This is a genomic window from Empedobacter falsenii (genome assembly GCF_013488205.1).
In the GTDB taxonomy this organism is placed as follows: domain Bacteria; phylum Bacteroidota; class Bacteroidia; order Flavobacteriales; family Weeksellaceae; genus Empedobacter; species Empedobacter falsenii_C.
In genome coordinates this window covers 173,014-522,500 of the sequence record NZ_CP040908.1, presented here as the reverse complement: position 1 = coordinate 522,500, position 349,487 = coordinate 173,014, and the positions used below count along the sequence as shown (strand labels likewise).

General features: G+C 31.7%; 311 protein-coding genes, 17 tRNA genes, 2 rRNA genes, 1 other RNA gene, 1 pseudogene and 2 riboswitches (1 of these 334 running past the window's edge). Of the genes and pseudogenes, 102 read left to right on the top strand and 230 right to left on the bottom strand.

All coding sequences use genetic code 11. The annotated features are described in order from the left end of the window. The 8 genes from FH779_RS02505 to FH779_RS02470 all read right to left on the bottom strand — a co-directional run. Window positions 1-503 (bottom strand): 23S ribosomal RNA (locus FH779_RS02505); it reaches 2,281 nt to the left of the window's first position. Window positions 504-690: 187 nt separating this feature from the next. Continuing rightward, window positions 691-764, bottom strand: a tRNA-Ala gene (locus tag FH779_RS02500). Window positions 765-779: 15 nt separating this feature from the next. Continuing rightward, a tRNA-Ile gene (locus tag FH779_RS02495) sits at window positions 780-853 on the bottom strand. A 104-nt stretch (window positions 854-957) separates the two neighbouring features. Further along, window positions 958-2,476, bottom strand: a 16S ribosomal RNA gene (locus tag FH779_RS02490). Together the 16S and 23S rRNA genes with 2 tRNA genes alongside form the textbook arrangement of a ribosomal RNA operon. A gap of 1,262 nt (window positions 2,477-3,738) precedes the next feature. Beyond that, window positions 3,739-4,680 (bottom strand): YihY/virulence factor BrkB family protein, encoded by a 942-nt coding sequence (locus tag FH779_RS02485; protein WP_180905927.1) that lies wholly within the window; start codon window positions 4,678-4,680, stop codon window positions 3,739-3,741. Window positions 4,681-4,783: 103 nt separating this feature from the next. Then, window positions 4,784-6,388: a pyruvate dehydrogenase complex dihydrolipoamide acetyltransferase gene (locus tag FH779_RS02480; protein WP_180905926.1), complete on the bottom strand. Its 1,605-nt coding sequence runs from the start codon at window positions 6,386-6,388 to the stop codon at window positions 4,784-4,786. Window positions 6,389-6,393: 5 nt separating this feature from the next. Next, window positions 6,394-7,398, bottom strand: coding sequence for a pyruvate dehydrogenase (acetyl-transferring) E1 component subunit alpha (gene pdhA, locus FH779_RS02475; protein WP_114999057.1), 1,005 nt, complete (start codon window positions 7,396-7,398; stop codon window positions 6,394-6,396). Window positions 7,399-7,454: 56 nt separating this feature from the next. Then, window positions 7,455-7,928, bottom strand: coding sequence for a cytidine deaminase (locus FH779_RS02470; protein WP_038337075.1), 474 nt, complete (start codon window positions 7,926-7,928; stop codon window positions 7,455-7,457). 107 nt (window positions 7,929-8,035) lie between these two features. Between FH779_RS02470 and FH779_RS02465 the strand changes: the two genes are divergently transcribed. Beyond that, complete coding sequence (locus FH779_RS02465; RefSeq protein WP_114999055.1) at window positions 8,036-9,562, top strand: YifB family Mg chelatase-like AAA ATPase; 1,527 nt, start codon at window positions 8,036-8,038, stop codon at window positions 9,560-9,562. Window positions 9,563-9,641: 79 nt separating this feature from the next. Here the strand turns inward: FH779_RS02465 and FH779_RS02460 are convergent, their stop codons facing one another. Next, window positions 9,642-12,554 carry a VIT domain-containing protein gene (locus FH779_RS02460; protein WP_180905925.1) on the bottom strand — a complete coding sequence of 971 codons (2,913 nt, stop codon included), beginning with the start codon at window positions 12,552-12,554 and terminating at the stop codon, window positions 9,642-9,644. A 205-nt stretch (window positions 12,555-12,759) separates the two neighbouring features. Here FH779_RS02460 and FH779_RS02455 point away from each other — a divergent pair, with 205 nt between their 5' ends. Further along, window positions 12,760-12,933: a hypothetical protein gene (locus FH779_RS02455; RefSeq protein ID WP_180905924.1), complete on the top strand. Its 174-nt coding sequence runs from the start codon at window positions 12,760-12,762 to the stop codon at window positions 12,931-12,933. A 68-nt stretch (window positions 12,934-13,001) separates the two neighbouring features. Here FH779_RS02455 and FH779_RS02450 read toward each other — a convergent pair whose 3' ends face one another. Continuing rightward, window positions 13,002-13,976, bottom strand: coding sequence for a PhoH family protein (locus FH779_RS02450; RefSeq protein WP_038337083.1), 975 nt, complete (start codon window positions 13,974-13,976; stop codon window positions 13,002-13,004). A gap of 76 nt (window positions 13,977-14,052) precedes the next feature. Here FH779_RS02450 and FH779_RS02445 point away from each other — a divergent pair, with 76 nt between their 5' ends. The 4 genes from FH779_RS02445 to gldG are packed head-to-tail and all read left to right on the top strand — an operon-like array spanning window position 14,053 to window position 17,883. Then, window positions 14,053-14,895, top strand: a complete 843-nt coding sequence (locus FH779_RS02445; protein ID WP_135835240.1) for an SAM hydrolase/SAM-dependent halogenase family protein — start codon at window positions 14,053-14,055, stop codon at window positions 14,893-14,895. Window positions 14,896-14,935: 40 nt separating this feature from the next. Continuing rightward, window positions 14,936-15,481 carry a CopD family protein gene (locus FH779_RS02440; RefSeq protein WP_038337072.1) on the top strand — a complete coding sequence of 182 codons (546 nt, stop codon included), beginning with the start codon at window positions 14,936-14,938 and terminating at the stop codon, window positions 15,479-15,481. A gap of 1 nt (window position 15,482) precedes the next feature. Continuing rightward, window positions 15,483-16,211, top strand: a complete 729-nt coding sequence (locus FH779_RS02435) for an ABC transporter permease subunit (RefSeq protein WP_180905923.1) — start codon at window positions 15,483-15,485, stop codon at window positions 16,209-16,211. Between the two features lie 4 nt (window positions 16,212-16,215). Beyond that, complete coding sequence (gldG, locus tag FH779_RS02430) at window positions 16,216-17,883, top strand: gliding motility-associated ABC transporter substrate-binding protein GldG (protein WP_244958008.1); 1,668 nt, start codon at window positions 16,216-16,218, stop codon at window positions 17,881-17,883. A 198-nt stretch (window positions 17,884-18,081) separates the two neighbouring features. Here gldG and FH779_RS02425 read toward each other — a convergent pair whose 3' ends face one another. After that, window positions 18,082-18,432 carry a 4Fe-4S dicluster domain-containing protein gene (locus tag FH779_RS02425; RefSeq protein ID WP_114999046.1) on the bottom strand — a complete coding sequence of 117 codons (351 nt, stop codon included), beginning with the start codon at window positions 18,430-18,432 and terminating at the stop codon, window positions 18,082-18,084. A 62-nt stretch (window positions 18,433-18,494) separates the two neighbouring features. On the opposite strand from FH779_RS02425, the gene FH779_RS02420 reads away from it, so the two are divergent. Then, window positions 18,495-19,556 (top strand): acyl-CoA reductase, encoded by a 1,062-nt coding sequence (locus tag FH779_RS02420; protein WP_180905921.1) that lies wholly within the window; start codon window positions 18,495-18,497, stop codon window positions 19,554-19,556. A gap of 148 nt (window positions 19,557-19,704) precedes the next feature. Here FH779_RS02420 and FH779_RS02415 read toward each other — a convergent pair whose 3' ends face one another. Then, on the bottom strand, window positions 19,705-21,795 hold the full coding sequence (locus FH779_RS02415) for an outer membrane beta-barrel protein (RefSeq protein ID WP_180905920.1): 2,091 nt from the start codon (window positions 21,793-21,795) through the stop codon (window positions 19,705-19,707). Window positions 21,796-21,910: 115 nt separating this feature from the next. Between FH779_RS02415 and FH779_RS02410 the strand changes: the two genes are divergently transcribed. Both FH779_RS02410 and FH779_RS02405 read left to right on the top strand, forming a co-directional pair. Beyond that, complete coding sequence (locus tag FH779_RS02410; protein ID WP_180905919.1) at window positions 21,911-22,345, top strand: hypothetical protein; 435 nt, start codon at window positions 21,911-21,913, stop codon at window positions 22,343-22,345. A gap of 15 nt (window positions 22,346-22,360) precedes the next feature. Then, the gene (locus FH779_RS02405) at window positions 22,361-22,831 is read left to right on the top strand and encodes a hypothetical protein (RefSeq protein ID WP_180905918.1); all 471 of its coding nucleotides are present in this window, start codon (window positions 22,361-22,363) and stop codon (window positions 22,829-22,831) included. Between the two features lie 52 nt (window positions 22,832-22,883). On the opposite strand, the gene ftsY is transcribed toward FH779_RS02405, so the two are convergent. The 6 genes from ftsY to FH779_RS02375 all read right to left on the bottom strand — a co-directional run bounded on the left by ftsY (window position 22,884) and on the right by FH779_RS02375 (window position 28,089). Further along, the gene (gene ftsY, locus FH779_RS02400) at window positions 22,884-23,846 is read right to left on the bottom strand and encodes a signal recognition particle-docking protein FtsY (protein ID WP_038337066.1); all 963 of its coding nucleotides are present in this window, start codon (window positions 23,844-23,846) and stop codon (window positions 22,884-22,886) included. Between the two features lie 124 nt (window positions 23,847-23,970). Further along, window positions 23,971-24,120 carry a DUF4295 domain-containing protein gene (locus tag FH779_RS02395; protein ID WP_084106961.1) on the bottom strand — a complete coding sequence of 50 codons (150 nt, stop codon included), beginning with the start codon at window positions 24,118-24,120 and terminating at the stop codon, window positions 23,971-23,973. A 14-nt stretch (window positions 24,121-24,134) separates the two neighbouring features. Beyond that, window positions 24,135-24,317 carry a 50S ribosomal protein L33 gene (rpmG, locus tag FH779_RS02390; RefSeq protein WP_038337065.1) on the bottom strand — a complete coding sequence of 61 codons (183 nt, stop codon included), beginning with the start codon at window positions 24,315-24,317 and terminating at the stop codon, window positions 24,135-24,137. An 11-nt stretch (window positions 24,318-24,328) separates the two neighbouring features. After that, a complete protein-coding gene (gene rpmB, locus FH779_RS02385; protein WP_038337064.1) occupies window positions 24,329-24,565 on the bottom strand; it encodes a 50S ribosomal protein L28 in 237 nt (78 codons plus the stop codon). An 82-nt stretch (window positions 24,566-24,647) separates the two neighbouring features. Continuing rightward, window positions 24,648-26,303 carry an apolipoprotein N-acyltransferase gene (gene lnt / locus FH779_RS02380; RefSeq protein ID WP_038337063.1) on the bottom strand — a complete coding sequence of 552 codons (1,656 nt, stop codon included), beginning with the start codon at window positions 26,301-26,303 and terminating at the stop codon, window positions 24,648-24,650. A gap of 142 nt (window positions 26,304-26,445) precedes the next feature. Next, on the bottom strand, window positions 26,446-28,089 hold the full coding sequence (locus FH779_RS02375; RefSeq protein ID WP_180905917.1) for a M1 family metallopeptidase: 1,644 nt from the start codon (window positions 28,087-28,089) through the stop codon (window positions 26,446-26,448). Window positions 28,090-28,734: 645 nt separating this feature from the next. On the opposite strand from FH779_RS02375, the gene FH779_RS02370 reads away from it, so the two are divergent. Both FH779_RS02370 and dnaK read left to right on the top strand, forming a co-directional pair. Beyond that, complete coding sequence (locus FH779_RS02370; protein WP_244958053.1) at window positions 28,735-29,031, top strand: tRNA-binding protein; 297 nt, start codon at window positions 28,735-28,737, stop codon at window positions 29,029-29,031. 245 nt (window positions 29,032-29,276) lie between these two features. Next, window positions 29,277-31,178, top strand: a complete 1,902-nt coding sequence (dnaK, locus tag FH779_RS02365) for a molecular chaperone DnaK (protein ID WP_038337059.1) — start codon at window positions 29,277-29,279, stop codon at window positions 31,176-31,178. 55 nt (window positions 31,179-31,233) lie between these two features. Here the strand turns inward: dnaK and FH779_RS02360 are convergent, their stop codons facing one another. Beyond that, window positions 31,234-32,157: a T9SS type A sorting domain-containing protein gene (locus FH779_RS02360; RefSeq protein ID WP_180905916.1), complete on the bottom strand. Its 924-nt coding sequence runs from the start codon at window positions 32,155-32,157 to the stop codon at window positions 31,234-31,236. A 162-nt stretch (window positions 32,158-32,319) separates the two neighbouring features. Here FH779_RS02360 and FH779_RS02355 point away from each other — a divergent pair, with 162 nt between their 5' ends. Further along, entirely contained in the window at window positions 32,320-32,751 is a 432-nt protein-coding gene (locus tag FH779_RS02355) for a hypothetical protein (protein ID WP_180905915.1), read from the top strand. A gap of 58 nt (window positions 32,752-32,809) precedes the next feature. Here the strand turns inward: FH779_RS02355 and FH779_RS02350 are convergent, their stop codons facing one another. Then, complete coding sequence (locus FH779_RS02350) at window positions 32,810-35,074, bottom strand: NADP-dependent malic enzyme (protein WP_180905914.1); 2,265 nt, start codon at window positions 35,072-35,074, stop codon at window positions 32,810-32,812. Window positions 35,075-35,280: 206 nt separating this feature from the next. On the opposite strand from FH779_RS02350, the gene FH779_RS02345 reads away from it, so the two are divergent. After that, on the top strand, window positions 35,281-35,925 hold the full coding sequence (locus FH779_RS02345) for a hypothetical protein (RefSeq protein ID WP_114999028.1): 645 nt from the start codon (window positions 35,281-35,283) through the stop codon (window positions 35,923-35,925). 96 nt (window positions 35,926-36,021) lie between these two features. Here the strand turns inward: FH779_RS02345 and FH779_RS02340 are convergent, their stop codons facing one another. The 5 genes from FH779_RS02340 to FH779_RS02320 form a co-directional block, all read right to left on the bottom strand. Continuing rightward, a complete protein-coding gene (locus FH779_RS02340; RefSeq protein WP_180905913.1) occupies window positions 36,022-39,366 on the bottom strand; it encodes a T9SS type B sorting domain-containing protein in 3,345 nt (1,114 codons plus the stop codon). Between the two features lie 73 nt (window positions 39,367-39,439). Then, the gene (locus FH779_RS02335; RefSeq protein WP_180905912.1) at window positions 39,440-40,735 is read right to left on the bottom strand and encodes a glycosyltransferase family 4 protein; all 1,296 of its coding nucleotides are present in this window, start codon (window positions 40,733-40,735) and stop codon (window positions 39,440-39,442) included. A 7-nt stretch (window positions 40,736-40,742) separates the two neighbouring features. Beyond that, a complete protein-coding gene (locus tag FH779_RS02330) occupies window positions 40,743-43,388 on the bottom strand; it encodes a YfhO family protein (protein ID WP_221627895.1) in 2,646 nt (881 codons plus the stop codon). Beyond that, complete coding sequence (locus tag FH779_RS02325; protein WP_114999023.1) at window positions 43,378-43,635, bottom strand: hypothetical protein; 258 nt, start codon at window positions 43,633-43,635, stop codon at window positions 43,378-43,380. Before FH779_RS02325 ends, FH779_RS02330 begins: the two co-directional genes overlap by 11 nt. A gap of 1 nt (window position 43,636) precedes the next feature. Next, window positions 43,637-44,707: a DUF6263 family protein gene (locus tag FH779_RS02320; protein ID WP_244958007.1), complete on the bottom strand. Its 1,071-nt coding sequence runs from the start codon at window positions 44,705-44,707 to the stop codon at window positions 43,637-43,639. 361 nt (window positions 44,708-45,068) lie between these two features. Here FH779_RS02320 and FH779_RS02315 point away from each other — a divergent pair, with 361 nt between their 5' ends. Further along, complete coding sequence (locus FH779_RS02315) at window positions 45,069-47,462, top strand: TonB-dependent receptor (protein ID WP_180905911.1); 2,394 nt, start codon at window positions 45,069-45,071, stop codon at window positions 47,460-47,462. A 340-nt stretch (window positions 47,463-47,802) separates the two neighbouring features. Here the strand turns inward: FH779_RS02315 and rplQ are convergent, their stop codons facing one another. From rplQ to FH779_RS02135, 36 genes are all read right to left on the bottom strand, one after another. Beyond that, window positions 47,803-48,276 carry a 50S ribosomal protein L17 gene (rplQ, locus tag FH779_RS02310; protein ID WP_038335555.1) on the bottom strand — a complete coding sequence of 158 codons (474 nt, stop codon included), beginning with the start codon at window positions 48,274-48,276 and terminating at the stop codon, window positions 47,803-47,805. A gap of 12 nt (window positions 48,277-48,288) precedes the next feature. Further along, window positions 48,289-49,281, bottom strand: coding sequence for a DNA-directed RNA polymerase subunit alpha (locus FH779_RS02305; protein ID WP_114999020.1), 993 nt, complete (start codon window positions 49,279-49,281; stop codon window positions 48,289-48,291). A 22-nt stretch (window positions 49,282-49,303) separates the two neighbouring features. Beyond that, entirely contained in the window at window positions 49,304-49,906 is a 603-nt protein-coding gene (gene rpsD / locus FH779_RS02300; RefSeq protein WP_114999018.1) for a 30S ribosomal protein S4, read from the bottom strand. A 47-nt stretch (window positions 49,907-49,953) separates the two neighbouring features. Then, on the bottom strand, window positions 49,954-50,343 hold the full coding sequence (rpsK, locus tag FH779_RS02295; RefSeq protein WP_019974178.1) for a 30S ribosomal protein S11: 390 nt from the start codon (window positions 50,341-50,343) through the stop codon (window positions 49,954-49,956). Window positions 50,344-50,354: 11 nt separating this feature from the next. After that, window positions 50,355-50,732: a 30S ribosomal protein S13 gene (rpsM, locus tag FH779_RS02290; RefSeq protein ID WP_038335547.1), complete on the bottom strand. Its 378-nt coding sequence runs from the start codon at window positions 50,730-50,732 to the stop codon at window positions 50,355-50,357. A gap of 12 nt (window positions 50,733-50,744) precedes the next feature. Beyond that, window positions 50,745-50,861 carry a type B 50S ribosomal protein L36 gene (gene ykgO / locus FH779_RS02285; RefSeq protein WP_013598490.1) on the bottom strand — a complete coding sequence of 39 codons (117 nt, stop codon included), beginning with the start codon at window positions 50,859-50,861 and terminating at the stop codon, window positions 50,745-50,747. 75 nt (window positions 50,862-50,936) lie between these two features. Beyond that, window positions 50,937-51,152, bottom strand: a complete 216-nt coding sequence (gene infA, locus FH779_RS02280) for a translation initiation factor IF-1 (protein WP_019974180.1) — start codon at window positions 51,150-51,152, stop codon at window positions 50,937-50,939. 22 nt (window positions 51,153-51,174) lie between these two features. Continuing rightward, window positions 51,175-52,545, bottom strand: coding sequence for a preprotein translocase subunit SecY (gene secY / locus FH779_RS02275; protein ID WP_038335544.1), 1,371 nt, complete (start codon window positions 52,543-52,545; stop codon window positions 51,175-51,177). 15 nt (window positions 52,546-52,560) lie between these two features. Continuing rightward, window positions 52,561-53,016: a 50S ribosomal protein L15 gene (rplO, locus tag FH779_RS02270; RefSeq protein WP_114999016.1), complete on the bottom strand. Its 456-nt coding sequence runs from the start codon at window positions 53,014-53,016 to the stop codon at window positions 52,561-52,563. Window positions 53,017-53,046: 30 nt separating this feature from the next. After that, window positions 53,047-53,226, bottom strand: a complete 180-nt coding sequence (gene rpmD, locus FH779_RS02265; RefSeq protein WP_038335538.1) for a 50S ribosomal protein L30 — start codon at window positions 53,224-53,226, stop codon at window positions 53,047-53,049. A gap of 11 nt (window positions 53,227-53,237) precedes the next feature. After that, window positions 53,238-53,759, bottom strand: a complete 522-nt coding sequence (gene rpsE / locus FH779_RS02260) for a 30S ribosomal protein S5 (protein ID WP_114999014.1) — start codon at window positions 53,757-53,759, stop codon at window positions 53,238-53,240. Between the two features lie 16 nt (window positions 53,760-53,775). After that, window positions 53,776-54,129: a 50S ribosomal protein L18 gene (gene rplR, locus FH779_RS02255; protein WP_180905910.1), complete on the bottom strand. Its 354-nt coding sequence runs from the start codon at window positions 54,127-54,129 to the stop codon at window positions 53,776-53,778. A 13-nt stretch (window positions 54,130-54,142) separates the two neighbouring features. Beyond that, complete coding sequence (gene rplF / locus FH779_RS02250) at window positions 54,143-54,688, bottom strand: 50S ribosomal protein L6 (RefSeq protein ID WP_180905909.1); 546 nt, start codon at window positions 54,686-54,688, stop codon at window positions 54,143-54,145. Window positions 54,689-54,710: 22 nt separating this feature from the next. Next, on the bottom strand, window positions 54,711-55,112 hold the full coding sequence (gene rpsH / locus FH779_RS02245; protein ID WP_019974187.1) for a 30S ribosomal protein S8: 402 nt from the start codon (window positions 55,110-55,112) through the stop codon (window positions 54,711-54,713). Between the two features lie 248 nt (window positions 55,113-55,360). After that, window positions 55,361-55,957 carry a hypothetical protein gene (locus tag FH779_RS02240; RefSeq protein WP_180905908.1) on the bottom strand — a complete coding sequence of 199 codons (597 nt, stop codon included), beginning with the start codon at window positions 55,955-55,957 and terminating at the stop codon, window positions 55,361-55,363. A gap of 118 nt (window positions 55,958-56,075) precedes the next feature. Further along, window positions 56,076-56,345: a 30S ribosomal protein S14 gene (gene rpsN / locus FH779_RS02235; protein ID WP_019974193.1), complete on the bottom strand. Its 270-nt coding sequence runs from the start codon at window positions 56,343-56,345 to the stop codon at window positions 56,076-56,078. A 6-nt stretch (window positions 56,346-56,351) separates the two neighbouring features. Further along, window positions 56,352-56,915: a 50S ribosomal protein L5 gene (gene rplE / locus FH779_RS02230; RefSeq protein ID WP_180905907.1), complete on the bottom strand. Its 564-nt coding sequence runs from the start codon at window positions 56,913-56,915 to the stop codon at window positions 56,352-56,354. A 1-nt stretch (window position 56,916) separates the two neighbouring features. Then, the gene (rplX, locus tag FH779_RS02225; protein ID WP_180905906.1) at window positions 56,917-57,231 is read right to left on the bottom strand and encodes a 50S ribosomal protein L24; all 315 of its coding nucleotides are present in this window, start codon (window positions 57,229-57,231) and stop codon (window positions 56,917-56,919) included. Window positions 57,232-57,240: 9 nt separating this feature from the next. Further along, window positions 57,241-57,609, bottom strand: a complete 369-nt coding sequence (rplN, locus tag FH779_RS02220) for a 50S ribosomal protein L14 (RefSeq protein WP_019974196.1) — start codon at window positions 57,607-57,609, stop codon at window positions 57,241-57,243. A gap of 8 nt (window positions 57,610-57,617) precedes the next feature. Then, the gene (gene rpsQ, locus FH779_RS02215; protein ID WP_019974197.1) at window positions 57,618-57,872 is read right to left on the bottom strand and encodes a 30S ribosomal protein S17; all 255 of its coding nucleotides are present in this window, start codon (window positions 57,870-57,872) and stop codon (window positions 57,618-57,620) included. A gap of 16 nt (window positions 57,873-57,888) precedes the next feature. Beyond that, window positions 57,889-58,077, bottom strand: coding sequence for a 50S ribosomal protein L29 (gene rpmC / locus FH779_RS02210; protein ID WP_180905905.1), 189 nt, complete (start codon window positions 58,075-58,077; stop codon window positions 57,889-57,891). A gap of 22 nt (window positions 58,078-58,099) precedes the next feature. Further along, window positions 58,100-58,519, bottom strand: a complete 420-nt coding sequence (rplP, locus tag FH779_RS02205) for a 50S ribosomal protein L16 (RefSeq protein WP_038335490.1) — start codon at window positions 58,517-58,519, stop codon at window positions 58,100-58,102. Between the two features lie 36 nt (window positions 58,520-58,555). Beyond that, window positions 58,556-59,278, bottom strand: a complete 723-nt coding sequence (rpsC, locus tag FH779_RS02200) for a 30S ribosomal protein S3 (protein WP_135835269.1) — start codon at window positions 59,276-59,278, stop codon at window positions 58,556-58,558. A 4-nt stretch (window positions 59,279-59,282) separates the two neighbouring features. Further along, entirely contained in the window at window positions 59,283-59,699 is a 417-nt protein-coding gene (gene rplV / locus FH779_RS02195; RefSeq protein WP_019974201.1) for a 50S ribosomal protein L22, read from the bottom strand. A 9-nt stretch (window positions 59,700-59,708) separates the two neighbouring features. Then, window positions 59,709-59,987 carry a 30S ribosomal protein S19 gene (gene rpsS / locus FH779_RS02190; protein WP_019974202.1) on the bottom strand — a complete coding sequence of 93 codons (279 nt, stop codon included), beginning with the start codon at window positions 59,985-59,987 and terminating at the stop codon, window positions 59,709-59,711. A 3-nt stretch (window positions 59,988-59,990) separates the two neighbouring features. Next, window positions 59,991-60,815: a 50S ribosomal protein L2 gene (rplB, locus tag FH779_RS02185; protein ID WP_038335472.1), complete on the bottom strand. Its 825-nt coding sequence runs from the start codon at window positions 60,813-60,815 to the stop codon at window positions 59,991-59,993. A gap of 15 nt (window positions 60,816-60,830) precedes the next feature. Then, window positions 60,831-61,115 (bottom strand): 50S ribosomal protein L23, encoded by a 285-nt coding sequence (gene rplW / locus FH779_RS02180; protein ID WP_038335466.1) that lies wholly within the window; start codon window positions 61,113-61,115, stop codon window positions 60,831-60,833. Between the two features lie 10 nt (window positions 61,116-61,125). Beyond that, complete coding sequence (rplD, locus tag FH779_RS02175; RefSeq protein WP_038335460.1) at window positions 61,126-61,755, bottom strand: 50S ribosomal protein L4; 630 nt, start codon at window positions 61,753-61,755, stop codon at window positions 61,126-61,128. Continuing rightward, window positions 61,746-62,375 (bottom strand): 50S ribosomal protein L3, encoded by a 630-nt coding sequence (rplC, locus tag FH779_RS02170; RefSeq protein WP_026357390.1) that lies wholly within the window; start codon window positions 62,373-62,375, stop codon window positions 61,746-61,748. Before rplC ends, rplD begins: the two co-directional genes overlap by 10 nt. Window positions 62,376-62,569: 194 nt before the next feature. After that, on the bottom strand, window positions 62,570-64,768 hold the full coding sequence (locus FH779_RS02165) for a M60 family metallopeptidase (protein WP_180905904.1): 2,199 nt from the start codon (window positions 64,766-64,768) through the stop codon (window positions 62,570-62,572). A gap of 8 nt (window positions 64,769-64,776) precedes the next feature. Next, on the bottom strand, window positions 64,777-66,339 hold the full coding sequence (locus tag FH779_RS02160) for a hypothetical protein (RefSeq protein ID WP_180905903.1): 1,563 nt from the start codon (window positions 66,337-66,339) through the stop codon (window positions 64,777-64,779). Window positions 66,340-67,052: 713 nt separating this feature from the next. Beyond that, window positions 67,053-67,358, bottom strand: coding sequence for a 30S ribosomal protein S10 (rpsJ, locus tag FH779_RS02155; protein ID WP_019974208.1), 306 nt, complete (start codon window positions 67,356-67,358; stop codon window positions 67,053-67,055). 10 nt (window positions 67,359-67,368) lie between these two features. Then, complete coding sequence (fusA, locus tag FH779_RS02150; RefSeq protein ID WP_180905902.1) at window positions 67,369-69,492, bottom strand: elongation factor G; 2,124 nt, start codon at window positions 69,490-69,492, stop codon at window positions 67,369-67,371. A gap of 6 nt (window positions 69,493-69,498) precedes the next feature. After that, window positions 69,499-69,975 (bottom strand): 30S ribosomal protein S7, encoded by a 477-nt coding sequence (gene rpsG / locus FH779_RS02145; protein ID WP_019974210.1) that lies wholly within the window; start codon window positions 69,973-69,975, stop codon window positions 69,499-69,501. A 12-nt stretch (window positions 69,976-69,987) separates the two neighbouring features. After that, window positions 69,988-70,371 (bottom strand): 30S ribosomal protein S12, encoded by a 384-nt coding sequence (gene rpsL, locus FH779_RS02140; protein ID WP_019974211.1) that lies wholly within the window; start codon window positions 70,369-70,371, stop codon window positions 69,988-69,990. Between the two features lie 239 nt (window positions 70,372-70,610). Next, window positions 70,611-72,839 carry a PAS domain-containing sensor histidine kinase gene (locus FH779_RS02135; protein WP_180905901.1) on the bottom strand — a complete coding sequence of 743 codons (2,229 nt, stop codon included), beginning with the start codon at window positions 72,837-72,839 and terminating at the stop codon, window positions 70,611-70,613. A 225-nt stretch (window positions 72,840-73,064) separates the two neighbouring features. Between FH779_RS02135 and FH779_RS02130 the strand changes: the two genes are divergently transcribed. From FH779_RS02130 to FH779_RS02120, 3 genes are all read left to right on the top strand, one after another. Further along, window positions 73,065-73,709 (top strand): DUF47 domain-containing protein, encoded by a 645-nt coding sequence (locus tag FH779_RS02130; protein WP_019974212.1) that lies wholly within the window; start codon window positions 73,065-73,067, stop codon window positions 73,707-73,709. A gap of 22 nt (window positions 73,710-73,731) precedes the next feature. After that, window positions 73,732-74,838 carry an inorganic phosphate transporter gene (locus tag FH779_RS02125; RefSeq protein ID WP_244958006.1) on the top strand — a complete coding sequence of 369 codons (1,107 nt, stop codon included), beginning with the start codon at window positions 73,732-73,734 and terminating at the stop codon, window positions 74,836-74,838. Between the two features lie 114 nt (window positions 74,839-74,952). After that, window positions 74,953-76,050 (top strand): inorganic phosphate transporter, encoded by a 1,098-nt coding sequence (locus tag FH779_RS02120; protein WP_114999000.1) that lies wholly within the window; start codon window positions 74,953-74,955, stop codon window positions 76,048-76,050. Between the two features lie 81 nt (window positions 76,051-76,131). On the opposite strand, the gene FH779_RS02115 is transcribed toward FH779_RS02120, so the two are convergent. Genes FH779_RS02115 through FH779_RS02100 form a run of 4 tightly spaced genes read right to left on the bottom strand, consistent with a single transcriptional unit; the run spans window position 76,132 to window position 80,114 of the window. Then, window positions 76,132-77,847 carry a phospho-sugar mutase gene (locus tag FH779_RS02115; RefSeq protein WP_180905900.1) on the bottom strand — a complete coding sequence of 572 codons (1,716 nt, stop codon included), beginning with the start codon at window positions 77,845-77,847 and terminating at the stop codon, window positions 76,132-76,134. 9 nt (window positions 77,848-77,856) lie between these two features. Beyond that, a complete protein-coding gene (locus FH779_RS02110) occupies window positions 77,857-78,561 on the bottom strand; it encodes a GIN domain-containing protein (protein WP_180905899.1) in 705 nt (234 codons plus the stop codon). A gap of 17 nt (window positions 78,562-78,578) precedes the next feature. Continuing rightward, window positions 78,579-79,541, bottom strand: a complete 963-nt coding sequence (locus FH779_RS02105) for a glycosyltransferase family 2 protein (RefSeq protein ID WP_180905898.1) — start codon at window positions 79,539-79,541, stop codon at window positions 78,579-78,581. A 3-nt stretch (window positions 79,542-79,544) separates the two neighbouring features. Further along, window positions 79,545-80,114 (bottom strand): DUF4199 family protein, encoded by a 570-nt coding sequence (locus FH779_RS02100; RefSeq protein ID WP_180905897.1) that lies wholly within the window; start codon window positions 80,112-80,114, stop codon window positions 79,545-79,547. A gap of 195 nt (window positions 80,115-80,309) precedes the next feature. On the opposite strand from FH779_RS02100, the gene FH779_RS02095 reads away from it, so the two are divergent. From FH779_RS02095 to FH779_RS02065, 7 genes are all read left to right on the top strand, one after another. Continuing rightward, a complete protein-coding gene (locus FH779_RS02095; protein WP_180905896.1) occupies window positions 80,310-81,680 on the top strand; it encodes a helix-turn-helix domain-containing protein in 1,371 nt (456 codons plus the stop codon). Window position 81,681: 1 nt separating this feature from the next. Continuing rightward, window positions 81,682-82,815 carry a tetratricopeptide repeat protein gene (locus tag FH779_RS02090; RefSeq protein WP_180905895.1) on the top strand — a complete coding sequence of 378 codons (1,134 nt, stop codon included), beginning with the start codon at window positions 81,682-81,684 and terminating at the stop codon, window positions 82,813-82,815. 86 nt (window positions 82,816-82,901) lie between these two features. Beyond that, on the top strand, window positions 82,902-84,215 hold the full coding sequence (locus FH779_RS02085) for a T9SS type A sorting domain-containing protein (protein ID WP_180905894.1): 1,314 nt from the start codon (window positions 82,902-82,904) through the stop codon (window positions 84,213-84,215). A 182-nt stretch (window positions 84,216-84,397) separates the two neighbouring features. After that, window positions 84,398-84,496, top strand: an RNA gene (gene ffs, locus FH779_RS02080) — signal recognition particle sRNA small type. 81 nt (window positions 84,497-84,577) lie between these two features. Further along, complete coding sequence (locus tag FH779_RS02075) at window positions 84,578-86,230, top strand: CTP synthase (RefSeq protein WP_180905893.1); 1,653 nt, start codon at window positions 84,578-84,580, stop codon at window positions 86,228-86,230. Beyond that, window positions 86,208-88,052: a membrane protein insertase YidC gene (gene yidC / locus FH779_RS02070; RefSeq protein WP_180905892.1), complete on the top strand. Its 1,845-nt coding sequence runs from the start codon at window positions 86,208-86,210 to the stop codon at window positions 88,050-88,052. Before FH779_RS02075 ends, yidC begins: the two co-directional genes overlap by 23 nt. A 214-nt stretch (window positions 88,053-88,266) precedes the next feature. Next, window positions 88,267-88,833 (top strand): acetate uptake transporter, encoded by a 567-nt coding sequence (locus tag FH779_RS02065; RefSeq protein WP_180905891.1) that lies wholly within the window; start codon window positions 88,267-88,269, stop codon window positions 88,831-88,833. Between the two features lie 66 nt (window positions 88,834-88,899). Here FH779_RS02065 and FH779_RS02060 read toward each other — a convergent pair whose 3' ends face one another. Further along, window positions 88,900-89,214 (bottom strand): GlsB/YeaQ/YmgE family stress response membrane protein, encoded by a 315-nt coding sequence (locus FH779_RS02060; RefSeq protein WP_180905890.1) that lies wholly within the window; start codon window positions 89,212-89,214, stop codon window positions 88,900-88,902. Window positions 89,215-89,333: 119 nt separating this feature from the next. Here FH779_RS02060 and glmM point away from each other — a divergent pair, with 119 nt between their 5' ends. The 4 genes from glmM (at window position 89,334) to FH779_RS02040 (ending at window position 94,579) form a co-directional block, all read left to right on the top strand. Beyond that, a complete protein-coding gene (gene glmM, locus FH779_RS02055) occupies window positions 89,334-90,716 on the top strand; it encodes a phosphoglucosamine mutase (RefSeq protein ID WP_180905889.1) in 1,383 nt (460 codons plus the stop codon). Window positions 90,717-90,808: 92 nt separating this feature from the next. Then, window positions 90,809-92,188 (top strand): tetratricopeptide repeat protein, encoded by a 1,380-nt coding sequence (locus FH779_RS02050; RefSeq protein WP_180905888.1) that lies wholly within the window; start codon window positions 90,809-90,811, stop codon window positions 92,186-92,188. 105 nt (window positions 92,189-92,293) lie between these two features. After that, window positions 92,294-92,887, top strand: coding sequence for an acyl carrier protein phosphodiesterase (locus FH779_RS02045; RefSeq protein ID WP_180905887.1), 594 nt, complete (start codon window positions 92,294-92,296; stop codon window positions 92,885-92,887). A gap of 63 nt (window positions 92,888-92,950) precedes the next feature. After that, the gene (locus tag FH779_RS02040; protein ID WP_180905886.1) at window positions 92,951-94,579 is read left to right on the top strand and encodes an acyl-CoA carboxylase subunit beta; all 1,629 of its coding nucleotides are present in this window, start codon (window positions 92,951-92,953) and stop codon (window positions 94,577-94,579) included. A gap of 53 nt (window positions 94,580-94,632) precedes the next feature. On the opposite strand, the gene FH779_RS02035 is transcribed toward FH779_RS02040, so the two are convergent. The 10 genes from FH779_RS02035 to FH779_RS01990 are packed head-to-tail and all read right to left on the bottom strand — an operon-like array spanning window position 94,633 to window position 105,188. Then, complete coding sequence (locus FH779_RS02035) at window positions 94,633-95,208, bottom strand: sugar transferase (protein ID WP_180905885.1); 576 nt, start codon at window positions 95,206-95,208, stop codon at window positions 94,633-94,635. Window positions 95,209-95,213: 5 nt separating this feature from the next. After that, a complete protein-coding gene (locus tag FH779_RS02030; RefSeq protein ID WP_180905884.1) occupies window positions 95,214-97,697 on the bottom strand; it encodes a polysaccharide biosynthesis tyrosine autokinase in 2,484 nt (827 codons plus the stop codon). 2 nt (window positions 97,698-97,699) lie between these two features. Beyond that, window positions 97,700-98,485: a polysaccharide biosynthesis/export family protein gene (locus tag FH779_RS02025; RefSeq protein ID WP_244958005.1), complete on the bottom strand. Its 786-nt coding sequence runs from the start codon at window positions 98,483-98,485 to the stop codon at window positions 97,700-97,702. Window positions 98,486-98,487: 2 nt separating this feature from the next. Continuing rightward, window positions 98,488-99,591, bottom strand: a complete 1,104-nt coding sequence (locus FH779_RS02020) for a glycosyltransferase family 4 protein (RefSeq protein ID WP_180905883.1) — start codon at window positions 99,589-99,591, stop codon at window positions 98,488-98,490. Continuing rightward, window positions 99,578-100,324 carry a glycosyltransferase family 2 protein gene (locus tag FH779_RS02015; protein ID WP_244958004.1) on the bottom strand — a complete coding sequence of 249 codons (747 nt, stop codon included), beginning with the start codon at window positions 100,322-100,324 and terminating at the stop codon, window positions 99,578-99,580. Before FH779_RS02015 ends, FH779_RS02020 begins: the two co-directional genes overlap by 14 nt. After that, window positions 100,315-101,433, bottom strand: a complete 1,119-nt coding sequence (locus FH779_RS02010; protein ID WP_180905881.1) for an EpsG family protein — start codon at window positions 101,431-101,433, stop codon at window positions 100,315-100,317. Before FH779_RS02010 ends, FH779_RS02015 begins: the two co-directional genes overlap by 10 nt. 6 nt (window positions 101,434-101,439) lie before the next feature. Further along, window positions 101,440-102,429 (bottom strand): glycosyltransferase family 2 protein, encoded by a 990-nt coding sequence (locus FH779_RS02005; RefSeq protein ID WP_180905880.1) that lies wholly within the window; start codon window positions 102,427-102,429, stop codon window positions 101,440-101,442. Continuing rightward, window positions 102,429-103,493 (bottom strand): glycosyltransferase, encoded by a 1,065-nt coding sequence (locus FH779_RS02000; protein WP_180905879.1) that lies wholly within the window; start codon window positions 103,491-103,493, stop codon window positions 102,429-102,431. The genes FH779_RS02005 and FH779_RS02000 overlap by 1 nt, the downstream gene beginning before the upstream one ends. Before the next feature lie 6 nt (window positions 103,494-103,499). Continuing rightward, window positions 103,500-104,048: a serine O-acetyltransferase gene (locus tag FH779_RS01995; RefSeq protein ID WP_180905878.1), complete on the bottom strand. Its 549-nt coding sequence runs from the start codon at window positions 104,046-104,048 to the stop codon at window positions 103,500-103,502. Window positions 104,049-104,051: 3 nt separating this feature from the next. Further along, window positions 104,052-105,188 (bottom strand): glycosyltransferase, encoded by a 1,137-nt coding sequence (locus tag FH779_RS01990; protein WP_180905877.1) that lies wholly within the window; start codon window positions 105,186-105,188, stop codon window positions 104,052-104,054. A 71-nt stretch (window positions 105,189-105,259) separates the two neighbouring features. Here FH779_RS01990 and FH779_RS01985 point away from each other — a divergent pair, with 71 nt between their 5' ends. Continuing rightward, the gene (locus FH779_RS01985; RefSeq protein WP_244958003.1) at window positions 105,260-106,615 is read left to right on the top strand and encodes a hypothetical protein; all 1,356 of its coding nucleotides are present in this window, start codon (window positions 105,260-105,262) and stop codon (window positions 106,613-106,615) included. Window positions 106,616-106,619: 4 nt separating this feature from the next. Here the strand turns inward: FH779_RS01985 and FH779_RS01980 are convergent, their stop codons facing one another. Genes FH779_RS01980 through FH779_RS01935 form a run of 10 tightly spaced genes read right to left on the bottom strand, consistent with a single transcriptional unit; the run spans window position 106,620 to window position 116,574 of the window. Beyond that, window positions 106,620-107,210, bottom strand: a complete 591-nt coding sequence (locus FH779_RS01980; RefSeq protein ID WP_180905876.1) for an HAD-IB family hydrolase — start codon at window positions 107,208-107,210, stop codon at window positions 106,620-106,622. Further along, complete coding sequence (locus tag FH779_RS01975) at window positions 107,210-107,935, bottom strand: SDR family NAD(P)-dependent oxidoreductase (protein WP_180905875.1); 726 nt, start codon at window positions 107,933-107,935, stop codon at window positions 107,210-107,212. The genes FH779_RS01980 and FH779_RS01975 overlap by 1 nt, the downstream gene beginning before the upstream one ends. Then, on the bottom strand, window positions 107,932-109,254 hold the full coding sequence (locus FH779_RS01970; protein ID WP_180905874.1) for an FAD-binding oxidoreductase: 1,323 nt from the start codon (window positions 109,252-109,254) through the stop codon (window positions 107,932-107,934). The genes FH779_RS01975 and FH779_RS01970 overlap by 4 nt, the downstream gene beginning before the upstream one ends. Then, window positions 109,244-110,119 carry a UbiA prenyltransferase family protein gene (locus FH779_RS01965; RefSeq protein WP_180905873.1) on the bottom strand — a complete coding sequence of 292 codons (876 nt, stop codon included), beginning with the start codon at window positions 110,117-110,119 and terminating at the stop codon, window positions 109,244-109,246. The genes FH779_RS01970 and FH779_RS01965 overlap by 11 nt, the downstream gene beginning before the upstream one ends. Then, entirely contained in the window at window positions 110,120-110,947 is an 828-nt protein-coding gene (locus FH779_RS01960; protein WP_180905872.1) for a hypothetical protein, read from the bottom strand. 9 nt (window positions 110,948-110,956) lie between these two features. Beyond that, on the bottom strand, window positions 110,957-112,105 hold the full coding sequence (locus tag FH779_RS01955; RefSeq protein ID WP_180905871.1) for a glycosyltransferase: 1,149 nt from the start codon (window positions 112,103-112,105) through the stop codon (window positions 110,957-110,959). Window positions 112,106-112,109: 4 nt separating this feature from the next. Continuing rightward, on the bottom strand, window positions 112,110-113,042 hold the full coding sequence (locus FH779_RS01950) for a hypothetical protein (protein WP_180905870.1): 933 nt from the start codon (window positions 113,040-113,042) through the stop codon (window positions 112,110-112,112). Window positions 113,043-113,045: 3 nt separating this feature from the next. Then, window positions 113,046-114,488 (bottom strand): MBOAT family O-acyltransferase, encoded by a 1,443-nt coding sequence (locus tag FH779_RS01945; protein ID WP_180905869.1) that lies wholly within the window; start codon window positions 114,486-114,488, stop codon window positions 113,046-113,048. A 3-nt stretch (window positions 114,489-114,491) separates the two neighbouring features. Continuing rightward, complete coding sequence (locus tag FH779_RS01940; protein WP_180905868.1) at window positions 114,492-115,403, bottom strand: glycosyltransferase family A protein; 912 nt, start codon at window positions 115,401-115,403, stop codon at window positions 114,492-114,494. Next, a complete protein-coding gene (locus tag FH779_RS01935) occupies window positions 115,390-116,574 on the bottom strand; it encodes a glycosyltransferase (protein WP_180905867.1) in 1,185 nt (394 codons plus the stop codon). The genes FH779_RS01940 and FH779_RS01935 overlap by 14 nt, the downstream gene beginning before the upstream one ends. A 104-nt stretch (window positions 116,575-116,678) precedes the next feature. On the opposite strand from FH779_RS01935, the gene FH779_RS01930 reads away from it, so the two are divergent. After that, entirely contained in the window at window positions 116,679-117,194 is a 516-nt protein-coding gene (locus FH779_RS01930; protein ID WP_114998950.1) for a Smr/MutS family protein, read from the top strand. A gap of 43 nt (window positions 117,195-117,237) precedes the next feature. Here FH779_RS01930 and FH779_RS01925 read toward each other — a convergent pair whose 3' ends face one another. The 3 genes from FH779_RS01925 to FH779_RS01915 form a co-directional block, all read right to left on the bottom strand. Beyond that, window positions 117,238-117,888, bottom strand: a complete 651-nt coding sequence (locus FH779_RS01925) for an alpha/beta hydrolase (protein WP_180905866.1) — start codon at window positions 117,886-117,888, stop codon at window positions 117,238-117,240. A 61-nt stretch (window positions 117,889-117,949) separates the two neighbouring features. Beyond that, window positions 117,950-118,714 (bottom strand): TIGR02757 family protein, encoded by a 765-nt coding sequence (locus FH779_RS01920; protein WP_180905865.1) that lies wholly within the window; start codon window positions 118,712-118,714, stop codon window positions 117,950-117,952. Then, window positions 118,715-119,389, bottom strand: coding sequence for an ABC transporter ATP-binding protein (locus FH779_RS01915; protein ID WP_180905864.1), 675 nt, complete (start codon window positions 119,387-119,389; stop codon window positions 118,715-118,717). A gap of 284 nt (window positions 119,390-119,673) precedes the next feature. Between FH779_RS01915 and sucC the strand changes: the two genes are divergently transcribed. Beyond that, window positions 119,674-120,867 (top strand): ADP-forming succinate--CoA ligase subunit beta, encoded by a 1,194-nt coding sequence (gene sucC, locus FH779_RS01910; RefSeq protein WP_180905863.1) that lies wholly within the window; start codon window positions 119,674-119,676, stop codon window positions 120,865-120,867. Window positions 120,868-121,047: 180 nt separating this feature from the next. Next, window positions 121,048-121,569 carry a hypothetical protein gene (locus FH779_RS01905; RefSeq protein ID WP_180905862.1) on the top strand — a complete coding sequence of 174 codons (522 nt, stop codon included), beginning with the start codon at window positions 121,048-121,050 and terminating at the stop codon, window positions 121,567-121,569. 56 nt (window positions 121,570-121,625) lie between these two features. Here FH779_RS01905 and FH779_RS01900 read toward each other — a convergent pair whose 3' ends face one another. Then, complete coding sequence (locus FH779_RS01900; protein ID WP_114998930.1) at window positions 121,626-122,006, bottom strand: PUR family DNA/RNA-binding protein; 381 nt, start codon at window positions 122,004-122,006, stop codon at window positions 121,626-121,628. A gap of 117 nt (window positions 122,007-122,123) precedes the next feature. Beyond that, the gene (locus FH779_RS01895; protein WP_180905861.1) at window positions 122,124-123,881 is read right to left on the bottom strand and encodes an ABC transporter ATP-binding protein; all 1,758 of its coding nucleotides are present in this window, start codon (window positions 123,879-123,881) and stop codon (window positions 122,124-122,126) included. Between the two features lie 65 nt (window positions 123,882-123,946). On the opposite strand from FH779_RS01895, the gene nusB reads away from it, so the two are divergent. The 6 genes from nusB to FH779_RS01865 all read left to right on the top strand — a co-directional run bounded on the left by nusB (window position 123,947) and on the right by FH779_RS01865 (window position 128,810). Then, window positions 123,947-124,894, top strand: a complete 948-nt coding sequence (gene nusB / locus FH779_RS01890) for a transcription antitermination factor NusB (RefSeq protein WP_180905860.1) — start codon at window positions 123,947-123,949, stop codon at window positions 124,892-124,894. A gap of 44 nt (window positions 124,895-124,938) precedes the next feature. Further along, window positions 124,939-125,430 carry a DUF1573 domain-containing protein gene (locus tag FH779_RS01885; protein WP_114998927.1) on the top strand — a complete coding sequence of 164 codons (492 nt, stop codon included), beginning with the start codon at window positions 124,939-124,941 and terminating at the stop codon, window positions 125,428-125,430. A 24-nt stretch (window positions 125,431-125,454) separates the two neighbouring features. Further along, window positions 125,455-125,811: a preprotein translocase subunit YajC gene (yajC, locus tag FH779_RS01880; protein WP_125350678.1), complete on the top strand. Its 357-nt coding sequence runs from the start codon at window positions 125,455-125,457 to the stop codon at window positions 125,809-125,811. A gap of 70 nt (window positions 125,812-125,881) precedes the next feature. Next, on the top strand, window positions 125,882-126,484 hold the full coding sequence (gene coaE / locus FH779_RS01875; RefSeq protein WP_180905859.1) for a dephospho-CoA kinase: 603 nt from the start codon (window positions 125,882-125,884) through the stop codon (window positions 126,482-126,484). A gap of 72 nt (window positions 126,485-126,556) precedes the next feature. Then, a complete protein-coding gene (locus FH779_RS01870; RefSeq protein ID WP_038331121.1) occupies window positions 126,557-128,110 on the top strand; it encodes a sensor histidine kinase in 1,554 nt (517 codons plus the stop codon). 4 nt (window positions 128,111-128,114) lie between these two features. After that, entirely contained in the window at window positions 128,115-128,810 is a 696-nt protein-coding gene (locus FH779_RS01865; protein WP_019974263.1) for a response regulator transcription factor, read from the top strand. A 60-nt stretch (window positions 128,811-128,870) separates the two neighbouring features. On the opposite strand, the gene FH779_RS01860 is transcribed toward FH779_RS01865, so the two are convergent. Genes FH779_RS01860 through glf form a run of 3 tightly spaced genes read right to left on the bottom strand, consistent with a single transcriptional unit; the run spans window position 128,871 to window position 131,896 of the window. After that, complete coding sequence (locus FH779_RS01860; RefSeq protein ID WP_180905858.1) at window positions 128,871-129,887, bottom strand: glycosyltransferase family 2 protein; 1,017 nt, start codon at window positions 129,885-129,887, stop codon at window positions 128,871-128,873. Beyond that, window positions 129,887-130,780: a glycosyltransferase family 2 protein gene (locus FH779_RS01855; protein WP_180905857.1), complete on the bottom strand. Its 894-nt coding sequence runs from the start codon at window positions 130,778-130,780 to the stop codon at window positions 129,887-129,889. The genes FH779_RS01860 and FH779_RS01855 overlap by 1 nt, the downstream gene beginning before the upstream one ends. A 3-nt stretch (window positions 130,781-130,783) precedes the next feature. Continuing rightward, window positions 130,784-131,896, bottom strand: a complete 1,113-nt coding sequence (gene glf / locus FH779_RS01850) for a UDP-galactopyranose mutase (protein ID WP_180905856.1) — start codon at window positions 131,894-131,896, stop codon at window positions 130,784-130,786. A gap of 128 nt (window positions 131,897-132,024) precedes the next feature. Between glf and FH779_RS01845 the strand changes: the two genes are divergently transcribed. Continuing rightward, a complete protein-coding gene (locus FH779_RS01845) occupies window positions 132,025-133,026 on the top strand; it encodes a glycosyltransferase (protein ID WP_180905855.1) in 1,002 nt (333 codons plus the stop codon). Next, the gene (locus tag FH779_RS01840) at window positions 133,016-133,975 is read left to right on the top strand and encodes a glycosyltransferase family 32 protein (RefSeq protein ID WP_180905854.1); all 960 of its coding nucleotides are present in this window, start codon (window positions 133,016-133,018) and stop codon (window positions 133,973-133,975) included. Before FH779_RS01845 ends, FH779_RS01840 begins: the two co-directional genes overlap by 11 nt. Here the strand turns inward: FH779_RS01840 and FH779_RS01835 are convergent. From FH779_RS01835 to FH779_RS01725, 23 genes are read right to left on the bottom strand one after another with little or no spacing between them, the layout of a single operon-like run. Continuing rightward, complete coding sequence (locus FH779_RS01835; protein WP_052217492.1) at window positions 133,953-134,807, bottom strand: glycosyltransferase; 855 nt, start codon at window positions 134,805-134,807, stop codon at window positions 133,953-133,955. The two genes, FH779_RS01840 and FH779_RS01835, sit on opposite strands and share 23 nt — an antisense overlap. Beyond that, entirely contained in the window at window positions 134,804-135,682 is an 879-nt protein-coding gene (locus tag FH779_RS01830) for a glycosyltransferase family 2 protein (protein WP_180905853.1), read from the bottom strand. Before FH779_RS01830 ends, FH779_RS01835 begins: the two co-directional genes overlap by 4 nt. Further along, entirely contained in the window at window positions 135,683-136,351 is a 669-nt protein-coding gene (locus tag FH779_RS01825; protein ID WP_180905852.1) for an NAD-dependent epimerase/dehydratase family protein, read from the bottom strand. Then, window positions 136,348-137,397 carry a non-hydrolyzing UDP-N-acetylglucosamine 2-epimerase gene (gene wecB / locus FH779_RS01820; protein ID WP_180905851.1) on the bottom strand — a complete coding sequence of 350 codons (1,050 nt, stop codon included), beginning with the start codon at window positions 137,395-137,397 and terminating at the stop codon, window positions 136,348-136,350. Before wecB ends, FH779_RS01825 begins: the two co-directional genes overlap by 4 nt. Then, on the bottom strand, window positions 137,397-138,185 hold the full coding sequence (locus FH779_RS01815; RefSeq protein WP_038331106.1) for a glycosyltransferase family 32 protein: 789 nt from the start codon (window positions 138,183-138,185) through the stop codon (window positions 137,397-137,399). Before FH779_RS01815 ends, wecB begins: the two co-directional genes overlap by 1 nt. Next, on the bottom strand, window positions 138,182-139,372 hold the full coding sequence (locus tag FH779_RS01810) for a hypothetical protein (protein ID WP_180905850.1): 1,191 nt from the start codon (window positions 139,370-139,372) through the stop codon (window positions 138,182-138,184). The genes FH779_RS01815 and FH779_RS01810 overlap by 4 nt, the downstream gene beginning before the upstream one ends. A 2-nt stretch (window positions 139,373-139,374) precedes the next feature. Beyond that, complete coding sequence (locus tag FH779_RS01805) at window positions 139,375-140,355, bottom strand: glycosyltransferase family 2 protein (protein WP_180905849.1); 981 nt, start codon at window positions 140,353-140,355, stop codon at window positions 139,375-139,377. 1 nt (window position 140,356) lies between these two features. After that, a complete protein-coding gene (locus FH779_RS01800; protein WP_180905848.1) occupies window positions 140,357-141,184 on the bottom strand; it encodes a glycosyltransferase family 2 protein in 828 nt (275 codons plus the stop codon). Further along, entirely contained in the window at window positions 141,177-142,109 is a 933-nt protein-coding gene (locus FH779_RS01795) for a glycosyltransferase family 2 protein (RefSeq protein ID WP_180905847.1), read from the bottom strand. The genes FH779_RS01800 and FH779_RS01795 overlap by 8 nt, the downstream gene beginning before the upstream one ends. Window positions 142,110-142,118: 9 nt before the next feature. Then, complete coding sequence (locus tag FH779_RS01790; RefSeq protein WP_180905846.1) at window positions 142,119-142,976, bottom strand: glycosyltransferase family 2 protein; 858 nt, start codon at window positions 142,974-142,976, stop codon at window positions 142,119-142,121. A 1-nt stretch (window position 142,977) separates the two neighbouring features. After that, the gene (locus FH779_RS01785; protein ID WP_180905845.1) at window positions 142,978-143,856 is read right to left on the bottom strand and encodes a glycosyltransferase family 2 protein; all 879 of its coding nucleotides are present in this window, start codon (window positions 143,854-143,856) and stop codon (window positions 142,978-142,980) included. After that, window positions 143,853-144,878 carry an acyltransferase family protein gene (locus tag FH779_RS01780; protein ID WP_180905844.1) on the bottom strand — a complete coding sequence of 342 codons (1,026 nt, stop codon included), beginning with the start codon at window positions 144,876-144,878 and terminating at the stop codon, window positions 143,853-143,855. The genes FH779_RS01785 and FH779_RS01780 overlap by 4 nt, the downstream gene beginning before the upstream one ends. 12 nt (window positions 144,879-144,890) lie before the next feature. Continuing rightward, window positions 144,891-146,417, bottom strand: coding sequence for a glycosyltransferase (locus FH779_RS01775; protein ID WP_180905843.1), 1,527 nt, complete (start codon window positions 146,415-146,417; stop codon window positions 144,891-144,893). A 7-nt stretch (window positions 146,418-146,424) separates the two neighbouring features. Next, window positions 146,425-147,525, bottom strand: a complete 1,101-nt coding sequence (locus tag FH779_RS01770; RefSeq protein ID WP_180905842.1) for a DegT/DnrJ/EryC1/StrS family aminotransferase — start codon at window positions 147,523-147,525, stop codon at window positions 146,425-146,427. Then, the gene (locus FH779_RS01765; protein WP_180905841.1) at window positions 147,518-148,249 is read right to left on the bottom strand and encodes a TylF/MycF/NovP-related O-methyltransferase; all 732 of its coding nucleotides are present in this window, start codon (window positions 148,247-148,249) and stop codon (window positions 147,518-147,520) included. The genes FH779_RS01770 and FH779_RS01765 overlap by 8 nt, the downstream gene beginning before the upstream one ends. A gap of 6 nt (window positions 148,250-148,255) precedes the next feature. Further along, entirely contained in the window at window positions 148,256-148,966 is a 711-nt protein-coding gene (locus tag FH779_RS01760; protein WP_180905840.1) for a class I SAM-dependent methyltransferase, read from the bottom strand. Between the two features lie 7 nt (window positions 148,967-148,973). Then, window positions 148,974-149,591 (bottom strand): HAD family hydrolase, encoded by a 618-nt coding sequence (locus tag FH779_RS01755; protein WP_180905839.1) that lies wholly within the window; start codon window positions 149,589-149,591, stop codon window positions 148,974-148,976. Further along, window positions 149,563-150,516: an ATP-grasp domain-containing protein gene (locus tag FH779_RS01750; RefSeq protein ID WP_180905838.1), complete on the bottom strand. Its 954-nt coding sequence runs from the start codon at window positions 150,514-150,516 to the stop codon at window positions 149,563-149,565. The genes FH779_RS01755 and FH779_RS01750 overlap by 29 nt, the downstream gene beginning before the upstream one ends. Next, complete coding sequence (locus tag FH779_RS01745; RefSeq protein ID WP_180905837.1) at window positions 150,513-150,911, bottom strand: sugar 3,4-ketoisomerase; 399 nt, start codon at window positions 150,909-150,911, stop codon at window positions 150,513-150,515. Before FH779_RS01745 ends, FH779_RS01750 begins: the two co-directional genes overlap by 4 nt. Next, entirely contained in the window at window positions 150,908-152,176 is a 1,269-nt protein-coding gene (locus FH779_RS01740; protein WP_180905836.1) for an ABC transporter ATP-binding protein, read from the bottom strand. Before FH779_RS01740 ends, FH779_RS01745 begins: the two co-directional genes overlap by 4 nt. An 18-nt stretch (window positions 152,177-152,194) precedes the next feature. Next, on the bottom strand, window positions 152,195-153,055 hold the full coding sequence (locus FH779_RS01735) for an ABC transporter permease (protein ID WP_180905835.1): 861 nt from the start codon (window positions 153,053-153,055) through the stop codon (window positions 152,195-152,197). A gap of 60 nt (window positions 153,056-153,115) precedes the next feature. After that, window positions 153,116-154,162: a dTDP-glucose 4,6-dehydratase gene (gene rfbB, locus FH779_RS01730; RefSeq protein ID WP_180905834.1), complete on the bottom strand. Its 1,047-nt coding sequence runs from the start codon at window positions 154,160-154,162 to the stop codon at window positions 153,116-153,118. 21 nt (window positions 154,163-154,183) lie between these two features. Beyond that, entirely contained in the window at window positions 154,184-155,350 is a 1,167-nt protein-coding gene (locus tag FH779_RS01725) for a nucleotide sugar dehydrogenase (protein ID WP_038331098.1), read from the bottom strand. 247 nt (window positions 155,351-155,597) lie between these two features. Here FH779_RS01725 and panB point away from each other — a divergent pair, with 247 nt between their 5' ends. The 11 genes from panB to FH779_RS01670 all read left to right on the top strand — a co-directional run bounded on the left by panB (window position 155,598) and on the right by FH779_RS01670 (window position 167,820). After that, the gene (panB, locus tag FH779_RS01720; RefSeq protein WP_180905833.1) at window positions 155,598-156,413 is read left to right on the top strand and encodes a 3-methyl-2-oxobutanoate hydroxymethyltransferase; all 816 of its coding nucleotides are present in this window, start codon (window positions 155,598-155,600) and stop codon (window positions 156,411-156,413) included. Window positions 156,414-156,506: 93 nt separating this feature from the next. Then, the gene (locus tag FH779_RS01715; RefSeq protein WP_180905832.1) at window positions 156,507-156,869 is read left to right on the top strand and encodes a four helix bundle protein; all 363 of its coding nucleotides are present in this window, start codon (window positions 156,507-156,509) and stop codon (window positions 156,867-156,869) included. A 53-nt stretch (window positions 156,870-156,922) separates the two neighbouring features. Next, a complete protein-coding gene (locus FH779_RS01710) occupies window positions 156,923-157,606 on the top strand; it encodes an RluA family pseudouridine synthase (protein ID WP_180905831.1) in 684 nt (227 codons plus the stop codon). A gap of 24 nt (window positions 157,607-157,630) precedes the next feature. Then, window positions 157,631-158,491 (top strand): lysophospholipid acyltransferase family protein, encoded by an 861-nt coding sequence (locus FH779_RS01705; protein WP_180905830.1) that lies wholly within the window; start codon window positions 157,631-157,633, stop codon window positions 158,489-158,491. Window positions 158,492-158,503: 12 nt separating this feature from the next. Continuing rightward, window positions 158,504-159,496 carry a glycosyltransferase family 2 protein gene (locus tag FH779_RS01700; protein WP_180905829.1) on the top strand — a complete coding sequence of 331 codons (993 nt, stop codon included), beginning with the start codon at window positions 158,504-158,506 and terminating at the stop codon, window positions 159,494-159,496. Between the two features lie 107 nt (window positions 159,497-159,603). After that, window positions 159,604-160,386: a GLPGLI family protein gene (locus tag FH779_RS01695; RefSeq protein WP_180905828.1), complete on the top strand. Its 783-nt coding sequence runs from the start codon at window positions 159,604-159,606 to the stop codon at window positions 160,384-160,386. Window positions 160,387-160,457: 71 nt separating this feature from the next. After that, window positions 160,458-161,243, top strand: a complete 786-nt coding sequence (locus tag FH779_RS01690) for a GLPGLI family protein (protein WP_180905827.1) — start codon at window positions 160,458-160,460, stop codon at window positions 161,241-161,243. A 98-nt stretch (window positions 161,244-161,341) separates the two neighbouring features. Beyond that, entirely contained in the window at window positions 161,342-161,944 is a 603-nt protein-coding gene (gene pncA / locus FH779_RS01685) for a bifunctional nicotinamidase/pyrazinamidase (protein ID WP_180905826.1), read from the top strand. A 140-nt stretch (window positions 161,945-162,084) separates the two neighbouring features. Further along, the gene (locus FH779_RS01680) at window positions 162,085-162,861 is read left to right on the top strand and encodes a GLPGLI family protein (protein ID WP_180905825.1); all 777 of its coding nucleotides are present in this window, start codon (window positions 162,085-162,087) and stop codon (window positions 162,859-162,861) included. 96 nt (window positions 162,862-162,957) lie between these two features. Then, on the top strand, window positions 162,958-165,705 hold the full coding sequence (locus FH779_RS01675; RefSeq protein WP_038331086.1) for a TonB-dependent receptor: 2,748 nt from the start codon (window positions 162,958-162,960) through the stop codon (window positions 165,703-165,705). A gap of 93 nt (window positions 165,706-165,798) precedes the next feature. Further along, window positions 165,799-167,820 (top strand): hypothetical protein, encoded by a 2,022-nt coding sequence (locus tag FH779_RS01670; RefSeq protein ID WP_038331085.1) that lies wholly within the window; start codon window positions 165,799-165,801, stop codon window positions 167,818-167,820. A 40-nt stretch (window positions 167,821-167,860) separates the two neighbouring features. Here FH779_RS01670 and FH779_RS01665 read toward each other — a convergent pair whose 3' ends face one another. From FH779_RS01665 to dapF, 3 genes are read right to left on the bottom strand one after another with little or no spacing between them, the layout of a single operon-like run. Continuing rightward, on the bottom strand, window positions 167,861-169,261 hold the full coding sequence (locus tag FH779_RS01665) for an FAD-dependent oxidoreductase (protein WP_180905824.1): 1,401 nt from the start codon (window positions 169,259-169,261) through the stop codon (window positions 167,861-167,863). Between the two features lie 29 nt (window positions 169,262-169,290). Beyond that, a complete protein-coding gene (mltG, locus tag FH779_RS01660) occupies window positions 169,291-170,313 on the bottom strand; it encodes an endolytic transglycosylase MltG (protein ID WP_125349426.1) in 1,023 nt (340 codons plus the stop codon). A 9-nt stretch (window positions 170,314-170,322) separates the two neighbouring features. Continuing rightward, complete coding sequence (gene dapF / locus FH779_RS01655) at window positions 170,323-171,099, bottom strand: diaminopimelate epimerase (RefSeq protein WP_125349427.1); 777 nt, start codon at window positions 171,097-171,099, stop codon at window positions 170,323-170,325. A gap of 163 nt (window positions 171,100-171,262) precedes the next feature. On the opposite strand from dapF, the gene FH779_RS01650 reads away from it, so the two are divergent. From FH779_RS01650 to FH779_RS01640, 3 genes are all read left to right on the top strand, one after another. Next, window positions 171,263-172,777 (top strand): Do family serine endopeptidase, encoded by a 1,515-nt coding sequence (locus FH779_RS01650; RefSeq protein WP_114998866.1) that lies wholly within the window; start codon window positions 171,263-171,265, stop codon window positions 172,775-172,777. 105 nt (window positions 172,778-172,882) lie between these two features. Beyond that, a complete protein-coding gene (locus FH779_RS01645) occupies window positions 172,883-173,332 on the top strand; it encodes a hypothetical protein (RefSeq protein ID WP_038331079.1) in 450 nt (149 codons plus the stop codon). 66 nt (window positions 173,333-173,398) lie between these two features. Continuing rightward, window positions 173,399-173,881 carry a hypothetical protein gene (locus FH779_RS01640; protein ID WP_038331078.1) on the top strand — a complete coding sequence of 161 codons (483 nt, stop codon included), beginning with the start codon at window positions 173,399-173,401 and terminating at the stop codon, window positions 173,879-173,881. On the opposite strand, the gene FH779_RS01635 is transcribed toward FH779_RS01640, so the two are convergent. Further along, complete coding sequence (locus tag FH779_RS01635) at window positions 173,853-174,368, bottom strand: hypothetical protein (protein ID WP_125349429.1); 516 nt, start codon at window positions 174,366-174,368, stop codon at window positions 173,853-173,855. The genes FH779_RS01640 and FH779_RS01635 overlap by 29 nt on opposite strands. Before the next feature lie 100 nt (window positions 174,369-174,468). Here FH779_RS01635 and FH779_RS01630 point away from each other — a divergent pair, with 100 nt between their 5' ends. Further along, window positions 174,469-175,044, top strand: coding sequence for a DUF3575 domain-containing protein (locus FH779_RS01630; RefSeq protein ID WP_114998862.1), 576 nt, complete (start codon window positions 174,469-174,471; stop codon window positions 175,042-175,044). A gap of 39 nt (window positions 175,045-175,083) precedes the next feature. Here the strand turns inward: FH779_RS01630 and FH779_RS01625 are convergent, their stop codons facing one another. The 22 genes from FH779_RS01625 to FH779_RS01520 all read right to left on the bottom strand — a co-directional run bounded on the left by FH779_RS01625 (window position 175,084) and on the right by FH779_RS01520 (window position 197,386). After that, on the bottom strand, window positions 175,084-177,120 hold the full coding sequence (locus FH779_RS01625) for a T9SS type A sorting domain-containing protein (protein WP_180905822.1): 2,037 nt from the start codon (window positions 177,118-177,120) through the stop codon (window positions 175,084-175,086). Window positions 177,121-177,256: 136 nt separating this feature from the next. Next, window positions 177,257-178,351: a hypothetical protein gene (locus FH779_RS01620; RefSeq protein WP_180905821.1), complete on the bottom strand. Its 1,095-nt coding sequence runs from the start codon at window positions 178,349-178,351 to the stop codon at window positions 177,257-177,259. Further along, window positions 178,344-179,546 (bottom strand): helix-turn-helix domain-containing protein, encoded by a 1,203-nt coding sequence (locus FH779_RS01615; protein ID WP_180905820.1) that lies wholly within the window; start codon window positions 179,544-179,546, stop codon window positions 178,344-178,346. The genes FH779_RS01620 and FH779_RS01615 overlap by 8 nt, the downstream gene beginning before the upstream one ends. A gap of 89 nt (window positions 179,547-179,635) precedes the next feature. After that, a complete protein-coding gene (locus FH779_RS01610; protein ID WP_180905819.1) occupies window positions 179,636-180,955 on the bottom strand; it encodes a dihydrolipoamide acetyltransferase family protein in 1,320 nt (439 codons plus the stop codon). A gap of 235 nt (window positions 180,956-181,190) precedes the next feature. Further along, entirely contained in the window at window positions 181,191-181,484 is a 294-nt protein-coding gene (locus FH779_RS01605; RefSeq protein ID WP_038331074.1) for a DUF3467 domain-containing protein, read from the bottom strand. Next, the gene (gene rpoC, locus FH779_RS01600) at window positions 181,484-185,761 is read right to left on the bottom strand and encodes a DNA-directed RNA polymerase subunit beta' (protein WP_180905818.1); all 4,278 of its coding nucleotides are present in this window, start codon (window positions 185,759-185,761) and stop codon (window positions 181,484-181,486) included. The genes FH779_RS01605 and rpoC overlap by 1 nt, the downstream gene beginning before the upstream one ends. A 62-nt stretch (window positions 185,762-185,823) precedes the next feature. Further along, complete coding sequence (gene rpoB, locus FH779_RS01595) at window positions 185,824-189,666, bottom strand: DNA-directed RNA polymerase subunit beta (protein WP_125349434.1); 3,843 nt, start codon at window positions 189,664-189,666, stop codon at window positions 185,824-185,826. A 102-nt stretch (window positions 189,667-189,768) separates the two neighbouring features. Continuing rightward, on the bottom strand, window positions 189,769-190,137 hold the full coding sequence (rplL, locus tag FH779_RS01590) for a 50S ribosomal protein L7/L12 (RefSeq protein WP_019974307.1): 369 nt from the start codon (window positions 190,135-190,137) through the stop codon (window positions 189,769-189,771). A 47-nt stretch (window positions 190,138-190,184) separates the two neighbouring features. Continuing rightward, entirely contained in the window at window positions 190,185-190,697 is a 513-nt protein-coding gene (rplJ, locus tag FH779_RS01585) for a 50S ribosomal protein L10 (RefSeq protein ID WP_180906777.1), read from the bottom strand. 18 nt (window positions 190,698-190,715) lie between these two features. Then, window positions 190,716-191,411, bottom strand: coding sequence for a 50S ribosomal protein L1 (gene rplA, locus FH779_RS01580; protein ID WP_038331070.1), 696 nt, complete (start codon window positions 191,409-191,411; stop codon window positions 190,716-190,718). Between the two features lie 17 nt (window positions 191,412-191,428). After that, complete coding sequence (gene rplK, locus FH779_RS01575; protein ID WP_038331069.1) at window positions 191,429-191,869, bottom strand: 50S ribosomal protein L11; 441 nt, start codon at window positions 191,867-191,869, stop codon at window positions 191,429-191,431. 75 nt (window positions 191,870-191,944) lie between these two features. Next, a complete protein-coding gene (gene nusG, locus FH779_RS01570; protein WP_038331068.1) occupies window positions 191,945-192,493 on the bottom strand; it encodes a transcription termination/antitermination protein NusG in 549 nt (182 codons plus the stop codon). 32 nt (window positions 192,494-192,525) lie between these two features. Next, window positions 192,526-192,714: a preprotein translocase subunit SecE gene (gene secE, locus FH779_RS01565; protein ID WP_038331172.1), complete on the bottom strand. Its 189-nt coding sequence runs from the start codon at window positions 192,712-192,714 to the stop codon at window positions 192,526-192,528. Window positions 192,715-192,729: 15 nt separating this feature from the next. Further along, a tRNA-Trp gene (locus tag FH779_RS01560) sits at window positions 192,730-192,800 on the bottom strand. 61 nt (window positions 192,801-192,861) lie between these two features. After that, window positions 192,862-194,049, bottom strand: a complete 1,188-nt coding sequence (gene tuf, locus FH779_RS01555) for an elongation factor Tu (protein ID WP_038331067.1) — start codon at window positions 194,047-194,049, stop codon at window positions 192,862-192,864. A gap of 185 nt (window positions 194,050-194,234) precedes the next feature. Continuing rightward, a tRNA-Gly gene (locus FH779_RS01550) sits at window positions 194,235-194,307 on the bottom strand. Between the two features lie 73 nt (window positions 194,308-194,380). After that, a tRNA-Tyr gene (locus FH779_RS01545) sits at window positions 194,381-194,461 on the bottom strand. Window positions 194,462-194,492: 31 nt separating this feature from the next. Next, window positions 194,493-194,566, bottom strand: a tRNA-Thr gene (locus FH779_RS01540). 130 nt (window positions 194,567-194,696) lie between these two features. Continuing rightward, entirely contained in the window at window positions 194,697-194,996 is a 300-nt protein-coding gene (hpf, locus tag FH779_RS01535; RefSeq protein WP_038331066.1) for a ribosome hibernation-promoting factor, HPF/YfiA family, read from the bottom strand. Between the two features lie 2 nt (window positions 194,997-194,998). After that, on the bottom strand, window positions 194,999-195,898 hold the full coding sequence (locus FH779_RS01530; protein WP_125349436.1) for a tyrosine-type recombinase/integrase: 900 nt from the start codon (window positions 195,896-195,898) through the stop codon (window positions 194,999-195,001). Between the two features lie 82 nt (window positions 195,899-195,980). Then, window positions 195,981-196,175, bottom strand: a complete 195-nt coding sequence (rpsU, locus tag FH779_RS01525; protein WP_038331168.1) for a 30S ribosomal protein S21 — start codon at window positions 196,173-196,175, stop codon at window positions 195,981-195,983. Window positions 196,176-196,243: 68 nt separating this feature from the next. Continuing rightward, on the bottom strand, window positions 196,244-197,386 hold the full coding sequence (locus FH779_RS01520; RefSeq protein WP_180905817.1) for an acyl-CoA dehydrogenase family protein: 1,143 nt from the start codon (window positions 197,384-197,386) through the stop codon (window positions 196,244-196,246). A 238-nt stretch (window positions 197,387-197,624) separates the two neighbouring features. Here FH779_RS01520 and FH779_RS01515 point away from each other — a divergent pair, with 238 nt between their 5' ends. Further along, window positions 197,625-198,269: an OmpW/AlkL family protein gene (locus tag FH779_RS01515; RefSeq protein ID WP_180905816.1), complete on the top strand. Its 645-nt coding sequence runs from the start codon at window positions 197,625-197,627 to the stop codon at window positions 198,267-198,269. Between the two features lie 98 nt (window positions 198,270-198,367). Here the strand turns inward: FH779_RS01515 and FH779_RS01510 are convergent, their stop codons facing one another. The 5 genes from FH779_RS01510 to FH779_RS01490 all read right to left on the bottom strand — a co-directional run bounded on the left by FH779_RS01510 (window position 198,368) and on the right by FH779_RS01490 (window position 205,431). Beyond that, window positions 198,368-199,297: a cation diffusion facilitator family transporter gene (locus FH779_RS01510; RefSeq protein ID WP_125349438.1), complete on the bottom strand. Its 930-nt coding sequence runs from the start codon at window positions 199,295-199,297 to the stop codon at window positions 198,368-198,370. A gap of 58 nt (window positions 199,298-199,355) precedes the next feature. Beyond that, window positions 199,356-200,984: an L-glutamate gamma-semialdehyde dehydrogenase gene (gene pruA, locus FH779_RS01505; protein WP_180905815.1), complete on the bottom strand. Its 1,629-nt coding sequence runs from the start codon at window positions 200,982-200,984 to the stop codon at window positions 199,356-199,358. 113 nt (window positions 200,985-201,097) lie between these two features. Further along, the gene (locus tag FH779_RS01500) at window positions 201,098-201,817 is read right to left on the bottom strand and encodes a DUF1003 domain-containing protein (protein ID WP_180905814.1); all 720 of its coding nucleotides are present in this window, start codon (window positions 201,815-201,817) and stop codon (window positions 201,098-201,100) included. 66 nt (window positions 201,818-201,883) lie between these two features. Beyond that, window positions 201,884-204,445 (bottom strand): hypothetical protein, encoded by a 2,562-nt coding sequence (locus FH779_RS01495; protein ID WP_038331059.1) that lies wholly within the window; start codon window positions 204,443-204,445, stop codon window positions 201,884-201,886. Next, window positions 204,442-205,431, bottom strand: a complete 990-nt coding sequence (locus FH779_RS01490) for a hypothetical protein (RefSeq protein WP_038331057.1) — start codon at window positions 205,429-205,431, stop codon at window positions 204,442-204,444. The genes FH779_RS01495 and FH779_RS01490 overlap by 4 nt, the downstream gene beginning before the upstream one ends. A gap of 100 nt (window positions 205,432-205,531) precedes the next feature. Here FH779_RS01490 and FH779_RS01485 point away from each other — a divergent pair, with 100 nt between their 5' ends. Beyond that, window positions 205,532-205,891, top strand: coding sequence for a DUF2200 domain-containing protein (locus FH779_RS01485; RefSeq protein ID WP_125349442.1), 360 nt, complete (start codon window positions 205,532-205,534; stop codon window positions 205,889-205,891). Window position 205,892: 1 nt separating this feature from the next. Here FH779_RS01485 and FH779_RS01480 read toward each other — a convergent pair whose 3' ends face one another. From FH779_RS01480 to FH779_RS01465, 4 genes are all read right to left on the bottom strand, one after another. Further along, entirely contained in the window at window positions 205,893-208,532 is a 2,640-nt protein-coding gene (locus tag FH779_RS01480) for a DEAD/DEAH box helicase family protein (RefSeq protein ID WP_180905813.1), read from the bottom strand. A 22-nt stretch (window positions 208,533-208,554) separates the two neighbouring features. Continuing rightward, window positions 208,555-209,805 carry a type IX secretion system plug protein gene (locus FH779_RS01475; RefSeq protein ID WP_244958002.1) on the bottom strand — a complete coding sequence of 417 codons (1,251 nt, stop codon included), beginning with the start codon at window positions 209,803-209,805 and terminating at the stop codon, window positions 208,555-208,557. Window positions 209,806-209,887: 82 nt separating this feature from the next. Next, window positions 209,888-211,909, bottom strand: a complete 2,022-nt coding sequence (locus FH779_RS01470; RefSeq protein ID WP_180905811.1) for a T9SS type A sorting domain-containing protein — start codon at window positions 211,907-211,909, stop codon at window positions 209,888-209,890. Window positions 211,910-212,035: 126 nt separating this feature from the next. Next, window positions 212,036-214,450, bottom strand: a complete 2,415-nt coding sequence (locus tag FH779_RS01465; protein WP_244958001.1) for an alpha-ketoacid dehydrogenase subunit alpha/beta — start codon at window positions 214,448-214,450, stop codon at window positions 212,036-212,038. A 120-nt stretch (window positions 214,451-214,570) separates the two neighbouring features. Between FH779_RS01465 and FH779_RS01460 the strand changes: the two genes are divergently transcribed. Together FH779_RS01460 and FH779_RS01455 are read left to right on the top strand one after the other, a co-directional pair. Then, window positions 214,571-217,312, top strand: coding sequence for a M16 family metallopeptidase (locus FH779_RS01460; protein WP_180905809.1), 2,742 nt, complete (start codon window positions 214,571-214,573; stop codon window positions 217,310-217,312). Between the two features lie 217 nt (window positions 217,313-217,529). Then, window positions 217,530-218,546, top strand: coding sequence for a coiled-coil domain-containing protein (locus FH779_RS01455; protein ID WP_180905808.1), 1,017 nt, complete (start codon window positions 217,530-217,532; stop codon window positions 218,544-218,546). A gap of 74 nt (window positions 218,547-218,620) precedes the next feature. Here the strand turns inward: FH779_RS01455 and FH779_RS01450 are convergent, their stop codons facing one another. The 11 genes from FH779_RS01450 to FH779_RS01400 all read right to left on the bottom strand — a co-directional run bounded on the left by FH779_RS01450 (window position 218,621) and on the right by FH779_RS01400 (window position 234,576). Beyond that, window positions 218,621-220,222, bottom strand: coding sequence for a class I SAM-dependent methyltransferase (locus FH779_RS01450; RefSeq protein WP_180905807.1), 1,602 nt, complete (start codon window positions 220,220-220,222; stop codon window positions 218,621-218,623). A 128-nt stretch (window positions 220,223-220,350) separates the two neighbouring features. Beyond that, window positions 220,351-220,962 carry a PepSY-like domain-containing protein gene (locus tag FH779_RS01445; RefSeq protein ID WP_180905806.1) on the bottom strand — a complete coding sequence of 204 codons (612 nt, stop codon included), beginning with the start codon at window positions 220,960-220,962 and terminating at the stop codon, window positions 220,351-220,353. A gap of 79 nt (window positions 220,963-221,041) precedes the next feature. Further along, a complete protein-coding gene (locus tag FH779_RS01440) occupies window positions 221,042-222,430 on the bottom strand; it encodes an alpha-amylase family glycosyl hydrolase (RefSeq protein ID WP_180905805.1) in 1,389 nt (462 codons plus the stop codon). Between the two features lie 25 nt (window positions 222,431-222,455). Next, complete coding sequence (locus FH779_RS01435; protein WP_180905804.1) at window positions 222,456-224,111, bottom strand: alpha-amylase family glycosyl hydrolase; 1,656 nt, start codon at window positions 224,109-224,111, stop codon at window positions 222,456-222,458. Window positions 224,112-224,273: 162 nt separating this feature from the next. Continuing rightward, complete coding sequence (locus tag FH779_RS01430) at window positions 224,274-226,451, bottom strand: glycoside hydrolase family 97 protein (protein WP_180905803.1); 2,178 nt, start codon at window positions 226,449-226,451, stop codon at window positions 224,274-224,276. A 28-nt stretch (window positions 226,452-226,479) separates the two neighbouring features. After that, complete coding sequence (locus FH779_RS01425; protein ID WP_180905802.1) at window positions 226,480-226,767, bottom strand: hypothetical protein; 288 nt, start codon at window positions 226,765-226,767, stop codon at window positions 226,480-226,482. Between the two features lie 61 nt (window positions 226,768-226,828). Next, complete coding sequence (locus FH779_RS01420) at window positions 226,829-228,682, bottom strand: glycoside hydrolase family 13 protein (protein WP_180905801.1); 1,854 nt, start codon at window positions 228,680-228,682, stop codon at window positions 226,829-226,831. Between the two features lie 378 nt (window positions 228,683-229,060). Then, window positions 229,061-231,358: a glycoside hydrolase family 65 protein gene (locus FH779_RS01415; RefSeq protein WP_180905800.1), complete on the bottom strand. Its 2,298-nt coding sequence runs from the start codon at window positions 231,356-231,358 to the stop codon at window positions 229,061-229,063. 27 nt (window positions 231,359-231,385) lie between these two features. Continuing rightward, entirely contained in the window at window positions 231,386-232,042 is a 657-nt protein-coding gene (gene pgmB, locus FH779_RS01410) for a beta-phosphoglucomutase (RefSeq protein ID WP_180905799.1), read from the bottom strand. A 5-nt stretch (window positions 232,043-232,047) separates the two neighbouring features. Further along, on the bottom strand, window positions 232,048-233,394 hold the full coding sequence (locus FH779_RS01405) for an MFS transporter (protein ID WP_180905798.1): 1,347 nt from the start codon (window positions 233,392-233,394) through the stop codon (window positions 232,048-232,050). Between the two features lie 162 nt (window positions 233,395-233,556). After that, a complete protein-coding gene (locus FH779_RS01400; RefSeq protein WP_180905797.1) occupies window positions 233,557-234,576 on the bottom strand; it encodes a LacI family DNA-binding transcriptional regulator in 1,020 nt (339 codons plus the stop codon). Between the two features lie 224 nt (window positions 234,577-234,800). Between FH779_RS01400 and FH779_RS01395 the strand changes: the two genes are divergently transcribed. From FH779_RS01395 to FH779_RS01375, 5 genes are all read left to right on the top strand, one after another. Further along, window positions 234,801-237,719: a SusC/RagA family TonB-linked outer membrane protein gene (locus tag FH779_RS01395; protein WP_180905796.1), complete on the top strand. Its 2,919-nt coding sequence runs from the start codon at window positions 234,801-234,803 to the stop codon at window positions 237,717-237,719. A gap of 10 nt (window positions 237,720-237,729) precedes the next feature. Next, window positions 237,730-239,355, top strand: a complete 1,626-nt coding sequence (locus FH779_RS01390) for a RagB/SusD family nutrient uptake outer membrane protein (protein WP_180905795.1) — start codon at window positions 237,730-237,732, stop codon at window positions 239,353-239,355. Between the two features lies 1 nt (window position 239,356). Then, window positions 239,357-240,397 carry a SusE domain-containing protein gene (locus FH779_RS01385; protein WP_180905794.1) on the top strand — a complete coding sequence of 347 codons (1,041 nt, stop codon included), beginning with the start codon at window positions 239,357-239,359 and terminating at the stop codon, window positions 240,395-240,397. Window positions 240,398-240,486: 89 nt separating this feature from the next. Further along, window positions 240,487-243,291 (top strand): alpha-amylase family glycosyl hydrolase, encoded by a 2,805-nt coding sequence (locus FH779_RS01380; protein ID WP_180905793.1) that lies wholly within the window; start codon window positions 240,487-240,489, stop codon window positions 243,289-243,291. Between the two features lie 93 nt (window positions 243,292-243,384). Then, on the top strand, window positions 243,385-244,419 hold the full coding sequence (locus tag FH779_RS01375) for a sialidase family protein (protein ID WP_180905792.1): 1,035 nt from the start codon (window positions 243,385-243,387) through the stop codon (window positions 244,417-244,419). 54 nt (window positions 244,420-244,473) lie between these two features. Here FH779_RS01375 and FH779_RS01370 read toward each other — a convergent pair whose 3' ends face one another. The 4 genes from FH779_RS01370 to FH779_RS01355 form a co-directional block, all read right to left on the bottom strand. After that, window positions 244,474-245,190, bottom strand: a complete 717-nt coding sequence (locus FH779_RS01370) for an LOG family protein (RefSeq protein ID WP_180905791.1) — start codon at window positions 245,188-245,190, stop codon at window positions 244,474-244,476. Window positions 245,191-245,260: 70 nt separating this feature from the next. Beyond that, the gene (locus FH779_RS01365; RefSeq protein ID WP_180905790.1) at window positions 245,261-245,965 is read right to left on the bottom strand and encodes a Bax inhibitor-1/YccA family protein; all 705 of its coding nucleotides are present in this window, start codon (window positions 245,963-245,965) and stop codon (window positions 245,261-245,263) included. A 67-nt stretch (window positions 245,966-246,032) separates the two neighbouring features. Further along, complete coding sequence (gene pnuC, locus FH779_RS01360) at window positions 246,033-246,716, bottom strand: nicotinamide riboside transporter PnuC (RefSeq protein WP_180905789.1); 684 nt, start codon at window positions 246,714-246,716, stop codon at window positions 246,033-246,035. A 110-nt stretch (window positions 246,717-246,826) separates the two neighbouring features. Continuing rightward, the gene (locus tag FH779_RS01355) at window positions 246,827-247,456 is read right to left on the bottom strand and encodes a 4'-phosphopantetheinyl transferase family protein (RefSeq protein WP_180905788.1); all 630 of its coding nucleotides are present in this window, start codon (window positions 247,454-247,456) and stop codon (window positions 246,827-246,829) included. Window positions 247,457-247,530: 74 nt separating this feature from the next. On the opposite strand from FH779_RS01355, the gene ahcY reads away from it, so the two are divergent. Both ahcY and FH779_RS01345 read left to right on the top strand, forming a co-directional pair. After that, window positions 247,531-248,844, top strand: a complete 1,314-nt coding sequence (ahcY, locus tag FH779_RS01350; RefSeq protein WP_038331025.1) for an adenosylhomocysteinase — start codon at window positions 247,531-247,533, stop codon at window positions 248,842-248,844. A gap of 177 nt (window positions 248,845-249,021) precedes the next feature. Continuing rightward, window positions 249,022-249,597: a hypothetical protein gene (locus tag FH779_RS01345; protein ID WP_180905787.1), complete on the top strand. Its 576-nt coding sequence runs from the start codon at window positions 249,022-249,024 to the stop codon at window positions 249,595-249,597. 20 nt (window positions 249,598-249,617) lie between these two features. Here FH779_RS01345 and FH779_RS01340 read toward each other — a convergent pair whose 3' ends face one another. Continuing rightward, on the bottom strand, window positions 249,618-250,244 hold the full coding sequence (locus tag FH779_RS01340) for a hypothetical protein (RefSeq protein WP_180905786.1): 627 nt from the start codon (window positions 250,242-250,244) through the stop codon (window positions 249,618-249,620). 160 nt (window positions 250,245-250,404) lie between these two features. On the opposite strand from FH779_RS01340, the gene FH779_RS01335 reads away from it, so the two are divergent. After that, entirely contained in the window at window positions 250,405-251,730 is a 1,326-nt protein-coding gene (locus tag FH779_RS01335) for an aspartyl protease family protein (protein ID WP_180905785.1), read from the top strand. A gap of 18 nt (window positions 251,731-251,748) precedes the next feature. Here the strand turns inward: FH779_RS01335 and FH779_RS01330 are convergent, their stop codons facing one another. From FH779_RS01330 to dnaE, 11 genes are all read right to left on the bottom strand, one after another. Beyond that, window positions 251,749-252,339, bottom strand: a complete 591-nt coding sequence (locus tag FH779_RS01330) for a hypothetical protein (RefSeq protein WP_180905784.1) — start codon at window positions 252,337-252,339, stop codon at window positions 251,749-251,751. Further along, window positions 252,329-252,760 carry an RNA polymerase sigma factor gene (locus tag FH779_RS01325; protein ID WP_244958052.1) on the bottom strand — a complete coding sequence of 144 codons (432 nt, stop codon included), beginning with the start codon at window positions 252,758-252,760 and terminating at the stop codon, window positions 252,329-252,331. Before FH779_RS01325 ends, FH779_RS01330 begins: the two co-directional genes overlap by 11 nt. A gap of 77 nt (window positions 252,761-252,837) precedes the next feature. Next, the gene (locus FH779_RS01320; protein WP_180905782.1) at window positions 252,838-253,101 is read right to left on the bottom strand and encodes a hypothetical protein; all 264 of its coding nucleotides are present in this window, start codon (window positions 253,099-253,101) and stop codon (window positions 252,838-252,840) included. Between the two features lie 72 nt (window positions 253,102-253,173). Then, on the bottom strand, window positions 253,174-253,653 hold the full coding sequence (locus tag FH779_RS01315) for a DUF2938 domain-containing protein (RefSeq protein WP_180905781.1): 480 nt from the start codon (window positions 253,651-253,653) through the stop codon (window positions 253,174-253,176). A 79-nt stretch (window positions 253,654-253,732) separates the two neighbouring features. Further along, window positions 253,733-254,140, bottom strand: a complete 408-nt coding sequence (locus FH779_RS01310) for an NUDIX hydrolase (RefSeq protein WP_180905780.1) — start codon at window positions 254,138-254,140, stop codon at window positions 253,733-253,735. An 87-nt stretch (window positions 254,141-254,227) separates the two neighbouring features. Next, window positions 254,228-254,304, bottom strand: a tRNA-Asp gene (locus tag FH779_RS01305). 58 nt (window positions 254,305-254,362) lie between these two features. Then, window positions 254,363-254,436: transfer RNA gene (locus FH779_RS01300), tRNA-Asp, on the bottom strand. A gap of 48 nt (window positions 254,437-254,484) precedes the next feature. Next, window positions 254,485-254,558, bottom strand: a tRNA-Asp gene (locus FH779_RS01295). A gap of 43 nt (window positions 254,559-254,601) precedes the next feature. Further along, window positions 254,602-254,675 (bottom strand) — tRNA-Asp (locus tag FH779_RS01290). Window positions 254,676-254,802: 127 nt separating this feature from the next. Further along, the gene (gene trxA / locus FH779_RS01285; protein ID WP_038331009.1) at window positions 254,803-255,120 is read right to left on the bottom strand and encodes a thioredoxin; all 318 of its coding nucleotides are present in this window, start codon (window positions 255,118-255,120) and stop codon (window positions 254,803-254,805) included. A 110-nt stretch (window positions 255,121-255,230) separates the two neighbouring features. Further along, window positions 255,231-259,631, bottom strand: a complete 4,401-nt coding sequence (dnaE, locus tag FH779_RS01280; RefSeq protein ID WP_180905779.1) for a DNA polymerase III subunit alpha — start codon at window positions 259,629-259,631, stop codon at window positions 255,231-255,233. 102 nt (window positions 259,632-259,733) lie between these two features. Here dnaE and FH779_RS01275 point away from each other — a divergent pair, with 102 nt between their 5' ends. Continuing rightward, window positions 259,734-260,258, top strand: coding sequence for an NADPH-dependent FMN reductase (locus FH779_RS01275; RefSeq protein ID WP_115001941.1), 525 nt, complete (start codon window positions 259,734-259,736; stop codon window positions 260,256-260,258). Window positions 260,259-260,528: 270 nt separating this feature from the next. Continuing rightward, the gene (locus FH779_RS01270) at window positions 260,529-261,032 is read left to right on the top strand and encodes a hypothetical protein (protein WP_038331001.1); all 504 of its coding nucleotides are present in this window, start codon (window positions 260,529-260,531) and stop codon (window positions 261,030-261,032) included. 15 nt (window positions 261,033-261,047) lie between these two features. Here FH779_RS01270 and FH779_RS01265 read toward each other — a convergent pair whose 3' ends face one another. Both FH779_RS01265 and FH779_RS01260 read right to left on the bottom strand, forming a co-directional pair. Further along, on the bottom strand, window positions 261,048-261,416 hold the full coding sequence (locus FH779_RS01265; protein WP_038331000.1) for a MerR family transcriptional regulator: 369 nt from the start codon (window positions 261,414-261,416) through the stop codon (window positions 261,048-261,050). 9 nt (window positions 261,417-261,425) lie between these two features. Next, complete coding sequence (locus FH779_RS01260) at window positions 261,426-262,376, bottom strand: M23 family metallopeptidase (RefSeq protein ID WP_038330999.1); 951 nt, start codon at window positions 262,374-262,376, stop codon at window positions 261,426-261,428. 99 nt (window positions 262,377-262,475) lie between these two features. Here FH779_RS01260 and alaS point away from each other — a divergent pair, with 99 nt between their 5' ends. The 3 genes and pseudogenes from alaS to FH779_RS01245 all read left to right on the top strand — a co-directional run bounded on the left by alaS (window position 262,476) and on the right by FH779_RS01245 (window position 266,575). Further along, window positions 262,476-265,085, top strand: a complete 2,610-nt coding sequence (gene alaS, locus FH779_RS01255) for an alanine--tRNA ligase (protein ID WP_180905778.1) — start codon at window positions 262,476-262,478, stop codon at window positions 265,083-265,085. Between the two features lie 103 nt (window positions 265,086-265,188). Further along, a pseudogene (locus FH779_RS01250) lies at window positions 265,189-266,099 on the top strand (DMT family transporter). A gap of 56 nt (window positions 266,100-266,155) precedes the next feature. Then, on the top strand, window positions 266,156-266,575 hold the full coding sequence (locus FH779_RS01245; protein ID WP_180905777.1) for a DUF805 domain-containing protein: 420 nt from the start codon (window positions 266,156-266,158) through the stop codon (window positions 266,573-266,575). 15 nt (window positions 266,576-266,590) lie between these two features. Here the strand turns inward: FH779_RS01245 and FH779_RS01240 are convergent, their stop codons facing one another. After that, window positions 266,591-267,118 (bottom strand): hypothetical protein, encoded by a 528-nt coding sequence (locus tag FH779_RS01240; RefSeq protein WP_180905776.1) that lies wholly within the window; start codon window positions 267,116-267,118, stop codon window positions 266,591-266,593. Window positions 267,119-267,292: 174 nt separating this feature from the next. Here FH779_RS01240 and FH779_RS01235 point away from each other — a divergent pair, with 174 nt between their 5' ends. Both FH779_RS01235 and FH779_RS01230 read left to right on the top strand, forming a co-directional pair. Next, complete coding sequence (locus FH779_RS01235; protein WP_038330990.1) at window positions 267,293-267,709, top strand: nucleoside-diphosphate kinase; 417 nt, start codon at window positions 267,293-267,295, stop codon at window positions 267,707-267,709. Window positions 267,710-267,809: 100 nt separating this feature from the next. After that, a complete protein-coding gene (locus FH779_RS01230) occupies window positions 267,810-268,268 on the top strand; it encodes a copper resistance protein NlpE N-terminal domain-containing protein (RefSeq protein ID WP_180905775.1) in 459 nt (152 codons plus the stop codon). Between the two features lie 213 nt (window positions 268,269-268,481). Here the strand turns inward: FH779_RS01230 and FH779_RS01225 are convergent, their stop codons facing one another. From FH779_RS01225 to FH779_RS01200, 6 genes are all read right to left on the bottom strand, one after another. Further along, entirely contained in the window at window positions 268,482-269,222 is a 741-nt protein-coding gene (locus FH779_RS01225; RefSeq protein ID WP_180905774.1) for an acyl-[acyl-carrier-protein] thioesterase, read from the bottom strand. Window positions 269,223-269,252: 30 nt separating this feature from the next. Then, window positions 269,253-269,750 carry a 6,7-dimethyl-8-ribityllumazine synthase gene (gene ribH / locus FH779_RS01220; RefSeq protein ID WP_180905773.1) on the bottom strand — a complete coding sequence of 166 codons (498 nt, stop codon included), beginning with the start codon at window positions 269,748-269,750 and terminating at the stop codon, window positions 269,253-269,255. Between the two features lie 114 nt (window positions 269,751-269,864). After that, window positions 269,865-270,572, bottom strand: coding sequence for a tetratricopeptide repeat protein (locus FH779_RS01215; RefSeq protein ID WP_125349548.1), 708 nt, complete (start codon window positions 270,570-270,572; stop codon window positions 269,865-269,867). Window positions 270,573-270,646: 74 nt separating this feature from the next. Continuing rightward, window positions 270,647-271,246 (bottom strand): porin family protein, encoded by a 600-nt coding sequence (locus FH779_RS01210; RefSeq protein WP_180905772.1) that lies wholly within the window; start codon window positions 271,244-271,246, stop codon window positions 270,647-270,649. A 24-nt stretch (window positions 271,247-271,270) separates the two neighbouring features. Further along, window positions 271,271-272,038 (bottom strand): ABC transporter ATP-binding protein, encoded by a 768-nt coding sequence (locus FH779_RS01205; protein ID WP_114998788.1) that lies wholly within the window; start codon window positions 272,036-272,038, stop codon window positions 271,271-271,273. After that, the gene (locus FH779_RS01200) at window positions 272,038-272,784 is read right to left on the bottom strand and encodes an MlaE family ABC transporter permease (protein ID WP_038330976.1); all 747 of its coding nucleotides are present in this window, start codon (window positions 272,782-272,784) and stop codon (window positions 272,038-272,040) included. Before FH779_RS01200 ends, FH779_RS01205 begins: the two co-directional genes overlap by 1 nt. Before the next feature lie 53 nt (window positions 272,785-272,837). On the opposite strand from FH779_RS01200, the gene FH779_RS01195 reads away from it, so the two are divergent. After that, complete coding sequence (locus tag FH779_RS01195) at window positions 272,838-273,428, top strand: SprT-like domain-containing protein (protein ID WP_180905771.1); 591 nt, start codon at window positions 272,838-272,840, stop codon at window positions 273,426-273,428. Window positions 273,429-273,437: 9 nt separating this feature from the next. Beyond that, on the top strand, window positions 273,438-274,532 hold the full coding sequence (locus FH779_RS01190; RefSeq protein ID WP_180905770.1) for a mannose-1-phosphate guanylyltransferase: 1,095 nt from the start codon (window positions 273,438-273,440) through the stop codon (window positions 274,530-274,532). 9 nt (window positions 274,533-274,541) lie between these two features. Here FH779_RS01190 and FH779_RS01185 read toward each other — a convergent pair whose 3' ends face one another. From FH779_RS01185 to FH779_RS01145, 9 genes are all read right to left on the bottom strand, one after another. Beyond that, on the bottom strand, window positions 274,542-275,273 hold the full coding sequence (locus FH779_RS01185) for a DUF4184 family protein (RefSeq protein WP_180905769.1): 732 nt from the start codon (window positions 275,271-275,273) through the stop codon (window positions 274,542-274,544). Window positions 275,274-275,312: 39 nt separating this feature from the next. Continuing rightward, on the bottom strand, window positions 275,313-278,030 hold the full coding sequence (locus tag FH779_RS01180) for a COG1470 family protein (RefSeq protein ID WP_180905768.1): 2,718 nt from the start codon (window positions 278,028-278,030) through the stop codon (window positions 275,313-275,315). A 102-nt stretch (window positions 278,031-278,132) separates the two neighbouring features. Then, window positions 278,133-279,158 carry a hypothetical protein gene (locus tag FH779_RS01175; protein ID WP_180905767.1) on the bottom strand — a complete coding sequence of 342 codons (1,026 nt, stop codon included), beginning with the start codon at window positions 279,156-279,158 and terminating at the stop codon, window positions 278,133-278,135. Then, window positions 279,148-279,954, bottom strand: coding sequence for a fimbrial biogenesis chaperone (locus tag FH779_RS01170; RefSeq protein WP_180905766.1), 807 nt, complete (start codon window positions 279,952-279,954; stop codon window positions 279,148-279,150). The genes FH779_RS01175 and FH779_RS01170 overlap by 11 nt, the downstream gene beginning before the upstream one ends. 49 nt (window positions 279,955-280,003) lie before the next feature. Beyond that, entirely contained in the window at window positions 280,004-280,555 is a 552-nt protein-coding gene (locus FH779_RS01165) for a hypothetical protein (protein WP_180905765.1), read from the bottom strand. A gap of 168 nt (window positions 280,556-280,723) precedes the next feature. Then, window positions 280,724-281,587: a helix-turn-helix domain-containing protein gene (locus tag FH779_RS01160; RefSeq protein WP_180905764.1), complete on the bottom strand. Its 864-nt coding sequence runs from the start codon at window positions 281,585-281,587 to the stop codon at window positions 280,724-280,726. A gap of 228 nt (window positions 281,588-281,815) precedes the next feature. Then, window positions 281,816-282,559, bottom strand: coding sequence for a deoxyribose-phosphate aldolase (gene deoC, locus FH779_RS01155; RefSeq protein ID WP_180905763.1), 744 nt, complete (start codon window positions 282,557-282,559; stop codon window positions 281,816-281,818). A 9-nt stretch (window positions 282,560-282,568) separates the two neighbouring features. Then, a complete protein-coding gene (locus FH779_RS01150; protein ID WP_180905762.1) occupies window positions 282,569-283,042 on the bottom strand; it encodes an Lrp/AsnC ligand binding domain-containing protein in 474 nt (157 codons plus the stop codon). A gap of 27 nt (window positions 283,043-283,069) precedes the next feature. Beyond that, window positions 283,070-284,017: an endonuclease/exonuclease/phosphatase family protein gene (locus FH779_RS01145; RefSeq protein WP_180905761.1), complete on the bottom strand. Its 948-nt coding sequence runs from the start codon at window positions 284,015-284,017 to the stop codon at window positions 283,070-283,072. 352 nt (window positions 284,018-284,369) lie between these two features. Between FH779_RS01145 and FH779_RS01140 the strand changes: the two genes are divergently transcribed. Continuing rightward, window positions 284,370-286,580 carry an NADP-dependent isocitrate dehydrogenase gene (locus FH779_RS01140; RefSeq protein WP_038330781.1) on the top strand — a complete coding sequence of 737 codons (2,211 nt, stop codon included), beginning with the start codon at window positions 284,370-284,372 and terminating at the stop codon, window positions 286,578-286,580. 57 nt (window positions 286,581-286,637) lie between these two features. Here the strand turns inward: FH779_RS01140 and FH779_RS01135 are convergent, their stop codons facing one another. After that, complete coding sequence (locus tag FH779_RS01135; RefSeq protein ID WP_180905760.1) at window positions 286,638-287,051, bottom strand: CBS domain-containing protein; 414 nt, start codon at window positions 287,049-287,051, stop codon at window positions 286,638-286,640. A gap of 303 nt (window positions 287,052-287,354) precedes the next feature. Between FH779_RS01135 and FH779_RS01130 the strand changes: the two genes are divergently transcribed. The 3 genes from FH779_RS01130 (at window position 287,355) to FH779_RS01120 (ending at window position 294,746) form a co-directional block, all read left to right on the top strand. Beyond that, window positions 287,355-289,781, top strand: a complete 2,427-nt coding sequence (locus FH779_RS01130; protein ID WP_180905759.1) for an alpha-2-macroglobulin family protein — start codon at window positions 287,355-287,357, stop codon at window positions 289,779-289,781. Window positions 289,782-289,885: 104 nt separating this feature from the next. Beyond that, window positions 289,886-292,252, top strand: coding sequence for a hypothetical protein (locus tag FH779_RS01125; protein WP_180905758.1), 2,367 nt, complete (start codon window positions 289,886-289,888; stop codon window positions 292,250-292,252). 130 nt (window positions 292,253-292,382) lie between these two features. Beyond that, the gene (locus FH779_RS01120) at window positions 292,383-294,746 is read left to right on the top strand and encodes a TonB-dependent receptor domain-containing protein (RefSeq protein WP_180905757.1); all 2,364 of its coding nucleotides are present in this window, start codon (window positions 292,383-292,385) and stop codon (window positions 294,744-294,746) included. Window positions 294,747-294,790: 44 nt separating this feature from the next. On the opposite strand, the gene FH779_RS01115 is transcribed toward FH779_RS01120, so the two are convergent. The 8 genes from FH779_RS01115 to FH779_RS01080 all read right to left on the bottom strand — a co-directional run bounded on the left by FH779_RS01115 (window position 294,791) and on the right by FH779_RS01080 (window position 304,866). Continuing rightward, entirely contained in the window at window positions 294,791-298,174 is a 3,384-nt protein-coding gene (locus tag FH779_RS01115; protein WP_244958000.1) for a hypothetical protein, read from the bottom strand. Between the two features lie 93 nt (window positions 298,175-298,267). Then, window positions 298,268-299,899, bottom strand: coding sequence for an ArnT family glycosyltransferase (locus FH779_RS01110; protein ID WP_180905755.1), 1,632 nt, complete (start codon window positions 299,897-299,899; stop codon window positions 298,268-298,270). Then, window positions 299,883-300,518: a lipid-A-disaccharide synthase N-terminal domain-containing protein gene (locus FH779_RS01105; RefSeq protein ID WP_180905754.1), complete on the bottom strand. Its 636-nt coding sequence runs from the start codon at window positions 300,516-300,518 to the stop codon at window positions 299,883-299,885. Before FH779_RS01105 ends, FH779_RS01110 begins: the two co-directional genes overlap by 17 nt. Next, window positions 300,518-301,231, bottom strand: coding sequence for a glycosyltransferase family 2 protein (locus FH779_RS01100; protein ID WP_180905753.1), 714 nt, complete (start codon window positions 301,229-301,231; stop codon window positions 300,518-300,520). The genes FH779_RS01105 and FH779_RS01100 overlap by 1 nt, the downstream gene beginning before the upstream one ends. A gap of 126 nt (window positions 301,232-301,357) precedes the next feature. Beyond that, window positions 301,358-302,407 (bottom strand): glycosyltransferase family 9 protein, encoded by a 1,050-nt coding sequence (locus tag FH779_RS01095; RefSeq protein WP_180905752.1) that lies wholly within the window; start codon window positions 302,405-302,407, stop codon window positions 301,358-301,360. Window positions 302,408-302,530: 123 nt separating this feature from the next. Further along, the gene (locus tag FH779_RS01090; RefSeq protein WP_038330800.1) at window positions 302,531-303,235 is read right to left on the bottom strand and encodes an SDR family oxidoreductase; all 705 of its coding nucleotides are present in this window, start codon (window positions 303,233-303,235) and stop codon (window positions 302,531-302,533) included. Window positions 303,236-303,248: 13 nt separating this feature from the next. Further along, window positions 303,249-304,025, bottom strand: a complete 777-nt coding sequence (locus FH779_RS01085; RefSeq protein ID WP_125349992.1) for a hypothetical protein — start codon at window positions 304,023-304,025, stop codon at window positions 303,249-303,251. 64 nt (window positions 304,026-304,089) lie between these two features. After that, entirely contained in the window at window positions 304,090-304,866 is a 777-nt protein-coding gene (locus tag FH779_RS01080; protein ID WP_180905751.1) for an enoyl-CoA hydratase/isomerase family protein, read from the bottom strand. Between the two features lie 253 nt (window positions 304,867-305,119). On the opposite strand from FH779_RS01080, the gene FH779_RS01075 reads away from it, so the two are divergent. From FH779_RS01075 to FH779_RS01020, 12 genes are all read left to right on the top strand, one after another. After that, entirely contained in the window at window positions 305,120-306,514 is a 1,395-nt protein-coding gene (locus tag FH779_RS01075; protein ID WP_180905750.1) for an anthranilate synthase component I family protein, read from the top strand. Window positions 306,515-306,517: 3 nt separating this feature from the next. Continuing rightward, window positions 306,518-307,081 (top strand): anthranilate synthase component II, encoded by a 564-nt coding sequence (locus FH779_RS01070; RefSeq protein WP_180905749.1) that lies wholly within the window; start codon window positions 306,518-306,520, stop codon window positions 307,079-307,081. A gap of 4 nt (window positions 307,082-307,085) precedes the next feature. Then, window positions 307,086-308,072, top strand: a complete 987-nt coding sequence (gene trpD / locus FH779_RS01065; RefSeq protein ID WP_180905748.1) for an anthranilate phosphoribosyltransferase — start codon at window positions 307,086-307,088, stop codon at window positions 308,070-308,072. After that, the gene (trpC, locus tag FH779_RS01060; protein ID WP_180905747.1) at window positions 308,069-308,854 is read left to right on the top strand and encodes an indole-3-glycerol phosphate synthase TrpC; all 786 of its coding nucleotides are present in this window, start codon (window positions 308,069-308,071) and stop codon (window positions 308,852-308,854) included. Before trpD ends, trpC begins: the two co-directional genes overlap by 4 nt. Continuing rightward, the gene (locus tag FH779_RS01055; RefSeq protein WP_180905746.1) at window positions 308,851-309,522 is read left to right on the top strand and encodes a phosphoribosylanthranilate isomerase; all 672 of its coding nucleotides are present in this window, start codon (window positions 308,851-308,853) and stop codon (window positions 309,520-309,522) included. The genes trpC and FH779_RS01055 overlap by 4 nt, the downstream gene beginning before the upstream one ends. A 12-nt stretch (window positions 309,523-309,534) precedes the next feature. Then, window positions 309,535-310,719, top strand: a complete 1,185-nt coding sequence (gene trpB, locus FH779_RS01050; protein WP_180905745.1) for a tryptophan synthase subunit beta — start codon at window positions 309,535-309,537, stop codon at window positions 310,717-310,719. A gap of 60 nt (window positions 310,720-310,779) precedes the next feature. Continuing rightward, window positions 310,780-310,854, top strand: a tRNA-Pro gene (locus FH779_RS01045). Window positions 310,855-310,904: 50 nt separating this feature from the next. Further along, window positions 310,905-310,979, top strand: a tRNA-Pro gene (locus FH779_RS01040). A 24-nt stretch (window positions 310,980-311,003) separates the two neighbouring features. After that, window positions 311,004-311,077, top strand: a tRNA-Arg gene (locus tag FH779_RS01035). 19 nt (window positions 311,078-311,096) lie between these two features. Beyond that, window positions 311,097-311,180: transfer RNA gene (locus FH779_RS01030), tRNA-Ser, on the top strand. A gap of 22 nt (window positions 311,181-311,202) precedes the next feature. Continuing rightward, window positions 311,203-311,277 (top strand) — tRNA-Pro (locus FH779_RS01025). Between the two features lie 47 nt (window positions 311,278-311,324). Further along, the gene (locus FH779_RS01020; protein ID WP_180905744.1) at window positions 311,325-312,239 is read left to right on the top strand and encodes a hypothetical protein; all 915 of its coding nucleotides are present in this window, start codon (window positions 311,325-311,327) and stop codon (window positions 312,237-312,239) included. Between the two features lie 38 nt (window positions 312,240-312,277). Here the strand turns inward: FH779_RS01020 and FH779_RS01015 are convergent, their stop codons facing one another. After that, window positions 312,278-313,180 (bottom strand): ketopantoate reductase family protein, encoded by a 903-nt coding sequence (locus FH779_RS01015; protein WP_180905743.1) that lies wholly within the window; start codon window positions 313,178-313,180, stop codon window positions 312,278-312,280. Window positions 313,181-313,269: 89 nt separating this feature from the next. Beyond that, a complete protein-coding gene (locus FH779_RS01010; RefSeq protein ID WP_180905742.1) occupies window positions 313,270-314,424 on the bottom strand; it encodes a hypothetical protein in 1,155 nt (384 codons plus the stop codon). Window positions 314,425-314,614: 190 nt separating this feature from the next. Here FH779_RS01010 and FH779_RS01005 point away from each other — a divergent pair, with 190 nt between their 5' ends. Next, window positions 314,615-316,042 carry an amino acid permease gene (locus FH779_RS01005; RefSeq protein WP_180906776.1) on the top strand — a complete coding sequence of 476 codons (1,428 nt, stop codon included), beginning with the start codon at window positions 314,615-314,617 and terminating at the stop codon, window positions 316,040-316,042. Window positions 316,043-316,110: 68 nt separating this feature from the next. On the opposite strand, the gene trxA (FH779_RS01000) is transcribed toward FH779_RS01005, so the two are convergent. The 5 genes from trxA (FH779_RS01000) to FH779_RS00980 all read right to left on the bottom strand — a co-directional run bounded on the left by trxA (FH779_RS01000) (window position 316,111) and on the right by FH779_RS00980 (window position 318,872). Beyond that, window positions 316,111-316,404: a thioredoxin gene (gene trxA / locus FH779_RS01000; protein ID WP_038337170.1), complete on the bottom strand. Its 294-nt coding sequence runs from the start codon at window positions 316,402-316,404 to the stop codon at window positions 316,111-316,113. Between the two features lie 297 nt (window positions 316,405-316,701). After that, window positions 316,702-317,337 carry a suppressor of fused domain protein gene (locus tag FH779_RS00995; protein WP_180905741.1) on the bottom strand — a complete coding sequence of 212 codons (636 nt, stop codon included), beginning with the start codon at window positions 317,335-317,337 and terminating at the stop codon, window positions 316,702-316,704. A gap of 83 nt (window positions 317,338-317,420) precedes the next feature. Next, window positions 317,421-317,493 (bottom strand) — tRNA-Met (locus FH779_RS00990). A 6-nt stretch (window positions 317,494-317,499) separates the two neighbouring features. Further along, window positions 317,500-317,572, bottom strand: a tRNA-Met gene (locus FH779_RS00985). 148 nt (window positions 317,573-317,720) lie between these two features. After that, a complete protein-coding gene (locus FH779_RS00980) occupies window positions 317,721-318,872 on the bottom strand; it encodes an LOG family protein (protein WP_180905740.1) in 1,152 nt (383 codons plus the stop codon). Window positions 318,873-319,000: 128 nt separating this feature from the next. Further along, window positions 319,001-319,087: riboswitch (adenosylcobalamin-variant (AdoCbl-variant) riboswitch) on the top strand. Between the two features lie 129 nt (window positions 319,088-319,216). On the opposite strand from FH779_RS00980, the gene FH779_RS00975 reads away from it, so the two are divergent. Then, on the top strand, window positions 319,217-319,630 hold the full coding sequence (locus tag FH779_RS00975) for an acyl-CoA thioesterase (RefSeq protein WP_114998110.1): 414 nt from the start codon (window positions 319,217-319,219) through the stop codon (window positions 319,628-319,630). A gap of 119 nt (window positions 319,631-319,749) precedes the next feature. Next, window positions 319,750-321,126 carry a tryptophanase gene (locus FH779_RS00970; protein ID WP_180905739.1) on the top strand — a complete coding sequence of 459 codons (1,377 nt, stop codon included), beginning with the start codon at window positions 319,750-319,752 and terminating at the stop codon, window positions 321,124-321,126. A 40-nt stretch (window positions 321,127-321,166) separates the two neighbouring features. Here the strand turns inward: FH779_RS00970 and FH779_RS00965 are convergent, their stop codons facing one another. The 6 genes from FH779_RS00965 to FH779_RS00940 form a co-directional block, all read right to left on the bottom strand. Next, window positions 321,167-322,600: a M28 family peptidase gene (locus FH779_RS00965; protein ID WP_244957999.1), complete on the bottom strand. Its 1,434-nt coding sequence runs from the start codon at window positions 322,598-322,600 to the stop codon at window positions 321,167-321,169. A gap of 149 nt (window positions 322,601-322,749) precedes the next feature. Beyond that, window positions 322,750-324,189: a T9SS type A sorting domain-containing protein gene (locus FH779_RS00960; RefSeq protein WP_180905738.1), complete on the bottom strand. Its 1,440-nt coding sequence runs from the start codon at window positions 324,187-324,189 to the stop codon at window positions 322,750-322,752. A 135-nt stretch (window positions 324,190-324,324) separates the two neighbouring features. After that, window positions 324,325-324,807 carry an inorganic diphosphatase gene (locus FH779_RS00955; protein ID WP_038336778.1) on the bottom strand — a complete coding sequence of 161 codons (483 nt, stop codon included), beginning with the start codon at window positions 324,805-324,807 and terminating at the stop codon, window positions 324,325-324,327. Between the two features lie 30 nt (window positions 324,808-324,837). Further along, window positions 324,838-327,375, bottom strand: a complete 2,538-nt coding sequence (locus tag FH779_RS00950) for a DUF5686 family protein (RefSeq protein ID WP_180905737.1) — start codon at window positions 327,373-327,375, stop codon at window positions 324,838-324,840. Between the two features lie 76 nt (window positions 327,376-327,451). Continuing rightward, on the bottom strand, window positions 327,452-328,429 hold the full coding sequence (locus FH779_RS00945; RefSeq protein WP_114998120.1) for a pyruvate dehydrogenase complex E1 component subunit beta: 978 nt from the start codon (window positions 328,427-328,429) through the stop codon (window positions 327,452-327,454). A 158-nt stretch (window positions 328,430-328,587) separates the two neighbouring features. Further along, a complete protein-coding gene (locus FH779_RS00940; RefSeq protein ID WP_125349960.1) occupies window positions 328,588-328,839 on the bottom strand; it encodes a TM2 domain-containing protein in 252 nt (83 codons plus the stop codon). 175 nt (window positions 328,840-329,014) lie between these two features. Beyond that, window positions 329,015-329,158: riboswitch (cobalamin riboswitch) on the top strand. 34 nt (window positions 329,159-329,192) lie between these two features. Here FH779_RS00940 and FH779_RS00935 point away from each other — a divergent pair. Next, window positions 329,193-331,001 carry a TonB-dependent receptor plug domain-containing protein gene (locus FH779_RS00935; protein WP_180905736.1) on the top strand — a complete coding sequence of 603 codons (1,809 nt, stop codon included), beginning with the start codon at window positions 329,193-329,195 and terminating at the stop codon, window positions 330,999-331,001. Window positions 331,002-331,007: 6 nt separating this feature from the next. Then, the gene (locus FH779_RS00930) at window positions 331,008-332,084 is read left to right on the top strand and encodes a DUF5074 domain-containing protein (RefSeq protein WP_180905735.1); all 1,077 of its coding nucleotides are present in this window, start codon (window positions 331,008-331,010) and stop codon (window positions 332,082-332,084) included. A 36-nt stretch (window positions 332,085-332,120) separates the two neighbouring features. Here the strand turns inward: FH779_RS00930 and FH779_RS00925 are convergent, their stop codons facing one another. After that, window positions 332,121-333,026, bottom strand: coding sequence for an EamA family transporter (locus FH779_RS00925; protein WP_180905734.1), 906 nt, complete (start codon window positions 333,024-333,026; stop codon window positions 332,121-332,123). Between the two features lie 76 nt (window positions 333,027-333,102). Here FH779_RS00925 and FH779_RS00920 point away from each other — a divergent pair, with 76 nt between their 5' ends. Continuing rightward, window positions 333,103-333,543, top strand: a complete 441-nt coding sequence (locus FH779_RS00920) for a nucleoside deaminase (RefSeq protein WP_180905733.1) — start codon at window positions 333,103-333,105, stop codon at window positions 333,541-333,543. On the opposite strand, the gene FH779_RS00915 is transcribed toward FH779_RS00920, so the two are convergent. Further along, complete coding sequence (locus tag FH779_RS00915; RefSeq protein ID WP_180905732.1) at window positions 333,540-334,286, bottom strand: alpha/beta fold hydrolase; 747 nt, start codon at window positions 334,284-334,286, stop codon at window positions 333,540-333,542. The two genes, FH779_RS00920 and FH779_RS00915, sit on opposite strands and share 4 nt — an antisense overlap. A gap of 48 nt (window positions 334,287-334,334) precedes the next feature. On the opposite strand from FH779_RS00915, the gene FH779_RS00910 reads away from it, so the two are divergent. Then, a complete protein-coding gene (locus FH779_RS00910) occupies window positions 334,335-334,814 on the top strand; it encodes a hypothetical protein (RefSeq protein ID WP_180905731.1) in 480 nt (159 codons plus the stop codon). Between the two features lie 27 nt (window positions 334,815-334,841). Beyond that, a complete protein-coding gene (locus FH779_RS00905) occupies window positions 334,842-335,426 on the top strand; it encodes a hypothetical protein (protein ID WP_180905730.1) in 585 nt (194 codons plus the stop codon). 2 nt (window positions 335,427-335,428) lie between these two features. Here FH779_RS00905 and FH779_RS00900 read toward each other — a convergent pair whose 3' ends face one another. The 3 genes from FH779_RS00900 to FH779_RS00895 all read right to left on the bottom strand — a co-directional run bounded on the left by FH779_RS00900 (window position 335,429) and on the right by FH779_RS00895 (window position 337,520). Next, window positions 335,429-336,034, bottom strand: coding sequence for a hypothetical protein (locus FH779_RS00900; protein ID WP_180905729.1), 606 nt, complete (start codon window positions 336,032-336,034; stop codon window positions 335,429-335,431). A 71-nt stretch (window positions 336,035-336,105) separates the two neighbouring features. Then, window positions 336,106-336,240, bottom strand: a complete 135-nt coding sequence (locus tag FH779_RS17635) for a hypothetical protein (protein ID WP_260442837.1) — start codon at window positions 336,238-336,240, stop codon at window positions 336,106-336,108. Window positions 336,241-336,368: 128 nt separating this feature from the next. Next, on the bottom strand, window positions 336,369-337,520 hold the full coding sequence (locus FH779_RS00895) for a cystathionine gamma-synthase (RefSeq protein WP_180905728.1): 1,152 nt from the start codon (window positions 337,518-337,520) through the stop codon (window positions 336,369-336,371). Between the two features lie 130 nt (window positions 337,521-337,650). Between FH779_RS00895 and FH779_RS00890 the strand changes: the two genes are divergently transcribed. After that, complete coding sequence (locus FH779_RS00890) at window positions 337,651-338,253, top strand: hypothetical protein (RefSeq protein ID WP_180905727.1); 603 nt, start codon at window positions 337,651-337,653, stop codon at window positions 338,251-338,253. Between the two features lie 18 nt (window positions 338,254-338,271). Here the strand turns inward: FH779_RS00890 and recO are convergent, their stop codons facing one another. From recO to dprA, 3 genes are all read right to left on the bottom strand, one after another. Beyond that, entirely contained in the window at window positions 338,272-338,991 is a 720-nt protein-coding gene (recO, locus tag FH779_RS00885) for a DNA repair protein RecO (protein WP_180905726.1), read from the bottom strand. Continuing rightward, window positions 338,991-341,189 (bottom strand): type IX secretion system anionic LPS delivery protein PorZ, encoded by a 2,199-nt coding sequence (gene porZ, locus FH779_RS00880; protein WP_180905725.1) that lies wholly within the window; start codon window positions 341,187-341,189, stop codon window positions 338,991-338,993. Before porZ ends, recO begins: the two co-directional genes overlap by 1 nt. 88 nt (window positions 341,190-341,277) lie before the next feature. Further along, window positions 341,278-342,375 carry a DNA-processing protein DprA gene (dprA, locus tag FH779_RS00875; RefSeq protein WP_180905724.1) on the bottom strand — a complete coding sequence of 366 codons (1,098 nt, stop codon included), beginning with the start codon at window positions 342,373-342,375 and terminating at the stop codon, window positions 341,278-341,280. A gap of 89 nt (window positions 342,376-342,464) precedes the next feature. On the opposite strand from dprA, the gene FH779_RS00870 reads away from it, so the two are divergent. Beyond that, a complete protein-coding gene (locus tag FH779_RS00870; RefSeq protein WP_180905723.1) occupies window positions 342,465-343,619 on the top strand; it encodes an HU domain-containing protein in 1,155 nt (384 codons plus the stop codon). 78 nt (window positions 343,620-343,697) lie between these two features. Here the strand turns inward: FH779_RS00870 and FH779_RS00865 are convergent, their stop codons facing one another. Genes FH779_RS00865 through FH779_RS00855 form a run of 3 tightly spaced genes read right to left on the bottom strand, consistent with a single transcriptional unit; the run spans window position 343,698 to window position 349,407 of the window. Next, a complete protein-coding gene (locus FH779_RS00865; protein ID WP_180905722.1) occupies window positions 343,698-345,146 on the bottom strand; it encodes a TolC family protein in 1,449 nt (482 codons plus the stop codon). After that, window positions 345,139-348,306 carry an efflux RND transporter permease subunit gene (locus FH779_RS00860; RefSeq protein ID WP_180905721.1) on the bottom strand — a complete coding sequence of 1,056 codons (3,168 nt, stop codon included), beginning with the start codon at window positions 348,304-348,306 and terminating at the stop codon, window positions 345,139-345,141. The genes FH779_RS00865 and FH779_RS00860 overlap by 8 nt, the downstream gene beginning before the upstream one ends. A gap of 18 nt (window positions 348,307-348,324) precedes the next feature. Beyond that, on the bottom strand, window positions 348,325-349,407 hold the full coding sequence (locus tag FH779_RS00855) for an efflux RND transporter periplasmic adaptor subunit (protein WP_114998167.1): 1,083 nt from the start codon (window positions 349,405-349,407) through the stop codon (window positions 348,325-348,327). Window positions 349,408-349,487: the final 80 nt, after the last annotated feature.

Here is a 349,487-nt window from a genome sequence, read left to right as displayed (position 1 = left end):
AGGCGTACGGTTTCAGGTTCTATTTCAACTTTCTATTCGAAATGCTTTTCACCTTTCCTTCACAGTACTAGTTCACTATCGGTCTTTGAGGAGTATTTAGCCTTGGAAGATGGTCCTCCCATATTCGGACAGAATTTCTCGTGTTCCGCCTTACTCGTTATCAACTTAATAAAAATTTCATTTACGGGACTATCACCCTCTACGGTTAACCTTTCCAGGTTATTCTATTATCATTATAAAGTCTTTAGGGCTAATCCGCGTTCGCTCGCCACTACTTACGGAATCTCAATTGATTTCTTTTCCTATTGGTACTTAGATGTTTCAGTTCCCAACGTTCGCTCTCACTTACGTGAGTGACATGTCTTCAACATGCCGGGTTGTCCCATTCGGAAATCTACGGATTAATGCGTATGTGCCGCTCCCCGTAGCTTATCGCAGCTTATCACGTCCTTCATCGCCTCTCAAAGCCTAGGCATCCGCCGTACGCCCTTTGTAACTTTTTTCTCGATTTAACCGTCATATTATTGAGCGGTTATGTTAATCTTACTCGTTTTCTTGATTAATTGTATACCTTATATAAACTTTGATTTATCTCTAAATCTGTTTTGATTGTATGTTTTTTTTCAATAATGTCAATGAACTCTTCTGCTTTAAACGAATTTCGAAGTTCGAACTTCGTTTATCGCTTCGTGGAGAATATCGGAGTCGAACCGATGACCTCTTGCGTGCAAGGCAAGCGCTCTAGCCAGCTGAGCTAATCCCCCTCTTTACTATATTAGTAGTCTCAGGCAGACTCGAACTGCCGACCTCTACATTATCAGTGTAGCGCTCTAACCAGCTGAGCTATGAGACTCTTTAATACTCTTAAAGAGTGGTCTATATTTATAAATATTACAGAATAAAAAGCCGAATCAAAATCAATCTTCTACTAATAGAAGAAAATTCGTCGTTCTCTAAATATGAGATGTTCCAGCCGCACCTTCCGGTACGGCTACCTTGTTACGACTTAGCCCTAGTTACCAGTTTTACCCTAGGCAGCTCCTTTTACGGTCACCGACTTCAGGTACCCCCAGCTTCCATGGCTTGACGGGCGGTGTGTACAAGGCCCGGGAACGTATTCACCGCATCATGGCTGATATGCGATTACTAGCGATTCCAGCTTCATAGAGTCGAGTTGCAGACTCCAATCCGAACTGAGATAAGTTTTTGAGATTCGCATCTTGTTGCCAAGTAGCTGCCCTCTGTACTTACCATTGTAGCACGTGTGTAGCCCAAGACGTAAGGGCCGTGATGACTTGACGTCGTCCCCACCTTCCTCGCGGTTTGCACCGGCAGTCTCATTAGAGTCCCCGTCTTTAAACGCTGGCAACTAATGATAGGGGTTGCGCTCGTTGCAGGACTTAACCTAACACCTCACGGCACGAGCTGACGACAGCCATGCAGCACCTTGCATTCTGTCCGAAGAAAAATCTATTTCTAGATCTGTCAAATTGCATTTAAGCCTTGGTAAGGTTCCTCGCGTATCATCGAATTAAACCACATGCTCCACCGCTTGTGCGGGCCCCCGTCAATTCCTTTGAGTTTCATTCTTGCGAACGTACTCCCCAGGTGGGATACTTATAACTTTCGCTTAGCCACTGAATCCGAAAATCCAACAGCAAGTATCCATCGTTTACGGCGTGGACTACCAGGGTATCTAATCCTGTTCGCTCCCCACGCTTTCGTCCATCAGCGTCAGTTTATGTTTAGTCACCTGCCTTCGCAATTGGTGTTCTGCGTAATATCTAAGCATTTCACCGCTACACTACACATTCCAGCAACTTCAACATCACTCAAGACTAACAGTATCAATGGCAGTTTCATAGTTAAGCTATGAGATTTCACCACTGACTGATTAATCCGCCTACGGACCCTTTAAACCCAATAAATCCGGATAACGCTTGCACCCTCCGTATTACCGCGGCTGCTGGCACGGAGTTAGCCGGTGCTTATTCTTCTGGTACCTTCAGCTACTTACACGTAAGTAGGTTTATCCCCAGATAAAAGTAGTTTACAACCCATAAGGCCGTCATCCTACACGCGGGATGGCTGGATCAGGCTTCCACCCATTGTCCAATATTCCTCACTGCTGCCTCCCGTAGGAGTCTGGTCCGTGTCTCAGTACCAGTGTGGGGGTTCACCCTCTCAGGCCCCCTAAAGATCATCGTCTTGGTGAGCCGTTACCTCACCAACTAACTAATCTTACGCATGCCTATCCTACTGCGATAAATCTTTCAAAAATTCATGATGCCATGATTTCTATTATAAAGTATTAATCCTCCTTTCGAAGGGCTATCCTTTTCAGTAGGGCAAGTTGCATACGCGTTACGCACCCGTGCGCCGGTCTCTATCTCCCGAAAGAAATATACCCCTCGGCTTGCATGTGTTAAGCCTCCCGCTAGCGTTCATCCTGAGCCAGGATCAAACTCTCCATTGTAAATAATTTTTTTTTGAAGCGTTAGCTTCTGTTTTTTACAACTTCGAATTTCCTATAGCTCCATTATCCAAGGATTGACTTCGTTTTATTCGGCTATTTTTTCTTCTGTATATTTTATAATTTCAAATGAACTTCTCATCTTAGCAAAACCTCTCGGTATTTGCGGTTGCAAAGGTAATACTTATTTTTTAACTAACAAATTTTATTTCGAAAATTTTTAAAGTTTTTATTTCAATAAGTCAAATTTACTTTCACTCCAAAACTCCTTTCGGGATCGGTTTGCAAAGGTAATACTTATTTCTAAACTCGCAAATTTATTTTTAAATAATTTTTATCGCTATATAAGTCCCTATGTCAATTTCAATACTACTCGTCTTTCGTATTGAGGTTGCAAATATACGTACCCTTTTTCCGCTTTTCCAAACATAATTTACATTTATTTTACATTCTGTTCTTAAGTTGCTGGTATGACGCGAAATATTTTTTGAAATTTTTAGGTTTAAAACGAGAGATCGACAATTTTAGACGGGAAAATGGATGATTTACGAGTGACGATTTTGGATTTACGAATGGAAAATTATGGGGATTTAGTGGAATAATAGAATAACAAAGGAAAATACTTTCATTTTGTCTTGATACAAAACATTTGAAATTAGGAAGAGAAACTCCTGTGGAGCTTAGATATATTCATTCATTTTGTCTTGATACAAAACATTTGAGATTAAGAGAAAAAATCATGAGATGATTTTGGGTATTAAAATCAAGACCTCAATAAAAAAGCTAAAATGATTCATTCTGCGCGAAAAGATTTAAAAACCTATCGGCTAAATCTTTTTCTTCGCTTCGAATTTCTTCATTTATGAACGCCTTTTTATTGAAAGGTCATTTTTTCGATTTAGTTAAAAATAAGAAAATTTGTTTTTGATTATTTGGATGTGATGCTGAAACGAGTTCAGCAGGACTGGGTGGAGATAATTTTATCGAGAGATTTATAAGAATACTAAAAAGGATTGTGTATATTATATAGTATATTTTTCTGTTTCTCGAAACTTAGAACTCATTACTTACTACTCTGAACTAAAAAAACACTCCTATAATCCCCTCAAGGGGATAGTTTCGTATTTCGTTTTTACCGCAAGAAATGATTAGACGGTGATGGTTTGCTGATTTAAGCAAATCAACAACGGATACTTTGTGGCTATCTACTCGGGAGAAATTGTCGCTTCGCGACAATTGTTTATTCAAAAAAAAATCAATTATTATTAATCGATACTTTTGTAATCGTGTTTTTCTGCAATATGATCTACAAAAGACACTTTTCTAAGCTTCGCATTTCGTTTTGGAATAATAGGGTAACCTTTGGCTTCGGCAAATACTTTTGTGAATTTTGCGCCGAAATATAGAATTGTTGCAACATAATAAATCCACAACAAAAGAATAACCAACGAACCTGCCGATCCAAAAATGGTAGAATATTTGGAGTTTGCGATATAAATACCAATTAAATATTTTGCAATAAAGAATAGAATCGCCGTAAAAAACGCTCCTACAAAAGCTTGTTTTGCTTTGATACGTGCATCGGGAAGAATCTTGAAGAGAATATAAAATATCAAAATCGAGATTGAAATACTCAATGTATTATTAAGAAGAATAACTGTGGTCTTCGTCATAATGGTATCGAGTTCGAAAAGACTGAAAATTTCTTCTCCAAAACTCATTAATATACTATTTAATATTACTGTTGCTATTAAAACTATTCCTAATGAAAGGATAATCAAAAATGAAAGCCCTCTATTTATTACAAATTTCAACCAAGCTCTACGAGGAACTGCTTCGACACGCCAAATAAGATTGAGACTATCTTGCATATCGGTGAACATTGTTGTAGAACCAAAAATCAAAATTCCGATACCTATATATAAAGCAAGCGAACTATCTCCTGAAATGGTAGAATTTGTAACAAAATTTTGTACAGCTAAAGCGACATCTGGACCAACAATATTTTTAAGCTCATAAAACATTCGGTTTTCGATAGCATCTTTCTTAAAGAATAAACTTGCACTGGAAATTACAATCAGAATTAATGGTGAAAGTGAAAACAATGCGTAATAAGTTAACGAAGCGCTCAATTTCATAATTCGGTCCTCACCAAATTCAACAATTGTCTGTTTTAAAATATTAAAGTAGAATTTTAGTTGCTTCATTAAATTAATTACTTTAGAGATTAAAGATACAAATTCATAAAATCTATAACAAAAAAAAGACCATTCGATGAATGGTCTTTAAAAAAATATATTAAATCTTAGCTTACACTAACATTGTAACAGGATTTTCGATGTACATTCTTAATGTTTGTAAGAATTGTGCACCTGTTGCTCCGTCTACTGTTCTGTGATCACAAGCTAAAGATAATTTCATTGTGTTACCAACTACAACTTGTCCGTCTTTTACAACTGGTTTTTGAATAATTGAACCAACTGATAGGATACAAGAGTTTGGTTGATTGATAATCGATGTGAATGATTCGATTCCAAACATACCTAAGTTTGAAACAGAGAATGTTGATTTTTCCATTTCATCTGCTTTTAATTTGCGATCTCTTGCACGACCTGCATAATCTTTGACCTCAGCAGAAATTTGAGCAAATGATTTTTGATCTGTATTTTTAACAACAGGAACCAATAAACCATCTTCTACAGCAACTGCCACACCGATATTGATATCTCCATGTTGAATAATTTCTGTATCTGTCCAAGTAGAATTAACAGCTGGATGTTTGCGTAAAGCCATTGCACATGCTTTCACAATCATATCGTTGAATGAAATTTTCGTATCAGGCACTGAGTTTAATTGTTTGCGCGCAGCAATCGCATTATCCATATCCAACTCTACATTTAAGTAATAATGAGGAGCTGTAAATTTAGATTCAGCCAAACGTTTAGCGATAACTTTTCTCATTTGAGAATTTGGAATCACTTTATCTTCTCCAGAAACAAAAGTTTGAGCTGGTTTAACTGATTCAGATTTTGCTTCCGCTTTTGGTTGAGCAGATGGTTGATAATTTTCGATATCTTTTTTCACGATACGTCCATTATCACCAGAACCTTTCACCTCTGCTAAATTAATTCCTTTATCTTTTGCAATTGTTTTTGCTAATGGCGATGCAAAAATACGATCAGAAGAAGAAGTTTCTTCAACCTTATTATTTACATCTAATTGTACAACTACTGGTTTTTCGTCATCAACAACTTCTGTAGAAACTGCTGGTGCAGCAACTTTACCTCCGTTTGCTACAATTGCAGAAACGTCAGTACCAGCTTCACCAATAATTGCTAAAACAGAATCTACTGGTGCAGGCTCGTTCACTTTAGCTCCTTGATATAATAAAACACCATCAAATTCTGATTCGAATTCTTGCACTGCTTTATCTGTTTCAATTTCTGCTAAAATATCACCTTCCGCAACTTGATCTCCAACATTTTTGTGCCAAACAACTACAGTTCCTTCTTCCATTGTATCAGAAAGGCGAGGCATTGTAATTACTTCCACATTTGCAGGGATTTCTGCAGCAGGTTTTGCTTCTTCTGTTTTTGTTTCGCTGGGAGTTGATTTTTCTTCTTTCACTTCAGTAGTCGCTTTTGCTCCTCCTCCGATTAAACCTGAAATATCTTCTCCTTCATTTCCGATGATTGCTAAAACTTCATCAACATTTGTTGATACACCTTCTGCAACACCTTGATATAATAATACTCCATCAAATTCTGATTCGAATTCTTGGATTGCTTTATCTGTTTCGATTTCTGCTAAGATATCACCCTCAGCAATTTTATCTCCTACATTTTTGTGCCATTTTACAACAGTTCCTTCTTCCATTGTATCGCTTAAGCGAGGCATTGTAATAATTTCTGCCATGGTTTTTAGTTGTTTTCGATTTTATCTAAGAATGGATAATTTTCTTCTGAATAGATATAATCATACATTACGTGTTCTTCTGGATAGTTAGAGTTTTCTGCAAATTCTGCACATTCTTCTACCATCACTTTTACTTCATCAACAATTGCATCTAATTGTTCTTTAGTTGCCCAATTGTTTACTAAGATATGATTCTCAACATTCAAGATTGGATCTTCTTGTTTGTACTCTTCTACCTCTTCTTTTGTACGATAAGGCTCAGCATCAGACATAGAGTGACCTCTATAACGATATGTACGTACATCTAAGAAAGTTGGTCCATCTCCACGACGCGCTCTTTCGATAGCTTCGTAAGCTGCTTCTGCAACTTTTACAGGATCCATACCATCTACAGGCATACAAGGCATTTCGTATCCTAAACCTAATTTCCAAATATCTTCGTGGTTTGCAGTACGAGAAACAGAAGTTCCCATAGCGTATTGATTGTTTTCGCACACAAAAACAACTGGTAATTTCCAGTTCATCGCCATGTTAAATGTTTCATGTAATGTTCCTTGACGAGTTGCACCATCTCCCATTAAACAGATTGTCACACCATCGCGGTTGAAGAATTTATCACCAAAAGCAATTCCTGCTCCTAATGGAATTTGTCCACCAACGATTCCGTGTCCTCCATAAAAATTATGTTCTTTACTGAAAACGTGCATAGATCCTCCTAAACCATGAGAAGTTCCTGTTTCTTTACCACATAATTCAGCCAAAATACGTTTTGGATCTACACCCAAAGCCATAGGCCAAACGTGACAACGATAAGCAGTAATCACATGATCTACTCCAGGTTTCATTGCATGAATAAAACCAGCTGGTAAAGCTTCTTGTCCATTGTATAAATGTAAGAAACCTCTAATTTTTTGCTTTAAATATAATGAACGACACTTATCTTCGAAGCGACGCCAAAAAGTCATATCACGATACCATTGTAGGTACGTTTCTTGCGTTAATTTTTCCATAATTGCACAATTCCGTTGGAACAAATTTAAACTAATCTATTTAGTGTACAAAATTGCTACCCTAAAAATTCATCAGTAAAATGCAATGGAAGCAAATCTTTAGCAGAATTTATCACCAAAACATCACCTTCTTTTCCAGATAAAATAATTTCGATTGGTTGCGATTGCTTCTTTTCGATCTCTAAAATATATTGACGACACATCCCGCATGGAGGCAATGGATAATTGACATTTGGCGTAGAAACAGCCAATTTTTCAATCTTAATATTTGGGAAGTTTGCATTTACATAAGCCAATAAACCTCTTTCGGCACAAGTTCCGACTGGATACGAAGCATTTTCTTGATTTGAACTCGAAAAAATTTCTCCATTTTCTAATTGAACAGATGCACCAACATTGAAATTAGAATAAGGCGCATATGCATTCAACGAAATATCATAAGCCTCTTCTACTACTTTTTTTTGTTCTGCTGCAAGCTCAGATTTACTCTCGAATCGTTCAAATTCAAAAGAATATTTTTCTTTTTTCATATAGAATTTACACCAAAGTGTATTATTTAATTAATTATTAAATACTTAAATCCTTTCAGCTATTTTATTCAATAGAAAAAGGAAGTAAATTTATAAAAAAATATTTTATGTTAGTGAAAATTTTTGCAAGTGCTATTTTCGGAGTTTCCGCAAAAACAATTATTGTGGAAGTTAATATTGATCAAGGTGTCGGGTATCATTTGGTTGGTTTGCCCGATAGCGCAATAAAAGAAAGTAATTTTAGGATAAATGCTGCACTAAAAAATTCTAATTTGAAATTACCTGGTAAAAAAATCACGATTAATATGGCGCCAGCAGATTTACAAAAAGAAGGTTCTGCCTATGATTTACCAATCGCAATTGGAATTTTAGCAGCTTCGGAGCAAGTAAATTCTGAACAACTCCATAAATTTATAATGATGGGCGAATTATCGCTAGATGGTTCACTTCGACCTATAAAAGGTGCATTGCCGATTGCAATACAAGCAAAAGAAGAAGGTTTCGAAGGAATTATTTTACCCAAACAAAATGCAGACGAAGCAGCTGTTGTAGAAGGAATCGATGTTTTTGCGGTTAATAACATCAGAGAAGTTGTTGATTATTTTAACGAAGAAATCATTTTACAACCTCATCAAGTTAATTTAGATGATTATTTTTTTAGTGAAATGAATAATTATCCTTTCGATTTTGCTGATGTAAAAGGTCAAGAAAATGTAAAACGTGCGATGGAAATCGCTGCTGCAGGAGGACATAACATTATTTTGATCGGTCCTCCAGGAAGTGGAAAAACAATGTTAGCCAAACGAATTGCTTCAATTCTTCCGAAAATGACCGTACAAGAAGCGCTCGAAACAACAAAAATTCATAGCGTTGCTGGAAAATTATCTAACAAATCATTAATTGTAAGTCGTCCTTTTTCTAGTCCACATCATTCTATATCGGATGTCGCCTTAGTCGGCGGTGGTTCTTATCCACAACCTGGAGAAATTTCTTTGGCGCATAATGGTGTTTTGTTTTTGGATGAATTACCCGAATTTAAGCGAACTGTTTTAGAAGTTATGCGTCAACCTTTGGAAGATCGAGAAGTCACAATTTCGAGGGCAAAATTCACTGTGAATTATCCTGCGAGTTTTATGTTAGTAGCTTCTATGAATCCAAGTCCGAGCGGTTATTTTATGGATGATCCAAACAACACTTCCTCTTTAGCGGAAATGCAACGTTATATGAATAAAATTTCTGGACCACTTTTGGACCGAATTGATTTACATATCGAAGTGAATCCTGTTCCGTTTGATGATTTGTCGCAAGAACGTCGTGGCGAAAAAAGTGCTGTGATTCGTGAACGTGTCATTAATGCAAGAAATATCCAGACCAAACGATTTGAAAATACAAAAGTCCATTACAACTCGCAAATGGGACCAAAAGAGTTGGATACTTTTTGTGATTTAGATGATCATTCGAAGCATTTAATCAAAGTTGTTATGGAAAAATTAAATCTTTCTGCTCGTGCGTATGATCGAATTATTAGGGTTGGACGAACAATTGCAGATTTAGATAATTCTGAAACTATTCTTTCAAAACATATTAGTGAAGCTATTCAGTACAGAAGTTTGGATCGAAATCAGTGGATGTGAGTTTAATTATTAATGATGAATGATGAATTATGCGTTATGCAAAAAAAAGGAATCTCTTTCAAGATTCCTTTTCCATTTACTAAAATTCAAATTCACCAACCAAAATTCCTTCGCCGCCAGAATTTGGCTTGTTATTCTGGAAAGTAATCATTTTCTTCACTTGTTTTCCTGAGCTATACATCAAGTAAATCTCTGCCGAAATAGTTGTTGGCCCTGAAATACTCATTTGTCTTTCTCCGAAAAAATTCGTTTCTATTTTATATTTTCCTTTGATCGCTTTTTTTAACATAAATTGTTCTGGTCCGAAACCTTGCGTCACATCCTCACTCATTCGTCCACCAATCGCAGTTGTACGATGTCCGTAAAAACATTTCTCGCCATTTGGATCCGTCACCCACAAATCAATATCGGTCATATCTTTATTCCAATTCATCACCACACGAATATCAACCGGAATATCAACAATGATATCTTTATTAATTTTCGATAAATTCAATTCTTTTCGATGAAGCGAAATCAAATTATTAATTTCAGGAACAATAATCTCTGTAATATCTCGATCACGATTAGCAATTTCTATCGAATAATCGTTGGTCAATACTTTATATAAATGCTCTAAAGCCGATTGATATTGCTCATTATCTTGTAACGACAACGCATAATCTCTATAACTTTGCGCATCAAAAGGTCGCCAATCTAATACTTTTTTCGTGATAAATAATTCTGTTTGATACTCCTCAATTTCTTTCAATTTGTACGCTAACATTTTATACAATTCAGCATCTTCCAAACCTAAATCTGCAATCGAGCTTAAAATTTTAAGACCAGTTTCTTTTTCTTTTTTCTGAAAGAAAAATGTTGCCACATCAAAATAATACGCAGGTGTTTCGGCATAATCTTTTCTCAAATCTAAATAAGTTTGATATGGATTTTTAGACGCTTCTATCAACTTCATGTATTGTTTATCCGATTTTACATTGACTATTTTAATTTCTGGAACCGAAGCTGATGATTCATCCTTCATTTTTTTATCAACAGAATTATTCAAACTTGACGCTCCTCTAATTCTCATATTAGATGTTGTAGTTGGACTTCCTTCAGTTCTAACTTCCATTGCAGCCATAGCTCTTGGTTCTGGCATTACCATATTCACTTGCGCAGTCTCTTCTAAATAAGTTATAGAATCCGTAACAGGCTTTGGATATTTTGGTTTTACATATTTAAAATCTTTCTTCCACCACTCTTTCAATTCCTTTGCTTTCACAATTGCATTTTTCAACAAATCAGCTTTTCGAGTTTCTTTTTGTTCAAAACCTTGTTTCGATAATTTATTAAATTCATTTTGCAATTCCGCTGGTGGATTGATTTTATACTTTACATAATCCGAAACATTTTCCAAAACAATCAAACTTGTATTCGATGTTACAATCGAAAATTGTTTCCCAATTTCTTCAATTTCAGTTTTATTTTGCTCTGGATTCAATTCCAAATAATTCACTTTGCTTTGCGCCCAAATTTTACTAATTTCAAGATTTTGAGTTGATTTACTCAAATCCAATTCTTTGTTGAATTCCACTTTTCCATTTCGTCCAAACATCATCGTTAATTTTGCATTTGGATACTGAGAAATTCCCGCAATCGAAATTCCATTGTTCACATCATTTGTCGAAATTGGATAAACTTCTCCTGCTGTATTATTGATAATTCCTAAGAATTGAACCGAACTTTCATTGATTTGTTTGAACGCATTTTCTACAGAATTTTCATTTAGATTGATAAATTTTCCACCAGCTTTTTGCGCAATCATTTTCAAAACACCATAATTAGAAGTCGGCGAAGACGCAATTGTATAGAAAGATTTATCGATATTAAAAATATTCGAGCCAAAAGATGAAATTCCATCAGAAAACAAAAGATATTCGTCTGCTTTCAGATTTGTTGGAAGAATTTTTGCATAATTTGTTCCTCCATCATATGTCACATTTTCCAAATATTTTTTCAATTCAGACCAATCACCATTTTTAATTTGAAACAATCTCGATTTTTCCAAAGAAATATTCAACAACGAAACTTCAATATTTAGATTTTTTTGTTGAGAAATAATTTTATCTAAAAATTCTAATTCTTTTTGATGATTTCGTTTCAAACCACTTAACGAATTATCCCAAATTATTCCGATATTTTTTGACCAAACTTTTGGTTGAGATTTTGCATCAACCAATAAATTCGCATAAAAATAAACCGAACCATCTACATTTTTCTGAACAAAAGATTCTACATTATTCGGCGATTTTGGAAGATTAATAATTAATGATTTTTTAGGTGTAAAATCTGTTTTCGACAAATTTGCTTCATATATATTACTATTTTCAGAAAAATTGAACGAGCCATCTGGCGTTTCAATTAATTGCGGTTTTTCAGCAGCATTGTACACTTTTGTTGTCAAATTAAACTTCGCAATCTTCTTCGAAGAATCTAATGGCAAATGATATTGATACGACGATTTATCCAATTTCAATTCTTGGTAATATGACAACTGAATCGTACGCGAACCTTTTGCTGGAATCGGAGAAATTCGAGTTCGGAAATTATTTCCTTCTACTTTTTCGATAATTCCGGGATCGATATTTTGCTTCTGAATACTTTCGAAAACCTCAACCGCACGCGCTTTTGTAACGGGAACTGCATTTCGCAATTTTCCATTAATATCAATTGCATATCCATTAACCGTCGTGTTTTCGGGCAAAGGAAAAACTAAATTCCCTTCGAGATTTCGACTTGACGAATTCATAAAAACTAAAGTTGTTGTCGTTTTGGCTAAATTTCCAAAAATCTCAATTTGTACATCCATCGATTGCAAACTCACAGAATTTTCGTCTGGGCGTTCACCGATTTCGATACGCGGAAATCCGATTCGAATATCTTGCGCATTTATTTTTGTAGAAAAAAACATTCCAACAAAAACGAAGAAAAAAGAAAATAACTTTTTCATATTGTTTGATTTGTAAGTTAGATGCAACAAATTACAAAAAGGTTGGTTGATGTGAAAAAGTTTTAAGTGTTGAGTTGTTAGTTATAAGTTTATTTTAGATTTCCCCTTTTGTTGGAATGACATTTACTTGATTTTAGAATTGAATATTTTTTACAAAAATTAGAAATAAATCATTATATTTGATTGAATTACAATTTATAATAAAATGAAAAACATATTATATATAACGGGATTAGTTTTAATATTAACTTCAATTTTATTAATCTTAGAATTTTCTGATTCTAATAGAATGAGCTTAATTGCAGGAATGATTTTGCCAATAGGATTAGCGTTTAACATTTTAGGTTTTACTTTAAAAACTAATCCACTAAAAGAATAAATTTAATATTCTGCCATAAATATTAAATCGAAAAGCCAATTGCTCTTAGAAACAATTGGCTTTTTGATTTACTTTTTTATATCTATTTTCTCTCGCTCTTTATCTTCACTCACTTTGTAAGCTTTCAAGACTTCGCGAACAATCTTGTGTCGAACAACATCTTTATCATCCAAATAAATAAATCCGATATCTTTTACATCTTTCAATATATTAATCGCTTCACGTAAACCAGATTTTTGTTTTGGTGGTAAATCGACCTGACCAGGATCTCCTGTGATAATAAATTTAGAATTTTTTCCCATACGCGTCAAAAACATTTTCATCTGGGCATACGTTGTATTTTGTGCTTCATCAAGAATTACAAAAGCTCCGTCCAACGTTCGACCACGCATAAATGCTAAAGGCGCAACTTCTATCACTCCTTTTTCTGTATAAGACGAAAGCTTCTCGAACGGAATCATATCTTTCAACGCATCGTACAAAGGTTGTAAATATGGATCTAATTTATCTTTCATATCACCTGGTAAAAAACCTAAATTTTCTCCAGCTTCTACAGCAGGACGCGTCATAATAATTCGGCGAACTTCTTTGTTCTTCAACGCTTGTACCGCCAATGCAACAGCCGTATAGGTTTTTCCCGTACCAGCAGGTCCAATTGCAAAGACCATATCTTTGTTGTAAACAGTTTGTACCAGCTTTTGTTGATTAGGCGTTTGAGGTTTGATGATTTTACCATTTACACCGTGTACAATAATTTCGTCTTCTTTTTTCATTTGAAGCATTTCATTATTATCTTCGGTCATAATGATTTCGAGTTCGCGATCAGATAGTCGATTGTATTTGTGAATATGCTGAATTACTCTTTGCATTTTTTGGTCAAATACTTTCAGAACATCTTCATTTCCAAATACTGTCAACTCTCTTCCGCGAGCAACAATCTTTAATTTTGGATAATATTCTTTGATTCTTTTTAGATGTTCATTATTAGCACCATAAAAATCTTGAGCATTAATTTCGGCTAATTCAATATTAATTTCTGTCAAATGAGATTGTTTTTTTGGTTCACTTACACAAAAATAAAGAATAATAAACAATATATTTGCTAATTATTAGAGAATAGTGGCAATTATTACATTAACATCGGATTTTGGAGTCAAAGATTACTTTGTTTCTAGCGTTAAAGGCGCAATTCTAAAGGAATTGGCCGATGTTACAATTGTAGATATTTCGCATCATGTTAATCCTTATGATTTATCTGAAGCTGCCTATATCATTCGTAATTCTTACGAAGAATTTCCTGAAGGAACTATACATATTATTGGGATTAATGCCTTAAGTACGCCTTATCAAAAGCCAATTTGTGCATTAATCAATCATCATTATTTTATTTGTGCAGATAATGGAATTTTATCCTTGATTTGTCAAAAAAATCAACCAGAAGAAATTTACGAAATCACTGCTTATCCAGAAGGAATAGACAGTCTATTTCCAATGAAAAATTGTTTTGTGCCAGTTGCATGTCACTTGGCGCGTGGCGGAGTTCCGGCTCTTTTAGGGAACAAACGTACAGAAATGAAACAATTGAATGAGTTGAAACCAATTTATCGCGATGATAAATATATCATAGGAAATGTGATTTATATTGATCATTTTGGGAATGTTGTAAGTAATATTTCAAAAGATTTTTTCGATGAAATTGCACAAGACAGAAAATATAAAATTTTGCTTCGTCAAAAAGATTTCTCGATGACCGATATTACTGTTATTTATGAGCATTACAACGAAGTTGTACAAGATTTTAACAAAGAAGTGCAAGCTTTTGGGCGAACATTGTGTTTGTTTAATTCGGCAGGATTCTTAGAAGTTACTTTATACAAAAGTAATCCAACGATATCAGGAGGTGCGAATCAGTTAATGGGATTGAAGAAAAACGATACAATTACAATTGAATTTGAAAATTAACGCTGAGAAAATTTAGTATTAGAGAGTTTACAATAACTATATGACTTATAATTATTTAATATACAAAGCAATACACGTTATCTTCGTGGTAAGTTACTTTGCTGGTTTATTTTACATTGTTCGTTTAATGATTTATCATACAGAAACGCAACAAATGGAAGAACCAAAAAAATCAATTTTGCAGGATCAATATACCTACATGGAGAAAAAATTATGGAATGTAATTACCGCTCCTGCTTTGGTTATTTTGATTACAATGGGATTGAATATGCTTTACAAAAATCAAGGTTTGCTGCATATGCCTTGGATGAAAAGTAAATTGGGAATGATAAGTGTTTTATTAATTTATCATTTTTGGTGCTGGCGAACGTTGAAACAAATTCAAAATAAAGTTTTCAAATACACTTCTGTTCAACTGCGAATGATGAACGAATTGGCAACAATTTTATTATTTGTTATCGTGTTTGCTGTGATTCAAAAAACAGATTTTGGTCGAGATTGGTATTGGTCAATTGTCAGTTTCTTTGGTTGTGGTATACTACTTATGCTTATTGTACGTTTAATTAATCGTAATAATAAAAAATAACATGTGGACGATCTTCAAAAAAGAGTTTTCCAATTTTTATTTAGGCTTCACCGCCTATTTAGCAACCGCGACATTTGTTATCGTTTCGGTTTTGTTCCTTTGGTTTTTTGATAACGAATTCAATGTTTTCAATACGGGAAATGCAACTTTAAATAGTTTTTTCTTTGTCGGACCTTGGATTTTTCTATTCATGATTCCAGCTTTAACGATGAAATTAATCGCGGAAGAGCAAGCAAACGGCACATTATTGTGGTTATTTACACTACCTATAAAAAATAACCAAATTATTTGGGGCAAATATTTAGCAGTCGTTTCAGTTGTCGTTTTTTGTCTGCTTTCAACTTTCTTGTTCATCATTACGTTGCAAGAATTTTTGATGCCTGAACAAGAATTAGATTACGGAACAATTTTTTCTGGCTATTTAGGACTTTTCTTTTTAGGAAACTTATTCGCCGCAATTGGTTTATTTACCTCTTCTATTACCAAGAATCAAGTAATGGCTTATGTTTTGGCGGTTTTCTTTTGCTTCATTATTTTTTATGGATTCGAAAGTTTAGCGTCTTATAATTTACTTGGTTCGATGGATTTCTATGTTCAAAAAATTGGAAGTTTTACACATTACAACCAGTTTTTGAAAGGAATTATTGACACACGAGATTTACTTTACTTTTTGATTTTGATTGGAATTTTAAATCAAATTTCAATCGTTAATCTTGAAAATAAAAAATAGTGCCATGAAAAAATTAAACAAAAAACATCTAATTACTTTCATCGCATTTATCGCGCTTTTTATCATCGCTCAATTTGTTTACACACGAATTGACATGACGAAAGACAAACGTTTTACGTTAACTTCTACAACAGAAAAGTTAGTAGAAAATGTAAAACAACCGCTTAAAATTGAAATTCTTTTGGGTGGAGATTTAACGGGCGATTACAGAATTTTGAAAAACGAAATTCAGTTTTTATTAGACGAACTTCGCGAAAAAAATAGCAATATTTCTTATTCTTTTATTGATCCTGTCGATTTAGGACAAGCCGAATTAGAGCAAAATAAATTGACTCCAGTTCCGATTAAAACCGACAAAGGAATTTTGAATGTTTATCCGTACGCAAAATTAACTTACGGCGACAAATCGACTTATATGGAGGTTTTGGTCAATGACCCTTCTACTCCATTTGATAAATTAGCGTTGGCTTCAACAGAAAAATTAGAATATTTATTTGCCGAAAAAATTCAGAAAGCAACCAATTTTGAGCGCAAAAGAGTTGGTTTTATCGTTCATCATGACGAATTACCAGAAGCTAATATTCAAGGATTAGGTTCTGCTTTGTCAGAAAAATATGATGTTGAGATCTACCTTAATCCAATTGCAAACAAATCGTTTACTTTACAACCTTCTGATTTGGATAGTTTGAAACGTTTTGATGCGTTAATTATCGCAAAACCTACATTACCTTTTTCTGATATGGATAAATTGGTTTTGGATCAATATATCATGAATGGTGGAAAAATGATGATGGCTGTGGAAACTGTCGATGCTGAAATGGATTCTATTTTCCGAAGTGGAAAAATCGTTGCTTTTCCAAGAGATTTGAAGTTAAATGATTTCTTATTCAATTATGGTGTTCGCATTCATCCGGCTGTTATAAAGGATATGAATGGGGCGCAAATTGTTTTGGCTGATGGTGAAACGGCAGGAAATACAAGTTACAATTATTACAATTGGCCTTATTTTGAGTTAGGAATTAAAGGAGAAGAAAACCCAATTACAAGTTCAATCGATCCTGTTTTATTCCAATTTGCAAATCCAATCGAATTACTAAAAAATCCAAATATTAAGCAAACGGTTTTATTGAGTTCTTCTGAACAATCAAGTTTGAAACCTGCTTTAAATTATATTCAATTAAACGAAGTTGAAATCGAGAATCCTGAAGAATATAAAATGGGAAAAATTCCGATGGCAGTTTTGTTAGAAGGTAATTTCAATTCGGCTTATGCTTCGCGTTACGAACGTAAAGAATTTCCGAATTTCAAACCGAAAACTACTGACGGAAAAATGATCGTTATTTCGGACGGAGATGTTTTGAAAAATGCTTTGTGGAGAGGAATTCCGATGCAATTAGGAGAAAATAAATTTTCGGTTCGTCCAGATAATCCAGACGGAAAACCGAAAACATACGCCAACCAAACATTTGTAATGAATGCGATGGATTATTTATTAGGTGATTCTGATTTCTTGGCTCTACGTAATCGTAAATTAGAGATTCCTTTGTTGAGCGAAACAACTGTTTTACAAGAAAAATCTACTTGGCAAATGATTAATCTACTTGTTCCAACTGCTATTATTGCTTTATTAGCTGGAATTGGATTTTGGATTAGAAAGAAAAGATATTCTTAAAAAAACGAATTTCGAAGCTCGAGTTTAGAAATTAATAAAATGCAATAGGGATTGAAGTGGAAATCCTTTTTTGATAACTAAACGAAGTCGAAGTTTGAGAAAAAGATTGCAACGAAAAGCCCGCCCGAAGGGATTGCCCAAAAACTAAAAAAACCTCTCAAATTCTGAGAGGTTTTTATATGTAAAGTTGTGACGATTTTACTCTAAGTGCATAAACGCTTTTTTGCTCAAAAGGCGCTCCTCGCTTTCTACGTGGTTATCATCAGGCACACAACAATCCACTGGACAAACTGCCGCACATTGTGGTTCTTCGTGGAAACCTTTACATTCAGTACATTTATCGGGAACAATGTAATAAACCTCATCACTCACAGGATCTTGCACCGCATCAGCATCAAAAGTTGCGCCGTCTACGTTTACAATTGTCCCGCTAAGAGAAGTTCCATCAGAATATTTCCAATCTACCGCAGCTTCATAAATCGCGTTATTTGGACATTCTGGCTCACAAGCTCCACAATTTATACATTCATCTGTAATAATTATAGCCATTGTATCTGTTTTTTTATTTCCTACATTTGCAACTACAAAATTACATTTAATTTTCAGAAAAAATGACATTTGAACAAAGGATTTCAGCATTTAACGAATTGGGGCAGTTTTTTAATTTTATTATAAATAATGATTCAATTAAAGACGCGGAACTGACAGAAAAATTCGAGAATTGGAAAGAAGAAGCTGAATATGCGGTGAGCGATGCAGAAGCCTACAACAATTGGTTTACAAAAGATAATATTACGTTAGCCTTGAAAAGTTGGGCAAAAGCTTTAACGGAAGAAAATTTATTGGCTTGGACGAAAGATTATCCATTTGCTGAAACACCAAAAAATGTTGGAATTATAATGGCAGGAAATTTACCTTTGGTTGGTTTTCATGATTTGCTTTCTGTTGTTATTTCTGGAAATAATGCGTTGATTAAAACTTCATCAAAAGATGATAAATTAATCAAATTAGCGATAAAATATTTGTATTCGATTGATGAAAATTTCAAATCGATTATTCAAACTGTTGAACGATTAGAAAATTTTGATGCGGTTATTGCAACTGGAAGTAATAACACGGCACGCTATTTTGAACAATATTTTGGAAAAGTTCCTAACATTATTCGTAAAAATAGAACTTCAGTTGCTGTATTGAATGGTTCGGAAACTGATGAAGAATTGAAAAAATTGGGTAACGACTTATTCATTTATTTTGGATTAGGTTGCCGAAATGTGACGAAACTTTATGTAAAAGATGAAGCGCAATTACCAAAAATTTTCGAAGCTATTTTTTCTTATGGTGATGTGATTAATCATCCTAAATATGCAAATAATTACGATTACAATCGTGCAATATTTTTGTTAGGAAAAGATGAATTTTTAGACAATAATTTTGTTCTGATGAAAAAAGATACAGCTTTACATTCTCCAATTGCAGTTGTAAATTTTGAAGTTTATGAAGATGTAAATGATGTAAAAAATTATTTGATTGAAAATGAAGATCAAATACAATGCGTGGTTGGAAACGATATGAGAGATAATCCGAATTATGTTGAATTTGGGCAAACTCAATTCCCAAAATTAACAGATTATGCCGATAATATTGATACGCTGAAATTTTTGGCAGAGTTGTAGATGTTAGATGCAAAAATAATTTAATTATAGATTCCTCCATTCGTCGGAATGACATCTACCTTATGTCTTGTTGAACTCGTTTCAACATCGCATCCAAATTATCAATACACAAAAAGAGAATCTTTAGGATTCTCTTTTTGTGTATTGATTAAAACGTTGCTGCTCCTGCAGTTTCATTTTCCAATTTTCGGTTGATATTTGTTTTCTTACCTGTAGCAAAATCAAAACTCAAACCAACGACAAACATCGATTTGTTGTCCCAAATTTTTCCTACACGGGAATAATCCACATATTGTTTATCCATCGTTTTTTGCTTGTAAGTCGATGGCATTCCAATCCAATACATTCCAGTAGAAAAAGTCCAATTATTGTACTTATAACTCGCAAAAGCATGGTTCATGTTTTCTTGTGTGTACAACAAAGCTCCGCCCAACGTGTAATACGGAATATTAAATTGATAATCTACACGAAAGTTTTTGTAAACAGATGATAATGCAAAATAATTTCCGATATAATCATTCTTCAAAATTCTACCATCTTTCGTTTTGAAACGTTCTGTGGCTGGCGCTACATTCACTTTTACAGTTAAAATATCTGTTCCAAAAGGTTTAATAGAACCTGTAATTTGAACACCGTAACGTTGCGAATTTTGAGCATTTTCGTACGTTAATTTATATCCTTCTACATTTCCATTAATGATATTTTGCAAATACAATTGATTAATCGGATCTTTTGTATAATGATAAAATGCATTTGTATTTAAATCAAAATATTTTGAATTGAAGGAATAAATTAAATTATTTCCAAACGATTTCTGAATAGTTAAATACGGATTTCCTTCTTGTGTAATATTTTCCACAACCTGAATCACGTTTTTACTCAATGCCGAATTCCAAGGACTTGTTGGTTTATACGAACTCGAAAAACGTAAATTTTGATTCTTCGCTAATTCGTAACCCAATACTAATTTTGGCGTAAACGTCCACGTATCTGTGTTTGTATCTTCATTCTTATTATGAACATTCGTTAATCCAACACCCAAACGATACGACAATTTTTTCGCTTTTCCAGAATATTCAGAATAGATATATTGTTCTAAATAATTTACTTTATTATTCGAAGGACCATTTAAGTTTTCTAATTTATTATCAATCGAATTATTTGAAATTCGATAACCAGAATTTAATTTTCCTTTCTCGAAACTATGCGTATGCGCTATTTCTCCTACAATTCCTTTTTGATCAGCTTCTAAATTTGTCAAATAATTATATTGTTCTGCACCAGAAATTGTTTCCCATTCGCGCGTTTCGTCAATCGATTTAGTTGTATACATCGATCCAACTACATTTAAACTTAACTCATCTTTCTTTCCTAATTTTCTCGAATAATAAAGATCTAATGTTGGTTTTGAATAATTAGAATTAGAATGTTTGTAAGTTGAATGATTCTCTAATAAACTATTTTGATAGAACAAACTTGTGCCATTCGCATAAGCAAAACTCGAACTGATATTCATATCCAACTTTGCTTGAAAAGCATATTTATCCGAATCCGAATTGGTATATCGCAATGCAATTGTTTGATCCGTATATCCAAAATATTCGTTGCGTTGATTTTCTGTTCTATAATGAATATTATTTAAGTTATAATCATAAATATTCATCGAAGTACGATCCTTATAATCTCTTAGATAGATGTTATACTCTAATCCAAAGTTATTTTTTCCTTTCGTAAAATTTGCATAAGCAGAACCATTTATAAAACCTGTTGTAAACGCCGAAGTGAGATCCGCTCCGTACACATAACCATTTTCTGGGTTTCGTGTAATCAAATTCACCACCTGATCTGCACGATTTGCATAACGCGCTGGCGGAATATCAAAATACTCAACACGAACTACATCTTGTGGTTTCACGGCACGAATTTGATTATCTGTTGCCTCAATTCCATTAATCAACAACAAAGTCGTTCCACCTTTTGTACTCTGTATTGTATTCGAAATTGGATCAACTTGTAGTTCTGGTAACGTATTCAACAAATCTTTTGCGTAGCGCGCTTTTTCTAAGGCTTCTTTATCAAACGTATAAACTGCTTTGTCCGCAAACATTTTTTTGCGTTGCGATTGAACTAAAACTTCTTTTATTTCAATTGGATTATAGTCCGTTGAATCCTGCTTTTCATCTTGTCCAAAAGCAAAAATTCCTGACAATGTAACAGCAAGTACAAAAAATTTCTTCATGGTTAATTCTACTATTAAGAGTTAGTGTATATTTATATGACGCATGAAGAACAAATAAGTTACATAAGAATTGCAATTATTTTTGATAACTTTACGCTAAACAAGATTTTTGAGTTTGAAAAAATTATTTCTTTTTATCGCACTTTTTACAAGTTTCAATTTATTATATGCGCAAGAACAAGCCGAACGTTCGTTGACAGAATATCGTGTCGAAAGTTTCCAAACGTCTTTAGTTGCGAAAAAAATGCTATACGATTGGTTAGGAAAATGGGACAATGTTTTGTACAACGAGAACAATCAACCGTTGTTAGTTTGGTCGAATAAAAATATCATTAATGAATCAAATGAAACTTTTACTTTGATTGCATCGAGCGTAGAAAATGATGAAGAAATGTACGGAACTGTTCAAGTTTTGACGAGTAAGAAACAAGATGCTTTAGCGAAAGATTCTCCTTTCAGAGAATATTTAAACGAGTTTTTAAAAACTATTTCGAAGAAAGAAAACAAAAGCAAAAAGTTTTATAAAGAATATATTAAGGTGGTTTATTAAGCTAAATTATTAGTTATGAATTATAAATTATTGACTATTTTACTTATCTGTTCCATTAGTACTTTTGGTCAAGATCAAATAAACTATATAGAAATAGAGAATACTTCATCTCATTTGTGGAGCAACACGACAATTTACATAGAATCTCCAAATGCAAATTTTCAGTCATCAAAAAATAATAAAAAAGATAAAGTATTAGTAGAAATAAAAATGAATCTTAAAGAAGATCATGATTACAAAAAAGTCATGTATATCAATCTGAATGATTTTGAAGAAATATCTACTAAATTATTAAACTTAAACCCAAAAGATTTATTTCCTCATATACAATGTTTAGATGGAAATCATACTATATTAAGTTTTAGTAATGATAGTAATTCCGTTAAATATAATATCAGTTGTACAAATAAGGAAACAAAATTTCATCAAGTTTTAGAGTTCATACTTGATAAAATTAATCTCAAAGAAAAAGATTTTTATAGATAAAAAATCCTTCAAGAAAACTTGAAGGATTTATATTTTATAGAAATTGAATTTCTTAATTATTTCGTTTAAAAAAAGAATCGACAAACTCCATTTTATTGAAAGCTTGTAAATCATTGATTCCTTCACCAACACCAATGTATTTAACTGGAATCTTAAATTGATCTGAAATTCCAATTACCACTCCTCCTTTTGCTGTTCCATCTAATTTTGTAACCGCTAAAGAAGAAACTTCTGTTGCTTGTGTAAATTGTTTTGCTTGCTCAAAAGCATTTTGACCTGTAGAACCATCTAACACTAATAAAACTTCGTGAGGCGCATCTGGAATTACCTTTTGCATTACACGTTTTATTTTTGTCAACTCGTTCATCAAGTTAATTTTGTTATGCAAACGTCCTGCTGTATCAATCAAAACAACATCTGCATTTTGTGCAACTGCCGACTGAATGGTATCAAATGCAACCGAAGCAGGGTCAGAACCCATTGCTTGTTTTACAATTGGTACACCTGCACGCTCCGACCAAATTACTAATTGATCTACAGCCGCCGCACGAAACGTATCTGCCGCTCCAAGAACTACTTTAAGTCCTTGTGATTTGAACTGAGAAGCCAATTTACCAATCGTCGTTGTTTTACCAACTCCATTTACTCCAACCACCATAATAACATATGGTACATCTTTCTTTGGAATCGAAAAACCGTTTGTATCTTCTATATTGTTTTCGGAAAGTAAGCCTGCAATTTCTTCGCGAAGAATTAAATCTAACTCAGAAGTCGAAACATATTTATCACGTTCTACACGTTCTTCTATTCGACGAATAATTTTGATCGTTGTTTCAACACCGACATCAGAAGAAATCAATACTTCTTCTAAATCATCTAAAACCTCATCGTCTACTTTAGATTTACCTACTACAGCACGACTGATTTTATCAAATAGAGAAGTTTTAGATTTTTCTAACCCTTCATCTAATTTTTCTTTGCTTTCTTTACCTAATATCTTTTTGAACCAACTCATTAATAAGCTAAATTTCTTAAAATTTTGTACGAAGATACATAAAATATAAGGAAATAAAAAAGCCGCCCTGAAAACGAGGCAGCTCAATTAACCTTAAATATTTTTTGTTAAGGAGATGATTTGATTATTTCGTGAAGAAAGAATCTGCTTCATCAGCGTTAACTACTTTTTCAACAAATACGTAAGCTCCAGATTTTGGAGATTTTACCATTTTGATAACTTTGGTCATTTTTTTAGACCCAGTTTGTAGGGTTGCTACCGTTTTCTTTGCCATCGTCTAAAATTTTATTATTTAATCTCCTTGTGAATTGTATACTTTTTCAATACTGCGTTGTATTTTTTCAACTCAATACGATCTGGAGTATTTTTTTTGTTTTTAGTTGTGATATAACGAGACATTCCTGGCATACCACTTTCTTTATGCTCTGTACATTCTAAAATAACCTGTACTCTGTTTCCTTTTTTTGCCATGGTGTCTTAAATTATTTGATTAAACCTTCTTTACGTGCACGTTTAACAGCCTCATCAACTCCTAATTTGTTGATTGTTTTTAAACCGTGTGCAGAAACTCTTAATGTAATCCACTCACCAGTTTCTGGCATAAAAAATCTCTTTTTGAACAAATTCACTTCAAAAGTGCGTTTTGTTTTATTATTAGCATGAGAAACATTGTTTCCCACTAATCTCTTCTTACCTGTAATTTGACAAATTTTTGACATCTTATTTTGTATTGTCCTATTTTAAACGGAGTGCAAAGTAACAAATTATATATTACTTATACAACTCTTTAGGTTATTAATTTTATATTTTTTTCTTATTTTGTTTATATAACAACTTCTGCGCAAGAGTATAAGCCAAGATAATTCCCATTACCAACAGCGCTATCCTCGCGATTACATCGCCATATTTTGTATAAAACGTTAATTCACTATTCATTAAAATTGTACCATTTAAGGCACCCTGCTCTCCATATGGTAAAGACTTCATTATATCTCCTCGCTGATTAACGAAAGCCGAAATACCTGAATTTGCAGATCTAACGATAGCGCGTCTATTTTCAATAGCTCTCAAATTACCATATAATAGTAATTGACGATGACCATCGGTAGAGCCCCACCAAGAATCGTTGGTCATTGTGAATATAACATTTGCGCCTTCTCTCACATATTCTGTCGTATAGTCTCCGTAAATAGATTCGTAACATATAACCGGAGCAACAGTAGCGTTGTTTGTTTTATTCTTGAAAACAGAACGATGAGGTTGAATCCCCAACGTTTTTGTTGTGCCGCCAAAGTTAAGCATAAATTCTCCAATAATTGGCATTAAAATGTTTCGATATGGAAAAATTTCTACTCCAGGTACTAATTTACTCTTATGATAAACTTCTATTGAATCGTTTCCACTTATCTGCAAAGCCGAATTATAAGCGTCGTACCACGTAATTCCATCTCTCATAACAGATGCCGTTTCCGATGCTAAAGATTGCATTGGATAAATTCGCATAATTGATGCTCCTGTTACAAAATGTAAATCTTTTTTAGTTTTTGTCCATTGCTGAATGTCTTGTATAATTAAATCATCATACATATTATCAAAAATCAAGGCAGATGATCCAGGTACGGCAGTTTCTGGTGCAACAACAAATTGAGTTTTTGGTTGAATATTTTTCAGTGCCAATTGTTTCAATTCGTCATAAATCTGCAAACCATCTTTCATATACTTTTCATTGTATGGATCAAGATCTGGCTGAAGAACTAACACATCAAGCGCTTTTCCTTTTTCTTCATAATTCGCATAAATAATATAAGAAATACCAATTGGAACAGCGATTAATAATCCCGCATAAATACCTAATTTGTTTAGATATCTCATTTCTTTCTTATTAATATAAGCCGTCAAATAATAGAATACCGTAATATTAACTAACCAAATCCAAAGTGCACCTCCAAAAGTTCCTGTATACTCATACCATTGCACCCATTCGTAATATTTTGCAAAACCATTTCCTAGGTTAAACCAAGGCCAAGTTAGTTCCCAATTCAAGGTTAGTTTGTCAAAACTCATCCAAATCGCAGGAAGAAAAACCAATCCATACAGATTACCAGCTTTTGTTTTGACAAAATGATACAACTGAAAAACAATTGACATAAACAAGGAATTTGCTACAACAGGAATTAAATAAGCGCTCCACGAATTGTGCAAATCTCCATTCGCGTCTGTTTCTTGTGCATAATGCAACCACCAAATTACAATCGCATTCCAAATAAAGAAAGCTAAAAACGAAAGTCCGAAAATTTTACGTCCTTTTTTCTTGAATTCAGCGCGTTGCGTAATTTGATGTTCTGCTAACATCAAGGGTACAAATCCTATAAATAATAACAATGGAAAGCCGTGCGATGGCCAACCTGCTGTTAATAATAATCCTGATAAGATTGCGTATGCAATATATTTTTTCATGTCACAAATTTATAATTTCATCATTCAATAACCGATGATATTTGTTTGGAATATTTTATAAATCATTTTGGATGAGAACATGAAACAAGTTCAGGTTGACTTTCCTTGTCATGTTGAACTCGTTTCAATATCTCATTCAGTTTTAATATATAATATGCGTATCGATATAATAATTTGGATTAATTGTTACATCAATCGCTTTTGTAATTGTTGAGTTATTAATTGTTTGCCAATTAGTCGTTGGATTGATGGTTACATCAGAATCTTTCAATCGCAAAGGCATTGCAAATCCATCCACAACATTTGTATAACGATATTCTACTTTATTTCCATTTTGTTTAAGTTCTAAAGTAGGTATTTTAACTGTTCTTAAATATTGATTGAAAAAAGCGTTCAAATTTAAACCAGAAAACTTCGCAATATAATTTTCAATTTGTTCTGTAGTTACAGTTTGATGATAAAATTCTTTGTTTAATCCACGCAACATTTGTCTGAATTTTTCATCATTATTCATCCAAGTTCTCAACGTGTGAATCATATTTGCACCTTTATAGTACATATCACCACTACCCTCTTGGTTTACGCCATACACGCCGATAATTGGAATATCATTTTGGATTGCCTTTCTCGTTCCACGCACATATTCGCTTGCCGCATCTTTTCCATAATAAGTTTCTGTGAACAAAGTTTCCGAATAAGCCGTAAACGCTTCGTGAATCCACATATCTGCCACATCCTTTTCGGTAATATTATTCCCAAACCATTCGTGACCAGCTTCATGAACGATGATAAAATCCCATTTCAATCCCCAGCCAGAACCTGATAAATCACGACCTAAATAACCATTCTCGAATTTATTTCCGTACGCAATTCCAGATTGATGCTCCATTCCTAAATGCGGAGCTTCTACAATCTTGAAAGAATCTTCGTAGAAAGCATAAGGTCCAAACCAATATTCAAAACTTTTCAACATCAATTTTGCTTGTTCAAACTGCAATTTTGCTTTATCTATATTATAATCTAACACATAATAATCTAAATCCAATTTACCTTTTTCGCCTTCGAAAGTATCTTTGAAATTGACATAATGTCCGATATAAGGAATGATATTATAATTATTAATTGGATTAACAACTTTCCATGTAGAAGTTGTTTTACCATTTTTCTCTTTTTTAGAAACTAATCGTCCATTACCAACTCCTACCAAATCTTTTGGTGTGATAATTTCCAATTCCATTCCATTATCTGGTTCATCGCCTAAATAATCTTTGTTCGGAAACCAAGCACTTGCACCCAAACCTTGCACGGCTACAGACATCCAATCTCGACCTTTTTCATCTTTCGCAAAAATCCAACCACCATCCCAAGGCGCTCTCACCGCAACACGAGGATTTCCGTTGTATTCTAATTCTAATTGATTCGACGTATTCTTGATATTTTTTCCGACATTAATAAAATAGACATTTCCATCACGTTTGAAATCAGAAATTTTCTTTCCATTCAATTTTACAGCCGAAACCATCATTGGATCTTGTAAATCTATCTGCAATAAATCTGATTGTTGAGGAGCAATTTTATCAAACGTAATTGTCGTTTTTCCTTTTATCGATTTTGACTGATAATCTGGTTCTACACTTACTTTATATTTTTTAACATCCCACCAATTTCGGAATTCATTATTCGTTCCGCGAAGCGAATCTTGTCGCGTAAACTCTTGTTTGTTATTAAGTACTTGTGCATTTGTTGTTATCGAGATCAAGCCAAGTAATAGTACTAATTTCTTCATAGTCATTTTTAAAACATATCAAAAATAAGATTATATATTTGATAAATAAGCCAAAAAGCTATGATTACAGAAAAATTTAAGGAAAGAATAAATTATTTAAAAAATAATCACTTAATCGTTGAAGCATTGTACGAAATTTTAGATGAATTGAAATTAAAACATAATGCTTTTACAGGTTTTACGTTTCGAGAAGAAATCGATCCAAAAGGTTTTTTATTGACTGCAGAAGGTGAAGAAAAAACAGGAATTACAATTCGTGTTCCGCGTAATATTCTTGATTTTGATTTAGTATTACTTTCCAATGTTTTGATGCACGAAATGGTACATGTTTTTCAGCGTTCGGGCGAAAATCAAATTGAATTGCGAGAAGAACGCGAATGGCAAGCGTATACAGAAATGATTTTTCATAAACAATTTCCAAACGTTCCTCCATTGACTAATTTTTACATCAAACAATTTGGCGAAAAAGCGTTGACGTATTATAACCGAATGCCAGATAACATGAAAACGAAATATGCGGACGAAAAAACGGATTTAGAAAAAATTCTACAAACAATTTACGACAAAGAAAATAAACCAAAAGAAGAACCAAAACCTGAAAATAATACTGAAACAATTTCTTGGCAAGATTTCGAAAAAGTTGATATGAGAATTGGAACAATTATCAGTGCAAATGATTTTCCGAAAGCAAGAAATCCTGCTTATCAATTAGAAATTGATTTTGGTCCGTTAGGAATCAAGAAAAGTTCGGCGCAAATTACGTCGCTTTATAGCAAAGAAGAATTGATTGGAAAACAAATAATGGCTGTAGTTAACTTCCCGAAAAAACAAATTGCCACTTTTATGAGCGAATGTCTCGTAATGGGTGTTTATGGAAATAATAACGATGTTATTCTTTTGAATCCCGAACGAAAAGTAGAAAACGGAAGTAAGATTGGGTAAGACTGAGATTAAGATAAAGTTTAAATATAATTTAACGCTGACATTTTATCAATCAATAAACTGACTTTTTTATCGATAAATAATCAAATCATTCATCATAATCTGACAACATGACATTTTAAAAATTGAGATGTCACCATTTTCTACGTTGGCACAAAGATTGACTATTCTGTTGTAGCATCATTTTTGATGATGTGTAAAAGTTTAAAATAAATCATTAATAATATAAAAAATAACTAAACAATATGAGCAAAATAATCGGAATCGACTTAGGTACAACGAACTCTTGTGTTTCTGTAATGGAAGGTAGCGAGCCAGTTGTAATTCCAAATGCAGAAGGTAAAAGAACTACTCCATCTATCGTAGCATTCGTAGAAGGAGGAGAAATTAAAGTTGGTGATTCAGCAAAACGTCAAGCTGTAACAAACCCAAAGAAAACGATTTATTCTATTAAACGTTTCATGGGAACTAAATTTAATAATGATGCAGATGAAATCGGTCGTGTTCCTTATTCAGTTGTAAAAGGAAACAATGATACGCCAGCAGTTGATATTGATGGACGTAACTATACTCCACAAGAAATCTCAGCAATGATTTTACAAAAAATGAAAAAAACTGCTGAAGATTATTTAGGACAAGAAGTATCAAGAGCGGTAATTACTGTACCAGCTTATTTTAACGATGCGCAACGTCAAGCAACTAAAGAAGCTGGTGAAATTGCAGGTCTTAAAGTAGAACGTATTATCAACGAGCCTACTGCTGCTGCATTAGCTTACGGATTAGACAAAGCAAATTCAGATAAAAAAATCGTTGTTTACGATTTAGGTGGTGGTACTTTTGACGTATCTATCCTAGAATTAGGTGACGGTGTATTCGAAGTATTATCTACAAACGGTGATACTCACTTAGGAGGTGATGATTTTGATGATGCAATCATCAATTGGTTAGCTTCTGAATTCCAAGCGAAAGAAGGTGTAGATTTGAAAAAAGACGCAATGGCTTTACAACGTTTACGTGAAGCTGCTGAAAAAGCTAAAATCGAATTATCTTCTTCTGCTCAAACAGAAATTAATTTACCATACGTTACAGCTAACGAAACAGGACCAAAACACTTAGTAGAAACTTTAACTCGTTCTAAATTTGATCAGTTAACAGAAGATTTAGTACGTCGTTCTATGGAGCCTTGTAAAAAAGCGTTATCTGATGCAGGTTTATCAATCAACGATATCGACGAAGTTATCTTAGTTGGTGGATCTACACGTATGCCAAAAATCCAAGAAGAAGTAGAAAAATTCTTCGGTAAAAAACCATCTAAAGGAGTTAATCCAGACGAGGTTGTTGCAATTGGTGCAGCTATCCAAGGAGGTGTATTAACAGGTGATGTAAAAGACGTATTATTATTAGACGTTACACCATTATCTTTAGGTATCGAAACTTTAGGAGGAGTATTCACAAAATTAATCGAAGCGAATACAACAATTCCAACTAAAAAATCTGAGGTTTTCTCAACTGCAGTTGACAATCAACCAGCAGTAACATTAAGAATTGGTCAAGGAGAGCGTCCATTATTCAACGATAACAAAGAAATCGGACGTTTTGACTTAGTAGATATTCCACCAGCACAAAGAGGTGTTCCTCAAATCGAAGTAACATTTGATATTGATGCGAATGGTATCTTGAGTGTATCTGCAAAAGATAAAGGAACTGGAAAAGAGCAATCAATCAAAATTGAAGCTTCATCTGGATTATCTGATGCTGATATCGAAAGAATGAAAAAAGAAGCACAAGAAAATGCTGCAAAAGACGAAGAAGCAAAACAAAAAATTGAAAAAGTAAATGCTGCTGACGCGTTAATTTTCCAAACGGAAAAACAATTGACTGAGTACGGAGATAAAATTCCTGCTGACAAAAAACAACCAATTGAAGAAGCTTTAGCTGAGGTTAAATCTGCTCACGCTGCTCAAGACGTTGCTGCAATTGATGCTTCTATGGAAAAATTAAACACAGCTTGGAATGCTGCTTCACAAGAAATTTATGCTGCAATGAACGAAGGTCAACAAGGTGGTGCGCAAGCTCAACCAGGTGCTGATCAAGGTCAAGCAAATAATGATGGTGTTGAAGACGTAGACTTCGAAGAAGTTAAATAATAGAATTTCATTTATCAAATAAGGAAAGCCTCGCATTGCGAGGCTTTTTTTGTGTTTATTTTTTAATAATTTTTCTTGTCATTGTTTTTCCATCTTTCATATAGATTTTCACAAAATATATTCCCGATTTTAAAGATGATGTATTCATTTCTTTTAAAGATTTATCAGTTTTCAAAACAATTTGACCAACAGTATTAGAAACCTCAACTGCTGAAATCTGATCATAAAAATTCGTATCGAATGTTAAAACATCTTGCACAGGATTTGGATAAACTTTGAATTCTTTCTGATTAACTTGATTCACTGCTAAATCATCTGTACTGAATTTAAAATTATCATAATAAGCATCTCCGCCATAATTATTATGAAGCATTGTAAAACCATGAACATCTAATTTCGTAAAATTATCACCTGTGTAAACTAATTTATCATTTAGATAATACTTAATCTGATTCTCTGTAACTTCAATTTTAAAATTATTCCATTTATTAATTAGCCAACCTTCTGCTGCATCAGCATAATCGAAACCATAATCAATATTTTTTGTAATATACAAATATCCCCTATTCTCCATTCCAAGACCAGCAACTGGATAAAACTCATCTGTAGCCGAATTAACTGTAAATAACGTAAATTCAAAATCGGCTCCATTTCGTTTTGTTACAAAAGCATCAAATGAAATTGTAAAATTTTTATAATCAACCGGTTTATCAAACATTTTGGTAACGCCCATTACTGGAAACCATTGATCACCAAAATCAATCTGATCTCCATTCTTGAAAGAATAAACTCCTTCACTTGCTTGTTCATCAGAAACAAGTTGATTATTTAAAATTTTTCCGTTTCCCTCCGCAACATCCCAACCATTTTGAGTATGGATATTTCCTAATATAAATCCTTCTTTGGCTTCAAAAGATGTGTTCTTCTGCGCAAATGATAATGTACTTGCAGTAAGTAATAAAATGTAAATCTTCTTCATATTAATTCAATTAAGTTTACAATATATTAAAATAATTCTTAATTGAGTTTTAATCCTCATTACAATAAATACATTTTACAGATGTTATAATTATTCGTAAATATTATTTATCATTACGCAACCTATTTTATTTTTATTCATCTTTTTAAAAATTAATCTACTATGAAAAAATTACTTTTTTTAACTTTCGTCTTTTCATTTATACTATTTTCTTGTAACGATGATAGCGATTGTTTTACACCTCCAGAGCCTATTGTAATGGAATTTGTAAATTCAAAAGGAGAAAATTTAATACAAAATGGAACATTAACAAAAGAACATTTTCATTTCTTACAAATTGCGGGCGATACTAAAATCGGAACTTCTTTTGAAATTAATCATGAAAGTAGAGTTATTTTAAATAAACCTGGATGGATAGTAGGTTCTACAACCTATGAAGCTTTAGTATTAACAAAAGAAATTAAATTCTTTAATTTTACTGTTAATGCTTCTAAATTATCCGGAAAATGTGGAGGAAATAAAATAGATAATGTTTCATTTGAAGATATTGAAGCTCATTCTCAAAACGGAATTTATCAAATAGTCGTTGAATAAAATAAAAAAATCCACTTAAATAATTTAAGTGGATTTTTTGTATTCTAAACGTTATATTTTACTGATGTTGTTGTGCATCAATTACAGCAATAGTAACCATATTCACAATTTCGCGAACAGTACTATCCAATTGTAACAAATGGATTGGTTTTTTCATTCCGATCAAAATTGGTCCAACCGCTTCTATATTTCCTAATTCTTGTAATAATTTGTACGAAATATTCGCTGATTCAAGATTTGGAAAAACTAACGTATTCGCATGCGTTCCTGCTAATTTAGAAAACGGAAAATTACTTTGTAATTTCTCTTTATTCACTGCGAAATTTGCCTGAATATCACCATCAACAATAATTTCTGGATGATTTTTATGTAAATAATTTACCGCATTCTGAACTTTAGAAACCGTTTCTCCTTTATTTGATCCGAAGTTTGAATAAGACAACAACGCAATCTTTGGTTCAATTTTAAACTTCTTTATCGTTTCGTTAAATTGCAATGTAATGTTGACCAAATCCTCTGAAGTCGGATCTAAATTAACCGTTGTATCACCTAAGAAAACTGGTCCTTTTTCTGTCAACATCATATACATACTCGCAACTTTTTGACCTTGTTCCGCTCCGATTAATTCTAAAGCTGGACGAATCGCTTGCGAATAATTTTTCGTCATTCCCGAAATCATTGCATCTGCATAACCAAACTCAACCATACATGATCCAAAATAATTACGATCTCTCAATAACTTTTTCGCATCAGACTTCGAGATTCCTTTTCGTTGACGTTTCGAATAAATAAAATCAACGAATTGATTGTATCTATCCGAATCTTCTTCGGCGTTTGTATCAACAATTTCAACATCTTCCAAATCCAACATATAATCTTTAATCATTTGTTGAATTTTATTTTTCTTTCCTAAAATAATTGGAATAGCGATTTTTTCTTCCTTTACAATTTGCGCTGCACGAAGAATTTCGAAACGATCTCCTTCAGCAAAAACAACACGTTTTGGATTTGATTTCGCCGTTTGTGTCAAATTACGCATAATCGTACTTTCTTTTCCGATTCGCTTAATCAAAGACAATTTATATGCTTCGAAATCTGTAATCACATTTTTTGCAACTCCTGTTTCGATTGCTGCTTTTGCTACTGCAGCCGAAACCTCTGGTAACAAACGTGGATCGTTAGGTTTTGGAATAATATAATCTTTCCCGAATTTGATTGAATGATTATTGTAAGCTTGCGTTACCACTTCTGGAACTGGTTCTTTCGCCAATTCTGCAATTGCACGAACAGCAGCAATTTTCATTTCTTCATTAATTGTCGTCGAACGAACATCTAACGCTCCTCTAAAAATATACGGAAACCCAAGTACATTGTTCACCTGATTTGGATAATCAGAACGCCCAGTTCCCATAATAATATCTTGACGCATCGCAACTGCTAAATCGTATGCTATCTCTGGATTTGGATTTGCCATTGCCAACACAATTGGATTTTCTGCCATTGTATTCAACATATCTGCTGACAAAACATCTGCCGCTGATAAACCGATAAAAACATCCGCATCTTTCACAGCATCTGTCAATGTCGAAATATCACGATCTGTTGCCCATTCTGCTTTAGAAGGATCAAGATTATCTCTGTCCGAACGAATAACACCTTTACTATCCAACATCACGATATTCTCTTTCGTTGCTCCTACAGAAATATACATTCCTGTACACGAAATTGCCGCAGCACCAGCTCCGTTCACTACAATTTTGACTTTAGAAATATCTTTTCCTTGTAATTCACATGCATTAATCAACGCAGCACCAGAAATAATAGCTGTTCCGTGTTGATCGTCGTGCATAACTGGAATATTCATTTCAGCTTTCAAACGTTTCTCAATTTCGAAACATTCAGGCGCTTTGATATCCTCTAAATTGATTCCTCCAAAAGTTGGCTCTAAAGCTTTTACCGTATTGATAAATTCATCAACATTTTTTGTATCCAATTCGATATCGAAAACATCAATATCAGCAAAAATTTTGAATAGAAGACCTTTACCTTCCATAACCGGTTTTGAAGCTACTGCACCTATATCTCCCAAACCTAAAACGGCTGTTCCATTACTAATTACAGCAACCAAATTTCCTTTTGCTGTGTACTTATAAGCATTTTCTGGATCTTTTTCAATCTCTAAACAAGGCTCCGCAACACCTGGCGAATAAGCAAGCGATAAATCACGTTGCGTATTCGTAGGTTTTGTAGGCACAACTGCAATCTTTCCTGGTTGACCCATCGAATGGTAATTCAATGCATCTTTCTTACGATTGTCATTCATTTCTCTGTGGTTTATATTTTTTCAAAATAAATTTAGGCAAAATATATTCAACCCACTTATGACAGATGTTAGATTTTTAAAATTTTAGAAAAATTTTTATCAACTTATACTATTTGGCGAATTTATATTGTGATATTTTTATTTTTTATAAGAATTATATATATTGTATATAAGTATTAAACGATATTTTTACAAAATTTTCAAAAATGGATAAAATCAAATTTATTCCTTTAATAGAACCTCCTATTTTGAAAGACAATCAAAATGGAAAAATTCTGCAAGAAATTTCATTCAACAATTCTATTGAATGGGATAGTTATCAAAAAAATCAAATTGATAAAATTTATACTAACTTTCCTCAACCTATTCAGTCTGGAATTTATCAATACAATCTTTTGAAAATATCATTAGCAAATATGGAGAAAATTATAAACCTACATCTTGCTGATACTAAAATAGTAGATTCCATTTCACTTTTTGGTGGATATGCAATTTCAATTAATAATAAAATTGAATTATTCCCACAATGTTGTGGATTGTTAGAAGAAATTCAGCTTTGGAAAAATATTTTAAACAAAAATTTCTCTAACTTTTATCTAACAGAATGCCATCCAAGTCCTTTAATAACAAAATCTAAAAACGAAATTGTTATAATTTGTGATGATGAAAATGAATCATTTATACCAATCAATACAAATAAAGAAATAAGAATAGATTATAATCAAACAAAAAAAGCTTTTATAGTCTTACTAAATGAGTTAGAAGCTTATTCTAATAAGCTAAACAACTTGTCTCATAAATTTGAAATAGATAATTTATCTGATATTATTATCTGGGGTGAAAAGAGCTAAAAGAGATGTTATTGGAAACATAACTTAAATTATTAATTTATAAATAATAAATCCCACTTTTCACAATGTAGAAAGTGGGATTTTACTTCAAAAAAATTATTTATTTTTAACTGTTATATAGCCTGTAATAATTTCTTTATCATTCAATTTTATTCTGTACCAATAACTATCAGAAGGAACTGTAAAACCATTCTTTTTACCATCCCAAATATATTCATCATTCACAACTTCATCTTTTATAATTGCTCCATATCGATCAAAGATTTGAACAATTGCATTTTTGTAACCTAAAAATTGTGCTCTCCAACTATCATTATAACCATCATTATTAGGTGAAATAAAATTAGGAATTAAGTTTACAAAAAAATCTTTTGTTACTGGAGTACAATTATCAGCCGAAATTACATAAACAGTATAATTTCCTTCTTTTAAAGGTTCAAAGACATTCGAACTTTGCCAATCTACACCATTTAATGAGTATTTATATGGTGGTGTTCCTCCTTCTACAATGATTTCTGCACGTCCATTGACAGTTTTTATCATTACAATATTTGGTAATTGAAAATGAGAAACATTAACATTGTGAACATATGGACATCCCTCTTTTGAAAGAAGTTCTACCCAATAATCTCCAACCCCAACCTCAATCGTCTGTGTTGTTTCACCTGTACTCCATTTATAATCTAAATAATTATCTCCTGCATCTAAAATAGTTTTGGTATTAGGACATATTTTCACATCTTTTAGCGTTGATGAGTATTCCGGAACAGATACAAAAGTATTAATAACAGCAATAGAAAAACATAAACCTGCTTTTTCAAATCTCACATAAAAAGTTTTATTTCTATTTACAACTTGATTAGAATTAATTGAATTTATGTTATTCTCAGCGTCATCGAAGGTTTCAAAAAACTTATAATCGTAATTATAATCATTAACAAAATTTACTAAAACATAATCATTCAAATTGAATGTATAAACTCCATCAAAATCGTTATCACAAACATCTACATCTAAAACTTCTTGATTAAGTTTTACTTTTTCACCGAATTTAAATTCTAAAGTAATAATTTCTGGTTGACAACCTTTCAATGTCTCAATTCTTACGTACACTTTTGTATCAGCAGTAAATATATTTTGAGATGAAATTGTATTCGTATTTCCGTCTAAAGCATCTTGCTCATTTAAATAATATTTTACTGTAAACAATTCTCGGTTAGAAAAAATTTGTCGGATAATTTCATCAAGTTTAATATTCATTTTGCTTCCACAATATGTAGTTTGATATTTAGTTAAATCAATCTGTGGAAAAGGAAAAAACTCTAATTGTATTTCGGCAATTTCTTTACATCCTGTTTTATTTTTGACAACTACATAAACTTTCTTATTTGTAGATTCATAATGCTCAAAATCTATTATTTCATTCACTTCATTTTCTGCATCTTCTTTCGTAGGATAATAATTTTTTGTCACATCTGGATCAGAAGTTACATTTGCATCAGATAGATCAAAAATACCTTTACCATTTACATTACACGCATAGACCGTTGCATTATTAACAATGAGTTCATTAATCAAAATTTTAACTGTTACAATCTCACTATCCTCAAATTTATCAGATCCATAAATTATATATTTGAATTCATCATAACCTTTTTGCCCTTTATTTGGCGTATAAGTAATAATACCTTTTACAGTGTTAATTGTAACGACTCCTTTTGAAGGATTTTCTACTATCTTGGTTTCATTGAAATTAATCGTTTGGGCAGATTTTGTAAATTTTGGAGTAATATGAATTGGAGCAACTCCACATGTTTCAAATTCTAATTCTGATTCATCAGGACAAGTTCTTAATTTATATTCGTCTTTTAATGGCGGACAAGTACCTATTGTAACTTCTACCGAATAATTTCCTAATCTTGTTGGTTTAAAAGTTACTTCGGTTGCTCCTGGAATAGCAACCCCATCCTCAAACCATTGATATGTTTCGTATATATCTGGTGTTACTGTTAATGTTACATCAGGAAAACATCCTTCTGCTACGATTTTTGGTTTTGTTGGTAATCCTGCAAAAAAACCCCCATATCCAGCAGCATCACTTCCAGCTGTAATTCCTCCTGTAATTGCTTTATCTGATTTGATCGTAATATTTCCTTTAACATCAGGTATTCCATATGTCACCCAATCTGTAGTACCTGTCAAATTAAAAGGACCATAATTTGAATTGGGAACTGAACCATTTACAGTAACTACAGCTCCTTTTTCAGTAATCAAATTAAGTTTTGTGGGTATTTTAGTTATTCCTCCTTGATTATTATTCGTGTAAAGAATTGGATTTTCATCGATCAAACCTATTTCATCAATTGATTTTGGTAGAAAACAATTAAGTGCTGGAATAAAATTCATTCCGCCTGTTGCTTCTGTTGATGCATTTTCTGATCCAGCTAATAATTGATAAACATAGGCTTTCTCAGTTGTTTGAATAAATAAATTATAATGATCTTTCCCTTGATTAATATATTTGTAATCTTTAACTACAAAATACTCACCTTCATTTATAGTAACTAATGGAACTGATTCATTATTGACATAAATCTCTGTATTATCTTTAGTCGCGACCACTATTGCTCCTTCCATATTTTGTCCAACAGCTCCATTTCCTTTTACTAATACGAAATCTTTTCCCAATTGTTGAACTGGAACATTTTGATCCATTAATATATCTGATGCATTTGGATAATAACCAGCATATTGTCCATTAAAATTACCATTTGTTACAGATATAGGTTTGTCTGATTCAATTTTAGCACCAATAAAACCTTCATAATTCACTTGATAATTTCCGCCACCTTCAATAATATAGGATTCACCTTTATTCAAAGTAATATTGAACTCGCTCCTTTTTACTCCATCACTAAAAATAATATTAGGATTGAAATTTGAAATTTTCACAACAGTGTTATCCTCTGTAGCTAAAACACTTGTCATAAAGTTCAAAATATCATTGTACGTTGTTATAGGAGCCATAACTGTATAAAACAAATCTCCTATTCCAGCTCTACCTTTAGAAGTAATAATTTCTGCATGATTGGCAACAGAAAATCTAAGATTCGCAAAATAAGCGTAATCTGCTTCTAAATACAATCCCATCTTAACGGGTTTATATAAATCAGCCACATCTGAAGTAATTATCAAGTTTCGTGGGATTACAAAATAACCAGGATTTCCTTTACTTATTGTTACATTACCTACAACCAAATTATTGTTATAGATTTTAACCTCAAAAGGCGTTGTTCTATTCGTAGATAAATATATTCTTTGACTTGGATATGGATTTCCAGTTCTATCAACCATTGGAGCAAACCAATGTTTTGTATCAAGTTGTGCAAAAGATTGGATTATGTTAAAAAATAAAAATATAATAAGTAAATATCTCTTCATTGATTATCATTTAATAATTATATAATCCTTAAACAGAAATATTTACTATATATTGTTAGAACATAACATTTTATTATGATAATCCTCTTACCACTTCAACCAATTTCTTCGTTAAATTTTTACGGTTGAATTGTTGAACTTCGGCTTCGTTGGTTTCAAATTTTTGGTTTGGATTTCTCAACCATTGATTGTAAATCGAAAGAATGTATGTTTTGATTTCATTGACTTGTTGATGAGAAAAATAATCGCCCGCTTTTGTTTTTTGAAGTATTTTTTTGACATCAGCATCCGCTGGACCAACCGCTAAAATTGGATTTCCAGTTGCCATATATTCGAATAATTTCCCTGGAATAATTCCTTTCGAAGCAACATTATCAAAATTTGTTAACAACAGAATATTTGCAGAATTAATCGCATGTAACGATTCTTGGTGCGAAACATATCCGTGAACAATCAAGTTATTTTGTAAACCTTGTTCAAGAATTGTTTGTTTAACATCATCAGCCAAAGAACCATAAAAATTAAGTTTAAAATCTTCTCGAAATGATTGATTTTCGTTGCTAATTTCGGCTAAAGCTTTCCACAAAGCAATTGGATTTCGAAGCATTTCCAAACCTCCAGAATACATCAAATGAAAGTGATTTTGATCTTTTTCTGTTTGTTGTTTTACTTCTTCAAAACCATTTGTGATTACTTCTACATGTTTTGCGCCAATCTTCTTAAAATTCTCTCCATCAGCATAACTAGTTGCTAAAACAACATCTGCTTTTTGCATCACTTCACGCTCTAAATCTTCGTGTTTTTTAGCTGCCCAAGAAGTTAATTTCAATTCTTTATGATAACTAATTTGCGTCCAAGGATCACGAAAATCTGCCAACCATTTGAGATTTGGTAATTGTTTTTTCAATTTCAAACCGATTAAATGTAAACTATGAGGCGGACCAGAAGTTACAATCGTATCAATATTTTCTTTCTGTAAAAAGTCTTTCAAATATTCCGCAGAAGGATTTACCCAAAACTTGCGCGCATCTGGAATAAAGAAATTTCCACGCACAAAAACCGACAATCTCGACATGAAAGATTGATTTTCTTTCTTCTCAAAATGTCCACCTTTGTAAGCTTTATTTTTTGGATTCAGTTTTTCTGCCAACTGATAAGGTTCCCAAATTTTATTCTTGACGATTTTAACTTTTGGATTAATGTCCTTCGCTAAAGTTTCGTCGAGAATTGGATAAGAAGGATTTTCTGGAATATAAACGTAGGTTTCATATCCAAATTCAGGAAGATATTTTGTGAATTTCAACCATCTTTGAACACCAGGACCTCCCGCAGGAGGCCAGTAATAGGTGATGATTAATATTTTTTTCATTCTAAAATTAAGCCTTTTCAGCGGCTAAGTTTAAATTCTCTTTTGTAGAACATTTTTTATATCCCAAATAAATACCTCCAGCCACAACGATTAAAAGTAAAATATTCGAAACAATCACAATCATATTTCCAGTAGAAATAACTTGTGGTTTAAATTCCATCACGATTGTGTGATTTCCTTTCTGTACAGGAACTGCACGCAAAACATAATTCGCTTTTTCGATCGGAACTTCTTTTCCATCAACCGTTGCAATCCAACCGTGCGGATAATAAACTTCTGAGAAAACAGCAATTTGATCTGCGTTAGAAGAAGATTTATACGTCATTTTCATCGGTGAATAATCAACCAATTCAATTTTAGAATTAGCATCTGCCGAAACATTTAAGTTTTTATTCTCAACCAAATCTTTACGTAAAATAACCGTATGATCAACTGGTGTAGAATTTATCGCTAAAATTTCATCATTTGCATTTTCTGTCCATTTAATATTTGAGGCTAACCACGCACTTCCCAAAGCTGTAGGATTTTGCTGTACTTGCGGCTCCGTTGGACTTCCATGAATAATGTATTTCGTATTCATCATATTCAATACATTAATCAAACCTGTTTCATCTTTGATTCCATATTTTTTCAATTGCGGATCTTGAGAAAAATAGATATCCACAACATCTTGGTATTTTCCTAATTTCGCCGCATGATAACCACCAATTGAAGGAACAAAATATGAAGTTCCAGCTTCATTAAATGTACTCAAAACCGTATTGTACACACGGAAATGTGATTTATCTTGTTTTGAAATATTTAATAATAAATTATTCAATGGAACTTTGTAAGCAATTTGCGCTACATTATTGTTGTTCTCTGCTTCAGTTTGTAAACGAGGCGACATTTCAGTTGGGAAAGGATTATCAACAATGTATTTAGATACAAAATTATCTTCGTTCAAATATCTTTTATTCACCGTAAATCCGTCAATAAAAGCCAATGCACCAATCGCTAAAATGACGATAATTGGTTTTTTGATAAACTTGAATAAATAAGCCAACAACAAAGCCATTGTGAACAAAACAAAAATCAATGTGCGAACTGTATCCGCTTTAAACATAGAAATTCTATCTTGAATTAATGCTTCATCTAATCGTTTTATTAATCCATCCCAAAGTCCGATTGCATTTGGATTTGCTTGCTGAATTTGTCCGATTAATTGTTCAGTCATTAATTTTTCATTCTCTGATGTAAATGGAAAAATCATTCCACCGAATAAGAAGAAAATAATTAGAATTCCGACTGTAGAACCACCAGCTATATAAAGTACTTTCTTTTTGAATTCATCTGATTCGTCAGAATTAAAGAAATAATATAAAGTCAAAATTGCTAAGAAAGGCATTGTAAATTCGGCAATCACCAAGATTGATGATACGGCACGGAATTTATCGTACATAGGGAAATAGTCGATGAATAAGTTGGTAACGAAAGGTAAATTTTTACCCCAAGCTAAAATGAAACTTAAAATCGTTGCTCCAACTAACCATTTTTTATAGGTTACGTATTTTCCACGCACCATAAACATTCCGATAATAAACAAGAAAACAACTACAGCTCCCTGATAAGCGGGTCCAGAAGTTCCTGGCTGATCTCCCCAATATGTACTTCTAGGCTGACTTGCCACAGCTTGAAAAACCTGCTGATTGAACTCATCTTCACCAAGGCTATACTGTGCATTTTGTAATTCGGATGTATAATTCTTTAAATCTTCTGGATTCGTTTGCGAACCACCTCCCATCAAATTTGGAATAAAAAGATTTAGTGTTTCTAATTTCCCATAACTCCATTGTGTGATATAATCGTGATCTAATCCATTCGAATTCTTTTTCAACAACGTCATTTCAGACTTTCCACGTGTCGTTTCTTTACTGTATTCGTAAGTTGACAATAATCGATTTGCATTCAATCCTGCTGCAATAATTACAGCGACAATTACTAATGCAGATGATTTTAAGAAATCTGGTAATTCTTTTTTCTTTAAACTATCGATGAATTGAACGATTACAAAAACCAACATCGCTAAAAACAAATAGAACGTCATTTGAATGTGATTGGCTTGTAATTGCAATCCCATAAACAAGGTTGTGAGTACAAAACCTGCAATGTATTTTTTGCGATACAATAGAAGAATTCCGGCAACCAAAGGCGCGAAATACCCAATTGTATGTAGCTTTCCGTTATGTCCGGCTGCAATTAATTCGAAATAATACGAACCAAATGCAAAGAAAATTGCACCGACTAAAGCGTATTGCCACTTTTTGAAAAGCGTTAAGCCAAGTATAAAAAATCCTGTAAATAACAAGAAAATGTAATCTGCGGGACGCGGTAAAAATCTGAATGCGCCATCAATGGTTTTGATGATATCAAAACTATATTTCGCACCAGTTTGATAGGTTGGCATTCCACCAAACATCGCATCAGACCAATAGACATTTTCGCCTGTTTTGTCTTGATACGTTAACATTTCTTGCGCACTACCTTTGTAGTTGATAATATCAGGCTGAATAACAGATTTTCCCGATAAAACTGGTGAACAATACACCAATGCAATCACTACAAAAAGCAGCAATGAGATAAGAACGTAGAGTAAATTCTTTTTATTTTTCATCCTTTTTTTCTTCGATTATTTCGTAATCCACCGTTTCGGCGTCTATATTATATTTCGGTTTGTCGAAAGATGTGTTTGGTTTCGATTCGTTATACGAATCATTTGAGTTTTGGCTTTCATTATAAGCGTTTCTTTGCTGATTAATTGCTTCTTGAAAAACTTTTTTTACAGCAAATACTTTTCTTAAAAATCTAAAAATAGTTAAGAAAATAATACTTAAAACTAGAACCCAAAGAATTGTTTTCATTTTAGTTAACTGTTGTGACAGTTGTAACCGACTCAGTCATCGTTTGTTTTTGACCTTGCGCTTCCACTGTACGTTTTAATGTTTCCTTTTTCGTTAAATTAACTTTGTTGATCCAACCAGATTTAGTATCCAACAAAATTTTTCCATCTACATTCGCACTACTATTCGCAGACATTGTAACACCTTGTTGCGACTCATTACCTTTCAAACTTTGCGTTCCATTTACAGTAATTGTCGTATTTACAGGCTCAACACTTGCTAAAGTTCTCTTCATTGAAATATTTCCTTTCATTGGACCTTGGTCAATTTTTTGACTATCGCTCCAAGATTCTTTAAGCGCTAAAGTTTTGTTAGGGAAAATATTCATTGTTTCTTCAAATTGAGAAGAAATTGCTTGTTTGTTTAATGAATTATCAATAATCTGCGTAAAGAATTTGAACTCTTCTGCAGAAACTTGTTTCTTCACAGAATTAAGAATTGAAGTTTTGATTCCTTCTAATCCATCAACGCTTACAACTTTTCCTTTCTGATCAACTTTCATTGTATACGTTTTCCCTGTCATCGCTTTGTAAATCGACCAAGAAACCGCAATATCTTTGTTCGCAGGTTTCGCAGCATTTGTATCATACGAAATTGATTTTCCAGATGGATCTGTCATTTTCTCGCTATATTGTTTAGATTTCACTTCTAATGTATACACACCATCTTTGAAATCTTTTACCGTATAATCAATTTGTTTTTTACTTTCGCTTGACATTTTCTGAGATTCTTTCCCATCCGAAGCCGTGTGAGTTGTTTTAATTCCCAACGTCATTGGATAAGTCTTTCCTATCTCTAAATTGTATTTGTATGCATATTTGTCATCTGCACCTTTTGTTATTGCTACAACTTCTGGCTCAGCAGGCTTTTCAGCGACTTTCAAAGAATCTGTTGTTTCCGTTTTGGCAACTGTATCACCTTTTTCGTTCACAATTAATTCTTTTCCGTCTTTATCTTTTCCTACGACTTTATCATCTTTTTTACATGAAACAACTGCCATTGCGACAGCCATCATGAATAGTAATTTTTTCATATCAATTTTATGTTTGATAATTGGTTTATTGCCAAAATCAATCCAAAAATAAGGATTTTAGTTGATTTTTTAACATTAAGATTTTAAAACAATCATATCTAGAAAATTAGATAAATGAAAAGAATCTTAGTTTAAGAAAATTTAGATTTTATTAACAATTTGACAAATAATCTGACTCATTTTATCAAAAAACAAATCATTCAAACAAAAAAATAAATTTTCAAATAAATTAAAAATACATATACGCTTGATTTTAAATTACTTATATGTTATTATTAATTAATCTAAATAAGTTTGAATAATTCTTTCAAAAGTTTACATTTGTCGAAATTATTTTTATCTAATCTAAATAAAATATAGAATGAAAATTAAATTAAAACTACTGTTACTTTTTCTGCTAACTTCTATTTGCACATTTGCGCAAAACTACGGAATCGTAGAAGGAAAAATTGTTTCATCTGATGGATATCCAGTTTCCGGAATTACAATCAAAATTGGGAAATCCACAAATACTACAATTACAGATGAAAATGGAGAATTTCGTTTCGAGAAATTTCCAGAGGGTCAACATTCTATAACTTTAGAAGGGGAAGGACTAAAAAAACAAACAAAATCTATTGAAGTTCACATAAATGAAGTAAGCGAAATTTCATTTACATTGAACGAAAACATTACTACACTTAGCGAAGTTGTCATTAAAATAGTTGAATCTCCGAATAAAAAACAAGAAAGTATTTTATCTGGTTTGAATGTAAAAGGAATTGATTTACCGCAAAGTTTCCAGATTATTGACAATCAAGTTATAGAACAACAACAATCAATAAAACTGAGTGATGTTGTGAAAAACGTCAATGGTGTTTATGTTGGTTCTGCGCGTGGAGCGGCTCAAGAATCATTTTGGTCACGAGGTTATGATATGTCGAGCAATAACATGTTCAAAAATGGATTCAGATTCAATAATGGGTCAATTCCAGAAGTTTCATCTTTAGAAAGAGTTGAAGTTTTGAAAGGTGGAGCGGCTTTACTTTATGGTAATGTTGCACCAGGTGGAATTTTGAATATGGTTACAAAAAAACCAAAGTTTAATTTTGGTGGAGAAATCAGTATGCAAGCGGGAAGTAATGCTTTTTACAAACCATCTTTAGATATTTATGGACCAATCAATAATAGTATTGCGTATCGTTTTACTGGATCTTACGAAAATTCTGAGAGTTTTAGAAATGATGTAAAAAGAGAACGTTTTTATGTTAACCCATCTTTTTTATTCAAAATTACAGATAAAACTGAACTTGTTTTGCAAGCAGATTATTTAAATGATGATTGGACGCCAGATTTTGGAACGGCAATTATTGGAAAAGAAATTGTTGATTTACCTAGAAGTATGTATTTAGGCGCAACTTGGTCTAATGGTAAAACGAAACAAGCCAGTACAAGTGCTTTGGTTAAGCATAATTTCAACAAAGATTGGCAGCTTAATTTCAATAGCTCTTTTCAACAATATGATAGAGAATCAAAAGGAACGGAACGTATTCAACCAGATGCAAAAGGAAATTGGTCAAGACCATTAGGTCAAAACAAAAACCAAGAACAATTGTACGGTGAGCAACTTAATTTACAAGGAAATTTCAATACAGGAAAAATAAAACATCAGTTATTAACAGGTGTTGATTTTGATTATTCTAGTAGTAAAGCTTTCACTTATGTATTTGATCAAAAGAATTATGGAAGTGGAAATATATTTGACTTTGAAAATTTTGATCAAGGAGGTGCAATTCCAATGGCAAAAAACACAAAAATAGCTTCAACTAAAACAGGACGTTTTGGAGTTTATTTTCAAGATTTAATTTCTTTGACTGATCAATTAAAAGTATTGGCTGGTTTGCGTTGGTCTTGGCAAGAAGCTCAAGTGACAACAAGAGATTTAACGAAAACTCCCGTTGATGTAAAAAAAGATGGAAAACGTGTTGATGAAGCATTTTCGCCAAAAGTTGGTATCGTTTTTCAACCAATCAAAGATATGGCGATTTTTGCTAGTTACTCAAATTCATTCACACCAAACTCTGGTACAACAGTAGATTTAAAAGCAATCAAACCATCAATTATCGATCAATATGAAGTTGGTATCAAAAATGATTTCTTTAGAGGATTGTTATCTACAAATGTTACTTTGTATCAAATCAAAAATAATAATTTAGCTCAAACAGCAGAATTTAAAGCTGATGGAACGCCAAACACAGATTCAACAATAAAAGTGCTTAGTGGCGCTACAAAAAGTAAAGGAATCGAAGTTGATGTAACTGCACATCCAATTATTGGATTGAATATTATGGCCGGATATAGCTACAATGATATGCGCTATACAAAAACATCTGGTTTGAAAGGTAGTTTTGTAGAAGGTGATCGATTAACAAGAACTCCTGCAAATACTGCAAACTTAAGTTTTCATTACACATTGCAAAATGGAGCATTGAAAGGCTTTTCTATCGGTGCGCTCGCAAACTATATTGGTAAACGTATTGGAGGTTGGAATAACCAAATTGATCCTTCTCAACCAAATGGAATTTTGGATAGAGAAATTCCATTATCAGCTTACACAACGATTGATGTATCGGCTGGCTACAAATGGAAAAACTTTTCATTATTATGTAGATTATCTAATATTACAAATGAGTTGAATTACAATGTTCACGAAAATTATAGTGTAAACCCAATTGCTCCAAGACAATTGATGACTACATTAAGATATAAGTTTTAATCAACTTAAAACGGACAAATATCAAAGCCACTCTTCAGAGTGGCTTTTTTTTTATAGATCCTCGACAAGCCCGGAAAGACAAACTGAAAACAAAACACCCATCATCCTCTCAAGAAAATGATATTCTGAAACGAGTTTAGAGTGACAAGAGAAACTCTAATTTATCAATACATAAAAATATTATTCAAAATAAATCAACTAATAATGTAGAAAGTAGCTTGAGTGAATAATAAACGTATTTTCAAGCTAAATGAGCTATTCAAAATAAATAATCTTGTAAGATAAAATCCACAAAAAAGCCTCCCAATTTGGGAGGCTTTTTACTATATAATCGAATAGATTATGCTTCTTCTGTACTTTCAGTTTCAGCAGCTGGTGCAGCTTCTTCTGTTTTAGTACTTTTTTTACTACGACGTGTAGTTGCTTTTTTCTCTACTTTCGCGTTAGTGTAGATATCATTGAAATCTACTAACTCGATCATTGCAGTATCAGCACCGTCACCTAAACGGAATCCAGTTTTGATGATACGAGTGTATCCTCCTGGACGATTTGCAATTTTAGGAGCTACAGTTCTGAATAATTCAGTTACAGCTTCTTTATCTTGTAAGTATGAAAATACAACGCGACGGTTGTTAGTATCGTCTGTTTTAGACTTTGTCAATAAAGGCTCAACATATGTTTGTAATGCTTTAGCCTTTGCTACTGTTGTGTTAATTCTCTTGTGAGTAATCAACGCTATAGCTAAATTAGATAATAAAGCTCTTCTATGAGAGGCAGTTCTACCTAAATGGTTAAATTTTTTTCCGTGTCTCATTTTTTAATAAAATTATTCTACGTCTAACTTATATTTTGCGATGTCCATTCCAAAGTTAAGACCTTTGCTGTCCACCAATTCTTCTAACTCTGTAAGAGATTTCTTACCAAAGTTTCTGAATTTCATTAAGTCAGACTTAGCGAAAGAAACTAATTCGCCTAATGTTTCAACTTCAGCTGCTTTTAAACAATTTAATGCTCTTACTGATAAATCCATATCTACCAATTTTGTTTTCAATAATTGGCGCATATGTAATGCTTCTTCATCATAAGTTTCACCAGATGCAACTTCTTCCGCTTCTAATGTAATTCTCTCATCTGAGAATAACATAAAGTGGTGAATTAAGATTTTAGCTGCTTCAGTTAAAGCATCTTGAGGTGTTATAGAACCATCTGTTGTAATTTCAAAAACTAATTTTTCGTAGTCAGTTTTTTGTTCTACACGATAGTTTTCAATTGCGTATTTTACATTCTTAATTGGAGTGTAAATTGAGTCAATTGCTATAGTACCGATTGGCGCAGAAGCCTTTTTATTCTCATCAGCTGGTACGTATCCTCTACCTTTTTCGATTGTAAATGTAATTGTTACGTTTACTTTAGCGTCTAAGTTAGCGATAACTAATTCAGGGTTTAAAACTTGGAATCCAGAAATAAATTTCCCTAAATCACCTGCTGTTAATTGATCTTGCCCTGAGATAGTAGCAGTTACAGTTTCAGCATCTGATTCATCAATTTGTTTCTTAAAACGAACCTTTTTCAGATTTAAAATGATCTCTGTAACATCTTCCACTACTCCTGGAATAGTTGAAAATTCGTGCTCAACACCTTCAATTTTGATTGAAGTGATCGCATATCCTTCTAATGAAGAAAGTAACACTCTACGTAGAGCATTTCCAACTGTAATCCCGTATCCTGGTTCTAATGGACGGAACTCGAATTGTCCGAATTTAGAGTCAGACTCTACTAAGATTACTTTGTCAGGTTTGATGAAATTTAAAATAGTCATTTTATTAGTCTGATTTTAAGGTTTATTTAGAATATAACTCGACGATTAATTGCTCTTTAATATCTTCTGGAATTTGAACTCTTTCTGGAGCTTTTGTGAAAGTTCCTGATTTTTGTTCGTCGTTCCAAATTAACCAATCGTACTCGCTACGTGCGTGTAAAGAGTTTGTGATTGCAGTTAAAGATTTAGATTTTTCTCTAACAGCGATTACATCACCAGCTTTTAATTGGTAAGAAGGGATGTTCACGATTTCTCCGTTTACAGTTACGTGTTTGTGAGATACTAATTGACGTGCAGCACTACGTGAGTTTGCGATACCTAAACGGTAAACTACGTTATCTAAACGAGATTCACATAATTGTAATAATACTTCACCTGTAATTCCTTTAGAAGCATTTGCTTTTTTGTATAAGTTAGCAAATTGACGCTCTAAAATACCGTAAGTATATTTTGCTTTTTGTTTTTCAGTTAACTGAATAGCGTATTCTGATTTTTTAGCTCTTCTTTTGTTAGGTCCGTGTTGCCCTGGAGGATATTTCTTTTTCTCAAAAGATTTATCGTCACCGAAAATTGGTTGTCCAAATTTTCTTGCAATTTTAGTTTTTGGTCCTGTATATCTTGCCATGATTTGTTACTATTAAATATATTAAATAATTAAATTGAGAAAAATGATTATACTCTTCTCTTTTTAGGTGGACGACATCCATTGTGTGGTAATGGAGTAACATCAACGATTTCAGAAACCTCGATACCACCGTTATGAATTGTTCTAATAGCAGATTCACGACCTTGACCTGGTCCTTTCACGAATACTTTTACTCTTCTTAATCCTGCTTCGTATGCAACTGTTGTTGCATCTTGAGCAGCTACTTGAGCAGCGTAAGGAGTGTTCTTTTTAGATCCACGGAATCCCATTTTACCTGCTGAAGACCAAGAGATAACTTCACCGTTTTTGTTAGTTAAAGTAACGATAACGTTGTTAAACGATGCTTGAATATGAGCTTGTCCAGTAGCTTCAATAACTACTTTTCTTTTCTTTACTACTTTCTGATTTTTTGCCATGATCCTATTTATTATTTAGTGGCTTTTTTCTTGTTAGCAACTGTTTTCTTTTTACCTTTTCTTGTACGTGAGTTATTTTTTGTTCTTTGACCACGTAATGGTAAACCTAATCTGTGACGAATACCTCTTTGACATCCGATATCCATTAAACGTTTGATGTTTAATTGGATTTCTGATCTTAATTCACCTTCTACTTTGAAAGTTTCATTGATCGATGCACGGATTGCGTTGATTTCTTCATCAGTCCATTCGCTAACTTTTGTATCTTCTGAAATGTTATTTTCAGCTAAGATTTTAGAAGCACTGCTTCTTCCGATCCCGTAAATGTATGTAAGTCCGATTACCCCTCTTTTGTTTTTAGGTAAATCTACACCTGAAATTCTTGCCATAATTCTAAATAATTAACCTTGTCTTTGTTTAAACTTAGGATTCTTTTTGTTGATCACATACAAACGTCCTTTACGACGCACAATTTTACAGTCAGCACTTCTCTTTTTAATGGATGCTCTAATTTTCATCTTTGTAAATTTATTTATAATCCGATAGAGTTAACGTATCTACATTAACTCTATCACCAGTCGTTATTATTTCTTTTAGTATCTGTAAGATATTCTACCTTTCGTTAAATCGTAAGGAGACATCTCTATTTTAACTCTATCACCTGGTAATAATTTGATATAGTGCATACGCATTTTACCAGATATGTTACATGTTACAACATGTCCATTTTCTAATTCGACACGGAACATTGCATTAGATAATGCTTCTGTAATCGTACCGTCTTGTTCAATATGTTTTTGTTTAGCCATAAATCTTTTTAATAAAATCTTATTAGATATCTCTTGAAGTTCTACCTGAAGACATTAAACCATCGTAACGGTGATTTAATAAATATGTATTAATTTGTTGTACAGTATCTAAGATAACTCCCACCATAATTAACATTGATGTACCTCCAAAGAACATTGCTAAGCTCTGTTCTACACCTAATAATTTTACAATCGCTGGCAAAACAGCAAGCAAAGTTAGTAAAATTGCTCCAGGTAACGTAATTTTTGATAAAATTTCGTCTAAAAAATTTGCAGTTTCTTTTCCAGGACGGATTCCAGGGATGATTCCTCCGTTACGTTTAAGATCTTCTGCCATTTGGTTTACTGGGATTGTAATCGCAGTATAGAAATAGGTGAAGATAATAATTAGTAATCCGAAGATCAAATTGTATTCCCACGTAAATGGATCTGCCATTTTCGCGAAGAATGCTTTTACTGGACTTCCTTCGTCTAGGAAATAGTTTGCCAATGTTCCTGGTAAAAACATAATTGCTTGTGCGAAGATAATAGGCATTACACCTGCTGCATTTACTTTAAGTGGAATATATGAACGTACAGAGTCTGTAACTGATCTCATATATGAGCTACTTGAAGTTTGCGCTCTTCTTACATATTGTACTGGTACTTTACGCACCGCTGCAACAATCATAATACACATTGCAATAACTAGGATTAACCCTAACATTTCTATCAAGAAGAAAATACCGTTTGAAGGGTCTACTTCAAATGCATTAAATATTGCTTTTGGTAAGTCGGCTAGGATACCAACCATAATTAAGATTGAAATACCGTTACCTATACCTTTGTCAGTAATTTTTTCTCCCATCCACATGGCAAAGATTGTCCCTGTAATCAAAATGATTGTTGAAGGGAACCAGAACCAAAAGTTGGTTGGAGGAATTACATAGATAGCATATGATGAAGTTGGATCGTAAGGTAAAATTTGAGAAGTTACCAATGTAAGGTATGCTGGTGCTTGCACTAAACAAATCCCGATTGTCAACCATCTCGTAATTTGATTTACTTTGTTACGTCCGCTTTCTCCTTCTTTTTGTAGTTTTTGGATGTAAGGTACTGCTAATCCCATCAATTGTATAACAATCGAAGCAGAGATATAAGGCATAATTCCTAACGCAAATACGGAAGCTCTCTTAAAAGAACCTCCGGTAAAAGAGTTTAATAATCCTAAAATTCCTGAATTTGCATTTTCTTGGTCTGCAACAAAACGATTAACCTCGTTAATATCGACACCTGGAAGTGGAATATGAGAACCGAATCTATAAACCAACAATAGAAGGATAGTTACAAGTAACTTATCCTTCAATTCTTTTATGCTCCAGATATTTTTTATGGTCTGTATAAACCCTTTCATCTATAAAATATATTCTTAAGCGTTAACTAATTCTACTTTACCTCCTGCATTCACAATAGCTTCTTGAGCTGTTTGAGTGAATTTATCAGCAGTAACATTAACAGTTGCTTTTAACTCTCCACGACCTAAAATTTTCACTAAGTCATTTTTGTGAGCTAATCCTAACTGAACTAATGTTTCTTTGTTTAAAGTATCTGTAATTTTGTTGTTATCAACTAATTGTTGAATTGTATCTAAATTGATTCCAGTGTACTCAACTCTGTTGATGTTTTTGAAACCAAATTTAGGTAAACGTCTTTGTAAAGGCATTTGTCCACCTTCGAAACCGATTTTTCTTGAATAACCAGAACGAGATTTAGCACCTTTGTGTCCACGACCTGCTGTCAAACCGTTTCCACTACCTTCACCTCTACCTTTACGGAATTTATTTTGTACTGAACCAGCAGCTGGTTTTAAATTACTTAAATTCATTTTTAATAATTTTTAAAAGGTTAAAAGCGATTAAGCTCTTTCTACTACTACTAAGTGTGAGATTTTACGGATCATTCCTTCAATTTGAGGAGTTGATTCGTGCTCAACAACTTGATTCAACTTTTTCAAACCTAAAGCAACTAATGTAGCTTTTTGAGATTTATCACGGTTGATTGCACTACGTGTTTGTTTTACTCTTACTTTGCTCATTTTACTTTTTTTTAACCGTTGAATACTTTAGTTACAGAAATACCTCTTTGACGAGCAATAGTTTCTACAGAACGTAAGCTTAATAAAGCACGGAATGTAGCTTTTACTGCGTTGTGAGGGTTAGAAGAACCTTTTGATTTTGATAATACATCATGTACACCAACTGATTCTAATACCGCACGTACTGTACCACCTGCAATTACCCCTGTACCTTTAGATGCTGGACGGATGAATACTTGCGCACCACCGAAACGAGCTTCTTGTTCGTGAGGAATTGTGTTGTTAAATAATGGGATACGTACTAAGTTTTTCTTAGCATCTTCGATAGCTTTAGCGATTGCAGAAGCTACGTCTTTAGATTTCCCTAATCCGTAACCTACTACTCCGTTTCCGTCACCTACTACTACGATTGCAGAGAAACCAAATGCTCTACCTCCTTTTGTTACTTTAGTAACACGTTGTACTCCAACTAAACGATCTTTTAAATCTAAACCTGTTGGTTTTACTCTTTCTACGTTTTTAAATCCTAACATAATTTCTTTCTCTTTTTTAGAATTTTAATCCACCTTCTCTAGCTCCTTCAGCTAAAGCTTTGATTCTACCATGATACACGAAACCGTTACGATCAAAAACTACAGTTTCAATTCCTTTTGCAACAGCTTTAGCAGCTAATGCTTTACCAACTGATGCAGAAACTTCAGATTTTGTACCTTCTACAGCAACACCTTTTTCACGAGATGATGCAGAAGCTAAAGTTACTCCATTGTTATCGTCAATAATTTGAGCGTAAATTTCTTTGTTAGAACGGTAAACTGATAAACGAGGTTTAGTTTCTGTTCCAAAAATATTTCGACGCACGCGTCTTTTTATTTTTTGTCTTTTTTCTACTTTAGATAATGCCATTTTTCAATGATTTTTATGCAGATTTACCTGCTTTTCTTCTAATAATTTCTCCTACGTATTTAATTCCTTTTCCTTTGTAAGGCTCTGGCTTACGGTAAGAACGAATTTTCGCTACGATCATTCCTAATAATTGATTATCATGAGATGATAATGTAATAATAGGGTTTTTACCTTTTTCTGTTAAAGTTTCAACTTTAATTTCTGTAGGTAATTCAATAACGATATTGTGAGAGAAACCTAATGACAAATCTAATTTTTGTCCGTTGTTAGATGCTCTATAACCAACACCAACTAATTCTAATTGTTTTTTGAAACCTTCTGTTACACCAGTAATCATGTTATTGATTAATGAACGGTATAAACCATGTAAAGCTTTGTTATCTTTAGAATCGTTTGGACGAACTACAGTTAAAACTCCGTCTTCGATTGTTACATCAAATCCTTCTTTTAACTCTCTTGTCATTGTAATGTTGCTACCTTTTACAGTAACTACGTTATCTTTAAATTCAACAGTTGCTGCAGCAGGGATGTTGATATGTGCGTGTCCTATTCTTGACATAATTTCTTAATTTTTTAAAAGATTAATAAACAAAACATAAAACTTCACCACCTACATTCTCTTGACGAGCTTGTTTGTCTGTCATCACACCTTTAGAAGTTGAGATGATAGCAACACCTAAACCGTTTAATACACGAGGTAATTCTTTAGATCCTGCGTATTGACGTAAACCTGGAGTTGAAGCTCTTTTGATTTTACGGATAGCTGGCTCTTTAGTAACTTTGTCGTACTTTAAAGCGATTTTGATTGTTCCTTGAGGTTGATCTTGTCCTTCGAATTTGTAGTTCAAGATGTAACCTTGTTCAAATAAGATCTTAGTGATCTCTTTTTTAATTTTAGATGCAGGGATTTCCACTACTTTGTGTCCTGCCATCATTGCATTTCTAACGCGAGTTAGAAAATCTGAAATTGGATCTGTATACATAAATAATTCTATAGTATAGCGCGTAAGCACTACTTTTAAAATTAAACTTTTACCAAAATGCACTATGCATTTGGGTTGCAAATATATTGCATATTTTTTAATTACAAACTATTAATCTAAATAATTTATTTTTAAAGCGCTAAGCCGTAGTCAAAAAGCTTGTTTGATGAGTTATTATTGAAATTCATTTGATAAAAAATTTATTCAAAACTCATTTTTAAAATCAATTTAGAAATAATCATCTAAAATTATGATTTAGAAACGTTACGTCCAATCACAATTATTTTTAGTAAATAGACGATAAAACAAGATAAAGCCAAGGAAACTATACCAAAGAATACTAATAAACCTCCAGCAATTTCATATTTCTTTTTAAAATAGAAATCCCAACTATCCAATAACTTTACTTCTGAAGGAATAATTGTTTCAACAAAATCATCTGAATCATTTTTGAGTAAATAACTATTATCACTTGTTTTGATATAATAGTCATTTTGGATTTGCTGAATTTTTTTAACATTTGGTAATTGTTCCTGATCAGTCTCTAAGAAACAATTGTCAGAAGAATCTATAAAACTTAATTTTACATTGTCATTCAGTGGAACAGACCAATAATCTCCAATTCCCACATCAACATCTTTGATTGCCGAAACAATTCCGCTACCTATAAGTGCAAAAAAATAGAGACTGTAACAAAATACAAAAGGCGATAAAAGAGCAAATACAATTTTTCGTTTTTTCTTATTCTTAAAAAATGCACTAAATATTGTAAATACAAAAGCTAAAATACTTGCTACAATAAAGATGAAAATCAAATGAAATAGGATGACAAATAGTGGTCCCATAAATATATTTAGTCTGATAATACGTTGTGTAAATATAGCTAAAGCATGTATTAATACACAAAAAAAATCCTTACTCAATAAAGAGTAAGGATTTAATATTTCTAAAGCTATTGGTAAATTACCAAGACGCTTTTTTAACACCTGGGATTAACCCTTCGTTCGCCATTTCGCGGAAAGTTACACGAGAGATCCCGAAAGTTCTCATGTATCCTCTTGGACGACCTGTTAATTTACAACGGTTGTGTAAACGTACAGGAGAAGCGTTTTTAGGTAATTTTTGTAATGCTTCGTAGTCACCAGCTTCTAATAAAGCTTGACGTTTCGCAGCATATTTAGCAACTAATGCTTCTCTTTTGCGCTCACGCGCTTTCATTGATTCTTTAGCCATGACTTCTTATTTTTCTTTAGTAAATGGTAATCCGAATTTAGATAATAAAGCTTTCGCTTCTTTATCTGTGTTCGCTGAAGTTACAAAGGTAATATCTAAACCTTGAATTTTCTTGATTTTATCAATATTAATTTCTGGGAAGATAATTTGCTCTTTGATACCTAAGTTATAGTTACCTCTACCGTCGAAACCTGTAGAAGAAATACCGCTAAAATCACGTACACGTGGTAAAGCTGAAGATACTAAACGATCTAAGAATTCGTACATTTTCTCACCACGTAAAGTTACTTTAGCCCCAATTGGCATTCCTTTACGTAATTTGAAAGCTGCTTCATCTTTCTTAGAAATTGTTCCTACTGCTTTTTGACCAGTGATTAATTCTAACTCTTCGATAGCGTAATCAACGATTTTTTTGTCAGCTGTAGCCGCACCTAAACCTTGAGATAAAACAATTTTCTCTAATTTAGGAACTTGCATAATAGATTTGTATCCGAACTCTTCTTTAAGAGCAGCTACAATCTCTTCTTTATATTTAACCTGCGGACGAGGTGTGTATGTTGTTGTACTCATCTTAGATAGCTTTTCCTGATTTTTTAGCAATTCTTACTTTTTTCCCTCCTTCTTCTTTGATCGCTACTTTCGTTGCTTTCCCAGTTTCTGGATCTACTAAAGCCAATTTACATAAATAGATTTGAGCTTCTTTTTCAACAACTCCACCTTGTGGATTTTGTGCGCTTGGCTTTACACGTTTTTTTGCAATATTAACCCCTTCAACGATAGCTTTAGCTTTGTCAGGGAATACGCGTAACACAGTACCAATTTGACCTTTGTTAGATCCTGATAAAACGACTACTTTGTCTCCTTTTTTAATTTTTAACTTTGCCATGTTGTTCTATTATAATACCTCTGGGGCTAATGATACAATTTTCATATATTCTTTATCACGTAACTCACGAGCAACTGGACCGAATACACGAGTACCACGCATTTCTCCTTGAGTGTTCAATAATACACATGCATTATCGTCGAAACGGATATATGAACCGTCTTTTCTACGAACTTCTTTTTTAGTTCTAACTACAACAGCTTTTGATACAGCACCTTTTTTAACGTTTCCTGAAGGTGTAGCTTCTTTGATCGCAACTACGATTTTGTCACCTACTGATGCGTATCTTCTTTTAGTACCACCTAAAACGCGGATTACTAATGCTTCACGAGCTCCTGTGTTATCTGCAACTTTTAATCTAGATTCTTGTTGTAACATAACTTATCTTATTTAGCTCTTTCAATGATTTCTACTAATCTCCATCTTTTGTTTTTAGACAAAGGACGAGTCTCCATGATACGCACTGTGTCACCTTCGTTACACTCGTTATTTTCGTCGTGCGCTGTATATTTCTTCGTTTTTAAAACGAATTTCCCATAGAATGGGTGCTTTTGCTTCTTAGTTTCAGCTACAACAATGGTTTTTTCCATTTTGTTTGATGTAACTAAACCTACTCTTTCTTTTCTTAATTTTCTTTCCATCAGTTACAGATTACTGTTATGATTGTTTTTCGTTTAACACGGTATTCAAACGAGCAATTGTTCTGCGTAAGTCTCTAATACCGATTGGATTTGCTACAGGAGAAATAGCGTTTGTCAATTTTAATTGATCGTAGTTCGCTTGTTCTTCAGCTATTTTAGCTTGTAACTCTTCAACACTTAGATTTCTAATATCTGCTGCTTTCATTTTTTCTTAATTTTTGAAATTATTAATTTTGGAAATCACGTGCAACGATAAACTTAGTCTTAACAGGTAACTTCTGAGCTGCTAAACGCAATGCTTCAGTTGCAACCTCTACTGGCACACCTCCTACTTCGAATAAGATACGACCTGGTTGTACAGGAGCTACCCAATATTCTGGTGCACCTTTACCTTTACCCATACGTACCTCTGCTGGTTTCTTAGTAATTGGTTTATCTGGAAATATTTTAATCCATAATTGACCCTCTCTCTTCATGAAACGAGTTGCAGCAATACGAGCTGCCTCGATTTGACGTGCTGTAATAAACGCTTCGTCTAAAGATTTGATCCCGAAAGTCCCGTAAGCTAATTGAGTTCCTCTGTGAGAAACACCTTTCATCTTACCTTTTTGGGTTTTTCTAAACTTTACTCTTCTCGGTGATAACATATCTACTTAATTCTTTATGTTAGTTGTTAAACTAAATTATCGCTTTCTATTATTAGATCTTTCACCTCCTTTTCTGTTGTTTTCAGATTTTTTTTGTTTTTTCTGTAATCCAACTAATGGAGATAATTCTCTCTTACCATATACCTCACCTTTCATGATCCATACTTTGATCCCTAAACGACCGTAAGTTGTATGAGCTTCTGAAATGTGGTAATCAATGTCTGCACGGAATGTAGACAAAGGAATACGTCCTTCTTTATAAGTTTCAGAACGTGCCATCTCTGCACCGTTTAAACGACCAGAGATTTGAACTTTGATTCCTTCTGCGTTCATTCTCATTGCTGATTGAATTGCCATTTTAATAGCACGACGGTAAGAAATACGATTCTCAATTTGACGAGCGATACTATCACCTACTAAGATTGCATCTAATTCTGGTCTCTTAATTTCGAAGATATTAATTTGAACCTCTTTACCAGTGATTTTCTTTAACTCTTCTTTTAATTTGTCAACTTCTTGTCCACCTTTACCAATAATGATACCTGGACGAGCAGTAGTTACAGTAACTGTAACCAATTTTAAAGTACGATCGATGTAAATACGAGAAACTCCGGCTTTAGACAAACGTGCTCTTAAATAAGTACGAATTTTTGCATCTTCTGCAATTTTATCACCGTAATCATTTCCACCGTACCAGTTAGAATCCCATCCTCTGATGATTCCTAAACGATTTCCGATTGGATTAGTTTTTTGTCCCATATTCTTAATCTTGTACTTTTTGTTTATCTTCTTTAGTTCCTAAAACCAAAGTTACATGGTTTGAACGTTTTCTGATTCTATGTGCTCTACCTTGAGGTGCAGTACGAATTCTTTTTAATTGACGTGCACTATCAACAGAGATTTCTTTTACATATAATCCAGCTTCTTCAACATCAGCTCCTTCGTTTTTGATTTGCCAGTTAGCGATAGCGCTTAATAACAATTTTTCTAAACGGATTGAAGCGTGGTTTTTAGTATATTTTAAAATACCTAAAGCTTTTTGAATTTCAACTCCACGGATAATATCTACTACTAATCTCATCTTACGAGGAGAAGTAGGAACATTATTTAATTTCGCAAAAGCTACCTGCTTGTTAGCTTCTTTGATTCTTTCGTTACTTAATCTTTTTCTAGATCCCATGGCCCTTTACTATTTTTTTCCTTTGTTTTTAGCTCCGGCATGACCTCTAAAAGTACGTGTAGGAGCGAACTCACCTAATTTATGACCTACCATATTCTCAGTAACATAAACAGGAATAAATTGCTTTCCGTTGTGTACTGCGATTGTTTGACCAACAAAATCAGGAGAAATCATTGATGCTCTTGACCATGTTTTGATCACGTTTTTGCTACCGCTTTCTACGTTAGCAAGAACTTTCTTTTCTAATTTATAGTGGATGAATGGTCCTTTTTTTAATGAACGTGCCATAAATTATTTTTTTCTTCTTTCAACAATATATTTGTTAGACGCTTTCTTCTTGTCACGAGTTTTGTAACCTTTCGCTGGAATACCGTTACGAGAACGAGGGATACCTCCTGTCGCACGACCTTCACCACCACCCATTGGGTGATCTACAGGGTTCATAACCATTGGACGAGTTCTTGGACGACGACCTTGCCATCTAGAACGACCAGCTTTACCAGAAACTTCTAACTGATGGTCTGTGTTAGAAACAACACCTACTGTTGCTTTACACTCCACTAAAATCATTCTTGATTCACCACTTGGTAACTTAACGATAGCATATTTACCATCACGCGCAACTAATTGAGCATAAGTACCTGCACTTCTTGCCATAACTGCTCCTTGCCCTGGACGTAACTCAATACAAGAGATTACTGTACCTAATGGCATGTTTTTAAGCTTCATAGCATTACCTACTTCTGGTTCTACGTTTTCTCCTGAAACAATTACTTGTCCAGCTTTCAAACCATTTTGAGCAATAATGTAACGTTTTTCACCATCTTCGTAAGATAATAAAGCGATGAATGCAGTTCTGTTTGGATCGTATTGTACAGATTCTACAGTTGCAGCACCTTCTTTATCACGTTTGAAGTCGATGATACGATATTTTTGTTTGTGTCCACCACCGATATAACGCATTGTCATTTTACCAGTGTTGTTACGTCCACCCGATTTAGATTTTCCTTCAACTAATGTCTTTTCTGGCTTAGCATTTTTATCTACTGCCGCAAATTCATTAACCACTCTAAAACGTTGTCCCGGGGTGATAGGTTTTAATTTTCTTACTGACATTTTTTAATTCTTAAATTATCCGAACAACTCTATTTCTTGACCTTCAGCTAAGCTAACGATCGCTTTTTTCAACTTATTTGTTTTTCCAGTTTGAAAACCTGTTTTTGTGTAACGAGTTTTTACTTTTGGAGCAGATACTAAAGTACTAACAGAAACTACAGATACACCGTAAGTTTTTTCTACAGCTTCTTTAATTTGAATTTTGTTAGCTTTTGTGTCTACATAAAACGAATATTGCCCTAACAACTCACTGTTATTAGTTGCTTTTTCTGAAATTACTGGTTTAATTATGATTCCCATTTTCTTCGTCTTATTTTGTTAAATTTTCTTGAACTGTTGCTAAAGAACCTTCTAAAAATACGATTTGAGAAGCATTGATTAAATCAAATACATTTAATTCCTCAGTTGTAACAACTTTAACTTTTTGTAAGTTACGAGAAGATAAATATACATTGCTATTAGATTCACCTAATACGAATAATGATTTTGTGTTCTCTAATCCTAAATCAGTTAAAACAGTTTTGAACTCTTTAGTTCTTGGTGCTTCGAAAGAAAAGTTTTCAACAACTTTGATTTCATTCTCAGCTAATTTTTGTGATAAAACTGATTTTTTAGCTAATCTCTTTTGTGCTTTGTTTAATTTGAAAGAGTAGTTTCTTGGACGTGGTCCGAAAACTCTACCTCCTCCTCTAAACACTGGAGATTTGATAGAACCAGCACGAGCTGTACCTGTTCCTTTTTGCTTTTTGATTTTACGAGTTGATCCCGCAATCTCAGCTCTTTCTTTTGCTTTGTGCGTTCCTTGGCGTTGAGCTGCTAAATATTGTTTAACTTCTAAGTACACTGTGTGTGTAGAAGGCTCAATTCCGAAAACTGCCTCGTCTAAAGATACTGTTCTTCCAGTTTCTTGACCTTTGATGTTTAATACTACTACTTCCATCTTCTAACGATTACGTATGAATTTTTAGGACCTGGGATAGCACCTTTAACAATTAAAAGATTTTTCTCAGTATCCACTTTAAGTACTTTTAAGTTCTGAACAGTAACTTGTTTACCACCCATTCTTCCAGCCATACGCATTCCTTTGAATACACGAGATGGATCTGAACCAGCACCGATAGAACCTGGAGCTCTTAAACGGTTATGTTGACCGTGTGTAGCTTGACCTACCCCACCGAAACCATGACGTTTAACAACACCTTGGAAACCTTTTCCTTTTGAAGTACCTGTAACACTTACAAATTCTCCTTCGTTGAATAACTCAACGTTAACTTCTCCTCCTAGAGTTAAAGAGTTTACGAATTCTTCTCCGTAAAACTCAACTAACTTTCTCTTTGGAGTAGTTCCTGCTTTTTTAAAGTGACCTTTTAAAGCATTAGTCGTGTTTTTTTCTTTTGCGTCATCGAAACCAAGTTGAGCAGCAACGTACCCATCTTTCTCTACGGTTCTGACTTGAGTAACCACACATGGCCCAGCCTCTACGATTGTCACAGGAATATTTTTCCCGTTCTCATCAAATAAGCTAGTCATCGCGATTTTTTTACCAATGATACCTGACATTTGATTAAAATATGTTAATAATTTGTTTAATATTTCAGAGAATGTGGGCTTTCGACCACTAGAGATCTTCTCTAAAATTAGCATGCAAATGTATGAATTAATTTATAAACAACAAAATTAGTTCTAATTATTTTTATATCAAGTTATTTCAACTTCATTTTAATTAAAATTTTTGAATAAATAAATTTCATATTCTAATTATTCTCATTTATTATTTCAATTTCGAAATTTGCTTTTGACTGAACATTGTTTGCATTTACAGATGTTCTTACACATCTTACAGAGCTAGAATGTCTACTATTTCGATTATTTCTACTTGTCACATCAGTATATTTATCAAAATTCTGGACAAACCAATTTTCTGTCTTAAATCGGGCTCCAGACCCAAGTTCATCTTTTTTTGTTTCGTAACCAGCTATGTTGGAATCGTACAATCCTGCTGGCAACATATTAAAACCTACTTTGTTTATTAATTCTTGTTCTGAATAGCTTCCCGGCCCTTTTCCCCACAAACCGTCTGTAACTTTATCTCTATCTCCTCCACATTTTAATGAAGCTATTGTTTGAGAATCGTTCAGTTCATAATTTTGTTTTACAAAAAAAATTAAATCTTGCCAATCAGAATAAGAAGACAAACTCCATCCAGAAGGACATACATTTTTACTCGAAGCAATAAAATAATATTTGCCATAAACTTGCCCTGTAAGATCTGTAGGAACGGCTATTGATTCTGAATCTGCGTAGTTCAAATTTGTCATAAACCAATCTTTGTTTCCATATGTTTTGTACGGATAGATTTTTCCATCTCTTGTATCTTTAAAATCCCCTGTTTTACTTTCGTAATTACAATATTTGTTTTTTGAATCTAACTCATTTGTTGGTTGCAAATCAGTGTTTGTATATGTTTTTATACCTTGCAAAGGTAGAGGTAGTACAGGTAATGGATTAGGAGTGCTATATGGAGTAACAAGATAAAAAACTTCGTCATATGAAGATGGTTGAATATTTCTTTCTTCAATTAATCTATTAATACTTTCTTTATAATATGGATTTAAGCTTTTTAACATTCCCCATTTTTCAAAAGTATATCTTAAATCGTATCCAGTTATTTCTATTAGTTTACTCAATAAATTATATTTTTTTTCATCGTCATCGCTTAAATCTAAACTTTGATTTCCTTGTTCTCTAACAATTCTAGAAAGTACTCTAAAAATATCATTTCCAAAAATAACTCTCAGTTGATCAAAAAAAGAAAACATATCATCACCACTACTTCTCCAATAATTAGGTTCTTCTTTTGGATGAGAAAGTTTATCTATCATATTATCCCAGTAAGATTTATTCTTTCTAATAAATGGTGGTAAACCTAATTCTTTATCAAAAACTTCTTTTACATTAACTACATAATAATTTACACTAACCTCCCCCATACTATTTGGTTTCACATTGTTTTGTTGCATTAAGTGTCCATATTCGTGAGCAACACCCCAAGGGTTCCCATACAATTCTGTAGGACTCAGCATTTTTATTATCTGAGAATCTGAATTAGATACCATTATGCGATAATTTACCGCATTCATTACAGCATCTCCTAAAGATACTCTACTCTCTGTTACAAAAAGCCTATTGTCAGTACTTGGAAGATGATGCAATGGATTAGGGTCACTATCGCTAAGCCCCATTCCATCCCAAGATATTTTCATTATTCGTTCGTATAATTTTAATAAAAAATCAATATTATTAGGACTGTATTGTTTATCTCCAGGTAAAAGAAATTTCAAAATAGATACCGAAGGAAAAACAAGTATAGAATATTTATTATCTGTCATTATAGCATCAACTTCTGCTGGTGCTTCTTTCATCTGATTAATAAAATCGTTTACCGTAGTTGTTCCTTGTATATATAAAGGATGTTTGATATATTCTGTTGTATTTTCGAAACTAATTCTTACTTTACCACTCGGAGTTTTATTTTCTGAAACGTATCTTATATAAACCATCTTCCCTGTTAGCTGTGGCTTGATCGTATTCACACCTTCGTTTAACGTAAATTTAGGGAGATTCCATTCTTCGCCATCTCTTCCTGGCGTTCCTAATACAATCATAGGTTTCGCACCATCAGTTGGATTGATCAGAGTTTCAACTTTTACAGTCAACGAATTTCCTGCGGGTAAATATATTCCTGATATTGTAAAATCAGCTTGAGGAAATTGAGTTCCTAATCTTTCGCGATCAGTCCATGTACTCAATAATTGTTTTACTTCCACAATTACAGGATCTGTAATGACATTAGCCAATTCTTTATTTTTGTTTACTTCAGTTATTTTTGCGTAAGAAAAATTTATAAAGAACAAACAATTAATTAATGTTATAAACTTTAGATATATTTTCATATTTAACATTAACTATTTGTTATTACTAATTTACCATCTTCTACTTTAGCGGTAAAATTAACTGTTCCATTATATCCTCCTGAGCTACATAACAACCCTGTTGTTGTTATTTTCATCTCTTTATTAGATATTTTTTGAGAAGTAATAGTTGTAATTGCAGTACCTTTCGACGCCACTGTACCACTATCATAGTCAAAGCCCCAATTGCTTCCTTCTCCTGTTACAAAAAGTTTGAAAGAAATTCTTTGACCACAACTATCTAATATTCTAACGACCGCACTTGACTCTCCTCCTGATTTTAAGTTAATTGAATTTGTTGATTGATTTGCGGCTAGAGTAACATTCATTTTATTAGAAGATATCGCTACAATATCACCATTTTCATTCGTTGCTAAACTTTCTGCGTTTTTAATATTTGTTAAGCGTAATCCAGAATTACCCTCTGTCCCACTTGTTACTTCCAATTTGTTTCCTGGATTAACCGTTCCCACTCCAACTCTACTGTCTTGAGATTTATCACCATAACTTCTAATAATCATTGTAGATGAATTAATATTATCTGTATTCCTCACTTTAAATGATAGGTATCTGTTCGAATCATCATTAGGTATATTTAAATTTGAAGCACCTACCAAACCTGCTGTGATTTCCGCTACGTTATTGCCATTTTCATGAAATCTCATTCCTCTATCTGTATCCATTCTTCCGTAAGTTGTTCCAGATTTAGCTACTTGTAAACTTAAAAGATATTTACTGTCTACTCCTGTATCTCCCTCAATCGATAAATTTTTACCAGTTACTATTTTATCATTAAAGCGTGAATTCCCTATAACATTAAGTTTATAATTAGTATCGGGATTATTTGTTCCTATACCTACACGCCCTCCAGCTATCATCATAGCTGCTGTTCCCGAACCTCCATTTGGTTTAGCCTCTGTAGCTGTTGTATAGAAAGCTATTGCAGATTTACCATTTTCATTGTTATCACTTCCTTTTACAGCAAATCTCATCCAAGAGTTAGCATTTTGATTATATAAGCCGAAATCATCATTAACTACTGAAGCATCTCCATTTGTAAGATTCTTAATTTTCATTGTTCCGTTGACATCTAACTGATGAATTGGATTGTCAGTATTGATTCCTACTCTTCCCATTTGATAAATATTTTGTGAACTAGTAGTACCGTTAGCTTCTGTCCCTACAATATTCCAACCTCCAAAAGCAGAAGAACTTCCTTCCATTGTTATCCATTCTTTACCATTGTAATAATAATAACCTTCTTTTGTGATTTTTTTAGTTGAGTCGACAAAGTTGTTTCCTGTCACATTATTTATATATATAATTACCCCTTCTTGATTGGTACCATATGTATTCGCAGGTAAATTTGACAACTCTTGTTTTGTTAGACGTGGAGCTTGAATTCCATAAGGTTGTGGTTCTAGAATCGAGCCATTTTTTTTAGTAGAAACATCCAATGTTGATGTAGGTTTATCTGTGTTTATGCCTATTTGTCCGTAAGAAATTGAAGATAACATTACGACTAAGACAAAACTGAATAAATTTTTCTTCATAGTTTTAAAATTAGTTAACGCAAAGAAAAAATGAAAAAAGGATTTTTCAAAATATTTCACAACATAATTTATTGAATATCAATTTATTCAGCGAGTTAATTATTCAATTCTTATGAAATACAACTCATTAAAACTTGTTTATAAATGCTTATTAATTAAATAAGATTTTTATTAAAAACAACTTAGACTTCGACACAGGAAAGAGAAAATATTATTTAGGAAGCAATAATTTTTTTTATAAAAGAGTCGTCAATAACAAATGTTATCTAATGATTCTACAGAAGAAATTAGGATTTTATTACTATAGCAAATGTCAAATTTGGATAATTTTGAATTATTATTATCTAAATTATGAGAAAAAGAGAAAGTAAATAAAGGTTTAAATACTATTTAAGTAATCATGCGATATGATACTAGAAAAAAAACTTTAAACCTATACACAAAAGATAAATTATGAACGTACTTTTTCTTGTATTGAAGTGATCGAAGATAAACTATAAACACGAACTTCTTTTTCAAAAGTCCTTGAGAGGTCAAATTATGAGCTATAAAACTATTACTAAATAAAATTTAACTTAGTTCTTAGCACAACTAATAATAGATAAGAAATTATTAAAATTCATTTAACTTTTATCTTATTTCAATATCTATTAATAAAAAAAACCCTGAGATGTGCACGTCTCAGGGTTTATATTTATTTAAAATACAGCTAACTATACTTTAATTTCTACTTCAACACCACTAGGTAATTCTAACTTCATTAAAGCATCAACTGTTTTAGATGAAGAAGAATAAATGTCTAATAATCTTTTGTGAGCTGATAATTGAAATTGCTCACGAGATTTTTTGTTAACGTGTGGAGATCTTAAAACTGTAAAGATTCTTTTGTGAGTTGGTAATGGAATTGGTCCATTAACAACAGCTCCTGTAGCTTTTACAGTTTTTACGATTTTTTCAGCTGATTTATCAACTAAAGAATAATCGTAAGATTTTAATTTTATTCTAATTTTTTGACTCATTTTTCTTGAATTAAGCGTTACCTTTTGCTTTAGCGATTACAGCTTCAGACACGTTTGTTGGTGCTGGAGCGTAGTGATCGAATTCCATTGTAGATGTAGCACGACCAGAAGATAATGTACGTAATGAAGTTACATATCCGAACATTTCTGCTAATGGAACCATAGCTTTAATAACTTTAGCGTTATTTCTATCATCCATTCCTGATACTTGACCACGACGACGGTTTAAGTCACCTACAATGTCACCCATGTTTTCTTCTGGAGTTAAAACCTCTAACTTCATGATAGGCTCTAAGATTTGAGCACCAGCAGCTTTTGCAGCGGCTTTATAACCCATTTGAGCAGCTAACTCGAAAGATAATTGGTCAGAATCCACAGGGTGGAAAGATCCATCTTTTAAAGTAACTTTTAACGAATCCATTTCGAATCCTGCTAAAGGTCCATTCTTCATTGCAGCTTTGAAACCTTTCTCAATAGAAGGGATAAATTCTTTTGGAACGTTACCACCTTTAATTTCAGAAACGAATTCTAAACCTACTTTTCCTTCATCTGCTGGTCCCATTTCGAAAACGATATCAGCAAATTTACCACGACCACCTGATTGTTTTTTGTAAACCTCACGGTGATTAGCTGGACGAGAGAATGATTCTTTGTACTCTACTTGAGGCTCTCCTTGGTTAACCTCTACTTTAAATTCACGTTTTAAACGGTCAACGATGATATCTAAGTGTAACTCACCCATACCAGAAATAACTGTTTGACCAGAAGCCTCATCAGTTTTTACTTGGAATGTTGGATCTTCTTCAGCTAATTTAGCTAAAGCCATACCTAATTTATCAACGTCAGCTTTCGTTTTAGGCTCAACTGCGATACCAATTACTGGATCTGGGAAGTCCATAGACTCTAATACGATAGGTGCTTTTTCGTCACATAAAGTATCTCCTGTTTTGATATCTTTGAAACCTACTGCAGCTCCAATATCACCTGCTTCGATTCTCTCGATAGGTTCTTGTTTGTTCGCGTGCATTTGGAAGATACGAGAAATACGTTCTTTGTTACCAGAACGAGTATTTAACACGTAAGATCCAGCGTCTAATCCACCTGAATAAGCACGGAAGAATGCTAAACGACCTACGAATGGGTCAGTAGCAATTTTGAATGCTAATGCTGCGAATGGCTCATCAACTGAAGGCTTTCTTGTGATAGGCTCATCAGTTTTTGGGTCAGTTCCTGGGATCGCTTCTTTATCACTTGGTGATGGTAAGTAACGACATACAGCATCTAACATGAATTGTACACCTTTGTTTTTGAACGAAGATCCACAAGTCATTGGGATGATAGACATATCTAATGTTGCAGCACGTAATGCAGCGTGAACTTCTTCTTCAGTAATAGAGTTTTCGTCCTCCATGTACTTCTCTAATAAGTTCTCGTCGTACGCAGCTACTTCTTCAATTAATTGACCACGGAATTGTCTTACATCGTCAACCATATCAGCTGGGATTTCAACAACATCAAATGTAGAACCATGATTCTCATCATGCCATACAATTGCACGGTTTTTAATTAAATCTACAACTCCTTTAAAGTCTGCTTCGTCACCGATTGGTAATACGATAGGAACAGCGTTTGATCCTAACATTTCACGTACTTGACGACATACATTTAAGAAGTCAGCTCCTTGACGGTCCATTTTGTTAACGAAACCTAAACGAGGAACTTTATAGTTGTCTGCTAAACGCCAGTTTGTTTCAGACTGAGGTTCAACTCCATCTACTGCTGAGAATAAGAAAACTAAACCATCTAAAACACGTAAAGAACGGTTTACCTCTACTGTAAAGTCAACGTGACCAGGAGTGTCGATAATATTAAAGTGGTATCCTTTAGCGTCTGGTAATGGTTTACCTTGTTCTGTTGGGAATGTCCAATCTACTGTTACAGCTGCAGAAGTAATTGTAATACCTCTTTCAGCCTCTTGCTCCATCCAGTCAGTTGTAGCTGATCCTTCGTGAGTTTCTCCAATTTTATGATTCTTACCTGAATAGAATAAGATACGCTCTGTCGTTGTAGTTTTTCCTGCATCGATGTGAGCAGCAATACCAATGTTTCTTGTGTATTTTAAATCTCTTGCCATCGTGTATTAGAATCTAAAGTGAGAGAATGCTTTGTTAGCTTCTGCCATTTTGTGAGTATCTTGACGTTTTTTAACGGCAGATCCTTCTTCTTTAGCAGCTGCAATAATTTCTCCAGCTAATTTTTGAGCCATCGATTTCTCGTTTCTGTTACGAGAATATTTGATTAACCATTTCATTGCTGTTGAAATTTTACGGTCTGGACGAATTTCCATTGGAATTTGGAATGTAGCTCCACCAACACGGCGAGAACGTACTTCTACGTGAGGCATTACATTAGATAATGCTTCTTTCCAAATGTCTAATGAAGTTTTTTCTGCATCTTCTTTACGAGAATCTACGATTTCTAACGCATCATAGAAAATTTTGAATGCTACAGATTTTTTTCCGTCGTACATTAAGTTGTTTACGAAACGAGTTACTAACTGATCATTAAATTTAGGATCTGGAAGTAAAGGTCTTTTTTTAGCTCTTGTCTTTCTCATCTTACCTTAAATTTATTTTTTAGCATCTTTAGGACGTTTCGCTCCATACTTACTTCTACGTTGAGTACGTCCGTTTACTCCCGCAGTATCTAACGCTCCACGTACAATGTGGTAACGCACACCTGGTAAATCTTTAACTCTACCTCCTCTAACCAATACTATCGAGTGCTCTTGAAGATTATGACCTTCACCACCGATGTACGCGTTAACTTCTTTCCCGTTTGTTAATCTAACACGAGCAACTTTACGCATTGCTGAGTTAGGTTTCTTAGGAGTTGTAGTGTAAACACGTGTACAAACACCGCGGCGTTGTGGACATGATTCCAATGCAGCCGATTTACTCTTCTTGGTTAGTTTTTTTCTACCTTTTCTAACTAATTGTTGAATTGTTGGCATACTAATTAAATTTCCTTTTAAATTTGGATTAAACCCATTTTTTGGGCATGCAAAACTACAAAATATTCTAGCAAAAAAAAATATTTAGACATTTATTTTGCATTGATTTATAAAATTTTATAATTCGCTAAGTATTTTTTTACAGTATTTTAACGTGGAAGAAAGATTTCACCAAGAAAATCAATAATAGTAAAATCTTTTATTTCAAAAATGATAATAATCGCGAATAATTGAAAAAATTATTTGAGAATTGGCAACTCAAAACAGAAAGTAGAACCTTTATGTAATTCTGATTTGACATAGATTTGACCACTACTTTTATTTATGATTTCAGCACAAATAAACAATCCTAATCCCAAACCATTAATTCCTTGTTCATATTCGCTACCTACTCTGAAATATTGATCAAAAACTTGGTGAATTTTATTTTGAGGAATTCCAAAACCGTTATCTTTTATTGAAACTTTTGCAAAACCATCAATCAACTCTAAATTTACTTCTACTTCTTTTGCATTTGGCGAATATTTCACTGCATTGTTAATAAGATTACTCAAAACTTGCCCTATTCTATCTCTATCACCACGTATATATCCAACACTTTCTTTATTCAAAATAATTGTGTGTGTTTTTGTAGACATCTGCTGCTCTTCTACAATTTCAGCAACCAAATCTTCCATCAAAAAAATAGAATCTTGTAAAACCATTCGTCCACTTTGGATTTTGGTAACATCTAACAAATCTGAAATCAACTTATTCAGTTTATTGATTTGTGTTTCCATTTTCTTAACAACTTCAGCATTTTTTTCATCTCCTTGTTTTCGAAGATTTATTTCTACAGATTGTGCATACAATTTTAAACTTGTCAAAGGCGTTTTCAGTTCATGACTAGCTATTCCAATAAAATCGTCTTTTTGTTTCTGTAATTGTTTGAAATCATCAATATCTGTACAAGTACCAATCCAAAGTTCAATTTCGTCATTATCATTACAAACTCTTTTTCCACGTGCTAAATACCATTTGCTGATATTGGTAATTGGATTCACTAATTGATATTCTACTTCATAAGTAGAATTTTGACGGACTGCATCCATCCAACTATTTCGCACTTTATCAAGAGATTCTGGATGTAATAAACTCCAAAAATTCTTATCCAGATCAATATTATCATCCAATCCAAATATTTCGTACCAATTTCTATTAAAATAAGTCACAACACCATCTTTGTCTGAAGTCCAAACAAATTGAGGCATAAAATCTGCTAAAATTTTAAATCGCTTCTCGTTAGCTTCTAATTTGTTTTTATATTCAATTTCATTCGACACATCATAACCTAAAGTCAAAATATATTCAACCTTATTTTCTTCATCTTTGATTGGCTGCAAAATATAATTGACATATTTTATATTTCCATTATTATCTAAAAACTGATGTTCTTTTCTTTCGATTTGCTCACCTGTCTTAAAAACCGATTGCAAATCTTTATAAATAGGTCGATCTTTTATATATGAAACTGTATCTTTTACAGTAGAACCTATTTCGACATGATGCCCCCAAATCTGATCTGTTAGACTATTAGATAATTTATACTCAAAATTTTCTCCTTCTAAAACATTTATTGAAACTGGAACATGTTCTAAAAAAGCTTTTAACAGATTCTCATTTTTTCTAAGCTTTTCACGTGTTTCGATTAAATCAGTAATATCAATTAACGAGATGATGATGGCGACTACTTCTCGATTATTATTTAATTTTGGTCGTAGTAACAAATGCAAAAACTTACTACAAAGAATATTATTATAAAAGTAATCTACTTTAAACTCCTTTTCCTCCTGCTCTACTTTATCAACATATACTTTCTTGTATAATTTCAGGAAATTTTCTGTTTCTAATTCAGGAAAAACAGTAAAAAGTCTATTACCAGAAAGTGAATTTCCTTTCCCTAAAAATTCAACCATTTTTTGATTAGCTACTTCAATTATTGGATCAATTCCAGTTAGAACAATTGTAGAAGCCAATGAATTTGAAACTATGTAATCAAAATTAGTGATAGAATTTTCTAAAGTGTTTTCATTGTAATCTTGCTCAACAATCTCCTTTATAACAACAGAAACCCCTTCTACAGAATTATTATCTGGACTAATAACAGATGAAACAATTATCTCTAAAAAATCAGTTTGTCCTTTATCTTCATTTTTTAAACCAACAACTTTCATTTCTTTCGAACTATTATTGCAATGATAAACTTTCGTAATCATCGAATAAATTTCGAGAAGCTGAGTCTTTTCAAAAATTGATTTTGCAACGTTTCCAATAACACTATTTTGTAAACCTAAAAATTTATAAAAATTGGAATTAGCATAAGACAACAACAATTCGTTACCAGAGAAGTAAGCAAACCCAAGAGGGTTTTGATCAAGAAAATGCGTTGATAAAAATTGATGATGATTTTCAGATTGTAGAGGTTTCATTTTATAGTATTACATTAATTTTAAAGTATTCGTTTTTTGTCTATCATAAATTTATCAATTTATAATGAATAAAAGTTAAAAAACTAGTTACTAAATCATTTTTCAATTTTAATTAATTTTAAGCAATTAAAATTGAAAAGATTATCAAGTTTATTTCGTGTAAACATTTATTTAATGTTAATTTTACATTAGAAAAATTAATTTTGCACTTCAAAACATTATTAAATGTCGGTAAACTCATTTTTTAAATTATTTACTCCAAAGGATAAAGTTTTCTATCCTTTGTTCGAGGAGGCTTCAAAAAGTTTAATCAAATTAGCTGAATTGTTACACGAATGTGTAAACGCTCCAGTTGAGGAACGCGAAGATTACATCGCACAAATTTCTAAAATCGAAAGTAAAATTGAATATCTTACTCAAAAAACAAATTTAGAGTTAAGTAAAAACTTTATCACGCCTTTTGACAGAGAAGATATTTATCAATTAGTAAAATCTATCGATTATGTTGCAGATAATTTAAATGGTGCAGCGAATCGTATCAATATTTATCAAGTAGATAAAATTACAAAATCTATCCGCAAAATTACAGCTGTTAACTTAGAGGCTTGTCAATTAATCGGTGAAGGAATTGAGCAATTGAAAGATTTGAGAAACGTAAATCGTATTTACGAAATATGTGAACGAATCAATAAATTAGAAAATAAATCGGATCGTATTTTTGATAAAGCGGTTCAAGAAATTTTTGAGAACGAAACTGATGCCAAAAACATCATCAAATACAAGGAAGTTTTATCTTCATTAGAATCTGCAACAGATAAGTGTAAAAGTGTTGCAAATGTATTGGAAGCAGTAGCGGTAAAACACTCATAACCATAACTTAATCTAAAAGATTATGACAGAATTTTTTTCAGCGTTTTCGAGCATGCTTACGTCAACGCCAGGAATGTTATTGATTACTATTATCGTCTTAGCTTTTGTTTTTGATTATATAAATGGTTTTCACGACGCAGCAAATTCTATTGCTACCATTGTCGCTACTAAGGTTTTAACACCTTTTCAGGCTGTACTTTGGGCAGCAGCATTCAACTTTGCAGCTTATTTTATTTCGGTCTATTGGATTGGAGAATTTAAGATTGGTAATACGATTGCAAAATCGGTTAACGAGCATTTTATTACACTAGAAGTTATTTTAGCTGGAATTATCGCTGCCATTTCTTGGAACTTATTAACATGGAAGTTTGGTATTCCTTCTTCTTCTTCTCATACATTAATTGGTGGTTTTATTGGAGCTGCATTAGCTCATGCTGGTGGTTTTTCTGCTGGTGGAGAAGATGTAATTGTTTACAAAAAAGTAATTCCTATTGTATGCTTTATTGTATTAGCACCATTAATTGGTATGATTATCGCCTCAATATTAACCATAATCACGCTTCATATTTGTAAAAGAGCCAAACCTGCAAAAGCAGAATGGTGGTTCAAGAAATTGCAATTGGTTTCTTCTGCCCTTTTCTCTTTAGGACACGGTATGAATGATGCGCAAAAGGTAATGGGTATTATTGGAGCAGCGGTTATCTTCTATCACATGAATGTCGATTTTGACCCAGCTTATGTACAAGCAGAAGATAAATTCCAATATTTCGTAGCGCATTGGATGTGGGTTCCTATTACATCGTTTGTTGTTATCGCATTAGGTACAATGGGTGGTGGATGGAAAATCATCAAAACAATGGGGTCTAAAATTACAAAAGTAACACCATTAGAAGGTGTAGTAGCTGAAACTTCAGGAGCAATGACGCTTTATATTTCTGAGCATTTCGGAATTCCAGTTTCTACAACGCATACAATTACAGGTTCTATTATTGGTGTAGGTTTAACGAAACGTGTATCTGCAGTTCGTTGGGGAGTAACAATTAGTTTACTTTGGGCTTGGGTTCTTACCATTCCAGTCTCAGCATTATTAGCTGCATTGATTTACTACATCGTAACATTATTTGTTTAAAAATAACAATCAATATCATTAATATTTAGGAGCTTTTATAAGCTCCTTTTTTATTTTTGAAATAATTTTCGAAATTGATAAATGATAAGTTTAAGAAAGTTTTAAATTTGCGCCATGCAATTAACTGTATTATTTATCATTATCGGTTTAGCCATTTTATTTGATTTCTTAAATGGTTTTCACGATGCCGCAAACTCTATTGCAACCGTTGTTACTACAAAGGTTTTAACTCCAATTCAGGCTGTTATTTGGGCTGCATTTTTCAATTTTGTTGCTTTTTTCATTGCCAAATTTATCATTGGAGAATTCGGAGTTGCAGACACAATCGCTAAAATTATCAAAGAAGATGTTGTTGTCGCATTTGGCTCTAATCCATCTGTAGTTGTTATGGCAGCACTTTCTGCCGCTATTACTTGGAATATTTTAACTTGGAAATTAGGAATCCCTTCTTCCTCATCTCACACATTGATTGGAGGATTAGCTGGAGGTGCATTAGCTGCGACAGGTTATGATTTTTCTGCGATTAATAGTACAATTATCTTAACGATTATCGCTTTCATTTTGGTCGCGCCAATTATTGGTTTAGTCGCTGGTAATGTTATTTACATCATCACGCTGAATCTTTGTCGAAATGCAAAACCGCATAAAGCAGATGCTTGGTTCAAGAAATTGCAATTGGTTTCATCTGCCATGTTGAGTATTGGTCATGGTTTGAATGATTCTCAAAAAGTAATGGGAGTAATCACATTTGCTTTACTTGCCAATCAAACTGCGATTGTTAATACTGATATGAATGATTGGATTTTGAATGATGTTTTCAATTGGAAACATTGGTTCATCACAACAAGTAGTACTGATATTCATGATTGGGTTCCGATTATGTGTTTCTCGGCAATTGCTTTAGGAACTTTAGGTGGCGGAATGAAAATCTTAAAAACGATGGGAAATAAAATTACAAAAATTACTCCTATCGAAGGTTTCACAGCGCAAACAGCTTCAGCTATTACATTATTTTTTACTGAACATATCAAAATGCCAGTTTCTACAACTCACGTGATTACGGGTTCTATTATTGGTGTTGGAATGGTAAAAAGAGTTTCTGCTGTTCGTTGGGGAGTTACAATTAGTTTATTATGGGCTTGGATTTTGACAATTCCAGTTTCTGCACTTATTGCAACAGGATTTTATTATCTATTTTCAATGTTTTTCTAACATTAAAATTTAATCATATAAAAAAATGGCTGTCAAAATTGACAGCCATTTTCTATTTATATTAATATTTATTCTAAATAATTATTTGCTAAAATCTTCTTTCAACAAATCGATTTTCGCTAACAACGCTTTTTGAACAGCTGGATAATCTTCTTTGTTAGAAAGTGGAGCATTTACAGAGAAATAATATTTAATCTTTGGTTCTGTTCCAGAAGGTCGACAAGCTACTTTACTTCCATCCTCTGTATAGAAAATCAATACATTTGACTTAGGTATTTCAATCGCTTTTTCTTCACCAGAAGTCAAATCTTTGTCGATAGAAGATTGAAAATCTTTTACACGAACAACTTTAGAACCTGCTAATTCTTTTGGAGGATTTGATCTAAATTCCACCATCATTTTAGCAATTAACTCTGCACCTTCTTTTCCAGGTTTTACAATACTAATTAAATCTTCTTGATATGCTTTTCCGATTTCAAGATAGATTTCCATTAATTTATTGTACAATGAACTTCCTTTCGCTTTTTGTACAGCAGCAATTTCAGAAACTAATAAAGCTGTTGTAACAGAATCTTTATCGCGGATAAAATCTCCAACCATAAATCCGAACGATTCTTCTCCTCCTCCAACAAAACTTTCTTTGCCTTCGAATTTGCGAATCATATCAGCAATCCATTTAAAACCTGTTAATCCAACTTTACAATCAACATTGAATTTAGCAGCAATATCATAGAAAATATCAGACGTTACAATTGTCGAAGCGATAAATTCTTTTCCAACTAATTTACCTGCTTCTTGCCATTTTTCTAATAAATAGTAAGCCAACACAGTGTTCATTTGGTTACCATTTAATAAAACAATTTCACCTTCATTGTTACGCGTTGCAACACCTACACGATCCGCATCAGGATCTGTTCCAATCACAACATCAGCATCAATTTCATTTGCTAAAGCAACTGCCATAGTTAATGCTTCTGGTTCTTCTGGATTTGGCGATTTTACTGTCGGGAAATCTCCACTTGGAATTGCTTGCTCAGCAACTTGATGAACTTGAGTAAAACCAGCTTTTTCAAAAGCTTTTGGCGTAATTGCAACTGCAGTTCCGTGAATAGAAGTGAAAACAATTTTTATATCTTCTTTACCTTCTTGCGTAAAACTTCCATTTGCTACACAAGCATCAATAAAAGCTTCATCAATTTCTTTTCCGATATATGTCAACAATGCATCGTTCCCTTGAAATTTGATTTCTTCAACTTTTACATTATTTACTTCGTTGATAATTTCTCCATCTTGTGGCGGAACAATTTGCGCTCCATCATTCCAATAAACCTTGTAACCATTGTAAATTGGAGGATTATGAGAAGCTGTCAACACAATTCCAGCATCACAACCTAAATGACGAACTGTGAAAGACAATTCTGGCGTTGGACGAAAAGATTCGAACAAATAAACATTGATTCCATTCGCAGTCAAAACATCTGCAACCATTTTTGCGAACGTATCCGAATTATGGCGAACATCGTAAGCAATCGCAACTTTTTTCTCTTTATTCGGAAATTGTTGATTGATATAATTTGCTAAACCTTGCGTCGCTGCACCAAGTGTATATTTGTTTAAACGATTTGTTCCAACTCCCATTATACCACGCATTCCTCCTGTTCCAAACTCAAGGTTTTTATAAAAAGAATCGTCTAATTCGGTTGGATTATTATCAATTAAATCTTGAACAGCCTTTCTTGTTTCCGCATCATAAGCGTCAGAAAGCCATAATTTAGCATTATCTAAACTTGAAGTCATTCTTATTTTTTATTTTTTTAATACTTGGGCACGGTCGGCAATTTTTGTATCCTTATTTGGATCGCCCATAAAATTAACGATTGAGTTTCCTTTTGCAGAACCATAAAGCGTTTGGCGCGCATTGATATCTAACAAAGCATTATCATCAGTTGTGAAATTAGCTTCGTTGACTTCGTATTTGAACAAATTCAATTGTGCTTCGCCATAAGCTTTCACTTTCATAGTTCCAGCAGTTCCTTCTAACATGATATTAGATTGATCTTCCGCTTTTAAATCAAAGTTGTTTGTAATCAAAAAAGTTTGATTAATTCTTGCTTGATCCTTCGCATTCATTGTCAATTTATCGACATTCAATGTTCCAGAAGTTGTCAAAGAAGTTTGTTTATTCACATCGATTTTTTCTAAATCACGCGTCACATAAACATACAAATCATAGGCACTATAATGGTCTACATTTGATTTTTCTTTGATTGTAACCGCATTATTTTTTGCTTCAACTTCTAAATTGTCAATAATATTTTGATGCGATTCTACTTTAACTCCAGATTTATTTCCCGGAACCAAAATAACATTACAATTACACGAAACGCTCAAATCTTTGATATTGTCAGCAGTATATTCTTTTTGAGCCGTTGCAGCACCTTCTCCATCAATTGATGATGAACACGAAGTTGCAACTAAACCTAAAAATCCTAATAAAATTATTTTTTTCATAGTAGTTGGTTATTTAATTAGTTTAAATTCAATTCTTTTTGAACTAAATACAATTGTTTATCGCGATTATTACGAACAATTAACTCGCCCAAAAATCCCGCCAAAAATAATTGCGTTCCCAAAATCATAAAAACTAACGAGATATAAAAATAAGGACTATCTGTAATTAATCTGGCTGGTGTATGCGAAATATAAACTTTGTATAATTTCTCAATACCTAAATAAAATGAAGCGAAAAATCCTAAAATAAACATCAATGTTCCCAATAAACCGAAAATATGCATTGGTTTATTCCCGAATCTTGATGCAAAGAAAAGTGTAATCAAATCCAAGAAACCATTTACAAAACGATTTGCTCCAAATTTTGACACACCATATTTACGCGCTTGATGTTTTACTTTTTTCTCAATAATTCTCGAATATCCAGCATTTTTCGCTAAAACAGGAATATAGCGGTGCATATCTCCATACAATTCAATATTTTGCGTCACTTCCCAACGATAAGCTTTCAAACCACAATTAAAATCGTGCAATTTTACACCAGACGTTTTACGTGCAACACCATTGAATAATTTGGAAGGAAGATTTTTTGTCAACTTATTATCTTGACGATTTTCTTTCCAACCCGAAACAATATCTGCTTTTTGGTTTTTCAGCATTTTGTATAACGACGGAATTTCCTCAGGAAAATCTTGTAAATCTGCATCCATAGTAATCACAACATCACCTTTTACTTCTTTAAAAGCAGCGCTAAGTGCTGGAGATTTACCATAATTTTTACGGAATTTAATTCCTTTCACTTCTGTATTGAAGTTGGCAATATATTCGATAATTTGCCACGAATCATCTGTACTTCCGTCATCAACGAAAATAACTTCGAATGTAAAATCATTCTGTTCACAGACTTTTTTGATTCTGTAGAATAATTCCTCTAAGGAATCTTGTTCATTCAATAAAGGAACAACAACTGAAATATCCATATGTTAAAAAACACGTTTTTTTAAGAATTGTGAAAACATCGCTGCAATTGCGATGTAGAAAGATAAGAAAATTGAGAATAATCCGAAGAAGTTTTTCACAGTAAATAAATTAAGTGTTTTATAATCATCCGAATTTCTGAATGTTTCGATATCTTTTGCGACTTTTGGATCAGACATATTAGACGTAAAAGTGTCTAACAATCCTTGTTTCAAACTATCTTGTGCCCATTCTCCATAAGTATTGAAGAATACAAAAATAACAATCAAACTCATGATTCCTGCGAAGAAAATTGTGTAGAAACCAACTTTGAAACCTTCTTTGAAAGTCATTAATTCTTCTGAAGTTTGATGATTTTTTGCTTTATTTTTCGATAAATTGAAAATTGTTAAGAAACAATATAATGCATATAAAGGTAATACAATAAAACAGCAAATCATGAAGCTGTAAGTGTAATAATCTTTTACAGAAACTGTTCCATTTAACGAAAAATAAAAGTAAAGTGCGAAAAACAATGCTAATGTAATTGCCGTAAGCACCAAAGAGTTTTTGAAAATTTTATTAAAACTAACCATTCTGCAAAGATAATTATATCCTTTATTCTATGATACATTATTTTATATGATTTAAAAAGGAATTTGTATTGATAAAAAATTTATTTTTGTTAGGAAATGAATTTATTTTTTAATCGATTTTACCCATTCGCCTTAGTTTTTTTATGCTTTGTATGCCAAGTTACAAATGCGCAAGGATTAATATTACAAAAATATTTGAAAGATTATAATTCTATCTTATATAATAATCCTGAAGAAACAAAAACCATTGCAGAATATCTTATCCGAAATTCTAATGATAAAACAGAATTAATAGAATCTTATATTTTACTAGCCAATGCAAATTATTTTGGAGGAAAATATGATGAAGCTCTTGACAATGCTGCAAAGGCAAATACTGAAGCTATTTTGGACAATAATACAGAGTTAATACATGAATCAGAACTTGTTTTAAATAGAATTTATCAACGTTATCACTTACTCGATTTTTCAGAAAAATATTTACTAAACAATTCATCTGACGAAAATTCAATTTTACAAGCAAATCAATATTTTTATAAAGGTGATTATTCTAATGCATTAAAAACACTATTAGAGAAAAAATCTCTAAACACAGAAGAAGAATTAACCCTATCTAAATTATATTTAAAAAGTCATCAGTATAACAAAGCATTTCAATTATTATCTCAATTAGAAGAAAAAAAGGAAATAGGCAATTATTTCAAAGCGAGAATAAATCTATTGTTAGGCGAGTATTATTTTGATAAAAGATCTAATACAGAAGCTGTTTCATATTATCAGAAAGGATTAGTTTATGCTAAAAAAATTAACCATTCTGACCTAATAAAAGATGCATATTATAATTTGGCTAGTTTATATTTAGCTAATCACAATGTGAATGAATTTAATTTTTATAATGAAAAGTTCGATTCTATTTCTACCCTAAACCTTCAAATTAGTCAAAAAATAAATAATTCTATTTTTCATCATCAATCAAAAATTATTGAAACCAAACAATTAAAAAAAGAAAAAATCTATCACATTATTTCTGGAATTTCTATTGCTTTATTAATATTAATCTTACTTGTTTATACAATTTTACTAAACAAAAAAAAGGAAAATACTCGTGTTGTAAAAGCTATTATTAATTCACTAAAAGAATCGCAGAAAGAAAATCAATATTCTAAAGATGAAGTAAAAAATCAAATCAAAACAGATTTAATCTCTAAAGAAAAAGAAATGGCTATTCTACAAAAATTAAACTCTTTTGAACAAACTAATAAATTTTTATCAAAAAATGTTTCGCTTGGATTAATTGCTTCTCAATTGGATACGAACACAAAATATTTATCTGATATCATTAACAGACACAAAGAAAAAAATTTCAATACCTATATAAATGAACTTCGGATAAAGTATATATTAAATAAGCTAACTTCTGATTCCAATTATTTAAATTACAAAATTTCTTATTTAGCTGAAGAAAGTGGCTTTTCTTCTCATAGCAGTTTTGTTTCTGCTTTCAAATCGTATACAGGAACGACTCCAACTATTTTTATAAAAACCATTAATCTGACTCAAAAATAATATGAAGTATAATATTTATTTTACGATTTTTATTCTAAGCGGTGTGATGTGTTTTGGACAAAGCGACTCTACTAAACTAAAAAACATATACCAAACTGCAAAAGAGAACATATATAACAACCCTAAAAAAGCTATAAATCAAGCTGATATTTTAATAAAAAATAGCAATGGCAACATAAAAATATTGGTTGATAGTTATTTTATAAAAGCCAATGCATTTGCTAACTTAAGAGACAACGAAAAAGCATTATTTTATTTAAATAAGACATATGATATTGTTAAGAACTTAAAAAATGATTCTCAAAAAATAGATGTTATTCATCGTATTGCAGCTATTTATCAGAATTTAAAATTATATGATAAATCTTTAACTTATTTAAATGAAGCTGAAAAGATAATCAACCAAATAAAAGACGAGGATAAAAAATTTGAAACAATTAGTTACAACTACACAGTAAGAGGATTAATTTTCAAAGATTTAAACAATTGTGAAACTGCCATTGATTATTTTAATAAGGCTATAAAAAATTATGATAAAATAAACAATAAGTTTATTGCTTCATCTAACAAAAGTGTTATTTATTACAACTTAGGTTTTTGTTATTTTAAGTCTGATCCGAAAGCTTCTGAAGACGCTTATCATAAATCGTATGAGTTAGCCAAAAAATCTGGAACCAATATATTGATTGCCTATTCACTAAAAGGGCTTGGTGAATATTATTTTAAAACAAATAATTATGAAACCTCTCTTGATTATCTTAATAAATCATTACAATCATTAAACAAAACAGAAGACTCTACATTAAAAAGAAATATCTATAATTTAATTAGCCTAAATGCAATTGCAAAACAAAATTGGCGACTTTTTGAAAAAGCAGATAGCTTATCAGCAATTTATAATAAGCATGTCGTATCATCAGAAACAAAATCTGTATATAAAGCTATTCAAGCTGTTGAAGATGAAGAAAATTACAATCTAAAAAACTCTTTTTTCACTACTATTTTCATAGTCATAACATCAAGTTTTATTGTATTAACAATCAGTGTTTTATATTTTAGAAAAAAGAAAAAAATAACTTCAAAAAACATAATTTTACACCAAGAATTAACGGCTATCTTAAATAAAGAACAATGAATTAATAATTCACGAATTTCAAATAGTAAACAGAAGTGATTTCTGAAAATGAATATTAATTTTGAATTCAAGAAATTAATATTTATATGAAAAAACATTACTTTTTATCCCTATTTGTTACTTTATGTAGTTTACAAATAAATGCACAAACAGAAGCTTATTTTTCTCAAGCTTTAGGTACATCAATTAGGAGTATTAATAACAACGGATTAGGTTTATCTGCTGTAAAATATTTCGATTACAACACCAAAGTTTACACCATTGCTGAAACAGCTTTAGGAATAAGTCAATTAAATACAATAAATGACAATGGTGATATTACTGGAGAAATGAAAATTTCTGGAACAAGTAATAAAGTACCTGCTTTTAAAACAAAAACTAATGATTGGAAACAAATTGGCGTTTTTCAAGATTTTGTTTTCGGCAAAAGTACCTTTACTGTTTTTGATTATTCCGAAAATGGAAAGTATATCGTTGGCCAAATGTCAAAAAGAATTAATGATAAAGATATATATGGATCTTTTATCTATTATACAGAAACAGGCGAACTAAGACCTATATTTAATGAAAAATATTTAGCATTAGCTGTTTACACTATTAATGACGAAGGGTTAATGGCTGGATGGGTTGATGATGAAGGAAATAATGGAGGAACAAGACGAATTCCTTGTTTAATCGATCAAGATTTAAAGATTACATACATAGATGAAACTCTTCCAAAATCCGCAGTTTCAGATATCATGAAAATTAATGTAAATGGGCTAATGGCAGGAGAATGGGAAGGACTTCCTATGGTCTATAATCATAAAACAGGTGAAAGAAAATCTATAAAAATCTATGATGGTTTTTATGCAGGAGCTTTTGAAGATATTTCTGATAATGGAATTGCTGTAGGATATATGACCACTATAAATAGTGCTAATCAACTAGTTAGAGAGGCTGTAATTTGGCACGAATCTTTTGGCGATCAAGTACAACTTTTAAGCGATTATGTTAAAAAAGCTGGTTTCTCTATTGATACTTATGATGGTATGATGGGAACAGCTTTAACAATCTCTAATAACGGAAAATATATTGGTGGTTATGATAATTCTGCTTTTAACTTTGGAAGAGGATGGGTTGTCAAGCTAGATGAAAAACTATTAAACACAGACGAAAATATCAAATCTACAAACAATATAAATGTATATCCTACTTTAGTTTCATCAACTCTTAACATTTCATCTGATTATATTATCAATCAATATACAATTACAACTATTGACGGGAAAGTAGTTAAAAAATCAAATCTCAATAATATAAAAGAAAAGATTGAAGTATCATCATTATCAAAAGGAATTTACATTATTACAATCAATTCAAATCATACTACCAAATCTGTAAAATTTATTAAACAATAATAAAGTAAATTCATTTTATCAATTACTTTTATTAAAGTAAATTAATTTTTTTCAATGTGGGTGGAACTTTTATAGTTCCACTTTTTTGTTGTAAATCAATTCATTATTTACATTTTTGATAAAATTATTTATTTTTTTCCCTAAACCCTTTTATTTTTACAAAACTTTCTTACCTTTGCATCAGGCAAGTCCTACACAACCAGCTCCTGTTGAATCCTCCAGGACGGGAACGTAGCAAAGGTATACGGTCGTAGCGGTGTGATGTAGATCGCTTGCCTATTTTTATTTCTCTAAATTTCACTCCCACTTTTTTTTACCCCATTATTTATTCGTAAATTTGCAACCATTGATTTAAAGATTCAATGGAAACAAACAAAGCACCAAAGTACATTTTCGTTACCGGAGGAGTAACATCGTCGTTAGGAAAAGGAATCGTAGCATCATCATTAGGAATGCTACTAGAAGCAAGAGGATATAGAGTAACAATTCAGAAATTGGATCCCTATATAAATGTAGACCCAGGAACACTTAATCCTTACGAACATGGAGAATGTTACGTTACGGAAGACGGTGCAGAGACCGATTTAGATTTAGGACATTATGAGCGTTTCTTGAACCGCGCAACATCTCGTGCTAACTCAGTTACTACAGGTCGTATTTATCAAACAGTTATAGAAAAAGAACGTCGTGGAGATTATTTAGGAAAAACAGTTCAGGTTGTTCCTCATATCACAAACGAAATCAAACGTCGTATCAAATTATTAGGTAATACAGGTGATTATGATATCATCATTACTGAAATTGGAGGTACGGTTGGAGATATTGAGTCTTTACCTTATATCGAATCTATCCGTCAGTTAACTTGGGAATTAGGAGAACATAATTCTTCTGTTATTCACTTAACATTAGTCCCTTATTTAGCTGCTGCGGGTGAATTAAAAACAAAACCTACTCAACATTCTGTTCGTACATTAATGGAAAATGGTATTCATGCCAATGTTTTAGTTACACGTACAGAGCGTCATTTACCAAAAGATGTAAAAGCTAAATTGGCTTTATTCTGTAATGTTCGCAAAGAAAATGTAATCGAAAGTATGGATGCAGACACAATTTATGAGGTTCCATTCTTATTACATGAACAAAATTTTGACGAAGTTGTTTTAAAAGGCTTAGATTTGCCAACTGATCAAGAACCAGATTTTACAGTTTGGAACAAATTCTTATCAAATCATAAAAATCCTAAAAACGAAATCGAGATTGCTTTAGTTGGTAAATACGTTTCGTTACACGATTCTTATAAATCAATTACAGAAGCATTTACACATGCTGCTGCAACTTGCGAAACGAATGTAAAAGTTCGTTGGGTATATTCTGGCGATATTACAGAAGACAATGTTGGAGAGCAATTGAAAGGAGTTTCGGGAATTTTGATCGCGCCAGGTTTTGGAGATCGTGGTATTTTAGGTAAAATAATTGCTACAAATTATGCACGAAGAAATAATATTCCAACATTAGGAATTTGTTTAGGAATGCAAATTATGGCAATCGAATTTGCGCGTAATGTTTTAGGTTACGAGAAAGCAGATTCAGCAGAAATGGATTTAACAACGCCTTATCCTGTTATCAGTTTGATGGAAGATCAAAAAGATGTTTCGGACAAAGGAGGAACAATGCGTTTAGGAAATTGGAAATGTGAATTAACTCCAAATTCAAAAATTGAGAAAATTTACAACACAACCGAAATCTTAGAACGTCATCGTCATAGATATGAATTCAATAATGATTTTTATGATGAATTTGTTGAAAACAATTTTATTCCAGTTGGTAAAAATCCTGAAACAGAATTAGTAGAAATTTTAGAACATAATCAACACCCATATTATATAGGTGTACAATTCCATCCGGAATATAAAAGTACAGTTGCTTCGCCACATCCTTTATTTATAAGTTTTATCGAAGCTTCTTTATTGAATAAACAAAATGATTTATTAAATGCAACAAGAGAAAAAATTTGATTTTAACCAAACGATTGGTTTTATTTTAATTGCAATTCTTTTTGGCGTATTCTATTTTCTAAACAAACCTTCGGAAGCGGAGGTCGAAGCACAGAAAAAAGAATTAGTTCAAAAGCAAGAGCAAGCGAAAAAACAGGAACAATTAAATAAAACAGCTACAACACAAGCTTTTCAAACTGTAGACCCTACATTAGCAAAAGATGTTGAAGTTAGTAATGATAAATTAAAAGTTACTTTTTCGCCAAAAGGAGCTCAAATTTCTGACGTACAAATCGTTGGATATACAGCTTACAATGACAAAAAAGATGGACACAAAGATCCTTTACATTTGATAAAAGATGGATCAAGTAAGTTCAACTTATCATTCAAAACAAAACAAGGAGCTGTTCTTAATGTTTCGGATTTAGTATTTGTGCCTCAAGTACAGAAAAATGCGAACAATACAATTGTGACGTTTACAGCGAATGCTCAAAATAGTCAAATTCAATACATCTATACATTAGGAGATTCTTATGGTATCGATTTCGAAGTTAAAACGCAAGGTTTATCTAACATCACTTCTGAAAAAAATGTAGATTTAGCGTGGACAATGGATGGTTTCAGTACTGAGAAAGGGAAAGATCAAGAAAAATATTGGTCACACACTTATTTTCAGTTCAAAGGAAACAAAGACATCGAATACGAATTATTTGGTTCTGACGAATGGGAAGAAGAGGAAGCTATTTCTTGGGTAGCCAACAAACAACAATTCTTCGCAACAGTTTTATCAAATGATGAAGGGTTTAAAACAACAAAAGGTGGTTCTAAAAACTCTGATAAAGAAGATTTAACTTATAGTAAACACTATCACTTAAACTCTAAATTAGAGTTGAAAAATAGTGAAATCAATTCTAAATTCACATGGGATTTTATTCCATTGGATTATAAAATGTTGAAAGATTACAACGACAAAGGATTCCAAAACTTAATTGACTTTGGTTGGGGATTATTTGGTTGGTTGAATAAATATTTCTTCTTGAACGTTTTCAAATGGTTAGCTTCTGTAGGAATCACTTACGGATGGGTAATCTTCTTGATGACAATCGTTGTAAAATTGATTTTATCTCCTATTATGTACAAACAATACCGTCAATCTGCATTGATGAAAGTTGTTCGTCCAGAGTTGAATGAAATCAACGAAAAATACAAGGATCCGAAAGATGCGATGAAGAAGCAACAAGAAACAATGGCAATTTATCGTAATGCAGGAATCAATCCATTAGCAGGATGTTTACCAGCATTATTACAAATTCCTATTTTCTATGCGTTATTCCGTTTCTTCCCGAACTTAATCGACTTGAGAGGTGTTCCTTTCTGGTTCGTAGACGATTTAACAGCATTCGATGATTTAATCAAATTACCAGAATGGGTTCCATTCCTTAATGGTCACTTAAGTGTATTCGCTTTATTATACATTGTTGCAATGATGATTTATTTTAAAGTTTCTGGATCTATGGATAATTTCCAAATGCCACAACAAGAAGGAATGCCAAACATGCAATTCATGAAATACATGATGTATGTAATGCCAGTTTTCTTCTTTGTATTCCTTAACAATTATGCTTCTGGTCTATCTTGGTATTATTTAGTATCCAATGCGATTAATATTTTCATCGTGTTATATATTAAGAAATATATGATTCACGAAGCGAAGATTCATCAAATCATCGAAACAAATAAAACAAAACCTAAAAAGACAGGTAAGTTTGCTTCGAAAATGCAAGAAATGATGCAACAAGCACAAGAAATGCAAGAGCAACAAAAAAAGAACAAAAAGAAATAATCACATTATATTTCAAATTCAAAAATCCGTTAATGATAATTAACGGATTTTTTATTCATTTAAGACAATAAAAAATTTAAGTATTCAATTTATTACATACCAATATTTTATTCACTTAAAAATACTTTTATAGTGTACGTTATACACTTTTTATGAATAAATTCTTTTTTATTTATTATTTTCAGATTATTATTGTCTCAAAATAATAAATAACATGAACAATATTTACTCAATTAAAGATCAAACAGCAAATCCTGGACCTTTAGGATTATTTGGTTTTGCAATGACAACTGTTTTATTAAACATACACAATGCAGGTTTTTTCCCTGTTAATAGTATGATTATGGGAATGGGTGTTTTCTTTGGAGGTGGAGCACAATTTGTAGCTGGCGTTATGGAATGGAAAAAAGGAAACAACTTTGGTAGTATTGCATTCATGTCTTATGGCGCTTTTTGGTTAACACTTGTATTTACATGGTTAGCACCGATGTTTGGTGTAGAAAAACCAGACGGAAATGCGATGGGATGTTATTTAGGAATGTGGGGAATATTTACATTAATCAACTTTTTACAAACCTTAAAAGGCAATTTAGTAGGAAAATTATTATTTGGTTCATTAACCTTATTATTCTTTTTATTGTCAGCAGGTAACTTTACAGGTAGTCAAAGCATTTTACATTTTGCTGGTTGGACAGGAATCATCTGCGGATTTATTGCTTTTTACGAAGCTTCTGCAATTATGATTAATCAGAAATACGAAAAAAACATTCTTCCTTTATAAATAGTATGAATAAAAAAAATCCTTTATCAGAGACTGATAAAGGATTTTTTTTATAATTGTAATGAATTATTTATTAAACATTGGAGCTAATAATTTTTTCCAGATAAATAATAAAATTAATGATCCTAAGATTGAAAAAATCCAATCCAATGGACTGAAAAAACTTACTTCTCCATCATGAGAAATTCCTAAAATTGTACGCATATAAGCTCCTAAATACGCACCAACAATACCTATAAGTGCAGTTACCCAAAATCCTCCCGGATCTTTACCTGGCATTATTGCTTTAGCAATTCCAGCACAAATTAAACCGAACACTAAGTATACCAAAAAGCTCCAAACTCCGGTAATACCTAACATAATAAATGAAGTTGTCATCATAATTAATACTATTTTTTATGGTTTTAAAAATTGTTAAGTAAATCTTAACTAAAATCGTTCCAAAAAGATAAGAAAAGTTTTTGTAATTTGTAAATTTGTAACACTATAAAATAAAATTTATGTCTCTAATCAAATCTATTTCAGGTTTTCGTGGAACAATCGGAGGAAAACCGGGAGATAATTTAACTCCTATAGACGCTGTTAAATTCGCAGCTGCTTATGGAACTTGGCTTAAGAATCAATCAAATCAATCAGAATATAAAGTAATTGTAGGGCGTGATGCTCGAATTTCTGGACAAATGGTTTCTCAATTAGTTTGTTCAACTTTACAAGGATTAGGAATTAATGTTGTCGATTTAGGTTTATCTACAACGCCAACTGTAGAAGTTATGGTGACACATTTACATGCAGATGGAGGAATTATTTTAACTGCTTCTCACAATCCAAAAGAATGGAATGCGTTGAAATTATTGAATGCAAAAGGAGAATTTGTTTCTGCTGCAGACGGTGCACAAATTTTAGCTTTCGCAGATAAAGATGATTATACTTTTGCAGAAGTTGATGATTTAGGTTCTTATGAAACTTTTGATGATGCAATTGATTTACATATCGAGAAAATTTTGGCTTTGCCATTAGTGAATGCAAAAGCGATTCAAGAGAAAAATTTCAAAGTTGCGATTGATGCGGTAAATTCAACTGGAGGAATTGCAATTCCTAAGTTGTTACAACGTTTAGGTGTGATTCATTACGATATGTATTGTGAGCCAAATGGGCATTTCCCACATAATCCAGAGCCTTTAAAAGAACATTTAGGTGACATCTGTAAAAAAGTAATCGACGAACAAGCTGATTTCGGAATTGTGGTTGATCCAGATGTTGACCGTTTAGCAATTATCGACGAAAAAGGTGAAATGTTTGGAGAAGAATACACATTAGTTGCAGTCGCAGATTATGTATTATCAAAAACACCTTCAGCAACAGTTTCTAACTTATCATCTTCTCGTGCCTTACGTGATATTTCTGAAAAATATGGTCAAAAATATTCACCATCAGCAGTTGGAGAAGTGAATGTTGTAGTTGAAATGAAAAACGTTGACGCTAAAATTGGTGGAGAAGGAAACGGTGGAATTATTTATCCTGAATTGCACTACGGGCGCGATTCTTTAGTAGGAATTGCTTTATTCTTGACATATTTAGCCGAACAAGATAAATCAGTTTCTGAAATTAGAGCTTCTTATCCAGCATATTTTATGGCGAAAAAGAAAATTGAATTAACACCAGAAATCAATGTTGACGAATTGTTAGTGAAAATTCAAGAAGTTTACAAAAACGAAGAAATCAATACGGTTGATGGAGTTAAAATTGATTTCCCTACAGAATGGGTTCATTTAAGAAAGTCAAACACAGAGCCAATTATTCGTATTTATACTGAAAGTACTTCAGAAGAAAATGCAAATAAATTAGCTGATAAAATGATCGAAAGCATCAAAAATATTATCTAAAACAATCTATTTTAATTGTTTAACAAATGTGCAAAACTCTAACAATTCGTTATGATTTTTGCACATTTTATTTTGTAAATTAGTCTATCACTATGGACGAAGATTTTTTTAATAACGAGCTAATTGAAGGTTTTGAGCAAATGCTTGATAATCGTGAATATAAGTATTACGATTCGGAGGATTTGGTCGAAATTCTTGAATTCTATATTGAAGTAAATGATAGCGAATACACAAAACGTGCGCTAGATTTTGCAGAAAAAATGCACCCCGAGAATATAGATATCAAAATCAAAAGAATTGAATATTTTCTTACAATTGAGGATTTAAAAAAAGCTGCAAAACTCATCAAATATTTAAAAGATTTAGCTGCAAACGAATTAGATTACCTTCTTGTACAAGCGCGATTTTGGGGAATGAAAAATATGCCCCGAAAAGCGATAAGTTTTTATGAAGAAGCTTTGCAAATAGACGACGAAGAAACTGATTTTATTTGTAATTGTATCGGAAATGAATATTTGAATTTAGATGAAGTTCATTCTGCGTTGATTGCTTTCAGAAAAGCATTGAAATTCAATCCAGAAAATGATTATACTTTCTACTCTATTATTCAATGCTACGAAGAAATTCATAATCCTGATGAATGCATCGAATTTTTAAAAGATTTTATTGACGACAATCCATATTCGGAAGTTTCTTGGTTGCAACTTGGTTTGTTGTACAATCACAAAAAAATGTATGACGAAGCTATAAATGCGTTGGATTACGTACTCGCGATTAATCCTAACTCTATTGTTGGTCATGCTAACAAAGCAGTTTCATTGGAAGAATTAGGAGAATACAATAAAGCAATAGAAACACTAGAGGAAACATTAGAATTTGATGATTCGCCCGCTGTTACGCATATGAAAATTGGTGAATTGTACGAAAAGTTAGAAAAACCACAAAAAGCATTGAAAGCTTATCATATTGCGATAAAAGAAGATCCACAATTGGATAAAGTTTGGGCAAAAGCAGCTTCGCTTTACAACAAATTAGAAAATATTGAAGAAGCCGAATATTACATTCAGCGTGCAATAGAATTGAATGGCGATAGTTACGAATATTATACAGATTCAACTTACTATTTTCTGAAACAAATGAAGTTTGAGGAAGCTATAAAAAACCTTTCAAAACTTGTTGAAATGAAACCTTTAGTATTCAATACTTGGTTTGCTTACGCCGAAACTTTGATTGCCGTTGGAGAATACGAACAAGCGATCGCAGTCTTATTAACAGGGGCTTTGAAGAATTTTAATCGTGCCGAATTTTTCTATCAATTAAGCAATGTTTATTATATCACCGATCAAGATCAATTAGGAAATGAAGCATTAGGAAATGCATTAAGTTTGGATCGAAATTTAAAAGATTCAATGATTGAATATTATCCGATTTTAGAAGAAAAAATCAATCAAATTTCTGGAAACAACGAATAAAAATATAATTCTTGAGCCTTCTTTTTTAGATGGCTTTTTTTCTTCACAGTAAAATAACACAGGTTTGTACAAAAAAACTTAACTTTATGAAACTAAACAAGCCTTATGAACTTTGTCGCACATCAATATTTATCTTTCGGAAATCAATCGCTTCAGATTGGGAATTTGCTTGGAGAAACTGTTAAAGGAAAACAATATTTAGATTTTCCAGAAGAAATTCAGAAAGGGATTTTATTGCATCGTTCGATTGATACATATACAGATTCTCACGAAACGGTGAAGAAAAGCTCAAGTTATTTTCACGAAACACAACACAAATTTGCACCAATTATTATTGATGTGATTTATGATTATTTTTTGATAAAATATTGGAATAATTATTCTGAAACCCCTTTCGAAAAATTTAAAACAGATTGTTATCAATTATTTAAGGATGAATACAATTCGTTTCCAAAAAAACTACAAGAAACCATTTTTTATTTATTGAAATATGATTGGTTCGAAAATTATTCGACCTTAGAAGGCGTTCAAAAAACATTAAAAGGAATCGGAAGTCGAGCAAAATTTGAGAATAATTTGCATCAAATCATTCCAGAATTTGAAAAAAATTATGCCAATCTAGAAATTGATTTTCTGTCATTTTTTCCTCAAATCCAAACGCATTGCAAGAACTTTGTATTCGTTGATTCTCAAGTCTAAATTTCATTTTAAGAATTCGATAAAATTCATTAGTTTAGGGCTGTAAACAAACAGAAAACCACAATGGATTTAACTTTTAATAAAAGAGAGGATCATAACAAATTATTACTTTCTAAACTACGTCAAAAACTGAAACAAGTTTACCTTGGCGGAGGTCAAAAAAGAATTGATGCGTTGCATAGCAAAGGAAAAATGTCTGCAAGGGAACGTATTGATTATCTTTTGGACGAAAAAAAACCGAATATTGAGATTGGAGCTTTAACAGGCGATGAAATGTACAAAGAACACGGCGGATGTCCTTCGGGAGGTGTTGTTGTGAAAATTGGTTACATTTCTGGCAAACAATGTATTGTTGTTGCGAATGACGCGACAGTAAAAGCTGGTGCTTGGTTTCCAATTACAGGTAAAAAGAATTTGCGTGCGCAAGAAATTGCGATGGAAAATAAATTGCCAATTATTTATTTGGTGGACAGCGCAGGTGTTTATTTACCAATGCAAGATGAGATTTTTCCTGATAAAGAAATGTTTGGTCGAATTTTCCGCAATAATGCAATCATGTCATCAATGGGAATTACTCAAATTTCTGCTGTGATGGGAAGTTGTGTTGCTGGTGGAGCATATTTACCAATTATGAGCGACGAAGCAATGATTGTAGACAAAACAGGTTCTATTTTCTTGGCAGGAAGTTATTTGGTAAAAGCGGCAATTGGAGAAGATATTGACAACGAAACTTTAGGTGGAGCAACAACACATTGCGAAATCTCTGGCGTGACTGATTATAAAGCAAAAGATGATAAAGATGCTTTGGATAGAATAAAGTCTATCGTTGGTAAAATTGGTGATTATGAAAAAGCTGGATTTAATAGAATTGAGGCAGCAAAACCTGCTTTAGATGAGAATGAAATCTATGGTATTTTACCTGAATCTCGCGCTGAGCAGTACGATATGTATGAGATTATTAACAGAATTGTTGATAACTCAGAATTGGACGAATATAAACCTGATTATGGAAAATCAATCATCTGTACGTATGCGCGAATTGATGGTTGGGCAGTTGGAATTGTGGCTAATCAACGTAAAATTGTGAAGTCTAAAAAAGATGGGATGCAGTTTGGTGGTGTGATTTATTCAGATTCTGCAGATAAAGCAACTCGTTTTATCGCGAATTGTAACCAAAAGAAGATTCCATTGGTTTTCTTACAAGATGTGACTGGTTTTATGGTTGGATCTAAATCAGAACATGGTGGAATTATCAAAGATGGAGCAAAAATGGTGAATGCAGTTTCTAATTCTGTTGTTCCAAAATTCACGATCATAGTTGGTAATTCTTATGGTGCAGGAAACTATGCTATGTGCGGAAAAGCATATGACCCTAGATTAATTGCGGCTTGGCCTTCGGCTCAATTGGCAGTTATGGGAGGCGAGCAAGCGGCGAAAGTTTTGTTACAAATAAAAGAAGCGACATTGAAAGCGCAAGGTGTAGAAGTTGATGAAGTGAAAAAGCAAGAACTTTTGAACGATATTACAGCAAAATACAATGATGAAACAAGTCCTTATTATGCTGCGGCACGTTTGTGGACAGATGGAATTATTGATCCTTTAGATACGCGTAAATGGATTTCGATGGGAATTGAAGCTGCAAATCATGCTCCTATTGAGAAACAATTTAATTTAGGTGTTATTCAAGTTTAGAAAAACGAAAATATTTTTAAAAATAGAAGAGAATCCAATTTAGGATTCTCTTTTTATTTTTTGAATATTGTTTGAAACATGTAAATCAAATCTTGTCGAAAACTCCAATTCTTTACATATTCTACATTAATTTTGACTTTATCTGGCCAAAGAATTTCATCATTATATTGGATTGGATCTTCTACATTAGACAAAACTTCATCCTCATTTCTATATTTTAATTGAGCTGGACCAGTTATTCCTGGTTTAACTTTCAACATCAATCTATCTTCTCCAATCAATTTATCCGCATAACCAGCGACATCAGGTCGAGGACCAACAAAACTCATTTCTCCTTTTAGAATATTGAATAATTGAGGTAATTCATCTAATTTATAATCTCTAAGAATCTTTCCAATTTTGGTAATTTGATGTTGATTGGTTGTTATTGTCGATTTAGAAATTCCTTTAATCGTTCTAATTTTATAAATCTTGAAAAACCTTCCATTCTTCCCTACTCTTTTCTGTGTAAAAACGCCAAATTGATTGGTATCTATAGAACTTATGATAATTAACAAAACAATTAATCCCACTAAAAATATTAGTAGGATTAATGCAAGTATATAATCAAATATGTTCTTTAAGATCATTTCAATTAAAAGAATTTACCTTTAATTCGAGAAGCTAAACGTTTTATTTTTCCAAACGATGAATTATCAAAATTCTCATCTCCAGAAAAATAACCGTAGCCATAACCATAACCGTAGCCATAGCCGTAGCCATAGCCGTAGCCATAACCATAACCGTAGCCAGTTTTAATTTGGAAATCGTTGAATATAATTCCGACATTCGAAACTTCACCTTCATCATATTTATTAGAAATCGCATTGATAAAGTTTTTCTCCGAATAATTGTAGCGAGTTACATACAATGTACAATCTGCATAACGCATCAAATCGTACGAATCTGTTACCAAACCAATCGGTGGTGAATCTATAATTACAAATTCATATTTCTCTTTCAATTCAGCAAATAATTGATCCATTCGTTTACTTAAAATCAATTCTGAAGGATTTGGAGGAATTGGACCTGCTGTAATAATATCTAAATTTGGTAAAATTGTACGTTGCGTAATTTGATTTAATTCTAAATCACCCGCAACATAGTCTGTAACACCTGTTTTATTATTGATGTTAAAATCATCAAATATTTTTGGTTTACGTAAATCTAATCCAATCAGAACCGTTTTCTTATCCATAGAACCGATTGAACTCGCAATATTCATCGCGTTGAAAGTCTTTCCTTCACCTCCAATAAATGAAGTTACTAAAATCGTTTTATTATGTTCTTCAAGTCCTGGATTCTTATATAAATATTTTAGATTAGAACGAATTGATCTAAACGATTCTGAAATTCCTGATTTTGGATTATTGATTACAACTAAAGGCGAATTATCTCCTAATGGACCAACTAAACCAATAATTGGAATATTCGTACGACTTGTAATATCTTTTAATACACGAACTTTGAAATCTAATAATTCTTTAATCACTACATAAATCAAAGGAATCAATAAACCAATTCCCAAAGCTATTAAATAATTACGCTGCGGATTTGGATAAATAGAACCTTGACCTTGATTTTTAGCTGGATCAATAATTGTGATATCAGATACGATAGATGCTAAAGATAAATCAGTTGTATTTAATTGATTAATTAAAGTTGAATACAATGTACTATTCAATTCAAATCCACGATTCGCTTCAACAAATTCAATTTCTTCATAAGGTAAATCTTTCGCTTTGAATTCAGATTCCGTTAACTTAGCGTTAATCATAGATAGATCTGTATTCAGCTTTTGTAAATGTGCATTAACTACATTCGAAATATTATTTCTTGTTTTAGCTAATCGACGATCAATTTCTCTAATCTCATCAGTATTTGCTTTATAAACTTTTAGCATTTGCTCGCGCTGATTTTCAAGACCTTCTAATTGATCTACATTCGTCATGTAATAAGACACATCAAGACCAGCAATATTAAGAGCGATTAAATTATCAACACTACTCGATTTTTTAGGCATTAAACGATGTAATGCATTGATTTTCTCTTCTACAGTTACGCGTTCTTTATCTAATTCTGTAAGTTTACTTAAAAGCTCGCCTTTCTTTGTGTCGAAATTATAAACTCCAGTTTTCTTCTGTAACTCTTGTAAATTGTTTGTTGCGCTATCTAGCTTAAGCTTTACAGCTGCAATTCGTTCTTGTAAATATTTACGTGTTTGGTAGGCTGATAAATTTCTTTCTGCTAATTCATTTTCTATTAAAACTTGAATTGAATTATTTAAAATATCAACTGCTTCATTCAAACTTTCAGCATTTTTTGAAACAGCTATTATACTTGAAATTTTAGATGGATTTGTAACACTAAAATTCTGTACAGCTCTTCCTGTTGCATCTTTGATTGTGACTAATTTAAATGATATTGAGCTTTCAGAAAATGGTACATTTGAACGAGTCAACATGATTTTATAGTTTTTACCTACCATCCATTGATTATAATAACCAATCTTAGGTAAATTCAACTCGTCAGACTTTATAATACTATCTTTAGTAAACTGATATAAAGAACCATTTTTGTTCTCAACTTCAAAATAAAAAGAGTTATGATCTTTAGGTTTTACTTTTACATCAACATATGCAACTTGTTGATGTAATGTATCAATATGAACATGAAAAGGAGCATCTAATTTATATATATTAGATTTTTTTAAACGTCCTTCTTCTGTATAGAATATATAAGATTCTGCTCTTTTTACAACTTTCTCATTATGAATACGAGAAGTTAATGTATACGTTAACCCATCAATTTTATTTGCATTTCCTCCCCAAATAAAGTTAATAGAATTAGAGGCTAATGAATTATTAGCAGAACTATTATCTTTAATTTTAAATGTTGTATTTGCTGTATAAATTTTGTTCAGCTTCCAATTATTAAGATAATATGCTACCGCCAACGCAATTAGCATCGAAATTATATATAATGGCCAAGCATTCAATAATCTTGGTATAAGCCTTTCTACATCAATAAAGTCAGATTGTTTTTTCTTAACTTTTTGATTAATTGTTGTATCTGCCATTATTATATTTTATCAAAGAATAAATAAACTCCTAAAATTGTTGCAATTGCTCCCATTACAGTAGTAACAACAGTAAGAGGATTTAGTCCTACACCCCATACTTTTTCTTTACGAGGATTAACAACAATAATATCATTATTCTGAATCCAATAATACTCAGAATTCATAATAGATTCTTTTGTTAAATCGACATATACCTGCTTTGTCCCATCTAAATCTGTTCTAATAATTCGTACATTTTTTAAATCAGCATAGATATTATTCGTTCCTGATTGGGCAAAAGCATCTAGTAACGTTATATTCTTTTTAGGCGCTCTAAAAACTCCTTGACTTGCTTCTCCTACAATAGTATATTCTATTCCCGCTAAATTAACATCGATAAAAGTTCCCTTTTCATCGTAGATTTTATAGAACTCATCTTGAATTTTCTTTCGAGCTTGTTCAATAGTAAGACCTTCTAATTTTATTTTCCCAATACGAGGTAACTCAATTGCTCCGTCTTGTCTTACATACACTCCATTTCCTCCTTGAGTATTATTACCTGAAGTAATAAAATCACTAAGAATTCCCATAGAAGCTCCTGCAGCAGACGAAATATTAATTAAAATTTGATCATTTTTTTGAATATGATATTCAGGTTTTTCAAAAGAAATCTTACCATTTGCATCTAATTTTAAATTAGGATCTGGCTGAATTAGTTGAACATCTTTTAAAGATATACATGAAAACAAATTCATGATTATCAACAAAATAAAAGTTTTGGTTAAAGTTGATTTTAAGTTAAGCATTTTTATAATGATATTTTTTTATTCTTTTTTAATATTACAGCATATCGTAAAGAGACAACAAAACTAATTGATAAAACAATAAAGATCAAAAATAGTTTATTAATTTCAATATTTCTAAAATAATACCCAATGAATATAAAAAAAATGTTAATAAGTACTAATATTATTGAAGTTTGAATATGAGTTAACCCTAATTTTAAAAACTGGTGATGAAGATGGTTTTTGTCAGCCGAAAAAGGACTTCTTTTTCTAAGAATTCGAATTGTAAAAACAGATAATGTATCTACTATTGGAATTACAAAAATAAAAAGAAGTAAAACAGGACCAGTTTTTAATCCTAAACTTGACGTTTCACTAATGTATAAAAAACGAATTGCCATAAAGGTTAAAATAAATCCTATAACCATAGAACCGGTATCTCCCATGAATATTTTAAACTTTTTAGACAAATTATACCTTCCAAAACCTAGTAAAACAGCTAATGTACTAACAGCTAATATTCCTATCCCGTAATCAAATATTCTGTAGAATATATAAACAAAACACAAACTAATTACTATACCAATTCCTGAAGCTAAACCATCAATTCCGTCAATTAAATTAAACGCATTTATTAGTACTATAAATACAAAAATGGTTAAAATAACTCCAATAAAGTAAGGAATTTCATAGATCTCAAATAACCCTGAAAATGACTTAATCATTATACCAGAACCAAAAATAATTAATATTGTACTTATAATCTGACCATATAATTTTTTATCAGGAGCTACAACTAACAAATCATCCATTAATCCAATAAAAAATAATATTGTAATTGCGGATAAAAAGAAAGAATAGTTAACACCTAATTCGGTTGCAAATATTGAAGTAGACACAACAATTCCAAAAAACAAAGCCACACCTCCTAAAGTTGGTACTTTATTTTCATGAGAACTTCTCTCTCCAGGCACATCCATCAATTGTTTTTTATATGATATTCGTATAATTTTCGGAATGGATATTAATGTAATAAATAAAGCAGAAAAAAATGCTCCAAATATATTGACATATAAGGGAGAGATATTTAATGTATATAAATACTCTAATAATTTAAAATTTTCCATATTTTTTTATTCCATTAATTGCCCAAAAAAAAGTGTAATAAGACGATTTAAAAAAATTCATTTTTAAATAATATCTATAAACATTATATTGTTTTTTTACAATTCGTAATTTATTTCGAGAAACTGAGTTGTTTCTAATTCTATAAATAGCTAAAGATTCATTGATTGCTCTTGCATATTTTATTTTACCTAACAAATCTATCCACATTGCATGATCTTCCCGAAGTTCTACATCTGGAACCGGTATTTTTCCAATTCGTTTTGAATCATATACAGATGTTAACATCGGAATAGGACAATTATATAAAATTCGATTTCGATCTACTTTGTCTACAGCAATAAAATCTGCTAACAATGGTTTTAAATTTTCATCAACCCGTTTATAACTTGAATAAACTAACTCTTCATTATTCTCTATTAAATAATTAATTGTAGTTTCTAAAAAATTAGGAAGCCATAAATCGTCACTATCGAGAAATGTTATAAATCTACCTTGTGCTTTATTTAATGCTAAATTTCTAGCATAGGCAGCACCTTGGTTTTTAGATTGAATAACTAATTTTATTCGTTCATCATTAAATGATTGAATTATTTCGACAGATTTATCTGATGAACAATCATCTACAATAATCCACTCCCAGTTCTTATAATTTTGAGATTTTATTGAATCATATGTTTCTGAAATATACTTTTCTGAATTATAACAAGGCGTTATTATAGATATTAATTCCATTTCCATAGCCCGTAAACCGCTTCTTTATTAAAAACTGTTCTATAATTTGAGAAATTTGATTTATGTGCTTGCTTTATTTGAAACCAAAAAATCAATAATACAGTATAAGACACAAAACTCAAATAAATAAAATTTCTTTTAAATTTATCCCCATCAAATACATATACTAATCTACCAACTGCAAGCCCTAAGAAAACTAAATAAAATCCAGGTAATCTAACACCAAAAATTCCTTTTCCTAAAAAAAAGTATAATAAAACTCCAAAAACAAAAAGATTACGGAAATAACAATATAATTTATCTTCTACAGCATATTTATTATAAATAATAATTGAAAGAATTGAAATAATCTTCACGAAATCACCTACTGCTACACCATTACCTTGATCATATAACTGACTTTGATAACTCTCAAATTTATCTTGACCAATTGGCATAAAATCCATAATGATTTCTATAATTGAATTTAAACCTGTATAAAACCCTATAATTGAAAACACAACTAACCAGCCTATAAATTTTTCATCAAACTTCATTGGGGCAATCCAATAAGCAAGTAAAAAAACAATTATAGATTCATGAAATTGAAATCCAATTGTAATACAAATCAAAAACTTTATTAGGTTACGATCGATTACATAACGTATAGAATAAAGTGCAATTGCATTTGCTAATCCTTGCCTAATATGTACATGCTCTTCGAACATAAAATTCGGCATCGCATAAATAAATAATACTAAAAAAGGAAATCCTCCGTATTTATAGAAAGTTGTTGTCTTTAGAATAAGAGAAGTTGTTGCAACTATTAAAGTAAGCATCCCAAAATCAAAACCATAATCAACAAGTATTTTATTCAGGCCTAAATATCCTTTCTCCATACCTGCCATATAGGCAAAACGACCAAACTCTGACCAATTTACATAAGCCAATGCATTAAAAGTATCAAAATATGCTACCCAATCAGGACTCAATGCATATCCCAATCCAGCAGTTAAACACATTATCACAACAATTAATACATATGATTGTTTACTAACCTTTTTATTAGAAAACTCTAAAAAAGATGCAACAAGTAGAAATGCAAATATGAATAAATAAATAAAACTCACTACCGATTAAAATTTAAGTAATAGTTGAGGATAAATCATGGCTAAATGGTAAAAAAATCTTTTTTTCAATGGTAATGAATTTAAATAGTTTTTATCAAAACGCTTGTAGTTTTTAAGTTCTTTTTTTGTTAAGTTATTTGCCTTTAAAAAGTCATTCAAAACATTTAACATTTTACGCTTCAATTTTTTATCTTTCACATAAGCCAAATAAGCTAAATACGAATAATAACCTTGTATAATTTGAAAACGCTTTAACTCAGTTGCAAATGTATTGTATTTACTCTGATAAAAATAATTTGTCACCTCATTTACAGCAACAAACATATCCAAACCTTTCTCCGTATGTGTTTTTGTAATAGAATCTTGTCGTTCGAAATACTTATAAAAAGGTTCATTTATTTTAGAGATAATACTAGAATCTAAAACCAATTTCGGAATCAATTCTATATCCTCAAAATGAATTCCTTTTCTAAATTGATGATTCTCAAACAACGATTTTTTGAAGATTTTATTACAAGCAAAGCAACTCATTTCACCAAAAATGGTAAAATCTTCTGCTAAAATCATTTTTTCTGGCAATTGAGGCGATTGCGGTAAATCACGAAATTCTTTACCATTTTCATCAACTTTTACCAAATCACACAAAACAATTTCAGATTCATCTCTTTTCGCCAATTCATACATTTTCTCCAACATCGTTAAATCAATATAATCATCAGAATCAATAAAAGCAATAAATTCTCCTTTTGCTTTATCAATACCAGCATTTCTCGCATCACTTAATCCTCCATTTTCTTTCTGAATAGAAATTATGCGCGAATCTTTAGAAACAAATTCATCAATAATTTCTTGAGAATCATCCTTAGAACCATCATTTACAACAATCACTTCAATTTCTTTCAACGTTTGATTCAATATCGAATTTAAACATTTCGAAAGATATTTTTCGGTGTTATAAACTGGCACAATGACTGATATTTTAGACTGAATTGACATTATATTTTATCAAAAATTGATTCGTATTGTTGAATTATTTTTTCTTTACTAAATCGAGAATAAATACTCGAAATTATTTGTTCTTCTAAATGATTTTCTTGCAAAGCCTCTTTTATTTTTTCTGCAAAACCTTTTGAATCTGAAATTGGAAAAATTTCTGCATTAATTCCTTTTTGTACAATTTCATTGATTCCTCCTGGACAATTATTTGCCAAACTATAAGTTCCACAAGCTCCAGCTTCCAGCAAAACATTCGGAAAACCTTCGTAACGAGAAGAAAGTACAAACAAATCTGCATTTTTTAGGTAAATAAATGGATTTGAAACTTTTCCTTTAAATGTTACATTATTTAAACCTAATTCATCTTTTTGTTGAGTTAATTCTTCTTTAAAAGCTCCATCTCCAAGAATCGTTAAATGTATATTTTCTCCTTTCAATTCATTCATCACATTCAATAAAAGATCAAAACCTTTTCGTGGAGAAAGATTTCCTATTGCCACAATTTTTTTATAGCTCGTGTCAAAATCGATAGTAATACTTTCTATTTTTAATCGATTAATCAAATCAAAATCAACTGGATTATTAATTTTTATAATTTTATTTTCCGAAATTCTAAAATTCTCAATCAAATCATTTTTCATATCATCGCTTTGCGCAATAATTTGATGAAAATTGTTATAAAATCGATAAAAGAATAGAATCTCTTTTCGTTTTACATGTTCAGAAACCACATTTGTTTCTCTTGTGATAAACTTCGTTTTAGGAAACAAAGAAATGATTGGTGATAAAAAAGCGGAAATTTCTCCCCAACCTGTAAAAACAATTTCTGGTTTCAACTTTTTAATCAACGGAATAATTTTGAAAATCGAATAACGAATACGAGAAACGTTTAATTCAATAATTTCAACATCATCTTTCAAATGATTTAAATAATAACCTTCTTTTTTGAACAGCACCAATTTTGGACAGAATTTCTTTCGATCCAATTCATTACAAAGCGTTGTAATTACTCGCTCCGCACCACCTTGATTAAGAGCTGGCAATATGAAAAGTATTGTTTTCAAAAAATTTTATTCAATTCTATTATTAATATAACCTTCCGTAGCTTTTTCGTTCGAAATAATTTGCATTGGATTTCCTCTCACAATCGAATTATCTGGCACATCTTGCGTTACATAACTGTTTGGCGCAATCAATACGTTATTTCCGATTGTAATTCCACCAACAATTACAGCATTTGTACCAACCCATACATCGTCTTTCAAAATTGGAAACCCTTTCGATTTTCCTCTATTTGTCTGACCTAAGGTTACGCCATGCGCAATGTTACAATTTTTCCCAATTCTACATTTAGGATTAACAACGACAGTTCCCCAATGCCCTAAATTTAACCCTGCTCCAATTTCTGTTTTTGCAGAAATTTGATAACCATATTTAATCGAATAACGACGCAACAACAAACGATAAACTAAACCTAAAGGATGTTTTGCAGAATATTGTTGAGCTTTTCTTAAACAATAAATAAAACGAAAACCTGGGCTCATAAAACCTTTCAAGAAAGGAGAATTTGTCCAATATCCAAAGTTTCGATAAAAATCTTTCTGAATAATTGTTTTCATAATTTAGTTTAAATATTTTTCAATTGAATTTACTGCATTACCCAACTCAAAAGGTAATGTTTTTCCTTCAATGATTTGTTGATATTTATGAGCAATTTCAGGATTTTGAATAAAATATTTCATCCCATCATAAATTGCTTCTTCTTCATTATCGATAATATAACCTAATTCACCATCATTCAACATTTCTCTAACTCCCGAAACATCTGTTGCTATAATTGGCTTTTCTAAAACCATCGCTTCAAACAAAACTGTTGGATAACCTTCGTAACGAGAGGATAAAATATAATAATCGGCTTGAACAAAATATGGATAAGGATTTTCTTTGAAACCAATCAAATGTGCAGTTTCTTCAACTTTTAATTCTTCAACCAATTTTTTAATATTCGGAAAATCGTAACCGTCACCAACAATCCAAACTTGATGTTGAAAACCTTCGTCTAACAATTTGCGATGCGCTCTCAGTAGACGATCAAATCCTTTTTGTGGAAAAACTGTTCCAATCGAAACAAATGTTGGTTGATCATTTTTTTTCTGAATCTCACAAGCTTCTAAAGCTGACTTTTTAATTTCATTGACATCAATAGGATTATAAATACGAACCACTTTTTGTTTTTGTTCATCTGAATTTGCTAAACCTAAAAATAATTGATTAATCTTTTCTGAAATCACTAGAATTTGATCAAACTTGAAAAAGTTTTTCAATCGCACTGTTGTATATTCAGGAATATTCGACAAATCATTGTGAATCCAAACTATTTTTTTAGAAGATTTAATCGGAGAATTCAAGATTTCATCTGCCATTCCATGAATTGCCGCAAACTCTATATCGTATTTTTTATTCGGTAAAATAAATTTGTAAAGCAACTTTGGAAACGATGACAAAATCTTTTGATAAATCACTCGAAAAGCTTTTTTCGGAATATCCTGCGGACGATTTGTCGTAATCATTTCACCTTTATTCAAATAATAGATATTAATCCAAGACGGCACATCTTTGAGATATTTACCCGAATAAAGATTTAACAACAAATCAATTTCGTATTTTTCTGGTGAAAGATTTTTGAGAAAAGTTACCAATACTTTTTCAGCACCTCCATGACGAAGTGAGCCAATACGTATTAATATTTTCTTTTTCATAGTTTAGGTTTGTGCAAAATTAATAATTTTGTGAAACCTTAAAAATAAATTACTTAAAATAACCTAAAACTATGTTAGAAAATTTTAAATCAGTTCTAAAAACAAGCCCATTCAAAATTATAGGATTATTAATTATAGGATGGATTGTGATGGTTGGATTGAATTATTTTTTAAACGAAAACCATTTTTTTACTGGTTCCAGAATTACTTTTCCAATAAGTGTCGTATATTTTTCTACTATCACTTTTCAAGGTGTCTTATTTTCAATATTTTTTTTATTAACAGGTTTATTCGCATTAAAAAATTATCATCATCTAAGTATTTTAAAATTATTTATTGCTTACATCTTGTTAATAATATTTGGAAACCTAGCTCAAGGTTCAATCCATCAAACTTTTTTAAGATCATTTCTTGATACTGATTTTCAATACTTTCATGATGTAGTTAAAATTAAAAATGGCTATACATTCATTTCAAGTTATAATGAGATACAAGATACTTTAACAATGCATGCCAAAACACATCCTCCTTTTGCTGTTTGGATACAATATATTATTTACAAAATTTTTAACGAATCAGTACTTGGTTTAGCTATCGGAATGTCTATTCTTTCATTTTGTTCATTTTTTCCTTTGATAAAAATTATTGATTTTTTCAAAATAGAAAACTCTAAAAGAAATATTCTTCTCTTAATTTTTGCACTTATTCCTGCTGTAAACATTTATAGTATTGTATCAATAGATGCTGTGTTTCTATTTTTTAGTTTAATTTTTTTATATGGAATGTTAATCATATCAAGATCGAATTCTATAAATATTAAAGGAATATTATTAGCATTTATAGGATTTTCTTTAGCAAATAGTATATCATTTAGTGGAACTTTTTTTGCCTGTGTTGCAGCAATATTGTCAATATATCAATTAATCATTGAAAAAAATAAATACACAATCATTAACTTTATAATTGTAGGAATCTTATTTCTTTTCTATATTTTATTACTTCAATTAATACTTGATTATAACCATATTGAAGCTTTTTTCAATGCTTCAAAACTTGAAAACCCTAATGGTTTTAGAGGATTTCATCAACCAATTGTTTATCTTTTTACACGTTTAGAGAACATTAGTGAAATATTACTTTTCTTGTCTTTTGGTTTTTTCGCCTACCTATTTACCCCAAAAGTATTTAATCTTAAAAAGAATGAAATTAATTTTTATTTGCCAATAATAGCGTTCCTCTCTTTAATGCTAATGTTTTTGACAGGTGCCTATGGAACAGGAGAAACAGCAAGAGCTTGCCTTTATCTTTACCCTTATATACTTTTACTATTAATCAATGTAAAGGAAGTAAACGTTTTAAAAAACATAGCTTATATTGCTCTTTTACAAACATTCGTAATGCAATTAATAGGAGATTATTTTTGGTAAATGATTAATTAAAATATCTAAAATTAGATTTTGTAGCAATCGAAAACATTGCTTCATCACCTTTTGTGTCACCAAAAGCTATGATTTTATCATATAAAGACAAATCAATTTCTTTCTCGATTCTATTCTTTTTTTCTTGGTAATTACAATTTGGTGAAGCAAATTTCCCTGTAAAAAAGCCTTGTTCATCATATTTTGCTTTGGTACAAATTAGTCCCATTTCATAATAATCAGCAAAAGGTTGAATCCAAAAATCGACTGAAGCCGAAACGATAAATTTATCATTATAATTACTTAACGATTTAATATATTCATCAGCTTTTGAATAAATTAATTCTTGATGATTTTGTTCAAAATAATTTTGAGCTAATTGATTAATTTCAACATAAGATTTTCCTTTCAAAAATTTAGAAATAAACATTTCTTTTACAAAACCAGCATCAATTATCTTCAATTTTGAAACGATAAATAATGGAATAAATATCAGATAATTAATAAAGTAAACTTTAGGAAAAGAGAATTTTAAAAAATCGAATAAGGTATCTTTACAAGTTAATGTTCCATCAAAATCAAAAAGGTATAAATTGCGATTCATTACATTTTCATTTTTTTGAAAATAAATTCAGGAACATTACGAATTATCATCATAATTCCCCACCACAAAAATGTTACATAAACAATATTTTTCTTTTTGACATAAGCTTTATAAATAATATTAGCCGCTTGATCTGGTTGAGCAGTTAATGGTTTTGGTGTTTCAATATCAGCTGTCATTTGCGTATCCATAAATCCTGGAATAACTGTCATTACATGAACTTTTTTATGGAATAAATAATTTCTCAAACCAGCTAAATAAGCTGTGAAACCAGCTTTTGCAGATCCATAAATAAAATTGCTTTGACGACCACGTTCACCAGCTACAGACGACAATCCAATGATAGTTCCCGAACCTTTTGCTTCGAATTTCTGCGCAAAATGATTAATTAAGACAATTAATTTTGAGTAATTAACTTCTACTATTTGTTTCGTGTTCCAATCATCATATAAACCTTCTTCCGAATTTTTTCCTAAATATCCAGCTGCACAAAACAATAATTCAGAATCGATATGAGAAATTAAAGAATAATCGTTTTCTTTTGTTAAATCGAAATGAACAATCTCGCATTTTTGCTCATATTTTGCATAAAAATGTAGTGCTAATTTCTTTGTTTTTTCGATGTTTGATGTAAATAAATAAACCATCGGAAAACGTTTACCTTCTTTCAAAACCTTTTCTACAAAAGCTATTGCTACATCAGAATTTGATCCTATTACTATCATTTTTGCTTAAATCTATTGATACGTTCGTTTTGCATCGACTCGAATTTTGGAGAATCGATATGTTGTAAATAATCTGTCAAGGCTGGATTGGACATCGCGTCTTTTGTTCGGTAAATATGTCCTCCATAATCCATCACAATTTTATCTAAACTTGCAATTAATTTCTCTAATTTATTGTTTACTTTAAAGTCTAAAGCCAGTGTGTATCCTTTCATTGGAAACGAATTATAAGCTTTTGGATTATTATCACCAAACAATTTCAATACTACTAAAAAAGAACCATTTCCACTAGCAGCAATTGTTTCCAAAATCTTTCGCATTCCTTCTTTTCCCGTCTCCTTTGGAATCACAAATTGATATTGAATAAATCCATTTTTCCCATAAATACGATTCCAATTATGAACAGCATCTAACGGATAAAAAAATGTTTCGTAATCCACATAATTTTTCAAATGCTTTTTACCTTGTTTATTAAAATATAACCAATTGAAAATCTTAATTGATAAAGGATTTAACGCAAAATTTGGAAAGAAAAATGGAATATTTAAGTTTAATTTCTTCTTAATTTTTAAAGGATTCTTTTTGAATTTTTGAGGTAACTCGTCTAAAATCGCATGTTCGCCACGCAACATAATCGATTTTCCTAAGGAAGTACCTTTTTGTAAACAATCTAACCACGCAACATTATATGTCCAAGATTCAGAAGATTCGAACAAATCAAAAATCTCATCTAAATTCTTCGCCTGAATTGCTTCATTTCGAATATATGCTGACTCAATTTTTTTCAACATAAATTTAGCAGAAATAACAATTCCTGTCAATCCCATTCCTCCTATTGTTGCCCAAAATAAATCTGTGTTTTCATTTCTTGAACAATGTAAAATATCTCCATTTTCAATCATTAAATCGAAATGAATTAAATGATCAGAAAAACAACCATCGATGTGATGATTTTTTCCATGAACATCTGATGCAATTGCTCCGCCAACTGTAATAAATTTGGTTCCAGGAGTGACTGAAATGAAATATCCTGCCGGAATTGAAACTTCTAAAATATCTGATAATAAAACTCCAGATTCAACTTCTATAATGCCATGTTCGCGATCAAAATCGATAAATTTATTCCATTTCGATGTTGAAATAATTGTATTTTGTAATGATGCATCTCCATAACAACGACCATTTCCTCTCGCAATAACTTCTTCATTTGAAAGAATTGCTTCCTGAAATTCTAAAATTGTAGTTGGCGATACAACATTCGCTTTTATAGATGGATAAAGTCCCCAATTTGCTACTGGAGATAATTTTTTATTTTCCATGATTAAAATAAATCAATAATACATAACAAATTCCCCACATTATAATTAGAATTTGTAAAAAATGATCTTTAAAAATTAGTTTTGTAGGAGATTCTGTTTTCGAAAAAACAAATGTCTGTTGTAAATAACGTAAAACTGCCGCAAAAACAAAGACAAAAGTATAAATAATATAATGATGAAATTTGGATTGTGTTTCTGGGGAAAGAATAAACATCATGTAACAAATTACAGCGACAGTACAAGTTATAGCTAAGGCAGAATTAAGAAAATTGAGATTATATCCATCCAACGATTTTCTTGTAATTCCTTGTAAATCGGCGTTAATTAATTCACCTCTTCGTTTTCCTAAAGCTAAAATAAGAGCCAAATCAAAAACCAATAAAATCGTCCAATCTGTCACTAAAATTCCGGTCATATAACCACCAACAAAAACTCTTAGTAAGAATCCAAACGCAATAATCATCACATCAAGAATTGCAATTTGTTTTAACTTGAATGAATAAGCCAAATTCATAAAAAAGTAAATTCCAACAAGAATTGCGACATATTTATTTCCAAAAAAATAAATCAAAATTGATGTTACAATGACTAAAATAACAAATAGAATTAAAGCATTTTGCTTCGATATTTTACCACTTGCGAGTGGTCTATTTTTCTTTTCGGGATGTTTTTTATCTTTTTCAATATCAACGTAATCATTGATAATATAAATACTACTCGCGACAAAAGAAAAAATTAAAAAGCCATAAAACGACTCAATAAACAAATCGATATTCAATAAATTTCCCGAAAAAAATATTGGTAAAAAAACAAATAAATTTTTTACCCATTGGTTAACACGTATAAGTTTTAAATAGTTTAGCATTTAATTATTATTTTTCCAATCTCTATAAATCTGATTTGATTTTTCTCTAATTTTTCCTAAATCATCAATATAATAAATAAGTTCCTTTATTTTAGTGTCGTAATTATCGTTCACAAAATTTAATAAATCTGTCCACTCTTCAAAAGATAATTCCACAAAGTTTTCTGTAGCATAACATTCCGAACCTTTAGCATTTAATCTTAGCTGATAATTTAGACGTTTTATTGGTGTATTATACTGGGATTTATATATATCAGCAAAAATAGTTTGTTTAAAATGTAAATCAGATTTATCCATTTGCATATAATTTATTTCAAAATCTATAGGCAAAGGAACCGAAATATGATAAAAAAACAAATTAGGTTTAATTTGTAAACCTGATAAAATATGATGAAATATTGTATTTACTTTTATGTGTTCTTTATGCCAATCAATCGGAAAGGGAATAAATATATTAGAAATACTTTTATTATTTAATAATTCTTTTAAATCTGAGTAATCTTCATAACTGTTAGATACAACCAATTCAAAACCAATTTTATTCTTTAATTCAATCAATTCATTTCTTCTTACAGTTTTATTTGTTTCATTATAATTATTTCCTAAGAATTGAAAATAATAAACGATTGTATTTTTTTTCAATAACAGCTGACTATTACCTATCCATTCGTCATCGGCATGAGGAACCAACACTAAATTTTGGGATTCAGATACATCAAATGGTTTTCTATTTTTATATGATTCGACTTTTTGAAAATGATATTGTAGATACCATTTTAGCAGATATTTATAACGTCGTAATTTATTTTTTAATTGTTTACTAATCATACAAAATTATTATTCAATTAATGAATTCCATTGATTAATAATTAGATCTTTTCTCCACTTTTCAGAATTTTCTCCACTTAATTTATTGAGTAACTCTAAATCCTCTTCATAATCAATTAAGTATTGTAATTTTTCTTTAAAAAGTTGTTTATCATTCATAGGAATTAAAAAACCATTTTTCTCATTCACAATATCAGAAGGTCCATACTTGCAGTTATAAGAAATTAATGCGTTAGCTGTTAAATTCGCTTCAATCAAAACCGTTGGTAAACATTCGGTTTTACTTGTAAAAAGAAAAATTTTACTTTTCGAAAGTTCTTGAAAAATTTCTGAAATAGTTTGACTTCCTAAAAATAGAATTTTATCATTTAAAATCTCAATAGATTTCACTTTGTTTTCTAACTCATTTTTAGATGGTCCATCTCCAATAATCTTAAATTTAAAATCTTTTAAATTGATTTCATTAACTATATCAATCAATTCACCAACATTTTTATCCGCATCTAATCGACCAACATAAATTAACGTATTTTCTTTTTGATCAATCAAACTTTCATCAAAAGATTCAAAAGGTTCTCCTATTAAATTAGGAATCAAGTGAACATTTTTATGAATATTTTTATAATGTTCTAAAGAATTGGAGTTAATACAAACAACACCTTTCAAATTTTTGTAATGTTTTCGTAAAGTATCTTTCCATAATTTTCCTCCTACTTCAAAATTTGCATGTTCCCAAGCAATTGTCTTTCCTCTTACTTTTTTATTCAATGCTAATTGAGCAGATAATTTATACCAACTTGAGATAATTACATCATAATTTTGACCATTCTTGTTCATCCATTTATGTAACATTTCCCATTGACCGAAATCATACACATAATTTTTGATGTTATTTTTATAGGGCAATTTTGGAAAATACTTATTCAAGTTAACATTAATTTTTTGAAATCCCCAATGCGAAAAAGTATCAATTACAATAATCTTAACTCGATGGTCTAATTCAAAAAAGCTACTTTTTTCATTGATCATAATCACAATTGAAACATCATAACCTTTCTCCACTAATTCGTTCGCCAAGGAAACTAATACGCGTGCGACTCCCCCAGCCTTGAAAAGCTTGTAATAAACAAATAGTATTTTTTTTGGTTGGTTGGTCATATTACTACTTCTTTAAAATATTCTTTAAATCTTTACTCAAAACTGTATTGAATTTTTCAACTCCAATTTGATTCAAATGGTTATTGTCAAAAAAATCTGTAGAATCTTTCAATTCAATTAAGTTTTGATAATTTTTATAATTACCTAAATTACTTAAAAAACGATCCACATCTTTATTATTATTAATTGATTTATAAAGCGTTTTTGTAATAGGTGCTTGAACAATATAAACATCAATTCCTTTACTTTTTATAAACTCTATATTATTTATCAATTCATCTTTTTGACTTTCCCTTAAATCCCATTTCGAGATTTTTTCATCATTAAATATATTTTTTCTAAAATCAGTTTCGACAAATCCTGTTAGCGAAATATAAGTATCTTCTCCTTGATGAATTTCTTCTTTAAATCTTTTATTCAAACCAAAAGTTTGACGAAATCCAGAAAAAATTAAAGTATTATACGCTAATAAATTATGCACTTCATTTGCCATTTCAATTGAATTGATATCAATTTTATTATTACTCAAAATATCCAAAGAAGATTCCACTCTATCAATATTCATTGTTCCTGCATAAGCTTCATAAACGACCAATTTTGGATTAATTTGTTCTAAATATTGATGTAATAAAACTTTTGTATTGATTGGAGTTTGAGCACTTGAACCTAAGTTGAAAGCTGTAATTCCATCTCTTTCTAAAATTCTAGGATCAATTCCTCTATACGCGTGAGAAGAACCTACAATCAAAACATCTACATTTTTAGTCTTCTGTGCATCTTGCATTCGTGTAAATGTATGTCCATAACATCCCATACAACTTCTTACATTTTTAGACATATAGAATGGTAAAGCTGAACTCCAAATTGGCATTATAACAATATAAAATACAATTGCAAATAATGAGAATAGACCTATGTTAATTAAAAATTTCTTCATCTTTTAAAATTGAAAATAAATAAATGGACTTTCTTCTGTTTGTAAAAACAAACCGATTAACATCACAACAAAAGCATAAAAACACCATCTTACCCATCTTGGTTTAGAAATTAAGAACTTCTCTATTCCATAATTATTTCTTCTTCCAATCCATTCAATCACCAATAAAAATGCAACTAAAATTAACGTAGCTAAAGCACTTTTACGTAAAGTTGGAAATGAGAAAAGTGATTGACTAAAAATTCCTCCAATATATTCGAAAGCATGAGTAACTGAATTTGCACGGAAAAATATCCAGGCGAAAACGGTTAAACTAAACGTCAAAATCATATTAAATAATTCTCTAAAATTTGGCAACATCCTATCTTGCGCAATAATTTCTAAATTATTTCGATTTGTTTTCAACAGAATTGATGGCATTATAAATAAAGCATTCAAAAACCCCCAAAAAATAAAAGTCCAATTGGCTCCGTGCCAAAAACCACTTACAATAAAAATGATAAATGTATTGCGAACACGCATCCAATTTCCGCCTTTACTTCCTCCTAACGGAATATACAAATAATCGCGAAACCACGTTGATAACGATATGTGCCAACGTCGCCAGAATTCTGCTATATCACGAGAGAAATATGGATAATTAAAGTTTTTTAATAAATTAATCCCAAACAAACGAGCTACGCCGAGGGCGATATCCGAATATCCAGAAAAATCTCCATATATCTGAAATGTAAAGAAAATAGCTCCTAAAACTAAATTAGATCCAGATTGCGATTCAGGATTCGAAAAAATTTCATTCGCATAAATTGCACAATTATCTGCAATTACCATTTTCTTAAATAAACCCCAAAGTATTTGACGCATTCCGTCCACTGCTTGAGAATAATCAAAAACTCTCTTCTTTTTGATTTGAGGTAAAAGATGAGTTGCTCTTTCTATAGGTCCTGCAACTAACAATGGAAAGAAACTTACGAAAACTGAATAATCTACAACATTTCGTTCTGCTTTTATTCTTCCGTAATAAATATCAATGATATAAGATAAGCCATGAAAAGTATAAAACGAAATTCCCACTGGTAAAATAATATGCAATGTCCAAGGATGAACTTCTAAACCAAAGCCATTTAGCATTTCTGCAAAAGAATCTGCAAAGAAATTGTAATATTTAAAGAATCCTAAAAAACCAAGATTAATTCCAATACTAATTGTTAACCAGATTTTTTTAAGATTTTGAGAAGTTGCTTCTTCTATCTTGATTCCAGAATAATAATCTAAGAAAGTTGAAAAACCTAACAAAAACATGAAACGCCAATCCCAACATCCGTAGAAATAATAACTTGCTACAAGAAGTAAAATATTTTGAAACTTCAGATTCTTTCTCAATAACCAATAAAGAGTAAATACGATTGGTAAAAAAATCGCAAAAGAAATAGAATTAAATAACATACTTTACTTCAATTTTAAATATAAATACGACAACGGATAAAGCAATATCGACAACAATTTGAAGTACTTCAATCCTTTGTTTATTTCTGACAAATTTCGATGGTTGATTATCGAATAAACTTGATATCCAACCAAATTACGAACTAAAGCTTTTGGATATCCAAAAAGTTTTGTTCCATAAGAATTTAGAAAAGAACGATAACCCTCCATCAAACCAAAAGTATTTTTTCCCGTCCAACGTGTATTGGAAACAGAATTAGCATCTTCTTCATCCAAATGATAGTTACGAACAACTTTATTCACAAATCTAGTCTTCACTCCATCAGCATCATAGGTATTAAAAAACACCGATTGTGGAATGTAACCTTTGCTTTTATAAGGTGAATAATCAAAGTTTTTCAACAATTGTTGATAAGTCTTTGTTATAAAAATTCCAAACTTATCTCCACGCACTTTATACTTGTAACGCATATCGAAGATTGACCCATCAAATCCATTATTTGGATATTGATTTCCAACAATTTTTCCATCTGTATATTGCGACAATCCCATTACAGAAATATATTCGTCTTGGTTTTTGATTTTCTCTACCTCATCAAATAATATTTGTAAAGCATTCTCAGGATAAGAATCGTCCGAATCAACAATCATAAAATATTTAGAAGTCACTTTTTTTATTCCTTCAAAAACAGTAATGAGTTTATGTTGATTTTCATTCCAAAAATATTCAATATCAATTAAACCTTCTGATTGAAATTTTTCAACAATTTCTCTAGTATTATCAGTAGAACCATCATCCATAATAATCCATTTAAAATCTTCGAACGACTGATTTTTTAACGAATCATACACACGCGTCAACGTATGCGCGCGATTATATGAAGGCGTGACAATGGTAATTTTAGCCTCGCTCATTTTCTAATTTGATTTGATATTGTTGTTCGAAAACTTCAGAAACTTGACGATAAATCTCTTTTTCATCAAATTTATTGTACGCATTTTGAGTTCCTTCAATAATTTTTTGCACCAAATCATGATTCGTCATAAAAGATTTCATCGATTCGTACATTTCATCTTCATTATATTGAATTAAAATTCCATCTACTCCATCATCAATCATTTCTGCAATACCACCAACATTTGTCGAAATAATTGGTTTACGCATGCACATTACTTCACCTATAACCAATGGATATGACTCAGATTGTGTTGGCAAAATAAAATAATCTGACGCTTTGATATAAGGATAAGGGTTGGTTTGAGAATCTAACAATAAAAAAGAATCTTCAACATTTAGTTGTTTACGTTGATTGATCAAATTTTCCATTTCGTTTCCTCCTCCAATTACCGCAATTTTATGAGCAAAACCATCATCTAATAATCGTTTATGCACCTTCATCAAGGTATGATAACCTTTGCGATGATGTAATCGTCCTATAGACGAAAAAACCGGTAAATCTGTTTCATAAGAATACTCAAAAAGCTCGGCTTTTTTCAAAACCTCATCCACTTTTATCACATTATAAATAATAGTCGATTTTGGATAGGTAACTTGATACAAATCCTCGATTACTTGACGTGTTTGTTTCGAACCAAAAATCATAAAATCAAAACGTTTCATCTTTTCAATTCTACTCAAAACTCTCTGTTGATCTTTATCATAGCCAACATCAGTATGAAACCAGCCTATTTTTCTTGATTTTTTATCAGGAGAATTTAACACCATATCAAATTCCGCATAACCAGGGGAAACTTCGATATCATATTTTTCTGGAACTTTTATTTTGTATAAAATTGACGGAAATTTATCATAAACTTCTAACTTCAATCGTCGCCAAACTAATTGTAATTTCTGTATAAAACCATTAGAACTCATCTGTTCTTTTCCTTTTTCTACAACAATTAATTTTACATCAGTAGGAATTTCTTTAATCAATTCGCCTTGATACAAGTTAAGCATCAAAGTAAAGTCGAATTTATCTTTTGGTAAGTTTCGCAACAAATCTAAAACTACTCTTGGAACTCCACCCATTTCTAATGAACGAAGCCTAAAAAGTACTTTTATTTTTCTAGGTTGATTTGACATTTGGTTAGTTTAATAAACAAAAATACAACATTGAGTTTGAATTGAATAATACAACAATCTAAAAACTCATAAAATAATTCTTAATTTTGCAGAAAAAGTAGAAAATGTTCAAAATTGGAACAAAAGTTAAAGTGATAGATGATAATATTTCGGGAACAATTACCAAATTGAAAGGTGATTTTGTTTACTTTAATGATGAGTTTGGTTTTGAATATGAGTATCATCAAGACGAAATCATCAAAGATATTGAGATTGACTATGAAGAATATCGAGATGAGGAAATCAAAGAATTTTCGAAACCAAAGTTTAAGACTTTTCGCAAATCTCATCGTCATCCGTATTTAACGCGAGAAATTGATTTGCATATCGAAAATCTGGTTGATAATTGGCGTGATTTGGATAATGCGCAAATTATACAAACGCAATTAGATGTTGCTCGAAATGAGGTGGAACGTGCCATGTTCGAAAGTCAAATTCGATTGATTTTAATTCACGGTTACGGAAAAGGAATTCTGAAAAAAGAAATTACCGAATTATTATTTCGTTATACGAATATCGAATTCTATGACGCCTCGTTCAAGGAATATCACGGCGACGCCATAGAAGTTAAATTTATTTAAATATCTTATAATGATGAGAAGCTGAATTAAATTCAGCTTTATGTTAAAATATTTTGATCCAATCCATCAAATCATAGTAATTTTGAGGAACAATTCCGTGTCCACTTCTGTATTCGTGGTATTCAAAATTAATATTCAAGGATTTTAAAAACTCGTCACCCATTCGTCCTAATTCAATTGGTAATACAACATCTTCTGTTCCATGCGAAACAAAGAAATTTAAATTCGAAAAATCTTTCGATTGATCAAAATCTCCAATAATTTTAGCTTCTGGATAACCACTTAAAATAGCCACGTTTTTAATCTTTTCAGGATTATTTAGCGAAATCGCATAACTCAAAATTGCACCTTGACTAAAGCCCATCAATGTTACATTTGCTGCATCTAAATTCTCTTGCTGAACAATTGCATCAATAAATTCAACCAATTTATTACGAGATTCTATTGCTTGCATTTCATCCATCCATTTTTCATTGTTCACAAAATTGATATCATACCACGCATATCCGCCATACACAATATCATGCAACGCACGCACACTTACAATATGCGCATTCTGCGGCAAATCTTGTGCAAACGAAAACAAATCTTCTTCGTTGCTTCCATAACCATGTATCAGCACAAAAAGAGGCGTTTTTTCAGTCGAAACAACAGGTAAACGTTCGATATATTTTATTCCATTCAAATCTTTCATACAAACTTATTTTTAGCGAATTTAATTCTAATTTTTCTAAATAAAATTATTTTCAGTTCAGTTAAAACCCTTCGAAAACACCCAAACCAAATAAAGCAAAATCATATTTCACAGGATCATTTGCATCCATTTCTCGCAATTTTGTATCCAGTTCTTTTAATGCTTTTGCATCATTTTGTTTTCGAGTCAGAATATTTAATTTTCGTGCAACATTTCCCGAATGTACATCCAAAGGACACGAAAGAATAGAAGTTGGTATGGATTTCCAAATTCCTAAATCTACGCCTTGTTTGTCATCACGAATCATCCAACGTAAGTACATATTGATACGCTTTGCAGCTGAATTATTCAGCGGATCTGAAATATGTTTAGTTGTTCGAGTTGGATGCTCTATCTCGAAAAAAGTTTGTTTGAAATTCGAAATTGATGCTTGCATCGAATTTGAAGTTTGATGTTTTGCAAAAACTTGTTCCAACCCTCCATGATTTTGATAAATGTTACGAAGCGATTGCATGAAAAATTTCAAATCTTCACTATTGAATGTTCTGTGAACAAATCCATCCAAATTCTCTAAATGATTTTCAGAGAAATTCATCACAAAATCGTAAGGTGAATTTCCCATTAACTGCATCATTTTATTCGCATTATTGATAATCATTTTACGATTTCCCCACGCAATTGTTGCTGCTAAAAACCCTGCAATTTCAATATCTTCTTTCGCAGAAAATCTATGCGGAATCTGTACTGGATCAGAATCGATAAAGTCTAATGTATTATATTGAAGAACTTTTTCGTCTAAAAAATCCTTTAACTCTTTTTGATTCATTTACATTTCTGTTTGAAAAACTCCATCAGCCATCACCAATTTTCGATCGGTCATGTTTGCTAATTCTTCATTATGCGTCACAATAACAAAAGTTTGCCCAAATTCGTTTCGAAGATTGAAAAATAATTCGTGTAATTCTTCAGCATTTTTAGAATCTAAATTACCAGAAGGTTCATCAGCAAAAACAACTTTTGGTTGATTGATTAGTGCACGAGCAACTGCTACACGTTGTTGTTCTCCTCCAGAAAGTTGATTCGGTTTATGCGTCAAACGCTGCGAAAGTCCTAAATAAGACATTAACTCTTTTGCACGCTTTTCGGCTTCTGCTTTTTTTGTTTTCTTGATAAAAGCTGGAATACAAATATTTTCTATTGCATTAAATTCTGGCAACAATTGATGAAACTGAAAAATGAATCCAATGTTTTCGTTACGAAATTTAGATAAATCGCGATCGTTTAATTTCGTGATATCTTGTCCCGCAATCTGTATAGAAGTATTATATTTCTTTGGTTCAGAACTTTTTTCTAATGTTCCTAAAATTTGAAGCAAAGTTGTTTTTCCTGCTCCAGAAGCACCAACAATAGAAACGATTTCTTTTTCTGCAATCGATAAAGAAACATTTTTTAGCACTTCTAATTCACCAAATTTCTTAACAATATTTTCTGCTTTTATCATGAGGTAAAGATATAAATTAAGTACTAAGTCTTAAATCATAAGTAATAAGTTTTTTTTAATTCAAAATAAAGACATCTAAATTAAACTAGTTTTTAGTGTACTTGGTACGATTTAAAAATTATATAACAATTGTTTTGACTTTTTAAATCATTAATATTCGTATCTTGTAACCTCTAAATAAACAATATTAACCACTTTTTTAGCATAAGCTGATAAAATTAATATGGCAAAATTTAGAATACATCAACAATATTTTTATTTTTGTAATTGAAAAATCAAAAAAAATGAATCTTCACGAATATCAAGGAAAAGAAATTCTTAGTAAATATGGTGTAAAAGTACAACGTGGTATCGTTGCTACTACACCAGAAGAAGCTGTAGAAGCTGCTAAACAATTAACAGAACAAACTGGTACAGGTTGGCATGTCGTAAAAGCACAAGTACACGCAGGTGGTCGTGGAAAAGGTGGTGGAGTAAAGCTTGCTAAAAACTTGGACGAAGTTAAAGAGAAAGCAAACGAAATCATCGGAATGCAGTTAGTAACACCTCAAACTTCGGCTGAAGGTAAAAAAGTTCATCAAGTTTTAATTGCTGAGGATGTTTATTATCCAGGTGAATCTGAAACTGAAGAATACTATGTTTCTGTATTATTAGATCGTGCTACTGGTAAAAACATGATTATGTATTCTACTGAAGGTGGAATGGATATCGAGGAAGTTGCTGAGCACACGCCAGACAAAATCTTTACAGAAGAAATTGATCCAGCTGTAGGAATCCAAGGTTTCCAAGCGCGTAAAGTTGCTTTCAACTTAGGTTTATCAGGAAACGCTTTCAAAGATGGTGTTAAATTTATCACTGCTTTATATAATGCATACGTTGCGATTGACGCTTCTATGTTCGAGATTAACCCAGTTCTTAAAACATCTGACGATCAAATTATCGCTGTAGATGCTAAAGTATCTATCGATGATAACTCATTATTCCGTCATGCAGATATCGCTGCTTTACGTGATACAAGAGAAGAAGATCCAACAGAAGTTGAAGCTGGTGAAGCTGGATTAAACTTCGTAAAATTAGACGGAAACGTAGGATGTATGGTTAACGGAGCTGGTTTGGCAATGGCAACTATGGATATCATCAAATTATCTGGTGGTAATCCTGCAAACTTCTTAGACGTTGGTGGTACTGCTGATGCTGAACGTGTAGAAAAAGGTTTCCGTATTATCTTAAAAGATAAAAACGTAAAAGCTATCTTAATCAACATTTTTGGTGGTATTGTACGTTGTGATCGTGTTGCTCAAGGTATCTTAGATGCTTACAACAATATGGGTGACGAAATTAATGTGCCAATTATTGTTCGTTTACAAGGAACAAATGCAGAAATCGCTAAGAAAATGATTGATGAATCAGGTTTCGCTGTTCACTCTGCTATCACATTAAAAGATGCTGCTGATAAAGTAGAAGAATTAGTAGGTTAAGATTTAACTTATTTACAATATATCAAACCTCTCAAAGGATTTCTTTGAGAGTTTTTTTTGTGATTTATTGTCATTCTAAACTTATTTCAGAATCCCACAAGATTAAATTCAGCTCGACATTTTGTAATTAAATAATTTTACTAATATTGATTATTTTTGAAGCAATTAACATATTCAAAAATGAAATACATATATGCCACTCTACAATTATTAATAATTACTATATCATTCAATTGTAAATCGAGTTCAGTTTTACCAAATGCAAATTCTGAATTTTCTAATCTTAAAATTAATTCACGTTTAATTGATAAAAATGAAGACAAATTAGTTGATTCTTTTGAATTATTTATCAATGATTCTATTCAAACTAAAATCAAAAAATATAATTTAAAAATTGAAGCTACAAATTATTTCAAAAAAAGTAAAGCAGAAGTTAAAATTACATTTTATGAAGAAAATTCTGTTTTGAATTTAATACGAATAAAAGAAGAATCAAATAAACACGATGAAACTGATAAGTATATTGATTATATGATTGAAAATAATAAAATAAAAGATTTTCATTTGTATTATGGGCATCAATTAGGCTTGCCATTAGATTTGAATAAAAGTATCTATGAACAATATGGGCTTAATCAATTTTTAACAGAAGATTTTTATAGAAATTTTTCTTTTGAGATTTATAAAAAATTAAATAAATAAAAACCTCCGCTCAATAACTTGAGCGGAGGTTTCTTTTTACGCATATTTAGTAAAGTCTATATATCGTCAAAATCGATATTGGTAAAAGATTCAACTTGCGTTTCTTCTTTACTCACAACTTTATTTTTTGGATCAAAATCTTTTTGATGTCTTTCCGAAATTACCTCTTGTCCTTTTTGTGCAAAAACAAAATCGGTCGTTTCGTCTAACATATCTTTGAAACTTTCAAAATCTTCTTTGTACAAGTAGATTTTATGTTTTTTGTAATACACATTTCCATCGTCCTGCGTATTTTTTTTACTTTCTGTAATCGTCAAGTAATAATCCCCTGCTCTTGTTTCGCGAACATCGAAGAAATAAGTTCTTCTTCCAGCCCTTAATACCTTTGAAAAGACTCCTTCTGCATCCACCTTTTCTTGGTTTTCAAAATCATTCATAAGTCTAAATAGAGTTTAATTGTTAAATGTTTCCTAACAAATCTAAAAAAAATTAAGAAAACAACAACATTTTAAACAATTATTTTCTATTATTTTATTAAATCTCTATAAATAAACTTAATCTAGCAGTTGTTTATTGTACAATTCATAATAATAACCATGCTTATTTAATAATTCGCCGTTGGAACCATTTTCTAAAACATGACCATCTTCTAAAACCAAAATCTGATCAGCGCGCTTTGCAGAAGACACACGATGCGTAATAATGATGGTTGTTTTACCATTAATTTCAGAAGATAAATTATTTAAGATTTGTTCTTCGGTTTCGGTGTCTACAGCTGATAAACTATCATCAAAGATTAATATTTGTGGATCATTTACCAATGCACGAGCTATAGAAACACGTTGTTTTTGACCTCCAGAAAGCGTCACGCCACGTTCTCCAACAACTGTTTCGTAACGTTCTTTAAATCGATCAATATTGTCATGAACAACCGCTTTTTTCGCAAAAATTTCGGCCGTTTGCTCATCTGTATCATCAGAACCAAACAAAATATTATTGGTTAGCGAATCCGAGAAAAGGAAAGCTTCTTGCGGTACATAACCAATTTCTTCTCGAATAGATTCTACATTAATATCATGAATATTTTTACCATCAATCAAAATTTCACCAGAAGTTGGTTCCAACGAACGCGCAACTAACAAAGCAATTGTCGATTTTCCTGAACCTGTTTTTCCAAGAATCGCTAAAGTTTCACCTTTATTAATTTTGAACGAAACATTATCCAACGCTTTAATTCCAGTGTTTTCGTAGATATACGTCACATTTTTAAATTCGATTGTTCCTTCTACTTCGTGATTCACTAATTGTTTTTCTTTTACATCAGTTTCTGCATTCAAAAACTCGTTGATACGAGACATTGATGCTTCTGCACGTTGTACAACCATCGTAATCCAACCTAAGGAAGTAAATGGCCAAATTAACATATTTAGGTAAAGGAAAAATTGAGCAATAGAACCAATATCCATTGTTCCTTCTATATATTTTACTCCTCCCAAATACAAAATCACCAGATTACTCACTCCAACTACAACAACCATCAATGGTCCAAAAGCTGCCTGAATTTGAGCTAAATTAAGCGCACGTTTCTGATATTCGTCTGCTTCTACTTCGTATTTAGATTTTATAAATTCTTCTGAATTGAATGATTTTATCACGCGAATTCCAGCAAAAGTATCTTGTACAGATGACGAAATCGTAGATTGTTGTTCTTGTACTCGCTTACTTTTCTTGTTAATATTTCGTGCAACATTATAGATTAACAATGATAAAATCGGCAAAGGAGCCAATGTATAAAGCGTTAATTGTTGATCAATTTGCAACATAAAATACGCAATAATCACAACTCGCGATACCAAATCAATCGGATACATAATTCCAGGTCCAAGATACATACGCACCAATCCGACATCTTCGGTAATACGATTCATCAAATCGCCCGTTTTGTGTTTTTTGTAAAAGGACAACGATAATTTTTGATATTTATCGTAAATCACATTTTTCAAATCGAACTCAATATAACGCGATGCCACAATAATCATTTGTCGAGTACCAACCGTCAAAACTCCTCCCAAAACTTTAAAAAAGAAAAACGCCAAACTTGCATACATCAAACCATCTTTCAAAAGATCGAGGTTATCTGTTCCTTCTTTCTTAAAATTTCGTAGCAATTCTTCAACTGTATTGATTGCTTCTCTAATATATGTAACGGAATAAACCTGCACCCAATTGGCACAAATCGTAAAAATGAAGCCCAAAAATATTCTCCATTTATACTTCCATAAAAATTTATTTAACTTTTGTAATGATTTCACAAAACAAAATTACATTCTTTTTTTTACCTTTGCATCAATTTATTAGACGTTATATCATTGAAATTATGTTGGGAAGAAGACAACTACGCGAAAAAGTAATGCAGAATATCTATGCTTACAATAGTTTAGGAACTGAAGGCGAAGAAAGAGCGGTCGAGAAAAATATGATGAAAAGTATCGATCAAATCTACGATTTGTACATTTATCTCCTAAATTTGATCAAAGTTCAAAAGGACATTGCAGAGCATAAAATTGAACTTGCAAAATCAAAAAACTTTCCAACCCAAGAAGATTTAAATCCAAATTTAAAATTTGTTCAGAATAAAATATTCAAAATTATTGAACAAAATCTTGAATTAACTCGTTATTCAACTGACAACAAATTTTTACTTTGGGATATTTATGACTCTTATCCAAACAATATCTTTAAAAATTTGACAGAAAGCGAATTGTACAAAACGTACATGAGCAGTGACAAACATTCTTTTGAGGAAGACAAAGAATTTATCTTGAACTTTTTCGTAGAGTTTATTGCTGAGTATGAAGATTTGCACGATTACTTAGAAGGAATTCAAATCACGTGGGCAGACGATGTACATATTGCAAATGCGATGGTGCATACAACGATAAAATCGTTCCGTCAAAACAGTTCTCCGTTGATTTCTTTGTTCAAAGTTTACAAAGATTTAGATGACAAAAAATTTACTGAAGAATTATTCCGTAAAACTATTCGTCACCAAGCAGAAACTAGAAAAATCATTGACGAAAAAGCTCAAAACTGGGAATTAGATCGTATTGCAACAATCGATTTGATTATTTTGGAAATGGCTTTGACAGAATTTTTATATTTCTCAAACATTCCTGCAAAAGTTACAATCAACGAATATGTGGAATTAGCGAAAAGTTATTCGACAGAAAAATCGCGTGTTTTTGTTAACGGAATCTTAGATAAAACATTAAAAGAGTTAAAAGACAATAATAATTTACCAAAATACGGTAGAGGTTTATTATAATCACTATTTTTTCTTAATTTTGACTAAGACAAATAATTATAAAAATGAAAAGTAAATTATTTATATTAGGTGCATTTGCATTATCATTCGCAATCAGCTCTTGTGGAGAGAAAAAAGCTAGCGACAATTTTACAGCAGAAGAAACAGCTCAACAAGCTGAAAATGTTGTAGATCCAGCTACAGCTCCAGTTTTAACATTAGCAGAAGCGAATCACGATTTTGGAGATGTAAAAGCTAACAATAAAGTAGAAACATATATCAAGTTCAAAAACGATGGTAAATCTCCATTAGTTATTCGCGACGCGTCTGCAACTTGTGGTTGTACTGTTCCTGAATTCCCTTCTACTCCAATTGCAGTAGGAGCTACAGATTCTATCAAAGTTGTGTACACAGCTGGAAACATGAACGGAAAGCAACAAAAAACAGTAACTTTAGTAACTAATACAACAAATGGTCATGAGAAATTTGATATTTCTGCAAACGTTGTTGGAGCTACTGCAAATGATCAAAATGCGCAACAAGCATTTGGACAATAAGTATTAAATCGATAAAATATAAAAATGATTCAAACAATCTTTTTACAAGCTGGTGCACAAGGCGGAGGAATGTCTATGCTTTTGATGTTCGGAGGGATGTTCGTAATTATGTACTTTTTCATGATTCGTCCTCAACAAAAGAAAGCGAAACAAGAAAAACAATTTCAAACGGATATCAAACGTGGTGATCAAGTTGTAACAACTTCTGGAATTCACGGGAAAATCAACGAAATTTATGACGACGCTGTTATCATCGAAACTGGAGCTGGAAAAATTAAATTTGAAAAGGCTGCAATTTCTCGCGAATTAACTGCTGCACGTTATTCAAAAACGACTGACAAAGCTGAGAAATCAGAAAAAGCAGTTGAAGAAAAAAACTAAGTTTAAGGTTAACATATATTTAACTGATTGCCGAAGGAATTATTCTTCGGCATTTTTTTAACTTCAAACCATGAAAAACAACCAACCTTTTGTAGCAGGAATTACTGGCGGAATAGGCTCTGGCAAAAGTACAGCAGCAAAATTCTTCGAAGAATTAGGTATTCCGGTATATAATTCTGACACAAGAGCGAAAACAATTCAGAATGAAAACTCTGAAGTAAAAGTTAAAATTATTGCAACTTTTGGTGAAGAAGCGTACAATGAAAATGGTTTGAATAAACCATTTATTTCAAAACAAGTTTTTCAAAATAATGAAAAATTGAAGCTATTAAATTCAATTGTTCATCCAGCAGTTTTCCAAGATTTTGAAGATTGGAAAAAAGCTCAAAAATCGGACATTGTAATGAAAGAAGCTGCCATTTTAATAGAAAGTGGTAGTTACAAAGATTGCGATGTTGTGATAAGTGTAGTGGTCGATATAGAAACGCGAATTGCACGAACTATAGAAAGAGATGGTTTATCACGAGAAGAAATTCTTGCAAGAATAAACAATCAGATTTCGGACGAAGAACGAATCGCTAAATCAGATTTTATTATTGATAATAATGGAGATTTAGCTCACTTGAAAAATGAAGTGGAACAAACGTTTATCAAAATCAAAAAAATGATTTAATCGTCCAAATTTTAACAAAAAGATAGAAATTAGAAAAGATTAAACTATTTTTAATCATTCAATAAAAAATAAATGAAAAAAGGATTTTATAAAATCTTAATCGTTATCATGAGTGTTGCGCTTATAGGATTGATAATTATTCAATTCTATTGGCTAAACTTGACAATTCAGAATGGTACAGACAGTTTTAACAACAATGTGTACCAAGCGATGAATTATACAACTGAGAAAATAAATAAAAATGAATTAGAGCGTTATTATAAGAAATTCAATAATATACAATCTGATTTAAAATCAAATAAAGATAAACCGCAAGTTGTAACCAATCAAGTCATCAAAGATTCGCTTGGTGTAACGTACGCTTATGTAACGCGCTATGTGGTCGAAAAATCGATGTTGCCATCATCTGGAAAATACAATGACAGCTTAACGAAAGCAAATATTTATTCGCAAGAACGCGTTTTCAAAATAGACAAAGATTCTTCTGCAAGAGGAATTCCGAATCTTAATCTGAATTTTGAGCACGCTTTACAAGACGGAACATTTACGTTGGAAAGTGCTGCGCGTTGGGATGCTGGTTCTACGCCAATCGACAAACGTGTGAATTATGCGATGTTAGATTCGATTTTGAAAAATGAATTACGTAACAGAGGAATTCATCAAGCAATGCCAATTTTGGCAGTTTTGAAAAAAGATTCGACAGAAACAAATGTCAAATCAAAAGATTTCGATCGCAATAAAATAGAGTTTATGGTTCCGCTATTTTTGGATAGAAAGGACCATATCGAATATTATCTAGCAGCGAATTTTGTTAACCGAAATTTAGCCATTGTTGCGCCAACAGTTCCAGTTATTTCGTTGACATTTATCTTAACCATGATTATTATTACGGTTTTCTCCTTGTCAATTTATTACATGCAATTGCAACGCAAAAGTTCAGAAATCAAGACAGATTTCATCAATAATATGACGCACGAATTCAAAACGCCTATTGCAACCATTAATATTGCGTCTGATGCATTGCGCAACGAAAAAATATTTACTGATCCCGAAAAGGTGAAATATTATGCCGATTTGATCAAACAAGAAAACAAACGTATGAATGCTCACGTTGAGATGGTCTTACGAATGTCGAAGCTTGATCGCAATCAAATGGATATGAATTTTCAGGAAGTAAATTTGAATGGCATTGTACAAAAAAGTGTTGAGCCGATAAGATTTATTGTAGAAGAAAGAAATGGTACAATATTTGAAGAATACAATGCAGAACAATCATTTGTAAAAGGAGATCCGTTCCATTTAGAGAATATCGTTATTAATGTATTGGATAATGCTCGAAAATACTCTCCAAACACACCGGAGATTAGAGTAAAAACATACAACAAAGACAACAATTTTTTAATTGAAATTTCTGATAAAGGAATGGGTATGTCGCAAAACGTTCTAAAAAAAATATTTGAACAATTTTATAGAGAAGAAACGGGAAATATACACAATGTAAAAGGTCATGGACTTGGGTTGGCTTATGTCAAAAAAATCGTTCAGCTTCACGGCGGACAAGTTTGGGCAGAAAGTTCAGCAGGAAAAGGAAGTACTTTTTTCATTAAAATTCCTCTAAAATCATAGATCAATGAGTGATAAACAACGATTACTTTTAGTAGAAGATGATCCAAGCTTCGGAAGTGTATTAAAGGATTATTTGGTTATAAACGATTTTGACGTAACGCACGCAATCGACGGTGAGGATGGTCTTGCCAAATTTAAAGAAAGTGATTATGATCTATGCATCCTTGATGTAATGATGCCTAAAAAAGATGGTTTTACATTAGGAAAAGAGATCAAAGAACTAAAAAGTGAACAACCAATTATATTTTTAACAGCGAAAAACATGCGCGAGGATGTTTTGAATGGTTACAAAATTGGAGCAGACGATTATGTCTTAAAACCATTTGATTCGGAAGTTTTATTGTACAAAATAAAAGCTGTTTTACAACGTAATTCTGGCGAAGAAGAAAAATTTGAACAAGAAGATTTCAAAATTGGTAAGTTTACGTTCAATGCAAAATTGAGACAATTAATTTACGATGGTAAATCTCAAAAACTTTCGCCAAAAGAAAACGAATTATTACGTTTATTGGCAGTTTACAAAAATGATTTAATGCCTCGTGAGATTGCCTTAACACGTATTTGGCACGATGATAATTACTTTACATCACGTTCTATGGACGTATATATTGCGAAATTACGTAAGTATTTGAAGAAAGATCCAGCAGTAGAAATCGTGAATATTCACGGTGAAGGATTCCGACTTTTAATTCAGGAATAAGATTAATCTTTATAGAAAAAAACCTCAACTACGTTGAGGTTTTTTTATGGTATTATATTTTTAATTATCGACTTCTGCTCCTAAATTTCTGTATTGTTGGCGAAAATTTTCAGCCCATTTAAACCATTCATCATATTGTGCATCAGGATGATTTTCTTTATCTAAAAAAAATTTGATATAATCATCAGAAAAATCTTTTGGATAATTTTGCATGGCGTCAAACTCTTTATTTAACCAAGCTTCGTTTAGAATTGAGTTTACTTTATCTATTGATAAATTAATATTATAATCATGGTATTGTCCAGATGCAGATGACTTAAAAGTGGTCTTCATTTTTTCATCTTTTGTTCGAGTGACCAGGTTTCTATTTTTCTTATTTTTTCCAAACCATACTGCAGCATTTTTCAGTTGAATTTTTTCATCCAAGTGATTAATAGAGTCTTTCCACATGTACAACCAATAATCTTTTTTATAAACTCCCATTAGAATAGAGTTCAAAATCCAATATTTTCTTCTTGTATGATTATCAACTAAACCTAATTTATAAAGAATCGTAAAAAATTTGAATTTATTGAACATAAATAAGTTCATAATAAATTGATTAGAAGTAAATGTTTTTAAGGGGTAAGTTGTTTCTAATTCATTAGAAAGAGATAAAACTTCAGAATAATTATCATCTGAGTAGATACCTAAAATTCCAAGTTTTGTTAGATGAATATTATGTAATTTCATATAACCAACTAACTCATCACAATTAATTTCTTTGGTAAACCAAACATCATCTTCTGTAATCAAAAAATAGTCTGATGCATTTTCTACAGCCTTTCTCCATGATTCAGTAGGAATATTGAATCCGTCGTTTATCAAATTATTTCCGATGTTAAACGATTTTTTCTCGTAATTTTCTGTTTTAAAAATTTCTACTTCGTATAAAGAGGATATTTTATCTAAATACTTCTGAGGAGTACCATCATCAACAATGATTACTTTATAGTTTCCTAGGACATTCTCTTTAATTGATTGTAAACAGCGATGCAAATAGTATGGACGATTATATGACTTTATAATTATATCCATTAATTTTTCAATTTATAAATAATCGCTTGAAATGTTGAAACTGGACTTCTAAAAAAACATTCAGCCAATGGAATTAAAAAAGCAGGATTTTTTTCATTTAATAAATAATTAAACTTTTTATACATCACTTCTGATCTAGATTTCCCTAAGATTTCCTTTCTTTTTTGTCCATAAATTTTTCGACGATCCAACGCTCTCTCTTTTATGATATGATGATCGCGGTAAGTGATATAACTTTTTTTAAATCCTTGAGAAATTCCAGTCGGAGAGATACGATAAAAATAAAGTGGTTGCTCTACGAAATCTACTTCACCTACTTCCTCTACTTTATAATACCAATCTTGATCTAAAGCATTTCTCATCGTTCTGTCAATGTTACCATTTTCGATAAACTTCAATCTATTAAACACAAAAAAATGAGTCATTGCAGACTTTCCATATTCTAAATAAGTAATTCCATTTGGAATTTTAGTACTTGTTTTACAAACTTCTACAGGATTAAGATCTTTATCACAAATCCAATGTTGAGAATATAAACCAGCTAAATTTGGTTTTTCTTGTAAACGAGATAACATTACTTCTAATGCTTCTGGCACCAACGCATCATCAGGATCAATAATACCTACATAATCTGCTTTTGCAAGATTAATTGCATCATAAATAGCTTGTCCATAACCACCATTCTGTTTCTGTTGATAGAATGATATACGTTCATCTTTCGGAACATATTCTTTAATAATTTCTACAGATTCATCCGTTGAACAGTCATCTAAAATTAACAACTCAAAATTTTCGAATGTTTGAGCTAATACACTTTCTATTCCTTTTCTCAAATAATGTGCATTATTGTAATTACACATTAATAAGGTAATCGCAGGTTTATTTTCGGACATGATTTAGTTTTTATTAGGAATATTCTTCATTTTGACCAAGGCAGAACCAAAAACTTGATGCATATCGTAATATTTATACTCAGCAAGTCGACCTCCAAAAATTACATTTGATAATTCTTTACTTAATGTTTTATACTCTGAGAAAATAGCATCATTTTCTTTATTATTGATAGGATAATAAGGCTCTTTGTCCAAGTTCCAATCATCAGAATATTCTTTGGTGATATAGGTGTTTGGTTGAGTACCGTACTCAAAGTGCTTATGTTCAATAATACGTGTATACTTTTCGTCGTGAGAAGTATAATTCACAACTGCTACTCCTTGATAATTTTCTTGATCAAGTATTTCATTTTCAAAACGTAAACTTCTATAATTCAATTGTCCAAATTTATAATCAAAAAAGGCATCAATTGGACCTGTATAGATTATATTTTCAGCAATATTATTCCAATCTTCTCTATTTTGAAAATAATCAGTTTCTAACCGAACTTCTACTCCTTCTAATAATTTTTCAAAAATTTGAGTATAGCCACCAATCGGAATTCCTTGGTATTTATCGTTAAAATAATTGTTATCGTATGTAAAACGAACTGGTAAACGTTTTATAATAAAAGCTGGTAAATTAGTAGCTTCTGTTCCCCATTGTTTCTCTGTATACTCTTTAATTAATTTATTATAAATATCAAACCCAACTAAAGAAATTGCTTGTTCTTCTAAATTTGATGGATTTTCAACTCCAAATTCGTTCGCTTGTTGAGCAATAATTGCTCTTGCTTCATCAGGAGTTTTTACATTCCATAGTTGATGGAACGTATTCATATTAAACGGTAGATTGTAGATTTCTCCTTTATAATTTGCTATTGGCGAATTTGTATATCGATTAAATTCTGCAAATTGATTCACATAATCCCAAATCGATTTATCATTTGTATGAAAAATATGTGCGCCATATTTATGGACATTAATTCCTTCTATATTTTCTGTAAAACAATTCCCAGCAATGTGACTTCTTTTCTCTATTACAAGACATTTATAGCCCTTCTTTGTTAATTCATAAGCCGAAACAGCTCCAAAAATTCCTGCTCCGATAATAAGATAATCATATTGATTATTCATAGAATTTAGTTTGATTTGATTTACAAATCTACAAATTTTACATCTATTAACTACTTTATTACAAGAATACTAAATTGTAAAAAAACATTCATCTCTTTTTATTAAATTTGTTTCATAAAACCTATCAGATGAACACTCCTTTAGTTAGTATCAATATTCCAGTTTATAAATGCGAAAACTACATTATTAGATGCTTAGAATCAGTAAAAAACCAAACATATCAACATTTAGAAATTATTTTGGTTAATGATTGTACACCTGATAACAGTGTTCAACTAATTGAAAAATTTTCTGAATCAAACCCAAATCTAACTATTAAGATTATTCATTTAGAATCGAATCAAGGGCTATCTGTTGTTAGGAATCGTGGAATTGAAGAATCTATAGGTAAGTACATTTATTTTTTGGATAGTGATGATGATATCATAGTCGATTGTATTGAGAAATTAGTAGAAAATGTTCTTATAAATAATACAGAAATGGTTATTTCTCAAAATAGATGGATTAATACATTCGATCAATCTATTAAAGATTTTGGATTTCCTACTTTATCAAAAAAGAAAGTTTATGAAACTAACTCAGAAATTTTTGAAGCTTATTGTAAAGGTTTTTTCCCTGTTTCTTCGTGGAATAAATTGGTTGATTTAGATTTCATTAAGCAAAACAAAATTTATTTTATTCCAGGATTATATGCTCAAGATGAATTGTGGATGTTTCATTGTATGGAAAAAATCAATTCATTATCGATTATAGATAATATTACTTACAATTATTATTTGCATGCTAATTCTGTTATATTTAATCGAACAAAGAGAAACTCAGAAAATCATCAGACAATATTAGAATGGATTGTTAAATCGTATAGAAATACTTCTGATTCTAATCGTAAAAAATTAATACGAGGTTGGATTGTTAATTTTAAAAAACTAATTATTCAAATGCAATGGAAGGTGTTAAAAGATGAGGAGTATTATAAAATAAACTATAATAGAATGAAGAAAGCTCCATCTCTTACATTTTCAGACTATTTAAGCTCAGACTTTTCTAAAGAACAAAAAAAGGAAAATTTGTTATTAAATCTTCCTACTAATATTGGATTTAAAATTTTTAAAAAGCGTTATGAAGGGTAATTACATTGATAAACTTAAAACAATCCAATGGATACTTTTTTATAAAATAAACCTTATCAAATTAAAGTATATTGGTGATAAAAAAATAATCAGCCATAATTCTTTATACAAGAAAAAAATAAAAATTGGAGAAACTAATGATTATATTGAAAAGTATATATGGTCATATTGGAACAACACCGATATTCCTTCTGAAATAATAAATTATGTTGAATCAAATCGTAAGATTAATTCAAACTTTAAATATATTGTCGTAAACGAGATTAATCTTTATGAATACATACCTGATTTTCCGAAAGATATTAATTTCCCTAGTGTTCAACATAAAGCTGATTTAATACGTTTGATGTTATTAAATAAATTTGGTGGAATTTGGATTGATATAACAACTATATTAACAAAATCATTAGAATGGATTATTGAAATACAACAAAAATATAAAATTGAATATGTAGGATATTATAACCCTAATATGATGATTAGTGATAATAGTATGCCCATGATAGAAAATTGGTTTATGGCTTCAACAAAAAATTCCTTATTTATACAGAATTGGCTAAATGAATTTCTAAATGCTCTTTACAGCCAAAATCCTAGACAATATTATCAAAAAGATGCTGACTTTGAAAAAATAAGACAAAATATTAACACTCCTTTTGATCGAACTTTTACTATGCATCTTTCGGCCCAAAAAATATTGTATTCTAATAACGCCTATTCATATTATCTAATAAACGCTGAAGATGATGGACTTTTCTTTAATTACTCTTCAAAAAATAGAGTTGATTATTGCTCGAGTTTATTAATTAGAAATTTCATTCAGCTACCTCCTGTAATTAAAATAACAGGTGGAGACCGTATAAAATTAAATGATTTTATACGACAAAGAATCTATTCAAAATATTCTATTTTTTATAAATATGGAATTATAAATAATCGTCAAAATTAGGCATTAATCTTTTATCATAAATAATCTGGTTATGATATTTTAAAGATAGAGGAACCATTATTCTAGATAAAATTTCAAACCATTCTATTGGATACCCTTTATTAAAGCCTCTATCTATACCTGGATTTTTTATTAATTCTTCATGATAGTAATCTAATCTTTTATGCAACTCTTGGTACCATTCTGCAACATAAGGTGAATAAGGTTTACATATAAAACCACAATTTCCAATACATAATTTATAATACTTAAATATATCTTTATTCAATTCTTTATTAAGATCTTTACCTCCCATTTTCGTAGGATCAAACTCAGGATAACCAGCAATCATTTTGCTAGGATCAGCTTCCAAGCTTTCAAATATAGGCTGCCAATTACTATTATTTCTTTTAATATCACTGTAGCCCCCTCCGTAATGATACATAAAATAGCATCTCAAATAATCAGATTTATGAACTAAAGAAAGATATTGATAAGCAGGATGTAGAGGATAATCAGATAAAATATAATTATCTAAATTAAATATTGTTATTAACTTTACTTCAACTCCTAAATTATTTCTTAAAATCTCTAAGCTCTCTACTCTATTTTTTGTTACTTCATTGTTCCCTGTCCAAAAACAGTAAACAACTCTATCAATTTTATCTACAAAGTTTTCCTGATTTTTTATTTCTAATTGATTATTTAGAAAATGATTTTTATACTTATTATCATTATAAACATAAGGGACTATTTTATGATAATTAGCTCTGTATACAGTTCTAAGTTTTATAAAAAAGTAATAAAAAATCTTGAGCTTTTTCCTTGTTAATAATAAAATTTTTTCTTTCATTTTTTAAATAAATAAAATTGAATCATCTCAAAAAAACTAAGGTTTTTTCTTAATATTTCTTTTTGACTTGAATTGATATTACTTGTATAATACACTAATTTTTTCACCAAGTTTTTTCTATCTTTTTTTTTGAACCTTGCTTCATGTTTTTCAAGTAAATCATTGTAAAAATAGCTCATTGCTATTTTCTTAAATTTTGATACTTTTGGGCTTATATTCATTGTTAATTGAATTTGGCTCCTTCTTATCGCTACAAACGCATTATTTGATACTTCTATATTTTCCATTCCAAATTCAAAAACTAACATTGCATCACTTCGCCATGCTAATGGATATTTTTTTATACCAAGTTGGTTATAAACACTTCGCGAAAAAATATTTTCAGAAATTGAAATCCAATATACTTGATTAAGATCATTCAGAAGATGCTCTGTTGAATTGAGATTTTCAATCTGAGGAAACTCTTGTAAAATTTCACTTTTTGCTGAAACTTTTAGCATTTTGAATCTTAACAAATCAAACTTCTTTTTTTCATCAAGAATTTTATAAAAAGTTTCAACAAAATTGTTGCTTACATAATCATCATCACCTAATATCTGTATATAATCTTCATTTTGTGTAAGAGAAATACATCTTTCCCATTGTTCAACTAACTTACCTTCTCCTCCAAGATTCTCTTCAAAAAAATGATATTTGAAATCGAAATTATTTTTGTATTTTCCTAAAATATCATCAAAATTTTCAGGACTTGCATCGTTTCCAATATAAAGATTAAATCTTTTATCTGTTTGGTTGAAAAGAGTGTCAAGTGTCTCTTCAAAAAAATCTCTTTTAAAAAGAGGTATAACAATGGCTAATTTGTTTGAAGAATTCATTTAATAATATTTTTCTATTAATTGATGTAAATAATCAGTTTTATCACTCAAATCAAATACATAATCCAACTCATGTACATCTATTGAGTAATGTTCTCCTTTATTCTCAATATTTTTATTTGCTTTTTTAAATAGAATTTGTTCAAAAACCTCTATTATTTCTAGGATATTAAAATTCTCTGTGTATGCCACATTGATGATCTTATTCCAATCTTTTGAAGCAATATATTTCATCGTAATATTTTTTACATCTTCTACGTCTATTAAATTCCGTGTTGCTTGTTGATGAACAACTAATTCTTGGTCATTCAAAATTTGACGAGATATATAATTCATTAGCAAATTAGGATTTCCTCCTCTTCCAACAGCGTTACTAACTCTTAAAATAAGAAAATGTTTTGCTTTTTGTTTGATGATTTCCTCGATATGCAATTTATGTAAAACGTACAAAGAATTGTATTTTGAAGAGTCGTATATAGAGCATGTACTAAAATAAACAAACAACTTTTCAGGATTATTTGCTAATGTATCCTCAACTAAATTTTGTTCACGTAAAAATTCACCCTTTCTAGTTTCAGAAGAATTAGAAACGCCTGAAGCAAAGAAAACAACCTCATCCAAATCTACTTCTGTAAATAAATTTGCGATCAATCCTTTTCCAACAATCATATCCTATCAAATATTAATTGAGAAGCACAACCATTCCCAAAAGGATTAATAAAAGTATTAGAACTTCTATTTAATTCTTTGTAAAACTCTTTCTTTATTTTATCCTTATCAGCTCCCACTAATATACCACAACCACAATCTAATACTTCTGGTCGTTCGGTTTCGTCTCTAAGAATAATGATTCTTTTTTGTAAAGTTGGGGCTTCCTCTTGTATTCCTCCTGAGTCTGAGATTAATAATCTTGATTTTGCCATAAGTTTTACAGCATCAATATAATTTAGAGGTTCTATAAAATTAATATTGTCTGGGATCTCTTTAAAAGCTTCAAAAATAAATTTCCTAGTATTTGGATTTGGGTGAAGACTCCAATGAAAAATTATTTCAGGGTTTTCTTCCGCTAATTCTCTAATTGCACTACAAATCGAATACATATTCTCTCCTATGTTTTCTCTTCTATGGGCTGTTATAAAAACATCATTACCATACTCTAAATTGACATTTTCTTTGTCTAAAACATAGTGTAACAAATCAATAATTGTATTTCCTGTTATTACAACTTTAGATTCGTTAATGTTCTCTGCCAATAAATTATTAGCTGCTAAACTTGTTGGAGCGAAATTAAGATCCGATGTTAATGAAACTACTCGTCGATTATATTCTTCTGGAAACGGGAAGTGTATATCATCAGTTCTCAGTCCAGCTTCTATATGGTAAAATTTCCTTTTCTCTACAAATGCAACTACAGATGATGCTAAAACAGTAAAAGTATCTCCTTGTGCTATAATTTTTTCAATAGATTCCTCTTTTACTACTTCTGCTATATCATTAATTAATTTAGCTAAAAGGTTTGAATTTGAAAATTCACTAGATTGAACTTTTAGATTATAATTTGCCTTAAAATTAAACAAATCTTCCATCTCTGTTAGCATAGATGTATGCTGACCTGTATTAATTGTAATAAAGTCAATTTTTCGTTTCTGGGCTTCTAATATTAATGGATAAACTTTTAGAAACTCTGGTCTTGTGCCGTAAATTATTGCAATCATTATCGTTTACTAAAAAGATTATTTAATACATACCTAACGATCATTCTAAAAGGTATTTGATTTAATACTTTATCAACCTCAATCATTTTATGATTAAAAATTACATTATGTACTTCCTTTTTCCCATTCTCTATTTCTGAAAAAACTCTAGTTTTATAGTACGCATGGACATAATCTTTGAAAGGGTTTGGATAATCTCTATCATGCCAAGTTCCTACAAAATGATGAGATGCATAATTCTTAGGTAAATCCAAACAAAAATAGGTAGAAGGATAAATTACGATTCCATCTTTACCTTCTTGTAATTCATCTCGATTTGGATCAATGCCATATTCTTTTACTAACAAATCTGATACAAACACAGTATTAGTTGTTAAATCAAAACTTGTTTTTTCATTGTAAAAATCTATTACACGTTTAGCCCATGGATGTCCTTTTTCTGTAGCCCATAATGCTGTAAAAGGCGAACCTTTGATTTCAAACCCTGAAAATGCGCGATGAACTAAAAATTCGTCTAATGAAAACTTGACTTCTACATCAATATCCATATAAATCCCTCCCATTTCATACAAAGCTAATGCACGGGCATAATCAGAAACAAATGCCCATTTCTTTGATTCAGCAGCTAACTTTACATATTCACAACAATTGATATCGAAATTGGTTTCGTTCCACTCAATTATTTCATAATCGGGTAAGATTTTCTTCCAACTATCAAGACAGATATAAAAAGATTCTGGCTTTGGATTACCTCCAAACCAACAGTAATGGATTATTTTTGGGATCATTTAGGATAGTTATTTCTTATATTATCGATACTTAATTTAAGATTATTTATAGATTCATTATAAATAATATCAGATAATTCCTTTATATTACTCTGTAACGATTTGTATTTGTATGAGTTAATATTAATTGCTTTGTTCATTATTACTGAAAGTTCAGAATTAGATTCAAATATCAAAGCATTATTTTTGTTTAATCTATAAAAATTTGAAAAGTCTTTATGAATTATAGCTGGTTTCGAAAAACCTAGTATAATTTGCCAGCTTCCAGTAACTGAACCATCTTTAAATCTTAACTGATTGTCTATTTCAGGATTTAACATTGGAATAATAAAATCAGCATTATTATAAATTTCCCATAGTTTTGTAAAATTAATGATTCCTGTCCTACTGATATAATTTTGTAAATTATCTGGTATTTCATCAACCACAGATCTTCCAGCGATAATTACACTAAAATTCGTAATATTTTGATTAATCAAATTCTTACATGCATTAAATAATAGTTCTATATTTTGATTTTCATTAACAATTGCTACAAAAATATTATTCCCCGATAGTGTAGTTGGTTTAATATTTCCAAAATAATGAGGATTTAGCATAGGAATATTGTATTGACCAGCCAATGTAAAACTTCTATTTTGTTCTATGTATTTTTCATGACCATAGTCTTTTACAAAAGGGATTACATTATGTTCTACCATAAAAATTCCATGTTTTGCTTGCGGTTCAAATCCAAGCCAATTGACATAAGACGTCCTAAGGTTATCAGAAGATATTACAGAAGTAGCAAAAAAGACAAAATCATAATTTTTAATTTTTGATAGTTTCAATGCTTTTTTCTGATACTTCAGAGATAAATAATAAATCTTTGGTACTTTTGGATAATATTGATATGCAAAATCTTCTCTTAAATTTGGTTGCGCTATAACATCAACCTCATAGCCTAAATCTTGAAAATATTTACAATAACCTGGTTGTATTTCAAAATGATAAGGATTAGGCTCTACAATAAGAATAGACTTTTCAGCTACCTCGGAATTAATAATTTTTTTAATATTTTTTTTTGTCTTAAAATCTTTTCTAAGAATAGAAGGAATTTGTAAAAATTCTTTTCGCTTTTTACGGCGAATATTATTAGAATAAAATAGACAAATAAAATTAACTAAGTATCTATAAATAGTTTTCATTATTATTTCTTAAATAATATATTTTCAAGCGTATTCATTTTTCTAAATAACACTTGATATTTTAATACAAAAAGTGGAAAATAGTAAAAAAATAACCTTTCTAATTTATTAGCTATACTCTTATTATTATCTGAAGGAATTTCAATATTCTTTATAATTCCATAATCTATATCTAAAAAATTATTATTATAAAGAGCTTTTATTCTATTGTATTCAATTATTAGTCGTTCTTTGAAATATTTTTTAGGTGTATCATTTTGAATATAAAAGTTATATACTTTTTTTAAAACCTTCATTTGAGAAATCAAATGATTTTCGTTTATTCTCATTGAAGTTATTGAATCCTCTCTCCTATAATATGTATATAAAACTTCTTTTATGCCTATAATAGAGGCGCCTTCTTTATAAATATCTAAGTTTAGATAAATATCCTCAAAATAAATACCTTTAGTAAATTTATAATTTTTAGTTATTAAAAATGATCTTTTATAACATTGTAATGTCGCATTATAAGGAAATATATTATATTTTTGTATATAGTTATATGAACTCATTAATTCTGTATTCTCTGGTGCATTTTCTAGTACATATGTTTCTCTATTTTTATTTTCAAAACAAACTTTCATATTGAAAGTTATTATATCTATATTGATATTTAATTTCAGAGTACTATATATCTTTTCTAAAGCATTTATTGTAATATAATCATCACTATCAATAAACCACACATACACACCACAAGCATGCTCTAAGCCAAAATTTCTAGCATCACTTAATCCTCCATTATTTTTAGAAATAATTTTAATACGATTATCACTAAAATTTTCATTAATAATTTTAATAGAATAATCTGGAGAATCATCATCTACAATTATGACTTCAAAATCTAAAAAAGATTGGTTAAGTACACTCTCTACGCATCTATAAATATATTTTTCTACATTATATACAGGTATAATTATAGAAAAAAAGGGTGTATTCATTTTATTTATATTTTTTAATTAAGCCCAATTTAAAACCCAATTTTATCCAACGATTATTTAATAATTTATTATACTTATTATATAAATCTTGATATTTGTACATTCTCACATAATTGCTTATAAAATCATCTTCTACATTTATATTTCTCCTTTCAGCAGCTTTAATAATGGCTACCCAATACCAAAACAAAGCTTTATTTCTATTTTTATTTGTTGATGCACCATTATTATGAATTCTATATAAGTATAAATCTTCATCAAGATAAAACACTTGAGATACTTCACACATTTTCATATAAATATCTTGATCTTCCGCTCTTTTATTATGAATATCAATACCATCTGTTTCTAAATAATATTTTTTTTTGAACGTTGCAAAATGTGAAATTTCACCATTTAAAAATATTAAATCGGTAATTTGCTTACCCTTAATTACCTCTAAAGGTTTTAACATATGGTCGCAATGAATTGTGTTAGAATACACCAAACCACATGATGGATTTTTTATATGTGCATCTATACTTTTTTCAATTGCAGTATTAATTAATGCATCATCAGGATCCAATCTTCCAAAAAGATTTGTTGTACATAAATCTATTGCCTTTATAAGTGTTTTTTGATATCCTAAATTTATTTCATTCTTGTAAAGCTTAAATCTTGAATCCCCTTTAACCAATTCTTCTATTACTTGAATTGAATTGTCTGTCGAACAATCATCAATTATAATTACTTCAAAATCTTTATGAGTTTGATTAATTAAACTTTTATAACAGTCATTAAAGAAATGTCCATTATTATAATTTGCTATAATTATTGATAAATCAAACATTTTCTTTAATTTTTTTATAAATATTAGTAATTAATTTATTTTTAAAATACTTTAAATCCCAAAATAGAATTTTTTTGTTACCCAATATCTCAATAAAATTATCCTTAATTTTATTTTTAATAGGATTTTCTAAATTTATTTCTTTAGATTTAAAATAATATTTTTTAAGTTCTTTTATATAAATTACATGGTTACAATTATATTTATTTTTAAAATAATGTAAAGCATTAACATCTTCAATATAATTATTTCCCAATTTAACTGTTCTTGAAGTTACGTTGTTATCATCTGTTTTTCTAAAATTATTTAATAAACGATTATATCTCCTAACTTTTCCCAAAAACGCTAATTCTGACCAAAAAATCCAATCTCCACAAAATTTATATTTAGTATATTCATCTGATGTAATTTTTAAAAATTTTGATTTTTTAAAAATAGCCATACTAGCATTATATATTACATTTCCTTTTAATAGATATTCATTAATAAATTTATCTGAATCAATATCTATTACATATGGATGTAAATCGTGTCTAATTAATTGTAAATTATTAGGCAAATAAGTAACGCTTTGACAATATATGACTGATAGATTATCATCGGTATCACTTATTAAAGTTTCTAAAAATAATGAATTACACCAATCATCACTTTCTGCTATCCAAATCCATTCTCCTTTTGACAATTCTATTCCTTTTTTCCATTGTTTGAAAGTAGAACCTGAATTTTTCTCATTATAAACTATATGAGAAATTTTAGGATGATTTCTATATGCTTCAATAATTTCTTTACTATTATCAGTTGAACAATCATCCAAAATAATAACTTCAAAATCTTGAAAAGTTTGATTTAACACTGAATCTATACGCTCTTTAAGGTAAGAAGAATGATTATAATTTGGGATAATTACAGATACTTTTAGCATAATTCTATATTAAAATTTTAATATTTTATATAAAAACCTCCTCATTCTAAAATATTTATTATTTCTTAATTTATCTAGTTCTTTAATATTTATAAATAATTGACTTCTGGAGATTGTATATTTTGAAACAATTGAAGCAAATAAAATAGCTTTATTTTCAGAATTAAGAACAGTATTGTATGCATAATTATAGACTTTATTTGAATTTAATTCAAGTTTATTTTGATCTTTTGTAGTATTCAATGTATGATCTCTATAAAAAGCATAAGCGTTATTATCGAATTTCACATTAACATCTTTATCATTAAATAACATTATCCAAAACAACCAATCTTCATGTAATTTAAATTCATCTATAAAACGTAAATCACCAATTAATTCACGTTTTATTATTGGACAATGAATAGGAATATTAAATCCATTGTCCCAATAGGTAATTAAATTTGAAATAGTTAATTGATACCTTGACAAATCACAAAATGGAGGCAAAATTTCACCATTACTATACAAATTAAAATCTGTATAAATAAAATTAATCTTAAGCTCTACTTTTTCAACTAAAGACAACTTATCTTTATTTATAAAATCATCTCCATCAAGAAATTGAATCCATGTTCCATTCGATTTTTTTAATCCTAGATTCCTTGCTGAACCTGCTCCTCCATTATCTTTATAAAAGTATCTGAATCGAGAATCTTTATTTAACCATCTTCTAGCAACTTCTTCTGAATTGTCTGTAGAACCATCATTAATAATGATACATTCCCAATTTTGATAAGTTTGATTTAAAACTGATTGTAGGCATTCATCTAAATATTTTGCTTGATTATAACAAGGCACGATAACTGAAATAAGTTCACTTTTCATACTAATATTTTAAAGATCCTAATGCTTTTCTAATTTCGCCAATTTTCAAATACGATTTAAATAAAGATATATTAGATGCCAATTTATTTTTCCAAATGTATTCTCTATATTTTCTAAGTTCTTCTAATATTAATTTTTTAGGAAGAAAATCTAGATAATTTAACAAAATGTATTCCCTATATAAATGACTTGCTTGTAATTTAATTTGTAAATCATCTGATCGATTTGAGATATTTACGTCAGACATTCTAACTCTAACTAATGCATTGTTTATAAAGTATATTTTAGAAAAATTACTTGTTTCATAAACAGCTAAATTGTCGGAATGCCATGCTAAAGGAAATTTTTTGAATCCATACTTATAAAATTCATTTCGATGAAATAAATGCTCTGATAGACTTGATCTAAATTGATGATTGTATTCTATTAAAAAATGTTTTTTAGCATCAATGATGGTTTCTAAAGATGTTATCTCATTCAAAAACAGATCACTTTCATCAATCCAAACTTGACTAACTTTAATAACATTTATTTTATTTCGTTTAATTTTATCAATATTCCTGTAAAACTCTTCCACAAAATTATCAGAAATCATATCGTCATCTCCTAGAATCTGAAACCATTCTTCTGTTACATTTTCTAAAATTCGTTCCCACTGCAAAGCTAAATTTTCACCACCTAAGTTTTCTTTGTAATCGAAATATTTAAACTCGTTTGATTTTAAATATTTATTAATTATTGGCAATGGATCATTTGGACTTGCATCATTGCCAATATACAATGAAAAACGTTTGTCAGTTTGCTTAGATATTGATTGCAAAGTCTGTTCAAAAAAATCAATCTTATAATAAGGAATTATAATCGCAAGTTCATTTTTCATAATATAAGATTCTTAAATTTTTGCATTGGTTTTTCTATAAAATGCCAAGATAAATAAGCTAATAAAAATGTAATAATTAGACTATAACATGTCAATTCGAATACATTTAATTTGAAATAACTCATTAAACATTGCTGAACTAAAAAACCGTAGATATAAACACCATATGAAATATCTCCAAATTTTTCTCCTATCGAACTAATATAATTTGTTTTTAAAATACCAATTAGTAATATAAGAACTGGTAAAACAAAAGGTGCTACAAATTTGAAAAAATTAAAATACAAAGATGCTATAAGAATCAAAAACAGCATAACTCTTATAGTAAAAGAATTTATTCTCTTTAAATCAATAAAACTTAATAAACTACCTGTTAAAAAATAGGTTGACAAACGATATAATTCTACTGAATCAAGATAAATTATTGATAAAATTTTAGACAAAAATTCAGGTCGATAAATGTGTAAGACATATGAAATAATAAATCCAAGTATAATCAAGATAAAACTACTTTTATTTTTTCTAAATGGAAATAAAAGCATTAAAACTATATACATTGTAAACTCATAACTAAGCGACCATAAACTTCCATTTATTGCTTTAGGATATGGATTAGTCTCAAATACGTGATTAACCTCATATTGTACTTTATACAAGGATAAGACTCTATGTGGATAACTTCTGTAACTAGCTTCGGAAAATATATTATTTCCTGTATAAAATATTGGTAAAATTATCATTGTGACTAATACAAGGATAATTAATGCTGGATATAATCTTAATAATCTTTTCCAAAGATAATTTTTTATAGTTTTGCTATATTTTAAACTAATAAAAATTAAATATCCACTTAGGACAAAAAATATATTAACAGAAAGGCTTCCTAATCCAAATTGTCCATTTGTATGCACTTCAAACCATTCTTGTTTCCCTGTTAGAGGAAATGAATGTGAAACTATTACAAGACTTGCAAAGATAAGTCGTAGAAAATCAAAGTTATTAGAGCTTCTTTCAATACTCATGATATATATAATTTAAAAAAAACGAGTGTCTTTATTTTTAAGATAATAATAAATTCCTGAACTTAATTGATAATGTATTTTATTGTGTTTATGCTTACTATAGTAATATACTTGCAACTTACTTAGTAAATTAAGTTTTTCGGTATACTGAAAATGTGAAATTTTCACATCATATTCTAATAAAGCTATTTTAGATTCATTTTCGCCCTCAATATAAATATCTTTATTCTCTTTATTTATATGATGAACGAGTATCTTAGAGTTTTTATATAATTCAGCTATTTTTTCTTTCCAAGAGGACAACTGATAAGATTGGCTAACATATTCAAATTGTTTTTGAGCTACTATTGATCTATATTCCTCGTTATTTATTAATTTTTCTATAGCCTTTCTCCATTCTTCTATATTATTAGGATAATCTATATAATATTCTGAATCATCATTAAATAATTTATAAACTAAAGAAGGATTATAATGTAACTGAAAAGGTATTTTTTTTAATGCTGGTTTTAACAAAGACATAAAAGATGGAGTAGGAAACCCTTCTAAGTATATATCTGTTTTATCTTCTATTATTTCTAATTTTTCTTGGTTTATTAATCCATGGTAAATTATTCTTTCGTGCTTATATTGTAGTGCATAGTCTGAATCTTTATCAATACCTACTATATGAACAACTACATTCTGAAACTTATTGACTAATCGTTTCATCTCTTCAAGAAAATTGTATTTACCATCAGGTAGATATTTGTAGTAAGAGCCTGTAGATAGCAAATTAATTATTTTATAATCTTTTAAAACATTTGGTGTTTTATTTTCTTCAAGAACAATAGGTATTGGTAGAAAAAATTGATTTTTCAATTGTCTTCTTAATTTGTCTGCAGATATATTCGTTTCCCTAATCTGTAATAAAACATCTATTACAGAAGCACCTAACCAAAAAACATGATCGGCATGATTCACCATAAAAACGGGTATTTCTAATTGAGGATTAGAAAATACTAAATTCACCAAACAATCATCTGGATGTGTATGTAAGACTATTAAATCATAACCTTCAGAGAGTATATTAGTCAATTGTTTTGCACTCTCTATTTTAGAATCTGTTTTAACAGAATATAAATTACTTTCATTAATAGAGGACGTATAAAACTTTGTCAGATTTTTAAGTTGATCTAAACTTAATCTTGTAGTTGCAATAGAGTGATCATGTTCGCTATCAACATTTATCCAATTATACATTAACTTTGTATGACCTCCTGTCTCATATACTTCTGAACATATATGAATAATTTTAAATTTCCCTAAATTATTTCTTATAATTTTTTTAGAATTATTATACACTAATTGGCTACCTATATCATTTAAAAGGTTTTCTAACTTATTACTCCTATATATTCCTGAATAAAAATGCCACGCAAATTGAGCCGTTTTTTCTATTTGATTTATACAATCTTCATATAATCCTTGATGGTATAATAATTTTGCAATTTTAATATTCTTTTTTAAGTAACGATTATTTTCCTGAATAACAGACATATCTATATTAAAACTGATTCACTACATTAATAATTTCACTCACTTCTTCATCCGTCAATATTGAAGAAATAGGCAAGCTCAATACTTCGTTATGCATAGCCTCAGTTATTGGAAAAGATAAATCTTTTAGTTCTTTGTAAGCCTCTTGATGATGAGGTGGAATAGGGTAATGTATGATGGTTTGTATTCCTTTTTCGTTCAAATAGTTTTGTAGTTGATCTCGATCTGTAGATCTTACGACAAAAACATGCCATACATGTTCGTTTTCATCTTTAGGATTTTCAGGAAGAATAATTTTTGGATTGTTGATTTCTGAAAGAAAACGTTTTGCAATTATTCTGCGAGCTTCATTTTCGTTGTCAATGTATTTTAGTTTCACATCCAAAACAGCAGCTTGCAATTCATCTAAGCGAGAATTTAATCCTTTATAGATATTCACATATTTTTGGTTAGATCCATAATTGGCAATTGCACGAATAGTTTTTGCAAGTTCGTCATCATTTGTCGTAACTGCACCCGCATCTCCTAACGCACCAAGATTCTTCCCAGGATAAAAACTAAATCCTGCTGCATCTCCCAAATTTCCAGATTTAATATCTTGCCAAGTAGCCCCAATTGCTTGTGCATTATCTTCGACAATCTTCAGATTATGTTTAGCTGTGATAGATTTCAATTCTTCACTAAAAACAATTCTTCCTTGTAAATGAACGATCAGGATTGCTTTAGTCTTAGTTGTAATGGCAGCTTCTATCTTCGTAATATCTAGATTGAAAGTCGTATCATCTGGCTCTACCAAAACGGGAAATAATCCATTGTCTGAAAGTGCTAGAATTGAAGCAATATACGTATTCGCAGGAACAATAACTTCGTCGCCAGCTTTCATCACACCAAGTTCTATATACGCTCTAAAAATAAGGCGCAAAGCATCTAAACCATTAGCCACTCCTATTGCATGTTTTGCTCCAATATAATTTGCCAAATTATTCTCGAAGTTTTTTACTTCTTCGCCCATTAGATACCAACCCGAACGAAAAACATCTAATAGCTTTTGTTCAATTTCTTGTTGATATAATAGATTTATTTTTTGTAAGTCTAGGAATTTAATCATCTGTTTTTATTAAAATAGCATGCCCATTAATATTATAAATCTTGATGTAATTTTGGTATTCTGAAATTATGTCATGCACCAAAGTTGTGATTCCTTCACACGCTGCAAATCCATAATCATCAAAAATAACAGCTCCCCCTTTTATTAACTTAGGATGTACCCATTCAAAAATATCCTTTGCAGACTGATAAACATCTACATCTATATGGCAAATTTTGAATTTTTCTGAGGTTACATTTTGTTCAGATTCGTCTGGGAATATCCCTTTACAAATTGAGTAATTGGAAATACCTGCAGTTGCGAAAAGTTGTTTTACTTCTTCCTCTGAAGTATCAGCATGTTCTCCTCCTTTATAAATACTATCTTTATCTGATGCTTTTACAACTCCAGAAAAAGTATCACATAAAAACACATGACCTTTTCCATTATCTGCACTTGCTAACAATAAGCTAGATCCTCCTCGCCAAACGCCCACCTCTAATATATCTCCATCTTTGTTGGAGTATTGTTTTGCAAGATCCCAAAGTTCATAACATCTATAAATGTCTAACAAAGTATTGTTTTTTGCTTTTTCATAAGCTGACACGAAATCGCTATCACCATTCCAAGGAGAATAAGTGTTTATAGGTAAAATAAGGGAATGTTTGAATTTTTGTGAAGCTGATCTATCTTGCCATTTTGAATGATAAAAAATATTATCATCAATTCTAAATATTTCCTTCATATAAAATTAGACTTTGGCTACTATATAAATCTCCCCCGCTATATCTGGATAAGATTCCCCTAATTTCATAAATCCTCTCAACATAGATTCATCTAAAACAACTTCTAGTTGACTATCTGTTAATGGTTTTAACCAATAGCCACCTCTATGTTCAACTTTATAACCTACCTTAAGAAAATCTTCTTGTAATGTTTCAGGAGTATAAATACGCATATGTCCATGATGAATATCTTTTTCACTCATCTCGAAAATACTACTAATAAAACCAATTTCAACAGCTGCTTGTCTATGTAATGATCGTGCGTTAGGAACAGCACATAATATAACGCCATCTTCTTTTAACCATGGTTTTATATGATTAAGTAAAATATGAGGATCCTCAACATGCTCTAATACATGTCCCAATACAATATTATCAAACTTCTGATTAGGTTCAGCTTCTTCGAATAAGCTATTAATTACATGAATACTTGGGTACTTATCTTTTAATTGATTTGCAAAAATTTTAGAACCTTCTATTACTGTTAAGTTTTGATCTAAATCTTTAAGAAAGTTTGTCATTAGACCTTCAGCTGGCCCCAACTCCAAAATACTTCCTTTTTTTAAAAATCTTTTGAAAACTTCAAAAGAATATTCTATTGTCATTTTATTCGTAAACGTTGTATAAAGGCTGTTTTCTGCAACATTTTCTAATTTTTCTTGGCTAAATTTTGTCATCCGTATTTTATAGTTTAGTTATTAAGTATTGATTAATATCTTCAAAAGTATTTATATTATTAGACAGAGAAAATAATCCTGTATTAACTCCGTAAAAATCTACTTCACTTTTATTTGCAGCTTCATAATCACTAATAGTATCACCAATAAAGGTAACAGGATAAAACTTTTGTTTTAAGTTAATTAAAATATCCGTTTTAGGATTTATTTCATGATGTTTTAAAAAATAAATTTCCGAAAAATATTCTTTTAGTCCTAATTGACTAAGCTGCTTTTCTCCTTGATTATAATGTGTTCTTAATGATAGTAGTACTAATTTATAGTTTAAAGAAATCTTTTTTAATAATTCTACCTCAACAATTAGTTGGTCATATTTTAAGAAATCATCAGATTCTATTCTGGTTTTGAAATAGTTTTTGTAATCTTCTAATTGTATTTCATTATTCAAATATTGACTAGCAAAATCTGTATTACTTGCTTTGTTTAATATTCGATATTTTAGATAATTCTCAAAATCACTTATCTCTATTTGGTAGGAATTGAAAAATGTTTTAATTACCTGATACTGTCTCTGCTTTGTATCAATTAAAGTATCATCAAAGTCTAATACAATCGTTGGATTCATTAAAAAAGGTTTCTTCATAATATCTTACCATTTTATTCCCAATTTGTAATTTAGCCTCAGAATCGATCTTATTATTACAAAGTTCATTAATCGTCATCAATGGAAAGTTATACCCTGATTTATAGGTTAAAATTCCTCCTCCTGCAAATCGAGGATTAATTTCAATAAAATATGGAATGTCATTTTTTACTATAAATTGTATATTAGAAACACCTTTATAACCTAGTATTTCGTGAATTTTTTTGCAACATTCTCCAATCGTAAAATTCTCTACAATGACGCTCTTGACACTCATTCCTGATTTAGTTTCAACCCTTTTTCTTACAGCGTAATAAAAAAGATTATCATCACAATAACTCGAAAAACAATCTACAGTATATTCTTCTCCGTTAATATATTCCTGAATAATTTTATTTGTAAAATCTTTTTCTTTGAAATCATCTTTATTTAAGATTACTTTAATGTCTTTACTACTAACACCATCGTTATCTTTAATGATAATAGGAAAATTTATATCTTCAGAAAGTTCAGTATAAACTTTAGGCACATGAATAATTTCTTTTAATAACTCATTTATTTGAGCCTTATCATTACATAATTTTACAATAGAAAACTGGTTGACTGAAACATTTACATTTTCTAATCTTCCCTCGTCTTTCATTTTCGAAATAACTTCTATCTCTTTATCATGAATTGGTATTATACAATTTATATTATGATCTTTTACTATTCTTAATAATTTTTCCTCATACAAAGGATTATTATAATAAGGTAATTGCTCTATAATATTCGCAAACTTGAAACCGTTGCATTCATAAAAAGGGTTACTATCAGTTCCTATTATAAAACATCCATCATCTTTCAGACATTTTGCAACGCCAATACTTGTATTAGAACCAAAAGATGTTATCAGTACATTAATCATTTTGAATAAGATTTAAATTCATTAAAATCTCTAAAATAATCTTCTTCTGTATAATGTTCAGAAGCTAAACACAATAAAACTGCATTATGTGTAAAATGAATATCACGCCAAATTAATTTAGGTATATAAAGTCCTTTATTAGGATGATCTAGTACAAAGGTATCTTTATTTCCTTTTTGATCTTCTGTATTGAATGTAATTGTTCCAGAAACAGCAAATATTACTTGCTCCAAAATTTTATGAGCATGTCCTCCACGCACAATATCTTGCGGTGTATAATAGGTCCAATAAACCCTTTTTATATCAAACGGAATATTTTTTTGAGCTTCAGCAATAGTTATATACCCAAGCTGTGATGAACCTATTTTATCTAAAGTTATGATTTTAGGTTTCATAATTGAAAATCAATTTTATAATCAAAATTAGGGCGAATAACACCTGGATAAATATGCGTTTTTGTTCCTACTTTTACATTCTCTACTTCAAAACCAATTAGATTATCTATATTAAACAATGCTTCTGATTGATTTTTTCCAAATATTAGCTTAAAATAATAATTTCCAGCATTCAACATACCAGCAGGCATATCAAACTCTATTGTATATATTCCTGATTTAGAGTCATTATTCTCAGTTACTAATTTCCCTACATGATAAACAACTAATTCCTCAAAATTGCGTAGCTCAAAAGTTGCATCAAGATTAATATTAGGTTGAGCATTATAAAATTGAAGTTTAACACGAATTCCAGACTCTACATCTATTATTTTGCCTTCTATTGGTTTCGCCGAAAATTCAAGAATTTTAATATTAGTATTCCCTACAGCTTCATCCAAATTTTGAGCAATATAGCTATTCGATAATTCGTAATCTTTTTGGTATTCTAAAATAGTTTCAAGCATATCACCTTTGTAACTCACTTCTCCATATTTCATTAGAATACCTGTATTACATAACTCTTTTACTGCCGTCATATTATGGCTCACAAACAAAATGGTACGACCTTCTCCTTTTGTAACATCTCCCATTTTCCCAAGACATTTCTTTTGGAATTCGGCATCACCAACCGCTAACACTTCATCTACAATTAAAATTTCAGATTCTAAGTGCGCGGCTACAGCAAAAGCTAAACGAACATACATCCCCGAAGAATAACGTTTGACAGGTGTATCAATATAACGTTCTACGCCTGCAAAATCTACAATTTCATCGAACTTGCGTGTGATTTCTTTACGCGTCATTCCAAGAATTGCTCCGTTCAAATAAATATTTTCACGTCCCGTCATTTCAGGATGGAAACCTGTACCAACTTCTAACAAAGAAGCAATACGTCCTTTATACTTAATAGAACCAGTTGTTGGTTTAGTAACGCGAGAAAGTAATTTCAACAATGTTGATTTACCAGCTCCATTACGTCCAATAATCCCAACAGCCTGTCCTTGTTCCACTTGAAAGTTAATATCTTTTAGCGCCCAAACATAATCTGAGTCTCCTTTTTGCGTACGATCATTAGTTTCGCCTATTTTAAGATAAGGATCTTCTTTTCCTGTAACATTCGCCCACCAACGCTTCATATCATGTTGCAACGAACCTGTTCCTACTTCACCTAAACGATACTGTTTCGAAACATTTTCAACATCTAAAACTATATTTTTTGACATAATTAAATTCTTAAAAAGTTAAACAGTATCCATAAATGATTTTTCTACTTTATTGAAAATCAATGTTCCAATTACTAAAAGAACAAAAATCACCAACGTTGAGTAACCTAATAAACCAATTGTAAAATCTCCTTTACCTAAAAATCCATATTTGAAACATTCAAAAATGCCTGTTAAAGGATTTAATTCAACTAACCATCTATATTTATCAGGAAAAGATGATAAGGGCATTATGACCGGTGTCGCGTACATAGCTAATGAAACACCAAATCCCAATAACATGTTTACGTCTTGGTATTTCGTTGTTAAAGATGATAAAATCATTCCTGTTCCTAGTGCAAATGCAGCCATTAAAATAATCAAAAATGGTGTTGCTAATAACCACATATTTGGTTCTATAGATGCACCAGTAAAGTAATAATATAACACAACTATAATAAATAATGCAAACTGAACACCAAATCGCATTAAATTAGAGGTTACAACAGAAAGTGGCATGACCAAACGAGGAAAGTAAACTTTCCCAAAAATAGAAGCATTTCCTCTAAAAACAGAAGCTGTTCCTGTTAAGCAGGAAGAAAAATAATTCCACAGTATATTCCCTGCCAAATAGAAAGCAAACATTGGAGTTCCATCAGTTGATAATCCCGCCACTCTTCCAAAAATAATAACAAACATTACTGTTGTAAGAATCGGATTGATAAAAAACCAAATCGGCCCCAATATAGTCTGTTTGAAAGACGTAATAAAATCACGTTTCACTAACATATAAACCAAATCTCGGTAACGCCAAACTTCTTTTAAATTTAAAGAAAATAAACTATTTTTTGAAGTAATTACGTTAGACCAACTTTGATTTGTTTCTGAGTTTAAACTCATAAAATAAATAAATTTAGGTTGTTTAAAATTTTAGGTTCTTTTTCCAGAACCTAAAACTATTTAATTATATTGTTTTTCGTAATAATTTTGGTAATCGCCAGACGTTACATTGTACAACCATTCTTTGTTTGATAAAAACCAATCAATTGTTAGACTCAAACCTTGCTCAAACGTCACACTTGGTTTCCAGCCTAATTCTTCGTTGATTTTTGTTGCATCAATCGCGTAACGCAAATCGTGTCCTGGACGATCTTTCACAAATGTGATTAATTGTTCTGAAGTTCCTGCTTCTTTACCCAATTTTTCGTCCATTTGCTTGCACAATTCTTTTACCAAATCAATATTTTTCCACTCATTGAAACCTCCTACATTGTAAGAACCTCCATTTTTTCCTTCGTGGAAAACTAAATCAATCGCTTTTGCATGATCAATTACAAATAACCAATCGCGTGTATATTTTCCATCTCCGTAAATTGGAAGTGGATTTCCGTTCAAAATATTATGAATACACAACGGAATTAATTTTTCTGGAAAATGATTTGGTCCGTAATTGTTTGAGCAATTCGTCATCACAATTGGCAAACCATATGTATCATGATAAGCTCTCACAAAATGATCCGAAGACGCTTTTGATGCAGAGTAAGGTGAATGCGGATCATAAGAAGTTTCTTCCGTAAAGAATCCTTCATCACCCAAAGCGCCAAAAACCTCATCTGTCGAAACATGATGAAAACGTTTTCCTTCGAAATTATTGTTCCAAATCGTTTTTGCAGCATTCAATAAATTTACTGTTCCAATCACATTTGTCATCACAAAATCCAACGGATTTGTAATTGAACGATCCACGTGAGATTCGGCAGCTAAATGGATTACTCCATCTGGTTGATGTCTTTCAAAAACTTCTAATATATGTTTTGCGTCAGTAATATCAGCTTTTACGAATTCGTAATTTGATTTACTTTCGATATCTTTCAAATTCTCTAAATTTCCCGCATACGTCAATGCATCAAGGTTTATAATCTTCGTTTCAGGATATTTTAAGACAAATTCTCTTACAACGTGAGAACCGATAAATCCAGCTCCACCTGTAATTAAAATAGTTTTCATAGTATTTTATAGTTGTTATTTTTAATCGTTTCCAAACAAATCGCGCGTATAAACTTTCTCTTTCACGTCAGCTAATTCAGGTGCATTTCGATTCGAGATAATCACATCACATTCTTGTTTAAAAGCTTCAAAATCATTCATCACTTTCGATCCAAAGAAAGAATCTTCTTTCAGAACCGGTTCATAAACCACCACTTCAATTCCTTTTGCTTTAATACGTTTCATTACTCCTTGAATTGCTGATGCTCTAAAATTATCCGAACCTGACTTCATAATCAAGCGATAAACACCAACTTTTTTAGGATTTTTTGCGATGATAGAATCTGCAATAAAATCTTTTCGCGTTCTGTTTGCATCAACAATTGCTTGAATAATATTATTCGGAACTGCATCATAATTAGCCAATAATTGCTTCGTATCCTTTGGCAAACAATATCCGCCATAACCAAACGATGGATTGTTGTAATGCGAACCAATGCGAGGATCTAAACCAACTCCTTCGATAATTTGTTTACTATCCAAGTTGAATGTTTGTGCATAGCTATCTAACTCATTAAAATAAGCGACACGCAAAGCTAAATAGGTGTTCGAAAATAATTTGATTGCTTCTGCTTCGGTTGAATGTGTAAACAACGTCGGAATATCTTTCTTAACTGCTCCTTCTTTTAACAAATTCGCAAAAACTTCTGCTCTTTCGCTTTGTTCACCAATAATAATTCTTGATGGATATAAATTGTCGTATAAAGCTTTTCCTTCTCGCAAAAATTCGGGAGAAAAAATAATATTTTGATATTCTAATCGTGATTTTAAATCTTCAACAAAACCAACTGGAACTGTCGATTTTATAATAACTACAGCATTCGGATTATATTGCTTGACATCCTTTATAACCGATTCTACACTTGATGTATTAAAATAATTTGTTTTTGGATCATAGTCCGTAGGCGTTGCAACAATCACATATTCTGCATTTGCATACGCAGTTTCTTTGTCTAAAGTCGCAAGAAAATTAAGCTCCTTATTCTGCAAAAAATCTATAATTTCTTTATCTTCAATTGGAGATTTTTTTGCATTGAGCATTGCAATCTTTTCTGGAACAACATCTAACGCCACTACCTCATTATGCTGAGCTAATAAAATTGCGTTAGACAGACCAACGTAGCCTGTTCCCACTATTGCTATTTTCATTTATGGTTATTTAAAATTAGTTTAAGAGAACAAATTTAGTGAAATTCTCTCAATTCGAATACCAATTTACTAAAAATGAGCAAATAGACAAGTATATTTACGTTTATAAAATTGTAAAAATTGTTATTTCATTTTCAACGAACCGTTTATCTTGTTCTTCATTTGTCAAACTGGAAAAAATATCAGTCAAAATTAGTTCTGTTTTAATATTCAAATTAACTTTACAAAAGTTAAAAATATAAACGTAATGTCTGTAAATAAAGAAATCAAACGTATCACTACCGAAACTGTGCGTAACATGAAATTTACCGGAGAAAAAATTTCGATGTTAACGGCTTACGATTTTACAATCGCTTCGCTTGTAGATGCGGCTGGAACTGAAGTTATTTTAGTTGGTGATTCTGCTGCTAATGTAATGGCTGGTCACGAAACTACTTTGCCAATTACTTTGGATCAAATGATTTACCATGCTCAATGTGTCGTTCGTGGTGCTAAACGCGCTTTGGTTGTCGTTGATTTACCTTTCGGAACTTATCAATCTGATCCGCAAAAAGCCTTAGAATCTTCTGTTCGAATCATGAAAGAATCTGGTGCACATGCGATCAAATTAGAAGGTGGAAAAGAAATCGAAGAATCTATTCGTCGTATCGTAAATGCTGGTATTCCTGTTATGGGACATTTAGGTCTTACGCCACAATCTATTTACCAATTTGGTTCGTATAAAGTACGTGCAAAAGAAGATGCGGAAGCAGAAAAATTAATTAGTGATGCTAAATTATTAGAAGAATTAGGATGTTTTTCATTAGTAATGGAAAAAATTCCAGCCGATTTAGCTGCTAAAGCAACAGCCTCTGTTAATATTCCAACAATCGGAATTGGTGCAGGTGCAGGTTGCGACGGTCAAGTTTTAGTTGTACATGATATGTTGGGATTAAACAACGAATTCAAACCAAAATTTGTTCGTAAATATTTAAACTTAGAAGATCAAATTCACCAAGCAATTGGACAATATGTTGCGGATGTAAAATCGGGCGACTTTCCAAATGCGAATGAACAATATTAGAAATTAAGGTTAAGGTTGAGATTGAGGAAAAGACAAAACTCAATCTTAACCTCTTTCTAAACTTAATCTTAGTCTAAACCTTAAACTTACCACATGCCTTATCACGATTTCACAGAAATGCCAATTTGGATAAAAGCAATGAATATCGCTGTTCAAGTTTTTGAGTTAAGTTCAAATTTACCTCGAACAGAAGATTATGGGTTAACATCACAAATAAGACGTTCTGCAGAAAGTATTTCAGCAAATATTGCTGAAGGTTTTGGCAAATCTAGTATTAATGATAAAGTTAAATATTATGAAATCGCAAAAGGTTCGGCTTTCGAAACAAAATCTCATTTGTATTATGGACAGAAAGTTGGATATTTTAACGAAAACACAATAAATCTTCTTCTTGAAGAATTAAATGCTACAATTTTTGAGATTAATAAACTCAAAAAAGCATTAAAAATTAAATAAATTCTAATTAATTAGGTTGACTTTCTCTAAGTCTAAACCTTATTCTCAATAACATGAATCCAGAAATTTTATTCGAAGATAATCATTTGTTAATTATTAACAAAAAAGCAGGCGAATTAGCACAAGGAGACGAAACAGGCGACATTCCACTTATCGATAGTCTAAAGGACTATATAAAAAACCGCGATAACAAACCTGGAAATGTTTTCTTAGGATTAGTTCACCGTTTGGATCGTCCAACTTCTGGTGTGTTGATTTTTGTTAAAACTTCGAAAGCCTTAACGCGTATGAACGAAATGTTTCAGAAACGAAACATTGACAAAGTTTATCGCGCGATTGTACAGAGTAAACCTCCAAAAGACTTCGAAAGATTGGAACATTATCTAAAGAAAAATCCAAAAAATAATAAAACAACGGTTTATTCTAAACCAACGCCTGATGCTAAAAAAGCAATTTTAGAATACACCTATTTAGGCGCTTTGGATACTTTTCATTGTGTCGAAGTGAAGTTATTTACAGGTCGTTCGCATCAAATTCGCGCACAACTTTCTTCGGTTGGTTGTCCTATCAAAGGCGATTTGAAATACGGTGCTAAACGTTCTAATCCTGATGGAAGCATTTGTTTACATGCGCATCGCATTACATTTGAGCATCCTGTAAAAAAAGAAGAAATAACAATCGTAGCTCCAGTGCCGAAAGATGTAATTTGGCAAGCAACGAACAAATTTAATTCGTAAATTTGTCGCTTATTTGTTTGTCGAATGAACAGCATTTTTTATTTCATAATTTTTCAAATTTCGCGTTTACCTCTTTCGGTTTTATACAGGTTTTCGGATTTTCTGTTCTTTCTGTTGTACACGGTTATTGGTTATAGAAGACGTGTCATTAGAACAAATTTAGAAAACTCTTTTCCCAAAAAATCTCAGGAAGAAATCAAAGCTATTCACAAAAAATTCTATGCAAATTTTTGTGATTATTTGGTCGAAACTTTAAAAAGTTTTTCTATTTCTCAAGAAGAATTGGACAAACGATTTACATATTCTAATCTCGACGTTTTTAATGAAATAAAAACTGAAAAACGAGATGTCATGATGATGTGTGGGCATATTTTCAATTGGGAATGGTTTATTGGAACGGTGAAACATTTACCAACAAAAGAAAGTGCAGCTGTTTATCATAAAATTCGAAATCCTTTTTGGAACGATAAAATCAACGCTATGCGTGGGCGTTTCGGAACAAAAGCATTGGACATGAAAGATGTGTTGCGTTTTATGATGAAAGCTCCAAATGATGGAGAATTAGCGTATTTATTTGTTGCTGATCAAAGTCCAAAACAATCAGCTGTTCACTATTTTATTGATTTCCTGAATCAGAGAACGCCTGTTTTTAATGGTTTTGATAAAATTGCACGCCGCAAAGATATGGCTGTTGTCTTTTGTCAAACCGAAAAAATAAAACGCGGTCATTATCACACAACTTTTATTCGACTACAACCTCAACAAGATAAATTTGAAGAAAATGAAATTGTTCATCAATTTTTTCATCATTTAGAACAAACCATTCAACAACATCCAGATAATTGGCTTTGGAGCCACAAACGTTGGAAATATGCCGATTTGTAATTTTAAATATTCATGAAAACAGCAATTGCAATCCTAAATTGGAATGGCGAAAAATTATTGCCTCAATTTTTACCTTCAGTTATTAACAATTCTAAAAATGCAACAATTTATGTAATTGATAATGCGTCGACTGACAATTCAATCGAATTGTTGACAACTCAGTTTCCTTCTGTCAAAATCATTCAGAACAAAGGAAATTATGGTTTTGCACAAGGCTATAACGAAGGTTTAAAACAAATTGATGTAGAATATTTCTGTTTATTAAATTCGGATGTCGAAGTAACTGAGAATTGGATAGAACCAATTGAAAAGTTATTCGATAATAATTCTGATATTGCGGCTATTCAACCCAAAATATTAGACTACAAAAACAAAGAATATTTTGAATATGCTGGTGCCGGAGGAGGTTTCATCGATAAGTTTGGTTATCCATTTTGTCGCGGACGTGTTTTTTCAACTTTAGAAAAAGATAACGGACAATATAATGATTCCACACAAATTTTTTGGGCAACTGGCGCAAGCTTATTTATTCGAAAAAAAGATTTCTTTGAACAAAATGGTTTTGACGAAGAATTCTTTGCACACATGGAAGAAATCGACTTGTGTTGGCGATTAAACAATACTGGACGAAAAATTTATTATTGTGGAGAATCGACTGTTTATCATTTGGGCGGTGCAACTTTGGATAAAGCCAATCCAAAAAAATGGTATCTAAATTACCGAAATAGTTTGTGGATGATGCTTAAAAATCTACCTGCAAACAAACTTTTTCCAATGCTTTTCACACGTCTTTCCATGGATGGAATTGCCGCTGTTGCCTTTTTACCAAAACAAGGACTTCCACATGTTTGGGCCGTTTTCTTATCGCATATGCATTTTTATTTTGGCTTTATAAAAATGTATAAAAAACGTCAAAAGCATCAAATTAAAAACTATTCTGATAAAGAATTATTGCCTTTTCAGTATTTTATCAAAAAACGTCAATACTTTAAGGATTTAAAATAATCTGTCTTCAAATATTAAATCATTTCTTAAAATTTCTATAATTTTTTTAATTCTATTATTGTAGAATATAAAAATATTACTATCATTGTACAACAAATCAAACTACAATGAAAAAATTATTTACATTATTTACTTATTGCGTTCTACTTACAACTTCGTCTTTTGCACAAAAACTTGAAGTGAATTATCAAGAAATTGTAAAAGTAAATGCAGAAGAATTTAAAGGTTCTGTAAAATTTTCTACAAATGGTAAAGAAAGCCAAATTCCGACTGATGTCTACAATGACATGATTAAGAATATGCAAGAACCAAAAGATTTTATCTTAACAATCAATGAAAACGAATCGTCTTACAATAAAGTTGAAAAAATAGATAATCAACAAGGAGGAAACGGAATGAGAGTTTCGATGAGTTTTGGAGATTCAGGAAATGGGTTGTTCAAGAATTTGAATACAAAAGAATATTTGAAAAGTGTAAAATCATTTGACAAAACTTATACAATAAAAGATAAATTAACTGAATACAAATGGCAATTGACACGCGAAACAAAGAAATTAATTGGTTTTGATGTCAAAAAAGCAATCGCAATTGTGGATAGCACAACAACTGTAACTGCATGGTATACTCCAAGTATTGCGATAAAAGATGGACCTGGAGTTTACAATGGTTTACCCGGGTTGATATTAGAAGTAGAAATCAAAAATTCAAAAAATAAAGGAATAGAAAGCAGTATTATTCGCGCAACAGAAGTCAAAGAAATCCCAAACCTCAAACCAATCGAAAAACCAAAAGATAAGAATACAATCACCAACGAAGAATATAAAGCGTTGAGTGCAAAAGCCATGGAAAGATTAAAACAGATGAGTTCTGAAGGTGTGAGTAAGGATTAAAGAAAATATTTTTTATCAATCGTTAAACATTTCATACAATTTCTTGTCTAAGAACTATAAGCACATTTAAAATGAAAAAAATAATTTCAGTTTTTGTTTTACTATTTAGTTTTTCGGCCTTTGCGCAACAAGAAAAAGTAGAAGTTTCGTACACAACACGTATCATTTTACCAGACGATTTTACGTTTCAACCTCCTAGTGGTGGTAATGGACGTACGATGCCAAAAGAAATGCAAGAGCAATTCAAGAAAAACATTCAAGAGCCGCAAGAAGCTAAGTTGACTATTTTGGGAGACGAATCCTTGTATAAAATGGTTGAAAAAATATCAAATGATCAAAGTCAAGGATTACGAGGTCCACGTGGTGGCGGGATGCGAATGATGTCGATGAATGGAGATAATATTTATAAAAATAGTACAAATCATTTGCTTTTAAAAGAGCAAAACATGATGGGGAAAAGTTATGTTGTGAAAGATTCTTTGCAAAATTTTGATTGGAAATTAACACGCGAAACGAAAACAATTTTAGGCAACGAAGCCAAAAAAGCAACTGCTATTATTGATAGTGTTCAAACAACAGTTTGGTACATTCCAACGTTGAAATATAAAACTGGTCCAGAAAATTATTGGGGATTACCAGGTTTAATCGCAGAAGTACAAACAGAGATTAACAGAGGAATGTTTAAAGGTTCTAAAATTATTTCTTTGACAGATATCAAAACATCAACAAATACAAAACCAATCGAAAAACCAAAAGATAAAGGTGCTATTTCGCAAACAGAATTTGATAAATTGATGCAAGAACAACGCTCACGTTTCGAAGAAATGAGAAATTCTGGCGTAAATAAACGAGATTAAGGTTTCTTAAAATTCGATTAATTTTCATAAAAATTGGTTCAATTTCATATTATAAAACTTATATTTAATTCTAAATTAATCTTAAGAAATAAAATACTATGAAAGCTTTAATCATCGTAGATATGCAGTACGATTTTTTACCAGGAGGTTCGTTGGCTGTGAATGATGGAGATAAAATTATCGAACGCATAAACAAATTGCAAGAAAAGTATGATGTTGTTGTGGCAACGCAAGATTGGCATCCAGCAAATCACAAAAGTTTTGCTTCTCAACACACAGATAAACAACCTTTTGATGTAATCGAATTAGGTGGAAATCGTCAAGTTTTATGGCTAGATCATTGTGTACAAGGCACTAAAGGAGCTGAAATACACAAAGATATCAAGCAAAATAAAATAAGTGCAATCATCCGAAAAGGTATGAATCCAGAAGTTGATTCGTATAGTGCTTTTTTTGATGTGAATAAAAAGAATCCAACAGGGCTAAATGGATTTTTGAAAGATCATAATGTAACAAGTGTATACATATGCGGTTTAGCAGCAGATTATTGTGTGTATTATACAGCAAAAGATGCTTTAGCATTGGGATATACAACATATATTTTAGAAGGAACAACAAAGGCTATTAACCAAGAACTTTTTGATGAATTGAAAGAAGATTTTATCAAAAAAGGTGGAAATGTCTCGACGTATTTATTATAAAAAAATAATAAATTGCTAGATAAAAATGTCATTTGAAAATCCTTAACTTTTTGAATGACATTTTATTTTTTAGAATAAATTCAAAAAACATCTGTAACATTAATCTACAAAAGCAGACTAATTAGACAAATACAACAATTATGAAAAAAGCAATCTTAACATTTGCCTTAGGAATTATCACAACTACAGTTTCTATCGCACAAGACAATAAAACACAAAATATCGATGCAACTTATGTTTGCGAAATGAAATTGGATTATGACAAAACAATGGCACAAGTTCCTCAACAATATCGTTCACAAGTTGGCCCAATGTTAAAAGCTGAAATTGATGCGGGTGTTTTCATGAATTATTTCTTAAAAAGTAATTCAAAACAATCAACTTTTGTATTAGAACAAAAAGTAGGAAATGCTCAATCTCAAGGAGGAATGATTGCCCAACAAATGGCAACTTTCGATAATAAACCAACTTATAAAGACTTTACTGTAACTCCAAATTTGTATTACAAAGAAGTTGATATGGGGACAAAACAATATTTGATTAAAGATCAAATTCCTGATTACAAATGGAAAATTTCTCGTGAGAAAACTGATATTGCTGGATATAAAGCAACAAAAGCAGAAGGTGTTATGATGGATTCTATTCCTGTAACGGCTTGGTTTGCTCCAGAAATTCCAATAAAAGATGGACCAACTTCTTTAGCTGGCTTACCTGGTTTAATTGTAAAAGCTCAATTTGATTACCAAGGAACAACAATGATTTTCACATTAAAAGAATTAAAACTTTCGGATAAAGAATTAAAAGTTAACATTCCTACAAAAGGTGAAACTGTAACGCATAATCAATTCATGAAAATTATGGAAGATATGCAGAAAAAGATGAAAGAAATGATGAATAGCGGTGTAGACACCCAATAATTCATTAAACAAAATATAAAACACATCTGTTTCTAACACATAAATAGATGTGTTTTACAAAAAACTCTATTTTGAGTCATCAACTAAAAAATACATATGAAGAAATTACTCTATCTAATTTTATTTACTTCTGCTGCTCAAATCTCATTTGCACAAGAATGTAAATTGAAAGGATCTGTTGCAAATGATGCTGGAATTCCTGTTACAGATGCTTCTGTCTCTATTTTTGATAGTAAAAACGAAGGAAAAGGTTTTGTTTTTACAAGTAACATGGGTGAATTTGAATTCAAATTGCCATGTGGACAAAAATATGATATCGAAATTGAGCAAGCTGGTTACGAAACATATGTAGAAAATGTTGATTTGACTGAAAATGTCAACAAAAAAATAAAGCTTAAACAAGGAAAAGAAATTTCTTTAAAAGAAACAATTGTAAAAGCTCAACAAGCAATCAAAGTAAAAGGTGATACAATTGAGTTTGATGCAGATTCTTTCAAAGTTGGAAATGAGGAAACATTAGAAGATATTCTTAAAAAATTACCTGGAATTGAAGTTCAAAATGGAAAGGTAATGTACAAAGGTAAACCTATGTCGCAAGTAACAGTTGGTGGACGTGAAGTTTTGGGTGGTAACGAAAAATTATTGAACAAAAATTTACCTTCGGATGCGGTTTCTAAAATTCAATTAAATACAAAGTTCAAATCAAATCCTTTTGCTTCTTCATTACAAGAAGATGACGAACAATTCTCGTTAAACATCGAACTAAAAGATGATATGAAACGTCTTGCATTTGGTAATGTGACGTTAGGTGGAGATGCGGACAAACATACAGATGCGCAAGCAAAAATTTTCTATTTCTCAGAAAAAACGGACGGAACTTTAATCAATGATTTTAATACATTCGGAAAACAAGTTTTTGATCAAGATGATTATATGAGCTTCTTTGGTGGATATTCTGAATTTAATTCTGAAGGAAGTATTTATTCATTAAGAGGAAATTCGAACAATCTAAACCTGATGACAAAAAATGATGCGCCGAGTATGAATACCTATAATGGTGCTGTGCATTTTGGTGTTGAACCAAATAAGAAATTAAAAATCTCTGGTTTTGGTTTACTTAACACCAATAATATTCGTTACAATTCTAAATCAGAACGTTATTATAATAACATCGAAACACCTTATACAACCGTCGATCAGGAACAAAATAAGAGCAATATTTTGATGGGAATGTCGCGTTTGCGTTTAGATTATAATCCGAATGATAAAGGACAAATTAAATATCGCTTAAATTTTAATTATTTGGATAGCGAAAACGAGCAATTGGTTGATAGCTATTATAACGATCAAAAAAATAGCTTTAGAAATGTAAATTCTGAACAGAAGAATTACTCTTTATCACAAACTTTATCTTACATCCGTAAAGTTGGACGCGATGATAATGTTGGTTTATATTTCCGTCATCAATATCAAAAAGATACGCCAGATTACAATGTTTTATCAACAGCAAATCCGTTCTCATCTTTTAATTTGTTCAAAAATTTATCTCAAGTAAATAATCAATATAATATCAATCAAGATCAAAACTTTGTTTTGAATACTGTTCAATTATATGGAATCTACAATCACTTGTTGACAAATACATCTAACCTTAAAGTAAAAGTTGGAACAAATTTTAGTACGCAAGATTTTGAGAATAAAATCTATGATTTTCAAAAATTAATGAATGATAATTCATTAATTAGTAATACAGATTTAGATTACAACGAGACCTTTGCTGATGTAACGTTGACAAAGAAACTAGGAAACTTTCAAGTAGATGCGGGAGCTGGAGTTTCATTCTTTAATGAAAAATCGAAATACCAAGATGGTGAAAAACTAAATCGTTCGGAAACGAAATTTTTACCTCACCTGAATTTGCAATACAAGTTCAACAATGCAACAAATGTTCGCGCAAGTTATACACAAAACTATAGCTATCCGTACACAAAAGATTTTAATGACTCGTATACCATTCAAAGTTATCAATCGATTTTCTATGGAAATAGAAACTTAAGACAAGCTTTGACACATACAGCAAGTCTTAATTTTAGTCATTTTAACTCGTTCACATTCTTTAATATTTTTGCGAATTTGAGTTATACGTTACAAGAAAAAAGTATACAAACACAATCTGTTTTAAACCGTGATTTTATCATCTCTGGAAACGATACAATTGTAAATAACTATCAGTTCAATACCTTGATTAATTCTGGTAGTAACCAAGAAACTTATTCAGGATATTTCATGATTGGAAAACGTTTTGCTAAATGGTACAATGCACGATTAACAGGAAATATTTCTACTTCTAATTATTATACCATTACACGAAATATTGAATATGAAAATGGAGTTGTTAAAAATGATGATTTGAAGGATGTTAACAATAAAAGTTTTAATCAAACTTATAATTTAGAGAACTCATTTACATTCAAAAAGAAATTTGAATTGAAGGCTGGGGTTAATTTAAACCTTAGTAAATATCAATCATTATCTGAACAGAAATTTACGAACTGGCGTCCATATGGGGAAGCCGCTTGGTCCGCTACAAGTAAATTATTAATTCAGACCGATTTCTCTTATCGTTTACAATACCGTGATGGAGTAGAAATAAACACAGCAAAAGAGTGGAATGCTTCTGCACGATATAATATTGCGAAGAAAACTTATTTAACTCTTACAGGTGGAAACTTATTAGGAAACAACGTAATTGTTTCGAATGGATTTAGTAATAACTATATTGAAACTACAACTAAAAATGTTTTGGGAAGATATTTTATCGTGAGTTTACGATATAAGTTCTAAATCATAAAATTTATCTGAACGCGTCTACAAAGTAGACGCGTTTTTTTATAAATAATTTTTGTACTTTTAATCTAATCAACTAAAAATAAATAGATGGAAAACCATACTACCGAAATTTATAAAATTATTCAACCAGAAAATTGGACAAAGAGTTTAACAGACGAACAAATTATTGAACTTTCTAAAGAAACTGATTTCTCGAAAAATATTTTAGATGAAGGACGAGATTATTGTTACTTTTTGGACAAAAAATTTTATGTAACACGTGAAAAACATATCGAGTATGTTAACATGTCTTACACCTTAACTGATCCTGCAAATTTAGAAAAAGCTTCTACATTCGATACAATTGTCGAAGAAAACGAAATTTATTTGATTCATAGAATTTCTGTGATTCGTGATGGAGAATTAATTAATAAATTAGCAGATATCACTATAAAAGTTTTGGATAACGAAAATGATAGCGGTTCTGGCGTAATCAACAAAAGCAAAAAAATTAATATTTCGATCAAAGATTTGCGTTTATATGATATTCTTGTATTGGAAGATGCAAGAGAAAAAATATTTACTGACAAAGATTTTGTCCGCAAAGAATACAGCCGTTATTTATGGGTTAGCCCTGATTCGTATTGGGCATATGGAAATTATACGTTCGAATTAATCAATGAGCGTGATGATGAATTTGTTTACAAGAAAAACTTCTTCCGTGACGAAAATGGAAATGTAATCGAAGCAGAAACAGGAACAATTCCTTCTGGCGGTTCTTTCGTTTTTGAGTTAGTAAATTATCTTAATCCAACAGATCCAAATCGCGAGATTTTTCCTTACATCGATTTTGCAACAAAAAGCACCTGGGAAAAGCTTTCAAACTTTATTTCGCCTTATTACGAAGAAGTGCTTAACAAAGCAAATCTTGAAAGTTTCGCACCAAATCTGATTGAGAAATTAAATGAATTTTCTGACATCGAAGATAAAATTGAATATGCGATAGAATATGTTCAAAACCATATTTATTATATCTACAATGCTGATGAAATGAGCGGTCACAAACCTCAAGAAGCAGAAGTAACTTATGCGAATAAACAAGGAGATTGCAAGGCAAAATCTATTTTATTGAAAGTTATTTTTGATTATCTAGGATTAGAATCTTCAATCATTTTACTGAATTATAATACTGATTTCTATTTCAAATATTATCTCCCATCGTTGTTGGCTTTCAATCATGTGATTGTAAAAGTGAAACATAATAATGAGACATATTACGTTGATGCAACAATGCGTAATGAGTATGGTTACTTAGAAAATAGAAGCTTTATTTATTTTGCGCATTATTTAGAAATTAAACCAAATCAGACCTTACAAATTCGCGAACCTTACAAATTTCCTAAGTTTTGTATAGATGAAAAAGTCAGTGTAGCGGCAAAAGGAAACGAAGGTTATTTAGAATCTGAATCGATTTATCGTTACAATCGTGCAAATAATATGCGCCGATATTTCAAGAATACCAACAAGCGAGAAATTATTGATAGTTGGAATAGTTTCTTTTATTATGCGTTAAATTATAGTGCAGATCGCCCTGAAATGGATTTGAGAGAAATTTTTAAAGACACTTCTATTGAAATTGTTTCGGATGATAAAAAGCTGAACGAATTAACGATAAAATATAAAGCACGAATCGAGAATCCATATTTTAAAGATAAAGTGACAAATGAACGCTTCTTGATGTTCTTTGATCGAAATATCCCGAAGAATAATGTGAGAGATTTTATTCACGAAGACGCAAGTTTTTGGCATAATTTCGATAGTGAAAAGTATGAAATCAACTTATCAACCGATCAAAAAATTGATACAAAAGAAAAGTATACGATTCAAGAATCGACGATTAATGATAAATATTTCACCTACTCAAGTAGAAAGAAAATTACAGCAAGTGGAGGAAGTGCTTACATTGAATACAATCCTTCGACAAATCATGAAATTACGATGGAAAATTTCGAGGAATTCCGAAATAATCATTACACAATTGCAGATAGTAATTACGGTTTAGGTATTGATATTATCGAATCAGGATTAATGAATATGCTAAAATTTAAGATGAAAAAAGCTTTCAAATAATCAATCAAAAACTCCTGAAAAATAATTTTCAGGAGTTTTTTTATTTAATCACTTGTGGATAATCAAACAAATTATTTGGATCATATTTCTTTTTCAACTTTTGCAAACGAACCAAATTATTTCCGAAATAAGCATTATTTGCATCAGGAAAATTGATATCTGGATAATTTCGGTACTGTTTTACATTTCCAAGATTTCTTAATAATTGTTGCACTTCTTCAAATGATTTTGTTAACTTTTCTTCTTGCGAAGGCAAATCCCAATATGCTTGTAATTCGCTCAAATAATTAATATCACGATGTGGATAAGCAGAATCTGAAGCTTTGACTTCATTGATTCTTCCTCCCAAAGTATTGATCTGATAAATCATTCCTTTAGAAGCAACAACTTTTGCAAAAATATCTTCCAAACCTTTTTCTATATCTTCAATTCCTGTGTACAAACCAGCCGAAGAATTTTTGAAATAAATTGGTTCTGTTACGCCATAATAATTTTTGAGTGCAGCAGCCAGATTTCTATTTTTCATCGGTTTGTAATCATTCGCTAGAGGAATTAAACTCGAAAATGTTTTCTCAAAATCTGTTTGATTTGCTGCAAAATTGGTAAATAAAATCGTTAAAAATTTTCCATTCAACACAAAAGCAGAAAAAGCTTCGTTCGGTAACTTTTCCGTTGTTTGGAACCAAATCCGAATCAATTTGACAAATTTATCAGAAGTCAAATTATTAAACTTCATGCGATATCCACTGAAAGATTGTGGCGCAGGATAAGTTTTGAAATGTAATTCCGTCACAACTCCAAAATTTCCATTTCCTCCGCCTTTACACGCCCAAAGTAAATCTGGATCTTTATCAGAATCAATTGTATTTCCTTTGTAATCGATCATTTTTACACGAAGCAAATTATCACAGGTCAAACCATATTTCCGACTAAAAAAACCATAGCCACCGCCCAAAGTCAAACCTCCAATAGCGACAGTTCCACACGAACCAGCTGGAATAATTCTTTTCTTAGGTAAAAAATTCGCATAAATCTCTTGCAACAAACAAGCTGGTTGTAATTTCACTTTATTCTCTTGCAACCACGTAATTTTGTTCATCAATCCAAGGTGAATCAACAATCCATTATCAACATTCGAAAAACCTTCAAAACTATGTCCTCCACTTCGAATGGCAATTTTTAGTTTCTTTTCGTTTGCTAATGCAATTGCTTTTTTAATTCCAGTTTCCGATTTACAAACTGCTATAATCTTCGGGAATTTCTCAATTCTTTTGTTGAATGATTTTCGGTATTGATCATATTTTGCATCATCTTTTGTCAAGATTATTAAATCATCATCCAAAAAATCATCAAACGAATAAAAAGACATAAAAAAAATTCCTAAACTACCTGTACCAAGCAGTTTTAGGAATTCTCTTTTTGTATAATTTAGTTGTTTCATCGCTAAAATTGGTTTAGCTAAAGATACAACTATTTGATATTATTCTCTTTTAACCAGTTTCTATAATTCTCAGCATTTTTCAAATGTTCCTGATAATCATTGGTATAAATGTGGTAACCTGGTTTTTTAGGATCTGCAACAAAGAAAATAAAATCGTGATTTGCTGGTGATAAAACCGCATCAATTGCTCCTAAATTTGGTAAACAAATTGGTGCTGGTGGCAAACCTTTGTTACGATAAGTGTTGTACGCATTCGACGACCACGTCCATTTTTTGTACACACGTTGCACTTTTTGATCCCAACCATTTTCCATTTTATATGCATAAATAGAAGTTGGATCGGCTTCTAAACGCATATCTTTTGCCAAACGATTCATATATGCTCGTGCAACCTTTTGTTGTTCATCCATATTATCAGACGATTCTAATTGAACAATAGATGCTAATGTTGTAACTTGTAAAGGTGTCATGTTAAGCGCTTTTGCTTTTGCTAAACGTTCTGCATTCCATACTTTGTCGTGTTGCGCTACCATTTTATCAACAAATTTTTCTGGTGTTAATCCCCAATACACGAAATACGTTTCTGGAATGAAATATTGCTTTACCGTTTCGTCGTTTAACGTTGTATCGTTTTTTTCTTTCACAAAATCACGAATAGCTGTCAAAACTTCGATAGAATCCATATCAATTTGTTTGGAAACTGATCCCGCCAAATGGTAAATTGTTGGTTCATTTTTGATACGAAGTTTCACTTCTTCTTGCTCTCCTCCTTGCAAACGATCAATAATATCGCGGTTAGAATCTGAGCTTGAGATTTTATATTTTCCAGATTTTATCGTTGCTGGATAATCTGCATCTTCTGCATATTGTTTGAACAATTTTTCATCCTTCAAAAATGGTTTTAAAGAATCTAAAACTTGCTCAAATTTAGCTCCACGAGAGATATAGATATAACCATCTTTGGTTGCATTTCCTTTGAAACCGTCTATAAATGTACATCCTACAAATGCGAATGAACAGATTAATATTAATACTAAATTTAATTTTTTCATTGGATTGAATTAAATTTCAATTTCACCTTCAAAAACTTTTACTGCTGGTCCATTTAACCAAACATTGACAAAGTTATGATTATTTTCTTCAAAATTTACAGATAAATCTCCTCCCATTGCTTTTACTTTGATATCTTTTTTGTCTACCAAATTTTTAACATAAGCAGAAATCGCAGCAGCTGTAATTCCTGTTCCGCAAGCCAAGGTTTCGTCCTCAACTCCACGTTCATATGTACGTATCGTAAGACTTTTATCTGGCATTACTTCAACAAAATTTACATTAGAACCTTTCTCAAAATAGGGCGCTCCATTGCGAATCGCTTTTCCTTTTTTATAAACATTAACATCTTTTACATTTTCCACAAATTCTACGTGATGCGGCGAACCTGTGTTCATAAATAAATATTTGTCGTGATCTTCTACTTCATTTACATCAATCATCTGTAAACGAATAACTTCTTGATCTACGATACCATGATGCAAACCATCAATCGCATTAAATGTCATTTTGTCATTAGCCACATCCAAATCATTTGCAAATCGAATAATACAACGTCCTCCGTTTCCGCACATTGTACTTTCGTTTCCATCCGAATTGAAATACACCATTCTGAAGTCTGAATTTTCATCATTTTGTAACAAAATCAAACCATCAGCTCCTATCCCAAAATTACGATCACATAGCCTATTAATCAATTCTGTAGAGATTGGAAACGTTTTTTCTCGATCATCAATCATGACAAAATCATTCCCAGCTCCTTGGTATTTATAAAATTTTAATTTCAACTTCTTAAATTTTAAACAAAGTAAAGACATTTTTGTCACTCTTAACTAATGTTATAAAAGATTTATAATATAGTGTTAACATGCGTTAAACGGTTTGAAATGTTAAAATTTTGGTCTTAAATTTGATTTAATCTAAAAACATTAAAAACTTATATAATTAAAGATGAAAAAATATACAGGATACTTATTAGTTGGATTAGTGAGCTCTATGACAACTATGGGAGGTTTTTATTTGATGAACGAAAATGGAAGTAATCCATTTATTACAAATGCGAGTAATCAGAAAAACGGAGACTTTGAATTTGTAGATTATAAAGGAAATTATGGATATGATGCGCCAAATTTTGTGCAGGCATCTAACAAAGCAGTACATACGGTTGTGAGTATCAAAAATTATTCGAATCAAAGACAGCAACAACAACAGCAATTCTTTGATCCTTTTGATTTCTTTTTCGGGCAACCAGAACAACAACAAAGAGGAAGACAACAGCAACCAGATCAAGATCAACCATCTGGAATGGGTTCTGGTGTAATTATTTCACAAGATGGTTACATTGTTACAAATAATCACGTGATACAAGGTGCTTCTAAAATTGAAGTGACTTTGAATAATCAAAAAAGTTATATTGCCGAATTAGTTGGTACTGATCCAAGTACAGATATTGCCTTATTGAAAATTAGCGAAAAAGGTTTACCATTCACAAAATTTGTCGATTCTGATGCGATTAATGTTGGAGATTGGGTGTTAGCAGTTGGTAATCCATTTGGATTGACATCTACTGTTACAGCAGGTATTGTTTCGGCAAAAGGTCGTAGCATTAATATTTTAGGTAAAAATTCTGAATCACCAATCGAGTCGTTTATTCAAACCGATGCAGCGATTAATCCAGGAAACTCTGGTGGTGCTTTGGTGAATGCAAACGGAGATTTAATTGGTATCAATACAGCTATTTCTTCGCCAACAGGAGCTTATTCTGGTTACGGATTTGCTGTTCCTGCAAACTTGGTAAAAAAAGTTGTTGAGGATATTAAATCGTACGGAATTGTACAACGTGGATATTTAGGTATCAAAGGTTTTGATTTATCGAATGAAGATGCTGTAAAACAATATAACAAACAGTTCAAAAAGAACATTAAAACCGATAATGGAGTAATGGTAACTGAATTGGTTGCTAAAGGATCTGCAATTGATTCTGGAATCGAAGAAGGAGACATCATTACAGCTGTAGATGGAAAACCAATTACATCTTTCTCTTCGTTATCGTTCATCGTAGGAAGCAAACGTCCTGGTGACAATGTTGCGCTTACTGTAAGACGTGGAAACTCTGAGAAAACATACAACATTACATTGAAAGATGCTAAAGGAAGCACTAAAGTGAGAAGCAAATCTGACTTAACGCCAACTGAAGTTCTTGGAGCAGAATTTGAGCCATTAACAGAACGTCAAAAAGATAGTTTCGGAATTAATTATGGTGTGATGGTAAAACATCTTGATAATTCAGGAAAATTAGCTGCAGCAGGTGTTCAAGAAGAATTTATTATCTTATCGATCAATGATAAAAATGTAAGTTCACAAGACGATATCGAAAAAATATTAAAAAATTATAAAGGTCGCGTATCAATTAAATTTGCAGATTATTACGGACGAATCTATACAAAAGGATTCACGATGGATTAAAATTTTGAGTCGATTTTAAATTTTAATAAATCATTATAAATAGCTACAACAAGATAAGTTGTAGCTATTTATCTTTACACTAAGTTTAATTTCAAAACCAAACGTATGACTTTAAGGAAAATCAGTACAATCTTCATTCTTTTATTCTCCTCTTTTGCATTCAGTCAAAACTTATTTGGCGTTTCAGGAAGTTATTCTAATCAATCTGGGAACTTTGCCAAACTAGGTCTGTTTTACACTTTTGGATTAGGTGATACATTTATCACTCCACGAATAGATGCCAACGCAAACATGGCTTATATGCGAGATAATTTTCATGTCATTCCAGAAATTGGTATTACAGGCTATTTTACCTCAGGCGGCTCATATATTTTTCCTTTTGTAGAAAGCGAGTTTACACCGTATACAATCACTCCAAAAGTTGGATTAACTTTTTTGACCATAGTTGAATTTGGAATAGGATATGGTTTTAAAATTAATGAGAAAGATAATTTCAAACCGATAAAAGGCTTTCAATTTTCTGCTGGAATTAATATTCCTTTCAATTGGAATTAGAGAAAGTAAAAACGACGAAAATTTATTTTTTTGGAAGAAAACTAAATAATTCATTAATTTTATCACATGAAAAAGTTCATCGCAATCTTTGTTTTTATCATTAGTTTTCAAGCGAAAGCACAACAAAATTTAACCGATTATTTTACAATTAATCTTGGTTATGAATATTGGAATGGAAATTATGGAAAAGTTGGAACAGATTTGTTCTTAGTACAAGATAACAACAATATTTTGACATTTAGCGCCAATGCAAATTTGGGTTATATGAAAGATAAATTTCGTGTAATTCCAGAAGTTGGAGCTGGATATATGTTCAATTTTCACAACAATCCAGGTGATCCTTATAGTTCAAATTTTAGCTCTGCTTTTTATGTTATTCGCGCCGAAGTTTCTCCATGGACAATTACACCAAAAGCTGGTATTGCAGTTTTGAGCATTGTAGAGTTAAATGCTGGTTATTCTTTCGAGTTTAGAGAAAATAAAAATTTTAAAGATATGAGCGGTTTCCGAGCTGTATTAACTATTCACTTGCCGACTCAGCTTTTTTAGCATTTCTAATACTTTTACGCAATTCTTTCAAACGAATATATAAATCTGAAGTCGACGCATTTTCTTCAATCGTATTAAAAATAAAAACACCTTTATCAGTATAAAAGAAGATAATTGCTTCGTGATCGGCAACTTTAAAAGCATTTGTAATCCCATTTATTTTGTTCTCAACCCAAGATAATTTGCATGTTTTCAAATCAAAAATATGATCTTCATTACCCAAAATATCTTTGAAAATTAATTGATCTCCTTGTACATATAATACACCACTTCCCTGAAAAGATTTCATTTTAAGAAATCTCCCTTGCGGACGCCCAATATTGTAACGTACAACAGCTTTTAAGTCTACCTGATCTGGTAAGCTTTTCAGTGTATGTTGTTCATTTTTCTCTCTGACTTTCGCATCAGATACGGCAATAACAAAGAATATCGAAACAAAAATTCCGAAAATCAAAAATATTATTAGGATTGATATGATTGGTGCCATAATGTACTTAAATGTTAAGTAAAGTTATAAAAAAGCTTGAATTAACATATAAATAAACTGCTTTTTTTACCTTAGCCTAGTAAACTGATAAAAATTACGAATGAATAAATTAATTTGGTTGTTATTTCCCGCCACAATCTTTGCTCAAAAAAGAGAAACACAAATAAAAGTTAATGCGTTAACAATGCCACTTGCAATGGTAAATCTTGGTGTTGAACATGCAATCACAGATAGGATAACTTTACAAGCTGACGGTTTTATCTCTCCATGGAAATCATTTGCAGGTAATCATTTACAAATGTATATGGTTTTTGGTGAAGGTAGATATTACTTTGATAAATCTTTTAGTAAATTTTATATAGGTCCAAACATTGGAGTTGGTTTCTTTGATATTCAAAAATGGAATTATTGGAACACTGATAAATATCAACGTGGAGTAGCAATCTTAACAGGAGCTACAATAGGTTATCAAGTAAAAATTAACGAAAATTGGGGATTAGATGTTTTTGTTGGTGGAGGACACTCTCAAGGAAATTACAAAGGATATTATAAAGAAGATTCTCCTAATTTCGGACGATATGATTCTGCGCAATCATTTAATAAAAGTGGGGAGTGGCTGCTTTACAAAGGCGGTGTAATGCTTACTTATAAATTTAAACGAAAAAAATCCAACTAAAATTAGTTGGATTTCTTTCATAATTAGTGTTAATTAGAATTAGAAAACTAAGATTTTTGCTGTATTAGCTTTACCTTGCTTGTCTAACGTTTTGATGATATAAACTCCTTTATTCCATCCGTTTGTAAAAATTGTTTTAGAAGAATTTCCTGAAGAAATTAAATTACCGTTCATATTAAATACTTGATATGTTGCGTATTCATAATCAACTCGGATTTCTTTTACATTACTCAAATATTTTATTGATTGTTTATTTTTTTGAATATCATTAACTGCTAAACTTTCAAAAGGAAATTTATAGAAATCTGTTATAAATGATGTAGCAGAATAATCGCTTCCATAATAAACATACAAACGGTCATATTCTCCATTTCTTTTTGTTCCATAACCAGACATTGTAATATTTCCTTTTTCAGTTCTTCCAGAGAAACTTGCTAAAAGATTATTCTCATCTTGTGCAATACTATAAGTATTTGCAGCCTTATTATTTACTCTATCTTGATAAGCATACACATATTCAATTTTATCGTCATCGTTAACAATAGTTGGATTCAAAGTTAATGCATTAAGGAAAGGGGCGAACAATTCTGTTTCCAAAGTTATAGGTAATCTTACTTTTTTTACTTCTACACCTTTCGTATCATAATGTTTTACAATACCAAATGCCTTATCTCCTTCTACTTCACCAAAATTAAGTCCTACGACATAGTTGAATGTATTACCATTCGCAATTCTATTAAAATTTAAAGACAATAAATCATCATTATGAACTGCTGGAAAATCTTGAGCTAATTCTAGTTCAGGCAAATTATAAACCTTGATGTTAGATATTCCTTCACCGTTATCAATCAGCATAACAACTTGATCTTTTTGATTTGCTAATTCAGTTAATTCAATCCCGGTTTCTATACCTCCATTTGCGATATCTTCATTCAATGTTTTAAGAACTGTTCCATCCTCATTTACAACATAATAATTAAACCATTCGCGATCATTAGGCATATCATAAAATAAAGCACCATAAGTAAACTCTAACTTACTATCTGCATTATAAACATTAGAAGAAATGTCATATTTATCTGTATTATAAAACAATCCAAAAGTAGTCATTGGAATTGTGTACGGATTTTCTTCATCAAATCCTATCACTGGTAAATTATATGTCTTCTCTAATTTAAAAGTTTCAGCATCTATAAAATCCAAAGCAAATTTTGCATTTGTATTAAATTCTAATGTACTATTATCTAATAACTTTTCTGTATAATGAGAAAAAACTAAATAATCTTTTCCATTCAAATTTTTATGTGCTAATGGAAGTCCTACGTAGAAATTTACTAAATCAAAAGGAACTTTATATTCTAAAGTATTTGTACTATTATTTAAATCTACTTTTTTTACAGTAACATAATCTTCGTCACTATGATAAGTATAGACGTTAAGTTTTCCTTTAGAATCTTTTAAAATTTCAGCCGAAGATGCATCAACTTTATTTAATATTTCTCCAGATTCATTTACAAACCAAATTTGATGTTTTTGAAAAGCTGGCCCTTGTCCTCCTTCGAAAAAGTGAACATATACAGCTACAATCAATTTGTTGTTATTATCAAGTATTTTAGAAGAAAAATCTCCAATAGGTTCTGCTCTATTAGCTGATTCTGGAATACTAATTGTAAACTGTTTATCAACTTTTAGGTCATCTGTGTATGTCTTAAAAGTTAAAGATGCATTTGCTCCGTATTTAGAATCAATAGAAAACATTACAGTTTCATTTGTATCTACATTTGTTCCATAGGTCCATCGTTGTGCATTTATACTTCCGAAAGGAGTTAAAGTATTTTTTTCAGATCCATTTTTAGTATTTAGTCCTGCTGTTTCCTCAAAATTAGCAAAAGCATTTGCATCTTTTCCTCTATTATGAGTTGTCCAATCAAAACTTCTATTTAATTTATCTAAAGAATTTGACTTAGATTTATTATTTTTTATAAGAGTTGTATTCGATTTTTCGAAAATTGTTTGCGCATAAGTAGTTGAGCATAACCCAAAAATTGTTGCCAATAGAATAAAAGTCTTCTTCATAATTCAATGTGTTATTTAATTTTTTCAAATGAAAAAAATAATTATTGAATATGAAATTGAATTAGCTCTAATTTAAATGAATTTTACTTAAATTCATCAACACTAAAAACAATATAATTAACTAATAATAAGCAAATTAACCTTTATTATTTCTGAAAATAGATTTTAAATTTAAAAAATTCTGATTTCTACTATTTTTTAGAAATAGTAAAAAAATAATGACAAGTAATAAGACTAATGGTAGTTTAAAAAAAGATAAGTTATACCAGAATCCTTGATCTTTATATAACAAAAAATTTAGGCTTTTCTCTTTTGCTTCTTGATTACTTTTTTCCAATTGCAAATTTATTTTTTTGATATAATCTATATATTTTTTGTAAGCAATATAATCTTGTTGATAAAAAGCGTTTTGTGCCAAAATTCTATATACATACAAATTTACACTAATAGGTTCCGAAGCTTTTATTTCTTTTAAAACTTCTTTCAAAAGTTGATTGGAATATGTATAATCTTTTTTTGCTTGATAAATCCTTGCCAAGCTCGTTTTGGCAGACTGATCATATTCTTTTAGATTATTCTTTTTTATAACAAAAAAAGCTTCATCTAAGTACAATGTAGCAGAATCTAAGATCGATTTATCAATTAAACAATTTGATTTCTCAATATAAACTAACGCTAAATTGTTTAATGTACTTTGATTTAATTCTCTACTCTTATAAGATTTGATCGATTTATCGTAATATTTTAAAGCAAAATCGCAATCTAAATCATCTTTATATCCATTTCCTTTTATCCCGTAAATATTCCCTAAATACATTGGTCTTTTTTCTTCAGAAAATTCTTTCGAAAGAATTAAATTTTCAGATTTTTCGAGATAATAGCGAGATTGAGTATTAAATCCATACAATTGAAAAAGCTCACCTATTCTTCCTAAAATTCTAGCTTCATTAAAAGTATCTTTCTCTTTTTTAACATAATCATATGTTTCAAATGCGTATTTCAACGCATTATAAGTATCATCTAAAGAGCTATATGCATTTGTTTTGATTAATCGAGCAGTAATTTGATCGTCTTTATTTTCTGAAGTTTTTATAATACGATTTGCCATTTCAATCGCTTTTTGCGGATTAAAATAAACATAATCGTATGCAATTCTCACACTATCTGATTTCTGAGCAAAACTGAAAGAAGTTCCGAATAAAAAAAGTAAGGTTAAAATTATATTATTCATCTTCATTTAAATTTTTTATAAAAACAGAAGGTGTAACACCTGTTACTAATTTAAAAAAAGTGGTAAAACTACTCTGAGATATAAAGCCGCTTTCTTTAGCTAAATGACTAATTTTATATAACCGAAATTTTTTATCTTCTTTTAATATTTTTACGATGTAATCTATGCGCAATTCATTAATGTAATTATTAAAACTTTTCTGTTTTACATTATTTAAAATAGATGATAAATACTTAATATTTGTATCTAAATCTTTGGCTAAAATTGAAATCGTGATCGTAGGATTTAGAAAACCTTTATTTTTCTCAAAATTTTCTAATTTCATTAAAATTTCGCTTTCAACTTTATCAGAAATTAGATTTGTTTTAACTATATTTTCTTCAATTCGCTTCTTTTTCTTATAAAAAATCAACGTTATAATGATTAATATAAATACAATAGATAAAACAACAGAAGCTGTTTTTAAATGTTTTTCTTTAATCTCTTTTTGAAATTTTTGTTGATCAATAAGTTTATTGACTAAATAATTTTGAGTTGTTTTCTTTTCAACATTCAAATGCTCTGCTAATTCATTTAATTGACTCGTATAAATCGCATATTCTTTAAAAGAATTAGTAGATAAAAAATAATTTTGAATTCTTTTTAACAAAATAAATCGTTCAACTTCATTTGCAATCTGCAAACTGTCAATCGTAGCATTTGCTTCGTTCAAATTATTTATTTTTTTAGATATAATTGGACTAAAAGATAAATCATATTTAAGATTAATAAACTTGTTTCTAGTATCATTTATCCAAGTACTATCTTTTGTTTTGACTTTATTTAACAGTTTCTTCGATTCTTCCTTAAACCCTAAATAATAAAATAAATCTGATCCTATAAGATAGTATCGATCTTTCAATTCTTGATTATTTGATGCTAAAACTTCTGGTTCAATCGCGAAAAAAATATCTAAAGCCTCTGTATCTTTAGAAACGTATACTTTTATTTTTACTAAATCGAGTTGATAATTTAATTTTTGAATGGTGTTTGCAGAATTGTTAATCAAGTATTCATATATCTTTATACTTTTAGAATTATCTATTTTTAATTTCTCCACAGCTTCTTTATAGAAAGCATTATTCTCCTCAACATCTTGAGAAAAACAGTATACAGAAAAAAATAAAACAAGTAGATAGATAAATCTCATCTTCATTACAACTAAACCTAATTGTAAAAATAAAAAAAACTCTGACTTAATCAGAGTTTTTAAGATGTTATATACGTTTTTTTATGATTCTAATATTACACAGGCGTATTCATATCAAAAGCCTCAAGATATTCTGCAACACGTTTTACAAACATACCTCCTAAAGCGCCATCTACAACACGGTGATCGTAAGCATGAGATAAGTACATTTTGTGACGAATTGCAATCATATCTCCCTGTGGAGTTTCGATAACAGCAGGTTTTTTCACGATTGCCCCAACAGCTAAAATAGCCACTTGTGGTTGAGGAATAATTGGCGTTCCTAATGTATTTCCGAAAGATCCAATATTTGTAATTGTATACGTTCCTCCTTGGATTTCTGCTGGTTTCAATTTATTGTTACGAGAACGATTTGCTAAATCATTAACCTGAGAAGCTAAACCTGCTAAATTAAATTGATCTGCATTTTTGATAACAGGAACAATTAAATTTCCACTTGGTAAAGCTGCTGCCATTCCAATATTTATATTTTTCTTTTTGATGATTTTATCTCCATCAACCGAAACATTAATCATTGGGAAATCTTGAATTGCTTTTGCTACAGCTTCGATAAAAATTGGCATAAACGTAATTTTCTCACCATGTTTCTTCTGAAACTCATTTTTATTTTTATCTCTCCACAACACAATATTCGTCATATCAACTTCTACGAAAGACGTTACGTGAGGAGCAATTTGTTTTGCTTGTAGCATATTTTGCGCAATAATTTTACGCATTCTATCCATTTCGATAATTTCATCTCCTTCACCAACAGAAATTGGCGCAGATTGCACTTGCGGTGCTTGAGGTTGAGCAACTGGTGCAGCAACAGAAGTCGTAACAACTGTTTTCGCTGGTTGATTTCCTCTATTTTTAACGAAATCCAAAATATCATCTTTCGTTACACGTCCGTCTTTTCCAGAACCTGAAATTTGATCTAACTCAGCCTGAGAAACACCTTCTTCTTTCGCAATAGATTTTACTAAAGGAGAATAAAATTTATCATCAGACGAAGTAATAACCGTTTCAGTTTTGATTGTTGCAACTTCAGCTTCGATAGATTTTGCTGCATCTGCAATTTCCTGATCGCTACTTGTATCTACTTCTTCTACCGAATCAGCTTGTTCTACAACTCCATCAACAGACAAAATTGCGATAGGCTCACCTACTTTTGCAATTCCATCTACCGGAACTAAGATTTCTTTTAAAACTCCTGCAACTGGCGAAGGAACATCAGAATCTACTTTATCTGTTGCGATTTCTACAACCGATTCATCTTCACTAATCGAATCACCAATATTCTTGATCCAATTTGTTACAGTAGCTTCCATTACACCTTCTCCCATAGAAGGTAGAATTAATTTATAGTCAGACATTCTTGTGTTATTTGCTAAATACAAATCTAAACATTTTTTCGATTCAAAAAAATACTGTTAAAAAGATTAATGTATTTTATTTTTAAATTATTCGTATTAATATTACAAATAATTATCAATTTAATAATTGATCTAACATTTATAAGATTATTTTTAATGATTTGATAGTTTTGATTGCATAAAAAAATCCCCCAATCTAAGATTGAGGGACTTTTTGAAATATTAAGAATGATTCTTAAGCTTCGTAAGTTGCAGTACCGTTGTTTACTTGAGGTTCTTTGATTTCACCAAAGCTTTTCTCGAAGTTAGTTACGTTTTCTGCTAACGATTGAGATAATTGTTTTGCTTGTAATGGAGACAAAATAATTCTTGATTTTACTGATGGTCTAGCACCTGGTAAAAATTGAACGAAATCTACAACGAACTCAGATGGTGAGTGGTTGATGATTGCTCCTGTAGCATAAACACCTTGAGCTACTAATTCGTTTAACTCAATGTTTAATCCTTCGTTTTGTTGATTTTCTGACATTATATTTCTTGTTTTGCGTTTATTAATTCCTCGTATTCACGGTTAGATCCTACGATGATATTTTGATACTCTTTTAATCCAGTTCCGGCAGGAATTAAGTGTCCAACAATAACGTTTTCTTTTAATCCTACTAAACCGTCTACTTTACCAGCTACAGCTGCTTCGTTAAGAACTTTTGTAGTTTCCTGGAACGATGCCGCAGACATGAAAGATTTAGTTTGTAAAGACGCTCTTGTAATCCCTTGTAAAACTGCTTCTGCTGTTGCAGGTAAAGCCTCACGAGCTGTTACTAAGTTTTTGTCTTCACGTTTTAATTTAGAGTTTTCGTCACGTAATTCGCGAACTGTGATGATTTGTCCTGCACTTAATGTGTCAGAATCACCAGCATCTTCTACGACTTTCATTCCGAATAAACGATCGTTTTCTTGCATGAAATCATCTTTGTGCTCTAAACTATCTTCTAAGAATCTTGAATCTCCTGAGTCTACAATACGAACTTTACGTAACATTTGACGTACGATAATTTCGAAGTGTTTGTCATCGATTTTTACCCCTTGTAAACGGTATACATCTTGAATCTCGTTTACTAAGTATTCTTGAACCGCTGTTGGTCCTAAGATTCTTAAAATATCTTCTGGTGTAATTGCTCCATCTGATAAAGGCTCACCTGCACGTACGAAGTCATTTTCTTGAACTAAGATTTGTGCTGATAATTTAACTAAGTAACGACGGATCTCACCATTTTTAGATTCAACAATGATTTCGCGGTTACCACGTTTTATTTTACCGAAAGATACAACTCCATCCATTTCACAAACAACTGATGGGTTAGATGGATTACGAGCCTCTAACAACTCTGTAATACGAGGTAAACCTCCTGTAATATCGCCAGATTTAGCTGACTTACGAGGAATCTTAACTAAGATTTTACCTGCATTAATTTTTTCACCATCATTTACCATTAAGTGTGCACCTACTGGTAAGTTGTATGTTTTTTCTTCACCATCAATAGTGATAACTCTTAACGCTGGAACTAATTTTTTATTACGTGATTCAGAAATAACTTTTTCTTGGAATCCTGTTTGCTCATCGATTTCAATCTGGAAAGTTACCCCTTGCTCTAATTGTTCGTACTCGATTTTACCAGTAGATTCCGCGATGATTACCCCGTTATAAGGGTCCCAACTTGCAATCTCTTGACCTTTTTGAACTTTAGCTCCGTTTTTAACAGATAAGATAGTACCGTAAGCGATGTTAGTTTGTTGACGAACGTTTCCTAAATCGTCAATTACTTTCATCTCTGTAGAACGAGAAACAACTGTATCTACTTTGTTACCTGCATCATCTGTCGATTCAACAGTACGTAAGTCGTCAAACTCAACAGTACCGTCAACTTTAGCATTAATTGTATTTTGCTCAGAAACGTTACCCGCAGTACCCCCAACGTGGAAAGTACGTAATGTTAACTGTGTACCAGGCTCACCAATAGATTGTGCAGCAACTACACCAACTGATTCACCTTTTTGAACACCTTTACCTGTAGCTAAGTTACGTCCGTAACATTTAGCACAAATTCCAGTTTTCGCTTCACATGTTAATGGAGAACGAACCTCTACATTTTCGATACCAGCTGCTTCTAAAGCATCACCAACATCTTCTGTAATAATGTTACCAGCAGAAATGATTAATTCACCATTATCTGGGTTGTAAATATCATTTAATGAAGTACGACCTAATACACGAGAAGATAAACTTTCGATGATTTCTTCTTTTTTCTTAAGTGCTGTAACTTCTAAACCTCTTAATGTACCACAATCTTCGTGCATTACGATAACGTCTTGTGCAACGTCAACTAAACGACGAGTCAAGTATCCAGCATCGGCAGTTTTTAAGGCAGTATCGGCAAGACCTTTACGCGCACCGTGCGAAGAAATAAAGTACTCTAAGATAGACAGACCTTCACGGAAGTTAGAGATAATTGGGTTTTCGATGATATCCCCACCAGTAGAACCAGCTTTTTGAGGTTTAGCCATCAATCCACGCATACCTGATAACTGACGAATTTGCTCTTTAGATCCACGCGCTCCAGAATCAAGCATCATGAATACAGAGTTAAATCCTTGTTGATCTTCTGTCATACGTTTCATTACAATTTCTGTTAATGTTGCGTTTGTTGTTGTCCAAACATCAATAACTTGGTTGTAACGTTCGTTATTTGTAATAAGACCCATGTTATAGTTCATCTTAATGTTCTCAACTTGGTTGATCGCACCAGAGATAAGGTCTTTCTTTTGTTCTGGGATTAAGATATCTCCTAATGAGAATGATAAACCACCCTCGAAGGCATTACGGTATCCTAATTGTTTCATATCATCTAAGAAAGCAGCCGTTGTAGGGAAATCTGTAATCTTGATGATTTTATTAATAATTGTACGTAACGATTTTTTCGTTAATACTTCATTAATATAACCTACTTGTTTCGGAACAATTTGGTTGAATAACACACGTCCTACTGAAGTTTCGATTAATTGATTTTCTACTAACTCCTCTCCTACACGAATTGTTCCTTTTACACGAATTGGGGCGTTTAAGTCAACAGCTCCTTCGTTGTATGCAATTTGAACTTCTTCGTCTGAATAGAAAGTTAATCCTTCACCTTTTACTGTAAATTGGTGGTCAGTACGACGAATTTTCGTCATGTAGTAAAGACCTAAAACCATATCCTGAGAAGGTACAGTAATTGGAGAACCATTAGCAGGATTCAAAATATTTTGAGAAGCCAACATTAATAATTGTGCTTCTAAAACAGCTTCTGGTCCTAATGGTAAGTGAACGGCCATCTGGTCACCATCGAAATCGGCATTGAAGGCAGTACACACTAATGGGTGTAAACGAATTGCTTTACCTTCGATTAATTTCGGTTGGAATGCTTGGATACCTAAACGGTGTAACGTAGGGGCACGGTTTAATAAAACTGGGTGACCTTTGATTACATTTTCTAAAATATCCCAAACAACTGGCTCTTTTCTATCGATAATTTTCTTAGCCGATTTAACTGTTTTTACAATTCCACGCTCGATTAATTTACGAACTACGAATGGTTTGTATAATTCAGCTGCCATATCTTTTGGTAAACCACATTCGTGTAACTTAAGTGTTGGTCCAACAACAATTACAGAACGAGCAGAATAATCCACACGTTTACCTAATAAGTTTTGACGGAAACGACCTTGTTTACCTTTTAATGAATCAGATAATGATTTTAACGGACGGTTACCATCAGCTTTTACAGCAGATGCTTTACGTGTGTTATCGAATAATGAATCAACCGCTTCTTGTAACATACGTTTTTCATTACGTAAGATTACTTCTGGCGCTTTGATTTCCATTAATCGTTTCAAACGGTTATTACGGATAATTACACGACGATATAAATCGTTTAAATCTGATGTTGCAAAACGACCACCATCTAATGGAACTAATGGACGTAATTCTGGCGGAATAACCGGAATAACGCGCATTACCATCCATTCTGGACGGTTTACGTGGTGCATATTTGACTCACGTAACGACTCAACAACTTGTAAACGTTTTAACGCTTCTGTACGACGTTGTTTAGAAGTTTCGTTATGTGCTTTGTGTCTTAATTCGTAAGATAACTCATCTAAATTGATACGAGATAATAGGTCTTCTAATGCTTCAGCACCCATTTTCGCAACGAATTTATTCGGATCTGTATCTTCTAGATATTGATTCTCGATTGGAAGAGTTTCTAAAATATCTAAATACTCTTCTTCTGATAAGAAATCTAATCTATTTAATTCTTCACCTTCTGGTCCTTTTGCGATACCTGCTTGAATCACTACATATCTTTCGTAGTAAATTACCATGTCTAATTTCTTAGATGGTAATCCTAAGATGTAACCAATTTTGTTTGGTAATGAACGGAAATACCAAATATGTGCAATTGGAACAACAAGATTGATGTGTCCAATACGCTCACGACGAACTTTCTTTTCAGTAACTTCAACCCCACAACGGTCACAAACGATACCTTTATAACGGATTCTTTTATATTTTCCGCAGGCACATTCGTAATCTTTTACAGGTCCAAAGATACGCTCACAGAATAACCCGTCACGCTCTGGTTTGTGCGTTCTATAGTTAATCGTTTCAGGTTTTAAAACTTCACCTTTAGATTCTTGAAGAATCGATTCTGGAGAAGCTAACCCGATACGGATTTTTGAGAATTGACTTGTTTTATTTTTTGTTGACATATAGAAATGTATCTAACAATTATATTATTATAACGAAAAAGGTAGAATAATAGGTTTCCCTATTATTCTTCCAAGTTTATGTCTAATCCAAGACCTTGTAATTCATGTAACAATACGTTAAATGATTCTGGAATACCAGGTTCTGGCATTGGCTCTCCTTTTACGATTGCTTCGTAAGTTTTCGCACGTCCAATTACGTCATCCGACTTAACTGTTAAGATTTCGCGTAAGATATTAGATGCACCGAATGCTTCTAATGCCCAAACCTCCATCTCTCCGAAACGTTGTCCACCGAATTGTGCTTTACCTCCTAATGGTTGTTGAGTAATTAATGAGTATGGTCCGATAGAACGCGCGTGCATTTTGTCGTCAACCATGTGTCCTAATTTCAACATGTAAATCACCCCTACAGTAGCTTTTTGATCAAAACGTTCTCCAGTGTTACCGTCATATAAATATGTTGTACCGTGTTTTGGAATACCTGCTTCTTCTGTGATGCGATCGATATCAGCGATTTCAGCACCATCGAAGATAGGTGTAGCAAATTTTTGACCCATTTTAAGTCCAGCCCATCCTAATACCGTTTCATAAATCTGACCGATATTCATACGAGATGGTACCCCAAGTGGGTTAAGCACGATATTTACTGGCGTTCCGTCTTCTAAGAAAGGCATATCTTCGTCACGAACGATACGTGCAACAATACCTTTGTTACCGTGACGTCCTGCCATTTTATCCCCTACTCTTAGTTTACGTTTTTTCGCAATGTAGATTTTCGCTAATTTAACGATACCTGCAGGTAACTCGTCTCCAACAGAGATTGTAAATCTTTCGCGGTTAAGTGCTCCTTGTAAATCGTTGTACTTAATTTTGTAATTATGTAACAATTCTTTTACTAATTCGTTCTTATCCTCGTCTGTTGTCCAAAGAGATTCTGCACCAGTTAAGTTTAAGAAATCTTCAACATTAGATAAGATTTTTTGTGTGTATTTTACACCTTTCTTGATCACTTCTTCGTTCAAGTCGTTGTAAATACCTTGAGAAGTTTTTCCGTTTAATAAAACGTATAATTTCTCTAATAAAATCTCTCTTAATTCATTGAATTTAACGTCGTACTCAGCTTCTACACTATCAATGATAGCTTTGTCTTGAGAACGTTTACGTTTATCCTTAATACTACGTGAGAATAATTTTTTATCGATAACAACACCGCGTAATGACGGAGAAGCTTTAAGAGAAGCATCTTTTACATCACCTGCTTTGTCACCAAAGATCGCACGTAATAATTTTTCTTCTGGAGTTGGATCAGATTCTCCTTTTGGAGTAATCTTACCAATCAAGATATCACCAGGTTTTACTTCTGCTCCGATACGGATCATACCGTTTTCGTCTAAGTCTTTTGTAGCCTCTTCCGAAACGTTAGGAATGTCTGAAGTTAATTCTTCCATACCTAATTTTGTATCACGTACATCTAATGAATACTCATCGATGTGGATAGATGTAAACCAGTCTTCGCGAACAGCTTTCTCAGAGATTACAATGGCATCCTCGAAGTTGTACCCCTGCCAAGGCATGAAGGCAACAACCATATTACGACCAATTGCTAATTCTCCTCCTTCTGTTGCATAACCTTCAGATAAAACTTGTCCTTTCTCTACACGATCACCAACTTTTACAATTGGTTTCAACGTAATTGTAGTTCCTTGATTGGTTTTTCTGAATTTTGTTAAATTATATGTTTTCTCAGCAGTATCGAAGCTTACTAATTCTTCGTCTTCTGAACGATCATATTTAATTGTTATAATGTCAGCATCAACATAAGTTACTGTACCTTCACGTTCTGCATTTACTAAGATTCTTGAATCTTTTGCAACTTGTTTTTCTAATCCAGTACCTACAATTGGTGCTTGAGGTTTTAATAATGGAACTGCCTGACGCATCATGTTCGATCCCATTAACGCACGGTTGGCGTCATCATGCTCCAAGAAAGGAATTAATGATGCTGAGATAGAAGCAATCTGGTTAGGTGCAACGTCGATTAAATCAACTTCTGCTGGTGTTACAACAGGGAAATCCCCATCTTCACGAGCAGTTACACGTTCAGTAGCAATAGTACCATCGTCTGTCATGTCGATATTGGCTTGAGCAATTACTTTTGATTCCTCCTCTTCCGCAGTTAAATAGATTGGTGCTGATTCGACGTCCACTTTTCCATCTTCTACTTTTCTGTACGGTGTTTCGATAAACCCTAAGTTATTAACTTTAGCGAATACACATAATGACGAAATCAAACCAATGTTTGGTCCCTCAGGAGTTTCAATTGGACATAAACGTCCGTAATGAGTGTGGTGTACGTCACGTACCTCGAATCCCGCTCTTTCTCTTGATAAACCTCCAGGTCCTAATGCTGATAAACGACGTTTGTGTGTAATCTCTGATAATGGATTTGTTTGGTCCATGAACTGAGATAACTGGTTCGTTCCGAAGAATGAGTTGATAACAGATGATAATGTTTTAGCATTAATCAAATCGATTGGTGTAAACACCTCGTTGTCACGAACATTCATTCTTTCGCGGATAGTTCTAGCCATACGAGCTAAACCTACTCCGAATTGGCTAGCCATTTGCTCACCTACCGTTCTTACACGACGGTTAGATAAGTGGTCAATATCATCCACCTCTGCTTTAGAGTTGATTAATTCGATTAAGTATTTAATAATCGAAATGATATCTTCACGAGTCAATACTTGTACGTCCTCGCTAATGCTTAAGCCTAATTTTTTATTTAATCTGTAACGACCTACTTCACCTAATGAATAACGTTGATCAGAGAAGAATAATTTGTCAATAATTCCTCTTGCTGTTTCCTCATCTGGTGGCTCAGCGTTACGTAATTGTCTATAGATGTACTCTACTGCCTCTTTTTCAGTGTTAGTAGGGTCTTTTTGTAAAGTATTATGGATAATTCCATAATCAGCAGAATTGATATCTTCTTTGTGTAATAAGATCGTCTTAACACCAGAATCTACGATTTGATCGATGTGATCTTTCTCTAAGATTGTTTCACGGTCTAAAATAATTTCATTACGCTCGATAGATACAACTTCTCCTGTATCTTCATCTACGAAATCCTCGTGCCATGTATTTAATACACGCGCAGCAAGTTTACGACCTACAACTTTCTTTAAATTAGCTTTATTAACTTTTACTTCTTCAGCTAAGTCGAAAATTTCTAAGATATCTTTATCTCTTTCGTATCCGATAGCACGTAATAAAGTAGTTAATGGTAACTTTTTCTTACGATCGATGTAAGCGTACATTACGCTGTTGATGTCTGTTGCGAACTCAATCCAAGATCCTTTGAAAGGAATGATACGAGATGAGTACAATTTTGTACCATTCGCGTGGAAAGATTGTCCGAAGAATACCCCAGGAGAACGGTGTAATTGAGATACAATAACACGCTCTGCACCATTAATAATGAATGATCCTGAAGGAGACATGTAAGGAATTGTTCCTAAGTATACGTCTTGCACTACAGTTTCGAAATCTTCGTGTTCTTCGTCCGTACAGTACAATTTAAGACGAGCTTTCAATGGTACGCTGTACGTTAATCCTCTTTCGATACACTCATCAATTGTGTAACGTGGTGGATCTACGAAATAATCTAAGAATTCTAAAACAAACTGATTGCGAGTATCCGTAATTGGAAAATTCTCAGCAAATGTTCGGTAAAGACCTTCATTTTTTCGTTGGTCAGGTCTTGTTTCCAACTGGAAAAAATCTTCAAACGATTTGATCTGAATGTCAAGGAAATCTGGGAACTGAGCGACTGCTTTTGCAGAAGAGAAGTTCAATCTTTCTTTTTTCTCAGTCGAGTTGCTTAATGTTGCTTTAGTGGCCAATTTCGAATGAATTTTGGTTTATATAATGACTTTATGCGTAAAAAGGTTTAGACCTAACACGTCCTGTGTTAGGTCCAAACCTATATTTTTGAGTAATAAAAATTACTTCAATTCTACTACTGCACCAGCTTCTTCTAGCTGTTTCTTTAAAGCTTCAGCTTCGTCTTTAGAAACTGCTTCTTTAACTGTTGCTGGAGTTGAATCTACTAAATCTTTAGCTTCTTTTAATCCTTTACCAGTTAATTCTTTAACTAATTTAACAACTGCTAATTTAGATGCACCTGCTTCTTTTAAGATTACGTCGAATTCTGATTGCTCTTCAGCAGCTTCACCTGCTCCACCTGCAGCAACAACTACAGCAGCAGCAGCTGGTTCGATTCCGTACTCATCTTTTAAGATTGTAGATAATTCATTAACTTCTAAAACTGTTAAGTTTACTAACTCTTCAGCTAATTTTTTTAAATCTGCCATTTTAATGCTTTTTGTTTTTTTAAACTTTTATTTGATATGAGTGTGTCTTATTCTTCTGAAGCTCCTTCTTCTGCTTTTGCAGCGTCTTTGTTCTCTAATTGAGAAACAACAGTTTTGATTGGAGATTGAAGTAACATGATGATGTCTGCGATTAATTCTTCGCGAGATTTCAATGCTACTAATTGTGGTAATTTGTCATCACCTACGAATGTATTATCTTCAATCCAAGCTCCTTTTAAAATAGGTTTTTCAGATTTCTTTCTGAAAGTATCGATTACTTTAGCTGGTGCGTTACCAACTTCAGCAGTCATTAATGCTGTATTTCCTTTTAAAGATCCGTAAAGCTCTTCGAAGTTTTTGTCTTCGATTTGCTCCATAGCTTTCTTTAATAAAGTGTTTTTTACTACGCGTAAAGATACATTGCTTTTGTAGCAAGCTCTTCTTAATTCAGTAGTATTAACAGCGTTTAATCCTTCGATATCTGCTAAGTAGATGATTTTTGCTTCTGCTAATACAGCTTGCAATTCATCTATCATATTTGCTTTATCTTGTTTTGTCATTGCCATAATCTACTAATTTTAAGCGTTTACACTTTTTGGATCTACTGATACACCTACAGATTGAGTTGTAGAAAGCGTAATGCTTTTTACATATGTTCCTTTAGCAGCTGTTGGTTTTAATTTAATTAAAGTTTGAATTAGTTCATTCGCATTTTCTTTAATTTTATCAGCATCGAAAGATACTTTACCAACTGCAGCGTGGATGATTCCGTAACGGTCTACTTTGAAGTCGATTTTACCTGCTTTTACTTCAGAAACGGCTTTACCAACTTCTAAAGTTACAGTACCTGATTTTGGGTTAGGCATTAATCCACGAGGTCCTAAAACACGTCCTAATGGTCCTAATTTACCCATAACTGCTGGCATAGTAACGATAACGTCAACATCTGTCCAACCTTCTTTAATTTTTTGTAAGTATTCGTCTAATCCTACATAGTCTGCACCTGCTGCTTTAGCTTCTGCTTCTTTATCTGGAGTAACTAATGCTAATACTTTTACATCTTTACCTGTTCCGTGTGGTAATGAAACTACACCACGAACCATTTGGTTAGCTTTCTTAGGATCTACACCTAAACGAACTGCTATATCTACAGAAGCATCAAACTTAGCGTAGTTAACTTCCTTTACCAATGATGATGCTTCATCAATAGAGTAAAGTTTGTTTTTTTCTACTTTAGCTAATACCTCTTTTTGTCTTTTTGTTAACTTTGCCATTTCCTAAAATGTTTTAATTATTCTGGAGCTTGCCCACCTTTTACAGTTATACCCATAGAACGTGCAGTTCCAGCAACCATTTTCATAGCAGATTCAACAGTAAAACAGTTCATGTCCGCTAATTTGTCTTCAGCAATAGCTCTAACTTGATCCCAAGTAACAGTACCAACTTTTTGACGGTTTGGTACACCTGATGCTTTTTTCAATTTCGCAGCTTCCATTAACTGAATAGCAGCTGGTGGAGTTTTAATTACGAAATCGAATGATTTGTCTTGATACACAGTAATAACAACTGGTAACACTGCACCTTGTTTTTCTTGTGTACGTCCATTAAATTGTTTACAAAACTCCATGATGTTAACACCTGCAGCACCTAAAGCTGGCCCTACTGGTGGCGAAGGATTTGCTTGTCCTCCTTTAACTTGAAGTTTTACAACTTTTTCAATTTTTTTTGCCATTTTTTTAATTCTTAAAATTAAGCGTTATGTGGAAGCAGCCTAAATTTCTACTTTTAATTTGTTGATAGATTTTGATTATGCAATCTTTTCAACTTGGTTAAAACTTAACTCTAGTGGTGTTTTACGTCCGAAGATTAAAACCATCACTTCAAGTTTACGTTTATCTTCAATGATTTTCTCAACTGTTCCGTTGAAGCCATTGAATGGTCCGTCGATTACTTTTACCGTTTCTCCTACGATGTAAGATATTCCTAAATTTGTATCGATGTTTTCTGCTAATTCGTCAACTTTACCTAACATTCGGTTAACTTCCGATTGTCTCATTGGTACAGGATCACCTCCTTTCGTTGCACTCAAAAAGCTAATTACACCCGATGTATTCTTTACCATGTGAGGAATTTCCCCTACAAGTTCAGCTTCTATCATGATGTAACCAGGAAAGTGTACTTTTTCCTTTTGATATTTTTTACCGTTACGGATTTGAATCACTTTTTCCATAGGAACAACAATTTGTCCTACATAATCATTCAAATTTTGGTACTGAATTTCTCTTTCAATATAATCCTTAACTTTTAGCTCTTGTCCAGCTACAGTCTTGATTACATACCATTTCTTTTCACTCATGATTCTAATTACTAAACGGGATATTTTACAAACTAAAAAGCGCCGTAGATAAAGTTAAGCACTTGTGTGAATAATGTATCTACCGCATATAAAAATATAGCTAACAAAACTGTAGCTATTGCAACAATAATTGTGTCTCTTTGTAGATCTGAGAATGATGGCCATGTTACATGATCTTTAAATTCTACAAAGGAATCTTTAAAATATTGTACGACTTTCATATCGTTTTCATTTAGCACGGGCACAAGGATTCGAACCCTGATCAACGGTTTTGGAGACCGCTATTCTACCATTGAACTATGCCCGTAGAATAAAAAGAGTGGTAATCATTGAAGATTACCACATCTTCTATATTATATTTTGACTAATTAGTCTAAAATTTCAGTTACCTGACCAGCACCTACTGTACGTCCACCTTCGCGGATTGCGAAACGTAAACCTTCGTTTAATGCGATTGGTTGTAATAATTCAACTGTAATAGTTAAGTTATCTCCTGGTAAAACCATCTCAACTCCTTCTGGTAAGTTGATTTCCCCTGTTACGTCAGTTGTACGTACGTAGAACTGTGGACGGTAACGGTTATGGAATGGAGTGTGACGACCACCTTCTTCTTTAGTTAAGATATAAACCTCAGCTTTGAATTTTTTGTGTGGTTTAACAGATCCTTGTTTTGCGATAACCATACCACGACGGATGTCAGTTTTATCAACACCACGTAATAATAAACCTACGTTATCACCAGCTTCACCTCTATCTAAGATTTTACGGAACATTTCAACACCTGTTACAGTAGAAGTTAATTTTTCTTCTCCCATACCAACGATGTCAACTGGATCCCCAGAGTTAATTACACCAGCCTCGATACGTCCTGTAGCAACAGTACCACGACCTGTAATAGAGAATACATCCTCTACTGGCATTAAGAATGGTTTATCTTGATCACGAACTGGTTGCTCAATCCACTCATCAACATTGTTCATTAAGTTTAATACAGTTTCAACCCATTGAGGCTCACCGTTTAATGCACCTAAAGCAGATCCTTGGATAACTGGAGTGTTATCTCCGTCATATTCGTAAGAAGATAATAAATCTCTTACTTCCATTTCTACTAACTCTAATAACTCAGCATCGTCAACCATATCAACTTTGTTTAAGAAAACAACGATACGAGGAACGTTTACTTGGCGACATAATAAGATGTGCTCACGAGTTTGAGGCATTGGACCATCAGTAGCAGCTACTACTAAGATACCACCATCCATTTGAGCAGCTCCTGTAACCATGTTTTTTACGTAATCCGCGTGACCTGGACAGTCAACGTGTGCGTAGTGACGGTTAGCAGTTTCATACTCTACGTGAGATGTATTAATTGTAATACCACGCTCTTTTTCTTCTGGAGCATTATCGATTTGATCGAAAGCTTTTGCTTCTGAATAACCAGCATCAGCTAATACTTTAGTAATCGCTGCAGTCAAAGTTGTTTTACCGTGGTCAACGTGACCAATAGTACCAATATTTAAGTGCGGCTTATTACGGTTGAAAGTTTCCTTTGCCATTTTACTTTTTATTAATTTCTATTGTTATACTTAAATTAAAAAAATAACTTTAAATTATTTTCAAGTGTAAAAGTACACTTTTTGATTTATATAAAGATATTAATTTTTGACTCGCGTTAACCTTGGTTTAAATGAGTTTCAACAACTACTTAAAAGATTAACTATACTGGACGAACCAGAATTTGAGCGGGAAACGGGACTCGAACCCGCAACATTCAGCTTGGAAGGCTGACGCTCTACCAATTGAGCTATTCCCGCATTCACTTCTAAAAAGCTTTGCAAATTTAAAGATTAAATCCTAAACCACAAAAAATTTTAAAAATTAAGTTTGTGGGGAGAGCAGGATTCGAACCTGCGAAGGTTACCCAACGGATTTACAGTCCGTCCTCGTTGGCCGCTTGAGTATCTCCCCGCCTTATTTTTTTGTTCTTCTAAAAACCTTGAGCCGATAGAGGGACTCGAACCCACGACCTGCTGATTACAAATCAGCTGCTCTAGCCAGCTGAGCTACATCGGCATTTTTGTTTTTAAAAGCGTTATTTAAAAGAACAGTCCGTTAAATATGTTTGTTTAACGGACTGCAAATTTACGTTGTTTTTTGAATTAACCAAATTTTTAGGTTCTTTTTTTAGTCAATTCCCTATTTTTTATCTTTCGCTAATTTTTTCTTTTTTTCTGATAATTAATTTTTTTAATGTATCTACCGCTAAATCAATACATTCTTCAAAAGATTGTCCTGTTTTACTTACAACAATATCATCTCCTGGTACTTCTAACTTAATATCAACTGTCTTGTTATTTTTTTCTGCAGTATTCTCTAATTTAAAAGAAACATTCGCTGCAATGATTTTGTCTGACAAAGTTTCTAATTTTTCTAATTTTTTCTCTAAATACTCCTCTAAACCTGGTTTAGTATTGAAGTTTACTGCTTGAAAGTTAATTGTCATAATTACTCTTTTTTGTTCTCACGCGGGTGAGCTTTGTTAAACACTTTTTTTAAATTTTCTATACTCCCATGTGTATAAATTTGAGTCGATGACAAACTTGAATGCCCTAAAATATCTTTTACTGCATTCAGATCTGCTCCTGAATCTAACATATGAGTCGCAAATGAATGCCTCAACATATGAGGACTTTTTTTATGTTTTACACTTATAAGACTAAGATAGTATTTTACTTTCGAATAAACAAGATTATCGTACAAAGGTTTTCCTTTTTCTGTTACAAAAACATTCGTACATTGTAAAGTAATTTCGTTATGTTTTCTAGTGTTATAATTCGCCAAATCCTCTAACAGAAAGGTAGAAATAGGAATTATGCGTTCTTTATTTCTTTTTCCAAGAACTTTTATAGAAAGTGTATTCGGATCGATATCATTTTCTTTCAAACCAATTAATTCGGCACGTCGAATTCCTGTTTGATACATTACATCAATCATTAATCGATCACGTAAACCTTCGAATGTGTCAGGGAAAAATTCATCATTATTCAACAAATCATTCAATTCTGCTTCTGTAAAAGGTACTAAAACTTGTTTATTTTGTTTAAGTGAATGAATTTGCTCGATTGGATTAATGGAAAGATGATTTTCTTTGACCAAATATTTATAAAACGTTCGTAAAGCGCTTAATTTGCGATTAACTGTTTTCTCAGACTTTTCTAATTCTGATAAATGCATCACAAATGCACGAATATGATTTTTTGTTGCAAGTTGTATTTCTGACGAATTTTCTTCTTGTTGATAGAACTCAACAAAATCGTCCAAATCTCTTTTGTAGCTAGTAATTGTTAGCGTAGAATAGTTTTTCTCGAGCGCTAAATAATCTAAGAATAGTTGAATAAATTCCATAAAAAAACCTATTCATCAAAGTTACAACTTTAATAAATAGGTCAACAGAAATTAATTTCTTTATATCGTTTAAAACGGCAATTTATGCTTCCTCCTTTTCGATTAAGGCTTGTTTGTAGATTGCTCTACTCATCTTAATTCTATTTGTAACAGAAGGTTTTGTAAATTGTTGACGTGCTCTTAACTGACGTACAACACCTGTTTTATCAAATTTTCTTTTGTATTTTTTTAGAGCTCTTTCGATTGACTCTCCGTCTTTTACTGGTATAATCAACATAATTTTATCTATTTCTTTTTGAGATGGCAAATATACAACTCTTTAGTAATTAAACAAATCGTTTTGTATTAATCTTTCAAAATATTTCTTCCAATCACTAATTTTTGGATCTCCGTTGTCCCTTCACCGATTGTACACAACTTAGAATCTCGATAGAATTTCTCTACTGGGAAATCTTTTGTATATCCGTATCCACCAAATATTTGAACTGCTTCGTTCGAGATTTTAACACACGCTTCCGATGCGTAATATTTTGCCATTGCACCTTCTGTCGTCATTGGTTTTTTATGATTTTTTAAATAAGATGCTTTACGAATTAATAATTCTGAAGCTTCGATTTCTGTAATCATTTCAGCCAATTTGAAGTTAATTGCTTGGAAATTTGCAATTGCAGTTCCAAACTGATGACGCTCCTGTGCATATTTCAACGCTGCTTTGTACGCTCCTTTCGCGATTCCTAAAGATAAAGCAGCAATCGAGATACGACCACCATCTAAAACCTTAAGCGCTTGTTTGAAACCATCACCAACATTTCCTAAACGATTTGCATCCGAAACACGTACATTATCAAAGATTAGCTCTGCTGTTTCCGAAGCACGCATTCCTAATTTATTTTCTTTTTTACCCGATGTAAAACCTGGCGTTCCCTTTTCTATTACAAAAGCCGTCGCGTTATTTTTTGCTCCCTTCTCTCCTGTTCTTGTCATCACAACCGCAACATCACCAGAAATTGCATGTGTAATAAAGTTTTTTGCTCCGTTAATTACCCATTCATCACCATCTTTTACAGCTGTTGTAGACATTCCTCCCGCATCAGATCCTGTATTATGCTCTGTCAATCCCCAAGCACCAATCCATTCTGCTGTTGCTAATTTTGGTAACCAACGTTGTTTTTGTTCTTCTGAACCAAATTCTAAAATATGATTTGTACAAAGTGAATTATGTGCCGCTACAGACAAACCAATAGAAGGATCAACTTGCGAAATTTCGTCTACAATTGATACATATTCATCATATGACAAACCACTTCCACCATATTCTTCTGGGACAACGATTCCCATGAATCCCATTTTTCCAAGTTCTTTGAAAACTTCAACTGGAAAAGTTTGAGCTTCATCCCACTCCATTATATTCGGCTGAATGTATTGTTTTGCAAAATCTCTTGCCGATTGCGCGATTAATGATAAATTTTCATTTTCTAAGAAATCCATTTTTTTGAGTTTTTTTGTTTTTTTATGACTTTCCTCCAAAAGTAATAAATTTCTATTAAGTGAAAAGTTTTTCTTTTACGATTATTTTTACTCATTAAAAATAATTGACTATCAGCGTGTTTAAGTTAATAATATCCTAAAAAAAAACAAATGTTTAAAGTCATTTTCGGAAATGATATTTGACATTTTAATTCGGATAAATTAATCCGAATTTTGTTCCAGAAATAAAATAAACATTATGAAAAAAGGACTATTAATATTAGGAGCAATCCTTACATCAGCAATCTCATTTGGACAAGAAGCAGGTGAATTGCATATGCGCGTAAGAGCAACAGGTGTAGTTCCTATGGAAGATGCTAAAATAGAAGCAATAGGTGGAAATGTAGCGGTTACAAACAATCTTATTCCAGAAATTGACTTTACCTATTATATTACAAAAAATATCGCGGCCGAATTAATCTTAGGAACATCTAAACACGAAGTTGTAGCGGTAAATACTGCATTAGGAAATTTAGATTTGGGACGAGTAATGCTGTTACCTCCAACTCTTAATGTACAATATCATTTGTATCCAACCAAAAACCTAAAACCTTATGTTGGTGCTGGAATTAATTATACAATCTTCTATGATCAAGGGCAAGGAAAAGGGAGAAACGCAGCCGTAACTAGTGTAGATTACAAAAACAATGTAGGTTTCGGATTTCAATTAGGATTTGATTACAAAATCAATGATAAATTATACTGGAACGTAGATGTTAAAAAATTATACTTAAACACAGACGTTACAGTTGGTGCAGCTTTAGACAAACAAGTTTATGTACCAGCAGATGTAGATCTTAATCCTTGGTTAATCAGTACTGGTATTGGTTTCAAATTATTCTAAAATCGACCTTTTATATATATTATGATTTTTTATTAACCAACTAAAAGATCAAAAAGAGAAGCAATTGCTTCTCTTTTTTTATTTAAATTGATTTATTTTTACTCCTCCACTCTTTTATCTTCAATGTGATTTGTTCGAAAATATTCTCGAACCGAAACAAACGTAGGTTCTATATGCACTAAAACGTCTTTTACTTGTGGCATTTTGGCTTGTACAGCATCTTTCAGATCATGACTAATTTTATGTCCTTCCACTACCGAAATCGTTCCATCGACTATTGCATGTAAATCCACATAATAATTCATTCCGTTCTTACGCACATTACATTTTTCAGTCGCCATAACACCAGGAACATGCGAAGCGATTTCTCTGATTTGTTCAATTTCATTTTCGTACAATTGTTCATCCATAATTTCTCCCAACGCAGGTCGAAGGATTTTGTACGCATTATATAAAATAAAACTTGATGCAAAAAGTGCTGCAACATCATCTGCTGCCTCCCAACCTGGTCCCATTACCAATGAAATCGAAATTCCGATAAACGCCATTAACGATGTAATTGCGTCCGAACGATGATGCCAAGCATCTGCTTTTAGAGAAGAACTATTGGTTTCAACACTTTTTCGCATTACATACTGAAACGATAATTCTTTGAATAAAATAATTCCTCCAAGAACTAATAAGGTAAATGGTTTGGGCTGATGATGTGGTGTAATAATATTGTTAATACTTTCTTTTGCAATGATAATCGCAGAAACAATAAGGAAAGTAACCACTAAAAATGTGATTAACGCTTCTGCTTTTCCGTGCCCGTAAGGATGATTTTCATCTGCAGGTTTTGCAGAATACTTTAGTCCAAAGAAAACAAATATAGAAGAAAAAACATCTGCCGAAGACTCGATTGCATCTGCAATAAGTGCGTAAGAATTCCCAAAATAACCAGCCAAAAACTTAATTCCAGCCAAAGAAGCGTTTCCTACAATACTAAAAATTGAAGCTTTGATTGCTTTTTCCGAATTATCATTCATACCAAAAAAATAAGCCCTACAAATGTAAGGCTTATTCTAATTTTATATCTCGAAAATATTATTTTTCTAAGAATGGGTATTTGTAATCTTTTGCAGGAACAAATGTTTCTTTGATTGTTTGAACAGAAGTCCAACGTAACAAGTTCATTGCAGAACCTGCTTTATCATTTGTACCAGAAGCACGTGCTCCACCAAATGGTTGTTGTCCTACAACTGCACCTGTTGGTTTATCGTTGATGTAGAAATTTCCACAAGCATTTTTCAATGCTTTAGCAGCTAATTCTACAGCTGCACGATCTTTCGCGAAGATTGATCCTGTTAATGCGTAAGCAGAAGTTTCGTCAACTAATTTTAAAGTTGCTTCAAATTCATTTTCATCATAAACATAAACTGATAATACAGGCCCGAAGATTTCTTCTACCATTGATTCATATTTAGGGTTCGTTGCTTTGATAACTGTTGGTTGAACAAAATATCCAACTGAATCATCATAAGTACCACCTATTACAACTTCAGCTTCAGAAGATGCTTGTGCACGATCGATATATGCTTTAGATTTTTCGAAAGAGTTTTTATCGATAACCGCTGTCATGAAATTAGAGAAATCCTCTGGAGATCCTAATGTAACAGTTGCTAACATTTCTTTCATTTGTTTCTCAACTTCGCTCCATAAGTTAGATGGAATATAAGCACGAGAAGCAGCAGAACATTTTTGTCCTTGGTATTCAAACGCTCCACGAACTAAACCTACAGCAACTTCTGTTGGACAAGCTGATTTGTGAACCATTACGAAATCTTTTCCTCCTGTTTCTCCTACGATACGTGGATAAGTTCTGTAATTATTGATGTTATCTCCAATTTGTTTCCATAAAGTATTGAAAACTTTTGTAGAACCTGTGAAGTGTAAACCTGCGAAATCTTTGTGTTCTAAAACTGTTTTTGCGGTTTCTGCTCCATCAGTTAAGATCATGTTGATTACACCATCTGGTAAACCAGCTTTTTTGAACACTTCCATTGTTACTTTAGCAGCTAAAGTTTGTTTATCAGAAGGTTTCCAAACTACAACATTCCCCATCAAAGCCATACAAGATGGTAAATTACCAGCGATTGCAGTAAAGTTGAATGGAGTAATTGCGAAAGTAAATCCTTCTAATGGACGATAATCTACACGATTCCAAATTCCTGGAGAAGAAATTGGTTGATCTGCATAAATTTCTGTCATGTATTGTACGTTAAAACGTAAAAAGTCAATCAACTCACAAGCTGAATCAATTTCTGCTTGCATTGCATTTTTAGATTGACCAATCATTGTTGCAGCATTCATTTTTGCACGGTAAGGACCAGCAATCAAATCTGCAACTTTTAAAAAAATTGCCGCTCTATCTTCCCAAGGCATTGCAACCCAAGCTTCTTTCGCTGCCAAAGCTGTGTTAATCGCTTTTTTTACATCATCTTGTGTTCCTTCGTGGAAATAACCAACAACTTTTTGGTGATCATGTGGAGGACGAATTTCTTTTTTATTTCCTGAAAAAATTTCTTCAGAACCAATGTATTGAGGAACTTCTGTTACCTCGTTAAACATTTTTTTGTATGCGTCTAATAATTGCGCACGCTCTGGCGTACCAGGAGCATATGATTTCACCTCTTCGTTAACAGCGTGAGGAATTTGAGCAAATGATTTTGACATTTTGATTATTTTGTTTGTTTATACTTTTCAAAGTTCAAATTTAAGAAAAATAAATGGAAATGTTTCAGTTCAGATAATTAAGTCTTTTATCACTTTAAACATAAAATCATCCATTATTCTTCCTTTTTATTTTCTTTTTTATCTTTTGTATGAAGAATTTGATTTTCGATATTTTCTAAATATTGAATCTGCATTTCCTGTATTTCTAATAATTTCTTATTCTGATGAACCAATAAATGATCTATTTTTTCGCTTAATAATTTTATTTCCAGTTCGGCTTTCAAATTAATTTTATAATCATGTTCGGCTCTATCACGGTCTTTATCTTCTTGACGATTTTGACTCATCATAATAATTGGAGCTTGTATTGCTGCTAAACAAGACAAAATCAAATTGAGTAAAATAAATGGATAGGGATCAAAACCTTTGTTGTGCAACATCCAGAAATTAAGAAACATCCAAGCCAATAAGAAAATAAAAAAAGAAATAATAAATGTCCAACTTCCACCAAAAGATGCTACTTTATCTGCGATTCTATCGCCTGTTGTCAATGGCTTTGATGAATTTTCTTTTATATTCTCGGAAAGAATAGAATTATCACGAATCGCTTCCACTACATCTTGATCCAATTTTTCCATTTCACCTTTTTCTTGCGAAATCAAATTTGCAAAAAATTGACGACGGTATTTGTTCAATACTTTTATCGAAACATAATCTTCTTCGGTAATTGTAGGATAATCTTGCTCAATCAATTTAAAAATCTCTTGCTGAATTTCTTTTCCTTTTACAGCTTCGTATCGATTAATTGGTTTTTGAGTTACAAAACATTTCATAATAATCTATTTTAGTCAAAAAAAACATCACAAAAAACGCTCCTAAAATTAGAAGCGTTTTAATTATTAAAAGTTATTTGTGTAATAATCGAAATATTTACAATTTGATTTTATTTCTTGATATGTTTTCGTGTCCGAATATTGTTTCAAATTTTTAAAATTAGAACGATAATTTGCCACTTTAAACCCTAAAATTTTATCTTCGTTATCATATTGATTTTCGTACAAACGTTTCAACACAGGGTCTTTTGCATTATAAAATCTTCCTTGTTCATTCTTAGACAATGCAAACAAAATTTGCGCTTTCATTTCTTTGTCTTTTGTCGAATCAAAAGCTTTTTTCAAATAATTTTCTGACGGCGTAAAATTATCTACGTAGTTTCCACCCCAACCGAAACTTTTGTAAAAGAAGTTGCTTGTCGCTTCATATTGATCACCATAATTATTAAATTTTGGTCCATTATCATTGTTTCGATCAAATGTCAACAAATAACGATAATAGCCTAAAGTCGTCGTATTGTAAAAGAAATTCCCCAACAAATAATTCGCTTTTGCAGCTTCTTCGGTATTCTTCTTTGCTATTTTATTCAATTCAATCATCGCATTTGTCAATTCTAATTTTGACATTTTTGGTTTGATAAATTTGAATTCATTCAAATATGGTGTTGCGATCACTTGATTTTCGTCACAATTGAAACATTCAATCTTATTATATCCAAAGATTTTATTCGGAATATTATGATAACCATCAAACTGATTTTCTACCCAAGTTTTGCTTTCTTTTTCTGTTGTATAATCGTAATCATAAACAAAATAAGCACTTTCTGACGTGTGATATTTTTGATCAATCTTCTCAAATTCTTTTTTCGCCAAATCAAATTTCATTTCGCCTAAATACAATGTTCCTTTGAAATCGGCTAAATAATCTGATAATTTAAACTGAATTTCTTTTGATTTTTCTGTTCTCCAATCCCATGAACTCGATTTTACTTTTGCATTAATCAAATATTTTTCGAAAGCTGTTTTATTCGATTTTTTATCCAATTTATCTAAATCATTGATAATCGTCCAATCTGGATTTGAACCTAATTGTGTAATTTCATTATGAATCAAAAATGCTTTTCCTTTGTCACCTTGCAAAAAATATCGATTTGCTAAAACATCTAAAATCACATTTTTCAAGTTCATTTTTTGATCATCTTCATCCGAATAACCATAGACATCTTCTGGTAATTTTGGATATTCATAATTCAAAATCGACGCATATTTTTGCATCAATTGATTCTCAAAACTATCTGTAATTTTCTTTTGTTCGAAAATTTCTAATAAAATTTCAATCACTTTTTTCTGTTGTTGAAATTCTTTCGAAGTTGAATTTACTTTTGCTAAATAATCCTTTGTTTCCGCAAAATTTTTGTTCAATAAATTCAAATATGCCACCGATAAATTCCAATATTCTTTGTCGTCAGCTTTTATCACTTGTGATTTTGCCAGAGCAATCAATTCATTGATCTGAACTTCATCTTTTGAATCTTCGGGGTTACTGTAATAATTGCCATTTGTTTTTACAGGCAAATATAAATCTGTATATTTTTTTCGTTCTTGAGAAGAATTCCAATAATAATCTTCAGGATTTTGTTGCAAATATTCGCGTTCAATTAAATTAATAGAACGTGCAAATAAGATTCTCGCTTGTGGAGCATTTACATCATTCGCAATAATTTTTTTGGCAGGAGCTAACGGATTCGAAAAATCATTGTAACCAATCAATAAATACAAATCATTTTTTTCTTGAATCGTTTTGGCATTGGCTAACATTTTCTCATAATTCAAATCTTCTGTCACGCGCATCGATTGATAAGCACTCATTTTTCGATCATTCGAATGAGAAAAAACTTCGAAAAAGTCATAATTCGCTTGAATATAATTTCCAAGTGCACGCTCCGCTCCACCTTTTTGATCTAACGCATAATAATACATCGAATTTTTGAGTCCTTGCGACGCCACATACATATTAAAATAATTGATAGCGTCTTTATATTCGTGGAAATAATGCGCAAAACGCACCAATTGATAACCATAACGAACTTTTAATTCTTTGTCCGTTTCTGCATTCCAACTTTTCTTTAGAACATCAAGAACTTTCTTATAATTTAGATTATTGACATTTTTTTCTGGACGATCTACATACGACCATTCACCATTATCGATATAATAAAAAGCCATATAAGGCTCTAAATACTTGGCATACGACAAGTAAAGTAAACTTTGCTTATTCTTTTTTACCCAATCTGTTGTCGCAAAATTATAGTTCGTATTGGACGATTTTCCATTCTTTACCATCAAATCAATTTCTTGTTTCGATGCTTTAAAAACTAACTCAAATGCTTGCTGATAGCTAATTCCTAACGTTTTTTGCCAATCCAAAATATTCTCATTCTTTTGATTTGCATCCATCGTATAATATGGATTATCCAACGTCATCAAAAATGGTTGATATTGCGGAGCTTCGCTTAATGTTTGCGAAAAAAGATTGTAGTAATAATAATCTTCTCCGCCTCCATCTGCACAAGCAAATGCTTTGGTTAAACCAAAAGTTAAGCATAAAGTAAGTACTATTTTTTTCATAATTGTGTTGGTATTGTTTTCAAAAATTTTGAGTCTAAATGATAATAAATCAATCGATAATTGTAAGATAATTTTGTATCGATAAATGATTTTGCTTCAACTAATAATTCGGGAGAAATCATTTCAACTTTTATTGTAAAACCTTTGCTCACATAAAAATTTCGTACAAAAAAATCATCTTCCACTTCATAAAATCCATTTCTGATTTTCTTTACAGGTTTTCCTATCAAATCTTGCTCCGAAAAAGAATTGATTAATTTTATTTTTCCTTGATGATTTGTCAAAATTGCCCACGAATAAATTGGCAAAGCAACATCTAATTTGATTGGATAATCGTTCAAGTTTTTTAAATAATCTTTTGCTATTTTCAAATCTAAAATCGAATTATTTTCAGATTGATCAGTTGGATTTTCGGTTGCATAACACATCAAAACCATTTTATCCAAAGGCGGAACTCCTTCTTTGTCTTTAAATTTGACTTGATGCAAACGCAAAGTTGCCGAAAGTTTTTTTCCCGAAATATGTTTCAATTCCGACAAAAACATAAAATAATTCTCACGCGTAGATTTCGTCCAATCACAATCTATCTGAATTTCATTGAAACTTTTTAGATTTCCTCTTTCAGCCGTTTCACTCAAAAAATTATACACATCTTTTGCTAAAATTTTGACTTGATCTTTTGATGTATTCAGAAAAGTTTGATTGGTAATAAAAACCGTCGGAATATAATTGACATTGAGCTTCGTTGCATCAAAATTCTGAATAATTCCAACTGGAGAAATTTTATTCAACTTTTTATCCACATCAAAAAAACGAACATAAATATTTTCCACTTTTAGTGAATCAACCGCTTTTTTCTCTGTTTCATTCACCGAATAATTACTTCGCCAATAATAAAAATCAATTGGTGATTTTTTGGTTTCAGAAGTACATCCAACCAAACTAATTATCGTAAACAGTGTTAAAAATCTAAATAAAAATTTCATACTCAAATTTAACTCAAAATCTATAAATCACAATCGATGAAAATAGTGAGATTTTATCAAATTAATTGTCGAAATTTATCCTCTATAATATTCTTAAAAAATGAATGATAAAAATTTTCAGCGTGTAATCGAAATGTCTTTTGCGAGCGTTTATCCACATTATATCACGAAAGCAGAAAAGAAAAACCGAACAAAAACGGAAGTTGACGAAATTATTTTTTGGTTGACAGGTTATACTGAAAAAGATTTGGAAAAAATTTTAACGAATAAAACTAATTTTCAGGATTTTTTTGAAAATGCACCAAAGTTTAATCCAAATGCGGCTAAAATAAAAGGTGTAATTTGCGGCTATCGTGTGGAAGAAATTGAAAATCCATTGATGCAAAAAATTCGATATTTAGACAAATTAATCGATGAATTAGCCAAAGGAAAAACGATGGAAAAGATTTTGAGAAGTTAGATTATTTCCACTTTTTGATATGTTCAATTGGTTGCTTTAATTGAAAACTTAACGATTTTATTTTTGCTTTGATCAACTTTTTTCGTCCATAATAACTTCTTGTGTAATGCAATTCTGCATCGCCTACAAGTTGCAACCATTGTTGATGAAAATATTCAGCCTTTTTCTTGTGTTGACCAATAATTTCGGGAACCGAATGATAATCTCTTTGTTTGAAAAGCTTCATCAGCACACTTTTTCGTTCGATAAAATAACGTGGATTATCAATTGGATTTAAAATATTTTCGAGCGAATGTAAAAAAGTCGCCTTATCATAAGTTGTTGCCGACAATAAACTACACGAAATATTTCCCGATTTATCTACAGTTGTCAAAATATTTGTTTCTCGCAATTCATTAGACAATAAATTAAAATGTTGCAAAGTATTGAATAACGCAACAGCTATTTTCTGAAAATCTTTGGTGATATCTCTATATTGAATATAAAGTTTGATGTTTTTGTAAAAATTAACTCCGAAATACACAATTCCGACCGTTGAGAGAAAAATTATGGTTGAAAGAAAGCTTTTTTTCGACATCGAAAATAAAAGTGTTCGAATACTTTCTTCGAAAAAGAAAACGATAAAAGAGATGAATGAAAGAAGTAAACTTGTTGTTAAACTTTTTATCGACTTCGAATAATACAAATGTTTTGAGAAATCATATTCTTTTTCTCCATCATAAAAATACTTTAATTCATTATCAATTTTTGTTCCTTCGGCAATAGAATTTGTCCAAGAATCTCTAATTTGAACATCATTTTTACTCCATTCTATCGTTTGCTGATTGTAATTTTCAATAGATTCCTCAGTAAATTGTTCAGGAAGATTCAGACGAGAAATACCATTCGAAATCGTGTTTTCCTTTTGCGAAATTCCAACAAAAGCCTCAAATCGTTGTCTCATTTTATCCAAATCTCCACCGCCATTTTGCGCAAATAAATCCAACGTAACCAAATGCCAAACGTTACTCACTTTATTTGGTTCTTCAGAATTCACACGAATCGCACGCCCACGCATCTGATTTGATGTTACAAAAGAACCTACATTACTCGCTAAAATTAAACTATTGATACTCGGCGCATCCCAACCTTCGCCCAAATAAGCGCGAGTTCCGACAATTATTTTGATAACACCTTCGTTGAATAATTTTGTTAAAACAGCCAACAAATTTCCTCTTGAATTATCTTCTGCAACAACTTCGAAAAAATTATCATCGAACATCACCGATTTGAACTGAATCGCTTCTGCTCTATCTTTGAATTGATAAATTAATTTTGGAAGAATTGTTTTCGAAACGATTACCATCGAACCTGTAATAATCGCAAGATGTGGAATTATTTCTGAATTTAGATTTCGAAGTTTTTCGAAAATTGGAAAAACTCCCAACTTTATTTTACTTGGTTCATTCTGTAAATTATCCGAATAAAATTCTTTTCGAATGTAATCCGTCAAAATCACCATGTGCAACTTATCGCCCAAATGTTGATATTCTGACTTTACAATTTCTGCAATACTATCAATCTTTTTTACACTATTTATCAGTGAATTTTTAACTTTTTGATTATAATGTAACGTAACTTTTTTCTGATCGATTGCTCCGATTCGTTTTAAATTCGTTAAAAATGGTTTCAAGAATTTCTCGTGTTCTAAATAAAATTCTTCATCTTTAAACAACAAATAATTGAACATACATTCTGCCCAATAATAATTGAAAGGCGGAAAATCTATCGTTTCGTTTTCTAATAAATCCAAATGCTGAAAATCCAATGGCGTATCAAACGATTTCAGATAAATCACAAAACACGCATACGCATCAAAATCTGCATAAATTTCGTCGAAACAACTTGCGGGCGTTTTTATAAAATCTAACGTCAAAACAAAATCATACAAAGCTGTATTTCCTTTTATTTCTTGGAAAAAAGATTCTACTTCTTCAAGGTTTTTAGAAATAATTTCACTCTCGAAATTTGTAGGAAATGAGCACAACAATAAATCTTGATGTGGGCACAAATCTTTTTGTTTAACCAATTCTGGAACAGAAATTTCGCAATCAATCGGACCACAAAAAGTGAGATAACGATTCCATTCTTCTTTCGCAACATCAAAAGGCGGCGTAGCAGTTAACGCAACAATCTTTGGTGATAATTCACTTTTGATTTTATTGAGACTTTTCCACCATTCATTTTTTAGATGATGCGCTTCGTCTACAATCAAAGTTTTGACGTTATTTTCTTTTAATAATTGAATCAAAGACTGTTCGTCTTTTACCATCGAAGCATGCAATCCTTGATAAGTAGAAATGGTAAGAAATTTTGGTTGATGAATATCCATCGAAATCCAATCGACTTCCTTATTATCAAGAAAAAGCTCAATAAATCGATCTTTCCATTGATTACGAATCGCTAAAGTTGGTGCTAAAATAAGCGTAGGCTCATTAATCCGAAGCATCACTTCCAATCCCAAAACCGTTTTTCCAGAACCAGGCGGTGCTACAACATTAAGATGCGCATCTTCTAAATGAAATTCTAATTCATCTAAAACTCGCTGTTGATAATCGCGCCAAGAATACTTAAATTTTATAGGTTGAGTGTTGAAAGTCATGATTGATAAAAAACTGAATTATTTATCTCCTCGAATTTCCAGTTCCATATCCCATCAACACATCGTATCGTTGTCCCCAAGGGCGATAGTAAAACAACGCTTGATATTGATTTTCAGTTTGCCAAAAACTTCCGCTCACATAACTTGGATCGATTTTACCTGTTTTGGTATTTTTTACAACATATTGATAATTGTAATAACCTTGTTTCAAAAATAATTCGGTTACCCAAAATCCTGCATCGTCTTTTTCTAATTTCGAATTATCGTCAATTTCCCAATTATTAAAAGCTCCCACAACATACGGAACGTATAATCCATTTTGATCTTCGAAAGCGTCTAAGGCAAAATAAACCCACGAATAATCTGCTTCAGAATTTGCTGCATATTCGTTTCCATAACGGTTATTTCGGATATAAAAATTTCCATTAATGTCTGGATAATCATCGTATGGTAAATTATACTTCGGAATATCTGCACGCAAAACAGTATGGTAAACACTATCTTTTCTGAATGTTTTTTCTGTTGTTAAACTCGGAACTTCTAAATTTTTGTTATCAAACCAATTGTATTCTGCACCACCGTCAAACAAAATATTGGTATCATTATATGTTAACTGATTTGGGCGAGAAAAAGATGGTTGATTGACAAAATAACCTTCGTTCCAATTGTTATTTTTCATCAAAAATAATTTTGCGCCGTCAGGAACTTCAGTCAAATTTTGTGTTCCGCTCGAAACTTGAACTTGCAAACGCTGATTCAATTCTTTTATCGTTGGATTATTGTAACGAGAAACCATCACGCCAACATCTGCAATTGGTTGATAAACCGCAAAACGTTTCGTGAAAATTGGATTCGAATCATTTTCTAAATACACTTTCAACACATAATTTCCAGGCAATTTTACATTCATTTGCTCATTCGGAAATTGAATTTGATAATTGGTATATTTTTGATACGTATTGAATGAATTTTTATATGTTCGCGCATAATCAGCATTAACACCATTTAAAAATTCGGTTTGAAAAATATTCGATTCAGACCAATCTGCATTTCTGTGTTCGATAGAATATTGATAACGCTTGTAACCTGCGCTGATATCATCAAAAAGAAAAATTAATCTTTCGCTAGAACCTAACTTGATAATGGGTGTATTATCGTTTGTTTGCGGGTTAAAAATTTGAACCGTCTTGATATTCTTTGGAGGAATTATATCCTGAAATTGTCCAAAAAGAACAGAAGTCAACAGACAAAGTATGATCGAATAAAATTTCATTTTCATTATAATTTTGATTGTTAAAAATACAAAAAAAAGCGTATGTTCTTATGAAAGAGCGTACGCTTTATAATTTTAAAAATTATTTTTTAATTATTTTTTGTTCAGTTATTTTACCATCTATCGTTTGTATTTGAATAATATAAACCCCTTTTACCAGATGATTTAAATTAATCTCAGATTTTGATGTTTTCATCAATTCTTTTCCTTGTAAAGAATAAACTCTTACTTGATCAATTTTTGTATTAGAATTTATCAACACTTTATCTGTTACTGGATTTGGATAAATTGTTAATCCTGATTTATTATTTTCTGATAATCCTAAATGATCTGTTGCAACAATTAATTGAACAACTCCTGTAGGAGTTTTTGTTGCACTTGTAAAATTAGAAATATTAACATAGTAAGTAACCTCTTTTTTAGAATTTTCTATGTTGACCGTGTGTGTAAAATCTGTTACTGGCGCTCCTTTTGTTCCTACACAAGTTAATGCATCTGAAAAAGTTGGATTTGCTTGTTTTTCTTGTTCAGTCAATGTTCTATAAACATCTATTCTTGCATCCCAAAATTGATCAGTTATTGAACGAACAGAAAAATTACTTCCATTTCCATTAAATTTAAACCATACACCATTATCTGAATAATTTGATGTTGATAAATTTATCCCTTCCAAATTAATATCAGCATACATCGAACAAGTTCCTATTAAATCATCAATCACTACATTTGATCTTTTTGTATATCCTGATGTATCAAAAGTTTTATCAAAAGTAAAATTATCTAATAATATCGCTGTCGATTTCTCATCATTTTCTGGAGTTGACCCCGCTGTAGAAAGACAAATATCAAATTCTGAATCTGTAAGATTATTCGAATAAGTAAATAATCTGATGTAATAGGTATTTCCTACAATCAAATCATCTAAGATTGCTCGCTCTTCATCAATACAATCTTTTGTGATCAATTTATTTGAATCTCCTTCATATAATGTAAAATATAAATCGTTTACACTTCCTTCTGTAGAAGATAAATTAATGATATGTCTTTTAGATTTTGCAACAAATTTATACCATACATCGTCCTTATTATTAGCGGATGTGTTACATCCTAACTCTTCTATCGATTTTGATGCATTTTTAAATGTTCCTCTGACTCCTCCATCGCAGAATAAGCTATTTGATGGTGTTAGTGTAATTGCTCCTGTTATTTCATCATTAACAGGTGTTGTTTTAGTCTTGAATGTTATTTCGTTACAATTTTCAGCACTTCCTATTGTATTGTAAGGAATTATTTTCAGAAAATATGATGTATTAGACTTTAAATTACTACCTAATTTATATACTGTTACATTCCCTAAATCAATTCCATTCAAAATAGAATAATTACCTGTTTGTTCTCCCAAATAAATGTGATAACCTTCTGCTCCTTCAGCTGGTGACCATGTTAAATTTTGATCTACCCCAATATTGATGCCATTATCTGTTGGCGAAAGATGTGTTACACAAGAAGGTAAAGTCTCCGTAGATTGAGCTATCACAAAGTCATCAAAATACATGTATAAATTATTTGGGACTCCATTCTCTAATAAAGCAACAGATGCTTTTGCTTTAAATTTAAAATTTGAACCTTCTGGAACTACTCCATTTGGTATTTTAAATTGAGATGAGATAATACCTTGATTAGAATTATCTATATTTGGATCAAATGCTTCATTATATTTGATTGCCTCTCCTAATTCTACCCAAGTCACTCCATTATCTACAGAATATAAGAATTGTACCTCTCCATTTATTACACGATCAGAAAATTTAAAAGCCCTTGTTTTTACCGAAATAGAAATTTCTTTTCCATTAGATCTGGTATCATTTTTTGTTATAAATTCTACTACTGGATTAGGAGCTACCGTAGTTGCTGAAATTGATTTTCTAAGCGATCTACTACCATTTAATGGGCTGACGTTAGAATTTATCCAACCTGTACTCGATGGTGTATATGACCATCCTGATGGAAGAGCTGATGTTTCGAAAGTTTCGTTAATAGTAATCTGCGCATGAATCACAGAAAAAAACACCATAAAAAAGGTAAAGTTTAAAATTTTGTTCATAAGTAAATTGATTTAAGTTATTAATATTCAATATTACATCATTTTTTAAGAACAAAAAATGTCATAACAAAAAAAAGTCCTGTTTTAAAAAAAAACAGGACTTTTTAGAAAATTTTTCTATTTTATTTAGTACAAAGCAGGAAACTCATTTGGTTTTGCTTCGCGCATTAATTCATAAACTTGTTCTGTAATATCATCAACAGAAGGTTTTGAGAAATAATCTCCATCAGTCGCATACGCAGGACGGTGAGCTTTCGCTGTAATCGTTAATGGTGCACTATCTAATGTAAAATATCCACCTTGTTTCTCGATAATTTCTTGTAACAAGAATGCACTTGCTCCTCCTGGAACATCTTCGTCAACAATAACTAAACGATTCGTTTTGTTCAAACTTTTTGCAACATCTGCATTGATATCGAAAGGTAATAAAGATTGAGCATCAATTACTTCAACAGAAATACCTAATTGCTCCAATTCTTTCGCTGCATCCATCACAATTCTCCAAGTAGAACCATATGTTAACAACGTTACATCTTTTCCTTCTTTCGTTATTTCTACTTCACCAATTGGCGTTGTAAATTCACCAATATTAGTTGGTGCAGGCTCTTTCAAACGATAACCGTTCAAACTTTCTACAACAATTGCAGGCTCATCTGCTTGCATCAATGTATTGTAAAAACCTGCGGCTTTTGTTAAATCACGTGGAACTAAAACATTCACGCCACGAACCAAATTCAAAATTCCTCCCATTGGCGAACCTGAATGCCAAACACCTTCTAAACGGTGACCACGCGTTCTGATAATCACAGGCGCTTTTTGACCTCCGTTCGAACGATAAAGTACAGTTGCCAAATCATCAGAAATTCCTTGTAAACAATAAAGGATATAATCTAAATATTGAATTTCTGCAATTGGACGTAAACCACGCATAGCCAAACCAATTCCTTGACCAAGAATTGTTGCTTCGCGAATTCCTGTATCCGAAATACGATCGATTCCATATTTTGCTTGAAGACCTTCTAAACCTTGGTTTACATCACCAATATTTCCCGCATCTTCACCAAAAACTAATGCCTTTGGATATTTTTCGAAAATTTTATCAAAGTTATCACGAACAATTACACGACCATCTTCTAACGCTGGATTTTCTCCAAACTCAGGTTTTACTTGTGGAACTTGAGTTGCAGTACCAGAAACTAATTTAGTCGAATAAATTTCTTCTTCGCGTTTCATTTTAACATCTAACCAAGAAATTAATTCAGTTTTAGAAGTTAAATTTTCTGAACGAGTTAAACGAATAACTTTACGAACAGCTCCATAAACATCACGTTTAAAAGGGCTTTTCTTTGATTTTAGATTACTAATTTCAATATTGATAAAAGCTCCGTTTGCACTTTCTGAAGCAACTTTAGTCAATAATTCTAACGCTTCATTTTTCAAATCCAAAATTGGATTCAAATAATCGTCCCAACATTGTTTTTGAGAAGCTTTAACTTCAGCTTTAACATCAGCTTCTAATTGATCCAACTCTTCCGCAGAAATAATTGCTTCCGAATGATCTGCAAATGCTAAAATATATTCACGGAATTTTGTGATTCCATCAAATTCTTTTTCCCAAGTCAAACGCTCCTCTGATTTGTAACGCTCGTGCGAACCAGAAGTCGAGTGACCTTGCGGTTGCGTACATTCTTGCACGTGTACAATACACGGAATGTGATGCTCACGCGCAAATCTCTCTGCACGTGTATACGCTTCAATCAAAGCAGGATAATCCCACGCTTTTACAGTAATAATTTCGTAACCTCTTTCCTCTTCCGTTCTTCCGAAACCTGATAATAATTCAGAAAGATTCGATTTTGTACGTTGAAATTTAGCTGGTACAGAAATTCCGTAACCATCGTCCCAAATAGAAACAACCATTGGCACTTGCAAAACTCCACCTGCATTTATAGTTTCCCAAAAATGACCTTCAGAAGTACTTGCATCTCCAATTGTTCCGAAAGCAATTTCATTTCCGTTTACAGAAAATTGTTGATCTTCGTCTGATTGAGGAACATTTCTAAAATATTTTGAAGCTTGTGCTAAACCTAACAAACGTGGCATTTGACCAGCTGTTGGCGAAATATCAGCACTCGAATTTTTTTGTTCTGTTAATTTTTTCCAAGAACCGTCTTCATTTAAAGAACGTGTTCCGAAGTGAGATGTCATTTGACGACCTCCAGATGAAGGTTCTTTCTCTAAATCTGTTAAAGCATATAATTGTGCAAAAAATTGTTCAACAGTTAATTGACCAATTGCGAACATAAATGTTTGATCGCGGTAGTATCCAGAACGGAAATCTCCATTTTTGAATACTTTTGCCATTGCAATTTGTGGTAATTCTTTTCCATCACCAAAAATTCCAAATTTTGCTTTCCCAGTAAGTACTTCTCTTCTCCCTAAAAGACTTACTTCGCGAGACATAAAAGCCGTCTTGTAATCATTAATGATTTGACTTTTAAACTCTTCGAAAGTAATTTTATTTACCTCTTTTGTTTCCATTTCTTTTGTTTGTTGCATCACAAATTTAACAAAAGATTTGTAACTTACACCATACAATTTGCGTCTAACGAATAGATTATAGAATTGTATCATCCAATTAATAACTATAAAAATAAATACATGAAAAAAACTTTACTGAGTATATGTCTGGTTTTTGCCTTTGCAAATTCACCATACTTAATGGCTCAAACGAAATCTGGAAGCGCAACTTTTGTGACGCAAGTAGAAGGAATTAAGGAGTACAAACTACCAAATGGATTACAAGTTTTATTGGTTCCTGATCAATCACAAAGTAATGTTGTCGTAAATATTGTTTACAATGTTGGTTCTAAACACGAAGGTTACGGCGAAAAAGGAATGGCGCATTTGTTAGAACATATGTTGTTTAAATCAACAAAAAATTTAGGCGATATCAAGAAAATGTTATCTGACAAAGGTGGACGCGCAAATGGAACGACATATTATGATCGTACAAATTATTACGAAGTTTTCCCATCAAGCGATGAAAATTTACGTTGGAGTTTGGAAATGGAAGCTGATCGAATGATTAATGCAACCATTAAACAAGAAGATTTGGACAAAGAATTTTCGGTTGTGCGTAATGAATTTGAAATTGGTGAAAATGACCCGTCAAGTGTTTTAATGGAACGTGTTATTTCTGCTGGCTATTTATGGCACAATTACGGAAAATCTACCATTGGATCTAAAGAAGATATTGAGCGTGTAAAAACACCACAATTGCGCAAATTCTACGAAAAATATTATCAACCAGATAATGCAACTTTAATTATTGCTGGAAAATTTGACGAGAAAAAAACGATGGAATATGTGAATCAGTATTTTGCTTCGATTCCAAAACCAACGCGTGTTTTAGATGAAATTTTAACAGTTGAACCAGCGCAAGATGGTGAAAAATTTGTTGAAGTAAAACGTGCAGGAGATTCGCAGTCGGTTGGTGTAATGTATCACGTTGCAGCATATAGCGATAAAGATTATGCAGCGATTGATGTTTTAAATAATATTTTGACTTCAGATCCTTCGGGATATTTGTATAAATCTTTGGTTGACACACACAAAATTGCTTCTATTTGGGCGTATAGTCCAGAAGTTCGCGATGCGAGTTTCTTCTATATTGGAACTGAAATTCCAAAAGAGAAAAATATCGAGCAAACGAAAAATGATATTCGTGCAGAATTAGACAAAGTTGCTACAATTAATTATACTGATCAAGATGTGCAGCGTGCGAAAACAAGTATTGTGAAAAACATCGAAAACCAGAAAAATAATACAATTAATTATGCCATTGGTTTAACTGAAATTGTTGGTGCTGGTGATTATCGTTTAGGTTTCTTGTACCGTGATAATATTGAAAAAGTAACCAAAGAAGATGTAAAACGTGTTGCTGAAAAATATTTTAGAGCGAATAATAGAACAGTTGGAACTTTTATTCCGACGAAAGATGAAATTCGTGTAAAACCGACTGAATTAACGAATAAACAAATCACAGAATTAGTTTCAAACTACAAAGGTCGTGCAGTTGAAAAAGAAGCAAAACCATTTGAAGCTTCGATCAAAAATTTGAAAGCTCATTATGCAGAAGGAAAATTGAACAATGGTCTGAAATATGGAATCATCGATAAAGAAATTAAAGGTGAAAAAGTAATTCTTTCGTTTAATTTACCTGTTTCGAATGAAAAAGATTTGGCAAATAAAGGAATGATTGGTCAATTAACGGCTGAATTGTTAATGTCTGGAACGAAGAATCTAACAAAAGAACAAATCAAAGATCAATTAGATGCTTTAAAATCTTCGGTTGGATTTAGATTTGGAGGACAAAATTTATCTGTAACAATTAATACGTACAAAAATTCATTAGACAAAACTATGGATATTGTGCGTCAAATAATTACAGAACCTACTTTCCCAGAAGCTGAATTAGTAAAATCTGTGAACGAATATGTAACATATTTAGATGCAAACACAAACGATCCGCAAGCATTAGCCTTCAACGAAATTAGTCGTTTAACATCTAATTATCCTAAATCTTCTATTTTCTACACAGCTTCTTTTGCTGAAACGAAAGATGATTTGAAGAAAATCAAACAAGCTGATTTAGTTGATTTTTATAAAAATATTTTAGGTGCGCAAAATGGCGTGGTTTCTATTGTTGGAACAAATGACAAAGCGAAAGTTGAAAAGTTATTGAACGATACTTTTGGTAAATGGAACAGCAAATCGAAGTACGAAAAAGCATATCCAACTTTTACAGCAACGAAGAAAGAGGATAAACTTTATAACATTCCAGATAAAGAAAATGCAGCAGCAGTTGGGTCAATTAACTTCAAAATGAATCGTGAAAGTGCTGATTACGCCGCAATGGTTATGGCAAATGAAATGATTGGAAGTGGAGGATTTTTATCTGCTCGTATTCCAATGCGATTAAGAGAAAAAGAAGGAATCAGCTACGGCGCAGGTTCTTATGTTTCGATTCCAAGCGATCCTAAAAACGACGTTTCTTCTTGGGGATATTATGCATTCTTGAATCCAACAAAACGTGAAGCGGTTGAAAAAGCATTGAAAGAAGAAGTTTCAAAAGCATTGAAAGATGGTTTCACAGCGGACGAATTGAAAACAAATATTGTAAGTTGGAAAAACGGTCGTACGACTTCTTTGGGAACTGACGGAACTTTATTAGGTTTATCGAATGGTTATTTATTGAACGGAATTACGTTTGATGAATTTGATAATTTAGAGAAAAAGGTAGATGCATTGAATGTAAACCAAGTAAACGAGGTTTTCAAAAAGTACATTTCTTTGGATAAATTGACTTCTGTTTACACAGGAACTTTTGATAAAAAGTAAATACAATTCATATTAATTAAAATAAGCTTCAGATTATTCTGGAGCTTTTTTTATGATTTATTTAGAATAAAATTCTGCATGATTATTCATTTTCGGTCTAAAATGTGAAAAAATTTGTTAAAAAACCCTCATTTTAACATCATCCTAAGTTTTTGGCATCATAATTTCTTAACACTAGAAACAATAAAAAAACAATTAACCTTAAATAATAATTCATATGCAAGGATTAGAAGAAAACAATCAACCAACAAACAAAGGAAAAAACGGTTTAGTAGTTCCTTTGGCATTAGTCGGAATCTTATTAGCAGGAAGTGTAGGATATAATATTTATCAAGCAAACCAAATAGGGAATCTTGAAAAAAATGAATCTTTAAATTCTCAAATCCTTAAAAACGAAACGGGTCAAAAAGATCAAATTCGTAAACAATATGATTCGATTTTAAACGACTATACACAATATAAAGCTCGTATTGAAGATCGTAACAATTTATTGGGCGATAAAGAAAATATGATTCAGTTAAAGAATCAAGATATTCAAGAAATTCTAGATAAAGACAATCCTACTGCAGAAGAAATGAATCGTGCTCGTAAAATGATCAACGATTTAGAAGGAAGTGTAAAAAATTACAAATCTGAAGTTGCGCGTTTACAAAAAGAAAATGCAATTCTTGTACGTAGTGTTGACGAATTAAATAATAAAAATTCTGCTTTAACAACAGACAACAACAATTTAAGAGAAAACAATAAAGAGTTAACATATAACTACGAAACAGAAAAAAGTATTCGTCAAAAAGACAATGCAATTTCGAAAGGAAAGATTAATGAATTAAGTTCAACTTTATCTGTTTCTAATCAACAAATCAAAGGAATTCGTGTAAGAAATAGCGGAAAAGAGGTTGAAAAAACACGTGCAAAACGTATTGATAAAATTCGTGTTTCTTTTGATGTAGATCGTAATTCGAGAACAGAATCTGGAGAGAAAAAATTATATGTTGCTATCTATAATCCTGATGGAACTTTAGGAAGATATGGAAATGCACAAGGTGGACAAATTGAATTGAGATCTGGAGATACAGTTAATTTCTCTGATGCAATCAACTTTAATTACACAAACGGACAAACAAAAAATATTACGTTTGATTGGGAAAACGAGGAATTCCAAAAAGGAGTTTACACGTTCAATGTTTACGAAAATGGATTTAAGATTAGTCAAGCAAAAATAACCCTAAACTAATTATTGATACAAGACTAACCAAGAAAGCTCAGCAATTGCTGAGCTTTTTTTTGATTTAATATATTTTTTAAATATTATCGTTTCAAAAGATTAATACTAACAGTTGCCAATTCGTTGTTTGGATATTTTTTGAATAATGTTTTATCTGGAACCAAACCAGTTTCTTGACAAATACGATGAAAAACATCTACTTCCACAATATATTGATCCGAGAATCCATGCGTCGCATCATACGCTGTTGCAGGCGTATTTCCTAAATTCTTCGCCGTTAAATCTGGAGAAATCGTATGTAATTCGATCAACAACAGACCAAATTTATCTACGTAAGGCGCCCATTTTTTAAGATGATTCAATAAGTTTTGTTCCACATCATTGTTTGATAATCGTTTTCCTCTAAACGAAAAAGCTCCTGTAGAAGCACTAATTCGATTTGTTTTGACATCTTTTACATCTTCCCAAATTCGATTATGATCTAAAAATGTTCGGATATTTAATAAATCACTCAACTCAATCGAATAATCATTTTTCAAATCCGTTGCCAAACGATCTGGATCGCCAATATCGCCCCAAATCACTTTTGCCCAAATATCATTTTTAATTAAATTGGCACGCGTCACTTTCAATGCTGCTTGATTATAATCTGCACCAACCAAGAAAAGTGGGTATTCGTCTAGATGTTTTCCGCGTAAGGTTTGACGTTCTATCACATCATACAAATGTTGCAAAAGCGCTCCATTTCCACATCCCATATCCAAAATCCCTTTCGGTTGCTCTTCTATCGGACGATTGAAAATATCAACAATAAACTCATCTATCACTTTGAAATAAGTGGAATGAGCTCCTCCACTACCCCAAACATTCATTTCGCGATTCACATGTTGCTCATCTTCACCATCGGTAATTTCACGCAATTTTGTTGGCGAACCGAAAAGTAAATCATTCAACTTTGCAAACATTGGTAAATAAGAAACTGTAACACCATACGATGTTGCACGACGCGCAAAAAACAATCCTATTTCGGTGAATTTATAGTTTTTTTCGTGTTTAGTAAACCAACCTAATTCGGTTAATCTTTCCAATATTTTTTCGAAAGTTTGTGGATTTTTGTGAAATTCATCTGGATTGAAAGAGGCTTCCATAAAGTATTTATGAAACAAACCGCTCATTCCCATTCGCACAATAATTGGTCCAACTAAAACGCCTTCGATATGTTTGGTAATTTGATAATGCAAAGGTTTTTCAAGAAACTCTTCGTCATCAGCAGTCATCAAATAAGTTTTATATTTATCAAATAATTTGATCCATTTTTTACAAAACTCATCCGAAAAATCATGTTGATTGATTACCTCATTTTCTGCCAAAAAAACAGCTAAATCATGGTAAATATCAATATTAGTAAATGCGCGATCCGAATATTTATTGGTTTGAATTTCGACATTATCTTTCACATTGTCCACCGAATATTCTAACATATTCTGCGAAGCCAATACACGCAAAGCAACATTTAGATAACCTTCGTTTGCCTGAAATTCTTTTGTCAATTCTTCTAACTGTATAGTTTTGTGCTCGACAATGTAATGCAAAGCTCCTTTTTTAGCCAAAGCGCTCAATACAGGAGCCGTTACCAAACCATCGAGATGTCTAAAAATTAGCGATCTCAAATATTTTTTATCCATTTTGGTTGATTTTTTCTACTATAAATATATTGAAAATTGCGAAAAGTTGATGTGAAGGTTATTGTAAAATTTTAAAAATCAGAAATAAAAAAAACCTCATCTATTGATAAGGTTTTTGATGTATGTGATTAATCAATTTTGATAAAATTACCATTCAGATCAAATTTCAAATCAACATTATTTTGTAATAATTCAACTTTTATTTCTTTATCTTTTGTATCCATTTCAATTGATTTCGCATCAATTTTAGGATATTTAGTTTGAAGATATTTTTGAATATTATCTGGAAAAAATTTAATCGGAATCGCTTTTCCTAGACCATTTTTCACCTCCTTCCAATCTCCATTATCTGTAAATTCTATTTTTGTTCCGTCTTTCAATTGAATATTATATGTTGTGATATTGCGTTCAACTTCTTTTATCGCATTCACGAACTCCATATTACCAAAGTTTTTCGAAACAAAATTTTGTGCATTAACAGGCAAATTATTTGCTGAAATAACGGTTTCATTCGGGTCAATATTTACCGTTTTTTGTTGACCATTATCTTGCAAAACCATATAAGAATTAGCTGATGTAGATGATTCTGGCTTATTTGCAATATCGTTTTCCGAAACAATTGGCTGCTCTGCAACTTCTGTTTTACTTGTTTCTACTTCTGTACTTACGTTGTTCTTCGATTCGCACGAAGATAAAACTAAGCTTAAAATGGCGGCTGTTGATAAAACTATTTTTCTCATGATTTAGATTTTAAACGTTTATCAACAAGCATTATACCATAAAAAAAGCTGATTAAAAATTTAACCAGCTTTTAAGAATTTATTTTTTCTTCTGAACTAAAATCAGGTACTCCCAAGGTTTTAATTTCAGTTTTGTTGTTGCATCAAATGTGACATCTTCGTTATTCATAAAATTTTTGTACACCCCATTAATTGGAACTGTAATTTCTTTATTTGTTTTCGTAAAATTTGCAATAAAATAAGCTTCTGTCGTATTTTTTTGACGCTTAAACGCTAAGATAGATTTATCATCAGATGTTTTCAAACGTTCGTAAGAAGCCGCTTTTTTCGCTCCATTAAATGCTTCATTTGTGATTTTCAGTTCTCCTAACTTTTCATAAACGCCACGCATTTTTGAAGTTGGATTACGATCAATAGAATCTTTAACAAAGAATTTTAAACGACGATTAAAATCTTCTTCTTGTCCATTATAAATCAACGGAATTCCTGGTAAAGTATATGTTAATGCAGCAAATGTTTCGACTGCATCACCCATTCTTTCATATTCAGTTCCAGCCCAAGAATTTTCGTCATGATTTGATGTGAACAATAATTTATAATCATCGGCTTGCCATTTTTTCGGAATCGAATCCATGTACGCATCAATCGCAGAAACGTTTTTCTTACCTTTTGCAATATCATTCATGATATGATGAATTTCCCAACCATAAGCGGCATCGAATGCATTATTTGCTAACAAATCAGGCTTCTCTGTTTCACCTAACATAAAAATTTCGCGACCATTTGCCAATTGTGGTTTTGCTTCATTCCAAAAATCTGTCGGAACTTCGTGCGCCATATCACAACGGAAACCATCAATTTTGAAATCATCTAACCAATATTTCATATCAGCAATCATCTGTTTGCGCATTTCTTTGTTATCGAAATTTAACGCCACAACATCCGACCAATCGTAAGGAGAATGCATTTTCCCGTTCTTATCTTGTTCGTACCAATCGGGATGTTGTTTTACCCAAGGATGATCCCAAGCCGTGTGATTCGCAACCCAATCCAAAATCACATAGATTCCGTTTTTGTGCGCTTCATCGACCAATTTCTTAAAATCTTCGGCAGTTCCAAATTCTGGATTGATTCCTCTATAATCTTTGATCGAATAATACGAACCTAAACCTTCTTTTCGGTTTTCTTCTCCAATTGGATAAATAGGCATAATCCAAAGGATTTTAACCCCTAATTTCTTGATATTCGAGATCTCTTTTGTTACCGCAGCAAAAGTTCCTTCTGGTGAAAATTGACGAACATTCACTTCATAAATCACAGAAGTTTCTGCCATATCAGCCGTAAAAGGCAAAATACTTTGTTCTTTCCTTTCTTTTTTAACGTCTTCTGACTTTGTTTCCTTTTTGCTTTCACAACTTGTCAAAAACAAAATTGTCATCAAGGTTAAACCAACTATTTTTTTTATCATTTTTCTTCTATTACTTCTCAAAAAATTAATTCACTTTTTCCAATAATACAATATCAAAAGTTGTATTCAATTCTAAATTTCCGTTCACAACTTTTCCAGAAAAACCTGAATAAGCATCGCGAACTTTCGTACCATCTTTCCAAACAGAACTTACATTAATTGTGTTTTTACCAATTGGCATTTCCAAACCAATCACCACTTCGTCTGTCTTATATTTTCTTGTAAAAATATACGGAGAATTTTGCAAATCTGTTTGATTTCCTGCTCCAACTGCTGGATGACTTCGTCTAAATTGTCCTAATTTTTGGTAATGATTCAATAATGATTCCGTTTCTGAATTTGGTTTAATATCTTCCCAATTCATATTCGAACGAAGATTTGCATCTCCATCAACACCTTCAACCTCTAACGGACGAGCCGTTTCGTCTCCATAATAAATTTGCGAAATCCCTGGCGCCAACAACAATCGAGTTCCTGCATCCCAAGGATTTTGACGATCTTTATCAAAAGGCGAACCATCATCGTGCGATGTAATGTAGCTCATCACAGACTTTCCTTTCATCTTGTTTTGAAGAATATCATTGTATCGATCAAAAACCGTTTGATTAGATTCTTTTTGAGTTGAACGCAAATCAAAATTGATTAATGCATCAAATCCATTCTCGAAATAATTAACCGTTTTATCAGGAAAATTATATTGTTGACCATCATTAATTGAATATCCATAAACTTCTCCTAACAAGAAAAACTTGTTTTGATCCAATACTTTTGTAGGATTATTCGCTTTATATTCAGTAAACGCATCTTGACAAATTTCCTCGAATTTCTTCCAAACATTTTCTTCAGTATGTTTCACCGTATCGACACGATAACCATCAATTCCGTACTTACGAATATAATCTGAAAGCCATTTCATAATGTAATATTTCGGTGCTTTTGGAAGATTATATTTCGCGAAAAAAACATTCAACTCAGCAACTTCTTTATCCAAACGACCTTCTTTTGACCATTTTGCTAACAATTGCGGTGGCAACATTACATCATTTTCAGATTCCGTTAAAATGTCTGGAAGATTTTTCACCAACGTACATTCTATCGTCGTTTTGTAAGACTCATAGGTACATTGTGGAGAAACACGAACCCAATCAGCTGGAAAAACACCGTCCGAATTTGTGAATGGACCTGTGTGATTAATCACCGCATCCAACATAATACGAATACCTTTCGCATGCGCTTTATCAACCAATTCTTGCAACTCTTTTTCAGTTCCCCAGTTTTTATCAATCGACGTCCAATCTTTTGTCCAATAACCGTGAAATCCATATGTTTTTCCTTGTCCTTCGTCTACAAAACCGTGAATTTGCTCCACAATTGGTGTCATCCAAATCGCATTAACTCCTAAATCTGAAAAATAATTATCTTCTATTTTATTGATTACTCCACAAAAATCTCCACCTTCAAAACCTCTTAATTTAGCAGTTTCGGCAGTTCTTCCGTAATTGATATCATTCTTTTTATCTCCATTCTCGAAACGATCAGTCAACAAAAAATAAATATTTGCACCATTCCAAACAAATGGTTGTTTTTCTGAATGATTTGTCTGCGTAGCTTGTGTTGTTGTTTTTGAGCAAGAGCTTAAAAACAATGAAGCTATTCCTAACGTGAAAAATATTTTTTTCATAATTATGTTGTACGCTTTAAGTTCTACGTTTAAAGTTTTTTTACCCAACTTATAACGTAGAACATATTACTTTTAGATTCCTCCATTCGTCGGAATGACATTTACTTTATTGTCATTCTGAAATTATCGAAGAAGCTTTTTTAATTTCTTGTCAAGATGACTTTATTTAATCTCTTTGATACTAATTGCAAAACCTCCACCAGCTTGAGATGTTAAATCTAAAACAGATTTTGAATCAACCTTTTTTGTTTCGATTTTATAGGCTTGAGGATTTGTTTTGTAATGCGCATCTTTTGCATCAGCATAGATTTTCGCTTCGTATTTTTTCCCTTTATCTAAGAAATCTAACTTGATTTTCGTTGAACGAGGCGTTTCACCATTTACATTTCCAACAAACCAATTATTCGAGTTTTTGTCTTTACGTGCAATTGTTAAATATCTTCCTGGTTCAGCTTCTAAATAGTTAGAATCTTGCCAATCTACAGGCACATCTTTGATAAATTGAAATGCATCAGAAAATTGTTTGTAATGCTCAATAATATCAGCAGCCATTTGCAAAGGCGAATACATTGTCACATATAAAGCCAACTGATTTGCAATCGTAGAATTAACGTGCGAATGGTTGTTTGGATTTAATTTCTCCACATCCATTTCGAAAATACCAGGCGTATAATCCATTGGTCCACCTAAAAGACGCGTGAAAGGTAAAACTGTTACGTGATTTGGTTTAGAACCTCCAAAAGCTTGGTATTCTGTTCCACGCGCAGATTCATTACCGATTAAATTTGGCCATGTACGCGCAACTCCTGTAGGACGAACCGCTTCGTGAGCATTAACCATAATTTTATATTCAGCCGCTTTTTCGATTGCATATTGATAATGATTAATCGTATTTTGGCTGTAATGATAATCTCCACGAGGAACGATATCACCTACATATCCACTTTTTACAGATGTATAACCGTTATCATTCATGAATTTATAGGCTTTATCCAAATGTCTTTCATAATTACGAATTGATCCAGACGTTTCGTGATGCATCATAATTTTTACACCTTTTGATTTTGCGTAAGCGTTTAACATTTTTACATCAAAATCTGGATAAGGCGTTACAAAATCGAACACATAATCTTTGTGATTACCGAACCAATCTTCCCAACCTTCGTTCCAACCTTCAACTAAAACAGCGTCAAATCCGTTTTCTGCAGCAAAATCAATGTACTCTTTTACATGTTCATTATTTGCTCCATGCTTACCGTTTGGTTTCGCATTTTTATAATCGGTTACACCTAATTGCACCGTCGGGAAATCATCTGTATATGCCCAAGAACTTTTTCCTGTAATCATTTCCCACCAAACACCAACGTATTTTACAGGTTTGATCCAAGAAGTGTCTTTAATTTTTGAAGGTTCATTCAAATTATAAACCAATTGCGGCCCTTTGAAAGCAACTTCTCGTGCATCATCACTCGCAATAATTGTACGCCAAGGCGTATTGAAAGGTGCCTGTAAATAACCTTTATCACCCAAAGCATCTGGAGTTAACCAAGATTCAAACGTTAATGTTTTATCATCTAAATTTAAACTCATTGCAGGATAATTAATCAACGCAGCTTCGTGTAAATTGATATAAAGTCCATTTGTTGCTTTCATCATCAAAGCTGTTTGTACACCTGTTTTAGAGAAGGCTTGTTGAGATGCATTTCCAATATAAGCTTTATCAAATAATCCTCTAATTTCTGATAATTTAGATTCTGTGTAATCGTATTCTTGCGTATCATAATCACCAGGAATCCAAAAAGCAGTGTGATCTCCCGCCATTGCAAACTGAGAATGTTCTTCTTTGATCACAAAATATTTTAAATTCTTTTGTTCTGGAAATTCATAACGGAAACCTAAACCTTCGTTGAACAAACGAAAACGAATAATCATTTGACGATCTGTATTTGGTTGAGAAACCGTAACAGCTAATTCGTTAAAATTATTTCTGATTTTATCTACTTCTCCCCAAACTGGTTTCCAAGTTTCGTCGAATGTTGACGTTTTAGTATCGATGATTTTAAACCCTGATAAAAAGTTTGCAATATCTTTTGCCTTTTCATCTTCTACGCGATCTTGCACTGCAAAATCCATTTCTTTGTGTTTTGTTTTAAACTCAAAACCTAAATGACTTGGTTTTATAACATCTTTACCTTTGTACTTTAACTGATAAGTAGGTTTTCCGTCTTTAGACAACGAAAAATCCATCACAAAATTTCCATTTGGTGATTTCAACTCTTGTCCATAAACCATATTCATCATCGCGATTCCTAACCCCAGTATAAACTTAAAGTTTTTCATATTTCTTGTTTTTGTTTTATTGTCTGTTTTATGCTTTACGCCTAATGCTTAAAGCAATAAATTTCTTGTCAAGCTGAACTTGTTTCAGCTTCTCATCGTCTACTTTATGCGATCCTGAAACGAGTTCAGGATGACCTTGTTTATTCGTCATTTCGAGTGATTCTGATAAGAATTGTATCGAGAAATTAGACGAATATTCACATCTTACTTCTCGATACAAATTTTCTCCATTACATTTCGAATATTCACATCTTACTTCTCGATACAAATTTTCTCCATTACATTTCGAATATTCACATCTTACTTCTCGATACAAATTTTCTCCATTACATTTCGAAAATTCACTCGAAGTGACGTGAAATTAGAACTTAAACGTACTACTTTCCAAGTTCAATAATCATCGAAGATTTACCATCAATTGTGATTTCTCCATTTATATTGATTGGTAAAAATTTGTCCGAAATAATATCTTTTCCAGAAGTAAATCCGTTTAATGATTCTGCAAAACGATCTAATTTGAACGTTTGTTTTTCTGGATTTGCATTCAAAATAACCATTACAGATTCGTTATCATTGTATCTGAAATACACATAAACATTACTCTGTGGCATGTAATGTTTTGTTTTCCCTGAATGAATAACTTCTTTATTTTTGCGCCAATTGAAAAGTTTTGCTGTAAAATCATGAAACGTTTTTTGCTCCGCAGTTCTTCCTTCATTTGTAAAAGCCGACTGTTTATCTGACTTCCAACCTCCAGGAAAATCTTGTCGAATTGCTGCATCACCTTTACTTTTATCTCCTCGCATTCCGATTTCAGAACCGTAATATACTTGCGGAATTCCACGGACAGTAGAGATTAATGACAAACCAAGTTTATAATCATTCACATCACCATTCATCACTTCATTCCAACGCTCTGTATCATGATTTTCCATAAACACAAACATATTGTTGACATTCGGATACAAGAAATCATTGGTAAATGAATTGTACAATTTAATCATTCCTTTGTCCCACGATTCCTCTTCCTTGATTGCTTTTGGCAATTCTGAAAACAATGGAAAATCCATTACCGAAGGTAAATACGAATTATAATTATCGATTTTAGCAATTTTAGAATCTTTTTGCCAATACGAAATATGTGCTGCCGAATACATCCAAGCCTCTCCAACTACATTGAAATTTGGATATTCTGTCGTAATTGCTTTTACCCATTTTGCCATTCCTTCTTTGTCATTATATGGATATGTATCGACACGCATTCCGCCTAATTCTGCATATTCTATCCACCAAATTGCATTTTGCGTCAGATAATTTAGCACCAACGGATTTGATTGATTCATATCTGGCATTGTATAATCAAACCAACCATTCAACGCTTCTTTTTTGTCTACTTCTGCCGCGTTTTTATCAAATTGGGTTGTTGTACGATAATTGGAACGACGGAAACCATCTTTTCCTCCAGGAAATTTGTGAATCCAATCTTGCGAAGGCAAATCTTGAATCATCCAATGCGAAATTCCCCAATGATTTGTCACATAATCTTGAATCAACATCATTCCACGTTGATTTAATTTCTGTGATAATTCGCGATAATCTTCATTGCTTCCGTAACGTCCATCAATCTTATACAAATCAGTTTGTGCATAACCGTGATAGGAATGTTGTTTTTCATTATCTTCATTAACAGGTGTTAACCAAACCGCTGTTGCGCCAAGATTTTGTAAATAATCTAAATTGTTAATAATTCCTCGCAAATCCCCACCATGACGGCCATCTGGGATAGAACGATTGGCTTTATCTGTTAACTCTTTCTTCGAATCATTGCTTTCATCACCATTCGCAAAACGATCTGGCATAATCAAATACACCATATCTTTTGACGTAAAAGATGAACGATTTGCAGAATTTGGTTGACGATCTTTTAACTCGTATGTATACGAATCAACAATTTTATTTTTGTTTTTGATGTTAATTTTGAATGATGATTTGTTTACTTCATTCGTATTAATCGTTACAAAAACATAATTTGGATTTTCAGTTTTCTGTAAATTTTGAATTTTTACATTATCCGATAATTCAATATTGTATTTACTAATATCTTTCCCATAAACCAAAATTTGAACTTCTGGATTTTTCATTCCTTTCCACCAAAACATTGGCTCAACTTTTTGGATTTGAGCAAACGCAAATGTTGATAGGAAAGATGATAATAATAGTATTTTTTTCATGTGTTTTGTTTTTTTTAGATTCCTCCATTCGTCGGAATGACATTTACTTTACTACATTAATGAAATTATCATTCTGATTTTATCAAAGAATCTTTTTAATTCTCTGCCGAGCTGAATTTGTTTCAGCTTCTCATTCTCTACTTCATGCGATCCTGAAATGAATTCAGGATAATTCTTTTATTCGTCATTTCGAGTGATTCTGATAAGAATTGTATCGAGAAATTAGACGAATATTCACATCTTACTTCTCGATACAAATTTTCTTCATTTTCATTTCAAAAATTCACTCGAAGTGACGTGAAATTATAACTTAAAACTTTCTACTTTAAATAAAAATACCCTGAAAACCGAAGCCTTCAAGGTATTAGATTCCCTTTATTAAATCGAAGGCTGAACAACTACTTTCTGGTCAAAAACATAAACCTCTAACGGTTCTGTTCCTTCCAATTCAAAAGTTGTTTCTCCTTTATTTACGATAACTTTTAGGATTTGATGACGGAAATTCACTTTGAATGTAAATCCTTCCCATTGTTCTGGTAAACGTGGCTCAAAATACAATTGATCGTTTTTCACACGCATTCCTCCAAATCCTTCTACAATCGACATCCAAGTTCCTGCCATAGATGTGATGTGTAATCCTTCGTGAACTTCTTTGTTATAATCGTCTAAATCCAAACGAGAAGTTCTCAAATAAAATGTATACGCTTGTTCCATTCTCCCCAACGTTGCCGCTTGAATAGAGTGAACACAAGGCGATAAAGATGATTCGTGAACCGTTAATGGTTCGTAGAAATCAAAATGTTTTTCTAATTGTTCTTTCGAAAATTGATCTTCAAAATAATAGAACGATTGTAAAACATCTGCTTGTTTGATGTAAGCCGAACGTAAAATTCTGTCCCACGACCATTTTTGGTTAATTGGACGTTCTTCTTTTGATAATTCAGAAACAGGTGTTAAATCTTTATCCAAGAAACCATCTTGCTGTAAATAAATTCCTAATTCTTCGCTGAAAGGAAAATAAATATTCGCCGCAACTTCTTTCATCTCTGCTAATTCTGCATCAGTAATATTTGTTTTAGCTGCAATACGTGCAAAATCTTCTGGATAATTTGTTTTGACATTTTCAACTTGTTCCAACAAATAATTCATACACCATTGTGCACAATAATTAGAATGGAAATTGTTGTTGACGTTATTTTCGTATTCGTTAGGTCCCGTAACACCTAACATCACGTATTGTTTTTTGTCGTTTGACCAGTTTACACGCTGTTTCCAAAAACGCGCAATTCCTAATAAAACCTCTAAACCAGCTTCTGGAATGTAGGTTTGATCTCCCGTAAAACGAACATAGTTGTAAATCGCAAAAGCAATCGCTCCATTACGGTGAATTTCCTCGAATGTAATTTCCCACTCGTTGTGGCATTCTTCACCATTCATCGTAACCATCGGATACAAAGCTGCACCTTTATTGAAACCTAATTTTTCTCCATTTTCAATTGCTTTATCCAATTGATTAAAACGGTACATTAACAAGTTTCGCGCAACTTCTTGATTTTTTGTTACCATATAAAATGGCAAACAATATGCTTCTGTATCCCAATATGTAGAACCTCCGTATTTCTCTCCTGTAAAACCTTTTGGACCGATATTCAAACGAGCATCTTTTCCTGAATACGTTTGATTTAATTGAAAAATATTAAAACGAATACCTTGTTGCGCTTTCGTATCACCTTCTATCGTGATATCAGCCATTTCCCAAATCTTTGCCCAAGCTTCTTTTTGGTTTATTAACAATTGTTCATAACCTTGTTCATTTGCTTGAGACAATACATTTTCGGCAGCGTTAATTAATTCATTTTTAGGATGATTTGTCGAAACTACATAACCTCCAAATTTCTCAATTGTTGTTGTATCATTCGCTTTTACCTCAACTTCGTATGTAAATTCTACTTTCGTTTCAGTATTAACAGCATTTGTTGGCGCGATTTGTTGATAACTTCCATTTACTAAGATTTTATTCTGCATAAATGTTACCACTTCAAAATGAGTTTTGAACGTACGCGCTTGAACGAAACCTTGCTCACCTTTAATTTCAGAAGAAATTGGTTCCCAGAAAATCTCTTCCCAATTCGCATCTTCATTCTTTACAGCTGCATCAACATAAGGTTTAAAGACAATTTTTGCATCACCATTGATTGGTTTAATATCATATTTAATTGCTCCTAATTCATCTAAATCAGCAGAAAGAAAACGTCGAACAAAAACCTCAATTTCTAATCCGGAAGGTAAAATTGCCATAAATGAACGATCCAATAAACCTTCTTTCATGTTCAATTCGCGACGGAAATTTTTAACTTCTTTACAAGTGTTTAAATCAAATTTTTCACCGTTAATTTCGATGTCAATTCCAATCCAAACTGGCGCATTTAATACTTTTGCAAAATACTCTGGATAACCGTTTTTCCACCATCCCACTTTTGTTTTGTCAGGATAATAAACACCGGCAATATAGCTTCCTTGAAATGTATCGCCCGAATAAAATTCTTCGAAATTAGCACGTTGTCCCATTGCTCCATTTCCGATAGAAAATAAACTTTCAGACGATTTTACACGATCTTTTTCAAACCCTTCTTCGATAATTGACCACGCATTCGGGATGATATAATCTTGATTCATTTTGTTTGTTGTATGTAGTTTGTATAATTATTGATTGATTAATTCGACCAAGAAATCTGTTGAGATTTCAGTAAAATTATTAAAGTTGTATTTTGCTTCATTCAAAACCGAAGATTCTCCAATTCCGATGCTTGTCATTCCTGCAACATTTGCTGCTTCAATTCCTGCAACAGAATCTTCAAATACAATTGAATTTTCATTCGTTTGATTCGCTTTTTTCGCTCCAACGATAAAAACTTCTGGATCTGGTTTTGCATTAGAAACATCGTTTCCGTCCACGATATCATCGAAATAATTTAGAATATTAACTTTCTCCAAAATTGGACGCGCATTTTTAGAAGCCGATCCCAAAATGATTGGTTGATTGTTTTCTTTTAGAAAGTTTAAAACTTTCATAACGCCTGGTAAAATTTCAGAATCATCCATCTTATCGATGTATTCTAAATATTCTTTGTTCTTCTGAACTAACCATTCGTTTTTCTGCTCATCAGAAGCTTCAACATTTCCCAATCCAAGAATAATTTCTAATGATCGCACACGAGAAACACCTTTCAACAATTCGTTGTGTTCGTGCGTAAAATCGATGTTTAGATTATTCGCTAATTTTTTCCATGCTAAATAATGGTACTTTGCAGTGTCGACGATGACACCATCTAAATCAAAAATAAATGCTTTAGTTTTCAAAATGATTATGCTTTGATTGGTTCATCCACATCTTTTACGCGCGTTACAAAAAGTGCTGCAATAATTAGCGCAACACCACTGGTAACAATGGCGTAGATTGGATTATCGTGATATAAATATTTTACAATTGGACCGCCTAACAATGCGTTGACGATTTGAGGCATACAAATGAAGAAATTGAAAATTCCCATGTAAACACCCATTTTTTTCGCTGGAATTGCTCCCGCTAAAATTGCATAAGGCATCGATAAGATACTTGCCCAAGCGATTCCTACTCCGACCATGGAAAGGATTAATAATTTTGGATCGTGAATAAAATAGATTGAAATTAATCCTAATCCTCCACAAACTAATGAAATTGCGTGTGTCGTTTTTCGACCAAATTTTAGTGCGATTGCAGGTAAAAAGAAAGCGAAAATTGCAGAAATACCGTTGTAAACTCCGAAGATAATTCCAACCCAGTCTCCTGCTTTTTGATATGTTTCTGAATGTGTATCACTCAATGGTAAACCATAAACATGATGAGCAATAGCTGGCGTAGCGAATACCCACATACCGAATAATGCAAACCAAGTAAAAAACTGAACTAAACCTAATTGTTTCATCGTTTTTGGCATATTTCCAAAATCGGTAAAAATCTGTGTTAAGCTTGCTTTTTCTTCAACAATTGGTTCTCTACCTTCTGCTTTTTCGAAAGCGTCTAATTCTTCTGGCGAATATTCTTTTGTTGTAAAAATGGTAATTAAAACGGTTACAATAATTGCAATTGCTCCAATAATGAATGATAAAATTAAGTGAAACGGAACTTCTCCTTCCGCTGCAACACTTGAAACACCAAACCAGTTGCTCAAAATATAAGGTAACCACGAACCCACAACAGCTCCTAAACCAATAATTACAGTTTGAATTGAATATCCTAATGTACGTTGATCCGAAGGCAACATATCTGCTACAAATGCACGCATCGGTTCCATGGCAATATTGAATGAAGCATCCATTATCATCAAGAATCCAGCACCCATCCATAATGCAGGCATCAATGCCGTAAATGCACCTGCTTGTGGCATTAAGATTAATCCGAAAGAAGCCAATAAAGCTCCTACTAAAAAGTATGGTTTTCTTCGTCCAAACTTAGACCAAGTATTATCTGAATAATGACCAATAATAGGCTGAACAATCAATCCCATTAACGGTGCAACAATCCAAAACCAAGACAATTCGTGCACGTCGGCACCAAATGAACTTAGAATACGGCTCGCATTTGCGTTTTGCAAGGCGAAACCCATTTGAACTCCTAGATATCCGAAACTTAAATTCCAGATTTCAAGAAATCCTAATCTACGCTTTCCCATTATCGTAATTTTTTTATGTATTTTACGATAAGCGTTTTAAGCTTATCAAAACTATATTTTTGTAATTTGAGAAGTAAAAATATGTTTTGATTTGTTTACAATGTTAAAACTTTTTTTTGGGATTATTGCAACTGTAACAATTATTTAACCAAAAAAAAATTACTAAATCGTTGTAGTTTCTCGGTGTAATAATTCAGTTCCGACAACTTCGGTAATGTAATGTTCGTGCTCGTTTTCTGACTCTAATTTTTGAATCAATAAACGCGCTGCAATCTCACCCATTTTGAATGCATTTTGTTTAACTGTAGAAATGCTTGGAATTGAGTTCTTGGAAATTACACCATCTGTAAAAGCAATTAAATGTAACTCTTCTGGTACTTTGATTCCTTTTTTCAAGGCAGCTCTCAACACTTTTACAGCATATAATTCGTTTACTGCCATTACAGCGTCAAATTTATTTTTTTCGAAAAATTCATCAATCATAGTGTCCAACTGACTCTCGTCTTCTACACGCAAAATCAAGTTTTCGTCAACTTCAATTCCATTCGCTTCTAACGTTCTTTTATACCCTTCGGTTCTTAAGCGTCCGACACTTATATAATCTGGCGTCGTAATAAAGCCGATTTTCTTGCGTCCTTTACTTATAAAATATTGAATTGCTTCTTGTGTCGCAAGTACATCATCAATAATCACTTTATCGGTATAAACCTCACGCGTTACACGATCGAACATCACAACTGGCATTCCTTGGTTGATAATTTCTTTGATGTGATGATAATCTTTTTTGGCTTGAGTTTCTTTCGAAAGAGAAATTACAAATCCATCTATACTACCCGCCGCAAGCATTTCCATATTAATCACTTCGCGTTCGTACGACTCATTTGACAAACAAATTAATACATTATAACCATATTGATTGGCTAAATTTTCGATACCACTAATTACCATCGCGAAAAAATCGTGAACGATTTCGGGAATAATTACGGCAATAGTTTTCGTTTTGCGATTCTTTAGACTTAATGCAATATTATTCGGTTTGTAGTTGTATAATTTTGCAAATGCTTGAATCTTTTTTTTCGTTGCAGCACTAATCTCTTCGCTATTTTTCAACGCCTTAGAAACCGTTGATATCGAAACATCTAACTCTTTTGCAATCTGTTTTAATGTCAAATTCTTTTTCATAATCTTCTTTCTACCTTAACCATCAATCTTATTCTACTAATTTCCGCCTTTTTTATTAAAAATTAACATGCACTAACAATTAATTTAATTATTTATTAACACGAAAACGTTTTCGTTTAACTAGTCGGTGTATTACATACACAATCAATCAATTAAACGACTTACATTTGGTAATGAGAAGTAAAAATATAAATTAATAATTAACGAAACAAAACGAAAAATATATGAGGATTTTAAAACAATCTCTTCTAGCATTAGTTTTATCAAGCCCTGCTATTTTATCTGCACAAACTGCGATAAAAGGAACAGTACAAGATAGCGCTAATAACACGGTTTTAGCTGGTGCAGATGTTTCGAACATTACAACAGGAGAATCGACAGTTTCTGATGAAAAAGGAAATTTTACATTAGAAGCGAACGATGGTGATATAATTGTTATCAGTTTTTTTGGTTATGACGATCAAGAAATAACTTTTGCGGGACAAACGCAATTACAACTTCGTATGTCTAAAACGACAGAAAACTTGAAAGAAGTTGTTGTAATTGGGTATGGTACAGCAAAAAAAGAAGATGTCACAGGTTCTGTAAATCAATTAAATTCAGAAGATTTCAACAAAGGATCAATCACTTCTGCACAAGAATTAGTGACTGGAAAAATCGCTGGTGTTGTGGTAACATCTGCTGGTGGAGCTCCTGGTGACGGTCAAAACATTATCATTCGTGGTAATAGTTCGTTATCATTAAACTCTCAACCATTATATGTGGTAGATGGTGTTCCTTTATCTGAAGTAAATATTGGAGGTTCTCGAAATCCATTGGATTTCTTAAATCCTAACGACATCGAAACGATGACTATTCTGAAAGATGCTTCGGCAACTGCTATTTATGGTTCTCGTGCTGCGAATGGTGTTGTAATGGTTACAACTAAAAAAGGAAAAGGAAAAAAATTCCGTTTTAACTATAATTCAGTTACATCAATTTATCAACCAGAAGGTTATATTGACGTAATGAATGCAGATCAATTCCGTGAATTGGTAAAATCTGTAGGAACTGCTGACGAAATTGCTCGTTTAGGTAATGCAAATACAGATTGGCAAAAAGAAATTTATAAAACTTCTGTAGGTTTTGATCACAATTTTAGTGCAACAGGGAATATTGGAGGTAAAATGCCTTCTCGTTTTTCTATTTCTAATACAGATCAGGATGGTATTTTAAAAGGAGATAACATCAATCGTACAACAGCTTCTATGAACTTGAGTCCATCTTTCTTAGATGATCACTTAAAATTTGAATTGAATGCTCGTGGTTCTTATATCGAGAATCAATTTGCAAACAGAGGTGCAATTGGAGCTGCTTTAGAATATGATCCAACTCAACCAGTTTATTCTGGAGCAAATGTATTTGGAGGTTACCATACTTGGATGGACGGAGCTGTTAAACACAATTTAGCGCCAACTAACCCAGTTGCATTAATCAATGAAAACAGAGATACATCTGAAGTTCGTCGTTTTGTAGGAAATGCAAAAATGGATTATAAATTACATTTCTTACCGTCTGTTACAGCAACAGTTAATGTAGGTTATGATATTTCTAATGCGAATGGACGAAATGTAACAACTGCAAATATGCCAAGTTCTTCTTTGACTTGGGATGGTTCTAAAACAACTTTTAGCGCACAGTTCTACAACAAATTATTTGATGCATATTTAACATTCAATAAAGATTTTGGACAACACGGATTGACTGTTGTTGGAGGTTACAGTTATCAATACTTTAATACATACAATACCAATTACGATAGCGAATTAGAACAACAAGGTTCTGATCAATTTCGTTTTGTAGATCGTGATCAATATTCTTTATTATCATACTTCGGACGTTTAAACTATAATTTTGATAATCGTTACATCTTAACAGCGACTATGCGTGCAGATGCTTCATCAAAATTAAGCCATGACAATCAATGGGGTTATTTCCCTTCTGCGGCTATTGCGTGGAATATCTCTAAAGAAGAATTCTTGAAAGGAAGCTCTGTTGTAAATGATTTGAAATTACGTGTAGGTTATGGTAAAGTTGGTAATGTAAACGGATTAGGAAACTTCCAATTCTTAACGCGTTATCAAGGATCAGAATCAACTGCTTATTATCAATTTGGTTCTACATTCTATCAAACTTATCGTCCTCAACCATTTAATGGTGATTTGAAATGGGAAATTTCGAGTACATTAAATGCTGGTATTGATTACTCATTATTCAAAAATAGAATCTACGGTACATTAGATGTTTACAAGAAAAAAACAAGTGATTTAATTGCGAGTGTTTATGTAGATCCATTTACAAACTTTGGAAATATGATCGATAAAAATATCGGTGATATGGAAAATAAAGGAATCGAATTTAGCATCAATGCTGATATCGTAAAATCTAAAGATTTTGATTGGTCTTTTGGATACAACATCGCTTTCAATGATAATAAAATTGTCAACTTACCTACTGATAACTTAACAGGAAGTATTGATGGAGGAACTGGTAACAATATTCAAATTCAACGTGAAGGAGAAGAACCATTTAGTTTCTATGTGTACAAGCAAATTTATGATGCAAACGGAAAACCAATCGAAGGAGCTTACGAAGATTTGAACAACGACGGAATCATCAACGAAAAAGACCGTTACATTCACAAAAGCCCTTTCGCAAAAGTAACAATGGGATTCAATACATTCTTCCGTTACAAAAACTGGGATTTAAGTGCTACTGCTCGTGCTAATATCGGAAACTATGCTTACAACAACATGGCTTCGTCTAAAGGTTATAGCAAAAAGGCAACTGGAAATGGTCAAAACTATTTATCTAATGTACTTTCAAGCTACTACAACACAGGTTTCACAAGTATCACAGAAACTAATTTGTTAAGTGATTACTTTATAGAAGATGCATCTTTCTTCCGTATTGATAACATTACATTAGGTTACAACCTAAAACAAGCGATCAAAGGATTAGATATTCGTCTTTATGGAGCGGTTCAAAACGTAGCTGTATTCACAAATTACAGCGGTTTAGATCCTGAAATTTACCGCGGAATTGATAATAGTTTTTATCCAAGACCGAGAACGTATGTATTTGGTTTAAATGTTAATTTCTAAGAAAACTACAATGAAAAAGATTAAAATTTCAACATATATTTTAGCTGCGGCATTGGCTTTCTCTGTTTCTTCATGTCATGATGATTTAGATTTAATGCCAAATGATCCAGATACTTATACACAATTTGATGTATTCAAAGATGCTGCTACTGCAAAATCTGCTTTAGCAAAAGTATACGCTTCTTTAGCACTTACAGGACAAAAAGGACCTGCGGGAAGTGGAGATATTCAAGGTATTGACGAAGGTGCTTCTCAATATACTCGTTTAATGTTCAACTTAAATGTATTGACAACAGACGAATCTATTGTTGGTTGGGGAGATCCAGGTTTACCAAACTTGCATGAGATTTCTTGGGGTGCAAGCAACAGTTTTGTTGAAGCAATGTATTATCGTTTAGCACAAACAGTTTCTTTCTCAAACTCATTTATTGCAAATGCTGAAGCTTTATCTAGCACAACTCCAGAAGTGAAAGAATATGTGGCTGAAGCGCGTTTCATTAGAGCATATGCTTATTATAGCTTAATGGATTTATATGCGAATGTTCCGTTAGTAACAGAAGTTTCTTCTGAATTACCAAAACAAAGCAATCGTCAAGAGATTTTCACTTTCGTTGAAAGCGAATTAAAAGCAATCGAAGCTGAATTAAAAGCTGGTCGTGCAAACGAATACGGACGTGTAGATAAAGCAGCTGCTGAAGCATTATTATCTCGTTTATATCTAAATGCAGAAACTTGGATTGGTCAAGCAAAATATACAGAAGCTATTACTTATTCTAAATTAGCAATGCAAGCTGGATATACGCTTAACACAACTGATGGAAATAAAAATGGTTCTGCTTACGACGAATTATTTTTAGCTGATAATGATACAAATGGAGCGCAAAACGAAGCTATTTTCGTTTTAAACTTTGACGGAAATAATTCTCGTACATACGGTGGTTCTACTTTCTTAGTAAAAGCTGCAATCGGTGGAAAAATGACTGCTGCTGATTATGGTGTAAATGGTGGATGGGGAGGTCCTCGTTCTACAAAAGCATTAGTTAATCAATTTACAGATGCCGTAACAACAAAAGACAGTAACGGAAACCCAACAGCATGGAAAGATAAACGTGCCATGTTTTTTACAGATGGACAAACATTTGAGATTAACAACATAAGTACATTTGGAGAAGGTTATGCTGTTTACAAATGGTCAAACAAACGTTCAGACGGAAAAAGCGCAAACGATGCAACAGGAGAATATGTTGACACAGACGTTCCAGTAATTCGTTTAGCAGAAGTTTATTTAAACTATGCCGAAGCTGTTTTACGTGGAGGAACTGGTGGAGATCGTGCAACTGCATTGAACTTAATCAACGAATTAAGAACTCGTGCATACGGAAATACTTCAGGTAATATTACTGACGGACAATTAAACTTAGATTTCATTTTAGCTGAAAGATCAAGAGAATTGTACTGGGAAGGAACGCGTAGAACGGATTTAATTCGTTTCAGTAGATATACAAATAATTACAATTGGCCTTGGAAAGGTGGCGTTCAAAACGGAACTTCTGTAGATGCTACAAAAGTTATCTTCCCAATTCCAAACAATATTATTGTCATTAATCCAAACTTAACTCAAAATCCAGGTTATTAAGATGAAAAATTTTATAAAATATATTTCGTTAGCTTGTGCGAGTATTTTTGCCTTAAGCGCATGTAACGATGATGAAGATATCATCAAATTAGATCCTTCAACTTTTGTTGCACCGAAAGTAGAAACGCCTGCTTCATCAACAATTGAATTGTTAGAAGAAAATGCTGCAAATACAGCAATGACATTTAATTGGAGTGCTGCAAATTATGGAACAAATACTCCTCCTAAATATGAATTACAAATTGATATCAAAGGAGATAATTTCGAAAATCATCAAGTTCTTACTTCAACTTCAACATTAACTGCTGATGTTACCGTGAAAGAATTGAATTTAGCAGTTATTGCTTTAGGATTAGAACCTTTTAAAGAAGGAGAGATAGAATATCGTATTGTTTCTACAGTTGGTACTCCTGGTTATCAACAATTAATTTCTAATGTCAATATATTGAAAATAACGCCATATCCAACAGATTTATCTACAAATTGGGGTGTTGTTGGTTCTGCCGCTCCTAACGGTTGGGACGGACCAGACGTTCCATTTTGGAAAACTGATGTTACAAATGTATTTGTAGCATATACAGATTTAAAACCAAATGATAAAAATGAAAGCGAAATCAAATTCCGTCAAGACAACAAATGGGAGTTAGATTATGGTGGATCGAATGGAAAACTTGAAAAAGGAGGTAAAAACATCGCAGTAGACGCTGGTACTTACAAGATAACTATGGACTTAACAAATCTAACTTATAAATTAGATAAATATTCTTGGGGATTAGTAGGTGACGCTACAGCAAACGGATGGGATGGTCCAGATCAAAAATTATCTTATGATGGTGCTTTAGATGCGTGGACTATTACTACAACATTAAAAGATGGAGAATTTAAATTCCGTTTAAATAATGATTGGGGAACAAACTATGGTGGTACAAGTAACGCAGGTGAGCTAACAGATAAAGACGGAGCTAACATCAAAATAAAAGCTGGAAAATATAAAATCACAGCTAATTTCACAAAGAAAACTTATACAGTAGAAGCTCAATAAAATTTTTTCTCATCAACAATTAATTTTTTAAAAGCCATTAAAATTCAATTACGTTTTTTAATGGCTTTTTTTCTAAAACCACACAAAACATGAAAAACATTCTATCTATTTTGATGCTTTTAATGGTAATATCTTTTACCAAAGCACAAATTACAACAATACCTTCACCGCCCGAAGCAAACCAAGCTGTTGTGATAAACTTTGATAAAACAGGAACAGGTCTTGCCAATTATTCGGGAGATATTTATGCGCATACAGGCGTAACTATTGACGGAAAGCAATGGGAAAATGTAATTGAAAGTTGGGGAAATAACACTACTCAACCCAAATTAACTTTCGTTTCTGGATCAACCTACAAATTAGAAATCCCGAATTCTATTTATCAATTCTATGGAGTTGATACTTCTAAAAATATTACTGCAATAAATATTGTTTTTAGAAGTGCTGACGGAAAACAACAAACTACGGATCTTTCTATTTCGGTAGGTTCTTTTAAAGTTACTTTAACTAATCCGCTCGAAAATTCGATTACAAATGTTTCTTCAGGATCAAGTTTTAACATCAAAGCGACAGCTACAAAATCTGCTAATTGGACATTAACTACCAACGGAACTCAAATTGATGTATTAAATAATTCAACAACTTTTGATAAAAATTATACCATTTCTCAAAATCAGAATTATACATTAAATGCTACTTTTAATGGTCAAACAATAAGCAAATCTTTTACAGTTAATATCAAACCAACAGTGAAAGATGTAGCTATTCCATCTAATTTGCATGAAGGAATTAATTATTTGGCTAATGATTTTTCAAAAGCATATTTGGTTTTATACGCACCACAAAAAGAGTTTATTCATGTAATTGGAAGTTTCAATAATTGGCAACTTTCAGATCAATATGTGATGAATCGTGATACAACTAACAAAGATTTATATTGGATTGAATTGTCTAATCTCAAAGCTAATGAAATTTATACGTTTCAATATCGTACAAGTGATGGAATCAAAACTGCCGATCCTTATTCGACTTTAGTTTTATCGCCTTATGATGATCCGTATATTACCGCAGCAACTTACCCAAATATGCCTGTATATCCTACTGGACAACAATTTGAAGTTTCTGTTTTACAAACAAATCAAGCAAAATACAATTGGAAAGTTTCAAATTTCAATCGCCCAAATAAAGAGAATTTGATGATTTACGAATTATTAGTTCGCGATTTCAATTCGACAAAAACATGGCAATCTTTAATTGATGATTTTGATTATTTCAAAAAATTAAACATCAACGCAATCGAAGTGATGCCTGTAATGGAGTTTGAAGGAAATATTTCTTGGGGTTATAATACCGCTTATCATCTTGCTTTGGATAAAGCTTACGGACCTGCAGATAAAATGAAAGAGTTCATCGATTTGTGTCATCAAAATGGAATTTCAATCATTTTGGATGTTGCTTTAAATCACGTTTATGGGCGATCTCCGTTGGTTAGAATGTGGATGAATGATCCTGATGGAGATGGTTTTGGAGAACCAACCACTACGAATCCTTATGTTAATCAAACCGCAAAACATAGTTACAATGTCGGTTACGATTTAAATCATCAACTAACGCCAACTCAAAATTATGTACAACGTACATTGAAACATTGGATTGAAGAGTTTAAAATTGATGGTTTTAGATGGGATTTAACAAAAGGATTTACTCAAAATTGTACACCTGCAGATGAAGCTTGTACAAACGGATATCAAGCTGATCGTGTAGCAATTTTAAAAAAATATGCTGATATGCAATGGACAATTGACCCAAATTCTTACATCATTTTTGAGCATTTAGGAAATAATGGTTCTGCACAAGAAGAAACAGAATGGGCGAATTATCGCATTAACGAAGGCAAAGGAATTATGCTTTGGGGAAAAGCGACAAATAATTTCAATCAGAATACAATGGGATATGCTTCGGATAGTAACTTTGATTGGTTGAAACATACTGTAAAAGGTTTTACGAAAAAACATTTAGTTGCCTATGCAGAAAGTCATGATGAGGAAAGAATGATGTACAAAAATTTACAATATGGTGCATCTTCAGGAACTTATAATGTAAAAGATTTAAAAACTTCTTTAGAAAGACAAAAAGCTCTGGGTGCTGTTTTGTTTACGATTCCTGGTCCTAAAATGTTGTGGCAATTCGGAGAAATAGGATACGATTATTCGATTAATCATTGCGAAGATGGAACAAATACTGACGGATGCCGTACCAATCCAAAACCTATTCCAAACGAAATTGGTTATTTAACAAATACTGATAGAAAATCTGTTTATGATGTTTGGGCAAAAATTATTGGACTTAAATTAAACAACAAAGTTTTCGAAACTGATAATTATACAATTACATCTGGTGATTTAAAACCTCGTATTCAGATTACAAATAATTTATTATCGTCGTCTGATTTATATGAAGTTATTGTGATTGCAAACTTCACTACAAGTACTCAAGCAATTGCGCCACTTTTTCCATTTGTAGGAAATTGGTACAATTTAATGGACGAAACAACGCTGAATGTAACCAATACAAATTCATCGTTTACAATTAATCTAAATCCAGGTGAATTCAGAATTTTCGGAAATGCAAAAGCGAATTTATCAACAGATAATATTGAGGTTAATTCAGAAAAAATTTCTATCACTCCAAATCCAGTTTTTTCCTCTTTTTCATTAAATATTAATTCAGAAAAAGTAAAAATTTATGATTTAACAGGAAAACTGGTCAAAGAATTTTCAGGAAAATATTCAGCGATACATCAATTTAACATCAAGGAATTACCAAAAGGTATTTACATTCTTGACATTGAAGCTAAAAATCGAAAATCGTCTGCGAAGCTGATTAAAATTTAATTTTAAACAAAAGCCATTAAAATTCGTTTTAATGGCTTTTTCATTTTCTCAAATCGTTGAAAATTCTATAACTTGTCGGTTAATTTACACACCATGACAAAAAAGAAAATTCTACTTACCTTTTTTTCCATCGCTTATACGCTGGGATTTGCCCAAACCAACAAACAAGTTTTATTTACAAGCAAAAATAAATCGAATGTCAAATGTTATCGCATTCCGAGTATTATTACATCAGCAAAAGGAACATTGATTGCAGCGATTGACGAACGTGTTCCAAATTGTGGCGATTTGCTTTACAATCCTGATATCAATATTGTAATTAGAACAAGTGATGACAAAGGAAAAACATGGTCAGAAATCAAACGAATTGTTGATTTTCCTGATCAAGAATCTGCTTCTGATGTATCGATGGTTATGGATGAAAAGACAAAAGAAATCTATCTTTTTTACAATTACATGAATCATAAAATTGCAAAAAATGAATTCAGATTACATTTTGTAAAAAGTGCTGACAACGGAGAAACATGGTCAAAACCTGTTGATATTACAGATCAAATTACGCCAACCGAATGGAAAAAAGATTTTAAATTCATTACTTCTGGTCGAGGTACATACACAAAAGAAGGTTGGATTTTGAATACATTGGTTCGATTGAAAGATGGTGTTTATGTATTCGGAAGTAAAGATCATGGGAAAACGTGGGAACGAATTTCGAGTGTTGCGGAAAAAGCGGATGAAACAAATATTGTACAGCTTCCAAACAAAGATTGGATGTTGAATGCACGTATTCAGAATGCTGGTTTCAGAAAAATATTTATCTCGAAAGATCAAGGAAAAACGTGGACGTCTAAAATGGAAGAACAATTAATTGATCCAACTTGTAATGCTTCTACATTGGTTTTAGGAAAAGATATTGTGTTTAGTAATTTGCATGATCCGAAAGATCGTCAAAACTTGGGATTGAAAGTAAGTAAAGATCAAGCGAAAACATGGAATTTTATAAAAACAATAGAACCAAATTCTTCGGCTTATTCCGTTTTAACAAATATCTCAAAAAATAAAGTCGGAATTTTTTATGAAGCTGATGATTATCAAGATATGGTTTTTGAAGTAGTTGATTTAAAATAAATTCAATCATAAAAACATAAAAAAACCTCATCAAATGATGAGGTTTTTCGTTGCTTAAAAATTAAGCTTAATATTATATTTTTCGTAGAAATTCTCGATATGAGCAACGGCTTCTTCCGCTGTATCAACCAAACGGAAAAGATCCAAATCTTTCTCAGAAATATAACCTTCTCTCAAAACTGTTTCTTTGATCCAATCGATTAAACCTGACCAATATTCAGTTCCAACTAACACAATTGGGAAACGACCTGTTTTCTTCGTTTGTACCAATGTCATCGACTCAAATAATTCGTCTAACGTTCCGAAACCTCCTGGCATTCCGATAAATCCTTGCGAATATTTCACAAACATTACTTTTCGTGCAAAGAAATAATCAAAATTAATTTCATACTCGCGGTCGATATATTTGTTCAATTCTGTTTCAAAAGGCAATGTAATTCCCAATCCAACAGAAGTTCCTCCACCCTTTTGCGCTCCTTTGTTTGCAGCTTCCATAATTGCAGGACCTCCACCAGTAATTACTCCAAAACCAATCTGCGTTAATCGGTATGCAATGTCTTCTGCTAATGCATAATATGGATGATCTGGAGAAGTACGTGCCGAACCAAAAATAGACACACATGGTCCTATTTTAGACATTACTTCGTAACCATTTACAAATTCTGCCATAATCTTGAACAACGCCCAAGAATCATTTATTCTAATCTCGTTCCAATCTTTTGGTCGAAACGGAGATTGTATTCTATCGTCTTCCTTTTCTTTATCTGTCATAGTATTTTAAATAAAAAAACCGCAACAAAAATGCTACGGTTCAATATACAAATTTATTGTTTCTTAATGATTAATCTCTACTCATAAAAATTCTCAAAATATACCAAAACAATAACATTAATGAAGCAAATAACGACAATGCCGCTGCAACATATTGTTGTGTTCCGAACTCATATTTTAATTGGTGAGTGTTGTACAAAATTGCTCCTCCAGCCAAGGCACACATTCCAACTGAGAACCATAATCCTAAATCGAACCCGAATAACATTCCTGCAATAATCAATCCAATTGCTAAGAAAAATCCTATAGTTAATGCTCCTCGTAAAATAGAGAAATCTGCTTTTGTTAAAAATACAATAGCCGATAATCCTACAAATAATCCACCTGTTACAACGGCCGCTTGTTTTATCACATAAGTTCCGCCATAATATAATGCAATGTACAGCATTGGCACAAAGATTAAAGCTTCTGCAACTATGTATAAAAAGTAGCCTAAATATTGTTTAGATTTTGAAATCGATCCGTACGCCATTTTTTGTGCAACCCATGTAATTCCCATGAAACCTGCTAATAAAATAAGCCAAAGATATCCAGAAGTTAAACTTAACATAAAGCTGACTAATGCTTCTGATTTTAACATCAAAGATTCGATTAAAACAAATACCAAAACTCCTCCAGCAACGTGTCCGTAAGTATGTTTATAGAAATTTGCCCTTTCTACGCTTGTTGCCTGTGCAACCAATTGGTTTTGTTGATATACGTGTTGATTTTCCATATTCGTAATTTTTATAGGTTTTTCAAATTCAATTTACAAGGCTAAAATACTAATTTTAAATTATTTCTTAGCTCACTATTTTCTGTGAATTTTTGGCTGATTTTATCCAATCGATTAATCCGATAAATGATAAAATCAACAAGACAATATATTGCACCGAAGTGATAACTGCTCCTTTGTAAATCATTAATGGAATCATGATTAAATCGCCGATAATCCAGAAATACCAGTTATCAATTTTTCGTCGCGCCATCATCCACATTCCAATCAAAAAGATAGCGGTCGTCGAAGCGTCTACAAAATCAATTTTGGTATAATGTAATTTGCATTGATTGATAAAATTAACATCAAACCCGTTTTGAATGACTGGACGGAAATAATAAATCGTCAAAATAAAGATAAAACTCAACGCGAAAAGTAACGTTGCGTACAGATACTCTCTCTTCGTTGCCCACGAAACATCTACATGTTTATGATCGGCTTCGAGATTTTTTTGCCACAAAACCCAACCATAAATCGCCATTGAAGTATAGTAAACATTAATAATTGTTTCACCATATAATCCCCAATTAAAAAATAAATAAATGAAAATAAATGTTGAAATAATTGTAGTTGGATAAACCCAAATATTGCGTTTATAGGTATAATAAACCGAAATAATTCCGAACAATGTTGCTATTATTTCAAGTAAAATATTCAGTGTAGAATAAGTTTTGTAAGGCGCAAGGATGTAATCAATAAAATCGTTCATTCTTAAGTTGTGAGTTGTGAGTTGTGAGTTGTGAGTTGTGAGTTAAAAATAATTCTTTCTAAATCGTAAATCAAAAATCTAAATTCGTAATTCTAATTTCTAACTTTTACTTATTCATAATCCAACACCCAAACCAAATAATATTCACCAATCATTTTATAGAATGCATGATATTTACGAGATTTCACATCGTCCGAAATCCAACAAATAAATTGTTTATTCTCTACTAATTCAAATTCTTCTGCACGATAATGATTCAAAAAATTCCAAAGATTACCACCATTCAACTTGTACAAACCTTCTTTCATTCCCCAAATTATATGCAGATATTCAGTCTCGTGCTCTTGAGGAATCCAAGCTATTTCATCTGGACGGGCAAACTTGTGTTTAATATTTAGGATTTTTTTTGGACGAGCCAATTCAATATCAATCCCAATATTATATTCGCTCACACCAACAGAAACCAATCCATAAGAATGTGTGATAGAAATTTCTTTATTTGTAGGTAAAAAAGGTTTTCCACGTTCGTCATAATTTACATCATAATCCAAGTCCAATTTCTTTAGACAAGCGCGCAAACCAAGATATTCTCTGGCCTGTTTAGGTCGAAGATTATTATATTTTTCCATCCTATACTCCTCTAAATGAAGATATTCTAATAATTCTTCATTCGATTCTGTTACATTCCACGTAATAATGCGGGTATGTTTAAAATCGTTAATATAATCGATAACGGGCATTTTATTAATCGAAATTTGTTTGTAAATTTGTTCCTTATAAACTTTAAAAAAAAGTTAGTTAAATATATCAATTGATGGATACAAAAACGCAATACATTCCATACAAAGTTAAAGATATTTCTTTAGCTGAGTGGGGAAGAAAGGAAATTACGTTGGCTGAGGCAGAAATGCCTGGGTTGATGGCTATCCGTGAAGAGTACAAAGCTGCTCAACCTTTGAAAGGTGCTCGCATTGCAGGTTGTCTACACATGACAATCCAAACTGCAGTTCTTATCGAAACGTTGGTTGCTTTAGGAGCTGATGTTACATGGTCGTCATGTAATATTTTCTCTACACAAGATCACGCTGCGGCTGCAATTGCTGCTGCTGGGATTCCTGTGTATGCTTGGAAAGGGATGAACGAAGAGGAATTCGATTGGTGTATCGAGCAAACATTATTCTTCGGAGAAGATCGTAAACCATTAAACATGATTTTGGATGATGGTGGAGACTTAACGAATATGGTGATTGATCGTTACCCAGAATTGGTTGCTGAGATCAAAGGATTATCAGAAGAAACAACTACGGGTGTACACCGTCTTTACGAAAGAATGGAGAAAGGTACATTGCCTATGCCTGCAATTAACGTAAATGATTCTGTAACAAAATCTAAATTCGACAACAAATACGGATGTCGCGAATCTGCAGTAGATGCTATCAAACGTGCTACTGACCTGATGATCGCTGGTAAACGTGTTGTAGTTTGTGGATTTGGTGATGTTGGTAAAGGTACAGCGGCTTCTTTCCGCGGTGCTGGAGCAATTGTTACAGTAACAGAAATCGACCCTATTTGTGCTTTACAAGCATCTATGGAAGGTTACGAAGTAAAAAAATTAGATACAGTGGTTGCAAACGCTGATATCGTAATTACGACTACTGGTAACTTTGGAATTGTACGTGCAGAGCATTTCGAGAAAATGAAAGACAAAGTAGTTGTGTGTAACATTGGTCACTTCGATAACGAAATCGATATGGCTTGGTTAAACGGAAACTACGGAAACACGAAAGAAGAAATTAAACCACAAGTTGACAAATACAACATCAACGGAAATGACATCATCATTTTGGCTGAAGGACGTTTAGTTAACTTAGGTTGTGCAACAGGACACCCTTCTTTTGTGATGTCAAACTCTTTCTCTAACCAAACTTTAGCTCAAATCGAATTGTGGACAAATTCATCAGCTTACAAAAACGAAGTATATACTTTGCCTAAGCATTTAGATGAAAAAGTTGCAGAATTGCATTTAGCTAAATTAGGAGTAGAATTAGAAGTTTTATCTCAAGAACAAGCAGAATACATTGGTGTAACGGTTGAAGGACCATTTAAACCAGAATATTATAGATATTAATTAATTTTAATTCAAAATTTTTATTTGAAAAAAGAAAAAAGCACTTAACTATATGCCCTCGCCCTGAACAAGCGAGGGCTTTTTTGTTAGTCTTATTCTTCAAACTAATAAACTAATGCTTAATCATTTTTAAAATATTATCTTTAAATCATTATTGAATAATTTTTATTACTGATTATGATTAAAAAATGTTTACAACTTGGATTCGTTTTAATTGGTTGTTCTTCACTTTTTGCACAAACTGAAAAACCTTCAGAAATATTCTGGAAAAATCTCGAAAAACATTGCGGTAAAGCTTACGAAGGAAAATTGCCTGAACATATTACGCGCGATGATTTTGCAGGTAAAAAATTAACCATGCATGTAAAAAGTTGTTCAACAAACGAAATTAAAATTCCGTTCAATGTTGGTGATAATTATTCGAGAACGTGGATTTTGACTAAAAAAGATGGAATCATCACGCTAAAACACGATCATCATCACGAAAATGGAACTTCGGAAACAATTACATTTTATGGAGGAATAAATACAAATTATGGTTTCAAAGATTTCCAGATGTTTCCTGCTGATCAAGAAACTGCAAGATTAATAGATTATGCTTCGACAAATATTTGGTGGATTACCTTGGATGATAAAACGTTTAGTTACAATTTGCAAAAAGCAGGTTCTAAAACACCTTTCAACGTCTATTTTGACTTGACAAAAGAAATTGAAACTCCGCCAGCACCTTGGGGTTGGGGAACACCTCGATAATAAAAAGCTGAAAAGCTCTTTTATCTTTTTATCAATAAATCAGCATTGATTGCAGGCGTAATTCCTAATGGTGTTTTCATCCACACATCAGAATCAGTCGTTTTATATAAACATTTAGCCAGCAAAGCTCCACTAAAATAAATTGGCTTTTCAACTTCTGTTAATAATTCTACTTTAATGAAAAAATCATCTTGATATTTAATATTCAAATCACGTAAATCCATCGAAAAGACATCATTCTGTTGATATTCTTTTTTTACAACAACTTCAAAAGGTTTTTCTAAAATTGATTGAGCTGGTTTCCCATTATTCATTGCCGTTAAATCAACTTTCAAAAGAATAGAATCTAATTTCAAACTATTACTAAAATTGAAATTAATACGTTGAAAAGTGAATTCTTTTTTAGGCGCATTTATTGGAATTGCAAATTCTTTGGTAAACTTAGGAAGTGAATCTTTACTAAAATTAATATCAGCCGTTAATCCGATTAAAATTGATTTCGTCTTGGTATCCGAACCAACACGTTTCAATCGAAATTTGCTTTTATCATACAAAATCGTTTCATGTAATTCTATCGTATCTTTTTTATAATCTTGTGCATTTGCAAACGTTATAAAACATAAAAAAAGAAAGTAAATTTTTGTCATCTATTTGGTTTTTAAATCATTTATCAATTTTATAAAATATAGATGTTCAAAATTCACAAAGGTTACACAATAACATGTTAAAGTTTTAATTCTAACATTAAGAATAATCTTATTATCACATCATTTTTTTTGCATAATTTTAATAAAAACTGAAATTTGAATGAAAATTAGATTATTACTTTCAATAATTTTTGTGTTTACTTTTTTACTAATTCATGCACAAAAAAAGGAACTTTCTTTGGCCGAAAATGTAAATAAAGAAACTATCTCATTTCAATTTATCAAGAATTTAGTTGTTGTTCCAATTACATTTAATGGTCATCAAATGAATTTCATTGTAGATTCTGGTCTTAAAGAAATTATTTTATTCAGCCAATATGACAAAACAATTAACAAAAACAATCTTCGCCAAATTAATTTAAAAGGTCTAGGAAAAGATAATGCTGATACCAAAGGATTTTTTTCATCAAATAATCAAATCGAGATTGGTAAAAATTATTCTTCAAATAATATGGATATTATCGTGATACAAGACGAGAATTTCAACCTCTTTTCTCGATTAGGAATTGAGGTTCATGGAATAATAGGTTCTGAATTTTTCAAAAACTATCCAATTCAAATAGATTATGCAAAAAGAAAAATCACCATTTATAAATCGATTCTTGAAGTTAAAAAATTAAAGAAATTTCAATCAAATCCATTAGAAATAAGTCCAGAAATAAAGCCTTTCACAACTGTTGATTTTACGCATCAAACAACTTACACAAATCAAAAAATGTTGATAGATATCGGAAATAGTGATGGTTTATGGCTTTTCGAGAATCAAATTGAGAATTTAGCACCTTTACAACATGTATTTTCGGATGAATTGGGCAAAGGTTTTAATGGTTCTATTAATGGTAAACGTGGGGTTATAGATGCTGTAAACTTAAATAAATATAAACTTAATCAACCTTTAATTGCCATTCCAGATATCGAATCAATCCAATATATTAACTTTAAAAATAATCGAAAAGGCTCTCTCGGAAATGAAATTTTGAGAAGATTTACAATTATTTTAGATTATAAAAATCAATTGTTTTATTATAAACCGAATCGAAATTTCAAAGATGCTTTTCACTACAATAGAAGTGGATTAACGATAATTCATGATCAATTTGAATGGAAAAATGAAAAAATAAATATTGTATCACAAAATACATCTATATCTGAATATAATTCTATCACGACAAACAAAGTTAACTATCAATATGTGATGAAACCTATTTATAAAATAGAAGCGGTTCGTAAAAAATCGAATGCAGATTTAGTGGGTTTGAAAGCAAATGATATACTTACAAAATTGGACGGAAAACAAGTGAATAAAATGAGTTTAGATGATATCGAAAAATTTATGATTAAAAATGAATTTCAGCAAATTTCTGTAGAAATTCTCCGAAATAATGTTCCAATGAAATTTAAGTTTGTACTTAATATTCCATATTAAAAAAAGAGTAACTTTTGGTTACTCTTCTAATTGATGTAATATATTTTCTAATTCTACCAGATTCTTTTTATAATAAGTAGAAATCCACCATTTTAATAATAAAACGCAAATTAAAACATAGAAAAATAGTGTGAGAAAAATATAAAGATAAAACTGAAATTTGTATTCAAATTGCAACGAGTTTGGATGTTGTATATACGAAACACCAATAATCATCAACATTAAAATACAGATCATGTACGAGTAAATACTGTAAATATCAATCGCAGATTTGTAATTGAAATAAAACCAATTGATGTTCTTTAACGAATTATATTCCAGATGATATGATCGTTTATAAAACTTGAAAACATAAATAAACGGCACCAAAAAAGTCAACGAAACACACAACAATGTCCACCAAATTGTTGGCGTATTTGCATCAAATAAGAAAGGAAAAGTATATAAAAACAATAATCCTAATAATTGAAAATAAAACTCTTGTTTCAATGTTTTTCTTACTTTATCAATAATGGTATTTGCTTCTTGATTAAGCTCAAGATTTGGATCAATTTTCACTTCATCTGAAGATTGATTGTCCCATTGTTTTTGTAATTCATCAAAATTCATAACCGTATTTTTTTATGATGATTTGTATTTTTTCTTTCGTTCTGTTCAATTTCACACGTGCGTTTCCTTCCGAAATTCCCAAGTTCATACTAATTTCCTTGTGATTCTGTCCTTCCAAAAACAGAAAAATCAATGCTTTTTCTACTTTATTCAATTCATGAACTGCTTTATAAAACAATTCGAGTTGTGTTTCTTTTTCACCAGAATTCATCTCATCTACTTGATCAATATTTTCTAAAAAAGTATGACGATCTGCTTTTTTCTTTTCTTTTCTAAAATAAGTTAACGCCGTGTTCAACGAAACGCGATACATCCAAGTTGAAAATTGAGATTTACCTTCGAATCGATCAAAAGATTTCCATAGTTGCAAAACAATCTCTTGTATCAAATCATTTTGATCTTCAGAATTATCCATATACATCTTAGCGATTTTGTGTAAAATCCCTTTGTGTTGATCGATTAATTCTAAAAAAAGAGTTTGTTTAGCTTCCAAAATCGTTACTTTATTTTTTTCAACGCAACTTGTTCATCGTCGATAAATAAAATACAATTGACTCCGAAAAATTCTTGCAAAATATTTACTTTGATCTTTAACTTTTCATCTTTAGAATTTTTTAAATGCCCCGTTAAAATTGGTGCAGAAAAATAGTTAATTTGATAATCTTGTAATTTGTCATTTACAAAAAGTTTTTCGCCAGAAAACCAATTATTCTCGATTCTGATAACATTATTTTCAACTGTTGTTTCCCAAATAGATTTCATCGTTTAATTATTTTAGTGTTTACTAGTAAGTAGGAAAAAAGTAAAAACGTTACAAACTTTTTTGAAAAATATTTAGAATAGAGAAAGAGTTAATGCAGAAATATATAAGCCAAAACCAAAAATAAGATGTGTGAGTAAACTGCGAAAACGCATTACATTTGGCGACGGAAGTTTTGAAGATGCAATTCCAAGCCCAAATGCTGGTTGCATAATAAAAAAAGGTGCGACAATTGTAAATAATCCTACAAATAAAGCAGGAAAAATTGTAGGATGATTTAACCATTCTACCCCAAAAATCACGACTAATAAAATAGAAAATGTAATTCCGATTAAGTAATGCGCCAACCAACCGATAAAAACTTCATTTTGAATTGGTTTTGAATCAAATATTTTATCATGCGTAAACTTTCCATTTGCAAAATGTCCAATCCAACGGCCTACAAATCTATAGTCCAAAGATTTAATATTGAATAATTTCAAAATAAAAGCCCAAATATCCATCACAATTGTTGCTCCAACGCCAACCAATATTGTTTTTATAATTATCTCCATCATTTATTTTTTAAATAAAGATAGATTATTTTTTAATTAATGCAATACAATCGCATTAGTGTGTTTCAAAAATATTTGCTTAAAATTCCATTTCTAACCAAATTGGTAAACTGAATTCTTCTAATAAATGAGCCAATTGAAATTCTTTGTAATTTTCTTTCGTTATCCACACCATTTCTTCTATCTCAGAAGCGATTTTAAGCGTTTCTAATGATTTTAATTTAACATGAAACACATTTGCATGAACTTCAGTATTCGCTTCGTTAACGGCAATAGAAGTATGTTGTCCTAAAAATGAAACATCGTTCTGTAGAATATCAACATTAATCTCTTCTAAAAATTCGCGTCGAAGCGTTGTTAATAATTCTTCATCTTGCTCTCGTTTTCCTCCAACCATCTGAAAAAATTTCGATTTCTTTTTTCGGACAGCTAACATTCTACCTATTTCATCTGTAACCAAGGCGTTCACCAAATAAATATAATTCATTGTTATGCGTTATGCGTTATGCAAAAGTAGAATTTAGGAAAGTTTGGAGCAAAAAAAAGCTTCACAATAAGTGAAGCTTATAAAAGTTGGCGATCCGGACGGGACTCGAACCCGCGACCACTTGCGTGACAGGCAAGTATTCTAACCAACTGAACTACCGGATCAGTCTGTTTTTTTTATTTATAATTTTCGATCGCACTAAAATAGAAAAAGAAATAGATGCGATCCGGACGGGACTCGAACCCGCGACCACTTGCGTGACAGGCAAGTATTCTAACCAACTGAACTACCGGATCAGAAAATTATAAATTGATATATTTTTTATGAATTTTTATAAAAAATTGCGATCCGGACGGGACTCGAACCCGCGACCACTTGCGTGACAGGCAAGTATTCTAACCAACTGAACTACCGGATCAGAAATTATAAAAAATATATTGTGTAAAAGAACGAACTTTTTGCGATCCGGACGGGACTCGAACCCGCGACCACTTGCGTGACAGGCAAGTATTCTAACCAACTGAACTACCGGATCAAAATCTGTATCGATTTCGGATTGCAAATATAGGCGGTTTTCTGATAAAACCTAAACTTTTTTCAAAAAAAATCTCGGAAATTTTGCATCCGAGATTCTTTTATTTCAAAATCAGCGATTTAATTTATTATAAAATCGCGTTTAATTTTTCTACTAATTGCTCTTTTGGAACAACTCCTACAACTTTGTCTACTACTTCTCCGTCTTTGAAGAATAAAATTGTAGGAATGTTGCGGATTCCATATTTCGCAGCAACTTCTTGGTTTGTGTCTACATCAACTTTACCAATAACTGCTTTTCCTTGATATTCTGTAGCAAGCTCTTCCACAACTGGACCAACCATTCTACAAGGACCACACCAAACAGCCCAAAAATCAACCATTGCTGGTTTTCCTGACTCTATAATATCTGATGCAAATGATGCGTCTGTTACTTCTAATGCCATAATCTTATATTTTTTTATCTAATCTTAAGTTTACAAATCTACATAAAATTTTATTCTTGAAAAATTTCGTTCATATTATCTATCAATTATTGAATAGATGAAACGAATAATTAATTCAGTTTGAATGTAATTTCCTGCAATTCATCTAATTCTTTCAACAAATCTCGACAAATGTTAATTTTGATTTTACTTGCTGGTAAATCCAAATTGTTCAAATAATCTTTTGGATCAATTAATTGAATTTTTAATAATTTATCTCCTTGATATTTGAACATAATATCTGATAATTTGCTAAATGTTTCTTCCGAAAATTCTGGAACTTCAATCTTCACCGTCATTTTTTCGGCTTGCTTTTCCACAATTTCATTCAACAACAAAATATTTGTGATGTTTTTATACACACGACCTTGTGTTACATTTCCTTCTTTGTCTTTGAATTCTTTTTTCGAGATATTCAATTTCAAATTCAAGAACATATTTTCTTGCATAAAGTGTCTATACTTCATATAATCGCTCCCAAAAACCATGATATCCATCGAATCTGTATAATCGCTAAACGTAAAAATACCAAATTCGTTTCCATTTTTGGCAATTCTATGTTGAATATTTGACATCATTCCACAAATCGAAACTTCTTTGTTGACAAAATTATCTTCATTCGCATTGATATCAGAAATACTACAATTTGAAGCCATTTTCAACTCATGTTTGAAATCATCCAAAGGATGCGAAGAAATATAAATTCCAACAACTTCTTTCTCCTTCGACAAACGTTGTAACATATTCCATTTCTCACAATCTGGCAACATCGGAACCACATCTTCTACAACAGAATCTCCTCCGAAATCACCAAATAAAGAAGTTTGAGAAGAGTTTTTTTGCTCCTGATAATTTCCTCCATATTTGATTAATTTCTCCAAATTCGTCGTTGTATTATCGATAAAGAAATAACGTCCACGATGAAATTCGAACGAATCAAAACCTCCAGCCAAAACTAAATTTTCGATTGTTTTTTTGTTCACCGTTCTTAATTCGACACGTTTCACAAAATCGTAAATATCTTTGAAAGGTCCATTTTCTTCTCGTTCTGATATAATTGAATTTACCGCAGCATGTCCAACTCCTTTTACAGCACCCATTCCAAAACGAATTTCATAATTTTCGTTTACGTTAAACTTCGTAATCGATTCATTGATATCTGGACCAAGAACCGCCAATCCCATTCGCTTACACTCTTCCATAAAGAAGGTCACTTGCTTGATATCATTCATATTATTTGAAAGAACAGCCGCCATATATTCTGCTGGATAATGTGCTTTCAGATAAGCTGTTTGATACGCTACCCATGCATAACACGTCGAGTGCGATTTATTGAAGGCATAGGATGCAAAGGCTTCCCAGTCTGTCCAAACTTTTTCTAAAATCTTAGGATCATGCCCTTTTTCTGAAGCTTGCGCAACAAATTTTGGTTTCATTTTATCCAAGACAGCTTTTTGCTTTTTCCCCATTGCTTTACGCAAAACGTCGGCATCACCTTTCGAGAAACCTGCTAATTTTTGCGAAAGCAACATTACTTGCTCCTGATAAACCGTAATTCCGTAGGTTTCTGATAAATATTCTTCCATCGCATCCAAATCGTACTGAATTGGTTCTTCACCATTTTTACGGCGAACAAACGACGGAATATATTCGATAGGCCCAGGACGATAAAGGGCATTCATGGCAATTAAATCCGCGAAAACTGTCGGACGTAAATCCTTCATGTATTTTTGCATTCCGGGTGACTCGTATTGGAAAACCCCAACCGTTTCGCCACGCTGGAAAAGCTCATATGTTTTTTCGTCGTCAATCGGAATTTCATCCGGATTGATTTCGATTCCTGTTCTCGCTTTTACTAATTTGATGGTATCTTTAATCAAGGTTAAGGTTTTCAACCCCAAAAAGTCCATCTTCAATAATCCGGCACTTTCTGTAACCGAGTTATCAAACTGCGTTACATATAAATCTGAATCTTTAGCTGTTGTTACAGGTACGAAATTCGTAATATCATCTGGCGTAATAATTACCCCACACGCGTGAATTCCCGTGTTACGAACAGAACCTTCTAAGATTTTTGCTTGCTGAATAGTTTCCGCAGCTAAATCGTCTCCATTCGATAAACGTTTTAATTCGCTTACAGCATCAAACTCTTCTGGTTTTAAGGCTCCTTTTAATGCAGCTTCATCTAAATTGAAGATTTTAGATAACTTCATATTCGGAATCAAACCTGCAACACGGTTCGCATCAAACAATGGTAAATCCAATACACGCGCCGTATCTTTAATCGAAGATTTCGCCGCCATTGTACCATAAGTGATGATTTGCGCTACTTGATTTGCTCCATATTTATCAATCACATAATCCATTACCAACGATCGACCTTCGTCATCAAAGTCGATATCGATATCGGGCATAGATACACGATCAGGATTTAGGAATCGCTCAAAAAGTAAATCGTACTGAATTGGATCTAAATTGGTAATCCATAAACAATAAGCAACTGCTGATCCTGCCGCCGAACCACGACCTGGACCAACCGATACGCCCATTTTACGCGCCGCAGCAATAAAATCTTGTACAATCAAGAAATAACCAGGATAACCTGTTTTTTCAATTGTGGCTAATTCGAAATCCAAACGTTCTTTAATTTCGTCTGTCAATTCTGGATAACGAATTTTTGCACCTTCGTAGGTTAAATGTTTTAAATAAGCATTCTCACCTCTTTTCCCTCCATCTTCATCATCTTCTGCGTGATGAAATTCTTCGGGAATATCAAATTTTGGAAGTAATACATCTCGATAAAGCGTGTATTCTTCTATTTTATCAACAATTTCTTGAATATTAATAATTGCTTCGGGAATGTCTTGAAACAATTGTTTCATTTCTGCTTCCGACTTAAAATAATATTCTTGATTTGGCAAACCAAAACGGAATCCACGACCACGACCAATTGGCGTTGATTGTTTTTCTGCATCGCGCACACACAACAAAATATCGTGTGCATTCGAATCGTCTTGATTGATATAATACGTATTATTTGTCGCAACAACTTTTACATTGTGTTTACGCGCAAACGCAAGCAAAGTCTGATTAACACGATCTTCATCTTCTTGTCCGTGGCGCATCAATTCGATGTAAAAATCATCACCAAACTGCTCTTTCCACCAAAGTAAAGCTTCTTCGGCTTGCTTTTCACCAAGATTCAAAATTTTGTTTGGAACTTCACCTTGTAAGTTTCCAGACAAAACAATTAAATCTTCTTTATATTCTTCAATAATCGCTTTATCAATTCGAGGCACGTAGTAAAACCCATCAGTATAAGCCTTCGATGCCATTTTTGCTAAATGATGATAACCATTTTTGTTCTTTGCAAAAATTACAATTTGATAGCCATTATCCTTTTTTGTTTTGTCTAAATGATTTTCACAAACAAAGAATTCGGAACCAATAATAGGTTTTAAGATAACTTCCGTTGGTTCTGCTCCGTCAGCAATTAACTCTTCATTCTTTACTTTTGCAGCTTTATTATGATTTTGTACTTCTGCATTAAAATGAAAAGCTCCCATCATATTTCCATGATCGGTAATTGCAACTGCAGTCATTTTATTTTTTGCCGCAGCACTCACCAAATCGTTTACAGAAATAGTCGATTGAAGAATTGAAAATTGTGTGTGATTATGTAAATGTGCAAATTTTGCTTTCTCGAATTGTGCTAAAACTTCTTCCGAAATATCAATAACCTCATCTCCTCCATCTTCTTTGGCTTTAATTTTCGCAATTTCTTGTGAAGCTTTTTTAAGATTTACGTGATTTAGTCCAACTGGCTGAATATTTGTTTCATTAATTGCATTAAATCGAACAAAATATTCATCTTCAACTTCTAACTCGTTTTTTGTAAAAATACCTTTACGAATCAACTCGAAAAAACAACGCGTAGTTGCCTCCACATCGGCAGTTGCGTTATGCGCTTCGCCAAACGAAACACCAAAAAGATATTGATGCAATTCCGTTAACGTTGGTAATTTGTAACGACCTCCACGACCTCCAGGAAGTTTCAATAACTCAGCAGTCACCTCGGTACAGGTATCCAAAACAGGTTTTTCGGCTAAATTATTTTCATAATTCAGACGATAAAATTCGGCTCCCATAATGTTAATATCGAAACCTAAATTTTGTCCAACAATAAATTTAGCTTTACCTAAAGCTTCGTTGAATTTATCTAAAACTTCTTTTAATGGAACACCTTTTTCGGTTGCTAAATCAGTTGAAATTCCGTGAATACGTTCAGAATCATACGGAATATCAAAACCATCTGGACGCACCAAATAATCTTGATGTTCAATAATTTGCCCCATTTCATCGTGCAATTGCCAAGCGATTTGTATACAACGCGGCCAGTTGTCGGAGTCAGAAATCGGCGCATTCCAATCTTTCGGAAGACCAGTTGTCTCTGTATCGTATATTAAGTACATTGAGTTTTCGTTTGAATCTGTAAATTTACGAAATCTTAGCAGAAGATTTTCTTAAGATAAGTTAAGAATAATTATCTATTTTAGATGTTCAAATCAACGAAAATGAAAAATATTTTCATCATTAATGGAAGCACAAGCGAAAATTCATCTAATCAAAAAATCATAGAAAATTTTATTTCTTCTACATCTCAATATTTCAAATGTACTGTTTTTGATGAATTAAAAACTCTTCCTCATTTTGATCCAGAACGTTCTATCGAAAATACGCCGCAAGAAATACTTGGTTTTAGAACTGAAATAGAAAAAGCTGATGGAATAATTATTTGTACGCCCGAATATATTTTTAGTATTCCGAGTGGATTAAAAAATGTATTAGAATGGTGCGTTTCTACAACCATTTTTGATGGAAAACCTTTAGGAATTATCACTGCGTCTGCAAATGGAGAAAAAGGACATGAAGAATTGCAATTGATAATGAAAACGTTGATGACAAACTTCAATAATGAAACAACTTTACTCATTCAAGGTGTTAAAGGAAAAGTAAATTCGGAAGGAAAAATTATTGATAAAGTAACTTTACAACAATTGGAAGAGTTCATCGTAGCTTATAACCAACTATTAACCTAAAATATGTTTTACGTTTATACTATTGCAATACCACTTTTGATTATTTTGACTTTTTATTTCGTTGAACGAAAAATATTCAAAATAAATAACCTTCTCATTTTAGTTTTTTTATTCTGGCTTTACTTGATTAGCTTATTTTTTTTACAATATTTTAAAATTTTAAATGATTTTTGGAGTTTATACTCCATTTTACTCTTCTTACTTCCAATCACTATTATTGTATTAATTATAAAAATTGTAATGATTATTCTAAATAATTTTAAAAAATAAATGAAACAAAAACTAATCTATATACTTTATTGGTCAGCAATATTTACGGTTTCAATATCAATGTTTGTGTATGGAATTGTAAAACCTACTCAATTCACAAATATGGATAACAGCATTAATAATCATCTTTCTGAAGGTCATCGATTGATGTGGAATTTTTATAGTTTTACCAAAGGGTATCCAATAATCATCGGAATTTTTGAAGTGATTGGTGCAATCACATTACTTTTTAGAAGGACAAGAATTTTTGCATGCTTGTTATTAACTACAATTTTAATCAATATTATTCTACAAGATTATTTCTATGAAATTGTTGCGCTAAATTCTTCTATTTTTTATCAAGTTTTAGTCTTTGTTATCTTAATTATTGACAAAGAAAGAGTGATTGAAATTTTTTCGAAACTATTTGAATTAAAAACTAAACTAAAACCAAACTGGATTCTAATCATTATAAGTTTTATACTTGCAATTGGCTTTAAATTTATTGAAACAAAAGTTTTATAACCAAAAAAGATGAACTTAATTCAGTTCATCTTTTTCTAAAATTTCTTCCGACTCAAAACTCATTTTAAGTTTGATGAGTTCATCTTTTATATTTTCTAATCGCTTCACAACATCTATTTCATCTGTTGTTGTCGCAATTCCTTTTTTACCAATCGCTTGTTTTGCACCTTCTAACGTATAGCCTTTTATTTTTACCAAATAATAGATATTCTTGAAACAATCAATATCATTTTTGGTAAATAATCGATTTCCTTTTTTATTCTTTTTGGGTTGAATAATTTCAAATTCTTTTTCCCAAAATCGAATCAACGATGCATTTACATCAAAGGCTTTGGCAACTTCGCCAATCGAGTAATATAGTTTATCAGGCAGGTCTACGTTCATTATCAGCGTTTAATCCAAAGATAATGACAATTTTTTAGAGTTTTGATAAATTTTAATGAAATCGTCTGGATCTACATCATTGTAGAAATACATAATCGGATCTACTGGTTCTCCATTCTTGTGAATTTCGTAATGTAAATGTGCTCCTGTCGACAATCCTGTCGTCCCAACATAACCAATTACATCACCTCTTTTCACTTTTTGTCCGCTACGAACTTTAGCACGAGACATGTGAGCATACAAACTTTCGTAACCATTTCCGTGTTTCAAAACCACCATATTTCCGTAACCCGAATTAAATTCAGAAACTTTTACAGAACCATCTCCAGTTGCATAAATTGGTGTTCCTGTAGAAGCAGCAAAATCTAAACCTTTGTGCATTTTATTCACTTTCAAAATCGGGTGAAAACGAGATCCATAACCAGAAGCTAATCTGCTTACATATTTATCTGCAACAGGTTTTAGAACTGGCATTGATGATAAATTCGCATCTTTTACACCAGCCGAACGAAACACTTCGTCCAACGATTTTGATTCAATTTCAATTTTATCGATTAATTTCTCAATATCTTCTGCTGTATAATTATCAATTTCTTTATTTACAGAATCGATGTTTTCATTTACACGCATATCATAAATTGTACGATAAATATTGCGATCTTTTTCTTCGATTTCTGTCAAAGCCTCTTCAACTTCTTTGAATTTTTTATGTAATTGCTGATTTTCATTTTCCATTCTTTCCAACTCAGCCAATAATTTGCTTTTGTCGTCTTTGAATTTTCCTGCTCTCGATGCGTATTCAGAATCATTAAAATGATATCCTATCATTCCAGCAGATATTGTCGATAGACATAAAAATAGTAATACGTATAATGCTGTTTTAGGAGTTTTTTGGACTCTTTTCTTCGCCCAACTCATCAAAAATTTCACAGAATTATACTTATAGTTTTTATTTTCCATTACTTAACCAACCTTTTATTATCTTTGTAAAACGTTTGCAAAGTAACGAATATTGTACGAGTAAACTTGTTAATCAAATGATAAAAATAATTTAATTAAATGAAATCCAAAGATATAAGAAAAGAATTTCTGCATTTTTTTGAGACAAAAGGCCACTTAATAGTAGACTCAGCGCCGATTGTTTTGAAAGACGATCCGACATTAATGTTCAATAATTCGGGGATGGCACAATTCAAAGAATATTTTTTAGGAAACGGAACTCCAAAAAGTAATCGTATCGCGGATACACAAAAATGTCTTCGTGTTTCTGGTAAACATAATGATTTGGATGATGTAGGAAAAGATACTTACCACCACACGATGTTCGAAATGTTAGGAAACTGGTCTTTTGGTGATTATTTCAAAAAAGAAGCAATCGCTTGGGCGTGGGAATTACTAACAGAAAAATACGGAATCTCTAAAGATCAAATTTATGTAACCGTTTTTGAAGGTGATAAAGGTGACGGAACATCATTAGATGAAGAAGCATTAGAACTTTGGAAACAACATATTGCTGAAGACAGAATTCTTTACGGAAATAAAAAAGATAATTTCTGGGAAATGGGTGATATTGGACCATGTGGACCATGTTCTGAAATTCACGTAGATATTCGTCCAGAAGCTGATCGTTTAGCTGTTGATGGTAAAACATTAGTTAATATGGATCATCCACAAGTTATCGAAATTTGGAACTTGGTATTTATGCAATATCAACGTAAAGCGGATGGTTCTTTAGAATCTTTACCAGCGCGCCACATCGATACAGGTATGGGATTTGAGCGTTTGGCAATGGTTTTACAAGGAAAATCATCTAATTATGATACAGATGTTTTTCAACCAACAATCAATAAATTAGAAGAAATTTCTGGTGTAAAATACGGAACAGCAGAAAAAACAGATATCGCTATACGTGTTGTAGTTGACCATTTACGCGCCGTTTCTTTTGCAATTGCAGACGGACAATTACCATCAAACACAGGAGCAGGATATGTAATTCGTCGTATTTTACGTCGTGCAATTTCTTATGGATATCGTTTCTTAGGTCTTAAAGAACCTTTTATCTATAAATTATATCCAATCTTGAAAGCTGAAATGGGTGATTTCTTCCCAGAATTAGTGAAACAAGAAACAATTGTAACTGGCGTTATTCGCGAAGAAGAAGCATCTTTCTTACGTACAATTGAACAAGGATTAAATCGATTAAATCAAATCATTGAGCAATTAGGAAATTCTAAAGTTGTTCCTGGTGATGTGGTTTTCGAATTATATGACACATTTGGTTTCCCCGCAGATTTATCTCGTATTGTAGCAGAAGATCACGGTTTCACAATTGACGAAGCTGGTTTTGAGGCTGAAATGGCGAAACAAAAAGAACGTTCTAAAAAAGCAACTGCTTTGGTGACGGATGACTGGGTTATTTTAGATGATAAAGGAAACGAAATTTCTATCGCTTATGATAACACAGAAGCTGAAGTAAAAATTACACGTTACAGAAAAGTAAAAAATAAAAAAGGAGAATTTTTCCAATTAGTATTCAACCAAACGCCATTCTATGCAGAATCTGGAGGACAAATTGGTGATACAGGATCAATTTCTACATTGAATGAAACAATTGAAGTTGTTGACACGAAAAAAGAAAACAACTTAGTAATTCATTTTGTTGAAACTTTACCAGAAAATGTAAACGCTACATTCAATGCAAAAGTTGACACAGAAAAACGTAACGAGACAACGAAAAATCACTCTGCAACACACTTAATGCACGAAGCTTTACGCGAAGTTTTAGGAACGCACGTAGAACAAAAAGGTTCGTATGTTGGAGACGATTATTTACGTTTTGACTTTTCTCATTTCTCTAAAATGACAGATGAAGAATTGGCTATTGTTGAGCAAAAAGTAAACGATAAAATTGCAGAAGCTTTACCATTAATCGAAAAAAGAGATTGTGATATCAACGAAGCTATTGCTGATGGAGCTATGGCTCTATTTGGTGAAAAATATGGTGATAAAGTTCGTGTCATTCGTTTCGGATCTTCAATCGAATTATGTGGTGGTACGCACGTAAAAAACACAGCAGATATTCGTTTGTTCAGAATTTTATCTGAATCTTCTACTGCTGCTGGTATTCGTCGTATCGAAGCAATTACATCAAACAAAGCAATCGAAGCATACAAAGATGCTGAGAAAAATTACAATGATGTTTTAGCTGCACTTAAAACGAAAAATGATGCGGTAAAAGCGGTTCAACATTTATTAGATGAAAATGCAGAATTGAAAAAGCAATTAGAGTCTTTTGTTGCGCAACAAGCTGCTGCTGAGAAAGCGACTTGGAAAGCTGCGATTAAAGAGATTAATGGTGTTAATTTCTTAGCGGTTAAAACGAATTTAGATACAAATGCCGCAAAACAAAATGCAATTGATTTAACAAAAGAAATCGAAAATGCATTTATCGTTGTTGGTACGAATGATGCCGTAAAACCATCGATTACAATTTCTATCGCAAAAAACCTTGTAGATGAAAAAGGTTATAACGCAGGACAAATTGTAAAAGAAATTGCAAAACACATCAACGGTGGCGGAGGTGGACAACCTTTCTTAGCTACAGCAGGTGGTAAAGAGGTTTCTGGATTAGATGCTGCACTAAAACAAGCAGAGGATTTTGTTAAATAATAAATCTCTATTATAATACTTTAAAAGCGACTTGGTTTATCAAGTCGCTTTTTTTTTATTTTTATAATTCTATTTTAGAATTAACACTTTTAACTTTTTTATCTTGAAAGAGATCAAATTATTGATTGCCGTTAGTATAGTTGCAATTGTTTGGGGAACAACTTTCCTCGGAATTCGTATAGCTGTAGAAACTATTCCTAGTTGGTTTGTTGCTGAAATTCGTCAATTTTTGGCAGGACTAATTATGCTAATTATTTTACTATCTAAAAAGGAATTAAAATAGATTGTCTGGAAAAACCTTTCTTATCAACTTATCTCGCTTCATTAATGCTGATAATGGCAAATGGATTAACTACTGCTGCAGAAGAAAACTTATCGAGTATTTTAGCTGCATTAATTAGTGCAACCTCACCTATTCTCGTTTTTTTAGGAAGTATTTTTATTGGCTTACAAAAATTCAGTTAGCGTGGATTATTAGGTGTTTTACTTTATTTTGGGGGTGGAATATTTATTTTTTGGTAGGGAAATCAAGAATTAGCAAATCTAGCATATAGAACTGGAATTATTTTACTTTTTTGTGCGATTACAGGTTGGGCAACAGGAACTATTTTCACCAAGAAAATGAATATTCAATCTAAAAATATTTCTCTCAATCTTTTTTACCAATTTATATTTGCTGGAATTGTTCAAATTATTTTTGCATTCGCTTTTACTAAAAATTATAATTTCGAAAATTGGAGTACAAAAAGTATTTCTGCCATGCTTTATTTAGCTGTTTTTGGTTCTGTGATTACGTTTTTTTCATTTCATTATGCGTTGACCAAAATTTCTCCAATACAAGTTTCTATTCTTTCTTATTTCAATACGATTATTGCAATAATTTTGGGTTGGTTAATATTAGACGAACAAATTTCATCAAAGTTTATCGTCGCTACTATTCTAATTATTCTTGGTGTTTTTATTATTAATTATAAGCCAGAAATGTTCAAAACTAAACGTTTAAAAGCAGATTAAGAGTTACGTAATAAAATTTATTTTAATATTTTTAACATAATTTAACAACTTAATCTATGATTGAAATATACAAACGAGTAATGTTTGACAATTACGCCAATTTCTCGGGAAGAGCCCGCAGAAGCGAATTTTGGTATACAACTTTAATTAATACTATATTTTTTATAATATCTTTCATTTGTTTATTTAAATTTATAAATATATCAGACATAGTTTCATATACTATTGGAGGAATAATAGTTTTATTTTTTTTTATAACTCTTATACCAAGATTAGCTTTAATAAGTAGAAGATTGCATGACACAGGAAAAAGTGGATGGTTCTATTTATTAACTTTTATACCTGGAGGAAATCTTATTTTATTAATATTTTTTATTATGGATAGTCAACCAGGTTCTAATCAATGGGGACCAAACCCAAAAGAAACTGATGATTCTATCAACGAAATAGGAAACGATTTAATCGAAAGATATTAAAATTAAAAAGCGAGATTAATTCTCGCTTTTTAATTGGATCAATTTTATCCATTGTTTTAGATTATATCGTCTAAAAATTCCGAAATAACGTTGATTAAAAGAGTTCACCCAAATCGAATTGTCTTCACAGTAAATCACAACTGTTTCGATATAATCTCTTCTTCGGTAATTGTATTTGTAAAAAATATTTCGTTCCGAATATTCAAAAAGAAACAAACCTTCTTCGTCCAATGATTGCGTAAAATTATGTTGACGCTGTGCTAATTCATTGATTAAATTAATATTCTCACTCAACGATTTTGATGTTTTAATTTCTACAAAAAATCTGTCTTTAATTGTCGTTATTATTCGGATTCCAAAAATTAAAATCATTGAAATAAAAACAATATTCATTTCACTTGATGCATAAATAAAGAATAAAACAAGTGCAAACATCAGCCCAAAATCTAAATAATTCCAAATTTCGAAAGGTAGAAAATATTTATCACCAACCTTTTTGAGTTTTGTTTTATGATGAAATGTGGAAAGATCATTTGTATTCATAAGTTTTAGATTTCTCTTAAAAATAAGAAATATTATCGAATTGAAACAATCTTAAATGAATAACAATTAACTATTTTTATTAAAATAAGAAATTTTAATTATAAAACAAAAACATTCGAATCATTTTTGTAATTTTGCACCTCAAAAAATAAGTAATAAATACAATTCAATAAAATGGCAAACATTACATTTACAATGATTAAGCCTGATGCAGTTGCAAAAGGACACATCGGAGATATTTTAAAAGACATTACTGACGCTGGTTTCAAAATTAAAGCGGCTAAAATGACTCAATTAGCAAAACAAGATGCTGAAGCATTTTACGCTATCCACGCAGAGCGTCCTTTCTTCAAGGATTTAGTAGAATTCATGACTTCTGGACCAATCGTTGCTGCAGTTTTAGAAAAAGACAACGCAGTTGCTGATTTCCGTACTTTAATCGGTGCTACTAACCCAGCTGAGGCTGCAGAAGGTACAATCCGTGCTAAATATGCTGAATCTATCGATGCTAACGCTGTTCACGGTTCTGATTCTGACGAAAATGCTGCTATTGAAGCTGCTTTCCACTTTGCTGCGAAAGAAATTTTCTAATCGAATAAGATTACAAAACATTATACAAATCCTTCTGAAAATATTCGGAAGGATTTTTTTTGGCTCAAAATTTACTTACCTTTAAATCAAATTCTAAAAAATGAAAAAAATAATTTTAGCCACATTTACAATCGCAGCTTTTGTTGTGTCAAGTTGTAAAAGCGAAACAGAACCTGTAAAAAATGATGTAGAAAATGTAGAAGATTCAGTAAAAGTTGAAGCAAAAACTGCCGAAGAATCTATTCAATACGAAGGAGCTTACAAAGGAATTTTGCCTTGTTATGAGAAAGATTGCAAAGAGGTTGAAATGGAAATAAAATTATTACCAAACAAAGGATATGTCTATTCTACAAAACGTTTGGGGTTAGATAAAATGGCTATTATGACAACTGGAACTTTTCAGTTTAAAGAAGATGGAAATACAATTGTTTTTCCTGAAATTGCCAATGTTCCGAATGCTTTTTTGGTTGAAGAAGGAAAAATTACTCAGTTAAATAAAAATCAGAAGAAAATAGAGTCGGCCGATTCTGCTAAATTTGTTTTGACAAAAGAAAAATAGATAAAAAAGGTTTCGATATGAAACCTTTTTTTATTGTAATAATTTTAGATTCTTTGATAAACTCAGAATAATTGTTTTCAAAACTCTGATAAAGTAAATGTCATTCCGACGAAAGGAGGAATCTGAGATTCTTCATTCCACTTACGTTGCATTCTGACTTATTATCCATAAGTCATGTTGAACTCATTTCTACATCGCATTATACAAAGTATTTTACCTCAACTCCAATCGACAAACGAAGTTTACTTTTTCTTGATTAACAACTTTAAACTGAATTAAATTCTTAGTTTCTAATTTCTGAATTTCTATTTTGTCATGTAAACTTAATTCTTTCAAGAAATTCATATCAATCGCTTTGATACGATGTTTTAATATGATTTCAGGATCAATAGTATTCAAGCACCAATCCAAATATTTGGTATTATTTGCGTGTTTTACGATATCTAAATCAGAAAACTGAACTTTATATTGAATAACTTCTGTTGGTTCAAAATCGATGTTTAAAATCGAATTCTCGACTTCCGTTGGTTTCAGATCAGGAAAACGTTCAATGTGAGATGAATCAATTTGAAGAATATCAGGACGACGTTTTTCTGTATTGAAAACCGCCCACAAACTTGAAGCTCCAATTAATTTTTTTCCATTTTTCTCGATTGTAAAATCACGAATAGATTTTGCACCTTTCAAAACTTCAATCCATGTTTTCACGTCAACAAAATCTGTCCAAGAAGGTAATTCATCAATCTCAATTCGAAGTCGATTCATTACCCAAGATTGATTAAATTCTTGTAAATCAAAGAAACCTAAACCTCCTTTTATCGCGTGTTCTGAAGCAGTTAATTGAAAAAGATTTGCCATTTCAGACAATTTCATCTTACCTGTCGGATCACATTGAGAAAAATAAATCTCCCAATTTTTCGTATAAATTGATTTAAAATCTTCTGCTATTGGCATCGATAAAGTTTTGAATCTATCATTCTAAAATTATTTACCTAATTTCTTTTTCATATCCGCCATCATAACCGCAGCTACACCAGCTTCAACTCCTTTATTTCCATGTTTTCCGCCAGAACGATCAATTGATTGCTGTTCATTTTCGTCTGTTAAAACACAAAAAATAATTGGCATATTGTGTTTGATATTCAAATCTTTGATTCCTTGTGTCACACCTTGACAAACATAATCAAAATGCGCTGTTGCTCCACGAATCACACATCCAACAACGATAATTCCGTCCAAATCTGGATGAACTTGCGCGACTTTATCAGCTCCATAAATCAACTCAAAACTACCAGGAACTTCATATAATGTAACATCATCAGGATTTGCGCCCAAATCAATCAATGTATCTTTTGCTCCATCTCGTAAATTAAATGTGATATGATTATTCCATTCAGATGTAATGATTGCAAACTTAGAGCCCGCTACATTTGGTAATTCTGCTTTATTATATTGAGATAAATTTTTATTTTCTGTTGCCATTTTGTTTAAAATTTGAATGGTAAAATTACAAAAATGATTTAGGATAAACTTTGATTTGAATCAATAAAAAAAGCCGAACAATTTGTTCGGCTTGTAATTATCTTTTGAAGTGAATTATTTCGCAGTTTCAGAAGCGTATTTTAAACGCTCAATAAACTTCGCAGTTTCACCATTATTTGCATTTGGATATTTATCCTCTAAAGCTTGAAAATATTTTAAAGCATCAGCATTTTTACCTAATTCCATCGCAATTTCACCCGCTTTTGTATAGTAAGTCGATTGTAATGTTTCAACTTCTGTCGCTTCAGCAGCTTTTACATAGTAAGGTAAACCTTCTTCTAATTTGTTAGAAGCAACTAATGCATTTCCTAACATACCATATTTTTGCGCCAACATTACATTGTCATCTGTGTCAAAATCTTCTAATAATTTTACCGCAGATGCGTAATCTCCTAATTTATAATAAGAACTTGCCGCTTTGAAACGTGCTAAATTACCAGCATCAGTATTTCCATATTCATCAACAATTTGTTGTAAACCTTGGAAACTTCCTGCGCTACCATTAAGAGCAACGTTAATAGAATCTTGATCAAAAAGACGTTCTGCTTGAACCATTTCTTTGAAAGCGTCTTCTGATTTAGGTTCTACGACTAATTTTAAGTAAGCAAAATAACCTAAAACAGCTACAATAATTACTCCTAAACCAATACCAATTGCTTTAGCATATTTTTCAACAAAAAACTCTACGTTGAAAGCTGTTCTATCTAATTTTTCTACGAATTGCTCTGTAGCGAATTCTTCTTTTTTATTATTTTTTGCCATTTTAATAATTTACGAGGTTGCAAAAATACAATTTGGAACAAATATATCCAATAAATTTATTTACAAACAACCTTTTAGAATAAATATGCTACTGATAAGTTTAACATTTGTGGACGATTTTCTGTTTGAAATTGTCTGCCATCAGAGTTTACAATTTCAGAACCGATTTTTCCTAGACCAAATTCGTAACGTAAATCGAATAATAATTTAGAAACTTCTACACCTGCACCAATTTGCATTCCGACATTAAATTCGTCTTGTTTTGCAGTTGTAAAATCTTTTACAGATAATTTATCATCAAAATAGTAAGAGAAAACTGGACCAGCTTGAATATGTCCGATTCCTAAAAATCTTTTTCCAACATTTACAGGAATATCCATACGTTTTTTAGTTACATTCAGTTTTTGTCCATCAACATCATATTCATTTTTGAATTGCGTATACAATAACTCTGGTTGAATGTAAATTCCTGCTAAAGAGACACGAGCTAAAGCACCAGCTTGAAACCCTGCAGAAGCTTTCCCATCTTTCTTGAAAATATTTCCAGCATCTTCCCAAACTTTTCCTTTATCTGTATTGAAAACAGCTCCTCCTTTGATACCAAAATTGATATTTTGTGCTGTTGCAAAATTTGCAGCTAAACCTACAATTGCAGTTAAAATTAATTTTTTCATAGAATTTTTATTTTTATTGATTTATTATTGTTCTTTTAATAAGGCTTCTCTTAGTTTCTTGAAAAGATTTGACGAATATACAAAATCAATAACATTTGGATTATCAGCCACCAAAATCTCCTCTTTTGTCCCTTCCCATTCCAAGAAACCATTTTTTAAGAAAACAATATGATCTCCAATTTCCATTACCGAGTTCATATCGTGTGTATTTACAACGGTTGTTGTGTTGTATTCTTTTGTGATATCATAAATTAATTGGTCGATAACTAACGCCGTTTTCGGGTCAAGACCAGAGTTTGGTTCATCAGCAAATAAATATTTTGGATTATTTACAATCGCGCGCGCAATCGCCACACGTTTTTGCATTCCTCCAGATATTTCTGACGGATATTTTTTAAGCGCTGTACGAGCTATTTCTACACGATCTAACACTTCACGCGCACGTTTTTCGGCATCAGCATTTGACATATCCGAAAACATTTGCAATGGAAATTTTACATTTTCTACAATATTCATCGTATCATACAAAGCCGAACCTTGGAAAACTACTCCAATTTCTGAACGTAAACGTTGTTTTTCTTTGTAATCAAACTCGATCATATTATCTCCTTCGTACAAAATTTGACCTGAAGTTGGTGTTAATAATCCAATCAAATTTTTCAAAAAAACAGTTTTTCCAGAACCACTTTGACCAATAATCAAACTAACTTTTCCTTTCTCGAAAGTGACAGAAAAACCTTTCAGTACTTCTACTGCATCAAATGATTTTCTGATATCTTTTACCTCAATCATTAGCTCAAAATTGTTTGTGTTAATATTAAATTGATCACAATAATTGCTACTGATGTCCATACAACAGCTGTTGTTGCAGAACGACCAACTTCTAACGAACCTCCTTTTACTTTATAACCATAATATGCCGGAATTGTTGCGATAACAAACGCGAATACCATTGTTTTAAGGAATGTATAGACAAACAATTTTGTTGCCATATTCATTTGTAAACCTGTAATAAAATCGGCTGCAGACCATAGTTTTGTAAAAACACCAATGTAGTAACCTCCTAATAATCCAAATCCGATAGAAATCATAACCAATAAAGGATTGAAAAATACACAGGCGATAATTTTTGGTAAAATCAAGAAGTTTGCAGAATTGATCCCCATTACATCTAACGCGTCAATTTGTTCTGTAACACGCATAGTTCCGATACTCGATGCGATGTACGAACCTACTTTACCAACTAAAATTAGCGACATAATGGTTGGGGCAAACTCTAACACCAAAACCACTTTGGTCGCATAACCAATGTAAGCATCTGGAACAGGAATAGACGCTCCCTGAAAGTTTTTCGCCATTTGTATTGCTACAACTGCACCCATAAATGTTGAGATAAAGGTTACAATCCCTAAAGAGTTGACACCTAAATCATATATTTCTCTAACGGTCAATTTCCAGAAAACGCTCAATTTTTGAGGTTTGCTAAATACTTTACCCATAAGCATAAAGTATGACCCTAAATTTTCGATTAGTTTCATTACGACAAAATTAATATTTTTATTGGAAAGGCTTTTTATTTATCTTGCACAATGTGAATTTAGAACATTTAACTTCTTATCTCCCTCATAATGCAGACTTGTATGTAAAAAAGTGGTTAGAAAATCATTTTATAACGTTAAAAATTACAAGAAGACGTGAAACTAAGTTGGGAGATTATCGCAAATTGGTCGAAAATAATCGTCATCAAATTACAGTGAATGGCGACTTAAATCAGTATGCTTTCTTTTTTGTTTTTACACATGAAGTGGCGCATCTCAAAACTTTTGTTCAGTTTGATTCGCGTAAAATAAATCCGCATGGAAAAGAATGGAAAACCATTTTTGGGCATTTATTATTAGAATCTCTTCACATTTATCCCGAAGAATTGCAACCGTATATTCTTCATCATGCCAAACATCCGAAAGCGAGTTTAGGAGCAGATATTAATATCTCAAAATATATTATAGATGATAAAAATCCTGCTCAAATTTATCTTGAAGATTTGGAGGATGGTACAATATTTTCGATAGGAAAAAGAATCTTTAAAAAAGAATCTAAAAGAAAATTAAGGTATCTTTGTTTAGAGTTGAAAACCAAGAAAAAATATTTGATAAACGCAACTGCAACTGTAAATAAACTTTAAAAGACAATCATGAATAATAAAGATAACTACGCTGTTATCCTTGCCAGTGGTACAGGAGTGAGATTATGGCCTTTGAGTACAATTAAAAAACCAAAACAATTTCATGATTTATTAGGAATAGGAAAAACTTTTATTCAATTAACGTATAATCGCCTTAAAAAAGTCGTTCCGCAAGAAAATATTTTCATTGTAACTATTCAAGATTATAAAGAGATTGTAAAAGAACAATTACCAGATTTTGAGGATAAAAATTTTATCATCGAACCAAGAGTCATGAATACCGCAGCTTGTAATTTATTGGCCGCAATGACAATCCAACAATTTAATCCAAATGCAAAATTGATTATTTCTCCTTCAGATCATTTTATTTTTGATGAAGATGAATTTGTAGAAAAAGTAAATCTTGCTTTCGAGGATGCTGACAACGATCGATTGATTACTTTGGGAGTAGCTCCAACGCGTCCAGATGTTAATTACAGTTATATTCAGTTCATCGAAAATACAACACCTATAAAAAAAGTAAAATCTTATATCGATAAACCTGATTTAGAATTTGCTGAATCTTTTATAACGAGTGGTGAATTTATTTGGAATACAGGAATCCTTGTTTGGTCTGTAGATAGTATTGTAAAAGCTTTTCAACAACATTTACCTTCGATGAAAGAAACTTTAAAAAAATATTTTGATCTTGATCGTTCTTTACAAAATACAGAAACTTTAAAACCTATTTACACAACGTTAGACGTAACTTCTATCAACAAAGGAATTTTAGAACAAGCAGATAATGTTTATGTCATTCCAACAACTTTTGGCTGGAGTGATATTGGAACTTGGTCTGCAATCAACGAAAAGTATAAATACACAGGTGAAGATCAGGACGAAAATCACAATACATTATTATGCAAACATTTTTCTGGTTACAACGCTAAAAATAATTTTATTTATTCTACACAAGACAAAGCTATTATTATTGATGGATTAGACAATTATGTGGTTATTAATTCGGAGAAAGGATTACTCATTTGTCCTCGAAGCAATGTACAGTTTATAAAAACTTATGTGAGCGATTTGAAATTACAGAAAAACGGAGAAAAATATTGTTAAAATGAAAGATTAAAAAACTTTCTCCTTTATCCCAAAAATAACCAAACTCAAAAAAACACTCATTCCTATAACGACAATGATGTTGCCTAATCCAATTTCTATTGGGAAGAAAACTAATCGTATTGCGGAAATAGTTGTTGTAAATAGAACTACTTTTAACCAAAAAATGTAATCAAATTTAGTTTTTGGAAGAATTTGTTTTGGCATTTTATAAATCCAAAAAGCAATAAAAATCGCACCTAAAAATGTGCTAAAATGTTGTAGAAATTTATATCCTTTTACTTCAAAATTATTGAAAGGAATTTGAAACCAAGTTTCCTCTAAATCTGGAATTAATTTCGCAAAATATCCCCATTCGTGTGTGAAAGCATCCCAAAAAAGGTGCGAATAAGCTCCTATTATAATTGAAATAACAACAATTAACCAATGTTTTTTGAAATAATCAATCCAATCAAAAGTTAGGAATTGAGCAAATCGTTCTTCTAAAAAATAAGGTAAATGATGAATTAAAACATTTCGGACAAATAAGTGAAAAACGAAACAATAAATAAGAGCAATTGGTAAGTCAAAATACAAAACACCCCAGAACAAATGACTGTGCGTCGCTACAATCTCCATTCGAGAGAAATATTCTAAATCTGGCGACATCGAACCAATGATTAATCCCGTCATCGAAAACCAATTCGATTTTAGTTTTTTTAGCGGAAGAATAATTGCTGGATGGCAAAAAGTTAGTGGCATTTAGAGTTTATTTTGATGCAAAGTAAATCAAAATATCCATTAACTACCAAAACGTTTAATGTTAACTTTTCGTTCCTTAATTTTCAGAATAAGCGGTTCATATTCTGTATTTTGTTCCTTTTCTACCGTTATTTTATTCAAATATGTTTTTGCATAAACATGTTCCGGTAAACTATTTTCAACAAGATGAAACGTGTAATTTCCAACAGGTAAAAAAGCTGTATATTCACCTCTATCATTTGTTTTAACTGTAAATATCTGTCCATTTTCGTGATTAAAAATCAACGTAAACCCGAATAAATTTGCCGAAACCTGATACTCCAAATTTGAAGATAATTCATACTCAACTTTCCCTCTCACAACACCAGTTTGTTGCATTGGAATAGAAATAGAAGTCGTTTTAGAATTAATATTAACCGCATAATCTTGTGCAAACCATTTTTGTCCAGGAAGTTTGATTAAATAATTACCATATGGAACTTTTTTATACTTTATATTTCCTTCTAAATCTGTAATAAAGTTAGTTTCATTTATCTTCACATTACGACTATCAGCCACTTTATCACCTTCATCAAAAATACCATTTGCATTGTAATCATAAAACACAAACAAATTTAATGTTCCGTCTTTTACATCTGTCACAGTACGTTTCGCAGGCAAATTATATTGTACACCAACTTGCAAATAAGTTTGTTTGCTATTCAATGTTTTCGAATCGTAATGGCTAAAATTCGTTTGTGTACTCACAATAAAATTATCAATTGGTTGATAATCCACAGAAGCTCCAAAAGTTAGGGTATTTCCAAAATTTTTGTCAATATTATAATAAGTAGAAACTGCCGTATTCAATTTTTTCTGAAAAAAGCTTTGACGAAAACTCGCCGAAGTTGTAAAACGTTCTAATTGATGATTTAGATTATTCGTCGAATAAACCTCTGCAATCATCATACTTCCTCGTTGATAAATTGAGTTTAACTGAAAGTTTTTCACATTCCACGTTAATTGTCCATAAACAATTGGATCAACCTTACTCAATTCGTTTAGCTCAGAAAACCCTCCCAAAGCATTCAACACCAACTGATGCACACGTGAATTAGACAACCAAGTAAATGTTCCGTTTAAATAAGTCGATTTAAAATCCATCGGCATGTACGTAAACGTCTCATAATTCAGAATATTTGATTTTTCTATATTGAATTTTGGAGAAATCGAAAGATTAAAATGATTTGCTAATTTGAACGAAATTCCCGTCTCAAAACGCAACGTTTTCGACTCATTTGCTTGCATATAATTAATCAAATACGGATCGATAGATTTCGGATTGTTATTCGTAATCGTTAACGAAGACCACAACGAAAATTTAGAAAACGTTCGTTGAAAACGCTGATTAAGATACAATGCTCCACGTCGCGTCCCCGGATAATATCCTGAGCTGTAATAATTGGAACTATAAAAATCAAATTTACCAATTGTTCCAGAAACATTTGCAGAAACCGATAATGAATTTTCAACATCATTTGTCTCTTTAAATTTTGACAAACCATACCCAAATTTCACTGAATGATTCCACTTGTTTGGTGTAACCCATTTGTAACCATTTGTCAAAATAAAGTTCGTTGTAGAATAAGTTCTATCAAACAAAGCTGTTGTTTCTAATTCGTTTTTATCTTTTATTAAAAATCGTCCATTCGCAAAAGTTGTGTTGCTATTCTTGAAAACATCGTTCGTCAAATCATCTAATAAATTATAATTTTTTTCGACCGTTCCGACTACAATTCGGTTATCATTCTTATCATAATTATTAAACAACATCACTCCTCGTCCGTTAACTGGAATATCAAAATCGTTGTTATTGATTGATCCGATTAAAATTCCTTTGTCTTTGCGTTGATATTTCACCCAAGAATCTGTCAAAACCATGTCTTGATTCTTATTCCAAGTTGTTCCATTAATATTATATGCAAATTCATTCAACCCAACCGAAAATTCTTGATGAGCCATTAAGTTATAATTCGCATTAGCAGAATTAATATCGCGAGCAGTTAATCGAACATAATTTGAAGAAAAATTGGTCCAATTCTGATTTAGCATTGTTGGATCTATATACACACGATTGGAACTTGCATTCTGAATGGTAAAAAACACATTTCCTGCAAAATCTTTGGTCGTTGTATAACCCGAAACATTTGCCTGAAAACTTTCAATTTTAATCATATCTCGGTCGACATATTTAGAAAATCGAACAATTTTTTCTTGAAAAGCTTCAACTATAAGTCGTTTGTTATTATAAGTATAACTTCCTCTGAAATCAGGAAGTACATTGGTTAACAAAATTTCTTCGGCTTGATTTCCCATATTCATTACTTTTAATTCATAATGAATAGAATCTCCTTCTTGACGGTAAAAAATATTACTCTGGACAGGAAAAATTTTGATGTTTCTCTTTTGCAAAACAACAACTGAAGTAACAGATTTTCCTATTTCTTTTTTACTTAAAAAATCAATAATACTGAATTCTAAATCTAATTTCCCAGCCATTTGCGATTTACTCACCGTAAATTGCATAGGAATAAAAGCCTTCTTGTTTGGATTGATTTTTATTTGAAGATTATCTTGCGAATACGATCTTATAGCCGAAGGAATTTTAAGTCCCAGACGAGCATTTATCGTATCATTGGTTGTATTTTCTAATTGAAGAATAACAGAAAAGTTGTTGCTATCTTCTAATTTAACTTCTTTTATTGTACTAAATTTCAATCCGTTATTTATTGTTTGAGCACGTAAGTTTTGTCCGCTAACAAGGAAAAGCAGAATAAAAAATACGCTTCGAAAATAATTAATTGAAAAGAACATATTGTTTTACAAAGGTGTAATCGTGTACAGCAAAGAAGTTGAATAATTCCCAGGTTTGCTATTCAAAATTTTATTATCCGACGGAGTTGTAGAATAAATAATATTGTACTTTTTTGAAGCCGTTTTAGAACTATTCGTCATCAATGATTGATTGTAATTCGAAAGTTTTATTTCCTTAGAAAGATTATTTGTTTCGGTGTCTTTTATCTGAACATTGATTGAATTTAATTCCAAATTCTGTGCATCACTCGATTGTAAATATTGATTAATCGACGAAACTTGAATATCGTAAGCTGTATCAGAAGAAACAATTAAGCCATTTTGATATTCTTTCTTCACACCATTTTTATAATCTTGTATCGTATTGAAAACCAATTCTCCATTTACAGCAGAACCATCGACCGCAATAGAAAGCGTCGGAACTGGTTCATAATTTCCGTTTGGACTAATTTGCATTTCAATCGGAAAAAGACTTTTACCAATCAGGGTTCCAAATTCATTCAATAAAGAAAACTCGAATTGAATTGAATAATTGTTCCATGATTTCAGAGCATTTAGATATGTTCCTGCATCTATCACAATATCATAATTCAAGACAATTGCACCATATTTTCCTGTAGTTGTAGCAATAGTCAAAGGAGAATTTCGGATAAAATAATTTGGAGAAAAACTCATCGCGATGTTATTCTGAATAACTCCTAATTGATTTAGCGTAGGATAATTCTCTGAATAATATTGAGAAGTTGTATAATTATTGAATTTCAATTTCAGTTTTTCGACAGGAAATTCTTTTTTCTGAGAATTTACAATAGGCGAAACAACACGCGCAACTAAAGACCAATTTTTATAATTTAAAGCACCAGACATGTGCATTTCTATAGCCACAACATTAGTCGCCGTAACTCCACTACTTCCATTTACTTGCACCCAACCATTATTATGAGCATTTAACGTAAACTGAGCAGAAACTGCCATTGTCAACAATAATGTAATTGTTGAAACTATTTTCTGAAACAAATTATTATTTATCATTTGAGAACGTCAATTCAGCAATTTTCAATTGATCATCTTTCTCAAAACTTAAAGTTGAGGTAACAATATACGAACCTTTTGGCAAATCCTTTGGCAATGGTATATATACAATTCTTTTATCATTTGGTAAACTATAAAAAACTGCATCTTGCAATTTTATTTGTTGACCATTTTCTTGATTAATGATTTCATTTCTAATCGTTCCTTCGCTCCAAACATTTCCTTCATTCGAAATATTAAGCACCAAACGATTTTCAGTTTTATCGTAAACAAAATTTGTAAACTCTACATTTGTATCACGTGCAATATTTAATCGTTGATAAATTTTGATACCTGTACGAATCGAGAATATAATATTTTCTCCACTTTTATTTTGTCCAGCAATCGGATTTGTTTGCGTGATGTACATCATTGCTGTATGCACACTCTCTGCATTTATCTTTTCTGGAACTTGCATCAGAACTTCTATTTCTTTCGATTCTTTTGGCAAAAGTGTAAATGTATTACTTGGTAAAACTGTGATCCAGTTTGCATTACTTGTTGGTAAAGTATTAGGTTCAGAGACTACATTACCTCCAAACTCATCATACTTCCAATCATTAAAAGAAACAGACAACTCTAATGTATGTACATCACTTACATTGGTTACCATAATCTTTTTACGCTCAGACTCACCAGGATTTAACGCAAAATAAGTCCTTGGTGGACTTACAGAAATACCTGATTGTGCACTAATCTTAGTTGAAATGATTAATGCTAAAAAAGAAACGATTGTTAAAAAACGAAGAACTTTCATAAGCAAAAAAAGAAGTGATATTTTTCAATACCACTTCCTATTTTTTATATTATTGTGCCTCAATTGTATAAGTTACAGTAGTTGTATAAACATTAGGATTCTCAACATTGTAATATTTGTTTACATAAGCATTGTTTCCTTCTCCTTTATACGCAACGTTGAATTTTAAATCTGTACCACCAACTGTACTTGAAAATAATGGTTTAGCTTCAGTATTCAATGCAACTTTTTCATTAAATTTATATGAAGATAATGAATTTCCACTACCTGCACTTGCTTCTAAATTAATTTTATTTGCTTCAATTTCTCCTTTTACTTCATTATTTTTAGAAGTTAACTTCTCATTTTTAGATCCTACTTTAACAGCAAAACCACCAGTACTATATACAATTAAGTGGTCGTTCATGTTTGCAGTTACACCATTAGAATAATCTTCTTTTGTTTTATACACTAAATTAACTGTATTATCACCACCAATAACAATTGTTTGAATTGGGCGTAGTTTTACGTTTAATGTTGCTGTTGCTGTTTTAGTTTGTGCAATTGCTAATCCTGAAGTTAATGTACAGAAAATTGTTAAAAAAAATGCTAATTTTTTCATGATTTTATAATTTGTTAAAATTTATTAAAAAATATTTGTTAAATAAACTGGTAGTTTCTATATTTAAGATTGGTTATTCTCAAATGCGATGCAAATGTAGAAGTTGTTTTTTGTTCTTAAAAGATTAAATCATACCAAAAGATGATGAAAAACGACATTTCTAACTATTTAATTCGGAGTGCTTTGTCTGAATTTAGTCGGAGAAATCCCCGTGTTTTTCTTAAAAAACGCAGTAAAATTGGTTTCTTGAAGGAAATTGAGTTCCAGCGCAATCTCTTTTATTGACATTTTTGAGTTGACTAATAAAATCTTTGCATTTTTCATCAATTCTTCAACAATCATTCCTTTTGCTGTTTTTCCAAAAACGATTTGAGTTGCTTTATCTAACCTTCTTTTTGTAATAAAAAGTTTATCACTGTAAAAAGATACTTGTTTATTTTCCTTGACATTTTCTTGCAAAAGTTTTTTGAATTTTGTCGCAAGTTCTACATCAAAATCATCTTGTATAAATTGGCTTTGCATATCAAATGTTTCCATTTGACCATTGATAATAATACGTTCCAAAAGATTATGAGCAAGCTTCATATCTAATTCATTTTCGAATGCAGTAAAGAAATATTGCAAATAATTAGCCTCAAAAATTGGAGCAGAACAAATTGTATTCTCAACAATATTTATAATATCTCGCGAAAAAAGTGTAGAATTTTCTAACTTCAAGTTCTCTTCGATTGATTTTGAATAAAATTCTTGTTTAAAAACAATATAATAAGCATCAGTACGAGTAGTTTGTTTCACAAATTCTTGAGAGATATTGGGAGCTATAAAAAGAAAATGGTTTTTAGGAATCGAATATTCTTTTCCATTTATTTTATGAACAAATTTTTTAGAACCAGACCAGATTATTCCAAAATACTCATCAACAGATAACTCTTTTCTCAATTTTTCTGTATGTAGGATATCATTCAATTCAAATGCAGTTATACCTACATCAAAAACCAAATTATTATAAACTTTACGATTATTCAACAACATACGTCTATACTATTTTATCAGTGTTATCAATGCAAAATCACGACCTTTTTTAACCAAATTAATTGATTTAAATCAAGTTATAATTTTAGTGCTCCAAAAATAATAAAATACAATATGCTATTTAAGTATTTTAAAAAATTAACTAAAAAAGAAAGCTTATTTTAAATGAATAAAAAAAAGTCTCAATAAATATTGAGACTTTTAAATGTATTATAATGTAGAAATTTTCTAATAACCTTTTGCTCCTTGCTCTCCTTTTACAATCGCTAAAGCAGATGATGTTCCAATTCTTTTCACGCCTAAAGCGATCATTTTTTCAGCTTCTTCTGTCGTGCGAACTCCGCCAGAAGCTTTCACTGGAAGCGAACCTGAATTTTCAAGCATCAATTTAATAACATGCTCGTTTGCTCCATTTGGTTCTCCATTTTCAGTTTTATAAAAACCTGTAGAAGATTTTACAAAAACTTTTGATGCATTTTCTTCACCTGCTTTCTCTAAAACAGTATCACGAATTAATTGTGTTATACCAACAATCTGTTCATCTGTTAAAGCAGCAGTTTCGATAATCCATTTTACAACTTTACCTTCACGCAATGCGACTAATGTTGCAGCTTCTACTTCTTCTTTTACTTTATCACTATCACCTTTTTTGAACGCTTCGTAGTTTACTACAAAATCTAATTCATCGGCTCCATCAGCAATTGCTTTTTGCGCTTCTCTCAACTTTTCATTCAAATCGTAAGTCCCTTCAGGAAAACCAATTACAGTTCCCAAAACAACATTCGATTTTTTCTCATCCAATAATTCACGAACTGATCTTACATAATCAGGACGAATCATTACCGCATAGATATCATTATCAATAGCTTCTTGTGCTAACTTATGCACCATCTCTAATGTATCAGAATTCGAAATACCTGCTTGTTCAGGTGTTTTAAGATACGTCGAGTCTAAATATTGATTAATATTCATCTTTGTATATTAAAGTTTTATTTGTCTATCTATTGGTTGCTCCAACGAAATTATAGTTTCTGTACGTGTAACGCCATCAATTTGCTGAATTTTTTTGTTCAACACATTCATTAAATGTAGATTATCACGACTCAAAATTTTAAGGAAAATCCCGTAATTTCCCGTTGTAAAATGAGCTTCCACTACTTCTGGAATCTCTTCCAAAGCTTTCACAACTAATTTATAAGAAGAAGGTTTGTCCATAAAAACACCAACAAATGACATCGTTGAATAACCTAAAATTGTTGGATTTACAATTACTTTAGTTGAATCAATCACACCAGAAGCTTCTAATTTCTTGATACGTTGATGAACTGCCGTATTTGATATACCTAATTCTTTTGCTAATTGCGAAACAGGCATGTTAGCATTGTCCATAAAGGCATTCAGAATCAACTTATCGATTCCGTCAATCTCAACCTGACCATTTTCGTGGATTCTCACCTATTCTTAAATTATACTGCTACAAATTTAATATTTTAAAATGGTATAAACGGGAAAATGATCGCTATATCCACCGAAATATTTTCTACCAAGAAAAGTTCTGAATGGCGAACCTGTAGATTTTCCGCCTGTATTCTTCAAAAAATCAGCATCAAAAATATCTGTTTTTATATATTCTAAATTTGTGTGAGAAGTAAAAAATCCTTTCGAAAAAATCTGTTGATCGAATAACATCCATTGTTTCTTAAAGATCATCGAACCTCTTTTATACGATTGTAGACTGACCATTGGATTGAATAATTCGTTTCTGTTTATTTCTTCTTGTTTAGAACGAGTATCCAATTCATCAATTAAGTCAGAATTTGTTGGAGCATCATTAAAATCTCCCATCACAACAATTTTTGCCGAATAATTTTCGGTTAACAAATCGTTAATTCTTTTTCGAATCGTTTTAAAAATATGTTGACGTTTTAATTGATTGATTTCTTTATCAATTTTAGAAGGTAAATGAACAATAAAAAGATGAATAATTTCGCCAACTAAATTTCCTTTCACATATAAAATATCTCGTGTATAAGATTTTGTATCATACTGATCTTTAAAGATAAATCTAATTGGTTCGCTTTCTAAAACTTCAAAAAATTGTTGACGATAAATTAATCCAACATTTATTTTTCTTTCGTCTAATGATTCATATAAAAGTGTTTTATAATCGCCATCTTTCAAAAAATCATTTTGAATCAAATCTTCTAAAACTTCTTCATTTTCAACCTCAGCCAAACCAACCAAATATGGCAATTCATTTGTTTCTAATTTACCAATTTTAGAGATGCAAAATGCAATCTTATTCACCTTTGTATCATAACGATTATCTTTCCATTTGATAAAATTACTGGGCAAAAAAGATTCGTCTGAAGATTTAGAATAAAAATTTTCGACATTATAAAATGCGATTGTCGCTAAATTTTGTTTCAAAAGAATTGTTTTCTGCAAAATTAAGAAAGAAACTAAGTGTATAAAAATTGGTTTCTTAAAAAGAATTAAATAGACAGCTCTTTCAAAAGTGAAATTATACATGAAGTTGAAAAAAAAAACAGTCAAAAATTATCAACTTGAACAATTTTGTTTCAATAAATTATCAACTTGACTACCTATCAAAAATCATGTTAAAAATTATACTAAAATTAGTGTAAATGATTGATTTATGGTCAACTTAATCTGCTAAATATTGTATATTTGCAAAGTTTGCAGTTTCTGCATTCAAAATTGAAAAAATGTATTTTTAATTGACTATTATTAAAATAGTCTCAAAAAAATTTAAAACATAATGTCAAAAATTCATTACACACTTACGGATGAAGCTCCGATGTTGGCAACTCACTCATTTTTGCCAATCGTACAAGGATTCACGAAAACAGCTGATATTACAATCGAAGTTCCAGATATTTCTTTAGCTGGACGTATTTTAGCTAATTTCCCTGAATTCTTAAAAGAAGAACAAAGAATTCCTGATGCTTTAGCAGAATTAGGAGCTTTGGCGACTACTCCGGAAGCAAATATCATTAAGTTACCTAATATTTCGGCTTCTGTTCCTCAGTTAGACGAAGCGATTGCAGAATTGCAGGCGAAAGGTTTTGCTGTACCAAATTATCCAGCTGAACCAAAAAATGAAGATGAAAAAGCAATCAAAGCTAGATACGGAAAAGTTTTAGGTTCTGCTGTAAATCCAGTTTTACGTGAAGGAAACTCTGACCGTCGTGCACCGAAAGCTGTTAAAAACTATGCAAAAGCTAATCCTCACAAAATGGGAGCTTGGGCTACAGACAGCAAAACAGAAGTTGCTTACATGAAATCCGGTGATTTCTATGGTACTGAAAATTCAACTACGTTAGAAAACGCAACTGAATATACAATCAAATTTTACGGAGAAGATGGTTCTGTACAAGAATTAAAATCAGCAGCGCCTCTAAAAGCTGGAGAAGTAATTGATTCTTCTGTAATGAACTTAAACTCTTTAAGATCATTTGTTCAAGAAGCGATTCAAGAAGCAAAAGATAAAAACGTATTATTGTCTGCTCACTTAAAAGCAACAATGATGAAAGTTTCTGATCCTGTTATTTTTGGAGCTATCGTTGAAACTTTCTTTAAAGATGTTTTCGTAAAATATGCTGATACTTTCAAAGCATTAGATATTAATCCGAACAATGGTTTAGCAGATTTATTCGAAAAAATAAAAGGTCAACCTCAAGAAGCAGAAGTTAAAGCTGCAATTGAAGCTGATTTAGCAAACGGACCACGTGTAGCAATGGTTAATTCTGATAAAGGAATCACTAACTTCCACGTTCCTTCTGATATTATTGTTGATGCATCTATGGCTGCATTAGTAAGAAACGGAGGTAAAATGTGGAACAAAGATGGTGCTGAAGAAGATACTGTAGCGATCATCCCAGACCGTTCTTACGCTGGTTTCTACGAAGCTGTTGTAGACGATATGAAAGCAAATGGAGCATTAGATCCTACAACAATGGGTTCAGTTCCTAATGTTGGATTAATGGCTCAAAAAGCGGAAGAATATGGTTCTCACGACAAAACTTTCCAAGCTCCTGCAAACGGAACAATCAAAGTTGAAGACGCAAACGGAAACACTTTATTAGAGCAAAAAGTTGAAACTTCTGATATTTTCAGAATGTCTCAAACTAAAGACGCTCCTATTCAAGACTGGGTTAAATTAGCGGTTAACAGATCTCGTTTATCTGATACTCCAGCAATTTTCTGGTTAGATAAAGGAAGAGCTCACGATCAACAAATCATCAAAAAAGTTGAAAAATACTTAGCTGATCACGATACAACAGGTTTAGATATTCGTATCATGGACGTTAAAGACGCGATGAAAGAAACTTTAAGCCGTGCAAGAGAAGGAAAAGATACTATTTCTGTTTCTGGTAACGTTTTACGTGACTACTTAACAGATTTATTCCCAATTTTAGAATTAGGAACTTCTGCTAAAATGTTATCTATCGTTCCATTAATGAACGGAGGTGGATTATTCGAAACTGGTGCGGGAGGATCTGCTCCAAAACACATCGAACAATTCGTAGAAGAAGGTTACTTACGTTGGGATTCTTTAGGTGAATTCTTAGCATTACAAGCTTCTTTAGAGCACGTTTCTCAAACACAAGGAAATGCAAAAGCTCAAACTTTAGCTGATGCCTTAGATGAAGCAAATGCTAAATTCTTAGCAACTGACAAATCTCCAGGTCGTAAATTAGGAACTATCGATAACCGTGGTTCTCACTTCTATTTAGCAATGTATTGGGCAGAAGCGTTAGCAAATCAAACAAAAGATGCTGATTTAGCTGCTAAATTTGCTCCTGTTGCAAAAGCTATGGAAGAAAACGAAGCAAAAATTAACGAAGAGTTAATCGGAGCGCAAGGTAAACCTCAAGATATTGGTGGTTACTACAAAGCAGATTTTGCTAAAACAACTGCTGCAATGCGTCCATCTGCAACATTAAACGCAATTGTTGACGGAATCTAATTAATTTCTAAGAAATAATTATTCATAAAAAGCCTTGCAAATGCAAGGCTTTTTCTTTTAATATTGTTCTAAAAGATACTTTACTAAATCAGTTGTAGTTACAATTCCAACAACCTCATCATCATCAACTACTGGCAAAGAGTGAAAACTCTGTTCTGATAGGATTTCTGCAACATCTTTAATATTTGTATCAGGAGAAACAGTTAACGGTTTTTTTACCATTACATCTTTTAATTCGTATGTATCATAAATTGCATTTAAAGCATTTTGATCCATTTCTCCAGCTCCATATCCTAATTTAGTAACATCATTCTTACTAATAACTCCTGCTAATTTAGCTCCTTCAGTTACAGGTATATGACGAATATTGTATTCTTTAAATAATTCGTTCACTTCACTTATTTTTTTATTCGTAGGAACTGCGATTAAAACTTTCGCCATAATTTGAGATACTGGTACTCTTTGTTTCATTTCTTTTTATTTTGATTGATTAACTTTTCTACAACAAATTTGAACATTAAATAACTCATTCAAAATGATATGCGATAGTTAAAAAGAAAATAAAATTTCGTAAATTAAATAGTTTCTCTCTTCAAAAAAAGAAACAAATCTCTAAACATATTAAAAAATTATTGTATAAGTGAAATAAAGTAATTAATATTTAATAATTATTGGATTTTAGTATGAAGGAAAAATTCATTAACAAAAATTAACATTATTCGAGAAGAAAAATCATCATTCAATCAAAAGTTATGATAAACTTTAATAAAAAGTATGAATGAAAATCGTCTAAATAATGATAATTTTAAGAGTTCAAATTCATTCTATTTGATTAATCATTCTCGCATGAAATATATTTATTTACTCGCATTATACTTTTGCTCGATTACAACTTTTGCGCAATCAAAATTAGAAACGGCTATAAAAAGTCTGAATACAAATTACGCTCAAGAAAAAGTCTATTTATTATTTGATAAAGAAGATTACATTGCTGGCGACAATATTTGGTTCAAAGCTTATATATTAAATGGCTACAAACCGAGCATAATTTCTACAAATCTTATTGTTGAATTATACGATAAAGACAAAAAATTAGTCGACCGAAAATTGGTTCCTGTTGTGAACGGAGAAAGTGATGGAACACTGAATACCAAAAACGAAAACGAGGAAGGAGTTTACTTTGTAAGAGCCTATACGACTTACATGACTTTTTTTTCGGAAGAATTTCAACATATTAATCAAGTTAAAATTTTCAATCCAAATTCTAAGCTAAAACTTGTTCCAAATCCAAATTTAAAATGGAATGCGAAAGCTTTTGCGGAAGGTGGAAATTTTATTCAAAATCAGACAACTAAATTTGCTGTAAGACTAAAGTCAGACGGAGATTTACCAAAAAAATGGAATGGTTTTGTATTTGAGAAAAATAATCCTGCCAATAAAATTACAACATTTGATAATTTAGATGAAAACGTTGCGACTTTTGCGTTAAGAGCAGAAGAAGGTAAATCTTATCAAGTGCAATTGAATGACGAAAAAGGCAATCAGCAAATTATTGATTTACCCGAAGCTAAAAAAAATGGGATTCTGATGAAAGTTGTTCGAAATAGCAAAGATATTGTGATTCAATTGAAAAGTATCAATCAAGAAAATCCTTTATTGAATTATAAAATTATTGGAACAATTAACAACGAACTTGTGATGAGTTCTCAGATTGTAAAAAGTGTGGAATCGGTTTCGACTTATGTTCCAAAAGAGGTTTTAGACAATGATAAAGGCATTTTGAACATTGCCATTTTCGATGCAAATGATATTCAAGTTGCAAATCGTTTGATATTTATCAATCCAAAAGAAACATACAAAAAACCAGAAATTTCTTTCGAAACAACAACAAATCCTCGCGAATTAAATACAATTAAGGTAAAGTATCCTGAAGAAATTAATTTTTCGGCTGTTATCAAAGATCAAAAAAATAATGATGACGATAATTTAATTTCTGCGATGTTGTTGACGCGAGATTTTAGTTCGAAAATTAATCATCCGGCACAATATTTTAAAAATAATGAATTTTCAGAAAATCTTGATGCACTTTTAATAACAGAAAAATGGAAAAGATTTAATTGGGAAGATTTAGTGGTTGGAAATATTGTAAAACCTACTATTGACAATGAGCGTAGATATCTTTCGTATAAAGTAAAAGCGTACAATAATGGAAGAGAATTGAGTAATGCATCCTTGAGTATTATCTATAAAATGCAAAATAATGGAAAAGAATTTGCAACGCTTGATACTGATTATGAAGGAAACTTCGAGATGAATAATTTGTTTTATTATGGTCCAATGGCGATGAATTATTTCTTGAATTCGGAAAATGGAAAATCTGCCAATAATGGAACTTTAACTCTATCTGTTGTACCCAATTATAAAAGCACAAGTTATAAATCTAAATTGCCAGCAACGCCTTATTTATTAGAAGAAATCACGAATAAAGAGGAAGTCGAGAAGCAAAATACGTATAAACAGAACATCAAAATTATCAATGATAAAAGTATTCGCCTGAAAGAAGTTGTTGTAAAAGCGGATAAAAAATCGAAAACTGAGAAACTAAATGAAGAATTGAGCGGAGGAATGTTCAAAAACATAAACGAAACTGTGATAGACTTTGTAAACGAATCTCAACCAATAGAAGGTTATACAAATATTATGGACTTTTTAGCTGGACGAGTTGCAGGATTAACGGTTTCTAACGGAGTTCCTAAAATCAGAAATTCTGAAGTTGCAATTTATTGGAACGAAATGAAAATGACTTCAGATAATTTAACGAGTATTAATCCTAGAGATATTGCAATGGTAAAAATTTTCAAAGGCGCTGGTTTACTTGGAAATGCAATTGCAATTTACTCGAAACGAGGAAGTGATGCGCCAGTTGATAACACACCGATGTTACCAAATAATTTAATTCAGATTGGTGGTTACAATCAATCGCTGCCATATTTTAGCAATGATGATTACGAGTCGCTTTACAACGATGTTCCAAACGATATAAGAAGTACTTTATTTTGGAATGCAAACTTGTTTTCGGAACCTGGAGAAAACACAGATATAGAATATTTCAACAATGATAAACCAAAAGATTATCAATTAACCATAATTGGTTTCGACGAAAAAGGAAATCCTGTTTATTATGAAGGAAAAATAAATTAACCAAAAAACCTCGAGAGATTCTCGAGGTTTTTTGGTTTGTATAATTTACTATTTCAAAGTATTGATTATTTTCTTATCTTAACATAACCAAATAATTAATATAAATGAAATTCTATTTTCTCATTATCATTTCGATATTTTCATTATTTACAAAAGCACAAACCAAACTTGATTTAGCTATTAAAAATCTCGAAGAAAATTATGCGCAAGAAAAGATTTATATCTTATTTAATAAAGAGGATTATATCGCTGGTGAAAATATTTGGTTTAAAGCATTTGTATTTGATGGATACAAACAAAGTAATATTTCGACTAATCTTTTTGTCGAATTATATGACAAGAATAAAACTTTAATCGATAAAAAACTACTGCCAATAATTAGTGGTCAAAGTGATGGAAGCTTTATTCTTAAAGATGATTTAGAAGAAAATGTATACTACTTAAGAGCCTATACAACTTACATGACTTATTTTTCTGAAGAATTTCAATACATAAAACCGCTTTTAATTTACAATCCCAAATCTAAATTAAAATTAGTTAAAAATAATGATCTAAAATGGAACGCTTCTGTTTATCCTGAAGGTGGAACATTTATAGAAAATCAGACAACTAAATTTGCTGTGAGACTTAAATCTATTGGAGATTTACCAGAAAAGTGGAATGGTTTTGTTTTCGAAAAAAATAATCCTTCAACCAAAATAATTAAATTCAATAATATTGATGAAAATATTGCTTCGTTTTATTTACGTGCAGAACCAAGTAAAACTTACCAATTACAAGTAAATGATGAAAATGGAAATCAACAAATTATTGATTTACCAATTGCTAAAAAAGATGGTATTTCATTTAAAGTAATTAATGAAGGAAATGAAATTGGTTATCAACTAAAAAGTATAGGAATTACCCAACAATTATTAGGGTATAAAGTTATAGGTGCAATTAATAATACTATTGTATATTCAGTAAAATTCACCAAGAATATTCAAACTATTTCTCAAAAAATTCCACATACAAGCTTTAGTGAAAATAGCGGAATTTTACAACTTTACGTTTTTGATGCTAATGATAATATGGTAGCTCAACGATTAGCCTTTATCAACAATAATAAAACATTATCAAAACCTATCCTCAATTTTGATACTAATAACGAAGCAAGAACAATAAATACTATTACATTAAAATCTGAAACTCCTCAAATTTTAGCAGCTGTCATCAATGATAAGACTAGTCATAGTAATAATTTTCTTTCCTCTCTTTGGTTAACCGAAGATATTATAAATCCTATCTACAATCCAAATCAATATTTTGAGGAAGAAAATAATCAAGAAGCATTAGATGTTTTATTAATTTCAGAAGAATGGAAAAGATACAATTGGCAAGACCTTATGAATAATTCTAAAAAAATACCAAACACTAATTCGAGTTCATATTTATCATATAAAGGAAAAGCTTATTTAAATGGTCTAGATTTAAAAAATTCAGACTTAAACCTTTTCATAGAATATCCTGGTTCAGAAAAATTTTTAATTCCTACCTCAACAGATTCTAACGGAAATTTCGAATTGAAGAACCTTATTTCCTATGATAACTTTAATGTTTATTATTATTTAAATAATCAATCTCAAAAATCTAATAAAGAAGAAAATAAACTAATTTTATCTATTCTACCTTTATATAATCATACAAAATTCAACTCTAATCTTCCAATTACTGATTATATCTTAACAGAAATAAAATCAAATGAAAATCTTACTGAAGAGAAAACACAAACTGAACAAATTAAAATAAATAAAATTATAAATGACAAAAGTATTCGTCTAAAAGAAGCTGTTGTAACAGCTCAAATTGTTTCAAAAACAGAAAAATTAAACAAAGAATTAAGTAGTTCAATGTTCAAAAGTATTAATGAAACAGTAATTGATTTTGTAAACGATAATAAAAACGCAAATGCATATAATAATATTTTTGATTTTTTAGCTGGAAGAGTAGCTGGGTTAACAACAAAATTGGAGAATGGAGTTGTAACTCCAACCATTAGAAATGGAAAAGTGACAGTATATCTTGATGAAATGCAACTTTCTAATGAAACTCTTAGCAGTATTAATATGAATGATATTGCAATGGTAAAAATATTCAAAGGATCTGGTTTACTTGGAAATGCTATTGCTATCTATACTAGAAGAGGTTATATGGGGGATAGTTCTTCCTCAAAATCACCTAATGTTTTATCTGTAAAAGGTTATGATAAAACTGCTTCTTTTCTAAGTAATGACGATTACGAAACTTTATATAAAGATATTCCTAATGATAATAGAAAAACTCTTTACTGGAATCCAAATTTAATCTCAGAAACAAATAAAGAAACAATTATCGAATATTTCAACAACGATAAACCAAAAGATTATCAATTATCCGTAATTGGTTTCGACGAAAAAGGAAATCCTGTTTATTATGAAGGAAAAATAAATTAAACCAAAAAACCTCGAGAGATTCTCGAGGTTTTTTGGTTTAATCAAATTCGTCGATAATATAGTAGGGTTTGTCGATTTTAAAGTTCAAAAAGAATCGATTTGGAGAATATTTGTTTAAAATTAATTCAACATGAAAACATTTATTCAACTTATCATTTTATTTAGCTCAAGTTTTCTATTTGCTCAAAATCACACACTAACAGGAGAGGTTATGGAGCAAAACAAAGCGCTTCCTTATGTTGACATTATCTTATCTAACCAAGACACAATCATCAATTTAACAACAGATGAACTTGGGAAATTCGCTATTGAAGCAAAGAAAAATACATACAAATTTGAAATCAACTATTTTGAAGAAATTGTTTTTCAGAAAGATATTCAATTGAATAATTCTATCGATTTAGGAAAGATTGAAATCAAAACATCTACAAACTTGAAAGAAGTTGTCGTTGGAGCTGAAAAGAAAATCATGGAACGAAAAATCGATCGGTTTGTTTTCAATGTAGAAAACTCTACTTCAGCTGCTGGCGGAACTGCAATGGATGTTTTGCGCGTCACTCCTGGTTTGAATGTAACAAATGACAATATTGCGGTTTCTGGAAAAAATTCTGTAATGGTTTTGATTGATGACAAACCAACTTATATGTCGCAAACAGATTTGATTAATTATTTGGAAAGTATGAGCGCTTCTGATATCTCAAAAATTGAAGTCATTACGACTCCACCTGCAAAATATGAGGCAGAAGGAAATAGTGGAATTGTAAATATTGTAACAAAAAAAATAAAAAATAATAGCTGGAATTCCACTATTGGAGCATCATATACGCGAAGTAAAAGAAACACAGAACGCTACAATGCAGCTTACAATTTACAAAAAGATAAATGGACAATTCAGACTTCGTTGAATGCTGGAGATAGAAGATTTCTAAGAACATGGAACAACGAATTATTTTTCTCCGATGCGCGCAGACATAACATTTCTTACACAGATTATATTAATAAATATCTTGGAGGACGATTCTCTGTTGATTATAAATTAACCGATAAATGGACAATTGGCTCTAAATTTTCGTTCAACAATTCGAAATATAATTCAGAAAATCCACAAGAAATGTTTTTCAAGAATTTAGCAAACGAAGTTTATCAAACAAATAAAGGAAATTCATTCGAAAATGGTAAAACAAATCAATCTTTGGTCAATCTTTATTCAGAATTTGCACTTGATTCATTAGGTAAAAAGATTTCGTTTGATGCCGATTACGCCAATTATTCATCTCCAATGAATAGAACTTATGCAACCAATTCTTACAAAAATAATCAGTTAATAGAAGATTCTTTTTTTGGTGGAAAAAGTAATTTAAACAATCGTATTGAGAATTTTTCGTCAAAAATTGATGTAGAACTTCCTTTAACAAATTTCAATTGGAATTTCGGAGCTAAATTTTCGCAATCAAAATCAAATAATTTGGTTGAAGCATATAAAGCAGACGAAAATTACAACTATACATTTGATAAAAATTTGTCGAATCTTTTCAAATACAAAGAAAATAACGAAGCAATTTATTTGAACGGAAGTAAAAAGTTTGGAGAAAAATGGCAGATGCAAGCCGGTTTGAGATTAGAAGCAACACAAACAGAAGGTTTTTCGAGAGAAAATAATCAAACGAACAAAACAGATTATATCAAATTGTTTCCGTCATTTTATTTGTTGCATACTTTTGATAAAAACAAAAGTTTAGGAATTAATTATTCGCGTCGCATCAATCGTCCAAATTACGAAAGTTTAAATCCTTTTCGAATGATACAAAACGAATATGTTTACAACGAAGGAAATCCTTTCTTGAAACCAGCTTTTACACACAATTTAGAACTTACTTTTACTTACAAAAAGTTTGATACTCGACTTTATTATTCAAGTTTGAGAGATGGTGTCAATCAAGCTTCAATCATTGATGAGAACACAAAACATAATACTTTTGTTTGGATGAATTTTGTAGATTCGGATAGCTTTGGTTTGAGCCAAAACATAACTATAAATCCTACAAAATGGTGGTCAAGCGTTACTACTTTTGAAGTTTCTTATTCGAGCTCAAATGTTGCAATTTCTTCTAAGCGATTCAAGGGTTGGTCGAGTTCATTATTTTCGACAAATGATTTTACACTTAATCAACAAAAAACAATGTTTATTAATTTGATTTATTTTCAAAATTTTGGAGAAACTTTCCAAAATTATAAACTAAAACCTTATGCACGTTTCAATCTTTCGTTCAAATATTTGATGTTAGATAAAAAATTAGAATTGAGTTTGAATGCAACAGATATTTTCAAAGCGCAAGAATATTTATCGCAAAATAATAATGGAATCGTACAAACTTTTGCGAATGTTTGGGATACTCAAAGCATAAGAATTGGATTGAATTATAAATTTGGAAGTAATAAATTATCCGTAAAAAATCGCGAAACTGGAAATCAAGATGAAGTAAATAGAATGTAAAAAAAATAATAAAAGACGATTTTATAAAATCGTCTTTTATTATTTTAAAACCTCGCTTGCACTTGTACACTTCCCGTATGTATTGGTTTATTTTCTTCGGTTTTTCGTCCATCATATGAAATATTCAATTGCAAAAAACTTGTGATTTGTCGTTGAATTTGCAACTGCCAAACAAAATTATTTCCAGCGCGCAAACCTTCCATCATTTGGTTTCCAACAACAGATTCTTGATTTCCAATAAATTTATTGTTGATAAAACTAAAACTTCCCAACAAACTCATTTTATCCGAACTATTCCATTGAATTTCTGTTCCTAAATCCGACTGATTTAATTGCTCTTCACCCGAAACATTCTTCTTATTTTGATAATTATAAAACAATGACGCAACAAGATTTTTTTCTGTTTGATAAGTGATTTTTGGTGATAAACGAAGATTATTTAACTTGTATCTTCTACTCAAAAATAATTCAGAATCGCTGTTAATCACCATATATTCGGTATCGAAACTTACGATTAAATCTTGCAAAATTTTGTAACGCGTTTGCAACAAATAACTGTCCGAATCACGGTATTCAGAACCTGTGTAAACATACGTTTTGGATTGTTGTTGATTGTAAATAAAATTCGACGACCATTTATATTGTGTCCCTTGATTAAAGAAAATCGACGAACGAATACTTCTTGTTTTGCCTAAAATTTGAGCCGAATTCGTAAAAGGATTCCATTCCAAGGTCGTTCCCTCCTTTCGCAACGAATTACTTGCCGAGATATTTTGTTGAAACATCCAACGATTCCAAAATTCATTTTCGGTATTGAAAACTTGTTTTGGACGAAAACGCAACGTAAAATTGAATTGATTTTTATTCGTTTTCAAATACTCGATTGTGTTCGTATAAACGCGAATATAATTTGCCTGATCAATAAATTCTGCCACTTCAAACTCATCAATTTGCTCAATTCCATCACCGTTATAATCTGTCCATTTGTAAATTCCCATTCCATCCGAAACTTTTACGTACTGAAATTCACGCTGCGGCTCTACTCCACTTCCAACTTCATAATCTACATTTAACTGTAAACCTTGATTGAAAAAAGCTTTGTACCACTTCACGCTTCCTGTCATAAAATCTTCGTTCGGCGCATCTAAAAATTGATAATTAACTCGTCTATAATGGAAATTTAAACTTAATTGATGATTTTGTTTTTGAATTAAAGTTGAATTAAAAATAGCACCTTTACTTTGTTGAATATTTTGCCAAGTTCCTAAACGAACCGAATCGTCTTGACGTTGATAAACCGTCAAATCAATTTTATGTCCAAGCGAATCTACAAAACCTCCTTTCAACTGAAATTCATTCCATTTAAAACTCAAATCAGATTTTTGATTTTTTGTCAAATCATCCATGTCATTATTTTCACCCCAAACTCTCGCTCCAACCCAAAATTTATTTCCAATTTTTCGTTTTCCATCTATCATATAACGCGCGAAATTGGTATTTTGAGGCGTTGCTTTTGTTGATAAAATATTTGCTTGCGCAACGATTTCATCTTTTTCAGTTTTGTAATTGGCATCAAGTTGATTTCTCAAACCTTTGTACAAACCAGTATTTTCAAGATAATCGAATTTATATTGCGCATTAAATTTTTCTTTCCAAGATGAATTAATTTTCGCTGTGATAAAATTCTGATTAACACCACTTAATTCTTGATCTAAATTAAAATCTCGAGCAAATTCAACAGCTCGTAAACGCTCGGCACTTTTATAATTTTTGTTGATAAAATTCCATTCTGCATAAGGTGTAATTTTCCAATTTTTGAAAGAAAATGTTTTTTCACCATAAACACGAGTTGCTAAACCAGAATTGTTTTGATCATCAATCGAAGAAAATAAATTTTGATCATAATTACTCAAACCTAAATTAAAACCAACATGTCCATTATTTTTCAATTGATATTGACCATTCAACGTATAAATCTGCAGTTTTTTAGGCGAAATTAATTGCTTTATTGGCTCATAATCACCTTGTAAAACGCCAGCAATTGCTTCGTTATATTGAAAAACTTTTCCATTCTGATTCGCATTTATTTGTCGATAATTTCCTTGATTCGCACCAACATACGTGAAAGCCACTTGATACAATTCATCATTTGGATCTGTCGAATATTCGAAAATATCTAACCCATTTTGATTTACTTTTCGATACAAAATTTTATTCGAATCATAAGTCGTTTTTTCAGCAGAAACGGTGTACATTTTATCTGGATCATTTCCTGCATTTGCTAAAATTTGCTTTTCAGTATCTGTCAAATCATTTCCAAGTGAATTATTTTTCGAATCTCCTTGAGAAAAGAAAAAACCTGACAATTTCAATCGTTCCGATTCATATTCCGCGCCGCCATAAAGTAAAACTTGCGAATAATTTCGAGAATTGTACAAATACTCCACGTTAATGCGTGTATTAGCCGTAATCAATCGGTTGGAAGTAAAAGAAATTTCGCCCGTATTGTAATTAATCACATAATCATTTTGCTCGCCACGCTCTAACAAAACACCATCTATATAAACCTTTTCACTTCCCGAAATAATAATCACATACAATTCGTTATTTTTTCCAGAAAGCCTGTAAGGACCTTGATTTCCGTCTTGTCCAACAAAATTAACGCGCATAAATTCGCCTCGTGTAATACTTCCCGAAGCAAAAATATTGGTAGACGATTTTTCGCCTTTCAACTGAGTTGATAATTGTAAACCTGTTACTTTTTGATTGAATGGATTGAAAAAATCTCGTTCTTGATTCGTATTAATATCAATATGACCAGCTCGAATTTTTGAGTTTTTACTCGCTAATTCAATGTAAACTTTGTCAAATTCTTGCAAATTTTGCGTGTATCCATCCGATTCTATTGGCACATTATTATCCGCAATTGCTGCATTTACTGTAATATCGTCCGATAATTTTCCAGACAATTCCAAATCCAAAGAAGATTGCACAGACGCACTTTGATTATTTCCAAAACGAATTCCACGAACCATCGAACCTTTGCTATTCAAACCATCAAAAACATCTTTGTTCGCTTGTTTAGAATTCGGTTCTATTTGATGAAAAATATCAACTGGTTTCGCATCGTTGACAATAATGTTCGGATTTTTAGCATAAAAAACAGATTCGGCTAATTTTGGATTAACGAAATACTGAATTTTCACCATTTGTTTGGCGATTGATGAATTGAAATAAACTTCGTTTCGTTCGAAATTTATCGTATAAAATTCTTTTAAAATTGGATTTCCTGTTGAATCTAAAATTTGAAATTTTTCGGATAAAATTCCTTTATTTTGCAGTTTTATCGTATCAGAAAGTTGAACAGAATCTTGTTTAAAATTAGGATTTTTCCACCCAAAATGTTGAGCAAAAACAAAACTGCTCACTAACCAAAAACATAGAAAAAATAGAATCCGAAACTGCAAAAGATTTTATTAGAATAACGAAAATTTAAGCTAAAAATTTTACTCGAAATTTAATCACTTTTTTTGAATCAAATAATAGTTTCTTTGAATACGATCGTTATAATTTTTTTGATCTTTTGAAGAATGATTCAAATCGACCACACCAATTTTTTTGATTGAATAATTATTGAAATGATCCGCAAAAAAAGTAGAATCTGACGGACTTGCTAACATTCCAAACTTCTCTTCTTTCGGGAAAATAGTTTTCTTTCCATCGTTAATTGCAGGAATTGAAGTCCCATAATTCAACACTATTTCTGGAACAAAACTTTGCCATTCGTATGTTTTAATTTGATTTTGTTGTTCTAATTTCTTTAGATTTTTAGCAGAAGAATACAACTCTTCGGAAAAAGTTAATTTAGAAAGTGGAAATCCAAATGCAACAACCGAGCACATCAATAAAATAGTTGAGTAAAATATCTGTTCAAATGATTTTATCTTTAATCCTTTAAAAATTGAGATTCCTAAAATGAATCCAACAATAGCAAAAGGAATCGACCAAACTAAAAATTCTGACAAACGATCTTTTGTATAAATAAAAACACCAACTGAAATCGCAATTCCTATTATTCCGTATAAACCAAACGTAAAATTGGTAAAATATCGTTCGGTTTTATTTGATAAATTTTTGAATTCTAATCGTAAATATTCGATGTAAAAGCCAATATTCATCGCTAATGGAATTAAAACTGGTAATAAATATCTTGATTTTTTTTCTGGAATTACAGATAATAAAACCACCGATAAAATTGTCCATAACCAAGCAAATTGATAAGCTTTTTTGTTTGCAACTTTATTTTTTAGATAAGGATAAATCAAGCTAACCAAAGCTGGAATTGTCCATAAACCCGATTGCGTAAAGAAACTCCAATAATAATAAATTGGGCGAGTGTTGTAACTGTGCCAATTGTTTACTTCTTTTTGAGAAGCTGCTAAAAAATGTTCTGCATCAAAGTATTTGACATACATCATCCATGCAAATCCTACAACGCAACCTAATATTATCGTTAAAATTGTGATTCCTAAATTTCTTCCTAATTTGTATCTATAAACAATAAAATAAGCAATTAAAAACGGTAAAAATAACGCATACAACGAAACTGGACCTTTGCTCATTATCGAACATCCTAACAAGAAAAATGCAGCAATAAAGTTGAAAAAATTAAATTTTGATGATTGAAATTCTTTCACTAAAAACAATATCGCTCCCATCACAAAACTATGCGTGTACATGTCCCAATTGTTGTCTCTTCCAGAGAAAAACACGTAAAATGAAGTAATTAAAACCAATGAAGAATTAACAACTTGTTGTTTTGTTAAATCGAAATGCGTTAATGTTTTATAGAACCAAACGACCAATAAAATGGTAATTAGAACAACTGGAATGCGTAACCAAAAAAAGTTTTCGAAACCAAAAACACTTCCAAAAGCAGCGGTAATCCAAGTTGGTAAAGGTGGCTTTTCATAGCGAGGCAAGCCGTTAAGCGTAGTAAAAATCCAGTTTCCATCGTGTACCATTTCTCGCGCCGAAATAATGTTTCGAGCTTCCATAATGTTCGTTTGTAAAACGCCAAGATTGACAAACAACATCAAAATTGTTACGATGATTAAAAATAAAACTGAATTTTGCTTAATCCACTGAACCATTTTTTTCTTTTCGTTTGATTAATATATTTCGAGCATAAACGATAAATCCCATAAAATGACCAACAAATAAGACGGGATCTTTTCGAATAATCGCGTAAGTTAAAATCAACAATGATCCTGTTAAACTAATGGCCCAAAATCCCATTGGTAATTGCGATTCGTGTTTTCGTTCGGAATAAATCCATTGATAGACGAAACGAAATGTGAAAAGTACCTGAGATACGACTCCTAAAGATAAAAGCCACATCGGAATTTTTTCGTTTTTGAATAATAAATCTACATCAAAAATTCCGTTATTGAAACCATATAAAACAATTAATGCAGGAAAAATATACAAGAAAATGCGTACTATTTTCGGAAATTCTTTCCAATGATTTTGAAGTTGAATATTTCTTATATAGATATAATACGTCAATGTTTGTCCCAACATAATCGAAAAATCATGACGTAAATAACCATATAAAAATAGCAAAACAGAGGCAAACAAGCTAACTTCCCAAAATAATTTTGGTGTAAGAACTTTCTTATTCTTTTCGGAAACAATCCATTGTAAAATAAGACGACTCGAAAAAAGTGCTTGTGCAAGAAAACCAATACTGATGATAACCCAATTTGGCATTACGCTCTTTCTTGAATTTTATAATTGATGTATTTTTTCTTCATCCAAACAAATGCAAAACAATCCATTAACGGTCCTAATAAACGGTTCCATAAATTGAATTTTGATTCGCCTGCAATACGAGGAAAATGCTTGACAGGAACTTGAGTAACCGTTCCATTTTGTAATAAAATCATAGCTGGTAAAAAACGGTGCAATCCTTTGAACATCGGAATTTTTTTCGCTTTTTCAGCATCTATAACTTTTAATGGACAACCCGTATCATCCATTCCATCATTGGTAAATGCTCTACGAATAGAATTGGCAATTTTAGATGACATGTTTTTCACGAAAGAATCTTTGCGATCTGCACGAACTCCAGTCACCAAATCATATTGATCTGCTAACGCTAATAATTTATTGAAATCTTCTGGATCAGTCTGTAAATCCGCATCGATATAACCAACCCATTTTGATTCCACTGTATCAAAACCAGCTTTTATAGCTGCAGATAAACCATAATTTTTGTCAAAAGAAATATAATGAAAAGCTTGATTTCTATTACAAATCTCTTTGATAAGAGCCAAACTTTTGTCTTTAGAACCATCATTAATCAATAAAATTTCAGTCCGTTTTATTGACTTTGACAGATATTGATTCATTGTTTCTTCCAATCTTATCAAGTTATCTTCCTCATTATAAATTGGGATGATAATTGTAAACTCTGTTGACATTTTTAAATTATTTCAGAGGACAAAGCTATGAAATAATCAAACGAAATTAAAATATTTTTGTTGAAGCTAATTTATTTCATATCAAATCGAAACGAACTTTGTTTGATGATAAAAAACAGTTTTTTTTTAAACCAATAATTTATCCATTTCTTGAACAAGAATACCCTTATCTTCATTATTAATCAAGACTACAGCATTTCCTATTCCATAAGGTTTATAACGCTCTAAGAAGCTTTGATCTTTAAACAAACCAATTGTTTTTGTAGGCGCTGCACAACTCAAATGCATCATACCAGAATCGGCTGCAATCACAAATTCGCAACTTTTCATCACAGCTGCAATTTCTCTCACATCTTTACTGTAATAAGTAGGCAATCTATGATTTAGCATCGAAATATTTTCGACAGGTAAAATTTCAATTAAATTATATTCTTGCGAATATTTTGGATAAAATAAATTATAAAATTCTATCCACCATTCCTCATCATAACATTTTACACCTGTTGCATACGTAAAAAACGCCAACGTTCTCTTTGAAGGATCTTGAATCAATTCATTTAACATTTCTATTCCTTTTGTAGACTCTTGCTCTGTTAACTGAATATTTAGAGTTGGATTATCTAAATTTCCTTCTTTATTTTTAAATAATTCTAAGAATTTTCTAAACACATAAACTGGATATTGCGCTTGATGAATATGAATTTCTTGATTCGAATTCATTTCAAATTCATTTCCAAAAATTTTATACTTAGAATTCGCAAAAGAAGTTGAAAGTCGTCCTGAAGATGAATTTTTATCAACATTAATGACTAAATCGTAATTCTTTTTTTTGATTTTTAGCCAAACTTTAGCGTATTGAATCAATTCTTTGAAAGGTTTTTTAGGTAATTCAATAATTTGATCAACTTGAGGATAGTTCTCAAAAATAATCGGAGCAACCTTACCTTTTACAAATAAGTCAATTTTAACACCAGGATTATATCGGATAATTTCCTGAATCAAAGGTGTAATCAATAGAATATTTCCCAGACGTTGATTGGGTCTGTTTATCAGTACTCTATTAAGTTCAAGAGGTTTTTCTTTGTCTATCTTTGGCAAATTACCATCACCTATTCCTCCTGTTAATCGACGCATAATTGTACGACGAAAATGATTGACTGATTTTTTAAAATTCATTAAAAAGTGCTCGTTAAAAAAATACCTTTATTGTATTCTTATTTTTCCACGAAACTATGTAAACTATTGGTAATTACGAAATATTTTTTTCATAAAAAAAGATCTCTTATCGAGATCTTTAAATTATTTTGTTTTCGTAGGACGAACTTCTATTTTACTTGGCAAAACATTTGGATTCATTTTCAATAAATCAACTACCATTTGTCCTAAATCTTCGGGCTGAATTTTCCATCCATCCTCCGAATTTGGCACATGATCATTAAAGTTTGAAGTCACAGAACCAGGCATAATCGTTGTACATTTGATATCATAATTTCTCAAATCTAACATCGCAGCTTGTGTAAAACCTACAACGCCAAATTTCGAAGCATTGTAACCCGCTCCATTCGCAAAGAAATTTGTTCCCGCCAAAGAAGCAATCGAAATATAATATCCTTTCGAAACTTTTAGTGCTTCAACAGACGCTTTTATCGTATGAAAAACTCCTGTTAGATTAGTATCAATCATCGCATTCCAATCTTCTAAAGAAAGTTCATCAACTGGTGCAAATTTTCCTAAACCAGCATTTGCAATCACAATATCCAAACGTCCAAACGCAGAAATAATTTGCTCAATTGCATTTTGTTCATCTTCGAAATGTCTCACATCCGACTGAATAGCCAATACGTTTTGATTTCCTAAATAATGACGAGCTTTTTCAACATCATCAATGTTTCGTCCAGAAATTGCCACTTTCAAACCATTTTCTACCAATGATTTTGCAATTCCTAATCCAATTCCTTTTGTTCCGCCCGTTATATAAGCTACTTTACCTTCTATATTTTGCATAATTATTTTAGTTTTATTTTTGGTTCAGCCAATTCCATTTACCATCTTTTCGGTAAATAAATCCTCCTTCTTTTGCGTTATCTTGATGCACATAAATCGCATCATAATCTAAAGTTACGATTTCATTTTTAGAAACTCCATTTAAATTTCGTTTCACTCCATCTTTATAATTCGAATAAAGTGGCGTTCCTTTTGGAATCATCATCAACGTTCCGAAATCATAATTTGTAATTTTGAACGGATCTTTTGCTCCTCCCAAACCATAAATTTGACTTCCTTTTTTCATATTATTCACAATAAATAAACGGATATTTCCTTTTGTATCAATCATTCTATATAAATAATCCACCACACCGTCACCAAAAAAGTCGCCTTTAATTGCGAAGCATTTGTAAGCTGTTGCTAAATAAAATTCGCTAAAAGCTGGGTGCGTAGAAATTTCTGTTTCGAATTGATTGACAAAATTTTGTTGTGTGATTAAATAACCACTAAACGCATACAAATCGCCTTGAGCAGAAGAATCATTAACTCCTTCATCCAAAATTAATTTAGACGAGCTAACATCTAATTTCACCCAGTTTCCACTTTTTGCTTTCCCATTATCTTTAATTGCAAACGCTTCACCTTTTTCTGAAATTTTAACAGGATATCCATACGGAATTTTACCAATTCGTTTTCCATTCGGACTTGTTCTAACAGTCAATCCTTCTTGTGCTATAACTTGATAAATTTCTTGTGAAAACACAATAGAACTCATCATCAAAATGAATCCAACAACTATTTTTTTCATGATGTAAAATTAAAAAGCTTCAAGTAATCTTGAAGCTTTTATATGAACTATTTTAAATTAAAATTTACTTAAAATTAGGTTTTCTTTTCTCTACAAAAGCAGTTGTTCCTTCTTTGAAATCTTCTTCATCAAATAAATTTCCGAAACTTTCAATTTCAACCTCAAAACCATTGTCTTTATCCGACGCATTAATTGCTCTAATCGCATGACGAATCGCTACAGAAGAATTTCTAGAGATCTTAGTCGCAATTTCTTTCGCACGGTTGATTAATTCAGCTTGTTCAATAACTTCGTTCACTAAACCAATTTCATATGCGCGCTCAGCTGTAAACATATCTGCTGTCATAATTGCCTGCATTGCACGACCTTTTCCAATTAATTTTGGCAAACGTTGCGTTCCTCCGTAACCAGGAATCAAACCTAATGTAACCTCTGGTAATCCTAATTTTGCATTAGTTGATGCAATACGAAAATGGGAAGCCATCGCTAATTCTAAACCTCCCCCTAAAGCGAAACCATTCACTGCAGCGATTACAGGTTTCTTAGAGTTTTCAATTTTATCAAAAACATTTTCTTGTCCTTTTGCAGCTAATTGCTCACCTTGACGACCATCAAAACTTGCAAATTCTTTGATATCAGCACCAGCAACGAAAGATTTCTCACCAGAACCAGTCAAAATAATTACTCGAATAGCAGGATCTGAATCCGCATCAGTAAAAAAGTTTGAAATATCATCTAATAAATCTTTGTTCAACGCATTTAACGCTTGCGGACGATTTAAAGTAACTAACGCAATTTTATTTTCTACTTCAACAATCAGATTGTTATAATTATATTCCATTTTGTTTGTGTTTTTATTATTCACTCAAAAATATCAATTGTTCACTCAACTAAAAAATTTATCAAAAAATAATTTGTACAATTCAAAATCCTTTCTAAATTTGTCCCAATGAAAACATTATTTACAAATAACTGGTGGTGGAATATCGAACAACAAAGCGTTGGTTCGTAAGACCTCTATGCAGTTATATGTAGAAAAGGCTTGTCGTAACCGACAAGCCTTTTTTTGTGCTCTAAACCTAAATATTTAACAAATGAATTTAACTTTTAAAATACAGAAAGAAACTGTTTTAGCGGATTTAACGACTCCTGTTCAGCTTTATTTGAAACTTCGAGATATTTATCCGAACGCCTTATTATTAGAGAGTTCTGACTATCATTCGAAGACAGATGCTAACTCTTTTATTTGCCTTAATCCGATCGCAACTTTTAAGGTTACAAACGGAATGGTAAATGAAACGTATGCAAATGGCGAAACAAAAGAATATGCGTTGAATGATCAGGAATTGACAGAGAAATTCAAAGAATTCACAAATCAATTCATTATTCAAAATGGAGAAGATTTACCTGTAAATGGTTTATTCGGATACATTGCTTGGGATGCGATTCCTCATTTCGAAACAGTAAAATTTTCGGCAAAAGGAAATGAAGCAACGATCCCAGAATTTTCATATTCATTCTATCAAAATATTGTGGTCTTCAATCATTTTCATAACGAAATTCAGTTTATCGAATATCAAAATGAAGAAACAATTTCTAAATTTTCTGAAATTAAAAGTGTTGTTCATAACAAATCAATTGTTGAATATCCATTTAATGTCGAATCTGAAATTCAATCGAATTTAACAGATGATGAATTCAAAGAAATGGTAACAAAATGTAAACAATCTTGTTTCCGTGGAGATGTTTTTCAGATTGTTCCTTCTCGTCAATTCAAACAAAAATTTTCGGGTGATGAATTCAATGTTTACCGCATTTTACGTTCGGTAAATCCTTCGCCTTATTTGTTTTATTTCGACTATGGGAATTATAAAATCTTCGGTTCTTCGCCAGAAGCGCAAATTATTATTAATAATAATCATGCAGAAATTCATCCAATTGCAGGAACAGTTCGTAGAACAGGAAGTCCAACTTTGGACAAAGAGTTAACCGAAAAATTAATCGCTGATCCTAAAGAAAACGAAGAACATGTGATGTTAGTCGATTTAGCTCGAAATGATTTGAGTCGAAATTCTGCTGATGTAAAAGTCGCGCAATACAAAGAAATTCAGTATTTCTCTCACGTTATTCACATGGTTTCGAAAGTAACTGCTCAATTGGATCCAAGTGTGAATACAATGAAAGTTTTTGCAGATTCTTTTCCAGCCGGAACGCTTTCTGGCGCACCAAAATTCAAAGCAATGGAATTGTTAGACGGTTACGAAAATCAAAATCGTGGCGTTTACGGTGGCGGAATTGGCTATTTAGGATTCAACGGAGATATCAATATGGCGATTGCAATTCGTACGTTCGTCAGCAAACAAAATACCTTATATTTTCAGGCTGGTGCTGGAGTTGTTTCCAAATCCATTGAAGAAAATGAATTACAAGAAGTCAATCATAAATTAGGAGCGCTTCGTCGTTCAATAGAAATCGCTCAAAACCTATAAACTATGAAAATTTTAGTTATCGATAATTACGATTCATTTACATACAATTTAGTGCATTCACTAAAGAAATTCGCCGATGATATTACCGTTGTTCGCAATGATGGAATCGCTTTGGAAGAGGTAAATAATTATGATAAAATATTACTTTCTCCTGGCCCAGGAATCCCTGATGAAGCCAATTTATTAAAACCAATCATCGAAAAATATGCTGCAACAAAATCAATTTTTGGAGTTTGTTTAGGTCAACAAGCAATTGGAGAGGTTTTTGGAGGAAAATTATTAAATACGCAAGAAGTTTTTCATGGAGTTGAATCAACAATTGAAGTGATAAAAGACGAAGTGTTATTCCATAATTTACCGAAAAAATTAGAAGTTGGACGTTACCATTCTTGGGTAGTTTCGAACGAAGATTTTCCTGAAGAATTAGAAATTACAGCAATTGGTCCAAAAGGAGAAATCATGGCTTTGCGTCACAAAACCTATGATGTCCGTGGTGTTCAGTTTCATCCAGAATCTATTTTGACGCCACTTGGAGATGAGATGATTAAGAATTGGTTAGAAGTTTAAAACGATGAAAAAATTATTAAATTTATTATTCGAAAATTATACCTTGAGCGAAGATGAAGCGTATCAAATTATGGTGGAAATTTCGGAAGAAAAATATTCAGCAGTCGAATTAGCTTCTTTTGTAACCATTTTTAATATGCGCAACATTACGTTGGAGGAGTTAAAAGGCTATCGTCGAGCGTTGTTAGATTTATGCATCAAAGTTGATTTACCAAAGCAAGCGATTGATGTTGTAGGAACGGGCGGCGATGGAAAAGACACGTTTAATATTTCGACTTTGAGTTGTTTTGTTTTGGCCGGAGCTGGAGAAAAAATTATCAAACAAGGAAATTATGGAGCGTCGTCTGTGAGCGGTTCTTCGAATATGTTGGATAATTTTGGTTACGAATTTTCTGTTAATCAAGATAAATTAAAGCGTGAATTTGAAGAGGTCGGAATTACATTTTTACATGCGCCTCTTTTCCATCCTGCTTTGGCGAAAGTTGCTCCGATTAGAAAAGGTTTGGCAGTAAAAACATTTTTCAATTTAATGGGACCTTTGGTGAATCCAGTTCAACCAGAATTTCAAAATTTAGGAACGTATGATGTAAAAACTGCGCGATTATACCATTATGTGATGCAAAATTCGGGTGTGAAATATTCGATTTCGACTGCGTTGGCTGGTTATGACGAAATTTCGTTGACTTCGCCTACAAAAGTGTACAATAATTCAGGTGAATTTGTTTTAGAAAGTAAAGATTTTGGTTTAAGTATTCTTCAACCAGATGAGATAAAAGGCGGAAAATCAATCGAAGAAAATTCTAAAATATTTTTGAGTGTTTTAGAAGGAAATTCAACTCAAGCACAAAAAGAAGTTGTGTTAGCAAATGCTGCTTTAGCGCTTAAAACAATTTATCCAACCAAAGATTTAATAGAATGTGTAGCGATTGCAAACGAAAGTTTAGATAGTAAAAAAGCATTAAATGTATTCCAAAAATTAATGAAACCATGAAAACGATATTAGACGAAATTGTCGCGCAAAAACGTGTTGAAATTTTAGAAAAACAGAAAACTCAATCAATCGAAAGTTTTAAAAATTCAGAAAATTTCTTGCTTCCTGTAAAATCTGCAAAAGCTTCAATTTTAGATAAATCAAAATCTGGAATTATTGCAGAGTTTAAGCGAAAATCACCTTCAAAAGGTTTTATTAACAAAGATGCAAACGTAAAAGAAGTTGTTTCGGGTTACGAAAAATATGGTGCTTCTGTGATTTCTGTTTTGACAGATGAAGAATTTTTTGGAGGAAGTTTTGATGATTTACAACAAGCAAAAGAAGTTTTAAATATTCCAGTTTTGCGCAAAGATTTTATTGTTGATGAATTTCAAGTTTACGAAACCAAAGCAATTGGTGCGGATTTGATGTTGTTGATTGCAGAATGTTTGACGAAAGATGAAGTGTATCATTTAGCGAAAACAGCAAAAGAAATTGGTTTGGAAGTTTTGTTAGAATTACATTCGGAAGATCAATTGGAAAAAGTAAATGAATTCATCGATTTGATTGGAATTAACAACCGTAATTTGAAAAATTTTGAAGTTGATATCGAAAAATCAAAACAGATTTTGAAACAATTACCAACCGATTTAATCAAAGTTGCTGAAAGCGGAATTTCTGATCCTAAAACAGTAAAAGAATTAAGACAAGCTGGATTTCAGGCATTTTTGATTGGTGAAAATTTTATGAAAGCTGAAAATCCGACCGAAGCATTTGAACAATTTGTAAAAGAATCGAAATGAAACGTTTTCAAATAAAAGTTTGCGGAAACAATAACATCGAAAATTTCAAAGAAATTGCAGCAATCGAACCCGATTATGTTGGCTTTATTTTCTATCCAAAATCAAAACGATTTGTAGAAGATGAATCTATTTTTGAAATTTTTCCAAATGCAGAAAAAGTTGGTGTTTTCGTGAATGAATCCATCGAAAATATTCTTGAAAAAGTTGAACAATATAAATTAGATGTTGTGCAATTACATGGAGATGAAACAGCAGATTTTTGTAAAGAATTAATCAACCAAAAACATCAACAATTATTAACTGATGAAAGCTTTTTAGACTTTAAAATTTGGAAAGCTGTTGGTATAAAATCAATTGAAGATTTTCAACAATTAACCACTTATCAACAAGTTGTTGATAGTTTTGTTTTTGACACAAAATCAAGTAATTACGGTGGAGCTGGAAAGAAATTTGATTGGCAATTATTAACAAACTATGAGTTATCAACACCCTTTTTATTAAGTGGAGGAATAACATTGGAAGATGCATTTATCTTGAAAAATTTTCAACATCCTAGATGTATTGGATTTGATATCAATAGTGGTTTTGAGTTAGCACCAGGAATTAAAAAAACTGACGAAGTAAAACAGTTTATCGATACAATTGATGGACGAATTGAACAAAATTAAAAAATAAACAAAATGAAATACGAAGTTGACGAAAGAGGTTTTTATGGTGAATTTGGAGGAGCATTTATTCCAGAATTATTACATCATAATTGTGAAGAATTATCAGAAGCTTTAGCAAAATATACCGATACAGACGAATTCAAAAACGAATTTAATTTGTTATTAAAAGATTACGTTGGTCGACCAAGTCCATTGTATTTTGCACCAAATCTTTCAAAAAAATATAACACCAATATTTTATTAAAGCGTGAAGATTTGAATCATACAGGAGCGCATAAAATCAATAATGCGATTGGTCAGGCACTTTTAGCAAAACGAATGGGTAAAACCAAAATTATTGCCGAAACTGGCGCTGGACAACACGGTGTTGCAACTGCAACAGTCTGTGCGTTGATGGGATTAGAATGTATCGTTTTTATGGGAGAAATTGACATTGCTCGTCAAGCACCAAATGTTGCGCGAATGAAAATGTTAGGTGCAGAAGTTATTCCAGCAACATCAGGTAGTAAAACTCTGAAAGATGCTACGAACGAAGCGATTCGTTATTGGATTAATAATCCTGAAACTTTTTACATCATTGGTTCTGTCGTTGGACCTCATCCTTATCCTGCAATGGTAACAAAATTCCAAGCGATTATTTCGGAAGAAATTAAAGCACAAATGAAAGAGAAATATGGGAAAGAAAATCCTGATTACGTGATTGCTTGTGTTGGTGGCGGAAGTAATGCTGCGGGAGCTTTTTATCATTTTTTAAATGATGATTCTGTCAAATTAATCGCGGTTGAAGCGGCAGGTTTGGGCGTAGAATCTGGAGAAACTGCTGCTACAACGATCAAAGGAACGGAAGGAATTATTCATGGAAGCCGAACATTATTGATGCAAGATAAAGATGGACAAATTGTCGAACCTTATTCAATTTCGGCTGGATTAGACTATCCTGGAGTTGGTCCTTTACATGCGCATTTGTTCAAAACTGGACGTGCAGAATTCTTAAATGCAACAGATGATGAAGCCTTGGAAGCAGCTTTTATGTTGACAAAAGAGGAAGGAATCATTCCTGCATTAGAATCTTCTCATGCTTTAGCTGCTTTAGAAAAAATTAATTTTAAACCGCAAGACATTGTGGTTCTGAACCTTTCAGGAAGAGGAGATAAAGATTTAGAAACATATATGAAAGTTTCCGAAAAATATTCTTAAAAATATTTGGTTAATTTTCAAAAATCACCTTACATTTGCACCCACGATAATGAAATCTATCGGGGTGTAGCGTAGCCCGGTCATCGCGCCTGCTTTGGGAGCAGGAGGTCGCAGGTTCGAATCCTGCCACCCCGACAAAATTTTCATCCGAAAATAGAAAGATTTATCGTAAAGAATGACCGAATCGGGGTGTAGCGTAGCCCGGTCATCGCGCCTGCTTTGGGAGCAGGAGGTCGCAGGTTCGAATCCTGCCACCCCGACAAAATTCAATGAATTTTTGGATCGGTCCAGTAGCTCAGCTGGATAGAGCAACTGCCTTCTAAGCAGTAGGTCTCAGGTTCGAATCCTGACTGGATCACACGTTTTATTAAAAACCAGGAGAGGTGCCAGAGCGGTAATGGAGCAGATTGCTAATCTGTCATCGGGAAACCGATGCCAGGGTTCGAGTCCCTGTCTCTCCGCATTTTTTTTGAATGACCGAATCGGGGTGTAGCGTAGCCCGGTCATCGCGCCTGCTTTGGGAGCAGGAGGTCGCAGGTTCGAATCCTGCCACCCCGACAAAAACCTTTGTATATTTGCAAAGGTTTTTTTTATACATTTATTTCATGAAATCTATCTTAGGTAATAAAGAATCTTTTATCTCATACTCCGTTGCTTTTCTATTTATTTTAATCATGATTGGAGCGGCAATGATTTATGATGATAAAGAAATTATTTTACCAGAAGTTGCTGCATTATCTGTCGGAATTTTAACGTTTCGAGAAAATAAATGGCTACAACGACCATTTCATATTTTTTTACTTCCATCCATAACTGCTATTTTAGGATTTGGAATTAATTTTTTACCAATTATATTATCACTCAAATTAGCATTGGTATTAGTTGCGATGTTAATTGTCTTGAAAATTTTTAAAAGTCAACTTGCACCAGCATTAGCTACGGGATTATTACCAATTGTTACAAATGCAGAATCTTTTGTATTTCTATATGCGATATTTCTATTTGTCTTGTTACTTTTTCTATCAATAAAAATATTCAAACTAAAACCAACTGAAAATGCGATTCCAATGATTTATACAAGCCATAACAGATGGTTAATCGGATTATGTGTAGTTTGGTTTGCAGCTTGTTATTTTAGCGGTTTTGCACACTTCTCTGCTATTCCTCCTATTATCGTAATTTCTTTTGAATCTTTAAATAACCCAACATTAAAATTAACTGTACGTCTAAAACGTATTCTTGTAATGTTTATGGCTACAATGGCTGGTTGTTTGACGATGCATTATCTTGATAATTGGTTAATCATTGGCTTGATCGATTTGATTATCGTAATGTTTATTTTGAAATTAACAGATTTACGCTTACCTCCTGCTTTTGCAATGGTTATTTTACCAATGATTTTACCTTCTGACTCGATAAAATATTTACCTGTTGCAACATTAATTATGAGTATATTTTTTATGTTATCGATTTATATTATTCAGAAAGTTGCTTATCCAAAAGCAATCGATTTCAAATAAAAAAGTCATCCAAACTTGAATGACTTTATGACTATTTCTTAATATGTTTCTTCAATTGATTTTACCATATTATAAATGAATTCATTGTAAGGTGTCGGAATATTATATTGTTTTCCTAAACTGATAATTTCGCCTGCAAATTCATCCACTTCCGAATATCTTTTTGCTTCGCGATCTTGTAACATCGAAGTTTTACCAAACTCATCCACAATTTTCATTGTAGATTTCATTCGATCCACTTCTTCTTGACCAATTGCAACTCCATGTGCATTCCCAACTGCAAGAACTTCATTAGAAATCATATCCATTAAAACCTCGAGATGTTGATTGGTACGAAATTGTCCATATGGAAACTCCAACAAAAATGTCAATTGATTTCCGACAACATTTACCAAATATTTCGCCCACTGCGCTTTCTGAATATCATCCGATAATTGATTTGGAATTTCAGCAACATTCATCAATTCATGTAAATCGACTAATTTATCATGATTAATTGAATCCATTTTCCCAAAAATAATTTTTCCTATACTCGAAAACGTCACGCGATTATCAACTTTTACAGCATCCATATATGCAACTGCATTCACCACACGATCCCATCCAAAATGATCTGCCAAAACACGTTCAGAAGAAATTCCGTTCATCAAACTTACAATCATTGTGTTTTCACCAACAAAAGGCCTCATATCTTCTATCGCTTGCTGTAAATGCGAACTTTTAACGACTAAAAATATATAATCTGGATAATTATTCTCCTCGATTTTTGTGACATAATTAAAATCATACGCTTTATCATTCACAAAAATTTGCGATTTTTCGTATCGATTTTTTCGCTCCTCATCTACAATTACACTTACAATTTCTGGATTATATTCATAAAAACTCGCTGCATATTTTGCTCCTAAAGCTCCCAATCCAAGAAAATAAATTGATTTCATTTTTTTGTTATTTAGAAGATAAATTTAAAATAAAATCTACAACATTTACGAATTTAAGTCTTTGAAAAAATTTAATATTTCGGTTATAATTAGTTTTGATAAACTTTTGACAATTCTTTTGGATTGAGATACAAATAATAAATCAAATTACGCAAATCATCAAGATTTGAGCTAGAACCTACAGCTATTTCATTGTCTTTTTGAAAATTCTTTTTCAATACATCATACAATTGATTTATTTTCTTCCAATCATCTTTTGCAGCAATTTTTTCAACAGATTTATTATTCGCAGATTTCGCTAATTGTGAAGGCGTTTTCTGAATCGCTTCAAATAAAACATATAGATTGTTGACATGATTGATATAATTGTATGTTTCATTTACGGCAAAATAATTCACAAGAGTTTTCTCTTCATCCGAAATTTTCAAGCTAGAAATTAACTTCATTTCCTCGCCCAACCATTCATAAGCCGACAATCCAATTTGAGAAGCATTTTGCGTTACAACCATTCTTGGAATTGGTTCTGCATTTGCAATTTTATTTAAAATAAATTCTGTTTTTTGATTCAAAACATCCAATCGATTATTTGCTGGAGCAAGACATTTCAAAGCATAATCGCAATTATAACCTAACGTAATTATCTCCTCAAGTTCAGAAAAAATATCGGCAGAAGTATCATTGTTGAAACTCTCAAAATTTTGCAAACAATTATCTTGGTATTTCTCTTTAAAATCATTCATAGAAGAATAATCTTTTTTATCAATATCCCAAATAAGATTAAAATTATAAGCAAAAACATTCACAAATTGCATCGTTTTACTTTGTGGATTTTCATCAACAAATTTTTGATATACTTCTACTTTAGGAGATTCTGTATCGCAATCATCCATCAACGCAATTAAAAATCGTTCGTTAAGTGGAGTTTTCGTTCCAAATTTCTTTCCAACAGATTTTTTAAATTTCTCTTTATAGTCAACAAAATATGATTTTTGATTATCATTCAACACAAAATAAACTTCGAGTTCAGAAAGAAGTCCAACTTTCTTACCTAATTCGATATTATTATCCAACAAATATTTTTCGAAAGTAGAATAATCAATTCCTTTTTCTTTCGTTTTTTCTAAAATCGTATCATCAAGATAAGCCCTCGAACCAAAAGGCAAAGAATATAAAAAAGGACCATCTGCAAAAAGTTGAACAGAGGTAAATAGAGTCAATAGAAAAGTAAAAAGTAGTTTTTTCATAAGGTTGATTTTTATAAAATTAGAAATTTTATTGAATATTTTTTCAAGTTTTAGATGATTTAACATGAATAAAAAAGCGTTACAAATCATTTTCTTAATATTAATTCAAACAAGACAATTCTTCAAATTGTTCTTTTTAAAAATAGTTTTTACATATATTTAACAAATTAATACATCACACGTGAGTCAAATAAAAAATACCGAGGAAAAAGAATTGCAAAGAGGTCTTACAAACCGACATATTCAATTGATTGCTTTAGGTGGCGCGATTGGAACTGGTTTGTTTTTAGGAATTGGACCCGCTGCTGTTTTAGCTGGACCATCTGTTATTTTAGGTTATGCAATTGCAGGAATCATAGCCTTCTTCATCATGCGTCAATTAGGAGAAATGGTTGTAAACGAACCTGTTTCAGGAAGTTTTAGTCATTTTGCATATAAATATTGGGGATCTTTTGCTGGATTTGCTTCTGGTTGGAATTATTGGATTCTTTATGTTTTGGTAAGTATGTCTGAGTTGACTGCAATCGGAATTTATGTACAATTTTGGTGGCCAGAAATCCCATTATGGGCTTCAAGTTTGTTCTTTTTTATTATAATTAATGCATTGAATTTAGGATCTGTAAAAATGTTTGGTGAAGCTGAATTTTGGTTTTCTATCATCAAAGTAATTGCGATTATTGCAATGATTATTTTTGGAGCTTATCTGTTAATAAGCGGAACTGGAGGTGAACAAGCAACAATACAAAACCTTTGGAACAATGGAGGTTTTTTCCCTAAAGGTTGGTTATCTGGTAATAGTGAAGGTGGTTTTAGCGGATTATTTGCCGCAATGGCTCTTATTATGTTCTCTTTTGGAGGTTTAGAATTGATTGGAATCACAGCTGCTGAAGCTAAAAATCCAGAAAAAACAATTCCAAAAGCAACCAATCAAGTAATTTATAGAATTTTAATCTTCTATGTTGGAGCATTAATTATCTTATTTTCGTTGGCGCCTTGGGAAACGATCACGGATAAAAGTAGTCCTTTTGTGATGGTTTTTGAGAATTTGAATCATTTGAAACTAAATATTTTTGGTAACACGATTGATTTTTCAAAATTAATTGCAAACGCACTAAATATTATCGTTTTGACAGCGGCTTTATCAGTTTACAACAGCTCTGTTTACAGTAATAGTAGAATGTTGTATGGTTTGGCAGAGCAAGGAAATGCACCTAAATTCTTGAAAAAATTAAACAAAAATCACGTGCCTGTTATGGCGATTTTAGTTTCATCTTTTTTCGCTGCAATTTGTATTTTGATTAATAAAATAATTCCAGAAAACGCCTTCCATGTATTGATGTCTTTAGTGGTTTCTTCGTTAGTAATTAACTGGATTATGATTTCGATAACACATCTTAAATACAGAAAACAAAAGAATTTAGAGAACACAAAAACATTATTTCCATCTTTCTTGTATCCTATCAGTAATTACATTTGTCTAATTTTCTTATTTGGAATTTTAGTAATTATGTGGTTTACAGGACTTAAAATTTCAGTGGAATTAATTCCAGTTTGGTTGATCTTCCTTTACATCGCTTATCGAATTGTAAAAGAAAATAAAAAGAAAAATTCTTTATAAGAAGAAACAAAAAATCCGCTCAATGAGCGGATTTTTTAATCGACTTTGGTTGCAAAGCAAACCTATTTTTAAATATATTTTTTGATTTCTGTAACCAATTGTTCTTTTGGTCGTGCTCCACTTTGTTTCCATAATAATTCACCATTTTTGAAAATGGCAAAAGTCGGAACTCCTTGCACTTGATATCGTGCAGCTAAATCTTGATATTTATCAACATCCACTTTTAGGATTTTGACATCATCTCCCAATTCTTCTTTCACTTGTTGCAAAACTGGACCCATCATTTGACAAGGACCACACCAAGTTGCAAAAAAATCTAACAAAACTGGTTTATCTGAATTAATAATTTCTTCGAAAGTCATTGTTTTTGATTCTTCTTTGTTATTTGATTGATTTTTATTTCGGTTGAATAAATTTTTAAACATCTTTATTTTTTCTTCTTAAATATACTAAAAAAAGCACTTCCGAAGAAGTGCTTCATAATTAGCTTTACTAATTATTAACCTAACCTATGAAAAATTTATTCTACTGTTAGTGCTACTAACATTTAGATATAATCAAAACAAATACCAAGTTTAAAATACTGACAATCTGTTTTTTACATTTAACATAATTTAAGAAATAGGTTAACGCAAATATGTTTTATTTTAGAAATTCTACTATAATTCACACACAAATTTTGGATTAACTGACTTTATTTCAGCTATCACTGACATTATTTCTTCTTTGGTTGAATTATCTTCCAATCTTTTCAATTGTTCCGAATTCAAACCAATCATTTGTATAAATGTAACTTTTCCATGCGGCGTATCAATTTCATCTAAATCATCATCCTTGATAAAAGCCAAACCAACAATGTCCGTTTCCGAATCTGTACGAATTGGACCGCCTAAAGGCAAAAATTGGTATTCATCAAACCAAACTTTTGTTTCATTCACAAAACGTCCCAAATTATTCATTAATTGAACCACCCAAAAAGGATCTTCACCATTATCATCTTTAACAGGTTTCACACGGAAAGAAAACTCAAATCCCCATTTACTAAAATCCGCTCCTACACTTTCCTCAGAATAGTATAAATGCGACATTCCGTAACTCACCAAATGATAATAACCATTGACATCAAAAACCGCAACGCCATCAATTGGATCATCTCCTCCTTGAAAAGACATCACTTGTGGCGAATAAAAACGAGGCTCTAAAGTCCCATAGACCTCTCTTAAGCGATTTTCGATCGCTATTGCACCAACTGCTTGATCTGATTTATATTGTTTTTTGTATTCTTCTAAATTCATGATGCAAAAATAGTTTATCCAATCTTAATTTTCAGTTAAAGACATAAAAAAAGAGAGCTTCTTGTTAGAAACTCTCTTTGTAGTAGCGAGGACCGGACTCGAACCGATGACCTTCGGGTTATGAGCCCGACGAGCTACCTACTGCTCCACCTCGCGATTTAGTAGCGAGAACAGGACTCGAACCTGTGACCTTCGGGTTATGAGCCCGACGAGCTACCTACTGCTCCATCTCGCGTTATTGGACTGCAAATATACGTTCATTATTTAAAATACCAAACATTATTCGAAATTATTTTATTTTATTCGGACAAAAAACAAATAAAAACCACATAAATTACTATAATAAAGTGATTTACGCGATTTTAAATATTTTAAATTATTTTTTAATTAACTTTAATTGGTGGATGATTTTCGATAAAATCGATTGCTAAATCAGCACTATCTGTTAAAAATAGTAACTCCTTATATGCTTTTCCTATTGCTAATTGATGCAAAACCGAATAAATCGCCGTATCTTCTACATATCTTTTCTTACTCAAAAAAATCATTGGACTATAATATCCTGAAGTTCCATAATGATTTTGCGCTGCTTCCTGAAAAATTTCTTGTGTTGTTCCAGCACTTCCAGGCGCATAAACCAACCCGAACAAACTAATTGTTAGCAACATATCTTCTCGAATACTATTAGAAAAATATTTCGCAATATTCGTTGCAAATAAATTACTCGGTTCGTGACCATAAAACCATGTTGGAATTGCTAAACTTTCTGCTCCATTTGGATAGATTTCTAAAACTTTTTTAGCATTCGTCATAAAATTCTTCGCCAAATATTCAGTTTTATCTTCATCAATAAAATCTAAATCAGCCAAAATATTAATCGCATTCATCAAATCTTCATCCGAATAATTTGCCATATAAGCTCCTAAATTAGCGGCTTCCATAATTCCAGGACCTCCACCAGAAACAACAAAATAACCTTTTTCAGTAGCTAATTTCGCCGCTTTTGCGGTTTCATTATAAAACTCCGAATTGCGCGCAGTAGAATGTCCACCCATAAAGCCAACCACTTTTTTCTTCGTCATTCCATTATCGTCATATTCCAAAATTCGACGCAAACCATCATCAATAGACAAATCGTGTAAACGTTGCGCCAAAGCTTCTGAAACAGACGGATTATATTTATGTTTTTTGAAATGTTTATAAATTTTAAGATCTATACTTTGGTCATTATCCGGATCATAACCTTCCATCAACTCTTGCCAAGTATACAATTTTCCACGATATGGATTATAGGGAACTGATTCAAATTTTGGATAAACGAATGCTCCTTTTTCTATTAAATAGATTGCTTCATGTTGTTTAAACTTACAACCCAAAAAAGATGTATTGCATAAATTATACTCTTCCCAATTAATTTCTTGACGCAAAAAATTAACATCTTGAACTACTTTATCGGTTAAATCTTTGGTTTGAGAAATTAATTCATTCCATTCTGATAGATTATGAACTAAATCTTTGATTGGTTTTATTTTCATTCTTATTTCTTACTTCATTAAAAATTCGGAAAAATGAATTTACACGAATTATTCCAAACCAACGAATTCGGCACAATAAATCTGCAAATTTTCATTTTTCTAATTTATATTTGCATCAAATTCGTGCTCAACTTAATGGGGAATCGTGTGCAAATCACGAACTGTCGCGCAACTGTAAATCAATATTTTTGACAAGTCAGAATGCCACTAAATTGAGTTAATAATTAACCAAAAACTTTCGCGAAAAAAGTAAAAATTATGTTCTATGAAATCATCAAACCACCACAAAAAAACATTATCAACTCAAAAATTAATTAAGAAAAGTAACGTGTAAATATATGATAATGGAAGTGGAAAAAACACCAAGAGAAGAGTTGATTGAACAACGTATCATCAATTCTGAAACTCGTATTTTCAAAGCTGTTTTTCCTGGAGATACAAACCACCACAACACAATGTTTGGAGGATCAGTAATGTATTTGATGGATGAAATTGCTTTTATGACAGCAACTCGTTTTTGTCGCAAACCTATTGTTACAGTAAGTAGTGACAAAATTGATTTTAAACATTCAATTCCTGCAGGAACTATCGTAGAAATGGTAGGAAAAGTAGTACGTGTAGGACGCTCAAGTTTGGATGTACAAATTGATGTTTTTATCGAAAGTATGTATCGTGACGGACGTGATAAAGCGATTTCTGGAACGTTTACATTAGTTGCAATTAACGAAAACAAACGACCAGTTCCTGTTATTGACTAACACGAGCTATAGAAAATTTTTAATCCTTTATCTTTTTGATAGAGGATTTTTTTATGATTTTCAATTAATAATTGATAATATTCTAAAGGTTTCTTAGTTTTACATTAAACACAAGAAAAATGGAATTACCTTTTGCCGAACCATTTCGCATAAAAATGGTCGAAGAAATTTATCAATCTACTCGAGAAGAACGCGAAAAGTGGATCGAAGAAAAAGATTACAACCTATTTAACCTAGAAAGCCACAAAGTATTTATTGATTTATTAACTGATTCGGGAACTGGAGCAATGTCAGACAAACAGTGGTCTGCAATGATGACTGGAGACGAAAGCTATGCTGGTTCTCAATCTTTCTTAAAACTGAAAGAAACCATCAATACCATTACTGGATTTGAGTTTCTTTTACCTACGCATCAAGGTCGTGCAGCGGAAAATGTATTGTTTTCAGCTCTTGTAAAAGAAGGTCATGTTGTTCCTGGGAACTCGCATTTTGATACAACAAAAGGTCATATTGAATTTAGAAAAGCTCACGCCATTGATTGTACTATTGATGAGGCTTTTGACAGCGAATTGATTCATCCTTTCAAAGGAAATATCGATTTGCAAAAGTTAGAAAATGTCTACAAAGAATACGGAAAAGAACAAATTCCATTTACATTAATCACTGTTACATGTAATTCTTCTGGCGGTCAACCTGTATCAATCGAAAATATTCGTCAAGTTCGTGAATTGTCTAATCAATATGGAATTCCAGTCTTTTTTGATGGCGCTCGTTTTGCTGAAAATGCTTATTTCATCAAAGAAAGAGAAGAAGAATTTAAAACGAAAACGATTAAAGAAATTGTTTTAGAAATGTTTTCTTATGGAGATGGAATGACGATGTCTGCGAAAAAAGATGGTTTGGTAAATATTGGTGGATTTATTGCACTGAATAATGAAGAGCTATATAAAATTTGTGGGAATTTCGGAATTATATACGAAGGATATTTAAGCTATGGCGGTTTAGCTGGACGCGATTTAGCTGCGTTAGCACAAGGTTTGCAAGAATCGACAGAATATTCTTATTTACAATCACGTATCAAACAAATTGAATATTTAGGGAATAAATTAATTGAATTTGGAATTCCAATTCAGCAACCAATCGGTGGACACGCCATCTTTGTTGATGCTGTAAAGTTTTTACCAAATGTAACGCGCGAAGAATTTCCTGCACAAACTTTGGGAATTGAATTGTACAAAGAAGCTGGAATTCGTGGTGTAGAAATCGGAACTATTTTGGCAGATCGTGATCCTGAAACGAGAGAAAATCGTTATCCAAAATTAGAATTACTGCGTTTGGCAATTCCAAGAAGAACTTATTTCCAAAGTCATATGGATTATATCGCGGTTGCGTTGAAAAATATTTTTGATCGACGAAATGAGATTAATTCAGGTTATGAAATTTCGTGGGAATCTGAAATTTTAAGACATTTCACCGTAAAATTGAAAAAGAAATAAATAAAAAATCCTTCAGAATTTCTGAAGGATTTTTTTGATATTACCATCTCCAATCGCCCGAAATACGAAGTGGAGTTTCTAAATTTCCTTTGATTAAGGCTTCCTTAATTTCTTGTTCGTTCCAACGTTTTGAAGGAATTTCTTTCAAATTACTCAAACGATACAACAAATAGGTTTCCAAAATCACATTATTTTTCAAACCAATTTCTTCTACATAATCAAATGTATCGCAATTTGCGTGGTAACAATTTAACGCTCCTTTTGTAAATTGACTATCCGAAAGCCCAATAATAGGCACACCTTGCAACATAAACGGTTGATGATCTGAATGTAAATCTACACTCGCAAATGTTTTCAATTTAAAATCTGGAATCACTTTTTGCACATCATACGCATAATCAGTTAAAATAGGCAAATTACTTTCCATTGTCGAATAATACGACTTTGGATTTGTTGTCATATCCATATTCGACATTGCTTTGATTTGATTGATAGAACCATCTTTCAGCGCTTGATTGACGTAATATTTAGAACCTATCAAACCAACTTCTTCGCCCATAAATAAAACAAATTCTATTGTTCGATCATTTTGAAGATTTAACTTTTTATACGTTCTTGCAATATCCATTACAGAAAAACTTCCAACACCGTTATCAATAGCTCCTGTAGCTAAATCCCAACTATCTAAATGCCCTCCAAGAACTATTTTTTCATTTGGAAATTTAGAACCGATTTTCTTTGCAATAATGTTGCGACCTTTCATCTGTCCAACATCATTTTTCATTTCGATTTTAGCAATTTCTTTTCCTTTTGATAGATTTTCTTTGATTTTCAATCCATCTTCTAAACTGATGTTAATTGCAGGAATTTTAATAATTTCTCCCGTTACAGAAGCCGTTCCTGTCAATAGAATTCCTCCAGCAGGACGATTAAACAAAATAATTCCTTTCGCTCCGTACTTCTCTGCTAAAGCTGTTTTTTCTGAACGATGTAGATTTTCGATTTCTTTTGGCGTTCCTTCCAACAAACCAAGCGCAGCAAAAACAATCTTTCCTTTTACTTTATCACCAATCTTTTTGTAATCTTCTTCAAGTCCATTTCCCAAATCAATCAATTCTCCCGAAAGACTAACATTTGCTGGCGAATGCGCCAAAGCAACGGCTTTTATAGATTGATTATTGATTTTTAAATCTAAACTTTTACGATTCCAACCGCTAAATGTAAACTCTTGAAAAGACACATCATAACCATACGAACGTAACAAATTTGCTGCATATTCTTCTGCTATTCGTCCATTTTCTGTTCCTGTAGCGCGATGTCCAATTGTTTCGGTTGCTTTTTTTAATTGTTGATAAGCTTCAGAATTTTGTTGTACTTCTTTGTTAATCAACTCTAAAACTTGTTGATTAGTTTGAGCAGATAAACTCATGGTTGTAGAGATTAAACCTAGTGTTAATAAAAATTTCGATTTCATGTGTGAGTATTTCTATAAACTTAAAAATGTTTTTGGAAATAGTTGATAGAATGGGAGGAAAAAATTATATTTTTTTATGATTATAGAATATAAAATTGAAGGATATTATTTTAAATAATATCCTTCATAAAACTATCTATTAAAAATTGTTACTTTACAACAACTTTAGAAGTTGTTTGGTTTGTTCTTATAAGATAAATACCTTTTGGTAAATTTGTTTGAATAGAATTTTGACCTATTTTTAAATCACCTTGTTTTAACGTTCGTCCATTAATATCTAAAATTTGATAAGGAGATTTTTCTTTTGTATCAACTATAAATGTTCCATTATTAGGATTTGGATAAAGCTTTAATTTATCTAATTTCACTTCATTTGTACTTAAAAGACAAGCATAATTTGAATAATCCACTAAGCCTAATGCAGAATTATCTGGTTTATGAAAAATAACATTTTCTACTCTTTCATCTGTTAGAATAGGATCCCAGCAATTACCTTGCGCCTTTATATTATTTGCAGAATTATTATACAATGCATAATCTGCACCTGTATTTCCATTGTTTTCGAAAACATTGTATCCATTGGTCATATCTATATTGGTTCCGTTACCGATAATTGTAATTCCCCAAAGGTTTCCTTTTATTGTATTTCCTTTTATTGTTACAGATGTTTGCGGTGTTGTTGCTGTTTGAGAAATAGAAATTCCACTACCTCCTAAATTTGGTAGATTTTCAGTATTATTATTTTCTATAATGTTTCCAATAATATTTCCTCCCGCAGTAACGCCTGTAATTGTAATTCCATAACGATTGTCTTTTATCGTATTATGTTCTATTTGAGCAAAACTAACCACACTCAATAAACTAGAAACAGAAATTCCACCAACACGTGTATTTGCTCTATTTCCTATAATTGTATTATTTTTAATAATTGTTGTTTGATTTTCTCCACTTGGTCCCATATTAATTTGCGGACGATTAGAGTTTTCTTTATTATTATCTTCTAAATAATTATTTTCGAAAATTAAAGCCACTGACTGATTCGCTCCAGAACCTACCACAGGTGTAATATTGTGTTTAAAAACAGAATTCTTAATTACTGGATTTCCTCTTGAAAAATTAATCGCGCCACCAGTTGCAGCACCTGCATTTTGATAAGAAACTTCTGAATTATTCATTGTAAAGGATTCATTTAAAGAACGAATTCCTCCTCCATAAAACATTTTAAAATTATTAAAGTTGGAAATAGCACCTTCTTCTAATCTAATTCCTTTGAAATATGTTGTTCCTGGATTATCGGAAGTAAACAAAACTTCTTTAGGAGCATTGATTTCAATTTTTCCTGCTACCGTAATTAATTTTCCATCTGTAATAATCAATTTATAATCAGTATCAGATAAGAAAATATCGTTTGCTGAAATTGTTAAATCATTTGTCAATAAATAACTATTTGATTCTTGATCGAATGTTATTTGATCTGTTAAAGCATCAAGATCTGCTATTCGATATGTTTTTCCATCGTTTGGTGTTGCATATTGGGCAAAAATTATCTGCCCTAGCAATGCTAAGGAAAGCGTAAGTTTTTTCTTCATAATTTCACTAAGTATTAATTAATATTGAAATTAATAACTAAAAATTAATATACAAAGAGAATAGTGTTAAAACGATTTCAAAAAAAATAGTCCTCAAAAAATGAGGACTATTTATATGAAATTGTAAATTATTTCTTAGTGAGCTGGTACGAAACGCTCTCTTGCATCTTGCAATAATTGTTCTGCTTCTGCTTTATCACCGTACCCTTCAATTGTTGTTGTTTTATTTTCTAAGTCTTTATAAACTCTGAAAAAGTGCTCAACTTCTTTCAATGTGTGAGGATTCATATCAGTGATGTTTTCTAATTGGTTCCATGTTGGATCAGCAACTGGTACACAAATTAATTTTTCATCTTGTCCTTTGTCATCAGACATTTTAAGAACACCGATTGTTTTTACTTCGATTACACATCCAGGAACAGTAGGTTCTGTTAAGAAAACTAATACGTCAATTGGATCTCCGTCTAATCCTAATGTATTTTCTACGAAACCATAATCAGCTGGGTAGAACATTGGAGAGTATAAAACACGATCAAAACGAATTCTTCCTGTTTCGTGATCCATTTCGTATTTGTTGCGAGATCCTCTTGGGATTTCGATGATTGCATCAAAAGTCATTGTAATATTCTTTTTTTTATTATTTATTTTCTAAAAATTCCAATCTAAACCGATTGTGATGCCAAATTTACGAACATCTGGCAAATTATTATAATTTCCGCGCCAATTAAAATCAACACGTATTGGTCTAATGTTTCCAAAACCAATGTTTTCGATTCCAAACCCGTATTCGTAGTATATTTGTTGATTTGGTGCAAAATATTGTATCGTCGAACGATTAATAGCTTTACTTTTCTCCGAAATGTCTCCGTAAGCCGCTCTCAAGAATCCTACTTCTCTTAATTTTAATTTTTTGATTAACGGAACTTTATTCAAAATCCAACCGTTAAAATGATGTTCCCAGTTCATCGTTACATATTCATCTGTTACAAATTCATAATAATCTAATTGTGAAAATGTACCATAAACTTGTCCGTAACTCTCATTTCCAGGTAACGCACTCATTAATGATAAAGGAACACCTTGAAATGTTTTTCCTGCTTCTACAGTTACCAATGATTTACCAAAAGATCCAATCAAAATTGGTTGTGTATATAAAAATTGTAATTTATCATATTCAAAATCTGAATTAATTACACCTTTCAATCCTTTTGTATAACGCAACATTAATGTTGGAGCAAGTGTTGTCATTTCGTAACGATCAATTCCATATTGCGAATATTTTGCACCTGGACGAGCAATTACCGAAACACTTACACTTGAATTTGTTAAAGTTTCTTTAATCTGACCATTTTTTTCATATCCAATCGAGAAATGTTCTGCATCTGCTGGTTTGATTAATTGATAATTTCCATCAACACGAAATGTTACATTTTTCCAAGGTTCAATCGATGCATACACATTTGTCAAATTATTATTACTCAAAAATGTATTATCTCCTTGATTGATGATTGATGACGAAGCAAAACTACGCGTCATAATTCCGTCAGAAGCCGTTAACGTTGCAGCCAATTGTTCTACATCACGTTTTGTTCCGATACCGACTTGAAAACGATTATATTTATTGAACATATAACGAAAATCTGCTCCATATTTGAATTTTTCATCTCGAAAACCATATGCCAAGAAACCTTGCGCACGCCACATATCATTTTGCGAAAAATATGTACGAGCTCCAGCTCTCAAACGGAAACCTTCGATTTGGTTGTATCCAAAAGACGAATATAAATTCCCGATATCAATTGCATTTCCGACATTGTAATATCCAGAACCAAAAATCTCGATTGCTTTCACAATATTATTGAATTTTGGTACTTTATTTAATTGTTCTAATGTTTCGTAAATCCCTTCTTGATCTTTTGTTAAAGCTTCAGGACGATTTTCTGCCCAAAACTGATTATCTTTTTCGTTAAGCGCAGCTTTTGCTGGATCTAATTTCTCGTAATAAAAAGCTTCGGGATGTGTTGTATCGAAATCGTAATTGTAATAATTCACCGTTTTATGCGCAAAAATTCCTTTCGCACTTTCCTTTTTACTCAACAACGACATATCCAACATCGCGTATTCTTTTTTCGGATAGAAAATAGAATCGTTTGGAATATCATATTCTAAATTCATGAAAATATTACGCACAAAATTCACATTCATTTCTTTCGTTGTCTCCATCACAACTTCTTTTACCGCATAGGCATCTTTCGAGATATATAATTCTCCTTTAAATGTCAATTCTCCTTCGCGACGCGGATAATATTTGATTCGATAAGATTCTATTCCATCTACATCAACTGTATCTTTCAATTCATAATCATAAACAGCGAAACCATCTGTAGCAATTGGACTCACAAATTTAATGTCTAAAATATTGACACGATTATCATAAATATCAATATCACGGAAAAGATTTTTTACCGTAGAAGCTACCACTTCATTTTTCTCGAAACCTGATGTTTTATTCGCAATTAATTCTCGACGCTCTTTTGTTGAAGGTTTATTAATTCCCGCAATATTGTAAATTGACTCATTCAAGAAAGCTGGTAAATATGTTTTTCCGTTGATAGAAGAAGTATCTACTTTCTCGAAAACAAACTCCATTCCTTTAAAAATCTTACGTTTCATAAAAGTTGAATCAATATTACTAATATCAAATTGCAACTTTTCGTATTCATCATATTGGTAATGTGGCGCTAATTTTAGCCCATTTTTCTTTTTACGCTTCCATACTTCACGCAAAATAGCATAAGCTGGATTTTCTTTCTTTTTAAGACGTTTTTTCTTTGCCGAAACAACCGCAGTTTGTAAATCTACTGTTCCATCATCTTCTTCGGAAGTATTATCTTCTGCTAAAAATAATTGAGCAATAAAATTATAATCAATTTTATTTTCGATTACATAATCAGAAGTTTCGTATCCATTTTTTGATACGACAATTTTATTTGCATTCGAACTAGATTCGATATAAAAAGTACCATCAGAGTTTGATGTTGCACTTACTTTAAGTTCTGGTAAACGAATATCTGCGTAAGGAATAGGCTTCTGAGTTTCAGAATCGATGACCTTTCCTTGAATTTTTACTTGCGCGTGCACAGACGCTAGAACAACTATAAAAAAAGATGTTATATAACTTTTCATCAATAAGATCTGTTTAAAAAAATAAAGCCTAGCAAAATGTATGCTAGACTTTACAAATATAGTTTATAAATCTTAATTATTTATACATCACAGCTTTTACAGCTTCAACTACATCTTTTGCATTAGGAATCCAAGTCTCATACAAGTTTGGAGCATAAGGCGCTGATGTATCTTTTGTTGTGATACGTTTGATTGGTGCATCTAAATAATCGAATGCTTTTTGTTGAACCATATACGTAATTTCTGAAGCAACTGAAGCGAAAGGCCAAGCTTCTTCTAAAACTACTAAACGATTTGTTTTCTTAACAGATTTGAAAATTGTATCGTAATCTAATGGACGAACTGTACGTAAGTCGATTACTTCTACAGAAATTCCTTCTTTAGCTAATTCATCAGCAGCAATGTAAGCTTGCTTAATGATTTTCCCGAAAGAAACTAACGTTACATCTGTACCTTCACGTTTGATTTCTGCTTTACCAATTTCGATTGTGTATTCTTCATCTGGCATTTCCATTTTATCTCCATACATCTGTTCAGATTCCATGAAAATTACTGGATCGTTATCACGAATTGCAGATTTTAATAAACCTTTTGCATCATAAGGATTTGAAGGAACAATTACTTTAAGACCTGGTACATTTGCATACCAATTCTCAAAAGCTTGTGAGTGTGTTGCACCTAATTGTCCTGCAGAAGCAGTAGGTCCTCTAAATACAATTGGACAGTTGAATTGTCCTCCTGACATTTGATAAATTTTTGCAGCGTTATTGATAATTTGGTCAATAGACACTAATGAGAAGTTGAATGTCATGTATTCTACGATTGGGCGACATCCCGTCATTGTAGATCCAATTGCGATTCCAGAAAAACCAGCCTCTGCGATTGGCGCATCAATTACACGTTCTGCTCCAAATTCGTCTAACATTCCTTTCGAAGCTTTGTACGCTCCGTTGTATTCTGCTACTTCTTCTCCAATTAAAAATATAGATTCATCGCGACGCATTTCTTCACTCATTGCCTCTGCGATTACTTCTCTAAATGTTTTTATAGCCATTTTATGCGATTTCGTTCTTTATTATATTTTTTCCTAAAGCAAATGTAATAAAAAACTTGCGAATTATTTAAAACGAATTCATTCAATAAAAAAATCCCAAAATAACTTTAGATTATTTTGGGATCGAAAAATATTTAAAAAAGAATGTAATCTCTATTTTAGAACCAGCCTTTGTGACCTTTTACATAAGTTTCATCAAACTCTTCATCAGATTTTGTTAAATACATAATTCCTTCGATTAATCCAATAAGTCCTCCTGCTCCACATGTCACAAGACCAATAATTAATTGAATAACACCTTCTTTAGTGTAGCCTAAATAAAATTTGTGAACTCCTAAAGTTCCTAATACTATCGCTAAAATTCCGGCAATAAGTTTTTTCTCTGATTTGTACGGTTGATTGTTTTCCATAATTTTTAAAGTTTAACTAAATAATTGTTTTTGTTGGTTACAAATTTAATTTGTCCATCTTTCTTAAAAATCACTAGATATAATGATTTTGAATATTGTACAAATAAAATAAATCTGATCTTAATTTAAGGTTAACGATTTAACAATCTACTTTTTATAAAATCAATTGCTTTTCTTTACATTTGCATAAAATGGTGCTCAACGAGTGAGTTAAAAGGGAATTTGGTTCAATTCCAAAACTGTCCCCGCAACTGTAAATTCTAACATACTTTTTGTAAAAAGAATAAGTCAGGAAACCTGCCATTGCTAACAAATTAATAGAAAATGTTTTCGGAGGAAAAACAGATTTTAATATGAAAAAACTTTTTCTTTGTTTTAATCTTATCGCTGGAATTGCTTTTGCACAGACGGATACCATCAATTTGAAACCTTTGATTTTGAACGATGCTTTTCTTAAAAATCATTACAAATCTCAAAGTATTATCAAACTTAATGATAGTATTTTAGAGCAAAATCCTAATCAACTGACGCAAGTTTTACAAGAGCAAACGCCAATTTATTTTAAAGAAAATGGACGAGGAATGGTTTCTTCACCTTCGTTTCGAGGAACTTTAGCTTCGCACACAGCCGTAATTTGGAACGGAATTAATGTCAATTCGCAAACAACAGGACAAACGGATTTTAATTTATTTGCAAGTAATTCGTTTGACGGAATTTTAGTGAAACCAGGAGGCGGAAGTATTGCGTATGGAACAGGTTCTATCGGCGGTACAATTCATTTGTTGAATAAATTTGAGTATGACAAAGGTTTACAGCAAAAAATAAATTTAGGATACGGAAGTTACGATACATGGTCGGGAAAATATCAGTTGAAATATAGTACAGAAAAATTTAGTCCTTCAATCGATTACGAACGAAATCAATCTGATAATGATTATAAAATTCCGAATCACATGAAGAAGAATTTGAATGGAAAATATTATTTCAATACAATTAATGGAAATTTTGGTTATAAAATCGATCCTAAAAATGAATTGAAACTTTATTCGATGTTCAATTTTGGAAAGCGTGAATTTCCTTTGGTTGACATTGGTTCAACGCCTTCTGGATACGAAAATCAGGATTACCGTTTGATGACAGAATGGAATTTCAATCCAAATGAAAAGTGGCAATCGCAGTTAAAATTAGCTTATATCCGAGAAGAAAGCAATTATTTCAACAATATTCACAAATCTTATTCGGACGATTTACAGGTTGATAATTATATTTTAAAATATTATCTGAATCATCAAATCACGAATAATTTTGAACTTTCACTTTTATCGGAAGCTAATTATAATCAAGGAAGTGGAAATAATTTGACCAAAAGTGATCAAAATTCTATCAATTTTGCCTTAATCGCGAAGCATAAATTATCAGATGTTTTGGAATACGAAGCGAGTATTCGCCAAGATTTTTCTGATACATACCAAAATCCATTTATTTATTCATTAGGTTTTAATTATCGTCCAATATATTCGTATCAATTAAGAGGAAATGTTTCGAAAAATTTCAGAAATCCAACGTACAATGATTTGTTTTGGAAAACTGGTGGAAACCCAGATTTGAAATCAGAATCAGCTTATCAATTTGAATTAGGAAATGATTTTATCAGCAAAAATTTAAACATTCAAACCAATATTTTTTATAATAAGTTGAGTGATATGATTCAATGGATTCCGAGCTCGCAAAACAGTTCTTATTGGGTTCCTATGAACATCAACAAAGCAGAAACCTATGGTTTTGAAATGATTGGGAATTACAAATGGAATACGTTTAGTTTCAATACAACTTATGCATACACCAAAACAAAAGATAAATTTAAAAATAAGGAATTGATGTATTCGCCAAATCATAAATGGACGGCGAGCGCACAATACACTTACAAACGTTTATCTGCTTTTGTACAAAATATTTATACAAGTAAAGTTTTTACCGATTCGGAAGAAGAAAGAACACTTGACGGATTTTGGCTAACGAATTTAGGTTTAAATTATACGATTTCACGACTTTATAGCGTTTCTATGAGAGTGAATAATGTGTTTAACCAGGAATATCAAACGCAAGAAAATCGTTGGCAACCAGGCACAAATTATAACATACAAATACAAATAAAATTTTAAAAAACTATGACTAAATTTAAATCAATCGCACTTATAGCTTTGGCTGGAGTCTTTTTACAATCTTGTTCAAATGACGATGATGGACCAAACAATGATCCAGAAAATGGAAACTATTCGAAAGGAGTTTTTATTTTGAATGAAGGAGGTTTCAATTCAGCTAACGCAGAAATCACTTATTTTGATCCAACAAAAGATGTAAGTACAACAAATCCTATTCAAGAAATTTTCAAGACTGCGAACGCTGGTGCGCAATTGGGTTCTGTAGGACAAAGCATGTATTTCAAAGGAAATAAGGCTTATATTGTTCTTAATGTTTCTAATAAAGTAGAAGTTGTTGACAACACAACTTTCAAAAAAATTAGTACAATTCCATCATCAGATAATATGAGCAACCCTCGTTATATCGTTTCTGATGATCAATTTTTGTATATCTCAAACTGGGGAGATCCTAATGTTACGACAGACGATTTTATTGCAAAATACAAAATCAGCGATTTAACATTTGTAGAAAAATATAAAGTAGATGAAGGTCCAGAAAAAATGATTCTTGACAATAACAAACTTTATGTTGCACAAAAAGGTGGCTGGGGAACAGGTAAAACAGTTACAATTATTGACCTTAAAACAAATGATAAAAAAAGTATAAATGTTGGTGATGTTCCGACAGATTTAACAATTCAAAACGGAAATTTATTTGTGCTTTCTCAAGGTGTTAATTGGGGAACTACTACAAAAGGAAAATTGGTTCGTTATAATTTAACTTCAGAAGATAAATTAGAAATGAATTTTCCTGATGGACAACATCCTAATTTCTTAGTTGCGGAGAATAGTAAATTGTATTACATCGTTAATAATTCTGTTTATTCTATGGCTACAAATGCAACAGCTTTGCCTACAAAAGCAGATTACATAACAGGTGCTGATAGTGTATATGGTTTCTATGTAAAAGGTGATACTTTTTATGTTTTAGACGCAAAAGATTACAATTCTAATGGACGATTATTAATTCAGAATGCACAAGGAGGTCTTAAAAATCCAGCAATTACAACTGGAGTTTCACCAAATTCTGTTTACATCAAATAATATTTCCTGAAAAATCAACATAAAAAAATCTGAAGTTTAGACTTCAGATTTTTTTATGTGTTTTATTTTGAAAATTGTTTGTGAATTAAATACTACAATCGCGAGCAAAATCAAACTATAACCGATCATTTGCATTGGTGAAACAGCTTCTTTGTAATAGAAAATTGCCAAAACAAAATTCATAATTGGATTCAAATAAATTAAAATTCCAACGGTTGAAGAATCAATTCCTTTTAAAGCAAAATTGTTTAAGAACATTGGAATAATAGTGAACAAAACCACAATCATCATGATACATTGATAAAAAATTGTTTCGGTTGGAATTGGTCCTGAGAACATGAAAACCAATGGTAACATCAAAATAGCTACGATTAGTAATTGTGTCATCAACAAATTGAAACTATCAAAAACATTCAAACTTCTCTGAATGATGATATACAGCGCAAATGTACATGCGACAATCAAACTATAAACCAAGTCTACAAGATGACCTATAGAAAGAACCAAACATGCTAAAAGACTAATACCAACTGCAATCCATTTTATTTTGGTTAAATGTTCTTTCAGAATAATGAAAGCCAAAACGGTAGTAATAATTGGACAAACCAAGTACGACAGCGACGCAGCTTGCACACTAATATGATTCATCACAATAATAAACATCAACCAATTCTTCATCAAAATCAACGATCCACCAACAATTAAACTTCCTAATTTTTTCTGTTTCTTTTTATCAAATGATTTGAACAAATCATAATCAGCTTTCATCTTATTGCGTCGAAATCCAACATTAATTATCACTAAAAAGAAAACGGAAACGTACAGTCTAAAAAATAGAATATCCAAAGGTGGATAACCTGCGATTGGTTTTAATCCGAAACTGAAAAATCCCCACATAAAGTAGGTTATAATGGCTGCAATGATATATTTTGATTGATTCATAAAGAGGCGTCAATTTGTACAAATGTATCGAATATCCAATTTGGAAATGATTATTTTTGCCTTAAATTTTATAGAAATGGAAAATCTTTTTACAGACGAATATTTTATGCGAATGGCCTTTAACGAAGCGGTTACAGCTTTCGAGCGAGACGAAATTCCAGTTGGAGCTGTGATTGTTTGTAACAACAAAATTATCGCGAAAGCACATAATTTAACCGAAACATTGACTGATGTGACCGCTCATGCTGAAATGCAAGCCATTACATCTGCTGCGAATTATTTGGGTGGAAAATATTTACAAGATTGCACATTGTATGTAACCTTAGAACCTTGCGTCATGTGCGGCGGCGCGTTGTATTGGAGCCAAATCTCGAAAGTGGTTTATGGTGCTTCGGATGAAAAACGCGGTTTTAAGGCAAAAATTGGCGAATTACATCCAAAAACTGAAATTGTTTCGGGAATTATGAAAGATGAATGCGGTCAATTGATGAAAGAATTTTTCCAACGCAAACGTTAAATTGATTTCAAAATCGAAAAAACTTCGTCATAATTTTCTATAAAAGCCATGTGTCCTCCATCAAATTTATACAAATGAATGTTAGGCAAATTTGGAATTAAGGTTAAAAATAATTCAGGATTAACTGTTTCATCATTCAGTCCAACAATGATATAAATTCCACCTTTGAAATCATACAAAATCGACGAACGATCGGGACGTTCTCGCATTCCTTTCAAAGCTGCACAAACGCCTTCGATTGGCGTTTTTAAAGCAATTTCTTTTACAAATTTCAATTCTTCTTTGAATTGATCACGATGATGAGCCGCAAATAAAGTTGGCATACTAAAACTCACCAACGCATTGAAATTTTTACGAGCTGTTTCACACGCTTTCAAACGTTGATTTTTCTTCGCTTCATCATCTGGCAAAGTCGAAGAGTTAATCAAAACAATATTTTCTACACGCTCTGGAAAAAGTTCAGCCAACGCGCACGCCACATAACCACCCATCGAATGCCCAATAAAAGTTGCTTTTTCTAGATTTAATTCATCCAAAACCTCAATCACTTTTTCTGCCATTTCTTCCATCGTATTTACCTTTTGCGAATTTTCAGAATTTCCATGACCAGGCAAATCAATTGTAATAATTTGCGCTTCTTTCTCAAGATTTTTTCGTAAATTATTCCAAATTAAATGACTCTCTAAGAAACCGTGTAAAAACACCAAGGGTTTACCGTTTCCAATATTTTCGTAATACAACATATAGTTTGGTTCAGAATTTGTAATTAACTAATGCACAAATTTACAATAATGAAAAAATATAGTCCCATAATAATACTATCAATAGCTATTGGAGCTATTATCATTTATTGTATGACAAAAAATGAGCCTCTTACGATGGGAGATTCTGTACAAAAAGTAATCAAAAAAGATTCTTCTTTTCAAGAAATTGCTTTTGCTTCTCCAAAGACTATGAATAATTCTGAATTGAAATTAATTCATGGAAAAGGCGAATTTGAGATTGAAAAAGAAGCGAAAGAACAACAAACTTTTAGTTTTAGGAATGATTCTTCTTCCTCTGTTTTTATTCAAATTATTCCTAAAAATAAACTCGGAAACATCAGAATTAATCAACTTATCTCTCCAAATAACGAGAAAGATGGTCCTTTTGGACGAGAAATCAATTATGATTTAACCGAAAAAGGCTTATATCAAATCCGAATTGGAGAAAGTTTGATGCAAGGTGATCCATTTGAAGGAAAATATACCTTGAAATTGCAGTTAAAATAGTTACTTTTACAGCAGAATTTTTCTGTTATGAAATGGACTTTTATCGCTTTTATTACATTGATTACTCTTTATAGTTGCGAAGATAAATCTACGCCAACCATTTATCCAAGCAAGATTGGAGTTGATTCTGCGTACAAAGATTTGGTAAAAAAAGATAAGCCAACAACAGAAGATGTAATGAAAGAAGAAGTGGTAAAAACGGCTTCTCCTCAGAAGAAAGTTGTGACAAAACCTCAACAAAAAGTTGTATCTAACGCAGATAAAATTATTCCGTTAAGTGCTAATAACACAACCGAAAATCTGGAAGTAAGTTATGCAAAAGCTAAAGCAGAACCAACTAAAATAGCAGGACAAACAAATACATTTACCTTTAATGCAGATTCTGCTAAAAAAGTTTGGATCAAAATTTCTGCGCAAGATTCTACAGCAAATATCAGAATTAATCACATCAAAGGACCTGTGGATTCTATAAAAGGTGGACCATTTGGCAAAGAAACCATCTTCGAATTACCTGCGCGTGGCGTGTATCAATTCTCGATTTCGGAAAAACCAACAAACTCAAAACCATACGCTGGGAAATATAAAGTGGAATTGAAATTATTGTGGAAATAAATCTATTTGTAGTAGATTTTGTAGTTTAAAGCATAATTACCAAATAATTCTTGTTTACGAAAGCCTGAAGTTGGATTATCATTGTAATGAACAAATACATTAGATTTTTTCGACGTATTTATCAAATCAAAATAGCCATTTCCTTCGGGACAAAAAGGATTTTCGTAAGAAGTTTCTAAACCAATAAAATAATTTTTAGCTTCAGAAGGTTTAAGTTTTAAATGAATCGGAAAAATATATTTTCCTTGATAATCTTTATCCACTTCAAACCATTTTTCGTCAATTAAACTTTGTTTATCATCAATCGATTTTAGAATCATTGGTTTGAAATAATAATATTCATTGCAATAATTTTTCTTCTTCACTTTTGATTCGAACAAAATTTCAATGGCAACAATTTCAATCTCTTTTTCGTTTGGAAGCAATAAATTCGAAAATATTTTGAGTCCAAAACTTGTGTTATCCGTTAATCTTTCAACTTTCTTGAACTTTGGACGAAATTGTTTGTAATTGGAATAATTCATTACCTCAACTTGATTGAGATTAATCGTATCCAACTTTTGAGCAAAGCTTAACGTAGAAAGTAAAAAGAGAATTAGAAATTTCATGAGATAAATATATTGTTTTTTGTCATACTAAACTTTTCTGATGAGATTCTGAAACTAATTTAGGATGACTTTTAGATTCCTCCATTCGTCGGAATGACATTTTTTCGATTATCATTTTGAGCCTTTCGAAGAATATACTCGTCTAACCTCTCGACACATTTGAAAAATTCTAACGAATATTTCAAATACTCGAAGTGACGAATCATAATTCTTTTTTTTCGTCAGTTCGAGCGATTCTTTTAAGAATCGTATCGAGAACTAAGACGAAAAATCAATCCATAAAAAAAGCCCAAATCCAATGATTCAGGCTATTTTTATTCTTATAATTTTCCGATTAAATCAAGTTTAAAACTTGTTCTAAATCTTCTAATAAGTCATCTATATCTTCGATACCAACAGACAAACGAATTAAATCATCTGTAATACCTATTTCAGCTCGTTTTTCTGCAGGAATAGATGCGTGTGTCATCGTAGCTGGATGATTTGCTAACGATTCAACACCACCTAAAGATTCAGCCAAAGTGAAAACTTTTAAGTTTTCTAAAATTTTGAAAGCATCTTCTTTTTTCCCAGAAGTTAACGTAAACGTTACCATTCCTCCGAAATCTTTCATTTGTTTTTTCGCAATTTCGTGTTGTGGATGATTTTCCAAACCTGGATAATAAGTGTGCGCAACTTTTGGATGAGCTTCTAAAAACTGAGCGATCTTCATTCCATTAGAACAGTGACGATCCATACGAACAGCCAATGTTTTGATTCCACGTAAAACTAAGTAAGAATCTTGTGGTCCTAAAATTCCTCCAGTTGCAAATAAATTGAAGTGAACATCAGTTGCTAATTGTTCCGAATTAACCACAATTGCTCCCGCAACTAAATCTGAGTGACCTCCTAAATATTTCGTTGCCGAATGCATCACAATATCTGCTCCCAACTCAATTGGACGTTGTAAATATGGTGAAGCAAATGTATTATCAACAGCGACTAAAATGTCTGCTTTTTTTGTTTTTACAGCATCATTTACAGCTTTGATGTCAACCACTTTCATCAATGGATTTGTAGGCGTTTCAACCCAAACCATTTTTGTGTTTTCATTGATTAAAGCGACAACAGCCTCAACATTTGTCATATCTACGAAATGGAATTTCAAACCAAATTTTTCATAAACACGTGTAAACAAACGGTAAGAACCTCCATATAAATCGTCCATCGCGATGATTTCATCACCTGGTTTGAACAATTTTAATACACCATCGATTGCAGCTAAACCAGAACCAAATGCTAAACCTGCAACTCCTCCTTCGATAGATGCTAATGCATTTTCTAAAGCAGTTCTTGTTGGGTTTGCGCCACGAGAATATTCGTATCCTTTGTAATCTCCAGGTGATCTTTGCGCGAATGTTGATGTTTGGTAAATTGGAGTCATTACGGCTCCTGTTGAAGGGTCATGTTGTTGACCTCCATGTATCGCTTTTGTATTGAATTTCATTGTGAATGCTTTTAACTATAGCAAATATATGGAGTTTTATTTATTCTTTGTTTTAAAGATTTGTTAGAATTTATTTCGGGAGATTTTTGTAAATTATATTAGTTTTAATTTACAATATTAAATTTAGTTTATGTTAAAAAAAATCCTATTTCTTTTCATCGGAATGTTAATCATTAATTCATGTACTCCCTTATATAATAAAAAATATCTAATAAAAGGTGATTACCCTAAAATCACAAATAATATTGAAACAAATGGATATTATTACAGACAATATGAAAAAGATGGTGGAATAACAATGTTAGTCTTACTTAATAATGGAATTGCTCATATACCAAATACCGGTTACGGAATAAATGACTGTGGAAGTCCGATTGATTTGGAGTGCGATATTAGAATAAAAGAAGAGCAATTAGTAAAATTTAGCAATATGAAAATTGATACTGACAAGCAAAGTAATGCTAATATCTTTTTATGGAATTGGGGTAAATATGAAATAAAAAATGATACGATTACTATACAGTGGTTTTATAATATACATGGAAGACTTTTTTTAGCTGAAGAAAAAGGAAAAATTATTAATTCTAAATCTATTCATTTTTTTAATAGTAAAAGTTATTATTCAAAAAAATCACAATCAGGTAAATCTATTAATAATTTATATGAATTTAAACCTTTTGACATAAGCGTTTTGTATAAAAAAATACCGAAAAGATTAATAGATAAAAAGTAAAAAAATTTTCTTAATATTCTAACTAAACAATTCGTGTAAAACTTGTAATGATTTAGGCTTTTTGAAATTATTGGTGTGAATTTGATAATACTTCACTAGAATTTCGAGTAAGAGAGAACGTTGTGATTGATTGAATGTATTTTTTGAATCTTCGGAAAAATGTAATTCTAACAATTTTTTGAACAAAACAGTTTCATCTGCTTTCAACATATTGATGGATGAATTTGAATTGGTAAAAAAACCATTTTCTAAATCGAATAGATTTCCGTCAATTTCTAAGTTTGGATAAAAACCAAGAAAATGAGATAATTGAATCAAAAAAATCAAATGAAAATCTGCAAAATCGTCTTTCTTTTGATCAAATTCTTTTAGCGAATGTTCGATGTAAAAATATAATTCAGGATTATCTGATTCTTCTTTTAAAACTAAGTTCAGAATCTCAGCCAAGAAAAAAACAATCGCAGATTTGATAGGATGAAAATGCAACGATTCATAATAATGTGATGTTTGTGCTGATTTTAAGAAAACCAATTGTTGTTCATTTGATTTCGGTTGTAAGCTCAAATCTATTTCTGCTAGCGGAAAATACAACGAAGTATTTCGCTTTTTTTTGGAGAAAACTCCTTTTGCTATAAATGATTTTAAGCCAAAATCTTGTGTATAACAACGTATAATTAAACTCGTGTCACCATATTTTAAGCTCGAAAGTACAATGGCTTTGGTTTCTAAAATTTTCATTAACGGACAACTGCAATTTTCAATGTTTTGGTTTCTGTACCATCTGCATTTGTCATCAAAACTAAGTAAATCCCAGAAGCTACGGGCTTTCCTTTTACATTATTTGTATTCCATTCTACAATTCCTCCTTCGGCTTTTTTCTCAAAAAGTAAATTTCCAACAATATCTGTAATCTTAACCAACGCACGATTTGGAAGATTTTTTATCGTAACATTCCCTTTATATTCTGGTCGATAAGGATTTGGATACGCAATTGCATTGTTAAAATTATTCGCTTCTGTCGACACATCTCCATTATACGAAACCACACCTTTTTCTGTTGCAAAAAATACTTTTCCTGTCGATTCGTCTATGGAAACATCGTACACAATATCCGAAGGTAAAGGTGAGTTCTTAGAAGTAAAATGCAATTTCGTCGACTCTCCACTATCCGAAACATAATAAACGCCCGCTCCATTTGTAGCAATCCATTTATTGTTTGCATTATCCACTTTTATCGCATAAATCCCAACATCTGTTAACAGAGCTTCCGGAATTCCATCTTGAATAATCACAATTGGTTCTGCGACAATATTATTAGAACTTACAGCATTATCAGCTCCGTACAAAACGACTAAACCTTGTTCTGTCCCAATCCATAAATTATTTGATTTGTCATTTGCAACAGTCAGAACATTATTAATTGGTAGCTTATTTGAAGTTGTCATTGTTGTTACAATTTCATATTTTTTGTCTAAAACTGTAACCCCACCTCCTTGTCTACCACTTGCATAATAGGTATAAACATCAGAAAAATCAGGAGAAAGTGCTACTATTGGAGACGTTTTATCAACATCATAACTTTTCCAAGTACCATTTGCATTTCTCTCTACATAATATACAGACTGATAATCAGGCGATTTACCATCAGGATATGAAGCTCCAATATGTAAATTTCCTAACTTATCATAAGCCAAGCCCGAAATTCTAGAACTTGGAAACTGATCGTTAATAATTTTCTTAGGTATTAAATCTACATCAAATTCTAATAAATCAGTTCTTCCATTTTTATCACGTCCATATTTATTAAATGATGAAACTATAAATGTATTTTTATCTTTATCTGGATGAGGAGCGATTCTTAAAACATCTCGAATATCAAAAATATCTTTTGAACGAAAGTTATTCCATTTTTTAGTGTCATAATAAAAAAATCCATCATTATTTTCTAATACGTTTGAATAACTTTCTGTTCCTCCAGGTGCAATCCAAACTTTTCCATTTTTTGTCGTTACAGACCAAGCTTTATTGGTAAAAGGTCCATCAGGATAATATTCTTTATGATTAGATAAATTAATAATTCCATGATTTACAGATCCTCCAAAATAAATATTGTTAATAAAAATTCCAGAATTGAAATTTATTTCATTTCCATCTTCATCAATTATAGGATAATCTAGTCCATTCAAAATAGAAACTTGATTGTTTTGAGTAACAATTAATTGTCCATTAGATGATTTTAAATTAAGAATTGTATTATAAGAACCCACTGAAGAGCCATTTAAAGTTTTCAATTCATTGTTTATCGAATAATAAATCTGATTTTCAAACAATTCTATATTGGTAACATTTTGATTAAATGTTGGCTGTATCCACGAATTAATATTTGGATTATTTAATTTCTTTGAAGTTAATTCACTTGAATAAATTCCGTTTGAAGTTGCGATATATAGTTTATTATTCAAAATTGCTGCATCATTTACTACAGCTGTATTTGTGCGCGTTGTTTCTTTAAATTCTTCCTCTTTTAGATCATAAGAAACAATTCCAAAAGCTCCAGAAATAAACGCAATTCCATCGTTTATAAAAATATGATTGACTTTTTTATCTCCCGAAAAACCATTCCATTTGATATCCAAAACCATTGTCGATTCTCCAGATTTCAGCAAATCTAAACCTCCATTTTCATAACCAACTAAAAACGAATCAGAATCTTTGTCATAAGCCATTGCAGAAACCCCAACATTGTTCAAGAAATTGGTTTTATTTAGCTTAATCCAATCACTTGTTGGATTTTGAGGATTGAACAAGAAAATTCCGTTTTCAGTTCCACAATAAATCACACCATTTACTTCTTCCAACAATTTCACATTATTGTAAGAAAAAAGATCAGCCCAACGCACTTTATCATTTTGAGCGTTTAAACTTGTGAAAATCATGGTGATGAAAATGAACAATTTTGTCTTCATAATGCACAAAAATACTGTAATTTATAACAAAATAACTTGCTAAAAATTGTATTACTTGTTACAATAAATCATAAAATTTGCCTGGAAGCGTCGAAATTATTTGCTTTAATTCCAAATCTAATAAGGTTGGCATCAATTCGTAGGATTTCAAATTTAAGTCAAAAGACATTTTATCAATATGTTGTTTTCCGTTGGTTTTGAGATAATTTACAATTAAATTTTCATCATCAGAAAACTCAATAAACAAATCTATTTGCTTTGGTTTCTTCTTCGAATTGAAATTAAAATAGTCAATAATATCTTTCGAATTTTCGACCAAATAAGCTTGATGAGATTTTATCAAATAATTACACCCAATACTCAACGCATCGGTTGATTTTCCTGGCAAAGCAAACACTTCACGATTATATTCATTTGCAAACTTTGCGGTCACCAAACTTCCTCCTTTAAAAGCAGATTCTACCACAATTGTAATATCCGATAAGCCTGCAATAATCCGATTTCGTTGCAAAAAAGCTTCTGGAACGACAGCTTTAAAACTTGGTTGTTCTGTAATCCAACCACCTTTTTGTAACATCTCAACTGCAACTTTTTTGTGAGCAGCAGGATAAATTCGTTCAAAATTTGTTCCCATTACCGACCACGTCGCCACATTATCTTTGAGCGCATTTGTATGCGCTTCGATATCGCAACCATACGCTAATCCGCTTACAATCGTAACATCAAAATCTGCTAAACCTTCGATTAATTCAGTAATAAAATTTCGTCCATAATTGGTCATTTTTCGTGTGCCAACAATCGAAATCTTTTTGTTATTGAATTGATTAAATTCTAAATTTCCTTTACAAAAAATCACCAAAGGTGCATCAATACATTCTTTTAACAATTGTGGATAAGCTTCATCATAAAAAGTTAAAATATTGATTTGATTATTTTTACAATATTCTATTTCGTTAAAAGCTAAATCTAACCATTTTTTATTTCCAAAATCTTTGCTTATTTGCTGTCCAATTCCCGAAATTTGCATCAAATCTTTTGGTTTACAATTCCAAGCAGCCTCTGCCGAACCAAAAAATTGAATAATTTTTCGAGCTGTTATATCGCCAATTCCTTTCTGAAAAGAAAGTGCTAAAATATATGGTAAATCGGTTTGCATTTTGTTAAATTATTAATATTAAACCAACTAAGAATAATTTTAAGTATTTATTTTTTTGCTAAATCTAAAAAAAATGTTAATTTCGTAGTATGAGGTTAGAAGAGCATATTAGTCAATTATTATTTCAGCACGATTGTGTAATCGTTCCAAACTTTGGTGCGTTTATCTCAAACACTGCTAATGTGGCGTTTGACGAGCAAACAAACACATTTATTCCGCCAAGAAAAGAGCTTTCTTTCAATACAACTTTAACAAAAAGTGATGGTGTTTTGGTGAATAAAATTGTAGAAGATGAGCCAATGTCTTTTGAAAATGCGCAAACATTTTTGAATGAACAAGTTTATTTTTGGCAAGAACATTTGAAAAATGGAAAAGTTTTAACCTTACAATATATCGGATCATTACAATTTAATGACGCTGGAAAAATTGACTTCAAACCAGAAAATGCTCAAAATTATTTCATCGCCGCTTATGGTCTTTCAAATTTACAAGCCAATTACATTTTAGATTCGTCTAAAACTAAAACCTCTAACAAACACATGTCAAAATTTTTAGCCGCAGCCTCATTAATTCCCATTATTGTTGGTGGCTTCCTATATTTTAATACGCCGCAACCCGTGCAAGAATTCGTAACGGAGCAATGGAGCGGTTTGGTTTTGCCAATGATTGGTAAAGATGATGCAACCAAAACTGAAAAACCTACAGTGCAATACGATGTGTATAATATGCCACAAACGATTGCTGAACCTTCTTTGGTTGAATATCAAATTGCCGAAACCGTAACGAAAACAGATACAATTGAAACGCCTAAAAAAGTTGAAATTACAGTTGTAAAGGAAACGAAACTGAATGAAACTGAAAAGGAGATTACGGCAATTGTAAAGGAAAAACCTTCGACAAAAGAAGTTGTAAAAACAGAAACAAAAAAATTAACGAAAGTTGAAGCTCCTAAAACAGCTGAAAAGAAAGTTGAGGACAAAAAAGAAGTTGCAACTAAAACAACTTCAAAATCTAACAATAAAAAATATCAAGTAATTGCGGCTTCGCTAAAACGTCAAGAAGATGCTGATCGTTTGGTTGGAGAATTGAAAAAACAAGGTTACAAAGATGCAGGAGTTTCTTATGTAAAAGGTCGCTATTATTATGTTACATATAGCAGCTTCAATAACATAGAAGACGCGCAAAAATATATGAATGATGTAAATAAAAAGTCTCCTGGAACTTGGGTTAGAACTGAAAATTAATCATCATTTTAATACAATATAAATCGAAATAAGCTGCCCAAAAGGCAGCTTATTTCTTTGTTAGAATGAATATGAAAACTACTTCCAGCCTCCGCCTAAACTTTTGTAAATAGCGACAACTGTACTTAATTGTTTTTCTTTTGTTTCGATTAATTCCATTCTTGCATCCAATAAATCACGTTGAGTTGTTAACACTTCTAAATAATCTGCTCGATTATTTTTGAACAACTGATTCGCAATATCAATAGATTCTACAAGTGCTTTCGCTTGTTTGTCTTTGTAAGAATAACTTTGTTCTAAATTATTAATCTTCGACATTTGATTTGACACTTCTAAATAAGCATTTAAAATTGTTTTATCATATTCGTACAACGCTTGTATTTGATGAGCATTTGCTGTATTAAACTCCGCTTTTATCGCACTTTTATTAATTAAAGGCGCAGCTAATTCTCCTGCCAATGAGTATAGAATTGACTCTGGCATTTTTACCAAATAAGAAGGTTTGAAAGCATTTAATCCTAAAGCCGCAGAAATATTAAGTGACGGATAAAACTCTGCACGAGCCACTTTTACATCCAATGCAGAAGCTTTCAATTCTAGTTCTGCTTGCTTGATATCAGGACGATTCGATAATAATTCAGACGGAATTCCTGCATGCATTGTTTGCGGAATCAAATCCATAAATGAAGAACCATCACGTTTTATCGTTTGCGGATATCTTCCCAATAATGCATTAATTCTATTCTCAGTTTCTGTAATATCTTGTTTAATATTAAACTCTTCACTTTCAGATTTTAATAATTCTGCTTCAAATTTTTTCACCGCTAATTCAGTTTCACGCGCTGCTTCTTTCTGAATTTTCACCACACGCAGTGATTCTTTTTGCAACTCAATATTTCGATGAATTAAATCTAATTGGCCGTCCAAAGACAATAATTCATAATAAGACGAAGCGATTTCAGAAATCAAATTTGTCAAAACAAAATTCTTTCCTTCCACCGTTGATAAATATCGCGCAATCGAAGCGTCTTTCGAATTACGTAATTTTTTCCAAATATCAACTTCCCAATCAGCACTCAACCCAATCGCATAATCCATCAAAGGATCAGGCATTTCTTTCCCAGGTTTTATCTCAGTCGAGGCATCACCAGCACCTTGACTTGTGTAACGACCAACTTTCTCCACACCAACTCCAGCAGTTGCAGCTACCGTAGGAGATAATTTTCCGTTTTTGTACAACACTTCATTTTTAGAAATCTCAATTTCTTGAAGTGTGATCATCAATTCTTGGTTATTTTTTAACGCTTCTTCAATCAAAACAACCAAATTTGGATCAGTAAAAAATTGCTTCCAAGGCGTTAATCCAGAACTTGGTGCATCATCATTTTGCACATTTTCATAAGCTTCTGGAATTTTTGGTGCTTGATGATTTTCTATCTCTTTGCTTACCGCAGGAGCTTTACAGCTCCAAATCATTGTTCCAAAAAGACTTATTGCAATTATATTTTTTAAACTATTTTTATTCATCTTCCGTGATTTCTTCTGTTAAAGGATTCTCATCTTCGTATTTCACCAATTGCATTTTATCCGCCAAGGCGCCAAACGCAACATATAAACCGGGCACAATAAACAACCCGAAAATAGTTCCGAACAACATTCCGCCCGCAGCAGCAGTACCAATTGTTCTATTTCCTACTGCTCCCGGACCAGAAGCAATAACCAACGGAATAAGACCTGCAATAAACGCAAATGATGTCATCAAAATTGGACGGAAACGAACACCTGCACCTTCAATCGCTGATTTTACAATTGATAAACCTTCGTTATGTTTCTGCACAGCAAACTCAATAATCAACACCGCATTTTTACCGAGAAGTCCAATCAACATCACCATTGCAACTTGTGCATAAATATTATTTTCTAATCCTAATAATTTCAAGAAGAAAAATGCTCCGAAAATCCCTGTTGGTAATGAAATGATAACAGGTAAAGGCAAAATGAAACTTTCGTATTGAGCTGCTAAAATCATATAAACGAAAATTAAACAAATGGCGAAAATAATCACCGCTTCATTTCCACGAGAAACCTCATCTTTCGAAATTCCTGCCCAATCAATTCCAAAACCACGAGGCAATGTATTTTTAGCTACTTCATTAATCGCTGCTATCGCTTGTCCACTACTATAACCAGGAGCTGGCGTACCACTAATTTCTGCTGCATTATACATATTGTGACGCGTAATTTCTGATAATCCATACACTTTTTCAATTTTCATGAAAGCTGAATACGGAACCATTTCACCTTGATCATTTTTCACATATAATTTCAATAAATCTTCTGGTAGCGCACGATATTCTGGCGAAGCTTGTACCATCACTTTATAAGGTCGGTCAAATTTGATGAAACTTGTTTCGTAATTAGAACCAACTAATGTTGATAAATTATCCATCGCATTTTCGATCGAAACTCCTTTTTGTTCGGCAATATCATTGTCAATTTTCAAGACATATTGAGGAAACGAAGCACTATAAAATGTAAATACAGAACTCAATTCTGGACGACGAGTTAATTCTTTTACAAAATCACGGCTCACTTCTTCCATTTTATGATAATCTCCACTACCTGCTTTATCCAACAATCTCAATTCGAAACCTCCTGCAGCACCATATCCAGGAACAGATGGTGGTTGAAAATATTCGATATTCGCACCATTAATATTTCCAGCTTTTTCTTCTAATTCTTTGATGATTTCTTCAGCAGATTTAGAACGTTCGTCCCAACTTTTCAAGTTAATCAAACAAGTTCCAGAGTTTGCTCCTGTACCTTCTGTCAAAATCTCATAACCTGCCAATGACGAAACTGATGAAACGCCATCAATTCCTTCTGCTATTTTTTGTAATTTTTGAGAAACTTCATTTGTTCTTTCTAACGTAGAACCTGGAGGTGTTTGAATAATCGCATAAAACATTCCTTGATCTTCGTTTGGAATAAATCCAGAAGGCAAACTATTATTCAAGAAGAAAACTCCAGCACAAAATGCTAGTAAAATTCCGAACGTAACAGTTCGCTTGTTAACTGTTTTAGTTAAAACTTTTTCATATTTAAAAGATCCTTTGTTAAACAAATTATTAAACTTCAACAAAAATTTATTTAACATTGTTTTCTTTCTTGGTTGATCATGATTATTTTTCAAAATCATTGCACACAAAGCTGGTGTAAGCGTTAAGGCTACAATCCCTGATAAAATAATTGATGTCGCCATCGTAATCGAAAATTGACGATAAAAAATACCAACAGGTCCAGACATAAACGCAACTGGAATAAACACAGCTGCCATTACAAATGTAATTGCGATAATTGCTCCACTAATTTCGCGCATTGCTTCTTCCGTCGCACGTAAAGGCGAGAGATTTTTCTCTTCCATCTTGGCATGGACAGCCTCTATCACCACAATCGCATCATCGACGACAACTCCAATCGCCATAACTAAAGCAAAAAGGGAAATCAAGTTTAATGTAATTCCAAAGAAACTCATCAACGCAAAAGTTCCGATCAAAGAAACAGGAACAGCCAACGCAGGAATCAATGTAGAACGCCAATCTCCTAAGAATAAAAACACCACAATACCAACTAAAACGAAAGCTTCAAAAAGTGTGTGTACCACTTTTTCCATCGAAGCATCTAAGAATTTCGAAACGTCATATGAAATCTCGTAATCCATTCCTTTTGGCAAATTATTTTCTTTCAAATCTGCCATTAATGCTTTGATGTTTTTGATGACTTCACTGGCATTACTTCCATACGATTGTTTTATCACAATTGCGGCAGAAGGTTTTCCGTTCAATGTTGAGTAAATGTCATACATCGAACTTCCGAATTCTATATTAGCAACATCTTTTAAACGCAATATTTCTCCATCAGGATTTGCTCTTAAAATGATATTTCCATATTGTTCTTTTGTGTTATATCGACCTGAATATTTTAACACATATTCAAAAGCTTCTGAACGTTTTCCAGAACTTTCTCCAGTTTTACCAGGCGAAGCTTCAATACTTTGTTCATCCAATGCTTTCATCACATCATCCGCAGAAATATTATACGCTTGCATACGATCTGGTTTCAACCATACACGCATCGCATATTCTCTGTTTCCTAAAATATCTGCATCTCCAACTCCATTAATACGTTTTAACTCAGATAAAATATTGATATCTGCATAATTATATAAAAATTGTTGATCAGCTTTTGGATCATTACTGTACAAGTTAATGTACATCAACATGTTTGATTCTTCGCGTGTGATTTTCACACCTTCGCGAACTACCAAAGGCGGAAGTTTATTTACAACTGAAGAAACTCGGTTTTGCACATTTACAGCTGCAATATTGGGATCAGTTCCTAAATCAAATATCACTTGAATAGACGCTTCACCGTCATTACCAGCATCAGATGTAATATATTTCATTCCAGGAACACCATTTAGCGCACGTTCTAATGGAATTACAACCGACTTGATCAATAATTCGTTATTCGCACCGGGATATTCCGCTGTAATATTCACCTTTGGAGGCGAAATTGATGGGAATTGCGTTACAGGTAATTTGACTAATGATAGAATTCCTAAAAAAACTATAATCAACGAAATGACAATCGAAAGAACGGGTCTTCGAATAAATTTATCAAACATAACTTTGATTTTTTTAGATTAGTTTGATTTTAATTTTAACGATGAAAGAACTTTTCTAGGTGCAATAAATTTCGTTTTGATTTTATCATCATCTTTCACTTTCTGAACACCCTCTAACAAAATATTATCTTTCTCCGAAAGTCCGCTTTCTACCACATAAACATCAGGCATTTCTAAACCAATCGTGATATTTCTTGATTTCACAACACCATTTTTATCGACTACAAAAACATAGGTTTTATCTTGAATTTCGTAAGTTGCTTTTTGTGGAATTAATAAAGCATCATGTAACGGAACCGTCATTTTTACTTTCCCCGTTTCACCATTTCTCAACAAATGATTTGGATTTGCAAAACGTGCACGAAACGCAATATTTCCTGTTTCGTTGTTAAACTCTCCTTCTATCGTTTCTACCAAACCTTTTTCTGGTAAAGGTTTATTATTTGCCATAATCAACGAAACTTGTTTACTCGCTCTATCTTGACTATTTGTTTGATAATCTAAATATTCTGGCTCAGAAACGTTGAAATAAGCAAACATTGATGAGTTATCAGACAAATTTGTTAATAACATTCCTTCATCAATCAAGCTTCCCAATTTCATAGGAATTCTATCAATAACTCCAGAAAATGGCGCACGAATATCTGTAAATGATAAATGTAATTGAGCCAATTGCATTTCTGCTTTCGATTTTTCTAATCGTGCTTGCGCAATAGCTTTTTCGTTCTTAGAAACGACATTGTTATCAGCCAAAGTTGCTGAATTTTGCAACTCAATTTGCGCCTCTTTTACCTCAGCTTTTGATTTCAAATATTCGGCTTGATACATCGAAGGCATAATGCGAAACAACAATTGACCAGCTTGTACATGTTGACCTTCATCCACAAAAACTTTTTGTAAATAACCTTTTTCTTGCGCACGAATTTCGATGTTTCGTACCGACTGAATTTGGGCAACATAATCCTTATCTACAATCGTATCCATTTTGATTGGCGTTGTGATTGGATAATCTTTCACTTCTTCTTTTTCCTGTTTTTTTGATGAACAACTTGTTGTCAACAATACAGTACTCAGAGCAACAAATAATGCGACTCTTTTCATAATTCTTCTAACTATTAAATGTAAAATTTGATTAAATGGATTTCTTGGCAGAAGTAGTTTTACCAAAAAATATTACATAC

Excerpts from the sequence above, each read along its gene's own strand:
- FH779_RS02485 (WP_180905927.1), bottom strand. The coding sequence starts at position 4,680 with ATGAAGCAACTAAAATTCTACTTTAATATTTTAAAACAGACAATTGTT.
- FH779_RS02480 (WP_180905926.1), bottom strand. The coding sequence starts at position 6,388 with ATGGCAGAAATTATTACAATGCCTCGCTTAAGCGATACAATGGAAGAA.
- pdhA (WP_114999057.1), bottom strand. The coding sequence starts at position 7,398 with ATGGAAAAATTAACGCAAGAAACGTACCTACAATGGTATCGTGATATG.
- FH779_RS02470 (WP_038337075.1), bottom strand. The coding sequence starts at position 7,928 with ATGAAAAAAGAAAAATATTCTTTTGAATTTGAACGATTCGAGAGTAAA.
- FH779_RS02465 (WP_114999055.1), top strand. The coding sequence starts at position 8,036 with ATGTTAGTGAAAATTTTTGCAAGTGCTATTTTCGGAGTTTCCGCAAAA.
- FH779_RS02460 (WP_180905925.1), bottom strand. The coding sequence starts at position 12,554 with ATGAAAAAGTTATTTTCTTTTTTCTTCGTTTTTGTTGGAATGTTTTTT.
- FH779_RS02455 (WP_180905924.1), top strand. The coding sequence starts at position 12,760 with ATGAAAAACATATTATATATAACGGGATTAGTTTTAATATTAACTTCA.
- FH779_RS02440 (WP_038337072.1), top strand. The coding sequence starts at position 14,936 with ATGACTTATAATTATTTAATATACAAAGCAATACACGTTATCTTCGTG.
- FH779_RS02435 (WP_180905923.1), top strand. The coding sequence starts at position 15,483 with ATGTGGACGATCTTCAAAAAAGAGTTTTCCAATTTTTATTTAGGCTTC.
- gldG (WP_244958008.1), top strand. The coding sequence starts at position 16,216 with ATGAAAAAATTAAACAAAAAACATCTAATTACTTTCATCGCATTTATC.
- FH779_RS02425 (WP_114999046.1), bottom strand. The coding sequence starts at position 18,432 with ATGGCTATAATTATTACAGATGAATGTATAAATTGTGGAGCTTGTGAG.
- FH779_RS02420 (WP_180905921.1), top strand. The coding sequence starts at position 18,495 with ATGACATTTGAACAAAGGATTTCAGCATTTAACGAATTGGGGCAGTTT.
- FH779_RS02415 (WP_180905920.1), bottom strand. The coding sequence starts at position 21,795 with ATGAAGAAATTTTTTGTACTTGCTGTTACATTGTCAGGAATTTTTGCT.
- FH779_RS02405 (WP_180905918.1), top strand. The coding sequence starts at position 22,361 with ATGAATTATAAATTATTGACTATTTTACTTATCTGTTCCATTAGTACT.
- ftsY (WP_038337066.1), bottom strand. The coding sequence starts at position 23,846 with ATGAGTTGGTTCAAAAAGATATTAGGTAAAGAAAGCAAAGAAAAATTA.
- FH779_RS02395 (WP_084106961.1), bottom strand. The coding sequence starts at position 24,120 with ATGGCAAAGAAAACGGTAGCAACCCTACAAACTGGGTCTAAAAAAATG.
- rpmG (WP_038337065.1), bottom strand. The coding sequence starts at position 24,317 with ATGGCAAAAAAAGGAAACAGAGTACAGGTTATTTTAGAATGTACAGAG.
- rpmB (WP_038337064.1), bottom strand. The coding sequence starts at position 24,565 with ATGTCAAAAATTTGTCAAATTACAGGTAAGAAGAGATTAGTGGGAAAC.
- lnt (WP_038337063.1), bottom strand. The coding sequence starts at position 26,303 with ATGAAAAAATATATTGCATACGCAATCTTATCAGGATTATTATTAACA.
- FH779_RS02375 (WP_180905917.1), bottom strand. The coding sequence starts at position 28,089 with ATGAAGAAATTAGTACTATTACTTGGCTTGATCTCGATAACAACAAAT.
- FH779_RS02370 (WP_244958053.1), top strand. The coding sequence starts at position 28,735 with ATGAGAATTGGAACAATTATCAGTGCAAATGATTTTCCGAAAGCAAGA.
- dnaK (WP_038337059.1), top strand. The coding sequence starts at position 29,277 with ATGAGCAAAATAATCGGAATCGACTTAGGTACAACGAACTCTTGTGTT.
- FH779_RS02360 (WP_180905916.1), bottom strand. The coding sequence starts at position 32,157 with ATGAAGAAGATTTACATTTTATTACTTACTGCAAGTACATTATCATTT.
- FH779_RS02355 (WP_180905915.1), top strand. The coding sequence starts at position 32,320 with ATGAAAAAATTACTTTTTTTAACTTTCGTCTTTTCATTTATACTATTT.
- FH779_RS02350 (WP_180905914.1), bottom strand. The coding sequence starts at position 35,074 with ATGAATGACAATCGTAAGAAAGATGCATTGAATTACCATTCGATGGGT.
- FH779_RS02345 (WP_114999028.1), top strand. The coding sequence starts at position 35,281 with ATGGATAAAATCAAATTTATTCCTTTAATAGAACCTCCTATTTTGAAA.
- FH779_RS02340 (WP_180905913.1), bottom strand. The coding sequence starts at position 39,366 with ATGAAGAGATATTTACTTATTATATTTTTATTTTTTAACATAATCCAA.
- FH779_RS02335 (WP_180905912.1), bottom strand. The coding sequence starts at position 40,735 with ATGAAAAAAATATTAATCATCACCTATTACTGGCCTCCTGCGGGAGGT.
- FH779_RS02330 (WP_221627895.1), bottom strand. The coding sequence starts at position 43,388 with ATGAAAAATAAAAAGAATTTACTCTACGTTCTTATCTCATTGCTGCTT.
- FH779_RS02325 (WP_114999023.1), bottom strand. The coding sequence starts at position 43,635 with ATGAAAACAATTCTTTGGGTTCTAGTTTTAAGTATTATTTTCTTAACT.
- FH779_RS02320 (WP_244958007.1), bottom strand. The coding sequence starts at position 44,707 with ATGAAAAAATTACTATTCATGATGGCTGTCGCAATGGCAGTTGTTTCA.
- FH779_RS02315 (WP_180905911.1), top strand. The coding sequence starts at position 45,069 with ATGAAAATTAAATTAAAACTACTGTTACTTTTTCTGCTAACTTCTATT.
- rplQ (WP_038335555.1), bottom strand. The coding sequence starts at position 48,276 with ATGAGACACGGAAAAAAATTTAACCATTTAGGTAGAACTGCCTCTCAT.
- FH779_RS02305 (WP_114999020.1), bottom strand. The coding sequence starts at position 49,281 with ATGACTATTTTAAATTTCATCAAACCTGACAAAGTAATCTTAGTAGAG.
- rpsD (WP_114999018.1), bottom strand. The coding sequence starts at position 49,906 with ATGGCAAGATATACAGGACCAAAAACTAAAATTGCAAGAAAATTTGGA.
- rpsK (WP_019974178.1), bottom strand. The coding sequence starts at position 50,343 with ATGGCAAAAAATCAGAAAGTAGTAAAGAAAAGAAAAGTAGTTATTGAA.
- rpsM (WP_038335547.1), bottom strand. The coding sequence starts at position 50,732 with ATGGCAAGAATTTCAGGTGTAGATTTACCTAAAAACAAAAGAGGGGTA.
- ykgO (WP_013598490.1), bottom strand. The coding sequence starts at position 50,861 with ATGAAAATTAGAGCATCCATTAAAAAGAGAAGTGCTGACTGTAAAATT.
- infA (WP_019974180.1), bottom strand. The coding sequence starts at position 51,152 with ATGGCTAAACAAAAACATATTGAACAAGACGGTACGATTACAGAAGCA.
- secY (WP_038335544.1), bottom strand. The coding sequence starts at position 52,545 with ATGAAAGGGTTTATACAGACCATAAAAAATATCTGGAGCATAAAAGAA.
- rplO (WP_114999016.1), bottom strand. The coding sequence starts at position 53,016 with ATGAATTTAAGTAATTTAAAACCAGCTGCTGGTTCAGTACAAAATAAA.
- rpmD (WP_038335538.1), bottom strand. The coding sequence starts at position 53,226 with ATGAGCAAAGTAAGAGTAAAACAAACACGTAGTGCAATCAACCGTGAT.
- rpsE (WP_114999014.1), bottom strand. The coding sequence starts at position 53,759 with ATGTTAGGATTTAAAAACGTAGAAAGAGTAAAACCAACAGGTTTAGAT.
- rplR (WP_180905910.1), bottom strand. The coding sequence starts at position 54,129 with ATGGCATTATCTAAAGTAGAAAAAAGACAAAAAATAAAAAGACGCGTG.
- rplF (WP_180905909.1), bottom strand. The coding sequence starts at position 54,688 with ATGTCAAGAATAGGACACGCACATATCAACATCCCTGCTGCAGCAACT.
- rpsH (WP_019974187.1), bottom strand. The coding sequence starts at position 55,112 with ATGTATACAGATCCAATTTCAGATTTTCTAACTCGCGTTAGAAATGCA.
- FH779_RS02240 (WP_180905908.1), bottom strand. The coding sequence starts at position 55,957 with ATGGGACCACTATTTGTCATCCTATTTCATTTGATTTTCATCTTTATT.
- rpsN (WP_019974193.1), bottom strand. The coding sequence starts at position 56,345 with ATGGCTAAAGAATCAATGAAAGCGCGTGAGCGCAAAAGAGAAGCATTA.
- rplE (WP_180905907.1), bottom strand. The coding sequence starts at position 56,915 with ATGAGTACAACAACATACACACCTCGTCCGCAGGTTAAATATAAAGAA.
- rplX (WP_180905906.1), bottom strand. The coding sequence starts at position 57,231 with ATGGCAAAGTTAAAAATTAAAAAAGGAGACAAAGTAGTCGTTTTATCA.
- rplN (WP_019974196.1), bottom strand. The coding sequence starts at position 57,609 with ATGTTACAACAAGAATCTAGATTAAAAGTTGCAGATAACACAGGAGCT.
- rpsQ (WP_019974197.1), bottom strand. The coding sequence starts at position 57,872 with ATGGAAAGAAAATTAAGAAAAGAAAGAGTAGGTTTAGTTACATCAAAC.
- rpmC (WP_180905905.1), bottom strand. The coding sequence starts at position 58,077 with ATGAAAGCAGCAGATATTAGAAATCTAAGTGTTGAAGAGTTACAAGCT.
- rplP (WP_038335490.1), bottom strand. The coding sequence starts at position 58,519 with ATGTTATCACCGAGAAGAGTAAAGTTTAGAAAAACCCAAAAAGGTAAG.
- rpsC (WP_135835269.1), bottom strand. The coding sequence starts at position 59,278 with ATGGGACAAAAAACTAATCCAATCGGAAATCGTTTAGGAATCATCAGA.
- rplV (WP_019974201.1), bottom strand. The coding sequence starts at position 59,699 with ATGGGATCTAGAAAAAGATTAAGTAACGAAAGAATCAAAGAAGCTAAC.
- rpsS (WP_019974202.1), bottom strand. The coding sequence starts at position 59,987 with ATGGCACGTTCATTAAAAAAAGGACCATTCATCCACTATAAATTAGAA.
- rplB (WP_038335472.1), bottom strand. The coding sequence starts at position 60,815 with ATGTCAGTAAGAAAATTAAAACCTATCACCCCGGGACAACGTTTTAGA.
- rplW (WP_038335466.1), bottom strand. The coding sequence starts at position 61,115 with ATGGGAATCATAATTAAACCAGTAATTTCAGAAAAAGCAACTAATAAC.
- rplD (WP_038335460.1), bottom strand. The coding sequence starts at position 61,755 with ATGGAAGTAGTAGTATTAAACATCAAAGGTCAAGAAACTGGAAGAACA.
- rplC (WP_026357390.1), bottom strand. The coding sequence starts at position 62,375 with ATGTCAGGTATCATTGGTAAAAAAATCGCGATGACTAGCTTATTTGAT.
- FH779_RS02165 (WP_180905904.1), bottom strand. The coding sequence starts at position 64,768 with ATGAAAATATATCTAAAGTTTATAACATTAATTAATTGTTTGTTCTTT.
- FH779_RS02160 (WP_180905903.1), bottom strand. The coding sequence starts at position 66,339 with ATGAAGAAAAATTTATTCAGTTTTGTCTTAGTCGTAATGTTATCTTCA.
- rpsJ (WP_019974208.1), bottom strand. The coding sequence starts at position 67,358 with ATGAGTCAAAAAATTAGAATAAAATTAAAATCTTACGATTATTCTTTA.
- fusA (WP_180905902.1), bottom strand. The coding sequence starts at position 69,492 with ATGGCAAGAGATTTAAAATACACAAGAAACATTGGTATTGCTGCTCAC.
- rpsG (WP_019974210.1), bottom strand. The coding sequence starts at position 69,975 with ATGAGAAAGACAAGAGCTAAAAAAAGACCTTTACTTCCAGATCCTAAA.
- rpsL (WP_019974211.1), bottom strand. The coding sequence starts at position 70,371 with ATGCCAACAATTCAACAATTAGTTAGAAAAGGTAGAAAAAAACTAACC.
- FH779_RS02135 (WP_180905901.1), bottom strand. The coding sequence starts at position 72,839 with ATGAAACCTCTACAATCTGAAAATCATCATCAATTTTTATCAACGCAT.
- FH779_RS02130 (WP_019974212.1), top strand. The coding sequence starts at position 73,065 with ATGTCGGTAAACTCATTTTTTAAATTATTTACTCCAAAGGATAAAGTT.
- FH779_RS02125 (WP_244958006.1), top strand. The coding sequence starts at position 73,732 with ATGACAGAATTTTTTTCAGCGTTTTCGAGCATGCTTACGTCAACGCCA.
- FH779_RS02120 (WP_114999000.1), top strand. The coding sequence starts at position 74,953 with ATGCAATTAACTGTATTATTTATCATTATCGGTTTAGCCATTTTATTT.
- FH779_RS02115 (WP_180905900.1), bottom strand. The coding sequence starts at position 77,847 with ATGACTTCAAGTTTAGATAATGCTAAATTATGGCTTTCTGACGCTTAT.
- FH779_RS02110 (WP_180905899.1), bottom strand. The coding sequence starts at position 78,561 with ATGAAAAAAATAATTTTATTAGGATTTTTAGGTTTAGTTGCAACTTCG.
- FH779_RS02105 (WP_180905898.1), bottom strand. The coding sequence starts at position 79,541 with ATGGATATTTCAGTTGTTGTTCCTTTATTGAATGAACAAGATTCCTTA.
- FH779_RS02100 (WP_180905897.1), bottom strand. The coding sequence starts at position 80,114 with ATGGTTAGTTTTAATAAAATTTTCAAAAACTCTTTGGTGCTTACGGCA.
- FH779_RS02090 (WP_180905895.1), top strand. The coding sequence starts at position 81,682 with ATGAAGTATAATATTTATTTTACGATTTTTATTCTAAGCGGTGTGATG.
- FH779_RS02085 (WP_180905894.1), top strand. The coding sequence starts at position 82,902 with ATGAAAAAACATTACTTTTTATCCCTATTTGTTACTTTATGTAGTTTA.
- FH779_RS02075 (WP_180905893.1), top strand. The coding sequence starts at position 84,578 with ATGGAAACAAACAAAGCACCAAAGTACATTTTCGTTACCGGAGGAGTA.
- yidC (WP_180905892.1), top strand. The coding sequence starts at position 86,208 with ATGCAACAAGAGAAAAAATTTGATTTTAACCAAACGATTGGTTTTATT.
- FH779_RS02065 (WP_180905891.1), top strand. The coding sequence starts at position 88,267 with ATGAACAATATTTACTCAATTAAAGATCAAACAGCAAATCCTGGACCT.
- FH779_RS02060 (WP_180905890.1), bottom strand. The coding sequence starts at position 89,214 with ATGATGACAACTTCATTTATTATGTTAGGTATTACCGGAGTTTGGAGC.
- glmM (WP_180905889.1), top strand. The coding sequence starts at position 89,334 with ATGTCTCTAATCAAATCTATTTCAGGTTTTCGTGGAACAATCGGAGGA.
- FH779_RS02050 (WP_180905888.1), top strand. The coding sequence starts at position 90,809 with ATGGACGAAGATTTTTTTAATAACGAGCTAATTGAAGGTTTTGAGCAA.
- FH779_RS02045 (WP_180905887.1), top strand. The coding sequence starts at position 92,294 with ATGAACTTTGTCGCACATCAATATTTATCTTTCGGAAATCAATCGCTT.
- FH779_RS02040 (WP_180905886.1), top strand. The coding sequence starts at position 92,951 with ATGGATTTAACTTTTAATAAAAGAGAGGATCATAACAAATTATTACTT.
- FH779_RS02035 (WP_180905885.1), bottom strand. The coding sequence starts at position 95,208 with ATGATCTTAAAGAACATATTTGATTATATACTTGCATTAATCCTACTA.
- FH779_RS02030 (WP_180905884.1), bottom strand. The coding sequence starts at position 97,697 with ATGGCAGATACAACAATTAATCAAAAAGTTAAGAAAAAACAATCTGAC.
- FH779_RS02025 (WP_244958005.1), bottom strand. The coding sequence starts at position 98,485 with ATGCTTAACTTAAAATCAACTTTAACCAAAACTTTTATTTTGTTGATA.
- FH779_RS02020 (WP_180905883.1), bottom strand. The coding sequence starts at position 99,591 with ATGGAAAATTTTAAATTATTAGAGTATTTATATACATTAAATATCTCT.
- FH779_RS02015 (WP_244958004.1), bottom strand. The coding sequence starts at position 100,324 with ATGGAATTAATATCTATAATAACGCCTTGTTATAATTCAGAAAAGTAT.
- FH779_RS02005 (WP_180905880.1), bottom strand. The coding sequence starts at position 102,429 with ATGTCAATTCAGTCTAAAATATCAGTCATTGTGCCAGTTTATAACACC.
- FH779_RS01995 (WP_180905878.1), bottom strand. The coding sequence starts at position 104,048 with ATGAAAACAATTATTCAGAAAGATTTTTATCGAAACTTTGGATATTGG.
- FH779_RS01990 (WP_180905877.1), bottom strand. The coding sequence starts at position 105,188 with ATGAAAAAGAAAATATTAATACGTATTGGCTCACTTCGTCATGGAGGT.
- FH779_RS01985 (WP_244958003.1), top strand. The coding sequence starts at position 105,260 with ATGTTAGAAAATTTTAAATCAGTTCTAAAAACAAGCCCATTCAAAATT.
- FH779_RS01980 (WP_180905876.1), bottom strand. The coding sequence starts at position 107,210 with ATGAATCGCAATTTATACCTTTTTGATTTTGATGGAACATTAACTTGT.
- FH779_RS01975 (WP_180905875.1), bottom strand. The coding sequence starts at position 107,935 with ATGATAGTAATAGGATCAAATTCTGATGTAGCAATAGCTTTTGTAGAA.
- FH779_RS01970 (WP_180905874.1), bottom strand. The coding sequence starts at position 109,254 with ATGGAAAATAAAAAATTATCTCCAGTAGCAAATTGGGGACTTTATCCA.
- FH779_RS01965 (WP_180905873.1), bottom strand. The coding sequence starts at position 110,119 with ATGCTAAACTATTTAAAACTTATACGTGTTAACCAATGGGTAAAAAAT.
- FH779_RS01960 (WP_180905872.1), bottom strand. The coding sequence starts at position 110,947 with ATGATTAGTAAACAATTAAAAAATAAATTACGACGTTATAAATATCTG.
- FH779_RS01955 (WP_180905871.1), bottom strand. The coding sequence starts at position 112,105 with ATGACCAACCAACCAAAAAAAATACTATTTGTTTATTACAAGCTTTTC.
- FH779_RS01950 (WP_180905870.1), bottom strand. The coding sequence starts at position 113,042 with ATGAAGAAATTTTTAATTAACATAGGTCTATTCTCATTATTTGCAATT.
- FH779_RS01945 (WP_180905869.1), bottom strand. The coding sequence starts at position 114,488 with ATGTTATTTAATTCTATTTCTTTTGCGATTTTTTTACCAATCGTATTT.
- FH779_RS01940 (WP_180905868.1), bottom strand. The coding sequence starts at position 115,403 with ATGAGCGAGGCTAAAATTACCATTGTCACGCCTTCATATAATCGCGCG.
- FH779_RS01935 (WP_180905867.1), bottom strand. The coding sequence starts at position 116,574 with ATGTCAAATCAACCTAGAAAAATAAAAGTACTTTTTAGGCTTCGTTCA.
- FH779_RS01930 (WP_114998950.1), top strand. The coding sequence starts at position 116,679 with ATGTTCAAAATTGGAACAAAAGTTAAAGTGATAGATGATAATATTTCG.
- FH779_RS01925 (WP_180905866.1), bottom strand. The coding sequence starts at position 117,888 with ATGAAAGATTTGAATGGAATAAAATATATCGAACGTTTACCTGTTGTT.
- FH779_RS01920 (WP_180905865.1), bottom strand. The coding sequence starts at position 118,714 with ATGAATCAAAAAGAGTTAAAGGATTTTTTAGACGAAAAAGTTCTTCAA.
- FH779_RS01915 (WP_180905864.1), bottom strand. The coding sequence starts at position 119,389 with ATGATAAAAGCAGAAAATATTGTTAAGAAATTTGGTGAATTAGAAGTG.
- sucC (WP_180905863.1), top strand. The coding sequence starts at position 119,674 with ATGAATCTTCACGAATATCAAGGAAAAGAAATTCTTAGTAAATATGGT.
- FH779_RS01905 (WP_180905862.1), top strand. The coding sequence starts at position 121,048 with ATGAAATACATATATGCCACTCTACAATTATTAATAATTACTATATCA.
- FH779_RS01900 (WP_114998930.1), bottom strand. The coding sequence starts at position 122,006 with ATGAATGATTTTGAAAACCAAGAAAAGGTGGATGCAGAAGGAGTCTTT.
- nusB (WP_180905860.1), top strand. The coding sequence starts at position 123,947 with ATGTTGGGAAGAAGACAACTACGCGAAAAAGTAATGCAGAATATCTAT.
- FH779_RS01885 (WP_114998927.1), top strand. The coding sequence starts at position 124,939 with ATGAAAAGTAAATTATTTATATTAGGTGCATTTGCATTATCATTCGCA.
- yajC (WP_125350678.1), top strand. The coding sequence starts at position 125,455 with ATGATTCAAACAATCTTTTTACAAGCTGGTGCACAAGGCGGAGGAATG.
- coaE (WP_180905859.1), top strand. The coding sequence starts at position 125,882 with ATGAAAAACAACCAACCTTTTGTAGCAGGAATTACTGGCGGAATAGGC.
- FH779_RS01870 (WP_038331121.1), top strand. The coding sequence starts at position 126,557 with ATGAAAAAAGGATTTTATAAAATCTTAATCGTTATCATGAGTGTTGCG.
- FH779_RS01865 (WP_019974263.1), top strand. The coding sequence starts at position 128,115 with ATGAGTGATAAACAACGATTACTTTTAGTAGAAGATGATCCAAGCTTC.
- FH779_RS01860 (WP_180905858.1), bottom strand. The coding sequence starts at position 129,887 with ATGGATATAATTATAAAGTCATATAATCGTCCATACTATTTGCATCGC.
- FH779_RS01855 (WP_180905857.1), bottom strand. The coding sequence starts at position 130,780 with ATGTCCGAAAATAAACCTGCGATTACCTTATTAATGTGTAATTACAAT.
- glf (WP_180905856.1), bottom strand. The coding sequence starts at position 131,896 with ATGAATAATCAATATGATTATCTTATTATCGGAGCAGGAATTTTTGGA.
- FH779_RS01845 (WP_180905855.1), top strand. The coding sequence starts at position 132,025 with ATGAACACTCCTTTAGTTAGTATCAATATTCCAGTTTATAAATGCGAA.
- FH779_RS01840 (WP_180905854.1), top strand. The coding sequence starts at position 133,016 with ATGAAGGGTAATTACATTGATAAACTTAAAACAATCCAATGGATACTT.
- FH779_RS01835 (WP_052217492.1), bottom strand. The coding sequence starts at position 134,807 with ATGAAAGAAAAAATTTTATTATTAACAAGGAAAAAGCTCAAGATTTTT.
- FH779_RS01830 (WP_180905853.1), bottom strand. The coding sequence starts at position 135,682 with ATGAATTCTTCAAACAAATTAGCCATTGTTATACCTCTTTTTAAAAGA.
- FH779_RS01825 (WP_180905852.1), bottom strand. The coding sequence starts at position 136,351 with ATGATTGTTGGAAAAGGATTGATCGCAAATTTATTTACAGAAGTAGAT.
- wecB (WP_180905851.1), bottom strand. The coding sequence starts at position 137,397 with ATGATTGCAATAATTTACGGCACAAGACCAGAGTTTCTAAAAGTTTAT.
- FH779_RS01815 (WP_038331106.1), bottom strand. The coding sequence starts at position 138,185 with ATGATCCCAAAAATAATCCATTACTGTTGGTTTGGAGGTAATCCAAAG.
- FH779_RS01810 (WP_180905850.1), bottom strand. The coding sequence starts at position 139,372 with ATGAAAACTATTTATAGATACTTAGTTAATTTTATTTGTCTATTTTAT.
- FH779_RS01805 (WP_180905849.1), bottom strand. The coding sequence starts at position 140,355 with ATGAATACACCCTTTTTTTCTATAATTATACCTGTATATAATGTAGAA.
- FH779_RS01800 (WP_180905848.1), bottom strand. The coding sequence starts at position 141,184 with ATGTTTGATTTATCAATAATTATAGCAAATTATAATAATGGACATTTC.
- FH779_RS01795 (WP_180905847.1), bottom strand. The coding sequence starts at position 142,109 with ATGCTAAAAGTATCTGTAATTATCCCAAATTATAATCATTCTTCTTAC.
- FH779_RS01790 (WP_180905846.1), bottom strand. The coding sequence starts at position 142,976 with ATGAAAAGTGAACTTATTTCAGTTATCGTGCCTTGTTATAATCAAGCA.
- FH779_RS01785 (WP_180905845.1), bottom strand. The coding sequence starts at position 143,856 with ATGAAAAATGAACTTGCGATTATAATTCCTTATTATAAGATTGATTTT.
- FH779_RS01780 (WP_180905844.1), bottom strand. The coding sequence starts at position 144,878 with ATGAGTATTGAAAGAAGCTCTAATAACTTTGATTTTCTACGACTTATC.
- FH779_RS01775 (WP_180905843.1), bottom strand. The coding sequence starts at position 146,417 with ATGTCTGTTATTCAGGAAAATAATCGTTACTTAAAAAAGAATATTAAA.
- FH779_RS01770 (WP_180905842.1), bottom strand. The coding sequence starts at position 147,525 with ATGATTAAATTCCTAGACTTACAAAAAATAAATCTATTATATCAACAA.
- FH779_RS01765 (WP_180905841.1), bottom strand. The coding sequence starts at position 148,249 with ATGAAGGAAATATTTAGAATTGATGATAATATTTTTTATCATTCAAAA.
- FH779_RS01760 (WP_180905840.1), bottom strand. The coding sequence starts at position 148,966 with ATGACAAAATTTAGCCAAGAAAAATTAGAAAATGTTGCAGAAAACAGC.
- FH779_RS01755 (WP_180905839.1), bottom strand. The coding sequence starts at position 149,591 with ATGAATCCAACGATTGTATTAGACTTTGATGATACTTTAATTGATACA.
- FH779_RS01750 (WP_180905838.1), bottom strand. The coding sequence starts at position 150,516 with ATGATTAATGTACTGATAACATCTTTTGGTTCTAATACAAGTATTGGC.
- FH779_RS01745 (WP_180905837.1), bottom strand. The coding sequence starts at position 150,911 with ATGAAACCTAAAATCATAACTTTAGATAAAATAGGTTCATCACAGCTT.
- FH779_RS01740 (WP_180905836.1), bottom strand. The coding sequence starts at position 152,176 with ATGTCAAAAAATATAGTTTTAGATGTTGAAAATGTTTCGAAACAGTAT.
- FH779_RS01735 (WP_180905835.1), bottom strand. The coding sequence starts at position 153,055 with ATGAGTTTAAACTCAGAAACAAATCAAAGTTGGTCTAACGTAATTACT.
- rfbB (WP_180905834.1), bottom strand. The coding sequence starts at position 154,162 with ATGAAAACTATTTTAATTACAGGTGGAGCTGGATTTATCGGTTCTCAC.
- FH779_RS01725 (WP_038331098.1), bottom strand. The coding sequence starts at position 155,350 with ATGAAAATAGCAATAGTGGGAACAGGCTACGTTGGTCTGTCTAACGCA.
- panB (WP_180905833.1), top strand. The coding sequence starts at position 155,598 with ATGTCTGTAAATAAAGAAATCAAACGTATCACTACCGAAACTGTGCGT.
- FH779_RS01715 (WP_180905832.1), top strand. The coding sequence starts at position 156,507 with ATGCCTTATCACGATTTCACAGAAATGCCAATTTGGATAAAAGCAATG.
- FH779_RS01710 (WP_180905831.1), top strand. The coding sequence starts at position 156,923 with ATGAATCCAGAAATTTTATTCGAAGATAATCATTTGTTAATTATTAAC.
- FH779_RS01705 (WP_180905830.1), top strand. The coding sequence starts at position 157,631 with ATGAACAGCATTTTTTATTTCATAATTTTTCAAATTTCGCGTTTACCT.
- FH779_RS01700 (WP_180905829.1), top strand. The coding sequence starts at position 158,504 with ATGAAAACAGCAATTGCAATCCTAAATTGGAATGGCGAAAAATTATTG.
- FH779_RS01695 (WP_180905828.1), top strand. The coding sequence starts at position 159,604 with ATGAAAAAATTATTTACATTATTTACTTATTGCGTTCTACTTACAACT.
- FH779_RS01690 (WP_180905827.1), top strand. The coding sequence starts at position 160,458 with ATGAAAAAAATAATTTCAGTTTTTGTTTTACTATTTAGTTTTTCGGCC.
- pncA (WP_180905826.1), top strand. The coding sequence starts at position 161,342 with ATGAAAGCTTTAATCATCGTAGATATGCAGTACGATTTTTTACCAGGA.
- FH779_RS01680 (WP_180905825.1), top strand. The coding sequence starts at position 162,085 with ATGAAAAAAGCAATCTTAACATTTGCCTTAGGAATTATCACAACTACA.
- FH779_RS01675 (WP_038331086.1), top strand. The coding sequence starts at position 162,958 with ATGAAGAAATTACTCTATCTAATTTTATTTACTTCTGCTGCTCAAATC.
- FH779_RS01670 (WP_038331085.1), top strand. The coding sequence starts at position 165,799 with ATGGAAAACCATACTACCGAAATTTATAAAATTATTCAACCAGAAAAT.
- FH779_RS01665 (WP_180905824.1), bottom strand. The coding sequence starts at position 169,261 with ATGAAACAACTAAATTATACAAAAAGAGAATTCCTAAAACTGCTTGGT.
- mltG (WP_125349426.1), bottom strand. The coding sequence starts at position 170,313 with ATGAAAAAATTAAATTTAGTATTAATATTAATCTGTTCATTCGCATTT.
- FH779_RS01650 (WP_114998866.1), top strand. The coding sequence starts at position 171,263 with ATGAAAAAATATACAGGATACTTATTAGTTGGATTAGTGAGCTCTATG.
- FH779_RS01645 (WP_038331079.1), top strand. The coding sequence starts at position 172,883 with ATGACTTTAAGGAAAATCAGTACAATCTTCATTCTTTTATTCTCCTCT.
- FH779_RS01640 (WP_038331078.1), top strand. The coding sequence starts at position 173,399 with ATGAAAAAGTTCATCGCAATCTTTGTTTTTATCATTAGTTTTCAAGCG.
- FH779_RS01635 (WP_125349429.1), bottom strand. The coding sequence starts at position 174,368 with ATGGCACCAATCATATCAATCCTAATAATATTTTTGATTTTCGGAATT.
- FH779_RS01630 (WP_114998862.1), top strand. The coding sequence starts at position 174,469 with ATGAATAAATTAATTTGGTTGTTATTTCCCGCCACAATCTTTGCTCAA.
- FH779_RS01625 (WP_180905822.1), bottom strand. The coding sequence starts at position 177,120 with ATGAAGAAGACTTTTATTCTATTGGCAACAATTTTTGGGTTATGCTCA.
- FH779_RS01620 (WP_180905821.1), bottom strand. The coding sequence starts at position 178,351 with ATGAATAATATAATTTTAACCTTACTTTTTTTATTCGGAACTTCTTTC.
- FH779_RS01615 (WP_180905820.1), bottom strand. The coding sequence starts at position 179,546 with ATGAAGATGAGATTTATCTATCTACTTGTTTTATTTTTTTCTGTATAC.
- FH779_RS01610 (WP_180905819.1), bottom strand. The coding sequence starts at position 180,955 with ATGTCTGACTATAAATTAATTCTACCTTCTATGGGAGAAGGTGTAATG.
- FH779_RS01605 (WP_038331074.1), bottom strand. The coding sequence starts at position 181,484 with ATGTCAGAAAATCAACAAAACGAAGGATTAAACATTGAGTTAAACGAA.
- rpoC (WP_180905818.1), bottom strand. The coding sequence starts at position 185,761 with ATGTCAACAAAAAATAAAACAAGTCAATTCTCAAAAATCCGTATCGGG.
- rplL (WP_019974307.1), bottom strand. The coding sequence starts at position 190,137 with ATGGCAGATTTAAAAAAATTAGCTGAAGAGTTAGTAAACTTAACAGTT.
- rplJ (WP_180906777.1), bottom strand. The coding sequence starts at position 190,697 with ATGACAAAACAAGATAAAGCAAATATGATAGATGAATTGCAAGCTGTA.
- rplA (WP_038331070.1), bottom strand. The coding sequence starts at position 191,411 with ATGGCAAAGTTAACAAAAAGACAAAAAGAGGTATTAGCTAAAGTAGAA.
- rplK (WP_038331069.1), bottom strand. The coding sequence starts at position 191,869 with ATGGCAAAAAAAATTGAAAAAGTTGTAAAACTTCAAGTTAAAGGAGGA.
- nusG (WP_038331068.1), bottom strand. The coding sequence starts at position 192,493 with ATGAGTGAAAAGAAATGGTATGTAATCAAGACTGTAGCTGGACAAGAG.
- secE (WP_038331172.1), bottom strand. The coding sequence starts at position 192,714 with ATGAAAGTCGTACAATATTTTAAAGATTCCTTTGTAGAATTTAAAGAT.
- tuf (WP_038331067.1), bottom strand. The coding sequence starts at position 194,049 with ATGGCAAAGGAAACTTTCAACCGTAATAAGCCGCACTTAAATATTGGT.
- hpf (WP_038331066.1), bottom strand. The coding sequence starts at position 194,996 with ATGACAATTAACTTTCAAGCAGTAAACTTCAATACTAAACCAGGTTTA.
- FH779_RS01530 (WP_125349436.1), bottom strand. The coding sequence starts at position 195,898 with ATGGAATTTATTCAACTATTCTTAGATTATTTAGCGCTCGAGAAAAAC.
- rpsU (WP_038331168.1), bottom strand. The coding sequence starts at position 196,175 with ATGTTGATTATACCAGTAAAAGACGGAGAGTCAATCGAAAGAGCTCTA.
- FH779_RS01520 (WP_180905817.1), bottom strand. The coding sequence starts at position 197,386 with ATGGATTTCTTAGAAAATGAAAATTTATCATTAATCGCGCAATCGGCA.
- FH779_RS01515 (WP_180905816.1), top strand. The coding sequence starts at position 197,625 with ATGAAAAAAGGACTATTAATATTAGGAGCAATCCTTACATCAGCAATC.
- FH779_RS01510 (WP_125349438.1), bottom strand. The coding sequence starts at position 199,297 with ATGAATGATAATTCGGAAAAAGCAATCAAAGCTTCAATTTTTAGTATT.
- pruA (WP_180905815.1), bottom strand. The coding sequence starts at position 200,984 with ATGTCAAAATCATTTGCTCAAATTCCTCACGCTGTTAACGAAGAGGTG.
- FH779_RS01500 (WP_180905814.1), bottom strand. The coding sequence starts at position 201,817 with ATGAAATGTTTTGTAACTCAAAAACCAATTAATCGATACGAAGCTGTA.
- FH779_RS01495 (WP_038331059.1), bottom strand. The coding sequence starts at position 204,445 with ATGAAAAAAATAGTACTTACTTTATGCTTAACTTTTGGTTTAACCAAA.
- FH779_RS01490 (WP_038331057.1), bottom strand. The coding sequence starts at position 205,431 with ATGAAATTTTTATTTAGATTTTTAACACTGTTTACGATAATTAGTTTG.
- FH779_RS01485 (WP_125349442.1), top strand. The coding sequence starts at position 205,532 with ATGAATGATAAAAATTTTCAGCGTGTAATCGAAATGTCTTTTGCGAGC.
- FH779_RS01480 (WP_180905813.1), bottom strand. The coding sequence starts at position 208,532 with ATGACTTTCAACACTCAACCTATAAAATTTAAGTATTCTTGGCGCGAT.
- FH779_RS01475 (WP_244958002.1), bottom strand. The coding sequence starts at position 209,805 with ATGAAATTTTATTCGATCATACTTTGTCTGTTGACTTCTGTTCTTTTT.
- FH779_RS01470 (WP_180905811.1), bottom strand. The coding sequence starts at position 211,909 with ATGAACAAAATTTTAAACTTTACCTTTTTTATGGTGTTTTTTTCTGTG.
- FH779_RS01465 (WP_244958001.1), bottom strand. The coding sequence starts at position 214,450 with ATGGAAACAAAAGAGGTAAATAAAATTACTTTCGAAGAGTTTAAAAGT.
- FH779_RS01460 (WP_180905809.1), top strand. The coding sequence starts at position 214,571 with ATGAAAAAAACTTTACTGAGTATATGTCTGGTTTTTGCCTTTGCAAAT.
- FH779_RS01455 (WP_180905808.1), top strand. The coding sequence starts at position 217,530 with ATGCAAGGATTAGAAGAAAACAATCAACCAACAAACAAAGGAAAAAAC.
- FH779_RS01450 (WP_180905807.1), bottom strand. The coding sequence starts at position 220,222 with ATGGATAAAAAATATTTGAGATCGCTAATTTTTAGACATCTCGATGGT.
- FH779_RS01445 (WP_180905806.1), bottom strand. The coding sequence starts at position 220,962 with ATGAGAAAAATAGTTTTATCAACAGCCGCCATTTTAAGCTTAGTTTTA.
- FH779_RS01440 (WP_180905805.1), bottom strand. The coding sequence starts at position 222,430 with ATGATAAAAAAAATAGTTGGTTTAACCTTGATGACAATTTTGTTTTTG.
- FH779_RS01435 (WP_180905804.1), bottom strand. The coding sequence starts at position 224,111 with ATGAAAAAAATATTTTTCACGTTAGGAATAGCTTCATTGTTTTTAAGC.
- FH779_RS01430 (WP_180905803.1), bottom strand. The coding sequence starts at position 226,451 with ATGAAAAACTTTAAGTTTATACTGGGGTTAGGAATCGCGATGATGAAT.
- FH779_RS01420 (WP_180905801.1), bottom strand. The coding sequence starts at position 228,682 with ATGAAAAAAATACTATTATTATCATCTTTCCTATCAACATTTGCGTTT.
- FH779_RS01415 (WP_180905800.1), bottom strand. The coding sequence starts at position 231,358 with ATGAATCAAGATTATATCATCCCGAATGCGTGGTCAATTATCGAAGAA.
- FH779_RS01405 (WP_180905798.1), bottom strand. The coding sequence starts at position 233,394 with ATGGGAAAGCGTAGATTAGGATTTCTTGAAATCTGGAATTTAAGTTTC.
- FH779_RS01400 (WP_180905797.1), bottom strand. The coding sequence starts at position 234,576 with ATGAAAAAGAATTTGACATTAAAACAGATTGCAAAAGAGTTAGATGTT.
- FH779_RS01395 (WP_180905796.1), top strand. The coding sequence starts at position 234,801 with ATGAGGATTTTAAAACAATCTCTTCTAGCATTAGTTTTATCAAGCCCT.
- FH779_RS01390 (WP_180905795.1), top strand. The coding sequence starts at position 237,730 with ATGAAAAAGATTAAAATTTCAACATATATTTTAGCTGCGGCATTGGCT.
- FH779_RS01385 (WP_180905794.1), top strand. The coding sequence starts at position 239,357 with ATGAAAAATTTTATAAAATATATTTCGTTAGCTTGTGCGAGTATTTTT.
- FH779_RS01380 (WP_180905793.1), top strand. The coding sequence starts at position 240,487 with ATGAAAAACATTCTATCTATTTTGATGCTTTTAATGGTAATATCTTTT.
- FH779_RS01375 (WP_180905792.1), top strand. The coding sequence starts at position 243,385 with ATGACAAAAAAGAAAATTCTACTTACCTTTTTTTCCATCGCTTATACG.
- FH779_RS01370 (WP_180905791.1), bottom strand. The coding sequence starts at position 245,190 with ATGACAGATAAAGAAAAGGAAGACGATAGAATACAATCTCCGTTTCGA.
- FH779_RS01365 (WP_180905790.1), bottom strand. The coding sequence starts at position 245,965 with ATGGAAAATCAACACGTATATCAACAAAACCAATTGGTTGCACAGGCA.
- pnuC (WP_180905789.1), bottom strand. The coding sequence starts at position 246,716 with ATGAACGATTTTATTGATTACATCCTTGCGCCTTACAAAACTTATTCT.
- FH779_RS01355 (WP_180905788.1), bottom strand. The coding sequence starts at position 247,456 with ATGCCCGTTATCGATTATATTAACGATTTTAAACATACCCGCATTATT.
- ahcY (WP_038331025.1), top strand. The coding sequence starts at position 247,531 with ATGGATACAAAAACGCAATACATTCCATACAAAGTTAAAGATATTTCT.
- FH779_RS01345 (WP_180905787.1), top strand. The coding sequence starts at position 249,022 with ATGATTAAAAAATGTTTACAACTTGGATTCGTTTTAATTGGTTGTTCT.
- FH779_RS01340 (WP_180905786.1), bottom strand. The coding sequence starts at position 250,244 with ATGACAAAAATTTACTTTCTTTTTTTATGTTTTATAACGTTTGCAAAT.
- FH779_RS01335 (WP_180905785.1), top strand. The coding sequence starts at position 250,405 with ATGAAAATTAGATTATTACTTTCAATAATTTTTGTGTTTACTTTTTTA.
- FH779_RS01330 (WP_180905784.1), bottom strand. The coding sequence starts at position 252,339 with ATGAATTTTGATGAATTACAAAAACAATGGGACAATCAATCTTCAGAT.
- FH779_RS01325 (WP_244958052.1), bottom strand. The coding sequence starts at position 252,760 with ATGTATATGGATAATTCTGAAGATCAAAATGATTTGATACAAGAGATT.
- FH779_RS01320 (WP_180905782.1), bottom strand. The coding sequence starts at position 253,101 with ATGAAATCTATTTGGGAAACAACAGTTGAAAATAATGTTATCAGAATC.
- FH779_RS01315 (WP_180905781.1), bottom strand. The coding sequence starts at position 253,653 with ATGGAGATAATTATAAAAACAATATTGGTTGGCGTTGGAGCAACAATT.
- FH779_RS01310 (WP_180905780.1), bottom strand. The coding sequence starts at position 254,140 with ATGAATTATATTTATTTGGTGAACGCCTTGGTTACAGATGAAATAGGT.
- trxA (WP_038331009.1), bottom strand. The coding sequence starts at position 255,120 with ATGGCATTAGAAGTAACAGACGCATCATTTGCATCAGATATTATAGAG.
- dnaE (WP_180905779.1), bottom strand. The coding sequence starts at position 259,631 with ATGTACTTAATATACGATACAGAGACAACTGGTCTTCCGAAAGATTGG.
- FH779_RS01275 (WP_115001941.1), top strand. The coding sequence starts at position 259,734 with ATGAAAAATATTTTCATCATTAATGGAAGCACAAGCGAAAATTCATCT.
- FH779_RS01270 (WP_038331001.1), top strand. The coding sequence starts at position 260,529 with ATGAAACAAAAACTAATCTATATACTTTATTGGTCAGCAATATTTACG.
- FH779_RS01265 (WP_038331000.1), bottom strand. The coding sequence starts at position 261,416 with ATGAACGTAGACCTGCCTGATAAACTATATTACTCGATTGGCGAAGTT.
- FH779_RS01260 (WP_038330999.1), bottom strand. The coding sequence starts at position 262,376 with ATGGAAAATAAAAACTATAAGTATAATTCTGTGAAATTTTTGATGAGT.
- alaS (WP_180905778.1), top strand. The coding sequence starts at position 262,476 with ATGAAATCCAAAGATATAAGAAAAGAATTTCTGCATTTTTTTGAGACA.
- FH779_RS01245 (WP_180905777.1), top strand. The coding sequence starts at position 266,156 with ATGATTGAAATATACAAACGAGTAATGTTTGACAATTACGCCAATTTC.
- FH779_RS01240 (WP_180905776.1), bottom strand. The coding sequence starts at position 267,118 with ATGAATACAAATGATCTTTCCACATTTCATCATAAAACAAAACTCAAA.
- FH779_RS01235 (WP_038330990.1), top strand. The coding sequence starts at position 267,293 with ATGGCAAACATTACATTTACAATGATTAAGCCTGATGCAGTTGCAAAA.
- FH779_RS01230 (WP_180905775.1), top strand. The coding sequence starts at position 267,810 with ATGAAAAAAATAATTTTAGCCACATTTACAATCGCAGCTTTTGTTGTG.
- FH779_RS01225 (WP_180905774.1), bottom strand. The coding sequence starts at position 269,222 with ATGCCAATAGCAGAAGATTTTAAATCAATTTATACGAAAAATTGGGAG.
- ribH (WP_180905773.1), bottom strand. The coding sequence starts at position 269,750 with ATGGCAACAGAAAATAAAAATTTATCTCAATATAATAAAGCAGAATTA.
- FH779_RS01215 (WP_125349548.1), bottom strand. The coding sequence starts at position 270,572 with ATGGCAAAAAATAATAAAAAAGAAGAATTCGCTACAGAGCAATTCGTA.
- FH779_RS01210 (WP_180905772.1), bottom strand. The coding sequence starts at position 271,246 with ATGAAAAAATTAATTTTAACTGCAATTGTAGGTTTAGCTGCAAATTTT.
- FH779_RS01205 (WP_114998788.1), bottom strand. The coding sequence starts at position 272,038 with ATGATTGAGGTAAAAGATATCAGAAAATCATTTGATGCAGTAGAAGTA.
- FH779_RS01200 (WP_038330976.1), bottom strand. The coding sequence starts at position 272,784 with ATGAAACTAATCGAAAATTTAGGGTCATACTTTATGCTTATGGGTAAA.
- FH779_RS01190 (WP_180905770.1), top strand. The coding sequence starts at position 273,438 with ATGAATAATAAAGATAACTACGCTGTTATCCTTGCCAGTGGTACAGGA.
- FH779_RS01185 (WP_180905769.1), bottom strand. The coding sequence starts at position 275,273 with ATGCCACTAACTTTTTGCCATCCAGCAATTATTCTTCCGCTAAAAAAA.
- FH779_RS01175 (WP_180905767.1), bottom strand. The coding sequence starts at position 279,158 with ATGATAAATAATAATTTGTTTCAGAAAATAGTTTCAACAATTACATTA.
- FH779_RS01170 (WP_180905766.1), bottom strand. The coding sequence starts at position 279,954 with ATGAAAGTTCTTCGTTTTTTAACAATCGTTTCTTTTTTAGCATTAATC.
- FH779_RS01165 (WP_180905765.1), bottom strand. The coding sequence starts at position 280,555 with ATGAAAAAATTAGCATTTTTTTTAACAATTTTCTGTACATTAACTTCA.
- FH779_RS01160 (WP_180905764.1), bottom strand. The coding sequence starts at position 281,587 with ATGTTGTTGAATAATCGTAAAGTTTATAATAATTTGGTTTTTGATGTA.
- deoC (WP_180905763.1), bottom strand. The coding sequence starts at position 282,559 with ATGAATATTAATCAATATTTAGACTCGACGTATCTTAAAACACCTGAA.
- FH779_RS01140 (WP_038330781.1), top strand. The coding sequence starts at position 284,370 with ATGTCAAAAATTCATTACACACTTACGGATGAAGCTCCGATGTTGGCA.
- FH779_RS01135 (WP_180905760.1), bottom strand. The coding sequence starts at position 287,051 with ATGAAACAAAGAGTACCAGTATCTCAAATTATGGCGAAAGTTTTAATC.
- FH779_RS01130 (WP_180905759.1), top strand. The coding sequence starts at position 287,355 with ATGAATGAAAATCGTCTAAATAATGATAATTTTAAGAGTTCAAATTCA.
- FH779_RS01125 (WP_180905758.1), top strand. The coding sequence starts at position 289,886 with ATGAAATTCTATTTTCTCATTATCATTTCGATATTTTCATTATTTACA.
- FH779_RS01120 (WP_180905757.1), top strand. The coding sequence starts at position 292,383 with ATGAAAACATTTATTCAACTTATCATTTTATTTAGCTCAAGTTTTCTA.
- FH779_RS01110 (WP_180905755.1), bottom strand. The coding sequence starts at position 299,899 with ATGGTTCAGTGGATTAAGCAAAATTCAGTTTTATTTTTAATCATCGTA.
- FH779_RS01105 (WP_180905754.1), bottom strand. The coding sequence starts at position 300,518 with ATGCCAAATTGGGTTATCATCAGTATTGGTTTTCTTGCACAAGCACTT.
- FH779_RS01100 (WP_180905753.1), bottom strand. The coding sequence starts at position 301,231 with ATGTCAACAGAGTTTACAATTATCATCCCAATTTATAATGAGGAAGAT.
- FH779_RS01095 (WP_180905752.1), bottom strand. The coding sequence starts at position 302,407 with ATGAATTTTAAAAAATCAGTCAATCATTTTCGTCGTACAATTATGCGT.
- FH779_RS01090 (WP_038330800.1), bottom strand. The coding sequence starts at position 303,235 with ATGCAAAATATAGAAGGTAAAGTAGCTTATATAACGGGCGGAACAAAA.
- FH779_RS01085 (WP_125349992.1), bottom strand. The coding sequence starts at position 304,025 with ATGAAAAAAATAGTTGTTGGATTCATTTTGATGATGAGTTCTATTGTG.
- FH779_RS01080 (WP_180905751.1), bottom strand. The coding sequence starts at position 304,866 with ATGGAATATAATTATAACAATCTGATTGTTGAAGTAGAAAATAAAATT.
- FH779_RS01075 (WP_180905750.1), top strand. The coding sequence starts at position 305,120 with ATGAATTTAACTTTTAAAATACAGAAAGAAACTGTTTTAGCGGATTTA.
- FH779_RS01070 (WP_180905749.1), top strand. The coding sequence starts at position 306,518 with ATGAAAATTTTAGTTATCGATAATTACGATTCATTTACATACAATTTA.
- trpD (WP_180905748.1), top strand. The coding sequence starts at position 307,086 with ATGAAAAAATTATTAAATTTATTATTCGAAAATTATACCTTGAGCGAA.
- trpC (WP_180905747.1), top strand. The coding sequence starts at position 308,069 with ATGAAAACGATATTAGACGAAATTGTCGCGCAAAAACGTGTTGAAATT.
- FH779_RS01055 (WP_180905746.1), top strand. The coding sequence starts at position 308,851 with ATGAAACGTTTTCAAATAAAAGTTTGCGGAAACAATAACATCGAAAAT.
- trpB (WP_180905745.1), top strand. The coding sequence starts at position 309,535 with ATGAAATACGAAGTTGACGAAAGAGGTTTTTATGGTGAATTTGGAGGA.
- FH779_RS01020 (WP_180905744.1), top strand. The coding sequence starts at position 311,325 with ATGAAATCTATCTTAGGTAATAAAGAATCTTTTATCTCATACTCCGTT.
- FH779_RS01015 (WP_180905743.1), bottom strand. The coding sequence starts at position 313,180 with ATGAAATCAATTTATTTTCTTGGATTGGGAGCTTTAGGAGCAAAATAT.
- FH779_RS01010 (WP_180905742.1), bottom strand. The coding sequence starts at position 314,424 with ATGAAAAAACTACTTTTTACTTTTCTATTGACTCTATTTACCTCTGTT.
- trxA (WP_038337170.1), bottom strand. The coding sequence starts at position 316,404 with ATGACTTTCGAAGAAATTATTAATTCAGATAAACCAGTTTTGTTAGAT.
- FH779_RS00995 (WP_180905741.1), bottom strand. The coding sequence starts at position 317,337 with ATGAATTTAGAAGAATACAAAAAACAATATAAATCAGATCAAGCAGTT.
- FH779_RS00980 (WP_180905740.1), bottom strand. The coding sequence starts at position 318,872 with ATGAAAATAAAACCAATCAAAGATTTAGTTCATAATCTATCAGAATGG.
- FH779_RS00975 (WP_114998110.1), top strand. The coding sequence starts at position 319,217 with ATGGAAGTGGAAAAAACACCAAGAGAAGAGTTGATTGAACAACGTATC.
- FH779_RS00970 (WP_180905739.1), top strand. The coding sequence starts at position 319,750 with ATGGAATTACCTTTTGCCGAACCATTTCGCATAAAAATGGTCGAAGAA.
- FH779_RS00965 (WP_244957999.1), bottom strand. The coding sequence starts at position 322,600 with ATGAAATCGAAATTTTTATTAACACTAGGTTTAATCTCTACAACCATG.
- FH779_RS00960 (WP_180905738.1), bottom strand. The coding sequence starts at position 324,189 with ATGAAGAAAAAACTTACGCTTTCCTTAGCATTGCTAGGGCAGATAATT.
- FH779_RS00955 (WP_038336778.1), bottom strand. The coding sequence starts at position 324,807 with ATGACTTTTGATGCAATCATCGAAATCCCAAGAGGATCTCGCAACAAA.
- FH779_RS00950 (WP_180905737.1), bottom strand. The coding sequence starts at position 327,375 with ATGAAAAGTTATATAACATCTTTTTTTATAGTTGTTCTAGCGTCTGTG.
- FH779_RS00945 (WP_114998120.1), bottom strand. The coding sequence starts at position 328,429 with ATGGCTATAAAAACATTTAGAGAAGTAATCGCAGAGGCAATGAGTGAA.
- FH779_RS00940 (WP_125349960.1), bottom strand. The coding sequence starts at position 328,839 with ATGGAAAACAATCAACCGTACAAATCAGAGAAAAAACTTATTGCCGGA.
- FH779_RS00935 (WP_180905736.1), top strand. The coding sequence starts at position 329,193 with ATGAAAAAACTTTTTCTTTGTTTTAATCTTATCGCTGGAATTGCTTTT.
- FH779_RS00930 (WP_180905735.1), top strand. The coding sequence starts at position 331,008 with ATGACTAAATTTAAATCAATCGCACTTATAGCTTTGGCTGGAGTCTTT.
- FH779_RS00925 (WP_180905734.1), bottom strand. The coding sequence starts at position 333,026 with ATGAATCAATCAAAATATATCATTGCAGCCATTATAACCTACTTTATG.
- FH779_RS00920 (WP_180905733.1), top strand. The coding sequence starts at position 333,103 with ATGGAAAATCTTTTTACAGACGAATATTTTATGCGAATGGCCTTTAAC.
- FH779_RS00915 (WP_180905732.1), bottom strand. The coding sequence starts at position 334,286 with ATGTTGTATTACGAAAATATTGGAAACGGTAAACCCTTGGTGTTTTTA.
- FH779_RS00910 (WP_180905731.1), top strand. The coding sequence starts at position 334,335 with ATGAAAAAATATAGTCCCATAATAATACTATCAATAGCTATTGGAGCT.
- FH779_RS00905 (WP_180905730.1), top strand. The coding sequence starts at position 334,842 with ATGAAATGGACTTTTATCGCTTTTATTACATTGATTACTCTTTATAGT.
- FH779_RS00900 (WP_180905729.1), bottom strand. The coding sequence starts at position 336,034 with ATGAAATTTCTAATTCTCTTTTTACTTTCTACGTTAAGCTTTGCTCAA.
- FH779_RS17635 (WP_260442837.1), bottom strand. The coding sequence starts at position 336,240 with ATGATTCGTCACTTCGAGTATTTGAAATATTCGTTAGAATTTTTCAAA.
- FH779_RS00895 (WP_180905728.1), bottom strand. The coding sequence starts at position 337,520 with ATGAAATTCAATACAAAAGCGATACATGGAGGTCAACAACATGACCCT.
- FH779_RS00890 (WP_180905727.1), top strand. The coding sequence starts at position 337,651 with ATGTTAAAAAAAATCCTATTTCTTTTCATCGGAATGTTAATCATTAAT.
- recO (WP_180905726.1), bottom strand. The coding sequence starts at position 338,991 with ATGAAAATTTTAGAAACCAAAGCCATTGTACTTTCGAGCTTAAAATAT.
- porZ (WP_180905725.1), bottom strand. The coding sequence starts at position 341,189 with ATGATTTTCACAAGTTTAAACGCTCAAAATGATAAAGTGCGTTGGGCT.
- dprA (WP_180905724.1), bottom strand. The coding sequence starts at position 342,375 with ATGCAAACCGATTTACCATATATTTTAGCACTTTCTTTTCAGAAAGGA.
- FH779_RS00870 (WP_180905723.1), top strand. The coding sequence starts at position 342,465 with ATGAGGTTAGAAGAGCATATTAGTCAATTATTATTTCAGCACGATTGT.
- FH779_RS00865 (WP_180905722.1), bottom strand. The coding sequence starts at position 345,146 with ATGAATAAAAATAGTTTAAAAAATATAATTGCAATAAGTCTTTTTGGA.
- FH779_RS00860 (WP_180905721.1), bottom strand. The coding sequence starts at position 348,306 with ATGTTTGATAAATTTATTCGAAGACCCGTTCTTTCGATTGTCATTTCG.
- FH779_RS00855 (WP_114998167.1), bottom strand. The coding sequence starts at position 349,407 with ATGAAAAGAGTCGCATTATTTGTTGCTCTGAGTACTGTATTGTTGACA.